Annotated in this window: 404 protein-coding genes, 8 tRNA genes, 2 pseudogenes and 1 riboswitch (2 of these 415 only partly in view); of the genes and pseudogenes, 155 read left to right on the plus strand and 259 right to left on the minus strand. The window is 73.9% G+C overall.

What is annotated here, in order from left to right:
* The 4 genes from ABUL08_RS14870 to ABUL08_RS14885 form a co-directional block, all read left to right on the plus strand.
* Positions 1–720: the 3' portion of a LolA family protein gene (locus tag ABUL08_RS14870; protein ID WP_350930507.1), read on the plus strand. Its footprint begins 432 nt before the window's first position; only the last 720 of its 1,152 coding nucleotides appear in the window; the start codon falls outside the window, past its left edge; it ends in the stop codon at positions 718–720.
* Positions 721–826: 106 nt separating this feature from the next.
* Positions 827–1,534, plus strand: coding sequence for a hypothetical protein (locus ABUL08_RS14875; protein ID WP_350930508.1), 708 nt, complete (start codon positions 827–829; stop codon positions 1,532–1,534).
* A complete protein-coding gene (locus tag ABUL08_RS14880; protein ID WP_350930509.1) occupies positions 1,531–1,881 on the plus strand; it encodes a transcriptional regulator in 351 nt (116 codons plus the stop codon). Before ABUL08_RS14875 ends, ABUL08_RS14880 begins: the two co-directional genes overlap by 4 nt.
* Positions 1,882–2,094: 213 nt before the next feature.
* Positions 2,095–4,314 (plus strand): HelD family protein, encoded by a 2,220-nt coding sequence (locus ABUL08_RS14885; protein ID WP_350938633.1) that lies wholly within the window; start codon positions 2,095–2,097, stop codon positions 4,312–4,314.
* A gap of 136 nt (positions 4,315–4,450) precedes the next feature.
* Here the strand turns inward: ABUL08_RS14885 and ABUL08_RS14890 are convergent, their stop codons facing one another.
* On the minus strand, positions 4,451–4,873 hold the full coding sequence (locus ABUL08_RS14890) for a hypothetical protein (protein WP_350930510.1): 423 nt from the start codon (positions 4,871–4,873) through the stop codon (positions 4,451–4,453).
* Between the two features lie 498 nt (positions 4,874–5,371).
* Between ABUL08_RS14890 and ABUL08_RS14895 the strand changes: the two genes are divergently transcribed.
* Positions 5,372–5,752, plus strand: coding sequence for a hypothetical protein (locus ABUL08_RS14895; RefSeq protein WP_242798237.1), 381 nt, complete (start codon positions 5,372–5,374; stop codon positions 5,750–5,752).
* A gap of 62 nt (positions 5,753–5,814) precedes the next feature.
* Here ABUL08_RS14895 and ABUL08_RS14900 read toward each other — a convergent pair whose 3' ends face one another.
* The 4 genes from ABUL08_RS14900 to ABUL08_RS14915 all read right to left on the minus strand — a co-directional run bounded on the left by ABUL08_RS14900 (position 5,815) and on the right by ABUL08_RS14915 (position 10,954).
* Positions 5,815–6,768, minus strand: a complete 954-nt coding sequence (locus ABUL08_RS14900) for a sporulation protein (RefSeq protein ID WP_350930511.1) — start codon at positions 6,766–6,768, stop codon at positions 5,815–5,817.
* Between the two features lie 3 nt (positions 6,769–6,771).
* Positions 6,772–8,067, minus strand: coding sequence for a multidrug effflux MFS transporter (locus ABUL08_RS14905; protein WP_350930512.1), 1,296 nt, complete (start codon positions 8,065–8,067; stop codon positions 6,772–6,774).
* A 62-nt stretch (positions 8,068–8,129) separates the two neighbouring features.
* A complete protein-coding gene (locus tag ABUL08_RS14910; RefSeq protein WP_350930513.1) occupies positions 8,130–8,906 on the minus strand; it encodes a DeoR/GlpR family DNA-binding transcription regulator in 777 nt (258 codons plus the stop codon).
* Between the two features lie 38 nt (positions 8,907–8,944).
* Positions 8,945–10,954, minus strand: coding sequence for a beta-galactosidase (locus ABUL08_RS14915; RefSeq protein WP_350930514.1), 2,010 nt, complete (start codon positions 10,952–10,954; stop codon positions 8,945–8,947).
* A gap of 277 nt (positions 10,955–11,231) precedes the next feature.
* Between ABUL08_RS14915 and ABUL08_RS14920 the strand changes: the two genes are divergently transcribed.
* Genes ABUL08_RS14920 through ABUL08_RS14935 form a run of 4 tightly spaced genes read left to right on the plus strand, consistent with a single transcriptional unit; the run spans position 11,232 to position 16,653 of the window.
* The gene (locus ABUL08_RS14920; protein ID WP_350930515.1) at positions 11,232–12,569 is read left to right on the plus strand and encodes an ABC transporter substrate-binding protein; all 1,338 of its coding nucleotides are present in this window, start codon (positions 11,232–11,234) and stop codon (positions 12,567–12,569) included.
* 24 nt (positions 12,570–12,593) lie between these two features.
* Positions 12,594–13,550: a carbohydrate ABC transporter permease gene (locus ABUL08_RS14925; RefSeq protein ID WP_350930516.1), complete on the plus strand. Its 957-nt coding sequence runs from the start codon at positions 12,594–12,596 to the stop codon at positions 13,548–13,550.
* Positions 13,547–14,455: a carbohydrate ABC transporter permease gene (locus ABUL08_RS14930; RefSeq protein WP_350930517.1), complete on the plus strand. Its 909-nt coding sequence runs from the start codon at positions 13,547–13,549 to the stop codon at positions 14,453–14,455. The genes ABUL08_RS14925 and ABUL08_RS14930 overlap by 4 nt, the downstream gene beginning before the upstream one ends.
* A complete protein-coding gene (locus ABUL08_RS14935; RefSeq protein ID WP_350930518.1) occupies positions 14,452–16,653 on the plus strand; it encodes an alpha-galactosidase in 2,202 nt (733 codons plus the stop codon). The genes ABUL08_RS14930 and ABUL08_RS14935 overlap by 4 nt, the downstream gene beginning before the upstream one ends.
* A gap of 323 nt (positions 16,654–16,976) precedes the next feature.
* On the opposite strand, the gene ABUL08_RS14940 is transcribed toward ABUL08_RS14935, so the two are convergent.
* The 4 genes from ABUL08_RS14940 to ABUL08_RS14955 form a co-directional block, all read right to left on the minus strand.
* Positions 16,977–18,167: an RNA polymerase sigma factor gene (locus ABUL08_RS14940; RefSeq protein ID WP_350930519.1), complete on the minus strand. Its 1,191-nt coding sequence runs from the start codon at positions 18,165–18,167 to the stop codon at positions 16,977–16,979.
* Between the two features lie 4 nt (positions 18,168–18,171).
* On the minus strand, positions 18,172–18,579 hold the full coding sequence (locus ABUL08_RS14945; RefSeq protein ID WP_350930520.1) for a YciI family protein: 408 nt from the start codon (positions 18,577–18,579) through the stop codon (positions 18,172–18,174).
* A 113-nt stretch (positions 18,580–18,692) separates the two neighbouring features.
* Positions 18,693–19,268 carry a hypothetical protein gene (locus ABUL08_RS14950; protein WP_350930521.1) on the minus strand — a complete coding sequence of 192 codons (576 nt, stop codon included), beginning with the start codon at positions 19,266–19,268 and terminating at the stop codon, positions 18,693–18,695.
* A gap of 120 nt (positions 19,269–19,388) precedes the next feature.
* Entirely contained in the window at positions 19,389–20,795 is a 1,407-nt protein-coding gene (locus ABUL08_RS14955; RefSeq protein ID WP_350930522.1) for a cellulase family glycosylhydrolase, read from the minus strand.
* A gap of 381 nt (positions 20,796–21,176) precedes the next feature.
* Here ABUL08_RS14955 and ABUL08_RS14960 point away from each other — a divergent pair, with 381 nt between their 5' ends.
* Positions 21,177–22,139 (plus strand): TIGR03557 family F420-dependent LLM class oxidoreductase, encoded by a 963-nt coding sequence (locus ABUL08_RS14960; RefSeq protein ID WP_350930523.1) that lies wholly within the window; start codon positions 21,177–21,179, stop codon positions 22,137–22,139.
* The gene (locus ABUL08_RS14965) at positions 22,136–22,990 is read left to right on the plus strand and encodes an alpha/beta fold hydrolase (RefSeq protein ID WP_350930524.1); all 855 of its coding nucleotides are present in this window, start codon (positions 22,136–22,138) and stop codon (positions 22,988–22,990) included. The genes ABUL08_RS14960 and ABUL08_RS14965 overlap by 4 nt, the downstream gene beginning before the upstream one ends.
* Positions 22,991–23,143: 153 nt before the next feature.
* On the opposite strand, the gene ABUL08_RS14970 is transcribed toward ABUL08_RS14965, so the two are convergent.
* The 6 genes from ABUL08_RS14970 to ABUL08_RS14995 form a co-directional block, all read right to left on the minus strand.
* Entirely contained in the window at positions 23,144–23,947 is an 804-nt protein-coding gene (locus tag ABUL08_RS14970; RefSeq protein ID WP_350930525.1) for an endonuclease/exonuclease/phosphatase family protein, read from the minus strand.
* Positions 23,948–23,951: 4 nt separating this feature from the next.
* Entirely contained in the window at positions 23,952–25,442 is a 1,491-nt protein-coding gene (locus tag ABUL08_RS14975) for a phosphatase PAP2 family protein (RefSeq protein WP_350930526.1), read from the minus strand.
* A gap of 79 nt (positions 25,443–25,521) precedes the next feature.
* Positions 25,522–26,523 carry a YihY/virulence factor BrkB family protein gene (locus ABUL08_RS14980; RefSeq protein ID WP_350930527.1) on the minus strand — a complete coding sequence of 334 codons (1,002 nt, stop codon included), beginning with the start codon at positions 26,521–26,523 and terminating at the stop codon, positions 25,522–25,524.
* Positions 26,516–27,517 (minus strand): diacylglycerol/lipid kinase family protein, encoded by a 1,002-nt coding sequence (locus tag ABUL08_RS14985; RefSeq protein ID WP_350930528.1) that lies wholly within the window; start codon positions 27,515–27,517, stop codon positions 26,516–26,518. The genes ABUL08_RS14980 and ABUL08_RS14985 overlap by 8 nt, the downstream gene beginning before the upstream one ends.
* A gap of 438 nt (positions 27,518–27,955) precedes the next feature.
* Positions 27,956–28,516 (minus strand): Clp protease N-terminal domain-containing protein, encoded by a 561-nt coding sequence (locus tag ABUL08_RS14990; RefSeq protein ID WP_350930529.1) that lies wholly within the window; start codon positions 28,514–28,516, stop codon positions 27,956–27,958.
* Positions 28,516–28,752, minus strand: a complete 237-nt coding sequence (locus tag ABUL08_RS14995) for an HTH domain-containing protein (RefSeq protein ID WP_350930530.1) — start codon at positions 28,750–28,752, stop codon at positions 28,516–28,518. The genes ABUL08_RS14990 and ABUL08_RS14995 overlap by 1 nt, the downstream gene beginning before the upstream one ends.
* Positions 28,753–28,863: 111 nt before the next feature.
* Here ABUL08_RS14995 and ABUL08_RS15000 point away from each other — a divergent pair, with 111 nt between their 5' ends.
* The 5 genes from ABUL08_RS15000 (at position 28,864) to ABUL08_RS15020 (ending at position 34,599) form a co-directional block, all read left to right on the plus strand.
* Positions 28,864–29,427, plus strand: a complete 564-nt coding sequence (locus tag ABUL08_RS15000) for a TetR/AcrR family transcriptional regulator (protein WP_350930531.1) — start codon at positions 28,864–28,866, stop codon at positions 29,425–29,427.
* Positions 29,424–30,248, plus strand: coding sequence for an oxidoreductase (locus tag ABUL08_RS15005; protein WP_350930532.1), 825 nt, complete (start codon positions 29,424–29,426; stop codon positions 30,246–30,248). Before ABUL08_RS15000 ends, ABUL08_RS15005 begins: the two co-directional genes overlap by 4 nt.
* A 92-nt stretch (positions 30,249–30,340) precedes the next feature.
* Entirely contained in the window at positions 30,341–31,171 is an 831-nt protein-coding gene (locus tag ABUL08_RS15010; protein WP_350930533.1) for a universal stress protein, read from the plus strand.
* Positions 31,172–31,296: 125 nt separating this feature from the next.
* Positions 31,297–33,699: a phosphoketolase family protein gene (locus ABUL08_RS15015; protein WP_350930534.1), complete on the plus strand. Its 2,403-nt coding sequence runs from the start codon at positions 31,297–31,299 to the stop codon at positions 33,697–33,699.
* A gap of 33 nt (positions 33,700–33,732) precedes the next feature.
* A complete protein-coding gene (locus ABUL08_RS15020; protein WP_350930535.1) occupies positions 33,733–34,599 on the plus strand; it encodes a universal stress protein in 867 nt (288 codons plus the stop codon).
* A gap of 24 nt (positions 34,600–34,623) precedes the next feature.
* On the opposite strand, the gene ABUL08_RS15025 is transcribed toward ABUL08_RS15020, so the two are convergent.
* A complete protein-coding gene (locus ABUL08_RS15025; RefSeq protein WP_350930536.1) occupies positions 34,624–37,023 on the minus strand; it encodes a heavy metal translocating P-type ATPase in 2,400 nt (799 codons plus the stop codon).
* 191 nt (positions 37,024–37,214) lie between these two features.
* On the opposite strand from ABUL08_RS15025, the gene ABUL08_RS15030 reads away from it, so the two are divergent.
* Both ABUL08_RS15030 and ABUL08_RS15035 read left to right on the plus strand, forming a co-directional pair.
* Complete coding sequence (locus tag ABUL08_RS15030; protein WP_350930537.1) at positions 37,215–38,225, plus strand: Acg family FMN-binding oxidoreductase; 1,011 nt, start codon at positions 37,215–37,217, stop codon at positions 38,223–38,225.
* A 93-nt stretch (positions 38,226–38,318) separates the two neighbouring features.
* A complete protein-coding gene (locus tag ABUL08_RS15035) occupies positions 38,319–39,989 on the plus strand; it encodes a GAF domain-containing sensor histidine kinase (RefSeq protein ID WP_350938635.1) in 1,671 nt (556 codons plus the stop codon).
* Positions 39,990–40,007: 18 nt separating this feature from the next.
* Here the strand turns inward: ABUL08_RS15035 and ABUL08_RS15040 are convergent, their stop codons facing one another.
* The gene (locus ABUL08_RS15040) at positions 40,008–40,646 is read right to left on the minus strand and encodes a response regulator transcription factor (RefSeq protein ID WP_350930538.1); all 639 of its coding nucleotides are present in this window, start codon (positions 40,644–40,646) and stop codon (positions 40,008–40,010) included.
* A gap of 188 nt (positions 40,647–40,834) precedes the next feature.
* Between ABUL08_RS15040 and ABUL08_RS15045 the strand changes: the two genes are divergently transcribed.
* Positions 40,835–41,809, plus strand: a complete 975-nt coding sequence (locus ABUL08_RS15045; protein ID WP_350930539.1) for an Acg family FMN-binding oxidoreductase — start codon at positions 40,835–40,837, stop codon at positions 41,807–41,809.
* Positions 41,810–41,816: 7 nt separating this feature from the next.
* Here the strand turns inward: ABUL08_RS15045 and ABUL08_RS15050 are convergent, their stop codons facing one another.
* On the minus strand, positions 41,817–42,821 hold the full coding sequence (locus ABUL08_RS15050; RefSeq protein ID WP_350930540.1) for an NAD-dependent epimerase/dehydratase family protein: 1,005 nt from the start codon (positions 42,819–42,821) through the stop codon (positions 41,817–41,819).
* Between the two features lie 671 nt (positions 42,822–43,492).
* Here ABUL08_RS15050 and ABUL08_RS15055 point away from each other — a divergent pair.
* Entirely contained in the window at positions 43,493–44,083 is a 591-nt protein-coding gene (locus ABUL08_RS15055) for a hypothetical protein (RefSeq protein WP_350930541.1), read from the plus strand.
* Between the two features lie 117 nt (positions 44,084–44,200).
* Here ABUL08_RS15055 and ABUL08_RS15060 read toward each other — a convergent pair whose 3' ends face one another.
* Together ABUL08_RS15060 and ABUL08_RS15065 are read right to left on the minus strand one after the other, a co-directional pair.
* Positions 44,201–44,668, minus strand: a complete 468-nt coding sequence (locus ABUL08_RS15060) for a hypothetical protein (protein ID WP_350930542.1) — start codon at positions 44,666–44,668, stop codon at positions 44,201–44,203.
* Positions 44,669–44,742: 74 nt separating this feature from the next.
* On the minus strand, positions 44,743–46,344 hold the full coding sequence (locus ABUL08_RS15065; RefSeq protein WP_350930543.1) for a PKD domain-containing protein: 1,602 nt from the start codon (positions 46,342–46,344) through the stop codon (positions 44,743–44,745).
* 435 nt (positions 46,345–46,779) lie between these two features.
* Between ABUL08_RS15065 and ABUL08_RS15070 the strand changes: the two genes are divergently transcribed.
* The 4 genes from ABUL08_RS15070 to ABUL08_RS15085 are packed head-to-tail and all read left to right on the plus strand — an operon-like array spanning position 46,780 to position 52,850.
* Positions 46,780–48,414 carry a hypothetical protein gene (locus ABUL08_RS15070; protein ID WP_350930544.1) on the plus strand — a complete coding sequence of 545 codons (1,635 nt, stop codon included), beginning with the start codon at positions 46,780–46,782 and terminating at the stop codon, positions 48,412–48,414.
* 9 nt (positions 48,415–48,423) lie between these two features.
* Positions 48,424–50,088: a right-handed parallel beta-helix repeat-containing protein gene (locus tag ABUL08_RS15075; RefSeq protein WP_350930545.1), complete on the plus strand. Its 1,665-nt coding sequence runs from the start codon at positions 48,424–48,426 to the stop codon at positions 50,086–50,088.
* 48 nt (positions 50,089–50,136) lie between these two features.
* Entirely contained in the window at positions 50,137–51,501 is a 1,365-nt protein-coding gene (locus ABUL08_RS15080; RefSeq protein WP_350930546.1) for a type VII secretion protein EccE, read from the plus strand.
* Entirely contained in the window at positions 51,498–52,850 is a 1,353-nt protein-coding gene (locus ABUL08_RS15085; RefSeq protein WP_350930548.1) for a hypothetical protein, read from the plus strand. The genes ABUL08_RS15080 and ABUL08_RS15085 overlap by 4 nt, the downstream gene beginning before the upstream one ends.
* A gap of 93 nt (positions 52,851–52,943) precedes the next feature.
* Here the strand turns inward: ABUL08_RS15085 and eccCa are convergent, their stop codons facing one another.
* Positions 52,944–56,906 carry a type VII secretion protein EccCa gene (eccCa, locus tag ABUL08_RS15090; protein WP_350930549.1) on the minus strand — a complete coding sequence of 1,321 codons (3,963 nt, stop codon included), beginning with the start codon at positions 56,904–56,906 and terminating at the stop codon, positions 52,944–52,946.
* Positions 56,907–57,120: 214 nt separating this feature from the next.
* Between eccCa and eccD the strand changes: the two genes are divergently transcribed.
* Together eccD and eccB are read left to right on the plus strand one after the other, a co-directional pair.
* The gene (gene eccD, locus ABUL08_RS15095) at positions 57,121–58,497 is read left to right on the plus strand and encodes a type VII secretion integral membrane protein EccD (RefSeq protein ID WP_350930550.1); all 1,377 of its coding nucleotides are present in this window, start codon (positions 57,121–57,123) and stop codon (positions 58,495–58,497) included.
* A 6-nt stretch (positions 58,498–58,503) separates the two neighbouring features.
* Positions 58,504–59,880 (plus strand): type VII secretion protein EccB, encoded by a 1,377-nt coding sequence (eccB, locus tag ABUL08_RS15100; protein ID WP_350930551.1) that lies wholly within the window; start codon positions 58,504–58,506, stop codon positions 59,878–59,880.
* 9 nt (positions 59,881–59,889) lie between these two features.
* On the opposite strand, the gene ABUL08_RS15105 is transcribed toward eccB, so the two are convergent.
* Both ABUL08_RS15105 and ABUL08_RS15110 read right to left on the minus strand, forming a co-directional pair.
* Complete coding sequence (locus ABUL08_RS15105; RefSeq protein ID WP_350938636.1) at positions 59,890–61,119, minus strand: S8 family serine peptidase; 1,230 nt, start codon at positions 61,117–61,119, stop codon at positions 59,890–59,892.
* A 37-nt stretch (positions 61,120–61,156) separates the two neighbouring features.
* A complete protein-coding gene (locus ABUL08_RS15110) occupies positions 61,157–61,684 on the minus strand; it encodes a hypothetical protein (RefSeq protein ID WP_350930552.1) in 528 nt (175 codons plus the stop codon).
* A 91-nt stretch (positions 61,685–61,775) separates the two neighbouring features.
* Between ABUL08_RS15110 and ABUL08_RS15115 the strand changes: the two genes are divergently transcribed.
* On the plus strand, positions 61,776–62,633 hold the full coding sequence (locus ABUL08_RS15115) for a hypothetical protein (RefSeq protein WP_350930553.1): 858 nt from the start codon (positions 61,776–61,778) through the stop codon (positions 62,631–62,633).
* Here ABUL08_RS15115 and ABUL08_RS15120 read toward each other — a convergent pair.
* The 10 genes from ABUL08_RS15120 to ABUL08_RS15165 form a co-directional block, all read right to left on the minus strand.
* Positions 62,593–63,444, minus strand: a complete 852-nt coding sequence (locus tag ABUL08_RS15120; RefSeq protein WP_350930554.1) for an SseB family protein — start codon at positions 63,442–63,444, stop codon at positions 62,593–62,595. The genes ABUL08_RS15115 and ABUL08_RS15120 overlap by 41 nt on opposite strands.
* Positions 63,441–64,412 carry an SMI1/KNR4 family protein gene (locus tag ABUL08_RS15125; protein WP_350930555.1) on the minus strand — a complete coding sequence of 324 codons (972 nt, stop codon included), beginning with the start codon at positions 64,410–64,412 and terminating at the stop codon, positions 63,441–63,443. The genes ABUL08_RS15120 and ABUL08_RS15125 overlap by 4 nt, the downstream gene beginning before the upstream one ends.
* Complete coding sequence (locus ABUL08_RS15130; protein ID WP_350930556.1) at positions 64,409–65,416, minus strand: hypothetical protein; 1,008 nt, start codon at positions 65,414–65,416, stop codon at positions 64,409–64,411. Before ABUL08_RS15130 ends, ABUL08_RS15125 begins: the two co-directional genes overlap by 4 nt.
* Positions 65,417–65,655: 239 nt before the next feature.
* On the minus strand, positions 65,656–65,985 hold the full coding sequence (locus tag ABUL08_RS15135) for a hypothetical protein (protein ID WP_350930557.1): 330 nt from the start codon (positions 65,983–65,985) through the stop codon (positions 65,656–65,658).
* A 404-nt stretch (positions 65,986–66,389) separates the two neighbouring features.
* Positions 66,390–66,719 carry a hypothetical protein gene (locus ABUL08_RS15140; protein ID WP_350930558.1) on the minus strand — a complete coding sequence of 110 codons (330 nt, stop codon included), beginning with the start codon at positions 66,717–66,719 and terminating at the stop codon, positions 66,390–66,392.
* Entirely contained in the window at positions 66,719–74,737 is an 8,019-nt protein-coding gene (locus ABUL08_RS15145) for a WXG100-like domain-containing protein (protein ID WP_350930559.1), read from the minus strand. The genes ABUL08_RS15140 and ABUL08_RS15145 overlap by 1 nt, the downstream gene beginning before the upstream one ends.
* Positions 74,738–74,788: 51 nt before the next feature.
* A complete protein-coding gene (locus ABUL08_RS15150) occupies positions 74,789–75,160 on the minus strand; it encodes a hypothetical protein (protein WP_350930560.1) in 372 nt (123 codons plus the stop codon).
* A complete protein-coding gene (locus ABUL08_RS15155; protein ID WP_350930561.1) occupies positions 75,153–75,560 on the minus strand; it encodes a YbaB/EbfC family nucleoid-associated protein in 408 nt (135 codons plus the stop codon). Before ABUL08_RS15155 ends, ABUL08_RS15150 begins: the two co-directional genes overlap by 8 nt.
* A gap of 85 nt (positions 75,561–75,645) precedes the next feature.
* The gene (locus ABUL08_RS15160; protein ID WP_350930562.1) at positions 75,646–75,930 is read right to left on the minus strand and encodes a WXG100 family type VII secretion target; all 285 of its coding nucleotides are present in this window, start codon (positions 75,928–75,930) and stop codon (positions 75,646–75,648) included.
* Positions 75,931–75,961: 31 nt separating this feature from the next.
* Positions 75,962–76,303 (minus strand): WXG100 family type VII secretion target, encoded by a 342-nt coding sequence (locus tag ABUL08_RS15165; RefSeq protein WP_350930563.1) that lies wholly within the window; start codon positions 76,301–76,303, stop codon positions 75,962–75,964.
* 254 nt (positions 76,304–76,557) lie between these two features.
* On the opposite strand from ABUL08_RS15165, the gene ABUL08_RS15170 reads away from it, so the two are divergent.
* Genes ABUL08_RS15170 through ABUL08_RS15180 form a run of 3 tightly spaced genes read left to right on the plus strand, consistent with a single transcriptional unit; the run spans position 76,558 to position 80,227 of the window.
* Positions 76,558–77,589, plus strand: coding sequence for a hypothetical protein (locus ABUL08_RS15170; protein ID WP_350930564.1), 1,032 nt, complete (start codon positions 76,558–76,560; stop codon positions 77,587–77,589).
* A 4-nt stretch (positions 77,590–77,593) separates the two neighbouring features.
* The gene (locus ABUL08_RS15175; RefSeq protein ID WP_350930565.1) at positions 77,594–79,669 is read left to right on the plus strand and encodes a hypothetical protein; all 2,076 of its coding nucleotides are present in this window, start codon (positions 77,594–77,596) and stop codon (positions 79,667–79,669) included.
* Positions 79,670–79,693: 24 nt separating this feature from the next.
* The gene (locus ABUL08_RS15180) at positions 79,694–80,227 is read left to right on the plus strand and encodes a hypothetical protein (protein ID WP_350930566.1); all 534 of its coding nucleotides are present in this window, start codon (positions 79,694–79,696) and stop codon (positions 80,225–80,227) included.
* 10 nt (positions 80,228–80,237) lie between these two features.
* On the opposite strand, the gene ABUL08_RS15185 is transcribed toward ABUL08_RS15180, so the two are convergent.
* The 4 genes from ABUL08_RS15185 to ABUL08_RS15200 form a co-directional block, all read right to left on the minus strand.
* Positions 80,238–80,642, minus strand: a complete 405-nt coding sequence (locus ABUL08_RS15185) for a hypothetical protein (RefSeq protein ID WP_350930567.1) — start codon at positions 80,640–80,642, stop codon at positions 80,238–80,240.
* Positions 80,643–80,696: 54 nt separating this feature from the next.
* Entirely contained in the window at positions 80,697–82,961 is a 2,265-nt protein-coding gene (locus tag ABUL08_RS15190; protein ID WP_350930568.1) for a PxKF domain-containing protein, read from the minus strand.
* Between the two features lie 263 nt (positions 82,962–83,224).
* A tRNA-Val gene (locus ABUL08_RS15195) sits at positions 83,225–83,299 on the minus strand.
* A gap of 60 nt (positions 83,300–83,359) precedes the next feature.
* Positions 83,360–83,432: transfer RNA gene (locus tag ABUL08_RS15200), tRNA-Gly, on the minus strand.
* On the opposite strand from ABUL08_RS15200, the gene ABUL08_RS15205 reads away from it, so the two are divergent.
* Positions 83,403–83,537, plus strand: coding sequence for a hypothetical protein (locus ABUL08_RS15205; protein ID WP_350930569.1), 135 nt, complete (start codon positions 83,403–83,405; stop codon positions 83,535–83,537). The genes ABUL08_RS15200 and ABUL08_RS15205 overlap by 30 nt on opposite strands.
* Before the next feature lie 89 nt (positions 83,538–83,626).
* Complete coding sequence (locus tag ABUL08_RS15210; protein WP_350930570.1) at positions 83,627–83,866, plus strand: DUF6458 family protein; 240 nt, start codon at positions 83,627–83,629, stop codon at positions 83,864–83,866.
* A 157-nt stretch (positions 83,867–84,023) separates the two neighbouring features.
* On the opposite strand, the gene ABUL08_RS15215 is transcribed toward ABUL08_RS15210, so the two are convergent.
* The 3 genes from ABUL08_RS15215 to ABUL08_RS15225 form a co-directional block, all read right to left on the minus strand.
* Positions 84,024–84,098, minus strand: a tRNA-Val gene (locus ABUL08_RS15215).
* 11 nt (positions 84,099–84,109) lie between these two features.
* Positions 84,110–84,180: transfer RNA gene (locus tag ABUL08_RS15220), tRNA-Cys, on the minus strand.
* A 34-nt stretch (positions 84,181–84,214) separates the two neighbouring features.
* Positions 84,215–84,287: transfer RNA gene (locus tag ABUL08_RS15225), tRNA-Gly, on the minus strand.
* Between the two features lie 249 nt (positions 84,288–84,536).
* On the opposite strand from ABUL08_RS15225, the gene ABUL08_RS15230 reads away from it, so the two are divergent.
* Positions 84,537–85,139, plus strand: a complete 603-nt coding sequence (locus ABUL08_RS15230) for a TetR/AcrR family transcriptional regulator (RefSeq protein ID WP_350930571.1) — start codon at positions 84,537–84,539, stop codon at positions 85,137–85,139.
* A gap of 64 nt (positions 85,140–85,203) precedes the next feature.
* On the opposite strand, the gene ABUL08_RS15235 is transcribed toward ABUL08_RS15230, so the two are convergent.
* Positions 85,204–86,400 (minus strand): alkane 1-monooxygenase, encoded by a 1,197-nt coding sequence (locus ABUL08_RS15235; RefSeq protein WP_350930572.1) that lies wholly within the window; start codon positions 86,398–86,400, stop codon positions 85,204–85,206.
* Positions 86,401–86,538: 138 nt separating this feature from the next.
* A complete protein-coding gene (locus ABUL08_RS15240; protein ID WP_350930573.1) occupies positions 86,539–87,426 on the minus strand; it encodes a hypothetical protein in 888 nt (295 codons plus the stop codon).
* A gap of 151 nt (positions 87,427–87,577) precedes the next feature.
* Here ABUL08_RS15240 and ABUL08_RS15245 point away from each other — a divergent pair, with 151 nt between their 5' ends.
* On the plus strand, positions 87,578–88,246 hold the full coding sequence (locus tag ABUL08_RS15245; RefSeq protein ID WP_350930574.1) for a class I SAM-dependent methyltransferase: 669 nt from the start codon (positions 87,578–87,580) through the stop codon (positions 88,244–88,246).
* 37 nt (positions 88,247–88,283) lie between these two features.
* On the opposite strand, the gene bioD is transcribed toward ABUL08_RS15245, so the two are convergent.
* Both bioD and ABUL08_RS15255 read right to left on the minus strand, forming a co-directional pair.
* The gene (gene bioD / locus ABUL08_RS15250) at positions 88,284–89,015 is read right to left on the minus strand and encodes a dethiobiotin synthase (protein ID WP_350930575.1); all 732 of its coding nucleotides are present in this window, start codon (positions 89,013–89,015) and stop codon (positions 88,284–88,286) included.
* Positions 89,012–90,148, minus strand: a complete 1,137-nt coding sequence (locus tag ABUL08_RS15255) for an 8-amino-7-oxononanoate synthase (RefSeq protein WP_350930576.1) — start codon at positions 90,146–90,148, stop codon at positions 89,012–89,014. The genes bioD and ABUL08_RS15255 overlap by 4 nt, the downstream gene beginning before the upstream one ends.
* A 178-nt stretch (positions 90,149–90,326) precedes the next feature.
* Here ABUL08_RS15255 and bioB point away from each other — a divergent pair, with 178 nt between their 5' ends.
* From bioB to ABUL08_RS15270, 3 genes are read left to right on the plus strand one after another with little or no spacing between them, the layout of a single operon-like run.
* Positions 90,327–91,322, plus strand: a complete 996-nt coding sequence (bioB, locus tag ABUL08_RS15260) for a biotin synthase BioB (RefSeq protein WP_350930577.1) — start codon at positions 90,327–90,329, stop codon at positions 91,320–91,322.
* A 15-nt stretch (positions 91,323–91,337) separates the two neighbouring features.
* A complete protein-coding gene (gene bsaP / locus ABUL08_RS15265; protein ID WP_350930578.1) occupies positions 91,338–91,547 on the plus strand; it encodes a biotin synthase auxiliary protein BsaP in 210 nt (69 codons plus the stop codon).
* Between the two features lie 3 nt (positions 91,548–91,550).
* Positions 91,551–92,057: a GNAT family N-acetyltransferase gene (locus tag ABUL08_RS15270; RefSeq protein WP_350930579.1), complete on the plus strand. Its 507-nt coding sequence runs from the start codon at positions 91,551–91,553 to the stop codon at positions 92,055–92,057.
* 19 nt (positions 92,058–92,076) lie between these two features.
* Here the strand turns inward: ABUL08_RS15270 and ABUL08_RS15275 are convergent, their stop codons facing one another.
* Together ABUL08_RS15275 and ABUL08_RS15280 are read right to left on the minus strand one after the other, a co-directional pair.
* Positions 92,077–92,607: a DUF488 domain-containing protein gene (locus ABUL08_RS15275; RefSeq protein WP_350930580.1), complete on the minus strand. Its 531-nt coding sequence runs from the start codon at positions 92,605–92,607 to the stop codon at positions 92,077–92,079.
* A 183-nt stretch (positions 92,608–92,790) separates the two neighbouring features.
* On the minus strand, positions 92,791–95,658 hold the full coding sequence (locus ABUL08_RS15280) for a glycoside hydrolase family 9 protein (protein WP_350930581.1): 2,868 nt from the start codon (positions 95,656–95,658) through the stop codon (positions 92,791–92,793).
* Positions 95,659–96,039: 381 nt separating this feature from the next.
* Between ABUL08_RS15280 and ABUL08_RS15285 the strand changes: the two genes are divergently transcribed.
* Positions 96,040–96,825: an LPXTG cell wall anchor domain-containing protein gene (locus tag ABUL08_RS15285; RefSeq protein WP_350930582.1), complete on the plus strand. Its 786-nt coding sequence runs from the start codon at positions 96,040–96,042 to the stop codon at positions 96,823–96,825.
* 353 nt (positions 96,826–97,178) lie between these two features.
* Positions 97,179–98,744, plus strand: coding sequence for an aldehyde dehydrogenase family protein (locus tag ABUL08_RS15290; RefSeq protein WP_350930583.1), 1,566 nt, complete (start codon positions 97,179–97,181; stop codon positions 98,742–98,744).
* A gap of 179 nt (positions 98,745–98,923) precedes the next feature.
* Here the strand turns inward: ABUL08_RS15290 and ABUL08_RS15295 are convergent, their stop codons facing one another.
* Positions 98,924–100,003 (minus strand): GNAT family N-acetyltransferase, encoded by a 1,080-nt coding sequence (locus ABUL08_RS15295; protein WP_350930584.1) that lies wholly within the window; start codon positions 100,001–100,003, stop codon positions 98,924–98,926.
* Between the two features lie 91 nt (positions 100,004–100,094).
* Positions 100,095–100,799 (minus strand): ACT domain-containing protein, encoded by a 705-nt coding sequence (locus tag ABUL08_RS15300; RefSeq protein ID WP_350930585.1) that lies wholly within the window; start codon positions 100,797–100,799, stop codon positions 100,095–100,097.
* Between the two features lie 151 nt (positions 100,800–100,950).
* Here ABUL08_RS15300 and ABUL08_RS15305 point away from each other — a divergent pair, with 151 nt between their 5' ends.
* Positions 100,951–102,039: a phosphotransferase family protein gene (locus ABUL08_RS15305; protein ID WP_350930586.1), complete on the plus strand. Its 1,089-nt coding sequence runs from the start codon at positions 100,951–100,953 to the stop codon at positions 102,037–102,039.
* A gap of 24 nt (positions 102,040–102,063) precedes the next feature.
* Here the strand turns inward: ABUL08_RS15305 and ABUL08_RS15310 are convergent, their stop codons facing one another.
* From ABUL08_RS15310 to ABUL08_RS15335, 6 genes are all read right to left on the minus strand, one after another.
* Entirely contained in the window at positions 102,064–103,110 is a 1,047-nt protein-coding gene (locus tag ABUL08_RS15310) for a LacI family DNA-binding transcriptional regulator (RefSeq protein WP_350930587.1), read from the minus strand.
* Positions 103,111–103,195: 85 nt separating this feature from the next.
* Positions 103,196–104,629, minus strand: coding sequence for a GH1 family beta-glucosidase (locus tag ABUL08_RS15315; RefSeq protein ID WP_350930588.1), 1,434 nt, complete (start codon positions 104,627–104,629; stop codon positions 103,196–103,198).
* Positions 104,626–105,525: a carbohydrate ABC transporter permease gene (locus tag ABUL08_RS15320; protein ID WP_350930589.1), complete on the minus strand. Its 900-nt coding sequence runs from the start codon at positions 105,523–105,525 to the stop codon at positions 104,626–104,628. Before ABUL08_RS15320 ends, ABUL08_RS15315 begins: the two co-directional genes overlap by 4 nt.
* Positions 105,526–105,534: 9 nt before the next feature.
* Complete coding sequence (locus ABUL08_RS15325) at positions 105,535–106,515, minus strand: carbohydrate ABC transporter permease (RefSeq protein WP_350930590.1); 981 nt, start codon at positions 106,513–106,515, stop codon at positions 105,535–105,537.
* Between the two features lie 115 nt (positions 106,516–106,630).
* Positions 106,631–107,947 carry an ABC transporter substrate-binding protein gene (locus tag ABUL08_RS15330; RefSeq protein ID WP_350930591.1) on the minus strand — a complete coding sequence of 439 codons (1,317 nt, stop codon included), beginning with the start codon at positions 107,945–107,947 and terminating at the stop codon, positions 106,631–106,633.
* Between the two features lie 247 nt (positions 107,948–108,194).
* Positions 108,195–108,740, minus strand: a complete 546-nt coding sequence (locus ABUL08_RS15335; RefSeq protein ID WP_350938637.1) for a plasmid pRiA4b ORF-3 family protein — start codon at positions 108,738–108,740, stop codon at positions 108,195–108,197.
* 150 nt (positions 108,741–108,890) lie between these two features.
* Here ABUL08_RS15335 and ABUL08_RS15340 point away from each other — a divergent pair, with 150 nt between their 5' ends.
* The 4 genes from ABUL08_RS15340 (at position 108,891) to ABUL08_RS15355 (ending at position 111,766) form a co-directional block, all read left to right on the plus strand.
* The gene (locus ABUL08_RS15340; protein ID WP_350930592.1) at positions 108,891–109,673 is read left to right on the plus strand and encodes a pyrimidine reductase family protein; all 783 of its coding nucleotides are present in this window, start codon (positions 108,891–108,893) and stop codon (positions 109,671–109,673) included.
* Positions 109,674–109,734: 61 nt separating this feature from the next.
* Positions 109,735–110,229 (plus strand): membrane protein insertion efficiency factor YidD, encoded by a 495-nt coding sequence (gene yidD / locus ABUL08_RS15345; RefSeq protein WP_350930593.1) that lies wholly within the window; start codon positions 109,735–109,737, stop codon positions 110,227–110,229.
* A 96-nt stretch (positions 110,230–110,325) separates the two neighbouring features.
* Entirely contained in the window at positions 110,326–111,156 is an 831-nt protein-coding gene (locus ABUL08_RS15350; protein WP_350930594.1) for an alpha/beta hydrolase, read from the plus strand.
* Between the two features lie 190 nt (positions 111,157–111,346).
* On the plus strand, positions 111,347–111,766 hold the full coding sequence (locus ABUL08_RS15355) for a DUF7144 family membrane protein (RefSeq protein WP_350930595.1): 420 nt from the start codon (positions 111,347–111,349) through the stop codon (positions 111,764–111,766).
* Positions 111,767–111,778: 12 nt separating this feature from the next.
* On the opposite strand, the gene ABUL08_RS15360 is transcribed toward ABUL08_RS15355, so the two are convergent.
* Positions 111,779–113,416 (minus strand): lipase family protein, encoded by a 1,638-nt coding sequence (locus ABUL08_RS15360; protein WP_350930596.1) that lies wholly within the window; start codon positions 113,414–113,416, stop codon positions 111,779–111,781.
* Between the two features lie 228 nt (positions 113,417–113,644).
* Positions 113,645–115,183 carry a M4 family metallopeptidase gene (locus ABUL08_RS15365; protein ID WP_350930597.1) on the minus strand — a complete coding sequence of 513 codons (1,539 nt, stop codon included), beginning with the start codon at positions 115,181–115,183 and terminating at the stop codon, positions 113,645–113,647.
* Positions 115,184–115,546: 363 nt separating this feature from the next.
* Between ABUL08_RS15365 and ABUL08_RS15370 the strand changes: the two genes are divergently transcribed.
* The 9 genes from ABUL08_RS15370 (at position 115,547) to ABUL08_RS15410 (ending at position 126,439) form a co-directional block, all read left to right on the plus strand.
* Positions 115,547–117,295, plus strand: a complete 1,749-nt coding sequence (locus ABUL08_RS15370) for an ATP-binding protein (protein WP_350930598.1) — start codon at positions 115,547–115,549, stop codon at positions 117,293–117,295.
* Between the two features lie 11 nt (positions 117,296–117,306).
* Positions 117,307–118,455 carry an exonuclease SbcCD subunit D gene (locus ABUL08_RS15375; protein ID WP_350930599.1) on the plus strand — a complete coding sequence of 383 codons (1,149 nt, stop codon included), beginning with the start codon at positions 117,307–117,309 and terminating at the stop codon, positions 118,453–118,455.
* Entirely contained in the window at positions 118,455–120,929 is a 2,475-nt protein-coding gene (locus ABUL08_RS15380) for an SMC family ATPase (protein WP_350930600.1), read from the plus strand. The genes ABUL08_RS15375 and ABUL08_RS15380 overlap by 1 nt, the downstream gene beginning before the upstream one ends.
* Positions 120,926–121,918, plus strand: coding sequence for a hypothetical protein (locus ABUL08_RS15385; RefSeq protein ID WP_350930601.1), 993 nt, complete (start codon positions 120,926–120,928; stop codon positions 121,916–121,918). The genes ABUL08_RS15380 and ABUL08_RS15385 overlap by 4 nt, the downstream gene beginning before the upstream one ends.
* Positions 121,918–122,775: a spermidine synthase gene (locus tag ABUL08_RS15390; protein WP_350930603.1), complete on the plus strand. Its 858-nt coding sequence runs from the start codon at positions 121,918–121,920 to the stop codon at positions 122,773–122,775. The genes ABUL08_RS15385 and ABUL08_RS15390 overlap by 1 nt, the downstream gene beginning before the upstream one ends.
* 83 nt (positions 122,776–122,858) lie before the next feature.
* A complete protein-coding gene (locus ABUL08_RS15395) occupies positions 122,859–123,554 on the plus strand; it encodes a sigma-70 family RNA polymerase sigma factor (protein ID WP_350930604.1) in 696 nt (231 codons plus the stop codon).
* Positions 123,551–124,336 carry an anti-sigma factor family protein gene (locus ABUL08_RS15400; protein ID WP_350930605.1) on the plus strand — a complete coding sequence of 262 codons (786 nt, stop codon included), beginning with the start codon at positions 123,551–123,553 and terminating at the stop codon, positions 124,334–124,336. The genes ABUL08_RS15395 and ABUL08_RS15400 overlap by 4 nt, the downstream gene beginning before the upstream one ends.
* 206 nt (positions 124,337–124,542) lie before the next feature.
* Entirely contained in the window at positions 124,543–125,193 is a 651-nt protein-coding gene (locus ABUL08_RS15405; RefSeq protein ID WP_350930606.1) for a COG4315 family predicted lipoprotein, read from the plus strand.
* A 331-nt stretch (positions 125,194–125,524) separates the two neighbouring features.
* A complete protein-coding gene (locus ABUL08_RS15410) occupies positions 125,525–126,439 on the plus strand; it encodes a DNA-3-methyladenine glycosylase family protein (protein WP_350930607.1) in 915 nt (304 codons plus the stop codon).
* On the opposite strand, the gene ABUL08_RS15415 is transcribed toward ABUL08_RS15410, so the two are convergent.
* Entirely contained in the window at positions 126,433–126,954 is a 522-nt protein-coding gene (locus tag ABUL08_RS15415; RefSeq protein ID WP_350930608.1) for a DUF1990 family protein, read from the minus strand. The two genes, ABUL08_RS15410 and ABUL08_RS15415, sit on opposite strands and share 7 nt — an antisense overlap.
* Before the next feature lie 76 nt (positions 126,955–127,030).
* On the opposite strand from ABUL08_RS15415, the gene ABUL08_RS15420 reads away from it, so the two are divergent.
* Entirely contained in the window at positions 127,031–127,522 is a 492-nt protein-coding gene (locus ABUL08_RS15420; RefSeq protein WP_350930609.1) for a GNAT family N-acetyltransferase, read from the plus strand.
* Here the strand turns inward: ABUL08_RS15420 and ABUL08_RS15425 are convergent.
* Together ABUL08_RS15425 and ABUL08_RS15430 are read right to left on the minus strand one after the other, a co-directional pair.
* The gene (locus ABUL08_RS15425) at positions 127,497–127,919 is read right to left on the minus strand and encodes an SRPBCC family protein (protein WP_350930610.1); all 423 of its coding nucleotides are present in this window, start codon (positions 127,917–127,919) and stop codon (positions 127,497–127,499) included. The two genes, ABUL08_RS15420 and ABUL08_RS15425, sit on opposite strands and share 26 nt — an antisense overlap.
* Before the next feature lie 84 nt (positions 127,920–128,003).
* Positions 128,004–128,216, minus strand: coding sequence for a hypothetical protein (locus ABUL08_RS15430; RefSeq protein ID WP_350930611.1), 213 nt, complete (start codon positions 128,214–128,216; stop codon positions 128,004–128,006).
* A gap of 136 nt (positions 128,217–128,352) precedes the next feature.
* On the opposite strand from ABUL08_RS15430, the gene ABUL08_RS15435 reads away from it, so the two are divergent.
* The gene (locus ABUL08_RS15435) at positions 128,353–129,465 is read left to right on the plus strand and encodes an ATP-dependent DNA ligase (RefSeq protein WP_350930612.1); all 1,113 of its coding nucleotides are present in this window, start codon (positions 128,353–128,355) and stop codon (positions 129,463–129,465) included.
* A gap of 51 nt (positions 129,466–129,516) precedes the next feature.
* The gene (locus ABUL08_RS15440) at positions 129,517–131,088 is read left to right on the plus strand and encodes an alpha/beta hydrolase (protein WP_350938638.1); all 1,572 of its coding nucleotides are present in this window, start codon (positions 129,517–129,519) and stop codon (positions 131,086–131,088) included.
* Here ABUL08_RS15440 and ABUL08_RS15445 read toward each other — a convergent pair.
* Complete coding sequence (locus ABUL08_RS15445; RefSeq protein WP_350930613.1) at positions 131,015–131,527, minus strand: potassium channel family protein; 513 nt, start codon at positions 131,525–131,527, stop codon at positions 131,015–131,017. The genes ABUL08_RS15440 and ABUL08_RS15445 overlap by 74 nt on opposite strands.
* Before the next feature lie 72 nt (positions 131,528–131,599).
* Here ABUL08_RS15445 and ABUL08_RS15450 point away from each other — a divergent pair, with 72 nt between their 5' ends.
* Both ABUL08_RS15450 and ABUL08_RS15455 read left to right on the plus strand, forming a co-directional pair.
* A complete protein-coding gene (locus tag ABUL08_RS15450; protein ID WP_350930614.1) occupies positions 131,600–132,052 on the plus strand; it encodes a GNAT family N-acetyltransferase in 453 nt (150 codons plus the stop codon).
* A gap of 120 nt (positions 132,053–132,172) precedes the next feature.
* Positions 132,173–132,712: a hypothetical protein gene (locus ABUL08_RS15455; RefSeq protein ID WP_350930615.1), complete on the plus strand. Its 540-nt coding sequence runs from the start codon at positions 132,173–132,175 to the stop codon at positions 132,710–132,712.
* A gap of 533 nt (positions 132,713–133,245) precedes the next feature.
* Here ABUL08_RS15455 and ABUL08_RS15460 read toward each other — a convergent pair.
* Genes ABUL08_RS15460 through ABUL08_RS15475 form a run of 4 tightly spaced genes read right to left on the minus strand, consistent with a single transcriptional unit; the run spans position 133,246 to position 140,936 of the window.
* Positions 133,246–134,040, minus strand: a complete 795-nt coding sequence (locus tag ABUL08_RS15460) for an ABC transporter ATP-binding protein (RefSeq protein ID WP_350930616.1) — start codon at positions 134,038–134,040, stop codon at positions 133,246–133,248.
* Entirely contained in the window at positions 134,037–135,023 is a 987-nt protein-coding gene (locus tag ABUL08_RS15465) for an ABC transporter ATP-binding protein (protein WP_350930617.1), read from the minus strand. The genes ABUL08_RS15460 and ABUL08_RS15465 overlap by 4 nt, the downstream gene beginning before the upstream one ends.
* A 1-nt stretch (position 135,024) precedes the next feature.
* Positions 135,025–137,733, minus strand: a complete 2,709-nt coding sequence (locus ABUL08_RS15470; RefSeq protein WP_350930618.1) for an FtsX-like permease family protein — start codon at positions 137,731–137,733, stop codon at positions 135,025–135,027.
* 23 nt (positions 137,734–137,756) lie between these two features.
* Entirely contained in the window at positions 137,757–140,936 is a 3,180-nt protein-coding gene (locus tag ABUL08_RS15475; RefSeq protein WP_350930619.1) for an FtsX-like permease family protein, read from the minus strand.
* Between the two features lie 127 nt (positions 140,937–141,063).
* On the opposite strand from ABUL08_RS15475, the gene ABUL08_RS15480 reads away from it, so the two are divergent.
* The gene (locus ABUL08_RS15480; protein WP_350930620.1) at positions 141,064–141,351 is read left to right on the plus strand and encodes a hypothetical protein; all 288 of its coding nucleotides are present in this window, start codon (positions 141,064–141,066) and stop codon (positions 141,349–141,351) included.
* 4 nt (positions 141,352–141,355) lie between these two features.
* On the opposite strand, the gene ligD is transcribed toward ABUL08_RS15480, so the two are convergent.
* Complete coding sequence (ligD, locus tag ABUL08_RS15485; RefSeq protein ID WP_350930622.1) at positions 141,356–142,381, minus strand: non-homologous end-joining DNA ligase; 1,026 nt, start codon at positions 142,379–142,381, stop codon at positions 141,356–141,358.
* A gap of 47 nt (positions 142,382–142,428) precedes the next feature.
* Between ligD and msrB the strand changes: the two genes are divergently transcribed.
* A complete protein-coding gene (gene msrB / locus ABUL08_RS15490) occupies positions 142,429–142,839 on the plus strand; it encodes a peptide-methionine (R)-S-oxide reductase MsrB (RefSeq protein ID WP_350930623.1) in 411 nt (136 codons plus the stop codon).
* A gap of 43 nt (positions 142,840–142,882) precedes the next feature.
* Here msrB and ABUL08_RS15495 read toward each other — a convergent pair whose 3' ends face one another.
* Positions 142,883–143,158: an isoamylase early set domain-containing protein gene (locus ABUL08_RS15495; protein ID WP_350930624.1), complete on the minus strand. Its 276-nt coding sequence runs from the start codon at positions 143,156–143,158 to the stop codon at positions 142,883–142,885.
* A gap of 155 nt (positions 143,159–143,313) precedes the next feature.
* Here ABUL08_RS15495 and ABUL08_RS15500 point away from each other — a divergent pair, with 155 nt between their 5' ends.
* Positions 143,314–143,574, plus strand: coding sequence for a Prokaryotic metallothionein (locus ABUL08_RS15500; protein WP_350930625.1), 261 nt, complete (start codon positions 143,314–143,316; stop codon positions 143,572–143,574).
* A gap of 30 nt (positions 143,575–143,604) precedes the next feature.
* Positions 143,605–144,048, plus strand: a complete 444-nt coding sequence (locus ABUL08_RS15505) for a GNAT family N-acetyltransferase (protein ID WP_350930626.1) — start codon at positions 143,605–143,607, stop codon at positions 144,046–144,048.
* 197 nt (positions 144,049–144,245) lie between these two features.
* On the opposite strand, the gene hemQ is transcribed toward ABUL08_RS15505, so the two are convergent.
* From hemQ to hemE, 3 genes are read right to left on the minus strand one after another with little or no spacing between them, the layout of a single operon-like run.
* The gene (gene hemQ / locus ABUL08_RS15510) at positions 144,246–144,947 is read right to left on the minus strand and encodes a hydrogen peroxide-dependent heme synthase (protein ID WP_350930627.1); all 702 of its coding nucleotides are present in this window, start codon (positions 144,945–144,947) and stop codon (positions 144,246–144,248) included.
* Complete coding sequence (hemG, locus tag ABUL08_RS15515) at positions 144,944–146,356, minus strand: protoporphyrinogen oxidase (RefSeq protein WP_350930628.1); 1,413 nt, start codon at positions 146,354–146,356, stop codon at positions 144,944–144,946. Before hemG ends, hemQ begins: the two co-directional genes overlap by 4 nt.
* A gap of 10 nt (positions 146,357–146,366) precedes the next feature.
* On the minus strand, positions 146,367–147,458 hold the full coding sequence (gene hemE / locus ABUL08_RS15520; RefSeq protein ID WP_350930629.1) for a uroporphyrinogen decarboxylase: 1,092 nt from the start codon (positions 147,456–147,458) through the stop codon (positions 146,367–146,369).
* A 114-nt stretch (positions 147,459–147,572) separates the two neighbouring features.
* On the opposite strand from hemE, the gene ABUL08_RS15525 reads away from it, so the two are divergent.
* Positions 147,573–148,145: a DUF3000 domain-containing protein gene (locus ABUL08_RS15525; RefSeq protein ID WP_350930630.1), complete on the plus strand. Its 573-nt coding sequence runs from the start codon at positions 147,573–147,575 to the stop codon at positions 148,143–148,145.
* A 136-nt stretch (positions 148,146–148,281) separates the two neighbouring features.
* On the opposite strand, the gene ABUL08_RS15530 is transcribed toward ABUL08_RS15525, so the two are convergent.
* Both ABUL08_RS15530 and ABUL08_RS15535 read right to left on the minus strand, forming a co-directional pair.
* Entirely contained in the window at positions 148,282–149,058 is a 777-nt protein-coding gene (locus ABUL08_RS15530) for a hypothetical protein (protein WP_350930631.1), read from the minus strand.
* Positions 149,059–149,172: 114 nt separating this feature from the next.
* Positions 149,173–150,306: pseudogene (locus ABUL08_RS15535) on the minus strand (S1C family serine protease); the annotation flags it as partial.
* 541 nt (positions 150,307–150,847) lie between these two features.
* On the opposite strand from ABUL08_RS15535, the gene ABUL08_RS15540 reads away from it, so the two are divergent.
* From ABUL08_RS15540 to ABUL08_RS15555, 4 genes are all read left to right on the plus strand, one after another.
* Entirely contained in the window at positions 150,848–152,170 is a 1,323-nt protein-coding gene (locus tag ABUL08_RS15540) for a ribonuclease D (RefSeq protein WP_350930633.1), read from the plus strand.
* A 201-nt stretch (positions 152,171–152,371) separates the two neighbouring features.
* The gene (locus ABUL08_RS15545) at positions 152,372–153,565 is read left to right on the plus strand and encodes a thiolase family protein (protein WP_350930634.1); all 1,194 of its coding nucleotides are present in this window, start codon (positions 152,372–152,374) and stop codon (positions 153,563–153,565) included.
* Positions 153,562–155,628 (plus strand): 3-hydroxyacyl-CoA dehydrogenase NAD-binding domain-containing protein, encoded by a 2,067-nt coding sequence (locus ABUL08_RS15550; RefSeq protein ID WP_350930635.1) that lies wholly within the window; start codon positions 153,562–153,564, stop codon positions 155,626–155,628. The genes ABUL08_RS15545 and ABUL08_RS15550 overlap by 4 nt, the downstream gene beginning before the upstream one ends.
* 195 nt (positions 155,629–155,823) lie before the next feature.
* Positions 155,824–156,669 (plus strand): hypothetical protein, encoded by an 846-nt coding sequence (locus ABUL08_RS15555; RefSeq protein WP_350930636.1) that lies wholly within the window; start codon positions 155,824–155,826, stop codon positions 156,667–156,669.
* Between the two features lie 56 nt (positions 156,670–156,725).
* Here the strand turns inward: ABUL08_RS15555 and ABUL08_RS15560 are convergent, their stop codons facing one another.
* From ABUL08_RS15560 to ABUL08_RS15580, 5 genes are all read right to left on the minus strand, one after another.
* Positions 156,726–157,106: a VOC family protein gene (locus ABUL08_RS15560; protein ID WP_350930637.1), complete on the minus strand. Its 381-nt coding sequence runs from the start codon at positions 157,104–157,106 to the stop codon at positions 156,726–156,728.
* 165 nt (positions 157,107–157,271) lie between these two features.
* Entirely contained in the window at positions 157,272–158,171 is a 900-nt protein-coding gene (locus tag ABUL08_RS15565; protein ID WP_350930638.1) for an AEC family transporter, read from the minus strand.
* Positions 158,172–158,244: 73 nt separating this feature from the next.
* Positions 158,245–160,788 carry a malectin domain-containing carbohydrate-binding protein gene (locus ABUL08_RS15570; protein WP_350930639.1) on the minus strand — a complete coding sequence of 848 codons (2,544 nt, stop codon included), beginning with the start codon at positions 160,786–160,788 and terminating at the stop codon, positions 158,245–158,247.
* 288 nt (positions 160,789–161,076) lie between these two features.
* Positions 161,077–162,231 carry a sensor histidine kinase gene (locus tag ABUL08_RS15575; RefSeq protein WP_350930640.1) on the minus strand — a complete coding sequence of 385 codons (1,155 nt, stop codon included), beginning with the start codon at positions 162,229–162,231 and terminating at the stop codon, positions 161,077–161,079.
* Positions 162,228–162,890 carry a response regulator transcription factor gene (locus ABUL08_RS15580; RefSeq protein WP_350930641.1) on the minus strand — a complete coding sequence of 221 codons (663 nt, stop codon included), beginning with the start codon at positions 162,888–162,890 and terminating at the stop codon, positions 162,228–162,230. Before ABUL08_RS15580 ends, ABUL08_RS15575 begins: the two co-directional genes overlap by 4 nt.
* A gap of 164 nt (positions 162,891–163,054) precedes the next feature.
* Here ABUL08_RS15580 and ABUL08_RS15585 point away from each other — a divergent pair, with 164 nt between their 5' ends.
* The gene (locus ABUL08_RS15585; protein ID WP_350930642.1) at positions 163,055–164,248 is read left to right on the plus strand and encodes a peptidase C39 family protein; all 1,194 of its coding nucleotides are present in this window, start codon (positions 163,055–163,057) and stop codon (positions 164,246–164,248) included.
* A 1-nt stretch (position 164,249) separates the two neighbouring features.
* Here the strand turns inward: ABUL08_RS15585 and ABUL08_RS15590 are convergent, their stop codons facing one another.
* Both ABUL08_RS15590 and ABUL08_RS15595 read right to left on the minus strand, forming a co-directional pair.
* The gene (locus ABUL08_RS15590) at positions 164,250–165,524 is read right to left on the minus strand and encodes an outer membrane protein assembly factor BamB family protein (RefSeq protein WP_350930643.1); all 1,275 of its coding nucleotides are present in this window, start codon (positions 165,522–165,524) and stop codon (positions 164,250–164,252) included.
* Positions 165,521–166,801 (minus strand): outer membrane protein assembly factor BamB family protein, encoded by a 1,281-nt coding sequence (locus ABUL08_RS15595; RefSeq protein ID WP_350930644.1) that lies wholly within the window; start codon positions 166,799–166,801, stop codon positions 165,521–165,523. Before ABUL08_RS15595 ends, ABUL08_RS15590 begins: the two co-directional genes overlap by 4 nt.
* A 92-nt stretch (positions 166,802–166,893) precedes the next feature.
* Here ABUL08_RS15595 and ABUL08_RS15600 point away from each other — a divergent pair, with 92 nt between their 5' ends.
* A complete protein-coding gene (locus ABUL08_RS15600) occupies positions 166,894–168,753 on the plus strand; it encodes a hypothetical protein (protein WP_377521742.1) in 1,860 nt (619 codons plus the stop codon).
* 27 nt (positions 168,754–168,780) lie between these two features.
* Here ABUL08_RS15600 and ABUL08_RS15605 read toward each other — a convergent pair whose 3' ends face one another.
* Both ABUL08_RS15605 and ABUL08_RS15610 read right to left on the minus strand, forming a co-directional pair.
* Entirely contained in the window at positions 168,781–170,583 is a 1,803-nt protein-coding gene (locus tag ABUL08_RS15605; RefSeq protein ID WP_350930645.1) for a hypothetical protein, read from the minus strand.
* Positions 170,541–172,409 carry a hypothetical protein gene (locus ABUL08_RS15610; RefSeq protein WP_350930646.1) on the minus strand — a complete coding sequence of 623 codons (1,869 nt, stop codon included), beginning with the start codon at positions 172,407–172,409 and terminating at the stop codon, positions 170,541–170,543. Before ABUL08_RS15610 ends, ABUL08_RS15605 begins: the two co-directional genes overlap by 43 nt.
* Positions 172,410–172,568: 159 nt before the next feature.
* Here ABUL08_RS15610 and ABUL08_RS15615 point away from each other — a divergent pair, with 159 nt between their 5' ends.
* On the plus strand, positions 172,569–173,759 hold the full coding sequence (locus ABUL08_RS15615; RefSeq protein ID WP_350930647.1) for a hypothetical protein: 1,191 nt from the start codon (positions 172,569–172,571) through the stop codon (positions 173,757–173,759).
* Between the two features lie 60 nt (positions 173,760–173,819).
* Here ABUL08_RS15615 and dxs read toward each other — a convergent pair whose 3' ends face one another.
* The 4 genes from dxs to ABUL08_RS15635 form a co-directional block, all read right to left on the minus strand.
* The gene (dxs, locus tag ABUL08_RS15620; RefSeq protein ID WP_350930648.1) at positions 173,820–175,769 is read right to left on the minus strand and encodes a 1-deoxy-D-xylulose-5-phosphate synthase; all 1,950 of its coding nucleotides are present in this window, start codon (positions 175,767–175,769) and stop codon (positions 173,820–173,822) included.
* A gap of 70 nt (positions 175,770–175,839) precedes the next feature.
* On the minus strand, positions 175,840–177,030 hold the full coding sequence (locus ABUL08_RS15625; protein ID WP_350930649.1) for an anhydro-N-acetylmuramic acid kinase: 1,191 nt from the start codon (positions 177,028–177,030) through the stop codon (positions 175,840–175,842).
* Positions 177,031–177,238: 208 nt separating this feature from the next.
* Entirely contained in the window at positions 177,239–178,465 is a 1,227-nt protein-coding gene (locus tag ABUL08_RS15630; protein WP_350930650.1) for a class I SAM-dependent RNA methyltransferase, read from the minus strand.
* A complete protein-coding gene (locus ABUL08_RS15635) occupies positions 178,462–180,531 on the minus strand; it encodes an APC family permease (protein ID WP_350930651.1) in 2,070 nt (689 codons plus the stop codon). The genes ABUL08_RS15630 and ABUL08_RS15635 overlap by 4 nt, the downstream gene beginning before the upstream one ends.
* A gap of 159 nt (positions 180,532–180,690) precedes the next feature.
* Between ABUL08_RS15635 and ABUL08_RS15640 the strand changes: the two genes are divergently transcribed.
* On the plus strand, positions 180,691–181,356 hold the full coding sequence (locus ABUL08_RS15640) for a potassium channel family protein (protein WP_350930652.1): 666 nt from the start codon (positions 180,691–180,693) through the stop codon (positions 181,354–181,356).
* 2 nt (positions 181,357–181,358) lie between these two features.
* The gene (locus ABUL08_RS15645) at positions 181,359–182,048 is read left to right on the plus strand and encodes a potassium channel family protein (RefSeq protein ID WP_350930653.1); all 690 of its coding nucleotides are present in this window, start codon (positions 181,359–181,361) and stop codon (positions 182,046–182,048) included.
* Positions 182,049–182,087: 39 nt separating this feature from the next.
* Here ABUL08_RS15645 and ABUL08_RS15650 read toward each other — a convergent pair whose 3' ends face one another.
* The 4 genes from ABUL08_RS15650 to dut all read right to left on the minus strand — a co-directional run bounded on the left by ABUL08_RS15650 (position 182,088) and on the right by dut (position 184,613).
* Positions 182,088–182,771 carry a DUF3159 domain-containing protein gene (locus ABUL08_RS15650; protein WP_350930654.1) on the minus strand — a complete coding sequence of 228 codons (684 nt, stop codon included), beginning with the start codon at positions 182,769–182,771 and terminating at the stop codon, positions 182,088–182,090.
* The gene (locus ABUL08_RS15655; protein ID WP_350930655.1) at positions 182,768–183,148 is read right to left on the minus strand and encodes an OB-fold nucleic acid binding domain-containing protein; all 381 of its coding nucleotides are present in this window, start codon (positions 183,146–183,148) and stop codon (positions 182,768–182,770) included. Before ABUL08_RS15655 ends, ABUL08_RS15650 begins: the two co-directional genes overlap by 4 nt.
* A 207-nt stretch (positions 183,149–183,355) precedes the next feature.
* A complete protein-coding gene (locus ABUL08_RS15660; RefSeq protein WP_350930656.1) occupies positions 183,356–184,024 on the minus strand; it encodes a DUF3710 domain-containing protein in 669 nt (222 codons plus the stop codon).
* A 25-nt stretch (positions 184,025–184,049) separates the two neighbouring features.
* Positions 184,050–184,613 (minus strand): dUTP diphosphatase, encoded by a 564-nt coding sequence (dut, locus tag ABUL08_RS15665; RefSeq protein ID WP_350930657.1) that lies wholly within the window; start codon positions 184,611–184,613, stop codon positions 184,050–184,052.
* Positions 184,614–184,698: 85 nt separating this feature from the next.
* Between dut and ABUL08_RS15670 the strand changes: the two genes are divergently transcribed.
* The gene (locus tag ABUL08_RS15670; RefSeq protein WP_350930658.1) at positions 184,699–185,193 is read left to right on the plus strand and encodes a DUF3093 domain-containing protein; all 495 of its coding nucleotides are present in this window, start codon (positions 184,699–184,701) and stop codon (positions 185,191–185,193) included.
* 13 nt (positions 185,194–185,206) lie between these two features.
* Here the strand turns inward: ABUL08_RS15670 and ABUL08_RS15675 are convergent, their stop codons facing one another.
* Both ABUL08_RS15675 and ABUL08_RS15680 read right to left on the minus strand, forming a co-directional pair.
* The gene (locus ABUL08_RS15675) at positions 185,207–186,076 is read right to left on the minus strand and encodes a hypothetical protein (RefSeq protein WP_350930659.1); all 870 of its coding nucleotides are present in this window, start codon (positions 186,074–186,076) and stop codon (positions 185,207–185,209) included.
* Between the two features lie 127 nt (positions 186,077–186,203).
* Entirely contained in the window at positions 186,204–186,500 is a 297-nt protein-coding gene (locus tag ABUL08_RS15680; RefSeq protein WP_007075406.1) for a DUF4193 domain-containing protein, read from the minus strand.
* Between the two features lie 437 nt (positions 186,501–186,937).
* On the opposite strand from ABUL08_RS15680, the gene ABUL08_RS15685 reads away from it, so the two are divergent.
* Complete coding sequence (locus ABUL08_RS15685; RefSeq protein ID WP_350938642.1) at positions 186,938–187,456, plus strand: LytR C-terminal domain-containing protein; 519 nt, start codon at positions 186,938–186,940, stop codon at positions 187,454–187,456.
* Positions 187,457–187,517: 61 nt separating this feature from the next.
* Here the strand turns inward: ABUL08_RS15685 and ABUL08_RS15690 are convergent, their stop codons facing one another.
* Complete coding sequence (locus ABUL08_RS15690) at positions 187,518–188,339, minus strand: inositol monophosphatase family protein (RefSeq protein WP_350930660.1); 822 nt, start codon at positions 188,337–188,339, stop codon at positions 187,518–187,520.
* A 286-nt stretch (positions 188,340–188,625) separates the two neighbouring features.
* Between ABUL08_RS15690 and ABUL08_RS15695 the strand changes: the two genes are divergently transcribed.
* A complete protein-coding gene (locus ABUL08_RS15695) occupies positions 188,626–190,224 on the plus strand; it encodes an RNA polymerase sigma factor (RefSeq protein ID WP_350930661.1) in 1,599 nt (532 codons plus the stop codon).
* Between the two features lie 247 nt (positions 190,225–190,471).
* On the plus strand, positions 190,472–190,705 hold the full coding sequence (locus ABUL08_RS15700; protein WP_242797965.1) for a DUF7455 domain-containing protein: 234 nt from the start codon (positions 190,472–190,474) through the stop codon (positions 190,703–190,705).
* A 174-nt stretch (positions 190,706–190,879) separates the two neighbouring features.
* Here ABUL08_RS15700 and ABUL08_RS15705 read toward each other — a convergent pair whose 3' ends face one another.
* From ABUL08_RS15705 to ABUL08_RS15715, 3 genes are all read right to left on the minus strand, one after another.
* On the minus strand, positions 190,880–192,613 hold the full coding sequence (locus ABUL08_RS15705; RefSeq protein ID WP_350930662.1) for a DEAD/DEAH box helicase: 1,734 nt from the start codon (positions 192,611–192,613) through the stop codon (positions 190,880–190,882).
* 229 nt (positions 192,614–192,842) lie between these two features.
* Complete coding sequence (locus ABUL08_RS15710) at positions 192,843–193,493, minus strand: trimeric intracellular cation channel family protein (RefSeq protein ID WP_350930663.1); 651 nt, start codon at positions 193,491–193,493, stop codon at positions 192,843–192,845.
* A 40-nt stretch (positions 193,494–193,533) separates the two neighbouring features.
* Complete coding sequence (locus ABUL08_RS15715) at positions 193,534–193,752, minus strand: DUF3039 domain-containing protein (RefSeq protein WP_210834337.1); 219 nt, start codon at positions 193,750–193,752, stop codon at positions 193,534–193,536.
* Between the two features lie 87 nt (positions 193,753–193,839).
* Between ABUL08_RS15715 and ABUL08_RS15720 the strand changes: the two genes are divergently transcribed.
* Positions 193,840–194,775, plus strand: a complete 936-nt coding sequence (locus ABUL08_RS15720) for a pseudouridine-5'-phosphate glycosidase (RefSeq protein ID WP_350930664.1) — start codon at positions 193,840–193,842, stop codon at positions 194,773–194,775.
* Positions 194,772–195,671 carry a carbohydrate kinase family protein gene (locus tag ABUL08_RS15725; protein WP_350930665.1) on the plus strand — a complete coding sequence of 300 codons (900 nt, stop codon included), beginning with the start codon at positions 194,772–194,774 and terminating at the stop codon, positions 195,669–195,671. Before ABUL08_RS15720 ends, ABUL08_RS15725 begins: the two co-directional genes overlap by 4 nt.
* Positions 195,672–195,738: 67 nt before the next feature.
* Here ABUL08_RS15725 and ABUL08_RS15730 read toward each other — a convergent pair whose 3' ends face one another.
* Positions 195,739–196,161: a VOC family protein gene (locus tag ABUL08_RS15730; RefSeq protein WP_350930666.1), complete on the minus strand. Its 423-nt coding sequence runs from the start codon at positions 196,159–196,161 to the stop codon at positions 195,739–195,741.
* Between ABUL08_RS15730 and ABUL08_RS15735 the strand changes: the two genes are divergently transcribed.
* Positions 196,048–196,923: a helix-turn-helix transcriptional regulator gene (locus ABUL08_RS15735; RefSeq protein WP_350930667.1), complete on the plus strand. Its 876-nt coding sequence runs from the start codon at positions 196,048–196,050 to the stop codon at positions 196,921–196,923. The genes ABUL08_RS15730 and ABUL08_RS15735 overlap by 114 nt on opposite strands.
* Here the strand turns inward: ABUL08_RS15735 and ABUL08_RS15740 are convergent.
* A complete protein-coding gene (locus ABUL08_RS15740; RefSeq protein WP_350938644.1) occupies positions 196,920–197,276 on the minus strand; it encodes a DUF3099 domain-containing protein in 357 nt (118 codons plus the stop codon). The two genes, ABUL08_RS15735 and ABUL08_RS15740, sit on opposite strands and share 4 nt — an antisense overlap.
* Before the next feature lie 107 nt (positions 197,277–197,383).
* On the opposite strand from ABUL08_RS15740, the gene ABUL08_RS15745 reads away from it, so the two are divergent.
* A complete protein-coding gene (locus tag ABUL08_RS15745; RefSeq protein ID WP_350930668.1) occupies positions 197,384–197,671 on the plus strand; it encodes a hypothetical protein in 288 nt (95 codons plus the stop codon).
* A gap of 13 nt (positions 197,672–197,684) precedes the next feature.
* Complete coding sequence (locus ABUL08_RS15750; RefSeq protein ID WP_350930669.1) at positions 197,685–197,993, plus strand: hypothetical protein; 309 nt, start codon at positions 197,685–197,687, stop codon at positions 197,991–197,993.
* Positions 197,994–197,996: 3 nt separating this feature from the next.
* Here ABUL08_RS15750 and ABUL08_RS15755 read toward each other — a convergent pair whose 3' ends face one another.
* From ABUL08_RS15755 to ABUL08_RS15765, 3 genes are all read right to left on the minus strand, one after another.
* Positions 197,997–199,226 (minus strand): low temperature requirement protein A, encoded by a 1,230-nt coding sequence (locus tag ABUL08_RS15755; RefSeq protein ID WP_350930670.1) that lies wholly within the window; start codon positions 199,224–199,226, stop codon positions 197,997–197,999.
* Between the two features lie 25 nt (positions 199,227–199,251).
* Positions 199,252–199,827 carry an HhH-GPD-type base excision DNA repair protein gene (locus ABUL08_RS15760; RefSeq protein WP_350930671.1) on the minus strand — a complete coding sequence of 192 codons (576 nt, stop codon included), beginning with the start codon at positions 199,825–199,827 and terminating at the stop codon, positions 199,252–199,254.
* A gap of 145 nt (positions 199,828–199,972) precedes the next feature.
* On the minus strand, positions 199,973–201,190 hold the full coding sequence (locus tag ABUL08_RS15765) for a S8 family peptidase (RefSeq protein ID WP_350930672.1): 1,218 nt from the start codon (positions 201,188–201,190) through the stop codon (positions 199,973–199,975).
* Positions 201,191–201,393: 203 nt separating this feature from the next.
* Here ABUL08_RS15765 and ABUL08_RS15770 point away from each other — a divergent pair, with 203 nt between their 5' ends.
* Together ABUL08_RS15770 and dtd are read left to right on the plus strand one after the other, a co-directional pair.
* Positions 201,394–202,887 carry a DUF7782 domain-containing protein gene (locus ABUL08_RS15770; RefSeq protein ID WP_350938646.1) on the plus strand — a complete coding sequence of 498 codons (1,494 nt, stop codon included), beginning with the start codon at positions 201,394–201,396 and terminating at the stop codon, positions 202,885–202,887.
* Positions 202,888–202,927: 40 nt separating this feature from the next.
* Entirely contained in the window at positions 202,928–203,350 is a 423-nt protein-coding gene (gene dtd, locus ABUL08_RS15775; RefSeq protein ID WP_350930673.1) for a D-aminoacyl-tRNA deacylase, read from the plus strand.
* A 95-nt stretch (positions 203,351–203,445) separates the two neighbouring features.
* Here dtd and ABUL08_RS15780 read toward each other — a convergent pair whose 3' ends face one another.
* On the minus strand, positions 203,446–204,234 hold the full coding sequence (locus tag ABUL08_RS15780; protein WP_350938648.1) for a sporulation protein: 789 nt from the start codon (positions 204,232–204,234) through the stop codon (positions 203,446–203,448).
* 225 nt (positions 204,235–204,459) lie between these two features.
* On the opposite strand from ABUL08_RS15780, the gene sigB reads away from it, so the two are divergent.
* Positions 204,460–205,476: an RNA polymerase sigma factor SigB gene (sigB, locus tag ABUL08_RS15785; RefSeq protein WP_377521743.1), complete on the plus strand. Its 1,017-nt coding sequence runs from the start codon at positions 204,460–204,462 to the stop codon at positions 205,474–205,476.
* 54 nt (positions 205,477–205,530) lie between these two features.
* On the opposite strand, the gene ABUL08_RS15790 is transcribed toward sigB, so the two are convergent.
* Genes ABUL08_RS15790 through ABUL08_RS15800 form a run of 3 tightly spaced genes read right to left on the minus strand, consistent with a single transcriptional unit; the run spans position 205,531 to position 210,197 of the window.
* Positions 205,531–208,086 (minus strand): bifunctional acetate--CoA ligase family protein/GNAT family N-acetyltransferase, encoded by a 2,556-nt coding sequence (locus ABUL08_RS15790; RefSeq protein ID WP_350930675.1) that lies wholly within the window; start codon positions 208,084–208,086, stop codon positions 205,531–205,533.
* 25 nt (positions 208,087–208,111) lie between these two features.
* On the minus strand, positions 208,112–209,293 hold the full coding sequence (locus tag ABUL08_RS15795) for an acetoin utilization protein AcuC (protein WP_350930676.1): 1,182 nt from the start codon (positions 209,291–209,293) through the stop codon (positions 208,112–208,114).
* 46 nt (positions 209,294–209,339) lie between these two features.
* Positions 209,340–210,197, minus strand: coding sequence for a sulfurtransferase (locus ABUL08_RS15800; protein WP_350930677.1), 858 nt, complete (start codon positions 210,195–210,197; stop codon positions 209,340–209,342).
* A 97-nt stretch (positions 210,198–210,294) separates the two neighbouring features.
* Here ABUL08_RS15800 and ABUL08_RS15805 point away from each other — a divergent pair, with 97 nt between their 5' ends.
* A complete protein-coding gene (locus ABUL08_RS15805; protein WP_350930678.1) occupies positions 210,295–210,981 on the plus strand; it encodes a metal-dependent transcriptional regulator in 687 nt (228 codons plus the stop codon).
* 21 nt (positions 210,982–211,002) lie between these two features.
* Here the strand turns inward: ABUL08_RS15805 and ABUL08_RS15810 are convergent, their stop codons facing one another.
* From ABUL08_RS15810 to nrdR, 7 genes are all read right to left on the minus strand, one after another.
* Positions 211,003–211,605 carry a hypothetical protein gene (locus tag ABUL08_RS15810; RefSeq protein WP_350930679.1) on the minus strand — a complete coding sequence of 201 codons (603 nt, stop codon included), beginning with the start codon at positions 211,603–211,605 and terminating at the stop codon, positions 211,003–211,005.
* A 31-nt stretch (positions 211,606–211,636) separates the two neighbouring features.
* Positions 211,637–211,882 (minus strand): DUF5522 domain-containing protein, encoded by a 246-nt coding sequence (locus tag ABUL08_RS15815; RefSeq protein ID WP_350930680.1) that lies wholly within the window; start codon positions 211,880–211,882, stop codon positions 211,637–211,639.
* A gap of 29 nt (positions 211,883–211,911) precedes the next feature.
* A complete protein-coding gene (locus ABUL08_RS15820; protein WP_350930681.1) occupies positions 211,912–212,889 on the minus strand; it encodes an asparaginase in 978 nt (325 codons plus the stop codon).
* The gene (locus ABUL08_RS15825) at positions 212,886–213,521 is read right to left on the minus strand and encodes a class I SAM-dependent DNA methyltransferase (protein ID WP_350930682.1); all 636 of its coding nucleotides are present in this window, start codon (positions 213,519–213,521) and stop codon (positions 212,886–212,888) included. Before ABUL08_RS15825 ends, ABUL08_RS15820 begins: the two co-directional genes overlap by 4 nt.
* 154 nt (positions 213,522–213,675) lie before the next feature.
* Complete coding sequence (locus ABUL08_RS15830) at positions 213,676–214,611, minus strand: DUF2332 domain-containing protein (protein WP_350930683.1); 936 nt, start codon at positions 214,609–214,611, stop codon at positions 213,676–213,678.
* 196 nt (positions 214,612–214,807) lie between these two features.
* Positions 214,808–217,693 (minus strand): vitamin B12-dependent ribonucleotide reductase, encoded by a 2,886-nt coding sequence (locus tag ABUL08_RS15835; RefSeq protein WP_350938651.1) that lies wholly within the window; start codon positions 217,691–217,693, stop codon positions 214,808–214,810.
* A gap of 65 nt (positions 217,694–217,758) precedes the next feature.
* Complete coding sequence (nrdR, locus tag ABUL08_RS15840; protein ID WP_350930684.1) at positions 217,759–218,259, minus strand: transcriptional regulator NrdR; 501 nt, start codon at positions 218,257–218,259, stop codon at positions 217,759–217,761.
* 558 nt (positions 218,260–218,817) lie between these two features.
* Here nrdR and lexA point away from each other — a divergent pair.
* Positions 218,818–219,603, plus strand: a complete 786-nt coding sequence (gene lexA, locus ABUL08_RS15845; protein ID WP_350930685.1) for a transcriptional repressor LexA — start codon at positions 218,818–218,820, stop codon at positions 219,601–219,603.
* Between the two features lie 47 nt (positions 219,604–219,650).
* Here the strand turns inward: lexA and ABUL08_RS15850 are convergent, their stop codons facing one another.
* Positions 219,651–221,261: a hypothetical protein gene (locus ABUL08_RS15850; protein WP_350930686.1), complete on the minus strand. Its 1,611-nt coding sequence runs from the start codon at positions 221,259–221,261 to the stop codon at positions 219,651–219,653.
* A 50-nt stretch (positions 221,262–221,311) separates the two neighbouring features.
* A complete protein-coding gene (gene hflX / locus ABUL08_RS15855) occupies positions 221,312–222,775 on the minus strand; it encodes a GTPase HflX (protein ID WP_350930687.1) in 1,464 nt (487 codons plus the stop codon).
* A 159-nt stretch (positions 222,776–222,934) separates the two neighbouring features.
* On the opposite strand from hflX, the gene ABUL08_RS15860 reads away from it, so the two are divergent.
* Positions 222,935–224,446, plus strand: coding sequence for an NAD-dependent malic enzyme (locus ABUL08_RS15860; RefSeq protein ID WP_377521745.1), 1,512 nt, complete (start codon positions 222,935–222,937; stop codon positions 224,444–224,446).
* 86 nt (positions 224,447–224,532) lie between these two features.
* On the opposite strand, the gene ABUL08_RS15865 is transcribed toward ABUL08_RS15860, so the two are convergent.
* Positions 224,533–225,414, minus strand: coding sequence for an alpha/beta fold hydrolase (locus ABUL08_RS15865; protein ID WP_350930689.1), 882 nt, complete (start codon positions 225,412–225,414; stop codon positions 224,533–224,535).
* A gap of 58 nt (positions 225,415–225,472) precedes the next feature.
* On the opposite strand from ABUL08_RS15865, the gene ABUL08_RS15870 reads away from it, so the two are divergent.
* On the plus strand, positions 225,473–226,087 hold the full coding sequence (locus ABUL08_RS15870) for a TetR/AcrR family transcriptional regulator (protein ID WP_350930690.1): 615 nt from the start codon (positions 225,473–225,475) through the stop codon (positions 226,085–226,087).
* Here the strand turns inward: ABUL08_RS15870 and dapF are convergent.
* Genes dapF through ABUL08_RS15885 form a run of 3 tightly spaced genes read right to left on the minus strand, consistent with a single transcriptional unit; the run spans position 226,062 to position 228,653 of the window.
* The gene (dapF, locus tag ABUL08_RS15875) at positions 226,062–226,907 is read right to left on the minus strand and encodes a diaminopimelate epimerase (RefSeq protein WP_350930691.1); all 846 of its coding nucleotides are present in this window, start codon (positions 226,905–226,907) and stop codon (positions 226,062–226,064) included. The two genes, ABUL08_RS15870 and dapF, sit on opposite strands and share 26 nt — an antisense overlap.
* Before the next feature lie 7 nt (positions 226,908–226,914).
* Entirely contained in the window at positions 226,915–227,820 is a 906-nt protein-coding gene (miaA, locus tag ABUL08_RS15880; protein WP_350930692.1) for a tRNA (adenosine(37)-N6)-dimethylallyltransferase MiaA, read from the minus strand.
* Positions 227,817–228,653 (minus strand): class III extradiol ring-cleavage dioxygenase family protein, encoded by an 837-nt coding sequence (locus ABUL08_RS15885; RefSeq protein ID WP_350930693.1) that lies wholly within the window; start codon positions 228,651–228,653, stop codon positions 227,817–227,819. The genes miaA and ABUL08_RS15885 overlap by 4 nt, the downstream gene beginning before the upstream one ends.
* Positions 228,654–228,805: 152 nt before the next feature.
* Between ABUL08_RS15885 and ABUL08_RS15890 the strand changes: the two genes are divergently transcribed.
* Both ABUL08_RS15890 and ABUL08_RS15895 read left to right on the plus strand, forming a co-directional pair.
* Positions 228,806–230,014: a DUF349 domain-containing protein gene (locus ABUL08_RS15890; protein ID WP_350930694.1), complete on the plus strand. Its 1,209-nt coding sequence runs from the start codon at positions 228,806–228,808 to the stop codon at positions 230,012–230,014.
* 585 nt (positions 230,015–230,599) lie between these two features.
* Positions 230,600–232,252, plus strand: a complete 1,653-nt coding sequence (locus ABUL08_RS15895) for a cellulase family glycosylhydrolase (RefSeq protein ID WP_350930695.1) — start codon at positions 230,600–230,602, stop codon at positions 232,250–232,252.
* A 49-nt stretch (positions 232,253–232,301) separates the two neighbouring features.
* On the opposite strand, the gene miaB is transcribed toward ABUL08_RS15895, so the two are convergent.
* From miaB to selD, 3 genes are all read right to left on the minus strand, one after another.
* Positions 232,302–233,801, minus strand: a complete 1,500-nt coding sequence (miaB, locus tag ABUL08_RS15900; protein WP_350930696.1) for a tRNA (N6-isopentenyl adenosine(37)-C2)-methylthiotransferase MiaB — start codon at positions 233,799–233,801, stop codon at positions 232,302–232,304.
* A 114-nt stretch (positions 233,802–233,915) separates the two neighbouring features.
* On the minus strand, positions 233,916–234,395 hold the full coding sequence (locus ABUL08_RS15905; protein ID WP_350930697.1) for a hypothetical protein: 480 nt from the start codon (positions 234,393–234,395) through the stop codon (positions 233,916–233,918).
* Positions 234,396–234,598: 203 nt separating this feature from the next.
* Positions 234,599–235,588: a selenide, water dikinase SelD gene (gene selD, locus ABUL08_RS15910; RefSeq protein ID WP_350930698.1), complete on the minus strand. Its 990-nt coding sequence runs from the start codon at positions 235,586–235,588 to the stop codon at positions 234,599–234,601.
* A gap of 199 nt (positions 235,589–235,787) precedes the next feature.
* Between selD and ABUL08_RS15915 the strand changes: the two genes are divergently transcribed.
* From ABUL08_RS15915 to ABUL08_RS15930, 4 genes are read left to right on the plus strand one after another with little or no spacing between them, the layout of a single operon-like run.
* Positions 235,788–236,543: an amino acid ABC transporter ATP-binding protein gene (locus tag ABUL08_RS15915; RefSeq protein WP_350930699.1), complete on the plus strand. Its 756-nt coding sequence runs from the start codon at positions 235,788–235,790 to the stop codon at positions 236,541–236,543.
* 58 nt (positions 236,544–236,601) lie between these two features.
* Entirely contained in the window at positions 236,602–237,477 is an 876-nt protein-coding gene (locus ABUL08_RS15920; RefSeq protein WP_350930700.1) for a glutamate ABC transporter substrate-binding protein, read from the plus strand.
* Between the two features lie 41 nt (positions 237,478–237,518).
* Complete coding sequence (locus ABUL08_RS15925) at positions 237,519–238,226, plus strand: amino acid ABC transporter permease (protein WP_350930701.1); 708 nt, start codon at positions 237,519–237,521, stop codon at positions 238,224–238,226.
* On the plus strand, positions 238,223–239,194 hold the full coding sequence (locus ABUL08_RS15930) for an amino acid ABC transporter permease (protein ID WP_350930702.1): 972 nt from the start codon (positions 238,223–238,225) through the stop codon (positions 239,192–239,194). The genes ABUL08_RS15925 and ABUL08_RS15930 overlap by 4 nt, the downstream gene beginning before the upstream one ends.
* A gap of 69 nt (positions 239,195–239,263) precedes the next feature.
* On the opposite strand, the gene rny is transcribed toward ABUL08_RS15930, so the two are convergent.
* The 8 genes from rny to ABUL08_RS15970 form a co-directional block, all read right to left on the minus strand.
* Complete coding sequence (gene rny, locus ABUL08_RS15935; RefSeq protein WP_350930703.1) at positions 239,264–241,030, minus strand: ribonuclease Y; 1,767 nt, start codon at positions 241,028–241,030, stop codon at positions 239,264–239,266.
* Positions 241,031–241,977: 947 nt separating this feature from the next.
* Entirely contained in the window at positions 241,978–242,667 is a 690-nt protein-coding gene (locus ABUL08_RS15940) for a regulatory protein RecX (protein WP_350930704.1), read from the minus strand.
* A gap of 16 nt (positions 242,668–242,683) precedes the next feature.
* On the minus strand, positions 242,684–243,730 hold the full coding sequence (recA, locus tag ABUL08_RS15945) for a recombinase RecA (protein ID WP_350930705.1): 1,047 nt from the start codon (positions 243,728–243,730) through the stop codon (positions 242,684–242,686).
* Positions 243,731–243,915: 185 nt separating this feature from the next.
* On the minus strand, positions 243,916–244,116 hold the full coding sequence (locus tag ABUL08_RS15950) for a DUF3046 domain-containing protein (RefSeq protein WP_242797884.1): 201 nt from the start codon (positions 244,114–244,116) through the stop codon (positions 243,916–243,918).
* A 4-nt stretch (positions 244,117–244,120) separates the two neighbouring features.
* Positions 244,121–245,419, minus strand: coding sequence for an MFS transporter (locus ABUL08_RS15955; RefSeq protein ID WP_350930706.1), 1,299 nt, complete (start codon positions 245,417–245,419; stop codon positions 244,121–244,123).
* Between the two features lie 66 nt (positions 245,420–245,485).
* Positions 245,486–246,628 (minus strand): acyl-CoA dehydrogenase family protein, encoded by a 1,143-nt coding sequence (locus ABUL08_RS15960; protein ID WP_350930707.1) that lies wholly within the window; start codon positions 246,626–246,628, stop codon positions 245,486–245,488.
* A 53-nt stretch (positions 246,629–246,681) separates the two neighbouring features.
* Complete coding sequence (locus ABUL08_RS15965; protein ID WP_350930708.1) at positions 246,682–247,386, minus strand: UdgX family uracil-DNA binding protein; 705 nt, start codon at positions 247,384–247,386, stop codon at positions 246,682–246,684.
* Positions 247,387–247,488: 102 nt separating this feature from the next.
* Positions 247,489–248,826 (minus strand): aminotransferase class I/II-fold pyridoxal phosphate-dependent enzyme, encoded by a 1,338-nt coding sequence (locus ABUL08_RS15970; RefSeq protein WP_350930709.1) that lies wholly within the window; start codon positions 248,824–248,826, stop codon positions 247,489–247,491.
* A 38-nt stretch (positions 248,827–248,864) separates the two neighbouring features.
* Between ABUL08_RS15970 and ABUL08_RS15975 the strand changes: the two genes are divergently transcribed.
* Both ABUL08_RS15975 and leuE read left to right on the plus strand, forming a co-directional pair.
* On the plus strand, positions 248,865–250,112 hold the full coding sequence (locus tag ABUL08_RS15975; RefSeq protein ID WP_350930710.1) for a bifunctional pyridoxamine 5'-phosphate oxidase family protein/GNAT family N-acetyltransferase: 1,248 nt from the start codon (positions 248,865–248,867) through the stop codon (positions 250,110–250,112).
* Complete coding sequence (gene leuE, locus ABUL08_RS15980; protein ID WP_350930711.1) at positions 250,109–250,777, plus strand: leucine efflux protein LeuE; 669 nt, start codon at positions 250,109–250,111, stop codon at positions 250,775–250,777. The genes ABUL08_RS15975 and leuE overlap by 4 nt, the downstream gene beginning before the upstream one ends.
* Before the next feature lie 7 nt (positions 250,778–250,784).
* On the opposite strand, the gene ABUL08_RS15985 is transcribed toward leuE, so the two are convergent.
* From ABUL08_RS15985 to ABUL08_RS16030, 10 genes are all read right to left on the minus strand, one after another.
* On the minus strand, positions 250,785–251,711 hold the full coding sequence (locus ABUL08_RS15985; protein ID WP_350930712.1) for a sporulation protein: 927 nt from the start codon (positions 251,709–251,711) through the stop codon (positions 250,785–250,787).
* Between the two features lie 179 nt (positions 251,712–251,890).
* Positions 251,891–252,955 carry a hemolysin family protein gene (locus ABUL08_RS15990; protein WP_350930713.1) on the minus strand — a complete coding sequence of 355 codons (1,065 nt, stop codon included), beginning with the start codon at positions 252,953–252,955 and terminating at the stop codon, positions 251,891–251,893.
* The gene (locus ABUL08_RS15995; protein WP_350930714.1) at positions 252,952–254,304 is read right to left on the minus strand and encodes a hemolysin family protein; all 1,353 of its coding nucleotides are present in this window, start codon (positions 254,302–254,304) and stop codon (positions 252,952–252,954) included. Before ABUL08_RS15995 ends, ABUL08_RS15990 begins: the two co-directional genes overlap by 4 nt.
* Before the next feature lie 135 nt (positions 254,305–254,439).
* Complete coding sequence (mnhG, locus tag ABUL08_RS16000) at positions 254,440–254,769, minus strand: monovalent cation/H(+) antiporter subunit G (RefSeq protein WP_350930715.1); 330 nt, start codon at positions 254,767–254,769, stop codon at positions 254,440–254,442.
* On the minus strand, positions 254,769–255,032 hold the full coding sequence (locus ABUL08_RS16005; RefSeq protein ID WP_350930716.1) for a monovalent cation/H+ antiporter complex subunit F: 264 nt from the start codon (positions 255,030–255,032) through the stop codon (positions 254,769–254,771). Before ABUL08_RS16005 ends, mnhG begins: the two co-directional genes overlap by 1 nt.
* Entirely contained in the window at positions 255,029–255,616 is a 588-nt protein-coding gene (locus ABUL08_RS16010; RefSeq protein WP_350930717.1) for a Na+/H+ antiporter subunit E, read from the minus strand. The genes ABUL08_RS16005 and ABUL08_RS16010 overlap by 4 nt, the downstream gene beginning before the upstream one ends.
* A complete protein-coding gene (locus ABUL08_RS16015; RefSeq protein WP_350938653.1) occupies positions 255,613–257,118 on the minus strand; it encodes a Na+/H+ antiporter subunit D in 1,506 nt (501 codons plus the stop codon). The genes ABUL08_RS16010 and ABUL08_RS16015 overlap by 4 nt, the downstream gene beginning before the upstream one ends.
* A 2-nt stretch (positions 257,119–257,120) precedes the next feature.
* On the minus strand, positions 257,121–257,597 hold the full coding sequence (locus ABUL08_RS16020) for a Na(+)/H(+) antiporter subunit C (RefSeq protein ID WP_350930718.1): 477 nt from the start codon (positions 257,595–257,597) through the stop codon (positions 257,121–257,123).
* A 117-nt stretch (positions 257,598–257,714) separates the two neighbouring features.
* On the minus strand, positions 257,715–260,549 hold the full coding sequence (locus ABUL08_RS16025) for a Na+/H+ antiporter subunit A (RefSeq protein ID WP_350930719.1): 2,835 nt from the start codon (positions 260,547–260,549) through the stop codon (positions 257,715–257,717).
* Positions 260,550–260,743: 194 nt separating this feature from the next.
* Positions 260,744–261,109, minus strand: a complete 366-nt coding sequence (locus ABUL08_RS16030) for a hypothetical protein (protein ID WP_350930720.1) — start codon at positions 261,107–261,109, stop codon at positions 260,744–260,746.
* 170 nt (positions 261,110–261,279) lie between these two features.
* Between ABUL08_RS16030 and ABUL08_RS16035 the strand changes: the two genes are divergently transcribed.
* The 5 genes from ABUL08_RS16035 to ABUL08_RS16055 all read left to right on the plus strand — a co-directional run bounded on the left by ABUL08_RS16035 (position 261,280) and on the right by ABUL08_RS16055 (position 272,270).
* Positions 261,280–265,893: an ATP-dependent helicase gene (locus ABUL08_RS16035; RefSeq protein WP_377521747.1), complete on the plus strand. Its 4,614-nt coding sequence runs from the start codon at positions 261,280–261,282 to the stop codon at positions 265,891–265,893.
* Between the two features lie 603 nt (positions 265,894–266,496).
* Complete coding sequence (locus tag ABUL08_RS16040; RefSeq protein ID WP_350938655.1) at positions 266,497–267,255, plus strand: SAM hydrolase/SAM-dependent halogenase family protein; 759 nt, start codon at positions 266,497–266,499, stop codon at positions 267,253–267,255.
* Between the two features lie 45 nt (positions 267,256–267,300).
* Positions 267,301–267,543 carry a CPCC family cysteine-rich protein gene (locus ABUL08_RS16045; RefSeq protein WP_350930722.1) on the plus strand — a complete coding sequence of 81 codons (243 nt, stop codon included), beginning with the start codon at positions 267,301–267,303 and terminating at the stop codon, positions 267,541–267,543.
* 117 nt (positions 267,544–267,660) lie between these two features.
* On the plus strand, positions 267,661–268,497 hold the full coding sequence (locus ABUL08_RS16050) for a DNA-formamidopyrimidine glycosylase family protein (RefSeq protein WP_350930723.1): 837 nt from the start codon (positions 267,661–267,663) through the stop codon (positions 268,495–268,497).
* A 182-nt stretch (positions 268,498–268,679) separates the two neighbouring features.
* A complete protein-coding gene (locus ABUL08_RS16055) occupies positions 268,680–272,270 on the plus strand; it encodes a fibronectin type III domain-containing protein (protein WP_350930724.1) in 3,591 nt (1,196 codons plus the stop codon).
* Between the two features lie 67 nt (positions 272,271–272,337).
* On the opposite strand, the gene pspM is transcribed toward ABUL08_RS16055, so the two are convergent.
* The 7 genes from pspM to ABUL08_RS16090 all read right to left on the minus strand — a co-directional run bounded on the left by pspM (position 272,338) and on the right by ABUL08_RS16090 (position 278,754).
* The gene (gene pspM, locus ABUL08_RS16060) at positions 272,338–273,117 is read right to left on the minus strand and encodes a phage shock envelope stress response protein PspM (protein WP_350930725.1); all 780 of its coding nucleotides are present in this window, start codon (positions 273,115–273,117) and stop codon (positions 272,338–272,340) included.
* A gap of 16 nt (positions 273,118–273,133) precedes the next feature.
* Positions 273,134–273,997 (minus strand): PspA/IM30 family protein, encoded by an 864-nt coding sequence (locus ABUL08_RS16065; RefSeq protein WP_350930726.1) that lies wholly within the window; start codon positions 273,995–273,997, stop codon positions 273,134–273,136.
* A gap of 186 nt (positions 273,998–274,183) precedes the next feature.
* Complete coding sequence (locus ABUL08_RS16070) at positions 274,184–274,624, minus strand: helix-turn-helix domain-containing protein (protein WP_350930727.1); 441 nt, start codon at positions 274,622–274,624, stop codon at positions 274,184–274,186.
* Positions 274,625–274,788: 164 nt separating this feature from the next.
* Positions 274,789–275,415 carry a CinA family protein gene (locus ABUL08_RS16075; RefSeq protein ID WP_350930728.1) on the minus strand — a complete coding sequence of 209 codons (627 nt, stop codon included), beginning with the start codon at positions 275,413–275,415 and terminating at the stop codon, positions 274,789–274,791.
* 166 nt (positions 275,416–275,581) lie between these two features.
* Positions 275,582–276,175, minus strand: a complete 594-nt coding sequence (gene pgsA, locus ABUL08_RS16080; RefSeq protein WP_350930729.1) for a CDP-diacylglycerol--glycerol-3-phosphate 3-phosphatidyltransferase — start codon at positions 276,173–276,175, stop codon at positions 275,582–275,584.
* Between the two features lie 64 nt (positions 276,176–276,239).
* Positions 276,240–277,754, minus strand: a complete 1,515-nt coding sequence (gene rimO / locus ABUL08_RS16085) for a 30S ribosomal protein S12 methylthiotransferase RimO (RefSeq protein WP_350930730.1) — start codon at positions 277,752–277,754, stop codon at positions 276,240–276,242.
* Positions 277,755–277,824: 70 nt separating this feature from the next.
* Positions 277,825–278,754, minus strand: a complete 930-nt coding sequence (locus ABUL08_RS16090) for an ornithine cyclodeaminase family protein (protein ID WP_350930731.1) — start codon at positions 278,752–278,754, stop codon at positions 277,825–277,827.
* A gap of 116 nt (positions 278,755–278,870) precedes the next feature.
* Positions 278,871–278,929: riboswitch (guanidine-III (ykkC-III) riboswitch) on the plus strand.
* A 56-nt stretch (positions 278,930–278,985) separates the two neighbouring features.
* Here ABUL08_RS16090 and ABUL08_RS16095 point away from each other — a divergent pair.
* On the plus strand, positions 278,986–279,300 hold the full coding sequence (locus tag ABUL08_RS16095) for a DMT family transporter (protein ID WP_350930732.1): 315 nt from the start codon (positions 278,986–278,988) through the stop codon (positions 279,298–279,300).
* A gap of 62 nt (positions 279,301–279,362) precedes the next feature.
* On the opposite strand, the gene ABUL08_RS16100 is transcribed toward ABUL08_RS16095, so the two are convergent.
* Complete coding sequence (locus tag ABUL08_RS16100) at positions 279,363–281,825, minus strand: FtsK/SpoIIIE family DNA translocase (RefSeq protein WP_350930733.1); 2,463 nt, start codon at positions 281,823–281,825, stop codon at positions 279,363–279,365.
* A gap of 113 nt (positions 281,826–281,938) precedes the next feature.
* On the opposite strand from ABUL08_RS16100, the gene ABUL08_RS16105 reads away from it, so the two are divergent.
* Positions 281,939–282,418 carry a type III secretion system chaperone family protein gene (locus ABUL08_RS16105; RefSeq protein WP_350930734.1) on the plus strand — a complete coding sequence of 160 codons (480 nt, stop codon included), beginning with the start codon at positions 281,939–281,941 and terminating at the stop codon, positions 282,416–282,418.
* Entirely contained in the window at positions 282,415–284,007 is a 1,593-nt protein-coding gene (locus tag ABUL08_RS16110) for a YbjN domain-containing protein (protein ID WP_350930735.1), read from the plus strand. Before ABUL08_RS16105 ends, ABUL08_RS16110 begins: the two co-directional genes overlap by 4 nt.
* Before the next feature lie 93 nt (positions 284,008–284,100).
* Here ABUL08_RS16110 and ABUL08_RS16115 read toward each other — a convergent pair whose 3' ends face one another.
* The 6 genes from ABUL08_RS16115 to ABUL08_RS16140 form a co-directional block, all read right to left on the minus strand.
* Positions 284,101–285,651 (minus strand): S1 family peptidase, encoded by a 1,551-nt coding sequence (locus ABUL08_RS16115; protein WP_350930737.1) that lies wholly within the window; start codon positions 285,649–285,651, stop codon positions 284,101–284,103.
* Positions 285,652–285,845: 194 nt separating this feature from the next.
* Positions 285,846–287,534, minus strand: a complete 1,689-nt coding sequence (locus ABUL08_RS16120) for a ribonuclease J (RefSeq protein ID WP_350930738.1) — start codon at positions 287,532–287,534, stop codon at positions 285,846–285,848.
* 52 nt (positions 287,535–287,586) lie between these two features.
* Positions 287,587–288,513: a 4-hydroxy-tetrahydrodipicolinate synthase gene (dapA, locus tag ABUL08_RS16125; protein ID WP_350930739.1), complete on the minus strand. Its 927-nt coding sequence runs from the start codon at positions 288,511–288,513 to the stop codon at positions 287,587–287,589.
* 46 nt (positions 288,514–288,559) lie between these two features.
* Complete coding sequence (thyX, locus tag ABUL08_RS16130; RefSeq protein ID WP_350938656.1) at positions 288,560–289,303, minus strand: FAD-dependent thymidylate synthase; 744 nt, start codon at positions 289,301–289,303, stop codon at positions 288,560–288,562.
* A gap of 93 nt (positions 289,304–289,396) precedes the next feature.
* Positions 289,397–289,933: a DUF2752 domain-containing protein gene (locus ABUL08_RS16135; protein WP_377521748.1), complete on the minus strand. Its 537-nt coding sequence runs from the start codon at positions 289,931–289,933 to the stop codon at positions 289,397–289,399.
* Positions 289,923–291,152 (minus strand): winged helix-turn-helix domain-containing protein, encoded by a 1,230-nt coding sequence (locus tag ABUL08_RS16140; RefSeq protein WP_350930741.1) that lies wholly within the window; start codon positions 291,150–291,152, stop codon positions 289,923–289,925. Before ABUL08_RS16140 ends, ABUL08_RS16135 begins: the two co-directional genes overlap by 11 nt.
* Before the next feature lie 96 nt (positions 291,153–291,248).
* On the opposite strand from ABUL08_RS16140, the gene ABUL08_RS16145 reads away from it, so the two are divergent.
* The gene (locus ABUL08_RS16145) at positions 291,249–291,800 is read left to right on the plus strand and encodes a GNAT family N-acetyltransferase (RefSeq protein WP_350930742.1); all 552 of its coding nucleotides are present in this window, start codon (positions 291,249–291,251) and stop codon (positions 291,798–291,800) included.
* Here ABUL08_RS16145 and ABUL08_RS16150 read toward each other — a convergent pair.
* Positions 291,699–293,036: a glycosyltransferase 87 family protein gene (locus tag ABUL08_RS16150; RefSeq protein WP_350930743.1), complete on the minus strand. Its 1,338-nt coding sequence runs from the start codon at positions 293,034–293,036 to the stop codon at positions 291,699–291,701. The genes ABUL08_RS16145 and ABUL08_RS16150 overlap by 102 nt on opposite strands.
* A 35-nt stretch (positions 293,037–293,071) precedes the next feature.
* Between ABUL08_RS16150 and ABUL08_RS16155 the strand changes: the two genes are divergently transcribed.
* Entirely contained in the window at positions 293,072–293,653 is a 582-nt protein-coding gene (locus ABUL08_RS16155; protein ID WP_350930744.1) for a GNAT family N-acetyltransferase, read from the plus strand.
* Positions 293,654–293,728: 75 nt separating this feature from the next.
* On the opposite strand, the gene ABUL08_RS16160 is transcribed toward ABUL08_RS16155, so the two are convergent.
* The 8 genes from ABUL08_RS16160 to ABUL08_RS16195 form a co-directional block, all read right to left on the minus strand.
* Complete coding sequence (locus ABUL08_RS16160) at positions 293,729–294,202, minus strand: GNAT family N-acetyltransferase (RefSeq protein WP_350930745.1); 474 nt, start codon at positions 294,200–294,202, stop codon at positions 293,729–293,731.
* A gap of 80 nt (positions 294,203–294,282) precedes the next feature.
* A complete protein-coding gene (dapB, locus tag ABUL08_RS16165; RefSeq protein WP_350930746.1) occupies positions 294,283–295,056 on the minus strand; it encodes a 4-hydroxy-tetrahydrodipicolinate reductase in 774 nt (257 codons plus the stop codon).
* Between the two features lie 58 nt (positions 295,057–295,114).
* Positions 295,115–296,491 (minus strand): M16 family metallopeptidase, encoded by a 1,377-nt coding sequence (locus tag ABUL08_RS16170; protein ID WP_377521749.1) that lies wholly within the window; start codon positions 296,489–296,491, stop codon positions 295,115–295,117.
* A 172-nt stretch (positions 296,492–296,663) separates the two neighbouring features.
* Positions 296,664–299,042: a polyribonucleotide nucleotidyltransferase gene (locus ABUL08_RS16175; protein ID WP_350930747.1), complete on the minus strand. Its 2,379-nt coding sequence runs from the start codon at positions 299,040–299,042 to the stop codon at positions 296,664–296,666.
* 225 nt (positions 299,043–299,267) lie between these two features.
* Entirely contained in the window at positions 299,268–299,537 is a 270-nt protein-coding gene (gene rpsO, locus ABUL08_RS16180; RefSeq protein WP_067302624.1) for a 30S ribosomal protein S15, read from the minus strand.
* A gap of 183 nt (positions 299,538–299,720) precedes the next feature.
* The gene (locus ABUL08_RS16185) at positions 299,721–300,650 is read right to left on the minus strand and encodes a bifunctional riboflavin kinase/FAD synthetase (RefSeq protein ID WP_350930748.1); all 930 of its coding nucleotides are present in this window, start codon (positions 300,648–300,650) and stop codon (positions 299,721–299,723) included.
* 46 nt (positions 300,651–300,696) lie between these two features.
* Complete coding sequence (gene truB / locus ABUL08_RS16190) at positions 300,697–301,581, minus strand: tRNA pseudouridine(55) synthase TruB (protein ID WP_350930749.1); 885 nt, start codon at positions 301,579–301,581, stop codon at positions 300,697–300,699.
* Between the two features lie 60 nt (positions 301,582–301,641).
* Complete coding sequence (locus tag ABUL08_RS16195; protein WP_350930750.1) at positions 301,642–302,973, minus strand: MATE family efflux transporter; 1,332 nt, start codon at positions 302,971–302,973, stop codon at positions 301,642–301,644.
* A gap of 114 nt (positions 302,974–303,087) precedes the next feature.
* Here ABUL08_RS16195 and ABUL08_RS16200 point away from each other — a divergent pair, with 114 nt between their 5' ends.
* On the plus strand, positions 303,088–303,843 hold the full coding sequence (locus ABUL08_RS16200) for an MIP/aquaporin family protein (RefSeq protein WP_350930751.1): 756 nt from the start codon (positions 303,088–303,090) through the stop codon (positions 303,841–303,843).
* Positions 303,844–304,335: 492 nt separating this feature from the next.
* On the opposite strand, the gene ABUL08_RS16205 is transcribed toward ABUL08_RS16200, so the two are convergent.
* The 9 genes from ABUL08_RS16205 to rimP all read right to left on the minus strand — a co-directional run bounded on the left by ABUL08_RS16205 (position 304,336) and on the right by rimP (position 312,249).
* The gene (locus tag ABUL08_RS16205) at positions 304,336–304,545 is read right to left on the minus strand and encodes a DUF6186 family protein (RefSeq protein WP_350938660.1); all 210 of its coding nucleotides are present in this window, start codon (positions 304,543–304,545) and stop codon (positions 304,336–304,338) included.
* Positions 304,545–304,952: a hypothetical protein gene (locus ABUL08_RS16210; RefSeq protein WP_350930752.1), complete on the minus strand. Its 408-nt coding sequence runs from the start codon at positions 304,950–304,952 to the stop codon at positions 304,545–304,547. The genes ABUL08_RS16205 and ABUL08_RS16210 overlap by 1 nt, the downstream gene beginning before the upstream one ends.
* A 50-nt stretch (positions 304,953–305,002) precedes the next feature.
* Positions 305,003–306,031: a DHH family phosphoesterase gene (locus tag ABUL08_RS16215; protein WP_350930753.1), complete on the minus strand. Its 1,029-nt coding sequence runs from the start codon at positions 306,029–306,031 to the stop codon at positions 305,003–305,005.
* Positions 306,028–306,516, minus strand: a complete 489-nt coding sequence (gene rbfA, locus ABUL08_RS16220; protein ID WP_350930754.1) for a 30S ribosome-binding factor RbfA — start codon at positions 306,514–306,516, stop codon at positions 306,028–306,030. Before rbfA ends, ABUL08_RS16215 begins: the two co-directional genes overlap by 4 nt.
* A gap of 173 nt (positions 306,517–306,689) precedes the next feature.
* A complete protein-coding gene (locus ABUL08_RS16225; protein ID WP_350930755.1) occupies positions 306,690–306,986 on the minus strand; it encodes a DUF503 domain-containing protein in 297 nt (98 codons plus the stop codon).
* Between the two features lie 88 nt (positions 306,987–307,074).
* Positions 307,075–310,080, minus strand: a complete 3,006-nt coding sequence (gene infB, locus ABUL08_RS16230; RefSeq protein ID WP_350930756.1) for a translation initiation factor IF-2 — start codon at positions 310,078–310,080, stop codon at positions 307,075–307,077.
* A 93-nt stretch (positions 310,081–310,173) separates the two neighbouring features.
* Positions 310,174–310,506 (minus strand): YlxR family protein, encoded by a 333-nt coding sequence (locus ABUL08_RS16235; RefSeq protein WP_350930757.1) that lies wholly within the window; start codon positions 310,504–310,506, stop codon positions 310,174–310,176.
* 16 nt (positions 310,507–310,522) lie between these two features.
* Positions 310,523–311,566: a transcription termination factor NusA gene (nusA, locus tag ABUL08_RS16240; protein WP_350930758.1), complete on the minus strand. Its 1,044-nt coding sequence runs from the start codon at positions 311,564–311,566 to the stop codon at positions 310,523–310,525.
* Positions 311,563–312,249: a ribosome maturation factor RimP gene (gene rimP, locus ABUL08_RS16245; protein ID WP_350930759.1), complete on the minus strand. Its 687-nt coding sequence runs from the start codon at positions 312,247–312,249 to the stop codon at positions 311,563–311,565. The genes nusA and rimP overlap by 4 nt, the downstream gene beginning before the upstream one ends.
* 291 nt (positions 312,250–312,540) lie before the next feature.
* Between rimP and ABUL08_RS16250 the strand changes: the two genes are divergently transcribed.
* From ABUL08_RS16250 to ABUL08_RS16280, 7 genes are all read left to right on the plus strand, one after another.
* The gene (locus tag ABUL08_RS16250; protein WP_350938662.1) at positions 312,541–312,993 is read left to right on the plus strand and encodes a hypothetical protein; all 453 of its coding nucleotides are present in this window, start codon (positions 312,541–312,543) and stop codon (positions 312,991–312,993) included.
* Complete coding sequence (locus tag ABUL08_RS16255; RefSeq protein ID WP_350930760.1) at positions 312,990–313,439, plus strand: ferritin-like domain-containing protein; 450 nt, start codon at positions 312,990–312,992, stop codon at positions 313,437–313,439. The genes ABUL08_RS16250 and ABUL08_RS16255 overlap by 4 nt, the downstream gene beginning before the upstream one ends.
* 93 nt (positions 313,440–313,532) lie before the next feature.
* Positions 313,533–314,120 (plus strand): PadR family transcriptional regulator, encoded by a 588-nt coding sequence (locus ABUL08_RS16260; RefSeq protein WP_350930761.1) that lies wholly within the window; start codon positions 313,533–313,535, stop codon positions 314,118–314,120.
* A gap of 196 nt (positions 314,121–314,316) precedes the next feature.
* On the plus strand, positions 314,317–315,042 hold the full coding sequence (locus tag ABUL08_RS16265; RefSeq protein ID WP_350930762.1) for an ABC transporter ATP-binding protein: 726 nt from the start codon (positions 314,317–314,319) through the stop codon (positions 315,040–315,042).
* Complete coding sequence (locus ABUL08_RS16270; protein WP_350930763.1) at positions 315,039–317,753, plus strand: FtsX-like permease family protein; 2,715 nt, start codon at positions 315,039–315,041, stop codon at positions 317,751–317,753. The genes ABUL08_RS16265 and ABUL08_RS16270 overlap by 4 nt, the downstream gene beginning before the upstream one ends.
* A 72-nt stretch (positions 317,754–317,825) precedes the next feature.
* A complete protein-coding gene (locus tag ABUL08_RS16275; protein ID WP_350930764.1) occupies positions 317,826–318,320 on the plus strand; it encodes a nitroreductase/quinone reductase family protein in 495 nt (164 codons plus the stop codon).
* A 77-nt stretch (positions 318,321–318,397) separates the two neighbouring features.
* The gene (locus tag ABUL08_RS16280; RefSeq protein WP_350930765.1) at positions 318,398–319,135 is read left to right on the plus strand and encodes a nucleotidyltransferase domain-containing protein; all 738 of its coding nucleotides are present in this window, start codon (positions 318,398–318,400) and stop codon (positions 319,133–319,135) included.
* A gap of 6 nt (positions 319,136–319,141) precedes the next feature.
* Here the strand turns inward: ABUL08_RS16280 and ABUL08_RS16285 are convergent, their stop codons facing one another.
* Positions 319,142–319,858 (minus strand): VIT1/CCC1 transporter family protein, encoded by a 717-nt coding sequence (locus ABUL08_RS16285; protein ID WP_350930766.1) that lies wholly within the window; start codon positions 319,856–319,858, stop codon positions 319,142–319,144.
* A complete protein-coding gene (gene map / locus ABUL08_RS16290) occupies positions 319,855–320,712 on the minus strand; it encodes a type I methionyl aminopeptidase (RefSeq protein ID WP_350930767.1) in 858 nt (285 codons plus the stop codon). The genes ABUL08_RS16285 and map overlap by 4 nt, the downstream gene beginning before the upstream one ends.
* A gap of 95 nt (positions 320,713–320,807) precedes the next feature.
* Here map and ABUL08_RS16295 point away from each other — a divergent pair, with 95 nt between their 5' ends.
* Positions 320,808–321,122: an STAS domain-containing protein gene (locus ABUL08_RS16295; RefSeq protein ID WP_350930768.1), complete on the plus strand. Its 315-nt coding sequence runs from the start codon at positions 320,808–320,810 to the stop codon at positions 321,120–321,122.
* A 22-nt stretch (positions 321,123–321,144) separates the two neighbouring features.
* On the opposite strand, the gene ABUL08_RS16300 is transcribed toward ABUL08_RS16295, so the two are convergent.
* The 10 genes from ABUL08_RS16300 to pcaF form a co-directional block, all read right to left on the minus strand.
* Positions 321,145–324,813, minus strand: coding sequence for a SpoIIE family protein phosphatase (locus tag ABUL08_RS16300; RefSeq protein ID WP_350930769.1), 3,669 nt, complete (start codon positions 324,811–324,813; stop codon positions 321,145–321,147).
* A gap of 186 nt (positions 324,814–324,999) precedes the next feature.
* The gene (locus tag ABUL08_RS16305) at positions 325,000–325,686 is read right to left on the minus strand and encodes a gamma-glutamyl-gamma-aminobutyrate hydrolase family protein (protein WP_350930770.1); all 687 of its coding nucleotides are present in this window, start codon (positions 325,684–325,686) and stop codon (positions 325,000–325,002) included.
* Entirely contained in the window at positions 325,683–326,450 is a 768-nt protein-coding gene (locus ABUL08_RS16310) for a 3-oxoacyl-ACP reductase (protein ID WP_350930771.1), read from the minus strand. Before ABUL08_RS16310 ends, ABUL08_RS16305 begins: the two co-directional genes overlap by 4 nt.
* A gap of 5 nt (positions 326,451–326,455) precedes the next feature.
* Positions 326,456–327,811, minus strand: a complete 1,356-nt coding sequence (locus ABUL08_RS16315) for an aldehyde dehydrogenase family protein (RefSeq protein WP_350930772.1) — start codon at positions 327,809–327,811, stop codon at positions 326,456–326,458.
* A gap of 64 nt (positions 327,812–327,875) precedes the next feature.
* Complete coding sequence (locus ABUL08_RS16320; protein WP_350930773.1) at positions 327,876–329,240, minus strand: glutamine synthetase family protein; 1,365 nt, start codon at positions 329,238–329,240, stop codon at positions 327,876–327,878.
* A gap of 338 nt (positions 329,241–329,578) precedes the next feature.
* Positions 329,579–331,183, minus strand: a complete 1,605-nt coding sequence (locus ABUL08_RS16325; RefSeq protein ID WP_350930774.1) for an amino acid permease — start codon at positions 331,181–331,183, stop codon at positions 329,579–329,581.
* Positions 331,184–331,504: 321 nt separating this feature from the next.
* Positions 331,505–332,005 carry a DUF456 domain-containing protein gene (locus ABUL08_RS16330; protein ID WP_350930775.1) on the minus strand — a complete coding sequence of 167 codons (501 nt, stop codon included), beginning with the start codon at positions 332,003–332,005 and terminating at the stop codon, positions 331,505–331,507.
* On the minus strand, positions 332,002–334,170 hold the full coding sequence (locus ABUL08_RS16335; protein ID WP_350930776.1) for a putative bifunctional diguanylate cyclase/phosphodiesterase: 2,169 nt from the start codon (positions 334,168–334,170) through the stop codon (positions 332,002–332,004). The genes ABUL08_RS16330 and ABUL08_RS16335 overlap by 4 nt, the downstream gene beginning before the upstream one ends.
* A 5-nt stretch (positions 334,171–334,175) precedes the next feature.
* Complete coding sequence (locus tag ABUL08_RS16340) at positions 334,176–334,991, minus strand: SAM-dependent methyltransferase (protein ID WP_350938664.1); 816 nt, start codon at positions 334,989–334,991, stop codon at positions 334,176–334,178.
* A gap of 209 nt (positions 334,992–335,200) precedes the next feature.
* The gene (gene pcaF / locus ABUL08_RS16345; protein ID WP_350930777.1) at positions 335,201–336,406 is read right to left on the minus strand and encodes a 3-oxoadipyl-CoA thiolase; all 1,206 of its coding nucleotides are present in this window, start codon (positions 336,404–336,406) and stop codon (positions 335,201–335,203) included.
* Between the two features lie 109 nt (positions 336,407–336,515).
* Here pcaF and ABUL08_RS16350 point away from each other — a divergent pair, with 109 nt between their 5' ends.
* The 4 genes from ABUL08_RS16350 (at position 336,516) to ABUL08_RS16365 (ending at position 340,778) form a co-directional block, all read left to right on the plus strand.
* Positions 336,516–337,481, plus strand: a complete 966-nt coding sequence (locus tag ABUL08_RS16350; RefSeq protein WP_350930778.1) for a glutathione S-transferase family protein — start codon at positions 336,516–336,518, stop codon at positions 337,479–337,481.
* Positions 337,474–338,112 (plus strand): DUF998 domain-containing protein, encoded by a 639-nt coding sequence (locus ABUL08_RS16355; protein WP_350930780.1) that lies wholly within the window; start codon positions 337,474–337,476, stop codon positions 338,110–338,112. The genes ABUL08_RS16350 and ABUL08_RS16355 overlap by 8 nt, the downstream gene beginning before the upstream one ends.
* Before the next feature lie 207 nt (positions 338,113–338,319).
* On the plus strand, positions 338,320–339,618 hold the full coding sequence (locus ABUL08_RS16360; RefSeq protein WP_350938666.1) for a dicarboxylate/amino acid:cation symporter: 1,299 nt from the start codon (positions 338,320–338,322) through the stop codon (positions 339,616–339,618).
* 92 nt (positions 339,619–339,710) lie between these two features.
* Complete coding sequence (locus ABUL08_RS16365; RefSeq protein ID WP_350930781.1) at positions 339,711–340,778, plus strand: NADH:flavin oxidoreductase/NADH oxidase; 1,068 nt, start codon at positions 339,711–339,713, stop codon at positions 340,776–340,778.
* A gap of 42 nt (positions 340,779–340,820) precedes the next feature.
* Here the strand turns inward: ABUL08_RS16365 and ABUL08_RS16370 are convergent, their stop codons facing one another.
* The 11 genes from ABUL08_RS16370 to ABUL08_RS16420 all read right to left on the minus strand — a co-directional run bounded on the left by ABUL08_RS16370 (position 340,821) and on the right by ABUL08_RS16420 (position 355,141).
* A complete protein-coding gene (locus tag ABUL08_RS16370) occupies positions 340,821–344,315 on the minus strand; it encodes an ABC transporter ATP-binding protein (RefSeq protein ID WP_350930782.1) in 3,495 nt (1,164 codons plus the stop codon).
* A gap of 84 nt (positions 344,316–344,399) precedes the next feature.
* The gene (locus ABUL08_RS16375; protein WP_350930783.1) at positions 344,400–344,993 is read right to left on the minus strand and encodes a TetR/AcrR family transcriptional regulator; all 594 of its coding nucleotides are present in this window, start codon (positions 344,991–344,993) and stop codon (positions 344,400–344,402) included.
* A 65-nt stretch (positions 344,994–345,058) separates the two neighbouring features.
* Positions 345,059–347,209 carry a YhgE/Pip domain-containing protein gene (locus ABUL08_RS16380; RefSeq protein ID WP_350930784.1) on the minus strand — a complete coding sequence of 717 codons (2,151 nt, stop codon included), beginning with the start codon at positions 347,207–347,209 and terminating at the stop codon, positions 345,059–345,061.
* The gene (locus ABUL08_RS16385; protein WP_350930785.1) at positions 347,206–347,931 is read right to left on the minus strand and encodes an ATP-binding cassette domain-containing protein; all 726 of its coding nucleotides are present in this window, start codon (positions 347,929–347,931) and stop codon (positions 347,206–347,208) included. Before ABUL08_RS16385 ends, ABUL08_RS16380 begins: the two co-directional genes overlap by 4 nt.
* A 122-nt stretch (positions 347,932–348,053) precedes the next feature.
* Positions 348,054–348,893, minus strand: coding sequence for a GNAT family N-acetyltransferase (locus ABUL08_RS16390; protein WP_350930786.1), 840 nt, complete (start codon positions 348,891–348,893; stop codon positions 348,054–348,056).
* 68 nt (positions 348,894–348,961) lie between these two features.
* Positions 348,962–350,188, minus strand: a complete 1,227-nt coding sequence (locus tag ABUL08_RS16395) for an MFS transporter (protein WP_350930787.1) — start codon at positions 350,186–350,188, stop codon at positions 348,962–348,964.
* A gap of 216 nt (positions 350,189–350,404) precedes the next feature.
* Complete coding sequence (ispG, locus tag ABUL08_RS16400) at positions 350,405–351,577, minus strand: flavodoxin-dependent (E)-4-hydroxy-3-methylbut-2-enyl-diphosphate synthase (RefSeq protein ID WP_350930788.1); 1,173 nt, start codon at positions 351,575–351,577, stop codon at positions 350,405–350,407.
* 9 nt (positions 351,578–351,586) lie between these two features.
* On the minus strand, positions 351,587–352,834 hold the full coding sequence (locus ABUL08_RS16405) for a M50 family metallopeptidase (RefSeq protein ID WP_350930789.1): 1,248 nt from the start codon (positions 352,832–352,834) through the stop codon (positions 351,587–351,589).
* Complete coding sequence (dxr, locus tag ABUL08_RS16410) at positions 352,834–354,045, minus strand: 1-deoxy-D-xylulose-5-phosphate reductoisomerase (RefSeq protein WP_350930790.1); 1,212 nt, start codon at positions 354,043–354,045, stop codon at positions 352,834–352,836. The genes ABUL08_RS16405 and dxr overlap by 1 nt, the downstream gene beginning before the upstream one ends.
* Positions 354,046–354,088: 43 nt before the next feature.
* The gene (locus ABUL08_RS16415) at positions 354,089–354,733 is read right to left on the minus strand and encodes a Uma2 family endonuclease (protein WP_350930791.1); all 645 of its coding nucleotides are present in this window, start codon (positions 354,731–354,733) and stop codon (positions 354,089–354,091) included.
* 126 nt (positions 354,734–354,859) lie between these two features.
* Positions 354,860–355,141: a hypothetical protein gene (locus tag ABUL08_RS16420; RefSeq protein ID WP_350930792.1), complete on the minus strand. Its 282-nt coding sequence runs from the start codon at positions 355,139–355,141 to the stop codon at positions 354,860–354,862.
* Positions 355,142–355,356: 215 nt separating this feature from the next.
* On the opposite strand from ABUL08_RS16420, the gene ABUL08_RS16425 reads away from it, so the two are divergent.
* Entirely contained in the window at positions 355,357–356,199 is an 843-nt protein-coding gene (locus ABUL08_RS16425) for a YhjD/YihY/BrkB family envelope integrity protein (protein ID WP_350930793.1), read from the plus strand.
* Positions 356,200–356,359: 160 nt separating this feature from the next.
* On the plus strand, positions 356,360–357,961 hold the full coding sequence (locus tag ABUL08_RS16430) for a phytoene desaturase family protein (RefSeq protein WP_350930794.1): 1,602 nt from the start codon (positions 356,360–356,362) through the stop codon (positions 357,959–357,961).
* A 3-nt stretch (positions 357,962–357,964) separates the two neighbouring features.
* On the opposite strand, the gene ABUL08_RS16435 is transcribed toward ABUL08_RS16430, so the two are convergent.
* Together ABUL08_RS16435 and ABUL08_RS16440 are read right to left on the minus strand one after the other, a co-directional pair.
* Positions 357,965–358,603, minus strand: coding sequence for a TMEM175 family protein (locus tag ABUL08_RS16435; RefSeq protein ID WP_350938668.1), 639 nt, complete (start codon positions 358,601–358,603; stop codon positions 357,965–357,967).
* 108 nt (positions 358,604–358,711) lie between these two features.
* On the minus strand, positions 358,712–360,292 hold the full coding sequence (locus tag ABUL08_RS16440; protein ID WP_350930795.1) for a Rieske 2Fe-2S domain-containing protein: 1,581 nt from the start codon (positions 360,290–360,292) through the stop codon (positions 358,712–358,714).
* A 260-nt stretch (positions 360,293–360,552) separates the two neighbouring features.
* On the opposite strand from ABUL08_RS16440, the gene ABUL08_RS16445 reads away from it, so the two are divergent.
* A complete protein-coding gene (locus ABUL08_RS16445) occupies positions 360,553–360,777 on the plus strand; it encodes a DUF2631 domain-containing protein (RefSeq protein WP_242797710.1) in 225 nt (74 codons plus the stop codon).
* 78 nt (positions 360,778–360,855) lie between these two features.
* On the opposite strand, the gene ABUL08_RS16450 is transcribed toward ABUL08_RS16445, so the two are convergent.
* From ABUL08_RS16450 to ABUL08_RS16490, 9 genes are all read right to left on the minus strand, one after another.
* Entirely contained in the window at positions 360,856–361,983 is a 1,128-nt protein-coding gene (locus ABUL08_RS16450) for a DivIVA domain-containing protein (RefSeq protein ID WP_350930796.1), read from the minus strand.
* 31 nt (positions 361,984–362,014) lie between these two features.
* Positions 362,015–363,163, minus strand: coding sequence for a 23S rRNA (adenine(2503)-C(2))-methyltransferase RlmN (gene rlmN, locus ABUL08_RS16455; protein ID WP_350930797.1), 1,149 nt, complete (start codon positions 363,161–363,163; stop codon positions 362,015–362,017).
* A 104-nt stretch (positions 363,164–363,267) separates the two neighbouring features.
* Positions 363,268–364,587: a phosphatidate cytidylyltransferase gene (locus tag ABUL08_RS16460; protein ID WP_350930798.1), complete on the minus strand. Its 1,320-nt coding sequence runs from the start codon at positions 364,585–364,587 to the stop codon at positions 363,268–363,270.
* 259 nt (positions 364,588–364,846) lie between these two features.
* On the minus strand, positions 364,847–365,404 hold the full coding sequence (gene frr, locus ABUL08_RS16465) for a ribosome recycling factor (RefSeq protein ID WP_350930799.1): 558 nt from the start codon (positions 365,402–365,404) through the stop codon (positions 364,847–364,849).
* 81 nt (positions 365,405–365,485) lie between these two features.
* The gene (gene pyrH, locus ABUL08_RS16470) at positions 365,486–366,253 is read right to left on the minus strand and encodes a UMP kinase (protein ID WP_350930800.1); all 768 of its coding nucleotides are present in this window, start codon (positions 366,251–366,253) and stop codon (positions 365,486–365,488) included.
* 164 nt (positions 366,254–366,417) lie between these two features.
* Positions 366,418–367,245: a translation elongation factor Ts gene (gene tsf / locus ABUL08_RS16475; protein ID WP_242797700.1), complete on the minus strand. Its 828-nt coding sequence runs from the start codon at positions 367,243–367,245 to the stop codon at positions 366,418–366,420.
* Positions 367,246–367,377: 132 nt separating this feature from the next.
* A complete protein-coding gene (rpsB, locus tag ABUL08_RS16480) occupies positions 367,378–368,256 on the minus strand; it encodes a 30S ribosomal protein S2 (protein WP_350930801.1) in 879 nt (292 codons plus the stop codon).
* A gap of 263 nt (positions 368,257–368,519) precedes the next feature.
* Positions 368,520–369,530 carry a hypothetical protein gene (locus tag ABUL08_RS16485; RefSeq protein ID WP_377521751.1) on the minus strand — a complete coding sequence of 337 codons (1,011 nt, stop codon included), beginning with the start codon at positions 369,528–369,530 and terminating at the stop codon, positions 368,520–368,522.
* A gap of 56 nt (positions 369,531–369,586) precedes the next feature.
* The gene (locus tag ABUL08_RS16490; RefSeq protein WP_350930803.1) at positions 369,587–369,757 is read right to left on the minus strand and encodes a hypothetical protein; all 171 of its coding nucleotides are present in this window, start codon (positions 369,755–369,757) and stop codon (positions 369,587–369,589) included.
* Between ABUL08_RS16490 and ABUL08_RS16495 the strand changes: the two genes are divergently transcribed.
* From ABUL08_RS16495 to ABUL08_RS16505, 3 genes are read left to right on the plus strand one after another with little or no spacing between them, the layout of a single operon-like run.
* On the plus strand, positions 369,756–370,115 hold the full coding sequence (locus ABUL08_RS16495) for a YraN family protein (protein WP_350930804.1): 360 nt from the start codon (positions 369,756–369,758) through the stop codon (positions 370,113–370,115). The two genes, ABUL08_RS16490 and ABUL08_RS16495, sit on opposite strands and share 2 nt — an antisense overlap.
* A 1-nt stretch (position 370,116) precedes the next feature.
* A complete protein-coding gene (locus ABUL08_RS16500; protein ID WP_350930805.1) occupies positions 370,117–371,637 on the plus strand; it encodes a YifB family Mg chelatase-like AAA ATPase in 1,521 nt (506 codons plus the stop codon).
* Positions 371,634–372,842, plus strand: a complete 1,209-nt coding sequence (locus ABUL08_RS16505; RefSeq protein WP_350930806.1) for a DNA-processing protein DprA — start codon at positions 371,634–371,636, stop codon at positions 372,840–372,842. Before ABUL08_RS16500 ends, ABUL08_RS16505 begins: the two co-directional genes overlap by 4 nt.
* Positions 372,843–372,886: 44 nt before the next feature.
* On the opposite strand, the gene ABUL08_RS16510 is transcribed toward ABUL08_RS16505, so the two are convergent.
* Positions 372,887–373,228: a hypothetical protein gene (locus tag ABUL08_RS16510; RefSeq protein ID WP_350930807.1), complete on the minus strand. Its 342-nt coding sequence runs from the start codon at positions 373,226–373,228 to the stop codon at positions 372,887–372,889.
* 445 nt (positions 373,229–373,673) lie between these two features.
* Between ABUL08_RS16510 and ABUL08_RS16515 the strand changes: the two genes are divergently transcribed.
* Entirely contained in the window at positions 373,674–374,612 is a 939-nt protein-coding gene (locus ABUL08_RS16515) for a tyrosine recombinase XerC (protein WP_350938670.1), read from the plus strand.
* 376 nt (positions 374,613–374,988) lie between these two features.
* Positions 374,989–376,170, plus strand: a complete 1,182-nt coding sequence (locus ABUL08_RS16520; protein ID WP_350930808.1) for an aminotransferase class V-fold PLP-dependent enzyme — start codon at positions 374,989–374,991, stop codon at positions 376,168–376,170.
* On the opposite strand, the gene ABUL08_RS16525 is transcribed toward ABUL08_RS16520, so the two are convergent.
* Positions 376,104–376,778: a M23 family metallopeptidase gene (locus tag ABUL08_RS16525; RefSeq protein WP_350938672.1), complete on the minus strand. Its 675-nt coding sequence runs from the start codon at positions 376,776–376,778 to the stop codon at positions 376,104–376,106. The two genes, ABUL08_RS16520 and ABUL08_RS16525, sit on opposite strands and share 67 nt — an antisense overlap.
* 144 nt (positions 376,779–376,922) lie before the next feature.
* On the opposite strand from ABUL08_RS16525, the gene ABUL08_RS16530 reads away from it, so the two are divergent.
* Positions 376,923–377,576, plus strand: a complete 654-nt coding sequence (locus ABUL08_RS16530) for a class I SAM-dependent methyltransferase (RefSeq protein WP_350930809.1) — start codon at positions 376,923–376,925, stop codon at positions 377,574–377,576.
* Positions 377,573–378,679, plus strand: a complete 1,107-nt coding sequence (locus tag ABUL08_RS16535; protein ID WP_350930810.1) for a sulfite oxidase — start codon at positions 377,573–377,575, stop codon at positions 378,677–378,679. Before ABUL08_RS16530 ends, ABUL08_RS16535 begins: the two co-directional genes overlap by 4 nt.
* Positions 378,680–378,731: 52 nt before the next feature.
* On the opposite strand, the gene ABUL08_RS16540 is transcribed toward ABUL08_RS16535, so the two are convergent.
* The 12 genes and pseudogenes from ABUL08_RS16540 to proS form a co-directional block, all read right to left on the minus strand.
* Positions 378,732–379,055, minus strand: a complete 324-nt coding sequence (locus ABUL08_RS16540) for a DUF2469 domain-containing protein (protein ID WP_007075222.1) — start codon at positions 379,053–379,055, stop codon at positions 378,732–378,734.
* Complete coding sequence (locus ABUL08_RS16545; protein ID WP_350930811.1) at positions 379,052–379,864, minus strand: ribonuclease HII; 813 nt, start codon at positions 379,862–379,864, stop codon at positions 379,052–379,054. The genes ABUL08_RS16540 and ABUL08_RS16545 overlap by 4 nt, the downstream gene beginning before the upstream one ends.
* Positions 379,858–380,346: an NUDIX hydrolase gene (locus ABUL08_RS16550; protein ID WP_350930812.1), complete on the minus strand. Its 489-nt coding sequence runs from the start codon at positions 380,344–380,346 to the stop codon at positions 379,858–379,860. Before ABUL08_RS16550 ends, ABUL08_RS16545 begins: the two co-directional genes overlap by 7 nt.
* Before the next feature lie 46 nt (positions 380,347–380,392).
* Positions 380,393–381,025, minus strand: coding sequence for a signal peptidase I (lepB, locus tag ABUL08_RS16555; RefSeq protein WP_350930813.1), 633 nt, complete (start codon positions 381,023–381,025; stop codon positions 380,393–380,395).
* 9 nt (positions 381,026–381,034) lie between these two features.
* Positions 381,035–381,900 (minus strand): annotated as a pseudogene (lepB, locus tag ABUL08_RS16560) (signal peptidase I).
* Between the two features lie 193 nt (positions 381,901–382,093).
* Complete coding sequence (gene rplS / locus ABUL08_RS16565; RefSeq protein ID WP_350930815.1) at positions 382,094–382,453, minus strand: 50S ribosomal protein L19; 360 nt, start codon at positions 382,451–382,453, stop codon at positions 382,094–382,096.
* A 145-nt stretch (positions 382,454–382,598) separates the two neighbouring features.
* Positions 382,599–383,387 carry a tRNA (guanosine(37)-N1)-methyltransferase TrmD gene (gene trmD / locus ABUL08_RS16570; RefSeq protein WP_350930816.1) on the minus strand — a complete coding sequence of 263 codons (789 nt, stop codon included), beginning with the start codon at positions 383,385–383,387 and terminating at the stop codon, positions 382,599–382,601.
* Positions 383,388–383,408: 21 nt separating this feature from the next.
* A complete protein-coding gene (gene rimM, locus ABUL08_RS16575) occupies positions 383,409–383,966 on the minus strand; it encodes a ribosome maturation factor RimM (RefSeq protein WP_350930817.1) in 558 nt (185 codons plus the stop codon).
* On the minus strand, positions 383,966–384,226 hold the full coding sequence (locus ABUL08_RS16580; RefSeq protein WP_091601092.1) for an RNA-binding protein: 261 nt from the start codon (positions 384,224–384,226) through the stop codon (positions 383,966–383,968). Before ABUL08_RS16580 ends, rimM begins: the two co-directional genes overlap by 1 nt.
* Positions 384,201–384,695 carry a 30S ribosomal protein S16 gene (gene rpsP / locus ABUL08_RS16585; protein WP_350930818.1) on the minus strand — a complete coding sequence of 165 codons (495 nt, stop codon included), beginning with the start codon at positions 384,693–384,695 and terminating at the stop codon, positions 384,201–384,203. The genes ABUL08_RS16580 and rpsP overlap by 26 nt, the downstream gene beginning before the upstream one ends.
* A 239-nt stretch (positions 384,696–384,934) precedes the next feature.
* The gene (locus ABUL08_RS16590; RefSeq protein WP_350930819.1) at positions 384,935–385,582 is read right to left on the minus strand and encodes a DUF402 domain-containing protein; all 648 of its coding nucleotides are present in this window, start codon (positions 385,580–385,582) and stop codon (positions 384,935–384,937) included.
* Positions 385,583–385,665: 83 nt separating this feature from the next.
* Positions 385,666–387,072 (minus strand): proline--tRNA ligase, encoded by a 1,407-nt coding sequence (gene proS, locus ABUL08_RS16595; protein WP_350930820.1) that lies wholly within the window; start codon positions 387,070–387,072, stop codon positions 385,666–385,668.
* A gap of 128 nt (positions 387,073–387,200) precedes the next feature.
* Between proS and ABUL08_RS16600 the strand changes: the two genes are divergently transcribed.
* Both ABUL08_RS16600 and ABUL08_RS16605 read left to right on the plus strand, forming a co-directional pair.
* Complete coding sequence (locus ABUL08_RS16600; protein ID WP_350930821.1) at positions 387,201–387,767, plus strand: hypothetical protein; 567 nt, start codon at positions 387,201–387,203, stop codon at positions 387,765–387,767.
* A gap of 65 nt (positions 387,768–387,832) precedes the next feature.
* Positions 387,833–388,432 (plus strand): TetR family transcriptional regulator, encoded by a 600-nt coding sequence (locus tag ABUL08_RS16605; protein WP_350930822.1) that lies wholly within the window; start codon positions 387,833–387,835, stop codon positions 388,430–388,432.
* Between the two features lie 160 nt (positions 388,433–388,592).
* Here the strand turns inward: ABUL08_RS16605 and ABUL08_RS16610 are convergent, their stop codons facing one another.
* From ABUL08_RS16610 to ftsY, 9 genes are all read right to left on the minus strand, one after another.
* Complete coding sequence (locus ABUL08_RS16610) at positions 388,593–389,672, minus strand: amidohydrolase family protein (protein WP_350930823.1); 1,080 nt, start codon at positions 389,670–389,672, stop codon at positions 388,593–388,595.
* Positions 389,673–389,796: 124 nt separating this feature from the next.
* A complete protein-coding gene (ffh, locus tag ABUL08_RS16615; protein ID WP_350930824.1) occupies positions 389,797–391,353 on the minus strand; it encodes a signal recognition particle protein in 1,557 nt (518 codons plus the stop codon).
* 127 nt (positions 391,354–391,480) lie between these two features.
* Complete coding sequence (locus tag ABUL08_RS16620) at positions 391,481–392,137, minus strand: response regulator transcription factor (protein WP_350930825.1); 657 nt, start codon at positions 392,135–392,137, stop codon at positions 391,481–391,483.
* Positions 392,134–393,258, minus strand: a complete 1,125-nt coding sequence (locus ABUL08_RS16625) for a sensor histidine kinase (protein WP_350930826.1) — start codon at positions 393,256–393,258, stop codon at positions 392,134–392,136. The genes ABUL08_RS16620 and ABUL08_RS16625 overlap by 4 nt, the downstream gene beginning before the upstream one ends.
* Positions 393,259–393,413: 155 nt before the next feature.
* Positions 393,414–395,777 (minus strand): [protein-PII] uridylyltransferase, encoded by a 2,364-nt coding sequence (locus ABUL08_RS16630; protein WP_350930827.1) that lies wholly within the window; start codon positions 395,775–395,777, stop codon positions 393,414–393,416.
* Between the two features lie 13 nt (positions 395,778–395,790).
* A complete protein-coding gene (locus tag ABUL08_RS16635; RefSeq protein WP_170285500.1) occupies positions 395,791–396,129 on the minus strand; it encodes a P-II family nitrogen regulator in 339 nt (112 codons plus the stop codon).
* 25 nt (positions 396,130–396,154) lie between these two features.
* Positions 396,155–397,567, minus strand: a complete 1,413-nt coding sequence (locus tag ABUL08_RS16640) for an ammonium transporter (protein ID WP_350930828.1) — start codon at positions 397,565–397,567, stop codon at positions 396,155–396,157.
* Positions 397,568–397,787: 220 nt separating this feature from the next.
* Positions 397,788–398,651 (minus strand): phosphotransferase, encoded by an 864-nt coding sequence (locus ABUL08_RS16645; RefSeq protein ID WP_242797648.1) that lies wholly within the window; start codon positions 398,649–398,651, stop codon positions 397,788–397,790.
* Between the two features lie 6 nt (positions 398,652–398,657).
* On the minus strand, positions 398,658–399,848 hold the full coding sequence (gene ftsY, locus ABUL08_RS16650) for a signal recognition particle-docking protein FtsY (RefSeq protein WP_350930829.1): 1,191 nt from the start codon (positions 399,846–399,848) through the stop codon (positions 398,658–398,660).
* A gap of 146 nt (positions 399,849–399,994) precedes the next feature.
* On the opposite strand from ftsY, the gene ABUL08_RS16655 reads away from it, so the two are divergent.
* The 6 genes from ABUL08_RS16655 to ABUL08_RS16680 all read left to right on the plus strand — a co-directional run bounded on the left by ABUL08_RS16655 (position 399,995) and on the right by ABUL08_RS16680 (position 406,758).
* On the plus strand, positions 399,995–401,707 hold the full coding sequence (locus ABUL08_RS16655; protein WP_350930830.1) for an alkaline phosphatase D family protein: 1,713 nt from the start codon (positions 399,995–399,997) through the stop codon (positions 401,705–401,707).
* 14 nt (positions 401,708–401,721) lie between these two features.
* On the plus strand, positions 401,722–402,162 hold the full coding sequence (locus ABUL08_RS16660; protein ID WP_350930831.1) for a MarR family winged helix-turn-helix transcriptional regulator: 441 nt from the start codon (positions 401,722–401,724) through the stop codon (positions 402,160–402,162).
* A gap of 145 nt (positions 402,163–402,307) precedes the next feature.
* Complete coding sequence (locus ABUL08_RS16665) at positions 402,308–403,927, plus strand: MDR family MFS transporter (RefSeq protein ID WP_350930832.1); 1,620 nt, start codon at positions 402,308–402,310, stop codon at positions 403,925–403,927.
* A 5-nt stretch (positions 403,928–403,932) separates the two neighbouring features.
* Positions 403,933–404,427, plus strand: coding sequence for a universal stress protein (locus ABUL08_RS16670; RefSeq protein WP_350930833.1), 495 nt, complete (start codon positions 403,933–403,935; stop codon positions 404,425–404,427).
* A gap of 51 nt (positions 404,428–404,478) precedes the next feature.
* A complete protein-coding gene (locus ABUL08_RS16675; RefSeq protein ID WP_350930834.1) occupies positions 404,479–405,009 on the plus strand; it encodes a DinB family protein in 531 nt (176 codons plus the stop codon).
* A 258-nt stretch (positions 405,010–405,267) separates the two neighbouring features.
* On the plus strand, positions 405,268–406,758 hold the full coding sequence (locus tag ABUL08_RS16680) for a N,N-dimethylformamidase beta subunit family domain-containing protein (RefSeq protein ID WP_350930835.1): 1,491 nt from the start codon (positions 405,268–405,270) through the stop codon (positions 406,756–406,758).
* Between the two features lie 41 nt (positions 406,759–406,799).
* Here ABUL08_RS16680 and ABUL08_RS16685 read toward each other — a convergent pair whose 3' ends face one another.
* The 3 genes from ABUL08_RS16685 to ABUL08_RS16695 all read right to left on the minus strand — a co-directional run bounded on the left by ABUL08_RS16685 (position 406,800) and on the right by ABUL08_RS16695 (position 411,537).
* Complete coding sequence (locus tag ABUL08_RS16685; RefSeq protein ID WP_350930836.1) at positions 406,800–407,420, minus strand: HAD family hydrolase; 621 nt, start codon at positions 407,418–407,420, stop codon at positions 406,800–406,802.
* On the minus strand, positions 407,420–411,031 hold the full coding sequence (gene smc / locus ABUL08_RS16690; RefSeq protein WP_350930837.1) for a chromosome segregation protein SMC: 3,612 nt from the start codon (positions 411,029–411,031) through the stop codon (positions 407,420–407,422). Before smc ends, ABUL08_RS16685 begins: the two co-directional genes overlap by 1 nt.
* Before the next feature lie 311 nt (positions 411,032–411,342).
* The gene (locus ABUL08_RS16695) at positions 411,343–411,537 is read right to left on the minus strand and encodes a hypothetical protein (protein WP_007456482.1); all 195 of its coding nucleotides are present in this window, start codon (positions 411,535–411,537) and stop codon (positions 411,343–411,345) included.
* Between the two features lie 357 nt (positions 411,538–411,894).
* Here ABUL08_RS16695 and ABUL08_RS16700 point away from each other — a divergent pair, with 357 nt between their 5' ends.
* On the plus strand, positions 411,895–413,037 hold the full coding sequence (locus ABUL08_RS16700) for a CAP domain-containing protein (protein WP_377521752.1): 1,143 nt from the start codon (positions 411,895–411,897) through the stop codon (positions 413,035–413,037).
* A gap of 111 nt (positions 413,038–413,148) precedes the next feature.
* Entirely contained in the window at positions 413,149–413,994 is an 846-nt protein-coding gene (locus ABUL08_RS16705; RefSeq protein ID WP_350930839.1) for an endo alpha-1,4 polygalactosaminidase, read from the plus strand.
* A gap of 413 nt (positions 413,995–414,407) precedes the next feature.
* On the opposite strand, the gene ABUL08_RS16710 is transcribed toward ABUL08_RS16705, so the two are convergent.
* From ABUL08_RS16710 to rsmD, 10 genes are all read right to left on the minus strand, one after another.
* Positions 414,408–415,910 (minus strand): MFS transporter, encoded by a 1,503-nt coding sequence (locus ABUL08_RS16710; RefSeq protein WP_350930840.1) that lies wholly within the window; start codon positions 415,908–415,910, stop codon positions 414,408–414,410.
* A gap of 164 nt (positions 415,911–416,074) precedes the next feature.
* Positions 416,075–418,291, minus strand: coding sequence for an MMPL family transporter (locus tag ABUL08_RS16715; protein WP_350930842.1), 2,217 nt, complete (start codon positions 418,289–418,291; stop codon positions 416,075–416,077).
* Positions 418,292–418,525: 234 nt separating this feature from the next.
* Positions 418,526–419,383, minus strand: coding sequence for a bifunctional DNA-formamidopyrimidine glycosylase/DNA-(apurinic or apyrimidinic site) lyase (mutM, locus tag ABUL08_RS16720; RefSeq protein ID WP_350930843.1), 858 nt, complete (start codon positions 419,381–419,383; stop codon positions 418,526–418,528).
* Positions 419,376–420,185, minus strand: a complete 810-nt coding sequence (rnc, locus tag ABUL08_RS16725) for a ribonuclease III (protein ID WP_350930844.1) — start codon at positions 420,183–420,185, stop codon at positions 419,376–419,378. Before rnc ends, mutM begins: the two co-directional genes overlap by 8 nt.
* Positions 420,182–421,132 (minus strand): phosphate acyltransferase PlsX, encoded by a 951-nt coding sequence (locus tag ABUL08_RS16730; RefSeq protein ID WP_350938674.1) that lies wholly within the window; start codon positions 421,130–421,132, stop codon positions 420,182–420,184. The genes rnc and ABUL08_RS16730 overlap by 4 nt, the downstream gene beginning before the upstream one ends.
* Before the next feature lie 132 nt (positions 421,133–421,264).
* Positions 421,265–421,438 (minus strand): 50S ribosomal protein L32, encoded by a 174-nt coding sequence (gene rpmF, locus ABUL08_RS16735; protein WP_088646032.1) that lies wholly within the window; start codon positions 421,436–421,438, stop codon positions 421,265–421,267.
* Positions 421,439–421,443: 5 nt separating this feature from the next.
* A complete protein-coding gene (locus tag ABUL08_RS16740; RefSeq protein WP_350930845.1) occupies positions 421,444–422,007 on the minus strand; it encodes a YceD family protein in 564 nt (187 codons plus the stop codon).
* Positions 422,008–422,116: 109 nt separating this feature from the next.
* Positions 422,117–422,614 (minus strand): SPFH domain-containing protein, encoded by a 498-nt coding sequence (locus ABUL08_RS16745; protein ID WP_073830394.1) that lies wholly within the window; start codon positions 422,612–422,614, stop codon positions 422,117–422,119.
* 148 nt (positions 422,615–422,762) lie between these two features.
* Entirely contained in the window at positions 422,763–423,251 is a 489-nt protein-coding gene (coaD, locus tag ABUL08_RS16750) for a pantetheine-phosphate adenylyltransferase (RefSeq protein ID WP_350930846.1), read from the minus strand.
* Positions 423,248–423,811, minus strand: a complete 564-nt coding sequence (gene rsmD, locus ABUL08_RS16755; protein WP_350930847.1) for a 16S rRNA (guanine(966)-N(2))-methyltransferase RsmD — start codon at positions 423,809–423,811, stop codon at positions 423,248–423,250. The genes coaD and rsmD overlap by 4 nt, the downstream gene beginning before the upstream one ends.
* Before the next feature lie 247 nt (positions 423,812–424,058).
* Here rsmD and ABUL08_RS16760 point away from each other — a divergent pair, with 247 nt between their 5' ends.
* Positions 424,059–425,018 (plus strand): cell wall anchor protein, encoded by a 960-nt coding sequence (locus ABUL08_RS16760; protein WP_350930848.1) that lies wholly within the window; start codon positions 424,059–424,061, stop codon positions 425,016–425,018.
* A 4-nt stretch (positions 425,019–425,022) separates the two neighbouring features.
* On the opposite strand, the gene ABUL08_RS16765 is transcribed toward ABUL08_RS16760, so the two are convergent.
* From ABUL08_RS16765 to ABUL08_RS16775, 3 genes are all read right to left on the minus strand, one after another.
* A complete protein-coding gene (locus ABUL08_RS16765) occupies positions 425,023–425,187 on the minus strand; it encodes a hypothetical protein (protein ID WP_350930849.1) in 165 nt (54 codons plus the stop codon).
* 147 nt (positions 425,188–425,334) lie between these two features.
* Entirely contained in the window at positions 425,335–427,536 is a 2,202-nt protein-coding gene (gene recG / locus ABUL08_RS16770) for an ATP-dependent DNA helicase RecG (RefSeq protein WP_350930850.1), read from the minus strand.
* Positions 427,533–429,155 (minus strand): DAK2 domain-containing protein, encoded by a 1,623-nt coding sequence (locus tag ABUL08_RS16775; protein ID WP_350930851.1) that lies wholly within the window; start codon positions 429,153–429,155, stop codon positions 427,533–427,535. The genes recG and ABUL08_RS16775 overlap by 4 nt, the downstream gene beginning before the upstream one ends.
* Before the next feature lie 236 nt (positions 429,156–429,391).
* On the opposite strand from ABUL08_RS16775, the gene rpmB reads away from it, so the two are divergent.
* The gene (rpmB, locus tag ABUL08_RS16780; protein ID WP_088963534.1) at positions 429,392–429,583 is read left to right on the plus strand and encodes a 50S ribosomal protein L28; all 192 of its coding nucleotides are present in this window, start codon (positions 429,392–429,394) and stop codon (positions 429,581–429,583) included.
* 231 nt (positions 429,584–429,814) lie between these two features.
* Here rpmB and ABUL08_RS16785 read toward each other — a convergent pair whose 3' ends face one another.
* Positions 429,815–430,282, minus strand: a complete 468-nt coding sequence (locus ABUL08_RS16785; protein ID WP_350930852.1) for a GNAT family N-acetyltransferase — start codon at positions 430,280–430,282, stop codon at positions 429,815–429,817.
* 122 nt (positions 430,283–430,404) lie between these two features.
* Positions 430,405–431,763, minus strand: a complete 1,359-nt coding sequence (locus tag ABUL08_RS16790) for an FG-GAP repeat domain-containing protein (RefSeq protein WP_350930853.1) — start codon at positions 431,761–431,763, stop codon at positions 430,405–430,407.
* Positions 431,764–432,080: 317 nt separating this feature from the next.
* Here ABUL08_RS16790 and ABUL08_RS16795 point away from each other — a divergent pair, with 317 nt between their 5' ends.
* A complete protein-coding gene (locus ABUL08_RS16795; RefSeq protein WP_350930854.1) occupies positions 432,081–433,067 on the plus strand; it encodes a DUF5937 family protein in 987 nt (328 codons plus the stop codon).
* A 122-nt stretch (positions 433,068–433,189) separates the two neighbouring features.
* Here the strand turns inward: ABUL08_RS16795 and ABUL08_RS16800 are convergent, their stop codons facing one another.
* Positions 433,190–434,128 carry a thiamine-phosphate kinase gene (locus ABUL08_RS16800; RefSeq protein WP_350930856.1) on the minus strand — a complete coding sequence of 313 codons (939 nt, stop codon included), beginning with the start codon at positions 434,126–434,128 and terminating at the stop codon, positions 433,190–433,192.
* Between the two features lie 166 nt (positions 434,129–434,294).
* Between ABUL08_RS16800 and ABUL08_RS16805 the strand changes: the two genes are divergently transcribed.
* Both ABUL08_RS16805 and ABUL08_RS16810 read left to right on the plus strand, forming a co-directional pair.
* Positions 434,295–434,528: an Lrp/AsnC ligand binding domain-containing protein gene (locus ABUL08_RS16805; protein ID WP_013284547.1), complete on the plus strand. Its 234-nt coding sequence runs from the start codon at positions 434,295–434,297 to the stop codon at positions 434,526–434,528.
* On the plus strand, positions 434,529–435,155 hold the full coding sequence (locus ABUL08_RS16810; RefSeq protein WP_350930857.1) for a DUF3515 family protein: 627 nt from the start codon (positions 434,529–434,531) through the stop codon (positions 435,153–435,155).
* Between the two features lie 118 nt (positions 435,156–435,273).
* Here ABUL08_RS16810 and ABUL08_RS16815 read toward each other — a convergent pair whose 3' ends face one another.
* The gene (locus ABUL08_RS16815) at positions 435,274–436,374 is read right to left on the minus strand and encodes a D-alanine--D-alanine ligase family protein (RefSeq protein WP_350930858.1); all 1,101 of its coding nucleotides are present in this window, start codon (positions 436,372–436,374) and stop codon (positions 435,274–435,276) included.
* 302 nt (positions 436,375–436,676) lie between these two features.
* Here ABUL08_RS16815 and ABUL08_RS16820 point away from each other — a divergent pair, with 302 nt between their 5' ends.
* Positions 436,677–437,111, plus strand: coding sequence for a hypothetical protein (locus tag ABUL08_RS16820; RefSeq protein WP_350930859.1), 435 nt, complete (start codon positions 436,677–436,679; stop codon positions 437,109–437,111).
* A gap of 37 nt (positions 437,112–437,148) precedes the next feature.
* Positions 437,149–438,393 carry an ATP-binding protein gene (locus ABUL08_RS16825; RefSeq protein WP_350930860.1) on the plus strand — a complete coding sequence of 415 codons (1,245 nt, stop codon included), beginning with the start codon at positions 437,149–437,151 and terminating at the stop codon, positions 438,391–438,393.
* Positions 438,394–438,444: 51 nt separating this feature from the next.
* On the opposite strand, the gene ABUL08_RS16830 is transcribed toward ABUL08_RS16825, so the two are convergent.
* Positions 438,445–438,717 (minus strand): hypothetical protein, encoded by a 273-nt coding sequence (locus tag ABUL08_RS16830; RefSeq protein ID WP_377521780.1) that lies wholly within the window; start codon positions 438,715–438,717, stop codon positions 438,445–438,447.
* 258 nt (positions 438,718–438,975) lie between these two features.
* Between ABUL08_RS16830 and ABUL08_RS16835 the strand changes: the two genes are divergently transcribed.
* Together ABUL08_RS16835 and ABUL08_RS16840 are read left to right on the plus strand one after the other, a co-directional pair.
* On the plus strand, positions 438,976–439,821 hold the full coding sequence (locus ABUL08_RS16835; RefSeq protein ID WP_350930862.1) for a helix-turn-helix domain-containing protein: 846 nt from the start codon (positions 438,976–438,978) through the stop codon (positions 439,819–439,821).
* Positions 439,822–439,826: 5 nt separating this feature from the next.
* Positions 439,827–440,027 carry a DUF397 domain-containing protein gene (locus ABUL08_RS16840; protein WP_350930863.1) on the plus strand — a complete coding sequence of 67 codons (201 nt, stop codon included), beginning with the start codon at positions 439,827–439,829 and terminating at the stop codon, positions 440,025–440,027.
* Between the two features lie 153 nt (positions 440,028–440,180).
* Here the strand turns inward: ABUL08_RS16840 and ABUL08_RS16845 are convergent, their stop codons facing one another.
* The 5 genes from ABUL08_RS16845 to ABUL08_RS16865 all read right to left on the minus strand — a co-directional run bounded on the left by ABUL08_RS16845 (position 440,181) and on the right by ABUL08_RS16865 (position 445,469).
* A complete protein-coding gene (locus ABUL08_RS16845) occupies positions 440,181–441,233 on the minus strand; it encodes an ROK family protein (RefSeq protein WP_350930864.1) in 1,053 nt (350 codons plus the stop codon).
* 396 nt (positions 441,234–441,629) lie between these two features.
* Positions 441,630–442,421 (minus strand): putative protein N(5)-glutamine methyltransferase, encoded by a 792-nt coding sequence (locus ABUL08_RS16850; protein ID WP_350930865.1) that lies wholly within the window; start codon positions 442,419–442,421, stop codon positions 441,630–441,632.
* A 186-nt stretch (positions 442,422–442,607) separates the two neighbouring features.
* Positions 442,608–443,723 (minus strand): cystathionine gamma-lyase, encoded by a 1,116-nt coding sequence (locus ABUL08_RS16855; protein ID WP_350930866.1) that lies wholly within the window; start codon positions 443,721–443,723, stop codon positions 442,608–442,610.
* Between the two features lie 7 nt (positions 443,724–443,730).
* The gene (locus ABUL08_RS16860; RefSeq protein WP_350930867.1) at positions 443,731–444,738 is read right to left on the minus strand and encodes an NAD(P)H-dependent glycerol-3-phosphate dehydrogenase; all 1,008 of its coding nucleotides are present in this window, start codon (positions 444,736–444,738) and stop codon (positions 443,731–443,733) included.
* The gene (locus tag ABUL08_RS16865; protein ID WP_350930868.1) at positions 444,735–445,469 is read right to left on the minus strand and encodes a lysophospholipid acyltransferase family protein; all 735 of its coding nucleotides are present in this window, start codon (positions 445,467–445,469) and stop codon (positions 444,735–444,737) included. Before ABUL08_RS16865 ends, ABUL08_RS16860 begins: the two co-directional genes overlap by 4 nt.
* A 115-nt stretch (positions 445,470–445,584) precedes the next feature.
* On the opposite strand from ABUL08_RS16865, the gene cofC reads away from it, so the two are divergent.
* From cofC to ABUL08_RS16885, 4 genes are all read left to right on the plus strand, one after another.
* Entirely contained in the window at positions 445,585–446,229 is a 645-nt protein-coding gene (gene cofC / locus ABUL08_RS16870) for a 2-phospho-L-lactate guanylyltransferase (protein WP_350930869.1), read from the plus strand.
* 23 nt (positions 446,230–446,252) lie between these two features.
* A complete protein-coding gene (locus ABUL08_RS16875; protein WP_350930870.1) occupies positions 446,253–446,450 on the plus strand; it encodes a cold-shock protein in 198 nt (65 codons plus the stop codon).
* A 54-nt stretch (positions 446,451–446,504) separates the two neighbouring features.
* Positions 446,505–448,802 (plus strand): RNA degradosome polyphosphate kinase, encoded by a 2,298-nt coding sequence (locus ABUL08_RS16880; protein WP_350930871.1) that lies wholly within the window; start codon positions 446,505–446,507, stop codon positions 448,800–448,802.
* Between the two features lie 80 nt (positions 448,803–448,882).
* Positions 448,883–449,764 (plus strand): NUDIX hydrolase, encoded by an 882-nt coding sequence (locus tag ABUL08_RS16885; RefSeq protein WP_350930872.1) that lies wholly within the window; start codon positions 448,883–448,885, stop codon positions 449,762–449,764.
* 89 nt (positions 449,765–449,853) lie between these two features.
* On the opposite strand, the gene ABUL08_RS16890 is transcribed toward ABUL08_RS16885, so the two are convergent.
* The 3 genes from ABUL08_RS16890 to leuC form a co-directional block, all read right to left on the minus strand.
* Positions 449,854–450,537 (minus strand): HU family DNA-binding protein, encoded by a 684-nt coding sequence (locus ABUL08_RS16890; protein ID WP_350930873.1) that lies wholly within the window; start codon positions 450,535–450,537, stop codon positions 449,854–449,856.
* A gap of 173 nt (positions 450,538–450,710) precedes the next feature.
* A complete protein-coding gene (gene leuD, locus ABUL08_RS16895) occupies positions 450,711–451,298 on the minus strand; it encodes a 3-isopropylmalate dehydratase small subunit (protein WP_350930874.1) in 588 nt (195 codons plus the stop codon).
* Positions 451,299–451,317: 19 nt separating this feature from the next.
* The gene (gene leuC, locus ABUL08_RS16900; RefSeq protein WP_350930875.1) at positions 451,318–452,760 is read right to left on the minus strand and encodes a 3-isopropylmalate dehydratase large subunit; all 1,443 of its coding nucleotides are present in this window, start codon (positions 452,758–452,760) and stop codon (positions 451,318–451,320) included.
* A gap of 49 nt (positions 452,761–452,809) precedes the next feature.
* On the opposite strand from leuC, the gene ABUL08_RS16905 reads away from it, so the two are divergent.
* Entirely contained in the window at positions 452,810–453,496 is a 687-nt protein-coding gene (locus ABUL08_RS16905; protein WP_091671614.1) for an IclR family transcriptional regulator, read from the plus strand.
* Positions 453,497–454,450: 954 nt separating this feature from the next.
* Here the strand turns inward: ABUL08_RS16905 and ABUL08_RS16910 are convergent.
* The 4 genes from ABUL08_RS16910 to ABUL08_RS16925 all read right to left on the minus strand — a co-directional run bounded on the left by ABUL08_RS16910 (position 454,451) and on the right by ABUL08_RS16925 (position 455,952).
* Positions 454,451–454,523 (minus strand) — tRNA-Glu (locus tag ABUL08_RS16910).
* A 245-nt stretch (positions 454,524–454,768) separates the two neighbouring features.
* Positions 454,769–454,841 (minus strand) — tRNA-Glu (locus tag ABUL08_RS16915).
* Positions 454,842–454,970: 129 nt separating this feature from the next.
* Positions 454,971–455,042 (minus strand) — tRNA-Gln (locus ABUL08_RS16920).
* Positions 455,043–455,148: 106 nt separating this feature from the next.
* Positions 455,149–455,952 carry a fumarylacetoacetate hydrolase family protein gene (locus ABUL08_RS16925; protein ID WP_350930876.1) on the minus strand — a complete coding sequence of 268 codons (804 nt, stop codon included), beginning with the start codon at positions 455,950–455,952 and terminating at the stop codon, positions 455,149–455,151.
* 289 nt (positions 455,953–456,241) lie between these two features.
* Between ABUL08_RS16925 and ABUL08_RS16930 the strand changes: the two genes are divergently transcribed.
* A complete protein-coding gene (locus ABUL08_RS16930; RefSeq protein ID WP_377521755.1) occupies positions 456,242–457,660 on the plus strand; it encodes a hypothetical protein in 1,419 nt (472 codons plus the stop codon).
* A 34-nt stretch (positions 457,661–457,694) separates the two neighbouring features.
* Positions 457,695–457,777, plus strand: partial view of a 3-methyladenine DNA glycosylase gene (locus tag ABUL08_RS16935; protein WP_350930878.1) — the start only. Its footprint extends 781 nt past the window's final position; the window shows 83 of its 864 coding nt (coding positions 1–83); it begins with the start codon at positions 457,695–457,697; the stop codon falls past the right edge of the window.

Here is a 457,777-nt window from a genome sequence, read left to right on the forward strand (position 1 = left end):
GAGCGGGCCGCCGCGCCCGACATCCCGGTCACCCCGGCCGACGCCGCCGACCGGGCGCTCGCCGCCGTCGACCCGACCACCGCGGTGACCGTCGGCCGCTCCGCCCGGGTGGCCGGGCGGGACGCGTACGAGCTGGTGCTCACGCCGCGCGACGCCGACTCCCTGGTGCACCAGGTGCGGATCGCGCTGGACGCGAAGGAGCACGTGCCGCTGCGCTTCGAGGTGCTCGCCGACGGCGCCGACAAGCCGGCGCTGGAACTGGCCTTCACCCAGGTCGACTTCCGGCGGCCGGAGGCGGACCAGTTCCGGTTCAACCCGCCGCCGGGGGTGAAGGTGACCGAGGAGTCGACGAAGGCCGTCCCGGATGCGAAGGCCGCCCCGGGTGGGAAGGGCGGACCGGGCGGTCCCACCGACCGGCGGCCGGACGGCATGCGTACGGTCGGCACCGGCTGGACCACCGTGGTGGTCGCGCGGCTCGACGCGGCCGGCCTGCCCGGTGGCGCGAAGGCTCCGGCCGCCCGGCCCGGCACGGCCGGCACGGGCGCCGACCCGGCGGACCTGGCGGCCGGGGTGCTCGGCTCGCTGGAGAAGGTCAGCGGCGACTGGGGCAGCGGACGACTGCTGACCGGGAAGCTCTTCAGCGTGCTGCTGACCGACGACGGCCGGGTGCTGGCCGGGCTGGTCACGCCGGAGCGGCTCTATCAGGCGGCCAGGGGCTGACCCGACGGCACGACCCTGCTCGGGGGTCCGGACGGCGCGAGCCGGACGGGCCCCCGATTCCTGTGACGCTCTAGCGCAAACAGGTTTGTTATGCAAACCTGTTGGCATGACTTCTGATGCGGTTCCGGTCGGCGGCGATCCCCGCCGACTGCTGGCCGAGGCGCGCGGCCTCGCCCGCCGGGTCCGACTCGCCCAACGGGTCACCTGGCTGCCCCTGCTGGTGCTCGCCGTGATGGTCCTCGGCGCGATCCCGATGTACCGGTACAGCCACGCGATCGAGAGCGACTGCCAGGTGCTGGCCGACGGCCGGGTGTGCCGGGTCTGGCAGCCGTGGGCGGAGTTCTACTGGCTGACCACGACGGCTCTCGCCTACCTGGTGATCGCCCGCGGCTACCTGCGCGTCGCCCGGGACCGGGGGGTGGACGCCCGGGTGCTGCCGTACGCGCTCACCGGCGTCGGGCTCGCCGTCCTGCTGACCGCCGTCGAGCTGGCCGGCGCCGGGGCCTGGATCCTCCCCGACCCGCAGGCGCGGCTGCACCCGCCCGGCTACGCCCTGATCCTGTTCCGCCTGCTCTCCCCCACCGGCGGGATCGGGCTGGCCCTGCTGGTGCTGGCCTGGCTGGAGCGGAACGTCGCGCTGCTGCTGCTCACCGTCGCGTACCTGGTGGTGGTGCTGGCGCCGGTCACCGCCGGCTGGGGAGGGGGCTGGCGCGCCGACTGGCAGCAGGGGCCGATGCTGGCCCTCGGCGGCGGTCTGCTGCTGCTGGGCAGCGCCGGCTTCGCGCTGGCGCAACGGCTGCGACGGCCCCGGTGACCGGCCCGACCAACACGCCGGACGAGACCGAGGACCGGCACCCCGTCACCGGACTCGACGACGTGGTGCACCAGCGGGTGCGGCTCGGCATCCTCACCGTCGCGCACGAGGCCCGCCGGGTGGAGTTCGGTTTCCTGCGTACCCAGTTGGCGCTCACCGCCGGCAACCTCTCCCAGCACCTGGCCGTGCTGGAGACGGCCGGCCTGGTCGAGGTCGAGAAGGGCTACGCCGGGCGGCGCGGCCGGACCTGGATCACCCTCACCCCGGCGGGCGACGTCGCGCTCGCCGAGGAGATCGCCCGACTCAAGCAGCTCATCGCGCGCGTGGAGACGACGAACGGGCGGTAGCGACGGAGCCACGGGACGCGGTCGCGGACGAGCGGGCAGGCTTGGTCCCGCGACCCGTCGCGCGGTATCTTCTAGCGTTCGGACACAAAAAAGGAACGGCCCTCAGGCCATTCCTGCATGGATTTTAATCGCTGAGGAGACGGCTTGTCAACGCACGTCAACGGTGAGCTGCCCGGAGCCGACGAGATCGGCCACGAGCAGGAATACGTCTCCATGCTCTACCACCGGCTCGACGACCTGCGCGAGCAGGCCGCCCGCCGGCTCACCGAGGAGCTGCGGAACACCGGCGGCACGCAACAGGCCCGCTCCCAGCGCGACTCCGCCGTCCAGATGTACGCCGACCAGGTGGAGCAGTACGCCGCCGTGGAGAACGGCCTCTGCTTCGGTCGGCTCGACGGCGACGACGGCGCCCGCCGCTACATCGGCCGGATCGGCATCTTCGACACCACCGGCGACTACGACCCGCTGCTGATGGACTGGCGTGCCCCCGCCGCCCGCGCCTTCTATCTCGCCACCGCCGCCAACCCGCAGGGCATACGCCGACGGCGGCACCTGCGCACCCGCGAGCGGAAGGTCACCGGCCTCAACGACGAGGTGCTGGACATCGCCGCCGCCTCCCCCACCGCGCACGAGGAGCTGACCGGCGAGGCGTCCCTGCTCGCCGCCCTCAACGCCGGCCGTACCGGGCGGATGCGGGACATCGTCGAGACCATCCAGGCCGAGCAGGACCGGATCATCCGCGCCGAGCTGCCCGGGGTCATGGTGGTGCAGGGCGGCCCGGGCACCGGCAAGACCGCGGTGGCGCTGCACCGCGCCGCGTACCTGCTCTACACGCACCGCCAGCAGCTCTCCACCCGCGGCGTGCTGCTGGTCGGCCCGAACGCCACCTTCCTGCACTACATCTCCCAGGTACTGCCGGCGCTGGCCGAGACCGGGGTGCTGCTGCGTACCCAGGGTGACCTCTTCCCCGGGGTCAGCGCCCGGCGGGCCGAGCCGGCGACGACGGCCGCGCTAAAGGGCCGGACGGTGCTGGCCGAGGTGCTGGCCGCCGCCGTGCGGGACCGGCAGTGGGTGCCCGACGAGCCGCTGGAGGTCGAGCTGCCGCAGCGGGAGGTGTTGGTGCTGGACCCGGCGACCGTCCAGGCGGCCCGGGACCGGGTCCGGCGCACCGGCCGGCCGCACAACCTGGCCCGGGCCCTGTTCGACATCGAGATCGTGCACGCCCTCGCCGACCAGGTCGCCGAGCGGATCGGCGCCGACCCGCTCGGCGGGGAGAACCTGCTGGAGGAGGCGGACCGGGCCGAGATCCGCCGGGAACTCGGCGAGGAACCGGAGATCCGGGCGATGCTCGACCGGCTCTGGCCGGTGCTCACCCCGCAACGCCTGCTCGCCGACCTGTACGCCTCGCCGGAGCGGATCGCCGCCGCCGCGCCCATGCTCACCGACGCCGAGCGGGCCGCGCTGCACCGGGAGCCGGGCGGCTGGACCCCCGCCGACGTGCCGCTGCTCGACGAGGCGGCCGAACTGCTGGGTGAGGACGAGCGCGCCGCGGCGGCCCGCCGGGACCGGATCCGGTCCCTGCAACGGGAGTACGCCGAGGGCGTGCTGGAGATCGCCCGGGGCTCCCGCTCGATCGACGTCGAGGACGAGGCGGAGGGCGGCGAGATCCTCGGCGTCACCGACCTGATCGACGCCGACCGGCTGCTGGAACGGCAGGAGGAGTCCGAGCGGCTCACCACCGCGCAGCGCGCCGCCGCCGACCGGAGCTGGGCGTTCGGGCACGTGATCGTCGACGAGGCACAGGAGCTGTCCCCGATGGCGTGGCGGCTGCTGATGCGCCGCTGCCCGAGCCGGTCGATGACGATCGTGGGGGACGTGGCGCAGACCGGCGCGCTGGCCGGCACGCCGTCGTGGCAGGAGGCGCTGGAGCCGTACGTGGCGCGGCGGTGGCGACTGGAGGAGTTGACCGTCAGCTACCGCACCCCGGCCGAGATCATGGCGGTGGCCGCCGAGGTGCTCGCCGAGATCGACCCCGCACTCCGCCCGCCCCGCTCCGTACGCGAGTCCGGGGTGTCGCCGTGGGACCGGACGGTCGACGCGGACCGGCTCACCGCGGAGCTGGTCGACGCGGCGACCCGGGAGGCGTCCGGGCTGGACGACGGCCGGCTCGGCGTGATCGTGCCGGAGGGCCGGGTCGCCGAGCTGGGCGCGGCGCTCGGTGCCGCGCTGCCCGAGGCGGCGGTCGGCGACGACCCCGAGCTGGAGAGCCGGGTGGTGGTGCTGACCGTGTCGCAGGCCAAGGGGCTGGAGTTCGACTCCGTGCTGGTGGTGGAGCCGGACCGGATCGTGGCCGAGTCCCCCCGCGGCCACAGCGACCTCTACGTCGCCCTCACCCGCGCCACCCAACGCCTGGGCATCCTCCGCACCTGCTGACCCGCCCCGGCCGCCCACTCGGGCCGCGCCGGGCTGGAGATCGTGCTCGATACCGGAAGTAGTGGCCTCCTTCGGTCTCGGAGGCCACTACTTCCCTGTTCAAGCGTGATCTTGCGCCGGTGCGGGCGTGGGGCGGTCAGCCGGGGTTGGGGCTCTCGTCGGTGAAGTTGCCGACCTGGCTGCCGCTGGCGGACTGGTCGCTGGTGGAGCCGCCGGCCGGGGTGCTCATGCCGCCCGTGGTGGCGTCCCCGGTGGTGGTCGGGGCCACCGTGCCCGGGTGCTGCTCCGGCTGCCGGGCGATCCGGCGGGTGCTGGCCGGTCCGGCGGTGCCACCGGTCGTGGTGACCGCGCCCTGGCCGCGGGTCGGGCCGCCGTCGCGCAGCACCTCCGGATCGATCGGGACGTCCGCCGGGTCGCCCGGGTCCTCGTCCTGGATGACCCGGTTCACGTCGGTCGGCGGCACGGTGACCTCGTCGAGCACGCCGTCGCCGTACACCCCGCCGGCGACCCGGTCCTCGGCCTGGCGTGCGGCGTCCTGCCGCATGTCGTCCTCACGCACGTCAACCACCTCGCAGCTTGTCGCGGATCTTTCTGCGTGCCCGACGACCGTCCCACCAAACCCCCGCCCGCCCGCGCCGAGACAAGACACCGGGACCACAGCGGTCTTTCCGGACAACTTGCCTATCGGGGCGGGAGGGTGACGGGCCATGACCGCCGCACCGCCGGCAAGGATCCGCGCGCTTCCCTGGCCGGCCCGGGAGCCCCCGCACACATCCTTTGCTCTGCTGCAGCGCACGCAACACAAACGGTTCTTCAGTGTTGCTCCCGCTGCAGCAGAGCAAAGGGAGCCCGAGTGCATCCCCGCCGACCCCCGGCCGGGGCGCCGCCGGAACCGCTGGGGGCTGCTGCTATTCGGCCGGGAGGTGGTGTTAGGCCGCCGGGGGGTCGGGTAGACGGAGGGTGCCCCCGCCATGAACGCGAACCGTGCCGTGGCCGAAACGCGGTAGCGGGGCGAGGGAGTGCAGGGAACGACTCATCGCATCCTGAGGAGGACAAGATGAGCACGCAGGCTGCATCCACCAGGCCCATGAACCGGCCGGCGCAGGACGTCTCCAACCGGGCGGCCATGCAGGAGACCCCGACCCGTCCGATGCCGATGATGCACGACGGGTACCGGGAGCAGGCGATCGCCGCCCCCGGTACGGAAACCAAGCCGTCGTTCGCGACGACGGAGTTCTGGGTCTACGTGGCGTCCGTCGCGGGCGTGCTGGTGGCGTCCTACCTGGTCGGCAAGAATTCGGTCGGGGTGGACATCTTCCGTGCCCCGCAGGCGTGGTTCTTCATCACGCTGCTGACCATCGGTTACCTCGGTAGCCGGGGCCTGGCCAAGGCCGGCAGCAACTTCCGCAGCGGCGAGGAGCGCAAGGCCCGCCACTGAGTGAGCGACACCTGAGAACGACGGTGGCCCCGGGATCCGTCCCGGGGCCACCGTCGTCGTCGCTACTCGAAGTCGCCGCCGAAGTCACCGCCGAAGTCACCCTCGAAGGCGTCCTCGATCAGCTCGCCGGCGACCAGCCCGCCGGCGACGCCGAGCGCCGTGCCGGCGACCACGCCGCCCATCCCGTGTCCCCGGCCGTGCCCGTGCGGGGCGCCGAAGCCACCGTGCGCACGCAGGTTGCCGTACCGGGAGGTGGTCTCCCGCAGCCAGCCGTCGACCACCTGGACCCAGTCGGTCCGCCCGGCGTCGGAGTGCGGCACGGCGTACCGACCGACGACGTCGTGCCCGGCGCTGAGGAAGCCGCCCCGCTTGTCGCACTCCAGGACGACCTCGACGCCGCGCTGGCTGGTGACGAAGGTCAGCTCGACCTCGGTGACCGCGTTCGCGTACTGCGGGGCCGCGAAGAACTCGATCTCCTGATAGAACGGCAGCGTCTGCTGCACACCGCGGATGTGGCCGCGCTCCAGGTCGGCGTGCTTGAAGCGGAACCCGAGGGCCTGGAAGGCGTCCAGGATGCGCTCGTGGATCGGCAGCGGGTGCACGGCCACGTGGTCCAGGTCGCTCTTGTCCACCGCCCGGGCCACCGCCAGCTCGGTCCGCAGGCCCATCGTCATGCCGTGCAGGCGCTGCCCGTACACGTCGGTGACCGGGGTCTCCCACGGCACCGCGAGCCGGAACGGGATGGACAGCTGCTGCTTCGGGGCCAGCTCCAGCGGGCCGCTCACGCCCATCCGGTGGAACTCCATGACGCCGCCGTACTCGGCGTCGCCGCTCTCGATCTCCACCCGGGTGACCAGGCCGACGGCGATCTGCTCGATGCTGGCCGGGGCGTCGCCGCCGACCAGGTTGACGTGCCCGTCGAGGGTGAGACCGGGCCGGGTGTTGGGGTTGGCCAGGACGGTGTCGACGCTGGGGCCGCCCACGCCGAACGCACTCAGCATCTTCTTGAAGACCATCGGTCACTCCCGCTCGACGGCGCTCCACGATGGAGCGTCGGACCTTTGCTGAGGTGACCCTAACCCGGGCCGCTGTGAAGTGCCTGTGAAGCGCAGCAGCACCGTGGCCAGCAGGAAGAACACCGCCATCGACAGGGCCATCGGCAGCAGCGTGCGATAGCCGAGCACCCCGGTCAGCGGGGTGACGAGCGCGCCCACCAGGAAGCTCAACCCGCCCTGCAACGCGGCGGCCGCACCCGCCGCCCGGCGACCCGCCTCCTGGGCCAGCGCGGTCGTCGCCGGCAGGACCAGGCCCATGCCGGCGACCACCAGGGCGAGCAGCGCCCACGGCAGCGCCACCGGCAGCCGCGCCGCCGGGTCGGCCAGGGCCACGGCGAGCAGGCCCACCGCGGCCGACGTCGACACCACCACCCCGACACCGCGCAGCCGGGCGGCGCCCACCCGCACCACCGACGCGCGGAACAGCAGGCTCGCGCCGGCCATCCCGGCCGCGTTGGTGGCGAAGATGACCGCGTACGTCCCGGGGGTCACCGCGTACACGGTCTGCAGGACGAACGACGAGCCGCCGATGTAGGTGAAGAAGCCGGCGGTGGCCAGGCACTGCACCACGACGTGCTTCAGGAAGGACCAGTCGCGCAGCAGGTCACCCATCCGGGCCACCGTGTCGGCGGCGCCCGCGGACTGGCGCCGCTCCGGCGGCAGGGTCTCCGGCAGGCCGAGCAGCACGGCGACCACCATCGCCACGCCGAAGAGGGTCAGCGCGGCGAAGACGGTACGCCAGGTGCCCTGGTGCAGGATCAGGCCGCCGACCGCCGGGGCGACCACCGGGCCGAGGAAGGTGACCGAGGCGATGGTGCCGAAGCGGGCCGCCGCCTGCGGTCCACGCCAGGTGTCGGTCACCATCGCCCGCCCGACGGCGACCCCGCTGCCCGCGGCGATGCCCTGGGCCAGCCGGGCCGCGACGAGGACGCCGCCGCTCGGCGCCACCGCGCAGACCACGGAGAGCAGGGTGAACGCGACGCTGGTGGCGATGACGACCACCCGCCGCCCCCGGGCGTCGCTGACCGGCCCGAGCAGGAGCTGGCCGGCGGCGACCCCGATGATGAAGGCGGTCATGGTCAGCTGGGCCACCGTGGCGCTGGTGTGCAGCGAGCCGCGCAGCTCCGGCAGGGCGGCGACGTACGTGTCGGTGGCGAACGGCCCCACGCCGGTGAGCAGCACCAGGGCCACCATCGAGGGGATCCGCCCCGGTCGGGACGACGGCTCCGGCCCGGTCCTGGTCCGCTGCTGGCTGGTCATCCGTCGGACGCTAGCCGCGACGGCCGACGGCGGCACCTCGACAACCGAGGGGCGGGACGGGATCAGTCGACGTCGACGACGATCAGCTCCCCGACCTGCTCGCCGATGGCGTGGCGTCCCTCCGCCGGCAGCCGCCCGTCGGTGATCAGCACGTCGGCCTCCTCCAGCGGGGCGATGGTGGCGATGCCGATGGTCTCCCACTTGGTGTGGTCGGCGAGCACGACGAGCCGGCGGGCCGCGCCGATCAGCCGCCGGTTGACCGCCGCCTCCAGCAGGTTCGGGGTGGTGAACCCGGTCCGCGGGCTCATCCCGTGCACCCCGAGAAAGAGCAGGTCGACGTTGAGAGCGGCGATGGCGGCCTCGGCCACCGGCCCGGTCAGCGCGTCCGAGGGCGTACGGATGCCGCCGGTCAGCACGACGGTCTGGTCGGCGCGCGGGTTCTGGTAGAGCGCGTCGGCGACGGGGATGGAGTTGGTGACCACGGTCAGCCCGCGTACCTCGGCCAGCCGGGCAGCCAGGGCGGCGGTGGTGGTGCCGGCGGAGAGCGCGACCGCCATGCCGGGCTCGACCAGCTCGGCGGCCCGCTCGACGATGGCCCGCTTCTCGGCCTGCTGACGGACCGACTTCGCCGCGAAGCCGGGCTCCTCCGCGGAGCCCGGACCGGCCAGGGTCGCTCCACCGTGGACCTTGTCGACCAGGCCACGTTCGGCGAGCACCTCCAGGTCCCGCCGGATGGTCATGTCGGAGACGCCGAAGCGGCTCACCAGATGGCTGACCCGGACACCGCCGCGCTGCCGGATCAGCTCCAGGATGGCGCTCTGCCGTTGCTGGGCGAGCATCGAACCTCCTTCGGGCGCACGGGGCAGGCTACGCGGGGTCAGGCGAGGTCCGCCGCCGGGTCGCTCTCCTCGCGGACCACGGCCACCTCACCGGCCGGCACGACCAGCTCCCCGGCGCAGGGCGCGCCGCCGAGCAGTTCCGTCCCGGTGACCGCGAGCCGCACCTGCGCGTCGGTGTGGTTGATGACGAAGAGCCAGCTGCGGTCGTCGGAGCGCCGCCGGACCACCTCGACGCCGGCCGGCACCGGTACCGGGGGGCGCACCCCGGACCCGTCGAGCAGCCGGGCGACCAGGCGGTCGGTGGCCGCGTCGTCGAGCCGGGTGCCGACGTACCAGGCGGCGCCGGACCCGACGGCGTGCCGGGTCAGCGCCGGCACGCCGGGCAGCGGCCCGTCGGCGTACGCGGCGAGCACCTCCGCGCCCTCGGCGTGCAGCCACTCGGTCCACACGTCGGCGGACGAGCCGTCGTCGAGGGCGACCCGCTCCCCCGCGCGCAGCGGGAAGAACTCCTCGGTACGCAGACCGAGCAGCTCCCGGAACGCACCGGGGTAGCCGCCGAGCCGGATGTGGTCGTGCTCGTCGACGATGCCGCTGAAGTAGGTGACCAGCGCGGTGCCGCCCGCCTCGACGTACCGGCGCAGGGCGTCGGCGTCGGCGTCGCGGACCAGGTAGAGGGTGGGCGCCAGGACCAGTCGGTAGCGGGACAGGTCGGTCGACGGGTGCACCACGTCGGCGGTGACGCCGGCCCGCCAGAGCGCGGCGTGCAACGCGTTCAGCCGGTCGGCGTAGGTGACGTCGACGCTGGGGTGGGAGTCGAGTTCGGCGCCCCACCAGGCCTCGTAGTCGAAGAGGATCGCCACGTCGGCGTCGACCCGGCTGCCGCTGACCTCGGCGAGGGCCCGCAGGTCGGCGCCGAGGCGGCACACCTCGTGGAACACCTTGGTCTCCGGGCCGGCGTGCGGGACGAGCGCGGAGTGGAACTTCTCCGCGCCCGCGCGGGAGGCCCGCCACTGGAAGAAGAGCACCCCGTCGGCGCCCCGGGCGACGTGCGCGAGGCTGTTGCGGCGCAGCTGGCCGGGGGTCTTGGCGACGTTGCGCGGCTGCCAGTTGACCGCGCTGGTGGAGTGCTCCATCAGCAGCCACGGGTCGCCACCGGCGACGCCCCGGGTGTGGTCGGCGGCGAGCGCCAGGTTGACCTGCGGCTGCGGGTCGGCGGCGGTGAGGTAGTGGTCGTTGGCGACCACGTCGACGTCGGCGGCCCAGGAGTGGTAGTCGAGGTACTTGATCCCGGTGCCGATCATGAAGTTCGTGGTGACGGGCTGCCGGACCAGGCCCTTCAGCACGTCCCGCTCGGCGCGGAGCTGGGCCCGCTGCTCGTCGGAGGAGAAGCGCAGGAAGTCCAGCTGCTGGGTCGGGTTGGCGAAGGTCGGCGCGGTACGCGGCGGGTTGATCTCGGCCCAGTCGTGGTAGCGCTGACTCCAGAAGGCGGTGCCCCAGGCGGCGTTGAGGGTGTCCAGGTCGCCGTAGCGCTCGCGCAGCCAGCGGCGGAACGCCTCGGCGCTGACGTCGCAGTAGCAGTGCACGTTGTGGCAGCCCAACTCGTTGGAGACGTGCCACATGACCACGGCGGGGTGCTCGGCGTACCGGCCGGCGACGGCTTCGACCAGGGCGAGGGACCGCTTGCGGAAGACCGGCGAGCTGGGGCAGTACGCCTGCCGTCCGCCCGGCCAGAGGATCGCGCCGTCGGCGCGGCGGGGCAGCGTCTCGGGGTGCCGGTGGGCCAGCCACGGGGGCGGGCTGGCGGTGGCGGTGGCCAGGTCGACCCGGATCCCGCCGTCGTGCAGCACGTCCAGCGCCCGGTCGAGCCAGCCGAACTCGTACGTGCCGGGGGACGGCTCCAGCAGCGCCCAGGAGAAGATGCCGACGGAGACCAGGTTGACGCCGGCCCGGCGCATCAGCGCGACGTCCTCGGCCCAGACCTCCTCGGGCCACTGCTCCGGGTTGTAGTCGGCGCCGTACCAGATGCCTTCGCCCTGCCAGTTCCGCATGAGAGCAGAGCGTGCCCGCCGAGGCCACCCAAGTCAACACTTTCCAACATCGACTGATTTTCCAACGTTTACCTGGTCTCACCCGTGTCACGACTGGGTTATCAACGCGCTTTACCCCCCTTGACAGCGCGAAACCAAGGGGTAGCTTCAGTCGCCACCGGCTGTTTTTGTTCGGACATGTGGATTCACGGTGGATCTACCGCTGCCGACACGAACACCGCTCCCCGCCACCTGACGGCCCTTGGGCGCAGCGCACCTCTTCCACGCAGGAGGAACAATGTCCCGTCCCCGCTCGCAAGCCGAGTACCTCGCCCGACTCGTACCCCCGTCCGTCGCCGGCCTGAACCGCCGCTCGCTGCTGGCCGGCGCAGCCGGCACCGGCGCGCTGCTCGGCACGGGACTCCTCGCCGGCTGCGGCGACTCCGACTCCGACTCGGGCTCCGGGTCGGGCTCCAAGACGGTCTCCGTGGGCTCCAACCAGTCGGACCCGAAGCCGAAGGACGTCATCGCCAAGGTGATGGCCGGCTTCCAGACCGCCTCCGGCATCCAGCCCGCGGTCAACACGGTCGACCACAACACGTTCCAGGAGAACATCAACAACTATCTCCAGGGCAAGCCGGACGACGTGTTCATGTGGTTCGCCGGTTACCGGATGCGGTTCTTCGCCGCCAAGGGCCTGGCCGGTGACGTCAGCGACGTCTGGGGCAAGCTCTCCGGCTATTCCGACGCCTTCAAGAAGGCCTCCACCGGTGACGACGGCAAGCAGTACTTCGTGCCCGCGTCGTACTACCCGTGGGCCGTCTTCTATCGCAAGTCGGTCTGGCAGCAGCGCGGCTACCAGGTGCCGAAGACGCTGGACGAGCTGAACACCCTCGGCGCGCAGATGAAGAAGGACGGCCTCGCCCCGATCGCCTTCGCCGACAAGGACGGCTGGCCGGCGATGGGCACCTTCGACATCCTCAACCTGCGGATCAACGGCTACCAGTTCCACGTCGACCTGATGGCCGGCAAGGAGGCGTGGACCTCCGACAAGGTGAAGAAGGTCTTCGACACCTGGGCCGGGCTGCTGCCCCTGCACCAGCCGGACGCCCTGGGCCGCACCTGGCAGGAGGCCGCCCAGTCGTTGCAGCAGAAGAAGAGCGGCATGTACCTGCTCGGCCTCTTCGTCGCCCAGCAGTTCAGCAACGACGAGCAGAACGACCTGGACTTCTTCACCTTCCCCGAGATCGACCCGGCGATCGGGGCGAAGGCCCTGGACGCGCCGATCGACGGCTACATGATGGCCCGCAAGCCGAAGTCCGAGGCCAACGCCAAGAAACTGCTGGAGTACGTCGGCAGCAAGGACGCCGCGAACATCACGGTGAAGAACGACCCGAGCACCCTGGTCGCCAACACCGGCGCGGACACCAGCGGCTACACCGCGCTGCAGAAGAAGGCCGCCGAACTGGTCGGCTCGGCCACCGAGATCGCCCAGTTCCTCGACCGGGACACCCGGCCGGACTTCGCCTCCACGGTGATCATCCCGGCGTTGCAGCAGTTCATCAAGAACCCGAAGGACATCGGCGGACTGCTCACCAGCATCGAGAACCAGAAGAAGTCGATCTTCACTGCCTGACGACGGCGAGAGGGGAAGGACACCGTGTCCGACCTGCCCCTGATCCAAGCGGATCGCGCCGTGCCGCCGCCGGCCGCGACCACCTCGACGGGTGGTCGTGGCCGCCGGCTACGGCTGCTGTCCCGCACCGACCGCGTGGTGATCACGCTGATGGTGCTCGTGCCCCTGCTGCTGGTGGTGGGCCTGATCTGGCTGCCGGCGGTGGCCACCGTGCTGCTCTCCGGCACCAACTGGGACGGCATCGGCCCGGTCAGCGAGATCGACTGGGTCGGCCTGAAGAACTACGACGACGTGGTGAACATCTACCCGCCGTTCGTGCCCGCCGTGCAGAACAACCTGCTCTGGCTGGCCGCGCTCTTCGTGGTGGCCACCCCGTTCGGCATGTTCCTCGCGGTCCTGCTCGACAAGGAGATCCGCGGCAGCCGGTTCTATCAGACCGCGCTCTATCTGCCGGTGGTGCTCTCGCTGGCGCTGATCGGCTTCGTCTGGCAGCTCATCTACAGCCGCGACCAGGGCCTGCTCAACGCCGTGCTGGGCACCCAGACCGACTGGTACGGCGACTCGAACGTCAACATCTGGGCGGTGCTCTTCGCCGCCGGCTGGCGACACGTCGGCTACATCATGCTGCTCTATCTCGCCGGCCTGAAGGGCGTCGACCCGTCGCTGCGGGAGGCCGCGGCGGTGGACGGCTCCTCGGAGACCAGCACCTTCTTCCGGGTGGTCTTCCCGGTGATGCGGCCCATCAACATCATCGTGCTGGTGGTGACCGTGATCGAGTCGCTGCGCGCGTTCGACCTGGTGTGGGTGATCAACAAGGGTCGCAACGGGCTGGAACTGCTCTCCGCGCTGGTCACCTCCAACGTGGTGGGCGAGGCCAGCCGGATCGGCTTCGGCTCGGCGCTGGCCACGATCATGCTGGTCGTGTCGCTGGTCTTCATCACCCTCTACCTGGCCACCGTGATGAGGGAGGACCGGCGATGACCGCCACCCTGACCCGTACGCCGCCGGCCACCGCGCCGGACCGGCCCCGCCGACCGGTACGACCGGCCCGGGTGGTGCTGCACCTCTTCCTCGGGGCGGTGGCCGTCGGCTGGCTCTTCCCGATCCTCTGGGCGCTGCTGACCTCGCTGCGCTCCTACGACTACACCGCCCGCAACGGCTACGTCTCGCTCGGCGGCTGGACGCTGGACAACTACGTCACCGCCTGGAAGACCGCCGAGTTCGGCAAGCACTTCCTCAACTCGGTCTACATCACCGTCCCGGCCGTGCTGCTCACGCTCTTCCTCGCCTCCTGCGTGGCGTTCGTGATCGCCCGGTTCAGCTGGAAACTCAACATCGTCCTGCTCGGGCTCTTCACCGCGGCGAACCTGCTGCCGCAGCAGGCCCTGCTAATCCCCCTGTTCCGGCTCTTCACCCAGGTGCCGCTGCCGGCGTGGATGAGCGACTCGGAGCTGCTCTACGACAGCTACTGGGGGCTGATCCTGGTCAACGTCGCCTTCCAGTGCGGGTTCTGCGTCTTCGTGCTCAGCAACTACATGAAGGCGCTGCCGCACGAGCTGTACGAGGCGGCGATGGTCGACGGGGCCAGCGTGTGGCGGCAGTACTGGCAGGTCACCATGCCGCTGTGCCGGCCGGCCCTGGCCGCGCTGGCCACCCTGGAGGTGACCTGGATCTACAACGAGTTCTTCTGGGCCACCGTCCTGATGCGGACCGGCGACAAGTTCCCGGTGACCAGCTCGCTGAACAACCTGCGCGGCGAGTTCTTCACCGACAACAACCTCGTCTCGGCCGGCTCGGTGCTGGTCGCCATCCCCACCCTGGTGATCTTCTTCGTGTTGCAGAAGCAGTTCGTCCGGGGCCTGACGCTGGGAGCCAGCAAGGGATGAGCATCGTCCACCTGCGCCGCGCGCGGACCAGCCTCGTGCTCGACGCGCGGGGCCCGGGGCTGCCCCGGGTCGTGCACTGGGGCGCCGACCTCGGCCCGCTCACCGACGCCGACCTGGCCGCGCTGGTCGACGCCACCATCCCGCCGGTCGTCCCGAGCAGCTTCGACGCGCCCACCGTGCTGTCGCTGCTGCCCGAGGCGAGCGCCGGCTGGAGCGGGCGGCCCGGTCTCGCCGGCCACCGCGACGGCCGGGACTGGTCCACCGCCTTCCGCCTCGTCGACCTCGACGTGAGCGACGACGCCCCCGGCCGCGTGGCCTCGGGCGGGGAGGCGGTGCGCGTATCCGACGGGGAGCGGGACCACGACGGGGCCGGCGCGGCGCGGATGACCGTGCGGGCGGCGGACCCGGGCGCGGGGCTGTCGCTGACGATCGAGGTCACGCTGGAGCCGGCGGGGCTGCTGACGCTGCGGCACCGGTTGCGCAACGACGGCGACGCGCCCTACGAGCTGCGCGAGCTGACCCCGGTGCTGCCGGTGCCGGCGGTCGCCACCGAACTGCTCGACCTGACCGGCCGCTGGTGCCGGGAACGCAGCCCCCAGCGGCACCCGTGGCCGATGGGGGCGTGGGTGCGGGAGGGCCGGCACGGCCGGACCGGCCACGACGCGACGCTGCTCCTGGTGGCCGGCACCGCCGGTTTCGGCTTCGGCCACGGCGAGCTGTGGGCGGTGCACACCGCCTGGAGCGGCGATCACGTCACGTACGCCGAACGCCGGCCCACCGGGGAGGCCACCCTCGGCGGTGGTGAGCTGCTCGCCCCCGGCGAGATCGTGCTCGCCCCCGGCGCGGAGTACGCCACTCCCCTGCTGCACGCCGTCCACTCGGCCACCGGGCTGGACGGGCTGAGCGACGTGCTGCACACCCACCTGCGCGCCCGACCCGGGCACCCGCACACCCCGCGGCCGGTCACCCTCAACGTCTGGGAGGCGGTCTACTTCGATCACGACCTGGACCGGCTGACCGCGCTCGCCGACCGGGCCGCCGAGGTGGGCGTGGAACGCTTCGTCCTCGACGACGGCTGGTTCGCCGGCCGCCGGCACGACCGGGCCGGGCTCGGCGACTGGTGGGTGGACGAGGACGTGTGGCCGGACGGGCTGCAACCGCTCATCGACCACGTCCGCTCGCACGGGATGCAGTTCGGGCTCTGGGTCGAGCCGGAGATGGTCAACCCCGACTCCGACCTGTTCCGCGCCCACCCCGACTGGCTGCTCCAGGTGCCCGGCCGGCTGCCGCCCGAATGGCGGCACCAGCAGGTCCTCGACCTGGCCCACCCGGAGGCGTACGCGTACCTGCTCGGGCGGCTGGACGCGGTGCTCACCGGACACCCGGGCATCGCCTATCTGAAGTGGGACCACAACCGGGACCTCACCGAGGCCGGGCACGCGGGCCGACCCGGTGTGCACGCGCAGACCGTGGCGGTCTACCGGCTGCTGGACGAGCTGCGCGCCCGGCACCCCGGCCTGGAGATCGAGAGCTGTTCCTCCGGCGGCGCCCGGGTCGACCTGGAGATCCTGCGCCGTACCGACCGGGTCTGGGCCAGCGACTGCAACGACGCCCTGGAACGGCTGGCCATCCAGCGCTGGACCGGACTGCTGCTCCCACCGGAGCTGGTCGGCAGCCACATCGGACCGGAGCGGTCGCACACCACCCACCGGGTCCACGACCTGGGCTTCCGGGCCGTCACCGCGCTCTTCGGTCACCACGGCATCGAGTGGGACATCGGGGCGATCAGCGCGGCGGAACGGGCCGAGCTGACCGCCTGGGTGGCGCTGCACAAGCGGCTGCGTCCGCTGCTGCACGCCGGCCGGGTGGTCCGCGTCGACCACCCCGACCCGGCCGTCCAGGCGCACGGCGTGGTCGCCCACGACGCCTCGCACGCGGTGTACGCGATCTCCCGGCTGACCACCTCGGCCGCCCAGACCCCCGGCCCGGTACGCCTGCCCGGCCTCGATCCGGCGCGTCGCTACACGGTCCGCCTCCCGGCCGGCGTACCCGAGCCGGCGGTGCTGCAACTGACCGAGCCGGGCTGGCTGCCGGCGGGCGTGACGCTGACCGGATCGGTGCTCGGGACGGTCGGGCTCCAACTGCCGGCGCTCCACCCCGAGCAGGCCCTCCTGCTGGAGGCCACCGCCGCCGCCTGAGCGCCCCGCCGAGCCCGGCGGCGCGAGCCGGATGCCGCTTCCCCGGCCAGCGCGCAGCCCGCACCCGGCACGGGTGCCGGCCTCTCCCTGAGCCCGCTACGAACTTGATTACAAAGATGAATCACCGGAAAGGCAGCCGAAGACGCCACTGAAGCTGACCCATTTGTGTAATCAAGTTCGTAGCCGCCGAACAGGGGGTCGGCGCACCGCCGGCCCAGGTCGGTGCGGGGCGCCGGCCCGAAGGCCATGCCGGCCACCGGCTTGATACACCCATGCCGCTTTTCCCCGGTTGCCGCTCGACGCACCCCGCGGGTGACCGCACCTCAGAGCAGGCGCGGCGGCGGCGCTCCCGAGCGGCGGGCGTTGAGGGCGGCGTTGAGGAGCGCGTTGAGGCGAGCGGCATGGCGGGTCAGGTGGTCGCGTTCGGCGAGGTTGGGGGCCCGCAGCGCCGCCTCGGCGTACAACCGGGCCGCCGTGGCCAGGTCGCCGTCGCGTTCGTGGAGGTGGGCCGCCACGGCGGTGTACCGGGGCAGGGTGTCGTCCAGCGCGGCGAGCGCCGCCAGTCCCGCCCGGGCCCCGTCGGCCTCGCCGACGGCCACCGCCCGGTTGAGCCGGACGATCGGGCTGTCGGTCAGCCGGACCAGTTCGTCGTACCACTCGACGATCTGCACCCAGTCGGTCTCGTCGGCGGTGGGCGCGTCGGCGTGCAGGGCGGCGATGGCGGCCTGGGCCTGGAACTCGCCCAGCCGGTCCCGGGCCAGCGCCGCCTGGAGGATCCCGACGCCCTCGGCGATCAACCCGGTGTCCCAGCGCCGACGGTCCTGCTCGGCGAGCGGCACGAGGCTGCCGTCCGGCGCGGTCCGGGTGGCGCGCCGGGCGTGGTGCAGCAGCATCAGGGCGAGCAGACCGGCCACCTCGGGGTGGTCGATCGCGGTCGCGAGCTGCCGGGTCAGCCGGATCGCCTCGGCGGCGAGGTCGATGTCGCCGGAGTAGCCCTCGTTGAAGACCAGATAGAGCACCCGCAACACGGTGGCGACGTCGCCGGGCTGGTCGAACCGGACGGCGGAGACGGTGCGCTTGGCCCGGCTGATCCGCTGCGCCATGGTCGCCTCGGGCACCAGGTAGGCCTGGGCGATCTGCCGGGTGGTCAGCCCGCCGAGGGCGCGCAGGGTGAGCGCGACCGCCGACGACGGCGTCAACGACGGGTGGGCGCAGCGGAAGTAGAGCTGGAGCGTGTCGTCCACCTCGGACGCCGGGCCGGGGGCCGGTTCGGCGTCGACGTGCTCCTCACGCCGACGGCGGGCGACGTCCGACCGGGTCGCGTCGAGGAACTTGCGCCAGGCCACGGTGACCAGCCAGCCCTTGGGATCGCGCGGCGGCTCGGCGGGCCAGCCGCGGACCGCTTCGACCAACGCGTCCTGGACGGCGTCCTCGGCCGCCGCGAAGTCGGCTCCGCGGCGGACGAGGACCCCGATCACCGTCGGCGTGAGGCTCCGGAGCAGGGCCTCGTCCATCAGGTCACTCCGTGATGGTGGGGGGCGCGGTCAGGAAGGGACGCAGTTCGAGCCACTCGTGGATCGGCCTGCCGCCGGCGCCCGGGGCGGCGGAGAGCTCACCGGCCAGCTCGACGGCCCGCTCGTGGCTGTCCACGTCGATCACCATCCAGCCGGCGATGAGGTCCTTGGTCTCGACGAACGGGCCGTCGGTGACCGGCGGACGCCCCTCGCCGTCGTACCGGACGAAGGTGCCCTCGGGGGCGAGCGCCTGGGCGTCGACGAACTCGCCGGTCCCCTCCAGCCGGGCCGCGAAGTCGTGCATGTACCGCATGTGCGCCGAGATCTCCTCCGGCGTCCACTGGTCCATCGGCACGTTGTTGACCGGGTCCGGGGCGCCGCGGTAGTGCTTGAGCAGCAGGTACTTGGCCATCGTGGTTCTCCTCCGCGCTGGGGCGACCCATTCTCGTCGCGCTCACCCGGGGGACGGAGCCGGTCCCGGCTTCTCGACATCGCGTGTCGACGAATCCCGCGCGTCCGGTCGGGTCAGCCGGCGGCGGCACCCGCCCGGACCGCCTCGCGCAGCGCGAGTGCGACGGTGACGAAGAGCGCCACCCCGGAGCCCACCCCGGCGACCAGGGCGACGGCCGCCGCGCCGCCGCCGAGCGCGTCGGTCAGGAACCCGGCCAGCCCGAGGGCGGTCATCGCCGCGCCCAGCCGGTGGAAGCGGGACATCCGCCAGACCCGGCCGAGCCCGAAGAAGTGCACGCCGACCACGAACGCCACCCACGCGACCGCCACCGACGGACGGTGCAGGACGTTGTTCACCACGGCCAGGCCGCCGAAGAGCGCGACGGCCTCCGCAGCGACGACCAGCCAGTAGCGGCGGTCCATGAAGCCGGTGGCCGGCTGCGCCGCCACGGCCGGCGCCCGCCGGGCGACCAGCACCAGCGCACCGAGCAGGGCCGCCGCCACCAGCACGCCGAGGGTACGCACCAGCAGCCGCCACGGGTCGGCCAGTCCGCCGCTGTTGACGAGCACGAAGACGGTGCCGAACGAGATCGCCACCAGCGACCCGACGACCAGTCCCGACGGCCTGGGCCGGGATTCGGCTGTCACCATGGCAGGGCTCCTTCGATCCGGCATCCGCCGCGCCCGGGTCGCGCGGCGGGTCCGGTGAGCGTACGGGAGAAACAGGTGGCCGGGTCCGCGCGGACCCGGCCACCGGCGGTACGACGGGCGTCAGCTCGCGGTGCAGCTCACCGCGGGCGTGGCGTTGGTGCCGTTCCAGCTCGCGATGAAGCCGAAGGTGGTGCTGGCCCCGGCGCCGAGCTGAGCGTTGTAGTCGACGTTGCGACCGGTGTACGTCGCGCCGCTGTTGCTCAGCGTGGTGCTCCACGACTGGCTGATCGTCTGGCCGTTCGCGAAGGTCCAGCGCGTCGACCAGCCGTTGAGCGCGGCGGAGCCGGCGGTCACCTTGATCTCGGCCTGGAAGCCGCCCTGCCAGCTGTTGATGATCGTGTAGCTGGCGGTGCAGCTGCGGCCCGAGGGCGGCGGCGTGGTGGTCGGCGGCGTGGTGGTCGGCGGCGTGGTCGGGCTGGGGCTGGTGGACGGGCTCGGGCTGGTGGTGGGGCTGGGGCTGCTGCTGGTGGGCGGAGTGGTGCCGGCGTAGACCGACGCCTCCTTCGCGGTCGCCTTGATGCCGTTGGCGCCGTTGAAGATCCGCTGACCCCAGCTGGTCAGCTGGTTCGGGTTGAAGCCGGTGGCCATGTCGAGGTATTCGACGCCACCGCCGTTGCCGCTCCACGACCAGCCGAGGTAGCCGATGTTGTTGGCCTGCGTGTAGGACATGATGGTGTCCTCGTCCGGGTTGCCGTCGGAGTGGTTGAAGCCGAACTCGCCGACCACGATGGGCAGCCCGGCGCTGCGGAACCGGCCGAGGTAGTCGGTGATCTCGCCGGCGGTGTCGAAGACGCCGTACATGTGGATGTCGAAGACGGTGTTCTTCTGCGGGTCGGCGTTGAAGACCGTGTTGGCGTTGTCCCGCATGGTGAAGGACCAGTCCTGGCCCCAGTTCGGGCCGTCCACCATGATCGTGTGGGTCAGGCCGCCGGCGCGCAGCTTCTTGATCGCGTTGGCGGTGTCGTTCGTCCAGGCGCCGTAGTTCTGATTGCCGAACGGCTCGTTGCCGATGTTGATGATGACGTACTTCTCCTGGCCCTGCAGCGCGCTGGCAACGCTCAGCCAGTAGCTGGCCGCCCGGTCGAGGGTGGTGGCGGCGCCGTCCTCGCCGTACCCGGTGGTGTCGTGCGCCTCCAGGACGCAGATCAGCTTGTTCTGCTTGCACAGCGAGATGACGTTGGCGACGTCGGCGGTGTCGTTCTTGGCCCACCGGTCGCCGGTGGCCAGCACGACGCGGACGGTGTTCGCGCCGAGCGCCTTGATGTTGGCGAAGGAGCTGGTCTGCTGCGGGTACCAGGTGTGCGCGTGGTTGACGCCGCGCATCACGAACTCGGTGCCGTTGGCGTCGTAGAGCCGGCCGTTCGCGACGGAGAAGCCGGCGGCGGCGTGCGCCGGCTGCCCGAAGGCGAACATGGTGGCGAGAACCGTCAGCAGGGCGGCGCCCAGGACGGAGAGCGTCTTCTTCATGACCTTCCTCAGGGAGTGGTCTCCCCCGTGCCCAGGTGGGGGTGCGGTGGTGTGACTGGAAGGCGGCTGCAGCCCGACAGCCGCCGCCCGACTCCCGGCGGCGCAGGCATCAGCGTAGGACGATGAGGTCCGGAAGGCAACCGGTTAAGTTCGCGGACCATTCCGGGCGGCAGCCTGTGGTGGCCCATGTCGCCATGGACCACCACAGGGGCGGTCATCCCCACCACAGGATGTTGTCGCCACCCCGGTCTGAACCGGTTAAGCGGGACCTTAGGCAGCATCGGCCGTCCCGTCAAGATGTCGGCCCGCGGAAGCGGACACCAGGGTTGACCACCCGGTTGCGGGGTAACCGGTGACGATCCGCCCGGAAGGAGAACCAGCATGGTCAAGGTCGGCTACACCCTGATGTGCGAGCAGGCGGGCCCCAAGCAGCTCGTCGACTACGCGGTCCGCGCCGAGGCGGCCGGCTTCGACCAGCTGGTGATGTCCGACCACTACTACCCGTGGCTGGACTCGCAGGGCCACTCCCCCTACGCCTGGTCGGTGCTCGGGGCGGTCGCCCACGCCACCAGCCGGGCCGAGCTGATGTCCTTCGTGACCTGCCCGATCCGCCGCTACCACCCGGCCGTGGTGGCGCAGAAGGCCAGCACCATCGGCGTGCTGTCGGACGGCCGGTTCACCCTCGGCCTCGGCGCCGGCGAGAACCTCAACGAGCACGTGGTCGGCGGCTGGCCGCACGTGCAGCAGCGGCACGAGATGTTCGAGGAGGCGCTCCAGATCATCCGGCCGCTGCTCAACGGCGAGACGCTGACCTTCTCCGGCAACCACTTCGACGTCCCCGACGCGTACGTCTGGGACCGGCCCGGGCAGCCGGTGCCGATGGCCATCGCCGCCTCCGGCCGGCAGTCCGCCACCCTCGCCGCCGAGTACGGCGACGGCATCGTCGCCACCGAGCCCGACCGGCACATCATCCAGATGTACGACGACGCGGGCGGCGCCGGCCAGCCCCGTTACGGCCAGGTGGCGATCTGCTACGGCCCCGACGAGGCCGAGTGCCGCAAGATCGTGCACGACCAGTTCCGCTGGTTCGGCATGGGCTGGAAGGTCAACGCCGACCTCCCCGGGCCGGACTCCTTCGCCGCCGCCACCCAGTTCGTCCGCGAGGAGGACGTGGCCGAGGGCATCTCCTGCGGACCGGACACCGACCGGCACGTCGAGGCGTTCAAGAAGTTCGTCGACGCCGGCTTCACCCACGTGGCCCTGGTGCAGGTGGGCGGCGACAGCCAGCCGATGTTCCTGGACTGGGCGCAGGAGGAACTGCTGCCCCGCCTGCGCGAGCTGTGAGCCTGACCGCGAACCGCCCCGGCACGGTCTCCGCGCCGGGGCGGTTCGGCCCGGCGCAACTGCGGCTCGCCCTGGCGGCACCCCGGCCCGCCGCCGGCCTCACCAGCGAGTTCCGGCTCGTCGACGGGGTGCGGACGCACACCCGCCGGTCGGCCGACCCGGGCACCGGCGCGCCGCCGGTGGTGCTGGTGCACGGCCTGGCCGTCTCGCACCGCTATCTCACCCCGCTCGCCGTCGCGCTCGGGCCCACCCATCTGGTGTACGTGCCGGACCTGCCCGGCTTCGGCCTGACCGAGCGCCCCGGCACCGCGTACGACGTGTCCCGGCACGCGGCGTGGCTGGCGTCGTGGCTCGACGCGTACCGGCCCGGTCCGGTCTGCCTGCTCGGGCACTCGTTCGGCGCGGAGGTGGTCGCCCGGCTCGCCGCCGACCGGCCCGAGCTGGTCGCCGCCCTGGTGCTGGCCGGCCCGACCAGCGACCCGGCGGCCCGGTCCCGCCGCGGCCAGTTCGGCCGGTGGCTGGTGGACACCGCACGGGAGGCCCCGTTGCAGGCCCCGATCCTGCTCCGCGACGTGGCTAACGCCCGCCCCTGGCGGGTGTTCGCCACGCTCTCCCACTCGGTCCACAACGCCATCGAGGCCGACCTGGTCCGGATCACCGCGCCGACGCTGGTGCTCGCCGGCGCCCGGGACACCGTCGTCCCGCCGGCCTGGCGTACGGAGGCCGCCCGGCTCGTCCCCGCCGCCCGTACGGTGACCGTGCCGGCCGCCGCGCACAACGTCGCCACGACCGCTCCCGCGCAGGTCGCCGAGGCGATCCGGGACCTGCTCGCCCCGACCTGGAGAGGCTGACCGATGCGCATCGGCAACACGGAGATCCGGCCGCTCGGCGGCGGCCTCGGCTGCCTGCTGATGATCCTCTTCTCGATCCTCGCCTCGGTCGTCCTGACCGTGCTGCTCAACCTGATCCTCTGACAGGCGGGAGCGGGCCGGTCCGCTCGGCGCTCAGGCGGGATCGAGGTCCAGCTCGGCCACGACCGGGTAGTGGTCGGAGGCGGTGTCGGCCGGGCCGCCCCGGGCGACGGTGACCCGCCGGGTCACCGCCGCCACCGCCGGGGTGCCGAGCAGGTAGTCCAACCGCATCCCGGCGAACTCCGCCCCACCGTGCCGGGTCGGCACGGTGAGCCCGGCCGGCTCCGGCGCCCCGGTCGCCGCCCAGAGGTCGACCAGCCCGGCGGCGAGCAGGCGGGCCACCGCCCGGGTGTCGACGGTACGACCGTCGCGGCGCAGGTGCCGGCGGCGGTAGCGGTCGGGCAGCCCGGCCAGCCGGGCGACGTGGTCCACGGTCGGGTCGAGGGTGTTCAGGTCGCCGGCCAGCAGCGCGAGTGGCCCGCCCCGGCGGCGCAGCGCCGCCGCCAGCCAGTCGGCCTCCATCCGTCGCCGTCCACCGGAGTACGGGTTGAGGTGGGCGCTGACCACGGTCAACGGGCCACCCGAGGTGGCGACCACGGTCGTCGCGGCGGCGTGGTGGAACGGCCGGCGTACCCGGCCCGGGGCCAGCACCCGCAGCGGCGGGCGGACCAGCACCGCGACCGGCTGCCCGAAACAGGAACGGGCCAGGTGGGGAAGCATCCCCACCCGGCCCGCCACGTCGGTCAGCAGCCCACCCCGGTCGAAGCCGCGCAGTTCCTGAACGGCCAGCACGTCCGGCCGCTGCCCGGTGACGACCTCGACGATCCGGTCCAGCCGGTCGTCGCCGCCCCGGTCCCGGCCGCCGGTCCGGATGTTCCAGGTCATCACCCGCAGCACGAGGTCACTCCGGGCGCGCGGCCTTGGCCAGCTCGTCGTCCAGCTCGGCCACCTGCTCGGACTCGATCGCCGGCCGGTTGCCCCGCCGGACGTCCTCGTTGGGCCGGACCACCCAGTAGAGCAGGCCGATCCAGAGCGCGCTGAGCAGGATCGCGCCCATGAAGTCGGTGGGGTGGTGCATGCCCCGGTACATCCGCGAGGTGGCCACGCCCACCGGCATGATCACGGCCATCGCCACGAAGAGCCACCGCCACCAGCGGTCGGTACGGGCGAACACGATGATCGCGATGGCGCTCCACAGACAGATCGTCGCCGCGATGTGTCCGGAGGGGAAGGACGAGGTCGGCATCTGGCCGTCCAGGTTCTCCACCGGCGGGCGGGGCCGCTCCACCACCCGGGCGGAGGCGAGGAAGAGGCTCAGCTCACCGAACATCGCCAGCACCACGAAGAGCACCGGCCGCCAGCGCTTCCAGACCGCCAGCACGAGCGGGCAGAAGACCAGCGAGACCAGCAGGATCGCGTGGGTGTCGCCGAACTTGCTCCACCACCAGCTCAGGTCGGTGAGCTGGTCGGTGCGCCGCTCGGCGAACCAGCGCGGCACCTCGGTGTCGAGGGTGGCGAAGAAGGTGCCCTTGGCGTGATAGCTGACGAACATGCCGAAGGCGTACAGGGCGCCGAAGACGAGCACCCAGCCGACCAGCAGCTCCGCGACGGAGGAGCGCGGGTGGTCCAGCACCTTCTCCTCGGCGGGGGCGGGGGTGATCTCGTCGCCCGCCTCCGGCTCCAGGCCCTCGGTGATCGGGGGCACCGGCCGGCCCCGCTCGCGGCGCCACAGCCGGAAGGCGTACGCGGTGACGCCGAGCCACACCGCGCCGAGCAGCCAGCCGCCCAGCACGTCCGAGACGAAGTGCACGCCCAGCGCGATCCGGGTCAGCCCGATCAGGAAGACCAGCACGGCCACGATCGCGATGGCCGGCCTGCGCCACCGGGGTGCCATGGCCGGCAGGAAGACCAGCAGCAGCGCCCCGTACGCGACGAAGGAGCCGAGCGCGTGCCCGCTGGGGAAGCTGTTGCCCGGGGCGTGGGTGATCGGCACGTCGACCACCGGCCGGAGCCGGCCGACCAGCGCCTTCAGCGACGGGTCCAGGATCAGCCCACCGACCCCGGTGATGATCAGATAGACCGCCAGCCGGGACTGGCGGCGGATCAGCAGCCCCAGCACGGCGATGGTGACCAGCCAGATGAGCACCGGCCGGCCACCCAGATCGGTGATCGCGGTCAGCACGGTCACCAGGGCGTGGTGCGGTGCGACGAGCCCGTTGAACCACTCCGCCGCCTCGTGGTCGGCGTGATAGAGCGGGCCCCACTTGAACCGGACGAGCATCAGCAGCACGCCGAACGCCACGCCGGCGACGGCGACGGCGAGCAGTCCCGCGATGCTCCGCCCCGCGAAATGGCCCAGCGGCCGTCGCGTCGTCTCCTTGACCGCGGTCACTCCGCACCTCCCTTGTCCTCTGGCGAGGCGCGCTGTACCCGATTCGTGCTCCGCGTACACGCTCCAGCGGCGCGTCGGGTCAGAGAGCCGTCATGTCCCCGGTGTCGTACAGGTCCTCGCGCTCGGCCTCGGGCTCCCACAGGTCCGGCTGCGCCGGCTCCTGGACGCCGATCCGCATCGCCTCCAGCTGGGCGGCGAAGGCCAGCCCGCCGAAGAGCGCCATGCCGGTCAGGTTCGCCCACAGCAGCAGCGCCATCATCCCGGTCAGCGCGCCGTAGGTCTGCCCGAAGCCGGCGCTGTACTTGACGTACGCGGCGAGCAGCAGGCTGGCCAGCCACCAGAGCGCGGTGGCGATGCCGGCGCCGAAGAAGAGCCAGGAGAGGCTGGGCTGGTTGCGGCGCGGCGCGTGTCGGAACAGCACCGCCACGGCGAGCACGGTCAGCCCGAGGCTCAGCGGCCAGCGGACCACGTCCCAGGCGGCGTTGGCGAAGGCGCCCCACTCGTAGTGCCGCTGCACCGAGTCACCCATCGCCCGGCCGCCGACCAGGATCAGGAAGCCGATCAGGGCGGGCAGGCCGGCGACGACGGCGAGGACCGCCGCGCGGACGTACTTGGCCAGGGCCGGGCGGTCCCGCTCGACGCCGTAGATCCGGTTGGCGCCCCGCTCGATCTGGGCCATGGTGCTGGTGAGCGCGACCAGGCCGGTGATCAGACCGAGGGTCAGCGCCAGCTCACCGGCGCGTTCGGTGCGTTCACCGTCGCCGAGCAGCTCCTGCACCACCGACTCGCTCTGCCCGGGGGTGAGCGCGAGGAGGGTGTCGGCGACCACCTTGCCGCCCTCGTCGGCGCCGAGGTCGGTGATCAGGCCGGTGAGGGCGATCATGAACGGCACCACGGCCAGGCAGAGCTGGAGGGCGAACGCCCGGGAGTGGCTGAACCCGTCGCCGTAGCGGAACCGGATGAACGCGTCCCGCAGCAGGTGCCAGCCGCCCTGCCGGCGCAGGGTGTGCCAGGCGTCGTCGGCGGAGAGCTCGTCCTGGGCCATCAGCCGGGTCTCCGGCACCATCCGGGTGCTACTCACGGCGGGCTTCCTCGATCAGCCGCTCGCCTCGCTCCGCGGCGGATTCGGCGTCGACCGCCAGATCGGGGTGCTGCTCGGGACGCGGCACACAGAGCCAGAGCGACTGGGGTCTGATCTCCGCCCGGAGCACCCGGCCCGGCTCGATCAGGTCGCCGTCGAGCTGCCGGGGCTGCGCCCGGTTGCTGGTGATCTCCACGGTGCGGGCCCGGAAGACCTCCATCCGGGGCACGCTGCCGCGCCGACGGGCCAGCGCCCAGCCCATCGCCAGCCAGTGCCGCAGGGTACGCGGGGTGAGCACGGCGACGTCGAGCCAGCCGTCGTCGGGCTCGGCGTCGGTGAGCAGTCGTACGCCGCCCTGGAGGCGGCCGACGTTGGCGACCAGCACCGAGCGGGCCCGGCGGCGCACCGGCGGCTGATCGTCGATCCTGATGGAGACCCGCATCGGCCGGTCGCGCAGGTGCTTGGCGGCCCCCACGACGTACGCCGGCCAGCCGATCCGCTTCTTGGTGGTCTCGGAGGTGGAGTCGAGCATCTGCGCGTCGAAGCCCATGCCGGCCATCACCGCGAAGCACTGCTCCTCGACCGCGCCCACGTCGAGTCGACGCTTCCCGCGCTCCACCGCGACCGCCAGCCCCGCCGCCAGGTCGTTCGAGAGGCCCAGGTTGGCGGCGAGCAGGTTGCCGGTGCCCTGGGGCAGCACGGCGAGCGCCACGTCGGTGCCGGCCAGCGCGGTGACGCAGGCCATCACGGTGCCGTCGCCGCCGCAGGCGAAGACGACCTCGGCACCGGCCCGTACGGCCTCCTCGGTCTGGCCCCGTCCCGGGTCCTCGACCGTGGTCTCGTACCAGGTCGGCTCCGGCCAGCCGGCGGCGGTCAACGCGCCGTCCACCGTCCGCCGGAACTCCTCGAGATCGGCCACCTTGACCGGGTTGACCACCACGGCCGCGCGCAGCCCGCCGTCACCGGCCGTCAGCTTGTCCTGTCCGCTGTCCACCGCGCCAGTGTGCGGCAATTCCGGCCGCCCGGCGACTCGGCCGGCGGTGATGAGGCGCGCACCGGGTGCAGGTTTCAGAATCGGTCAGGGCGACGCCGCCTCCTCGACGGCCGGTTCGCCGCCGCGACGGTCCGCCTTCGCCCGCATCCGCCCGTTTGGCCTCGTTCATCCGGTACGATCCCGCCTCGGCCGACTCGGGCACTACCCGCTTCCGGCCCGCACACCGGTGGTCGATCGCGGTCGCCGAGCCGACCGACCCTCGGCGGGGACCCCGACGGCCGGGCCGTCCGGCGACCCCCGGCCAGTTGATCGACTCCACGTCGGCGCGATGGCGGCCTCCCGGGCAGCCTGACACCCCCAGATCGGCGACAGATCGACCAGCCGCCCGACCGGGCGCCGGGCAGGGCGACGAGCCGGCCCACCGGCCGCGGCCGATCGTCAGGCGGCCGGCCGCGGTGCGGTCTCGACCCGCCGCCGCAGGTCGGTCAGCTCGACGCCGGCCTCGGTGAGGACCTGCGCGGCAACCCCCCGACCCTCGCGGAGCAGGCCGAGCAGGAGGTGTTCGGCGCCGATGTGGCGGTGGTGCAGCCCGAGCGCCTCCCGCAGGGAGAGCTCCAGCACCCTCTTCGCCCGGGGCGAGAAGGCACCACCGTCGTCGGGTCGGCGCAACCCCCAGCGGCGCCGGGGTGGCGGCGTCTCGCGCAGCGCGTCCGGGCCGAAGGACTCCTCGATCCGGGCCACCACGGCGGCCAGGTCGACGCCGATCCCCCGGAGGGCGGCGGCGTCCGCCTCGCCCAGCCCCGCGTGCCGCCGCACGGCCGCCCGCAGGTCGTCCGGGCGTACACCGAGGTCGGCGAGGATCCGGACGGCCAGGCTGTCGGTGTCCGCGAGGACGCCGAGCAGCAGCTGCTCGGTGTCGACCCTGCGCCGGCCGTCGACCGCCTCCTGCCGGGCCTGCCGCACGACGTGGCGGGCCGGCTCGGTGAACTTCTCGAACATCACGCCTCCCAGGTGCCTCGGACCGCCGGTCGCCCGGCGTGCTTCTTGTGGACCGCCTGCCGGCTGACCTCGAGCGCGTCGGCGATCTCCTGCCAGGACCAGCCCTGCCGTCGGGCGTTGTCCACCTGGACCACCTCCAGCCGTTCGAGGAGCCGGCGCAGGGCGAGCACCGCCCGGAGCCCGACCCGGGGGTCGGCGCTGCCGGCGTCCGCCGCGAGTTCCGTCGCCTGACTCATGCTGTCAACGTACGTTGACGGCGTCCGCCTGTCAACCTTGGTTGACGAATGTGCCGCAGCGTGACGGCGAACACTCTTGACGAGCTGACATTCTGTGCAAACATTGTCAGCATGTCGAACGAACGGTTGGACGTCATCCTCGCCGCCGCGTACGAGTGCTTCACCCGGCACGGGGTGCGCCGCACGACCATGGACGACATCGCGGCCACCGCCGGGATGTCCCGGCCCGCCGTCTACCAGTACGTCCGCAACAAGGACGACGCCTACCGCCGGCTCGCCGAGCGCCTCTTCACCGGGTCGCTGGAGCAGGCCCGACAGGCCGCCGCCACCCCCGGTGACCTGACCGACCGGCTGCACGACGTGCTCGGCGCCAAGCTGGAACTCACCCTCAAGCTGCACCGGGAGAGCCGGCACGCCGCCGAGCTGCTCGACACCAGCACCAAGCTCACCGGCGACCTCGCCGAGGCGTACACCCGGGAGCTGACCGACGTGGTGGCCGGCACGCTCGCCGACGCCGCCGGCCCCCGGGCCCGCGCGGTGGCCGACGTGCTGGTCGCGCTCACCCGCGGCCTGGAGGCCGACCTCACCGACCCCGACCTGCCCCGGCAGCGGCTGCGCGACGGCGTCGCGCTGCTCGTCGCGGGGCTCACCACCCACCCTGGAGCGTCCGCATGACCACCGTCCTCATCACCGGCACCTCCTCCGGCATCGGCCGGGCCACCGTCCGACGGCTCGCCCGCCGGCCGGAACTCACCGTCTACGCCACCGCCCGCAAGGTCGAGGCCATCGCCGACCTCGCCGACACCGGGGCCCGGCTGCTCCCCCTCGACGTCACCGACGAGGCCTCCATGCGGGCTGCCGTCGCCGCGGTCGAGGCCGAGCACGGCCAGGTCGACGTCCTGGTCAACAACGCCGGCTACGGCGAGTACGGCCCGATCGAGGAGACCCCGATGGACCGGGTCCGGGCCCAGTTCGAGACGAACGTCTTCGGGCTGAGCCGACTCAGCCAGCTGGTGCTGCCCGGCATGCGGCGCGCCGGCCGGGGCCGGATCGTCAACGTCAGCTCGATGGGCGGCCGGCTGGTCTTCCCCGGCGGCGGCTACTACCACGCCAGCAAGTACGCGGTGGAGGCCATCTCCGACGCGCTGCGCCAGGAGGTGCGGCCGTTCGGCGTCGACGTGGCGATCGTCGAGCCGGGGCTGATCCGGACCGGCTTCGGCGCGGTCGCCGCCTCCTCGCTCGGCGCCTCGGCCGACCCGGCCGGGCCGTACCGCGAGATGGTCACCGCCGTCGACTCCGCGATGGCGAAGTCGTACGAGAACCGGCTCCTCGCGGCCAGCCCGGAGACGGTGGCGCGGGTGATCGAGCGGGCCGTCACCGCTCGCCGGCCGCGCACCCGCTACCTGGTCACCGCCGCCGCGCGGGCGATGGTGCACACCCGCCGGCTGCTCGGCGCGCGGGCGTTCGACGCGGTGAACCGGCTCCAGTTCCGCTGACCCGATCCGGCCACCCGCCGGTCCCCGCGCGACTAGCGTGGGTGAGGGACAGCGTGGTCGTGCCCTACCCGGCGTCGGGGAGGTGAGGCGGGATGGCCGCACCCACCCACGGCGCCGTGGTGGTCGGCATCGGCACGGGCGACGAGGACCTCCAGGTGGTCCGTCTGGCGGTCGGCGAGGCCGCCGCACACGGTCGGGCGCTGCACCTGCTGCACGCGTTCAACTGGGCGGCGGCACTGGAGGCCCCGTCGGTGAGCGGCCCCCGCGCCGCGGCGGAGGACCTGCTGGAGCGGGCCGGGGAGGTCGCCAACGAGGCCGAACCGGCGGTGCCGGTCAGCGGCGAGATCGTCGAGGGCGGCCCCGTCGAGGCCCTGATCCGCAGCTCCGGGTCGGCGTTCCTGGTGGCGATCGGTGACGGCGGGATGGCCGGCTGCGGGGCCTGCGTACCGGCGGACGCCCCGGCCGTCCAGCTCGCCGCCCGGGCGAGCTGCCCGGTCCTGGTGGGCCGCGCCGAGCCGCCGCCGAAGGGCCCGGTGCTGGTCGGCGTGGACGGCTCGGAGAGTTCCCGGACCGCGCTCGACTTCGCCTTCGTCCGCGCCGCCCGCCGCGGCACCCGGCTGCTGGTGATCCGGGTGGTCGAGCCCGGTCGCCCCGACGTCGGCGAGGAGGTGCTGGCCGAGGTGGTCGCCCGGTACGGCGCCCGGCACCCCTCGGTGGCGACCGAGTGCCACACCATCCGCGGCGACCCCGGCACCGTCCTGGTCGAACAGTCCCGCTCGGCGCAACTGGTCGTCGTCGGCGCGCGCGGCGACGAGCCGTGGCGGGGCATGCTCGGCGAGGTCAGTCAGCGGCTGCTCTATCACTCGCCGACCCCGGTCATCGTCGTGCGTGGATTGCCGCCCGCCCCGGCGGACGGGGCATGACGCCCTCACCTCCCGGGACCAACGACCCTGATCATGTGGACGGCACCGGGCGAAGCTGAAGGGGCCCGGGGCGGGAATTCGCCCCGGGTGGCAGAAGTCCCCGACCCGCGAGAGGCTATTGCAGCATGGACACCGCTCTCGACCTGCACAGCCCACTGACCGAAGACGAGCTGCGCCGGCTTGACGCCTACTGGCGGGCGGCCAACTACCTCACCGTCGGGCAGATCTATCTGCTCGACAACCCGCTGCTGCGCGAGCCGCTGAAGCCCGAGCACGTCAAGCCGCGGCTGCTCGGCCACTGGGGCACCAGCCCCGGCCTCAACCTGCTCTACGCGCACCTCAACCGGGTCATCGTCAACCGGGACCTCTCCGCCATCTTCGTCACCGGACCGGGCCACGGCGGCCCCGCCCTGGTGGCGAACACCTGGCTGGAGGGCACCTACAGCGAGCTCTACCACCACATCCCCCGCGACGAGGCGGGCATGCAGCGGCTGTTCCGCCAGTTCTCCTTCCCCGGCGGCATCCCCAGCCACGTGGCACCGGAGGTGCCGGGCTCGATCCACGAGGGCGGCGAGCTGGGGTACGCGCTGAGCCACGCGTACGGGGCCGCGTTCGACAACCCGGACCTGCTGGTCGCCTGCGTGATCGGTGACGGCGAGGCGGAGACCGGCCCGCTCGCGGGCAGCTGGCTCTCCAACGTCTTCCTCAACCCGGCCCGGGACGGGGCGGTGCTGCCCATCCTGCACCTCAACGGCTACAAGATCGCCAACCCGACGGTGCTGGACCGGATCCCCACCGACGACCTGCTGGAGATGATGCGCGGCTTCGGCCACCAGCCGTACGTGGTCGAGGGCGACGACCCGGCGACGGTGCACCAGCTCCTCGCCGCCACGCTCGACCGGGCGGTCGACGAGATCGCCGAGATCCAGCGCCGGGCCCGCTCCGGCGACGACGTCGAGCGCCCCCGCTGGCCGATGATCATCCTGCGTACGCCGAAGGGCTGGACCGGCCCGAAGGTGGTCGACGGCAAGCAGGTCGAGGGGACCTTCCGCGCCCACCAGGTGCCGATCGCCGAGGTGCGGGACAACCCGGAGCACCTGGCCGAGCTGGAGGCCTGGCTGCGCAGCTACCGGCCGGAGGAGCTCTTCGACGCCACCGGCGGCCCGGTCGCCGAGCTGGCCGCGCTGCCGCCGAAGGGCGAGCACCGGATGAGCGCCAACCCCGTCACCAACGGTGGCCGGGTGCTGCGCGACCTGGAGCTGCCCGACTTCCGGAACTACGGGGTCGACGTCAAGCAGCCGGGCGAGCCGGTGGTCGGCGCCGCCGGCGTGCTCGGCCAGTGGGTACGCGACATCATCACCGCCAACCCGCAGAACTTCCGCCTCTTCGGCCCCGACGAGGTCGCCTCCAACCGGCTCGGCGCCGCGTTCGAGGTCACCAACCGGGCCTTCGTCGGCAACACGGTGCCCGGTGACGACCACCTCGCCCCCGACGGCCGGGTGATGGAGGTGCTCTCCGAGCACCTCTGCGAGGGGTGGCTGGAGGGCTACCTGCTGACCGGCCGGCACGGCATCTTCACCAGCTACGAGGCGTTCATCCACATCGTCGACTCGATGGTCAACCAGCACGCCAAGTGGCTGAAGGTGACCCGGCACATCCCCTGGCGGGAGCCGATCGCCTCGCTGAACTACCTGCTCTCCAGCCACGTCTGGCGGCAGGACCACAACGGCTTCTCGCACCAGGACCCGGGCTTCATCGACCACGTGGTCAACAAGAAGGCCGAGGTCGTCCGGGTCTATCTGCCGCCGGACGGCAACACCCTGCTCTCCACCATGGACCACTGCCTGCGCAGCCGGCACTACATCAACGTGGTGGTGGCCGGTAAGCAGCCCGCCCCGAACTGGCTGACCATGGACGAGGCGGTCCAGCACTGCCGGCGCGGCCTGGGCATCTGGGACTGGGCCAGCAGCGACGAGGGGGCCGAGCCGGACGTGGTGCTCGCCTGCGCCGGCGACGTGCCGACGCTGGAGACCCTGGCCGCCGCCGACCTGCTGCGCCAGCACCTGCCCGAGCTGAAGGTGCGGGTGGTCAACGTGGTCGACCTGATGCGGCTCCAGCCACCGTCGGAGCACCCGCACGGCCTGTCGGACAAGGAGTTCGACACCATCTTCACCAGCGACAAGCCGGTCATCTTCGCCTACCACGGCTACCCGTGGCTGATCCACCGGCTCACCTACCGGCGTACCAACCACGACAACCTGCACGTGCGCGGCTACAAGGAGGAGGGCACCACCACCACGCCGTTCGACATGGTGATGCTCAACGACCTGGACCGGTTCCACCTGGTCATCGACGTCATCGACCGGGTGCCGGGGCTCGCCTCGCGCGCCGCCCACCTTCGCCAGGAGATGGTCGACGCCCGGCAGGCCTGCCGCGACTACACCCGCACCTACGGCGAGGACGACCCCCGGGTGGCCGAGTGGCGCTGGATCCGCGAGACCGACGAGGAACTGCGCAGCGGTCGCTGACCGAGCGGCGGTGACGAGGAGGAGGAGATCGCGATGAGCGGCGACGAGATCCTGGTCGGCTACGACGGCTCACCGGACGCGACGGTGGCGCTGAACTGGGCGCTGGACGAGGCGGGCCGGTCGGGCCGGCCGGTGCGGCTGGCGTACGTCTTCGAGTGGTTGACCGTGGCGGGCTGGATCGGCCCCGGCGTGGCGCCCGGCATCTGGCCGGACGAGCAGGCCCGGCGGCAGGTCGAGGAACTGGTCGGCAAGGCGGCGGCGGACGCCGCCGCCGACCGGCCCGGCCTCACCGTGCACGGCGAGGTCTTCGACGGCCCGCCCGCGCTGGTGCTCCAGGAACGATCCGCGCAGGCCGGGATGCTGGTGCTCGGCAGCCGGGGACACGGCGGATTCGGCGGCCTGCTCGCCGGCTCGACGGCGGTCTCCGTGACCGCCCACGCGCACTGCCCGGTGGTGGTGGTCCGCGACGGACAGGCCGCCACGTCCGGGCCGGTGGTGGTCGGTGTCGACGGCTCCGAGGCCGCCCGGCTGGCGCTCGGTTTCGCGGTCGAGCGGGCCGCGCAGCGGGACGTCCCGCTGCACGTGCTGCGGGTGTGGGAGCCCCCGGGCGACCGGTGGTCGCCGCCGGGCTTCGACCCGGACGAGGTGACCGTGGAGGAACGGGCGGCGGCCGAGGAGGAACTCGCCCAGTGGCGGGAGTCCTTCCCGGACGTGCCGGTCCAGCTGCGGGTCTGCCCCGGCAACCCGGCCGCGCTGCTGGTCGAGGCCAGCCGGGAGGCGCAGCTCGTGGTGGTCGGCACGCGGGGCCGGGGCGGGCTGCGCGGGATGGTGCTCGGCTCGGTGAGCCAGCAGCTCGTCCACCACGCCCACTGTCCGGTCGCGGTGGTCCGCGAACGCTGAGTCGGGCGGGCCCCCGCCGGCCGGTCAGCGGCCGGTGGGGGCCTGACCCTCGTCCGGGTTGAGCGAGAAGTAGTCCTCCTCCTCCTGGGCCAGGTGCAGGCGCAGCACGGCGTCCAGGCCGTAGAGGGCGGCCAGCAGGTCGGGGATCTCGTCCCGGCGGAGTCGGCCGCCGTCGTGCTGGGCCAGGTGCCCGCCGATCCGGTCGACCAATCGCTTGATCTCCACGTGGCCCCGGCTCATCGTCGAGGTCGCCTCGTCACTGCCGAGCGGACCGGCGAGCGCCGGATAGAGCTGCTTCTCCTCGGCCGCCTCGTGCGGCAGCACCTCGTCGACGAGCCGCCGGTGCACCGCACGCAACGCCGGCACGCACTCCGGCGCGTCCGGCCGGGTCGCCACCAGGTCCGCCGTGTCGCGCAGCCGGGCCAGCACGTCGCGTACCCCGCCGTGCTCGCCGGCGTACCGGTCGAGCAGCTCCCGGGTGGCCGCCGGGACGTCGCGGCGGCGCAGCCCACCACCGAGGGCCCGCAGCGCGTTGAGGATCACCAGCACGTCGATGCCCTCCTGAAGGAAGGCGCCGGCGACCGGCGGCAGCCGGCCGAAGGCGGCGAAGAACATGGCCAGCACCGCCAGCCCCATCCCCACGGCGGCGCTCTGCACCGCGATACGGCGGGCGTACCGGGCGATCTCGACGGCGTCGGCGAGCCGGTCGAGCCGGTCCACGGTGAGCACCGCGTCGGCCACGTCGGCGGAGGCCGTCGCCCCGGTGGCCCCCATCGCCACCCCGACGTGCGCCTCCGCGAGGGCCGGGGCGTCGTTGACGCCGTCGCCGACCATCACGGTCACCGCCCGCCCCGCCTCCTCCTTCACCCGGGCGACCTTCTCCTGCGGCGAGCACTGCGCCCACACGTCGTCGACACCGACGGCCTGCGCCACCTGGTCGGCGGTACGCGGACGGTCCCCGGTGACCATGACCAGCCGGTTCAGGCCGGCCTCCCGGAGCCGGCGGACGGTCCGCCGGGCGTCGGGGCGTACCGGGTCCTCCAGCAGGATCGCGCCGAGCGGCGTGTGCTCGTCGCTGACCCAGACGGTGGAGCGGCCGGCCAGCTCGGCGCGTTCCCGGACCCGGTGCGCCCACTCCGGCGGCTCGCCGGCGAGCTGCCCCACCCGGACCAGTCGCCCGTCGACCCGACCGGTCACGCCCCGTCCCGGCTCCTCGTTCACCTCGGTCGGGTCGGCCAGCCGTACGCCCTGCTCCCGGGCCTGCCGCACGAGCGCCGCGGCCAGCACGTGCGGGGACAGCTGCTCGACCGAGGCGGCCAGCCGCAGCACCTCGTCCCGGTCGCCGCCGGGGGCGACGACCGTCTCGGCGGCCCGGGGCCGGCCGGCGGTGAGCGTGCCGGTCTTGTCCATCAGCAGGGTACGGGCCCGGCCCAGCAGCTCCAGCGAGCCGCCGTCGCGGACCAGCACGCCGCGCCGGGCCACCCGGGACAGCCCGGAGACGATCGCGATCGGGGTCGCCAGCAGCAGCGGGCACGGCGTGGCCACCACCAGCACCGCCACCGCCCGGATGAACTGGCCGGACAGCAGCCAGGCCAGACCCGCCAGCGCCAGGGTGAACGGCACGAACGCCGCCGCGTACCGGTCGGCCAGGCGGACCATCGGCGCCTTGTGCGCGGTCGCCTCCTCGGCCAGCCGGACGATCCCGGCGTACGTGCTCTCCGCCGCGTTCTTCGTCGCCCGCAGTCCGAAGCCGGCGCCGGCGTTGACCACGCCGCTGGCCACCGGCTCGCCCGCGCCCCGGCTCACCAGCTGCGACTCGCCGGTGACCACCGACTCGTCCAGGGTGGCCGGCTCCTCGACGGTCCCGTCCACCGGCACCACGTCGCCCGGACCGACCACCAGCCGGTCCCCCACCGCCACCCGGTCCAGCGGGACCACCTCGATGCCGCCGTCCGGGGTGCGCCGTCGGGCCTGCCGCGGGGCGCGTTCCAGCAGCGCCCGCAGGTCGCGGGTGGCCCGCCGCTGCGCGTAGTTCTCCAGCGTCTGCCCGGTGGCCACCATCACCGCGATCACCGCGCCGGCCAGGTACTCGCGGGTCAGCAGCGCGCCGACCAGCGCCAGCACGGCGATGACGTCCACCCCGAACTGCCGGTGCCACACCTGTCTGAGGGTGGTCCAGGCGGCCGGCAGCAGGGCCACCAGCGTCACCGCGGCCCAGACCAGCTGGGCCGCTGTCTCCCGCCCGGCGAACCACAGCCCGGCGCCGACCAGCACGGCCACCGTGAGCAGCACCAACGGGGCCCACTCCAGGACGCCGGGTCGTGACGCGCCGTCGGACCCGCCGGTCAGGCGTCGGCGCAGCCGGTCCAGGCGGCGGGGCCGCACCGGTTTCTCGGGTACGCACTCGCGCGGTTCCGCTTCCACCTGCGGATCGTCTCAGCGGCGCAGCGGGGCGGGTAGGGCAAACCGGGGTAATCCGAGGGGCCGAGGTGCCCGGCCGGCCGGTACGGGCCGCGCGTGCGCCCGGTCCGGTCATGGCAGAGGATGGAGGAGCAACCCGACCCGGTCGACCCCGGTGTGGGGCACGATGGGGAGAAACAGGAAAGGTCGTGACGATGAGCCAGGAGACGCCGGCTACGGACCGCCCGCTGACCACCGCGCTCGCGGAGGCCGCCGGGACGGCCGGCCACGCCCCCTCGGTGCACAACTCGCAGCCGTGGCACTGGACGGTGCTGCCCGACGCGCTGGAGCTGCGGGTGGTCCGGGAACGCCACCTCAGCGTCATGGACCCGGAGGGGCGCCTGCTCTTCGTCAGCTGCGGCGCCGCGCTGCACCACGCGCGGGTCGCGCTGGCCGCCGAGGGCTGGCTGCCGGTGGTGGAGCGGCTGCCCGACCCGGCCCAGCCGGACCTGCTGGCCCGCCTCACCGGCCTCAAGCACATCGGCGCCGACCCGGACGCGATGCACATGGTGCAGTGCATGCAGGTCCGGCACACCGACCGGCGGCCGGTCAGTGACGAGCCGATCCCCACGGCGGCCCTCGGCGAGATCAGCCAGGCGGCCACCCGGGAGGGGGTGAACCTCCAGGTGCTCGACGACGACCAGAAGATCGAGCTGGCCAGCGCCGCCCAGAAGGCGGCGGCGGTCACGGCCGGCAGCCCGGAGCTGCAGGAGGAGCTGGCGTACTGGACCAGCCGGTCCGACACCGGTACCGGCCTGCCGCCGGAGGTGCTGCCGGCGGAGGCTCCGCAGACCACCGTCCCGGGGCGCGACTTCGGGCGGCCCGGCAGCCTGCCGATCGGCCCCGGCCACGACCGGGCCGCCGTCTACGGCATCCTCTGGGGCACCGAGGACGAGCCGGACAGCTGGCTGCGCGCCGGCGAGGCGCTCTCCGCCGCCTGGCTGACCGCCACCCGCCTCGGCGTGTCGCTGGTGCCGCTCAGCGGCGTGGTGGAGGTGGAGGGCACCCGGTACGCGCTCCGGCACATGCTCTCCGACCTGGGCTTCCCCTTCATCTCGATGCGGCTGGGCCTGGCCGACCCGACCCACGCCGGCCCGCCGCACACGCCCCGGCTGGAGGCGGCGCAGACCGTCGACACCTCGGCCGTACGCGACCTCGGCGCGTAACCGGGCTCGTCCGACACGGTCACCGGGCGATAGCATCGCCCGGTGGCCAGCACACCGAACCCTCGGCAGGAGCCCGTCACCCCCTCACTGGGGTTGAGCCCGCTGTCGCGGGTCCGCCTCGACGAACTGCTCCAGGAGATGCTGGACCGGGTCGGCGAGGTGGTGACCAGCCGGGAACGGCTCCGCGCGCTGCTCGACGCGGTCGTCGGCATCGGCTCCGACCTCGACCTGCGCAGCACCCTGCAACGGATCGTGCGGTCGGCGTGCGAGCTGGTCGGCGCGAAGTACGGCGCGCTCGGCGTGATCGGGCCGGACCGGCTGCTGCACGACTTCATCATCCACGGCATCGACGACGAGCTGCACGCCGAGATCGGCGACCTGCCGCACGGGCGGGGTGTGCTGGGCCTGCTCATCGACGACCCCCGGCCGCTGCGCATGCCGGACATCACCCGGCACCCCAAGTCGTACGGTTTCCCGAAGCACCACCCGCCGATGCACAGCTTCCTCGGCGTGCCGGTACGCATCCGCGAGCAGGTCTTCGGCAACCTCTATCTGGCCGAGAAGCAGGGCGCGGCCGAGTTCACCGAGGACGACGAGGAGATCGTGGTGGCGCTGGCCGCCGCGGCCGGCGTGGCGATCGAGAACGCCCGGCTGTACGCGCTGGCGCACCGGCGGGAACGCTGGCTGGCGGCGACCGCCGAGATCACCTCGGTGCTGCTGGGCGAGGTCCGGCGTACCGACGCGCTGACCCTGGTGGCCCGACGCGCCCGCGAGGTCGCCGAGGCGGAGCTGGCGCTGGTGCTGCTCTACGACGAGGACGAGGGCCAGTTCACCGTCGAGGTGGTCGACGGGGCCGACGAGGCGGTCCGTGGCCTGGTCGGCGCGGTGCTGCCGGCGGCGGAGACCACCTTCGCCGGCTCGGTCACCGAACGCCGCCACGAGTGGGTGGCGAACCTCGCCGAGGCCGGGCCCTGGCCGCTGCCGGTGGTGGCCGGGCCGGCGGTGGTCTCCCCCCTCGCCGCGGCGGACACCCTGCACGGCGTGCTGGTGATCGCGCACCGGCCGGACGCCGGCCGGGCCACCGACGACGACGTGAAGCTGCTGGGCAGCTTCGCCGGGCAGGCGGCCCTGGCCATGGAGCGGGCCCGTGGCCAGGAGGAACGGGAGCTGCTGGTGGTCCTGGAGGACCGCGAGCGGATCGCCCGGGACCTGCACGACGTGGTGATCCAGCGGCTCTTCGCCACCGGCCTGCAGCTGCAGAGCGGTGCGATGAACGCCCGGCCGGAGGTCGCCAAGCGGATCAACGCGGCGGTCGACGACCTGGACGCCACCATCCGCGACATCCGGCGCACCATCTTCGAGCTGCGCACTCCGATGAGCGCGGCACTGCGCACCGAGATCCGCGAGGCGATCGAGGTGGCCGCCGAGTCGCTGGGCTACCGGCCGGAGCTGGAGCTGACCGGGCCGGTGGACAGCGCGGTGCCGGACACCCTGCGGCCGGAGCTGATCGCCGTGCTGCGGGAGGCGCTCTCCAACGCCGTACGCCACGCCCGGGCCGAGCGGGTGGCGGTGGCGGTGAAGATCGACGCGGGCTGGGTGAGCGTGACGGTCACCGACGACGGGGTCGGCTGCGACCCGGAGGCCGCCCGCAGCGGCCTGGTCAACCTGCGGGAACGGGCCGAACGCCTGGGCGGCGACTTCCAGTTGGGCCGGGTGATCCCGCACGGCACCGAGGTGCGCTGGAGCGTCCCGCTGCGCGACTGAGCCCGACCCCGCCGGGGGTCAGTGGCTCTTGCCGAGCAGCCGGGTGGCCAGCACCGCCGCCTGGGTGCGCCGCTCCAGGCCGAGCTTGGCCAGCACGCTGGAGACGTAGTTCTTCACCGTCTTCTCGGCGAGGAACATCTTGCCGGCGATCTCCCGGTTGGTCAGCCCCTCCGCCACGTACTCCAGGATCCGCCGCTCCTGCTCGGTGAGGGTCTTCAGCTCGCGGGGCTGCTCCACGCCGCTGCGGATCCGCTCCAGCACCCGGGTGGTGATCGCCGGGTCCAGCAGGGACTGCCCGGCCGCCACCCGGCGGACCGCGTCCACCAGGTCGGTGCCGCGGATCTGCTTGAGCACGTAGCCGGCGGCACCGGCCATGATCGCCGCGAAGAGCGCCTCGTCGTCCTCGTACGAGGTGAGGATCAGACCCTTGATCGACGAGTCGACGGCGCGGATGTCCCGGCACACGTCGATGCCGTTGCCGTCGGGCAGCCGGGCGTCGAGGATCGCCACGTCGGGGCGGAGTGCGGGGATGCGGCGGGCCGCCTCCTGGGCGGAGCCGGACTCGCCGACCACCTCGATGTCGCCGCTGCTGGTGAGCAGGTCGGCAAGGCCACGACGGACGACCTCGTGGTCGTCGAGCAGGAACACCCGGATCATCCGTCTGTTCTACCCCGCCGTCGGAGGGTTTGCCACGGGCCGAAGGTCCCTACCGGGACGCGTGTCCGTCGGGCAGACGGGCCCGATCAGGAGGGGACCTCCGGCCCTGCGCGGGGAGCCCCTGAGTGACGCACCGTGAAGGGGAGCCAACCGGGGGGCGGCACGGCTGCCACGGAGGGAGCAGGACCATGGACAACGGGTTCACCGTCGAGCAGCTCAGGGCCGCCGCCGCCGACGCCCTGCGGGCGCCGTCCCTGCACAACACCCAGCCCTGGCGGTTCCGCCTCCGCGACGGCGGGATCGAACTGGCGGTGGATCCGCTGCGCCGGCTCCCCGCCACCGATCCGACCGGCTGGGGTGCCCGGATCGGCTGCGGCGCCGCCCTGTTCAACCTGCGGCTGGCGCTCGCCGTCGCCGGCACACCGGCCACGGTGCGGCTGCGGCCGTACCCCGGTGAACCGGACGTGGTGGCCCGGCTGGTGCCGGACGTGCCGCGCCGCCCGACCCCCACCGAGCAGAGCCTGCACGCGGCCATCCCCCGCCGGTTCAGCAACCGCGCGCCGTTCTGGCCCGACCCGGTCCCCGCGGACGCCCGCTGGCGTCTCGGCGAGGCCGCCCGCGCCGAGGAGTGCTGGTTGGAGCTGGTGATCGGGACCAGCGCGGTCAACGCGTTCGCGGAGATCGCCCGCAGCGCCCACCGGGTCCTCGAACGGGACCCCGCCTACGTGACCGAGCGGGCCGAGTGGATCCGCGCCGAACCCGCTCCCGACGGGGTCCCGGCCGCCGCCGGTGGACCGCAGAGCGAACCGCAGGACCTGCTCCCGCAGCGCGGTTTCGGCGGGCGCAACCGGGCGCCGGGGCGGGACTTCGAGCCGGAGCCCCTCGTCGCGGTGCTCGGCTCACCGGGCAACACCGCCACCGACCAGATCATCGCCGGGCAGGCGTTGCAGCGGGTGCTGCTGACCGCCACGGACGCCGGGCTGGCCGTGTCGATGATCTCCCAGCCGATCGAGGTGTCGGGGGCGCGGGAGGCCCTGCGGCTCTCCCTGGGCCGCTTCGGCACGCCGCAGATGGTGATGCGGATCGGCTACGGGCAGCCGGGTCGCCCCACCCCGCGGCGGACCGTGGACGAGGTGCTGGACCTGCCGGTGGTGCAGGCGTAGCCGCTGCTCAGCGCGGGGCCACGGTGGCCAGCAGCGCCGCCTCCCGCGCCGGGTCCAACCCGACCGGTGCCCGCGCGGGCCGTCCGGCCCTCGCCGGCACCCGGCCCACCTCGCGCAGCCAGCGCCAGGTGTCGGCGACCGTCTCGGCCACCGGCCGGCAGACCAGACCCGCCGCGTACGCCCGCGTGACGTTCCGCTCCTGCATCCACCGGTACGGGTGCCCGGCCGGGATCCAGATCGGCAGGTCGTTCCACGGCTCCACCCCGGCGGCCAGGATCGGTGCCGGGTCCGTCCAGCGCAGCACCGCGTCGGAGCCGGTCACCGCGACGACCGCGTCGAGCAGCCCACCCATCGTCGTGTGTCCGCTCCGCCCCACCACGTCGTACGCCCCGCCGAGTCCCGCCGCGCCCTGGTCGAGCAGCCAGGCCGCGAGGTCACGCACGTCGACGTACTGCACCGGCAGGTCCCGGGGGCCGGGTGCCAGCACGTCGCCGCCCCGGGCGACCCGGTGCAGCCACCACGGCAGCCGCCCGATGTCCTCACCGGGGCCGAGGATCAGCCCGGCCCGGACGAGCAGCGCCCGCTCCCCGTACACCTGGACCGCCGCCCGCTCCGCGCCTGCCTTCAACCGCGGGTAGTCGCCGTCGACCGCGTCGGCGGCGGCCTCGACGACCCGGGCCGTCTCGTCCGAGCCGGGTGCCACGGGCTCGGCGTAGACCGACGCGCTGGAGACGTAGACGTAGTGCGGGACGGCGTGGGAGAGCGCCCGCGCCGCGTCGCGCACCGCCCGGGGCGCGCCGTCCCAGGTGTCCACCACCAGGTCCCATCCGCCGCCGGCCAGCGCCGCCAGCCCGTCCGGCGTCGTCCGGTCACCCCGCAACCGGTGTACGCCCCGCGGCGTCCCGCCGTGCAGACCCCGGTTGAACACCGTCACCGACCAGCCCCGACGTACCGCCTCGGCGACCACCGCCCCGCCCACGAAGCCGGTACCACCCAACACCAGAAGTCTCATCCGTCCACCCTGCCCCGCTGATGGTCTGGTGGAGTGGCGTGTTCACGGTGGGCGGATCTGCCCTGGGCAGAAGGACGGCCGGCCGGGGTCTCCGCCCCGGCGGGCCGCGAGGCCACCGAGGTGGCCGGCGTGGTGAGCGGCCGCTACGAACTTGATGGCATTGGTGTAATCAGACCTCAGCCGAGTGAAAATTGGCATGAACCGGACGTTCTGGGTGATTCATTGATGCCATCAAGTTCGTAGCCGCCTGAGTGGTTCATGTCGACGGCAAGCCGATCAGTCGACGACGCCTGGGACCGCGATGAGCTGGCCGCCGGACGGCGCGGAGAGCGCGGCGGGGGCTGGACGGTCCCGAACCACCTGCGTCGAATGTCGGGTTCGGCACGTGACCGCAGGCATCCCCAGGCCGGAATCATGGCGGGGGCCGGGTCGTTACATCCACCGTACGACCGAGTACCACGGCCCGGTGGACGCGCAGTTCGCTCGGGTGCCCGGCCCCGGAATGCGGGTGGCCGGCCGGTCGTTACACATGGTCCCGGCGCCGCGAAGAGGCCCCCGCCCCGCGAGCCAGCCGGTCGAAGACTTTCCCCCCTTGTGCGTGTGTGAGCGCCTGACGGTGCTTGCGTCTCCACCCCCACGGAGGCGCCGACCCCCGAATGGAGCTACCCCTCATGAACACGATGCTGCGGAAGAGCGTTCTCGGTATTGCTGGTCTGGCTTTCACCGGTGGTGTGTTCGCCGGTCCGATCGCCGCCCACGCCGACACCAACCCGGTCACCGCTAGCAAGCCCGTCGCGGCCGTGCAGGCCGACAAGCCCGACACGTCGAAGCTCATCCCGCACGGCGTCCAGGGCAAGCAGTCGAAGATCGACCTGAACGACGAGCAGACCGCCAACGCCAAGGCGATCATCGCTGCCACCAAGAAGGCCGGCCTGCCGGAGCGGGCCGCGGTCATCTCGATCGCCACCAGCCTTCAGGAGTCGAAGCTGGAGAACCTCGGCCACCTCGGCGACGCCAACGACCACGACTCGCTGGGTCTGTTCCAGCAGCGCCCGTCCAGTGGTTGGGGCACGCCGGAGCAGATCACCGACCCCGAATACTCCACGCTGGCGTTCGAGAAGGGTCTGAAGCAGGTCGACGGGTGGCAGGACATGCCGCTGACCGAGGCCGCGCAGACCGTGCAGGTGTCGGCCTACCCGGATGCGTACGCGCAGTGGGAGCAGCAGGCCGCCGACCTGGTCGCCCAGCACTGGAACAGCTGACCACCAGCAACAACCGCTGGCCGGCACCCCGAACCCGGGGTGCCGGCCAGCGGCGTACCCGGATCTTTTGACCGGTGCCGTTCCCAGCGAACGACAACTGTCCAGGATCGGCGGTTGTCAGGGGATGACGTCGACGCCGTGGGTGCGGAGCAGGGTGGTGAGGGCGTCACGGGTGTCGCGGTCCGGGCCGCGGAGCATCCAGACCCGGCCGACCAGCTCAGCGCTGTTCGGGCCGGGCACGTCCCAGGGGCCACCGTGCGGATGGACGGCGAGGGCGACCTGGCCGAACCCGGGTCGGGCGAGCCCCGCGCGGCGGATCTCGTCCCACCGGTAGCTGCGGGTCACCCGGCCGCGCCGCCGCACCAGCAACCCGGTCTCGTCGGCCAGCAGGGCGTCCCGCCGCAGCACCACACCGACGATCACGACGGCGAGCGCCACCCCGAAGGGCGTGTACGGAAAGAAGCGCAGCAGCGCGATGCCCACCACGGCGATCAGCACGGCGATCCCGGCCGGGACCAGCACCGCCGGCCACACCCGGGAGACGAGCAGCTCGCGTACCTGACCGGTACCCCCGTCGACGGTCATCGCCGGGGCATACCCGCTCCGATGTGGACGTACACTCCCGGGCGTCGCGTGGCCGCGCGACGCCCGGGGACGCGTCAGGCCGGGCGGAGGATGAACGTCCAGGTCGTGGTGGTGGTGCTGGCGGCGGCACCGGTCGCGGTCAGGCCGCCGTAGCTGCCGGCCGGGACGGTGCCGCCGGAGTCGGCGAGCAGCCCGGTCACCCGGCCACCGCCGGTCTGCGAACTGTTGCTGCGCACCTGCACGCCGGCCGGGGGGACCAGTTCGGCGGAGAGCCCGTCGCCGTGCATCCAGTACGACACGGCCCAGCTCTGCGCCGCCGTCACGGTGGCGTACGGGGTGATCCGGCCGGCGGAGCTGGCGGTGTCGGTGGCCCGGGCGAACGTGGGTGCGGTGGGCGCGACGCCCCGGTAGGCGGCCACCACCAGGTTGCCCTTGGACTGCGCGTCGAGCGTCACCCGGACGGTCGAGCCGGCGTCCCCGGCGGTCGCCACCTTCCACCAGGCGGTGGTGGTGGCGTAGCCGCCGTCGAACCGGTCCAGTTGGGTCCAGCCGGTCACCCCGGTCGGCTGCCCGGTGCCGGTGTGGGTGTTCTGGCTGAGCAGGAGCAGCAGGGCGTCCCCCGGCTGGACACCCGCCGGTACGACCACCGCGTGGCTGGTCCAGTTGGCGTTCGCGGTGGCCTCTCCGACGAAGGCGATCCGTTCGGCGACGGGCGCGACGGTGACGGGCACCGTGGTGGTGCCGGTGGCCCCCCGGTCGTCGGTCACGGTGAGGGTGACCGGCCAGGTGCCGGCCGTGGCGTACGTGTGCGAGGTGGTCGGCACCGAGACGGTGTCGGCGGTGGTGCCGTCGCCGAAGTCCCAGTGGTGGTCCTGGATCGCGCCGTCCGCGTCGGTGGAGCCGGCGGCGGAGAAGGTGCAGACCAGGCCGGAGCAGGTCGGGGTGACCTCGGCGACGGGCGGCTGGTTCACGCTGCCGCCGGCCCCCTTGAGGATCTTGACGTAGTCGATGTCACCGGCGAAGTAGTCGCAGGTGACCTTCACGCCGTCGCACTGGCTCTTGCCGCCGATGGAGAACTGCCAGGTGTTCGCGATGGTGCCGGTCGGCCCGGTCAGCCGACTGGTCCGCACCCCGTCGACGTACATCTCGACGTAGGTCGAGGTGCGGTTGCAGGTGACGGTGTGCCACTGGCCGTCGGCGATCGACACGTCGGTGTAGCCGGTCCGGGAGGCGCCGTCGCCGCCGCGGAACAGGCACTTGGGCTTCCCGCCCGGCGCCTCGAACTTCCAGTAGCCACCGGCCGTCGCGCCCTGCCCCTTCTGGAGGATGTTGCCGAAGGAGTAGGTGGTCCGGTAGCGGATCGTGAAGGAGAAGTCGCCCGCGTCCGGGTTGAGGTCGGTGCTGTGCGGCACCAGGTCGACGTGGCCCGGCACGTACTCCATGTCGGTGGGCAGGTGGGTGGCGAAGCGGTGGCCGGTGGCCCCGGCGTAGAGCGCGCCGGTCACCACCTCGGTGCCGACGGTGCCGTTGCGACCGTTGCCGCTGCTGTCCTTCAGCGCGGTCGCCCCGGCCGCCTCGTCCATGCTCCAGAACGCCACCGTGCGGGTGGCCGTCGCCTGCGCCGCCGGGGACGCCGCGACGATCCCCGCCCCGGCGAGGAGGGCGGCGACGCCCACTCGGCCGGCGATACGCCGCCAGCCCCGTCCGCTACCTGACCGCCCGCTCGCGTGATCCACGGGCTCACCCTGCCACGGTCGCCGACCTGGGTTCCATGGCCCGTTGGGGGGATGTCACCAGGCTCTTCCGCCGCAGCCGCCGCCGTTGCGGCCGGTCCGGGCGGACCGGTCGCGGTCCGGTCCGGACCTCCCACCGCGCCGGACGGGACGTCCGGATGCGGGCTCGGGCCCTCCGCACGGGGTCGCCGGCCCGCACTACACTCTCCGGCGGAGCAGGGCCCGAGGCGGACGAGGGGCGACCGGACCGGGCACAGCGGACCGTCGGGCCGCTCGGCGAGGTCGCGACGACAGCGCCGCCGCGAGGGTACGCAGGGCCCACGGTCCGGCACGACCTGCCCGGCCGGGCCGGGTGGAGAACGGGAACGGGGAGAAGACATGCAGACCGCCGGGCAGTACCGCCTGCAGGTGGCGTTGAGCAGCTGCCAGGTCGGTGACGTCTGGTCGGGGACCGACGAGCGTGGCCGTCCGGTGACCGTCGCCGTGCTCAACGAGCGGGCCTCCGTGGACGACCGCTGGCGGGACGCCTTCGCGGCGGCGGCCGAGGCGCTCGGCCAGGCCGGCGCGGACCAGTTGCCGATCGTCGGCGCCGACCATCAGGGCGCCCGCCCGTGGGTGGCCTGCGCGGCGGAGCGGGGGGCCGGCGCGGCGCAGATCTTCGAGGCGCTCGGCCAGCACCTGCAACCCGTGGCACCGACTCCTGCGGCGCAGCCGGGCCCGGTCCATCCCGCGCCCGTTCCGGTGCCGTCGACGGCGGCACCGGCCACCCCGCCGGGCGCCGACGACTGGGCACCCACCCAGGCCCTGCCCGTCCAGCCGGGGCCGCACCAGCCGCTGGCCGGCGAGTCGGCACCCACCGAGGCGCTGCCGGTGCTGTCGGCACCCACCCAGGCGATGCCCGCGGTGGCCGCCCCGGCCGTACCGGTCCAGCCCACCCCGGCCGAGCCGGTCCAACCGGAACCACCCACGACCCCGATGGTCGTCCAGCAGACGCCGCCCGCGCTGCGGCCGGGCGAACCCGTGCCCGTCCAGCCGGTGTCCGGGCATCCGTATCCGTCCACGGTGGAGAGCCGGCCGACGTCGGGCCTGCCGGTCTCCGGCCAGCCCACGTCCGGCTTCCCGGGCGCCGGGCACGGCAGTTCGGGTTTCCCGGTGTCCGGTTCGCCGGTCTCCGGCTCGCCGGTGTCGGGCTATCCCGTGTCCGGCTATCCGATGTCGGGCTACCCCACCTCCGGCCTGCCGGTGTCCGGCGGTGCCGGGTACCCGCCGTACCCTGCTCCCACGTTCGGTGAGCAGCCGCCCGCCAAGCGGCGACGGACCGGCCTGCTGGTCACCCTCGTGGCGATCGCCGGCCTGCTGGCCGGCAGCGGCGCCGTGGTGGCCGTGCAGGCGTTGCGGGGCGGGGGCGGGGGCGGTGGCGTGCCGGGACCGGTCTCCCCCACGGCCCCGGCCCGGTACTCCCCGGCCGACCTGCTGCTGCCGGAGGCGGCGCCCGCCGCCCCGGGGGCGGAACCGCCGCGCAGTGGCGGCTGGCCGTCGAAGTGGCCGACCTTCACGGCTGCCGAGTCCACCAAGCCGATGAACGGCCTCGACGGCGTGGGCTTCGACTTCCGGGTCCCACCGACCTGGACCTGCACCAAGGCGGAGCAGCGGGCCGCGGCGGTGCACTACCGCTGCGGGGACGGCGCCGGCGACTCGATGACCAGCGGCGGTGACCTCGTCGTCCGTACCTGCGAGCCGGTCTGCGACGAACAGAAGCGCACCGCGCTGCGCCAGCGCGAGGAGGCGTGGGGCGTCCGCTGGACGCGCAGCGGCCCCTTCACCGCCTGGGCGTACGCCACCAGCGTGGACGGCAAGCCCGTGTACGGTCTCATGTACGTCGCGTTCTGGCGGTCCACACCGGAGGGTCAGATCGACCGGGAACTCGTCCTGCGCCTGACGGCACCGCTCGCGGCCAAGGACGAGTTGAAGAAGGTGGCCAACTCGGTCCGCGATCAGACGTTCACGCTCTAAGGAGTGGCCGTGCCCAAGACCCTGGCTGTTCCCGGGGCCTACCCGACCATCGCCGACGCGCTGGAGGTGGCGCCTGACGGGGCGGTCATCTCGCTCGCCCCCGGGACCTACCGCGAACGGATACGGCTCGTGGGGCGGCGCCTCACCGTGCAGGCGTCCGGTGAGGCCGGCTCGGCGACGGTGGACGCGAGCGGGCTGGACGGTTCGGCCCTGGCCGTCACCTCCGGTGAGGTCACCGTGGAGGGCCTCGTACTGACCGCCGGCGACTACCCGGCCGTCGCGGTCACCGGTGCCCGGGTCACGTTGCGCAGGTGCGAGTTGTCGGCCGGCTACGGCGCGGGGCTCCAGGCCACCGACGGCGCCACGGTGGACGCCGCCGAGGTGCGGGTGGTACGCGGCCAGCACGGCTTCGTCTTCTCCGACGCGGGCGGCACAGTCGAGTCCTGTGAGATCCGGGACGTCACCGACGACGGCATCATCGTCCGGCTGGGGGCCGACCCGACGATCCGGGGCACCACGGTGGCCGGCTGCGGCTACCGGGGCGTGTACGTCTACCAGTCCGGCCGCCCCACCATCGAGCGGTGCGACGTCTCGGGCACGGGGGACGCGGGGATCGTGGTGGCGCACCGCAGCTCACCGAGGATCGTGCAGACCTGGGTGCACGAGACGCACGGCGTCGGCATCGCCTTCGGTCCGGGCTGCGGCGGCGTGGTGGACCAGTGCCGGGTCGAACAGACCGCCCCGCCCGGCGTCGACGTCGACCCGGCGGCCGATCCGACGGTGACGCTCAACGACGGGGGCAAGATGCCCATGACCGGCGTGGGCATCGCCGACGGCGGCGTCGACCAGGACACCGTCGAGATGGACAAGCTGCTCACCGAACTGGACTCGATGATCGGCCTCGCCGCGGTCAAGGCCGAGGTCCGGTCGCTGATCGACGAGATCCAGGTGAACGAGTGGCGGCGCAACGCGGGTCTCTCCGTGGGTGCGGCCAGCCACCACCTGATCTTCACCGGCGCCCCCGGTACGGGTAAGACGACCGTGGCCCGCATCTACGGGCAGCTGCTCAAGGCGCTCGGGGTGCTGCCGAACGGCCGCTTCAAGGAGGTCTCCCGGCGCGACCTGGTCGGTCAGTACATCGGCCACACGGCGGAGAAGACCACCTCGGTGTTCGAGGAGGCGATGGGGGGCGTGCTCTTCATCGACGAGGCGTACACCCTCTCCCGGGCGGGCGGGGCCAGCGCGGACTTCGGCCAGGAGGCCATCGACACGCTGGTCAAGCTGATGGAGGACCACCGCGACCAGGTGGCGGTGATCGTGGCCGGCTACACCCAGGAGATGCTCGACTTCCTGGACGCCAACTCCGGTCTGGCCTCGCGCTTCGCCAAGACCATGGAGTTCGAGAACTACGGCCCGGACGAGCTGGTCATGATCTCGGAGCGGATCGCCCGCAACGACGACTACGTCTTCGCCCCGGGCCTCAGTGACGCCCTCCACGAACACTTCTCCCAGGTGGAGCGCGACCGCAACTTCGGTAACGCGCGCGAGGCGCGCAAGCTGCTGGAGGGCATGCGCAAGGCGCAGTCCGGCCGGCTGCGCGCGCTCGGGTGGATGCCCGGTCTGGACGATCTCCGCACGCTGGTCCTGGAGGACCTGCTCACCACGATCCGCTAGCCGGCTCCATAGAATGATCTCGCTCAAGGTCCCGCGGGGAGGCGACTGGTGAACGACGGCGAGGGCTACCCCCGGCACCCCGTCGGCAGGGCGGCCCCGGTGAGCAGCGGTCATCCGGCCGCCGCGCCGGCGTACCCGTCGCCCGGTGGCGTGCCGCCGCAGTTCGGTGCCGCGCCGGTCGGTGCTCCCGCACCGGGGACCGCCGGCGTCCCGGCTCCGTCCACGACGGACGACGCCGGGGTGCGGGCCGTACGCCGGCCGGGGCATCTCGGCTCGCTCAGCACCGGTCAGATCCTCGTCGCCGAGGCCGCGGTCGTGCTCGCGGTCGCCGCCGCCACCCGTGGCCCGGTGCCGGGGCTGATCGCGGGCGCCGTGGCGCTGCTGCTGGTCACGCTCGCCTTCGCCCGCCGACGTCAGCGGTGGTGGCTGGAGGACCGGGTGATCGCGTGGCGCTACCGCCGGCGACGGGCCGCCGCCGTCGACCGCACGACCGAGCCGGTCCTCGCCGCGCTACGGACGATCGCGCCGGGCCTGACGGTCCGCGAGGTCTCCGCGCCCGACGGGGCCCGCGTCGGGGTGGCCCGGGACGAGGCGGGCTGGTTCAGCGTCGTCGCGCTCACGCCGACCGCGCCGGTGCACGCCGAGGGCGCGCCGGTGCCGTTGGACGCGCTGGTGGGCGTCCTGGCCGCCACCGAGCAGCCGGGTGTGGTGCTGCAACTGGTCAACCACACCGTGCCGGCGCCCAGCCTCGACGTGCCCTCGGCGTCGCCGGCGGGCGCGTCGTACCAGCAGCTCACCAGCGCGCTCAGCCCGATCGCCGTCCCCGCGCACCGGGAGTCGTCGGTGGCCGTCCGGATCGACGCCCGGAGCCTCGCCGAGGCCCTGCTCGACCACCACGCCGACGCCGAGGCCGCCGCGTCCCTCGTCGCCAGCCTGGGCCGCCGGACCGCCACCAGCCTGCGACGGCTCGGCATCGCCTGCCGGGTGCTGGACACCCAGGACCTGGTGGCCGCGCTGGCCCGGTCCTGCGACGTGGAGCCCGGCGGCACGGGTGACGGCTCGCCGGTCCACGAGGAGTGGAGCCGGTGGCACTCGGCGCAGTTGCTGCACCGCACCTTCTGGCTGCGGACCTGGCCGTCCTCGACGGCGGCGATCGGGGCGCTCTTCGACCGGGTGGCCGCGACCCCGGCCGCGCAGACCAGCATGGCGCTGGTGCTGGACCCGTCCGGTGGCGACGACGTGGCGGTCCGCGCGCTGATCCGGCTGGCCGCCCGGCCCGATGACGACTTCGCCGCCCTGGAGCGGGCCCTGACCGAGGGCGTCCGGCGACTCGGCGGCGACCTGCAACCGCTCGACGGCGAGCAGGGGCCCGCCGCCTATGCGACGGCGCCGACGGGAGGTGGAGCGGGATGACGTATCCGGACCGCGACGGGGCCTGGCGGCCGCCGTCCGCCCGACGGCCCGAGGACGAGACCCCGCAGCCTCCCGCACCCGCGCAGCAGCCGACCGCGCCGGGACAGCCGTACCCGGGACAGCCGTATCCGGGACAGCCGTATCCGGGGCAGCAGCAGCCCGGGCAGGTACACCCCGGGCAGGTCTACCGCGCGCAGCAGCAGCCGGGCATGGGCCAAGGACACCCGTCGGGGACCGTGACCCCGCCGCCGGGTGGCGGACATTCGGCCGTCGCCGCGCCGCCGCCGGGCGGGGTCTACCAGTCCGGTGCCGCCGCGCGGGCCGCCGTCCCCCAGGCCGGCGTCGCACCGCAGGTCGGCGCGGCCCAGGGCGCTGCGCAGCCGGCGCCGCTGCCGCCACCGCCGATGCTGGCCCGACGCCCCGCCGCCGGGATGCCCGGGCCGATCGTCGCCCGGGCCGCCGCGCCGGTCGTCACGGCCACCAGCGAGGGCGACCAGGACGCCGGTACGTCGGCCCGCCGGCTGGCCGCGCCCGCCGTGACCGCTGCCCCGTTGGCCACGTCGGCGGCCCTGGCCGCCGCCGACTCCCGCGCCGACGGGCCGCAGGACGGCGGCCCGCCCGCCGACGGCGCGGCGCGGGCGGCGGAGGCCCGGACCGGCCCCTCGGGTCGGATGTCGCGGCTGCACGTCGGCTGGCACTCCATCTCCCGGGCGGCGCTGAGCCGGGTCGCGGTCGCCCCGGCCGCCAGCGCCGGGTTGATCATCGGGCGGGACCGGCAGCACGCGCCGGTGCCCCTGCGGCTCTTCGCACCCGAGCCGGTACGGGCCACCCTGGTCGGCGGCGTCTGGGTGGCGCAACTGCTCATCTTCCGGGCGTTCTCGCTGGGTGCCCGGGTCACCGTGGTCACCAACGAGCCCCGCGCGTGGGCCGGCTTCGGAGAACGCGCCACCGGGCAGTACAACCGACTCACCGTGCTCAGCAGCGACCAGCGACTGGTCGGAGCCGGCACGGCGCAGCGGCCGATGCTGACCCTCTACGACTTCGGCACCACCGGCCCGGCCACCGCGCCGCCGCTCGGCCCGTGGCGTACCCAGCTCACCATGCTGCGCCAGCTCGACCGGGCCGGGGTGGCGGCGCTGCAGGACGCCCAGTTCACGCTGCTGCAACGGCTCGGCAGCGCCGAGGCGACCCTGGCCGCGTCGGCGCTGCGGCTGCGCCCGCACAGCAGCCAGTTCCTCCAGTTCATGGCCGACGACATGATCGCCCTGGTCGAGGACGGCACGGACCGGTACGTCTTCCTCGCCGAGACCGGCGTCGAACAGCAGCAGGTCGGCACCCCCCGCCGCTGACGGCCGGGGTGCCGACGCCACGGCGGAGACGTCGGGACAGCGCGTGACAGGGAATGCCCCCACGTCGGCGACGTGGGGGCATTCGGCGGGGCGTCAGCGGGTGGGCGGGGTCCAGGCGAGCTGGACCAGGCGGTTGCCGTGCTTGCGGGTGACCATCCAGGCCCGGCCCGGCGGCAGTACCTGCGGCTTGAGCGTGCCGAAGAGCGGACCCTCCTCGCGCGGACCCGACATCATGATGCCCGGCGAGGCCAGCTCCCGGATCCGGCCGATCACCGGATCGAACATCGCCCGGGAGGCGCCACCGATCCGCCGCGTGAGGATCAGGTGCAGGCCGATGTCGCGGGCCTGCGGCAGGAACTCCAGCAACGGCAGCAGCGGGTTCGTCGCCGCACCGGCCACCAGGTCGTAGTCGTCGACCAGGATGTAGAGCTGCGGGCCCTTCCACCAGCTGCGGGCGTTGAGCATCTCGGGCGTGACATCCGGGCCGGGCAGCCGCTCCCGCATCGCCGCGGCGACCTGACCGACCAGGTCAGCGGTCACCTGGTGCGAGGTGCCGTACCCGATGGTGTGCGCCGGGTCGACGCAGCCGAGCAGGCTGCGGCGTAGGTCGACCAGGAGCAGCCGCGCCTCGGCCGGCGTGTGGCTGGCCGCGATGGAGCGCGCCAGGCTGCGCAGGAAGGAACTCTTGCCGCTCTCCATGTCGCCGAAGAGCAGCGCGTGCGGCTCGGCGTCGAAGTCCAGCCAGACCGGTTGCAGGTCGGCCTCGGCGATGCCGATCGGGACCAGTCCGCCGCGCGCCGGCGGCAGGGCCTCGTACGGCAGCTCGGCGGGGAGCAGCCGCACCCGCGGCGCGGGCGGGCCGGTCCAGTGCTCGTTCGCGAGCTTGACGTACTCGGCGACGGCGTCGGAGAGGTCGTCGACGCGCTGCTCCCGGTCGATCCGGGGCAGGGCGGCGAGGAAGTGGTGGCCGTCGGGGGTGAGCCCTCGGCCGGGAGCCTGCTCCGGCACGTTGACCGCCTCCCGGCGGTTGATCACCGAGTCGGCGGGCTCACCGAGGCGCAGTTCGACCCGGGTGCCGAAGACGTCGCGGATCTGCGCCCGGATGTCCATCCAGCGGTTCGCCGCGGCGACGACGTGGATCCCGAAGCCCAGGCCCCGGTTGGCCAGCTCGTTGATGGTCGGTTCGAGGTCCTCGAACTCGGTCCGCATCGTCGACCAGCCGTCGATCATCAGGAACACGTCGCCGAACGGCTCCTCGGCGAACCGGCCCTGCGCCCGGGCCCGCCGGTACGCGGCCGCGCCCTCGATGTTCTGCCGGGCGAAGAGCTCCTCCCGGGACCGCAGCAGCCCGTGCAGCTCGGCGACCGTACGCCGGACCCGGTCGACGTCGCGGCGGGTCGCCACCCCGCCCACGTGCGGCAGGTCGGCCAGCGCGCTCAACGGCCCGCCGCCGAAGTCGAGGCAGTAGAACTGCACCTCCCGCGGGGTGTGGGTGAGCGCCAGGCTGGTGATCAGGGTGCGCAGCAGGTTCGACTTGCCGGACTGGGTGGCGCCCACCACGACCACGTTGCCGGCCGCGCCGGAGAGGTCCAGCCACATCGGGTCGTGCCGCTGCTCGAACGGCTTGTCGACGACGCCGCAGAGGGCGTGCAGCGAGCCGTACCGGTCGGCCGCGTCGACGGTCAGGCCCCGGTCGGGCAGGGTGACCACCGACGGCAGCATCTGGCCCAGGGTGGGCGCCTGCTCCAGCGGCGGCAGCCACACCTCGTGCGCGGCCGGCCCGCGCCCCTCCATCTGCCGGACCAGGACCTCCAGCAGGGTGTCCCCCACCACCTTGGTGTCCTCGGCCGCCCGCTCGGCGTCCGGGTCCTCGACGGGCTGCTCGTCGCGCAGCGGGGCGACGTAGAACGTGGTGAAGTCGCGGATCGGGTCACCGAGCCGGACGCCGGAGGCGGCCAGCGCCCGGTCCTGGCGGACCGCGCCGGAGACGTACGCGGCCTTCAGCCGGACCAGCCCCTCGGTGCCGGTACGCAGGTAGCCGTGCCCCGGTGACCGGGGCAGCTCGTACGCGTCGGGCGCGCCGAGCACCGCCCGGCTCTCCATCGACGAGAAGGTCCGCAGACCGATCCGGTACGACAGGTGCGACTCCAGTCCGCGCAGCCGCCCCTCCTCCAGCTTCTGCGAGGCGAGCAGCAGGTGGATGCCGAGGGACCGGCCGACCCGTCCGATCTGGACGAACATGTCGATGAAGTCGGGCCGGTGGCTGAGCAGTTCGGAGAACTCGTCGACGATGAACAGGAGGCTGGGCAGCGGGGCGAGCGGCACACCGGCCGAGCGGGCCCGCTCGTAGTCGCGCTGCGAGGCGTAGTTGCCGGCCTTGCGCAGCAGCTCCTGCCGGCGGGTCAGCTCGCCCTGGATCGCACCGAGCATCCGGTCGACCAGGGCCAGCTCGTCCTCCAGGTTGGTGATCATCGCGCTGGTGTGCGGCAGCCGGTCCAGCGAGGCGAAGGTCGCGCCGCCCTTGAAGTCGACCAGCACGAAGTTGAGGATCTCGGGGCTGTGCGTGACCGCCAGCGCCAGCACCAGCGTCCGCAGCAGCTCCGACTTGCCGGAGCCGGTCGCGCCGACGAGCAGGCCGTGCGGGCCCATGCCGTCCTGCGCCGACTCCTTCAGGTCCAGCTCGATAGGGCGGCCGTCGAGCCCCACCCCGATCGGCACCCGCAGCCGGTCCCGGTTGGGCCGGCTCGCCCACAGCTCGTCCAGGTCGAGCTGGTAGGGGTCGTCCTGTTCGAGCAGCTCGGTGAGGCCGAGGTCGTGCAGCACGGCGTTCTGCTCGCCGTGCGACGCGGCGGACATCCGCAGCGGGGCCAGCTCGCGGGCGAGCACCTCGGCGCAGGCCAGGTCCAGCCCGTCGGCCCGCCCGACGGTGGTGCTGCCGTCCATGGTGGTGCCGGTGACGGTGCCGTCGGCGGCGACGTCGAGGATGACGGAGCTGTCGTCGAGCAGGCGGGGCGGCGGCACCGACAGGTCGAGGATGGTCACCCCGGCGACCCCGCCCTCGGTCATCAGGTGGTCGGAGCCGGCGACCGAGCCGCCGTCGATGACGACCAGGACGTGCGGTCCGGCCGGCGCGGGGCCGCCCGGGTCGAAGCGGGGCCGGTTGACCAGCACGTCGTCGAGCATCGCCTCGAGCGCGGCCACGCCGGGCGCGACCAGCCGGACCGGTCCGACCGCGTCGGTCTTGTCGGGGTGCTGCACGTGCGGCAGCCACTTGGCCCACTCCCAGCGGGAGCGGTGGTGGTCTGGCACGCAGACGCCGATGAGCATGTCGTCGGGGGCATGGAAGACGGCGATCTGGGCGACCAGCGCCCGCGCCAGGTCGCGCGCCGCGTCGTCGCCGCCGCGCAGATAGATCCGCGAGAAGTCGCGCAGGGCCACCGCCACCGGCAGGTCCGGCACCACCGAGTACGTGTTGACGAACTTGCGCAGCGCCATCGCGCAGAGCGGTTCCAGCTCGTCGACCGGCCGGGTCTGCGGCGGTACGAGGCGGGTGGCGACCTCCTGCGCCCCGACGGCCACCCGGACGACGGTGAAGTCGGCGTCGCCGCGCCGGCGCTCCCAGAGCCGTCCGCTGTCCACCAGGGTCCAGAGCGTCTCCGGGTCCGGGTTGCGGTAGTACATCGCCTCGCGCTGCTGCCGGATCGTGTTGCGGACCTGGGCGCGCAGCTGGGAGAGGTGGCGCAGGTACTGCCGGCGGGACTCGATCATCTCGCGCTTGCCCGGGCCGGTGGTGTTGGTGACCATCATGGCGATCATGCCGAGGATGGAGACGCCGTACATGCCGCCGGCCACGTAGGTCAGCGGGCCACCGCGCTGGACGCCCATCATCAGGCCCATCGCCGCGGCACCCGCGCCCATCGGCAGCACCATCAGCATCCGGGTCCAGCCCTTGCCACCGGCCGGTGGCACCTCGGGCGGCGGGTCGAGCAGCAGCTCGCCGGACGGCATGGTCGGCGCCGGACGGCGAGGAGGGCGCTTGACGATCGTGACTGTCACGCTGAGCTCTCCCCATAAGCGACGGATCGGTGCTCATCCTAGCCATCGACGCCCGGCGCGATCTGCCGCACGTCCGCCCGGTCGAATCCCCTTCGGAGACGCCGAATGCGGCCCCCACCGCTGCGGAGCGGGCCTGCTAGGTTGTCGGGCGAACATCGGCGTCCTACAAAGAGGTGACCGCGTGACCTCACCGGTTGGCCCAAGCCTGGCCCGGGTGACCGTCGATGCGCCGCAGCGGCGGATGGACATCGCCCTTCCGGACAACATGCTCGTGGCCGAACTGCTGCCGCACCTGCTGCGGCACGCCGACGGGGCACTGGGCGAGACCAGCGAGCGCAACGGCGGCTGGGTGCTGCGTCGGGCCACCGGCGCCGCCCTCGAACCGCACCGCAACCTGGCCGCGCAGGGCGTCCGCGACGGCGAGCTGCTGCACCTCAACCCGGCGCGGGAGGACTGGCCCGAGCTGGCGTACGACGATGTCGTCGAGGTGATCGCGAGCGGCGCCCGCCGGGCCGGGCAGTCCTGGGGTGCGGTCGCGACCCGCCGCGCCGGGCTGGCCGTCACCGCCGCGGCGCTGCTCATCGGGCTGGCCGGGCTGGCCGTCTCGGGACCGCCCTGGTCGACGCCCGCGGTGATCGCCCTCGGCGTCGCGCTCGCGCTGACCTTCGGCGGGGTGCTGCTGTCCCGGGCGTTCAGCGACGCGAACGCCGGTGGGGTGGTCGCCGCCGCCGGCCTGCCGTACGCGTTCCTCGGCGGGGCCTGGCTGCTGACCCCGGCCGACGCGGGTGTCCTCGGCATCGGCGCGTCCGGCCTGCTGCTGGGCAGCGCCACCCTGCTGGTGCTCAGCGTCCTCGGGCACGTCGGCGTCGCCGGGCTGCCCCGGCTCTTCGTCGCCGGGGTGGCCGCCGCGCTCACCGGTCTGCTCAGCGCGCTGCTCTGCCTGGCCGGCATCTCCGCCACCGGCGCCGCGGCGGTGGCGCTGACCGCCGCCATCGGGCTGCTGCCGGCCTATCCGGTGGTGGCGAGCTGGATCGGCCGGCTGCCGTTCCCGGATCTGCCGAACCGGGCCGAGGAGCTGCTCAAGGACAAGCCGATGCCGCGCCGTACCGACGTCTTCGCCGCCGTGGTGCGCGCCAACGAGGTGCTGACCGGTCTGCTGCTCTCCGCCGCGATCTGCAGCGTGCTGGCGATCGGCTTCCTGACGGTGCGCCGGGTGAGCCTGGCCGGCGTACTGCTGGTGGTGGCCGCGGTGGCCGCGCTGCTGCTGCGGGCCCGGCTGCTGCCGACGCCGCAGCAGCGGGTGCCGCTGCTGGTCGCGGGGCTGGTCGGGCTGGCCGTGCTCGCCCTCGGTGGCGCGTACGCCGGCGGCGGCGCCACCCCCGGTCTGCTGCTGCTGGCCGGCGCGGTGCTCGTCGCCGGGATCGCGTTGCCCACCGCGATCGTGTTCAGCCGCCGGTCGCCCTCGCCCTATCTGGGTCGGGCGGCGGACATCCTCGACGTGCTGGCCATCATGTCGCTGATCCCGCTGGCCTGCGCGGTGATCGGCGTCTTCCGGTCGATCCAGGGGCTGTTCGCCTCGATCGGCGGGTGACCGGGAATGGCGTCCCGTCGCGATCAGCTGCACTCCTACCAGTTCATGAACCAGCGGGTCATCTCGGCGTTCGTGATGCGCGAGACCGACCCGGCGCAGTCGCCGCTGCGGCGCGGCGTGGGCGCGCTCTTCGGCGGTCTGATGGTGGCGGTGCTGATCTGTGCCGGCTTCGGCATCTACGGCATCCTGACCCGCGTCGGCACCGACCGGTGGAAGGCCGAGGGATCGGTGGTCGTGGAGCGGGAGACGGGCGCCAGCTTCGTCTACCGGGGCGGCCGGCTGAACCCGACGCTCAACTTCGCCTCCGCGAAGCTCGCCGCCGGCCGGCCGAACCCGCAGGTCTTCCAGGTCGCGGCGAAGTCCCTGGCCGGGGTGCCGCGCGGGGTGACCATCGGCATCCCGGGCGCGCCCACCTCCCTGCCCGACGTCGGGCGGAAGGCCGGTCTGCCGTGGACGGTGTGCGCGGTCCCCGGTGACCGGCCGAGGTCGGTGCTGCTGGTCGCGTCCGGTGGCCCGGCCGGCACCGGGCTCGGCGACCGGGGGCTGCTCGTCAAGGACGCCGCGCTCGGCATGGACTACCTGGTCTGGCACGGCCGCAAGCACCTCCTCCAGGATTCCCGGACGACCGTGCCCGCCCTGTTCGGCGTGGTCCGGAGCACGCCGGTGGGCACCGCGTGGCTCAACGCGCTGCCGTCCGGTGTGGACATCGCCGCCGTCCCGGTCGCCGACCGGGACAAGCTGTCGGACAAGGTGCCCGGCCGCCGAAACGGCGACGTGCTGATCACCGCGACGGGCAGTGGTGACCAGTACTACCTGGTCCTCAAGGACGGCCTCCGGCCGATCACCAAGCTCCAGCAGACCGTGCTCAACGCCCGCTTCCCGGGCACGCCGATCCCGGTCACCGTCAACATCGCCACCCAGCTCCCGGTCAGCGGCCCGGCGGGCGGGGACGACTCCGCGACCCAGCCGCCCGCCGTACCGCCCGCGCTGGCCGGGACGAATCCCGGGGAGACGGTCTGCGCGGTCACCCGGACCGCCGCCGGACCGCCGACGGTCTCGGTGGGAGCTGCCGCGACCGCGCTGGCCGGGGCGGTCCCCACGGCGGCGACCGACCCGAACGGGCGGGCGCTCGCGGACGCGGTCCTGGTCCCGGCCGGCCGGTTCGAACTGGTCCGGGTGCCCGGTTCGGGCGGCTACGTCGTGGTGACCGACCTCGGCATCCGCTACGCGGTGCCGAACGCGGACGCGCTCGGCATGCTGGGCTATCCGGCCGCCGCGGCGGTCGACGTGCCCACCGCCCTGGTCGGCCTGATGCCCGCCGGGGTGACGCTGGATCCCGCCGCCGCGGCCAACCCGGTGGCGGGACTGCCCCGGACCGGGTGACGCCGGCCGTCAGTTCGGGCGGGCTCCGGCCGGCTCCTCCAGCAGCATCACCGGTGGACCGGGTTCGACCGGCTCGTCGGGGACGGCCAGCGCCGGGGGAAGCGCCGGTCGCCAGCGCCGCCGGCGGGCCGCCGCGCTCAGCACCAGGACACCGACCACGGCGATCACCGCCAGCAGCGCGCCGCCGAGCGCCAGGTCGCGGCGGCGGCGTTCCGTCCCGCTCTGCGCCAGGGAACCACCGGCGACCCGGGGCAACGGTCGGGCGCTCGGCGTCACGACCCGGTTGGTGAGGGCGGCGTACGGGTTGACCACCCCGGCGCCGTACGCCTCGTCCAGCGGGGCGGGGCTGGCCGTGGCGACCAGTGCCCGGGCGATCTCCGGCCCGACCAGGTCGCCGCGCCCGGCGCTCACCAGGGCGGCCGAGGCGCCCACGAATCCGGCGGCCACGGCGGTGCCGTCGACCAGCGCCAGCCCGCGCCCCCGTTGCAGCGTCGGCACGCCCACCCCGGGTGCGACGAGGTCGACGAAGTCGCCGGCCGGCGAGTCGGCCCAGAGCTGCCCCTCGGCGTCCACCGCCCCCACCCCGAGCACCCCGTCGTACGCCGCCGGATAGGGCCTGCGGTCGCGGTCGGCGTCGGTACGGCGGGCGGTGCCGGTGGCGGAGACCAGCACGATGCCCCCGCTCACGGCGTCGGCCACGGCGGCCCGCAGCGCTCGGGTATCCCGGTCGACGGGGGTGGCGACGACGATCACCTGGACCTTCTTCGTGACCGCCCAGGCGATGCCGCGGGCCAGTGCTGCCGGGTCGGCGACGGGGGTGCCGGCGGTGTCGTCCGGCACGACCCGGACCGGTTGGATCCGTGTGCCCGGGGCCAGCCCCACGGCCGGGCTGTCGTCGGCGGGCTGCGCGGCGATCACCCCGGCGACCTGGGTGCCGGTGCCGGCGCAGTCGGTGTCCGCACGGCCCCGGCCGGTGACGGCGTCGAAGCCGGGCAGGACGTGCCCGCGCAGTTGCGGCTGGTCGGCGTCGACGCCGGTGGAGAGCACCGCGACGACCGCACCGCCGCCCCGGGTGAACGGCCACACCGCGTCGGGGGTGAGCATCGCCCGTGGCCAGGGCGGTGCGGCACCGATCTGGCCCGGCTCGGCGCAGTTCCCGCCGGGGGCCGCCGGGGCCGGCGCGGGCAACAGCACGCCGGACAGGACACAGACCAGCACGGCGGCCACGCGGCGAGTCATCGACAGCACGGCCCGATGATATTCGGGTGGGCGCGGCCTAGCGGTGACCGGCCAGGGTGGCCCGTCGGGCCACCAGGTCCGCCCGCTGGAAGCGTTCCGGGGCCCGGTCGCGCAGCCGGCGGCCGGCGTCGCTCCAGAACGCCGTGTCGGGCGGCGTCCCGTCGCCTGCGGGCAGGAACTTCAGCGCCTCGTCGAGGCAGGCGACGGCGACAGCCCGCCAGTGCCCGGCCTCCTCCTCGGCGACGTCCGGCAGGCCGGCCGCGAGCGCCATCATGTCGGCGATCTCCACCCACTGCCCGGCGTCGAGGAGCACCGAGGTGTCGTCGGCCGCCCCGAAGGTGACGGCCGCGCCGGGGCGCGGCGGCGTCGGCCGGTCCGGCAGGGCGAAGACGAACTCCCGCGGCAGCCCGCACTGGGCGCAGTCGCCGTGGTAGCGCCGGGCGAGCACGCCGTCCCGGTCGACCAGGGACTCCGACCAGGAGACCTCGGGGCTGGTGCACTGTGGACAGCCGTGCAGGTCGAGGTAGAGGTGGGCTTCGTCACGGGTGCGGGGCGCGGGCAGCACGTCCCGATGATATTGGCTCCACTTCGGCGCGCGGTAACCTGTCCGTCGCTTACTGCCGACCCCGAGGGATGTCATGCGGAAAAGGATCGTCGTGGGTGCGCTCGTCGCGCTCCTCGTGCTCGTCGGCGCCGCGGTCGTCGCGGTGAGCACGGCGTGGAAGCCGGAGAGCCGCGAGCAGGTCGCGGCGCGGCTCACCGACACGGGCAGACGGCTGAAGGAGGCCGGGACGGCCCGCGTCGCCTTCACGTCGGAGATGAAGCCCCAACTGGGTGGCCGGAAGGTGACGCTCCAGGGCACCAGCCTGGTGAAGTTCGGCGACCGGCCGTCCTGGGAGACCACCTACGCGCAGATCGCGGCCACCGGTCACCCCACCCTGCAGGCCAAGGGGGTGCACCTGGACGACGACACCTACTACACGTCGCCCAGCATCGTGGCCGAGGACGGCCGCCCCTGGTTCGACAGCCACACGCTGGCCGACTGGGGCAGCGGGTTCTCCGACCCCGACACGGGGGTCGCCGACCTCATGATCTGGCAGCGGTTCCTCGACGACGTCAGCGAGGGGATCGCCGCCAACGGCGAGACCGACAAGCTGCCCGACCTCAAGGGCGCACCCCACGAGTACCAGTTCCGCTGCACCCCCGGCAGCGACGTCTTCTGCCCGCCGCCCTTCCGGACCTCGCTCGACCTGGTCTTCAACCGGGTGGTCCCGCCGCTCTTCTCCGTCTGGATCGACGACGCCGGCCGGCTGCGCAAGCTCGAGGTGGAGACGAGCGTGCTCTACGTGGACGACGGCAGGGGCAGCGACGACGGTTTCACGCACCCGCAGGACGAGTGGGAGATCCGGACGTCGTTCACGCTGGACCAGTTCGGCACCCCGGTGACCGTCACGGCCCCGCCGGCCGACCAGATCACGCAGAGCCGGGAGGTGAAGCTGAAGGCGTCAGCGTGAGCAGGAACAACACCTCGTCGGCGCCGACCTCGATGCCGTCGGCGCCGCCGGGGTTGACCGACAGACCGTGACCGCTGGGCCAGACCGCCAGCGCGAACGGCAGCGCCACCTCGACCGTCGGCGGCGGCTCGGGGTGGCTGCGCGCCAACGCCTCGGCGGTGGTGAAGACCTCGATCACCTGCCCCGGGCCGGGCAGCCACGGAAAGCCGGGTTCGAGGATCTGCTCCGCCTCGACCGGCCTGGTGGTGGGGATCAGCACGACGGCGTCGAGCAGGCGCTCCAGATAGCCGTACGCGTCGCCGGCCCGGGCGGCGGCCAGCAGCGCCGCCGCCGGGTCGTCGGGATAGTTCCCCGCCGCCTGCACCGCCCGCAGCTCCGCCTCGGCCTGCTCGTCCTCCTCCGCGGCGGTCGCCAGCTCGGCCAGCGTCGGCACCGTCACGTCGCCGACCGCGGCCTCCTCGACGGCTTCGATCGACAGGTACGCGTCCACCGGCGTACCGGGGTTGACCGCCAGTCGCCACTGCGGGTCCGGCCACTTGCGCCGCAGCTCGGCGTAGTTGGTGACGGTGTAGCCGTTGACCGCCCCGCCGAACTGGGCCGCCAGCGCCGGCACCGAGGTGAACACCGGCAGGAAGACCTCGTCGAACGCGTGCACGGTGAGGAAGCGCTGCCCGGCCGGGTCGTCGCCGGCGATCTGCGGCAGGAACAGGTCCGCCACGGCGACCAGCTGGAAGTACGCCTGCCGGTCGTCCTCCCCGGCCGCCAGCAGCATCGCCTGCTCCACGTCGTTGGCGGGTTGCCAGTCCCTCACGCGGTGTCCCTCCGGTGCGAGCGGGGCAGCAACGCCCCGCAGCCGTCCGGCGCGGCAAGCTCCGCGCCGGCCGCCACGTTCGCCGCCAGTTCCGCGAGCTCCGACGGTACGGGACGCAGTGCCGTCCAGAACGAGGCGAAGTCGTCCGCCACCCGCCGCATCAGCCGCGCGCAGACCTCCTCGGCGGCGAAGGTGTCCCGGTCCCGCGGATCGTCGTCGTCGAGGAAGCCGACCGCGCCCGCGTCCGTGCCGCGCAGCCGGAGCGTGAGCAGTCCACCCTGGAGGTGGCCGATGGCCAGCCAGTCGGCGGTCAGCCGGTCACCGAACCAGGCGTTGACGTAACCCAGGTCCTGGGCGCGGTCGTCGCGGAACCCGAACAGCGGTTGGTCCAGCACGAAGCCGAAGCCCGGGTGCACGGCGGGCTGCGCCGGCGCTCCCCCGTTCGTCCGGCCGAGGAAGTCGCGGTAGGCGGCCGGCAGGCGTACGCCGAAGTGGTCGTCGGCCCGGGCCAGCGCGGCGTCGGAGAGGCGCTCGGTGACCAGGATGCGCGGCGCCGTGCCGGCGCGGGCGGTGAGCCCGCGCCCCGACGCGCGCGGCGCGCCGACGCTGACGCCGCCGAGGTGGCGGAAGCTCGCGTGCAGCTCGGCCGGGACGAGCGCCAGGTGCCGGGTCTGCGCGACGTGCGCCCAGGTCCAGCCGGTCGGGGTGCCGACGCTGCCGACCCAGAGCGGGTCGTCGGTGCCGCGGGCGACCAACTCGGCGGCGCACACGTCGACCACCCGCGCCTCGTCGACGGTGAGGTCGGGGATGACCGGGGGCAACGCCACCATGAGGCGCGCGTAGGGCGTCCAGTCCGGGAAACCCCACGGATCCACCGGTACGCCGTGCCGGTACCGCACCCGCAGCATGGGCGCGGCCGGATGGGCGGTACGGAAGGCGTAGCGCGCGCCGGCGATCCGCTCCCTCACGGCCGGCCCGCGATCTGCCGGGCCTCGCGCACCATCTCCCAGGCCTGCTCGGCCGACGGGCGACGGCGGTCGTCACCGGACCAGCCGTCCTCGGTCCAGTCCCGGTCGTCGATCCGGTGCCGACGGGCCCACTGCCGCGTCGCCGACTCCAGCCGGTACCACCGGCCCTGGTCCGCCCGGAGCGCCGCCTCGATCTCGCGGTACGCCGCCAGGGCCGCCGCCGGGTCGCCGAGGCTGTGCCCGGTCAGCTCGTCGCGGCCCGCCAGGTCGGTGAGGATTTCGAGGTACGCCGCGCGCACGGCGGAGATCCGGCCGGCGTCCAGCCGCGCGCCGTCCCGCTCCCGCAGCGCCCGCCCCATCGGCGTCCAGACCGCCTCCTCGGGCACCCCGGAGGCGCCCGGCGGCACGAACTTGAGCACCTCGTCCAGGGCCGCGGTCGCGGCGATCAGTCGGCCCCGGGCCCGGTCCCGCTCCGGCGGGGGCAGGTCCCGCGCGCCGGGCGGCACCAGCGCGGCGTACCGGTCGGCGACCCAGAGCCACTGCGCGGCGTCGATCAGCCGGGACGGCCCGTCGCCGTAGCCGAACCCCAGCGGTCCGGCCGGCACGTACGGGACGGACGGCAGCCGGTAGACGACCTGCCGGGAGGCGCCGCAGGCGGTGCAGGTCTGGGTGTAGCGCCGGCCGATCTCGTCGTCGTCGAGGTCCACCGCGACGCTGCTGATCTCGCTGCCCCCGCCGCCGCACGGGCACGGCGTGAGGTCCAGGTGCAGGTGCGCCTCGTGGTGGGTCCGCGCCGGCAGGTGGCTCGGGTCGTGCCGCGGTCGCGGGCGCTCGAGGTCTTCCCCGGTCTCCGGATCCTGGCCGTTGATCACTCGGAACTCGCGCTCCAGCTCCGCCAGCTGCTCGGCCGTCGGCTGACCCGGGCGGTCCGGGTGATGGTCCTCCTCCCAGTCCCCGTTGGTGATGCCGTGCCGCTCCTGCCAGGCCCGCTGGGCACGGTCCATCGACATCTGCCTGCGCGCCCGTCCCGGATGCATGTCAAAGGCCATGCCGGCCCACTCCTCTCCCCCCGTGCGGCGCCGATCCTCCGCCGGTGACTCCGGTGGCGACCGTATCGCGAACCGTCGAACCGGTCCGTCCGTACCCGGGTCGTTCGAGGCGGGACCATCGGCGGAAGGCCATGCCGGCCGACGGCCGGGGGACTATACGGACCGGATCCGAGGCGGCTCGTGATGCTGGATCGTCAGGTCCGACGCCAGATGCCCGTGACCTGCAGACCGACGGATTCAATGCCCGACCTCATCTCGTCCTCCAGGTGCTGGAACGAGGAGACTTCTGCACCGTCCTCCGAACTGACCTGCACCTCCCACTTCCACGGACCATCGGAATCGTCGCGGATCAGCAGGATCATCAACCGGCCGCCCGGCACGTCGTCACTTCGCTCGCCGAGGATCTGATCCCAGTCGTCAGTCAATCGACCAGTGCGCTGCAGACTCAACGCCGACCGCAGAGCGTTCAGACGATCCTGGTCCATCTCGCCGGCGAACCGCACGATGACTTGCGCCTTGAACATCGGCTCCCTGTCCCGCCTTCATCTCGTCCCCGCCGGATGGCGCAGAGTCTTCCAGCGCTGCGATGCGGCCAGCAGCGCCGCGCCTGCGCCAACTGCCCGTGCACCTGCGGGGGAACGGCAGCCGCTGGGGCGCCGACGCTCGATCCGGAACGAGTCACCGAACTCGCGAGGCCGGTGCCGGTGCGCGACACCGTACGATCAGGCGAGGGTTCCGGTCTGACGGGCCGGTCACCGCGCGCAGCAAACTCCGCCACCACCCACTCCACGGTCCGCAGGTGGTCGTCGCGTCCCTGCTCGGGTAGTCGGTCCAGGTAGCGCGAGGCCGCCGAACACACCCGCCAACCCCGCCGGCCGGGCGATCCATGTCAGGCCGGCCCCCGCAGCGCCGCGTCGACGCTGGAGCGTCAGGTCCGCCGCCAGACGTCCGTGACCTGCAGACCGACGGATTCGATGCCCGACCTCACCTCGTTCTCCCATTGCTGGAACGAGGAGACTTCCACACCATCCTCCGAACTGACCTGAACCTTCCACTCCCACGGACCATTGACATCTTCGCGCACAAGCAGGATCAGCAACCGGCCGCCGGGCACGTCGTCCCTTCGCCGGCCGAGGATCTCATCCCAGTCATCGCCCAATCGACCAGTGCGCTCCAGACTCAACACCGACCGCAGAGCGTTCAGGCGATCCTGGTCCACCTCTCCGCTGAACCGCACGACGACTTCCGACTTGAACATCAGCTCTCTCTTCTCGGATTGAGCAGCCAGTCACTGTCCCGGAAATGAGCGGAAACCTTACCTGACGCACTGTGATCGGGTGGCCCGGTAGACGAGAACACGGCTGGTACGACTTCCCGCCCCAGGACCTGGGTCTGCCGCTCTGCCCACTCGAGCAGGTGAGGCATGCTCCCTTCCACGAATCTCTTCACCACGAATCCATATTTCGGGTGGTACAGCGGTCCATCGGCCCCACCAGTGGCCTGCCGCACTTCGTCGGCCTTGGTCGCCACCGCGTCCGACGAGACCTGGACGTCATAGTCGCTCGGCTCCTCGTCCAGACCCAGCCTGTACATGGAGTCGAACGGACGGCGCAATGGATGCTCCGACTCGTCGCCGCGCCATTCCTGGTATCTCCGCTGCGCCTCGGCGTCGGGGATGTCCTCCAGCTTGGGGAGTTCCTTGTGGGCGCCGGAGAAGAAGTGCGCGGAGGATCCCTGGAGCCGAAGGTCCACGGCTCGGGGATCGATGCCGTCCAACCGCAGCGCCTCTTCCAGCGACGTGCGGAACTCGCCGAACTGCTCGGGGGTCATGCCCAGCGGAGCCCTCCGCGCGTGCCAGTCGGCGACCGCCTCCGGGGAGATGCCCAGGTATTCGCAGTCGGCCGGGGTTACCCGGTAACCGGAGTCATCGGCCGGCAACAGGTCGCTGACGTCGTCGTAGCTGAGGTGACCGGTTTCCTGGGTGATCGGCTCGTCACCGTGGTCGGACCCGGTGGTCCGGTCGCCACCGTCGTCGGCGGCAGTCCGGTCCGTGTGCCCCGTCCCGACCTCGTCCCGGGCGGCCGCGTGATCCTCGACGACATGACGGCGCGCCGCCGCGCCCGGGTCGTCGGGGTGCAGGCCGAGGTGCCGGTCCAGCGCGTCCAGTTCGGACCGGGCGTGCGCGGCGTGCTCCGGGTCACGGGCCAGCTCGTGCAGGTAGTCCCGCTCCGCGAGTCGACCGAGGTCGTGCGGGCTCAGGTCGCCCCGGGTCGGCAACGGCCCGTCCGGCACGTCGCCGGGGCGCAGCACGTCCGGCGCGTCCAGGTCCAGCCCGGCGCGGGCCCGCTCGCCGATCGCGTTCAGCTCCGCCACCTCGTGCCGGACCGCCCGGGGCACCGCGAGGTCGCCGGCCCGGTCGGAGACCTCGATCCGGTAGCCGCCGTCGGGCGGCGGCAGGTGCCCGTCGGGCAGGGTGTGCCCGGCGCCGTCCACCGGCACCGAGCGCGCGACGGCACCGTCGGGCAGGCTGTCGGCCGGCACCACGTCGAGGTCCACCCGTTCGACGCGGACCGGCGGCGCGTCGGCCAGCGCGGACCGGGCGAGGTCCCGCACGGCCTCAGGCTCCGGCAGTTCCCGGGCGTACCCGTGGAACTCGCCGTCCGGTACGGCGGCGGCCGTGATCGGCCGTCCGTCGGTCGACTCGACGCGGGGATGGGGGTTGACCACCCCGCCGTCGCTGACCGGCTTGACGCCCTTCCAGTCGCTGCCGAGCAGGGCCTCCTTGCCCACCCACGTCTGGTCACGGCCACTGCGGCCGTCCGCTCCGGCGCGGCTGATCTCCTGCGGCTGCGGATAGTCCGGCGAGCCGAAGCGGTGTCGGGCGGCCCGGTCGAGGATGTGCTGACCGGCGTCCCGCTCGTGCCGCATCCGCTCGGGCAGCTGGTCCGGATGGTCGACGCCGTACCGCTCCAGCAGCGGCGCGACGTCCAGCTCCGCCTCGCCCCGCTGCCAGCGGGCGAGCTGGTCGAGGTGTTCGTCGATCTGCCGGACACCGGTCCGCAGCTTGCCCAGCACCTCGTTCGCGCGGTGTTCCGTGTTCGGCGCCCACTCGTAGCCCGCCCGCGCCCAGGCGTACGCGCCCCGGTCGACGGCGTGCACCTCGATGTGGTGGACGCCGGACTCGCGGTACCAGCCCTCCAGGAAGCCGTTCCACCCGTCGGAGAAGCCGCGCCCCTGGGCGCCGTCGGACAGCTTGATCGAGCTGTGCGTGACGTACAGGCTGCCGTCGTGCTCCCGGGCGAAGACCCGTACCGTCCGGCCGGCGAGGCCACCGTCCGCGTCGTACACCTTGAGCCGCAGCACCACCTCGTTGCGGTAGACGCTGATCGGGTGATTGTCCTCGTCGAACCGGACCCGGAAGCCGTCGCCGAACTCGCGGCCCTCGATCTGCCGGCCGAACTCGGCCTTGACCTCGCCGGCCCACTTGGCGGCCTCGGCGTTCGTGACCGGGATGAGCTCGTCGAAGGAGGGTCGCCGGCCCTCCCGCTCCCACGGCTTGTCCGTCCAGTGCCCGTCGTGGCTGGGCTCCGGCGGGGTCGCGTCGTGCGGCGCCGGAAACCCCGGGTCCGGGTCGTGGGGTGTCAGGTGGGACGTACCCGGGTCGTGCGGCGCCGGATGCGACGGACCCGGATCGTGGGGCGCGGAGTGGGACGGCGCCAGGTCGTGCCGGGCCGCCCACGGCGGGGCACCGTCACGGGACACCGCCCACGGCGGAGCGGCGTCGTGCCCGACCGTCCGCGGCGGGGCGACGTCGTGCGACACCGTCCAGGGCGGGGCCGGATCGTGCGACGGACGGCCGGGCGGGGCCAGGTCGTGCGGTGCGCGCTGCGACGGCACCGGGTCGCGCGGGGTGCCGTGCCAGGCCGACCCGGGATTCGGTGTCCCGTCGTGCCGGCCACCGATCACACCGGTCAGGTGGGAGGTGTCGGGCAGACCCCAGTCCTGGACCCGCCGGTACACCTCGGGTGGGTCGACCCGGTGCCCCAGCGCGGCCAGGTCCCGGTCGACGCCGCTGATCTCCCGGCGCAGCCGGGCCTGCTCCTCGGGGCGGCCGCCGGCCCAGTCGTGCAGCCGCTGGAGGTGCACCCGCTCGTTGAGCCGGGCCGCCACGTGCGGCTCCACCCGGGGCGTCGCCTCGGGGCGGGCCGCCTCCCCACCGCCGAAGATCCGCCCGAGCGCCGTCATGGCCCGGCGGAGCAGCCCGTGCGGCTCGGGCCGGGTCTGCGCCGCGTGCTGCATGGCGAGGGTCTCGGTGATCTCGTGCACCCACACCCGGGGCAGCTGGCCCGCCGCCACCCGGTGGTTCACGTAGACCAGGTGCGGGTCGTCGGGGGTACCGGCACGGACGATCGTCTCGGCGAGGTCCCGCATCCCGCCCGCCACCTGGGGCACGAAGTGCCGCTCACCGCCGTCGGCGAGCGTCACCTTGACGTACGGGCCCTCGGAGTGGACCGCGACCACCCCGGCGTCGGCGAAGTCCGTCGGCAGCGTGCCGTGCGCGGCCCGGTGCAGCTCGCCCAGCGACACGTCGGGCTGGTTCCAGGGACGGCCGTCCGGCACGAAGTCGGTCTCCGCGATCGGGCTGGCGTTGTGCCGCACCTGGTCGACGGGGGTGCGCTCCGGCGCCGGGCCGACCAGGTCGGCCGCCTCGTCGGCGAGCCGGTCCACCACCGCCGCGATCTCCTCGGCCGGCTTCGGCTGCACCCGGCCGTTCTCCGCCCGGTCGACCAGGTGCTCGCCGGCCCAGCGGCCCAGCTGTTCGGGGCCACCCCGGCCGGTGACCGACTGCCGCACGCTCTCCGGGGTGAGCGGGGCGGGCGAGGGCGGGTCAGCGGGGGTGACCGGGTGCCGGCCCACCACGTCCGCGTCGCGTACCGGGACCTCCGGCGAGACCGGCTCCTCCAGCACGCGCAGCGCATCCGGCGCGGGGCGCTCGGCCACCGGGGGCGGGCCGTCACCGGGCGGGCCGGCGTCGTGCGGTGGCGGGGCACCGTCGGACGGGTCGGGCAGCCGGAGCTGCTCACCCACCTCGTCGTGCAGGGTCCGCCACGCCTCGCGCAGCGACTCCTCGACGTGCGGGGCGCGGGCCACCGGGTCGGCGGGCAGGTGCGACGAGAGCACCACCCCGGCCGGTTCGGTCTGCCGCCAGCCGCCCCCCTCGACGGCCTCCATCGGCGGGCGGACCACCACCGACCGGCCCGGCGGCACCGACTCGTTCACCTGCACCACGACGTCGACCTCCACGCCGTCGCCGTAGCGCACGCGCAGGGTCCGCGTCTGCGGGTCCCAGTCGGCACGGTGCGGCTGGTCGGCCGGGCCGGCGTCCCGTCCGCGTACGAGGTCGGTCACCTCCCGGTCGAGCACGGCCGCGACGTCCCGGGGCGCGGCCACCGGCCGCTCGGGAAGCGGCCCGTCGACGGAGACCAGCCGGGCCGGGTCTACGCCGCGTACGTCCCGCCCGCCGGCCAGCTCTCCCGCTCGCGCCGCAGCCGCAGGATCTTCGTGAACGCCGCCGCGTACGTGCGGTCCGCCGTCCCGTCCGAGGGAGTGCCCTCCAGAGTGGATTTCTCGATCACCAGGAGGCGGTCCATCTCCGGATGTCCGAAGCGGTACTCCACCTGTGTCCCGGTTTCCCGGGTCTTCTGAAAGTCGACCAGAATTGCCATCGTCGCTGTGCCGTCCCCGGGGGTGGTCGTCGACGCGGGAGTTCTTGGCCATCCGGGGCCCGTCGCCGTCGTGGCCGGTTGCCTCAGGTCGGCCGGCGACCCCCTCCGGCCGGGCCGCTCCGCTCTCGAACTCGGTACGCAGCTCGTCCAGTCGGCTCTTCGACTCGCCGAGGTCGGAGAAGTACCTGTCCCGCCACGCCTCCAGCTTCGGGCCTCCGGAGCGGAGCGCCCGATCCATCAGCTCCTCGTGCTTCTTGACGCCCGCCAGGTGATCGCGGATTACTGCGGAGTCCACGCCCCGCTCGATGAGGCGGATCGCCTCCTCGACGCGCACGTGGTACTCGACGATCGTGTCGTGTCGCTGCGAGAGGAGTCCCGGCGGCCCGTTCATCTTGCCGAAGTTGCCGTTGGGCAGCTCCCGGACGGCCTCGGTGCCGATCTCCCAGTTGAACCGGTCCTTCAACTGGTTCACGTGGTCGATCTCGTGTTCGAGATCGAGGAAGCGCATGCCCTCGCGGTACCGAACCTCGCGCTCCTGCCGTACCACGTGCGTGCGGTCGGCGGAGTAGACGTGTCGGAGCACCACGTTCGGCCCCCTGGGGTGCTCCACCAACCGGAACCCGTGCTCCTCGAGGAACTTCACCATCTGCGGGAAGTCCGGGTGCAGCTCCATCCGCACGGTGCCCTGCCGGATCGACTCCGGCGTCGGCGGCTCGCCGACCTCCGCGCCGGCGCTGCGCATCACCGGCTCGTCGACCGGGTGGTGCCGTTCCGGGTGAGCCGTGGTCGGGTCGTGCGGCGGGCCGTCGGGCGGCGGGCCGCCGTCCCGTGCAGCCGGCACGGTGTCCCGCGTCTGCGCGTGCTGCTCGGGACGGGCGGGGCCCCGGTCGGTCGGGGTCGTAGCCGGGTCGCGTGTGGGGTCGGCAGCGCGCGGGCTCCGGCCCTCGCCCCCGGTGCGGGCCGTGCCGTCGACCGGCTGGCCGTCGCGGGCGTGCGCCGGCGCCGGGTCGACACCGTCCCGGCCAGGCCGTTCCCCACCGCGTGGTGCTTCGGCGCCCGTCGGCGCCCGCTCCCCGCCCACCGGCGCACGCTCCGCACCGACCCGGCTGCCGCCGGGCGTGGTGCGCTCGCCGCCGGGGGCCACGCCGTCGCGGGGGCCCACCCGGTCGCCGCCGGCAACCGTCCGGTCCCCACCGGGCCGGGGCCCGTCCGGCGCGCTCCGCGCCTCTCCACCCGGCGTCCGCTCCCCCGGCACTCGGTCGGCCGGCAACCGGTCGCCGGGCGCACGATCGGTAGGTACGCGGTCGGCGGGCGCGCGATCGGTAGGTACACGGTCGGCGGGCGCGCGATCGGTAGGTACACGGTCGGCGGGCGCGCGATCGGTAGGTACACGGTCGGTCGGGGGACGGTCGGTAGGTACGCCGTCGGTCGGCGCGCGATCGGTCGGCGCGTGATCGGCGGGTATCGGTTCGGTCGTGCGCTGGCTCGGCAGCGCGTCACCGGCGGGGCGATCCGTCGCCGAGGTGTCGGCCGAGGTGCGGCTCGACGGCGACGCGTCGGTGTCGCCCCGCGTTGCCGTGCCGGGCGGATCACCTCCGCCGTCGGACGAGCCGCCGTCGCGCCCGGTGGGAGCGGTGCCGTCGGCCGGGGCCCGGTCGCCGGTGACCTCGGGCGTCCCGCCCCGGTCGACCGGTCCGGTGCGGTCGACGGTCGGCGCGCCGTCGCCGCCGGGCACGCGTACCCGCTCGATGGTGCGGGGGGTCGGCTCGGCCGACCGGACCGGCTCGCCGGTACGCGTGCTCGTGCCGCCACCCGACGCGTTCTGCCGCGGGCCACCGCCTCCGCCGCCTCCACCGTCACCGGCACGGGCCGGTGTGCCGCTGCCGGCCTCCGCCCGGGTACCGGCCGGCGTGTCGGTCCGGACGCCGCCCGTGAGCGACGCGGCGGCGTCCCGGGCCTTCGGGTCGACGTCGAGTTTGCTGAAGTGCTCGTCGCGGACTCCGGCGATGTCGGGCCGTTCCGCGAGCCCCTCCGGCAGGTGGGCCACGCCGTCCCGGCCCTGGAAGGCGACGTAACCGTCGCTGGTGAGCAGCAGCCCCTCGTGGTTGTTCGCCCGGGTGGCCAGGACGTTGAAGCCGCCGTCGTGGCCGGGCAGCACGTGCACGTCGGCACCGATCCGCAGGCCCTCGATCCGGGTGTGCGGCAGACTGAACCTGGCCTGCTCCAGGACGGTCTGCGTGCCGAAGATGGCACCGGCCGCGCCGCCCTGCACGGCGCTGTGTCCGACGAGGCCCCAGTCGATCTTGTTGTGCGGGTCCTGGATCCGGTCGTAGACCTCCTGACCGAGGGCCAGGCCGCCGCCGGCCGCGGCACCGCCGATCGTGTGGCCCAGCGGGCCGCCGAACATGCCCGCGCCGAAGGCCGCGCCCTGGACGACCCCGTCCTTGACCTGCGCCCAGTCGACGCCCTCGGTGCGGTTGCCGGAGAGGATCTGGCCGAACTGGCCGAGCAGGTTGCCGCCGCCCATGAAGCCCGCGCCGAACGCGACGCGGGTGCCGACGTACCCGGCGAACTCCCGGCCCAGGGTCGACTCGGCGACCTCCCGGGCGGCGATCTTCGCGAGGGCGTTCTCGCCGACCTCGCGGGCCTCCTTGCCGGCCCACTTGCGCAGCAGTTGCTGGCGGATCTCCTTGGCGAGCTGCCGCTGCACCTCGCGGACGGCCTGGTTGCGCAGCGTACCGTTGATCTCCCGGGCGGCCAGCCCGCGCAGCGCCTGCCCGGCCATCCGGTTGGCGACCGCCTTCGAGATGCCGCGCGCGGCGACCGTGCGGGCCGCGCGGCCGAGCACCGTCTCCGTCATCACCCTGGTCCCGGCCGCGACGACCCGACCGGCGACGATCCGGGCGATCTGCGGCACGACGGTACGGACGGCGGCGGGGAGCACCCGACGGGCGACCGCGGCGGGCAGCTTGCCGAAGAGGCGGGTGAGGCTGCGCATCACGATGCGCATCGCGATGGAGGCGATCTTGCCGACGGTCTTCTCGGCGGCCTGGGTGAGCGCGAGCCGGGTGGCGGCGAAGAGCCCGGGCGCGGCGCCCAGGGACCCACCACCGGTCGGGATGGCGGCGGCGATGAGCATGAAGATCGAGACCGCGAGCATGATGAGGTTCAGCGCCGCCATGAACTTCATCAGCTCGACCTCGAGCCCGAAGTTCTGCACGCCGCGCTGCATCTGCGCGGCGCTCTCGGCGGTCTGGCGCAACCCTTCGAGATAGGCGAACCACTGCTCCACGAAGGTCTGCGCGGCGCCGTCGCCCGACCAGCTCTCCAGGATCGGGTTGGCCATCTGCATGACGTCGGTGTAGGCGTCGTTCAACGCCTGCGCCAGGTCGCCCCACTGGTCGGCGAGGTCGTAGGCGTTGTTGGCGCTGGCCAGCGGGATCGGCCCGAGCAGCAGCTCACCGACCATGCTGCGGGCCCCGGGAATCCACTCCTCGATGTCGGCGAACCAGTCGAGGATGGACGTCATCACCTCGTGGTCATCACTCACCGCGAGCCCCCGTACCGGTCAGGTCACCGGTCGCGCCGTCCACCACCGCGGTCAGGTGGGCGTGTTGGCGATGTCGGCGCCACCCTGCTGGTCGGTGGCGTCGTAGTTGATCATCGCCGTGGCGACGAAGTCGCCGATCGCGGTGAGCTTGGTGCCGCAGTAGACGGCGCTCTCCTTCACCGCCTCGTTGGCGGGGACGGTCTTGTCGTCGTCGGCGGCCGGCACGGCCACGTGGTAGTTGTCCTTGACGAACGGGTCGGTGAACTGGTCCGACGGGAAGGTGTCGGCCCGCCCCTCGTGCTCGTCGATGGCCGACTTGATGCCCTGGAGCTTCGCCGTCAGCTCGGTGCCCTTGCTGCGAATGCCGTTGGCGATGCTGATGATCTCGCCCGGCGTCGACGTGATCTCGATGTAGTTACTCATCGCCGTCCCTGTTCCGCGTCCGCACGTCGGCGTCGTGGCTGCCGACGAAGTTCTGCATGTCGTTGGCGGCGAGCCCGCGCAGGTCACCGGGGAGGGTCTCGCCGAGCAGCTCGCTGCTCTGCCGCCCCGCCTCCTCCACCGCGGCCCGTACGGTCCGCAGGATGCTCGCCGAGAGCGCCTTCGAGTTGGGCTGCCGCAGCACGCGCGGGTCGATGTCGAGCTCGATCAGATGACCCCGCGGACCGACCACGGCCTTGATCATGCCGTCCGGCGACCAGGCGGTGCCGGTCACCGAGAGCATGCGCTGCTGCAACCTGGGCAGCTCCCGGGTGGCCTTCTGCAGGTCACTCATCATGCCGCGCAGCACGCCCCAGTCCGGGCGCCCCGGTACGTCCGCCATTCCCCCGCCTCGATCCCCGATGGTCCACCCGACCGGCGCCGGCAAGCGGTGACCCGGACGGGTCACCGGCTGCCGGCCACCGGAACTACATTCCGGCCGCGATCTGCTGGTCGATCTGCTGCATCCGCTCCGCCGAGGCGCCGAGCTTGACGCCGACGCCGGCCAGCGCCGTCTTGATCTCGGTCGCGCCCTGGTTCCACTTCTGCCGCGCCTCGTCGCACGCGGTGCCCGCCTGGCCGCTCCAGTCCTGGGCGAAGAGCTGGGTGAACGCCGTGTAGAGGTCGTTCAGCTCGCGGTCCATCATGCCCTCGAAGGTGCCGATGGCCGTGGCGACGTCGTTGATCTGGCCGAAGTTGTACGTGATGGTCATGTCTCGCCTCTCCGATGGGGACTGCGGACGCTCAGCCGCGCAGGATGCTCATGACGGAGCTGTCGCCGGTCGACGCGGCGGCGGCCCGGATCTCGTTCGCTGCGTCCTCGTCGTGCACGCCGTACTGCTTGGAGGCGTTGCTCATCTTGCCGGCCAGCTCGTCCAACGCGTTGATGATCTTCGTGAGACCGTCGTTGAGCTGCACGGAGACGTCCTGAAGGGCGTTGTTGGCCGCACCGGCCATGCCGGCGCCACCGAGCGACTGCACCCGGTCGAGGAGCTGCGCCATGCCGCGCGCGATCCCCTGGCCGGTGTCCTCGCACCGCTGCGCCATGGCGTTCAGCTGCTCCTGAGTGGCATGGACCTGACCCATGCCGGGAGTACCTGACAAGTGATTCACCCCGTTTCTCGATGTCGGCCCGCCCCAGTCGGAACGAACCCGATGAGTCGGCTCGCACGTGACGGTAGCGACCCGGATCCAGCCGTGCCATGCCGGCCCGGGGACACTGTCCGTGCCGTCCCCATTGGACCGGAAACATCGACGGCCGGGGCGGGCTGGCCGCAACATTGTGGCATCCGACCACTACGATCTCCACTGCGATCCATCGCCAGTCACGGGGAGGCATCATGGGCGTCGACGGCGACAACCCGTACTCGTCGCAGACCACCGCGAACACGCACGCACCCTGGATCGAGGGCGGCACGCCGCTCGAGGTCGACCTGAGCGGTCTGCGGGACTACGCCAAGCACATGGCGGACCAGCAGCGGGACCTGATGTCGCGCACCGTCCACCTCTCCCACCTGTTCAAGATGCCGAACGAGGCCTACAACGGCGAGGTGCTCGGCGAGGCGGCCTTCCTCCGCTCGCAGTTGCAGTCGAACGCGTCGGAGCTGAGCGCCTACCTGAGCAACCTCGGGCAGACCCTGTTCAACATCGGCTCGGCGGCGCAGACCATCGCCGACATCTACGGCTCCGGCGACGCGACGGGTGCCGCCGAGCTCTCCGACGTGCTCTTCGCCTTCGGCGACAAGAGCGTCCCCCGGCCGGACGGCCTGCCCCCCTACGTCGGCCAGACCTACCAGGAGGCGTTGGCGGCCAACGCCGCCAAGGCGGCGCCGCCGCCCGAGACGAGCGCCGAGTGGAAGACCCCGGAGCAGACGTCCACCTCCCCCTACCAGACGACCCTCACCGCCCAGGGCCCGAACGGCATGGTGCGCGAGACCGTCACGACGAACGTGCCGGGCAGTGGCGTCACCCTGGTCACCACGACGATCTACGACAGCAAGGGCAAGGTGGTCTCCACCACCAGCAGCCGCACCACCACGACCTACGACTACGCGACGAACTCGCAGGTCCAGACCGTCGAGAGCGGCGACACCGCGACCACCACCACGACGCGGTACGGCAGTGACGGCGCGGTCGTCAACGAGGAGAGCCGGAGCAGCACCGCCACCAACGGTCACGAGACGCCGACCGGCCGCCGGGAGGTGACGGTCGACCCGTCGACCGGCGAGCGGGTCGAGACGACGTACGTGGTGCGGGACGGCAGGGAGGTCGTGTCGGACCGGGTGGTCATCGGCCGCGCCACCGAGGGCGAGACCGGCTACCAGGAGCCGATCGCCAACCAGTACGACCCGATCATGAAGGGGCACGGCTGAGCAGATGGCCGACTACTGGGGCGCGAAGGCGGATCCGAACTACGGGTACAGCCCGTACAGCGGTCAGCTGCACTACGGCCAGCCGCAGCTGTCGTCCGCGCCGTTCACCGCCAAGGCGGGCGACGGGAACTCGACCACCATCGAGATCATCAAGACCCGGATCCACAACATGCACCCGGAGATGATCTCGGCGCTCGCCGACCAGTGGCAGAACGCCTGGACCGTGCTGGACAACGTGCGCAGCTATGTGCTCAAGGAGAGCAACCTCCTGCACGACAAGCACTGGGACTCACCGAAGGCCCGGGACGCCTTCCTGCGGAAGGGCCCGGGCGAGGCGCTGGCCTACCTCGACGTGTGGATGGACGCCGCGCAGAAGAACGTCACCGCGCTGCGGCACCTCGTCACCATCGCCCAGGACGCCCGCCGCGACATCGACGCCCTCGTCGCGGAGTACGAGCAGAAGCTCAAGGACGCGCAGGACGTCGACCTGGCCGGCCAGCTCAGCGAGTGGTTCGACACCGGCCGCAAGTGGATGACGACCTGGGGCGACGCCGAGAAGTACCAGATCCAGCAGCAGGTCCAGGAGGTCCAGGAGACCTACCAGAAGAAGGCCCAGGAGCTGGCCTACAAGATCGGCAACCAGCACTACGACTACGTCAGCGCGCTCAGCGGCGGGGTCGGGCCGCCGTACAAGCCGATGGACGCGGTGCTCAACTCCCCCGGCTCGCCGCCCATGCCCGCCATCCCGGACCTGCCGACCGGCGGCCCGGGCGGGGCCCCGCCGCCGCCGGCACCTCCGGCGCCCGCACCGGCCCCGCCACCGGCGCTGCCGCCGGCGGCCAACCCGAACAACCTGACGGGACCGAACGCACCGCCGGTGCCGCAGGTGAACACCGCGCTGCCCCCGAAACCGGCGCTCCCGCCGAACCCGGCCCTGCCCCCGAACCCGGCCCTGCCCCCGAACCCCGCGCTGCCCACGAACCCGGCGCAGTTCGCGCCGCTGCCCGCACCGCCGCCGTTCCTCTCCACGGGCGGCCCGAATGGGCTGCCCGGCAGAGCGCCGACCAACCTGCCCACCGGCGCGCCGAAGGGTGCGCCGGGCCTGCCCCCCGGTGCCCAGAAGGGCGCGCCCGGCCTGCCGCCCGGCCGCCAGCAGCCGCCGAACCCCGGCCAGCTGACCCGGAACTCGTTCGCCCGCGGCGGCGGCACCGGCCAGCCACCCGGCATGGGTCAGCCGCCCGGCCGGACGCTGCGTCGTCCGCCCACCCCCGGCGGCGGTGAGCACGGCGAGCACGGCGGTCGCGGCGTCCAGCGCCCCGGCGGCGGTGAGCCGTCCCGCTCCGCGCCGCCCCAGCAGGGACGCCCCGGCGACCGCCGCCGCGCGGACCGCCCGGACCTCGCCGACCGGACCCCGGGCGCGCCGGTCGACGCCGAGGAGGCGTTCGGCCGTCCGTCGGGGAACCTCACCCCGCCGGTGCTGAAGAACCCCACCGGCGAGCGCAGTCGGATCCGGCCGGGCAGCGCCGCGGAACTGCCGCCGAGCATGCGCCCCGGCGGCGACGCCGGCGAGCTGCTGCGGCGGGACGGCACGGCTCCGCCCGTACTCAACCGGCCCGGCCGGCCGGGCGAGTCGCTGCCGCCGGCCACCCGCGGTCGCACCGACCGGCGGGCCGCGGAGCGCGACCGCGACCGGAAGACGCCCACCGGCGCCGAGTGGATCGGCGCCGACGACGCCCGCGCCGAGGCCGGCTCGTCGGTGCTCGACGCGCCCACCCTGCCGCCCAGCGGCAGCCGGGTGTCCGGGTTGGAGGAGATCCCGCAGGGGCTGCGCAGTCGCGCCGCGACCCGATCCACCGGGCCCGCCCGCGCGGCCCGGCCCGGCACCGTCTCGCCCGAACTCAGCAAGCGCAGGACCAGCGACGAGCGGCGCGACCAGCAGGTCGACGACGAGGCCCGCGGGGTGGTCACCGACGAGCAGGCGTTCGAGGTGCAGACCCCGGGCGGCGGCGTGGTGACCAGCAAGCGCGACGAGCCGGTGTACGAGCCGGAGGTCCGTCGAGTGCTCGGCGGCGACCGGTAACGTGCGGACCGAGGAGGTGATCCGGTGAAGATCGGGAATCCCGCGAACTACTACGTCCGGGTTCGCGCCCGCAGTTGGGACGAGGAGCCCGAGCAGGCCGCGCTGTACGAGGGCATGTACTCCTTCGACCTCAACCAACTCGTCCGGGTGTCGTTCGTCCCGGCCGTGACCGCGCCCCGCCCCTGGTCGCTGGACGATGTGCCGACCGACATCAGCGACTTCACCACCGCGCAGCAGGCGCGCGTCCACGAGTTGCTCCTCACCGACTATTCCGTCACGCCGGATGACGAGCGGGCAGGGACGGCCGACCAGTTCGACTGGCCGTTCGAGTGGACAGATCCCGCCACCCGGCCGCGACCGACCGTCTTCTACGTGACCGCCGACGAGTTCGATCGCCTGAGCTCCGACCTCGAAGAGCTTTCGGACGTTGCCGGCGAGTTGCACTCCTTCGTCCGAAGATCGGAGGTCCTGGAGCACGAGGTCGTCCGCTTCATCGAACGCCGCATCCTCGACTCCCCACTGCTGACCCCGGACAGCGCCAACTCGATCGGTCGCTGACGAACCTGGGTCAGGACCAGTCGACCGGAGCGCTCTCGGTGAGTGGACTGGCCCGGCGGGCGGGGTTGACCGCGCGGACCGCGTACCTCTGGTGCCCCGGCTCGGGACGCCGGTCCCACCAGGACAGTCCCCCGGTACGCCCGATGGTCCGCCAGACGCCGTCGGGCAGCTTCCGCCGCAGCACCTCGTGGTAGGCCACGTCCTCGCCGGTCGTCGGCCAGCTCAGGCGTACGCCGTCGGGTGCGACGACGGCCGCCAGCGCGGCCGGGGCGAGGGGCGCCACCCGGGCGGCCTCTTCGGTGGAGATCCCGCCGGCGGCGGCCGACGACGAACCGCCGGCGGCGGTGGGGGTGTGGGTGGTGCAGCCGGCCAGGGCGACCAGCAGCACCACGGCGGGCAGGTGATGGCGGGGCACGCGTCTCCTCCCCGGGTCGTGGCAGGGCGCAGGGCCCTGCCACGACCGTTCGGGTCACTTCAGTCGGAACTCGGCGGTCCGCTGGGTGCCGTCGTCGAAGGTGACGACGAGCCGGCGGCAACTGCCCGCCCACGACCGGTCCGTCTTCCAGACGTAGGTGTACCGGTCGGTGACCGCGTCGTAGGTCAGGGTGGCGCTACCGGCGCTCACCGTCTGCTCGATGTCGTCCAGCGGCGCACCCGAGTCGCAGGCGACCTGCTGGGACGCCGGTGAACCGGCGGCGAAGACGTTCAGGCCCTGGTCACCACCGAGGCTGAACTTCACCGGGATGGCGCTGCCGGCCTTGGCCACGTTGACCGTGGGCGGGTTGTCGACCGGGGAGAAGAACCCGCTGAAGGTGTACCGGCTGACCGGCGGGACCTTCTTCGCCTCCTCCACCGTCAGCGTCTCGTCGGCGGTCACCGTCGGCAGGCTGGGGGTCACCCCGGCCAGTCCGATCGCCCCACCCTTGAGCTTCAGGTTCGCCCAGTCGTTGAAGCCGTTCAGGGTGTTCGTCGCCGAGTCGTTGTTGACGTCGAACGAGACGCCCGTCTCGGTGGCGTTGCCGTTGCAGTTCCAGTCGATGGCGCCACCGGCGTTGTTCACCGCCACGTAGCTGCTCGACGCGGGACACCAGTGCCGGGTGCCGTAGCCGGCCGCGCCGATCCCCGCCGGCTCGCTGAGGCTGCTCTCGTTCAGCGCGCCGAGCGCCGAGCGGGAGTAGTCGAAGGTGCCGGCCGCGCCGCCCTTGATCACCCCACCCAGTTGGAAGCCGTAGCTCATGATGCTCAGGTAGTTGGGCTTGTAGTTGACGTCGTCACCGCCGCCGTGCCGCAGCGCCAGGTTGTGCCCCAGCTCGTGCATCAGCGTGCCGGCCTGCTCGTTGTCGGTGCCCGTGCCGCCGGTGAAGGAGCCCAGGCTGACGATCAGGTCGGAGGCGCCGATCCCCCGGGAGATGCCCGACGAAGTGGTCGAGTCGTAGTTGTGGGCGGCGATCACGTAGTGGAAGATCGGCGTCCGGCCGGTCGGGGTGAAGTTGGCGTCCTTCAGCGTCTGGAACGCGCTCCAGTCGTACCCGCCCGGGCCGGAGGTGCCGAGGTTGGCGGTGTACGCCAACTGGTTGGCCCGGCTCAGGGAGCCCCACGTCGCGTTCGTGGCGTGGTTCATGATGCTCGTCGGGCCCTCGTCGACGTGCAGGTTGATGCCGACCGACCCGGTGGGACTGGTGTACGGCGAGGCGGCGAAGGAGTCCACCACCGTCTTGATCGCGGCGGCGCTGAGCCGCTGGTTGTGGGTGGCGTCCTGCATCCAGTCGACCTGCAGGAAGATGTCGGGCTTGTTGACGTCGGCCCCCATCGCGGGCAGGTCGACGAACTGCGGGGCGGTCGGGCCGGCGCCGTCCGGGTCGATGGTGACCCCGGCGGTCTCCCACTCGTCGAGCAGACCGTCGCCGTCACGGTCGACGCCGCCGCCGGTGGCGCAGGAGCCGGGCGGGATCTCGAAGGCGATCGCCCGACGCGGCTCGTACGCCTCCATCGACCACATCACCGTCCTCGGCGAGAAGGTGACGCTGTCGCACTCCAGGTCCTCGTCGCGGACGCCGCCGGCGCCGGTGGCGAAGTCGAAGGCGGCCGCGTGGCTGCCCCGCTGCACCACCCAGATGTGGTTGCAGCCGTCGGAGCCCTGGAACAGCAGTTGCCCGCCGATGGCCAGGCCACTGTTGTAGCAACCGCTCCCCGTCCACGGGAAGCTCCCGAGGTTCGCCCCGGCGGTGCTGTAGTGGTAGATCGTCGTCGACGTGTCGGGACTGACGTAGAGGCTGTCGTCCTGCGCGTCGTACGCGAGACCGTCGTCGAGTTCGTCGAAGGCGGCCGCGGCGGCGTTGAGGACCACCGCGCCGGTCCCGGTGGCCGGGTCCACCAGCCGCACGTCGCCGCTGGTGCCGGCGCCGCCCCAGCCGGCCCAGATCTTCTTCCGGTTGCCGTCCCAGGCCAGCGCTCCGAGACCACCGGCGACCGTGTACGACGCGAGCACCGCGCCGGTGATCGGATCGGCCTTGTAGAGGTCAGGGCTGCTGGCGTAGCAGCTGTACCAGATGTTCTTGCCGTCGAAGGCAATGCCGACCCCGATCCCGCTGCCGCAGGACTGGGCGAAGCTCGTCTGCTGGACGAGGTCGCCGTTGGCGGCCGAGGCCGGCGAGGCGCTGACGGTCAGCCCCGCCGCCAGCACCACGACGGCGACCACGGCCGCGGAGAAGAGCCGATGGGGTCTTCGGTGCATGGTCATGTCACTCCTCACGCCCCCGTGACCGACGAAGGTGGCATCCGAGCGGACGCCGGGGATCACCCTTCGCGCCAGCCGGGTCACGGAGAATGACTGCGACGGATTCCGGACAGCCGCCCGAGCCGATCGAGGACGGCGGGCCCACCCATCGGTCCGGACCGGCTCGGGCAAGCGGCCGTTGCCCCGGCGGCATCAGCCGGAGTAAGGCCGCTGAACAGGAAAAAGGCTCGTCACCGTTGCGGTGACGAGCCTTGCCTCACTGGTGGGCGATACTGGGTTTGAACCAGTGACCTCTTCCGTGTCAAGGAAGCGCGCTCCCACTGCGCCAATCGCCCGTGGGTCCGTCCGGTGCGGACACCGGCGGTGGTCGACCCCGCGACGGGGGCCGGATCGCGAGCGGACGACGGGATTCGAACCCGCGACCCTCACCTTGGCAAGGTGATGCGCTACCAGCTGCGCTACGTCCGCGTGCCGCCGGTTTTCGTCGGCGACGGGAGAACTGTACCCGATGACAAGATCGGCGCGCCGCCCGGCCCCGGCGGTGACCCCGGCGGGCGTGACCACCTGCGGTGACTGCCGTCACGAAGAGGTGATTGTGCAGGTCACCGACGGGGTACTGACTCCTGCGACAGCACACCACATCCCCCCTGAAGGAGGCTGTCATGGGAATCGGCACCAGCATCTTCCTGATCGCGGTCGGCGCGATCCTCACCTTCGCGCTCAACGCCAGCGTCGGCGGGGTCGACCTCGACGTCGTGGGCTGGATCCTGATGGCGGCCGGCGTGCTCGGCCTCATCATGACCACCCTGGTCTGGGGTCGCCGCCGCCAGGTCGTCACCACGGCCGAGCCGGTCGAGTACCGGCGGGTCGAGGAGCGTCGGGACATCGCCCCGCCGCTCTGATCCACCGTCCGGGGCCGATGGAGCTGATCGGTCGCGGAGATCATCCGTACGCCGGAGGGCGTCGGCCAGCGTGGGCCGACGCCCTCCGCGCGGGCGGGGGACGAGCAGCAGAACGGCCCGTCACCGGTTCGGTGACGGGCCGTTCTGGTTGTTCCGCTGGTGGGCGATACTGGGTTTGAACCAGTGACCTCTTCCGTGTCAAGGAAGCGCGCTCCCACTGCGCCAATCGCCCTCGTCAATGCGAGGTGGAGACGGGATTTGAACCCGTGTACACGGCTTTGCAGGCCGTTGCCTCGCCTCTCGGCCACTCCACCGAGGTTGCCCCCGAACTGCGTGGCGGCATCTCCGAGCGGACGACGGGATTCGAACCCGCGACCCTCACCTTGGCAAGGTGATGCGCTACCAGCTGCGCTACGTCCGCACGTCTCCGGTGTTTCCCGGTGACGGATGAGAACTTTAGCCGAGCCCGGGAACGGTTGCCAACTCGGGGGTCCCCGGGCGCGTCGCCGGGGGTGCCGACGGCCACCTCCCGCAGAGCGTCCTAGGAGACTGGTGGGGTCGTTCCGGCACCGGACACGCGGAGATTGGTGTCCGGCTTCCGACTTGTCTGATCGCCGACGGGCCGCCTCGGTAACTATCTGTGGTCACGTCGATGGGTTACGGTAGCGGCGTGACGAGACGCGCCGCCGAGATCCGCCTGGATGCCCTGCTGCGCACCGCCTGTGACGTGATCGCGGAACGGGGCCTGGCCAACACCCGGACCGCCGACGTGGCGGAGGCCGCCGGGGTCAGCCAGGCGCTGGTCTTCTACCACTTCGCCACCAAGGACCGACTGCTCGCGCAGGCCTTCGCGTACGCCGTGGAGCAGGATCTGGCCCGGCTCGACGCGGTGCTGCGCTCCCCCGCCCCACCCCTGACCAAGCTGCGCCGGATGCTCCGGCTCTACTCCCCGCCCGGCCGCTCCACCTCCTGGTCCATGTGGATCGACGGCTGGTCCGAGTCGCTGCGTACCCCGGAGTTGGAGAAGGTCTCCCGCCGCCTCGACCTGCGCTGGCGGCAGGACCTGGCCACGGTGATCTCCGCCGGGGTGGCCGACGGCACCTTCGACTGCGCCGACCCCGCCGGGGCGGCGTGGCGGATCAACGCCGTGATGGACGGGCTCGCCGTCCAGCTCGCGGTGCACGAGCGGGTCCTCACCCGGCGGCAGATCGGCGAGTGGGTCCGCCTGGTCGCCGCCCGTGAGCTGGGGTTGGAGCCGGCGCAGCTGGACTGACCCGGGCGCCGGCCGGACACGTGCGCGGGGGGTGCCACGGCCGGCCGGCGCGGTTCCGGGACGGTCAGCCGGCGTACGGGCGCGGGGTGGCGGCGGCGCGACCGCGCTGGCGTTCCCGCAGCCGGTCCCACGCCGGCGGATGGACATTGGCCCGGCCGAGGTCGCCGCCGTAGTGAGCGAGCACCCGGTGGTCCATCACCCGCCGCCAGAGCGGCGGCACCAGCGCGGCGACCACCATGGTGGCGTAACCGGCGGGCAGCCGCGGCGACGAGTCGAAGCTGCGCAGCGTCTGGTAGCGGCGCAGCGGATTGGCGTGGTGGTCGCTGTGCCGCTGGAGCTGGAAGAGGAAGACGTTGGTGACCGTCCGGTCGCTGTTCCAGCTGTGCCGCGGGTCCACCTTCTCGTAACGGCCGGCGGGGGTGCGCTGCCGGGCCAGCCCGTAGTGCTCCAGATAGTTGACCACCTCGAGCAGGGAGAAGCCGACGACCGCCTGGAGCACCAGGAAGAGCAGCACCCCGGGGCCGAAGGCGAGCAGCAGTACGGCGAAGAGCAGCACGGTCATCGCCCAGGCGTTGAGGACGTCGTTGCGCCACGTCCACGGGCTGCGGTCGCGCAGCCGGAACCGGCTGGTCTCCAACCGCCAGGCCGAGCGCAGCCCGCCCACGACCGTACGCGGCCAGAACGCCCAGAAGCTCTCCCCCAGCCGGGAGCTGGCCGGGTCCTCCGGGGTGGCGACGCGGGTGTGGTGTCCCCGGTTGTGCTCGACGTGGAAGTGCCCGTACCCGGTGGGGGCGAGGGCCACCTTGGAGAGCCAGCGCTCCGCCGTCTCGCGCTTGTGGCCCAGCTCGTGGGCGGTGTTGATGGCGATGCCGTTGACCACCCCGACGGTGGCGACCAGGCCCGCCGCACCGAGCCAGGAGAGTCGGCCACCGGCCCAGACGGCGCAGCAGAGCACCAGCGCGGCGTACTGGGCGGGGAGATAGAGGTAGGTCAGCCAGCGGTAGTAGCCGTCGGCCGCGAGGCGGGGCACCGCCTCCTCCGGCGGGTTGCGCCGGTCGTCGCCGATCAGCAGGTCGATCGCCGGGATCGCGCCGAAGACCACCAGGGGGGTGAGCCACCAGGCCCAGGTGCCGCCGGTGGCGTGCCAGCCCCACCAGGCGAGGAAGGGCAGCACCGGGACGAGCAGCGCGAGCGGCCAGAGCGGTTTGCGGGGGTCGCGCCAGGTGCGGGACGGGACGGTCGGTGCGGTGCCGCTGGTCATCGTCAGCCTCCGATGCGGTCGGGACACCTCAGACTGTGGCAGTCGTCACGCCGTTTTACAAGGCATGAGTTTTTGTAAAGCGCCGGAGACGGCGAAGAGGCCGGGAGGAGCACCCCTCCCGGCCTCGACGAACCCCGGTCAGCGGCGCGCCGGCCGCCACCGCCCCGACCCGGCACCGCGCTCGAACGGCCGCCCCGACGCCTCGTCCACGCCGTCGACCGGGCGCATCAGGTGCCGCAGACGCAGCAGCAGACCCGCGCCGAGAAAGAGCAGCAACCCGCCGAGCAGGAATGCCGCCTGCACCACGCCGAAACCGCCGGACTGCGCCGCCGGTCGGCTGGCCGCTCCGGGCGGCGGCACCTCGGCCACCGCCTGGTCACTCGGACCCCCGTCGGTGGGATCGGTGACCGCCGGCTCCCCGGTCGGCTCGGCCGACGGCGCGACGCTGCTCTCCGACGGCGTCGGCTCGGCCGGCGTCGCCGCGCCGTCCGGCCCGACCACCTCCCGGGTCGCCGTCTGCCGGGCGAGCAGCCGCAGATCCCGGTCGTACGCCTCGGCGGCGAAGCTCACCTGCCCCCGCGTGACGTCCTCCGCGAAGGCCACCCGGTAGCGGGCCGTCACCGTCCGGCCCGGGCAGAGAGTGCCCGGGTCGAGCTGCCGGTCGGTCAACCGGGCCACGTCCCCCTCGGCCCGGATGTCCAGCGGGAACTCCCCGGAGTCCTCGACCCGGTCCATCTTCACCTGGTCCAGCCGCAACCCGCTCACCCGGAGCACCAGCGACCAGCGCACCTTGACGCAGTCCCCACCGTCCTGCCGGGACACCACCGCGGAGAGCGTCTCCACCCGGTCGCCCGCGGTGAACTCGTCCGGCAGGCCGCTCAGCTGCGTGGAGAAGGCCGCCGCCGCCCGCGCCGGCCCGGCGACGCCCAGACCCGCCCCGGACAGACAGGTCAGCACCACCCCGATCCGCAGCGCGTACCGCCACACCCGCACCACCCGCCTCGCCCTCCCGTCGGTCGCGTCCACCTGGCAACGCTATGGGCGCACCCGGCAAGCCGGTAGACGGGCGTGTTCGCACGGATCGCCAAGCGCGGGGGGCGAAATCACCGGCAGTGGTGAACCGGTCACGGCCGCCCCGCGACACGCCCGGGACCCGGCCCCCGGCAGAATCAGCGGGGTGTCCGACCTTTCCGCGGCCTTCGTCCGGCTGCACGCCCGGCTCGCGCCGGTCCCGTTCGTCCCCGAGGTGTCGCTGCACCAGGCGGACGAGCCGATCGGCCTGTGGGAGCTGACCGAGGGCGAGTTCCGCAGCTCCCAGCCCCCGCCGTTCTGGGCCTTCGCCTGGGCGGGCGGCCAGGGGCTCGCCCGCTACGTCACCGACCACCCCGAGCTGGTCGCCGGCCGCCGGGTGCTCGACCTGGCCGCCGGCTCCGGCCTGGTCGCCATCGCCGCCGCGCGAGCCGGCGCCGCCACCGTCCGCGCCGTCGAGATCGACGAGCGGGCCGTCGCGGCCGTCGCGCTCAACGCCGAGGCCAACGGGGTACGCGTCGACGCCGAACTCGGCGACATCCTGGACTCCGACGCCGACGGCGCCGAGGTGGTGCTCGCCGGGGACGTCTTCTACAGCGAGGCGATGGCGAAGCGGATGCTGCGCTTCCTGCTCCGGGCCGCCCGCTCCGGCGCCCGGGTCCTCGTCGGCGACCCCGGCCGGGCCTTCCTGCCCCGCGACCGCTTCCACGAGCTGGCCGCCTACGAGGTCCCGGTCTCGGAGGCGCTGGAGAGCGTACGGGTGAAGCGCACAAACGTGTGGGAGCTGGACCCGAGGCCACCGGGAGCCACCCGCTAGCGTGTCGCCGTGCTGTTCCGGAGCCGGGGGGAGCGGCTCAGCCGCTCTCCTCGGCCCAGGCCCGCCAGTCGTCGAGCACCCCGTAGAGCGCCGGGGTGAGCCAGCCCGGGGCGGACCGGCGGAACACCCCCGGGTCCATCGCGCCCGCGCCCATCGGCACCGCGCCGAGCAGGTTCGGCAGCAGGTCGGTCAGGTTGGACCAGTGCACCAGCTCCGGCTCCGTCGGCCACGCGCCGACCACGACACCGGCCGGCACGGCCCGCCGCTCCAGCGCCTCCAGGGTGAGCGCGGTGTGGTTGAGCGTGCCGAGGCCGGCGCGGGCCACCACCACGGCCGGCGCACCCAGCGACACCGCCAGGTCGGCCACCGTCCAGGGCTCCCCCGACGGGCGCAACCCCATCGGTACGAGCAGCCCGCCGGCCCCCTCGACCAGCACCAGGTCGTGCTTGTCGACCTCCGCGCGGATCGCGTCGACGGCGGTGTACAGCTCCAGCGGCTCCAGCTCGGCGACCCGGGCCGCGGCGAGCGGGGCCAGCGGGTCCGGATAGCTGGCCAGGGTCCGGCCGGTCGACGGGGCGGCCAGCCGGGTCACCGAGTCGACGTCGCCCGGGTCACCGGTGGCCGTACCCGTCTGACCGGGTTTGATCACGGCCACCCGCATGCCGGCGGCCTGCGCGGCCGCCGCGATCGCCGCGGTCACCACGGTCTTGCCCACCTCGGTGTCCGTCCCCGTCACCAGCACCGGTCCGGTCCACGCACCATCGCTCATGGGGCAGTCTCCACGATGACGTCCAGCGCCCGTTCGAAGTCGGCGCGGGGCACGCCGGCGCTGATGGTGAGGCGCAGGCGGGAGCGGGTGTCCGGGGTGGACGGCGGGCGGAAGCAGCCCACCGCGATCCCGCGGTCCCGGCAGTCGGCCGCCCAGGCGGTCGCCGCCTCCGGACCCGGCGCGGTCACCGAGACCACCGCCGCGTCGGGGGCGGAGACGGTCAACCCGGCCGCGCCGAGCCGGCGCACCGCGCGGGCCGCCCGGTCGGCCAGTTCGGCCCGGAGCGGGTCACCGGCGCGGGCCAGCCGCAGCGCCGTGGCGACCCCGGCGGCCACGGCCGGCGGCAGCGCGGTGTCGAAGATGAACGTCCGCCCGGTCTCCACCAGGTGGCGCACGAACTCGGCCGGGCCGGCCACCACGCCGCCCGCCCCACCGAGCGCCTTGGAGAGGGTCGCCGTCACCACCACGTCGGGCTGCCCCGCCAGGCCCGCGGCGGCCACCCCGCCGGCGCCGGCCGGCCCGGTCACGCCCAGCGCGTGCGCGTCGTCCACCAGAAGCAGCGCGCCGTGCCGGCGGGCGACGGCGTGCAGCCGGGCCAGCGGGGCGAGGTCACCATCGACGGAGAAGACCGACTCGGTCACCACCACCGCCGGCCGGCCGGGCGCGGCGGCCAGCGCCGCGGCCACCGCGTCGACGTCGGCGTGCGGGGTCACCACGGTCTCGGCGCCGGAGATCCGGCAGCCGTCGATCAGCGAGGCGTGGTTGTGGGCGTCGGAGACGAGCAGCGTACGCGGCTGCACCAGGCCCCGGACGGCGGCGAGGTTGGCCAGGTAGCCGGAGGAGAAGACCAGCGCCCGGTCGGTGCCGAGCCAGTCGGCGAGCGACTCCTCCAGCGCGTGGTGCAGCTGCGTGGAGCCGCGCACCAGCCGCGACCCGGTGGCCCCCAGCCCGTACGCGGAGAGCGCCCGCGCGGCGGCGGCGGTGACCTCCGGGTGGGTGGCCAACCCCAGGTAGTCGTTGCCGGCCAGGTCGACGACGGCGTCGTCGGCGGCGCGGGGGCGCAGCCGACGGGTCAGTCCCGCCTTGGCGCGCTGCTCGGCGCGGCGTTCGAGTGCCGCCAGCCAGTCCGCCACCGTCACTCCTCTCTGCCGTCGAGGCCCGTTCCCGGGCGCGTCCGCCGGGCGAAATTACCACCCGCCCCACCCCCACCGGCGTGGCGCGGGCCGCCCCGCCGATGGTCGGGGTGCGGCCGGTCCGGCGGGCGGCCTCGCTCGTTTCCCGCCGTCGGACCGGCCTTGTAGGGTACGAGCCATGCCAGAGATCCTCGACCAGGCCCGTACCCAGGTGCTGGAGAACGGCGTCGGCCTCGACGAGGCCGGTGTCCTCGCCGTGCTCAACCTGCCCGACGAAGACGTCCCCGCCGCCCTGCAGCTCGCCCACGAGGTGCGGATGCGCTGGTGCGGGCCGGAGGTCGAGGTCGAGGGCATCGTCTCGCTGAAGACCGGCGGCTGCCCCGAGGACTGCCACTTCTGCTCGCAGTCCGGCCTGTTCACCTCGCCGGTCCGCTCCGTCTGGCTGGACATCCCGTCGCTGGTCGAGGCGGCGAAGCAGACCGCGGCGACCGGGGCGACGGAGTTCTGCATCGTGGCCGCCGTGCGCGGCCCGGACGCCCGGCTGATGAAGCAGATGCGTGAGGGCGTCGCCGCCATCAAGGCGGAGGTCGACATCCAGGTCGCCGCCTCGCTGGGCATGCTCAGCCAGGAGCAGGTCGACGAGCTGGTCGAGATGGGCGTGCACCGCTACAACCACAACCTGGAGACCTGCCGCTCCTACTTCCCCAACGTGGTCACCACGCACTCCTGGGAGGAGCGCTGGGAGACGCTGACGATGGTCCGCGACTCCGGCATGGAGGTCTGCTGCGGCGGCATCCTCGGTCTCGGCGAGACGGTGGAGCAGCGGGCGGAGTTCGCCGCGCAGCTCGCCGCGCTGGACCCGCACGAGGTGCCGCTGAACTTCCTCAACCCCCGCCCGGGCACCCCGCTCGGTGACCGTCCGGTGGTCGAGGGGAAGGACGCGCTGCGGGCCATCGCCGCGTTCCGGCTGGCCATGCCGCGCACCATCCTCCGGTACGCGGGCGGCCGCGAGATCACCCTCGGTGACCTCGGCACCCGGGACGGGCTGCTGGGTGGCATCAACGCGGTGATCGTCGGCAACTACCTGACCACCCTGGGCCGACCGGCGACCGCCGACCTGGAGCTGCTGGACGACCTGAAGATGCCGGTCAAGGCGCTCTCCGCGACGCTGTGAGGCGGTGATGACGAGGTGACCGAGCTTGCCGGGTCCGCGCTGGCGCGGCGCTGGTGCGACCGATGCGGTGCGGACGCCGCGGTCGGCGGGCACGAGGCGTGCGCGGCGGCGCGGGCGTTGGAGCCGCCGCGCTTCTGCACGCACTGCCGCCGTCGGATGAAGGTGCAGGTGCTGCCGGTCGGCTGGTCGGCGGTCTGCGTCGAGCACGGCGAGCTGCGGGGCTGACGCGTGCTGCGGGGACGGGTGGTGACGTTGCGGCCGGTGACGGAGGCGGACGTGCCCGCGCTCGCGGCGATCCGCGCCACCCCGGAGGTGCGCCGCTGGTGGCGCGGCGACGACGACCTGGCCGGGGCGGTCCGCGCCGACCTGGCCGACGACGAGCTGGCCGTCTACGCCATCGAGCACGACGGCCGGGTGGTCGGCGCGATCCAGTGGTACGCGGAGACCGACCCCGACTACCGCCACGCCAGCCTCGACGTCTTCCTCGACCCGGCGGTACGCGGCACCGGGCTCGGCGGGGACGCCGTGCGCACCCTGGTCCGACACCTGGTCGACGAGCACGGCCACCACCGGTTCACGGTCGACCCGGCGGCGGCGAACACCGCGGCGATCCGGGCGTACGCGAAGGCGGGTTTCCGCCCGGTGGGCATTCTGCGGCGCTACGAGCGCGGTGCCGACGGGCGCTGGCACGACGGCCTGCTGATGGACCTGCTCGCCGACGACCTGCCGCGCTGAGCGGGGCCGGGGCGCGGGGTCAGCCGTCCCAGATCAGGTGGCCGTCGGGGAGCCGGCGGGCGCCCTCGGCGGGGCGGTGCGGGCTGAGCCGACCGTCGGGCATCAGGTGCTCGACCGGCACGCCCCGGCCGAGCAGCGTGACGTCGGCGATCAGTCGCCGGTGGCAGCGCCACCACACGCTCTCGCTGCACAGCACCGCCGTGGTCCGCTCGGCGGCGTCGGCGAGCACCGCGTCCAGCGCCGCGTCGAACTCCGGCGTGCGGGTCCAGGCCGCGTACGCCCGGAAGGCCGGGACGGTCCACCAGGTGTCCGGCTCGGGTTCGCCGGCCCGCAGGTGCCGGCGACCGCCGAGGGTCGGCTCCCACCGGTAGTCGACGCCCACCTCGGGCAGCCACTGTGCGAGCGCCTCCCGCCGCACGTCCGGGTTGGTCCGGCTGGCCGGATACCGCCGCACGTCCACCACCAGCGCCACCCCCGCGCCGCCCAGCAGCTCCCCCAGCCGCTCCCGGTCGGCCGTCCCGTGCCCCACCGTCACCATCGCCCGCTCCACCACCGCAGAGTGCCCCGAATCGTGGGCACCTACCGCTGAGCAGGAAACACCATCTGTCCGACCTCACGACGGCCGGCGGCCCGGTGCCGGATCAGCGATATGCCTCAGCGTCATGTTCATGCCGCTGAGGCATATCGCTCGTTGTCCATCACCTGCCGGCGACCGGGTCACCGGCGGGCTGCGTCAGGAGACGGTGCAGGGGGTGCCGTTGAGGGTGAAGGCGGTGGGTCGGGGGTTGGTGCCGGTGTGGGTGCCGTTGAAGCCGAAGCTCGTCGACGCGCCCGGGGCGAGGGTGCCGTTGTAGGAGACGTTCGACGCGGTCACCGCGGTGCCGGTCTGGGTGAAGTTGGCCGACCAGCCCTGGCCGACCTTCTGCCCGGTGCTCGGGAAGCTGAACGCGAGCGTCCAACCGGTCATCCCGACCGTGCCGGTGTTGGTGACGGTGATGTTGGCGGTGAAGCCGGTGTTCCAGTCGCTGGTGACGTACCCGACCTTGCAGCCGCCGGCGGCCGGTGGGTCCGCGGTGGTGACGGTGACCGGCGCGGAGGCCGCGGAGGCGTTGCCGGCCGCGTCCACCGCGACCACGGTGAAGGTGTACGCCGTGGCGGCGGTAAGGCCGGTGACCGCGAGGCTGGTCCCCGTGGTGGACCCGACGAGGACGCTCCCGGAGCGGTACACCCGGTAGCCGGTGACGCCGACGTTGTCGGTGGCCGGACCCCAGGCGAGGGTGAGCCCGGTCGGGCCGACCGCCGAGGCGGTGGGCGTGCCGGGCGCGGTGGGCGGGGTGGTGTCCGGGGCGGGCGCGGCCGGGGTGGTGACGCTGACGGTCGGCGAGGCCGTCGACCGGTTGCCGGCGCCGTCGCGGGCGACCACGCTGAACTGGTACGTCCGCTCCGGCAGCAGCCCGGTGACGGCGAGGGTGTTCGTCGTGGACCTCAGCAGCACCAGGGCGTCGCTGCCGACCTGCGCCTGGGTGATGTCGTAGCCGGCGAGTCCGCTGCCGCCGGTGTCGGTGGCGGCGGGCCAGGTCAGGGTGAGCCCGGTCGAGGTGACCGCCGAGGCGACCGGGGTGCCGGGCGCGGTCGGCGCGGTGGTGTCGGGGGTGGCCGGTCCCGGCTCGTCACCCCAGACCTTCACCCCGTTGGAATAGAGCGGCACCTTCCGGTTCGGCCCGGCGGCGGCCTGGTACGACGGGTCGTTCGTCGGGTCCCAGGTGCCGCCCTCCGGTACGCCGATCTTGAACTGGACCTCCATCCGGTGCTGCGACTGACCGGCCGGGGCGATGGTGTACCCGGTGCAGTCGACCTCGACGTACCAGATGTCGGCGCTGTACTGCTTGGCGGCCGACGGCGACGGGCAGCCCTGGGTGTAGCCGGGGGTGACGGTGACCGGGCCGGTGCCGTCGGGGCGGAAGTAGTAGCGGAACTTCGCGGTGGTCAGCGCGCGGGCCGGGAAGGCCGACTTGTTGTAGATGATCGCCTTCAGTCCGGTGGCCCGGGTCTCGGCCTGCATCACCGTGGTCTCCACGGTCAGCTCGTCCATGTCCGGCTGCTCGGCGACCGGGAAGCCGGCGAGCGGGGTGCCGCCGTACTCCTTCGACAGCCGGGCCAGGGCGGAGGTGAAGCCGGCGTTGTAGTCGGTGGCGACCTCGTTCATCACGTAGTCGGACCGGCTGTCGGTGTAGGCGTCGTTGGCCGAGGAGGGACCGCCGACCAGCGCGCCGTAGAGCACGTGCCGGGTCTCGGTGGGCACGGTCTGGCTGTCCCACCAGGAGCCGTGCGCGGTGCGGTGGTGCGGGTTGCGCGGCGAGTTGGTGCCGAAGCCGATCAGGTAGCTGGAGTTGCGCGGGTTGTCGCCGAGCGCGTAGTTGATCTGCCGGACGGCGAAGTCGTGGTAGCGCGTCTTGCGGGTCGCGTCGGAGGTCTGGTCGCTGTAGACCAGCGCGGCGAAGGCGGTGTTGGCGGCGTACCGCAGCGAGCCCCAGGAGTCGAGGACGGCCTCCCCGCCGGGCGAGTAGTTCACCCGGGAGCCGTTCACGCCGACGGTCCACCAGTCGAGCCAGCGGTTCGCGTCGTCGACGTACTTCTGCTTGCCGGTCAGGGCGGCCAGCAGCACGTACGCCCCGAACTGCTTGTTGTCCCAGGCGAGGGTCCACTTGTAGGACTTCGTGGTGGTCTGGTTCTCGGTGCCGAGCTTGTCGTACTCGCTCTCGGCCTTGGCGAGGTAGGTGGCGTCGCCGGTGGCCCGGTAGAGCCAGATCGCGCCCCAGACCAGCTCGTCCTGATAGCCGCTCCAGGACTTGTAGAACGACGCCGCGTCGGTGATGCAGTCGCTGTAGGACTTCCGCACCGTGTCGGCGAAGGTGTAGAGCTGCCGGGCGTGCCCGAGCAGCTTGTCCGCGTAGGCGGCGTCGGTGGGGCGGAACACCATCGACGAGGCGGCCATCGCGGCCGCCGTCTCCCCCGCCAGGTCCGCACCGCCGCAGCTCGCATCGATCTTGTACGCGGGCCGCGCCATCGGCAGCACCTCGGCCGGACCCCACCACTTGTGGTCGTCGTCGCCCTTGCCGACCTGTCCGTAGAGGACGTTCGGCGCGGGGTGTGCCTTGACGAAGTAGTCGTTGACCCAACGCAGGTTGTTCAGCAGGTGCGGGAGCTGGCCGGAGGAGACGTAGCCGTCCCGGTACTCGACCGCGCCCCAGGCCAGCATGGTGGTGCTGAACGCCATCGGGAAGCCGAACTTGACGTGGTCGCCGGCGTCGTACCAGCCGCCGGTGAGGTCGAGACCGACGTCCGCGCCGTCGGTCAGCGCGGAGTCGCCGCGCCAGGAGACCCGGTTCCAGGCCGGCTTCTTCCCGGACTGCTGCGCCTCGTAGAAGAAGAGCGACTTCTGGAGGGCCTCCGAGTAGTTGAACGCGGGGGCGGCGCTCGCCGGAGCGGGCGTGGGTGCGGCGACGGCCAGGGTGAGGCCGGTGGTGAGGGCGGCGCCGGCGGCGAGGAGGCGGCGCAGCCAGGGTCGGCTCCGCACCGGCGGTCGGATCGGGTGGTGCATGGCGAACTCCTGTCGGTGGCGTCGCGCGGCAGCACCGACCGGACGGGGCGACGTCGGGTGGTCGGTGCTGCCGGCGGCGGTGGTGGTGGGGTGGACCGTGGCAGCCTCGGGAGCGCTCCCATGGATAGGCGACAATGTAATGCCGCCGTCACCGGTTTGTGAAGACGCTCCGCCGGCCCGCCGGGTCCGTCGCGGGCACGGACGCAGCGCCGGGAACCCGTTCCGCGTTACGACGACACGCGCCGAAACTGGCCCCGACTCGCCCGTGCCGCACTTCCCGCCGGCATGTCGTCCCAGCTCAGGCCGATCGTCCGATCCCCGCACCGGAGGAGCCGGATGGGATCATGTGCCGTCCCCTCTCCCCATTTCGGAGGATTCCTCATGCCACAGCGTCGGCACGTGGCGCGCGCGGCCCTCACCGCAGCCGCCGCCACGGCCTGCCTCGCCTTCGCCGCCCCGGCCATGGCGACCGGCAATCCGCACAACCCGCCGGGCGACAACGGCACCGTCAAGATCGACGGTGCGCCGTTCGAGGACAAGGTCGACAACCAGCCGCACGTCACCTGCGACTTCGAGCTGGAGTTCTTCAACTTCGACGAGGGCCAGAAGGCGAACATCACGCTCTGGGCCCAGCCGCCGTCGAGCAGCCCGAAGGACAAGGTCGTCTGGTCGAAGACCGGCGTGCTGATCAGCGACGACCCGGCCTCCGGCGCGCAGAACGACCACGACGAGGTCATCAGGCTCTCCGCGAAGGACCTCGACCTGACCGGCCTGACGCGGCACCCGAAGCAGGGCTACCACATCAAGCTCGATGTGGACCTGACCGACGGCAAGGCGTTCGACGACAAGCACAAGGTGTTCTGGCTCCAGCCGTGCGAGTCCACCGGGTCGCCGTCGCCGACGCCGACCCCGTCCACCCCGGGCGGGGAGACGCCGACCCCGACGCCGGGCGGCTCCGGGAACCCCTCGCAGAACCCGTCGCAGAACCCGTCCGTCAACCCGTCGGGCCCGGCGGGCGGTGGTGGCGGCACCGGCACCGAGGGCGGCCTGCCGCTGACCGGCGTGGCGGCGACGAGCATCTCGCTGACCGGTCTCGCCCTGATCGTGGGTGGCGTCGTGCTGATGGCGCTGCGCCGCCGACGGGACAGGATCACCTTCACCAGCTGACGCTCGGGTCCACGCCCGGACCGGCCGCCGGACCTCGTCCGGCGGCCGGTTCCGCATTTCCGGGCCGGCCACTGAACCGTCGGACGGGTTGATCCGTACTGACGGGTAACCCGGTCGACGACGCCCGGAGATGGATCACATCATCGACGTTAATCGATTGCTTTGATGCGTACCTCCAGGTCAGGCGCGGTGGGCGGAGGCCGCGCGGGCGCGCGGTCGGTGCCCGGCGGCGGGCCTGGTGTCCTGGCATACGAGCGTACGGTTGCCGCCACGCTCGGCGGCGCGGGACAGTACGCCACATCAGCGGTGCCATCGACGCCGCCGCTCCCCCGGTCAACCCTGAGGAGATCGCGATGGCTCTCAGACTCGCCGACGGCACCGCCTGGTCCGACACCCTCGCCCGGGCGGTGGCCGCCACCCCGGAGGCCTTCGGGTCCTCGGCCGACGGCCGGACCCGGCTGCACAACCTGATCGAGGGTGACTGGCGCGCGGTCGGCGCACCCACCCCGGTCCGCACCCCGGTCGACAACACCGTCCTGGTCGACCTGGCCCGCCTCGACGCCGACTCGGCCCGCGCCGCCGTCGCGCACGCCGCCGCCGCGCACCGGGACTGGGCGCAGACCCCGCTCGCCGAGCGCAAGGCCCGGGTCACCGACGCCCTGGACGCCCTCACCGCCCACCGCGACCTGCTCGCCATGCTGCTGGTCTGGGAGATCGGCAAGCCGTGGCGGCTGGCCTGCGCCGACGTGGACCGCGCGCTGGACGGCGTCCGCTGGTACGTCCAGGAGATCGACCGGATGCTCGCCGACGGGCGGGAGCCGCTGCCCGGACCGGTCAGCAACATCGCCTCCTGGAACTACCCGATGAGCGTGCTGGTCCACGCCGAACTGGTGCAGCTCCTCGCCGGCAACGCGGTGATCGCCAAGACGCCGTCCCAGGGCGGCGCGGTCTGCCTCACCGTCGCGCACGCGCTGATGCGTCGGGCCGGGCTGCCCGCCACGCTGCTCTCCGGCAGCGGCGAGGAACTCTCCGAGGTGCTCGTCCGCGCCCCCGAGATCGGCGCGGTCGCCTTCGTCGGCGGCCGCTCCAACGGCGGCAAGGTCGCCGCCGCGCTGCTCGACTCCGACAAGCGGCACTTCATCGAGCAGGAGGGCCTCAACGCCTGGGGCATCTGGGACTTCTCCCAGTGGGACCTGCTCGCCGCCCACCTGAAGAAGGGCTTCGAGTACGGCAAGCAGCGCTGCACCGCGTACCCGCGGTTCGTGGTCCAGCGCGACCTGGTCGACGAGTTCCTCGACATGTACCTGCCGGTGGTCCGCTCGGTCCGCTTCGGCCACCCGCTCGCCGTGGACGAGAGCTGGCAGGCCGGCGACCCGCTGCCCGAGCTGGACTTCGGCCCGCTGATCAGCGGCGCCAAGGCCGACGAGCTGCGCCGCAAGGTTGACGAGGCGGTACGCGGCGGCGCGGTGCCGCTGCACCGGGGCAAGCTCGACGGCGCGCCCTTCCTCGACGGCCAGGACACCTCCGCGTACGTGGCGCCGGCCGTGCTGCTCGCCCCGCCCGGCCGGTCCCGGCTGATGCACGCCGAGCCGTTCGGGCCGGTCGACACCATCGTCGTGGTGGACACCACCGACGAGCTGCTGGCCGCCATGAACGCCTCCAACGGCGCCCTGGTCGCGTCGCTGGCCTGCGACGACACCGACGAGGCGGCGAAGCTGGCGGTCGACCTCCAGGCGTTCAAGGTGGGCATCAACAAGCCCCGCTCCCGGGGTGACCGGGACGAGCCGTTCGGCGGCCGGGGCGCCTCCTGGAAGGGTGCCTTCGTCGGCGGCGACCTGCTGGTGCAGGCGGTCACCGTGGGCGGCGACAGCCGGCTCTACGGCAACTTCCCGGACTACAGCAGCTACCCGGCCACCTGACCCTCGCTCCACGACGAACAGGGCCCCCGCACCGGGGGCCCTGCTCGTCCCACCGCCTCCGCACCGGAGGTCGGCCCGATGGCGCCGGAACTCCCGACGCCGGTAGGGGCCGCCGGTCGGACCCCGCCGGTGCCGCGCCGTTGCGACACCGCCGGAGGCCGCGACCCGCGACCGTCAGCTCAGTGCGACCGCTCCGCCGGCACCGTCGCGGTGCGGGGCGGCCCGACCCCGCTGCCCAGCGGCACCGTGACCGTCAGCACGGCACCGTCCCGCTCGACCGGGGTCGGCCGGCCCAGCCGGGCCAGGGTCCGCAGCATCGGCGCGTTCTCCGCCTGGACGTGCAGCGTCAGGGCGGCGTACCCGACGCGCTCGGCGTGCCCGACCAGGCGACGCAGCAGCGCGGTGCCGAGGCCACGGCGCTGCCAGTCGTCCCGCACCAGCAACGCCACCTCGGCCTCGTCACCCTCGCCGAGCAGGTTCGCCATCGCGACCACCGACTCCGCCTCCCCGCCGGAGCCGGTGGCCGTCGCGACCAGGGTGAGCCCCCGCGCCGGCTCCAGCAGCCGACGCAGCCGGGATGCCGGCGGGCAGGTCACGCCGCTCAGGTAACGCCGCTGCCGGCTGCGGGCCGAGCACCCCGCGTGCAGCTGCACCACGCCCGGCAGGTCGTCCGCGGTCGCCGGTCGGAGCAGCAGCTCCGCGCCGTCCGGCAGCAGCAGGGTGACCTGGTCCGCCGCCCGGCGGGCCACGGTGGCCGCCAGCTCGACGAGCGCCTGCGCCCGGGCGTACTCCGCGGGGGTGAAGCTGGGCGCGCAGCGGCGCAGCTCGAACGACCCGCCGGTGGGATCGGCCAGCAGCATGCTGGTCGGGCCGATCCCCGACCGGGCCCCGGGCGACACCGGACGCCAGGTCACCGCGTCCGCGCCGAGCAGGGCGCGCAGCGTCTCCCCGGTCGCGTCCGGATCCCGGACCAGCCGGGTGGCCAGGCCGAGCACCCGGGTCGGCTGGTCGACCAGGCCGCGCGCCTCGCTGCGCGCCACCCAGCAGTCCCGCCCCCGGCCCCGCTCGACCGCGGCCAGCAGGTCGGCCTCGTCGAGGTGCTCGGGCGCGTCGACGAGGAAGTCGTCGACGGCCCCCACCTCGGTCGTGTGCACCTGCACGGTGAGGATGTTGACCCCGCGCAACGCGAGGCTCGCCGTGAGCACCGACAGGTAACCCGGCCGGTCGTCCACGGTGGCTCTGATCCGCCACAGCGCCATGGTTGGCTCCCTTCCCCCGGTCCTCACCCTGCCGGCCGGCTGTTGCCGGCCCGTTGCCCGACGGTGACGGCCCGGGAACCGTTTCCCCGGCTCAGGTGCCGGTGACCACCGCCGGCCCGCCGACCAGGTCGAGCCGGTCACCGAGAATCACCGCACCGGCGCGGACGAGCTGCGCCAGCCGGTCCACCTCGGTGGAGTGGAACGCGGCGGCGGTCAGCGGCTCGGTGTGCTCCCGGGCCACCACCAGCACCAGCCCCGCCCGCCCGAACGGCGCGACCGCGTAGTGGGTGCCGTCCGGGGCGGTCATCGACCGGGCGCGCAGCGGGGTCACCTCCGGCAGTCGCGGCGGGACCGGCGCCCGCCAGCTCGCGTGCCCGACCGTCGCCCCGCTCGCGCCGCCGCTGCGCGCGGCCCAGTCCAGGGGTACGACCGCGGCCACCGCCCAGTCCGCGGCGAGCAGCCCCGGCACCGCGTCGACCAGGGTGGCGACCCCGTCGGTCGGGTTGGCCGCGATCTGCGCCAGCAGTTCGGCGTCCTGCCCGGTGGTGGTCGGCGTGCCGATCGCCCGCCACACCCCGTCCACCCGGACACCGGGGATGGCGGCGAGGCCGGCGAGGAGCCGCTCCACCCGGGCCGCCCCCGGCCAGACCACGGTGAAGTCGTCGACGGCCCGCCCACCGAGCCGCTCCAGCACCACCACCTGGACGATGTCCGCCCCGGAGACGCCCAGCGTCCGGGCCACCTGGCCGAGCGTGCCGGGCCGGTCCGGCAGGGTCACCCGAACTCTCAGCAACATGTCTGGTCCCTCCGCTCGGCGGGCCGGCCCTACGCGGCCGGCAGGCTGGGACCCAGCCTGCCGACCGACCGTTTCGCCCCTGTTGCCGCGGCATGTCCCGGGCGGAAAATCCCGCCTTGACAACACGGCTGAGCTGCCATCAACTATTCGGATGACCGAGCCGGCCGTCGACGCTGCCCAGACCACGACCGGACCAGGCTCCGGCCGACCGCCGAAGGGCGTGGACCTCGACCGGCTCGCCGGCTATCTCGCCGAGCACCGGCCCGAGCTGGCCACCGGACCGCTGCAGGCCCGGCTGATCGCCGGCGGCAAGTCCAACCTGACCTACCTGCTGCGCGCCGGCGACCGGGAGCTGGTGCTGCGCCGGCCGCCGCTCGGGCACGTGCTGGCCACCGCGCACGACATGGCCCGTGAGCACCGGGTGATCTCCGCGCTGGCACCCACCGGGGTCCCCGTCCCGGCGGCCCTGCTGTTCTGCGCCGACGAGGCGGTGATCGGCGCGCCCTTCTATCTGATGGAGAAGGTCGACGGCGAGGTCTACCGGAGCCGGACGCAGACCGACCCGCTCACCGACGGGCAGCGACGCGACCTGGCCATGGCGATGATGGACACCCTCGCCGCGCTGCACATGGTCGAACCGGCCGCGGCCGGGCTGGCCGACTTCGGCCGCCCCGAGGGCTACCTCGGCCGGCAGGTGCGCCGCTGGGCCGGCCAGCTCGACCGCTCCCGCAGCCGCGAGCTGCCGGGCATCGACGAGCTGCGCGACGCGCTCGCCGACACCGTCCCCGAGGGGGCGAACGCGGGGCGGATCGTGCACGGCGACTACCGGCTGGACAACCTGATGGCCACCGTCGACCCGGTCTCCGTCCGGGCGGTGCTGGACTGGGAGATGGCCACCCTCGGCGACCCCCTCGCCGACCTGGGGCTGCTGCTGACGTACTGGAGCGTGCTCGGCGACAGTGACCTCGCCGAGGGCAACCCGGTGGCCGACGGCATCGGCCCCCGCGCCGGCTTCCCCACCGGGGACGAGCTGATCGCCCGGTACGCCGGCCGCAGCGACGTCGACGTCGGCCCGCTGCACTGGCACGTGGCGCTCGGCTGCTTCAAGCTCGCGGTCATCTGCGAGGGCATCCACTACCGGCACACCCTCGGCCAGACACTCGGCGGCGGCTTCGACCGGATCGGCGAGATGGTCGCTCCCCTGGTCGACCACGGCCTGCACGCCGTCCGGGAGAAGTGACGGGCCTCCCCGGCGCGGCCCGGGTCAGGCCGAGGCGCGGTGGATGAGCTTGGTGTCGAGCAGGACGTGGGGGGACGGGACGTCCTCGCCGCGGATGCGGGAGACCAGGAGCCGGGCCATCTGCCGGCCCATCTCCTCCACCGGCTGGAAGACCGTGGTGAGTGGCGGCTCGGCCTGCCGGGCGATCGGGGCGTCGTCGAAGCCGACCACGGCCACGTCCTCCGGCACCCGGCGACCCGCCTCGCGCAGCGTCCGCAGGGCGCCGAACGCCATCAGGTCGGAGGCGGCGAAGACCGCGTCCAGGTCCGGGCAGACCTCCAGCAGCCGACGCATGCAGGCGGTGCCGCTGCCCTCGCTGAAGTCGCCGTACGCGATGAGGTCCGGATTGACCTCACCGCCCGCGGCCCGGACGGCCTCCTTGTAGCCGGACAACCGGGCCAGGCCGGCGCCCATGTCCTGCGGGCCGGCGATGGTGGCGATCCGCCGCCGTCCCCGGGAGAACAGGTGCGCCACCGCCTGCCGGGCACCGCCGACGTTGTCCATGTCGACGAACCAGGTGGGCTGGGCGTCCGGGTGCAGCATCCGGGCCGGTCGGCCGCCGAGCACGGCGGGCAGGCCGCGCTCCTCCAGCAGGGTGGGCAGCGGGTCGGAGTCGTGCAGCGAGAGCAGCAGGACCCCGTCGACGTGCTGGTTGGTCAGGTGGTGCTCGACCCGTTCCCGCTCGATCGGCGACTGGACCATGGCCAACCAGAGCTGCATCGGGGTCTCCAGCAGCCCGGAGCTGACGCCCCGGACGATGCCGGCGAAGAACGGCTCGGTGAAGACCCGCTCCCCCGACTCGGAGACCACCAGCGCGACCGAGTCGGTCCGCTGGGTGACCAGGGCCCGGGCCGCCCGGTTCGGGACGTACCCCAGCTCGGCGATGGCCTGTTGGACCGCGGCCCGGGCCTCCGGGCTGACCTGGGGCGAGCCGTTGACCACGCGGGAGACCGTGCCGCGGCCGACGCCGGCGCGGGCCGCGACCGCGTCGAGGGTCGGGCGCCCGAGCGACCGCGTGCGCTGCGTTGTCATCGTGTGCTGCTCCTCCGACGTCGGACGGACCCGGCACCTGGTGAGGCGTCGGTGCCGGGCCGTCCGTTACTGGCTGGCCCAGAGCCTATTGTGCGGCCAGACCGTTGCGTCGGATCACCTCGGCGTACCAGCGGGCGCTGGACTTGGGGATGCGGACCTGCGTGTCGTAGTCGACGTGGACCATGCCGAACCGCTTGGTGTAACCCCAGGCCCACTCGAAGTTGTCCATCAGTGACCAGGCGAAATAGCCCTTCAGGGGCACCCCGGCGGTGATCGCGGCGTGCGCGGCGCGCAGGTGCGCGTCGAAGTACGCCAGCCGGTCGGTGTCGTCGACCCGACCGTTGACCACCGTGTCGACGAAGGCGGAACCGTTCTCGGTGATGTAGAGCGGCAGGTCCGTGTAGTCGCGGTGCACCCGTTCCAGCGTCTCGACCAGGCCGGGCGCGTCGATCTCCCAGTCCATGTCGGTCACCGGCACACCCCGGGTGACGAAGCGGACGTCCTCGCTGCCCGGCCAGCACGACGGCGACCGCCAGTACGCCTCCGGCTCGGCCCCCTCGACCGGGGCGGCGACCACGTGCCGGCTGTAGTAGTTGATCCCCACCACGTCCAGCGGCGTGGAGATCACCGCCAGGTCGCCGTCGCGGACGTGCCCGAAGTCGGTGACCTGAGCCAGGTCGGCCCGCAGGTCCGCCGGGTACGACCCGCGCAGCACCGGGTCGAGGAAGAACCGGTTCGCCAGCCCGTCGATGCGGCGGGCCGCGTCGACGTCCGCCACCGAGTCGGACGCCGGGGTGACCGGATAGAGGTTGAGCGTGATGCCGAGCTGGGCGTCGGGCCGGGACGCCCGCAGCGCCTGCACCGCCAGCCCGTGACCGAGCATCAGGTGGTGCCCGGCCCGGACGGCGTCCCCGCCGTCCGAGCGCCCCGGCGCGTGCACGCCGGAGCCGTAGCCGAGGAACGCCGAGCACCACGGCTCGTTGAGCGTGGTGAAGTACTTCACCCGGTCACCGAGGGCGTCGGCGACGAGCTGCGAGTAGTCGGCGAACCGGGCGGCGGTGTCCCGGGCCGGCCAGCCGCCGGCGTCCTCCAGCGGCTGGGGCAGGTCCCAGTGGTAGAGGGTGAGCCACGGCTCGATCCCCTGGCCCAGCAGCTCGTCGACCAGCCGCCGGTAGAAGTCCAACCCTTCCGGGTTCGCCGCGCCCGTGCCGCCCGGCTGCACCCGCGACCAGGACACCGAGAACCGGTACGACTTCAGCCCCAGGTCGGCCATCAGCCGCACGTCGTCGGTCATCCGGTGGTAGTGGTCGCAGGCCACGTCCCCGGTGTGCCCGGCCACCGTCCGGCCCTCGGTGTGGCTGAAGGTGTCCCAGATCGACGGGGTCCGGCCGCCCTCGGCCGCCGCCCCCTCGATCTGGTACGCCGCGGTCGCCGCGCCCCAGAGGAAGCCGGGCGGGAAGGTGAGTTCCGGGCCCTGGTCGAGGAGGCCGACGGCGGGCGGGCTGGCTGGGTTGCTCACGACTTGACGGCGCCTTCCATGATTCCGCCGATGATCTGGCGGCCGAACAGGACGAACACGACGAACAGCGGCAGGGTGGCGATCAACGTACCGGCGAAGATCTGGGAGTTGTCGGCGAAGTAGGCGGTGTTGAGGCTGCGCAGCGAGATCTGCACGGTCGGGTTGTTCGGGTCGGCCAGCACCACGAAGGGCCAGAAGAACTGGTTCCACTGTTCCATGAAGGTGAGCAGGCCGAGCACCGCGGCGGCGGGGCGCAGGGCCGGCGCCACCACGTGCCAGTACACCTTCCAGGTGGAGCAGCCGTCCACCCGGGCGGCCTCGATCAGTTCGTTCGGCACGGCCTGCTCGGCGTACTGGCGCATCATGAAGATCCCGAAGCCGCCGATCAGGAACGGGACGGTGACCGAGGGCATGGTGTTCAGCCAGTCGAGCTTCGCCATCAGGATGTAGAGCGGCAGCACGCCGAGCTGGATCGGCACCATCATCGAGGCGAGGATGATCAGCAGCAGCGCGCTCTTGCCCCGGAAGCGGAGCTTGGCGAAGGCGAAGCCGGCCAGCGAGCCGAAGAAGACCGTCGCCACGGTGATCGTGCCGGAGACCAGGAACGAGTTCAGCAGGCCCTTGACGATGTTGGCGTCGCCGTTGGCGAGCACCCGCTGGATGTTGTCGCCGAGCTTGCCGCCGGGCAGGAACGGCGGCGGCCAGGAGTTCGCCGCGTCGTTGGTCCGCGAGGCGATCACGATCATCCAGTAGAACGGGAAGAGCGAGAGGATCACCCCGAGGACCAGGCCGAACCAGGTCAGCGGGCTGGCCTTCCAGAGGCGCTCGGCGGAGTGGCCGGAGGGGCGCGTCTTCGCGCCGGGACGGACGGGCGGGCAGAGCGTGGTGGTCGTCATCTCGTCACCTCACTTGTCGGAGCTGATGCGCCGGGCCAGCAGGTAGTTCACCGTCGACATCAGCGCGATGAGCAGGAAGAGCACGAGGGCGACCGCGCCGGCGTACCCCCAGCGGAACCGCTGGTTCATCACGTCGAGCAGATACATGGTGATGGTCTGGAACTGCCCCTCCGAGCCGCCGGAGAGGCCACCGGCGCCGCTGGTGAACAGCAGCGGTTCGGTGAACAGCTGCAGCCCGCCGATGGTCGAGATGATCAGCGTGAAGATGATCGTCGGGCGGAGCTGCGGGACGGTGATCGACCAGAACTGCCGCCGCCGGGAGGCGCCGTCCAGGGAGGCCGCCTCGTACATGTCCTTGCTGATGGACTGCATGGCGGCCAGGTAGATCAGGGCGTTGTAGCCGACCCAGCGCCAGTCGACCATGGTCGAGATGGCGAACCAGGAGGCGAACCGGTTGGCCCGCCAGTCGATCGGGTCCAGGCCGATGCTGTCGAGCAGCCAGTTGACCAGGCCGAACTCCTTGGCGTAGATCATCGAGAAGATCAACGCGACCACCGCGGTGGAGGTGATGATCGGCATCGCGATGGCCATCCGGAAGAACGTCTGCGCGCGCAGCCGTCGGTTCAGGGCGTTGGCCAGCACCAGCGCCAGCAGCAGCTGGGGCACGGTGGAGAGGAGGAACATGCCGAAGGTGTTCACCACGGCGTTCCAGAACTGCGGGTCCTCGGTGATCAGCTCGACGAAGTTGTCCAGGCCGACGAAGGAGATGGTGCTGTTCAGCGGTGACCGGTCGGTGAGGGCGATCCAGACGGTGTACGCGATCGGGTACGCGCTGAACACGGCGAAGATCACGAAGAACGGCAGGACGTAGAGGTACGGCGAGTAGGTCAGGTCCAGCCGGGTGAACGAGATGCGGCGGCGGTGCGCGGAGCGGGCGGCGCGGGACGGTCCACGCTCGGGGGGCGCTGCGGCGTGCAGGTCGAGGCTCATTACGGGTCCTTCTCCTCGGCCGGCGTCAACCGCCCACACGGGTGACGCCGGGGGTGGGCACCACGGGTGGCGCCGACTGCGGGAGTCGACGCCACCCGTACTGGGCCGGGCCGGGTCACTTACCGGCGGCCGCGCCGTTCTTCAGTGCCGCCTGCCACTGCTCCTGGGCGGGCTTGCCCTGCTCCACCGCACGGAGGGTGTTCTCCACGGCGGTCCGGACCGCGTTGTTCTTCGGGCCGAGGTAGACCGGCTTCAGCTCACTCGCGCCGGCGCCGAAGATCTTGCCGATCGGGGCCTTGCTGAAGTAGTCGTTGGTCGCGTCGACCACGGCCGGGTCGGCCAGCGCCTGCGGCGACGACGGCAGGTTGCCCAGCTTCTTGAACGCCTCGATCTGACCCTTGGCGCTGGTCAGGAACGTGACCAGCTCGGCGGCCTCCTTCTGGTGCTTGCTCGACTTCGGCACGCCGAGGAAGGAGCCGCCCCAGTTGCCACCGTTGCCGGGGGCCTTGGCGATGTCCCACTTGCCGGCGGCCGAGTCACCGGCCTGACCCTTGATGACACCGGTCATCCAGGCGGGGCAGGCGATGGTGGCGAAGCTGCCGTTCTTGAAGCCGGCGTTCCACTCGTTGGAGAACGACTGGAGGTTGTTCGACAGCCCGGCGGCGATCATCTTGGTGGTGAGGTCGTACGACGACTTCACGTCCGGGTTCTGGTCGATGACCATCTTGTTGCTCTTGTCGTAGTACGTGTAACCGGTGCCCGCGCCCGCGGTCTGCATCAGCACCACGTTGTAGAAGTTGGTCGCCGAGTCGACGAACTTGTGCTTCTTGTCGGCGGCGGCGAACTTCTGGCCGGTGGCGATGAACTGGTCCCAGGTGGGCCAGAGGGCGCCGACCTGCTCGCGGTCGGTGGGCAGGCCGGCGGCCTTGAACAGGTCGCTGCGGTAGCACAGCGCCATCGAGCCGACGTCGGTGCCGAGACCCAGCACCTTGCCGTCGGGCGTGGTGCCCTGCTCCCACTTCCACGGCAGGAAGTTGCCCTTGAGGTCGTTCGCGCCGTGGTCGGCGAGGTTCACGAACTTGTCGGCCTGGGCGTAGAACTGGACGATCGTGCCCTCTTCGAGCGCGACGACGTCGCCCGCCCCGGAACCGGCGGTGATCTGCTGGGTCAGCCGGGTGTTGTAGTCGCCCAGGCCGAGGCCCTTGCCGCGCTCCTGGATCTTGACGTTCGGGTGCTCGGCCTCGTACTGCTTGTAGAGCTCGTCGTAACCGAAGCCCTGGTCGCCGAAGACGTCGACGACCAGGGTGACCGGGCCGTCGCTCTTGCTGTTGCTGTCCGACGAGTCGTCGCCGCAGGCGGTCGCGGTGGCGAGCAGCGTGACGGAGGCGAGCGCGATGGCCGCGAGCCGGCGGCGGCGGATTGGGACGCTCATCCCAGACCCCTCTTTCGGTGGTGAGGCGATATCTGTGTGGTGGGGGGTGCTGTGCAGGCGCTCACCGCCGCAGGCTGGGCCGGACGGCGACCGGAGCGGCCGCGGAGAGATCCGCGCCACACGCCGGGAGCGCTCCCATGAGATTGCCGGGAGGTGTCAGGGGTGTCAATAGCCCTATGGGAGCGTTCCCATTTCGTTACCGCGCTGATGGCGGCGGGGATGCCTCACCGGGGTAAGGGAGAACCGCTCAGCAGAAGCGGCGCAGCAGGGTGGTCGCCCGCGTCGGGTCGAACGCCTCCGGGTCGAAGCCCGGGCCGGCCCACTCCCGCAGGACGTCGTGCTCGGGATGCCCCGGATCGGCGAGCGCGGCCAGCAGGACCTGATAGCCGAAGAGGCCGCCCACGTCCTCCGGCGGGCACGCCCGCTCCCCCTGCGGACAGGTCGGGTAGCGCTCGTCCGGGTCGGCGGCGCAGACGTCCTCCACCAGCAGGTCGTGCTCCCACCAGTCGCCGAAGTCGTAGGTGTAGCGGAACCGGCTGCCCTTGCCCACCACCGCGTCGAGCCGCACGTCCAGCTCGTCCCGCACCGGCGGCTCGCCGTCCGGGTCGGGCTCACCGTACTGGCGGCCGTCGATGTCGAACGAGTGCAGGTGGCAGTCCCGCCAACCCATCGCGTGCTGCACCACCCGGTGCAGCCGGTCCAGGGTGTAGCCGCCGGGGACGAGCACCCGCCGCCACACCGGGGGCCGGACCCCGGCCAGGGACACCTTCAGCGCGAAGATCTGACGCGGCATGCAGTCCCGTCCTTCCTCGGCATAGGCTGCCAGCATGATCTGCCGAGCGTGCCGGGAACGACGGCACGACGACTGTCCGGGCCGGAAGTGGTGCGACTGCCAGCACCGTACCCCCGAACCCATCCCTCCGGTCACCGGTCCGGCGGGCGAATGAGCGTCGGAAGTCCGATTTCCCGGCTCTGGCCGACGCCGGCCACCGGGCCGCTGACCGACCCGGAGCTGACCGCGCTCTACGCCCGCGCCGGGCAGCCCCACCTGCGGGTGAACTTCGTGTCCAGCGTCGACGGCGCGGTCACCCTGGACGGCTACTCCGAAGGACTCTCCGGCGAGCCGGACAAGCGGGTCTTCGGGCTGCTGCGGATGCTCTGCGACGGCCTCGTGGTGGCCGCCGGCACGCTGCGGCACGAGGGCTACCGGGCGGTCCGGCTCAGCGAACCGCGCCGGGCCTGGCGGCGGGCCGCCGGGCTGGCCGAATACCCCACCCTGGTGGTGGTCTCCGGCTCGCTGGCGCTCGACCCCGCCCAGGCCGCCTTCGCCGACGCCCCGGTACGACCGGTCGTGCTCACCCGGGACGACGCCGCGCCGCCACCGGGGCTCACCGACGTCGCCGACCTGGTCCGCTGCGGCCCGGACCGGGTGGACCTCGCCGCCGGCCTGGCCGCGCTGCGCCGACGCGGGCTCGACCAGCTGCTCTGCGAGGGCGGCCCACACCTGTTCGGCGCGCTCACCGCGGCCGACCTGGTCGACGAGCTCTGCCTCACCGTCGCGCCGCTGCTGGCCGGCGCCGGAGCGGGCCGGATCACCGCCGGGGAGGGCGGCCCACCGCGGCACCTGCCGCTGCGGCACGTGCTGGCCGCCGGGGACGGCACGCTCCTGCTCCGGTACGCCCGCGGCGCGCCGCCGCCCCCCGCCGGCGCCGCACCGGCGGCCTGACGCGGGACCGCCCACGGTCGGCAGTGGTGTCAGCCCGCAGCACGGGGGTACCACCCGCCCCATGCCCTGGTACCGCTACGACCCCCGCCCCCGCCGTCGCTACGACCCGCGCTACGACCCCCGCTACGGCGGATACGGCTACGGCGGGTACGGCCCCGGCTACCGGTCCAACTCCTGCCTGCGCGACGCCTGCCTGCTGGAGACCGGCTGCTGCCTCGCCGAGAGCCTGGACGGCAACTGCCTGCTGGCGACCCTGGTCCTGCTGCCCCGGTTCAGCACCGCGATGCTCTCGGCGGTGCGTCCGACCACGACCCGCCGCGCCGACCGGGCACCGACCGGCGCGCCCGCCCGGGCCCTGCTGGCGGCCATCGAGGTCTATCAGCGTCGGATCAGCGCCACCCGGCCGCCGTGCTGCCGGTTCAGTCCGAGCTGTTCGCACTACGCCGGCGAGGCGATCCGACGGCACGGGGCGGCGCGCGGTGGGGTGCTGGCCGTACGACGACTGCTGCGCTGCCGGCCCGGCGGGGCCCGGGGCAGCGACCCGGTCCCGGCGTAGCACCGGCCCCGCCCGCAGGAGAGCACGTCCGCGGGAGACAGGTCGGCCACCGGACGCGAGTCTGCAGGGGAACGTGACCACGACCCTGGAGGACGGATGAGCGTCTTCGCGAAGCACGTCACCACCGCGACCCTGGAGATCCCCGACGGGGTGCTGCACTACGAGGTACGCGGCCAGGGCCCCCTGGTGGCGCTCATCGCCGCCCCGATGGACGCCACCGCCTTCGCCCCGGTGGCCGACGTGCTCGCCGCCGACCACACCGTGCTGACCACCGACCCGCGCGGCATCAACCGCAGCGTGCTGCGCGATCCGCACCAGGACTCCACCCCACGGCTGCGGGCCGAGGACATGTCCCGGCTCATCGACCACCTCGACGCCGGGCCGGCCGCCGTCTTCGGCTCCAGCGGCGGCGCGGTGACCGTCCTCGCCCTCGCCGAGGCGTACCCCGACCAGGTCCACACGGTCGTCGCGCACGAGCCGCCGCTGTTCGCGCTGATGAACGACCGGGCGGAACGGATCGCCGACCAGGAGGCCATGATCGCCGCCTACCTGGCCGGGGACCGGCTGGACGCCGGCCGTCGGTTCCTCGCCAACGTCGACACCTGGGTGCCCGAAGAGATCATCCAGCACCTCTACGGCGGTGAACCCGACCCGCAGACCGCCGCCGACGAGCACTTCCAGTACCTCCACATGGTCCGCGGCACCACCCGGTTCCGGCCCGACGTCGCGGCCCTGCGCGCCGGGCGGACCCGCGTCGTGATCGGCATCGGCGAGCACTCGACCGGGCAGTTCTGCGATCGCAGCTCGCGGGTGCTCGCCCGGGCGCTGGGCTGCGCGCCGACCGTCTTCCCCGGCGGCCACACCGGCTTCCTCTACGACCCGCAGGCGTTCGCCGCCCGGCTGCGCGAGGTCATCGCCGCGCACTGAGCGCCGGGCGGCGGGCGTCCGCGCCGCCGGCGACCCTCCCGGGGTACGCCCGCGCGGCGCCGGAGCACGTCGACCTCGGCCGTCCCCGCCCCAGGCCCACCGGCCCTGCCCTAGCCTCGGGGTGCCGGCCCGTCCTCGCCCGGCGGGGACGACGCCGGGCGGGAGACCCGGGCGGCAGGGGGCGGATCGGATGGCGACGGACGCGAGACCGGACGACGAACGGGCCGACGGGCGCCGCCGGCGACCGGCGCTGCTGGCCGGCGTACTCGTGGGCACGGCCGGCACGCTCGACGTGCTCGGCTACCTCAGCCAGCGGAGCATCGACCCGTACGTCGACATGACCGGCGGCGGCATGGCGGTGCTGAACACGACCGGCTGGGCGCGGTTGCACGTGGTCGTCGGCGCACTGGTGGTGGTGACCGGCCTGGCGATCGCCACCGGTCGTGTCCCGCTGGTGCTCGCCGGCCTGGCCGTCGTCGCGGCCGCCGTCACCACCGACGTGCTCTTCCTGCCGTTCGACCCGATGCACGGCATGCTGGCGGTCGGGCTGCACGTCTCCGCCGTCGTGGTGCTGTTGCGCAACCGCCGTCTCCTCACCGCACCCGGCTGAGCCCGTCCGGGATCACCGGCCCTGACAGACCCGCCCGGTGAACGCCGGGTCCGGCGCACGCCGGTCCCGCCAGGCCGGGTTGACCGAAAGCGCGAGAGGCGGGGCCTGCCAGGCGGCGGAGAGCCGCTGCAACGGCGCGTACTCGGCGCGGCGCAGTTTCACCGCGCGCCCGCTCGCCAGGACGTCGATCAGGCGCTGCTGCGCCACCTGCCGGCCGATCACCCCGCCGTGGAAGCCCGGCACCTGGAAGGTCGGGATGTCGCTGTACTGACCCGGTGGCGCCTCGGCAGCGGAGACGGTCGGCAGGAACGCCACCATGAGCACCCCGGGCACCGGGCAGAGCGTGCCGTTGCGATAGAAGGGGGCGTTGTCGAGGATCGACCGGATGAACGGCTCGTCCGGTTCGTCCTTCGTCCGCCGGACCAGATTGGTCACGGCGAAGAGCCCCCGCAGTTCCCACCCGGTCGCCAACCCCCAGCCACGGGTGGCGTCCGGGGGCGGATAGTAGGCGCGCCCGGACCGCACCAGCGGGCTGAACAGCAGCACGGTGTCGACCGGCGAGCGCGGCCGCAGCTCCAGGAAGGTCCGGGCCACCATCGCACCCTCGCTCTGCCCGACCAGCGCCACCGGCCGCCCGGTACGCCGGTGCAGGGTGTCCACCTGGGTGGCCAGGCGCTCGGCGCTGAGCTCCAGCGACTGGTGGGTGTCGATGCTGTCGTAGGGCAGCGGGCGTTCCTGCCCGTCGAGCCCCCGGTAGGAGAAGCGCTCGACGAGCGGGTCGGTGGGCGGGCGGCCGTCGTAACGGGAGTCGTAACCGGCGAGGGCGATCACCGCGTGGGAGACCGACTCGGGCAGGTTCTCGCTGACCACCGGGGGTCGCCACTCGCCCTTCCCGCCGGCGGTGATGCCGATGAGTGTCTGCGCGGCCAGCGGCGTGAGCAGCGCCAGCAGGAACGCGATCGGCGCGACCGGCACCCGGGCCAGACGGATCCGCCCGGGCAGCAGGGCGGCCCGCACGGTGCGCTGCCACAGCAGGCCGTTCACCAGGCCGGTGAGCGCGGCCACCGGCACCACCCACCAGCCGGTGCTGCTGGACGTGATCGCCCCGGCGACGGTCAGGACGGCGAAGTTGAGCATCGACCAGCCGACCAGCTCGACCGAGGGCAGCCCCCGCCACCACTCCCCCACCACCCCGGAGCGCTGCAGGAACGGGGAGAGGAAGAGCAGCGGGACGACCGACGCGAACAGGTACCAGGAGAGCGCCACGCCGGCGGCGGCGACGGAGAGCGCCGCCCACGGCGAGATCAGCAGGTTCGACAGCGCGGCGATCTCCAGATTGCGCCGGACGAGCCAGCGGCTGGACGGCCGTTCCTGCCGCGCCGGCCAGGCCAGCGCGATCAGGACGGCGGAGAGCAACCCGCGCAGCACCGTCGCCCCCACGAACTCCACCACGAACCAGAACCAGGAGTCGTGGTAGACCAGCACCCAGCGCAGGTCGTGGTACGAGGCGTACGGGCGGACGGCGGTGACCTGGGAAGCCAGCCCGAGGGCGGCCCGGAAGTGCAGCCTCGCCAGCACGGCCGCCTCCACCGCCGGCAGCAGGGCGGCCAGCACGAGCAGCGCGGCGAAGCGGCTCCGGGCGGGTCGCACCGCACCTCCTCACCAGCCTCGTCGCGCAGGTCTCCTCCCTGGCAGCATCCCCCGTCCCTGCCGCGGGCAGGGGCGAAACCCGCCAGAGCCCGGTGCCCGGTCCGCGCGACCCTCCCGCCGGAACGGAAACGGCCGCGGGCGCGGGCACGAGATCCGTGCCCGCGCCCGCGGTCGAGGCGCTGCCGTCCGGCGTCGGCCCCAGGAGGCCGCCGACGCCGGGTCAGGCGGTCAGTTGACGCTCACGGCCGACCAGGCGGCGGCGACCGTGTTGTACTCCGCGCTGCCGGCGCCGTACAGGTCCTTGGCGGCCGACAGGGTGGCGGTGCGGGCGCCGGTGTAGCCGGTCCGCGAGGTCATGTAGGTGGTGAGGGCGCGGTACCAGATCGCACCGGCCTTGGCGTTGCCCAGACCGGTCACGGTGCTGCCGTTGCAGGTCGGGCTGTTGCCGTACGACGACGAGCCGCTGCCGACGGCGAGCAGGTAGAAGAAGTGGTTCGCCACGCCGGACGAGTAGTGGACGTCCAGGCGGCCCACCGAGCTGCTGTAGCAGTCCGCCGAGCTGCCGTCCTTGGACGGCTTGTCCATGTAGCGCAGCGGGACGCCGGAGGTGCGCACCTTCTCGCCGATCAGGTAGTCGCCCGGGTCCTTGGCGTTGTTCGCGTAGAACTCGACCAGGGTGCCGAAGATGTCGCTGGTGGCCTCGTTGAGGCCGCCGGACTCACCGCTGTAGCGCAGACCCGCGGTGTTGCTGGTGACGCCGTGGCTCATCTCGTGCCCGGCGACGTCCAGCGAGGTCAGCGGGTACCAGCCGGAGCCGCCGTCGCCGTAGGTCATGCAGAAGCAGGAGTCGCTCCAGAACGCGTTGGCGTAGTTGGTGCTGTAGTGCACCCGGCTGTACGCGCCGACCCCGTCGTTGCGGATGCCGTTGCGGCCGAAGGTGTTCTTGTAGAAGTCCCAGGTCTCCTGCGCGCCGAAGGCGGCGTCCGCGGCGGCGGTCTGCCGGTTGGCCAGGGTGCCGTCACCGAAGACGTTCGAGGTGCTGGTGACCAGGGTGCCGGTGCCGCTGGTGCCACCGTTGAGGTCGTAGGTCTTGTGCCCGCCCCGGGTGGCGTCGGCGAGCTGCCAGGTGCCGCCGGAGGCGGTGCTGCCCACGGTCACCGAGCCGGAGTGGAAGGTGTTTCCGGTGCCGTCGCGCTGCACACCCTCCCACGAGTCGCGGACCTTGCCGCTGGTGGCGTCGACCAGCACGTGCAGCTCGCTGGGGGTGCCGTCGGCGTACGCGCCGCCCACGACGACCTCGTAGGCCAGGGCGGTGCCGGCGGCCTCGGCGTCGTACACGAGCTGGCTACCGTCGACGCGGCGGGTGGCGGCGGTGGAGGCGGCCAGTGCGGCGCGGCCCGCGGCGGCGGCGCTGACCTTGGCCTTCGCGCCCCGGGTGGGGGCCGCGGCGAGGCTCTGGCTGGCGCCCCGCCAGGTGTTGCCCTTGCCCAGGTGGACGACGGTGTCGCCGCCGAGGACCGGCAGGCCGTCCTGGTAGCGGTTGAGCCGGACGTGCTCCGTGCCGTCGGCGTCCTTCGACACGTTCTTCAGGGTGAAGTTCGAGCCGTCGGCGACCAGCGAGCTGCCCGAGTGGGCCTTGAGCTGCGCCACCGCGCGGGTGAACGCGTCACTGGAGACCGGCGCGGCGGAGGCCGTGCTCGGCAGCGTGCCGGCCGCGGCCAGCAGCGCGGCCGTGGCCAGTCCGCCCAGGAGAGTGGTACGACGCATGAAGTTCCTACCTTCACTAGGACTGCCGGTCGGGGGGGTGCCGACCGACGGGTGGTCCGCCGGTGGTGGGCGACAGACCGGTCGCGTCCCCGCAGGTGACAGGGCGTGACGGCGCACACGGGATCGATGAACGAAAGATCCTCGATGCGTTGTTGCATATTTTTGCGCCATCGGGCCCTTCTCTGTCACGACCTACGGACAAGATTTTTTCCGTGACTTTTCGTGTTCCGTCAACCACGCGGTGAGATGAGGCTCTGCCGAGGGGGTGTCGTCCGCCGCGTCGCGTGGCAACCTGTCGCATCCCTCGGGCAGGATGCTCCTCGTGCGCCACCACCGGAACGACCAGCCGACCGGAGCCCGCCGATGACCGACGACCTGCTCGACGGCCCCGGCGAGGTCGTCGGCCGGGTGCTCGGCACCGCCGACGCCACCCCGCTCACCTTCTGGACCGCCGTCGCCCCCGGCAGCTACCTCCAGCTCGACGACGTCGTGGTGACCCGCCGTGAGCTGCCCGACCGCGAGCCGGTGACGATCGCCGGCGTGGTCACCCAGGTGCGGGCCCGGCACGAGGGCGCGCAGTTCGACTCCGACGTCTTTGCCATCGCCGACGGCACCCTGCCGGCCCAGGTCCAGGAGGCCGCCGAGGTCACCACCACCCGGGTCGACCCGGAGCTGTACGTGCCGCCCACCCCCGGTGCCGTGGTGCACCGGGCCGAGGGCGACGCGCGGGCGCGGGCGCTGCACTTCGACCGGATGGAACGGCGCATCCCGATGGGCATGGGCCGCGACGGCGTGCCGGTCTACCTCAACGCCGACTTCCTGGACGGCAGCCGGGGCGCGCACGTCTCGATCTCCGGCATCTCCGGGGTGGCCACCAAGACCAGCTTCGCGACGTTCCTGCTCTACTCGGTGTTCCGCTCGGGGGTGCTCGGCGGCGACGCGGTCAACGCCAAGGCCCTGATCTTCAACGTCAAGGGCGAGGACCTGCTCTTCCTCGACCACCCCAACACCCGCCTCGACGACGCCACCCGCGCCGCCTACGCGAAGCTCGGGCTGGACGCGGGTGCCTTCCCCGACGTGCGGGTCTACGCCCCGCCCCGGGTCGGTGACTCCTCCGGCACACCCGACGTGAGCAGCCGGCTCACCGGGGTGGACAGCTTCTACTGGACGCTGAGCGAGTTCTGCGCCGACCGCCTGCTGCCCTACGTCTTCGCCGACGCCGACGACGAACGCCAGCAGTACACGATGGTGGTCCACTCGGTCGCCGCCCACCTGGCCCGGTACGCCCAGCCCGCCGACGGCGGGGTCAGCATCGACGGCGTCCGCCTCGGGTCGTACGCGGACCTGGTCGACCACGTCGTGGAGCGGCTCAACGACGACGAGACCCGCGCCGAGTGGGCCGGCAGCGCGGTCGGTCTCGGCACCGTCAACGCCTTCGCCCGCCGGCTGATCGGCAGCAAGAAGGACCTCGGCCGGCTGCTGCGGGGCGACCTGGCCACCCGCCGCCCGCACTCGATCAACACCGCGGAGAGCGCCCAGGTCACCGTCGTCGACCTGCACAACCTCCCCGACCGGGCCCAGCGCTTCGTGGTCGGCGTGACGCTCAAGAGCGAGTTCGAGCGCAAGGAGAAGGCCGGCACCGCCAAGCCGTTGCTCTTCGTCGTCCTCGACGAGCTGAACAAGTACGCGCCCCGCGAGGGCTCGTCGCCGATCAAGGAGGTGCTGCTGGACATCGCCGAGCGGGGCCGCTCGCTCGGGGTGATCCTGGTCGGCGCCCAGCAGACGGCGAGCGAGGTGGAACGGCGGATCGTGACCAACTCGGCGATCCGGGTCGTCGGCCGGCTCGACCCGGCCGAGGCGTCCCGCCCGGAATACGGCTTCCTCCCGCCCGCCCAACGGCAGCGCGCCCTGCTGGCCAAGCCGGGCACCATGTTCGTCAACCAGCCGGACATCCCCGTCCCGCTCTGCCTGGAGTTCCCCTTCCCGGCCTGGGCCACCCGGGTCTCCGAGGCCGGCCGCGCGCCGTCGGAGACGCTGCGCTCGATCACCCAGTCGGCCGACCCGTTCGCCGTCGTCGGCTCCGGCACCACCGACGACGACATCCCGTTCTAGGGGGTCCCGCCATGAAGATCCTGCACACCTCCGACTGGCACGTCGGCAAGGTGCTCAAGGGGCGCTCCCGGGCCGAGGAGCACACCCAGGTGCTGGCCCAGGTCATCGAGATCGCCAACGCCGAGCGCCCCGACCTGGTCATCGTGGCCGGCGACCTCTACGACACCGCCGCACCCACCCCGGACGCCACCCGGCTGGTCACCCGGGCGCTGACCGCGCTGCGGCGTACCGGCGCGGACGTGGTGGCGATCGGCGGCAACCACGACAACGGTCAGGCCCTCGACGCCCTGCGGCCCTGGGCGGAGGCCGCCGGGATCACCCTGCGCGGCGGCGTCCGGGACAACCCGGCCGAGCACGTCATCGACGGCGTCACCCGCGACGGCGAGCGCTGGCAGCTCGCCGCGCTGCCCTTCCTCTCCCAGCGGTACGCCGTCCGCGCCGTGGAGATGTACGACCTGACCGCCGCCGAGGCGAACCAGACGTACGCCGACCACCTCGGCCGGGTCCTCGCCCGGCTCACCGAGGGCTTCGCCGAACCCGACCGGGTGCACCTGGTCACCGCCCACCTGACCGTGGTCGGGGCGGCCACCGGCGGCGGCGAGCGGGACGCGCACACCGTGCTCGGCTACGCCGTGCCGGCCACCGTCTTCCCCGGCACCGCGCACTACGTGGCGCTCGGGCACCTGCACCGCTCGCAGCGGGTGATCGGCCCCTGCCCGGTGCGCTACAGCGGCAGCCCGCTCGCCGTCGACTTCGGCGAGGAGGAGAACGTGGGCTCGGTGACGCTGGTCGAGGTGACCGCACGGACCGCCGCGCAGATCCGGGAGGTGCCGGTGCCGGGGGCCATCCCGCTGCGCACCGTCCGGGGCACCCTGGCCCAGCTCGCGGAGATCGAGGCACCCGAGGGCTGGCTGCGGGTGTACGTCCGCGAGCAGCCCCGCGCCGGGCTCCGCGAGGAGGTGCAGGACCTGCTCCCCGGGGCGGTGGAGATCCGGATCGATCCCGAGCTGGCCGCCGTCCCCGGCAGCGGCACCCGCACCGCCCAGCGGGCCGGCCGCTCGCCCCGCGACCTCTTCGCCGACTACCTCGGCAGCAAGGGCCACGTCGACGACGGCGTCCGGGAGCTCTTCGACGAGCTGCTCGAGGAGGTCGACCGCTGATGCGCCCCATCCGGCTGGACATGGCGGGCTTCACCGTCTTCCGCGACGAGACCACGGTCGACTTCACCGACGCGGACTTCTTCGCGCTGGTCGGACCGACCGGCTCCGGCAAGTCGACGGTGCTCGACGCGATCTGTTTCGCCCTCTACGGCACGGTGCCCCGCTGGGGCGGCACCCGGGGCCTGGCCAACGCGCTCGCCCCGTCGGCCACCGAGGCCCGGGTCCGGCTGGTCTTCGAGTCCGCCGGCGACCGCTACGTCGCGACCCGGGTGGTCCGCCGGGACGGGCGGGGCACGGTCAAGACCGCGAACGCCGGCCTCCAGCTCATGCCCTCCGGGTTCGACGTGACGAAGCTCGACACGGGCCTGAGCCCGGAGGATCTCGGCGAGGTGGTGGCGGGCACCCCCGCCGAGATGGAGCAGGCGGTGCTGACGGCGGTCGGGCTGCCGTACGAGCAGTTCACCAGCTGCGTGCTGCTGCCCCAGGGGCAGTTCGCCGACTTCCTGCACGCGAAGCCGGCCACCCGCCAGCAGATCCTGGTCAACCTGCTCGACCTCGGCGTCTACGAGCAGGTGCAGAAGCGCGCCACGGAACGCGCCGGGCAGGCCGAGGCGAAGCTGGAGGCCGTGGACCGGATGCTCGGCGGGCTCGCCGACGTCGACGACGAGACGGTGGCCGGGGCGCAGGCGCAGGTCGACCGGATGCGCGAGCTGGGCGGGGCGGTCGCGGTGGCCGTACCGGAGCTGGAGCGCGCCCGGGCGACGGCGCGGGAGGCGACGACGGCGCTGGCCGACCTCGACGCCGAGCTGGCGGTGCTGGCCGCGGTGCGCGCCCCCGACGGGATCGCCGAGCTGGCCCGGGCGGTCACCGACGCCCGGACGGCCGCCGACGGGGCCGCCGCGGCGGTGGCGCTGGCCGAGGAGCGGGAGGAGAAGCTGCGCGGCGAGCTGGCCGCGGCCGGTGACGAGAGCGCGCTGCGCCTGCACCTGAAGGCGTACGCCGACCGGGACCGGCTGACCGGCGAGGCCGAGACGGCCCGCGCGGCGGTGGCCACGGCGCAGGCCGAGCACGACGCGGCGGCCGGCGCGCTGGCGGCGGCCCGGGTGGCCGCCGAACGGGCCGACGTGGAGCTGGAGGCGGCGTTCCGGGCGCACGACGAGGCGAAGGCCACCGACCAGGCCGTCGCGCTGCGGGCGCACCTGGTCGACGGCGCGCCCTGCCCGGTCTGCGAGCAGCCGGTGGCGCGGGTGCCCGCGGTGCCGGCCGGGTCGGCGGTGGCCGCGGCGCTGGCCGCCGGGAAGGCCGCGCGGGCGGCCAGCGAGGCGGCGAAGCGGGCGGTGCAGGAGCGGGACGCGGCCGCCCGCGACCTGGAACGCGTGCTGCTGCGCGCCCGCGCCCAGGACGACCAGCTGCGGGCCCGGCTGGCCGAGCTGGACGGTCAGCTCGCCGACGCCGCCGCCCCGGCGGCGCTACGGGAGGCGCTGGACGAGCACGCCCGGCTGCGCCGGGTGCTGGAGGAGGCGGCCGGTGCCGTACGGGCCGGTCGGGACGCCGCCCGACGGGCCCGGGGCGCGCTGGACGCCGCCCAGGAGCGGCTGCGCCGGGCCTGGCGGGACTTCGACACCGCCCGGGACCGGCTGGCCCGGTTCGGCCCGCCCGCCGCCGACCGGGACGACGTGGCCGCCGCCTGGGCCACCCTGGCCGGCTGGGCCGGCGGGGAGGCCGACCGGCGGCGGGCCGACCGCGCCGGGCTGGTCGCCTCGGTCGGTGCCGCCCAGGCGGCGGCGACCGGCGTCGAGGAGCGGATCGCCGCGCTCTTCACCGCCGTCGGGCTGGACGTCGCCGACGACCCGGGCCGGGCCGCCGCGGTGGCGGTGGAACGGGCCGAGGCCGAGCTGCGCCGGCTGGTCGAGCGCCGCGAGCAGGCCGCCGAGCTGCGCGAGCAGCGCACCGGCCACGAGCGGGAGTCCCAGGTGGCCCGGGCCCTCGCGGGGCACCTGCGGGCCAACAACTTCGAGCGGTGGCTGCTGGCGGAGGCGCTGGACCTGCTGGTCGACGGCGCGTCGCGGATCCTGCGCGAGCTCTCCACCGGCCAGTACGACCTGGTGCACGACAAGGGCGAGTTCTTCGTGGTGGACCATCACGACGCCGGGCTGCGCCGGGGCGTCCGCACCCTCTCCGGTGGGGAGACGTTCCAGGCGTCGCTGGCGCTCGCGCTGGCCCTGTCGGAGCAGCTCGCCGGGATGTCAACCACCGCCGCCAGCCTGGAGTCGATCGTCCTGGACGAGGGCTTCGGCACCCTGGACGCGGCCACCCTGGACACCGTCGCCGCCACCCTGGAGAACCTGGCCGCCCGGGGTGACCGGATGGTCGGGGTGGTCACCCACGTACCCGCGCTGGCCGACCGGATCCCGGTCCGCTTCGAGGTCCGCAAGGACGCCCGCAGCGCCCGCATCGAACGGACCGGCCTGTGAGCGCGAGCCGGCCCGTGGACGGTCCGGCCGGACAGGCGCGGTTCTTCGTCGACGCGTGGGATCCGGCGTACGGGGCGTCGTTCGAGGCGGGCGGGGGTGGGCCGGCGGCGCCGAGCAGCGCCCAGGTCGACGCCGACGTCGAGCTGCCGGCGGTGGACTGGCGGGCGATCGGGGTACGGCGCGGAGTGCTCGCCCCGGACGTGGTGCTCCTGGTCGACGGGGTGCGCAGGATCGACGCCAGCGTCTGGACGGCGGAGGAGGACGGCGGTTCCTTTCCCGGCCTGGCCGCCTCGTACGCGGCGGGGGTGGTCCGCTGCGACCTGGACCGGGGGGTGGCGGAGCTGGCCGGCGCCCGGGTGGGCCGGGGGCTCTTCACCGCCAGCCCGTCGGCGCAGGACGTGGTGGCCGGGCAGGTCCGCTATCCGGTGCACCGGGTGGGTGGCACCGGCGAGCTGAGCAAGTTGCCGGCCGCCGTGCAGGGCCCACTGACCGCGCTGGAGGTGGCGGTCTCCGACGCCGCCCGCACCGACGGTGACCTGCTGGTGGTGGACGGCCCGCTGCGGGCCCGCCGCCAGCTGCCGCGCACCTTGGGCTACATCAAGACGCAGCACAGCCAGTACCTGGACGCCCGGCTCACCGCGGTGGTGACCGGGCTGGCGGCGGGCGAGCGGTCGCCGGTGTTCCGGCTGGGCACCGCCTGGGGCGGCTACTCCTGGTATCTGCGGCTGCCGGTGGCGGCCGGGGCGCCGTGGGCGGGCATCGTCCGGATGGAGTGCTCCGCCGAGCTGACCCCGACCGAGGCGATCGAGCTGGCCGACCTCTCCCTGGTCACCCTCCCCCGGTTCGCCTCCAACCCGTACAAGGACCCGCGCGCCCCGCAGAACCTGATCCCGATCGCCGGCCTGGAGCGGCGGCTGCGCGGGCTGCTCGGCGACGCGCGGCTGCTGCACCGGGTGCTCACCGCGGCGGCCCGGGGAGTGCACCGCTGATGGGGCGGCGACGCGGTGACGACCGGGTGGTCGAGCAGGTCGACACGGGGCAGGCGGAGCTGGTGCCCGACCCGGACCGGCCGGGTTCGTGGACGCTGCTGCTCGACGGCGCCCCGCAGTCCCACGTGGACCTCACCGACCCGACCCACCTGGAGTTCGAGTACGTCCGTCGGCTGGCCGCCGCGATCGACCTGGTCGCACCGGCCGGCGCGCCGCTGCGGGTGCTGCACCTGGGCGGCGGCGCGCTCACCCTGCCCCGCTACGTGTCGGCCACCCGGCCCGGCTCCACCCAGCGGGTGTCCGAGCTGGACGGCGCCCTGGTGGAGCTGGTCCGGCGGGCGCTTCCGTGGCGTACCGACCCGCGGCTGCGGGTGCGGGTGGCCGACGCCCGGGCCACCCTCGCCGCCAGCCGGGAGGCGAGCTACGACGTGGTGGTCGCGGACGTCTTCGCCGGTGCCCGCACCCCGGCCCACCTGACCTCCGCGGAGTACGTGGCCGAGGTGGCCCGGGTGCTGCACCCCGGCGGGTGGTATCTGGCGAACGTCGCGGACGGCCCGCCGCTGCGGCACGTCCGGGCCCAGGTCGCCACGGTCCGCTCGGTGCTGCCCCGGGCCTGCCTGATCGGGGACGCGGCGGTGCTGCGCGGCCGCCGATACGGCAACCTGGTGCTGGTGGCGGGGCGGGTGGAGCCGCCGGTCCCGGAGCTGACCCGGCGGGCGGCCGGTGACTGGTTCCCCGGCCGGGTGCTGGCCGGCGAGGAGCTGGACCGGTTCGCCTCGGGCGCTCCGGTGGTCCGGGACGCCGACGCCACCGACTCGACGCCACCCCCGCCGGGAATTTTTTCCGTGCGGCGTTGATCCGCCGGGCCGGTCGGCCCGTATCCAGGGGCGGCCATGCCCGTGGGGGGTCGGCTGATGTCATTGGACACCCGGAGGTCTGCATGCATGCGGTGGCGGCCGGCTGGCACGGCGACATGGTGAGGCCCGAGTGGATGTCCCGGGCCCAGCCGCAGCCCCGTGCGTCGAGGTCGGGACGGGGGGTCGACGTGCGCCCCGTCGATCGCCAGAATGACCCGGTGACGCCGCGACCGGCGCCCGGGCGGCACCAGGCGGTGTCCACTGAGGGCACTCACTCCGACCAGCTGATCCGGCTGCTCTACGCCGAGCACGCCGGCCCGCTGCTGATGTTCGTGATGCGGCTGACCGGTGGGGACCGGCAGCGCGCCGAGGACATCGTGCAGGAGACGCTGCTGCGGGCTTGGCGCAACGCGCACCGGCTGGGCGTCCAGGGTCAGGGGTCGTTGCGGCCCTGGCTGGTGACGGTGGCCCGGCGGATCGCCATCGACGAGCACCGCAGCGAGCAGGCCCGGCCGGCGGAGACGTACGACCGGGACCTCACGGCGTTCGCCGAGGCGGACAGCACGGACCGGGTGCTGCGCACGATGACGGTGGCGGATGCGCTGCGTACGCTGAGCCAGTCGCACCGGGAGATCCTGGTGGCGACGTACTTCCGGGGCCGGACGGTGCCGGAGGCGGCCGAGGAGCTGGGCCTTCCGCTCGGCACCGCCAAGTCGCGCGTCTACTACGCGCTGCGTGCGCTGCGCACGGCTCTGCAGGAGAGGGGGGTGACGGAATGAGCCGGGCAGACCACATGGACGTCGCGGCGTACGCGCTGGGCGTCCTGGATCAGGAGGACACCGAACGGTTCGAGGAGCACCTGGCCACCTGCTGGGCGTGCGCGGCGGAGCTGGAGACGATGGTCCCGGTGGTGGGCCTGCTCTCCGGCATCGACGGTGAGTCGATGACCGCCCTGGAGCAGACCCAGACCGACCCGGCCCTGCTGGACCGGACGCTGGTGGCGGTGCGCCAGCACCGTCGGCGCAGCCGGGTGCGGCAGTTGCTGGCCACGGCGGCGGCGGTGGTGGTCTTCGGTGGCCTGAGCGGCGTCGGCTTCGCGACCGTCGCGGGTGGCGGCGACGAGCCGCTCCCGCAGGCCGAGCCGACCCGCTCCGCGCCGGTCGACCCGGCGACCAGCAAGTCCTCCGATCCGGAGGACCCGGGCACTGGCAACGGCGTCGGCCAGGAGGGCGAGCTGCACAACGCCACCGACCCGGGCACGGGGGTGAAGACCTCGATGTGGCTGGCCTCGAAGGAGTACGGCACGAAGATCGACCTTCAGCTCACCAAGCTGCCGGGGCCGCGTACCTGCCGGCTGGTGGTGGTCCGCAAGAACGCCACCACCGAGGTCATCTCGACGTGGTCGGTGCCGGGCGGTGGCTACGGGACGAACACCAACCAGTTGCCGCTGGAGCTGACCGCCTCCACCTCGGCCGGGGTGGACGACATCCAGAAGATCCAGGTGCAGTCGGTGGACGTCAACGGGGTGGCCAGCCCGTTGGTGACGGTGGCCGACCTGTAGTTCCGCCATGATCTCGGCGTCGGGCAGCGACTTCGCCCGGCGCCGATCCGGCGTGTCCGGGGTGCGGACCACCGTCGTGTCCCCCTACGGGCCGACGGCCGGAACGGTTCAACGTCCACCGTGTGAAATGGACCACCGTTACGCCTTCAACCTTGACAGCGACCCACCCGTACTACTCGGTGAACTGCCAAGAATGAGGAGGGCACGTGGCACAGCTGAAGCGAACCGTCATCGTCGCGAGCGCGATGGTCGCACTGACGGCCTGCGCACCCGCGGGTTACGACGGGGCGAACTCGAGCGCGGCCGAGCCGGTCGCCGTCGCCGCGGCCGAACCCACCGCGGCGGCCGAACCGGAGGCCTCCGCCACGGCGGACGCCCCGAGCACCGAACAGGCCGCACCCCCGGCCGACGTCCAGCTCACCGACCAGTTGGTCGGCAAGAAGCTGCCCCGGATGGGCGCGGTGGTCACCGACCAGGACGGTTGGGTCCTCTACCGCTTCGACAAGGACTCCGCCGACCCGCCGTCGTCCAACTGCGTCGACAAGTGCGCCCAGGTCTGGCCGCCCGCGCTGACCGACGGCAACCCGCAGCTGCAGGGCGTCTCCGACGACAAGGTCGGCACCGTCACCCGCCAGGACGGCACCCGGCAGATCACCATCGGCGGCTGGCCGGTCTACCGCTACATCGGCGACAAGAAGCCGGGCCAGTGGAAGGGCCAGGGCGTCGGCGGCACCTGGTTCGTGGTGGACCCGAACGGCAAGCGGAACAAGACCTGCCTGCCCAGCGGCACCCCCAAGCCGGTCGCCCCGCCCGCGTCGGGCGACTCGGGCGGCGGCAGCTCCGGCTACTCGTACTGATCCGCCGCCCGGACCCGGTGGCCGGTCGCAGCCGGGGAGGGCGCGGCCGGCCACCGTCGGAACCTGGACACCGGCGTACCGGCAGCGCCCGGCGTCCCGGCGCGGCGCCGGCCCCCACCCGGGCCGGCGCCGCGACTTACCCGGGCGGCACCCAGGACCCCGGGGCGGAGAGGGCGGCGGCGGGCTCCCGCCAGCGGGCGCGCCGCCGAGGTCCCCCCAACCCGCACCCCACGGCCGGATTCCGGCCGCTCCGCTCCGGCGGACGCACCGTCGACGGGTACGCGTCGGCGGTGTCGTCTGTCACCGGGCCCCGACGTGGCAGAGTGGCGGCGTGCCCCTTCCCGCCGCCACCCGGACGCTGCGCCCACCGGCCGGCTACCGGCTGGCCGCCTCGGTGCGGGCCCTCACCTTCAGCCCGCACGACCCGTGCGCCCGGATCGCCGCCGGGAGCTTCTGGTGGGCCACCCGCACCCCCGCCGGGCCGGCCACCCTCGCGCTGCGGCCGACGGCCGGCGACCTGATCGCCGAGGGGTACGGGCCGGGCGCGGAGTGGGTGGTCGAGCGGGCCGACGCCGTCGCCGGGCTCCGCGACGACCTGACCGGCTTCGCCGAGCTGGCCGCCGCGCACCCGCTCGTCGCCCGGCTCGCCCACGAGCACCGGGGACTGCGGATGCCGGCCACCGGTCAGCTCTTCCCCCGGCTGCTGCGGGCGGTCTTCGAGCAGAAGGTCACCGGCAAGGAGGCCTACCGGGCGTACGCGGCGACCATCCGGCACTTCCGGACGCCGGCACCCGGTCCGTTGCAGCCGCTGCTGCTGCCGCCCGAGGCGGCGGCGGTGGCGGCCACGCCGTACTGGGTGTTCCACCCGTTCGGGGTGGAGCAGCGGCGGGCCGACACGCTGCGCCGGGTCGCCGCCGTCGCGGACCGGCTGGAACGCTGCGTGGACACCGTCGAGGCCACCCGCCGGCTGACCGCCGTGCCGGGCATCGGCCCGTGGACCGCCGCCGAGGTGGTGCGGATCGCGTACGGCGACCCGGACGCGGTCAGCGTCGGCGACTACCACGTCCCCAACACGGTGGCCTGGGCCCTCGCGGGTGAGCCGCGCGGCGACGACGCCCGGATGCTGGCCCTGCTGGAGCCGTTCCGGGGCCACCGCGGCCGGGTCTGCCTGCTGCTGGCCGCCGCCGGCATCCAGGCCCCGAAGTACGGCCCACGCGCCCCGATCCGCTCCTTCGCCCGTTACTGACCGGCACAGAGGCGGCGCAGGACGCGACCCAGCCACCACGCGTACGCCTGCTGGAAGGCGCGGCCGACCGGGCCGGCGGCGCGCATGAACCAGCGGTCCGGGCGGCTGAAGGCGCGTACCTCGAACCAGACCGCGCCGGAGTCGTCGCGGGTGACCACGAAGGCCTCCTCGCCGCGCGCCGGGTGACCGGGCAGCGTGCCGTACCCGAAGCCGGCCTGCCGCGCGTCGTCGGCGGCCCAGACGACCCGGCAGGGGGCGGCGAGCCGCAGCGGTCCGACGCCGAGGCCGGAGACCACCCGGACGCCGGGCGCGGCCCGGGGCGCATCGGCGGTGATCCGGATGCCCGCCGCGCGGTGCAGCCGCCAGCCGAGGACGGCGTCGCCCGCCCGGCCGAAGCTGTCGTCCGGCAGCCGGACCCGGTGCCGCACGTGCCGCCAGCCGGCCGGCAGCGGCCCGGCCCGGGTCGCACCCACCTCCGGGTAGGTCAGTTCCGGCACGGTCCGCACCCCCTCCACGACGACACCGCCAGGGTACGGCCGCAGCCGGCGGCCCGCCCGGTTCCCGGCCGGCGGGGTGTGGTGGGCTGGCGCGGTGACCGATCACCTGCTCATCGCCCCGGCCGGCGTCGCGGACGCGGGCGAACTCCTCACCGTGCAGCGCGCCGCCTACCTCGTCGAGGCGCAGCGGTACGCCGACCCGTTCCTGCCGCCGCTGACCGAGACCCTGGACGAGGTCCGCGCCGCGCTGGCCGGCCCGGCCGTCGTGCTCGTCGCCCGGCTCGGGCACCGGCTGGTCGGCTCGGTGCGCGCCACGGTCGACGGCGACACCGCGCACGTCGGCCGGCTCTCCGTCGCCCCCGACCAGCAGGGTCGCGGGGTCGGGGCCCGGCTGCTCACGGCGATCGAGGCCGCCTGCGCCGACCGGGTGGCCCGGTTCACCCTCTTCACCGGCGCGGAGAGCGCGGACAACCTGCGCCTGTACGAGCGGCACGGGTACGTGCCGACGGGGCACCGGCCGTCGCCGGCCGGCCCGGGCCTGGTCGACCTGGTGAAGACGGTCAGCCCTGCTCGCAGCGGCGCTTGAGCCCCTCGGCCTCCTGCCGCAGATAGCTGCGGAGCAGCCGGCCGCCGAGCAGCCCGAAGAGCCCGGCGAGCGGGCCGGTCTGCACCATCACCAGCTCGGCGCGGACCCGACCGTCGGGCAGCGGGAGCAGCCGGTGCTCGCCCCGGCTGTGCACGCCCGGGCTGTCGGACTCCCAGACGAAGACAAGCGGCGGGTCGATCTCGGTCACCCGCCAGACCGCCGGGCGCAGCCGGGGCTGCTCCATCCGGGCCGACGAGCCGACGGTGAACGGCCCGGGCTCCAGCCGACGGGCGGCGGTGACGGTGGGCGTCCACTCGGGCCAGCGCTCCACGTCGGTCTGCACCGCCCAGACCCGGTCGGCGTCGGCGGTGATCTCGACGGACTCGACGAATCGCATGGCGCTCCCTCCCCCGCGGCTCTGGAGGTCAGGCTACGCCCGGGATCGACCGCCGGTGATCCCGCGCCGGGCCGGGTTCCCGGCTCAGGCGGCCTCACGCAGGTCGGCCAGGCCGATCGGGGCGTGCCGGCGGAGCAGCTCCTCCAGCTCGGCGACTGAGGAGACCTCGCCGATCACATTGGCGCCGCCGCCGAACCGGGACGGATAGCGGCGCACCAGCCGGTAGCGGTAGCGGCCCCGGATCAGCTCCACGCTCACCCGCCACCGTCCGCAGCAGCCGCACATCCACTCCGACACCCGGCGAAACTAGCTCTGAGCTGCGGTTTCACCATCCGGCCGGAGGGGACGAAGGGCACTGGGCGGGGACACGCCGGACCAACGCCGCCGGTGATCTGGCTCACGACTGTCGGTGTCGTCTGATTGACTGGTCGCCGTGGACCTGCCGATCAAGCCCCCGGTCGAGCCGATGCTGGCCAAGAGCATGCCGGAGCTGCCCACCGCCCCCGGGATGACCTACGAGCCCAAGTGGGACGGGTTCCGACTGATCATCTTCCGGGACGGTGACGACGTCGAGCTGGCCAGCCGGGGCGGCAAGACGATGACCCGCTACTTCCCCGAGGTGATCGAGCAGGCCCGCGAGCAGCTGCCGCCGCGCTGCGCGGTGGACGGCGAGCTGATCGTGATCCGCCGGGACGGCCCGGGCGGCCAGCCCCGGCTCGACTTCGAGCTGCTCGCCCAGCGGATCCACCCGGCCGCCTCCCGGGTGAAGATGCTCGCCGAGACCACCCCGGCCGACTTCGTCGCCTTCGACCTGCTCGCCATCGACGACGAGCTGCTGACCGACCAGCCCTATCCGCAGCGCCGGGCCCGGCTGGAGCAGGCGCTGGCCGGGGTCCGCCCGCCGGTGCACGTCACCCAGGTCACCACCGACCCGGAGACGGCACGGCGCTGGTTCGACGTCTTCGAGGGCGCCGGGCTCGACGGCCTGATCGCCAAGCCGGCCGACCTGCCGTACGAGCCGGGCAAGCGGCTCATGTTCAAGGTCAAGCACGCCCGCACCGCCGACGTGGTGGTGGCCGGCTTCCGCTGGCACAAGACCGGCCCGGTGGTCGGCTCGCTGCTGCTCGGCCTCTACGACGACGCCGGCGTGCTGCACCACATCGGGGTCAGCTCGTCGTTCACCGCGGCCCGCCGCAAGGAGCTGCTGACCGAGCTGGAGCCCTACCGGGACGTCGGCGGCGACCACCCGTGGGTGCACGGCGACCACGAGCGGGGCCAGCGGATCCCCGGCGGGGTGAGCCGGTGGACCGGCACCAAGAACCTGGAGTGGGAGCCGCTGCGCCCGGAGCTGGTGGCCGAGGTCGGCTACGACGCGATGGAGGGCGAACGGCTGCGGCACACCGCCCGGTTCGTCCGCTGGCGGCCCGACCGGGAGGCCCGTTCCTGCCGCTACGACCAGCTCGACCGGCCGATCCGCTACGACGTCGACCAGGTGCTGCGCGGCGACCCGGCGGCGACCGTCGGCGGCGCAGCCGGCCGGGCGTAGCCTGACCGTCGACCGATCACGGAAGGCTCCCACGTGACGCGCTTCGCCGACCTGCCCCGTCGGGCCCGGCTCACCCTGGCCGGGTTCGCCGCGGCCGTGGTGCTGACCGCCGGCTGCACGCTGCCCGCCTTCGCGCCGCGGACCGACACCGAGGGGGAGGCCGCCGCGCCGGGCACCACGCCGACCTGGCACGCCTGCCCGGAGGTGCCCGACCAGTTGGTGGGCCGGGGTGCGCCGGGCATGCGGTACGAGTGCGCGCGGGTCGCCGTACCCCGGAACTGGGGCGGCGGGGCCGCGACCGGCGCGACCGCCGGTCCGGGCACCGGGGAGACCTTCGAGATCTCGCTGCTGCGGGCCCGGTCCAACCGGCAGCACGACCGGATCGGCTCGCTGGTGATCAACCCGGGCGGCCCGGGCGCCTCCGGTGTGGACACCGCGGTCTATCTCTCCTTCGGGCAGTCGTTCGGCGGGTTGCCGGCCGCGGTGACCGACCGCTTCGACATCGTCGGGTTCGATCCGCGCGGGGTGTCCCGGTCCAGCCCGGTCAAGTGCATCTCCGACGCCGACCTCGACGCCAGCTTCGGCTACGACCCCGACCCGGCGAGCCAGTCGTCCTTCGACGGCTTCGTCGACCTCAACAAGCGCATCGGGCAGCGCTGCGGCGACAAGTACGGCGACCAGCTCTCCCTCTTCGGCACCGAGCAGGCCGCCCGGGACATGGACGCGGTCCGGGCGGCGGTCGGCGACGACAAGCTCACCTACCTGGGCTACTCCTACGGCACCCTGCTCGGCGCGACGTACGCCCAGCTCTACCCGCAGCGGGTGCGCGCCCTGGTGCTGGACGGCGCGGTGGACCCGCAGCAGAAGCTGGTGGCGGGCTCGGAGAGCCAGGCCAAGGGCTTCGAGCGGGCGTTCGACAACTTCGCCCGCTGGTGCTCGACCAACGCCGGTCGCTGCCCGATCGCGCCGGACGCCCGGGCGGCCGTCACCGCGGCGATCGACAAGGCGAAGACCTCCCCGGTACGCGGCAAGGACGGCCGGGAGGCCACCTCCGGCTGGGTCTTCTACGCCGTCATCTCCTCGCTCTACACCGAGTCCGGGTGGCAGGAGCTGGCCCGGGCGATCGACCGGCTGGACGGCGGCGATCCGGCGGAGGTGTTCCGCCTCGCCGACGCGTACGCGGGCCGGGAGGACGACGGCCACTACTCCAACCTCTTCGACGCCAACCTCGCGGTGAACTGCACCGACGAGACCGAGAAGCCCACCCGGGAGCAGATCCGGCAGCTCCAGTCGCAGTGGCGGCAGAAATACCCGCTCTTCGGTCCGGCGCTGGCGGTGGGCATGCTGGGCTGCGTGGAGTGGCCCGCCGCGCGGGACCCGTACCCGACCGGCAAGGCGGTGGGCGCGCCGCCGATCGTGGTGGTCGGCACCACCGGCGACCCGGCGACTCCCTATGAGCAGACCGGGGCGCTGGCCTCGATGCTCGGGGTGGGACGGGTGCTGACCTGGGAAGGTGAGGGGCACACCGCCTACCCGCAGACGGCCTGCGTCACCGACGCCGTCGACGCCTATTTGATCTCGCTGACCGTTCCCAGAGCGGGGCTGCGCTGTCCGGCGCGTTGACGGGGGCGCGGCGCTCCGGCTCGGGCACGTCGATGCCCTGCCGGGCGGCCATCTCCTCCACCAGGGCCCGCAGCCGCCGCACGTCGGCCTTCAACTCCTCCTGCTCGGCGTGCTCGAAGGCGTCGTCGTCGACGATGAGCCGGCTGGCGAAGTGCGCGGTGATCAGCGGGATGACCAGCAGCACCATGGTGGAGATCAGCAGCGCGGCGAGGGTGCGTCCCTGCCAGCTGGTGGGTGAGATGTCGCCGTACCCGACGGTGGAGGCGGTGACCACGGCCCACCAGACGGAGTCGGCGGCGCTCTTGTGCTCGGCGTGGCTGTAGAGGATCCCGGCCACCACGATCATCAGCAGGTACGACGTGATCAGCGTGCGGGGCGAGTTCGCGAACCAGACCAGACCTCGGTAGACCCACCGGAACGGCAACAACAGGAGATCCATGGCGCACATGCTGCCCGGTGCGGGCAACCGAGGTCCGCACATCGTCCGGTGTCGCTGTGCCAAGCTGCGGGGATGACCGACGTGATCTTCCGGGAGGCCGTCCGGGCCGACCTGCCCGCCATCATCGCCCTGCTCGCCGACGACGTGCTGGGCAAGGCCCGCGACTTCACCGAGGTCGACGCCGCGTACGAGCGGGCCTTCGCGGACATCGACGCCGACCCGCGCAACCAGTTGATCGTCGCCGACTCGGCGGGTGAGCTGGTCGGCTGCCTGCAGATCACGTACATCCCGGGGTTGGGCCGGCACGGCGCCGAGCGGTCGCTGATCGAGTCGGTGCGGGTCCGGTCGGACCTGCGCGGCCGGGGGCTCGGCCGGGCGATGATGGCGTGGGCGGTCGACCAGGCCCGACAGCGCGGCTGCGCGCTGGTGCAGCTCACCACCGACAAGTCCCGCGCCGACGCGCACCGCTTCTATCGCGACCTCGGCTTCGTGGCCAGCCACGAGGGGATGAAGCTGGCCCTCTGAGACCGGCGGATCCACCGACCACTCTCCCGCGCGGCGGGGAGCCGGCTCCCCACTGCGCGGGATGGGCCCCGGTCCGGTCCCACCCATGCTGGACGGGCAACCGAGGAACGGGGACCCGTCATGCACGTCGACACCGCACCGGCCGGCCGGACCGCCCACCCACGGGACGGCCGGCCCGCGCCCACCTGGGCGGTCCGTGCCGCCCACCTGATTCCGCTGGTCACCCTGCCGTCCGGCCTGTGGCGGCTCGCCCTGGTGGCCGGCGTGCCCATCGGCGCCTCGGCGTTCGGGGAGCCCGTTCACCTGGGCGTCGGCGAGAGCGTCTACATCGTCTCGCTGAGCCTGGTCTCCGAGCTGCTCGCGCTGCTCTCGCTCGGCCTGGTCCAGCCCTGGGGCGAGGTGCTCCCCCGCCGGCTGCCGCTGCTCGGCGGTCGCCGGGTGCCGCCGGCGTTCGCCGTGACGACCGCCACCGCCGGTGCCGTCGCCGTCACCCTCATCTTTGGGTACGCCGCCTGGGGCGTGGTCGTCAAGGGCAACGACCTGGACTTCTCGCCGGCCGGCTTCGCGCTGCTGGTGGCCTGCTACGCCCCGTTGCTGCTCTGGGGTCCGCTGCTGCTCGCCGTCACCGCCGCCTACCGGCGTCGCCGCTGCCGCGACTGACCCCGCCGGAGCACCGCGCCCCGGTGCATCGGGCCCGTCGATCCGGCCTCCGCCCGCTCTCCCGCCGAGCGGATCAGCGAGAGAGCGTCGCCGTGAACCGGGGTGATCCGGCCCCGGGGCCCTCGCCCGCTCCGATCGCCTGGACCCTGTCCGGACGCTACGAACTTGATTACATAAATGAATCACCTCGCGAGAACAGTGGAGAGACGTTTCCCCGCAGCGGCACGGAGCGGGGCGACAGGGCAGAGTCGAAGCCCGGCACGCCGGCCGTCGGGCGGACGGGTGATTCATCTTTGTAATCAAGTTCGTAGCGAAGGCGAGCCGCACCCGCCCGGCGCGGGCTGACCGTCAGGACCGACGCCGGCCAGCCCGCGACACCGAGACCAGGGCCCCCGGGACCCTGGGACCCTGGGACCCTGGGACCCCGGGACCCCGGGACCCCGGGACAGAACAACCCAGGCACGAGCCGCGCGACCACGAGCCATCGGCGACCACGGCGACGGACACCCGGCACGGCCGCCGTGCCGATCCGGTCAGTCGGCGACGAGGCGACCGTCGCGCAGGGTGAGGGTACGGTCGGCCAGCTCGATCAGGGCCGGGTCGTGGGTGGCCACCAGCGCCGTCATGCCGCGGGCGTGCACCACCGCGCGGAGCAGGTCCATGATGGACCGGCCCGTCTCCGAGTCGAGCTGGCCGGTCGGCTCGTCGGCGATCAGCAGGTCCGGCTCGTTCGCCAGGGCGCGGGCCACCGCCACCCGCTGCTGCTGCCCGCCCGACAGCTCGTACGGGCGCTGCGCGGCGTGGCCGCCCAGCCCGACCAGTTCCAGCAGCACCGCCACCCGCTGCTCCCGTTCGGCGGCCGGCACCCGGGCCAGCCGCAGCGGCACCCCGACGTTCTCCGCCGCCGACAGGATCGGCACCAGTCCGAAGGTCTGGAAGACGAACCCGATGGTGCCCCGGCGCAGCGCCAGCAGCTCCCGTTCACCGGCGCCGGTCACGTCCCGGCCGGCCACCCGCACCCGGCCACGGTCCGGCCGGTCGAGACCGCCGACCAGGTTGAGCAGGGTGGTCTTGCCGGCGCCCGAGCGGCCCCGGACCGCGACCAGCTCGCCCCGCCCGGCGGAGAAGGAGACGTCCCGGACGGCGTGCACCGCGTGTTCGCCCCGGCCGAAGGTGCGGCTCACCCCGTCGACCCGGATCACCTCGTCGCTGACCGTCGACCCGGTGACCGTCGACCCGGTGACCGTCGCCCCGGTGACCGTCGACCCGGTGACCGACGCCCCGGTGACCGTCTCGCCGGCGGAGGGGCCGGAGACCTGCTCGCTCATGCCTCGCTCCGTTCGGTCTGCGCGCGGTCGCCGGGCCGTACCTGCACGTGGTCGGGTTCCAGGTCGAGCCGGACCCGGTCGCGCAGGGACAGCGCCTCCACGAAGGACGCCGGCAGCTGCATCCGGCCGGTGCGGTCCAGCACCGCGTACTCCTCGCTCACCAGCTCGGTGCTGCCGTCCGCGGCGACGCGGGCGGTGCGGCGTACCTCGGAGGAGGTCCGGCCGTCACGGATCGCGACGGTCCGGCGGACCTGGCCGGCCACGGCGTAGTCGTGGGTGACCACCACGATGGTGACCCCCAGCTCGGCGTTGATGGTCCGCAGCGCGGCGAAGACCTCCGCGCCGGTCGCCTCGTCCAGCTCGCCGGTGGGCTCGTCGGCGAAGAGCACCTCCGGGTCGTTCGCCACCGCCACGGCCACCGCGCAGCGCTGCTGCTCGCCGCCGCTCAACTGGCCCGGCCGCCGGTCCGCGCAGTAGCCGACGCCGACCAGGTCGAGCAGCTCGCGGGCCCGTTCCCGGCGCGCCCGCCGGCTCCGGCCACCGGCCAGCTTCATCGGCAGCTCGACGTTCTCCCGCGCCGTCAGGTACGGCAGCAGGTTGCGGCCGGTCTGCTGCCAGACGAAGCCGACCAACTGCCGGCGGTAGCTGAGCCGCCGCCGGTTCGACAGGGACAGCAGGTCGTACTCGGCGACCCGGGCGATGCCGGCGGTGGGGGTGTCCAACCCGGAGAGGATGTTCAGCAGGGTCGACTTGCCCGATCCGGACGCGCCGACGATCGCCACCAGCTCACCCCGGTCGATGACCAGGTCGAGCCCCTGAAGGGCGACCACCTCCACCCCCTCGGTCTTGAAGATGCGGACCAGGCCGTCGCAGACGATGTGCCCGCGCAACCGGTCCCGGCCGCCGGCCCGCTCGGCGGCGCGCTGCGCCGCCCTGCGTTGCAGGTCGGCGAGGTCCGGGGATGCCTCGGCGGTGGCTGTCATCTCAGCTCTCCTCTCCGAGCCGGAGCACCTCGCCGAGGCGCATCCGGCGGTTGTTCAGGGCTTCGACGGCGACCGCGAAGCCGAGGGCCAGCACGGCGAGCCCGAGCACGCCGGCCACCAGTCCCGGTTCGAAACGCACCCGTACGGCCGTCCCGCCGGTGAAGGCGGGCAGCCCGAGCACCGGGGTCAACAGTGTCGGCAGCAGCGCGCCGACCAGCGCGCCGGTCAGCACCGACACCAGCACCAGCGGGGTCAGCTCGACCAGCAGCAGCCCCCGCCACTGCCGACGGGACAGCCCCATGGTGCGCAGCCGGGACAGCACCTGGCCGCGTCCCCGCGCCCCGGCCAGCACGGCGAAGGCGAGGGCGAGCAGGCCGAGCAGCGCGCCGCCGACCGCGCCCGTGGTGAAGCCGAAGACCAGCAGCCCGTTCACCCCGCTGCCCCCCAGCTCCGCGCGCACGTCGGACCAGGTGCGCACCTGCGGGGGCAGCGGGCGGTCCTGGCCGGCGAAGGCGCCGGCCCGCTGGTGGCGGCGCTGGCCCTCCTCCGCCACCCGGGTCACCGCAGCCACGTCTACCGCCCGGCCGTCGGTGGCCAGCACGAAACCCGTGGGGACCAGCGGGTGCGGACCGCCGGCGGGCAGCGCCGGCCAGGGCAGCACCAGGAAGCGGTCGGTGGCCGGGTCGACCGTCGGGAACTGCCCGACCGTCGCGGCCACCCGGACCGGCAGCCGGTTGCCCTGCACGTCGTACCAGGCGGGCCGCGCTCCGGCCCGGTCGGCCAGTCCGGCGCGGGCCAGCTCCGCGGCGAGCGCCGGGGAGACCAGCGCCGGCAGCGGCGTCGTACCGTCGCCACCGGCACCCGGGCCGGCCGGCAGCCGCACCGGGACACCGGAGCGCCGGGCCACCTCGGCGAACCGGCCGCCGTCGACCAGCAGGACCTGCGTCTCGCCCACGGCGGCGGGCCGGCCCACCGAGTCGGCGTACGGGCGCAGCGACGACTCGACCAGCAGTGGCGCGACCGCCCGCACCCCGGGCAGCGCGGCCAGCTCGGTCGCGGTGTCCGGGGCGAACCGCTCGCCGCTGACCAGCGCGTCCGCCGGCACGGCGGCGGAGGCGGCGCGATCCCGGCCCGCCTCGATGCCGACCGCGACCACCCCGCAGAACGCGGCGGTGGCGATCGCGAGCACCACCACCACCAGCGGACCCGTGGCGGCGGCCCGCCCCGCCCGGGCGGTACCGAGGAACGCGACGCTGCCGCGGGCGCGGGCCGCCGCCCGGCTCAGCAGCCGCAACGGCCACGGGTACGCGCGCAGCGCCAGCAGCGCCGCCGCGACCGCCAGCAGCACCGGCACCGACACCAGCAGCGGGTCCACCGCGTCACCGAGGACCAGCCCCCGGCGGCGCAGCAGGAACGCGGCCAGGACGGCGACGGCGAGCACGGTCACCTCGACGGTGAGCCGGACGGTGCCGGCGCGGCGGGCGAGCAGGTCCGCCCGGCCGCCCGTCGACCGCTGCCCGGTCAGCGCCGCGACCGGCGGGGCCAGGGTGGCGAGCAGGGCCGCCAGCAGGACGTACCGGACCGGTGCACCGGTGCCGGGGAGGAGGCCGCCGAGCAGCCAGCCCACCCCGGCGGCGGCCGGCAGCACCAGCACCGACTCGGCGGACGCGCGTCGCAGCAGGGCGCCCGTCGAGCCGCCCCGGGCGCGCAGCAGCGCGTACTCGGTGCGGCGCCGACGCGCGGTCAGTCCCGCCGCCAGCACGGTCAGGCCGGCCAGCGTGGCGAGCAGTCCGGCGGCGATGACGGCGAGCAGCGTACGGGCGGCGGCCAGCGAACCGGCGAAGCGCCGCAGCGGCACGTCCACGCCCTGGCTGAGGGTGAGCCCGGCCGGGACGGTCCGGTCCAGGGCGGCCAGCCCGTCGATCAGCGCGTCGAGCTGACCGGCGGTGATCCGCTCCGGCGAGATCCGGTAGCGCCAGCCGAAGCTGACCGGCCAACCGGCGGCGACCGCCGCGGCGAGACCGGCGTCGGCGGTGAACCCGACGATCTGGGACGGTTGTCCCTCGCCCTGGGGTGGGGTGGGCCGCAGCATCGACGGCAGCGCGTCCCAGATCCCGTCGGTGCGGTCCGTCGGCCGGAACACGCCGACCAGCGTGACCGGCCGCCTCGTCCGGATCTCGCCGCCCGGGTCGGGCAGGTTGAGGGTGAAGCGGTCGCCGGCGTGCAGCCCGAACGGGTCGGCGACCGTGTCGGCGAGGGCCACCTCGATCGCTCCGTCGGCGGTGCCACCCGCCGCCGGCCAGCGCCCCTGGACCAGGGTGGCCGCCTCCGGCAGGCCGCTCACCGCGCGCAGGCTCAGGTCGACCAGCCCCTTGTCGGCGGTCAGCCCCGGCCCGCGCAGCGGGGTGAAGCCGGTCTGTCCGGCGTACCATCGCTGGCCGACCGTCGTGCGGACGGCGGGTGGCATCCGGCCCTCGATGGCGGTCAGCTCGGCGGCCCGGTTGGCGACGAGCCCGGCGCCGGACCCCGGCATCCGCTCCTCGCCGGTGGTGTACGTCAGGTCGCGCCGAGCCACCGGCTCGGCGGCCACCTGCTCGCGCAGCCCCTGCCCGGTGAGCCGGTCGGCGACCCGGGGCACCGCCGTGACGAGCAGCGCGGTGACCGTGGTCAGCACCGCCAGGAGCAGGAAGTGCCCCCCGTACGCCCGCACCCGCCGTGCGGCTCCCCCGGCTCTCATCGCTCTCCCCCGATCCGCAGCTGAACGGCGGCCACCCGTCGCCGGATGCCGGTGGTGATGACGGCGCTGAACGCCAGCGCGGCCAGCAGCAGCCCGAGCGCGGTCGACCCGACCGGCGCCCAGGGCAGCAGGAAGACCGCGTCGGGCACCGGCCGGCCGGCGGCCGGGGTGAGGATCACCAGCGGCGCCATGGTGGCCGCGACGCCCGCCCCGACCAGCAGCCCCACCCCCACCCCGAGGCCGGCCAGGAACGCCTGTTCGGCGAGGAGCGCCCGGGCCAGCAGCCGGGCGTTGGCGCCGAGGGTGTGCAGCACCGCGAACTCGGTGAGCCGGTGCCGCGCGGTGGCCCAGACGTCCACCGCCAGCCCGACCAGGGCGAGCAGCACCGCGCCGAGGGCGGCGGCGAGCAGGCCGGTCCGGGCACCCAGCCAGTACGGGTCGCGGGCGGCCTCGGCGGCGACCTGACGCCGGTCGAGGACGGTCACCCCGGGCAGTCCGGCCACCGCCCCGGCCGCCTCGGTGTGCGTGCCGGCGTCGGTGCGCAGCCACCACTCGGGCACCGGCCGGATCGTGCCCTGCCGGCGCAGCAGCCAGTCGGTGGCGGCCCGCAGGTCCAGCAGCACCCCGCCCCCGGCGTCGGCGGTGGTGGGGACCGCCTCGATCTCACCGACCACCTGCACGGGCAGGGAGACCCCGGAGAGGGCGAGGGTGACGGTGTCACCGGTGTGCACGTTCAGCGCGGCCCGGGCGGCCGGCGTGAGCAGGGCCGGCACGGGGTGGTCGTCCCCGCCGGGCACCACGGCGAAGCGGGAGGACGGCTGGTACGCGTACTGCCCGCCCGCGATGAGGTCCACCTTGTACGAGGCGTCCACCACGCCGCCGGTGACGTCGGCCGGCCCGATCGGCCCCTGCCCGGTGTCGGCGGTCCTCCACTCCCCGGTCAGCGCGAACGGCAGCGCGGCCCCGGTGGCGTCGGCCGCCCCGAGCCCGTCGATCCGCAGCCGGTAGCGGGTGCCGGCGGCGGGTCCCCCGTCGGCGTCGAAGCCGGCGAGGCGCAGCGGCGCACCCCCGGTGTCGGGCAGCGGCACGGCGAAGCGTACCGGCCGGCCGTCGCCCGGTCCGGCCGCCAGCGGCACCCGCCAGGCGGCACCGCCGTCGGCGCTGAGCAGCGCGGCGACTGCCACGTCCGGCGCTCCGGGCCCGTCGACGGGCGTCCGCAGGGTGCCGGTGAGCCGCCGCGCCCCGGCCGGCAGGAGGGTCCCGGCGGGTGCGGCCCGGTCCCGGACCAGCCGGTCGAGCAGCGCGGCGGTGGACGCGTCGCCGCTGGCGTCGTCGAGCCGGAGCAGGCCGGCGGCGCCGACCGCGTCGAGGCTGACGACGGTGGCCTGCTGGTCGTCCCGTCCGAGCCGGATGTCGTCCCGCCAGGCCGGCAGCACCTGGTCCACCCCGGGCACGCCGGCCAGCCGGGCGCCCCGGTCCGCCGGCGCGATGCCGTTGCGCTCCACCAACCGCAGGTCGGCGCCGACGCTGTGCCGGGCCTGGTCCCGTTGCGACCGTTCCCAGGAGGCGACCAGCGACCAGGCGAGGGTGCTGGCGCCGACGGCGAGGGCGAGCAGCAGCACCGGCCCCGCGTGCGGGCGGCGACCCGCCTGCCACATGCCGAACGTGGTGGCCGTCCAGGGTCGCCGGTCGACGAAGCGCTCCGCGAAGCGGGTCACCGGGGGGAGCAGGCGCAACGCGAGGACCGCCCCGGCCAGCACGCCGAGGGTGGGCGCGGCGGCCAGCAGCGGGTCGATGCCGAGCCGGCCGCCGGCCCCGGCCAGGGGCGACGAGTACTGCCGCAGCTGGGTCCAGGCGAGCACGGCGAGCGCGACGAGGGCCAGGTCGACGGCGCCCCGCTGCACGGCGGCGCCCCGGGTGGGGCGGGACCGGGCGGCCATGTCGGCGACGTAGCTGCCGGCGCGGCGCAGCGCGGGCAGCACCATGGCGAGCAGGCAGCCGACGGCCGCGGCGACGGCGACCGCCCAGAGCGACCCCGCCCGGCCGTCGGCCAGTCGCAGGTCACTGCCGAACCGGCGCAGCGCCTCCCCGGCCAGCGGTGGGGCCAGCAGCACGGCCGGTGCCACCACCAGCGTGGCCTCGCGTACGGCGAGCCCGGCGAGCTGACCGCGAGCGGCGCCCCGGGCCCGCAGCAGCGCGGTCTGGGCCCGCCGGTCCTCGGTGAGCAGGGCGGCGACCAGCACCAGCGCGTACCCGCCGAGGACCACGATCAGCAGCAGCGGGGTGAGCAGTGCGGAGCGGCCGACCAGGTCGGCGCGGCCGAGCCGGTCGATCAGCCGGTCCATGGCGGTGGCGCTCTGCGCGGAGGAGCCGAGACCGGTGGCCTCGGGGATCGCCGCGGCCACGGCGGCGACGGCCTGCTTGACCCGGACCAGCCGGCTCGGTTCGACCACCGCGAGGTCGGGCTGGACCAGCCAGGCGGCGGAGACCGCGCCGGGGAAGGTCCGCGTGAAGTCGGCCGGGTCCAGCGCGAACGGCCCGTACGACGAGGCGCTCCCGTCGCCGTCGCCCACCCCGGGCGCCAGCCGCCAGTACGCCTCGGCCGGGTCGTGGGGGCGCCAGGTGCCGGCGACCACCACCGTCCCGGCCCGCTCGGCGGCCCGGTCGAAGAGCGGCACCCGGTCACCGGCGCGTACGCCCAACCGGCCGGCGATCTTCTCGGGGAGGGTCACCTGGGTCGGCGTGGCACCGGGGGTGGGCCACGTCCCGGCGGTGAGCTGGGCGTGCGCGGGCAGGTCGGTGAGGGTCGCGAGGTCGGCGAAGACCGGATCGTCGCCGGCCCGGGCCGCGCCGAGGTCGCCGGTCAGCTCGCGCCCGGTGCCGTGGCGCGCGGCGGCGACGGTGGTCGGTAGTCCGCCCAGCCCGGCGGCGAACTGGGCGCGGACCGCCCGGTCGCGGTCTGCGTACGCGGCGGCGTCGGCACCGCCGGACCCGCTGACCAGCAGGCTGCGTTCCTCGGCGGGTGCGGCGCCGAGCACCGCGCGTTGTCCGGCGGCGACCGCCCGCCGGTTGTAGTCGGCCAGTCCGGTGACCAGCGCGACCGCGACCAGTGCCGCGACCGCGGCGGCGAGCAGCAGCCCGCGCGCCTCGACAGCCCGTCTCCACACCAGCTTCATCCGGCGCCTCCCCTGGCCCCCGTCGGACCGTCGACCGGAAGACCCGGCGGGGGGTCGGAAAGGTTCGCGCCCGTTACTTGATCGTTACCCTGGGGTGGGGTGGTGTCGGCCTGTTTCCATGGCGCCCATGGTGATCACGCTCCTCCTCGTCGCCCTCCTCCTGCTGCTGATCGCGCAGCTCGCCGACGGGCGGCGTCGTCCGCCCGTCGAGTACCGGTTGGAGGAGGTGGAGCGGCGGCTGCGGCTGGTGATGGACCACCTGGGCGTGGTGGATCCCGGCCCGGAGCTGCCGGAGGTGTGGGCGCACCTGGGCCGGGGCGACAGGATCAAGGCGATCGCGGCCTACCGGCGGGCGACCGGGGCGGACCTGCGGACGGCGAAGGCGGCGGTGGAGGCGCTGGCGGTCCGGCGCTGAGCGGTCAGTCGCGGGGCCGGTCGCGGTCCTTGGAGGGCTGCACCCGCTTGGGCTCGCCGGGCATCTTCGGGTGGTCCGGCGGATAGGGCAGGTCGCCCTGCCCGGCGGCGGCGTCCCGCTCGGCCCACTCCAGCAGCGGGGTGATGTCCCACGGGGTGTCGTCGATGCCGGCGTGCGGGTCGCCCCGCTCGGCCAGTCGGGCCGGCACGCTGCCCAGGTGGAAGTCGTCCGGGTCGACGTCGGGCAGCTCGGCCCAGTCGACCGGGGTGGAGACGGTGGCCCGCGCGTTGGCCCGCAGCGACCAGGCGCAGGCGATCGTCCGGTCCCGGGCCATCTGGTTGTAGTCGACGAAGACCCGGCGGCCCCGCTCCTCCTTCCACCAGGCGGTGGTGACCAGCTCGGGGCGGCGGCGTTCCAGCTCCCGGGCCAGCGCGATGGTGGCCCGGCGCACCTCGACGAACGTCCACCGGGGGTGGATCCGCAGATAGACGTGCACGCCCCGGCCGCCGGAGGTCTTCGGCCAGCCGGTCGCGCCCAGCTCGTCCAGCAGCCCGCGCAGCTCACCGGCGGCGGTGGCCGCGTCGGCGAAGTCGGTGCCGGGCTGCGGGTCCAGGTCGATCCGCAGCTCGTCGGGGCGGTCGACGTCGGCGGCGCGGACGGGCCACGGGTGGAACACGACCGTGCCCATCTGGGCGGCCCACGCGACGTGCGCCAGGTCGACCGGGCAGAGCTCGGCCGCCTTCCGGCCGCTGGGGAACGCGATCTCGGCGGTCGCCACCCACGGGGGTACGCCCCGGGCGGGCACCCGCTTCTGGAAGAACATCTCCCCGCCGATGCCCTCGGGGAAGCGTTGCAGGGTGGTGGGGCGGTCCTTCAGGGCCCGCATGATCCCCTCGCCGACCGCCAGGTAGTAGCCGAAGACATCGGCCTTGGTGAACCCGCGCTCGGGGAAGATCACCCGATCCGGGCTGCTCAGCCGGACGGTGTGACCGGCGATCTCGAACTCCTCGGCCGTGGCCCTGGCACCCATGGCGCGACCCTATGCGACGGCACCGACAGTCGACGTACCGTTGACCGGTGAGTCTTTCCGAGAGTGAGCTGCCCCGTACCGAGGACGAGTGGCGGGTCCGGTTGAGCCCCGAGGAGTTCCGGGTGCTCCGCGAGGCCGGCACCGAGCGCCCGTGGACCGGCGAGTACGTCGACACCAAGACCCCCGGCGTCTACCACTGCCGGGCCTGCGGCCTGGAGCTGTTCCGCAGTGACGCCAAGTTCGACTCGCACTGCGGCTGGCCGAGCTTCGACGACGCCATCCCGGGTGCGGTGAAGGAGATCCCGGACAACACCCTCGGCATGCGCCGTACGGAGATCCGCTGCGCCCGGTGCGACAGCCACCTGGGTCACGTCTTCGAGGGTGAGGGTTTCACCCCGAAGGACACCCGGCACTGCGTGAACTCGGTGTCGATCCGGCTGGAGCCGGAGCAGGGCTGACCGGGCGGACCCCGGCGTCACCGGTGGTGGTGGCGCCGGGCGGTCAGAGCCGCAGCCGGCTGCCCTGCTCGTCCACGGCGTCGGCGGATTCGTCGTCGAGCCAGACGCCGCCGCTGGCGAGGTAGCGGAAGCGGTACTCGCCGGGGCCGAGGCGGACGGTGACCGTCCGGGTGCCGTCGCGCCGGGACACCAGCTCGTGCCGGCCGGGCTCCCAGTCGTTGAAGCAGCCGACCACGCTGACCGGGCCGGGCGGGGTGTCCCGGGGCAGGCAGAAGGTGACGCGGGTCTGGTTGCCGAAGAGTCGGTTGCGCTTGATCACGGGATCCTCCAGGGTCGAGGCGGTCACCTGGCCTAACGCGCGACACGCCGGGGGCGACTCGCCGTCGAGCCGGATCAGGTTCGCCGGTTTCGGTTGCCCCGGTGTGTCCGTTCCCCGACGCTGGGATGACGGGTCCGTTTTCGGGGGGTTTCAGCATGGCTACCTGCGAGGTCTGCGGCAACGACTACTGGATGGCCTTCGAGGTGCGCACGGTCAGCGGTGACGTGCACACCTTCGACTGCTTCGAGTGCGCCATCCACCGGATGGCACCGATCTGCGAGCACTGCGAGACCAAGATCGTCGGGCACGGGGTGGAGGTCTCCGGCCGCTTCTTCTGCTGCGCGCACTGCGCCCGGGCCACCGAGGGCGACCAGGGCGCCGAGATCCGCGACGCCGTCGGCGCCCGCCCCGCCTGAGGCGTACGGCGGGCGGCATAGCATCGCGGGATGCTGCCGTTGATCGAGGTGCACGTCGCGCGGTTCGCCGAGCTGGACGTGCGGACCTTCCACGACCTGCTCCGGTTGCGGATCGACGTGTTCGTCGTGGAGCAGGCGTGCCCGTACCCGGAACTCGACGGGCGGGACGTCGAGCCGGGCACCCGGCACCTCTGGCTGACCCGGGACGGCGACGTCGTGGCGTACCTGCGAATCCTGGCCGACCCGGACGGCGTGGCGCGGATCGGCCGGGTCGTGGTGGCCGCGGCGGCCCGCGGCGCGGGCCTGGCCGGCCGGCTGATGGCCGAGGCCCTCGCCCTGGTCGGGGCCGGGCCCTGCGTGCTGGAGGCGCAGACGCACCTGGTCGGCTTCTACGCCGGGCACGGCTTCACCGTCAGCGGCGCCGACTATGTCGAGGACGGCATCCCGCACACCCCGATGCGCCGCGCCGGCTGACCGGTGGCTTCCTCGCCTCCGGCACCGGCCCCGCCCCGACCCCCACCTGCACCGCCACGCGCTGACCGCTCCCGGAGTCCGAGATCACCCTCGAACACGGAAGTAGTGGCCTCCCCGGCTTCGGGAGGCCACTACTTCCACGATCGAGCACGATCCTGCGCGGGACGGCCCGGCCCGGACCGATCCGGCGCGGCGGGTCAGACCAGGCAGGTGACGATGTCGGCAACCGAGCGGCGGCGGCCCGTGTAGAACGGGATCTCCTCGCGGACGTGCCGGCGGGCGCCGGAGGCGCGCAGGTCGCGCATCAGGTCGACGATCCGGTGCAGCTCGTCGGCCTCGAAGGCGAGCATCCACTCGTAGTCGCCGAGGGCGAACGAGGCGACCGTGTTGGCCCGCACGTCCGGGTAGCCACGGGCCAGCCGGCCGTGCTCGGCGAGCAGTTCCCGCCGCTCGGCGTCCGGCAGCAGATACCACTCGTACGAGCGGACGAACGGGTAGACGCAGAGGTAGGGGCGGGCCTCCTCGCCGGCCAGGAACGCCGGGATGTGGCTCTTGTTGAACTCGGCCGGCCGGTGCAGCGCCATCTGCGACCAGACCGGGGTGAGCGCCCGCCCCAGCGTGGTCCGCCGGAACCGCAGGTACGCGTCCTGCAGGGCGTCGCTGGAGGACGAGTGCCACCAGATCATCAGATCGGCGTCGGCGCGCAGCCCCGCCACGTCGTACGTGCCGCGGATCGTGACGTCCTTGCCGGCCAGCTCCTCGAAGAGGGACTCCACCTCGTCGATGACGTTCTCGCGCAGCGACGGCAGCGGGCTGGTCGCCCGGTACACCGACCACATGGTGTAGCGGACGGTGGCGTTCAGCTCCTTGAGCCGGGCCGCGTTGGTCTGCTCGGTCATGATCCCGATCCTCCCAGTGCCGTGATGATCTCCTCGGCCGCCGTCTCGCCGGAGCGGACGCAGACCGGGATGCCGACGCCGTCGTAGCCCGCGCCGGCCAGGGCCAGCGTCGGGTGGGCGGCCCGCAGCGTCGTCCGGGCCGCCGCCACCCGGTCGAGGTGACCGGGGGTGTACTGCGGCAACGCCCCACCCCAGCGTTGCACGTGCCGGGCGACCGGAGTGGGCAGCGGGGTGCCGAGCACCTTCGACAGCTCCCGGTGCACGGTGGCCACCAGGTCGTCGTCGGTGAGCTGGAGCGACGTCTCGTCGCCGTACCGGCCGACGGAGGCCCGGACCAGCGCGATCCCGTCCGGGCGGCGCAGGTGCCCCCACTTGGTGGTGAAGAAGGTGGACGCCTTGATCAGCAGCCCCTCGGTGGCCGGCACCAGGAACCCGGAGAGTTCCGGCAGCTCCGGCTCGGGCAGGGCCAGGGTGACCAACGCCACGCTGGCGTAGTCGAGGCCGCCGACGGCCGCCGCCACCTCGGGGGCCGGGCCGGCGAGCAGCCGGGCGGCCGGGCGGGCCGGCACGGTCAGCAGCACCGCGTCCACGTCGACCAGCTCGGGGTCCCGGGTGGGGCCCACGGTGAGCCGCCAGCCGGTGGCCGTCGGGTGCAGCTCGCGCACCGCCGCGTCGGTGCGGACGGTCGCGCCGCCGGCCCGCGCCGCCGCCGCGACCAGGGTGCCCAGCCCGCCGGCCAGGGTGCCGAAGACCGGGGCGCCGGGGGCGCGCGGCGCGGCGGCCTGCGCCGCCCGGACCGCGCCGACCAGGGTGTGCTCCACCCGGGCCGCCCGGGCCAGCGCCGGCATCGTGGTCACCAGCGACAGGTCGTCGGCCCGGCCGGCGTAGACCCCGCCGAGCATCGGGTCGACCAGCCGGTCCACCACCTGGTCGCCGAACCGGTCCCGGACCAGCGCGCCGACGGCCACGTCCTCGTCCGCGCCGAGCAGCGGCCGGCCGCCGTCGCGGTCGGCGTCCGCGGCCGGCGTCGCCACCGTCGCCACCCGGTCCAGATCCCCCGGTACGCCGACCAGCGTGCCGCCCGGGATCGGGCGCAGCCCCCCGTCGACGGCGAGGGCGGCCTGCCCGACGGTGGGGTGCACGATCGCGTCGGCCAGGCCGAGCCGGCGGACCAGGGTCACCGCGGCGGAGTCCGCGCCGGTGGCGGAGTCCCGCATCAGGAACGACTCGGCCCCGAACTCGACCGGCTGGCCGGCGATCTCACCGGTGCGCAGCTTGCCGCCGAGCGCGCCGGACTGCTCGTACACGGTGATCTCGGTGCCGGCCGGTGCGCGGTCGCGCAACCGGACGGCGGCGGCCAGCCCGGTGATCCCGCCACCGACGATCGCCACCCGCCACGGTTGCCGCATGGTCGCCTCCCTAGCCGGCGTGGCGCGCGGACACCTCGTGCACCAGCGCGACCACCCGGGTCAGCACGTCGGGGTCGGTCTCCGGCAGGACACCGTGGCCGAGGTTGAACACGTGGCCGGGGGCGGCCCGGCCCTGCTCGACGATCCGCCGGACCTCGGTCTCCACCACCGACCAGGGGGCGAGCAGCACCGTGGGGTCGAGGTTGCCCTGCACCGCCTTGTCCGGGCCGATCCGGCGGGTCGCCACGTCCAGCGGCGTACGCCAGTCCACGCCGACCACGTCCGCACCGGCCTCGCCCATCGCGGTCAACAGCTCACCGGTGCCCACCCCGAAGTGGATCCGCGGCACCCCGGCATGGGCCAGCCCGGCCAGCACGTACGCCGAGTGCGGCAGCACGTAGCGGCGGTAGTCGGCCTCCGAGAGCGCGCCGGCCCACGAGTCGAAGAGCTGCACCGCCGAGACACCGGCCTCGATCTGCACGGTGAGGAAGGAGAGGGTGACCTCGGCGAGCCGGGCGCAGAGCGCGTGCCACAGCTCCGGCTGGCCGTACATCAGGGCCTTGGTCTTCGCGTGGGTCCGCGACGGCCCACCCTCGACCAGGTAGCTGGCCAGGGTGAACGGGGCGCCGGCGAAGCCGATCAGCGGGGTGTCGCCCAGCTCGGTGACGAGCAGCCGGACCGCCTCGTCCACATAGGAGACGTCGTCGCGGGTGATCGGGCGGATCCGCTGGACGTCCTCGGCGGTGCGCACCGGCTGGGCCACCACCGGCCCGGTGCCGGGGACGATGTCCAGGTCCACCCCGGCGGCGGCGACCGGCACCACGATGTCGCTGAACAGGATCGCCGCGTCGACCCCGTGCCGGCGGACCGGCTGGAGGGTGATCTCGGCCACCAGCTCGGGGCGGCGGCAGGAGTCCAGCATCCCGACGTTGGCCCGGATCTCCCGGTATTCCGGCAGCGACCGGCCGGCCTGGCGCATGAACCAGACCGGGGTGTGCGGGGTGGGCTCGCGGCGGCAGGCCCGGACGAAGGGCGAATCGGCCGGTCCGCCGCGGCGGGATTCTCCGTCTCGGGCGGCAGCGCCCGCGTTCTCGGTGCTCATCGCCGCCATCGTCCCACGCCGCCCACCACCGGACCGGTGCGGGGAGGGCGCAACGTGACGCTCGTTCGGCGCGCCGTGACGGCCACCGGACCGGGGGCGGCATAGGCTGCCGGCATGGCCCCCCCGATCGCGCTCCCGGAAACCTTCGCCCGCGCGGTCGCCGGGCTGCGGTCGGTCAGTCCCCGCGCGGAGATCGTGCTGGAGGAGGTCGGCGCCCCGCAGCGCCTGGCCCCCTTCGCGTTCGCCCTCTCCGCCGGGGTGCTGCGCGACGGCGACGAGGTCGCCACCGGCCGGCTCATCCTGCTGCACGACCCGGCCGGGCACGAGGCGTGGCAGGGCACCCTGCGGCTGGTCACCTACGTGACCGCCGAACTGGAGGTCGACCTGGCCAGCGATCCGCTGCTGCCCGGCGTCGGCTGGACCTGGCTGACCGACGCACTGGACGCGCAGGACGCCCACCACCGGGCGATCGGCGGGACGGTCACCCAGACCCTCTCCACCCGCTTCGGCGAGCTGGCCGGTCCGCCCGCCGCCGGCGACATCGAGATCCGCGCGTCGTGGACGCCGCTCGGCGACGACCTCGCCCCGCACCTGCTCGGCTGGTGCGCGCTGCTCGCCTCCACGGCCGGCCTCCCGCCGCCCGGGGTGACCGCCCTCTCCTCCCGCCGTTCCCACGGCCTGGCCTGACCGGCGTCGTCTGACCGCCCTGGCCTGACCGGCCTGGCCTGACCGCCCTGGCCTGATCCGGACCTGCAGGTGCCGGCCGGACGCGGACGGGCCGCCCCGGTTGACCGGAGCGGCCCGTCGCCCGGACCCGTACGGGTCAGAGGTAGTTCTCGGCCTCGTTGCAGACCTTGTCGAGGCCCTTGTTGGCCTTGTCGAAGGCGGCCTTGTTGCCGGCCGCCGCCGCCTTGATCGCGGTGGTCAGCTTGTCCAGGCAGGTGGCGATGACCTTCTTCTGCCGCGCCTGCTCGTCCCGGTCGTTCTTGGTGCCGGTCAGGTCCTGCTCGGTGTCGGCGAGCTTGTCCTGCACCGTCTGCAGCTCGGTCCGCAGCTTGTCGATCTCCTGCTTGTTGGCCGCGATGGTGCCGTCCCGCTCGCTGACCTGGGCGGAGAGCTTCTTCTCGGTGCGGTCCAGCTCACCGCTCTTGGTGATGTACAGCCCGGTCATCACGCCGCCGAGGACGAACAGCAGCCCGGCGACCACGGCGAGGATCAGCGTGGTGCGGCCCTTGCCGGGGCCGGCGGCGGGCGCGCCGTAGGGCGGCACCGCGCCGGGCGGGGCGGACATCGGCGGTCCGAAGCCGGGGCCGGAGACCGGCGGGGCGGACATCGGCGGCGCCGACATCGGGTACGCCGGGCCGGAGACCGGGGGCGCCGACGCCGGGGCGTACTGGCCGGGGACCGGGGGCTGGACCAGGGTCTGGTCGCTCTGCGGCGGCCCGTACTGCTGCGGTGCGGCCCCGTACTGCTGGGGGGCGGGCTGACCGGCGCCGTACGGGTTGCCGTACGTGCCGCCGCCGGCCGGCTGGGGACCGGGCGGGGGCTGCGGCGGATAGGCCGGCGGGAAGCCCTCCGGCCCGGTCGGTGGCTGGGACATCTCTTCCTCCAGGTTGCTGGTCCCCGTGGGGGTGCTCCGGCCGGGGCCGGGATGCTCGGGATCGACGGCCGACCAGGTCGGCCCGGGCGGTGCGGGGCGGTACGACGACGCCGGTCAGCACACCCGGAACGTGTCGCAGGCGGTCTTGATCGGGATGGCCAGGCCGATGCCCTCGGCGTCCCGGGCCTTGGCGGTGGCGATCCCGACGACCTCCTTCGAGCCGTTGATCACCGGCCCACCGGAGTTGCCGGGGTTGATCGGGGCGTCGAACTGGATGACCGGCCCGGAGCCGCCCTCGTCCTTGCGGAAGGCGCTCACCACGCCCGTGGTGACGCTGTCCTGGAGGCCGAGGGGGGCGCCGACCACCACGATCTGCTGCCCGGACTTCACCGGCGCGACGGCGGCGACCAGGGGGGTGAAGGTGCTGGTGGTGCGGAGCTGGGCGATGTCCTTCGCCTTGTCGACCTTGACGATGGTGGCCGGGAAGCGCTGGTCGGTGCGCTCCAGGAAGACCTGCCGGCCGCCGGCGTCCCAGACCGACTCCACCACGTGGAAGTTGGTCAGCATGGTGGCCCCGCCGCCCGCGACCGGCTTGCCGATGGCGAAGGCGGTGCCGGTGAACTGGCCCGCCCGCACCCGGAACACGCTGGGCAGCACCGCGCTGGCCACGGCCTCCGGGTTGAAGGCCGCGCCGGCCTGCTTCTCCAGCGCGGCGGTCCGCTTCTCCACGCCGTCGAAACGGGTGTGGTCGGCGCCCTGCGCGTCGGCGAGCCGGCGGTCGGTGGCGGTGAGCCGGTCGCCCAGCCGGTGCAGCTGCCAGGCCTGCCCGCCGGCCACGAGGGCCAGCACGGCGGCGAGGGCGAGCGCCGTGACCGGCACCCAGCCGCGTCGGGCGGGCGCGGCCGCAGCGGCGGGCACCGCGCCGGGCCAGCCCGGCTGCCCCACCGGGTACGTCGGCCCGGAGACCGGCTGCCCCATCGGGTTCCCGGGGTACGCCGGGGCGGCGGCCGGGGTCTGCGGGGCGGGCGGCGGGGACCAGGTGGTCCGGGCACCGCCCGCGGCGTACGGGTCGGCGCTCGGTGCCTCGGTCCCGGGGGCCGGGTAGCCGCCCCACGGCTCTCCCGGCGGGGCGGGGCGAGGCTGCCCGGGCGGTGCCGGCTGGCCGGGCTGACCCGGGGCCGACGGCGGGAAGCCGGGGGCCGGCGCGGCGGCGAACCCGGCCGGGACCGACCCGTGGCCGGCGACGGTGGTGGCCGGGCCGGAGCCGACGGGCTGCGGCGGAACCGCACCGTAGGCCGTGGAAGGCGGCGTGGCCGATCCGTAGCCGGTGGCGGGCGGCGCGGCCGACCCGTAGCCGGTGGAAGGCGGGGTGGCCGACCCGTAGCCGGTGGTGGGCGGCGCGGGCGGGAAGGCGGGGGTGCCGGGCTGGGCCGGGACGACCGGCCGGTGCGGCTCGATGCGGGGTGGCAGGGGGCCCGGACGGGCCTGCTCGGCGCGACCCTCGTCGGCGTCCTCGCCGCGGTGCTGCCCCGACCCGTCGCCCGACCCGTAACTGGCCGTCATGCTTGCCACGCCCTCCCCGTACCCGCCCCGTCGGCACCGCCCGGGTCCTCGCGGTCCCGTCGCGGCCCGATGGACCGTACCTGCGCGAAAGGGGTTTGTCTCCCCCGTTGTCCGACCCTGTCACACGGGTGCCACCCGGGGCCGTTCCGACATCCGACGGCCATCCCCCCGACACGCACCGGACCGGCTGCACACACCGGATCCGGTCGCGCACTAGGGTTGTCAGGTGACCGACGAACCACCCCTGCGCCGTCGGCCCGCCGAAAGCCGTACGGGAGAGGCGTCCCAGCATCCGCCGTCGGCAGCGCCGGAGCCGGCGGACGCGGGGACCGAACCCGTCGCGGGCGGGCCCGTGCCGCTGACCGCCCCGCGCGAGGGCACGCCCACGCCGGTGGCCACTTCGAGCGAGTTGGCCGAGGTCGTGGCCCGCTTCGCGGCCGGCACCGGCCCGGTGGCCCTGGACGCCGAACGCGCCTCGGGCTACCGCTACAGCCAGCGCGCCTACCTGGTGCAGCTCCGGCGGGCCGGCTCCGGCACCGCGCTGGTCGACCCGCTGCCGCTGCCCGACCTCTCCACCCTCGACGCGGCGATCGCCGACACCGAGTGGGTGCTGCACGCCGCCAGCCAGGACCTGGCCTGCCTGGCCGAGGTGGGGCTGCGACCGCGCCGGCTCTTCGACACCGAACTGGCCGCCCGGCTGGCCGGATTCGAGCGGGTCGGTCTGGCCGCGCTGACCGAACAGCTGCTCGGCTACACGCTGGAGAAGCACCACTCGGCGGCGGACTGGTCCAGCCGGCCGCTGCCGGAGTCGTGGCTGACGTACGCGGCGCTGGACGTGGAGATGCTGGTCGACCTGCGGGACGCGCTCGCCGAGGAGCTGGACCGGCAGGGGAAGTCGGCGTGGGCGGCGGAGGAGTTCGCCGCGCTGGTCCGCTCCGGCGCGCGTCCGGCCCGGGTACGCGCCGAGCCGTGGCGTCGCACCTCGGGCATCCACCGGGTGCGGGGGGCGCGGGCGCAGGCCCGGGTCCGGTCGCTCTGGTACGCCCGGGACCAGATCGCCGCCCGGCGGGACGCCGCTCCCGGTCGGGTGCTGCCCGACTCGGCGATCGTGGCCGCCGCCGAGCTGGACCCGAAGGACGAGAAGACGCTGCTCACCCTGCCCGGCTTCGGTGGCCGGTCGGTACGCCGGCTGGCCCGTACCTGGCTGACGGCCCTGGACGACGCCCGGCAGCTGCCCGAGGACGCCCTGCCGGTGGCCCCGGCGGTGGAGGGACCGCCGCCGCCGCACCGGTGGGCGGAGCGGGACCCGGTGGCCGCCGGCCGGCTGGCCCGCTGCCGCGAGGTGGTGGTCGGGGTCGCGGGCGCGCACAACCTCCCGCCGGAGAACCTGATCGCCCCGGACTCGATCCGCCGACTGGCCTGGCAGCCCCCGGAGGAGATCACCGAGGAGACCGTCGCCGACACCCTCCGCGCCCTCGGCGCCCGGGAGTGGCAACTCACCCTCCTCCTCCCCGCCCTGGCCCAGGCCCTCCCCACCCCCACCCCCTGACCCACTCCTCCCCCACCCCCGGCACCCGCGGTTGATCAAGAAGTTCGCGTCGGCGACACGCCGTCCGGCAGACGCAAAGCTCTCGATCGACGGCGAGGGGCCGGGGGTGGGGTGTGGGGTTGGACACACGGGGCGTGGTGTCGGGGTTGGTTACTGGCGAGTAGCATCCGGAGAAACGCCAGTGCCGGCTAGGAGGCTCAAGTGCCCCGTGAAGTTAGGGATGTCGTTTTCGTCGACGGCGTCCGCACCCCGTTCGGCAAGGCGGGTGGCATGTACGCCAACACCCGTGCCGACGACCTGGTCATCCGCTGCATCCGCGAGCTGCTGCGCCGCAACCCGCAGCTGCCGCCGGAGCGGGTCGAAGAGGTCGCCATCGCCGCCACCACCCAGATCGGCGACCAGGGCCTGACCATCGGCCGCACCGCCGCCCTGCTCTCCGGCCTGCCCAAGACGGTCCCCGGCTTCTCGATCGACCGGATGTGCGCCGGCGCGATGACCGCCGTCACCACCGTCGCCAGCGGCATCGCCATGGGGGCGTACGACATCGCCATCGCCGGCGGCGTCGAGCACATGGGCCGCCACCCGATGGGTGAGGGCGTCGACCCCAACCCGCGGATCATCGCCGAGAAGCTGGTCGACCCGTCGGCGCTGGTCATGGGCGCCACCGCGGAGAACCTGCACGACCGGGTCCCGCAGATCACCAAGGCGCGCACCGACGCCTTCGCGCTGGCCTCCCAGCAGAAGACCGCCAAGGCGTACGCCAACGGCAAGCTCCAGGACGACCTGGTGCCGGTCGCCATCCGGGACGAGGAGAACGGCTGGGGCCTGGCCACCACCGACGAGGCCCCCCGGGAGACCTCGCTGGAGAAGCTGGCCACCCTGAAGACCCCGTTCCGCCCGCACGGCAAGGTCACCGCGGGCAACGCGGCCGGCCTGAACGACGGCGCCACGGCCAGCCTGCTCGCCGACGAGGCCACCGCCCGCGAGCTGGGCCTGCCGGTCGCCATGCGGCTGGTGTCGTTCGGCTTCGTCGGCGTCGAGCCCGAGGTGATGGGCGTCGGCCCGATCCCGTCGACCGAGAAGGCGCTGCGCATCGGCGGCCTCACCATCGACGACATCGGCCTGTTCGAGCTGAACGAGGCGTTCGCCGTGCAGGTGCTCGCCTTCCTCGACCACTTCGGCATCGCCGACGACGACCCCCGGGTCAACCCGTGGGGTGGCGCGATCGCCATCGGGCACCCGCTCGCCTCCTCCGGCGTCCGGCTGATGACCCAGCTCGCCCGGCAGTTCGCCGAGCACCCCGAGGTCCGCTACGGCCTCACCGCCATGTGCATCGGCATCGGCATGGGCGGCACCGTGATCTGGGAGAACCCGCACTGGGAGGGCAACAAGTGAGCGCGCTCGCGGCACCGAACGAGGTCGTGACGAAGGCGCTGCTGCGCCAGGTACGCGTACCGGGCCTGGACAGGCCGGCCGCCCTGATCACGCTGGACAACGGTTTCGACCACACCAAGCCGAACACCTTCGGCCCGGCCGGTCTGACCAGCCTGGACGAGGCGATCACCGCGGCGCTCGCGGCGCAGCCGGCGTTCATCGCGGTGACCGGCAAGCCGTACATCTTCTGTGTGGGCGCGGACATCGTCGGCCTGCCGGCGCTCGCCGACCGCGACCAGGCGCTGGAGGTCGGTCGCCTCGGCCACCGGGTCTTCGCCCGGCTCAAGGACAGCGAGATCCCGACCTTCGCCTTCGTCAACGGCGCGGCGATGGGCGGCGGCCTGGAGCTGGCCCTGCACTGCCACTACCGGACGCTCTCCGGTGGCGCGGCGGCGCTCGCGCTGCCCGAGGTGTCGCTCGGCCTGGTCCCCGGCTGGGGCGGCACCCAGCTGCTGCCGAACCTGATCGGCATCCCCGCCGCCACCCAGGTGATCATCCAGAACCCGCTGATGCAGAACAAGATGCTCAAGCCGAAGCAGGCCGCCGAGATGGGCATCGCGGACGTGCTGCTGGAGCCGGCGGACTTCCTGGAGCGGTCGCTGGAGTGGGCCGCCGGTGTCGTGCGGGGCACGGTCACCGTGACCCGGCCCGAGGTCGACAAGGACATGTGGGCGGGCGTGCTCTACTTCGCCCGGCAGACCCTCGACCAGCGGCTGCACGGCGCGGTCCCGGCCGCGTACAAGGCGCTGGACCTGCTGGAGACGGCGAAGGACGCCGACTTCGCCACCGGCACCGCCGCCGAGGACGAGGCCCTGGCCGACCTGGTCTTCTCCGAGGAGCTGCGCAGCGGCCTGTACGCCTTCGACCTGGTGCAGCGGCGGGCCAAGCGGCCGGCCGGCGCGCCGGACAAGGGCCTGGCCCGGCCGGTCACCAAGGTGGGCATCGTCGGCGCCGGCCTGATGGCCAGCCAGCTCGCCCTGCTCTTCGCCCGCCGCCTCCAGGTGCCGGTCGTCCTGACCGACCTGGACCAGGCCCGGGTGGACAAGGGCGTCGGCTACGTGCACACCCAGATCGAGAAGGCCGTCAGCAAGGGCCGGATGGACAAGGGCACCGCCGCCAAGCTGTACGGCCTGGTCTCGGGCTCGGTCGACAAGTCCGCCTTCGCCGACGCCGACTTCGTCATCGAGGCCGTCTTCGAGGACCTGAACGTCAAGAAGCAGGTCTGGGCCGAGCTGGAGAAGATCGTCAAGCCGGAGGCCGTGCTGGCGACGAACACCTCGTCGCTCTCCATCACCGAGATGGCCGCCGAGCTGGAGCACCCCGAGCGGGTGGTCGGATTCCACTTCTTCAACCCGGTCGCCGTGCTGCCGCTGCTGGAGATCGTCCGGGGCGAGCGGACCGACGACGCCACCCTGGCCACCGCCTTCGCCGTGGGCAAGCAGCTGCGCAAGTCCAGCGTGCTGGTCAAGGACGCCCCGGCGTTCGTGGTGAACCGGCTGCTCACCCGCTTCCTCGGCACCGTCTTCGCCGCCGTGGACGCCGGCACCCCGCTGGACGTGGCGAACAGCGCGCTGGACCCGCTGGGCCTGCCGATGCGTCCGCTGGCCCTGCTCCAGCTGGTCGGCCCGGCCGTGGCGTACCACGTGGGCGGCACGCTGCACGAGGCGTTCCCGGACCGGTTCTCGGTCAGCGAGAACCTCAAGCGAATCGCCGACTCCGGTCAGCCGATCGTGGTGGACGACCAGATCAACGACGAGGTCGCCAAGCTGCTCGTGGTCGGCGACCAGCCGCTCACCGGCGAGCAGGTACGCCAGAACGCGCTCGACGCGCTGGCGCAGGAGATCCGGCTGATGCTCGACGAGGGCGTCGTCGCCGAGGCGCAGGACATCGACCTGTGCATGATCCTCGGCGCCGGCTGGCCGTTCCACCTGGGCGGCGTCACGCCGTACCTGGACCGGACCGGCACCTCCGAGCGGGTCGCCGGCAAGCGGTTCCTGCCGCGCGGGGTGGCCAGCCTGCGGTAGTCGTTCCCCGCTCCCCCGCGATCGCGGTGGTCGACCGTCCCCTCGGGACGGACGGCCACCGCGATCGTCACTCCGGGGTCGGTCCGCGCCGTCAGAGGCCGGCGGCAGTTTCGTCACGTCCGGGTCGGGTGGACACCGGCGGGTCGACGGGGCTGGCTACGATCACCCGTCCCGATCCTCATCTGGAGCTGACCCATGTCGCAGCCGCCGTCCAACCCCTACCCCGGTTCCTACCCGCCGCCGCAGCAGCCCGGTGGTTACCCGCCGCCGCAGCAGTCGGGCTACCCGGTGCCGCAGCAGCCGGAGGGCTATCCGGTGCCGCAGCAGCCGGAGGGCTACCCGGCGCCGCAGCAGCCGGACGGCTACCCGGCGCCGCAGCAGCCGCAGTACGGCGGCTACCCGACGTCGGGCCAGCCGTACGGCGGTCCGGTCACCCCGGCCGGTCCGCCGCCGCAGAAGAAGTCCAACGTGACCCGGATCCTGCTGATCACCCTCGCCGTCGTGCTGGTGCTCTGCCTGGGTGGCGCCGCGGTTCTCTTCTTCGCCGCCAAGGGGAAGGTCGGTGAGGTGGTCGACGCCACCAAGACCCGGGTCGTCGCCCCGGCCACCCTGGCGGGTCGGGCGAAGGCCACCGACCCGACCCTCCAGCAGGGCGCCCAGCAGCTCGAAACCGAGCTGAAGAAGTCCCTGCCGGACGCGACCAGCACGGTCGGCGCCTTCTACGGCGAACCCGCCAAGAAGGACCTGGTGATGATCGCGGCGGCCTCCGGCCTGAACGCGAACCCGGGCAAGACCCTCGACGACACCGTCTCGGGCATGAAGAGCACCGACGTCGAGGTCGGTGAGATGAAGACCGTCGACGCCGGCCCGCTCGGCGGGGAGGCCAAGTGCGGCGACGCCACGGCCGCGCAGGTGCCGATGGGCGTCTGCGTGTGGAGCGACCGGGGCAGCATCGGCATGATCCTGATCTACTTCAAGACCGGCGTGCAGGCGCAGGCCGAGCTGGCCACCATGCGCGGCCAGATCGAGCAGAAGGGCTGAGCCGCCCGAGCCCGCTGACCGGGCCCCCGCCACCACCGGTGGCGGGGGCCCGCTCGTCAGGCGGTGCGCTCCGCCGCACCCCGACAGACGCAGAACTCGTTGCCCTCCGGGTCGGCGAGCACCGCCCAGCCGGTGCCGTCCGGCCGGCGGCGGTCGGCGACCAGGGTGGCCCCGAGCCCGAGCAGCCGGTCGACCTCCGCGTCGCGGGTGCCGTCGGCCGGGTGCAGGTCGAGGTGGAAGGCGCCCTTGCCGTGCCGCTCGCCGACGGTGACGAAGAGCAGGTCGGGGCCGTGGCCGTCCGGGGCGACCAGGACGGCCTCCGGGTCACCCGGGTGGTCGTCGTCGTGCAGCCGGCGGTCGAGCACCGTCGCCCACCAGCCGGCCAGGACGTACGGGTCGGCGGACTCGACGGTGACGCAGTGGATCAGTGCACTCACGGGATTTCCTCCTGAGGGGAGTGCGCCCCGCGGACGTGCCTGCTGTCAGCGGTGACCGGGGCGGGGCGCGGGACTGTTCACGGTGGACATCGACCGCACCCCCTCTCCGCACGTCGGGCTGACCCGCACGATCATGCCACCGGGTTCCACCACGGACAAGGCCGGTCAGCTCAGCAGCCAGCCGATCAGGGCCAGGGTGAGCATGGCGAGGGCGGTGCTCACGATCACCGTCCAGCGGGCCACCGCGGCGCCGCTGGCGTACTCGCGGGCGAAGAGGTAGGTGTTCTGGGCGGTGGGCAGCGCGGCGCAGACCACCAGGGCCAGCAGCGGGGTCGACGCGACGCCCGCGGCCAGGCCGGCCAGCCAGGCCACCAGCGGTTGGCCGACCAGTTTCAGGCCGGTGAGCACGGCCACCTCGCCACCCGCGCCGACCGGTGGCGGCCCGCCGCCGGTCAGCGACAGGCCGAGCGTCACCAGGGCGCTCGGCACCGCCGCCGCGCCGAGCAGGGCGAGCGGGCCGGCCACCACCGCGGGCGGGTGCCAGCCGAGGCCGGAGCAGAGGGCGCCGAGGGCCGGGCCGGCGATCACCGGGTTGCGCAGCGGCAGGGTGAACAGGCGTACGGGACGCAGCCGCCGCCCGGCGCCCCGGTCCAGCAGCACCAGCAGCACCGGGGTTACCACCAGCACCTGGAAGAGCAGCACCTCGGTGAGGAAGGCGGCGTCACCGACCACCTGGAGCGCCACCGGGATGCCCAGGTTGGCGGAGTTGACATAGCCGGCGGCCATCGCGCCGATGGTCGCCTCCCCGGTGGTCCGCCGGGCCCGGACGGCGAGCGCGAAGGCCACCGCCATGGTCACGGTGGTACCGATCGCGAAGGCCGCCAGCGCCCGGGCGTGGAACACCAGCGGGGTACGGGACAGCGCGGTGAAGAGCGCCGCCGGCATCGCCAGGTGGAAGACGAAGCCGCCGAGCACCGCCTCGGCGTCGTCGCCGAGCAGCCGACGTCGACCGGCCAGCCAGCCGAGTGCGGTCAACGTCCAGATGGGCACGAACGCGGCGAGCACGGCAGCAGCGTACGGCCGCCGGGACGGAACCGGCCCGGTCCCACGGGACCGGGCCGGATGCCGTGCGCACGGCTTACGGGCCGACGAAGACCGCCTTGGCCCGCCAGTCGGCGCCGTCCAGGGTCGGGCCGCTGCGCGCGGTGAACGCGCCGGTCGGCGCGCCGCCCGCCCAGTCGGTCGCGGAGAGTTCCCCGGTGCTGCGGTTGACCTTGTAGAGGGTGCCGCCGGCGAGGAAGAGCCCACCGGCGTCGGCGAGGCTGCTCACCCCGGCGACGGTGAACTTCTCCGCGCCGACCGCGCCGCTGTCCGGGGTGAACCAGCGCCAGAAGAGGCCGCCCTGCCCGGAGAGCGTGTAGTAGAGCCGGCCCGCCGAGAAGAACATCGCGGTGACGTTCGGGATCTCGGCGGCGAAGTTCGAGGGCACCCCGGTGTACGTCTGGCCGGCCGGACCCGAGTCGGTCTCCACGGTGTCCCAGTAGGCGTCGTGGTACGGGTCGACCTGGCTGGGCGTACCGAACGTGGTGCCGTCGAAGGTGCGCCGCCAGAGCGACCCGTTCATGCCGTAGAAGAACGTGCCGCCCACCCAGAAGCCGCCCCGGGCGGTCGACCAGGCGGTGCCGTCGGGGTTCGCCACCGGGCTGGCCGCGCCGATCGTGGCCGCCCCGTCGTACGCCCGGACCTGGACCTCGTCGCCGGTGCCCGCCGGCGGCGGACCGGTCTTGACGATCTCGATGCCGTCGATCAGCGGGTTCTCCACCACGTGCCCGAAGTCGACGTCGACGGAGCCGTCGCTGACGACGGTGAACGACCGCATGGTGCCGACGTTGTGCCCGACCGTGCCGGAGAGGTCGAGGTCGTCGAGGACGACGGTGCCGTCCAGGGAGACGTCGAAGACCCGGGCGCCGGGGGTGCCGGTGCCGTCGTAGCGGTTGGCCAGGTAGAGCCGCACCTGGACCTCGGTGCCGGCGGGCACCGGGAACTGCCAGCTCATCTCCGGCGCGGAGCCGGAGTCCCAGCGCTCGTCGCTGTAGAGGGCCGACGGCGTGCCGGCGGGCACGGTGGCGTCGACCGAGCCGACCGGCGCGAAGCCGGCGCTGCTGCTGCCGACGTTGTGGTACGGGCTGGGGTTGCCGTCGGTGTCCTGCGCCCAGTCCGGCCCGGTGTCGGTGGCGGCGATCGCCGGTCCGCCGGCGTTGACCCGGTAGAGCACGTTGGTCGGGGCGGGCACCCCGGCCCGGTAGACGTTGCCGGGCAGCGTCGCCGTGGTGGTCGGGTGCGGGGCCGCGCCGCCGGTCAGCGGGAAGAACGCGATCCGCTCCCGGCGGTACTGGAAGTTGCCGATCCACGAGGTGTCCGAGCCGACCCAGAGCCCGGTCGGGGTGACCAGCAGTTCGGAGACGCCGACGCCGCGCGGGTGCCGGCCGGGGTTCCAGGACAGCGGCAGCCCGGTACGCGGGTCCAGCGCGGCGATGCTGGGCCGGCCGACCGCCCCGGCCTGGGCGCTGTCGCCGCCGTAGCTGTTGTTGAGCCAGCGGAAGTGCCCGCCGACGTAGACGGCCTGTTCGCTGATCCCGACGGCGAGGAAGGTGTCGCCGCCGGAGTAGTCGACCCAGGTGGGCTGCAGGTCGGTGCCGGTGGCGTTCGCCTCCCAGCGGGCGGCGGCGTCGCAGAGGGTGCCGCCGTTCGGCGCCCCGGTGGTCACCACCACGAAGTAGCTGCCGTCCGGCGCGTACGCCACGTCCCGCACGTACGTGTCGAACGCCCACCAGGCGCAGCGCGGGGTGTACCGGCTGGTGTTCCAGTCGGCGACGGTGGCCGCGGTGGCGCCCAGGTCGAGCTTAACGATCTGGTCGTGCAGCACCCCGTCGGCCTTCTTGAAGTTGCCGACCACCACGAGCTGGGTGCCGTCCGGGGAGACGGCGAGCTTGCTCGCCCCGACGCCGGAGTTGGCGCCGCTGACCCCGTCGTAGTTGTGGTGCTCGGTGAGCGTGGTGGTGAGGTAGCCGTCCACCGCGCCGGTGCCCGCGTTGAGCGAGGCGAGGCCGCCGCGCGGGTTGGTGTTGCCGGCGGTGGTGAAGATGCCGCCGACGAGCAGCCGACCACCGACCAGGGCGATGTCGTTGACCAGCCCGTTGAAGGCGGGGCCGGCGAAGCTGGTGACCACCGCGCCGGTGGCCACGTTGAGCAGGGCCACCTTGCGGCGGGTGACGCCGTTGACGGTGTTGAACTTGCCGGCGATGAAGACGGTGCCGGCGGTGGGCCCGGCGGTCACCGCGTAGACCTCGTTGTCGACGGTCGGCGCGAAGGCGCTGTCCACCGTGCCGGTGGCCTTGTCGAAGGCGAGGACGTAGTTGCGGGTGATGTCCACGTCGCTGTTGCGGTTCTGGACGCGGGTGAAGTCACCCACCGCGATGATCTTCGTACCGGCGTCGTAGATGGCGTCGACGGTCCCGTCCTGGATGTCCGGCGAGGCGGTGGAGGGGACCTTGTTGACCAGCGTGTCGTGGCCGGGTGCGGCGGCGGTCGCCGGGCCGGCGGCGGTGAGGCCGGCGGCGGTGAGCGCGACCGCGGTGAGGCCCGCGAGGACCCGGCGGGTCAGGGCCGAGGGATGAGTCACTGGCAGCTCCGGTTGGGCATGCGCGGACAGGACCGGCGGACTCCCGGCGCGATGAGGGGTGTGAGGCACCGCCGGGCCGCCGGGGGCGCGCCGGGTGAGGCGAGGCGCAATCCCTACCCTGCGGCACGGGAATGCACCCGTCCAGGGTCGGTCGGGTCTTGTATCCGATCCTCGGACCGGCCCGGCCGACAACCCGAGCGGACCGGCCGGGACAGCCGGAGCCGGCGCACCGAAAGGTGCCGCCGACAGGCCGTCCGCCGGGCCGGCGGACGCCGAACGGAGGCCCGGTCAGTTCGGGCAGGGGGCGTCGGCCGACGGCAGGGTGACGGTGACCTCCAGGCCGCCGCCCGGCTGGGCCACCACGCCGACCGTGCCGCCGTGCGCGTCGCAGACCGCGCGCACGATGGACAGGCCGAGGCCCGAGCCGCGCGCCCCGGTCCGCTCCTGGCCGCCGCGGCGGAACGGTTCGAACAGCCCCGGCACGTCGGCCTGGTTGACCTCGAAGCCGGTGTTCCCCACCACCAGCCAGGAACGTCGCCCGTCCGAGCCGGTCCGCACCCAGATCCGGCCGTGCAGGTGGTTGTAGCGGACCGCGTTCTCGATCAGGTTGCCGGCCAGCCGGTCGAGCAGCCCGGGGTCACCGATCACCGGCGCCGGCCGCAGTGAGGTCTGCACCCGCAGCCCGATCCGCTCCACCTCCCGGGCGACGGCGGAGAGCGCGTTGGCGGTGCCGACCGCGAGGTCGCACTCGGCGCGGCGGCCGAGCGCGCGGCCGGCCTGCGCCTCGCTGCGGGCCAGCACCAGCAGGGCGTCGACCAGGCCGTTGGCGCGCTCGGAGGCGTCCCGGACCACGGTGGCCATCCGGCGGTACTCGGCGGTGTCCGCCTCGTCGTCGCTGAGCGTCACGTCGATCTCGGTCCGCATCACCGCGAGGGGGGTACGCAGCTCGTGCGAGGCGTTCGCGACGAAGCGTTTCTGCGCCTCGAAGGCGGCGGCGATCCGGTCCAGCATCGCGTCGAACGTCTTGGCCAGTTCGGCCACCTCGTCGTCCGCCCCGGACCAGCCGATCCGCTGGTCGAGGGTGGCCTCGCCGAGCCGCTGGGCGGTGGCGGTGACCTGGTGCAGCGGGCGCAGCGCCCGGCCGGCCACCAGCCACGCCCCGGCCACCCCGACCACGCTGATCGCCACCAGCGCGGCCAGCCCCTTGACCAGCAGCTCCCGGGACGCGGCGTCGACGAGTTCGCGCTGCCACTGGCCGGCGTCCAGGGTCCGGCCGTCGGCGAGGAGCACGGTGGTGCCGGGCAGCAGCTCGTCGGTGGGGCGCAGCGCGTCCCGCACCAGCAGCCAGGCCAGCAGCACCAGGATCGCCCCGGCGCCCACCAGCAGCACCCCGTTGAGCAGGGTGAGCCGCAACCGCAGGGTGGGGCGCAGCCGGCGGATCACGCCGGCACCGTGCGGTAGCCGGCGCCGACCACCGTCTCGATCAGCGGCGGGTCGCCGAGCTTCTTGCGCAGCGTCATCACGGTGACCCGGACGATGGTGGTGAACGGGTCGGTGTTCGCGTCCCAGACCCGTTCCAGCAGCTCCTCGCTGGAGACCACCGCGCCGCGCGCCTTGAGCAGCTCGGCCAGGACGCCGAACTCCTTGTTGGTCAGCTCCACCGGCGCGCCGCCCCGGGTGACCACCCGGCGGGCCGGGTCGAGCACCAGGTCGGCGATCTCCAGCACCGGCGGGGCGGCCGGGGTGGCCCGCCGGCCCAGCGCCAGCACCCGGGCGACGAGTTCGTCGAAGGCGAAGGGCTTGGGCAGGTAGTCGTCGGCGCCGAGCTGCAACCCCTCCACCTTGTCGGCGACGGTGCCGCTGGCGGTGAGCATCAGCACCCGGGTGAGAGTGCCGGAGGCGACCAGGTCGGCGCAGATCCGGTCGCCGTGCACGCCGGGCAGGTCCCGGTCGAGGATCAGCACGTCGTACCGGGTGACGAAGGCGGCCTCGTGCCCGGTGGTGCCGTCGTAGGCGACGTCCACCGCCATCCCGCGCTTGCGCAGTCCCCGCGCGATCGCGTCGGCGAGGTTGCGCTCGTCCTCCACCACCAGTACCCGCATGCCGGCCTCCTCGCCTCGTGACCTCCCGACAACCTAGTGCCGGCCGCCAAACCGGCGGCGCGGCCCGCACCGTTGCAGAAAACCTTCGGGTACGCGATGCTTCCCGGCACATACCGCCACGCGCACACCGACGCGGCGGCCGGCGACGAGCGGACGGAGCCGCGATGACCGGAACGGCTGGGCGGCACATCGCGTACCGCCGCTTCGGGCTGCCGGCCGACCTCGACCTGGGCACCGCCGAGGGCCTGGTCGCCGCCGCGGACGGGGCGACGATCGGCGTACCGGCCGGACAGCGCGACCATCTCGACCCGCACACCGGCCGCTCCGCCCGGTACGACCTGGCGAGCTGGACCTCGCCGGTGGTGTGGACCGGCTTCGGGGTGGAGGAACTGGTCCCCTCGTGGACCGCCGACACCCCGGCCGGCGGCTGGCTCCAGGTCGAGCTGCGCGGCTGGTACGGGGAGACCCCCTCCACCGGCTGGTACGTGCTGGGCCACTGGGCCGCCGACGACTCGGCGATCCACCGCACCTCGGTACCGGGCCAGGCCCACGACGCGGCCTGGGCGAAGGTCGACACGATGGGCGCGCACCGCTCCGCGATCACCGGTTGGCAGGTACGCGTCACCCTGTTCCGCCGCACCGACGCGGCGGCCGGCCCGGTGCTGCGTACCGTCGGGGTGGTGGCCTCCGCCGGGGACGCCGCGGCGGCCGACCGGCCGGCCGCCACCGCGACGGCCGGCGCGGCCCGGGGGCGGATCCTCGACGTGCCCCGGTACGCGCAGCGGCTGCACACCGGCGGGGAGACCCGCTGGGGTGGTGGCGGCGACTCCTGGTGCAGCCCCACCTGCGTGGCGATGGTGCTGGACTTCTGGGGCGCCGGCCCCACCCCGGACCGGTACGCCTGGGTGCGGCCGCCCGGCCCCCGGCCGGTGGTGGTGCACACCGCCCGGGGCTGCTACGACCACGCCTACGCGGGCGCCGGGAACTGGCCGTTCAACACCGCCTGGGCCGGGCTGCACGGGGTGGACGCCTTCGTCACCCGGCTGCGCGGGCTCGCCGAGGCGGAGCAGTTCGTCGCCGCGGGGGTGCCGCTGGTCGTCTCGGCGGCGTTCCGGCGCGGCGAGGTGCCGGGGCTCGACTACGACACCCGGGGCCACCTGCTGGTGCTGGTGGGTTTCACGGCGACCGGTGACCCGGTGCTCAACGACCCGTACGCGCCGGACGACGAGGGGGTCCGCCGGAGCGTGGACCGGGACCGGTTCGAGGCGGCCTGGCAGGGCGGCAGCGGCGGGATCACGTACGTGATCAGGCCGACGTCGGTGCCGCTGCCGCCGGCCCCCGCCCAGCCCAACTGGTGAGTCAGCCCCGCCAGACGACGAGCCCACCGGACGCGCGCAGGCAGACCAGGACGGTCCGGCCGGCGGCGCAGTCGTCCCACGAGCCGGGCAGCACGGTCCGGATCCGGGTCCGCCCGGCCGGCACGTCCAGCTCGGCGACGAGCACCCGGTCACCGGGGAGCCGGCGCAGCCCGAGCAGCGGGCCGCCCGACCACTGCACCCGGGGCACCCGCCACCGGCCGAGCCGCCCCACGACCCGCCCGGTCGTCGGGTCCCGCACGGTCAGGTCCAGCTCCGCCCCGGCGGCCAGCTCGGCGGTGAGCAGCCGACCGCCCGCCGGGACGGTCCCGACCAGGCGGTCGTCCGTCCAGAGCGGACGGCCGGTGACCGGGTCGAGCGCGCGCAGACCGGTGGCCTGGTCGCGCTGGCACACCACGCCGGCACAGTCCTCGAACCCCTGCGCCTCGGACCGCACCGGGACGCTCCAGCGCCGGTCCAACCGGTCCAGTCCGTACGCGGTGACCCCGCCGGACGCGCCGTCGACCAGCAGCAGGTCGCCGACCACCTGGGCGAACCGGTACGCCACCCCGTCCGGCGCGGGCGGCACCCGACCGGAGCGCAGCAGCGCGCCGGTCCCGACGTCGTGCACCGCCACCCGCCCCGCCGCGGTGACCAGCACGAGCTGCGTGACGCCCCGGTCGTCGACCCGGTACGCCACCCCGTTGGCGGGCATCGGCAGGGACCAGCGGGTCGCCCCGGTGGCCGGGTCGACCGCCCGGACCGTCCCCGTCCCGTCCGCCCGGGGCGTCTCCAGGAGCACGGCGCCGGAGCGGGCGCGGACCGGATAGCCGGCCCGCCGCCAGCGCACCGCGCCGGAGTTCACGTCCAGCAGGGTGGAGGCCGGGTCGCCCGCCCCGGCCGGGCTGCTCGTCACCAGCAGGCCGCCGGCCACCGCCGTGAGGCCGAGCACGTGGTCGCCGGCCGGCAGGCTGAACCGCCACAGCGGCTCGCCGCCGGGCAGCCGGTGCCCGGTCACCAGCCGGCCACCGTTGCCGACGTTGCCCGGACCGTCGGCGACCACCAGCCGGTCGCCCAGCAGCAGGAAGATCGCGCCCTGCGGGGCGGGCACCGACACCGGCCGGACCCGCGCCGGGGCGGGGGCGGCGCCGGCCAGGGTGAGCAGCGCCACGGCGAACAACGCGGCCACCCGGGGCCAGCGGGCCGACCGGCCCCCCGACCGGGGCGGCGGCTCGGCCTCGTCGCCGTGCCGCAGCTCGCCCAGCTCGATGACGGTCACCGCAGCCGCCACAGCCCGAAGCCGCCGTCGACCCGACGGCAGACCAGGACGTGCCCGCCGACGTGGCAGTCGCCGAGCACGCCGGAGAGCGCGTCGACCACCCGGGCCCGCGCCTCCACCAGGTCCAGCTCCGCCACCAGCAGCCGGTCGTCCGCCCGGCGCAGGCCGATCAGCGGAGCGTCCGGGTCCGTCCAGTCCGCCAGCTCCCAGTCGCCCAGCTCGGCCAGCGGCCGGCCGGTGGTCGCCTCGACCACGGTGTACCGGGTGGCGCCGTCGGAGTCGGCCGCCGTCACCAGCAACCGGCCGGCCCCCACCCGCAGCACCGCCTGCCAGTGCGGATCGCTCCACCGGGTCGCGCCGGTCGCCGGGTCGAGCGCCCACACCCCACCGACCTGCCGGTAGGCGCAGAGCAGCGGACCGCAGGGGCTCAGGTAGCCGACCAGGGCGAGCCGGGTGCTCCAGCGCCGGTCCAGCCGATCGAGGTCGTAGCCGGTCACCGTGGCGCCGTTGTCCCGGATCGTCACCAGCAGGTCGTCGACGAGCTGGGTGCGCTGCCAGCTGGGCAGCTCGCCGGGGCGCAGGTCGCGGGCGACCAGCCGGGCACCGGAGCGGACGTCCCGCACCTCCACCTCGCCGGAGGGTGCCGACAGCACCATCCGGTCGACGCCGTCCGGCCCGTGACCCAGGTCGATGCCGTCCGGTGGGGTCGGCACCGACCACAGTGCCCGCCCCGACGGCAGCTCGACGCGGCGGACCGTGCCGGTGCCCTCCGCGTCGCCGGTCTGGATCAGCACGCCGTCCACCGCCGCGAACGCGACGCCGGGCTGCTGCCAGCCCGGCCGCCCGGTGCGGGCGTCCACGGTGACCGTCCGGTACGCCCCACCGCCGCCCGTCGGGCCGGTGAGCAGCACCGTCCCGTCCCGGTCCAGCAGCGCGACCACGTCCCCGCCGCCGTCGGGCAGCCGGCTGTGCCACAGCAGCACGGGCGGACCGTCGGCCGGGATCCGGTACGCGGTCAGCCGCTGCCCCTCGCCGCGGTCCAGGTCCGGCGGCTCCACCAGGTAGAGGCGGTCGCCGACGAGGAAGACGTCCGTGCCGGGGCGGGCCGGGACCGAGACGGCCGACCGGCCGACGGCGGGAGCACCCCCGGCGAGCGTGACGAGGGCGACCGCCAGCACGGCCAGCAGCCGGTGCGGCCGCCCGGTGGACCGGTGCCGCCGGCGCGACGGTTCCGGCACGGGGTCGTCCCGGAGTTCACCCAGATCGATGACGGTCACGGCCACCCCTCCCCGCCGGCCCGCCGGACGGCGTCGGCGAGGCGTACCGCTGCGGCCGGAGCCGCCCCGGGCCGCCTGTACGATGGCCCGTCGTGGCTGTGCCGGTGGTTGACCCCTCGCTGAACTCCGCGCCCGTCGCGGCGGAACCCGTCGTACCGGCCCCTCCCCAGCGGGGCCGACGCCGACCGGCCCGCGCCGACGTGCTGGCCATCGGAGCCTATGCGGTGCTCGGCGTTCTCGTCTGCCTCAACTACTGGGTGGACGTCCAACACCGGGTCTCGTCCCACCTGCCGACCGACCACAGCTGGTTCGAGTGGCTCTTCGCGCACGGCGCCTACTCGGTGCGCCACCTGGAGAACCCGCTCTTCACCGCCCGGCAGAACGCGCCGGACGGGGTGAACATGATGGCGAACACCTCGCTGCTCGGGGTGACCCTGCCGCTCGCGCCGCTGACCATGCTGCTGGGCCCGCAGGTCGTCTACGCCCTCTATCTGGGCGCCGCCCTGTCGGCGACGGCGGCCACCGGCTACTGGACGCTGTCGCGGCACCTGGTGCGCTCGCGCGGGGCGGCCTTCGTCGGCGGCGCCTTCCTCGGTTTCGCCCCCGGCGTCGTGCACCACGCCAACGGGCAGCCCAACTTCGCCAGCAACTTCCTGCTGCCGCTGATCGTGTCCCGGGTGCTGCGGCTGGGCGAGCCGGGCCGGTGGCGGCGCAACGGGGTGGCGCTCGGGCTGCTGGTGGCGTACCAGGTCTTCATCAACGAGGAGATGCTGCTGCTCACCGCGCTGGCCTGCCTGGTCGTGGTGGTCGCGTACGTGGTGCAGCGACCGCGGGCGGCGTGGGCGCGGGCGGGCACCTTCCTCGCCGCCGGGGGCGTGGGCGGGGCGCTGACCCTGCTGCTGACCGCCTACCCGATCTGGTTCCAGTTCAACGGTCCGCAGTCCTACCGGGGCCTGCAGGGCGGGGTGTTCCACAGCTGGGGCGAGGACCTGGCCGCCTTCGTCACCTTCGCCCGGGACACCGTGGCCGGCGACGAGGCGGTGGAGAAGACCATCGGGCTGACCGAGCAGAACACCTGGTTCGGCTGGCCGCTGGTGCTGGTCGCGCTGGTCGCCCTGGTGCTGCTGGTCCGCCGTTCGCTGCCCGCCCGGATCGTCGCGGTGCTGGTGGTGGTCTTCAGCGTCGCCGCCATCGGCCCGAAGGTGCGCTTCGACGGCGTGGAGACCGCGATCGACGGCCCGTGGGCGTACGTGCCGGACGACCTGCCGCTGGTCGAGATGATGATGCCGACCCGGCTCACCCTGGTGGTGGCCGGCGCGGTCGGCGTGCTGCTGGCGCTGGCCTGGGACGCCCTGGCCGGCGGCGGTCGCCCCCCGGTGCCCGCGCCGCGCCCCGCCCCGGCCGACGGGACCGCCCCACTGTCGCGTCGCCGCTGGCTGCGCCCCGTCGGGTACGCCGCGATCGTCCTCGCCCTGCTGCCGCTGATCCCCCGGCCGCTGCCCGCCGAGCGGATCGACCCGCCGCCGCACTTCATCACCGCCGGCGGTTGGCGCGGTTACGTCCCGGCCGGCCGGACCCTGGTGCCGGTGCCCATCCCGAGCAACGTGCACGGCCTGCCCACGCTGCGCTGGAGCGCGCTGACCGGGCAGGAGTTCCCGATCCCCGGCGGCTACTTCATCGGCCCGAACGAGACCGGCGAGGGCGTCTTCGGCGCGCCGAACCGGCCGACCAGCACCCTGATCTACGCCACGATGGACGCCGACCGGGTCGCGCCGGTCACCGACGAGAACCGCCGCCAGGCGATCGAGGACCTGCGCTTCTGGAAGGCCTCCGTGGTGGTGCTCGGCGCGAATCCCCGCGAGGCGGTGCTCCGCGAGCTGATGACCGCCCTGCTCGGCCCGCCCCGCCGCGTCGACGACGTCTGGCTCTGGGACGTGCGCGACCGGGTGTGAGCCGGCCGCCGGTCCACGCCGCGCGGGTCAGCCGACGAGGGGACGGACGTCCCACAGGTGCGCGCCGGGCACGTCACGGCCCGGCCCGACCAGCGCGTCCAGGGTGACCCGGACCGGGTCGCCCGGCGCCGAGTCGGCCTGCACCAGCACCGCCGCCCGCCAGTGCCGCAGGTCCTCGACCGCCCGCCGCCGGTCGGCGTCGCTCACCACCGGCACCTGGCCGGTCTCGGCGACCCGGCGCAGCAGCAGCGAGGTGGGCCGGTCCGGGGCACCCCAGCGGGCCGTCGGGTCGTCGGTCGACCGGGGGCCGATGAAGAACCCGCCCGGCGCGTCGAAGGCCAGCCGGGTGCGCGCCTGCCAGAACGTGGCCGGGCTGGCCGCCGCCCCGGTCACCGGGGGCACCGGCACCAGGGTCCGCCCCGGCGGCACGTACGCCCGCCAGCCGCCACCGGCGACGAAGGCCGGCACCGGCGGGGCCGGCACGGTGCGGATCGGGGTGGGCGCCAGCGGGAGCAGCGCGGCGGTGACCGCGCCGGCCCACGGCAGCCAGCCGCGCGCCGGCCGGCCCGGCAGCCGGTCCACCGCGAGCGCCAGCAGCACCCCCAGCACCGGCACGCAGACCAGCGCGAAGCGGGCCGGCACCACCAGGTCCAGCAGCGGCACCCCGGACAGCAGCCGGTACGGCCCTGGCAGCCCGGTCTCGTGCCGGTCCAGCCGGATCCGGGCGCCGAGGGAGAGCAGCGCGAAGAGCAGGCCGCAGGCGGCCAGCGCGCGGACCAGCGGGCGGCGCCACAGGCGGACCACCACGACGAGGGCGAGCAGCGGCAGCAGCGGGCCGAAGAAGGAGTTCTCCTCGGTCGCGTTCGGCGCCAGCAGACCGGCCCGGTGGCCGTTGCCCACCACCGTCTGCCGGGCGCTCGCGGTGAACGAGGCGGCGTCGAGCCGGTAGCCGAGGGTGAAGAACGGCATGCCCCGGTAGTGGCCGGGTCCGGCGAACTGGAACCAGAGCGGGTACGCCAGCAGCGCCCCCGCCACCAGCGCGGCCACGCCCAGCCGGCGCGCCACCGCCGGTGCCGCCCGACGCGCCCCCGCCCGGTCGGCCAGCGCGTACGCCCCGGCGAGGACGGCCGCCGCCAGGGCCAGGAAGACCAGCACCTCCTCGCCGAGGAAGACCTGGTACGCCACCGCCAGCCCGAGCAGCACGCCGTGCCGGCGGAGCCGGTCCGTCCCGGGCCGGAAGACCAGCCCGAGGATCACCGGCACGAGGAACTGGGCGGCCATGTGCAGGTGCGCGCCGGCCTGGGAGACCATGCCGGGGGCGAAGCCGCAGCAGAGGCCGCCGACCGCCGCGGCGACCCGGGAGCGGACCAGGCGGCGGGCCAGCAGCGCGTACCAGGCGGTGGCGGTGCCGGCGAGGCAGAGCACCACGGCCACCAGGAAGGTCACCTGGGAGCCGAGGAGCCAGGTGACCGGGGCGAGCGGCACGCCGAGGCCGAGCACCGAGGTGTTCGCCATCAGGTTCACCCCGTGCGGGGCGTTGAGCGCGGCGCTGTGCAGCGGGTTCTCCGCGCCGGTCACCGCCCGCGCCGCCCGGGCCAGCATCCACTCGAAGAGCATCTGGTCGCCGGCCTGGTGGAAGAGGCGGCCGGGGCGGCGCCACTGGTCGGCGGTGAGCAGCACGGCCAGCGCGAGGTAGCCGGCGACCACGAGGGCGTCGACGGGGCGCGGCAGTCGGCGCGGCGGGCGGTCCCGCGTCGGCGCGACGGCCGGCGCGGGGGCGCCGTCGCTCAGGCCGACGGGGAGGTCAGTGTCCGGACGTCCCACACCCACACGTCCAGCTCCTGCCGGGCGGGCCCGACCAGCTGCTCGACCGTACGCCGCAGCGGTTCGGCGTTCTGCTGCGTCAGCGGCAGCACCACGACCGCGGCCCGCCAGTGCCGCAGCTCGTCCAGGCAGCGGCGGCGCTGCCGGTCGTCCAGTCGGGGCGTACGGCCGGTGGTGGCGACCTCCTCCAGCAGCTCACCGATGCCGCTGGGCCGGCCGCCGAAGCGTCCCGGGTCGCCGGTCACCCCGTTGCGCGGGGCGAGGAAATAGCCGCCGGGGATCCGGAAGTCGAGGTCGGTGCTGGCCGCCCAGCGCATCCCGTGCGTGTTGCCCATGCTCGGCACGGGCACCGGCACCAGGGTCTGGCCGGGGCCGACGTACTCCCGCCAGCGGTCGGCGGTGATGAACCGGGGCACCGGCGGGCGGTCGGTGACCCGCAGCGGCAGCGGGGCGATCGGCAGCAGCGCGAGGACCAGGCCGGCGACGGCGAGGGTCCGCACCGTACGCCGCTCGGCGCCGCGCACCGACCAGGCCCGGTCCACCGCGAGGGCCAGCAGCACGCCGATCACTCCCCCGGTGATCAGGCCGAACCGGGTCGGCACCACCGCGTCGAGCAGCGGCAGCCGGACCAGCAGCTCCCACGGGCCGACGCCCAGGTCGCGGTCCCACCAGGACACCCGCTCGCCGAGGGAGAGCACGGCGAAGAGCACCCCGGTCACGGCGAGCGCCCGGACCACCACCTCGCGGCGCAGCCAGAGCACGACGCCGACGGTCAGCAGGGAGAGGCTCCAGCCGAAGAAGGCGTTCTCCTCGGAGTAGTTCGGGGCCAGGTTGACGTTGGCCCGCTCGTTGCCGCCGAGGGTGGGTGAGCCGGGGGCGAAGAAGGCGGCGATGTCGTTGCCGTAGTCGCGGACCGTGTCGCTGAGCCCGTGGTACGCCATCGGCCCGGCGAACTGCACCCAGAGCGGGTACGCCAGCAGCGCCCCGGCGAGCGCCGCGCAGACGGCCAGCCCCGCGCCGAGCGGGCGCCACGCGGCGGCCCAGAGTTCCCGCCGCTGGGCCAGCACGGCGAGCAGGAAGACGCCGCAGGCCAGCGCGGTGAAGAGCAGGATCTCCTCGTTGATGAACGCCTGCGCGGTGACCAGCACGGCGAGCAGCGCGCCGTCACGGACCGGGCGGCTGCTGCGGGTCAGCACGACGACCCGCCAGACGATGAACGGCAGCAGGAACTGGCTGATGATGTTGGGGTGCCAGTTGGCGTGCGAGAGCATCGCCGGGCAGAACCCGCAGAACCAGGCCCCCACGGCGGCGGCCAGCCGGGTCCGGACGACGTGCCGGGACAGCACCCGGTACCAGGCGGCGGCGGTGCCGGCGAGGCCGAGCGTGACCAGCGTCACGAAGGAGACGGCCGGTCCGAAGAGGAGGGTGACCGGCACCATCGGGATGCCGAGCGCGAGGATGGCGGTGTTCGCCATCAGGTTCACGCCGTCCGGATAGTTGAACCGGTCGGTGTAGAACGGGAACTCGCCGTGCAGCACCACCCGGACCGAGTGGGCCAGGAAGAACTGCACCTGGGCCGGGTCGCTGCTGTAGAGCGAGGCCACCCGGCCGGCCGGGTCGACCCAGATGCGGCTGGTCACCCAGAGCGCGGCGAGCAGGAAGACGCCGTACGCGGCGAGGTCCTGGCGGCGGAGTGTCCAGCGCCACCGGCGCGGCGGCGCGAGTGCCGGCCGGTCGGCCTCCGGCACCCCGGTGACGGCCGGGGTCGGTGCGGCCTCGGCGCCGGCGCGGGCGTCGGGTCGGGACTCGACACGGGGCTCGGCAGAGGTCACAGTCGGCGGAGTCTACCGGAGCGGGTGAAGAGGTACGAAACGCAGCGCGTCGTCCGGTGTGGAGCGTCGGTCGGGCGAGGCACGCGCGCTCCACCGACGGGACATCTCGTACCATGTGGCTTCGAAAACACGACCGGCGACGCGATCGGGGGCGTACAGGTGGCTTCAGTCCGCCGGCGCGGCACGACGGCCACCGCACTGCTCGCCCTGCTGCTGGCCGCCTCGGCCTGCGGTCCGGTCCCGGACCGGCGGGCCGCCCGGCTGCCGGTCGGGTACGACAGCCTGGACGGCACCCTCAAGGTGTGGCCGCCACGCGGCGACCTGGCCGGCGACGCGGCGGCGACGGCCGCGCTGACCCGGGCGGTCCGCGACTGGCGCACGCCGGTCGACGACCGCGCGCACCTGCCCTCCTCCGGCATCCTCTGGTCGGGCCGGGCCGGCGGCGCGAAGCTGGCCCTGGTCGCCGCGGACGTGCCCGGCGAGAGTGCCTCCTGGCTGCTGCAACTGGCCGGTGACGGGGACGGCTGGCGGGTCAGCCGGGCCACCGAGTACACCGACCCCGGCTATCTGGTCTATTCCGACGTGCTGCCGGTGCAGCTGCCCGAGGGCCGGCGCTATCTCACCTCCAACCGGGTCGAGCGGCTGCTCGGGCCGGACGGCAGGGTGCTGGCCGGCACCGACGGGCTCACCGAGTCGGTCGCCGTGCCCGCCTGCCGGGCCGTGCCGGTCACCGCGACGCTGCGGGCCACCCGGTCGCTGCCGCGCGGCCGGGCCGCCGATCGCCTGCTCGACCTGGGTACGGCCACCGAGGACCCGCGGTATCCGCTGGTCCGGGACGAGGCGGGCTCCGGCCGGCGCGCCCTGACCGGGCTGGACACCTGCCAGCTCGCCGGCGAGCGGGGCCCCTTCGGCAGCCTGCCCCGCCGGATCGGCGACCGGGACGCGCCCCGGGCCACCCCGGAGTCCTGGCCGATGGCGGCGCTGGCCGTCCGCTCGCTGGGCGAGGTCAGCCTGGGCAGCGGGGCACCGGGCGAGCTGGAGCAGCTCACCTGGGAGAGCGCCACCGGCACGATGACCGCGGTGGTCTACCGGCCGGCCGGCGGCACCCCGGTGGTCTCCCCCGCCGACCGGGCCGGGACGCTCCAGACCTATGCGCTGCCGGTGGCGGGGCAGCCGGTGGTGGTGCTGAGCTGGCGGGCCAGCCGGGACGTCTCCCTCGCGGTGCCGCCCGGCACCACCCGCCTGGTGGACCGGCCGGGCCTGGTGGTGGTGCCGCAGCCGGCGACGCCGCAGACGTTCAGCCTGGCCGGCGAGGAGAAGACCTGGTACCGCTCCGCGGGCGGGCGCTGAGCCGGAGACGACGAACGGGCGGCCCCTGGTCCTCAGGGGCCGCCCGTTCGTGCGGTGTCGTCAGTTGGTGGCGCCGGCCTGGTCGCGCGGCACCGATTCGACGGGCTGGGCGTCCAGGCGGGAGATCCAGCCGGTGACGTCCCGGGCCACGTCCTGCGCGGTGAGGCCGAGGTCGGCGAGGATCTGCGCGCGGGTGCCGTGCGGGTGCCAGTCGGCCGGTACGCCGAGGTCGCGCAGCGGCACCTGGACGTCGGCGTCCCGCATCGCCTGGGCGAGCGCGTCACCGACGCCGCCGACCCGGACGCCGTCCTCGACGGTGACCACGAGCCGGTGGCCGGCGGCCAGCTCGACCAGCTCGGCCGGGACCGGACGGACCCAGCGTGGGTCGACCACGGTCACCCCGTAGCCCTGCTCGGCGACCCGGGCGGCGACCTCCATGCCCAGCCCGGCGAAGGAGCCCACCGCGACCAGCAGCACGTCGGTACGCGCCGACTCGGCCAGCACGTCGACCGGCCCGACCCGGCGCACGGCCGGCAGGTCGGCGGCGACGGTGCCGGTCGGGAAGCGCAGGATGGTCGGGCCGTCGTCCACGGCGACCGCCTCGCGCAGCTCCTCGCGGAGCGTGCCGGCGTCGCGGGGCGCCGCGATCCGCAGGCCCGGCACCACGCCGAAGACGGACATGTCCCAGATGCCGTAGTGGCTGGGCCCGTCGGGGCCGGTGATGCCGGCCCGGTCCAGCACGAAGGTCACCGGCAGCTTGTGCATCGCCACGTCCAGCAGGACCTGGTCGAAGGCCCGGTTGAGGAAGGTCGCGTAGACCGCCACCACCGGGTGCAGGCCACCGAGCGCCAGGCCGGCCGCCGAGGTGGCGGCGTGCTGCTCGGCGATGCCCACGTCGTAGACCCGCTCCGGGTACTTGCGGGCGAGGGTGGCGATGCCGGTCGGCTCGGCCATCGCGGCGGTGATGCCCACCACGTCGGGCCGCTCGTCGGCGACCTTCACCAGCTCGTCGGCGAAGACGTGGGTCCACTTCACCGACGGGGCGGCGAGCAGCTTGCCGGTCTCGATGTCGAACGCGCCGCCCGGGCCGTGCAGGCGGTCCGCCTCGTCCTCCTCGGCGGCGCGGTAGCCGTAGCCCTTGCGGGTGACCGCGTGCACGATCACCGGGCCGCCGAAGTTCTTCGCGGCGCGCAGCGCCGACTCGACGGCGGTGATGTCGTGGCCGTCGACCGGGCCGACGTACTTGATGCCGAGGTCCTCGAACATCGCCTGCGGGGCGACCGCGTCCTTGATGCCCTTCTTGACCGCGTGCAGCACCTCGTACATCGGCTTGCCGACGAAGGGCGTGTTGCCGAGGGCGTCCTTGACGGTGTCGAGCACCTTCTCGTAGCCGGGGTTGAGCCGCAGCGAGGAGAGGTGGTCGGCGAGGCCGCCGATGGTCGGCGAGTAGGACCGGCCGTTGTCGTTGACCACTATCACCAGCGGGTTGCCGGCGGTGGCGATATTGTTCAGCGCCTCCCAGCACATGCCGCCGGTCAGCGCGCCGTCACCGACCACGGCGACCACGCTGCGCGACTCGCCCCGCAGCGCGTACGCCTTGGCCAGGCCGTCGGCGTAGGACAGGGCGGTGGAGGCGTGCGAGTTCTCGATCAGGTCGTGCTCGCTCTCGGCCTGGCTCGGGTAGCCGGAGAGGCCACCGCGCTGGCGGAGCTTGTCGAAGCCGTCCTGCCGACCCGTGAGGATCTTGTGCACGTACGACTGGTGGCCGGTGTCGAACAGCAGCCGGTCCCGCGGGGAGTCGAAGACCCGGTGCATGGCGAGGGTCAGCTCCACGACGCCCAGGTTGGGGCCGACGTGCCCGCCGGTGCGGGAGACCTTGGCGATCAGGAAGTCCCGGATCTCGGCGGCGAGGATGTCCAGCTGCTCGGCGGTCATCCGCTTGACGTCCTGCGGACCGCGGACGGTGCCCAGCAGCCGACCGTGGTTGGCCGTGCCCTCTTCAACACTCATGACGGAAGAGTCTATCGGCCGTCCGCCGACCCGCAGCTCGGCCGTGGATCACCGTAGGCGGGGGCGGTGCTCAGGGCTCGATCAGCAGCCGGCGCGGCGGCGGCGTCCCGGTGGCGGCCCGGGCCGGTCCGGCCGGGGTCCACGAGCCGAGCACCGCCGCCCGCCGGGCCCCGGTCACCGACGGGATCGCCCCTGGCAGGCCGTGCCAGGAGAGCCAACCCAGCAGGGCGAAGGCGTACGCCTCCTTGGCCTGGGCCGGCACCCCCAGCTCGTCGCTGGTCCGCAGCCGCCAGCGGCCCGCCCCGAGGTCGGCCAGCCGGGCCAGGAGTGTGGGATTGCGCACTCCGCCACCTGCGGCGACCACCTCGGTGACCCGGTGCCGGTCGCAGGCGTCGGCCACCGTGCGGGCGGTCAGCTCGACGAGCGTGGCGAGCACGTCGTCGGCGGGCACCGGCTCGCCCAGCGCGGCCAGCTTCCCGTCCAGGTAGCCGGCGTGGAACAGCTCCTTGCCGGTGGACTTGGGTGGGGCGGCGGCGTAGTAGGGCTCGGCGAGCAGCAGTTCCAGCAGCCCGGGGTGCACCCGTCCGGCCGCCGCCCGGGCGCCGTCGAGGTCGCAGGGGCGGTCGAGGAGGCGGCGGGCGGCGGCGTCGAGCAGCGCGTTGGCGGGGCCGACGTCGTACCCGAGGACGGGGGCGCCGGGTGCGACCACGGTGAGGTTCGCGATGCCGCCGAGGTTGAGCGCCGCCCGCGGCCCGGCGGGGCGCTGCTCGTCCCGGCCGCCGTCGGGCCCGGCGCCGAGCAGCAGGGCGTCGAAGGCCGGCACCAGCGGCGCGCCCTGCCCGCCGGCCGCCACGTCCGCCGAGCGCAGGTCACTGAGCACCGGTACGCCCACCCGGGCGGCCACCCGGGCCGGCGCGCCGAGCTGGAGGGTGCCGTGGACCCGGCCCGCCTCGACCCAGTGGAAGACCGTCTGCCCCGGCGACACGACCGCGTCGGCCGTGCCCCCGGCCAGCTCGACGCCGACCGCCGCCGCCTCGGCGAAGACCTCGCCGAGCCGGTTGTCGAGCCGGCAGACGGCGTCGATCGTGGTGGCGGCGGGCGGCAGCAGCGCGGCGATCTGCGCCCGCAGCCCGTCGTCGTAGTCGAGACCGCGGTGCCCGAGCGGGCGCAGCGTGAGCGTCTCCCCGTCCGCGGTGAACTCGGCGGCCACCACGTCCACCCCGTCGTACGACGTGCCCGACATCAGCCCGACGATCTTCATCCGGCCAGGCTAGCCGCCGCCCCCGCACCCGCACACCGGACGCTTTGCTCTGCAGCCACGACCGCAGCACCCGATGTCCGGCTGCCGGCCGCCGGGTGCTGCGTGGAGGGCTGCAGAGCAAAGGGGCCGAAGGGCACGGTCCGATCCCGGGCCCGGCCTGGCCCTCCGCGGGCCGGATGCCCCGCGCCCGGGAACCCGGGCTCGCCGGTCAGGCCGGCGGCAGCAGAAGGCCGACCAGCTCGACGTGCTGGGTCATCGGGAACAGGTCGAACCCGCGCAGCCCGCCCAGCCGCCAGCCCAGCCCCGTGAAGGTGCGCACGTCCCGGGCGAAGGCGGCCGGGTCGCACGCCACGTACGCCACGGCCCGCGGCCGGGCGGCGACGACGTCCCGCACCACCGGGGCGCCCGCGCCGGAGCGCGGCGGGTCCAGCACCACCAGGTCGACCGGTCCGGTGACCCGTCGGCGGGCCAGCGCGGTCTCCACCCGGGCCGCGACCACCTCCACCCGGGGCAGGTCGGCCAGGTTCTCCCGGGCGGCGGTGACGCCCTGCTCGGACGCCTCGACCAGGGTCACCCGGGCGTCGCCGACCCGGCCGGCGAGCGCGGCGGCGAAGAGCCCGGCCCCGCCGTACAGGTCCCAGGCCGACTCGCCCGGTCGCGGGTCGAGCAGGTCGAGGACCGCGCCGACCAGGGTGTCCGCCGCGGCCGGGTGGACCTGCCAGAAGCCAGCGGCGGGCAGCCGCCAGTCCCGGCCGGCCGCCACCTCGCGGACCGTCCGCGGCCCGCTGACCCCGGTCGGCACCCCCTCGGTGACGGTGGCCACGCTGACGTCGCCGCCGGTGGAGGCGACCGTCTCGACCGCCTCGGCGGCCGGCCAGCGGGCCGGGCCGAGCACCGGCAGCTCCTGGATCGCCGGGTGGGCGATCAGGCACCGCTCGATCGGCACCACCTCGTGCGAGCGGTGCTTGAGCAGGCCGGCCCGGTCGGCGGCGTCGACCGCGTACCGGACCCGGGACCGCCAGCCGAGCGGGCCGCCGGGCAGCGGGTCGACCCGGACGGCGAGCGCGTCCACCTCGGCGTCGGTGAGGCCACCGAGCCGGATGAGCTGCTCCCGCACCACGGCCGTCTTCCACTCCCGCTGCGCGGCGGGGGCCACGTGCTGCAGGTCGCAGCCGCCGCAGCGGCCCGGCTTCGCGTACGGGCAGGGCGGCTCGACCCGGTCCGGGGAGGCGGTCAGCACCTCGACCGCGTCGGCCCGGGCGAAGCCCCGGTGCAGCTCGGTCACCTCGGCCACCACCCGCTCGCCCGGCAGCGCGTGCCGGACGAAGACCACCTGGCCCTCGTGCCGGGCCACACAGTGCCCACCCGGGGCGACGGCGTCGACGGTCAACTCGACCCGCTGCGCCTCCTCCAGGCCGCTCCGCTCCCCGCTCACCGGCGCTCCCCGACCGTCGGGCCGCTCTCGCCGGGCGGTGCCGAGACCACCGGCGGCACGGTCGGCGGCAGGGTGCTGCGCGGCGCGACCCGGGGGCCGCGCGCCGGTCCCCGGGTCAGCGTCGCGTCGAGGCGGTCCAGGTTCTTGCTGGCTGTCGAGGCGAGCTGCCACGGGACGCTGGTCACCATCACGCCCGGTTCGAACAGCAGCCGCCCCTTGAGCCGCAGCGCACTCTGGTTGTGCAGCAGGTTCTCCCACCAGCGGCCCACCACGTACTCCGGGATGAAGACCGTGACCACGTCGCGGGGCGACTCCCGACGGGTGGAGGCGACGAAGTTGAGGATCGGCCGGGTGATCTCTCGGTACGGGGAGTCGACCACGGTCAGCGGCACGGGCAGCTCCCGCCGCTCCCACTCCTCCTGGAGCTGCCGGGTGTCCTTCTCGTCCACGTTCACGGTCACCGCGGTCAGCGTGTCCGGCCGGGTCGCCCGGGCGTACGCGACGGCCCGCAGGGTCGGCTGGTGCAGCTTGCTGACCAGGACGATGGCGTGGTTGCGGGCGGGCAGCACGCCGCGCGCCTCGGTCGGCTCCAGCTCGGCGGCGACCCGGTCGTAGTGCCGGCGGATGCCCAGCATCAGCAGATAGATCACCGCCATCGCGGCGATCGCGATCCACGCCCCGAGCAGGAACTTGGTGATCAGCACGATGACCAGCACGATGCCGGTGAGGACCATGCCGAAGCCGTTGATCGCCCGGGACCGGACCATGCGCGCCCGCGCCGCCGGATCCCGCTCGGTACGCAGGTGCCGGTTCCAGTGCCGGATCATGCCGGCCTGGGAGAGCGTGAACGAGACGAACACCCCGACGATGTAGAGCTGGATCAGCCGGGTCACCTCGGCCTGGAAGCCGACGATCAGCACGATCGCGGAGATCGCCAGGAAGACGATGCCGTTGGAGAAGGCCAGCCGGTCGCCCCGAGTGTGCAGCTGCCGGGGCAGGTAGCGGTCCTGCGCGAGGATCGAGCCGAGCACGGGGAAGCCGTTGAAGGCGGTGTTCGCGGCCAGGAAGAGGATCAGCGCGGTCATCCCGGCGACCACGTAGAGCAGCACCGAGCCGTTGCCGAAGACCGTCTCACCGAGCTGCGTGGTGACGGTCTTCTGCACGTACCCGTCGGGGCCCGAGATGATCTGCGACGGGTCCTCGACGAACTGGAGGCCGGTGAGCCGGGCCAGCCAGATGATGCCGACCAGCATGGTCACCGCGACCGTGCCGAGCAACAGCAGGGTGGTCGCCGCGTTCTTCGACTTGGGCGCCTTGAACGCGGGCACCCCGTTGGAGATGGCCTCCACGCCGGTGAGCGCGGCGCAGCCCGAGGAGAAGGTCCGCAGCAGCAGGAAGACCAGCGCGAAGCCGGCCACGCTGTGCTCGGGGCGGATCTCCAGCCCGGCGCTGGGGGCGCGCAGGTCGTGGCCGAGCACGAAGATCCGGATCAGCCCGGTCAGCACCATGCCGATGATCACGATCATGAAGCCGTACGTCGGGATGGCGAAGGCGGTGCCCGACTCGCGCAGGCCGCGCAGGTTCATCGCGGTCAGCACCGCCACCGCGGCGACCGCGATCAGCACCTTGTGGGTGGCCACGAAGGGCACCACCGAGCCGAGGTTCGCCACCCCCGAGGAGACCGACACGGCGACGGTCAGCACGTAGTCGACCAGCAGCGCGCTGCCGACCGCGAGGCCGGCCCGGGGTCCGAGGTTGACCGTGGCCACCTCGTAGTCGCCGCCGCCGGAGGGGTACGCGTGCACGTTCTGCCGGTAGCTGGCCACCACGGTGAGCATCACCACGACGACCGCGAGCGCGATCCACGGCGAGAACAGGAACGCCGACGCACCCGCGATGGAGAGCGTCAGCAGGATCTCGTCGGGCGCGTACGCGACGCTGGAGAGGGCGTCGGAGGCGAACACCGGCAGCGCGATGCGCTTGGGCAGGAGGGTGTGCTGGAGCCGGTCGGACCGGAACGGTCGACCGACAAGGAGTCGCTTCAGCAGCGAGGTGGGACTGGCCACAAGCGCTAAGGGTACGACCACCCGACCCGCTCCGGCGGGGGGTGCCTGATCACCTTCGCGGACGCCCGCGCGGTACGGTCGGTCGCCGCGCGTGGCGAGGACGTGGCAGGCTCGCAGACGACGGGCCCGACGGGCGGCACCGTGGGAGGAGCGGACACCGTGCATGTGGTGATCATGGGCTGCGGCCGGGTCGGGTCGACCCTCGCCCACAGCCTGGAGTCCCGGGGGCACTCGGTGGCGGTGATCGACCAGGACGCCGACGCGTTCCGCCGGCTCAGCCCCGACTTCGCCGGCATCACCGTGACCGGCGCGGGCTTCGACGGCGAGGTGCTGCGCCAGGCCGGCATCGAGCGGGCGGACGCCTTCGCCGCGGTCTCCAGCGGCGACAACTCCAACATCATCTCGGCCCGGCTGGCCCGCGAGACGTTCGGCGTGTCCCGGGTCGCGGCCCGCATCTACGACCAGCGCCGCGCCCAGGTCTACGAGCGGCTCGGCATCCCCACCGTGGCCACCGTCCGGTGGACCGCCGACCGGATGCTGCGGCACCTGGTCCCCGAGGGCAACGTCGAGATCTTCCGGGACCCGACCAGCACCGTGTCGATCCTCGAGGTGCCGGTGCACAAGGACTGGATCGGCCGGCCGCTGCGGCAGCTGGAGGAGTCGGCCGGGGCCCGGGTGGCGTACCTGATCCGGTTCGGGATCGGCACGCTCCCCACCGCCTCCACCGTGGTGCAGGAGGGCGACCAGGTCTTCATGCTGGTGACCGACGACATCGTCGCCTCGGTCACGTCGGTGGCGGCGACGCCGCCGGAAGGAGGGCACTGAGCATGCGCATCGCCATCGCCGGCGCCGGCAACGTGGGCCGGTCCATCGCCCAGGAGCTGATCGACAACGGCCACCAGGTGATGCTGATCGAGCGGCAGCCCAAGATGCTCCGCCCGGACCGGGTGCCGGCCGCCGAATGGGTGCTCGCCGACGCCTGTGAGCTGGCCAGCCTGGAGGAGGCCAACGTCGCGGGCTGCGACGTGGTGGTCGCCGCCACCGGCGACGACAAGGTCAACCTGGTGGTCTCGCTGCTGGCCAAGACCGAGTTCGCGGTGCCCCGGGTGGTGGCCCGGGTGAACCGCGCCGAGAACGAGTGGCTCTTCACCGAGCAGTGGGGCGTCGACGTCGCGGTCAGCAAGCCGCGGGTGATGGCCGCCCTGGTCGAGGAGGCGGTGACCGTCGGCGACCTGGTCCGGCTGATGACCTTCCGGCAGGGCGAGGCGAACCTGGTCGAGATCACCCTGCCGCCCACCGCGCCCTACGTCGGGCAGCCGATCCACGCGGTGCCGATCCCCCGGGACGCCGCCCTGGTGGCGATCCTGCGCGGCAAGCGGGTGCTGGTGCCCAGCCTGGACGACCCGATCGAGGCCGGCGACGAGCTGATCTTCGTGTGCACCGCCGCCGTGGAGGACGAGGTACGCGCGGTGATCCTCGGCGCGGACAGCGTCGAGCGGACCCGCGGGGCCGGCTGAGCCGGGGTCACCGCCGGCCGCTCGGGGCGGCCGGCGGTCTCAGGCGCCGGGCAGCGGCGCCGGTGCGTTCTCCCGGGTCACCCGGCGCACCGTCCAGACCGTGATCAGCAGCAGCAGCGCGTACGGCGGGTAGCCCAGCGCGAGCCGGGCCACCCCCAGCGCGGTGTCCTGGTGGGCCAGGTAGAGCCCGGCCTGCACCCCCACCTTGGCCAGCCACACCACGCCCCAGAGCACGGTGAGCTGGGTGAAGGTGCGCACCATCCGCGGGTCGTCCCGCCACTCGGAGCGCCCCTTGGCGACCAGCACCGACCAGATCCAGCCCACCAGCGGCTGCCGGATCGCGGCCGAGACCAGCAGGGCCACGCCGTAGCCGATGCCGTAGAGGATGCCGGGGAGGTAGAAGTCCCGCTCCTCGCCGGTCCGCAGGGCGATGACCGCGCCGAAGGCGATGCCGACCAGCCCGTTGACGGCGTGCCGGACCGGCCGGCGCTGGGCCAGCCGCAGCCCGGCGATGAGCAACGCCACCACCACCGAGGCGATCACCGCGGGGCGCAGCTCGCCGATGACGTTGGCGATCACGAAGACCACCACGGGGATGCTCGACTCGACCAGGCCCCGCCAGCCGCCGATCTGGTCGGCCATCTGCTCGGTGAGGCTGGGCAGCCGCTCGTCGTCCTGCGGCTCCGCCTCGGGCCCGGCCGCCCGGTGCTGTCCGGTCGTCACTTCGGCGACTCCAGCTCGTAGTACGGGTTGTAGATCACCTTACGGTCGTCCCGCACGGCCACCCGGCCCCGGGCGGTGACGTGCCGGCCGGGCTCGATCCCGGCGATGTGCCGTCGCCCCAGCCAGACCAGCGTCACGACGTCACTGCCGTCGTAGAGGTCCGCCTCCAGGGTCGGCAGGTTGGTGCGGGGCGTGTAGACCACCGTGCGGAGCCGCCCGGCCACCGAGACCACCTGGCCCCGGCAGCAGTCGTGGGCGGGTGTGCCGCCGGACTCGGCGCTCTCCCGGCGCAGCTCCTGCGCCTCGATCTCGGCCTCGCTCGCGGTGAGCCGTTTCAGCAGCCGCCGCAGCGACACGCGGCCCTCGTCGGTCGTCATGACCTCCGCGTCACCCTCTCCACGCCGGCCGGTCGCACCGGCTCCGCTGACGGCCCCGGGATGCCGGAACCGTCCCGCCAGCGTACGCCGATCCGGCCGTGGGGCGGAGCCGGCGTCGCCCCCCGGAGCGGGACGACCGACGGACGCACGTCGGGCCCGGCACCGTCGACCTGCGTCGACGGGTCCGGGCCCGACGTGGTGGAAAACTCAGGCCTCGCGCGGGCCGGGTGCCGGGTGCTCGTGGTCGGCGTGCTCCGGGTCGGCCTGGTCGGCCACCTCGCGGGGCAGCCGCAGCGGCAGCGGCTCACGGACCGGCTTCGCCTCCTGACCCCGGTCGACCACCAGACCGTCGAGGCAGGTCGCCAGCGGACCGGCGGCGGCCGGGTCGGTCGCGGCGGCGCCCTGGTAGACGCCGCGGACCATCCAGCGCGGCCCGTCGATGCCGACGAAGCGCAGGTCGGTGATGCCGTCGGGGGTCCGCACCCGGGCGCGCAGCTCGGTGCCGTACTCCCCCTCGACCTCCTGGGCGGCGGCGCCGTCGTTGAACAGCGACTGCCGGATCTCCTCGCGCACCTCGTCCCAGATGCCCTCGGAGCGGGGTGCGGCGAAGACGCCGAGCTGGAGCGCGTTCTCGCCGTGGACCAGGACCACCTGCTGGATCACGCCCTGCGGGTCCGCCTGGACACGCACCTCGACCTCCGGCACCGCCGGGATCTGGAGGCTGCCGAGGTCGAGCCGGGGCACGTCGCCCGGCGCCTCGGCGGCGTCGTACGGCCCACGGGACGGCGCCGACTCCGCCGGGGAGTCCAGGACCTCCGTGGCCCGCTCGTCACGCGCGTGCCGACCGGTCTCGGCCCGCTTTCGGGAGAAGATCACTGCGCCCACCCTCCGCTGTTCGCACTCACCCTGCCACCTCTTCCGTCCGGCCGTCCGCCCGGTCCGGCGATTGCCGCCCGGCCGGCGCGGCCGACCCTTCCCGCCGTCCGTCCGGCGTGGTGCCGGGGGACGGGACCAGCCCGGCGTGTCCGCCGGTCGATCCGTGCCCACCGGCGCCCCGCCGGGAGGCGGGCAGCTCGGCCACCGGCTGGAAATCGGCCCGCTCGACCCGTTGGACGACGAGCTGCGCGATCCGATCGCCTCGGCTGATCTTCGCCGGTACCTCCCGATCATGGTTGATCAGGTTGACCAGGATCTCACCCCGGTAGCCGGCGTCGACCGTACCGGGCGCGTTGAGCACCGTCACGCCGAGCCTGGCCGCCAGGCCGGAGCGGGGGTGCACCAGGCCCACGTACCCCTCGGGGAGGGCGATCGCCACGCCGGTGGGGACCAGGGCCCGCCCGCCCGGGGGCAGCTCGACGTCCGCGGCGGCCACCAGGTCCGCACCGGCGTCGCCGGGATGGGCGTACGCCGGCAGCGGCAGCTCCGGATCGAGCCGGCGTACGGGCACGGGTACGACGTTCGTCACGCTCTTCCTCTTCCGTCCGGTCCTCGCGGGGTGACCCTGCCATCCTGCCCGTTGACCGGCCGATCGTGCGCCGTACCCTCGGAGTGTGAGCCAGTCGCCGTCCCCGACCCCCGCCCCCACGGTGGCCCCCGGGGCGTACGCGGAGCGGCTCACCGTCCCCTGGTGGTGGTGGCTGGGCGGGCTGGCGGTCGCCGGGCTGCTCGGCGCCGAGCTGTGGCTCGGCGCGACCGGGCCGCGCGCCTGGCTGCCCTTCGTGCTGCTGCTCCCGGCGACCGTGGCCGCGCTGGCCTGGCTGGGCCGGATCCGGGTCGCCGTCGCCGACGGCGAGCTGCGGGTGGACGACGCCCGCCTCCCGGTGCGACACGTCGCCGACGTGGTCCCGCTCGACGCGGCCGGGCGGCGTGAGGTGCTCGGGGTCGGCGCGGACCCGCTCGCCTTCGTGGTGCAGCGGCCGTGGATCGGCGGCGCGGTCCAGGTGGTGCTGGACGACCCGGCCGACCCGACGCCGTTCTGGGTGGTCAGCTCCCGGCACCCGGTCGAGCTGGCCGCCGCGCTCCTCGCGGCCCGCGACGCCGGCTGACCCGCCGGCCGGGTCAGCGCACCGCGCGGCGTGACCCCGGCAGGTCCCGCCCGGTACGCCGCAGGTCCTTGCGGAGCTGGTCGGCCAGGGTCCGGGTGGCCCGGCGGTTGAGGTAGCCGGCGACCGCGGCCCCGGTGAGGAACGGCCCGAGCGTGGTGAGGTTGCGACCGAAGCGCTTGAGCAGGGTGTCGCGCAGCTCCTTGCGGGCGGCGGTGCCGAGCACGGCGCTCACCCCCACCCCCGGCATCATCGGGTTGATGCCCCGTTGGCCCGCCCAGGACTGCACCAGGGCGACGGCGCGCTGGGTGCCCCCGGTGGGCAACGGCACCCGGTGCACCTCGTGCAGCTCGCCGATGAGCTTCAACTCGACCGCCACCACGGCCACCGTCTCGGCGGCCAGCAGCACGGGCGCGGAGAGCAGGGTGGGGGCGACGGTCCACTCGACCGCGGCGACCCCGCCGCCGGCGGCGCCGATACCGGCGGTGGCGCGGGCGGCGTTGCGGATAAGCCGCTCGGCGATCGCCTCGTCGTCCAGGCCGGGAAAGTGTCGGCGCAGCGTGGCCAGGTCCCGCACCGGGACGTGCGGGGCCACCTCGGCGACGGTGTCGACCAGCCAACGGACGGCGGAGCGGGGCTTGAACAGGTCGGCGACGCCGCGGGCCCGGGCCTGCCCGACCAGCCGGGTGAGCAGTTGGCGTCGCTGGCCCGGCTCGATGTGGTCCGCGGTCAACGCGGCGACGGTCGCGCCGAGCTGGTCGGCGTCGTCGGCCGGCCGCCTGTCACCGTCCGGGCGCGACTCGACGCCCGCCGTCGGGTCCTGCCCGGGACGGGCGTCCGTGCCGTCGGCACCGGGTCCACCGGTCCGCTCGCTGCGCTCGCTCACCCGTCCGCCCTCCCGCCGACGTGGAATCCGCTCGCTACGAGTCAAGCAGCAACCGGCCACCGGCGCACGGCGGCTCGAACAGCGGCGGCCTCGTCGAGGAGGCCGCCGCCGGTGACACGCGTCCGGATCAGACGCACTCGCGGCAGATCAGCTCGCCGTTACGCTCGACCGCCAGCTGGCTGCGGTGGTGGACCAGGAAGCAGCGGGCGCACCGGAACTCGTCCTGCTGCATCGGTAGCACCTTGACCGTGAGCTCTTCGTCGGCCAGGTCGGCGCCGGGCAGCTCGAAGCTCTCGGCCACCTCGGCCTCGTCGACGTCCACGGCGCCCGACTGTGAGTCGACGCGCCGTGCCTTGAGCTCTTCCAGGCTGTCCTCGCCGAGGTCGACCTCGTCGCGACGCGGGGCGTCGTAGTCGGTGGCCATCGGTTTCACTCTCCCATATCGATATGGTCGCTTCCGGTTGTAACGCCGGACGACGCTGTTTCGGTTCCGCTGGCCGGCCACCATTTGTGTCGGTCACCCGACCCGACGACCGGATGGGCCGGTGACCGCCAGGGGAACCTCCCCCGGCGAGCGCGGAACCTACCCCCCCTTTGGGCGAGGCATGTATACCGCCCTCGCGGCAGAGATGTACGCCCCTGCACGCCAAGTTGTTCCCAATGTGACTCAGGCGACACGAAGATAGGGGTAGTAGTACCCGGTTCCCCGGTGGCGCGCCGGTATGTCGGACTGTTTCCACGCGACAGCCGGACACCCGTTAACCTCAGCGGCGTACTCGACGGCCGGCGGGGCGGCCCGACCGCCGGCGCCCGCCACCACCCACCCACAGTACGGGGAGCGCCCAGATGAGTTTTGCGCGAGTGCGAGCACTCGTTGTCGTCGGTCTGCTGGCGGTCCTCGCCCTGGTCTTCGTCGTCGTCGCCGTGGTCCGCGACACGCAGAGCGCGGTGGGCACCGCCGAGGGCTGCCCGGAGGGCTGGCCGCTGGCCGACGTGCGGCTCCGGGAGCAGAAGGACGTCAAGATCAACGTCTACAACGCGACCGACGAGCCGGGGCTCGCGGGCAGCGTGGCCGACGACTTCCGCAACCGGAAGTTCCAGGTCAAGAAGGAGGGCAACGCCTCCAAGGGGATCGACAAGGTCGCGGTGCTGCGCTTCGGCCCCAAGGGCGTCGGGTCGGCCCACCTGCTGCGGGCGTACTTCCTCGACCAGGCCGACCAGCAGTTCGACATCAAGCGCAAGGACGACACGGTCGACGTGGTGCTCGGCAACGGCTTCCAGCAGCTGGCCACCACCACCGAGGTCAACCAGTCGCTCGGCGACCTCGGCTCACCGGAGGCCCCGGCCGGCACCTGCCCGATGCCGATCGACACCAAGTAGCCGGTCAGGGGCTCCCACCCGGGAGTCGGCACCGGCCGCCACGGAAGACGCGGCGGCGGTGTCAGGGGCCGCCGGAGGCGTCGAGCGCGGCGAGCCGGGTGTGCAGCGGCTCGTACAGCGCCGGCGGGGCGGCGAGCACCAGGTCCGGTCCGGCCGGCCGGCCCGCCAGCCCGGTCACCCGTAGCCCGGCCTCGACGGCGACCAGCCCGCCCGCGGCCAGGTCCCAGGCGGCCAGGCCCTTCTCGTAGTAGGCGTCGAGCCGCCCCTCCGCGGCCAGGCAGAGGTCCAGCGCGGCGGCGCCCAGCCGGCGGATGTCCCGGACGTGCGGGATCAGTCCGGCGACCACCCGGGCCTGGTGGCCACGGCGGCCGGCGTCGTAGCCGAAGCCGGTGCCGACCAGCGCCTGGCCCAGGTCCGTCTCGGTCGAGCAGCGCAGCCGTTCGCCGTCCCGCCAGGCCCCGCCGCCGGCGGTGGCGGTCCACTCCTCACCGGTGTGGATGTTGCGGACCACCCCGGCCACCACCCGCCCGTCCACCTCCGCCGCGAGCGAGACCGCGCAGTACGGCAGGCCGTACAGGTAGTTGACGGTGCCGTCGATCGGGTCGACGATCCAGCGCACCCCGCCGGCGTCGACCGGGGCGCCCTGGCCCGGGCCGTACTCCTCGCCGAGGACCGCGTCGTCCGGCCGCCGCTCGCCCAGCGCCGCCAGGACCTGGCGCTCCACCGCCCGGTCCGCGGCGGTGACCACATCTGTGACCGTGCTCTTGGTCGCCGCGACCCGGACCCCCTCGACCCGCATCCGGTACGCCGTGGCCGCCGCGTCCCGGGCGATCTCGATCGCGATCTCCAGCAGGTGCTGCGGCGCCGGCGTCGAGCGGCTCATGGTTCGTCCCCTTCCCGCACGTCCGGGACCTCCCGACTGTGCGCGGGTATCATCCTTACAAAGTCCACATCTGCGCCGAATCGGCGGTCCACGCCGCCGGTACGCCGTGCGGCGCAGGATGATCGCCGCAGACGGCGTTACAATTCACCCTGCCCACGCGCCACGGACCGCCAGCGACCGGCCGGCCCGGGACACGGGGGTCCCTCAACGACATCGTCCGGCACGGCGTTCCCTGCTGCGCGGGACGACCCGGCCGTGCTCGCTCTTCGCCTCCGGAAGGTCATTCGTGACAGAACCACGCCAGACCGGCGCCGACGTTCGCTCGCTCACCGACACGCTGATCGCCCATGCGCAGAGCGCCGGCGGCCAGCTCACGTCGGCTCAGCTCGCGCGCACCGTCGAGTCCGCCGAGGTGACCCCGGCCCAGGCCAAGAAGATCCTCCGCGCGCTCTCGGAGGCGGGAGTGACCGTGGTGGTGGACGGCTCCGCGAGCACCCGTCGTCGGGTCGCCGCCGCGCGCTCGGCCACCCCGGCGTCCCGGGCCACCACGGCCAAGACCACCAAGAAGGCCGCCGCCCCCGCCCCGAAGCAGGCCCCCGCCGCCGATGAGGCCCCGGCCCCCGCGCCGCGCAAGGCGACCGCCCGCAAGGCCGCCGGCACCACCGCCGAGGTGGCCGCCAAGGCCGCCGTGCCGGCCAAGGCCACCAAGGGCACCCGGGCGACCAAGGCCACGGTGGCGGCGAAGACCGCCGCGGCGAAGCCGGCCAAGGGTGAGGGCGCCGAGGGCGACATCGACCCGGAGGAGTTGGCCGCCGAGATCGAGGACGTGGTGGTCGAGGAGCCGGTCGAGCTGGCCAAGGCCGCCGAGACCGACGCCGCCGCCTCCGCCACGGACAACGACTTCGAGTGGGACGACGAGGAGTCCGAGGCGCTCAAGCAGGCGCGTCGCGACGCCGAGCTGACCGCCTCCGCGGACTCCGTCCGGGCCTACCTGAAGCAGATCGGCAAGGTCCCGCTGCTCAACGCGGAGCAGGAGGTCGAGCTGGCCAAGCGGATCGAGGCCGGCCTCTACGCCGCCGAGCGGCTGCGTGCCGCCGAGGAGGGCGAGGAGAAGCTCGTCCGCGAGATGGTGCGTGACCTCGGCTGGATCTCCCGGGACGGCGAGCGCGCCAAGAACCACCTGCTGGAGGCGAACCTCCGACTCGTGGTCTCGCTGGCCAAGCGGTACACGGGTCGCGGGATGGCCTTCCTCGACCTGATCCAGGAGGGCAACCTCGGCCTGATCCGCGCCGTCGAGAAGTTCGACTACACCAAGGGCTACAAGTTCTCCACGTACGCCACCTGGTGGATCCGCCAGGCCATCACCCGCGCCATGGCCGACCAGGCCCGCACCATCCGGATCCCGGTGCACATGGTCGAGGTGATCAACAAGCTCGGCCGGATCCAGCGCGAGCTGCTCCAGGACCTGGGCCGCGAGCCCACCCCGGAGGAGCTGGCCAAGGAGATGGACATCACACCCGAGAAGGTGCTGGAGATCCAGCAGTACGCTCGGGAGCCCATCTCGCTCGACCAGACCATCGGTGACGAGGGCGACAGCCAGCTCGGTGACTTCATCGAGGACTCGGAGGCCGTGGTCGCGGTCGACGCCGTCTCGTTCTCGCTGCTGCAGGACCAGCTCCAGCAGGTGCTGCAGACGCTCTCCGAGCGGGAGGCCGGCGTGGTACGCCTGCGCTTCGGCCTGACCGACGGCCAGCCGCGTACGCTGGACGAGATCGGGCAGGTCTACGGGGTGACCCGGGAGCGGATCCGCCAGATCGAGTCCAAGACCATGTCCAAGTTGCGGCACCCCTCGCGTTCCCAGGTGCTCCGCGACTACCTGGACTGACCGGTTCCCGTCAACCGGTCGTGTCGGTTTGATCACCAGCCGTAGAACACTCGATGGCGATCGGTCGGATGCCCGTATGTGATCGTTGACGTGGCACCCTTGGGGCACGGCACACTGTCTTCCCGTCATGTGTGACCTCGGTCCCCCGCGGGCACACAGGGAAGGCAGGACCCGAGAAGGGTGTTGCACGATAGGTGAGCAACGACCGAAGAGATTGTTCATCGGTGACGACCAGAGGAGGAAGGCGATGACCCCGACCCTCACGCCGCCGCCCGAGACGGTGGCTCCCCCAGCCGCCGATGAACGGTGCGACCGCTGCAATGCTGCCGGCAAGCTCCGGATCACTCTCTCGGGTGGGAGCGAGTTGGTGTTCTGTGGGCACCACGCGAACAAGTACGCCGAGGATCTCGTGAAGATCACGGTCAAGTACGCGACGGACCCGGAGTTCAGCTGGCGTGGCGCCGATCTGATGGCGAACTGAACCCGACCCAGATAACCGCGACAAAGCCGACCGGAGGCCCCTCAGGGAGCCTCCGGTCGGCTTTTCCGTAGCCGCCCCACACCCCGCACCTCGGGCGTTGATCATGGGGTCGGCGGCACTCTTCGAGATCGACACCGCCGCCAACCTCATGATCGACGGCCCGGAGCGGGGCGGTCAGAGGGTCTGGACGGTGGCTATCCGCTCTTCGAGCTGCTCGATGGTGGCCTGGGCGCTGGGCGGGCCGCCGCAGAGCCGGCGCAGCTCGGCGTGGATCTTGCCGTGCGGCTGGCCGGTACGGTGGTGCCGCGCCGCCACCAGAGCGTTCAGCTGCCGCCGGAGCGCCACCCGGCGCTGGGCGGCACTCATCGGTGCCACCGGCGCCGCCGGGGCGTCAGCGGCCGGCTCAGCGGTCCGGACGGCCGCCCGGCGACGCTGGGCGGCGAGTTGCTCGGCCTGCCGCTTGGTGAGCAGCATCGAGACCTGGTCGGCGGTGAGCAGACCGGGCAGGCCGAGGTATTCCTCCTCCTCGGGGGTGCCCGACTGGGCGGCGGTGCCGAACGAGGTGCCGTCGAAGATCACCTGGTCCAGCTCGGCCGTGGCGGAGAGCGCCGCGAAGCGCTTCTCCAGCTCACCGCTGGCCTGATCGTCCCGCTGGGCCCGCTCCAGCAGGTCGTCGTCGAAGCCCTCTTTCTCCTTCGGCTTGCCGAGCACGTGGTCCCGCTCGGCCTCCATCTCGCTGGCCAGCCCGAGCAGGTGCGGCACGCTGGGCAGGAAGACCGAGGCGGTCTCGCCGGAGCGGCGGGCCCGGACGAACCGGCCGATCGCCTGCGCGAAATAGAGCGGGGTGCTGGCGCTGGTCGCATAGACGCCGACGGCCAGGCGGGGGATGTCGACGCCCTCGGAGACCATCCGGACCGCGACCAGCCAGCGCTGCTCGGACGCCGCGAACGTCGCGATCCGCGCGGAGGCGCCCTGGTCGTCGGAGAGCACCACCGCGGCCTTCTCGCCGGTCACCTGCTCGATCAGCTTCGCGTACGAGCGGGCGGTCTGCTGGTCGCTGGCGATGATCAGGCCGCCCGCGTCGGCCATGCCGGCGTTGCGCAGCACGGTCAGCCGGGCGTCGGCGGCCCGCAGCACCTGCGGCATCCAGTCCCCGGCCGGGTCCAGCGCGGTCCGCCAGGCCTGGGCGACGAGGTCCTGGGTCATCGGCTCGCCAAGCCGGGCGGCCAGCTCCTCGCCCGCGTTGGTGCGCCACCGGGTCTCCCCCGAGTACGCCAGGAAGAGCACCGGCCGGACCACGCCGTCGCGCAGCGCGTCGGAGTAGCCGTAGACCGAGTCGGCGCGGGACCGGAGCAACCCGTCACCGCCCCGCTCGTAGCTGACGAAGGGGATCGGGTTGTCGTCGGAGCGGAACGGCGTACCGGTGAGCATCAGCCGGCGTACGGCGGGCTCGAAGGCGTTCTTGACCCCGTCACCCCAGGAGCGGGAGTCGCCGGCGTGGTGGATCTCGTCGAGGATGACCAGGGTGCGCCGGGTCATGGTGCGTCGGCGGTGGACCTGCGGCGCCATGCCGACCTGGGCGTACGTGACGACCGCGCCGTGGAAGTCGGCCGAGGAGTGCAGGTCGGCGTTGCGGAACGCGGCGTCGAGCTGGATCCCGACCCGGGCCGCGGCCTGCGCCCACTGGGTCTTCAGGTGCTCGGTCGGGGCGACCACGGTGACCGCCTCGACGGTGCCGTCGGCGAGCAGCTCGGCGGCGATCCGCAGGGCGAAGGTGGTCTTTCCCGCGCCGGGCGTGGCGACCGCGGTGAAGTCCTCGCTGCGTCGGCGCAGGTATTCCACCATCGCCTTGCGCTGCCAGGCCCGCAGGGGCGGGAACGTCTCGAGCACCGGCGTCCGGGCTGCCACCGCGAAGGCTCCTCTCCGACCGCACCATGGCGGACCCCGGCCGAGGGCCACGGGTACCGCCGCCCATGAAAACGCCTCCGCGCAGAAGATGCCGCGAAGGCCGACTCAGCATAACCAGCGGGGGCGGTTCGCCCCAGCCGACGCCACGCTGGTCACATCGGGGCACCCCGGGCCGGTCGCCCGGGTGCCGGGTGCGGCACCGCCGCGACGGGTGCCGGTGCCCGGCGGATCAGCCCTGCGGGCCGCGGGTGCCGGTGCGCGGGGGGCGCATCGTCGGCACCGGGGCGGACCAGCGCCGCCGCAGCGAGATCAGGCGCAGCGCGAAGACGAAGACGACCGCCCCGGTGAGCGGGCCCGTGGTGGCCTCCCCGTAGGTGGAGAGCAGGGCCACCACGATCGACCCGGCGAGGGCCGCCACCGCGTAGATCTCCCGGCGCAGCACCACCGGTATCTCGCCGGTGAGCAGGTCCCGGCCGAGCCCGCCGCCGATCGCGGTGATCATCCCGATCATGCAGGCGCCGACCGCCGGCACGTGGGCGTCGAGGGCCTTGAGGGTGCCGGTGACGGTGAACAGCCCGAGACCGGCGGCGTCCAGCACCAGGACGGTGGTGCGCAGCCGGGCGAGCTGGGGGTGCAGCCGGAAGACGGCGGCGGCGGTGACCGCCGCGGTCACCGCGTAGCGCCAGTCGGCGAAGGCCAGCGGCGGCACCTCGTCGATCGCCAGGTCGCGGAAGATCCCCCCACCGAGCGCCGCGACGACGCCGACGAAGACGACCCCGAAGAGGTCCAGCCGCTTCGCCACCGCCGCGGACGCGCCGGAGGCGGCGAAGACGGCCACCCCGGTGAGGTCGGCGAGGAGCAGGGCGGTGGAGGTGGTCACCGCCGCAGGTTACGTGGGCCGCTGAGGCGACCGCCCCGGATCACTCCCCCCAGGAGTCGTAGATCTCCTTGCACTTGGGGCAGACCGGTGATCCGGGCTTGGCGGCCTTGGTCACCGGGAACGTCTCGCCGCAGAGCGCCACCACGTACGTGCCCATGACGGCACTCTCCGCGATCTTCTCCTTGCGGACGTAGTGGAACATCTCCGGGCCGGTGTCGGCGTCCTTCAGCTCGGGACGCTCGAGAACCTCTGTGCTCACGTCGCACCTCCAACGGTCCAGTTTTGCAGGTCCGTCCGGCCCGGTCCACCTGGGCCCGGACCGGGAGCGGGCCGTAACGTAACGGAAGTGACCAACTTTCACATCCGTTACGGCACCGAGGTGGCCGCGGCCCTGCGTGACGGGCGACCGGTCGTCGCCCTGGAGAGCACCATCGTCTCGCACGGGCTCCCCCGACCCGACAACCTGCTGGTCGCCCGGCAGATCGAGCAGGCCGTCCGGGACGCCGGCGCGGTGCCGGCCACGATCGGCATGGTCGGCGGCGAGCTGGTGGTGGGCCTGGACGACGCGCAGCTGACCCGGCTCGCCACCGTCGACGGGGTCAGCAAGCTCTCCGTACGCGATCTCGCCGTGGCCGCCGCCACCGGCGCGGACGGCGCCACCACCGTGGCCGCGACCAGCGCGGTGGCCGCCGCCGCCGGGATCGGCGTCTTCGCCACCGGCGGCCTGGGCGGGGTGCACCGGGAGGCGGCGCAGACCTTCGACGAGTCCGCCGACCTGGTCACCCTGGCGCGGACCCCGATCGCGGTGGTCTGCGCCGGGGTGAAGTCGATCCTCGACGTGGGCGCCACCCTGGAGCGGTTGGAGACCCTCGGCGTCGGGGTGGTCGGCTACCGCACCCGCCGCTTCCCCGGCTTCTATCTCACCGACGCCGGCTTCGACCTGGACTGGTCGGTGGACTCGCCGGAGCAGGTGGCCGACGTGCTGGCCGCCCGGGACGCGCAGGCCGTGCACCACGGCGGGCTGATCGTGGCCAACCCGCTGCCGGTCGACGAGCAGCTCGACCCGGCGCTGCACGACCGCACCCTCACCGAGGGCCTGGCCCTGCTGGCCCGCGACGGGGTGACCGGCAAGGCGGTGACGCCGTTCCTGCTGGCCCACTTCCACGCCGCCACCGAGGGCGCCAGCCTCGCGGTGAACGTCCGGATCATCCTGCGCAACGCCGACCTCGCCGCCCGGATCGCGGTCGCCTCGGCGGCTCGTCGTACCGACGCCGTGGCATGAGCGCGGGGGCGCGGATCGTCGTCGTCGGCGACGTGATCACCGACGTGGTCGCGGTGCTCGCCGGGCCCCTCGCCACCGGGTCGGACACCGCCGCCGAGATCCGCTTCAGCGGCGGTGGGCAGGCGGCCAACACGGCGGCCTGGATCGCCGCGCAGGCGGTGCCGGTGACCCTGGTGGGCGCGGTCGGCGACGACGAGGCGGGGCGCGACCGGGTGGCCGAGCTGACCCGGGCCGGGGTGGACTGCGCGGTCGGCCGGCACGAGGGCTATCCGACCGGCACGGTCGTGGTGCTCACCCACGACGGGGAGCGGACCATGGTCAGCCAGCGCGGGGCGAACCTGCGGCTGACCGCCGGGCACGTCGACCGCGCGCTGACCGCCGCGCCCGACGCCGGGCACCTGCACCTGTCCGCGTACACCCTGCTGGACGCCGCGTCGCGCGGCGCGGGACTGCGGGCGCTCGCCGCCGCCCGCGAGCGCGGGCTGACCACCAGCGTCGACGCGGCCTCCGCGGCGCCGCTGCGCCGGGTCGGCGCCGCGGCCTTCCTGACCTGGGTACGCGACGTCGACCTGCTGCTGGTCAACGCGGACGAGGCGACGGTGCTGGCCGGCGGCCTGGACCCGGCGGCGCAGGCCCGGGCGCTGTCGGCGACGGCCCATCGGGTGGTGGTGAAGCGCGGCGCGGCCGGGGCGATCTGGGTGGACCGGGGCGGCCCGGTCGTCGGCTCGCCCGCCCGGCGGGTGCCCGTGGCCGACGTCACCGGCGCCGGTGACGCGTTCGCCGCCGGACTGCTCACCGCCTGGCTGGCCGGTGCCGCGCCGGAGGCCGCGCTGGCCCGGGCCGGCGACCTCGGCGCGCTGGCCGTCTCCACCGTCGGCGCCCGCCCGGCTCCCTGACGACACCCGGTGTGCCCCCGACGGGCGCCCCGGGTCGGCGGCGCGCCGGCCCGAGGCGCCCGGGTGATCAGTTCCGGCGAGCAGCGCGCCGGGTGCCGGGCTCGGCAAGCTCGATGATGGTGCCGAGGTTGTCGGTGACGAACGCGATGCGCTGACCGATCGCCGCCACCTGCATGGGGCCGCCGATCAGCGGCACGTCGAGGTCGCGCAGCCGGGCGACGGTCGCGTCGAGATCGTCGACGGCGAGGCAGAAGTGGTGCAGTCGCGCCGGGTCCATGCTCGTCAGGGCGTCCCGGGTCGGTGCCTGACGATCCGCTGCGCCGGCCAGGAGCTCGATCTTGACAGGGCCGTTGACGAGGTAGACGAACGTCGTGCCGTGGGACTCGAACCGCTGGTCGGTATGACCGCCGACGGGACGACGCTGGGTGCGACCCTGCGCGCCTGGCGCGACCGCCTGTCTCCCGCGGCAGCGGGATTGCCGAGTCGACACGCACGCCGGGCGAAGGGCCTGCGCCGGGAGGAACTCGCGGAACTCGCCGGGGTCTCGGTCGACTACGTCGTCCGCCTGGAGCAGGGGCGCTCCACCACCCCGTCGGCGCAGGTCGTCGCCGCGCTCGCCCGCGCCCTGCAGCTCACCGACTCGGAACGGGACCATCTCCACCGGCTGGCCGGTCTCGCCGCGCCGTCCCACGCGGAGCCCTCCGACCATCTCCCGCCCGGTCTCCAGCGCCTCCTCAACCGGCTGGACGACACCGCCACCGCGGTCTTCGCGGCGGACTGGCAGCTGATCTGGTGGAACCGTGGTTGGGCGGCACTGTTGGGGGACCCGTCGTCGACACCGCCGCCGCTGCGCAACTTCGCTCGCGACACTTTTCCGGTCGACGACGCGGGACCCCGCCTGTCGCACTGGCCGGTGACCTCGCTCGCCCAGGACACGGTCGAGTCGGCCGTCGTGTCCGACCTGCGCCGGGCGACCGGACGCTTCCCGGAGAGCCCCCGACTGACCGGCCTGATCCGGCTCCTCACCACGGGCAACGCACGCTTCGCGGAGCTGTGGGCCGCCGGCGCGGTCGGCGCCCACCGCGAGGACCACAAGATCGTCCAACACCCTGCGGTCGGCCCGATCGCGGTGGACTGCGACGTGATCACCGACGGCGACGCCGAACGGAAGATCGTCGTCCTGACGGCGGCGCCGGAGAGCGCGGACGAGACCCGGTTCCGGCTGGCGCTGCTGTCCGGCGTCCCCGCTTAGGGCTCGACGTCGATGATCTTGTGGGGGCGTTCCTCGGTGGTGAGGCTCATCGGCGGGGCCTCGTCGCGCGCCCGAGCCTGGAACCGGTGGGCGAGCCGGTGCTCCTCCTTCGGCGGGCGGTCGTTGGCCAGCAGCACCGCCAGCCAGGGGATGAGCACCATGCCCAGGCCGCACAGCGGCAGCCAGAGCCAGAGCAGGGGGGCCTTCACGCCGACCAGGATCGCACCGGCCACCAGGCAGGCGACCCGGACGCCCATCATCAGCACGTAACGCTTCTGCCGGCTGGTGAGCTGGTCGTCCTGGCTGCGCGAGGCGTCGGTGATCAGGATCGGCTGGTACGCCTGACGCTTCACCACGGACCTCCTCGAGGGGATTACGACCCATCCTGTCACTCCCGGGCGTTGATCAGCGAAAATCGACTCATCCCGGGTGCGTGTTACGCGCGTGGTACGCTCCGCTCGTGGGCAGCCGGTACAGCTTCACCGACGAGGCGTTGGCCAACCTGCGGGTCTACGACGTCACGCCCGGGGAGGTCTGGGAGGCCCTGCACAGCACGCGGCGGGTCATCCGGCACCTCGGCGACGACGTGATGGTCGTCTACGCGGTCTCCCACCGGGGACGACGACTCGCCGTGCTGCTCGCCGAGGCCGACGGCGCCGACCACGACTGGGACGTCCTCTCCGCCCGCGAGCTGAGCGACGTCGAGGCGAAGCGCTACGACGAGGCCGTACGGAGATCTCGCCGATGAGGAGGCGGTCACGATGAACCGGAACGAGGCGACCAAGCGGTTCCACGACGACGGCGCGCTCGCCGACCTGATCGACGAGAGTCAGCCGGTGGAGCTGCCCACCCCCGACACCGACGTGCCGATGGTCAGCCGCTCGGTACGCCTCCCCCTGGAGACGTACGAGCGGGTCCGGGCCGCCGCCGACGCCCGGGGGATCGGCGTGACCACCCTGATGCGCCAGTGGATCGAGGCCGGCCTGGCCGAGCTGGACGACTCGGCGACCGTCTCGCTCGCCGACGTCCGCCGGGCGCTGGCCGCGCTCTCCCGCCCCACCGCCGCCTGAGCCCTACAGCGGCGACGCCGGCTCCTCCGCCGGCCGCCCCCGCGCCCGCCACGCGTCGCCGGCCGCGATCCCGGCCAGCACCAGCGCGCTGAGCCCCAGCACGGTGACCGGCGACAGCAGACGCCCCAGCGGGGCCAGCGCCAGCAGCACCACCACCCCGACGACCCGGGTCCGCGACACCCGCCCGAAGATCTCGTACTCGAAGCGGGCCCGGGCGGCCAGGAAGAGCGCCGGCCCGCCGGTCACGAAGACCGGCCACCCCGGCGCCGCACCCCCGTACGGGTGGACGATGACCAGCTCGTAGCCGACGCCGGTGAGCAGCACCCCGACCACGATCAGCAGGTGCGTCCAGCTCGCCGACTCGCCCAGCACCCCCGGCCGGCGGGCCTCCCGGATGGCGTCCGCCAGCACGTGCCCGGCCCGGTGGAAGTAGATCCGCCACAGCAGCACCGTGGTGAGGAACGACAGCGTGAAGGCGAGCGCCCGGTCGGCGGAGTACGCGGCGCCGCTGAAGGTCAGCCCGATGATCAGGATCGTCTCGCCCAGCGAGATCAGGAAGAACTGCTGGTAGCGCTCGGCCAGGTGCTCGCCCGCGACGGCCCAGCCGGAGGCCCGCGCCGCCCCCCGGCCCGGCAGCGGCCAGCCGAGCGCCAGCCCGACGTAGTCCCAGGCGAGGGCGAGCGTCCAGAGCACCTCCTGCGCCGTCGGCACCAGGGCGCCGACCAGCCACGGCACCGCGCCGAAGCCGGCCCAGACCATGATCCGCGCGGTGACCGACCGGCGCGGATGGCCGCGCAGGGCCAGGGTGAGGAAGAGCGGGCGGCCGACCTGGATCACCACGTACGCCAGCGCGAAGGTCAGCGCCCGTCCGCTGAACGCCCGGGGCGCGGCGACCGCCATCACCAGGCTGCCGAACATCGAGGCGACGACGACGAACTGGATGGCCGCCTGTTCCGGCTCGTAGCGGCTGGTCACCCAGGCCGCCACCGTCCAGACCATCCAGAGCGCGAGGAAGAGCAGCACGGTCTGCGCCGACTCCCGGAACGGGTCGCGCCCGTGCGTCGACACGTCGTCGATGAGCCGCTGCGAGATCCGGGTCAGGGCGAAGACGAAGGCCAGGTCGAAGAAGAGCTCCAGGAAGGTCGCCCGGGTCGCGCTGACGCCGCCGCGCAGCAGCGCCGAGCCCCGCTCGTCCACCGGTCCCCCGCCCGTCGCCGCCGTCGCGGAACACAACGACCGGGGGTACGCGCCGGTTGCGTCAGCCCTTCGCGGCCTTCGCCGCCGCCTTCGTCTGCTGCTTGTACTCCCGCACCCGGCGCAGCGACTCCGTGTCGGTGACGTCCGCCACCGACCGGTACGCGTCCGCGTCGCCGTACCCGCCGGCCGCCTCCCGCCAGCCCGTCGGGGTCACCCCGAACCGCTTGCCGAGCAGGGCCACGAAGATCTGCGCCTTCTGCTTCCCGAAGCCGGGCAGCTCGGCGACCCGACGCAGCAGCTCCGGCCCGTCGGCCGCCTCGGACCAGAGCCGGGCCGGGTCGCCGTCGTACCGGTCGACGAGGACCTGGCAGACCTCCTGCACCCGGGCCGCCATCGCCTTGGGGAACCGGTGCAGGGCGGGCGGCCCGGCGAAGAGGGCGACCAGGGCCTCCGGGTCGTACCCGGCCAGTTCCCGGGCGTCCGGCTCGTGACCGAGCCGGGTGGCCAGCACGTACGGCGAGGAGAACGCCTTCTCCATCGGCACCTGCTGGTCGAGGACCATCCCGAGCAGCAGTGCGAGCGGACTGCGGGCGAGCAGTTCGTTGGCTGCCGGGTCGATGGGCAGAGACAGCGTCATGCCCCCATCCTGCCGCGTCGTACGCCGTCGGCCGGGTCGACTCCCCGACGGCATCCGGCCCGGCGGACAGGGGTGGTGTCCGCCGGGCCGGATGCGCTCCGGGTGGTGCCGGGACCGGGCGGGGCGAGCGCGCCGGTCGAGGCGGTCAGTTGACGACGAAGAGCAGCCGGTTCGGCGAGCCGCTGCCCGGGCTGGTCACCTTGCCGGTGGTGGCGTTGGTGGTGAGGTAGCTGGCCACCTGCGCCGGGGTGTAGCCGGGGTTGGCGCCGAGCACGAGGGCCGCCGTGCCGACCACGTGCGGGGTGGCCATCGAGGTGCCGCTGATCGTGTTGGTGCCGGTGTCGCTGCTGTTCCAGTCCGACGTGATCGACGAGCCGGGGGCGAAGATGTCCAGGCAGGAGCCGTAGTTCGAGTACGAGGCACGGGCGTCGCTGCTGGTGGTGGCGCCGACGGTGATGGCCGAGGCGACCCGGGCCGGCGAGTAGTTGCAGGCGTTGGCTCCCGAGTTGCCGCCCGCGATGCCGTACGTGACGCCGGAGCTGATCGAGCTGGCCACCGCGTTGTCCAGGGTGGTGCTGGCGCCACCGCCGAGGCTCATGTTGGCCACCGCCGGCTTGACCGCGTTCGAGGTGACCCAGTTGACGCCGCTGACCACGCCGGAGGTGCTGCCGCTGCCGGAGCAGTTGAGCACCTTCACCGCGATCAGCCGGACGCCCTTGGCGACGCCGTACTTCGCGCCGCCGACGGTGCCGGCGACGTGCGTGCCGTGGCCGTTGCAGTCGGTGTTGTTGGTATCCACCGTGTTGGTGCCCCAACTGGCCCGGCCGCCGAAGTCGCTGTGGGTGATCCGGATCCCGGTGTCGATGATGTACGCCCGCACGTTGGTGGCGGTGTTCGGGTAGGTGTAGGAGCCGTTGAGCGGCAGGCTGCGCTGGTCGATCCGGTCCAGCCCCCAGGTCGCCCCGGTCTGGGTGCCCTGGGCGGTGACCACCCGGTCCTGCTCGACGTACGCGACGGCCGGGTCGGCGGCGAGGCGGCGTGCCTGGCCGACGCTCATCTTCGCGCTGTAACCGGTCAGCGCGGCGCTCCACACGTCGCCGACGGCCCCGCCGTACCGCTTGCTGAGGGTGGCGGCGCGGGCCGGGACGGCGGTGCGGGCAGCGAGGCTGTTGGCGGCGCCGACGGCGTCGCCCTTGAGCACGACGAGGTAGCTGCCGCTGATCGCGTCCGGGGCCCCGGCGTTGCGGATCTGACCGGTCGGCGCGGCGAGGGCGGGGGTGGCGGCGGCGGTGAGGGCCGCGGCGGCGGCCGTGACGGCGAGCGCGCGCAGCACGCGACGCCGGGGGACGGACACGTCGGACATCGTCTGACTCCCTACCGGGTGCGCCCGGGCTCCGGCGGTGCCCACCGGGCGATCCCCATCGACGGATGTTGCCCGAGATGTTAGTCACACATCGATGAACGTTAAAGAGATAACGGCCGATGAATGCAGCTCGCGGTATGGAAGTGCCGGGTGGCGGCCACCGCGGGCCTCGGGCGAGGCAGGATGGCGACGTGGAACACGACATGCTGCTCTCCCCCGCCGGCGTCGAGGCGCTGCGCACCGCGCTGACCCGGGCCGGGTTCACCTCGAACGGCATCGCCGGCCGGCTGGGCCCGCAGGCCACCGGTGGGGCCGCCCGCAACGACTTCCGCGCGGCGCTGCGCGCCACCGAGGACCGGGATCCCCTCGCCACGCTGATCCGGGTCTTCATCTGCGACCAGACCGAGTCGGAGGCCGCGGTGGCGGCCGCCCTCGCGCCGCTGCCGGTCGAGGAGGCCCTGGCCGGCGGGATCGTCGAACGGCACGGCGACGGCCTGCGCGCCGGCGTCGACCTGGAGCCGTACGGGGACGACTGGTGGGTGCTCGCCGACGTGCCGGCCAGCGCCCGACCGGGCAAGCCCCTGCACAGCGAACACGTGCTCGGCATCGGCGGGGCCACCCAGACGCTGATCGGCGCGACCGTCCGCCGCCCGGTGCAGACCGCGCTGGACCTCGGCACCGGCTCCGGCGTGCAGGCGCTGCACCTGGCCACCCACGCCCGGCGGGTCACCGCCACCGACGTCTCAGAGCGGGCGCTGCGCTTCGCCGCCACCACCGCCGCCCTCAACGGCCAGGACTGGGAGCTGCTCCGCGGCGACCTGGTCGCCCCGGTCGCCGGTCGCCGCTTCGACCTGGTGGTCAGCAACCCGCCCTTCGTGGTCGGCCCCGGCACCACCACGCACGTCTACCGGGACTCCGGCCGGGTCGGCGACGCGATCGGCGCGGAACTCGCCGCCGCCGCCCCGCACCTGCTCACCGAGGGCGGCACCATGCAGTACCTGGCCAACTGGGTGCACGTCACCGGCGAGGACTGGGGCGAGCGGGTGGCCGGCTGGTTCGCCGGCACCGGGCTGGACGCCTGGGTGATCCAGCGCGAGGTGGCGGACCCGATGGCGTACGTCAACCTCTGGCTCACCGACGTCGGCCACACCCACGACCCGCAGCGGATGGCGGACTGGCTGGACTGGTTCGACGCGCACAAGGTGGAGGCGATCGGGTTCGGCATCGTCTCGCTGCGCCGCTCCGGCCGGGACGAGCCGATCGTCCGGGTGGAGGACCTGCGGCAGCGGGTGGAGCCGCCGATGGGCGACCGGATCGCCGCCTGGTTCGACCGCCAGGACTGGCTCCGGGTACGTGACACCGACGCGCTGCTCGCCGCGCGCTACCGGGCCGCCGAGGGCCTCCAGCTGCGGCAGGAGGCCACCATGGGCGACGAGGGCTGGGCGGTGGACCGGCAGGTGCTCGCCATGCCGCACGGGCTGCGCTGGTCGGAGGAGGTCGACCCGTTGGTGCTCGCCCTGGTCGGCGGTGCGGACGGTCGGCTGGCCCTGCGCGACCAGCTCGCGCTGCTCGCCGCCGCGCACGACGTGGTCCCGGAGGAGCTGGCCGAGGCGGCCGGCCCGATCGTGACCCACCTGGTCGAGCGCGGCATCATCGAGCCGGTGGACCCGGCCCTCGGCGACGGGCCGGCGCGCTGATGCCGGCGGTGAGCCGGGCCGTCGACGGTGAGGTGGCCTGATGCGGGCTCTGGTGCAGACCGTCAGCCGGGCCAGCGTGACGGTCGACGGTGAGGTGGTCGGTCAGATCACCGACGGCCTGCTGGTGCTGCTCGGGGTCACCCACGCCGACACGCCGCAGATCGCGGCGACGATGGCCCGCAAGATCCACGAGCTGCGGATCCTCGACGAGGAGCGGAGCGCCGCCGACGTCGGCGCGCCGATCCTGGTGGTCAGCCAGTTCACCCTCTACGGCGACGCCCGCAAGGGCCGCCGCCCGAGCTGGACCGCCGCCGCCCCCGCCGACCAGGCCGAACCCCTGGTCACCGCCGTGGTCGACGAACTGCGGGCCCGCGGCGCCAAGGTGGAGACCGGCCGCTTCCGCACCCACATGCTGGTGGAGAGCACCAACACCGGCCCCCGCACCCTCCTCCTCGACCTCTGACCCACCCCCGCTCCCCGCGTTGATCATGAAGTTTGCGTCACAGTCCGCGCCATCGCTGACGCGAACTTCATGATCAACCCGGCGGAGGGAGGGGGTCAGAAGAAGAGGCCGCGGTGGTGGAGGGACTGGCGGAGCCAGGCGTCGAGTTGGGCGGTCCAGTCGGTGCGGTCGGCGGTGGCGTGGTCCACCGTGAAGCGGCCGAAGGCGTCGCGGCCCTCGGTGAAGACGCCGCCGCGCTTGTCGATCTCCAGCACCACCTGCACCTGCTGCGGGTCGGTGACGAAGGTGACCTCCAGCTGGTTGATCGCGCGGGCGTACTGCGGCGCCGGGTGGAACTCGATCTCCTGGTAGAACGGCAGGTGCTGCCGTACGCCGTAGATGTGGCCCCGCTCCACGTCGGCCCGGGCGAACCGGAAGCCCAGCCGCAGCAACGCCTCCAGCAGCCGCTCCTGCGCCGGGAGCGGGTGCACCGCCACCGGGTCCAGGTCGCCGGAGTCCACCGCGCGGGCCACCTCCAGCTCGGTCCGCAGCCCCATCGTCATGCCGTGCAGGTGCTGGCCGTACAGGTCGGTCAGCGGCGTCTCCCACGGCACGTCGAAACGGAACGGGATGTCGTGCCGCTGCCCCGGCTCCAGCCGGAACGCGCCGGTCATCTGCCGCCGGCCGAACTCCTGGTTGGTGTCGTACTCCGAGTCGCCGCTCTCCACCTCGACCCGGGTGACCAGACCGAGCGCCACGTACGAGACGTCCACCGCGTGGTCACCGCCGGCCACCTGGATCCGGCCCTCCAGGTAGCCGCCGGGACGGCAGTTCGGGTTCGCCAGCACCGTCTCCACCGACGGACCGCCCACACCCATCGCCTGCATGAGCCGCTTGAAGACCACACGTCCTCCGATCACCTGTCCGGCCGGTCCCGGGTGGCCGGCCGCTGGCACGGTAACCGGGGCGGACAACCCGCACCAGGGTTTCCCCTGGGATTCGTGTCGGTTCCCCGATCGCCTCACTCCCGTTTCACGCCCCGACCGCCAAGCTGTTCCTCACCGGCACCACCGCGCCGGCACGCGGCACGGAACCCGGTACGCGGCACGAAGGACACGGGGAGAACAGAGATGGCCCTGCAGATGATCGAGCACGAGACCCGCCCGGCTGCCACCATCGACGCCGAGGCCGGCACCGACAACCTGGCCGACCTGGACGCCACCGACGAGCGCGGTGTCTCCACGGACCTGGTCCGGGCGTACCTGAACGGGATCGGTCGCACCAAGCTGCTCACCGCCGCCCAGGAGGTGGAGCTCAGCAAGCGGATCGAGGCCGGCCTCTTCGCCGAGGAGAAGCTCTCCACCTGCACCCCGGTCTCCGCCGAGCTACGCGCCGACCTGGCGTTGATCGTGGCCGAGGGCCGCGCCGCCAAGGACCACCTGCTGGAGGCGAACCTGCGGCTGGTGGTCAGCATCGCCAAGCGGTACACCGGTCGCGGGATGGCCTTCCTCGACCTGATCCAGGAGGGCAACCTCGGCCTGATCCGCGCCGTCGAGAAGTTCGACTACACCAAGGGCTACAAGTTCTCCACCTACGCCACCTGGTGGATCCGCCAGGCCATCACCCGCGCCATGGCCGACCAGGCCCGCACCATCCGCATCCCGGTGCACATGGTCGAGCAGGTCAACCGGATGGTCCGGGCCCGCCGTGAACTGTCGGTCACGCTGGGCCGGGAGCCCACCGTCGCCGAGGTCGCCAAGGCGCTGGACGTCCCCGAGTTCCAGGTGATCGAGCTGATCTCGTACGACCGCGAGCCGGTCAGCCTGGACCAGACCGTCGGCGAGGACGGCGAGAGCGCGCTCGGCGACTTCGTCGCCGCGGTGGACCCGTCGGCCACGCCGGACGAGACCGCCGCCGACGGTGAGCTGCGCAACGAGGTGCGGATCGTGCTGGCCACCCTCTCCCAGCGGGAGCAGGCGGTGATCCGGCTCCGGTTCGGGCTGGACGACGGCCGGCAGCGCACCCTGGACGAGGTGGGCCGCGAGTTCGGGCTGTCCCGGGAGCGGATCCGGCAGATCGAGAAGGTCACCCTGCTGAAGCTGCGCGCCCCGGAGCGGGCCCAGCGCCTGGAGGCGTACGCCTGCTGACCCGGCACGGTACGCGGAGGCCCCGGCGGTTCGCCGGGGCCTCCGCGCGTGCGGTCACAGCCGGCGGGGGCCGGTGTCGGGGCGGTCGGTGGCGACGCCGGTGTTGACGGTGGCGTGCAGCACCGAGATGCCGTCCGGGCGGGCCAGCACCGGGTTGAGGGTGAGCGAACGGACCCGGGGCTGCTCGTCGGCCAGCCGACCGACCCGCAGCAGCAGGTCGACCAGGGCGGCCCGGTCCACCGGCGCGGCACCCCGGTGGCCGTGCAGCAGCGGCGCGGCCCGCGGCTCGTCCACCAGCTCGGCGGCGTCCCGGTCGGTCAGCGGCACCGCCCGCCAGGCCCGGTCACCGAGCAGTTCGGTGGCGACCCCGCCGAGGCCGAAGCCGACCACCGGCCCGAACGCCGGATCCTCCACCAGCTCCACCACGCACGCCACCCCCGGCGCGACCATCGGCTGGACCAGCACGTCCGGGCCGAAGATCGGGGCCATCTCCGCGTACGCGCGGCGCAGCGCGACCGGGTCGGGCAGGTCGAGGCGGACCGCGCCGAGGTCGAGCCGGTGTCGCAGGCCGGGGGCGGCGGCCTTCACCGCGACCGGCCAGCCGAGCCGCCCGGCGGCCTCGACCGCCTCGTCGGCGGAGCGCGCCGGGGCCGACCCCACTACGTCGATCCCGTACGCGGCCAGCAGCGCCGCCGGATCGGCCGGCTCGGGGCGCAGGGCGGCCTGCCCGGCCGGCTGGTCGACCCGGTCCAGCTCGGGCAGCGCGCCGGGTGGACGGCGCAGCCAGTCCGCGTACCGGCTGACCCGGGCCAGGGCCCGGACGGCCTCCTCCACGCTCGGGTAGGCCGGCACCCCGGCGGGCAGCCGACCGGCGAGGAACGTCGCCACCACCGGCTTTCCCGCGGCGAGCGCGGCGGGCAGGGCGGCGGTGAAGTCGGCGTCCGGGTCGGCGAGCTGGCCGGGCAGCGGCGGGGCGAAGACCGCCACCACCGCGTCGACGCCCTCGTCGGCGACGGCCGCGGCCAGCGCGGCGGCGTACTCGGCGGCGCCGGCCAGCGGGCCGACGTCGTGCGGGTAGCCGTCGGCCACGGTGAGGCCCTGGGCCGCGCAGGCGGTGGCGGCCAGCCCGGCCAGCGCCGAGGAGTTGCCGACCACGGCGACCCGGCGGCCCGCCGGCAGCGGCTGATGGGCCAGCAGGACGCCGACGTCGAGCAGCTCGGAGACGGTGTCCACCCGGATCACCCCGGACTGGGCGAAGAGCGCGCTCACCGCCGCCGGGTCCAGGGCCGGCGCGTCGCCGACGCCCGGCGGGCGGGCCAGCGAGGCGAGCGCCACCACCGGCTTGCTCCGGCCGATCCGCCGGGCCAGCCGGGCGAACTTGCGCGGATTGCCGAAGGTCTCCAGATAGAGCGTGATGACGTCGGTGCCCGGGTCGTCCTGCCAATACTGCAGCAGGTCGTTGCCGGACACGTCGGCCCGGTTGCCGGCCGACACGAAGCTGGACAGGCCGAGCCCGCGCCGGGACGCCTCGGCCAGCAGCGCCACCCCGAACGCACCGGACTGGCTGAAGACGCCCACCCGCCCGGCGGCGGGCAGCACCGGGGCGAGGGTGGCGTTGAGGCGTACCTCGGGGTCGGTGTTGGCGATGCCGAGACAGTTCGGCCCGACCACCCGCATGCCGGCCAGGTGCGCGGCGCGGACCAGGGCGCGCTGGGCCGCCGCCCCCGCCGGGCCGGACTCGGCGAAACCCGCGGAGATGACCACCAGGCCGTGCGCGCCGGCCCGCGCCGCGTCGGCCACCACCTCGGTCACCGCCTCCGGGGCCACCGCGACGACCGCCAGGTCGATGTCGTGGCCGGCGTCGACCGCCGACGGGTACGCGGGCAGCCCGGCCACCGTCGACGCGGTCCGGTGCACGGGGACGACCACCCCGGTGAAGCCGCCGTCGCGCAGGTGCCCGAGCACCGCCGCGCCGACGCCCTGCCCGGTGGCGCTGGCCCCGTAGACGGCGATGCCCCGCGGGGCGAGCAGCCGGGCGATCGAGCGGGCCTCGGTGCGGTGCTCCCGGCCGCGCTGCACCTCCAGGGTCGCCTCGGTGGGGGCGATCGGGAAGCTCAGGTGCACCACGCCGTCGGCGTACTGGCGCTGGACCTGGTAGCCGAAGTCGGAGAAGACCCGCAGCATCGCCCCGTTGGCCGGGAGCACCTCGGCGACGAAGTGCACGATGCCGAACCGGCGGGCCGTGTCGGCCAGGTGCTCCAGCAGCACCGAGCCGATGCCCCGGCCCTGGAAGGCGTCCTCCACCACGAAGGCCACCTCGGCCTCCGGCGACTCGGGCCCCAGCCGCTCGTACCGGCCGACCGCGACGATCCGGTCGCCGGCCAGGATGACGAACGCCTCCCGGTCGCGGTGGTCGACGTTGACGAACCGTTGCAGGTCCCGCTCCGGGATGCGCGGGTACGGCGAGAAGTAGCGCAGGTAACGGGTGCGCTCCGAGAACCGCGAGTGCATCGCCACGATCGCCGCGGCGTCCTCGGCGCGGATCTGTCGCAGCTGGACGGTCGTACCGTCGCTGAGCAGCACGTCCACGGGTTGTTCGACAGTGGTCACCGCTCGGTCCTCCCCCACCGCCCGGTCAGTCCCGGGGGTCGTACGGGTCGAGCCCGAGCAGCGGGAAGACCGCCTTGCGGGTGGCGGCGACGGCACGGTCCACCGCGTTCGGCTCCCCGCTCGGCTGCCACGGCTCGTACGACGGGTCGACGTCGTCGGTCATCCGCAGCGGGATGTCCCGGCCCGGTCCCCGGGCGGCGGCCAGTTCCCGCCAGGCCGGCGGGGTCAGCGTGGCCGGGTCGATCGGCTCGCCGGTGGCCACCGCCAGCAGGTGGGTCCAGGCCCGGGGCACCACCTCGACCAGCGCGTACCCACCGCCGCCGGTGGCCACCCAGCGGCCGTCGCAGAGCTCGTCGGCGAGCGCCCGCAGGGCCAGGTAGGTGGCCCGCTGCCCGTCCACCGACAGGTGCAGGTCGGCCAGCGGGTCCTGCCGGTGGCCGTCCGCCCCGCACTGGGTGACCAGCAGCTGCGGCCGGAACGCGCGCAGCACCGACGGCACGATCGCGTGGAAGGCGCGCTGCCAACCGGCGTCGCCGACGCCCGGCGGCAGCGGCACGTTGACCGCGCTGCCCTGCGCGCCCGGGCCGCCGGTCTCGTCGGGGAACCCGGTGCCGGGGAAGAGCGCGAGCGGCGTCTCGTGCAGGCTGACCGTGAGCACCCGCGGGTCGTCCCAGAAGATCTGCTGCACGCCGTCGCCGTGGTGCACGTCCACGTCCACGTACGCGATCCGCTCCGCGCCGAGGTCGAGCAGGCGGGCGATGGCCACCGCCGGGTCGTTGTAGACGCAGAAACCCGAGGCCCGGGCGGGCATGGCGTGGTGCAGGCCACCGGCGACGTTGACCGCGCGACGGGCGTCGCCGCGCCACACCGCCTCGGCGGCGGCCACACTGGCCCCGGCGATCAGCGCGCTGGACTCGTGCATCCCCTCGAAGACCGGGTTGTCCGAGGTGCCCAGGCCGAAGCCGGCGAAGAGCGGGTCCCGCGGGGCGACCCGCACCGCGTCCAGGTAGCGGGGATCGTGCACCCGGGTCAGCAGCGCGTCGTCGGCCGGCTCCGGCCGGACCAGCCGGACACCGGGCCGGTCCAGCACACCGAGTTCGCGGGCGAGCGCGATGGTCAGCTCGACCCGGACCGGGTCGAGGGGATGGTCACCCATGTCGTAGGCGAGCAGGGCCTCGTCCCACACCACCACCGTGTCGTCGACCATGGGGCCATCGTCCCACGAGCGTGGGCGTGCGCCACCGCAGCCCAGGTCAGCTCCCCGGTGTGTCCCCGGTGGCCACGGGGCGGGTCGGGTCGGCCACCCAGTTGCTCCACGATCCGACGTAGAGGGCGGCGTCCGGCCGGCCGGCGAGGTGCAGCGCGAGGACGGCCTGCGCGGCGGTCACCCCGGAACCGCAGTACGCCCCGACCACCCCGGTCTCCGTGACGCCCGCCCCGGCGAACCGCTCGCGCAGCGCGTCGACGGGCGGGAAGCGGCCGTCGGTGACGTACTCCGGGGCGGGCAGGTTCACCGCGCCCGGCACGTGCCCGGCGACCGGGTCGATCGGTTCGGTCTCGCCCCGGTAGCGGGGCGCGGCCCGTACGTCGAGCAGCACACCGGAGTCGGCGGCGGCCAGTCGGGCGGCCGCACCGGCGTCGAGGACGGGCAGCGCGCCGGGCGCCACGGTGACGTCACCCGGCGCCGGGGCGGGATCGTCGGTGGTGACGGGGAGGCCGGCGGCGACCCAGGCCGGGAAGCCGCCGTGCAGCACCCGGACCGGCCGGTGTCCCGCCCAGCGCAGCGTCCACCAGGCGCGGGCGGCGGACATCCCGTCGCCGCCGTCGTACACGACGACGGGGTGACCGGCGCGGACCCCGGCGGCCCGCAGCGCCGCCTGGAGCGTGGCCGGGTCGGGCAGCGGATGCCGGCCGGCCGGGCCGGGCGGGCCACAGAGCGCGGTGTCCAGGTCGACGAAGACGGCACCCGGCAGGTGCCCGGCGCGGTGGTCGTCGCGGCCGGGCGGCCCGACCAGCCGCCACCGGACGTCGAGCAGGGTGGGCGCGTCGGGGCGGTCGAGCGCGGCGGCGAGCGCGTCGGGTTCGACCAGCAGCTCCTCGGTTCCGGACATGCGCTCCAGTCAACACCATTCGGGCAGCTACCTCGCGGTTCGGCAGCGGAGATCGTCGGAGCGCCGGGGTAGCATCGACCACCGGGAGGCCGCTGACGTGAAGCATGACCTGGTCGACACGACCGAGATGTACCTGCGCACCATCCTCGAACTGGAGGAGGAAGGGGTGCCGCCGCTGCGTGCGCGGATCGCCGAGCGGCTGCGCCAGAGCGGGCCCACCGTCAGCCAGACCGTCGCCCGGATGGAGCGGGACGGCCTGCTCACCGTGGAGGGTGACCGGCACCTGTCGCTCACCGCGGCGGGCCGCAGCAACGCCGTCGCCGTGATGCGCAAGCACCGCCTGGCCGAGCTGCTGCTGGTCAACGTGATCGGGATGCCCTACGAGGAGGCCCACGAGGAGGCCTGCCGCTGGGAGCACGTGATGAGCGACGCGGTCGAGAAGCGGGTCTACGACCTGCTCAACCGCCCGACCCGCTCGCCGTACGGGAACCCGATCCCCGGGCTGGAGGAGCTGGGCACCCCCGAGCCGGCGGCCGCCGACAGCATCGAGGGCGAGCGGAACCTCGCCTTCCCCGGGCTCTCCGGCCCGGTGGTGGTCCGGCGGATCTGCGAGAGCGTGCAGACCGACGCGGACGTGCTCCGGCAGCTGCACGCGGCGGGCGTCGACCCGGGCGCGACGGTGACGGTGGCGCAGGAGCGCGACGGCGTCTCCATCGACCGCTCCGGCGACCGGGTCCGGCTGCCCCGCGAGGTGGCCTCCCGGGTGTTCGTCGCGGCGGGCTGAGCGTCCGACCGGCCGGTCCGGTCAGAGCGCCCGGGTGTCGAGGGTCTTCGCCAGGGCGATCAGCTTGCTCGCCATCCTTTCGGCCTCCGCGCTGTCGGCGGTGCGCGGGCAGGTCCAGCGCAGGGTGGTGAGCCGCCCCTCGGTGGCCAGCCAGCCCACCTCGGCGGCCGGGCCGAGCTTGCCGGTCTTCGGCAGGGTGCGCCGGTAGGCCACCTGCCCCAGCCGGGTGACCTTCTTCGCCCCCCTGGGCAGCACGTCCAGGGTGAAGGTCGACTTGTCGATGGACGTGTCGGTGACCGTGAGGGTCAGCTCCGGCAGCAGGCTCCGCTCGCTGCGGACCACGCAGGTGTGGGTGTCGCCACTGTCGCTGGCCGCCGCCACGTCGAAGCGCCCCCCGGTCTGCTTCGCGATCACCGCGAAGTCGAGCAGCCGGCACGCCCCGCCGGAGGAGGCCGCCGCCGCTGCCTCCACCGTCAGCGGCTCCGCCGGGGGCACCGCGACCGGCGGGGTCCCGGAGGCGCAGCCGGTGGTCAGCAGTACGGCCGCCACGGCGAGCCAGCTCCGCCCGTGCACACTCACCTCCACCCCCCGGCCGGCGGTCACCGCCGGCTGTCCGTCGGACACCGTACGGGCTGCCCGGGTCGGACGGAAGCCCTCAATCGGTCACGTACGGACAGTGCCGGCAGCCTCGCCCACAGCAGGTGCCCCGCCGGGCCAGGAAACCGGCGCTGAGCACGAAGAGCCCGGTCGCCGGGTCGAGGTAGCCGGCCTCCCCGGCCGCGAGGGCGGCGGTGTGCGCGGCCAGGATCCGGGCCCGGTCCGGGTGCTCCGGCGACAGCCGGGACGGGTGCGGCTCGGTCAACGGCCGGTCCGCCAACGGTCGCCGCTCTTCTCCACTCACCCGGCGAGTCTAGGGAGTCGGCTCCCCGCTCAGCCGTGCCGGGCGAAGGCGTCGGGCACCGCCGCCCGGTCGGCGCCGGTGGCGAGCAGGAGGCGCAGCAGCAGCTTCGCCTTGTACGGGTCGAGCAGCCCGCCGTCGACCAGTCCCCGCCGGCGCAGGTCGGTCTCCGAGCCGATCGCCCCGTACGTGTGGCGCAGCACCGAGCCGGCCCCGGTCCGCGAGGTGAGCACCACGGGCATCCGTGCGGCGAGCGCACCGAGCGCCGGGGCGAGGTCCGGCGGCACGTGCCCGACGCCGAAGCCGGCCACCACCAGGCCGTCCCGCCCGTGGGCCACCGCCTCCACCAGCGTCACGTCGTCGTCGAGGGTGACCGTGTGCAGCGCGACCCGGGTGGCGGCGAGCCGGTCGGCGGCCACCGGTGGCAGCGGCTCGTGCCGGGGCGGTCGGGTCAGCAGTCGTACCTGCCCTTCGATGACGTGGCCGAGCGGGCCGGCGTTGGGTGAGGCGAAGGTGGCCGTACTCGTGCTGTGGGTCTTGCGGACGAAGCGCGCGGCGTGGATCTCGTCGTTGAACGCGACCAGGACGCCGAGGTCGCGGGCGGTCGGCGCGGCGGCGACCCGGACGGCGGCGAGCAGGTTCGCCGGGCCGTCCGGCCCGGCCAGGGTCGGGTTGCGCATCGCGCCGGTGAGGACCAGCGGCGCGGGGTGCGGCCAGACCAGGTCGGCCAGGTAGGCGGTCTCCTCCAGCGTGTCGGTGCCCTGGGTGACGACGACGCCGGTCGCCCCGTCGGCCACCGCCGCGCCCGCGGCCTCGACCAGGTCCAGCACCTGCTGGTACGTCAGCGCGGCGCTCGGCACCGCCGCCACGTCCCGTACGTCCAGCGGGATCTCGGCCAGGCCGGGCACGGCGGCGGCGAGGTCGGCACCGGTCAGCCGGGCCACCACGCCGGTCGACCCGGCACCGGCCATCGCGATGGTCCCGCCGAGGGTGAACAGGACGACGGTCATGCCCGGATCGCCAGCATGATCGACTGCGGGCCGCGGTCGTACCCCTCGGGCTCCCGGTCCAGCCGGGCGTGCATCGTGAACCCGGCCGCCGCGAGCTGGTCGGCGACCCGGTCGGCGTGCAGCCAGTGCACGTCGTACGAGACGGTGTGGCCGTACGCCTGGTCGAGCCGGTCCAGGCAGTCGCCGGCCTTGAACGCCAGCAGCAGCCGACCACCCGGTGCCAGGACCCGGTGGAACTCGGCGAGGACCCCGGGCAGCAGCGCGGGTGGAATGTGGATGATCGAGTACCAGGCGACCAGGCCGGCGAGGGCACCGGTCGACACCGGCAGGTCGGTCATCGACCCGACCGCGAGGGGCAGCTCCGGATGGTGCCGCCGGCCCACCTCGACCATCCCGGCCGACAGGTCGATCCCGGCGATGTCCAGCCCGAGGTCGCGCAGGTGGGTGGTGACCCGGCCGGTGCCGCAGCCCACCTCGACCACCCGCCCGGCCGCGCCGACCTGCTCGGCGAACGCCGCCAGCATCGCCCGGTCCAGCGTCCCCTCCAGCACACCCGGCAGCAGCCGCGCATAGTCCTCGGCAACGGTGTCGTACGCGTTCCGCGTCTCGGTCATCCACGCTGGTTCGGTCACGCCGACGAACCCTAGTCCAGCGCACCGCCACGGAGGGGGCACCGGCCGGCTCCTCAAGATCGTCTGCACTCCAGGGTGCCGACACGCCGACGGAATGTGTGCTGAGCGTCAGACGATCATGCGGCAGGGTCCCCCACGACCGGCCCGGGTCGCGTCAGGCGAACCAGTCGATCGCCTGCCCGTGCCCCCGGGTCCAGGCCAGCGGCGTCCCGTCCAGGGCGAGCACGTGGTGCGCCGCGTCGCTCGGCGGCTCCGGCAGCCCCTCGTACGGCAGCACCTCCGGGGACTCGCTCGCGATCCAGTGCCCCGGCAGTTCCCGGACCAGGTCGACGAACGCCACCCGCCGGGGTGCCGGCACCTGGTACAGCACCGAGGTGTGGAAGACCACCAGCGTCGCACCGGCCGGCGCCTCCGCGGCCAGCGCCGGCAGGTCGTCCACCAGGTCCCCGCGTACGAGCAGCGGCGGTTCCGCCGCGGCGATCGACGCCGCGGCCCGCAGCCGGGCCCGCCGGTGGGTGTGCTCCGGCCAGATGAGGGCGTCGAGCCAGGCCAGGTCCGCCGGGTCGGTCACGTCCAGCGGGTTCAGGTCCAGACCGGCCCGCCACACCACCTCCGGCCGCCCGGCCGGCAGGGCCAGGCCGCCGGCCGCGCACTCCAGGACCGGCTCGCCCGTACCCACCCGGTGGTCGCCGTAGCGGTAGGCGTACCGGTCGGGATAGAGACAGAGGCCCGCCGACGCGCCGACCTCCAGCAGGGCGAGCGGCTGCGGCAGCGCCGCCAGCACCGGCAGGAGTACGGCACACCGCCCGGCCTCGTTCGTCTGGGTCGCCCGGGCCCGCAGCCCCGCCTCGGTCGCCGGCCAGTTGGCCAGCACGAAGTCGTGGAAGGCCACCGGATCGTCGACCGGGCCGCCGAGCAGCCGTACCACGCCGAACAGCAGGTTGGGCTGCTGCTTGGCCGGGGGCACGGTGCTCAGCCGGGCGAGCACCGCGTCGTCGCCGGCGACCGCCAGCGCCAGGCGCTCGTACGTGGGTGACACGCCACGGGCCTCCCGGGCGGCGAACCGGGCGTACGTCTCGGCGATCGTCATCGCCCGAGCATCCCAGCCCGGCGCCGGTCCCGAGGCCCCTGAGGTGCCTCAAGATCGTCTGCTGCTCCGGGTTCCGACACGCCGTCCAGAAGTGCGCTCAGCGTCAGACGATCATGGGAGCACGCCGGGTGGGCCGGGAGACGCCGCGAGCGCGGCAAGGGAATCCCCTGCCGCGCTCGTGGAACGGTGCGTTACGTCAGCTGCAGCCGCTGGTGGAGCCGCAGCCCTCGCAGACGTAGCAGCTACCGGCCGGACGCATCTTCGTGCCGCAGGTGAAGCAGAGCGGCGCGTCGGCGGCCTTGCCGATCACGGCCTCCAGCAGCTCCGTGCTGGAACCCACCGCCGGCGCCGGCTTGACGGCGGCGACGTCCGCCAGCTCCTGCGCCGGTTGGGCGACCGGACCGGTCTTCGTCTCGGGCGCCTCGACCGGGGCGGAGGAGGCCATCGCGGTGAGGTCCGCACCGCTCGCCTCCGCCTCCGCCTCGGCCCGCAGCTGGGCGGCCCGCTCCTTGGCGGTGAAGATGCCCAGCTCCGCGCGGCGCTCGTACGGCAGGAAGTCCAGGGCCAGGCGACGGAAGATGTAGTCCATCACCGAGGCGGCCATCCGCACGTCCGGGTCGTCGGTCATACCGGCCGGCTCGAAGCGCATGTTGGTGAACTTGCTGACGTACGTCTCCAGCGGGACGCCGTACTGGAGACCGATGGAGATGGCCACCGAGAAGGCGTCCATCACGCCGGCCAGGGTCGAGCCCTGCTTCGACATCTTCAGGAAGACCTCGCCGAGGCCGTCGTCCGGGTAGGACGACGCGGTGAGGTAGCCCTCGGCACCGCCGACGGAGAAGGAGACCGTCTCCGAGGGGCGCTTCTTCGGCAGCCGCTTGCGCACCGGCCGGTACTCGACGACCTTCTCCACCACCGGCGCGGCCGGGGCGGCCTCGACCGCCGCCGGCTCGGTGGCCTTGTTGGACTTGGCGACCGAGAGCGGCTGGCCGACCTTGCAGTTGTCGCGGTAGATCGCCAACGCCTTGAGGCCGAGCTTCCAGCCCTCGAAGTAGATCTTCTCGACGTCCTCGACGGTGGCCGCCTCCGGCATGTTCACCGTCTTGGAGATGGCACCGGAGACGAACGGCTGGATCGCCGCCATCATCCGGACGTGCCCCATCGGGGCGATGGTCCGCTCACCCATGGCGCAGTCGAAGACCGGGTAGTGCTCCGGCTTGAGCCCGGGGGCGTCCACCACGTGGCCGTGGTCGGCGATGTGCTCGACGATCGCCTCGACCTGCTCCTCGGGGTAGCCGAGGCTGCGCAGGGCGCGCGGGACGGTCTGGTTGACGATCTGCATCGAGCCGCCGCCGACCAGCTTCTTGAACTTGACCAGCGCCAGGTCCGGCTCCACGCCGGTGGTGTCGCAGTCCATCATGAAGCCGATGGTGCCGGTCGGGGCGAGGACGCTGGCCTGGGAGTTGCGCCAGCCGAACTTGTCACCGGTCTTGTTGCCCAGCGTCCACTGCCTGGTGGCCTCCCGCTGGATGGCGGTGGCGACCGCGCCGGCCGGCTTGATGGCGTCGTTGGCGGCGGCGTGCTTGCGCATGACCCGCTTGTGCGGCTCGGCGTTGCGGGCGTAACCGTCGTACGGGCCGACGACGCCGGCCAGCTCGGCGGAGCGGCGGTAGGCCGTGCCGGTCATCAGCGAGGTGATCGCCGCGGCGACCGAGCGCCCCTGCTCCGAGTCGTACGGCAGGCCGGTGGCCATCAGCAGCGCGCCGAGGTTGGCGTACCCGATGCCGAGCTGCCGGTAGGCGCGGGTGGTCTCGCCGATCTTCTCGGTGGGGAAGTCGGCGAAGCAGATCGAGATGTCCATCGCGGTGATGACGAACTCGACGCTCTTGACGAACTTCTCCACCTCGAAGCTGCCGTCGGCCTTGAGGAACTTCATCAGGTTCAGCGAGGCGAGGTTGCACGAGGAGTTGTCCAGGTGCAGGTACTCCGAGCACGGGTTCGACGCGGTGATCCGCCCGGTCTCCGGGCAGGTGTGCCAGTCGTTGATGGTGTCGTCGTACTGCAGGCCGGGGTCCGCGCACTCCCAGGCGGCCTGGGAGATGGTGTGGAAGAGCTTCTTGGCGTCGATCGTCTCGATGGTCTGCCCGTCGAGCCGGCCGCGCAGGTCGAAGCCGCCGCCGTTCTCCACCGCGGTCATGAACTCGTCGGAGACGCGGACCGAGTTGTTGGCGTTCTGGTACTGCACGCTGACGATGTCGGCGCCGCCCAGGTCCATGTCGAAGCCGGCGTCCCGCAGCGCGCGGATCTTGTCCTCCTCGCGCGCCTTGGTCGCCACGAACTCCTCGATGTCCGGGTGGTCGACGTCGAGGATGACCATCTTGGCGGCGCGCCGGGTGGCGCCACCGGACTTGATGGTGCCGGCGGAGGCGTCCGCGCCGCGCATGAAGCTGACCGGGCCGGAGGCGGTGCCGCCGGAGGAGAGCAGCTCCTTGGAGGAACGGATGCGGGAGAGGTTGACCCCGGCGCCCGAGCCGCCCTGGAAGATCCGGCCCTCCTCCTTGTACCAGTCCAGGATGGAGTCCATCGAGTCGTCGACGCTGAGGATGAAGCAGGCGCTGACCTGCTGCGGCGACGGCGTACCGACGTTGAACCAGACCGGCGAGTTGAAGCTGAACACCTGGTGCAGCAGCATCCAGGTCAGCTCGTGGGCGAAGACCTCCGCGTCGGCGGCGGTGGCGAAGTAGCCGTACTCCTCACCGGCCTTGCGGTAGGTGCCGACCACCCGGTCGATGAGCTGCTTGAGCGACCACTCCCGCTGCTCGGTCCCCACCGCGCCCCGGAAGTACTTGGTGGTCACGATGTTGGCCGCGTTGACGCTCCAGGCCTCGGGGAACTCGACCCCGCGCTGCTCGAAGTTGATCGAGCCGTCCCGCCAGTTCGTCATGACGACGTCCCGGCGCTCCCAGGCGACCTCGTCGTAGGGGTGGACCCCCTCGGTGGTCCACACCCGGTCGATCTTGAGCCCCGCGTTCGCGCCGGCCCGGGTCCGCGACTTGCTTGCTGTCACGCCGTCCCCCGCCATCTCATCCGCCCCCTCGTCTGCGCGGTCACCCACCGCGCGTTCGTCACTGTCAGACATTCGAAAACTCAACTGGTACGGCCGTCGGCCTCGGCGGCCCCGACCCCGGCGCCCTCCCGGGCGCGTGCGGCGTCCCGCAGCGTCTCGATCTCGCGCTCGAAGTCGGCGAGCGAGTCGAAGGACCGGTAGACGCTGGCGAAGCGGAGGTAGGCCACCTCGTCCAGGTCCCGCAGCGGTCCCAGGATGGCGAGCCCGACCTCGTGGCTCGGGATCTCGGCGGCCCCCTTGGCCCGGACGGTCTCCTCGACCTTCTGCGCCAGCAGCGCGATCGAGTCGTCGTCGACCGGCCGGCCCTGGCACGCCTTGCGCACCCCGCCGATGATCTTCGTACGGCTGAACGGCTCGGTCACCCCGCTGCGCTTGACCACCGCGAGCACCGCCTCCTCGACGGTGGTGAACCGTTTGCCGCACTCCGGGCAGGAGCGCCGCCGCCGGATGAGCTGACCGTCGTCGGCCTCCCGCGAGTCGACGACCCGGGAGTCGGCGTGCCGGCAGTACGGACACCGCATCGCCCGACCTCCTTCTCATCGATTCGCGGGCGCACCGGCGCACTCCCGGGCACGCGTCAAGGCGACGACGCCACCGTTACGATGGCCGCCGCCGGGTTGACGGTACGGGAGTGCGGTCGGTAGTCGAACCCAACCTGTAGGCGACTTACGCCCGTGTGACTACTACATCTAGGGGTTGACCGTATGCCGTCACCCAAGCGAGGTCAAGTTGACCGGCGTGTCCGGCGCGTCGCCAGAATCACTTCCCCACGCCACCTCCCCGGGGCCCGCCGAAAGCCCCAACGGACGAGTGCGCCGGGAGTCACGGCGGGTCACCACTGGAACACCTGTTCGACTGCGACGTACCATTTATCAGAACAGGCGTTCGGAATACCAGGAATTCGGTCCGACACGCCGACAACAGGTCGTACAGATGTTTGAAAATGACCCATCCCACCTATACGGTCAACAACGACCGGACGGCGTGTCGCGCCGCACCGCTCAGCAGCAGCGCCAGCGCAGCACCCGTGTGCACCACGAGCCGCCGAGGCACCCAGCGCCGACCAGGGAGGGACGGACGTGACCGAGGACCGGGCCAGCCGGCCGAAGAACCCGCAGCCGATCGACGGAGCGGGTCCGCCGGCGACCCGCCGCCCCCGCGCCGCGCGCAGTCGGACGGGCCAGCCCGCCGTGCGCCCCGTCACCCCGGTGGTCAGCAGCTTCCCCGACCCGGCGACGGTCGACCTGACCGCCCGGCAGCGGCGGATCCTGGAGTTCATCCGCACCTGGGTCGAGCGGCACGGCTACCCGCCGAGCGTCCGGGAGATCGGCGAGGCCGTCGGCCTGGTCTCCCCGTCCAGCGTCGCCTACCAGCTCAAGGAGCTGGAGAAGAAGGGCTTCCTGCGGCGCGACCCCAACCGCCCCCGGGCGGTCGACGTGCGCGCCCCCAGCGACGTGGTCGACGACGAGCTGAGCCGCTCCCAGCGCCCCACCCCGGCGTACGTGCCGATGCTGGGCCGGATCGCCGCCGGTGGCCCGATCCTGGCCGAGCAGGCCGTCGAGGACGTCTTCCCGCTCCCCCGCGAGCTGGTGGGTGAGGGCGAGGTCTTCATGCTCCAGGTCAAGGGCGACTCGATGCTCGACGCGGCGATCTGCGACGGCGACTGGGTGGTGGTCCGGCAGCAGCCGAACGCCGAGGCCGGCGACATCGTCGCGGCGATGCTCGACGGCGAGGCGACCGTGAAGACCTACCGGCGGCGCGACGGGCACGTCTGGCTGATGCCGCAGAACCCGGCCTTCGACCCGATTCCCGGTGACGACGCCACCATCATGGGTCGCGTCGTGGCCGTGCTGCGCCGGATCTGACCTCGTCCCCGGGTGACCGCCGCGCGGTGGTCACCCGGGCACCCCGGTCAGTAGCGGTCGCCGCCCCGGTACTCGCGTCCACCGGGCACCTGCCCGTACTGGCCACGACCGTCCTCGTAGCCGTTGGCGCGGCCGCCACCCCGCGGGTCCTGGTGGCCCGAATCCCGGCGGGGCGGTTCCGCGCGCCCGCCGCCGTACACGCCACCGCCCTGCGGGGCACCGCCGTAGACGCCACCGCCCTGCGGCCGGCCGCCGCCACCCTGGGGACGCCCGCCACCGCCCGGAGGGCGTCCGCCGCCGCCGTAGACGCCGCCGCCCTGGGGGCGACCGGCGCCACCGCCGTACACGCCGCCGCCGGTGGCGGGACGGGCCGGCGCGCCGGCCCCCGGACCGGGGCCGTAGCCACCGGCGGGTCCGCCGCCGTACACGCCGGGCGGGGGATTCTCCGGACGACCGCCGCGGGGCGCGTCGAACCCGTCGTTCGGCGGGAAGACGTCGTCCCGGTCCGGGCCGTCGGTCGGCTCGGCGGCGACCGGCTTACGGCGGGCCCGGAGGATGCCGAAGATGCCGGCGCCGACCATCAGCGCGCCGATCACGCCGACGGCGGCGATCAGGTAGGTGATCTCGTCGAGGCTGAGCCCCTCCATCCAGGACTTCTGCGCCGACGGCTTGGCCGGCCCGCCACCCGCCGCGGCGGGGAGCGCCTCCACGCCCTTGGTGGACGGGGTGTAGCCGAGGATCTCGATCGGCTCGGAGTCGTCCATCTGCCCGCCGTCGGAGACGGTGACGAAGGACTTCCCGTCCGGGGTGTAGGAGATCGCCTCGCCGAACGGGTCGGCCAGCGGCGTGACCCGCGGCTTGCCCGTGGTCAGCGCGGCGACGATGTTTCCGCCGGTGACGTCGTACTCGAAGGCGTCGCCGTAGGTGCGCAGCACCACCTTGCTGCCGTCGGGCGAGCGGGTGGCACCGGTGACCAGGAGCTTGAGCGGGGCGCCCATCCGGATCTCGGTGCTGGTCTTCGGGACGGTCACCTCGCCGACCTTGCGCATCGGCACCGCCTCGGGGTCACCCGACGCCTTGAACGCGGCCGTCGGCGTGAAGATCTCCGACTTGCCGGAGAGCGACTTGGTGATGATCAGCGGCTTGCCGTCGTCGCCGACCACCAGCGCCTCGGCGTCGCGCGGCTGCTGGTCCGGGTACGACAACCGGTGCAGCACCGGCTGCTTGGACCCGTTCAGCGGCATCGTCCAGACGGCGACCCGGGTCCGGCGTTCCTTGTTGGTCACGTTGTCGCCGGTGTCGGCGATGAAGAGGGTCTTCTTGTCCGGCCCGAGCGCCAGGTCCTCCGTGTCGCGGGGCCCGGGGTCCGTGTAGCGGACCGGCTCGCGGGCGATCCGGCACTTGGTGTCCAGGAAGAAGACCCGCTTGCGGCTCTCCAGGTCGGTGCCGTCGTTGATCACCACGTAGCCCGTGGCGGTGGCGACCAGACCGGAGAGCTCACGCAGCCGCTCGTCCTCGACGGTGCACTTCTTCTTGCCGGCGACCGCCGCGGCCGCGTGGGCGGCCGGGGCGGTCGCGGCCAGGACGACTGCGGGCATCGCCACGGTCGCCCCCAACAGGCCGAGGGCAACCGTGACCGAGGAAACAGCGCGGCGCATGGGGCCAAGTGTCGCATGCCCGGTTACCCGGGCGGGTGACGCCGGACGGCTCAGCGGCCGGCGCCCACCCGCTCCTGGTCGACCAGTCGGTCACCGGCGCGGAACGGCGCCAGCTCGGCGGCGAGCGCCTCGCCCACCCGCACGTGCACCAGCGTCCCCTCCGGCAGGTGGGAGGTGCTCAACACCTCGCCCTGCCGGTGCAGCCGGGCGACCAGGTCACCCCGGTCGTACGGGAGCACCGCGCGGACCTCGACCGCCGGGCGGGGCAGCCGCTGCTCGATCGCCTCGCGCAGCCCGTCGATCCCGCGCCCGCTGTGCGCCGAGACGAAGACCGCCTCGGGCCAGAGCCGCTTGAGCCGCAGCAGCGTCTCCTCGTCGGCCGCGTCGGTCTTGTTGACCACCAGCAGCTCCGGCAGCCGGTCGGCGCCGACCTCGGCCAGCACCTCGTGCACCGCGCGGACCTGCTCCTCCGGGTCCGGGTGGGTGCCGTCGACGACGTGCACCACCAGGTCCGCCTCGGCGACCTCCTCCAGGGTCGAGCGGAACGCCTCGACGATCTGGTGCGGCAGGTGCCGGACGAAGCCGACGGTGTCGGAGAGCGTGTAGAGCCGACCGTCCGCGGTGGTGGCCTTGCGGGTGGTCGGGTCCAGGGTGGCGAAGAGGGCGTTCTCCACCAGCACACCCGCGCCGGTCAGCCGGTTGAGCAGGCTGGACTTGCCGGCGTTGGTGTAGCCGGCGATGGCCACCGCGGGGACGGCGTTGCGGGTACGGCGGGAGCGCTTGGTCTGGCGTACCGTCTTCATGCCCTTGATCTCGCGGCGCAGCCGCGCGATCCGGGTGCGGATCCGGCGCCGGTCGGTCTCCAGCTTGGTCTCACCGGGACCACGCAGGCCCACGCCGCCGCCGGCGCCGCCGCCGCGACCGGAACCACCGGTCTGCCGGGACAGCGTCTCACCCCAACCGCGCAGGCGCGGGAGCAGGTATTCGAGCTGGGCCAGCTCGACCTGCGCCTTACCTTCCTTGCTCTTGGCGTGCTGGGCGAAGATGTCGAGGATCAGGGCGGTCCGGTCGACCACCTTGACCTTGGTGCGCTGCTCCAGGTTGCGCAGCTGGGACGGCGAGAGCTCACCGTCGCAGATCACGGTGTCGGCACCGGTGGAGAGCACCATCGAGCCGAGGTCGTCGACCTTGCCGCGCCCGATGTAGGTGGCCGGGTCGGGGCGGTTGCGCCGCTGGATCAGCCCTTCGAGCACCTGCGAGCCGGCCGTCTCGGCCAGCGCCGCGAGCTCGGTGAGGGAGTTCTCCGCGTCGTCCTGGGTGCCTTCGGTCCAGACGCCCACCAGGACGACCCGCTCCAGCCGCAGCTGGCGGTATTCGACCTCGGTGATGTCGGTGAGTTCGGTCGAGAGGCCGGGGACCCGCCGCAACGCCTGCCGCTCCGACAGCTCGAACTCACCGGTGGTGGTGTCGAGCTCGTCGTCCTCGAAGGGAACGTAGGTCTCCTGGTCTCGCAAACTGAGTCTCCCTTGTCCGTTCTGTCCGTCGGCGAGAGGTTTCGCGTACGTGTTAAGCATCCTGACATGTGTCAACGCGGGACGCACCCGCTATATGCCCGTGACACACGACCCCAAAAGCGGGGGCGGATGCCGGGCGACCTCGGCAGGCGGGTAGAAATGCGGGGCGAGCCGCTCAGCGTCGACGGAGGTTTTCTCGTGGCCATCACCCGCCTGCCGAGTGCCGGGTTCTCGATCACGATCCGGATCGCGGTGACCGCGGACGCCTCCTCGATCGGCCGGCTCACCACCGCGGTCGGCGAGGCCGGCGCGATCGTCACCGCGCTGGACGTGGTCGACTCCGACCCGACCAGCGTCATCGTCGACCTCACCTGTGACACCGCCGACGCGAGCCACGCCGACCAGGTGGTCGAGACGCTGAGCGCGCTGGACGGGGTGGACGTCCGCAAGGTCTCCGACCGGACCTTCCTGCTGCACCTCGGTGGCAAGATCGAGGTCAACTCCAAGGTGGCGCTGCGCACCCGCGACGACCTCTCCCGGGCGTACACCCCCGGGGTGGCCCGGGTCTGCATGGCGATCGCCGAGAACCCGGCAGACGCCCGCCGCCTCACCATCAAGCGCAACACGGTCGCCGTGGTCAGCGACGGCTCGGCCGTGCTCGGCCTGGGCAACCTCGGGCCGGCCGCGTCGCTGCCGGTGATGGAGGGCAAGGCCGCGCTCTTCAAGCGCTTCGGCGGGGTGGACGCCTGGCCGGTGGTGCTGGACACCCAGGACACCGACGAGATCGTGCAGATCGTCAAGGCGATCGCGCCCGCGTACGGCGGGATCAACCTGGAGGACATCGCCGCGCCGCGCTGCTTCGAGATCGAGGCCCGGCTGCGCGAGGCGCTGGACATCCCGGTCTTCCACGACGACCAGCACGGCACCGCGATCTGTGTGCTGGCCGCGCTGACCAACGCGCTGCGCGTCGTGGGCAAGCAGCTCGCGGACGTCCGGGTGGTGGTCTCCGGGGCCGGCGCGGCCGGGACCGCGATCATCAAGCTGCTGCTGCGCCAGGGCGTGGGCGACATCATCGCGTACGACCGGCAGGGCGCCCTGCACCGCGGCCTGCCGGACCTCAACCCGGCCTGGCAGTGGCTGGCCGAGAACACCAACAAGGAGAGCTACTCCGGCGACCTGCCCGGCGCGGTACGCGGCGCGGACGTCTTCATCGGGGTCAGTGCGCCGAACCTGCTCACCGGCGACGACATCGCCACGATGGCCCGGGACGCGATCGTCTTCGCGCTGGCCAACCCCGACCCGGAGGTCGACCCGCGGGAGGCGCGCAAGCACGCCGCGGTGGTCGCCACCGGCCGCTCCGACCAGCCCAACCAGATCAACAACGTGCTCGCCTTCCCGGGCGTCTTCCGCGGCATGCTCGACGCGCACGCCGAGGAGTTCACCGAGGAGATGGCGATCGCGGCGGCCCGCGCCATCGCCGACGTGGTCGGCGAGGACAAGATCAACCCGACGGTGATCGTGCCCAGCGTCTTCGACTCCCGGGTGGCCCCCGCGGTCGCCGCCGCCGTCCGCGCCGCCGCCCAGAACCCGACGCTCACCGCACCCCCCGCCGCCGACCCCGGCCCCGCCGACCTCCCCGAGATCGCCGCCACCGCCAGCGCCACCCCCTGACCCGCACTGGGCGCTCCCACGGCCGGGTCGCGTTGATCATGAAGTTTGCGTCACCGATGAGCCGGTTCCTGACGCGAACCTCATGATCAACACTGCCGGCGGGCAGTGAAGTGGTTGGTGTGGGTGGTGATCAGGGTGGGGTGGGAGAGCGGGAGGTCGTGGCCGGCTTCCGGGACCAGCTCCACCTGGATGGCCGGGTTCTGGGCGGCCAGGTGGGCCGCGAGGGTGGGGGCGTCGTAGAGCTGGCTGCGTTCACCGAGCAGCACCAGCACCGGCACGTCGAGGCGGCGCACGTCGTCGTCGGTGACCGCCGGCGGCACCGGGTGCCGGCGACGGAAGCCGAAGCTGGCGCGGAGCAGTTCCATCAGGTCGTCGTCGCGCAGCGTGGCGTTGCGCAGCACCCGGGCAGCGAGGTGTCGTACCGGCGCCGGGGCGAGTCCGGCCAGGCCACTGAGCAGGACCCAGGCGAGGAACCGGCCGCCGACCCGGCCGAAGCCCGCCGGGTCCAGCAGGACCGTGCTGGCCACCCGGCCGGGAGCGTGCAGCGCGTACCGCAGGGCCACCCAGCCGCCGAAGGAGCAGCCGACGAGGTGGACCCGGTCGACGGCCAGACCGGCGAGGACCTCGTCGAGCCAGCGCGTCCAGTCCTCGGCACCGTCGAGCGGGCGGGACTGCACGGAACAGCCCGGTTCGCCCACCGGTTCGACGGCGATCACCGGCCGGTCCCGGCCGAGGCGGCGTAGGTGGGGATGCCAGCTCAGAGCGTTGCCACCGGCACCCGGCAGCAGCACGAACGGCAGATCGTCGCCCTCGCCCCACCGGTAGACGCGGGTGGTCCCGAAGCTGGTCGGCAGGTCGGCGGCGACCGCGTCGGCGGGCCAGCGGCGGTGCCGGACCCGCTCGTACGCGGCGAGAAAACGGGTGCGCGCACGGTCACTGGTGAACTGGCTGATCGCTTCGACTGTCACGATGACTCCGTCCGCCGTTTGATGATACGACCGTATCATCAAAATAGAAGGGGGTGCGGTGCCGAAACGCGTCGACCATGATCAGCGCCGCCGCCAGATCGGTGACGCCCTGCTGCGCATCGCCAGCAGCCGGGGACTGCAGTCGGCGAGCATGCGCGAGGTGGCAGCAGAGGCGGGCGTGTCCTTGCGGCTGGTGCAGTACTACTTCCACACCAAGGAGGAACTGCTGCTCGCCGCGCTCGGCTACCTCGGCGAACAACTGGCCGCCCGGGTCGAGGAGCGGATCCGCGCGCTCGGCCCGGTCACCCCGCGCAGCGTCGTCCACGGCACGCTCACCGCCGTCCTGCCCACGGACGACGAGAGCCGCCGCCTGACCCGCGCCTACACCGGCTACTACACCCTGGTCCTCAGCGAGCCCGACCTCGCCGACCGGCACGGCGCGACCTACCCCGACAAGATCGAACGACTGCTCGGTGGGCAGCTGCGGCAGGCACAGGAGAACGGCGAGGTCGACCCGGGACTGGACCCGGAACTCATCGCGGCCGGGCTGCTGGCGCTCACCAACGGGCTCGGCTCCAGCGTGCTCGGCGGGCAGCGCGACGGTCAGGCAGCCCTCGAGATCCTGACCTACCACCTCGACCGGGTGTTCACGCCTCCGCGGCGGGCAGGGTGAGGCGGCCGGTGGCGACCAGGACGGCCGGGCCGGAGAGCCAGCAGGAGTCCTCGGTGACGGTCACCGTGAGCCGGCCACCGGGCACGTCCACCGCGACCGTGCCGGTCTGCACGCCGGTGTCGCGCAGGGCCACGGCCGCCACCGCGCAGGCACCGGTGCCGCAGGAGAGGGTCTCCGCCGAGCCTCGCTCGTAGACCCGCATCAGGACGTGGGAGTCGGTGCCGTCCACGGGCGCACCGGGCGCGGTGAACTCGACGTTCACACCGGTCGGGAAGACCCCGGCGTCGAAGTCCGGCGCCCTGGTCAGGTCCAGGCCGGCCAGGTCGAGCCCGGCCGGCAGCGCGCAGACCAGGTGCGGGTTGCCGACGTCCACCGCCGCGCCGGGGAGGGTCAGGTGACCCAGGGTTGCGGTCGACGCGGCGTACACCCGGGGGCGGCGCATCTCGACGGCGACGGCGTCGCCCTCGACCCGGGCCCGGACCAGGCCGGCGCGGGTGGCCACCGGCAGCGCCGCGCCGGACGGCGTGGCCAGCCCGGTCTCCAGCAGGTAGCGGACGAAGACCCGGGCCCCGTTGCCGCACATCTCGGCGAACGAGCCGTCGGAGTTCCAGTAGTCCATGAACCACTCGGCGTCGCCGGCCAGGGCGGCGCCCTCGGGGTGCTTCGCGGCCCGGACGACGCGCAGCACGCCGTCCCCGCCGATCCCGCGCCGTCGGTCGCAGATCGCCGCGAGCAGCCCGGGGGTGAGGTCGAGCGCCCCGTCCGGGTCGGGCAGGATCACGAAGTCGTTGCCGGTGCCGTGGCCCTTGGTGAACTCCACGCCCCCATCATTCCCGATGGTCGGCGACGACCCGCAGCGCAGTCTCGACGAAGGCCGGCGAGGCCGAGTCCAGCCAGTGGATTCGGGGATCCCGACGGAACCAGGAGCGCTGCCGCCGGACGAAGCGCCGGGTCGCCCGGACCGTCTCGTCGTGCGCCTGCGTCTCCGACATCTCCCCGGCGAGGAAGCGCAGCACCTGCTGGTAGCCGAGCGCCCGGCTCGCGGTGCGCCCCGCCGGCAGGCCCTGCTCGACCAGGGCGCGGGTCTCCGCCACCAGGCCGTCCGCCCACATCCGGTCCACCCGCAGCGCGATCCGCTCGTCCAGCAGCGCGGTGTCCAGGTCGACACCCACCTGCACCGACGGGTAGTACGGCGTCGGCTCCGGCAGGGACGCGGTGAACGGCGCCCCGGTCAGCTCGATCACCTCCAGCGCGCGGACGATCCGCCGGCCGTTGCCGGGCAGGATGCCGGCCGCCGCCGTCGGGTCCGCCTCGGCCAGCCGGGCGTACAGCGGGGCGGGACCGACGGCCGCCAGCTCCGTCTCCAGCCGCTCGCGGACCGCCGGGTCGGTGCCGGGGAAGTCGAACTGCTCCAGCACCGCCCGCACGTACAGCCCCGAGCCGCCGACCAGCAGCGGCGTCCGCCCCCGGGCCAGGATGTCGTCCACCGCCGCCCGGGCCAGCTTCTGGTATTCCGCGACGCTGGCCGGCTCGGTCACCGGCCAGATGTCCAGCAGGTGGTGCGGCACGCCCTCCCGCTCGGCCGGGGTCAGCTTCGCGGTGCCGATGTCCATGCCCCGGTAGAGCTGCATCGAGTCGGCGTTGACCACCTCACCGTCCAGGGCGTGCGCCAGGGCGATGCTCAGCGCCGACTTGCCGGCGGCGGTCGGCCCGACCACCGCGATCACCGTCATGCCCGCACCCACTTCGCCACGAAGTAGGCAACGCCGTAGGGGGCCGAGAAGTGGCTCAGCTCGCCGCGCCAGTCGCCGCCCGCCGCGCGGACCGCGCCCGCCAGCACCTGCCAGGCCGCCCGCCCGGCGACCCTCAGCTGCCCCGACAGCACCGGGTCCAGGCCGAGCAGGGCGTCGGCGTCCGCGTCGGCCAGCGCCCGGGCCACCCCCTCGTCGTACGCCTCGGCGCGCGGGTCGTCGTAGCCGGGCGACTTCGGCCCCCGGCAGGCCGACCCGTCCCCCATCACCAGCAGCGCCCACGGTTGCGGCGCGGAGCCGGAGCTCAGCCGGGCCCCCTCGGCGGCGCACTCCCCGGTCGGGGCGTCCGCCGCCACGCCGGCCATCCGCCACGTCGTCGGACGGTCGGGGGGAGTCCGACGCAGCAGCCAGGCACCCACGAGCAGGCTCAGCGGCAGGGCGTCGCCGCCAGCGCGGTCCCCCGGCGGTCGGTCCGCGCCGAGGCCCGGGTGCCCACCGTCGGTGTCCCCGTCCGGAGACCCGCCCAGCTCGACCTCCAGCGGCAGGCCCCAGGGCGTGAAGCTGCCCCGGAACGGGTGGGACGGTTCGGCGGTACGGTCGCCGGCACCCACCACGACGACGGTGCGCGCGCCCGAGGCGTACAGGCCGGCGACGGCGGCGTCCGCGGCGGCGCGGAGGTCGTCCAGCTCGGGCGCGGCGGCACCGGCCAGCTCGGGCACGATCAGGGGCGGGTGGGGGCAGACGGCGGCGGCGACCAGAGGCACCCGCTCACCGTATCCGTATTCCCCGGTGCGTCCCCGCGCCGATCCGGTCATCCAGGGCCTAGGACACCGTATGGTCACGGTCGGCGACAGGCGCTCGACGCGGACGGGGGCGGACCTGTGACAATGCCGGGAGTAACTTTGCTGCGCCGTGGCGGCGATCGCGGGGACTCTCCCGTCGACGCCGGGAGAACGAGGATGGGCACATGAGCGACTGGACTGCCTTCGGACGGGTGGACGCGGACGGCACCGTGTACGTCAAGACGGCCGAAGGCGAGCGAGTGGTCGGATCCTGGCAGGCGGGGGCCCCGGAAGAAGGACTGGCCCACTTCGCCCGCCGCTTCGCCGACCTGGTGACCGAGGTGGACCTGACCGAGGCCCGGCTCAACTCGGGCGCGGCGGACGCCGGGCACTCGCTGACCACGATCAAGCGGATCCGCGCCTCGCTCCCCGAGGCGCACGTCGTCGGTGACATCGACGCGCTGGCCGCCCGGCTGGACAAGCTCACCGAGGTGGCCGAGGCCAAGGCCGGCGAGGCGAAGGCCGCCAAGGAGGCCGCCCGGGGCGAGGCGCTCGCGCGCAAGACCGCCCTGGTCGAGGAGGCCGAGAAGCTGGCCGCCGAGTCGACCGGCTGGAAGACCGCCGGGGACCGGCTCAAGGAGATCCTCGACGAGTGGAAGACCATCCGCGGCGTCGACAAGAAGACCGACGGTGAGCTGTGGAAGCGGTTCGCCGCCGCCCGTGACGGCTTCACCCGTCGGCGGGGCGCCCACTTCGCCTCCCTCGACCAGCAGCGCAAGCAGGCGCAGACGGTCAAGGAGGAGCTGGTCGCCGAGGCCGAGAAGCTGAAGGAGTCCACCGACTGGGCGGCCACCGCCAACCAGCTCAAGGACCTGATGGCCCAGTGGAAGGCCGCTCCGCGCGCCTCCAAGGAGGCCGAGCAGAAGCTCTGGGAACGGTTCCGCGCCGCGCAGGACGACTTCTTCACCCGGCGCAGCGAGGTCTTCTCCGCCCGCGACAACGAGCAGCGCGCCAACCTGGAGCGCAAGCAGGCCCTGCTGGCCGAGGCCGAGGCGCTCGACGTCGACGGCGACCCGAAGGGCGCGCAGGCGAAGCTGCGGGACATCCAGGCGCAGTGGCACGAGGCCGGCCGGGTGCCCCGCGAGGCCGCCGCCGGGCTGGAGCGCCGGCTGCGGGCCGTCGACGACAAGGTCCGCGAGGTCATGGACTCGGCGTGGCGGCGTACCACCAAGGAGGACAACCCGCTGCTCGCGCAGATGCGTACGCAGGTCGCCGAGGCCGAGGAGCGGCTGGCCCGCGCGCAGGCCGCCGGCGACGCCCGCCGGGTCAAGGAGGCCGAGCAGGCGCTCGCCTCCAAGCGCCAGTTCCTCCAGCTCGCCGAACAGGCCGGCTGACCCTGATCCACCCCGGGAGCCCCGGTCCCCCTCAGGGGACCGGGGCTCCCACCCGTCCACCCCACCCGTCCACCCCACCCGTCCACCCCACCCGTCCACCCCACCCGTCCACCCCACCCGTCCACCCCACCCCCACCCCACCCCGCACCGCCCCGCGCCCGTCGCCCTCCCCCACCCCGCGCCGCCCCACCCCACCGCGCCGCTAATTCACGGAAAGAGTGGCAATCCAGCGTCGGATGACCACTCTTTCCGTGAATCAGTGCGAACCGGGAGGCGGGGAAGCGGGGGCGGGAGGTGGCGGGGAGGCGGGTGGGCGGGGGTGGGGAAGTGCGGGTTCTGGGGGTGTGTTGACGTGCGGGGGTGGGCTGATCAGAATGGCGGCAGAGCCAGGTTCCATCCACCGACGCGAGGGCACCGGCGGCGCGCACTGCCGCCGCGGGACGCGCCGGTGAACACCGCGAGTGGCCGTCCACATGGCACGGCCCGTCCCGCGCTGTCCGCGTACGCGATGACGAGCGGGCCGTCTCCCCCAGGTCCTTCCGCCCGCGGCGCCTGCGCGGCGCGGGCATCCGAAGTGGAGCTCGCATGCACCGACCCACCGCCCTCGGCGGCGCGCTCACCGCGCTCGCCACCGCCGCGGCCGGCGTCCTCGTCGCCGCCGCCGTCAGCACCACCCCGGCCGCCGCCGCTGTCGGCGGCACCGGCACCGGCTACCTGCACACCAGCGGGAACAAGATCATCGACAGTACCGGGGCCACCGTCCGGCTCACCGGGATCAACTGGTTCGGCATGGAGACCGACAACAAGACCTTCCACGGTCTCTGGTCGAGCAACCCGTGGCGGGGCCAGCTCGACACGATGGCCCGGCTCGGCTACAACACGCTGCGCGTCCCGTGGTCGGACGACGCGGTGAAGCCGGGCGCGACGGCCAGCGGCATCAACGACTTCGTCAACCCGGACCTGGTCGGGCTCTCCCCGCTGCAGATCCTCGACAAGGTCGTCGACTACGCCGGCAGCAAGGGGATGCGGATCATCCTGGACCGGCACCGGCCCACCTCGGCCGGGCAGTCGCCGCTCTGGTACACCTCGACGGTCTCCGAGGCGACCTGGATCGCCGACTGGAAGCTGATGGCCCAGCGGTACGCGAACAACCCGACGGTGATCGGCGCGGACCTGCACAACGAGCCGCACGCCGAGGGCACCAACCCGGCCGCCACCGGCGCCTGCTGGGGCTGCGGCGACACCGCCCGGGACTGGCGGCTCGCCGCCGAGCGGGCCGGCAACGCGATCCTCGGGGTGCAGCCGAACTGGCTGATCTTCGTGGAGGGGGTGAGCTGCCCCAGCGGCGGCCTGTCGAACGTCTGGGACGGCGACACCAGCAACGACGAGGACTGCGGCTGGTGGGGTGGCAACCTCTCCAAGGCCGGCCAGTTCCCGGTCCGGCTGAACGTGGCGAACCGGCTGGTCTACTCCCCGCACGAGTACGCCACCTCGGTCTACCACCAGGCGTGGTTCGACGACCCGACCTACCCGGCGAACATGCCGGCGATCTGGGACAAGTACTGGGGCTACCTCTACAAGCAGAACATCGCGCCGATCATGATGGGCGAGTTCGGCACCACGCTCCAGGACCCGAAGGACAAGGTCTGGTTGCAGAACCTGCTGGCGTACACGGGCAGCGGGGTGAACGGGATGTCGTTCACCTACTGGTCGTGGAACCCGAACTCGGGTGACACCGGCGGCATCGCCAACGACGACTGGACCACCATCAACCAGGCCAAACAGGACATCATCCAGCCGTACCTGATCCCGCCGGTGGGTGGCGGCACCAACCCGTCGCCGACGACGAGCCCGACCGGCTCGCCGACCCCGACGCCGACGCCGACGGGCTCGTCCTCGCCGACGCCGACCCCGACGCCGCCGGCCCCGACCGGCGCCTGCACCGCGAGCTACAAGCAGGTCAACGCGTGGGCGGGCGGCTTCCAGGGCGAGCTGACGGTGAAGAACACCGGCACCGGCACGCTGAACCCGTGGTCGGCGACCTGGACCTGGCCGTCCGGGGTGACCCTGGCCAGCGGCTGGAACGCCACCGTCACGCAGTCCGGCAACACGGTCACCGCCGCCGCCCCGGACTGGGCGAAGACCCTCGCCCCGGGGGCGTCGGCCACCATCGGCTTCACCGCCAACGGCGCGGCCTCCGCGCCCGCCACGGTGAAGCTCAACGGCACCGCCTGCTGAGCACGACGACGGCCGGGGCCCTCACGGGTCCCGGCCGTCGTCGTAGCGGTCAGTGCGCGGCGCAGCCGGTGGTCGGCGCGGGGACCGCGGCGGGCGCGCCGATCGTCGGCAACCCCAGCAACACCCCGGGGGTACGCGGGGAGCGTCCCGCCTCGGCCGCGTCGCCGGCCCGGGTCCGCCGGTGCGACAGCGGCTCGCCGTCGGCGTTGAGGTGGTGCGGGGCGGCGTAGGTCGCGACGGTGTGCACGATGTCGCCGGGCCGGATCGCCCCCGCCAGGGAACCCGCGTCGAAGTGGACCAGGCGGCCGTCGCGGGCCCGGCCGGACATCCGTCCGGTGCGCTCGTCCTTGCGTCCCTCGCCGACGGCGACCAGCACCTCGACGGTCTGCCCCACCAGCTTCCTGTTCTCCGCCCAGGTGATCTCCTCGACGCAGGCGATCAGCCGCTCGTAGCGTTCCTGCACGACCTGCTTGGGCAGCTGGCCGTCCATGGTGGCGGCCGGGGTGCCGGGGCGCTTGGAGTACTGGAAGGTGAACGCCGACGAGAACCGCGCTTCGCGGACCACGTCGAGGGTCCGCTGGAAGTCGGCCTCGGTCTCGCCGGGGAAGCCGACGATGATGTCGGTGGTGATCGCCGCGTCGGGCATCGCCGCCCGTACCTTCTCGATGATCCCCAGGTACTTCTCCGACCGGTACGACCGGCGCATCGCCTTGAGCACGTCGTCGGAGCCGGACTGCAACGGCATGTGCAGCGAGTGGCAGACGTTCGGCGTCTCGGCCATCGCGGCGATCACGTCGTCGGTGAAGTCCTTCGGGTGCGGGCTGGTGAACCGGACCCGCTCCAGCCCGTCGACGTCGCCGCAGGCGCGCAGCAGCTTGCCGAAGGCGTACCGGTCGCCGAACTCGACGCCGTAGGAGTTGACGTTCTGCCCGAGCAGGGTCACCTCCAGCACGCCCTCGTCGACCAGGGCACGCACCTCGGAGAGGACGTCGCCGGGGCGGCGGTCCTTCTCCTTGCCGCGCAGCGAGGGCACGATGCAGAACGTGCAGGTGTTGTTGCAGCCGACGGAGATCGACACCCAGCCGGCGTAGGTGGACTCGCGCCGGGTGGGCAGCGTCGAGGGGAAGACGTCGAGGGATTCGAGGATCTCCACCTCGGCCGCGGTGTTGTGCCGGGCCCGTTCCAGCAGCACCGGCAGCGAGCCGATGTTGTGGGTGCCGAAGACGACGTCCACCCAGGGGGCCTTGCGGACGATGTCGCCGCGGTCCTTCTGGGCCAGGCAGCCGCCGACCGCGATCTGCATCCCGGGGTGCTTGTCCTTGACGGGACGCAGGTGACCCAGGTTGCCGTAGAGCCGGTTGTCGGCGTTCTCCCGGACGGCGCAGGTGTTGAACACCACCACGTCGGGGTTGTCGTCGACCTCGGCGGCGCGCACGTAACCGGCCTGTTCGAGCAGGCCGGAGATGCGCTCGGAGTCGTGCACATTCATCTGGCAGCCGTACGTGCGCACCTGGTAGGTGCGCGGGCTGCCCGCGGCTGCGGTAGTCATGACGTGCACAGCGTATCCGGGCCGGGCCGGTCGGACCGCACGAGGATGAGCGGGCCGACCCGGCCGCGCGGGCGGCGGACGGGCCGGCCGCACGGCGGGTCGGTCGGGGGTCGGTCAGGCCGCGGCGAGCGCGGGCCGGACCGAGTCGGGGGCCCACCGCGAACGGTGGCACTGCGACCAGCCCCGGCAGCCCGGCTGGGCCACGCTGCACAGCCGCTGCCCGGTCAGCACCTCGCCGTCGTCGGTCTCGGTGACGTCGAAGTGCACCGGACGGATCGTGCCGTCCGGGGCGACCAGCAGGTGCCGGCCGGCGTCGAGGGTGTCGTCGCGCATCAGGCAGTTGCGGTCCAGCAGTCGGGCCAGCGCCGCGATGCTCGGCAGTTCGGGCAGCCGCTCGGGCACCCCGTAGCAGTCGACCACCGTGCCGAACTCGCCCGGCGTCTCCCACACGTCGCAGATCACCGCGTACGTGGGCAGCCGCGCCGGGTCCGCGACGGCGAGGGGCATCACCACCCGGCCGAGCGCCTCGGCCAGCGCGGGGTACACCTCCACCGGTGCCGCCCCGTCGATTCTCCAGTTCCACAGCTCGGTCATGCCGCCTCCTCGCTGTGCTCGTCCCACCGGCCTCCGGATCGGGCCTTACTCACGATGGTGGGGGGCATATGACCGCAGCCGGGGGCAAGTTACCGGTCTGTGACCATTCCGGGCAAAATTTCCCTGAGCGCCGTTGCTCCGAGTAGCGGGAAGATGACAGTTTATCGGGTATGGTGCCCGATCCGGGGCACGGATCGCGGGCGTCAGCGCACCCGGATCAGCACGTCGCTCGCGGGCAGCAGCTCACCGATCACCGTTCCGCCGGGCACCTCCCCGGCGACCAGCAGCCCACCGGAGGTCTGCGCGTCGGCCAGCAGCAGCCGCTCCGCCTCGTCGGCGTCGCCGAAGTCCGTCCACGGGGTCACCCACTCCAGGTTGCGGCGGGTGCCGCCGCTGACGTACCCGTCGCGCAGCGCCTCCCGCGCGCCCGGCAGGTAGGGCACCCGGGCCGCGTCGATCGCGACGGTGAGCCGGCTCGCCCGGGCCAGCTTCGAGGCGTGCCCGAGCAGGCCGAAGCCGGTGACGTCGGTGCCGCAGCGCACGCCCGCCGCCACCGCCGCCCGGGCGGCGTCCCGGTTCAGGGCGGCCATCGAGGCGACCGCCTCGTCGAACCGCTCCCCGGTGGCCTTGTGCCGGGTGTTCAGCACCCCGACGCCGAGCGGCTTGGTCAGCGAGAGCGGCAGGCCGGCCCGGCCGGCGTCCAGGGTGATCAGCTCCTCGGGGCGGACGACGCCGGTGACGGCCAGGCCGTACTTGGGCCCGTCGTCGTCGACGCTGTGCCCACCGGCCAGGTGGCAGCCGGCCTCCCGGGCCACGTCCTGGCCGCCGCGCAGCACCTCCCGGGCCAGCTCCAACGGCAGCTTCTCGCGCGGCCAGCAGAGCAGGTTCAGCGCCACCAGCGGGGTGCCGCCCATCGCGTACACGTCGGAGAGCGCGTTGGCCGCGGCGATGCGGCCCCAGTCGTACGCGTCGTCCACGACCGGGGTGAAGAAGTCGGCGGTGGTGACCAGGCCGGTCCGCTCGTCCAGCCGGACCACCGCGGCGTCGTCGCCGTGCTCCAACCCGACCAGCAGGTCGGCGGTGCCGGTGGCCGGGCCCAGGCCGGCCACCATCGCCTCCAGCTCGCCGGGCGGGATCTTGCAGGCGCACCCGCCGCCGCGGGCGTGATCGGTCAGCCGAACCCGGTCCGTCATCCCCTCATGATCTGCGCCGGACGTGCTCATTGCCACTCGGGCGACCGGTACGCGGACGGAAATCGGACTCCCCAGGCTGATCGTCCCCGGTGTTACCTCACCGTGACCGTCTCAGTTGCGTTCGGCCACGTGGCCCCGCCTACAGTTGCCGGACCGGGGGTCGACCGACCCCGGCATACCCGGGACGACGACAGGGACGGTGGACGACGTGGCGACCGGCGAACCGCTGATCGTGCTGGACGGGGTCAACAAGTGGTTCGGCCCGCTGCACGTGCTGGACGACGTGTCGCTCTCCGTGGGTCGGGGTGAGGTCGTCGTCGTCATCGGCCCCTCGGGCTCCGGCAAGTCGACGCTCTGCCGGACGATCAACCGGCTGGAGCCGATCAACTCCGGCACCATCACCTTCGACGGGCAGCCGCTGCCCGCGGAGGGCAAGGGGCTGGCCCGGCTGCGCAGCGAGGTCGGCATGGTCTTCCAGTCGTTCAACCTCTTCGCGCACAAGACCATCCTCGAGAACGTCACCCTCGGCCCGGTGAAGGTCCGCAAGGAGAAGCCGGCCGTCGCCCGCGAGCGCGGCCTGGCCCTGCTGGACCGGGTCGGCATCGCCAACCAGGCCGACAAGTACCCGGCCCAGCTCTCCGGCGGCCAGCAGCAGCGGGCGGCGATCGCCCGCGCGCTGGCCATGCAGCCCAAGGCGATGCTCTTCGACGAGCCGACCAGCGCGCTGGACCCGGAGATGGTCGGTGAGGTGCTGGACGTGATGACGTCGCTGGCCGGCGAGGGCATGACCATGGTCGTGGTCACCCACGAGATGGGCTTCGCCCGGCACGCCGCCAACCGGGTCATCTTCATGGCCGACGGGCAGCTCGTCGAGGACGCGCCGCCGACCGAGTTCTTCGCCAACCCGCGCAGCGAGCGGGCCCGCGACTTCCTCTCCAAGATCCTCACGCACTAGGCGTCCGTACGTGGCGCCCGCCGTCGTCCGGCGGGCTCCGTCGAAGAAGGAGATCAGTATGCGTATGAAGCGTGTAGCGGCGCTCGCCGCGGCCGCCACCCTGGCGCTCGGCATGGCCGCGTGTGGCGGCGACTCCGACGAGGGCACCGGCGCGGGGAGCAAGTCCTTCGCCGCCGGCAGCACCATGGAGAAGCTCAACAAGGCGCAGAAGATCAAGGTCGGCACCAAGTTCGACCAGCCGGGCTTCGGCCAGAAGGGCCTGTCGGGCAAGCCGGAGGGCTTCGACGTCGAGATCGCGAAGATCATCGTCAAGGAACTCGGCATCCCCGAGGACAAGATCGAGTTCGTCGAGACGCCGTCCAAGGTCCGTGAGGACAAGATCGTCGACGGCAGCGTCGACCTGGTCGCCGCGACCTACACGATCAACGACAAGCGCAAGGAGCGGATCGCCTTCGCGGGCCCGTACTACGAGGCCGGCCAGAACATCCTGGTGAAGAAGGACGACACCACCATCACCGGCCCGGACTCCTTCAAGGACGGCGCCAAGAAGGTCTGCTCGGTCACCGGCTCCACCCCGGCCGAGACGATCAAGAAGTACGTCAAGGACGTCGCCACCCAGCTGGTGCTCTTCGACACCTACGACAAGTGCCGCGACGCCCTCAAGAGCGGCCAGGTCGACGCCGTCACCACGGACAACGTGATCCTGCTCGGCTACATCGCCAAGGACGAGTCGTCCTTCAAGCTGGCCGGCGACAACTTCACCAAGGAGCCGTACGGCATCGGGGTGAAGAAGGAGGACACCGCCTTCCGCAACTTCATCAACGACACGCTCGAGAAGGCGATGACCGACGGTCGCTGGAAGAAGGCCTGGGACGACACCGCCGGCAAGTTCGGCGCGGAGCTGGGCAACGCCCCGACCATCAACCGCTACTGAGCTGATCCTTCGATCTGGAGGGTGGGGAGGAATACCGGCCCGTGAACGTGCTCATCGACAAGTTCGACGTCTTTGCGGGTGGTTTCTGGCTCACCCTCCAGATCTGCGTACTCGCCGCGATCGGCGCCCTGGTCCTGGGCGCCGTCGTGGCGGTGCTCCGCATCTCGCCGGTGCCGCCGCTGCGCGCCCTCGGCACCGGCTATGTGAACGTCTTCCGGAACATGCCGCTGACCGTGGTGATGTTCTTCGCCGCCTTCGGCCTGCCGGCGCTCGGCTCCAACGCCGACTTCCTCCGGATTCCCGGCATCGACTCGCTGTTCCGGCGGCTCGGCACCGACCTGCCGTACTTCCGCTTCGCGCTGATCGCGCTGGTGCTCTACACCGCCGCGTTCGTCTGCGAGGCGCTGCGCTCCGGGGTCAACGCGGTGCCGCCCGGCCAGGCGGAGGCGGCCCGTTCGCTCGGCCTGACCTTCGGCCAGAACCTGCGCCACGTGGTCCTGCCGCAGTCCTGGAAGGCCTCGATCGTGCCGCTCGGCTCGGTCATCATCGCGATGATCAAGAATTCCGCGCTGATCGGCTTCTTCGGGGTGGTCGGTGACCTCTCCCAGACCGCCGACCAGCTCACCTCCGCCGAGGGCTACGCCTTCATCCCGGTCGCCATCGGCATCTCCATCGGCTACCTGATCATGACGGTGCCGCTGGGCGCCCTGCTCGACCGGATCGAGAAGCGACAGGCGGTGGCCCGATGAGTCAGCAGACCAGCGTCCTCTACGACGTCCCCGGCCCCCGCCAGCGCCGGATCACCCTGATCAGCAGCATCGTCGCCACGGTGGTGGTGCTGATCGGCGCGTACTTCCTGGTCTATCGGCCGCTGGCCGACAAGGGCCAGTTCTCCATGCAGCTGTGGGGGCCGCTGGTCGACCCCTCCAACGAGAACTTCAGCCAGGTCTGGGATCGGATCGGCACCGGCTTCAAGAACACGCTGATCGCGGCGGCGCTGGCCATCCTCGCCTCGCTGCTGGTCGGCACCGCGCTCGCCGTGCTGCGCATCCAGCTCAAGAGCCTCACCCGGCGGCGCTTCACCGGGCTGGCCACGCCGGTGGCGTACCTGCTGCGCGGGCTGAGCTGGCTGCTCTCGGCGGTCACCCGGGCCTGCGTCGAGGTGTTCCGCGGCCTGCCGGTGGTCATCACCATCTTCTTCGTCGCCCGGGGCTTCCCCGAGTTCGGCATCTCGATGGACACGCTCTGGTACCTGGTCATCGGCCTGACCGTCTACAACTCGGTGGTCATCGCGGAGATCCTCCGCTCCGGCATGGAAGGACTCCCCGGCGGGCAGGCCGAGGCCGCCGCCGCGATCGGGCTCTCCCCGCTCCAGACCACCCGCATGATCCTGCTGCCGCAGTCCTTCCGGATCATGCTGCCGGCGCTGATCAGCCAGCTGGTCGTGGTGCTCAAGGACACCTCGCTGGGCTTCATCATCAGCTACGAGGAGACGCTCAACATCGGCAAGCAGATCATCGGCGTGCTGGGCAACCCGATCCAGGTCTACGTGGTGATCGCGGTGCTCTTCATCCTGGTGAACTACTCGCTGTCGAAGCTGGCCCAGTACCTCCAGCGCCGACTCTCCCGCGGTCGCAGGAGCGCCGGGACCCCGGCGGCGGTCGCGCCGCCCGCCGCGCTCATGTCCCAGTCGGAGAGCAACGGCGTGACCCCCTGATCCCGCCGCTGCCGACAACGCGTCGAAGGGCCGGCCCGGAACACCGGGCCGGCCCTTCGCGTACGTGCGTCAGCGGGCGATCTCGGTGACCCTCGACTCGCGGACCACGGTGACCCGGATCTGACCCGGATAGGTCAGCTCCTCCTCGATCTGCTTGGCCACGTCCCGGGCGAGGACCGCCGCGCCGATGTCGTCCACGTCGTCCGGCTTGACCATCACCCGGATCTCCCGGCCCGCCTGCATCGCGAAGACCTTCTCCACGCCGAGCTTGCCGGCGGCGATCTCCTCGATCCGCTCCAGCCGCTTCACGTACGCCTCGAGGCTCTCCCGCCGCGCCCCCGGCCGCCCGCCCGAACAGGCGTCGGACGCCTGGGTGAGGACCGCCTCGACGGTCTGCGGCGGCACCTCGTTGTGGTGCGCCTCGATGGCGTGGACGACGTCCTCGCTCTCGCCGTACTTGCGGGCCAGGTCGGCGCCGATGATCGCGTGGCTCCCCTCCACCTCGTGGGTGAGCGCCTTGCCGATGTCGTGCAGGAACGCGCACCGCTTGATCGTCGCCACGTCCAGCCGCAGCTCGGCGGCCATCGTGCCGGCGATGTGCGCGGTCTCCACCAGGTGCTTGAGCACGTTCTGCCCGTACGACGTCCGGTAGCGCAGCCGGCCCAGCAGGGTGACCAGCTCCGGGTGGATCTCGGTGATGCCCACCTCGACCAGGGCGTCCTCGGCGGCCCGGTGGCACAGCTGGTCCACCTCGTACCGCGCGAGGTCATAGACCTCCTCGATCCGGTGCGGGTGGATCCGCCCGTCGAGGACCAGCTTCTCCAGGGTGAGCCGGCCGACCTCCCGGCGGACCGGGTCGAAGCAGGACAGCAGCACCGCCTCGGGGGTGTCGTCGATGATCAGGTTGACCCCGGTCACCGACTCGAAGGCGCGGATGTTGCGCCCCTCCCGGCCGATGATCCGCCCCTTCATCTCGTCGCCCGGCAGGTGCAGGACGCTGACCACGCTCTCCGCGGTCTGCTCGCTGGCCACCCGCTGGATGGCGTCGACCACGATGTGCCGGGCCCGCTGCTCGGCCGTGTTGCGGGCGTCGGACTCGATGTCCCGCACCAGCAGCGCGGCCTCCCGCTTGGCCTGACCCTCGATCGCCTCGATCAGCTCGGACCGGGCCGCGTCGGCGGTCAGCCCGGCCACCCGCTCCAGCTCGCGGCGGCGCTGCTCCTCCGCCTCGCTGACCGCCCGCTCCCGCTCCACCAGCGCGCTCTCCCGCGCGGCCAGCGCGGCGCTGGCGGCGGTGAGCTGCCGTTCCCGCTCGGCGAACCGCTCGACCTCCTCGGTGTGCAGCCGCTCCCGCTCGTCCATCCGGGCGGCCCGCCGCTCCACCTCCGCGGCCTGCTCCCGGGTGGTCGCCGCCAGGACGGCCACCTCCCGCTCGCCACTGCGCCGGGCGGTGGTGCGCAACTGCTCGGCGTCGGCCTCGGCCTGCTTGTGGGCCCGTTCCAGGATGGTGTCCGCCTCGGCCCGCGCGTCGTCGAGGACCCGCCGGGCCTCCGCCCGGGCCGCCTTCGCCTCCGCCTTAGCGGCAGCCGCCTCGGTACGCGCCGCCGCGGCGGCCGACTTCGCCACGTCGATGGTGCTGTTCGCCTCGTCGGCGGCGCTGCGCAGCGCGGCCAGCGACTGCTCCTGCCGATCCTTCTCGGCGATGAACGCCGGGTCCTCGGGGGCCGGCGCCACGCTGATCCGGCGCAACGTCCGGACGCCGACCAGGACGGCGCCGACCACCACCACGGCCAGGATCAGCACCACGGCGAGGATGACGACGTCGAAGGCGTTCATGCCGCCACTCCGAGGGCGGCGCCGACCGGCATGCCCGCCGCGACGGCGATCCTGCTCCCGACGGCGGACGGCCGGCTCGCGGCGCCGACCGGCATGCCCGCCGCGACGGCGATCCTGCTCCCGACGGCGGACGGCCGGCTCGCGGCGCCGACCCGCTCGCACGTCGTGGCAGCGGCCTCGCCCGCGTCGGCGGCGAAGACGCGTGCGCCGCTGGGCCGGGGCGGCGACGACCGGCCGGGCGCGTGTGGAAGACCGCCGGTGAACCTGTGCCGCCCCGCCATGGCCGCCTCCCCTGAACGTCGACGCCGCGGGGCCCCTGCCGATGGGCAGGAACCCGCGGCTCTGGTCGCCCGACCGGAGCGGCTGGCCGTGGATAGCTTTCCATCGGCGGTGCCCTGCACGGGCATCGCCGAAGACCGGGTGCAGTTGTCGGCCGACCCCGGACCGACCGGTCCGGAGCTGCCGTCAAGGGCCGGTGTAGCTGGCCAAAGTGATGCTGTTCTGTTACGCGATCTATGTTGTGCGCTTAGCCTGCGCTGGTCGGGCAAAGTGAACCTGTATGGCGAGGCTAGGTCGCCGGAGGCGGTTCGGTCAAGAACTCATGATCAAACCACCCGGACGGAGAGAAGTTGAGCCGTCACCCGGAGGTGATGGCATGCCGGACACCAATAGACAAAGGGGCCCGCGCATCCATCCCCGGGTCGACTCCGCGACCTGCTCAGCGCCGCAGCGCGTGCCGCGCCCCGCCCGCTCCCCCGAGCGGCTGAGCCGGCCCGGCCCGGCCCGGCCCCATGATCCTCTGCACGTGACGGCACTTCGCACCGGCGTGTCGATGCCTCCCGGCGCAAACGATCACTGTCACCGGCGGACGCCGCGCATCGCGCGGGGCGGACGGTCCGCGGCGGTCCTGGCGGAAATCGGCCCTGGGGAGGGCCGGCGAGGGGGGGTCAGGGGCGGTGGTCGGGGTCGTTCTCGGCGTCGGCGAGGGCGTCGGCGTCGATCTGGTCGGCGAACTCGGCCGCCTCGGCGCTCTGCGCGGCCAGGGCGTCCTTCACCGCACGGATCGCCACGCCCGGCGGATAGCCCTTGCGGGCGAGCATGGCGACCAGCCGGCGGAACACCGCGTCCGGCTCGCCCCGGGCCGAGCGCAGCTTCCGCTCCACCAGGGCGCGGGCGGTCTCCGCCTCGGTCTCCTCGTCCAACTCGTCGAGGGCCTCGCTGGCCACCTCGCCGTCCACGCCGCGCTGGCGCAGCTCGTTGGCGAGCGCCCGCCGGGCCAGCCCTCGGCCGGAGTGCCGACTGGCGACCCAGGCGCGGGCGAAGGCGGCGTCGTCGATGATGCCGACCTCGTCGTACCGGTCGAGCACCTCGGCCGAGACCTCGTCGGAGATGCCCCGCTTGGCGAGCGCGCCGGCCAGCTCGGCCCGGGTACGCGGCCGGACCGCGAGCTGCCGCAGGCAGATCTCCCGGGCCACCTCGGACTCGTCACGGGGTGGCGCGGGGGTCGTCGCCTCCGGGTCGGTCTCGTCGGACCGGCCACGGCGCCCGCGACGGGGGCGAGGGGTGGTGTTGTCGTCACCCGCCCGGGGCGGACTGGCATCCCAGCCCCGCCCCGTGCGGGCGCGTCGTCCTGCCACTGATCAGCCGGACCGGTCAGAAGTCGACCGGCGGCAGCTCCGGGCCACCGGCGGCGTCGCCCGCGCCGACCCCGACGCCGAGCTTCTCCAGGATCTTCTTCTCGATCTCGGCGGCCACGTCCGGGTTCTCCTTGAGGAACTCCCGGGCCTTCTCCTTGCCCTGGCCGAGCTGGTCGCCGTCGTACGTGTACCAGGCGCCGGACTTGCGGATGATCGCCTGCTCCACGCCGACGTCGATCAGGGAGCCCTCGCGGGAGATGCCCTTGCCGTACATGATGTCGAACTCGGCCTGCTTGAACGGCGCGGCCACCTTGTTCTTCACGACCTTGACCCGGGTGCGGTTACCGACCACGTCGGTGCCGTCCTTGAGGCTCTCGATGCGGCGCACGTCGAGCCGGACCGAGGCGTAGAACTTCAGGGCCCGACCACCGGTGGTGGTCTCCGGGCTGCCGAACATCACGCCGATCTTCTCGCGGAGCTGGTTGATGAAGATCGCCGTGGTGCCGGTGTTGTTGAGCACACCGGTGATCTTCCGCAGCGCCTGGCTCATCAGCCGGGCCTGGAGACCCACGTGGCTGTCGCCCATCTCGCCCTCGATCTCGGCGCGCGGCACCAGCGCGGCGACCGAGTCGATCACGATGATGTCGAGCGCGCCGGAGCGGACCAGCATGTCGACGATCTCCAGCGCCTGCTCGCCGGTGTCCGGCTGGGAGACCAACAGGGCGTCGGTGTCCACGCCGAGGGCCTTGGCGTAGTCCGGGTCGAGCGCGTGCTCGGCGTCGACGAAGGCGGCGATGCCGCCGGCCCGCTGGGCATTGGCCACCGCGTGCAGGGCGACCGTGGTCTTACCGCTGGACTCGGGACCGTAGACCTCGACGACCCGGCCCCGGGGCAGACCGCCCACGCCGAGCGCCACGTCGAGGGCGATGGAGCCGGTCGGGATGACGGAGGTCTGGACGACCGGACGCTCCCCCAGCCGCATCACCGAGCCCTTGCCGAACTGCTTGTCGATCTGAGCGAGAGCAAGGTCGAGTGCCTTCTCCCGGTCGGGCCCTGCGGCCATGTTTGCCACCCCTGCCTTCGCCGGCGTCTTTCCTGAGCTTCGCGTCACGCGGGACACGCTAGGCGCTGGGTCCGACAGAAAACCAGCCGACGGGCCGTGAGCTGTGGACGAGCACCCCGCTGTGGACAATAGCCGAACAGGTGTACGACTCGGCAACCGACACGCGGAAGCAGCGAAAGAGCTGCTCAGCGCAGCCGGGCCGGGACCCGGTCGGGATAGGCGGCGCAGACCGCCCGCCAGACGACGTGGGTCTGCTCACCCGCGCGCAGCGCCTGCTCGACGGTCCGCCCGCCGAGTTGCGACAGCACCTGGTCGCTGGCGATGCTGGCCGCGTAGCCCGGCCCGAACGCCTCCTCCAGCCGCGCCCAGAAGTCGGTCAGCCGCACGTGATCAGTCCTCCTCGTCGGGCCCCCGTCCGGGCACCGGACGCAACGCTAGCGCCACCAGGGGCACGGTGGCGATCGCCGCGAGCAGGGTCAGCGTCGGATACCCGGCGAGCTGCATCACCAACCCGGCGAGCGCGCCCGCGCCCGCCCCGGCCAGCCCCATCACCAGGTCGGAGAGCCCCTGCACGGCGGGACGGGCGGCGGTCGGGACCGACTCGGACAGCAGCGTCGAGCCGGCCACCATCGTCCCCGACCAGCCCAGGCCCAGCAGGAACAGGCCGACCGAGAGCAGCGGCGTGTGGTGCCCCGCGGTGCCGGCGACCGCGCAGGCGACCAGCAGCAGCGCCAGGCCGCCGAGGATCACCGCGCGCCGGCCCAGCCGGTCGGTGAGCCAGCCCACCACCGGGGAGAGCGCGTACATGCCGGCGATGTGCAGGCTCAGCACGAGGCCGACCACCCGCAGCACGTCCGCGTCGGAGTGGAACTCGCCGAGGCGTACCGGGGTCATCGACATCACCGCCACCATCACCAGGTGGCCCACCGCCACCGCGGCGATGCCGAGGCGGGCCGCGGGCCGCCCGCGTACCACCTGCCAGGCCGCGCGCATCCCGGCACCGCGCCGGGCGGTCCCGGCCGGCGCGGCGACCGGCTCGGCCGCCGCCAGCCGGCGGGCGGTGAGCAGCGGGTCCGGCCGCAGCAGCGCGAAGAGGACGACCGCGGCCGTGCTGAACGCGACGGCGCTGAAGGCGAACGGGCCGGCCAGGGTGGGCAGCCCCCAGCCCCGGGTGGTCCGCTCGGCGAGCGCGGCGAAGTTCGGCGCGGCCACCGCGCCGATCGTGGTGGCCCAGACGATCAGCGAGAGTTGCCGCCCGCGCCGGGCCGGCTCGGCCAGGTCCACGGCGGTGTAGCGGGCCTGGAGGTTGGCCGCGCTGCCGCCACCGAAGAGCAGCATGCCGAGGAAGAGCAGCGGCACCGACCGGTGGGCCGCCGCGAGCACCACCAGCACCCCGCCCACCGCGCCGGTCAGGTACGCCAGCACCAGGCCGGGCCGCCGCCCCCGGGCGACCATGAGCCGGGTGACCGGCACCGCGAGCAGTGCCGTGCCGACCACTCCGCTGCTCTGCACGAACCCGGCCGTCGCGGTGCCGGCGACCCGGGCGGCCAGCAGCGCGCCCACCGAGATGCCGATGGTCACCCCGATGCCGCCGATGGTCTGCGTCGCGAAGAGCAGCCGTACGGTGCGGCGCTGGATCGGGGCGACGTCGGGCCGGGCCGGTGCCGGCGCGGTGAGGTCGGTGGACATCGGCGCTCCTCGGTAAGGGGTGACCCATCCTCCCGCACCCGACCGGACCGCCGGCACCCGGTTTCGCTACAGGCCGAGCCCCCGGCCGATGATCTCCTTCATGATCTCGGTGGTGCCGCCGTAGATGGTCTGCACCCGCCCGTCCAGCCAGGCCTTCGCCACCGGGTACTCCAGCATGAAGCCGTAGCCGCCGTGCAGCTGGAGACAGCGGTCGGCCACCTTGTTCTGCAGCTCGGTGGTCCACCACTTGGCCTTCGCCGCGTCGGTCACCGACAACCGTCCGGCGTTGAACTCGGCGACGCAGTGGTTCACGAAGGTCCGGGCGATGGTGATCTCGGTGTCCAGCTCGGCCAGGAGGAAACGGTTGTGCTGGAACGTCCCGATCGGGCGGCCGAACGCCTCCCGCGAGCGGGCGTAGTCGACGGTGACCGCGAGCAGCCGTTCCGCCGCCGCGACCGCCGCCACCGCGATGCTCAGCCGCTCCCGGGGCAGGTTGCCCATCAGGTGGTAGAAGCCGTGGTTCTCCGTGCCGATCAGGTTCTCCACCGGCACCCGGCAGTCGTCGAAGAAGAGTTCGGCGGTGTCGTTGGCCTTCAGGCCCACCTTGGCCAGCCGCCGCCCCCGGGTGAAGCCCGGCGTGCCGGTCTCCACCGCGACCAGGCTCACCCCGTGCGCCCCCTGGTCCGGCGCGGTCCGCACGACCACCACCACCAGGTCGGCCAGCTCCCCGTTGGTGATGAACGTCTTCTGCCCGTTGAGCACATAGCTGTCGCCGTCGCGGACGGCGCTGGTCCGGATGCCGGCCAGGTCGCTGCCGGCGCCCGGCTCGCTCATCGCGATCGCCGTGACCAGATCGCCCGAGCAGAAGCCGGGCAGCCAGCGCTTGCGCTGGTCGTCGGTGGTCAACTCGGTTAGGTACGGCGCGACCACGTCGTTGTGCAGGCCGAAGCCGAGGCCCGAGCAGCCGGAGGCGACGATCTCCTCGTCCAGCACCGCGTTGAAGCGGAAGTCGGGCTGCCCGCCACCGCCGAGTTCGCTGTCGACGTCCATGCCGAGCAGTCCCGCCGCGCCCGCCCTGCGCCACACCTCCCGGTCGACGATCCCGTCGGCCTCCCAACGCTCGTGGTGCGGGACGGCCTCCCGGGCCAGGAACTCCCGGCACAGGTCGCGGAACTCTTCGTGGACGGGCTCGTAGAGATGCTGCTCCATGCGGGCCAGTGTGGCACCGCTCACCCGCCCTGCCCAGAGCCGAGCGGGACGGGTCAGGCGGCCAGCGCGCGGGCGGCGACGGTGAGGTCCTTGACCAGACCGTCGTACGCGGTGTCCTGGTCGTCGGCGCGGAGCACCGCGGAGGGGTGGATGGTGGCCAGCAGCCGGGCCGCCGGGGCGTCGGCGACCTTTCCGGTGTCGTCCACCGGCACCCGGGTGAAGTCCTCCGGGTGCTGGGCGGACGCCGGCCAGGGCAGCAGCTCGCCGCGCTGCCTCGTCACCCGGAACGTCGGGCCGAGCAACGCCTTGGCGGCGGTGGCGCCGAGCACCACGACGATCTCGGGGTGCAGCCGGGCGAACTCGGCGACCAGCCAGGGCCGGCAGGCGGTGATGTGCACCCGGTCCGGGGTCTGGTGGATGCGGCGCTTGCCGCGCAGCTCGAACCGGAAGTGCTTCACGGCGTTGGTCAGATAGATGTGACCGGGGTCGATGCCGGCGTCGTCCACCGCCGTGCGGAGCAGCCGGCCGGCGGGGCCGACGAAGGGCAGTCCCTTCTGGTCCTCCAGGTCGCCGGGCTGCTCGCCGACGAAGACCACCCGGGCGCTCTCGTCGCCCCGCCCGAAGACGGTCTGCGAGGCGTCCCGGTAGAGCTCGCAGCCCCGGCAGCCGGCCGCCGCGGTGCGCAGCTGGTCGATGGTGTCCGCCTGCGGCGGGATGAACTCCTGGGCTCCGGGGGCGCTCTCGGTCTGCTCGGCCATGCCGACCGTTCTACCCCGTGCGGCGCGGCTCACGCGACCGCCCGCCCCCGACGCGCCGCGCGCACCGGCGTCGGTCGGCGCGGCGGGGAAGCCGCACGGGGCTCAGGCGGTGAAGCCGCGCGCGGTGGGGCGGACCGCGTCGGCGACCGCGGCGGCCAGCGGGGCCAGGTCGGGCTCGTCGAGGGAGCTGACGGTGATCCGGATGCCCGGGCCGGCGGCGATCCGGTTGATCGCGCCGGGGGCGACCGACCAGCCGGCGTCCCGCAGCGCGGTGACCACCACGGTCTCGTCGGGCACCGGCACCCAGACGTTGATCCCGGTCCGGGCGTGGGCGGCCACGCCGTGCGCGGCGAGCGCCGCCGCCAGCCCGTCCCGCCGCCGCTCGTAGCTCTCCCCGGCCCGGTGGACCAGCTCGGCGGTGGCCGGGTCGCGCCAGAGCGACAGGACGAGGCGTTGCAGGACGGTGGAGACCCAGCCGGCGCCGACCCGGGCCCGGCCGGCCACCCGGGCGACGGTCGCCTCGTCGCCGGCGAGGACCGCCAGCCGCAGGTCCGGACCGTAGGGCTTGCTCACCGACCGGACGAAGGCCCAGGTCGGGGTCGCCCCGGCCAGCGGGTGCAGGGGTACGCGGGCCAGTTCGGCGGCGTGGTCGTCCTCGATCAGCAGCAGGTCGCGCCGGCCGGCGAGCAGCGTACGCAGGGCGGCGGCGCGGTCGGCGGTCAGCGCCGCCCCGGTCGGGTTCTGGGCCCGGCTGGTGACGATCAGCGCCCGCGCCCCGGCGGCGAGGGCGGCCCGGACGCCCGGCGCGGTGGGGCCCTCGTCGTCGACGGGGACGCCGATCGCGCGCAGCCCGAGGGCGGCGATCAGGTCGAGCAGGTTGGCCCAGCCGGGGTCCTCGACGGCGACCGCGTCACCGGGGCGCAGGTGGGCGGCGAGCAGCCGCTCGATGCCGTCGAGCGCGCCGCCGGTGACGGTGATCTCGGCGGCCGGCACGCCGTCGGCGGCGAGCCGGTCCCGGGCGGCGTCGGCGAGGTCGGGCAGGACGGCGGTGGCCGCGTACCCGGTGGGCGGGCCGATGCCGGCGGCGAGCGCGGCCAGGTGCGGGCCGAGCGGCGGCAGCAGCCGGGGGTCGGGCTGCCCGCCGGAGAGGTCGCGGGCGCCGGGGAGCGGCGGCGGCAGCAGCCCGCTGCGGCGGCTGGCGACGGGCGGGCGGGGGCGGACCCGGGTGCCGTGCCGGCCGGCGGTCACCACCAGGCCCCGCTGCCGCAGCTCCTGGTACGCCTTCGCGACGGTGGCCGGGCTGACGGCCAGCTCGGTGGCGAGGGCGCGGACGGCGGGCAGTGCCGCCCCCGGGGCGAGCGCGCCGGTGCGGATGCCGCTCTCCACGCTGGCCGAAATGGCGGCGGACGTCGCGCCCTCGACCTGATAATGTGCTGCCACAGTTCGGAGATTGTACTAGAACAAAGGTGGGATGTCGCATGTACCCCCGCACCGAACGGACCACCGCCACCCGCACCCGGGACCGGATGAGCTACGACGAGACCGCCGCGCACGCCGTCCTGGACGAGGCGTACCACTGCGCGCTGGGGTTCACCGTGGACGGTGAGCCGCGGGTGCTGCCCACCCTGCACGTCCGGGTCGGCGACACGCTCTATCTGCACGGCTCCACCGGCAGCCGGCCGCTGCTCGCCGCCCGGGGCGACGCCGGGCTGCCGGTCTGCGTCACGGTGACCCTGCTCGACGGGCTGGTCTACGGCCGCTCCCAGTTCCACCACAGCGCCAACTACCGCTCGGTGGTCGCGCACGGCACCGCCCACCTGGTCACCGACGAGCGGGAGAAGACGGCCGCGATGACGGCCCTGGTCGAGAAGGCCGCCACCGGACGTGCCGCGGACAGCCGCCCGCCGAGCCGTCGGGAACTGGCCGAGACCGCCGTGCTGGCGCTGCCGCTGCGCGAGGTCTCCGTACGGGCCCGCACCGGCGGGGTGCGCGACGAGCCGGCCGACCTGGACCTGCCGTACTGGGCGGGGGTGGTGCCGCTGCGGCTCACCGCCGGGGCACCGGAACCGGACGCCGGGGTGGCCGCGCAGGTGCCGGCGTACCTGCGGGCGGCCCGGTCGGCGTGGCTGGAGCCGGTGGTGCTGCGTGGCGAGCACGTCGTGCTGGAACCCCTCGACCTCGCCCACGCCGAGGAGCTGTACGCCGCCCTCGACGACGAGGAGGTCTGGCGGTACGTCGGCAGCCCCCGACCCCGGTCGGCGGAGGAGATGGCCGGTCACATCCGGTCCGCCCTGGCGGCCCACCACCGCGGCGCACGGGTGCCCTGGGCACAACGCTGCGCGGTCACGGGGGCGGTGGTGGGCACCACCTCCTACTACCAGCCGGACGAGGAGCTGCGGACGCTGGAGATCGGCTACACCCAGCTCGGCCGGTCCTGGTGGCGTACCGGGATCAACACCGAGGCGAAGCTGCTGCTGCTCACCCGCGCCTTCGGCGAGCTGGACGCGATCCGGGTGACCTGGCAGACCAGCACCCTCAACGAACGCTCGCAGCGGGCCATCGAACGCCTCGGCGCCACCCGGGAGGGCACCCTGCGGGCCAACCGCCGCCGCGCCGACGGCAGCTGGCGGCACTCGGCGCTCTATTCGATGCTGGCCGAGGAGTGGCCAGAAGCACAGGTCACGCTCCGGGAAAGGCTTCGCCCGACGGCACCGGTGGGGTCATGATGGCCGGCGTGCTGGGCATCACCGACATCTGGACGTACCTGCTGGGGACCTTGGCGATCGTGCTGCTGCCCGGGCCCAACTCGCTCTTCGTGCTCTCCACCGCCGCCCGGCGCGGGGTGGGGGCCGGCTACCGGGCCGCGACGGGGGTCTTCGTCGGCGACTCGGTGCTGATGATCCTCTCCGCCGCCGGGGTGGCGTCGCTGCTGAAGGCGTACCCCCCGCTCTTCCTGGTGGTCAAGTACGCCGGCGCGGCGTACCTCGGGTATGTGGGGTTGATGATGCTGCGCGGCGCGTGGCGGCGCTGGCGCGACCGCAACGACCCCGCCGCGCCGCGGCTGATCGACGCGGCGGAGCCGGTGGCGGTGCGCAGCCCCTTCCGCAAGGCGCTGGTGATCAGCCTGCTCAACCCGAAGGCGATCCTCTTCTTCATCTCGTTCTTCATCCAGTTCGTCGACCCCGGGTACGCGTGGCCGGCGCTGTCGTTCCTGCTGCTCGGCCTGATCGCCCAGGTGACCAGCGCGCTCTACCTCAGCGCGTTGATCTTCGCGGGGACGTTCCTGGCGGCGCAGTTCCACCGTCGGCGGCGGCTCGCCGTGGGCGGCACCACCGCGATCGCCGCGCTCTTCCTCGGCTTCAGCATCAAGCTCGCCACCGCCTCGGTGTAGGCGGAACTCAGGTGCCGTCGCCGCCACCACCGCCGCCGATGCCACCGCCGCCGGCCGTGCCGCCGAGGCCGTAGCCGGGCGCGACCGGCACGTCCGGGTGGCGGCTCACGTGGGCGGACTCCCTGAGGGCGGCCGACCAGTCGGCGTGCGCGGCGGCGGCCGCGTGCCGGTTGATGGCGTGCCGCAGCCAACCGTCGACGGTGGCGATCCAGTCCCGCCGGTCGGCGCCGGTGTGCCAGACCCGGAACCGGCTGACGCTCTGGTGGGTGACCCCGGCCAGCGACAAGCGGCGGTCCATCCAGAGCAGCACCTCCAGCCCCGCCGGATTGGTCACGAAGATCACCTCCAGTTCGGTGATCGGGCCGGCGTAGAGCGGGGCCACCCAGTAGCCGAGCCGCTCGTGGAAGGGGAGCGTCTGCTCCACCCCCGGCAGCCGGCCCTGCTGGAGGCCGGCCTGGCGCATCACGAAACCGAGGCTGTCCAGTGCGGCGAGCACGTGCTGCTGGGTGGGGAGCGGGTGGACGAAGACCGGCACCATCTCGCCCTGGTCCAGCTCCGGGTCCACCGACACCTCGGTCCGCAGGCCGGTACGCAGACTCAGCAACGGCACCCCGCCGAAGATCGTCACCGGGGTCTCCCAGGGCAGCGGCAGCGCGAAGTCGACCGCCCGCCGCCGCCCGGCCGGCACCACGAACCGGCCCGCGATCGGCACCTGGTGGTACTGCACCAACCGGCGCGGCGCGCCCGGATCCTCCGGCTCCACCTGGGCGACCAGGCCCAGTCGGATGTGCCGCACCGGCACGTCCCCGCCCCCGGCGGCGAGCGTCACCCGACCCGGCAGCCGCAGGCCCGGGCGGGTGCTCGGGTTGGTCAGCGTGGTGGTCACCGAGAGCCCGGTCCAGACGGACTCCGACGACACCCCGGTCAGCCGCATCCCGCGCTCCTCCCCCTCGACCCGCCCGCATTCCCCGCCGCCGCCCGGCCACGCCTGCCACCCGGCGTTCGGGTGCGTCTGTGGTCGCGTCGCCGGAGCGACCAGAGTCGGCGCGGTCCGGGAAAGCGCCGGCCGCCGGGTCGTGGGGACCCGGCGGCCGGTCAGCGGTACGGGAGGGGTCAGCGCAGGCGACGGCCCCGGGGCACCGGGTCGGTCTCGTCGTCGAACTCGCCGATGACCTCCTCCAGCAGGTCCTCCAGCGCGACGAACCCGATCGGCCGGGTCGGGCCGCCACCGTTGCGGACCAGCGCGAGCTGCGCCTGCCGACCCCGCATCGCCGCCACCGCCTCGGTCACCGACGCCTCGCCGGGGAGGGTGAACGCGGGGGTCATCAGCTCACCGGCCGTCGTCGTGCGGCCGGTGGTGACCGCGCGGACCGCCTCGCGTACGTGGACCAGACCGCAGACCTCGCCGCCGGCGTCGAGCACGGCCAGCCGGGACCGGCCGCTGTCCCGACAGACGTGCTCGATCCGCTCGGCGGAGTCGTCCCGGCCGACCGTGACGATCCGCTCGAACGGCTCCATCACCTGCGCCACGGTGGTGCCCTGCAGCTCCAGCATGCTGGTCAGCATCTGGTGCTGCTCCGCGCCGAGCAGGCCGTGCTCGCGGGACTGCTCCAGCAGGATGCGCAGCTCGTCCGGGCCGTGCACCTGGGCGAGCTGGTCCTGCTGCTGCACGCCGAACAGCCGCAGCACGCCGTTGGCCAGCGCGTTCAGCGCCGACAGCACCGGCCGCGAGACCCGGGCGAAGGCCCGGAACGGCAGCGCCAACAGCATCGCCGAGCGCTCGGCGTCGGTGATCGCCCACGACTTCGGGGCCATCTCGCCGACCACCAGGTGCAGGAACGTCACCAGGCCGAGGGCGATCAGCAGCGCCACCAGGTGGCTGACCGCGTCGGGCAGGCCGACCGCGTGCAGCAGCGGGCTGAGCAGCCGCTCCAGGGCCGGCTCGGCGAGCGCGCCGAGGCCCAGCGTGCAGAGCGTGATGCCGAGCTGCGCGCCGGCCAGCATCAGGGACAGCTCGCGTACGCCGGCCAGCGCGGCCCCGGCGGCCCGGCTGCCGCCGGCCGCCGCCTGCTCCAGGCGGTAGCTCTTGGCTGCCACCAGGGCGAACTCGGCGGCCACGAAGAAGCCGTTGAGCGCCAGCAGCAGCACCGAGAGGAAGAGCGCGAAACCGGGGCTCATGCCGCCTCCTCCCCGCGCTCGGCGGTCATCCGCAGCCGGACGGAGTCCGCCACGTGCCGGTCCACGGCCAGCACCTCGACCTGGGCGCGCGGCTCGGAGTCGGCCTCCTCGCCGTCACCGGCCAGGCTGATCTCCAACCGGTCACCCACCTGCGGCACCCGGCCCAGCTCCCGCATGACCAGCCCGGAGAGGGTGTCGTACTCGGGGGCCTCGGGCAGCGCGATGCCGGTGCTGTCGGCGACCTCGTCGATCCGCCAGCGGGCCGGCACCACCCAGGAGCCGTCGTCCTGGCGGGCCGCCGCACGCTCCGGCGGGTCGTCCTCGTCGCGGATCGGGCCGACCAGCTCCTCGGCGATGTCCTCCAGGGTGACCACGCCGGCGAAGCCGCCGTACTCGTCGACCACGCAGGCGAGCTGCCGGTGCCCGACCCGCAGCCGGTCCAGCACCGTCGGCAGCGGCAGCGTCTCCGGCACCAGCAACGGGGGTACGGCCACCGCCTCGACCCGGGTGGTGGCCCGCTCGGCCGGCGGCACCCCGAGCACGTCGGCGATGCCGACCACGCCCACCAGGTCGTCGACGCCCTCGGCACCCCGGACGGGGAACCGGGAGTGGCCGGTGTCGAGCAGCTCGACGACCCGGCTGACCGGCTCGTCGGCCCGTACGGTGTGCACGTCGACCCGGGGCACCATCGCCTCCCCGGCGGTCAGCTGCCGGAAGTCGAGGCCGCGGTCGAGCAGGTCGGACATCTCGGCGTCGAGGTGCCCCTCCTCCCGGGACTCGGCGATGATCTGCTCCAGGTCCTCCGGGGTGGCGCCGCTGGGCAGCTCCTCGATCGGCTCGATGCCGACCCGGCGCAGCAGCCGGACGGCGGCCCGGTCGAAGAGCGTGATCACCGGCCCGGCGACCTTCAGATAGAGCAGGGTGGAGCGGCTCAGCGCCCGGGCCAGCGGTACGGCCCGGGCGATGGCCAGGTTCTTCGGGGCGAGTTCACCCAGCACCATCTGCACCACGGTGGCGATGATCAGGGCGAGCAGCACCGAGAGCGGCAACGCGACGCCGGTGGGGACCCCGGCGACGCCGAGCAGCTCGGCCAGCCCGGCGCCCAGGTACGGCTCGGCGGCGTAACCGACCAGCAGGGCGGTCACGGTGATGCCGAGCTGGGCGCCGGAGAGCATGAACGACAGCCGTCCGGTGACCTCCAGGGCCCGGGCGGCGGCCTGGTCGCCACCGTCGGCGAGCTGCTTGAGCCGCCCCCGGTCCACGGCGACGTAGCCGAACTCCTGGGCCACGAAGTAACCGGTGGCGGCGGTGAGCACGATGATGAGGGCGAGACCGACGACGATCAGCACGGGACGCTCAGGGCTCCCGGGGCCGTCGGGGCGAAGGGCTGCCGGGCACGACCCGGCTGGCTACTGCTGCCCTCCTGGGCAGAGGAGTCGATCATGCAGCCATTTTATCGGCGCTGCCTGGACGCCCGCTGAAGGTCAGCGGGACGCGAGGTCGTCGCGGTCCAGCAGGGTGCGGTCGACCCGGCCGGACCGGTACGCGGCCCGACCGATCATCTGCGCGGCGACCGGCGCGGTGGCCAGCTGGAAGATCCCCACCAACCCGATCATGCCCAGGTCGGACGGGCTGCGCAGGCGCAGCGCGAGCCCGGCGAGCAGGAACAGCACCCCGAGCACCTGCGGCTTGGTGGCGGCGTGCATCCGGTCCAGCACGTCCGGGAAGCGCAGCACCCCGATCCCGGCGACGAGGCTGAGCAGCGCCCCGGCGACCAGGCAGGCGCCGCCCAGCCAGTCGGCCACGACGGCCATCACGCCTCCTGCCGGACGGCGAAGCGGACCAGTGCCACCGAGCCGACGAACCCGAGCAGGGAGAGCACCACCAGCACGGGCAGCGTGGTGGCGTGCCGGTTGACCGCCGCCTCCGCGCCGACCGCACCGAGCATGGTCGACAGCAGCAAATCGGCGGCGACGACCCGGTCCAGCAGGGACGGCCCCCGGTAGACGCGGGCCAGGGCGAGCAGGGCGGTGACCGAGAAGAGCACGGTCAGCACGACGGCGAGGAGCGTGGTCACGGGCTTTCACCTCCGGTGTCGGGTTTCGGGTCGAGTTGACGTACCTCGGCGGGGGAGCCGATCGCGCGGACCAGGCGCCGTTCGACGGCGCGGATCCGGTCACCGGCGGCGGTCAGGTCCTCGGGGCGGCGGACGTCGAGCACGTGCACGTAGAGCACCCCGGCGTCGCGGTCCACCTCCAGGATCAGGCTGCCCGGGACCAGCGAGATCACTTCGGCGGTGAGCGCCAGGTTGAGGTCGGTACGGATCCGCAGCCCGACGGCGACGATCGCGCCGCGCGGCCGGTAGCCGGGGCGGACGGCGATCGCGGCGACGTGCACGCTGGCGCTGACCAGCTCCGCGACGAAGGTGACCACGAGCACGAACAGCGGGCCGGGCCGCAGCCGCCCGCCGAAGCTGACCGGCGGCAGCGGGAAGAACAGCAGCACGGCGGCGCCGAGGACCAGCCCGCCGAGCAGGTTGCCCCAGGACAGGTCGCCCCAGAGCAGCACCCAGATGGTGACCAGCCAGCCGAGCGCGATCGCCTGGTCCCGCCGCCGTCCCCGGGCCGGCGGCTCCCCGCCCGCCCGCCCGCCGGCCGTCACCGGGGGCCGCCCGGCAGGACGGCCCGGACGTACGGGGTGCGCTCGCGCAGGTCGGTGGCGGCGTCGGCGGTGACCTGGAAGAGCGGCCCGGCGGCGACGGTCAACCCGACCCCGAGCACCACCAGGGCGGCGGTGGCGCCCACCATCAGCCTCGGCAGTCGCACGGTCGGCTCGGCGGTGGCCAGCCGGGGCGCCCGCCAGAAGGCGATGTTCCACACCCGGGAGGCGGCATAGAGGGTGAGCAGACTGGTCACCGTCCCCGCCGCGACGAGCACGGCGGGCAGCACCCCACCGGCCGCCACGCCGGCCTGGAGCAGGCCGACCTTGCCGAGGAAGCCGGAGAAGGGCGGAATGCCGGCGAGGTTCATCGCCGGGACGAAGAAGAGCACCGCGAGCAGCGGCGCGACCCGGGCCAGCCCGCCGAGCCGACGCAGGTCGGTGCTGCCGGCCCGCTCCTCGACCAGGCCGGCGACCAGGAAGAGGGTGGTCTGGATGGTGATGTGGTGCACCACGTAGAAGATCGCCCCGGAGAGGCCGGCGACACTGCTCAACGCCACCCCGAAGATCATGTAGCCGATGTGGCTGACCAGGGTGAACGAGAAGAGCCGCTTCATGTCGGACTGGGCGACCGCGCCGAGGATGCCGACCAGCATGGTCGCCCCGGCCACCACCATCAGCAGCCGGTCGACCTGCCCACCGGGGAAGAGCAGCGTCTCGGTGCGGATGATCGCGTACACGCCGACCTTGGTGAGCAGGCCGGCGAAGACCGCCGTCACCGGGGCCGGGGCGGTCGGATAGCTGTCCGGCAGCCACGCCGAGACCGGGAAGACCGCCGCCTTGATGCCGAAGGCCAGCAGCAGCATCAGCTGCAACCCCAGGCGTACGCCGTCCGGCAGGTCGTCCAGCCGTCCGGCGAGCTGGGCCATGTTCATGGTGCCGGTGGCCGCGTACACCAGGCCCACCGCCGTCAGGAAGAGCATCGAGGAGAGGATGCTGACCACCACGTACGTCGAGCCTGTTCGGATCCGGGTCTCCGTGCCGCCCAGGGTGATCAGCACGAAGCTCGCGGCGAGCAGGATCTCGAAGCCGACGAAGAGATTGAACAGGTCCCCCGCCAGGAAGGCGTTCGTCACACCGGCGGTCAGCACCAGGTAGGTCGGGTGATAGATGCTCACCGGGGCCGTCTCGCTGGTCTCCCCCCGCCCCTGGCCGATGGAATAGAGCAGCACGCAGAGGGTGACCGCCGACGAGACCACCAGCATCAGCGCGGCGAGCTGGTCGGCCACGAGCACGATGCCGACCGGTGCCGGCCACCCGCCCACCTGCACCACCACCGGCCCGTGCCGGTACGCCTCGACCAGCAGCAGCACCGCGACCACCAGCGTGGTGGCGAGCCCGATCACGCTGACCGACCGTTGCAGCCGGGGCCGGTTGACCAGGATCAGCGTCAGCGCCGCCCCCAGCAGCGGCACCACCACCGGCAGCGGCACCAGCCCCTTCATACTCATTCGTCGTCCCCGCGGCGGCGGAGGCGGCGCAGGGCCGGTCCCGGGTCCACCTGCTCCGGGTCGCCGTCCGGGCCCTCCCCGCCGAGGTCCGCGGTGGAGACCTCGTTCCGTTCGGCGAGCCGGACGATCTGCCGGTCCTCCAGGTCGTCCTGCACCTCGTCGTCGCCGCTGAGATACCAGCTCCGGTACGCGATCGCGAGCAGGAACGCGGTCAGCCCGAAGGTGATCACGACGGCGGTGAGCACCATCGCCTGCGGCAGGGCGTCGCTCATCCGGTCGATCGGCGTGGTGCCGACCAGCGGGGCGCTGCCGGCCCGGCCGCCGAGCAGGATCAACAGGTTCACCCCGTTGCCGAGCAGGATCACGCCGAGCAGGATCCGGCTCAGGCTCCGCTCCAGCAGCAGCGTGACGCCGGTCGCCACGAGCACCCCGACGGCGACCACCACCACCAGCGCCGGACCGGTCGACCTCACGTCCGGACCAGCCTTGTTCGCGACTGCGGGGCTCGCAGGACCGGCTCACTCCTCGCGCTCACGGCGTCACCTCAGTTCGCGACTGCGGGGCTCGCAGGACCGGCTCACTCCTCGCGCTCACGTCCGATCCCCTTCGCGTTCGACGACCAGGCCCCGTTCGGACTCGCCGGTCGCCTCGATGTGCCGGTCCACCTCGGCGCCGAGGCTGCGCAGGATGTCCAGGACCAGCCCGACCACGATCAGATAGACGCCGATGTCGAAGAAGAGCGACGTGACGACGTAGCAGTGCCCGACCAGGGGCAGCCAGAGGTTGACCTTGACGCTCTGCAGCACCGACCCGGTGAGGAGCAGCCCCGCCACCCCGGTGCCGACCGAGACGGCGAGCCCGGTGCCGAGCACCGTCCCGGCTCCGACGGGGGCGGCCTCGGCCAGCTCGTACCGGCCGCCGGCCAGGTAGCGGACGGCGAGCGCGAGGCCGGCGACGAGGCCGCCGGAGAAGCCCCCACCGGGGGCGTTGTGGCCGGAGAAGAGGAGGAAGATCGAGAAGAGCAGCACGGTGTGGAAGATCAGCCGGGTGACCACCTCGAAGACGATCGACCGACGCCGCTCGTGCAGCGTCGCTCCGCCGCGCAGCCAGACCGTACGCCGGTCGGCGCCGGGCGTGACGGCACGGGGCCGGCGCGGCCGGGGTCCGGTGCGGGACCGCTCGAAGATCAGGCTGGCCACGCCGGTCGCCGCCACCACCAGCACCGCGATCTCGCCCATGGTGTCCCAGGCCCGGATGTCGACGAGGGTCACGTTGACCACGTTGCGGCCGTACCCCTGGGCGACCGCCAGCGCCGGGAAGTCCCGGGAGATCGACGGCACGCGGCGGGCGCCGGCCGCGTCGAGGGCGAGACCGGCGAGCACCAGCCCGGCGGCCACCCCGATCCCCCGCCGCACCCAACGGCTGCGCCGCAGCGGCCGGGCCGAGAAGCGTTCCGGCAGCCGGCGCAGCACCAGCACGAAGAGCACGATGGTGGCGGTCTCCACCAGGAACTGGGTGAGCGCCAGGTCCGGCGCGCCGTAGAGGACGAACATCATCGCGGTGCCGTAGCCGGTCACCCCGACCAGCAGCATCGCGGTGAGCCGGCGGCGGGCCCGGACGGCGAGCACCGCGGCGACCGCGATCACCACGCAGACCACCAGCTGGGCGGGGTTGTCCCAGAGCGCCACCCGGGTCCGCCACGGCCGGGCGGCGAGCATCGCCGTGCCGGGCACCAGCACCAGGGTGAGCAGGATCGCGCCGAGGTACTGCGGCAGGGAGCCGCGCTGGGTGACGCTGGTGACCTCGATGGCGACCCGGTCGAAGCGGTGGGTGACCCACTCGTACCCCTGGTTGCCGCCGACCGGGAAGCGCAGCCGGGCCAGCGCGGGCGCCAGCGGCCCGCGGACCAGGTGCAGCGCGACGCCGCCGGCGATCGCGACCGCGGAGAGGCCCAGCGCCAGGTTGGGCCCGTGCCAGAGCGCCAGCGGCTCCGGCGCCGGGCCGAACAGCTCGGCGTACGGGCGGAGCAGCCCGCCCAACGCGCCGGCGGCCGGCCCGGTGGCCAGCCCGGCGAGCGCCAGCAGCGCCGGCGGGACGAGCATCGCGGCGGCGATCGGGTGCGCCTCGGTGTCCGGCACGCCGGGCCGGCGGGCGAACGCACCCCAGAGGAACCGGATGCTGTACGCCACGGTCAGCGCGGTGCCGCCGACCAGCACCGCGAGCACCAGCGGCCGGTCGGTGAACGCGGTGAAGACCGCCTCCTTGGCGACGAACCCGATCAGCGGCGGCAGCCCGGCCATCGAGGCGGCGGCCAGCGTGGCGACACCGGCCAGCACTGGCGCCGTACGCCCGATGCCGGAGAGTTCCCGCAGGTCCCGCCCCCCGGCGGTGTGGTCGATGATGCCGACGACGAGGAAGAGCGCCGCCTTGAACAGGGCGTGCGCCAGCAGCATCACGGTGCCGGCCAGCGCGGCCTTCGGGGTGCCGGCGCCGATCACCACCGTGAGCAGCCCGAGCTGGCTCACCGTCCCGTACGCCAGCAGCAGCTTCAGGTCGGTCTGCCGCAGCGCCGCCCAGCCCCCGGCGACCAGGGTGGCCAGGCCGGCGACGACGGTGACCGGCCGCCACGGGCCGGCGACGGCGAGCGCCGGGGCGAGCAGCCCGACCAGATAGACCCCGGCCTTCACCATCGCCGCCGCGTGCAGGTACGCGCTGACCGGCGTGGGTGCCGCCATCGCCACCGGCAGCCAGGAGCTGAACGGCAGCACGGCCGACTTCGCCAGCGCCCCGGCCAGGATCAGCAGCACCGCGACGGCCAGGTAGCGTCCGCCGGGCAACGGCGCGGCGGCGATCGCCGACCAGCGGTAGCCACCGGCGTGCCGGCCCAGCAGGAGGAGACCGACCAGCATGGCCAGTCCGCCGAGGGTGGTGACGGTCAGCGCCTGGGCCGCCGCCCACCGGCTGGAGCGGCGTTCGGTGCTGTGCCCGATGAGCAGGTAGGAGAAGATGGTGGTCAACTCCCAGAAGACGTAGAGCAGCAACAGGTCGTCGGCGAGGACCAGGCCGAGCATCGCGCCGGCGAAGGCGACCAGCACGCCCGCGAACCGGGCCAGCCCGACCGACCCGGCGGGAAAATAGCGGGCGCTGTAGACCAGCACCAGCGCGCCGACCCCACCGATGAGCAGGACCATCAGCCAGGACAGCGTGGTCAGCCGCAGCGCCAGGTCCAACTTCAGCTGCCCGATCCAGGGGTACGTCTCGACGACGGCGCCGCCGTCGCGGACCGCGCCGGTCCGGGCCACCGCCCAGCCGAAGGCGGCGGCCGGGACGAGCGCCAGTGGATAGAGGGCGCGTGGACCCCACCACCGGACCAGCAGCGGCGCGAGCAGGGCCGCCACCAGGTGCAGGATCAGCAGTACGAGCACGCGCGCTCCCGGTCGAGGTGGGGCGCACGCCACCGCCGGCACACCCCGAACAGGACCGATCACACGCCACAACCCCACCCCGCGGGGCCGCTTTCCCCAAAACCACCCCTCCACCTGAGTCGATCAAGAGGTTTCGGTCGGGATCCCGGCTCAGGCCGACGCGGACCTCTTGATCACCGGGGTGCGGTGGGAGGTCAGCGGAGGGCGGGGTCGGGGGTGGGGCGGGCGGGGCGGGTCTCGACCAGGAGGTCGGGGCGGCCGAGCTGGCGGACGGCCTTGTTCACCACCCGCTGGGCGGCGGCGAGCGAGCGCACGGAGAGCAGCCGGCCCCGGCTCTCCCGGCGCAGGACGAAGTAGTGGACCGCGGCGCGGACCAGCGCCCGGTCGGCGGCGCTGGCCTGGGCGGTGGTAACCACCAGCTCGCGCAGGCAGCCGGCGAGCTGCTCGGCGAGCTCCAGCTCGGGACCGTGCAGACCGGTGCGGAGCGCGGCGAGGTGACTGTCGACCTTGCGGATGAGCACATCGCTGCCGGCCCCGGAGGCTCGCTCCTCGACGGTCATCCACGCCCTCCACCCCACGCTGCGTTGCGAGTGAAGTTACTTTATGTTGCGTGGCACAAGCAAGCAGTTAAGTAAGACTTAACGCGTTCAACGTCGCATCCGTCGCGTATGAACCGGACCCGGACAGAACAGCGTCCCGTCAGGACTGGATGTCACACCGACGGGGCAGGATGGGAGGCGTGGCGGACGAGGTGACCGACGGGCACGCGGTGCTGGCGGAGTTCGGCGCGGCGACCCGGGAGTGGTTCACCGCGGCCTTCGCCGCGCCCACCGGCGCGCAGGTCGGGGCCTGGCGGTCGGTCGCCGCGGGGCGCAACGCCCTGGTGGTGGCCCCCACCGGCTCCGGCAAGACGCTCGCCGCGTTCCTCTGGTCGATCGACCGCCTCGCCAAGGAGCCCTCACCGGCCGACGCGCGGCGGCGCTGCCGGGTGCTCTACGTCAGCCCCCTCAAGGCCCTCGCCGTCGACGTCGAGCGCAACCTGCGCGCCCCGCTCACCGGGATCCGGCAGGCCGCCACCCGGCTCGGCGTCGCCCCGCCCGACATCACCGTCGGGATGCGCACCGGCGACACTCCGGCCGACGAGCGGCGGGCCTTCGCCCGCACCCCACCGGACATCCTCATCACCACCCCCGAGTCGCTCTTCCTGCTGCTCACCTCCGCCGCCCGGGACTCCCTGCGCGGCGTCGAGACGGTGATCGTCGACGAGGTGCACGCGGTCGCCGGCACCAAACGCGGCGCCCACCTGGCGCTCTCCCTGGAACGTCTCGACGCGCTGCTGGAGCGACCGGCGCAGCGGATCGGTCTCTCCGCCACGGTCCGGCCGATCGACACCACCGCCCGGTTCCTCGGCGGGGCCCGGCCGGTCGACGTGGTCCAGCCGCCCACCGCCAAGACCATCGAGGTCAGCGTCCAGGTCCCGGTGGAGGACATGACCCGCCTCGACGAGCAGGAGCAGCCGGAGGACGACCTGGGCGGCCCCGGCGGTCCGCGTCGGGCGTCGATCTGGCCGGCCGTCGAGGAGCGGGTCCTCTCGCTGATCCGGGCACACCGCTCGACCATCGTCTTCACCAACTCGCGGCGCAGCGCGGAACGGCTCTGCGCCCGCCTCAACGAACTGGCCGCCGAGGAGTTGGCGGCGGCCACCCCGCCGTCGGGTGCGGAAGCGTGGGGTGGGCCGGTCGGGCCGCTGCGGGCGCCGCGCCAGCCGGCCGAGGTGATGGCGCAGGCCGGCGGGGCGACCGGGGCGCCACCGGTGATCGCCCGGGCGCACCACGGCAGCGTCTCCCGCGAGGAGCGCAAGCACATCGAGGAGGCGCTCAAGTCCGGGCAGCTCCCCGCCGTGGTCGCCACCTCCAGCCTGGAGCTGGGCATCGACATGGGCGCGGTCGACCTGGTGGTGCAGATCGAGGCGCCGCCGAGCGTCGCCGCCGGCCTGCAACGGGTCGGCCGGGCCGGGCACCAGGTCGGCGCGGTCTCCCGGGGCGTGGTCTTCCCCAAGCACCGGGGTGACCTGCTCTCCTGCACGGTGGTCGCCGAGCGGATGAGCGAGGGCGCGATCGAGGAGCTGCACTATCCGCGCAACCCCCTCGACGTGCTCGCCCAGCAGATCGTGGCGATGGTGGCCCTCGAACCGTGGCGGCTCGGCGACCTGGCCGTGCTGGTCCGCCGGGCCGCGCCCTTCGCCGAGCTGCCCGACTCGGCGCTGCACGCGGTGCTCGACATGCTCTCCGGGCGCTACCCGTCGACCGCCTTCGCCGAGCTGCGGCCCCGGCTGGTCTGGGACCGGGCCGCCGACGTGCTGACCGGCCGGCCCGGCGCGCAACGGCTCGCGGTGACCAGCGGCGGCACCATCCCCGACCGGGGGCTCTTCGGCGTCTTCCTGGCCGGCGCGGAACGGGCCGCCCGGGTCGGCGAGCTGGACGAGGAGATGGTCTACGAGTCGCGCGTCGGTGACGTCTTCCTGCTCGGCTCCTCGTCCTGGCGGATCGAGGACATCACCCCGGACCGGGTGCTGGTCTCCCCCGCCCCCGGGCAGGCCGCCAAGATGCCGTTCTGGAAGGGCGACCAGCTCGGCCGCCCGGTCGAGCTGGGCCGCGCCATCGGCGCCCGGGTCCGGGCCCTGCTGCGGCAGAGCGACGCCGACGCGACCGCCGCGCTGCGCGCCGGTGGGCTGGACGACTGGGCCGCCGGCAACCTGCTGGCCTACCTGCGGGAGCAGAAGGAGGCGACCCGCTCCCTGCCCGACGACCGGACGGTCGTGGTGGAGCGGTTCCGCGACGAGCTGGGCGACTGGCGGCTCGCCGTGCACTCGGTCCTCGGCGCCCGGGTCAACGGGCCGTGGGCGCTCGCCATCGGCCGGCGCCTCGCCGAGCGGTACGGCGTCGACGCCCAGGTGATGCCCTCCGACGACGGGATCGTGGTCCGGCTGCCGGACACCGCCGACGAGCCGCCCGGCGCCGACGTGGTGGTCTTCGAGCCCGACGAGATCGCCCAGCTCGTCGAGGAGTCCGTCGGCACGTCCGCGCTCTTCGCCTCCCGGTTCCGCGAGTGCGCGGCCCGCTCGCTGCTGCTGCCCCGCCGCGACCCGCGCCGCCGGCAGCCGCTCTGGCAACAGCGCCAACGCGCCGCCCAGCTCCTCGACGTCGCCCGGGAGTACGCCGACTTCCCGGTCACCCTGGAGGCCGCCCGGGAATGCCTCCAGGACGTCTTCGACCAGCCCGCCCTGGCCGGGCTGATGCGCGACCTCGCGGCCCGCAAGGTGCGACTGGTCGAGGTGGAGTCCGAACGGCCGTCTCCGTTCGCCCGCTCGCTGCTCTTCGGCTACGTCGGCGCCTTCCTCTACGAGGGCGACGCGCCGCTGGCCGAACGGCGGGCCGCCGCCCTCGCCCTCGACTCCGCCCTGCTCGGCGAGCTGCTCGGCCGGGTCGACCTGCGGGAGCTGCTCGACCCGGCGGTCCTCGCCGAAACCGAGAAGCAGCTGCGCTGGCTGACCGAGCAGCGCCGCCCCCGCGACGCGGAGGACGTGGTCGAACTGCTCCGCGTCGTCGGCGACCTCAGCGACGCGGAGCTGGCCGAGCGGGGCGCACCGGTGGCGTGGCTGACCGAGCTGGAGTCCGCCCGTCGGGTGCTGCGGGTGCGGATCGCCGGCGAGGAGCGCTGGGTCGGCGTGGAGGACGCCGCCCGGCTGCGCGACGCGCTCGGCGTGGCGCTGCCCGTCGGCGTCGCCGAGGCGTACCTCGCACCGGTGGCCGACCCGCTCGGCGACCTGGTCGCCCGGTACGCCCGCACCCACGGCCCGTTCGCCGCCGCCAGCTGCGCCGCCCGCTTCGGGCTCGGTGTCTTCGTGGTGGAGCAGGCGCTGCGCCGGCTCGCCGCCACCGGGCGGGTCGTCTCCGGCGAGTTCGCCCCGGACAGCGTCGGCACCCAGTGGTGCGACGCCGAGGTGCTGCGCCTGCTGCGCCGCCGCTCCCTCGCGGCGCTGCGCCGGGAGATCGAACCGGTGCCGCCCCGGGCGCTGGCCGCGTTCCTGCCCCGCTGGCAGCAGGTCGGCTCGTCGGCCCGGGGCGTCGAGGCCCTCGCCGCCACCGTCGAGCAGCTCCAGGGCACGGCGGTGCCCGCGTCCGCGCTGGAACGGCTGGTGCTGCCCGCCCGGGTCGCCGACTACTCCCCCGCCCAGCTCGACGAGCTCTGCGCCAGCGGCGAGGTGGTGTGGGCCGGGTCGGGGGCGATCTCCGGCGGCGACGGCTGGGTCACCCTGGCGTACGCGGACGCCGCGCCGCTGCTGCTTCCCCCGCCGGAGGAGGCGCTGACCCTGACCCCGCTGCACGAGTCCGTGCTCGACGCGCTCGCCGACGGGCAGGCGCTCTTCTTCCGGTCCCTGTCGGACCGGGTCGGCGCCACCGACGACACCGCGTTGAGCGCCGCCGTCTGGGACCTGGTCTGGGCCGGTCACCTCACCAACGACACCCTCGCCCCGCTGCGGGCGGCGCTCGGCGGCGGGGGCGCCCACCGGTCCCGCCCCTCCGCACCGCGTACCCGCTACCGCCGGCCCGGCCGGGTGGCGCTGCCCAGCCGCAGCGGCCCGCCGACCGTGGCCGGCCGCTGGTCCCGGCTGCCCGAGCGCGACCTCGACCCCACCCGCCGGGCTGCCGCCCTCGCCGACCTGCTGCTGGAACGGCACGGCGTGGTGACCCGGGGCGCGGTCATGGCCGAGCAGGTGGTCGGCGGCTTCGCCGCGGTCTATCCGGTGCTCTCCGCGCTGGAGGAACGCGGGGCGGCCCGGCGCGGCTACTTCGTCGAGGGCCTCGGCGCGGCGCAGTTCGCCGTGCCCGGCGCGGTGGACCGGATCCGCGCCCTCGCCGATCCGAACGACGGCGGTCGCGGCCGGGGCGGGCCCGCCCTGGTGCTCGCCGCCACCGACCCGGCCAACCCGTACGGCGCGGCGCTGCCCTGGCCGGAGCGGGTGGTCGACTCGGGCGACGGCGCCGCGCCGGCCACCGGGCACCGGGCCGGGCGGAAGGCCGGTGCCCTGGTCGTGGTGGTCGACGGCGACCTGGTGCTCTACGTCGAGCGGGGCGGGCGGACGATCCTCTCCTTCACCGACGACGGCGACACGCTCGCCGCGGCGGGCAAGGCACTCGCCGACGCGGTGCACTCCGGCGCGCTCGGCGCGATGTCGGTGGAGCGGGCCGACGGCGAGGCGGTGCACTCCTCCCCGCTGCGCGACGCGTTGACCGCCGCCGGTTTCCGGGCCACCCCGCGCGGGCTGCGTCTGCGCGGCTGACCCCCGCACCGCCCCACGACACCCCGCACCCCGCACCCCGCACCCCGCACCCCGCACCCCGCACCCCGCACCCCGCACCCCGCACCCCGCACCCCGCACCCCGCACCCCGCACCCCGCACCAAGATCGTGCTTGATCGTGGATCGAGTGGCATCAGAGGGCGTTGAAGGCCACTACATCCTGGATCGAGCACGATCTTGCGGCGGAGGCGGCGGAGGCGGGGGCGGGACGGGGGCCGGGGCGGGGGCGGGGGCGGACAACGGTGAGCGGGCGAGGGTGGGGCGAAGCGGAAGCAGGCGAAGCGGAAGCAGGCGAAGGCGGAAGCGGGTCAGGGTGAGCGGCGGGATGGGGCCACTGAGGGCGGGTAGGGTGGCCCGGCCGGACATCGAGCACGGGACGGTGTGATGGGCACGAACGAGGTGCGACCCGCGGGGGCGCGCGATCACGACGCGGTGACGGTCCCGCACGAACGCGGGCGGCGCGGCCCGCACCCCAGCGACGGCTGGCACCCCGGTCACGGCACCAGCAGGGCGTACGAGGGGTCGGTGCCGACGGGCAGGCGGACCGGGGGTCGGCCGTGACCGACGTACGGTGGATCTCGCTGATGACCGACTACGGCCTCGCCGACGGGTTCGTGGCGGCCTGCCACGGGGCGATCGCCCGGCTCGCCCCGGCGGCCCGGGTGCTCGACGTGACCCACCTGATCCCCCCGGCGGACGTCCGACGGGGCGCGGCGGTGCTCGCCCAGACGGTGCCCCACCTGCCGGTCGGGGTGCACGTGGCGGTGGTGGACCCGGGCGTCGGCACGACCCGGCGCGGGGTGGCCCTGGCGACGCCCGGCGGACTGCTGGTGGGGCCGGACAACGGGCTGCTGCCGGACGCCGCCGCGGCGCTCGGCGGGATCACCGCGGCGGTCGAGCTGACCAACCCGGAGTGGCTGGGGCCGGCGGTGTCCCGCACCTTCCACGGTCGGGACGTGTTCGCTCCGGTGGCGGCCCGGCTCGCGCTCGGCGCCCCGCTGGACGGGGCGGGTCCGGCGGTGGAGCCCGGGAGTCTGGTCCGCCTGCCCGAGCCGGTGGTCCGGTCGACCGCCGACGGGTTCGACGCCGAGGTGCTGACCGTGGACCACTTCGGGAACGTGCAGCTCGCGGCGCCGGGTGCGCTGCTGGCGTCGCTGCCGTCGCGGGTGCGGGTGGCGGGGCGGCCGGCGGCCCACGGACGCACCTTCGGCGACGCCCCGGTCGGTGACCTGGTGGTGTACGTCGACTCGGCCGGCCTGGTGGCGGTCGCGGTGAACACCGGCCGCGCGGCCGACCTGCTCGGCGTACGTCCCGGTGTGGTGGTGGCGGTGACCGGCAGCTGAGATCGGCCGTCGCCGGGTGAGCGTCGTCTGTGGAATGCTGCTCCGGTGGGTGATCACAGTGTTGCTGCCGCCTGTCCCTGCTGCGCCTCCCGGACCGGTGGGGGCACCTGTCCGGTCTGCTTCTGGACCGACGACGGCCAGTCCGACGCCGACGCGGACGTGGTGCGCGGCGGCCCGAACGGCGACCTGAGCCTCTCCCACGCCCGGCTCAACTTCGCCGTCTACGGCGCCAGCCACCCGCGCTACCAGGACATGGTCCGCCCGGCCCGGCCGGACGAGCGCCCCTGACCGGCTGCGACGAGGCGAGCCGCCCGGTCCGCGGGGACCCGGGACCCCGGCGCTGGACGCCGCCGGGAATGCCCTGGCCAGGAGGCGCGGTCGAGGCGGGCGAGGGAGGATGGACGGGTGCCCGAAGGCGACACCGTCTGGAACACCGCCCGCGTCCTGCAACGCGCGCTGGCCGGCGCCCGGCTGACCGGCTCCGACTTCCGGGTGCCGCAGCTGGCCGCCACCGACCTGACCGGCTGGACCGTGCGCGAGTCGGCCAGCCGGGGCAAGCACCTGCTGCTCCGCCTCACCGCCCCGACCGACGCCGAGCTTCCCGAGGGTGCCGACGGTCCGGAGGGTGAGGGTCGGCGGGACTGGACGTTGCACTCGCACCTGCGGATGGACGGCGCGTGGCGGGCGTACGCGCCGGGTGAGCGGTGGACGGGGCGGCCGGCGCATCTGATCCGGGTGGTGCTCCGCTCGGCGGTCGCGGTGGCGGTCGGCTACCACCTGCACGAGCTGGCCCTGGTGCCGACGGCCGAGGAGGGGTCGCTGGTCGGCCATCTGGGCCCGGATCTGCTCGGCCCGGACTGGGATCCGGCCGAGGCGGTCCGCCGGCTCGCCGCGCACCCGGACGAGACGATCGGCGAGGCCCTGCTGGACCAGCGCAACCTGGCCGGCGTGGGCAACCTCTACAAGTGCGAGCTGCTCTTTTTGCGCGGCGTGTCGCCCTGGACGCCGGTCGGCGCGGTGCCCGACCTGTCCGGGACGGTCACCCTCGCGCAGCGGTTGCTGGCCGCGAACCGGGGCCGGTGGACGCAGAGCACCACCGGGTCGCTACACCGGGGCCAGACCAGCTACGTGTACGGCCGCCGGGCGCAGCCGTGCCGCCGGTGCGGCACCGCGATCCGTAAGGAGGAGCTGGGCGAACGGGTGACCTACTGGTGCCCGGTCTGCCAGCCGGATCGCGCCTGACCCGGCCGACAGAGCGTGGAAATTCCACGAACCGGCAAGATCCCCCAAGATACGGACGATTGGGTACTTCCCTCCCCCGGGTCCGACGTCGCATGCTGCGGTGGACTGCTCACCGATCGTCAGCAGGCAGCCGTCCGCCACGTCGGGGTGGTGGCCGGCGCGCCCCGGCCCCGGGGAGAGCCATGGCCCTGTTCCGCAGACTCCGGCCAGGCTGGGCGGACCGCACCGCCCGGACCGGCGAGGACCACCCGCCGACCGTGCCGGCCGCCCGGGTCGCCGAGACCGGGCCCGCCCGGCCCAGCCTGGACCCGGCGGTCGCGCCGCGCTGCTTCGGCCCGGTGCCGAACTTCGCGGCCAGCCCGCTGCCGGTGTCGGACCGCGACGGGCGGGTGGTGCCGGGCACCGGCATCCGCAAGTTCGTCGACCCGTTGCCGCTGCCTGGCGGGCCGGGCGCGCGGTTGCCGGTGGCGGTGCCGGACACCATCACCTGGCCGGGCTGCGACTACTACGAGATCGGGCTCCAGGAGTACGCCCAGCAGCTGCACCGGGACCTGCCGGCGACCCGGCTGCGCGGCTACCGCCAGCTCAACCTGGGCACCGACGCGACCGGGCACAACACGGTCAGCCCGCCGGAACGGCCCTGGCACCTGGGCCCGCTGATCCGGGCGCGGCGGGGTCGCCCGGTCCGGATCAAGTTCATCAACCAGCTCCCCACCGGCCGGGCCGGTGAGCTGTTCCTGCCGGTGGACGGGACGGTGGACGGGGCGGGTGTCGGGCCGCTGGACGGGCCGGCGCCGTACCCGCAGAACCGGGCGGTGCCGCACCTGGCCGGGGCGCAGACCGGCTGGATCAGCGCCGGCAACCCGTGGCAGTGGATCACCCCGGCCGGTGAGATCACCCCGTACCCGACCGGGGTGGGCACGGTGCCGGTGCCGGACATGCCGCCGCCCGGGGCGGGGGCGGTCACGCTCTATTTCCCGAACGAGCAGAGCGGCCGGCTGATGTGGCTGCACGACAACACCCTCGGGCTCTCCCGGCTCACCGTCTATTCCGGACAGCTCGCGCTCTGTGTGCTCACCGACGCGGCCGAGGAGCGCCTCGTCGACGACGGCGTGCTCCCCGCCGAGGAGCTGCCGCTGGTGATCCAGGACAAGACCTTCGTGCCGGACGACGCCCAGCTCGCCGCCCAGGACCCGACGTGGGACCGGGACCGCTGGGGGGCCCGGGGCAGCCTCTGGCACCCGCACGTCTACCAGTCGCGGCAGAATCCGTACCGGACCGACGGGGTGAACCCGACCGGGCGGTGGGACTACGGGCCGTGGACGCACGACCCGGACGGCACCGGCAGCCCGTGGGTCGCCCCGGTGCCGAACCCGCACCACGACCCGGTCGCCGAACCCGACGAGCCGCCGCTGACCCCGGGCGTGCCGCACCCGTCGGCGGTGCCCGAGGCGTACGGGGACACTCCGCTGGTCAACGGGGTGGCCTACCCCTACCTGGTAGTGGAGCCGAAGGCGTACCGGTTCCGGGTGCTCAACGCGTGCGCGGACCGCAGCCTCAACCTCCAGCTCTACCGGGCCCGCGCCGACGGCCCGGACGAGGGCGACGACGGCGGTCCGGCCGACCCGGACACGGGTGAGGTGCCGATGGTGGAGGCGGTACGGGCGGCGGACCGGCCGCCGTACTGGCCGACGGACGGGCGCGACGGCGGGGTGCCCGACCCGCGGGCGGCCGGCCCGGAGTTCGTCCGGATCGGCAACGAGTGCGGTCTGCTCCCCGCCCCGGTGGTGCTGCCGAACCGTCCGGTCGGCTTCCGGGTGGACCGGCAGGACCCGGCGGTGCTCAACGTCGACGGGCACACCCTGCTGCTCGCGCCCGGCGAACGGGCCGACGTGGTGGTCGACTTCTCGGCCGTGCCACCGGGCAGCACCCTGATCCTCTACAACGACTGCCCGGCGCCGCTGCCCCGCTTCGACCCCCGGTACGACCACCACACCGACGCCCCGGACCGCACCGCCTCGGGCGGGCTCCCGCCGACCCGCCCCGGGTACGGCCCGAACACCCGGACCCTGCTCCAGTTCCGGGTGACCGGCACCCCGGCCGCCCGGTACGACCTGACCCGGCTCGCCGAACGCCTCCCCGGCGCGTACGCGGCCAGCCAGCGGCCGCCGATCGTGCCGCAGCCCGCCTACGACCGGGCCTTCGGCACCCGGACGCTCCGGGAGACGCTGGTGCCGGCGCACGCCACCACGGTCAGCTTCACGCCGGTCGGCGCGGTCAGCCCGGTGACCCTGCCGGTGACGGTGAAGACGGTCGGGCAGGTCTTCGAGCCCCGGCACGGCCGGGCGGTCGGTCGGCTGGGCGTCCGGCACCCGCAGGCCGGTCCGCTCACCCCGGGCACCCTGCCGCTCGGCCCGGCCGACCCGGCCACCGAGGTGCTGTCGGTCACCGAGCCCACCACGCCGGTCGGCGCGCCCGGCGACGGCACCCAGCTCTGGCGGATCGTCGGTGACGCCCCGCAGACCCAGGTGGTGCACGTGAGTGGCTGCGACGTGCAGCTGGTCAACCGGGTGGGCTGGGACGGCGCGGTCCGTCCGCCGGACGGCGGCGAACTGGGCTGGAAGGAGACGTTCCGGGTCAACCCCCGGGAGGACGTGATCGTCGCGCTGCGCCCCGTCCCGCCCCCGCTGCCGTTCAAGCTCGGCGACAGCGTACGGCTGCTCGACCCGACCCGGCCGGCGGGCGTACGACTCGACGCCACCCCGGTCAGCCCGGTGGACGGGCAACCGGCGACGGTGGTGAACCATCTGGTCAACCTGGGTTGGGAGTACCGCTGGCAGAGCCAGGCGGCCGGGCTGCGCGACCAGGGCATGAGCCGTCCGCTGGTGCTGCGGGTCTCGCCTCGGGCGCCGACCGGGCTGACCGCCACCCCGGCGCCCGGTTCGGCGACCGCGCTGCCGGCCGTCGCGTTGGCCTGGACCGGCAACGGCGGTGCTCCCCCGGCGAGCTGCCACCTGCTGCAACGCGCCACCGACCCGGGCTTCACGGCCGGGTTGACCGAGCTGACCGTGGCGGCGGGCGCGACCCGGTACACCGACGCGACGGTGACGCCGGGCGTGACCTACCACTACCGGATCCGCGCCGAGAACGCGGTGAGCTGCTCGGCCTGGTCGAACAGCGTCCCCGCGTCGGTGCGGCTGACCGCGCCGGCGAAGGTCACCGCGACGGTCCCGCCGGCCGCGCCGCTGCGGGTGGCGCTGCGCTGGGCGAACCGCTCCTTCGCCACCGGCGTCGACGTGCAGCGGGCGACGAACCCGACGTTCACCAGCGGGCCGGCCACCACCGCGATCGGGGTCGGCGACAGCCATGTGGACGCGGCGGTGGCCCCGGACACCACGTACTACTACCGGGTGCGGACCACGTACCTGGGCGCGGCCTCACCCTGGTCGACGGTGGCCGTGGTGACCACGCCGCCCCGGCCGACGGCCCCCGGCGGGGTGGGTGTCCTCGTCGCCGTGCCCGGACCGGACACCGCGACGGTGGTCCTGAGCTGGTCGGCGGGCCCGCCCCCCGGTCCGGGTGCGGGCTTCGTGGTGGAACGCGCCACCGACCCGGCGTTCCGTGGCGAGCTGGCCGCGTTCACGGTCACCGGCCGGGGCTTCACCAACACCGGTCTGGCGCGGGGCGTCACCTACCACTACCGGGTCCGCGCCTTCAACGTCGTCGGCACGTCCCCCTGGACCACCCCCGCCGCCGTCACCACCCCGCCCTGACCCGCCCCGCAACTGCCCTGAACGAGGGCCCGGTCGACAGCGAATACGAGAAAGTGCGCGACGGGGGTCAGGGGGTGCGGAGGGGGGTGTGGCCGGTGCGGAGTTCGGCGAGGGCGGAGGCGACGCCGTGCAGCAGGTCGGTGGCCTCGGTGAGTCGGGAGGCGGCCGGGTGCGGGCCGCTCGGCCGGGCGTCCTCGGCGACGTAGCCGGCCGCCGCGACGACCAGCCGCTCGTACGCCGCCACCCCGGCGTCCAACTGGGCGACCAGGGTGCCGTGCGCCTCGGCCAGCGGGGGCCGGGCCTCGGCGGGGGCGAGTGCGAGGGCACGTTCCACGCTGGCCACCCGGCCGGCCAGGTCCCGCAGCGACCGGTCCGCGTCGGCGGCCTCGCGGACCGCCGGCTCGGCCAGCCCGGTCAGCCGGCCGGCCATCCCGGCGAGGGTGAGCGCGGCCCGGTCCAGCCGGGCCCAGGCGTCGGCGGCGGTGGTGCCGCGCAGGGCGAACCGGGCGCGGACCCGGCGTACCTCGGCGAGCACGCCGGGGCCGACGGGCAGCCGCTCGACGGCGGACACCAGCCGCGCCCGGGACCGGGCGGCGGCTTCGGCGGGTTCGAGGGCGGGCGGCGCGGGCACGGCGGCCAGCGCGCGCAGGTCGAGCCAGCGCCAGACGGTGACGGCGATGGCGCTGCCGGCGGCACCGGCCCAGGCCGCGTCCGGCAGCCCGAGCCCGGCGTACGGGGTGAGCACGGCGGCGGCCCCGCCGAGCCCGCCGGCCAGGACGCTCCACCGTCGGGCGGAGCGCCGCAGCCGGCGCAGTCGTCGGAAGTGTCGGGCCCGCTCGTCGGCCATCGGTGTCTCCTCGCGCTCAGCCCGTGGCGGTGCTGTCTCCGGTACCGCGTTCCCGGCTCATGCTGGCCCGGATCTCGTCGAGCCGGGCGGCGGCGGCCGGGTCGGTGGCGGGGCCGGCCTGCGACACCGCGGGACGGTCCGACCGGCCGGCGAGCTGCTCGCCGGCCATGCTCGACCGGATCTGTTCCAGTCTCGCCGATCCGGCGGAGTCGAGGGTCGCCTTCTGGATCTCCAGCATCCGTCCCTCGACGGAGTTGCCGGCCAGCTCGGCGCGGCCCATCGCGGTGGCGTAGCGGCGCTCGATCCGGTCCCGCACCTCGTCCAGCGAGGGGGTGGTGCCGGGCGCGGTCATCGAGGACATCGACTCCAGCGAGCGGGCCACGCTCTCCTGCATCTTGGCCTGCTCCAGCTGGCTGAGCAGCTTGGTGCGCTCGGCCAGCTTCTGCTGGAGGATCATCGAGTTGTTCTCGACCGCCTTGCGGGCCTGCGCGGCGGCACCGAGCGCCTGGTCGTGCAGGGTCTTCAGGTCCTCGGTGGCCTGCTCGGCGGAGACCAGCTGGGTGGCCAGCAGCTGGGCGGACTGCTCGTAGCGCCCGGCCTCGGCCTCGTCGCCCCGGGCCCGGGCCTGGTCGGCCAGCGCCAGGGCCTGCCGGGCGTTCGCCTGGAGCGTCTCGACCTCGGACATCTGCCGGGAGAGCTTCATCTCCAGCTGCCGCTGGTTGCCGATCACCGCGGCTGCCTGCTGGACCAGGGCCTGGTGCTGCCGCTGGGCCTCCTCGATGGCCTGCTGGATCTGCACCTTCGGGTCGGCGTGCTCGTCGAGCCTCGCGCCGAAGAGCGCCATCAGGTATTTCCAACCCTTGACGAACGGGTTCGCCATCTCCGCGTTGTCCCCTCAGTAGCGTCGCGTGCCGGGCGGAGGCCGACCGGCGGGCCGCGCGGCGTGTCTCCATCGTTGCAGCCGGACGCCAGCCCGGCATCCGTACCGCTGCCGACGACGCGCGGTGCGACCCTGATCAACCCTACGCGGCGTGGGCCACCCCGGCCACGGAGCGCGGTGGCCGGCTCAGGCGGCGCAGACCACGTCCCGCTCGGCGGGGCGGACCCGGGTGCTGCGCAGGGTCGCCTTCAGCGGCGAGTCCTGGCGGACCTGCACGGCCACCGCACCGTCGGAGCTGACGTGGCGGACGCCGCGGTTGGTGGCCTTGCGGACGGCGGTCGCGGCGACCGGCGTCGGCTCGTCGGCGACCGGCACCAGCACGCCGGGCATCTGCTCGGCCAGGGCGACGGTGTCGCTGACCTCACGCAGCAGCTCGGAGAGGCGGGCGCCGAGGGCGTCGCAGATGGCGGCCAGCAGTTCGCTGGAGGGCTCCTTCTGGCCGCGTTCGATCTCGGACAGGTAGCCGAGGCTGACGTTGGCGGCGGAGGAGACCTCGCGCAGCGTGCGGTGCTGACCCTGTCGGCGCGCCCGCAGCGCGTCACCGATCACCCGGCGTAGCAGGACCATCGCACCTCCCCCTGACGGGACCATCCGCTCCGCGGCCGGCGGCGACGCACCGGGCGCGGTGGACCGCTCCCGGCGCCGACGCTGAACCGTCGAAGCCTTCCCGCAACCGTACCCGTTGCCCGGCCCGCCGACATCCCGCCCCGCCCCTCCATTTGGCCGGGCCGTCACCGGGGACCGACCCCGGCCTGCTCGGCGACGACCACGTCGTCGGGTGTGTCGGCGTCGGTCGGGTCGGGGAGTTCCCGAGGCTCGGACGCCGCCGTGCCGCCGCCCGCCGTCTCCGCCGCCTCGACGGCGTGGATCTGCTCGGCCAGCAGCCGCAGCGCCTCGATCACCGCCGCCGAGCGGATGTGGTCCCGCCCGCCGTCGAGGTCGAGCTGCCGCACCTCGGTGCCGACCGGGCTGGCCACCGCCACGTACACCAGGCCGACCGGCTTGCCGTCCTGCGGTTCCGGCCCGGCGACGCCGGTGGTGGCGAGCCCCCAGTCGGCCCCGCACCGCCGCCGCCCGCCCTCGGCCAGCGCGACGGCCACGTCCGGGTCGACCGGCCCGCGCGCCGCGAGCAGATCCTCCGGTACGCCGGCCAGCTCCGACTTCAGCTCGGTGGCGTAGACCACCAGACCGCCCCGGTAGACGCCGCTCACCCCGGCGATCTCGACGATCGAGGCGGACAGCAGCCCACCGGTGAGCGACTCGACCGTCGCGAGGGTCTCGTGCCGCTCGTGCAGGCTGTGCACGACGGCCGCCGCCGGGCTCCCGGCGGGCCGTTCGTGCCTCGCATCCGTCCCCATGCCGGATCTCCTTCCCTCACCGACCCCCGCTACTCATCCTCCCAGTCGAATCCGCCGCGCCCGCCGATTCCCGGTCGATCATGGCGTCGGCGGCGTGGTGGATCTCCGTCACCGCCGCCAACTCCATGATCGACGGGGCGAGGGGGGGTGGGGCGGGGTGGGTGGGTCAGGGGGTGGGACGGCGGAGGCGGAGGGCCTGGGCGATGTAGTCGAAGCCGGTGAGGACGGTGACGACCACCGCGGCGCCCATGATCCAGGGGCCGACGGCGGCCAGCGCGGCGGGCATCGGCCAGAGGTACCAGGCGATGGCGAGGATCTGCAACGCCGTCTTGATCTTGCCACCGCGGCTGGCCGCGATCACGCCGTGCCGGATCACCCAGAAGCGCAGCGCGGTGATGCCCAGCTCGCGGGCGAGGATCACCGCGGTCACCCACCAGGGCAGCCGGTCGTACCAGGAGAGCAGCACCAGGGCGGCGCCGGTGAGCGCCTTGTCGGCGATCGGGTCGGCCACCTTGCCGACCGAGGTGACCAGCCCGAACCGGCGGGCGATCCAGCCGTCCACCAGGTCGGTCGCCGAGGCCACCGCGAAGATCAGGCAGGCGGCGATCCGCCAGCCGGCGTGGGTCATCCCGGAGAGGATCACCGACACGCCGAAGACCGGCACCAGCATCAGCCGCAGCGCGGTCAGCGCGTTCGCCGCGTTGAGCACCGGCACCCGGGCGACCACCGGGGCCGCCGCCGTGGACTCCGCCCCGGTCATCCCCGCACCCCGCTCCGGCCGCCGTGGCGTACCCGGCACCCCACCACGTGGCTCCCCCACTCCGTCAGGACCCGACGTGTGCCGCGCGGGACGCTGCCGAGATCATCTCATCCGGTACGGCCACCAGGTCGACACCCTCGGTCGCGGTGACCGTGGCCCGGACCAGGTCGCCGGGGCGCAGCGCGGCCAGGTCGACCCCGCCGACGGTCGGCGAGACCAGGGTGGTCGAGCCGTCGACCTCGGGGGCCTGGTGGGCCGCGCGCCCCTCGACCACGCCGTCGTCGACCGAGTCGACCAGCACCTCGACGGTCGAGCCGAGCCGCTCCTCGGCCCGCTGCGAGCAGAGCTCGTCGGCGAGCGCGCTGAGCCGGTCGTACCGGCGCTTGACGGTGGCGGCGGAGACCTTGCCGGGCAGGCCGGCGGCCTCCGTGCCGTCCTCGTCGCTGTAGTCGAACATGCCGATCGCGTCGAGCCGCGCCTCGGTCAGGAAGCGGACCAGCTCGTCCACGTCGGCCCGGGTCTCGCCGGGGAAGCCGACGATGAAGTTGCTCCGCGCGCCGGCCGCCGGCGCCAGGGCGCGGGCGGAGGCGAGCAGCTCCAGGAAGCGGTCGGTCGAGCCGAAGCGGCGCATCCGGCGCAGCACCGGCTCGCTGGAGTGCTGGAACGACAGGTCGAAGTACGCGGCGACGCCGGGCGTGGTGGCGATCACCTCGACCAGACCGGGCCGGGTCTCGGCGGGCTGGAGATAGCTGGCCCGCACCCGGACGATGCCGTCGATGGCGGCGAGCTGCGGCAGCAGCTTCTCCAGCGCCCGCGGGTCGCCCAGGTCCTTGCCGTACGACGTGGAGTTCTCGCTGACCAGCACCAGCTCGCGGACGCCCGTACGGGCCAGCCACTCCGCCTCGGCGAGCAGCTCGTCCGGCGTACGCGAGACGAAGGCGCCGCGGAAGGCGGGGATGGCGCAGAACGCGCAGCGCCGGTCGCAGCCACTGGCCAGCTTGAGCGAGGCGACCGGCCCGGTGTCGAGCCGGTGCCGCAGCACCTGCCGCAGGTGGGCCGGGGTGTGCTCGTCGGTCTGCGGGGCGACCCGGGTCGGGGTGCCGTGGCCGGGCAGCGACACCGCCGACGACTGGCGCTGGACCGGGGTGAGCGGCAGCAGCTCGCGCCGGTCGCGCGGGGTGTGCGCGACGAACGACTCGCCGGCCACCACCGCGTCCAGCCGGGCGGCGATGTCGGGGTAGTCGTCGAAGCTCAGCACCGCCTGCGCCTCGGGCAGGCTGTCGGCCAGCTCACGGCCGTACCGCTCGGCCATGCAGCCGGCGGCGACCACCTTGGCGCCGGTGTCGGCGGCGGCGAGCAGCGTCTGGATGGAGTCCTGCTTGGCCTTCTCCACGAACCCGCAGGTGTTGACGACCACCACGTCGGCGCCCTCGCCGTCGGTGGTGACCTGCCAGCCGTCGGCGTGCAGCCGGGCGGCCAGCTCCTCCGAGTCGACCTCGTTGCGGGCGCAGCCCAGCGTCAGCAGGGCGACGCGACGGCTCTCGGCGGGAGCAGGGGGGTTGGGGTTGGCAGACACCATCCGAGGGTACCGGGCCGCGCGGCGACCCCCGCGCCGCCCGCCCGGGTGACGGGGCCCGGTGCGGCGCAGGTCACCGGACGGGGTGCGGCGGGGCGGCGACCCGGACCAGGCGGTCGAGGAGGAAGACCTCGGTGCCGGCCAGGCCGGTGGAGCAGAAGACCGAGATCTGGTCCGCGCCGGTCCGGCCCGGGACCGCACCCGCCAGCACCGCGCCCAGGTCACGCAGCCGCCCGGCGTACGGGTCGACGGCCGCGAGCATCGGCGGGACGTACGCGGCGGCCTGTGCGGGTGAGTCGGTGACCAGCACCTCGGCGGCGTCCAGCAGGTCGGTGCCGAACTCGTGCCGGTCGGCCTGCTTGAAGCCGACGACGTTGACGTGGGTGCCCGGGGCGAGGTCGGCGGCGGCGAGGACCGGCGTGGTGCTGGTGGTGGCGAGCACCACCACGTCCCGGTCGGCCACCGCCTCGGCGGCGGTCCCGACGGCCCGGGCCGCCACGCCCAGCTCGGTGCGGACCCGGGCGGCGAACGCCTCCCGCCGGGCTGCCGACCGGCTGTGCACGGTCACCTCGCGCAGCGGGCGGACCGCGGCGGCGGCCCAGAGCTGGGTCCACGCCTGCCGGCCGGAGCCGATCACGCCGAGCGTGGTCGCGTCGGGGCGGGCGAGGGCGTCGACGGCCACCCCGCCCAGTCCCCCGGTCCGCCGGGAGCCCAGCTCCTCGCCGACGGCGATGGCCCGCACCGCGCCGGTCACCGCGTCGTGCAGGACCACGAGCTGCTCGCTCTCGGGGTGCCCGAAGGTGTCGTAGGAGCGGAAGCCGTACCAGTCGCCGGTGAGGTGGCCGGCGGTGAGCACGAGCCGGCCGCCGCCGAGCGGCGCGGAGGCCCGGGGCGGGGCGACCAGCCGACCGGCGTGGGCGGCGAGCAGCGCGTCCCGCATCGCGGCGACCGTGGCGGCGGCGTCCAGCGCGACGACGTCGTCGTCGGTGAAGAGCAGGCTCATGGCCCCATCCTGCAACTTGAAGCGAAGTTGAACTCCACCACGGGTGGGGAAGGTCACCGTGCCGGACGCGGTCGCCTCCGGTGCTACCGTCGGCTGCGGCGGCACCGCCGGTCTCCGACCGGGCGCCGTCCCGGACGAGTCGTGGGCGTACCCGGTCAGGCCAAGACGCCCCGGACGACGACCGACTCGTCCCGGCCCCGGTGGCCGGGCCCGTGTACCGAGGTGACCGCCATGGCCTGGATCGTGCTGGTGCTCTCCGGACTGCTGGAGACGGCGTGGGCGATCGCCCTCGACCGCAGCGCCGGCTTCAGCCGCCCCCTCCCCTCCGCCGTCTTCGCCGTGTCGCTGGTGCTCAGCATGGCCGGCCTGGCGTACGCGCTGCGCGACATCCCGGTCGGCACCGGCTACGCCGTCTGGGTGGGCATCGGTGCGGTGGGCACGGCGCTGGTCGGGATGCTGGCGCTCGGCGAGTCGGCCAGCCTGCCCCGGATCGGCTGCCTCTTCCTGGTCGTCGCGGGCGTGGTCGGGCTGAAGATCTTCCACTGACCCCCGTACGCCGACAGGGCCCGCCGGATCTCCTCCGGCGGGCCCTGTCGTGCGTCGTGGGGCTAGTCCTCCGCGCCGCGCAGCCCGACCAGCACCTCTTCCAGCTCGTCCGGCTTGACCAGCACGTCGCGCGCCTTGGAACCCTCGGACGGGCCGACCACGCCACGGGTCTCCATCAGGTCCATCAGGCGGCCGGCCTTGGCGAAGCCGACCCGCAGCTTGCGCTGGAGCATCGAGGTCGAGCCGAACTGGGAGGTGACCACCAGCTCCACGGCCTGCACCAGCAGGTCCAGGTCGTCGCCGATGTCCTCGTCGATCTTCTTCTTGCTCTCCTGCGCCGGAGCCAGTACGTCGGGGCGGAACTCCGGCTCGCGCTGGTCCTTGCAGAACTTCACCACGTCGGCGATCTCGCGCTCGGTCACCCAGGCGCCCTGGATCCGGACCGGCTTCGACGCGCCCATCGGCAGGAAGAGCCCGTCACCGCGGCCGAGCAGCTTCTCCGCGCCGGGCTGGTCGAGGATGACCCGCGAGTCGGCCAGCGACGAGGTGGCGAACGCCAGCCGGGACGGCACGTTCGCCTTGATCAGGCCGGTGACCACGTCGACCGACGGGCGCTGGGTGGCCAGCACCAGGTGGATGCCGGCGGCCCGGGCGAGCTGGGTGATCCGGACGACCGAGTCCTCCACGTCGCGCGGGGCGACCATCATCAGGTCGGCCAGCTCGTCCACGATCACCAGCAGGTAGGGGTAGGGGCGCATCTCCCGCTCGCTGCCCGGCGGGGCCTTGATCTCGCCGTTGCGCACCTTGCGGTTGAAGTCGTCGATGTGCCGGACCCCGTTGGCGGCGAGGTCGTCATAGCGCATGTCCATCTCGCGGACCACCCAGTCCAGCGAGTCGGCCGCCTTCTTCGCGTTGGTCACGATCGGGGTGACCAGGTGCGGGATGCCCTCGTAGCCGGTCATCTCGACCCGCTTCGGGTCGATCAGCAACAGCCGCACCTCGTCCGGGGTGGCCCGGGTGAGGATCGACACCAGCAGCGAGTTCAGGCAGGACGACTTGCCGGCGCCGGTCGCGCCGGCGATCAGGATGTGCGGCATCTTCGCGAGGTTGGCCACCACGAAGCCACCCTCGATGTCCTTGCCGAGCGCCACCACCATCGGGTGGTGGTCGCTGGTCGCGGCGCGGGAGCGCAGCACGTCGCCGAGCGCCACGTTCTCCGGGTCGGTGTTGGGGATCTCCACGCCGACCGCGCTCTTGCCGGGGATCGGGCTGAGGATCCGCACGTCCGGCGACTTCACCGCGTACGCGATGTTGCGGGAGAGCTGGGTGATCCGCTCGACCTTGACGGCCGGGCCCAGCTCGACCTCGTAGCGGGTCACCGTCGGGCCCCGGGTGAAGCCGGTGACCGCGGCGTCCACCCCGAACTGGTCGAAGACGCCGGTCAGCGCGGCGATCACCTCGTCGTTGGCCTTGCTCCGGGTCTTCGGCGCGGCACCGCCGCTGAGCATGTTGGCCGGCGGCAGGGTGTAGTCGCCGGCCAGCCCGTTGAGTTCGAGCTGCTCGGCGCGGGTGGGCAGCGGCGAGTGCTCCGGCGGCTCGACCGGCTTGCGGCTGGCGGGCACCTTCGACGGGGGCTTGCGCGGGATGACCAGGGTGTCCTGGAGGTCGACGCCATCCACGTCGGCGTCCGGGTCGTCCGGGTCCAGCGGTGGCGGCAGCCGCTTGGCCGGCCGCTTGCGGGCCGGCTTCTCCACCACCACGACCTCGGTCTCGTCGTCGGCGACCTCGGGGGGTGCGACCAGCGTGCCGGCGAGCAGCCCGAGCCGCTCGGGGATCTTGTTGATCGGGGTGGCGGTCACCACCAGCAGCCCGAAGACCAGCAGCAGGATCAGCAGCGGCACCGCCACCCAGGCGGTCAGCCCCGCCTCCAGCAGGTCGCCGATGCCCGCGCCGACCAGGCCGCCGGCGTAGTCGCGCTGGACGGCGTCGACCGGGTCCTGTCCGATGTGCAGCATCGCCGCGGTGGCGACCAGCATGGACCCCCAGCCGACCAGGCCACGGCCGCGGTGTGCGGGGTCGGCGGGGGTGCGCATCAGCCGCCAGGCACCGATCATCAGCAGCACCGGGACGACGATCGCGATCGCGCCGAGGAAGAGCCGGACGGTGTCGGCCAGCCGGGCGCCGACCGGGCCGGCGCCGCCGAACCAGATGGCCACCGCGCTGAGGATGGCGAGGCCGAACACCAGCAGCCCGCCGCCGTCGCGGCGGTGCTCCGGGTCGAGGTCGCGGGCCGAGGCGACCTGCCGGCCGGCGCCGCGTACCGCCCAGCCGACGCCGTGGGCCAGGCCCATCCAGACCGCGCCGACCGCGCGTCCGACGTAGACGGCCGGGCCGCTGCGGGCCACGGGTCGCCGCCGGGCCGGGGCCCGGGTGGTCTTCTTCGCCGGTTGGCGGGCACGACTGTTGGTCGCGCCGCGCGGCGACGCGCCGCGTCGCCGGCTCGCCTGAGAGGTACGGCCCGCCATAGAGTCACCGTAACGGCGTCACCCGGCAGAACGCCGCTTTTCCGGGTCGTGTCCGCGCGTCGCACCAGCGGACCGCGCCGTCGGTGTGTTATTCGCCTCAGAAGGGATGCCCCATGGCGTCGCCGGAGATCGAGGACGGTCCGGACGGCCCCCTGGCCGGACACCCGCAGGTGCTGCGTCCGCTGACCCACGAGCTGATCGCCGCGGTGCTGGCCAACCGGGGGTACGCGATCGGTGTGGACGACAACGGCGACCTGGTGGGCCGCTGGGAGGACAACCTGATCTGGTTCCACCGTCGGGGCAGCGCCGGTGAGCTGCTCCAGGTCCGCACCGTCACCGGCCCGCGCTTCGGCATCGAGCAGGTCCCCACCCTCTACGCCTTCTGCAACGGGTGGAACCACGACCGGCTGCTGCCCAAGGCGTTCGTGCACGTGGACGACGACGGCCGGGCGCAGGTGATCGGCGAGGTCATCACCGACCTGGAACGCGGGGTGACGCCGCACCAGCTCGACCAGCTGATCGACTGCGGCATCGCCACCGGGTGCCAGCTCGCCGCCGAGGTGGGCCGGCTGGCCGGCGGGGCGGACCGGTGACCACCTCCCGCGACCAGCGGCTCGCCGACGCCCTGGCCGACGCCCGGGACCTGCCCGACGGCGCGGCCCGCTGCGCGGAGCTGGAACGGATCGCCGCGCAGGCCGACGCGACCGGCGACCCGGGCACCGCGCTGGCCGCCCGACTGGCGCTGGTCGAGGCGTACCTGCACGGCGGCCAGCGGTGGCGGCTGCTCGACCCGGTGCGCCGAGTCGTGGACACGCTGGACCGGACGCCGGGGCTGCGCGCCGACCGCCCCGAGCTGGCCGACACCCTGCACCGCCATCAGCGGTACGCCGTCGAGGCGTTCCTCGGCACCCCCCGGGTCGGCCTGGACCAGGCCCGGTCCCTCCTGGCCGACCTGGCCGACCGGCTCGGCCCCGACGCCGGGCCGGTCGCCGAACTGCGCTGCCGGATCGCCGACCACCTCGGTGACGAGCCGACCGCCCGCCGGGCGTACGACCGCTGGCGCTCCGCCCCGGACGGGTCCGCTCCCGTGGACGGTTGCCCCGGCTGTGCGCCGGCCCGGCGGGCGGAACTGCGCGCCGGGTGGGGCGAGCACGCCGAGGCGTTGGCCGAGCTGCGGCCGGTGCTCGCCGGCGAGGTGGGCTGCACCGACCAGCCGGAACGGGCGCTGGTCGGGGCGCTGCTGCCGTGGCTGCGCAGCGGCGAACCGGACCGGGCGGCCCGGGCGCACGTGCGGGCGTACCGCCGGCACCGGCGGGAACGGGCGGCGTTCCCGCTGCTCGCCGCGCACCTGCGGTTCTGCGCGGTGGGTGGGCACCTGGACCGGGGGCTGGACATCCTCGCCGAGCAGCTGCCCCGGCTGGACGACCCGTACGACGACCTCTCCGCGATGGAGTTCGCGGCGGCGGGGGCGCTGCTGTGCGGGTTGGCCGTCGACGCCGGGCTCGGCGGGCGGCGGCTGCACCGGCCCGGGCACGGCGCCCGCCCGGCCGCCGAGGTGGACACCGCGACGCTCGGCGCCGACCTGCTCGCCGTCGCCACCGAGCTGGCCGGCAGCTTCGACGCCCGCAACGGCACCGGTCACCAGTCCGGGCGGATCGCCTCCTGGCTGGCCGAACGGCCGCTGGCCGAGGTGGTGCCGCTGCCGGCCGGGGACGCGCCCGACGAGTGGCCCGACCCGGCCGGGCCGGCCGACGACCCCACGCCGGCCGAGGACGAGCCGGCCCCGCTCAGTCTCGCCCTGGTCACGTCCGCCCTGGACCGGCGCGGCGACGGCTACGCGGTAGAGCCGGACGGCACGGTGGTCGGCCGGTGGGGCGAGGCGGTCATCCAGTTCCGCCGGCTGGGGCGGCGCGGGGAGGTGCTGCACGCCCGGGTGGTGGCGACCCGCCGGCTGGCCGCGGGTCGGCTCGCCGAGGCGTACGCCTTCTGCAACGCCTGGAACCACGACCGGCTGCTGCCCAAGGCGTACGTGCACGATCCGGGGGACGGCACGCTGGTGCTGGCCGGGGACGTCACCACCGACCTGGCGCACGGGGTGGCCCCGACCCAGCTCGTGGTGCTGCTCACCGCGACCGTCAGCACCGGCGTCGCGTACGCCGAGGCGGTGGCGGCGCTGCCCTGAGCGCGTACCCCCGGGGTGTGGCGCGGCCCCCGACCACCGGGCGGTGGTGGACGGGGGCCGCGGTCGAGGGACGTCGGGCGGGCCCGGCGTCGGTCAGCGGGCGGAGAACGCCAGGGTGTAGTCGCCGGTGCCGGCCAGCCCGACCACCCGGTAGCGGTAGACGCCGGCCGGGGTGTCGGCGGTCAGCCGGGCCGGCCCGTCGGTGGTGTCGGCGCGGGCCACGGTGCGGAACCCGGCGGCGGTGAAGCGTTGCAGCTCCAGCGCGGCCAGCACCCCGTCGGGCGCCTCCAGGCACGCCTCCTGGGTGCCGGCGTCGGCCCGGAACCAGCGGCCGTCCGGCTGGTTCTGCGCCCGCCCCGCGGCGACCTGCCCGGTACGGCTCACCTGGCCGGTGCACTCGCCCGGATCGCCGACCGGCGGCGTGCTGGGCGCGGTGGTGGCCGGCGGGGCGGTGGCGGGCGGCTCGGCCGGGGCCGCCGGGCCGTTCGCGGTCACCAGGGTCAGGTTGTTGCGCTGGAGGATCTCGGTGACCGGCTGGAAGAAGGTCACCCCGCCCTGGGTGCAGTCGCCGGAGCCGCCGGAGGTGACGCCCTGCGCCTGGTCGCCGGAGAGCCACGCGCCGCCGGAGTCGCCCGGCTCGGCGCAGACGTTCGTCCGGGTCAGCCCGGTGACCGTCCCCTCCGGATAGTTCACCGTGGCGTTCTTCGCCTGGATGACCCCGCAGTGCGTGCCGGTCGTGGAGCCGGAGCGGCAGACCGACGCACCGACCGGGGCCTCGGTGGCGCCGTTGACCGGCACCGTGCCGCCGTTGAAGTCGTTCACCACGCCCTGCGGCGTCCAGTCGCCGTTGACCTGGACGACCGCCCAGTCGTCGCCGGGGAAGGACGACGCGGTGAAGGTGCCCTGGGCGACCCGGTTGGCGCCGGTGGTCCGGTCCCCCGGCCGGCCGCAGTGCCCGGCGGTGACGAAGCCGCCGACCACCGAGAAGCCGACCGAGCAGCGGCCCGCGTTGTTGATGAAGAAGGCGTCACCGCCGCGGACGTCGAAGAGCGGCCGGGGCGCCTCGCGGGTGGTCTGCACCCGCACCGACCCGGCGGGCACCCCGCCGGCCTCGGCGAGCCGGCGACCGGCCGCCTCGGCGCCCGGCTGGGCGAGCACCACCACCGAGTTGGTGGTGACGTCGACGTACCAGCCGGCGATGTCGGGGGTGGCCTGCCGGCCCACGGCGTCGAGTCGGCCCTTGACCGCGTCCAGCTCCCGCACGCCCCGGTCCACCCGCTTCGGCACCGCGCCCGCCGCCGTCACCCGGGCGGCCTTGGCGGGGTCGGCGACCGCCACGGTCAGGGTGGCGCCGTCCGCGCTGAGCCAGCTGCCGCCGTAGTCCGCGCCCAGCTCGGTGCGGAGCCGGCCGACCGTGCCGGCGGCCCGCCGCTCGGCCTTCAGCCGCCGCACGGCCTGCGCGGGGCTCAGCGACAGGTCGCGGCTCAGCGCGTCCACCACCTCCGGGGCGACGCCGTCGGACGCCGCCGAGGCACCGGTGCGCGGCGCCGCGTTCTCCCCAGCGAACGACGGCAGGGTCACCGCCGCCGCCGTGCCCGCCGCCGCCACCAGTACGCCGATGGCTGTCATCCGTCTGCGGTCCATCCGCCACGCTCCTCCCGGCCGACGCCGGTGCGCCTGCCGGCGGGGAGTACGTGACCGGTGGCCGAACGGTTGAGCGATCGACGGAAAACAATTTCCCGGGAAACCGTTGAACCGTCGGGCCCCGGCAGCCGTATCCGGGAACGACGACGCCGGCCCGCACTCGGGAGCGGGCCGGCGTCGACAGCGTCAGCGGGTCAGACCTCGACCACCGTCGGCACGATCATCGGCCGCCGCCGGTACGCGTCGTTGACCCAGCGTCCGACGGTGCGCCGGACGATCTGCTGGAGCTGGTGCGGGTCGGTGATGCCGTCCGCGGCGGCCCGGTTCAGCGCCTCGGTGACCAGCGGGATCACCGGGTTGAACGCCTCCGGGTCCTCGGAGAAGCCCTTCGCCGAGAGGGTCGGGCCGGCGACCACCTTGCCGGTGACCGAGTCGACCACGACGGTGGTGGCGATGAAGCCGCCGTCGCCGAGGATCCGCCGCTCGGTGAGCAGCGACTCGCTGACGTCGCCGACGGCGAGACCGTCGACGTAGACGTACCGGCTCTTGACGTGGCCGACCAGGCTGGCGCGCCCCTCGACCAGGTCGACGACGTCGCCGTCCTCGCAGAGCACCACCCGGTCCGGGGCGACCCCGGACTCGATGCCGAGCCGGGCGTGCGCCCGCAGGTGCCGCCACTCGCCGTGCACCGGCATCAGGTTGCTCGGCCGGGTCACGTTGAGCAGATAGAGCAGCTCACCGGCGGGGGCGTGGCCGGAGACGTGCACCTTGGCGACGTCCTTGTGCACCACCACCGCGCCGGCCCGGGCCAGCCGGTTGATCACCCGGTAGACCGAGGTCTCGTTGCCGGGCACCAGCGAGGAGGCGAGCACCACGGTGTCGCCGGGGGCGATGGTGATGTGCCGGTGGTCGCCGCTGGCCATCCGGCCCAGCGCGCTCATCGGCTCGCCCTGGGAGCCGGTCGACATCAGCACGATCTGCTCGGGCGGGAGGGTGGTCGCCTCCTCGATCCCGATCACCAGACCGGCCGGGATGTTGAGCAGGCCCAGGTCCCGCGCGATGCCCATGTTGCGGACCATCGAGCGGCCGATCAGCGCGACCTTGCGGCCGTGCTCGATCGCCGAGTCGAAGACCTGCTGCACCCGGTGCACGTGCGAGGCGAACGAGGCGACGATGATCCGCCCCTTCGCCTTCGCGAAGATCGAGTCGAGGACCGGCCCGATCTCCCGCTCCGGGGTGACGAAGCCGGGGATCTCCGCGTTGGTGGAGTCCGACAGCAGCAGGTCGACGCCCTCGGCGCCGAGCCGGGCGAAGCCCGCCAGGTCGGTGATCCGACCGTCCAGCGGGAGCTGGTCCATCTTGAAGTCGCCGGTGTGCAGCACCAGCCCGGCCGGGGTGCGGATGGCCACCGCGAGGGCGTCCGGGATGGAGTGGTTGACCGCGAAGAACTCGCACTCGAACGGGCCGAGCCGCTCCCGGCCGCCCTCCCGCACGGTCAACGTGTACGGCTGGATCCGCCGCTCGGCCAACTTCGCCTCGACCAGGGCCAGGGTGAACTGGGAACCGACCAGCGGGATGTCCGGCTTGTGCGCGAGCAGGTACGGCACCGCGCCGATGTGGTCCTCGTGACCGTGGGTCAGCACGATGGCCTGCACGTCGGCGAGCCGGTCCAGGATCGGCCCGAAGTCGGGCAGGATCAGATCCACGCCCGGCTGTTCCACGTCGGGGAAGAGCACCCCGCAGTCGACGATCAGCAGCTTGCCGCCGTACTCGAAGACGGTCATGTTCCGGCCGATGGCGCCGAGTCCGCCGAGCGGGATGATCCGCAGGCCGCCCTCCGGCAGTGGCGGGGGCAGCTCACCCTCGTAGTGCGCCTCGGTCACTCGTCCACCTCATTCTGCGACGCCGTCACCCGGCGTCCTTCGCATCGTTCGATCATTCGGGCAGGTCGAGGCCCGCCGCCGCGCAGTCCGCGCGCAGTTGGGCCAGTTCGTCCGCGGTGGCGTCCACCAGCGGGGGGCGTACCGGGCCGGCGGGCAGACCCTTGGCCGCCAGGCCCGCCTTCACCAGGATGGTGCCCTGGGTACGGAAGATGCCGGTGAACAGGGGCAGCAGCCGCCGGTGCAGGCGCAACGCGGTGTCGACGTCGCCCGCCTCGTACGCCTCGATGAGCTGCTTGGTCTGCGCGCCGGTGAAGTGCGTCGAGGTGCCGACCACGCCGACGCAGCCGACCGCGAGCGCGGGCAGCGTCAGCGCGTCCTCGCCGCTGTAGAAGGCCAGGTCGCTGCGGCTGAGCACCCAGGAGGTCGCGATCAGGTCGCCCTTGGCGTCCTTGACCGCGACGATCCGGTCGTGCTCGGCGAGCCGGACGAGGGTCTCGGTGTCGATCGGCACCCCGGCGCGGTGCGGGATGTCATAGAGCATGATCGGCAGCCCGGTGGCGTCGGCGACGGCGGTGAAGTGCCGCAGCAGCCCGCTCTGCGGCGGCTTGTTGTAGTACGGGGTGACCACCAGCAGACCGTGCGCGCCGGCCTTCTCGGCCGACGCGGCCAGCTCGATGGTGTGCCGGGTGTCGTTGGTGCCCACCCCGGCGACGATCCGGGCCCGGTCGCCGACCGCCTCCACGACGGCGCGGATCAGGGTCTCCTTCTCCGCCTCCGTGGTGGTCGGCGACTCGCCGGTGGTGCCGTTGAGCACCAGCGCGTCGTTGCCCTGCTCGTCGACGAGGTGCTCGGCGAGGCGTACGGCGCCGGCCAGGTCGAGGTCACCGGAGGCGGTGAACGGGGTCACCATGGCCGTGAGCAGTCGCCCGAACGGGCGCGAGACGGCCCGGTCGGGGGCGGCAGGGTGGTCGTGCGTCATGTTCACAACCTAGCGGACGACCACCGGAGGTCCGGTGGGGAAGGGCTCAGGACAGCTCGGCGTGCGGGCTGGCCGCCACCTCGGTGCCGTCGGGCAGCGTCGAGATCACGAAGTCGGCGAAGACGTTCGGCGCGACCCCCTGGAGCTGACGCAGGCACTCCACGGCCAGCTCGCGGATCTCCACGTCGGCGTGCTCGGTGGCCCGCATCCCGATGAAGTGCCGCCAGGCCCGGTAGTTGCCGGTGACCACGATCCGGGTCTCGGTGGCGTTCGGCAGCACCGCGCGGGCCGCCTGCCGGGCCTGCTTACGGCGCAGCGTCGGGTTGGGCTCGTCGGAGAAGCGCTGCTCCAGCCCCTCCAGCAGCTCCGTGTACGCCCGGACGCTCGCCTCGGCCGCCTCGACGAACTTCTTGTGCAGCTCCGGGTCCTCGGCGATCACCGACGGCTCGACCATGGCGGCGTCCCGCTCGGGGACGTAGCGCTGGGAGAGCTGGGAGTACGAGAAGTGCCGGTGCCGGATCAGCTCGTGGGTGAAGGAGCGGGACACCCCGGTGAAGTAGAAGGTCACCGAGCCGTGCTCCAGCACCGAGAGGTGCCCCACCTCCAGGATGTGCGCCAGGTAGCCGGCGTTGGTGGCGGTGGCCGGGTTCGGCTTCTTCCAGCTCTGGTAGCAGGCCCGGCCGGCGAACTCCGCGAGCGCCTGGCCGCCGTCGGCGTCGGTCGACCACGGCACCTCGTCCGGGGCCTGGAACTGGGTCCACGCGATCAGCTTGACCTGGGGCTGCACCATCTCCGGCATTCCTGGGACTCTAGTGGCCCCTGGTGCCGGCGCCCAAGCCAGGCTCGCCCGGTGCAACCGCGGTCACGTGGAGCGCGGCGGCGGTCAGACGTAGAGGGAGGTGAAGGGGGCCCAGGGGAGGTTGCGCAGCACCGAGAAGGTGAGCCAGACCGCCAGGAACCCGCCGATCACCTTGGAGCTGATCCGCAGCTCCGGCAGCCGCCAGCCGAACGCCTGGTTACCGGCCCAGGCGACGAAGAGGTAGGCCAGGAAGGGCAGCGCGAAGACGAAGAGGAAGTGGTGCCGGGCGGCGGCGGGCAGGTCGCCGTGCAGCACGTACCACAGGGCGCGGGTGCCGCCGCAGCCCGGACAGTCCAGCCCGGTGGTGAGCTTGAGCAGGCAGGTCGGCCGGGCGTCGGGCTCGCTCTGGGTCGGGTCGCTGACCAGCGCGTACGCCATGCCCATGCCGACGCAGCCGAGCGCGGCCAGCGGGGCGGCCCAGCGGGGCGCGCGGGCGTGCAGCCGGATCACGAACCGGGTGAACCGGTCGGGCTCGACGGGCTGGTAGTGGTAAGGCGGCCACTCCTGCTGGCCCGGCGGGGTGGCCGGCTGGTCGACGCTCGTCACGGCCTCACCGTACACCGGCCACGCCGGCCAGCGCGGCGGCCAACGGAACCGCGAGGTCACCGGCGGCGGGCGGGGCGACCGCGTCCAGCCCGAGCCAGCCGGCGAGCCGGTGCAGCTCGGCGGCGAGCGCCACCGCGGTCTCCCCCGGCTCGACGCCGGGCTCCACCCAGGCGGCCGGGACGAGGAGCACGCCGGCCTTCCGGTCGGCCTTGAGGTCGACCCGGGCGGTGAACCGCTCCCCCTGGAGGAACGGCAGGACGTAGTAGCCGTACACCCGCTGCGGGGCGGGCACGTAGATCTCGATCCGGTAGCTGAGGTCGAAGAGCCGCTCGGTGCGGGCCCGCTCCCAGATCAGCGGGTCGAAGGGGCTGACCAGGGTGTTGCCCCGGACCCAGCGCGGCAGCCGGGCGTCGGCGTGCAGCCAGGCCGGCTGCCGCCAACCCTGCACGGCCACCGGCAGCAGCTCCCCCGCCTCGACCAGCTCGGCGATCGCCTGCCGGGCGCCGGCCAGCGGCAGCCGGAAGTAGTCGCGCAGCTCCGGCTCCGCGGCCACGCCGAGCGCGCGGGCGGCGACCGCGACCAGCGCGCGGAAGGCGTCGGCGTCGGTGGGGGTGGGGGCGTCCAGCACGGCGGGCGGCAGGACCCGCTCGGGCAGGTCGTAGCGGCGGGCGAAGGAGGTGGTCCGCTCGGCGGCGGTCACCTCGCCGGCCCAGAAGAGGAACTCCAGGGCCTGCTTGACCGCCGACCAGTTCCAGCCCCAGTGGCCGGTCGGCCGGGGCGCGTCGTGCTCGATCTCGGCGGCGGTCAGCGGCCCGCGGGCGGCCACCTCGTCGCGGACCCAGGCGACCAGCTCCGGCTGCTCCCGGGCGATCCGCCGCATGTTGCCCCAGGCGTGGTCGTGGGCCTTCGCCATCCGCCAGCGCAGCGCGGCGTGCAGCCCGACCGGCACCAGCGACGCCTCGTGGCCCCAGTACTCGAAGAGCTCCCGGGGCCGGCGGTAGGCGGCCGAGTCGAGCAGCGTGGTCGGGTAGGGCCCGAGCCGGCTGTAGAGCGGCAGGTAGTGGGCGCGTTGCAGGACGTTGACCGAGTCCATCTGGATCAGCCCGACCCGGTCGAGCACCCGGCGCAGGTGCCGTCGGGTGGGCACGCCGGTGGGCGCCGGGTCGGCGAAGCCCTGGGCGGCGAGGGCGACCCTGCGGGCCTGGGCGAGCGAGAGCGATTCCGGTGCGGCCATCGTCGGGCACCCTATTCCACGGGTACGACGGACGAGCCGCACCGTCGTACGGAGCGGCCACTGGACCGATCGCCCGCAGGGGCATACAACGGACAGATGCTGACCATCCGCCGGGGGGAGCCGGACGACGCCGAGGCGATCGCCCGGGTGCACATCCGCAGCTGGCAGAGCGGCTACGCCGGGATCATCCCCGACGAGGTGCTGGCCCGGCTCAACCCGGCGGCCTGGGCGCAGCGCCGCCGGGACGTCGGCACCGCCGACCCGGAGCACCCGTTCACCACCCTGGTCACCGAGGTGGACGGCGTGATCACCGGCTTCGCCACCTTCGGGCCGTACCGCAACGACCAGGACCGCGCCGACCTCGACCTCAGCTACGGCGAGATCGTCACCATGTACGTCGAGCCGGCCCGCTGGGGCACCGGCCACGGCCGGGCGCTGCTGGCGGCGGCGCGGGCGGGGCTGGCCGGGCGGGGCTGGACCGAGTACCGGCTCTGGGTGCTGGCCGACAACGTGCGGGCCCGCCACTTCTACGAGCGGGCCGGCCTGTCAACCGACGGCGTGGAGTCCGTCTACCGGGTGCCGCTGCACGGCGGGCGGGACCCGCTCGGACTCGTCGAGCTGCGCTACACCGCCCGCCTCGACGGCTGACCCGGCCGGACCCGGCTGCCCGGCCGCCCCGGTCGGCTCCGGTGCCCGACCCGGCCCGGCCGCCTCCGGCGTGGCCCAGCGACGGATCGGCAGGCCGAGCAGGAGCGCCAGGCTGATCCAGACGTACGTGTTGCTGCCCAGGAAGCCGTCCACGCCGGTGAAGTCCTTCTCCCAGGCCCAGACGATCCGGCTGATCAGGAAGGCGTACCCGACGATCGCGGCACCGAGCAGGACGCGCCGCCGCCGGCTGCCGGCGGGCGCCGCCATGCCGTTGTCCACCAGCAGGATCAGGCCGGGGATCAGCCAGACCAGGTGGTGCACCCAGGTGACCGGGCTGACCAGGCACATCATCGCGCCGGTCAGCGCCAGCCCGGTGGCCTCGTCGCCGACCGCCACCGCGGCCCGGGACCGCCACGCCCAGACGGCGAGGGTGAGCAGCACCAGTACCAGCCAGGCCAGCGTGCTCGGGTGCTCCGGGTGCAGCCGGGCGACCACCCCGCGCAGCGACTGGTTGGAGACGAAGGCCAGCTCACCGACCCGGTCGGTGTTCCACAGTGCCGCGGTCCAGAACTCCCGGGACGCGTCCGGGAAGAGCGCGGCGGCGAGCAGGCTGGCCCCGGCGGCGGCGCCCATCGCCGTGAACGCGGCCCGGAAGCGACGGGTGACCAGCAGATAGACGATGAAGACGCCGGGGGTCAGCTTGATCGCCGTGGCCAGCCCGATGCCCACCCCGGCCCACCGGTTGCCGGCCGGCAGCAGCCGCAGCAGGTCCACCGCCACCAGGAAGAGCAGCAGCATGTTGACCTGGCCGAAGTTGACCGTCTCCCGCATCGGCTCGAAGGCGGCGGCCAGGCAGAGCGCCACGGCCAGGGCGAACCAGCGGGTCCAGCCGACCCGGCGGGCGACGGGGTCGACCAGCCACCGCAGCAGCACGACGCTGACCACCACGGTCGCGGCCACGCTCACCGTGATCGCCGCCGCCCACGGCAGGTACGCCATCGGCAGCATCACCAGGGCGGCGAACGGCGGATAGGTGAAGCCGTACTGGGTGCCGGGCTTGAGGAAGTCGTAGATCTCCCCGCCGTCGTGCGTCCACCAGGTCAACGCGCCGTAGTAGACCTTCAGGTCGAAGAAGCCGTGCCGTACGGCCGCGACCGAGAGGAAGGCGGCCGTCGCGGCGGCGAGCACCAGCACGATGACGACCTGCCCGAACGTCCGCCTGGCACCCTGCGCCACCGTCGTCTCCCTCGCCCTGCGTAGGCTCCTGTGCCATGGCCCTGGGGTACGTCCGGCCGGCGCGTCCCGAGGACGCCGGCGAGATCGCACGAATCCAGCTCGCGACCTGGCGGGTCGCCTATCGCCGGATCCTGCCCCGGCACGTGCTGGACAACCTGGACGAGGCGTTCCTCGCCCGGCGGTGGAGCGCGGCGGTGCAGGAGCCGCCCTCGGCCGCACACCGGGTGCTGGTCGCCGTCGAACAGGCCGAGCAATCGTATCTGGTGGGGTTCGTCGCATCCGGCCCGGCCGACGCCGAGGCGCTCGCCCCGGGGGAGCCGACCGACGCGCTCGCCGACGGCGTGGTGGCGGTGACCGACCTGCTGGTCGAGCCGCGCTGGGGCCGGCGGGGCCACGGCAGCCGGCTGCTCTCCGCCGCGGTGGACCAGTGGCGCTCCGACGGCCTCGGCCGGGCGGTGGCCTGGGTGTTCGACGGCGACGAGGCGACCCGGAAGTTCCTCACCAGCACCGGCTGGGAGCCGGACGGCGCGGCCCGGGCGCTGGACGTGGACGACCTCCTGGTCCCCCAGCTCCGCCTGCACGTCGCCGTCCCCGCGGAGGAGACCGGCACCCCCTGACCCCATCGTCGATCAGGGAGTTCGCGTCGGCAACGGAGATCGGCTCCGCCGCGCGGGGTCGGCGAGGCGGCGGCGTCAGGAGAGGGTGAGTTCGGCGACCAGTTCGTCGTCCGCCGTGGCGCCGGTGGGGGTGAAGCCCAGGGAGCCGTAGAGGGTGGCGGCGGAGACGTTGTCGGGGTGGTAGGAGAGACGGATCGGCTGGTGGCCGTCCTGCGCGGCCAGCCAGTCGGTGAGGGTACGCACGGCGGCGCGACCGACCCCCCGGCCCTGCTCGGACGCGTCGACCACCATGCCGCCCAGCCAGCGCGAACCGTCGTCGTCCACCCCCCACATGACGTGCCCGACGACCGTGTCGTCCGCGTACACGGCCACCGACGTCCAGACCTCGGAACGCATGCTGAGCAGCAGGTAGCGGGCCGCCAGCGCAGCCACCCAGTCCCGCTGGTCGTCGCGGGGCGCCACGTCGGCCACCGCCCGCCAGTTGTCGTCGTCCACCGGGCGCAGCGTCACGTGCCGCCCTGCCCGGTCACGCAGCCCTGAATCGATCATGGGCGGCAGCCTAGGCGAGGGCCCGGCCGGCGACGACCGGTTTCCGCCCGGCCGGCCCGTCGGCCGGGCGGGCCGACCGGTCAGTCGAGCAGGGCGTCCAGGCCGAGGGTCAGGCCCGGCCGGGTGCGCACCGCGCGGACCGCGAGCAGCACGCCGGGCATGAACGAGACCCGGTCGTACGAGTCGTGCCGGATGGTCAGCGTCTCCCCCAGGGTGCCGAAGAGCACCTCCTGGTGCGCGACCAGCCCGGTGGCCCGGACGGCGTGCACGCGTACCCCGTCGATCTCGGCACCCCGCGCGCCGGCCACCTCGTCCTTCGTGGCGTCCGGGGTGGGACCGAGACCGGCCTCCGCCCGGGCCGCGGCGACCAGCCGGGCGGTGTGGGTGGCGGTGCCGCTCGGGGCGTCGAGCTTGCGCGGGTGGTGCTGCTCGATGATCTCGACCGACTCGAAGTGGCGGGCCGCGCGGGCGGCGAACTGCATCATCAGCACCGCGCCGATGCCGAAGTTGGGGGCGATCACCACACCGACGCCGGGCTTGCGCTCCAGCCAGCCACGGACCTGGTCCAGCCGCTGCTCGGTGAAGCCGGTGGTGCCCACCACGGCGCTGATGCCCTGGTCGATGCACCACTGGAGGTTGTCCATGACGACGTCGGGCGTGGTGAAGTCGACCACCACCTCGGCACCGGCGTCGGCGGCGTTGAACAGCCAGTCGCCCTGGTCGACCATCGCCACCAGGTCCATGTCGGCGGCGGCGTCGACGGCCCGGCACACCTCCGCGCCCATCCGCCCCCGGGCCCCCAGCACGCCGACCCGGATCGGTTCGACAGTGCTCTTCTCCTGCTCGTCAGTCACGGGGCACAACCTATCCCAATCGGGACGCCGCTCTCCCGGGGACCGAAGCAGCGTCCGCTCAGCGGGAGACGGAGAAGGCGCCGGAGTCGAAGGGACCGACCACGGCGAGGGACATCGGCCGGCTGAGCAGCTCGGCGGCGAGCGTGTTCACGTCGTCCAGGGTGACCGCGTCGACCCGGCGGAGCAGCTCGTCGACCGGCATCAGGTCGCCGTAGAGCAGCTCACCCTTGGCCAGCCGGCTCATCCGGGAACCGGTGTCCTCCAGGCCCAGCACGAACGAGCCCTTGCTCATCCCCTTGCCCCGGGCCAGCTCCGCCTCGGTGATCCCCTCGGCGGCCACCCGGGCCAGCTCGGCGCGGGTCAGCTCCAGCACCTCGTCCACCTTGCCGGGGGCGCAGCCCGCGTACACGGCGAAGAGGCCGCTGTCGGCGTACTGGCTGGCGTAGGAGTAGACCGAGTAGGCCAGGCCGCGCCGCTCCCGGATCTCCTGGAACAGCCGGCTCGACATGCCGCCGCCGAGCACGTTGTTGAGCACCCCGAGGGCGAAGCGCCGCTCGTCGGTGCGGTCGATGCCGGGGCAGCCGAGGATGACGTGCGCCTGCTCGGTCTCCTTCGGCTCGACCACGGTCGCGGCCGGCTTCGTGCGTACCGCCGGGGTGGCCGCGCGGTGCGGAGCCGGCGCGGCCGGGTCGGTGTCCAGCGGGGTGCCGCGCAGCGCCTGCCGGACCAGCTTGACCACGGCGGTGTGGTCGAGGTTGCCGGCCGCCGCGATGACGATCTGCGGCGGGGTGTAGCGCCGCCGGTAGAAGCTCTGGATCTGGCGACGGCTCATCGGGGTGACCGTCTCCTCGGTGCCGGAGATCAGCCGGCCGAGGGGGTGGTCGCCGTAGACGGCGCGGGCGAAGAGGTCGTGCACCTCGTCGCCGGGCTCGTCGTCGTGCATGGCGATCTCTTCGAGGATGACGCCGCGCTCGGTCTCCACGTCGGCCGGCTCCAGCACCGAGTCGGCGACCGCGTCGCACATCACGTCGATGGCCAGCGGCAGGTCCTCGTCCAGCACCCGGGCGTAGTAGCAGGTGTATTCCTTGGTGGTGAAGGCGTTGGTCTCACCGCCCACCGCCTCGATCTCCGCGGAGATGTCCAGCGCGCTGCGCTTCTTGGTGCCCTTGAAGAGCAGGTGCTCCAGGAAGTGCGCGGCACCCGCCTGCGGGCCGGTCTCGTCGCGGGAACCGACCGCCACCCAGATACCGAACGAGACGCTGCGCATCGCCGGGATCGCCTCGGTGAGCACGCGCAGGCCGCTCGGCAGCACGGTACGGCGTACGGTGCCGCCCAGCGGATCGTCGCTCAGGGTGCGGGTGACCGCCCGGGCCGGGGCACCGCCCCGGGCCGGCTCCGACGCGGCGGCGTGCCGGACGCTCCCGGACGGCGCCACCCCCCGTCGACCCGCAGGGACGGACGAACGCTCGCTCCGGCGCACGGAAACCTGCTCTCACTTCGACGAGGGGTGGGGTGTCACGACGACGGCTCCAGGTCACGCGGGGCGCGAGCCGGAGCCGTCGGAAGGGCCGGGCGGGGGACGTCGTCCCCCGCCCGGCCGTCACTGCTCAGCTGTGGCGGGTCCGCCGACGCGGGCGCTCGCCGCCCTCGCCGCCACCCTCGCCGCCGCCCTGGCCGCGCTCGCCGCGCTCCGGGCCCCGGCTGCCGCGCTCGCGGTCCCGGTCGCCCCGGTCACGCGGGCCCCGGTCGCCGCCCCGGCCGGCCGGACGCTCGCCACCCTCGGCCTCACCGGCGGCCGGCGCCTCGGCGCCCTCCGGCCGGATCTTGTCCAGGTAGATCTTGCCGCGGGCGTCGATGTCCGCGATCTCCACCTCGACCTTGTCGCCGACGTTGAGGAAGTCCTCGACCTTCTCGACCCGCTTGCCGTCGCCCACCTTGGAGATGTGCAGCAGGCCGTCACGGCCCGGCAGGAGCGAGATGAACGCACCGAACGCGGCGGTCTTGACCACCGTGCCCAGGAACCGCTCCCCCACCTTCGGCAGGGTCGGGTTGGCGATGCCGTTGATCCGGTCCACCGCCGCCTGGGCGGACGGGCCGTTGGTGGCGCCGACGTAGATCGTGCCGTCGTCCTCGATGGAGATCTCGGCGCCGGTCTCGTCCTGGATGGCGTTGATGGTCTGGCCCTTCGGGCCGATCACCATGCCGATCTTGTCCACCGGGATCTTGACGGTGGTGACCCGCGGCGCGTACTCCGACATCTCGGCCGGAGCCTCGATCGCCGCCTGCATCACGCCGAGGATCGTCTGCCGGGCCTCGTTCGCCTGCTGGAGCGCGGCGGCGAGCACGTCCGACGGGATGCCGTTGAGCTTGGTGTCGAGCTGGAGCGCGGTGACGAACTCCGGCGTGCCGGCGACCTTGAAGTCCATGTCACCGAACGCGTCCTCGGCACCGAGGATGTCGGTCAGCGTCACGTACTGGGTCTTGCCGTCGACCTCGTCGGAGATGAGGCCCATGGCGATGCCGGCGACCGGCGCCTTCAGCGGCACACCGGCGGACAGCAGGCCCAGCGTCGAGGCGCAGACCGAACCCATCGAGGTGGAGCCGTTGGAGCCGAGCGCCTCGGAGACCTGCCGGATGGCGTACGGGAACTCCTCGCGCGACGGCAGCACCGGGATCAGCGCCCGCTCGGCGAGCGCGCCGTGGCCGATCTCGCGCCGCTTCGGCGAACCGACCCGGCCGGTCTCACCGGTCGAGTACGGCGGGAAGTTGTAGTTGTGCATGTAGCGCTTGCGGTTCTCGGGGGACAGCGTGTCCACCATCTGCTCCATCCGGAGCATGTTCAGCGTGGTGACGCCCAGGATCTGGGTCTCGCCCCGCTCGAACAGCGCCGAGCCGTGCACCCGCGGCAGCACGCCGACCTCGGCGGTCAGCGGCCGGATGTCGCGCGGGCCGCGGCCGTCGATGCGGACCTGCTCGCGCAGCACGCGGTTGCGCACCTCGGACTTGGTCAGCGAGCGGAAGGCGGCGGAGAGCTCCTTCTCGCGACCCTCGAAGCGACCGCCCAGCTCCTCGGCGACCTTGGCCTTGACCCGGTCCAGGGCCTCCTCGCGGTCGGCCTTGCCGGCGATCTGGAGCGCCTCGGCGACCTCGGCGCGGGCCAGGTCGGCGACCGCCTGGTAGGCGTCGTCCTGGTAGTCCAGGAAGACCGGGAACTCGGTGACCGGCTTGGCGGCCACCTCGGCCAGCTCGCTCTGCGCGCGGCACAGCTCGCGGATCGCCGGCTTGGCGGCCTCCAGGCCGCTGGCCACGATCTCCTCGGTCGGCGCGGTCGCGCCGGCCGCGATCAGGGTCACCGCGTTCGGGGTCGCCTCGGCCTCGACCATCATGATCGCGACGTCGCCGTCCGGCAGGGTGCGGCCGGCCACGACCATGTCGAAGGTGGCCCGGGCCAGCTCCTCCAGGGTCGGGAAGGCCACCCACTGGCCGTCGACGTGCGCGACCCGGGTCGCCCCGATCGGGCCGGAGAACGGCAGACCGGAGAGCTTGGTCGACATCGAGGCGGCGTTGATCGCCACGACGTCGTACGGGTGCTGCGGGTCGAGCGCGAGGACGGTCTCGACGACCTGGACCTCGTTGCGCAGGCCCTTGACGAAGGACGGGCGCAGCGGCCGGTCGATCAGCCGGCAGGTGAGGATGGCGTCCTCGCTGGGCCGGCCCTCGCGGCGGAAGAACGAGCCGGGGATCCGGCCCGCGGCGTACATCCGCTCCTCGACGTCGACGGTCAGCGGGAAGAAGTCGAACTGCTCCTTCGGCTGCTTGCCGGCGGTGGTGGCGGAGAGGACGACCGTCTCGCCGAGCTGGGCGACGACGGAGCCGGCAGCCTGGCGGGCCAGCCGGCCGGTGGAGAAGGTGATCTCACGGGTGCCGAAGGACCCGTTGTCGATCACGGCGGTACGGGATTCGGTGCCGAGGTTGGTCTCGGTCATGTGCGGTGGTGCTCCTTCGCGTCGGGGGGCCCACGACACGGGAGCTGCTCAGACGGCCGGTCTTCGATCGAAGCGCCCGGGTGGCCGGCGGAAAGCCGGCGTGCCCGGAGGCCACTACCGGAGACCGGTACGCTGACCGGCTCCCTCTCAGGTGGTCGCGCGGCCCGGTTCTTCTGGTGTTACCGCAAGCGGGGGAGCGGCCGGTGCGGCCACTCCCCCGTCACGTCATCGGCGCAGGCCGAGCCGCTCGATGAGCGACCGGTAGCGGTTGATGTCCTTCTTCTGGACGTAGTTGAGCAGCCGGCGGCGACGGCCGACCAGCAGCAGCAGCCCACGGCGGCTGTGGTGGTCGTGCTTGTGCACCTTCAGGTGCTCGGTGAGCTCGGCGATCCGCTTGGTGAGGACCGCGACCTGGACCTCCGGCGAACCGGTGTCGCCCTCGGCGGTCGCGTACTCCGAGCGGATCTTGGCCTTGGCTTCCTGGTCGAGCGCCATGTTCTCCCTGTTTCGATGGGTTGATCACTGATGTCCGTCGTCGGGGCCCGTTGGGACCGGAGACGGACGAACCTCGCACCCGCGGCGTCGTGCAGGCACGCGAGGCCCCACGTCGGTCAGCCGACGTCCCCGCCAGCCTACCAGCCCGCGCCGGAAGCGCCCGGTGAAGGGCGACGACACGGCTCAGCCGACCGCCCGCCGGGTCCGCTCGACGTCCTCGGCGATCTGGGCGACCAGCGGCTCGATCGAGTCGTACCGGATCTGTCCGCGCAGGTGCGTGACGAAGTCCAGGGCCAGCCGCTCGCCGTACAGGTCGCCGGTGAAGTCCAGCGCGTACGCCTCGACCCGCCGCTCCCGGCCGGAGAAGGTCGGGTTGGTGCCGATCGAGACGGCCGCGGCGAGCGGCTCCGGGTGCCCCCGGCGCACCAGCCGGGCGGCATAGACGCCGTCGGCGGGGACCGCCGCGTACCGGTGGGTGAGCAGGTTGGCGGTGGGGAAACCCAGCTCCCGCCCGCGCTGGTCGCCGCGGACCACCACGCCCTCGACCCGGTGCGGGCGGCCCAGCGCGGCCGCCGCCGCCGTCACGTCACCGGCGTCGACGCAGGACCGGATGTAGGTGGAGGAGAAGACCGTGCCGGCCTCGGCGACCAGGGGCGCGTCCTCCACCCCGAAGCCGAAGGTGCGTCCCAGCCGCTCCAGCAGCGCCACGTCGCCGGCCGCCCGGTGCCCGAAGCGGAAGTTGTCGCCCACCACCACCAGCGCGGCGTGCAGGTGGGCGACCAGGATGTCGTGCACGAACTCCTCGGCGGTCAGCCGGGAGAACTCCGGGGTGAACGGCACCACACAGAGCACGTCCACGCCGAGTGCCTCGATCAGCTCCGCCTTGCGGGCCGGCTCGGTGAGCACCGCGGGGTGCGAGCCGGGGCGGACCACCTCGGCCGGGTGCGGGTCGAAGGTCACCACCACCGACCGGACGCCCAGCTCCCGGGCGCGCGCCACCGTGTGGCCGATGGTCGCCTGGTGCCCCTTGTGCACGCCGTCGAAGACGCCGATGGTGACGACCGAACGCCCCCAGCCACCGGGCGCCGCCTCGTACCCCCGCCACCGCTGCATGCCGCTCCTCCCCTGCTGTCCCGCCGGTCCGTCCGGGTCCCCGCCGTCAGGCCGGGGCGAGCACGATCTCCGCGCGGGCCCGACCGTCCCGCTCGCTGACGATAGCGATCAGGGTCCCGTCGGGACCGAACACGGCGTACGGTCCGGCGATGCCGGCCGGGTCCAGCGGCCCGCCGTGGGAGAGCACCTTCGCCTCGTCGGGCGTGGCGTCGCGGCGCGGGAAGAACCGGTCGGCGGCGGCCTCCAGCGGCAGGTTGACCACCTCGGGCGCGCGCTGTTCCAGCTCGTCGAGGGTGGCCGCCTCGGCCAGGGCGAACCCGCCGACGGCGGTGCGGCGCAGCGCGGTCAGGTGGCCGCCGACGCCGAGCGCGAGGCCCGCGTCGCGGGCGATCGCCCGGATGTACGTCCCGGACGAGCAGGTCACGTCGACGTCCACGTCCACCACGTCGGGGCTGTCCCGGCGGATCGCGAGGACGGCGAGGCGGGAGACGGTGACCCGGCGGGCGGGCAGCTCGACGCTCTCCCCGTCCCGGACCCGCTTGTACGCCCGCTCCCCGTTGACCTTGATCGCGCTGACCGCGCTGGGCACCTGGTCGATCTCGCCGGTCAGCGCGGCGAGCGCGGCGCGTACCGCCTCGTCGGTCACCGCGCCGGCCGGAGTGGTGGCGATCACGTCGCCCTCGGCGTCGTCGGTGACGGTGGCCTGCCCGAGCCGGATCGTCGCGGTGTAGCTCTTGCCGGCGCCGATCACGTAGGTGAGCAGCCGGGTCGCCCGGCCCACCCCGATCACCAGCACGCCGGTGGCCATCGGGTCGAGGGTGCCCCCGTGCCCCACCCGCCGGGTACGCGCCAACCGCCGGATCCGCGCCACCACGTCGTGCGACGTCATGCCGGCGGGCTTGTCGACCACGATCAGACCGTCTGTGCTCACGACCGCCAAGCCTGCCAGAGACCGGCCTCCGCCACGCCAGAGGCCCCGCCGGTCGGGACGTCAGCGGACCGCGCCGACCACCGCCCAGCCGCCGGAGCGCAGCCGCAGCAGCAGGGCGACCAGCCGCAGCACCACGAAGAGCAGCAGCCCGGCCCAGATCCCGCCCAGCCCGAGGTCGAGCCCGTAGGCGAGCCAGATCGCCGGGAGGAAGCCGCCGAGCGCCGCCACGATCGTCAGGTTGCGCAGGTAGCGGACGTCACCGGCACCGATCAGCACCCCGTCGAGGGCGAAGACCACCCCGCCGATCGGCTGCAACGCCACGAACCACGGCCAGGCCACCATCGCCTGCTCGCGTACCTGGGGGTCGGCGCTGAACCAGCCGGGGACGACGCCGGCCCCGGCGGCGATCAGCACCGCGAACGCCACTCCGCAGACCCCGCCGACCAGCGCGATCCGGCGGGCGAGCGCGCGGGCGCCGACGGCGTCGCCGGCGCCGAGCGCCGCGCCGATCAGCGACTGGGCGGCGATGGCCAGGGCGTCCAGCACCAGGGCGGTGAAGAACCAGAGTTGGAGGGCGATCTGGTGGGCGCCCACGGCGGCGGCGCCGAAGCGGGCGGCGACGGCGGTCGCGGAGAGGAAGCTCGCCTGGAAGGCGACCCCCCGGATCAGCAGGTCCCGGCTGAGCACGAGCTGCTGGCGGATCAGCCGGGGCCGGGGCCGCAGGGAGATCCGCTCGCGCACCAGCGCCGCCGCGAAGAGGCCGCCGGAGAGGGTCTGCGCGACCGCGTTCGCCACCGCCGAGCCGACCAGGCCGAGCCCGGCGGGATAGACGAGCAGCGGGCAGAGCAGCGCGGAGAGGAGGTTGGGGGCGAGCACGAAGAGCAGCGGGCGCCGGGTGTCCTGGATGCCGCGCAGCCAGCCGTTGCCGGCGGCGGCGAGCAGCAGGCCGGGGGCGCCGAGCGCCGCGATCCGCAGCCACTGCGCGGCGGCGTCGGCCACGTCGCCACCCGCGCCGACGAGGGTACGCGCCAACGCCCCGCCGCCGAGCTGCATGCCGACCGCCACCAGCACGCCGACCGCCAGGGCGAGCCAGGACGCCTGGACGCCCTCGGCCACCGCGGCGGCCCGGTCGCCCGACCCGAACCGGCGCGCCGACCGCCCCGTGGTGCCGTACGCGACGACGGTGCCGAGCCAGGCGGTCAGCGTCATCACCGTGCCGCCGACGGCCAGCGCGGCCAGCGGGACCCGGCCCAGGTGCCCGACGACGGCGGTGTCGACCAGGACGTAGAGCGGCTCGGCGGCGAGCACCACGAGCGCCGGCAGGGCGAGCCCGGCGATCCGCCGGGGCGACGCGACGGCGGACGGGGCGGCACTGACGGCGGTCTGACTCATCGCCGCCGATCCTGGCACGGGGCGGGTAAGGGCCGCAACCCCGGCCGTCACTTACCCCACTGCCGTTCACCCGACCCGGGCCGGCGGCGCAGCCGCGCGCCGTACGGTGACGTCATGGCGGTCAACGGCGACCAGATCGTCGACGGCGCCGACCCGGTCTGGTGGCGTCGCCTCTTCGGCGAGCTGCTCGGCACCTTCCTGCTGGTGCTGGTCTCGGTCGGCCCCGGCGTGGTGAACCAGCGCGTGGGTGGCGAACCGGTCAGCCGGACCGCCGCGGTCGTCGCCCCCGGGCTGATGGTGTCCTCGATCATCCTGTTCATGGGGGCGGTCTCCGGCGCTCACCTCAACCCCTCGGTGACGCTCGCCTTCGCCCTGCGGGCCGACTTCCCGTGGCGTCGCGTGCCCGGCTATCTGGCCGCGCAGTTCGCCGGGGCGGTCGCCGCGGCGGGGCTCCTCGCCGGGCTGCTCGGTGGGCACGGCACCGCCGGCCTGACCGTCCCCGGCCCCGGTGTGGACACGCCGCTCGCCCTGGTCTGGGAGCTGATCCTCACCGTCGGACTGGTGAGCACCATCCTCGGCACCGCATCCGGCGCGCAGAGCGTGGGACCGCTCGCCGCCGTCGCGGTCGGCGGCTATCTCGCGCTCGCCGGGCTCTGGGCGTCCCCGCTCACCGGGGCGTCGATGAACGTGTTCCGCTCGCTCGGCCCCGCCCTCGTGTACGGGCAACCGCGGGGCTGGTGGGCGTACCTGGTCGGCCCGCTGCTGGCGGTGCCCGTGGCGGTCGGGGTGGCGCTGCTGCTGCGCGGGCCGGGCGGCGGGCCGGTCAGCCGGCGTGCCGCGCAGGGCGACGCCGGGCGCTGGCAGCGCTGAGCTGCGGACCGCTTCTTCCGTGCCGGCGCGGCCGGCGGGCGTGGTCGCCGTCGGTCACCGGGTGGGGACCGGCGGCGGTTCGGTCGGGCGGTGATGCCGGCGGCAGGTGTTCGTCGCCGGCGTCACCGCCGGGCCGGGTAGGTCACTGACGGGTGTCCATCGAGGTCTGCAGCGCGCGGCGCATCTGCTCGCGGGCCTCGTCGGTGGTCTTGGTCTCGGTCTTGGTCTTGGTCGCCATGGCGGATCCCTTCCAGGGTGCGGGCCACCGCGCGGTGGCCCTACGGGCGGTCGTGCTGAGCGCCCGGGGAGCGGTCCGGGGTTGCCGGAGCGGCTCGCCTGGCAGCGTGAGCCCGGGTCGGTCTGACCCTGGAGGGAGGCGGCACCGGGTGTGGGGCCGCCGCCCATGACCAGCGCCGGAGCGCCGGTCCCAAACCCAAGTTAACGTTTACTTTCCACATGCTGTCCACGTTTCCCGCCATCTGGACAGGGTGGTCAGCGGGCCAGGAAGTGCCAGCCGAGCCACCACCAGAACCCGAGCAGGGCGATCCGGCCCACCGGCACCGGACCGACCTCGTAGCGCATCAGGACGGCGCAGACGTCGCCGAGCGGCGGGATCCGGGCGTCCGGTCGCCGGGCGGCCCACCCGACGGCCGCGAAGAGCAGCAGCGCGGTGAGGAAACCGGCGATCGCCAGCGCGCGCATCATCGCCGTACCAGCGCCCAGAACCCGGCCAGCCAGGCGAACCACGCGCCCGAGCGCAGCAGGTGGACCTCCAGCAGCGGATCCGCCAGCCGGGAGAACGTCGGAAAGTCCTGACCCCGCGCGAGCGCGAAGGTCACCGCCTCGAAGCCGACGAAGACGGTGACCGGCAGCAACCACCAGGCCGCCCCGGACGCCAGCCGACGCGGAGCGGGACGGCGCGGCAGCCGGTGGCTCAGCCCGAGGCAGAGCAGCACCGCGCCCGCGCCGAGCACCCCGCGGTTCGCCGCGGTGGAGAAGGACGGCAACTGCCCGCCGACCAGCGAGAGGCAGAGCAGCACGGGCACCGCGACGGTCGGCCGGTCCCACCCGCGCGGCGCCTCGACGGAGAGCTCCCGGGGACGCCCCATCACCCGATTGTCCGCACCGTCACGCTTCGTGGAAAGACCCCTACCGGGAGTCAGCCGGCGAGCAGTGCCCCGTCCAGCTCGGCCCGGATCAGGTCGACCACCTCGTCGGCGGTGCCGCGCCCGGTGAAGCCGGCCGCGAAGCGGTGCCCACCGCCGCCCAGCGCCACCGCCACCCGACTCACGTCGACCGCGCCCTTGCTGCGCATCGAGACCGCCCACTCGTCCGCCGTGACCTGCTTGACCACCAGGCTCACGTCCGCCTCGGCGGTGCAGCGGACCGAGTCGATCAGCGCCTCCAGCACGTACGGCGGCTGATCGTGCCGGGCCAGGTCGGCCAGGGTGGCGTACGTCCACACCAGGCCCCGCCCGGCCGCCGCCGTCGGCTCCAGCCGGGCCCGGCCGAGCACCTCGCCGAAGAGGCGGACCGCCCCGAAGGGCCGGGTGTCGAAGATCCGCCGGGAGATGTCCCCCGGCCGGATCCCGGTGGCCAGCAGCCGGGCCGCCAGCTCGTGCACCGCCGGTGTGGTCGCCTCGAACCGGAACGAGCCGGTGTCCGTGCTCAACGCGACATAGAGGCAGGCCGCGATGTCGGCGTCCAACGGCACGCCGAGCCGGTCCAGCAGCCCCTGGGCGACCACCGAGGTCGCCGCGGCGTGCGGGTCGACCAGGTGCACCCCGCCGAAGCGGGTGTTCGAGGCGTGGTGGTCCAGCACCAGCGCCGCGCCCGCCGAGTCCAGCCGGTCGACCAGGTCACCCAGCCGGGACTCGCTCGCCGCGTCGAAGCAGATCACCAGCTCCGGATCCGGGTACGCCTCGTCCTGCGGCACCAGCAGGTCGAGCCCGGGCAGCCAGCGGAACGGCTCCGGCACCTCCGGCGGCCCGGGGAAGGTCGCCTGGAGGTGTCGTACGCCCAGCCGGCGCAGCCCCAGCCCGAAGCCGAGCATGCTGCCGAGCGCGTCCCCGTCCGGATTGACGTGACAGATCAGCAGCACCCGGGCGTCGGCGGGAAGCCGGCGTACCGCGGCGACCGCGGCAGCCCACTCCTCGTCGGTGGGCCCCCCGGCGACGGGCCCGGTCACCGCTGGTCGCCGCCGCGTGGCTCGGCCGCGTCCGCGGGCTCCTCCGCGTCGAGCTCGGCGTCGTCCTCCTCGTCCAGCCGGTACGGCTGGGCCTCGCCCGCGTACTTCGCCTGGGCGGCGAGGCGCTGCACCTCGGCGTCGGCGTTACGGGCCGCCGTCAGCAGGTCGTCGATGTGCTTGACCTGGTCCTGCACGTCGTCGAGGACGAAGGTCAGGGTCGGCGAGTGCCGCAGCCCGAGCGCCTTGCCGACGGTGCTGCGCAGCAGACCCTTGGCGCTCTCCAGCGCGGCGGCGGTGCTGGCCTGGGCCGTCGCGTCACCGAGCACGGTGTAGAAGACGGTGGCGTCGCGCAGGTCAGCGGTGATCCGGGCGTCGGTGATGGTGATCATCCCGAGCCGGGGGTCCTTGATCTGGCTCCGCACCACCGACGCGACCAGTTCGCGAATGCGCTCCGCGTGCCGGCGTACCTTGGCCGGATCCGACATGTCCCCCACCTCCAGGGCTTCCTGCTCCCGGCCGGAACCTGGGCGCGGGGCGCCGGGTCCGACCGCCCAACAACTCGAACACTACCCGTGCGGCGGTTTCCGCCGCGCGTCGCCGCCGGTGGTGCAGGACACGGCCGTTGACCGCCCGCGCGGCGGGCACCGCCGGTCGCGGCTCAGTCGTCCTCCGCGCCGTGCAGCCGACGGCGGACCGACAGCAGCTCGACCTCGGGGCGGTCGGCCACCAGCCGCTCGCACGAGTCCAGCACCTCGCGGACGTGTGCCGCCTCGGCGGCCACCACGGCCACCCCGATCTCGGCCCGCCCGTGCAGGTCGAGCGCGCCCACCTCGGCGGCCGACACCTCGAAGCGGCGCAGCGCCGCCACGATCGGCCGTACATATGATCTTTTGGTCTTGAGCGACCGGGAGTCACCCGGCAGCAGCAGGTCGAAGACCGCGGTTCCCGTGAACATCGCCCCGGACGTTACGGTCACCCCCCGACATGATCAAGGGGTTTACGCCGGTCGGCGTAAACCCCTTGATCACTGTGTCAGCACCGGATCAGGCGCGCGGCTTCTCCCGCATCTCGAAGGTCTCGATGATGTCGCCGACCTGGACGTTGTTGTAACCGCCCAGCGTCAGACCACACTCGAAGCCCTCGCGGACCTCCGTCGCGTCGTCCTTGAACCGCTTGAGGGAGCTGATCGTGAGGTTGTCCGCCACGACCGACCCGTCCCGCAGCAGCCGTGCCTTGGCGTTGCGGCGGATGATGCCGGACCGGACGATACAGCCGGAGATGTTGCCGACCTTGGACGAGCGGAACACGTCGCGGATCTCCGCGGAGCCCAGCTCGACCTCCTCGTACTCCGGCTTGAGCAGCCCCTTGAGCGCGGCGTCGATCTCCTCGATGGCCTGGTAGATCACGGTGTAGTACCGGATCTCCACACCCTCGCGGTCGGCGATCTCGCGGACCTTGTTGGCGGCCCGCACGTTGAAGCCGATGATCGTGACCGCCTCGGACGAGGCACTCGCGAGCATGACGTCGCTCTCGGTGATCGCACCCACCCCACGGTGGATGATCCGCAGCTGGACCTCCTCCGGGATGTCCAGGTTGAACAGCGCGTCCTCGAGCGCCTCCACGGAACCGGAGACGTCGCCCTTGAGCACCAGGTTGAGCGAGGTCTTCTCGCCCTCCTTGAGCTGCTCCATGAGCGTCTCGAGAGTCGCCCGGCCGCGGGAGTTGGCGAAGGACGCCGCCCGCCGCCGCGCCTGCCGCTGCTCGGCGATCTGACGCACCGTGCGGTCGTCCTCGGCCGCCAGGAAGGTGTCACCCGCACCCGGGACCGCGGTCAGACCGAGCACCATGACCGGACGCGCCGGCCCGGCCTCGTCCACCGGCTTGCCGTTCTCGTCGAGCATGGCCCGGACCCGGCCGTGGGCCCCACCGGCGACGATCGAGTCGCCCGCCCGCAGGGTGCCCTTCTGCACCAGCACCGTCGCCACCGCACCGCGACCCTTGTCCAGGTGCGCCTCGATGGCGACACCCTGCGCCGGCCCGTCGATCGGAGCGGTCAGCTCCAGCGACGCGTCGGCGGTCAGCAGGACGGCCTCGAGCAGTTCCTCGATGCCGATGCCGGGCTTCGCGGCCACGTTGACGAACATGGTCTCGCCGCCGTACTCCTCGGCGACCAGTCCGTACTCGGTCAGCTGCTGGCGGACCTTGTCCGGGTTGGCGTCCGGCTTGTCGACCTTGTTGACCGCGACCACGATCGGCACGTCGGCCGCCTTGGCGTGGTTGAGCGCCTCGATGGTCTGCGGCATGACGCCATCGTCGGCCGCCACCACCAGGATCACGATGTCCGTGACCTGGGCACCACGGGCACGCATGGCGGTGAACGCCTCGTGACCCGGGGTGTCGATGAAGGTGACCGCCCGGTCCTCGCCCTCGTGCGGGACGTGGACCTGGTAGGCGCCGATGTGCTGGGTGATGCCACCCGCCTCACCGGCCACGACGTTCGCCTTACGGATCGCGTCGAGCAGCTTGGTCTTACCGTGGTCGACGTGACCCATGACGGTCACGACCGGCGCACGGCTGACCAGGCGGTCCTCCGCGACCTCGGCGTCGAGGTCGATGTTGAACTGCGCGAGCAGTTCGCGGTCCTCGTCCTCCGGGCTGACGATCTGCACGTCGAAGCCGAGGTGCTCACCCAGCAGCAGCAGGGTCTCGTCGGAGCAGGACTGGGTCGCGGTGACCATCTCGCCCAGGTTGAACATCTCCTGGACCAGCGAACCCGGGTTGGCGTTGATCTTGTCGGCGAAGTCCGACAGCGAGGCGCCACGGGAGAGCCGGACGACCTGACCCTGACCCCGGGGGGCACCCGAGCTCATGGTCGGGGCCGACAGGTTGTCGAACTCCTGTCTGCGCTGCTTCTTGGACTTGCGACCACGGGTCGGCCGACCACCCGGACGCCCGAAGGCACCCGCGGCGCCGCCGCCACGGCCACGACCGCCGCCACCGGGACGACCGCCGCCACCGGCCGGGGCACCCGGACGGAAACCGCCACCCGGAGCACCACCGCCGCCACCGGGGCCACCACGGTAGCCACCGCCACCGGCACCACCGCCGCCGGGACCACCGCGGAAGCCGCCACCGGCACCGCCGCCGCCACCGGGACCGCCGCGGAAACCGCCGCCGCCACCGGGACGACCCGCGCCGCCACCGGGGCCGCCGCGCCCGCCACCGGGACCGCCGGGGCGACCCGTGGTCGGCCGCTGGCTCGGCATCGAGGCCGGGCTGGGCCGGGGCGGCATGGAAGCCGGGCTCGGCCGCGGCGGCATGCCCGCCGGGCTGGGCCGGGGACCGCCGGGCGCCGGAGGCCGCTGCTGCTGGCCACCCTGGATGCCGAACGGGTTGTTACCGGCGCCGCGCGCCGGCGGACGACCGCCCGGACGGGCACCCGGGGCACCCGGGGTCGGCGCGCCGGGACGACCGGCGGCCGGGGCACCCGGACGCGGCGGTGCCGCGTTCGGGCCGGGACGCGGACCCGGACGGGGACCACCCTCGGTCGGGGGCTCCCGTCGGACGTTCTCGCGCTGCTGCTGGCGGGCGGCCTGCGCGGCCTTGACCGCGGCCTCCTGCTCAGCCTTGAGGGCGGCGGCGCGCGCCTCGGCGGCCGCCACTTCGATGTCGTGTGCGCTCGCCGGCTTGGCGACCGGGGTCGCCGGCTGCGGCGGGCCGGGGACCGGGCCCTTGGGCTTCGGTCCAGGGGTCGGCGCGGCCGGCCGCCGGGGCGGCATCGGCTTGGCCGAGACCCGGGGGGCACCCGGGGTCGGGGTCGGCGTCGGGGTCGGTGCCGGGCTCGGGGCGGCCGCCGCCGGAGCGGACGGCGCCGCGGAACCACCGGCGGACGCGACGAAGGCGCCCCGCAGCCGACGGGCGACGGGCGCCTCGACGGTGCTCGACGCGGACTTGACGAACTCGCCCATCTCCTTGAGCTTGGCGAGCACGGTCTTGCTCTCGACCCCGAGCTCCTTGGCGAGCTCGTGTACGCGGGCCTTTCCTGCCACTGCACTCCTCACTTCGAGGTCGTGCGGGCAGCACCCGCAGCGACCTCAATCGTGCACTTGAAGCCTGGTCATTTCAGGGACTTCATCGTGTGCTCATGTCGGTCGTCCTACCTTGCTAGCGACCCTCGACCGGTCGGGTTGACCGGTCGTAGTGGTTGGCGCGTCAACGTGCTCCGCCAGCTCACCGTGATCGATGATCCCGGTGACACGCAGCGCCCGCCCGAAGGCTCGGCGCCGCACCGCCTGCGCGAAGCAGGCCGGATCCGGGTGCATGTTCGCTCCCCGACCCGGCAGTGTGCGGGTCGGATCGGGTCGAAGGCGATGTCCCGCCCCGTCGCCGATCGCGACGATCCGCAACAATTCGCTGGCCGGCGCACGTTTCCGGCAGCCCACACAGGTGCGCTCCGGCTGCGCGCGTCGTACCACTGGAAGAAGTCTACCCCTAGCTGCTCGAGATCGCGCCGCCCGGTTCCCGGACGTGCTCGGCCCCGCCCCGCGCGGGCGTCCCGGCCTGCTCGGCGTCGGACCGGATGTCGATCCGCCAACCGGTCAACCGGGCGGCGAGCCGGGCGTTCTGCCCTTCCCGCCCGATCGCCAGCGAGAGCTGGAAGTCCGGCACGGTGACCCGGGCCGTCCGGGTGGCCAGGTCGACCACCTCGACCCGCAGCGCCTTGGCCGGGGAGAGGGCGTTGCCGACGAACGTCGCCGGGTCGTCCGACCAGTCGATGATGTCGATCTTCTCGCCGTGCAGCTCGCTCATGACCGCCCGGACCCGCTGCCCCATCGGGCCGATGCAGGCTCCCTTGGCGTTGACCCCGGAGGCCGTCGAGCGCACCGCGATCTTCGTACGGTGACCTGCCTCACGGGCGATCGCGCCGATCTCGACGGTGCCGTCGGCGATCTCCGGCACCTCCAGCGCGAAGAGCTTCTTCACCAGCGCCGGGTGCGACCGGGAGAGGGTGATCTGCGGACCACGCATCCCCTTGGCCACGTGCACCACCACGCAGCGGATCCGCTCGCCGTGGTCGTAGCGCTCGCCGGGGACCTGCTCGGACTGCGGCAGCACGCCCTCGAGCTTGCCGAGGTCGACGCTGACGATGCCCTTCTCCCGGCGGGTCTCGTGCGCCTGCACGACGCCGGTGACCAGGTCACCGTCGCGGCCCACGTACTCGCCGAAGTGCACCTCGTCGGTGGCCTCCCGCAGCCGCTGGAGGATCACCTGCTTGGCGGTCATGGCCGCGATCCGGCCGAAGTCGTGCGGGGTGTCGTCCCACTCCCGCACCACCGTGCCGTCCTCGTCCAGCTCCTGGGCGTAGACCAGGGCCGCGCCGGACTTACGGTCGATCTCCACCCGGGCGTGCGGCTCGGCGCCGTCGGTGTGCCGGTAGGCGGTCAGCAGCGCGGTCTCGATCGCCGCGAGGATCGTGTCGAACGGGATCTCCCGCTCGCGCTCGAGTGCGCGCAGCGCCGCGAGGTCGATGTTCACCTCTCCTCGTCCTCCACATCATCTTCGTCGTCGATGTCGTCAATGTCGTCGGCCTCGGCCGCCTCGTCGATCTCGTCGAGGCGGTGGAACTCGACCTGGACCCGGCCGGGGCCCAGCTCGGCGTAACCGTGTTCGGCGCGGCCGGCATCCGTCTCCAGCACCACGCGCTCGTCGTCGGCCTCGACCACCCGACCGGTGAGCTGCCGGTCCCCGGCGGCCCGCTGCTCGGGCAGCCCCGCCGCGCCCCGCACGGTCACCTTGACCAGCCGGCCGACGTTGCGTCGCCAGTGCCGGGGCAGGGTGAGCGGCCGGTCCACGCCCGGGGAGCTGACCTCCAGCTGGTACTCCCCGGCGACGAGGTCGCCGCCGGCCTCCTCCGCGGCGTCCAGCGCCGCGGAGACCGCCCGGGAGACGTCCGCGACGCCGTCCAGGTTGATCCCGCCGTCGGCGTCCACGATCACGCGTACGACGTGCCGCCGCCCGGCCCGGGAGACGGAGAGGTCCTCGAGGTCGTAGCCGGCCGCGGTGACCACCGGTTCGATCACGTCGCGCAGCCGCGCGCGCCGGGCGCCGAGGTCACCGCCGCGCGGGGCGCCGACCCGCTCGCCGCCACGCGGGCCCTCGGTCCGACGGGGTCGCCCCGACGGTCCGGTCGGCCTGGTGGCACGGCCACGCTGCGTCATCTCGGCGCACCCTTCTCCTGATCGGCCGGGCTCCCGGCCAGCTCTCCCGCTCCGCCGGGCCGGCGGCCCCACGGTCGGAGATCGACCGTGCCGTCGGCCCGCCATGCCGGCACGCCACCGGGGCGGTCGCGCCCGGTGGCTGCGCAGAGCGTAACGCGCGGGCCGGTCGGCGGAGCCGGCGGCGCACCGACGCCGGTGCCCCACCCGGCGGCACCGATGGTGTTGACTTGTCCGGTGGCGACCGGCAGAACGAGACAGCGCGGCGGAGCAGCCGGACATTCCCGGCGGAACGTGCTGCGCGCGGGCGCACTGGTGGCGCTCGGCGGCGCGACCGTCCCGCTGACCGGCTGTGATCTTTTCGACCGCAACGACAAGGAGCCGGTCCCCGACCCGCTCGAACCCCTGGCGGCCGAGTCCGGCGCGCTGGAGGCCCGGCACCGGGCCGCGATCGCCGCCGACCCGAGCCTCACCGACCGGCTCACCCCGATCGCCGACGCGCACCGCGCGCACGCCGACGAGCTGCGCCGGCTGATCGGCCGCAAGGCGCCCTCCGGCGCACCGGCGGGCAGCCCGACGGCCGCCCCGGCGGCGGACCCCGCCGGCCTGCTGGCCGGGCTGCGTCAGGCGGAGCAGGCCGGCCGGGAGAACGCGGCGAAGGCGTGCGCGGCCGCGCCGGCCGAGCGGGCCGCGCTGCTCGGCTCCATCGCCGCCGCCCGGGCGACCCACGTGGAGGCGTTGACGTGACCCCCCGTACCGCACCCACCGGCCCCGCCGAGGCGCTCTCCGCCGCCCTCACCGCCGAGTACGCGGCCGTCTGGGCGTACGGGGTGATCGGGGTACGCCTCACCGGCACCGCCCGGAACGCCGCGCGGGCCGCCGAGGCCGCCCACCGGGCCCGGCGGGACGCGCTGATCCTCCAACTCAGCTCCGGCGGCACCCCGGTCCCCGCCGACCGCGCCGGATACGCGCTGCCGTACCCGGTGACCGACCGGGCGGGCGCGCTGCGGCTCGCGGTCGACGTCGAGGAGCGGACGGCCGCGTTCTGGCGGGCGGCGCTGCCGCACACCGGCGGGGCGGACCGCAACCGGGCCCTGGCCGCGCTGACCGACTGCGCGCTGCGGGCCACCCGCTGGCGGCGCACCGCGGGGGTGACTCCGCTCACCGTCGCCTTCCCGGGCCGGCCGGCCTGAGCGGGGCGACCCGCGTGCGACGGCGACGTGCCTGGTACGGCGGGAGGTCGTTCCGGTTGCGGACGGCATACCAGGTATGCATACTCCGGTTCCATGTCCATCCGTCACGGGCTGCTCGCCCTCCTGGAACGCGGCCAGATGTACGGCTACCAGCTGCGCGCCGCGTTCGAGGAGTCGACCGGCGCGACCTGGCCGCTGAACATCGGGCAGGTCTACACCACGCTGGCCCGGCTGGAACGGGACGGCCTGGTCCGCCCGCTGCCGGAGAACGAGGGCGGACAGCGGCCGTACGAGATCACCGACGCCGGCCGCGCGGACCTGACGCTCTGGTTCGCCACCCCGATCAGCCGCACCGACCGGCCCCGGGACGAGCTGGCGATCAAGCTGGCCCTGGCGCTGACCACCCCCGGCGTGGACGTGCGGGCGGTGGTGCAGACCCAGCGCAGTGCCACCATGCGGGCGTTGCAGGAGTTGACCCGACTGAAGTACGCCAGCGACAAGCCGGAGGACCTGCCCTGGCGGCTGGTGCTGGACGCGATGGTCTTCCAGGCCGAGGCGGAGATCCGCTGGCTGGACCACTGCGAGACCAGCCTGGTCCGGCACCGGCCCACCCCACCCCGGCCCACCGGCCAGGACCAGCCGGAGGCGGTGGACCGGACCGACCACCAGGCCCGCCGGTGAGCGCGAGGAGTGAGCCGCTCCTGCGAGCCCCGCAGTCGCGAACGAAGGACGGCCCGGTGAGCGCGAGGAGTGAGCCGCTCCTGCGAGCCCCGCAGTCGCGAACGAACGACGGCCCGGTGAGCGCGAGGAGTGGCCCGCTCCTGCCAGCCCCGCGGTCGCGAACGAGAAACGGCCCGGTGAACGCGAGGAGGGTCCGGTGAGTGACGGGGTGCTGGAGCTGCGGGACGTGCACCGGACGCACGGCGTCGCCGAGGCCGCCGTGCACGCGCTGCGCGGAGTGAGTCTGACCGTCCACCCGGGCGAACTGGTCGCCGTGATGGGTCCGTCGGGCTCCGGCAAGTCGACCCTGCTGGCGATCGCCGGTGGGCTGGACCGCCCCACCGGCGGCGAGGTGCTGGTGGCGGGCGAGCCGCTCGGCGGGCTGGCCCCCCGGGCGCTGGCCCGCCTGCGCCGCCGCCGGATCGGCTACATCTTCCAGCACCTCAACCTGCTGGGCAGCCTCACCGCGGCGGAGAACGTCGCGCTCCCCCTGGAACTCGACGGTGTCGGCGTCCGGCAGGCGCGGCGGCTCGCGCTCGCCGCGCTCGCCGAGGTGGACCTGGCCGGGCTGGGCGGGCGCTTCCCCGACCAGATGTCCGGCGGTCAGCAGCAGCGGGTGGCGATCGCGCGGGCGCTGGTCGGTGAGCGTCGGCTGGTCCTCGCCGACGAACCGACCGGCGCGCTGGACTCGCAGGCCGGGGAGGCGGTGCTGCACCTGCTGCGCCGCCGGGTGGACGCGGGCGCGGCCGGGGTGCTGGTCACCCACGAGGCCCGGCACGCCGGCTGGGCCGACCGGGTGGTCTTCCTCCGGGACGGGGTGCTGGTCGACTCGACGGCGCCGCTGGCCGGCGTCGAGCAGCTGCTCACCGGCAGCGGTCGGTGAGCCGGGACCGGCTCGCCGGGACCGTCGGCTCCTGGCGTACGGCGCTGCGCATCGCGCGCCGGGAGGCCCGTCGGGCGCGCGGACGTACCGCCCTGGTGCTGGCGATGATCACGCTTCCGGTGCTGGCGCTGACCTTCATCGCGGTCACCTACGACATGTCCGAGCTGAGCCGCGCGGAGCGGATGGACCGGCGGCTCGGCGGTGCCGACGTGGAGCTGCGGTGGGTCGCCGAGAACGCGATCGTCCAGGGCTCGTGGGGGGAGGACTGGTGGGGCGAGCGGACGGAGGCGGTGCCGCGCAGCCGACCCCCCACCGCCGCCGAGGTCGCCGGGCTGCTGCCGGCGGGCAGCCGGTCCACCCCGGTCCGCTGGTGGGTGCCCTTCGAGACCCGGGTCGGCGGCCGGCTCGTCTCCTTCGAGGGCCGGTCGTTGGACCTGACCGACCCGCTCACCCGGCCGCTGGCGAGGTTCCGCGCCGGGCGCGCGCCGGCCGCGCCCGACGACGTGGCGGTCAGTCCGCAGGCCCTGCGCCACCTCGGGGTACGCCTCGGCGGCACGGTCACCACCTCGGACGGCGCCCGGACGTACACGGTGGTCGGGGTGGTGGAGTTCGCGGACAACCTGGGCGACGTGGTGGTGCTCCCGCCCGGGGTGCCGCTCGGGCCGAACCCGGCCGAGGGGAGCTGGCTGGTGGACCTTCCCGGCCCACTGGACGAGGCGTTGGTCGACCGGCTGAACGCGCGGGGCGTCGCCGTCGCCGCGCGGACGCCGGTGCCGGGGCGCGACGCGTCGGACGCCCGTACCTCCGCGCTGCCGGATCCCGAGACGGCCGGCAACGCCCTGCTGGTCGGCGGACTCGGGCTGCTGGAGGTGGTGCTGCTGGTCGGGCCGGCCTTCGCGGTCGGCGTCCGTCGCCGGCGGCGGGACCTGGCGCTGGTCGCGGTGGCCGGCGGTGACCACGTGCACCTGCGTCGCGTCGTGCTCGCCGACGGGGTGGTGCTCGGCGCGGGCGGGGCGGCGCTCGGGCTGCTGCTCGGCACCGCCGCCGCGTTCGCCGGCCGACCTCTGGTGGAGCAGTACCTGACGCACGCCCGGTTCGGGGCGTACCGCGTCTTCCCGGCGGCGCTGGCGGCCATCGCGGCGGTCGCGGTGCTGGCCGGGGTGCTCGCCGCGCTGGCGCCCGCGCTGGCCGCCGCCCGGCAGGACGTGGTGGCCGGGCTCGCGGGGCGGCGCGACGCCCCCCGGCACCGGCGGCGCTGGCTGGTCATCGGGGTGCTGCTGGCCCTCGGTGGCAGCCTGACCGCCGCCGTCGGCGCCTCCCGGAGCAACCCGACGACGGTCCTGGCCGGGCTGGTCCTCGGTGAGCTGGGCCTGGTGTTCGTCACCCCGACGCTGATCGGGCTGCTCGCCCGGACCGGGCGGCTGCTGCCGCTGGCGCCCCGGCTGGCGTTGCGGGAGGCCAGCCGGAACCGGTCCTCCGCCGCACCGGCCATCTCGGCGGTGATGGCCGCGGTGGCCGGGAGCGTGGCCGTCGGCGTCTACCTGGCCAGCGACGACGCCCGCACCCGCACGGACTGGCAGCCCGGCATCCCGCCCGGGAACGTGCTGCTGGTGCCCGGGGACGCCGTCCCGCCGGCCCTGCCCGCGCTGCCGGCGGTGGTCGAGCGGGCCCGGGCCGTCCTGCCGGCGGCCTCCGTCGTGGCGGTCGCGCAGCCGGCCTGCGCCCATCCCGTGAGCCAGGACGACTACTGCTCGGTGTCGGCGGTGCTCCCGCCCGAGCTGACCTGCCCGTACGAGACGACGGAGTTCCGCTCCGCCGCGGGCCGGCGGCGGGCCCTCGCCGATCCCCGGTGCGTCCGCCCGACCCGCATCCCGGACGGCATCTACGTGCCGGCCGTGGTCGACGGCGACGGCGCGACCCTGCCCGTGCTGACCGGTGCCCCGGCCGGGGAGGTGGCCGCGGCGTCGGCCGTGCTCCGGGCCGGCGGGGTGGTGGTGACGGACCCGCGCTACCTGGTCGACGGTCGGGTCACCGTCACGGCGAGCGGGCCCACCGACGGGCCGGCGACGCCGCCGACCGCGACCGCGACCCTGCCCGGGTACGTGCTGCACGGCGGGGTGCCGGTCGACCGGCTGCTGCTCTCCCCCGCGGCGGCGGCCCGGGTCGGGCTGGTGGGCAGACCGCTCGGCTATGCCATCGACACCACCGGCCCGCCGACGGTGGCCCAGCAGGAGCGCCTCGCCGCCGACCTGCGCCCGGTCGCCGAGCTGGTGGTGCAGGTGGAGCAGGACTCGTCCGGGCCGGACCGGCGACCGCTGCTGCTCCTGCTGGCGGTGGGCGCGGGCGTGATCACCCTGGGGGCGGCCGGCGCGGCGACCGGCCTGGCCGCCGCGGAGGCCCGCCGCGACCTGTCCACCCTGGCCGCGGTGGGGGCCAGTCCCCGGGTACGCCGCATCCTCTCGCTCTGCCAGGCCGGGGTGATCGCGGTGCTCGGTTCGGTGCTCGGCCTCGTCGCCGGCACCGGCTCGGCGGTGATCATCCTGACCTCGGTCAACCGCCGCCTCGCCGAGAGCTGGCCGGTCCAGTCGCCGTACCCGGTGGTGGTGCCCTGGTCGACGCTGGGTGTGCTGGTGGTGGTGCCGCTGCTGGCGATGCTCGGGGCGGCGCTGTTCACCCGGTCCCGGCTGCCCGTCGAACGACGGCTCGACTGACCGGCGGCGTCCGGGGTGGCGGCGGACGATCGGGGGGTGCCGCCGACGCCCGGGACCCGGCACACTGGACGGGTGTCCGTTCTGGGAAGCCTGGCGCGCCGACTCGGTCACCACGCGTGGTTCGGCGCCACCATGCGGCTGCTGGTCCCCGCCGACCGGCTGGTCGGCCGGCTGACCCGGGGGCGGGTGGTGGCGTTGGGGCTGGTCCCCTCGCTGGTCATCACCACCACCGGCCGCCGCTCCGGCAAGCCCCGCAGCAATCCCCTGCTCTACGTGCCGGACGGCGACGGCTATGTGGTGATCGGCTCGAACTGGGGGCAGCAGCACCAGCCGAGCTGGGCGCTGAACCTGCTCGCCCAGCCCGCCGCCGAGGTCGACGTGAAGGGGCGCCGGATCCCGGTCCGGGCCGAGCCGGCCACCGGCGCGGAACGGGACCGGCTCTGGCAGCTGCTGGTCACCGAGTGGCCGGCCTACCGGACGTACGCCGAACGGGCCGGGGACCGGGACATCCGGATCTTCCGGCTGGTCCCGGTGGGTGAGGCGCGGCCGGTGCCCGGGTCGTCCTGACCGTGGCGCGGCACGCCGGCCCGGCGGGCCCGCGTGGCTAGGGTGGGGACGGCGACCCGGTGCGACGGAGGTGACCCGTGGACGGCGGCGACGTGGAGCTGGACACCGACCCGCACCTGGACGATCCAAGGTGGCGGGTCGCGGAGCGGGCCGGCGCGGCGGCGCTGCGCCGGTTCCCGGCCGACCTGCTCGCCGTCGCGGTGCACGGCCCGCTCGCGCACGGCGACGACGACGGCGGCGGGACCGGCGAGGTCGGGCTGCTCCTGGTCACCTACCGGTCCGGCGCGGGACCGGCTCCGGCCACCCGGCGGGTGGACGGCGTCCTGGTCGACCTGACCGTGGCCGGCGCCGACGACTACCTGCGGCAGGCCCGGACGTTGGGCGCGCTGTGGCCGCTCACCGCCGACCGGTACGTCACCACCCGGGCGCTGCACGACCCGACTGGCTGGCTGCGCACGCTGCGCGACGAGCACCTGGCGCGGCTGGCCCGGGCCCGCCCCGCCGAGTTCAGCACCGCCGCGCGGCAGGCCTGGTACCGGGGCAGCGCGGCGCACGCCCGCGCGCTGCGGCTCGCCGAGTGGTACGAGACCGACCAGGCGCTGCTGATGCTCGGCGAGGCCCGGCTGGCGGCGGCGACGGTGCAGGGGCTGCTGAGCCGCACCTACTTCCGCGACCCGGGGGACGCGGTACGGCGTACCGGGCTGGCCGGCGCGGACATGACCGAGGTGGGCGCCGTGCTGACCCGGCAGGCCGACGAGCTGGCCGCCCGGGGCCGCCCCGTGGACGGCACCGTCGACGACCTGCTCACCGGCTGACCGGGGTCAGCCCAGCCCACCCTGGATGCCGATCAGGGCACCCACGAGATACGTGGCACCGGCCGCGGCGGCACCGAGCAGGAGCTGGCGCAGGCCACCGGTCCACCAGGGGCGGTTGGTGAACCGGGCGACGATCGCCCCGGCCACGAAGAGCCCCACCCCGCCGACGCCGAGCGCCAGCGCGAGGCTGGTGAAGCCGAGCAGGTAGGTCATCAGCGGGATCAGCGCGCCGACGGAGAAGCAGAGGAACGACGAGATCGCCGCCGCCCACGGGCTGGGCTGCTCGTCCGGGTCGATGCCCAGCTCCTCGCGGACGTGCATCCGCAGCGCTTCCTCCGGGTTGCGCCGGATCTCGTTCGCCACCTGGAGGGCCAGGTCCCGGGGCAGGCCCCGGGCGATCCACGCCTCGGCCAGCTCGCGGGCCTCCGCCTCCGGGTGCCGTTCCAGCTCCCGGCGCTCCTTGGCCACCTCGGCGGCGACCTGCTCGTTGGCCGAGCGGACGCTGGTGTACTCCCCCAGCCCCATCGAGATGGCACCGGCGACCAGGCCGGCGACGCCGGTGAGCACGATGCTGTGCGCCGAGACGCCACCGCCGCCGACACCGGCGATCAGGGCGATGTTGGTGACCAGTCCGTCCATCGCGCCGAAGACGGCGGGCCGCAGCCAGCCGCCGGACACGTCCGCGTGGTGCGCCTCGCGCAGCGCCGCCGGGGTCTCGGTCACGGCAGCGTCAGGATCTCGTAGCCGTCGTCGGTGACGACGATGGTGTGCTCGAACTGCGCCGTCCACCGGCGGTCCTTGGTGACCACGGTCCAGCCGTCGTCCCACATGTCGTACTGGTGGGTGCCGAGGGTGATCATCGGCTCGATGGTGAAGGTCATTCCCGGTTCCATGATGTCGGTGGGGCGCGGGCTGTCGTAGTGCGGCACGTAGAGGCCGCTGTGGAAGGCCTCGCCGATGCCGTGGCCGGTGAAGTCGCGGACCACGCCGTAGCCGAACCGCTTCGCGTACGACTCGATGACCCGGCCGATGACGTTGATCTGCCGACCCGGGGCGACCGCCTTGATGCCCCGCATCATCGCCTGGTGGGTCCGCTCGACCAGCAGCCGGGCCTCCTCGCTCACCTCGCCCACGCAGAACGTGGCGTCGGTGTCCCCGTGCACTCCACCGATGTACGCGGTGACGTCGACGTTGATGATGTCGCCGTCCTGGAGCACCGTCGAGTCCGGGATGCCGTGGCAGATGACCTCGTTGAGGCTGGTGCAGCAGGACTTCGGGAAGCCCTTGTAGCCCAGCGTCGACGGATAGGCGTCGTGGTCGACGAGGAACTCGTGCACCACCCGGTCGATCTCGTCGGTCGTCACGCCGGGCTTGCAGTGCTCCCCGGCGAGCTGGGTCGCCTGGGCGGCGAGCCGACCGGCGAGGCGCATCTTCTCGATGGTCTCCGGGGTCTGCACGTGCGAGCCGCGCCACTCCTGCGGACGCGTCTTGCCGACGTATTCCGGGCGGGGGATGTGGGCGGGCACCGGTCGCCACGGGGAGAGCGTGCCTGGGGTCAGCGGCGCACGGACGGTCATGTCCACAGCCTATCGCCGCCCGTCGGGGTGACCCCCGCCACGGCCCCGCCGTGCAGGTTGTTGCCGCGCTCGTTCCGCTGTGCCATTGTGGCTTCGTGGATCAAGGGGGCGCACCTCCCGTCTTCTCCGCCACCGCGGAGATCGACGGTGATCAGCTCCGCGTGGTGGTGACCGGTGAGGTCGACATGGCCACCGCCGACACGATGCTCCAGACCGCTCTCCGCGAGCCGGTCGGGCAGGTCACCCTCGACCTGCGCGGGGTCACCTTCTTCGACTCGGCGGCCATCCACGCGCTGGTCCGGCTGGCACAGCAGGTCCCCGACACGCTGACCGTGCTCCCGTCCCGGCAGGTCCGGCGGGTGCTGGAGATCTCCGGGCTGGGCGAGCAGAGCTGGCTCGCCCCCGCCTGACGCCGAGGCCCGACCGGGCCGCTCAGTCCTGGAGCTGCCGGCGCAGGGTCACCTCGGTGCCCGTCGGCGTACGACGCACGGTCAGCTCGCCGAGCGCCTTGATCAGCGACAGTCCCCGCCCCCGGAAGCCCGAGCCGGTGGACTCCCGCCAGACCCCGCTGTCCCGGACGGTGGCGGTCACCGTACGACCCTCGATGGTCACCTCGACACCGATCATCGCCTCGGCGGGCGAGACCGGATGCTCGATGGCGTTCGCCGCCGCCTCGGAGATCGCCACGGTCAGGTCGAACAGGTCGTTCTCGCCGACGTGGTGGGCGACGAGGAAGTCCTCCAGCCGCTTGCGCAGCACGCTGAGGCGGGTCGGGTCGGCCGGCAGCCGCAGGGCGAAGCGGTTCAGCTCGGTCGCCTCCAGCGCGAGCACCGCCACGTCGTCGTGCCGGGGCCGGCCGGCGACCCGCGCCACCACGGCGTCGACCAGGTCCACCACGTGCTCGCCGCGGGTCGTCGCGTCGGCCCGGAGCTGGGCGAGCGCCGCGTCCATGCCGACCTGCCGGTCCTCGATCAGGCCGTCGGTGTAGAGCAGCAGCCGACCGCCGGGGGGCAGCTCACCCTCCTCCGTCCGGTAGGACGTGGTCCGGATCGCCCCGACCGGCGGTCCGAGGGCCCGGTGGTGCAGGAACGCCACGTCGTCTCCCCGGATCAGCAGGGGCGAGGGATGACCCGCGCTGGCGTACCGCAAGCGGCCGGTGCGCGGGGAGAACCAGATGCACAGCACGGTGGCGAAGGAGCCGCCCTCGGTGGAGCCGACCAGCCGGTTCAGCCGGGTCAGCGCCTCACCCGGGCCGAAGCCCTCCAGCACGTACGCCCGCAGCGCGTTGCGCAGCTGGCCCATCGCGGCGGCGGCCCGGACGCCCTTGCCGACCACGTCGCCGATGACCAGCACGAGTTCGTCGCCGGTGGTGCCGATGACGTCGTACCAGTCGCCGCCGACCTCGACGTCGGCGCTGCCGGGCAGATAGCGGCTGGCCACCACCGTGCCGGGGAGCTGGGGCAGGGTCCGGGGCAGCAGGCTGTGCTGGAGGGTGGTCGCGATCCGGTGCTCGGCCTCGTAGAGCTGGGCGTTCTCCAGCCGGACGCCGATCAGCCGGGCCAGTTCGGTCAGCGCGGCCTGCTCGGTGCCGTCCCCCTCGCGCCGCCAGACCCGCAGCTCGCCGAGCTGCTCACCGGTCGTACCGGTCAGCGGCAGCACCACCGACGGTTCGGCGCCGGTGTCTCCGCCGCCGTCGGCCTCGTACCGGGCGCCGGTGGCGGTGACGACCACCCGGGCGGCCTCGGCCAGGCTGAGCGCGTGCCGGGCGGCCACCTGCACCACCTCGGCGGTGGACCGGGCGGTGTTGACCGCCACGGCGGCGTCGGCGAGGGCCCGGAGCCGGCGGATGATCTGCCCCCGGAGCTGGCCCAGCTCGACGTTGGCGCGGACCCGGGCGATCAGTTCCTGGCTGGAGAAGGGCTTGGTGAGGTAGTCGTCGGCGCCGACCGAGAGCCCGGCGACCTCCTCCGCGGCGCCGGCCCGGGCGGAGAGCAGCACGATCGGCACGTGCCGGGTACGCGGGTCGGCCCGCAGCGCGGTGACCAGCCCGAAGCCGTCCAGCCGGGGCATCATCACGTCGGTGAGCACCAGGTCGAACGGGGACTCCAGCGCCAGCCGGAGCGCCTCCACGCCGTCCGACACGGCGACCACCTCGTACGCGGAGCAGAGCAGCCGGCTGACGTGCTCGCGCAGGTCGGCATTGTCGTCGGCGACCAGGATCCGGCCGTTTCCGGTCTCCTTCCCGGCCGACGAGGGCGACCCGTCGACGGTGCCGACGCCGTCGGCCCAGAGCACCGTCTCGGCGACGTGCAGTCGGGCCTGCTCCGACTGGCTCAACGGCACCGGGTCGAGCGCGGCCACCCGGTCGGCGGGCAGGTGCCCGTGACCGAACGGCACCGTCACGGTGAAGGTGGTGCCCTCGTCCACCCGGCTGCGCACGTCCACCGTGCCGCCGTGCATCTCGACCAGCTCGCGCACCAGCGCCAGCCCGATGCCGGTGCCCTCGTGGGTCCGCGACCGCACCCCGGCGACCCGGTGGAACCGTTCGAAGACCAGCGGCAGCTCCGCCGGGGAGATGCCGACGCCGGTGTCGGAGACCTCCAGCCGCGCGGAGCCGTCCACGGCCCGGATCCGCACGCTGATCTCGCCGTCGAAGGTGAACTTGACGGCGTTGGAGAGCAGGTTGAGGACGATCTTCTCCCACATGTCCCGGTCGACGTGGACGGGCGCGGGCAGCGGCGGGCAGTCGACGACCAGGCCCAGCCCGGCCCGCTCGGTGACCGAGCGGAAGGTGCTGGCCAGCCGGGAGGTGTAGTCGGCCAGGTCGGTGGCCTGATAGCGGGCGGCCATCCGGCCCGACTCCAGGCGGGAGAAGTCGAGCACGGTGTTGACCAGCTTGAGCAGCCGCAGCGCGTTGCGGTGCATCATGGTCAGGCGCTCGGTCAGGTCGGGCGACAGCGCCGGGTCGGCGAGCAGGTCCTCCAGCGGGCCGAGCACCAGCGTCAGCGGGGTACGGAACTCGTGGCTGACGTTGGCGAAGAAGTTGGTCTTGGCCTGGTCCAGGGCGGCCAGTTCGGCGGCCCGGCTCCGCTCCTGCTCGTACGCCCGCTGCTTGCCGACGGCGCGCGAGACCTGGGCCGCGATCAGGTCGAGGAAGTCGCGGTATTCCGGGGTGAACGGGAGCCGCCGGCCCAGCCCGACGACGATCGCGCCGGCGGGCTCGTTGGTCGCGGTGATCGGCAGGACAAGGGCCTCCCCGGCCGCGTCGTCGGGCACCGTCCCCAGCAGCTCGGTCACGGCGACCGTGTCGTGCTCGACCCGGGCCGCGAGGCGGGCCAGCACGTCCGGGCCGGCCCGGACGTCGTCCGGCGTGACGCCGCTGCACCCGGCGAGCGCCGGAGCGCCGTCGCCGTCGCCGTCGCGCAGCAGGACCAGGCTGAACGGGACGTCCGCCCGGTGCTCGTCCAGCACCCGGGCCACGGCCCGGCCCAGCTCCTGGGTGCTCTGCACGTCGGCGAGGCGGGAACCCAGCTCGGCCAGGGCGCGCAGCCGGCGCTCGCCGAGCACCCGGCCGGTGGTCTCGTTGACGAAGCAGAAGACCCCGTTGACGGTGCCGTCGGCCTCCCGGATCGGGTCGTAGGAGACGTCGAAGTAGACGTCCTCCAGGAAGCCGTGCCGGTCCAGGACGAAGGGGTGGTCCTCACCGCGGTAGGCCTCGCCGGCGCGGTGGACCCCCTGCAGCAGCGGGCCGAGCACGTCCCAGGTCTCCGCCCAGTGCCGGCTGGCCGGCTCACCGATGGCGGCCGGGTGCTTGGCGCCGATGGTGGGCCGGTAGGCGTCGTTGTAGAAGGCGCGGTGGTCCTCGCCCCAGAACATGACGATCTGCGCGCGGGAGGAGAGCATCATGCTGACCGCGTGGCAGAGGGCCGGCGGCCAGCCGGCCGGGTCGCCGAGCGGGGTGGTGGACCAGTCGAAGGCGCGCAGCCGCGCCCCCATCTCACCGCCGGCCGTGAACGCCGCCGCCAGCAGTGGGGGCAGTTCGGCCTCACCCGTCCCCGAGGACGACCAACGCCGTTCCTCGCTCCCGTGGGCCGAGCTCATGCAGCCTCCCGCTCCGCCATGTCCACAACGACCGACGAAGATCCCGTCGGCCGTGTCCGCCTACTACCCCGAGGGAGGAGCAACGTAACGCAGACGGCAGGACGGTCGCTGGTTACCTACGCCTCACCCGACGGTCACCACGGGTGCATCCCGGGCCCCTGGTGTGACGAGGGGCACAGTCGACCGTCAGCGGGCGGCCCGGACCAGGGCGGTGATCGGCCGCGGGTCGGCGTCGTTCTCCGGGTGCCACTGCACCCCCAGCAGGAAACGCCGACCGGGGTCCTCCACCGCCTCGACCACGCCGTCGTCCGCCCAACCGCTGACCGTGAGCCGCCCCGGATCGGCGACCGCCTGGTGGTGGTAGGAGTTCACCCGGTCGATCCCGGCCAGCACCGACCCCGCCCGGCTGCCGGGGGCGAACCGGACCGGATGCGCCCCGTACACCCCGGGGGCCGGGCGGTGGCCGTCGTGCCCGACCACGTCCGGCAGGTGCTGGTGCAGCGCACCGCCGTGGGCCACGGCGAGCAGCTGCATGCCCCGGCAGACGCCGAGCACCGGCAGGTCCACGGCGAGCGCGGCGGCCAGCAGGGTCAGCTCCCCCGCGTCCCGGTCCGGGCGGGCCTCGGTGCGTGGGTCGCGCGGCTGGGCGTACCGCGCCGGCTCGACGTCGGCGCCGCCGGCCAGCAGCAGGCCGTCGAGCACACCCACCACGTCCGCGTCGACGTCGTCGGGGGGCAGCACCACCGTCCGGCCGCCGGCGGCGGTCACCGCCCGGACGTACGCCTGCGGCACCAGCGTCGCCGGCACGTCCCGCCACACCGCCCAGCCGGCCGGTTCGACGTACGCGCTGATCCCGATCAGCGGACGCCTCATAGCGGAGTGACGTAGGCGCCCGTGATCCCGCCGTCGACGACGAACTGGGCGGCGGTCATGAAGGAGGAGTCGTCGCTGGCCAGGAAGGCCACCGCCGCGGCGATCTCCTCCGGGTTGCCGAACCGGCCCATCGGCACGTGCACGAGCCGGCGGGCGGCTCGCTCCGGGTCCTTCGCGAAGAGCTCCAGCAGCAGCGGGGTGGCGACCGGCCCGGGGCAGAGCGCGTTCACCCGGATCCCCTCCCGGGCGAACTGCACCCCCAGCTCCCGGGTCATCGCCAGCACCCCGCCCTTGCTCGCCGTGTACGCGATCTGCGAGGTGGCCGCCCCCATCAGCGCCACGAAGGAGGCGGTGTTGATGATCGAGCCTCTGCCCTGCCGGCGCATGTGCGGAATGGCGTACTTGCAGCAGAGATAGACGCTGGTGGTGTTGACCCGGAGCACCCGCTCCCAGGCGTCCAGCCCGGTCTCCAGGATCGAGTCGTCGTCCGGCGGGGAGATGCCGGCGTTGTTGAACGCCACGTCCACCCGGCCGTGCCGCTCCACCACTCCGTCGAAGAGTGCCCGGACCGCCGTCTCGTCGGCGACGTCGCAGGCCACGAAGTCCCCGCCGACCTCCTCGGCGGCCCGTCCGCCCGCCTCCGGGTCGATGTCGACGCAGACCACCCGGGCCCCCTCGGCGGCGAACCGCCGCACGGTGGCGAGGCCGATCCCGCTGCCCGCGCCGGTCACCACGGTCACCCGGTCCGTCAGTCGTCCCTGCACGCTGGTCACTCCTCTGTCGCGATGAACACGTTCTTGACGTCGGTGAAGGCGTGCAGCGCGTCCGGCCCCAGCTCACGGCCGAGCCCCGAGCGCTTCATCCCGCCGAACGGGGTCCAGTAGCGCACCGAGGAGTGCGAGTTGACGCTGAGGTTGCCGGCCTCCACCGCACGGCTCACCCGCAGCGCCCGGCCGACGTCCCGGGTCCAGATCGAGCCGGAGAGGCCGTACTCGGTGTCGTTGGCGAGCCGGACCGCGTCGGCCTCGTCGTCGAAGGGGAGCACCGAGACGACCGGGCCGAAGATCTCGTCCCGCCAGTGCCGGTCGGCCGGTGACTCGGCCAGCAGCACGGTCGGGGCGTACCAGAAGCCGGGCCCGTCGGGGCGGTGGCCGGTGAAGGCGACCTTCGCACCGTCGACGTACCCGCCGACCCGGTCTCGGTGGGCGGCGGAGATCAGCGGGCCCATCTCGGCGCTCTCGGCCGCCGGGTCCTCGACCCGGAAGGCGCGCACGGCCGGTTCGAGGAGTTCCAGGAACCGGTCGTACACCGGTCGTTGGACCAGGATCCGGGACCGCGCGCAGCAGTCCTGGCCGGCGTTGTCGAAGACGGCGGACGGCGCACTGGCGGCGGCCTTCGCCAGGTCGGCGTCGGCGAAGACCAGGTTGGCGGACTTGCCGCCCAGCTCCAGGGTGACCCGCTTCACCTGGGCCGCGCAGCCGGCCATGATCCGGGTACCGACCTCGGTGGACCCGGTGAAGCAGACCTTGCGGACGGCCGGGTGGGTGACGAAGCGTTCCCCCACCACGCCGCCCTGGCCGGGCAGCACGGTGAACACGCCCTCCGGCAGGCCGGCGTCGAGGGCCAGCTCGGCCAGGCGCAGCGCGGTCAGCGGGGTCAGCTCGGCGGGCTTGAGCACCACGGTGTTGCCGGCGGCGAGGGCCGGGGCGAAGCCCCAGCCGGCGATCGGCATCGGGAAGTTCCACGGCACGATCACCCCGACCACGCCGAGCGGCTCGTGGAAGGTGACGTCCAGCCCACCGGGCACCGGGATCTGCCGGCCGGTCAGCCGCTCCGGCGCGCCCGCGTAGTAGTCGAGGACGTCCCGGACGTTCCCCGCCTCCCAGCGCGCGTTCCCGATGGTGTGCCCCGCGTTGCGCACCTCCAGCTGCGCCAACTCCTCCAGATGGTCGTCGACGACGGCGGCGAACCGCCGCAACAACCGCGCTCGGTCCCCCGGCGCGACCTTCCGCCACCCCTCGTACGCCGCCGCCGCCCGCCCGATCGCCGCATCGACCTCGGCGAGCGAGGTGGCCGGCACGCTGGCCACCACCTCCCCGCTCGCCGGGTTGATCACCTCACTCACCCGCCCCGCCCCCTTTCCTGACGATCATGGAGTTGCCGGACGAGAGACGCGACCACGGTAAGGGTCAGAGGCGTTCGAAGCCACGGGTGAGTTCCCAGTCGGTCACGGCGGCGTCGAAGGCGGTCAGTTCGACCTTCGCCTGGTTGGCGTAGTGGGCGACGACCTCGTCACCGAAGGCGTCGCGGGCCAGCTCGGAGGACTCCCAGCCGGTGAGCGCGTCGCGGAGGGTGGCGGGGACCCGCTCGGCGCCCGGGTCGCCGTACGCGTTGCCGGTGCACTCCTCGCCCAGCTCCAGCTCCCGCTCGATGCCGTGCACCGCCCCGGCCACCAGGGCCGCGATCGCCAGGTAGGGGTTCACGTCGGCGCCCGGCACCCGGTTCTCCACCCGCATGCCCTGCCCGTGCCCGACCAGCCGCAGCGCGCAGGTGCGGTTGTCGGTGCCCCAGCGCAGCGCGGTCGGCGCGAACGAGCCCGGCTGGTAGCGCTTGTAGGAGTTGATGTTGGGGGCGAACAGCAGGCTGAACTCGCGCATCGTGTCGAGCAGCCCGGCCAGCACCCGCTGCCCGGTCACGCTCAGGTGCGCCGGCCCGTCCCCCAGCATCGCCGACCGGCCGTCGGCGTCGCGCAGCGAGAAGTGGATGTGGCAGGAGTTGCCCTCGCGGGCGTTCGGCTTGGCCATGAAGGTGATCGACATGCCCTCCTGGGCGGCGATCTCCTTGGCCCCGTTCTTGTAGATGACGTGGTGGTCGGCGCAGGCCACCGCCTCGTCGTAGCGGAAGGCGATCTCGTGCTGGCCGAGGTTGCACTCCCCCTTGGCGCTCTCCGGGGTCAGTCCCGCCCCGGCCATCTCGGTGCGGATCCGGCGCAGCAGCGGCTCCACCCGGGCCGTGCCGAGCAGGGAGTAGTCCACGTTGTACAGGTTCGCCGGGGTGAGGTCGCGGTAACCGCGCCGCCACGCGTCCTCGTACGAGTCGCGGAACAGCACGAACTCCAGCTCGGTCCCCGCGTACGCGGTGAGGCCGTGGGCGGCCAGCCGGTCGAGCTGCCGGCGCAGGATCTGCCGGGGCGAGGCGACCACCGGGCCGCTGCCGTCCAGCCACTCCAGGTCGGCCAGGACCAGCGCGCTGCCCGGCTGCCAGGGCGTCCGGCGCAGCGTGGTCAGGTCCGGCTTCATCGCGAAGTCGCCGTAGCCGCGTTCCCAGCTCGACATCGCGTACCCGTCGACGGTGTTCATGTCGACGTCCACGGCGAGCAGGTAGTTGCAGCCCTCGCTACCTTCGTCGAGCACGTTGTCGAGGAAGAAGGGGGCGTGGATCCGCTTGCCCTGCAACCGGCCCTGCATGTCGGTCAGGGCCAGCACCACCGTGTCGATCTCGCCCTCGGCGACGGCAACTCGGAGCTGTTCCAGCGTGAGCGGGGCTTTCCTCATCGGCGCGCCTCCATCACCAAGGTCTACTGGCAAACCGGATCACCGTCAATGCCCCCGCCGACCACCCCACCAAACGCGCCCGCCCGGCCGGTCCCGCCGCCCCATGGGTACGCGGAGCCGGTGCCGCGGAGGCCGGTGACCCGGAGCGGGCGGCTGCCCGGCCCCCGTCTCCGGCGTCACCTCCCTGCCGCGAGGTGTGCTGCTCGGCGATATGCCTGAGAGGCATATTCATGACGCTGAGGCATATCGCTCCCGGCCGTATCTGCGGTGGCGGTCGGCCCAGCGGCCCGGCCGGGGCGGCCCACCGGGCCACGCCGGCCGGGAACGGGACCTGGCCCCTAGCGATGCCTGTCCGCCGACGGCTCGGCGGGCGCGGTGCCGTCGGCGGCGGGACGGGGCGCGGGCAGGTCGACGGTACGGCGGGGGCCGGTGAACCACTTCCGGGCCGAGGCGTACCACCAGAGCGCGACCAGCAGCAGCACCCCACCGACGGCGAGCGGCGCGTAGTTCACCGCCGACCAGGTGAACCCGTCGTTGCCGGGCACCCCGGCGGGGACGATCGGCAGCACGAAGTAGACCGAGATGATCGCGATCTCGACCACCGCGATCCAGCCGAGCAGCTTGTACTTCGGGCCGAGCGTCCACGGGCCGGGGACGAACCGGTTCCCCAGCCGCAGCCGCAGGAAGATCGGGATGAGGAACGACAGGTAGAGCCCGATCACCGCGACGGAGACCACCGCGTAGAAGGCGACCGGGATGCCGGCGGACTGATAGAGGGCGGGCAGGGTGAGCACCAGGCCGGCGAAGGTCGCTCCGATGATCGCGTTGACCGGGGTGCCGTTGCGGTCGACCCGGGACCAGAGCCGCCAGCCGGGCACCGCGCGGTCCCGGCTGAACGCGTACGCCATCCGGGACATCGAGGTCACGCAGCTCATCCCGCAGAAGAACTGCCCGATGGTGGAGATGATGATGACGGTCTTGAAGAAGAACGGGCTGAGCGCGCTCTCGAAGATCGCCCCGGAGAAGCCGCCGGCCTTGTTGATCGCGTCGACGTCGGTGGCGGCGAAGAGGAAGGCGAGCAGCAGGATCCAACCACCCACCGCCGAATAGAAGATCGACTGCCAGAGCCCCTTCGCGGCGGCCTGCGAGGCGCCTCGGGTCTCCTCCGACACGTGCGCGCAGGCGTCGAAGCCGGTGATCGTGTACTGGGTCAGCAGGAAGCCCAGCGGCAGCACGTAGAACCAGAAGGTCAGCCTGCCGCTGTCACCGCCGCCGAAGCCGGAGTTGTTGAACCGCTCGGTGAAGACGAACCGGAAGCTCTGGTGGTCGTCCGGCACGAACGCCAGGATGGCCACCACCACCGCCGCACCGGCCACGTGCCACCAGACCGAGACGTTCTGGAGTACGTCGATGATGTGGTGCCCGAAGATGTTGATCAGCCCGTGCAGCACGAGGATCACCACGAAGAGCCCGAACGTCTGGTGCAGCGTCCCGGCCCAGGAGTCGAAGAGCGCGGAGAGCGTCAGGTTGAGGAAGGTGGCGCAGCCGTAGTCGACCGACGCGGTGACCGCCACCAGCCCGATCAGGTTCAGCCAGCCGGTGAACCAGCCGTGCACCGGCCGCCCCATCGTCGCCGCCCACCAGTAGATCCCGCCCGCCGTCGGGTACGCGGACACCAGCTCGGCCATGCAGAAGCCGATGATCAGGATGAAGAGCGAGATCAGCGGCCAGCCCCAGGAGATGGCGACCGGCCCGCCGTTGTTCCACGCCTGGCCGAAGGTGGTGAAGCAGCCGGCCAGGATCGAGATGATCGAGAACGAGATGGCGAAGTTGGAGAAGCCGCTCCACTTGCGGCGCAACTCCTGTTTGTAGCCGAGTTCGGCGAGCCGTCGGGCGTCGTCGTCCATCGGTTGCTCGGCGGTCGGCGCGGGCGTCGTGGCCACTGCACACCTCCTCGAGGTGGTTCCCCGGTACGAGTGCGCAAAGTGTCGTCCCGTGATCAAGGCCGGTCAATACCTCGGCAGCCGGGAACCGGTGGCCGGGCGGCCTAATTGCCTTGCCGCACCGACCCGCGCGGCGGCATCCTTGAGCCCGTGACCAGGCCCGATCGCGACGGGCCGAACCCGGGCGCTCGGCAACGCCCGGCCGCGACGGCGCGGGGCGTCCACCTCTCTCTCACTCGTACGGCGATCCGCCGTACCCTCCGGGACGCCCCGCGCCGCCGCACCCACCGACCCGGTGCGACGGCCTTTGCCGGACCTCGATCAGGCGAAGAGCAGGCCGGCGACCCAGAGGGCGGCGATCACCACGCCGGCCAGGAACTCGACCAGCATCGACAGGCCCGCCGCCTTCAACGCCTGCACAGTGGCCGGCCAGGCGAGCTGGGTGCTGCCCAGCCGCAGCCGCTCGGCGCCGAACACCCCGGCCACGAAGCCGATCACCAGCCCGACCACCGGGATGACGAAGAACCCGACCAGCCCCAGCAGTCCCCCCGCCAGCAGCGACGACGTCGGCACCCCGGTCCGTTTCAGGTTCCGCCCCGGCCAGAGGTACTTGACCACCGTGCCGCCCGCCGCGACCACCGTGGCGGCGGCGAGCACCGCCCAGCGTCCCGGCCCGGCGTCGCCGAAGAGCGCCCAGACCAGCACCCCGCCCCAGCACAGCGGCAGCGCCGGCAGCCCCGGCACCACCACCCCGGCCAGCCCGGCGAGGATCGCCAGCGCCGCCACCACCGAGACCACCGCCTGTGTGTCGCTCAGACTCACGCCGCCTCCCTTCCCCCGGCCAGCCGCTCCCGGATCTGGTCGGCGGGGACCGGGGCGCCGAACCAGCGGCCCTGCCCGGTGTCGCAGCGCAGCGAGCGCAGCCGCTCCGCCTGCACCGCCGTCTCGACCGCCTCGGCGGTGACCCAGAGTTCCAGCGCGTGCGCCAACCGGACCAGCGCGTCGACGATCCGCTCGTCCCGGTGGTCGGCGGCGACGTCCGCGCCGTCGGCCCGGATCCCCTCGACGAAGGGGCCGGCCAGCTTCAGGCAGTGGATCGGCAACCGGCGCAGGTACGCCAGGTTGGAGTACCCGGTGCCGAAGTCGTCGATGGCCAGTCGTACGCCCAGCTCGGCCAGCCGGTGCAGCGACCGCAGCGGCTCCCCCGCCGTGCCCATCACGGCGCTCTCGGTCAGCTCCAGCTGGAGCAGCTCGGCCGGGAGTCCGGTGCGGGACAGCGCGGTGGCCACGGTCTCCACGATCGCCGGGTCGTCGGCCTGCCGGGCGGCCAGGTTGACGCTGACCACCAGCTTCGCCTCCGGGTACGCCCGCCGCCAGCTCTCCGCGTCGCGGCAGGCCTGGTTGAGCACCCACGCGCCGAGCCGGACGATCAGACCGGTCTCCTCCGCCAGGCCGATGAACCGGTCCGGCCCGATCAGCCCCAGCTCGGGGTGCTGCCAGCGGACCAGCGCCTCCACGGCCAGCATGGCGCCGTCCAGCAGGGACACGATCGGCTGGTAGTGCAGCACGAACTCGCCCCGGTCCAGGGCGGCCGGCAGGTTCGCGGCGAGTGCCGAGCGGGCGATGTCGGCGGCGCTGCGCTCGGGGTCGTACACCGCCCAGCGGCCCCGGCCCTCGGCCTTGGCCCAGTAGAGGGTCGTGTCGGCGGCCTTCATCAGCTCGGACGCGCTGGTCTCGGCGGCCGGGCACTCGACGATGCCGATGCTGGCCGAGACGGCGAGCTGCTGGTCACCGACGTGCACCGGGGCGGAGACCGCGGCCAGGGCGGCCTCGGCCACCGCCACCGCGTCGTCGATGCCGTCGCCGGAGTCGACCAGGATGACGAACTCGTCGCCGCCCATCCGGGCGACCAGGTTCCCGCGCCCGGCGACGCAGTCGGCGAGCCGGTGGGCGATCACGATGAGCAGCCGGTCGCCGAGGTCGTGGCCGAGGCTGTCGTTGATCGCCTTGAACCCGTCCAGGTCGAGGAAGCAGACCCCGATCCGCTGCTCCGGGCCGGCGCCGTCGAGGACCTTCCCCAGCGTCTCGAAGAAGAGCGTCCGGTTGGGCAGGCCGGTCAGCGGGTCGTGCAGCGCCTGGAAACGCAGCCGCTGCTGGAGCTCGTACCGCTCGGTGATGTCCTCGATCATGGCGACGGTGAAGCGGGGTCGGCCGTCGTCGTGCCGGATCAGCGAGACGGCGAGGTCGGTCCAGACGATGCTGCCGTCCTTGCGGTGGTAGCGCTTCTCCACCCGGACGCTGTCGTGCTTGCCCTCGATCAGCTCCTGGTACAGCTCCCACATCCCGGCCGCGTCGTCGGCGTGGAAGAGCGACGCCACGTTGGTCTCGCGCAGCTCCTCCACGGTGTAGCCGAGCATGTCCGCGAAGGACTGGTTGACGTCGATGATCCGGCCGTCGACGCCGGCGATGCCGATCCCGATCGCCGCCCCGGTGAAGACCGCCCGGAACCGTGCCTCGCTGTCCCGCAGCGCCCGCTCCACGGCGTCCCGCGCCTGCCAGGCCGAGCGGGCGATCCGCTCCTGCTGGCTGAAGGTGCGGTCGCGCAGGGCCCGCGCGTACCCGGCGGCGAGGCCGCCCTGCACGGCCGTGATCCGCTCGGCCGCCGCCGCCGATCCGGCGAGCGCCGGCAGCACCCAGGGCAGGAAGCGGTCACCCAACGCCCGCACCGACCAGTCGAGTACGCCGGGCTCGGTGAGGTGCGACTCCACCAGCGCCCGCCCGACGTCCTCCGCCGGCTCGGCGGAGAACGTCTCGGCGCACACCGCCTCGGCCAGCCGCCCGGTGTGCACGAGCAGCAGCCGCTCGGTCTCCACCGCGCTGAGCGGCACGAACCCGAGCCGGCGGACCGCCCGCGCCCACTCGGCCGCGTACGCCTGGGCGCCCGGCCGGCTGAAGTCGTCCCCGCCGGGCGGTGGGACGGCGTGCATCGGGCTCAGCCGGCCGGCTGGTCGTACCGGCCGACGCCGCCGAAGGCCCCGAACCGCTCGGGGTGCTCGTCCACGTCGGACGGGGAGTCGGGCCGCCACAGCGGCATGTGCACCACACCCGGTTCGAGGATCGTCCAGTCGCCGAAGAAGGCGCTGATTTCGGCCCGCGAGCGGAGCGTGATCTCGGTGTCCGTACGCGCCGACAGCCGCTGCGCGTCGAGCATCTCCTGCGGCTGGTCCTCGAAGGTGGAGTGCGAGATGACCAGGAAGCTGCCGGGGGCGGCCGCCGCGCGCAGGGTGGCCAGGATGTCCCCGGGGCGGTCGGCGTCGGGGATGAAGTGGACCACCCCGGCGAGCAGGATGCCCATCGGGCGGGCGAAGTCGATCAGACCGCTCTCGCGGGCCTCGGCGAGGATCCGGTCCGGCTCGCGCAGGTCGGCGTGGAGCACCGTGGTCAGGTCGTTGCCGGCGAGCAGTTCCCGGCTGTGCGCCACGGCGACCGGGTCGATGTCGACGTACACGATGCGGGCCTTGGGGTTCGCCGCCTGGGCGACCTCGTGCACGTTGCCCACGGTGGGGATGCCGGAGCCGATGTCGAGGAACTGGTCGATGCCGGCGTCGAGCAGGGCCCGGACGGCCCGGCGGAGGAACTCGCGGCCGGAGCGCATGGTGGCGGCCAGGTTCGGGGTCATGCTGGCGATCTGCTCGGCGAGCTGCCGGTCGATCTCGAAGTTGTGCGCGCCACCGAGGAAGTAGTCGTAGACCCGGGCGGCGCTGGGCCGGCTCAGGTCGATCTCGGCGGGAAGTCCGTCCTGCTGCATCGGTTCGCCCCAGTTCGTCGCCGCGGTGCGGGAGGGCACCGGTGATATGGGTGCCGCGGGCAGGCGGAGACGCACCGGCCCACCCGCGGATCGTGTGGTGCTCACCACTCTAGGCCCGTGAGTCACGGTACGGGAGATCCACTTTGGCGGGGCGGCGCGGTGCCGCCGGGCCGCGCCCACGCACGGGGCACGGCCCGGGCGGAGCCCGCTCAGGCGGCGGACTCCAGCAGCAGGGAGATCCCCTGACCGACGCCGACGCACATGGTTGCCAGCGCCCGGCGGCCACCCCGGCGACGCAGCTCCAGCGCGGCGGTCAGCGCCAGCCGGGCGCCGCTGGCGCCGAGCGGGTGGCCGAGCGCGATCGCGCCGCCGTTCGGGTTGACGTGTTCGGCGTCCTCGGGCAGGCCCAGCTCCCGCAGCACCGCCACGGACTGGGCGGCGAACGCCTCGTTCAGCTCGATCACGTCGACCGCGTCGAGCCCGAGACCCCGCCGCTCCAGCAGCTTCCGGGTGGCGGGCACCGGGCCCATGCCCATGATCCGCGGCGGTACGCCGGCCGCCGCGGCGCCACCGACCCGGGCGAGCGGGGTGAGGCCGTACCGGGAGACCGCGGCCTCGGAGGCGACCAGCAGGGCGACCGCGCCGTCGTTGACGCCGGAGGAGTTGCCGGCGGTCACCGTGCCGCCCTCGCGGAACGGGGTGGGCAGCGCGGCGAGCTTGGCGAGCGTGGTCTCCCGCGGGTGCTCGTCGACCTCGACCAGCTTCGTCTCGCGGCGCCCGGCCGGCACGGTCACCGGCACGATCTCATCGGCGAACCGGCCGTCGGCCTGCGCCTTGGCGGCCCGCTGCTGGGAGCGGTACGCGAACTCGTCCTGCGCGGTCCGGTCGACGCCGTACTCGGCGGCCACGTTCTCCGCCGTCTCGGGCATCGAGTCGATGCCCCAGCCCTGCTTCATCAGCGGGTTGACCAGCCGCCAGCCGATGGTGGTGTCGTAGACCTCGGCGGTGCGGGAGAACGCGGTGGTCGCCTTCGGCATGACGAAGGGCGCCCGGCTCATGCTCTCCACCCCGCCGGCCACCACCAGGTCGGCGTCGCCGGCCACGATCGACCGGGCGGCGGTGGCGAGGGCGTCGAGGCCGGAGCCGCAGAGCCGGTTGACCGTGCTGCCGGGCACCTGCTCGGGCAGCCCGCCGAGCAGCGCCGCCATCCGGGCCACGTTGCGGTTGTCCTCGCCGGCCTGGTTGGCGCAGCCCAGGATCACGTCGTCGGTGCGGGCCCAGTCCACGGCGGGGTGGCGGGCGACCAGCTCGCGGATCACGTGCGCGGCGAGGTCGTCGGGGCGGACCCCGGCGAGGGCGCCGGCGTACCGGCCGATCGGGGTGCGGACTCCGGAAACGAGGTAGGCCACGGTCATCGAGCGCACGTCCTTCGGGGGTGGGAAGGGGCTGGCGGCGGGTCGCCCGCCGGGTCACGGGGACGCCCGGCGCCAGGATATCCGCGCCCGGAGCGGATAGGTTGACGGCATGGCCCGGGCCCAGTTCGACGCAGAGACCGCCGGCGGCGGCCAGTTCGTCCGCCAACCCAATCGGTTCACCGGTCGGGTCACCCCGCACTCCACCTCCCCGGCGGGCGGCGGCCCCGACGAGCAGGGCCGCTGGCCGCTGGAGGCCGGCCGGTACCGGCTGATCTGGTGCCGGGCCTGCCCGTGGGCGCACCGGGCCCGGATCGTCCGGAGCCTGCTCGGCCTGGACGAGGTGATCTCGCTCGGCACCGTCGACCCGATCCGCGACGAGCGGGGCTGGCGGTTCGCCCTCGACCCGGACGGCTTCGACCCGGTGCTCGGGATCGGCTTCCTCTCCGAGGCCTATCTGGCGACCGACCGGGACTACACCGGCCGGGTGACCGTGCCGGCGCTGGTGGACACGGTGACGGGGCGGGTGGTCACCAACGACTATCCGCAGCTCACCCTGGATTTCTCCACCGAGTGGCGGCGGTTCCACGCCCCGGACGCGCCGGACCTCTATCCGGTCGAGCTGCGTCCGGAGCTGGACGCGCTGATGGCGGAGATCCACCGGGACGTCAACAACGGCGTCTACCGCTGCGGCTTCGCCACCTCCCAGCAGGCGTACGACGAGGCGTACACGGCGCTCTTCGCGCGGCTGGACGCGCTGTCGGAACGGCTGGCCGGCCGCCGCTACCTGATGGGCGACGCGATCACCGAGGCGGACGTGCGGCTCTTCACCACGCTGGTCCGCTTCGACGTGGCCTATCACGGCCACTTCAAGTGCAACCGGCAGAAGCTGACCGAGATGCCGGTGCTGTGGGCGTACGCCCGGGACCTGTTCCAGACGCCCGGCTTCGGTGAGACGGTGGACTTCGACCACATCAAGCGGCACTACTACGGCACCCACGAGGCGATCAACCCGACCCGGATCGTGCCGCTGGGCCCGGACACCTCGGGCTGGACCACGCCGCACGGGCGTGGCTGACGTCGCCGTCGTCCGGGCCGCCGCCGCGTCGGCCGCCGCCGGCTGCATCACGGCCGGGGCGGTCGCCGTGACGGTCGCCGTGGTCGCCGGTCCGGGCCCGGGCCTGACCGGGTACGTCAGCGAGGCCGGGGTCACCGACAGCGGCTACGCCGGGGCGTACCGGATCGGGGTGTTCGCCCTGGCGGCGGCGTTGCTGCTGCTCGCCGCGGCACTGCCCCCGGCGCTGCGGACGGCGGCGGCGCTGCTCGCCACCGGCGGGGTCGCCACGGTGCTCTCCGGGACGGTGACGTGCAGCGCGGGCTGCCCGCTGCCGCCCTTCGAGGCGACCACGGTGGCCGACCTGGTGCACGGCGGCGCGAGCATCGCGGCGACCGCGACGGTGGTCTTCGGCATGCTGGCGCTGGTCGCCGCACCGGCGGCGGGCCGGGCGCTGCGCCGGGTCGCGGCGCTCGGCGCGGCGCTGGCCCTGCCGCTCGCCGCCGCCGTCGGGCTGGCGATGCTGCTGGTCGGCCGGGGTGCCCTGGTGGGCGTGCTGGAACGCCTGCTGCTGGCGGTCGCGGCCGGCTGGGGCCTGGCCACCGCCGGCACCCTGGGCATGGCGCGGGGGAATTCTTCCCCGGTCGGGCTGTAAGGATCGTCACCGGGTTCACTCCTTCCGGCTGGGAGCCGGCCGGGAGTAGCGTCGGCAGGCGATGACCAACGTCTGGCACCTCACCGTTCGCCTGTATGTCGACCTCCGACTGCAGGCCAGCGGCGTCTGTCCGGCGCAGCCCCGCTCCTGACGCTGCCCCGACCGACCCTCCCGACAGACCTTGGACGCATCCTCATGGCTTCCGCCCTGCGCAAGATTCCCTTTTCCGTGCAGATCCTGCTCGGCCTCGTCCTCGGCGTGGCGCTCGGCTTCCTCGCCCGCGCCAACGACCTGAGCTGGCTGGCCAGCACCCTCGACACCGTCGGCGGCCTCTTCATCCAGCTGCTCAAGCTGGCCGTCCCGCCGCTGGTCTTCACCGCCATCGTGGTCAGCGTGGTCAGCCTGCGCGGCGTGGCCAACGCGGCCCGGCTGGCGCTCAAGACGCTGCTCTGGTTCGGCATCACCGCCCTGATCGCGGTGACCATCGGCATCGGCCTCGGCCTGCTGGTCGACCCGGGCCGGGGCGTCTCCCTGGACGTCGCCGGCGCCGCCGCGCCGAAGAAGACCGGCTCCTGGACCGACTTCCTCACCGGCATCGTGCCCACCAACCCGGTCGGCGCCTTCGTCGAGGGCAACGTGCTGCAGATCGTCTTCCTCGCCCTGGTCGTCGGTGCCGCCGCGCTGCTGGTCGGCAAGGCCGCCGAGCCGTTCGTCGAGTTCAACCGCTCCGTGCTGACCATCGTGCAGAAGGCGCTCTGGTGGGTGATCCGGCTCGCCCCGATCGGCACCCTCGGCCTGATCGGCCACGCCGTCGCCTCGTACGGCTGGGACCTGCTCGCCCCGCTGGCCAAGTTCACCACCGCCGTCTACGTCGGCTGCGCGATCGTGCTCGTCGTGGTCTACCCGGTGCTGCTGCTGGCCGCCGGCCGGCTCAACCCGCTGCGCTTCTACGCCGGTGCCTGGCCGGCGATCGAGCTGGCGTTCGTCTCCCGCTCCTCGGTGGGCACCATGCCGGTGACCCAGCGCTCCGTCGAGCGGCTCGGCGTCCCCCGCGAGTACGCCTCCTTCGCGGTGCCCTTCGGTGCCACCACCAAGATGGACGGCTGCGCCGCCATCTACCCGGCGCTGGCCGCGATCTTCGTGGCGCAGGTGTTCGGGGTGAACCTGAGCGTCACCGACTACCTGCTGATCGCCTTCGTGTCGGTGGTCGGCTCGGCGGCGACCGCCGGTCTGACCGGCGCGATCGTGATGCTGACCCTGACCCTCAGCACGCTGGGGCTGCCGCTGGCCGGCGCCGGTCTGCTGCTGGCCATCGACCCGATCCTGGACATGATCAGGACCGCCACCAACGTGGCCGGTCAGGCGGTCGTGCCGACCATCGTGGCCGCCCGCGAGGGCACCCTCGACCGGACCGCGTACGAGTCTGCCGGCCGGCGTGAGCTGGTCGAGCCCGACGAGGCCGACCGGCCGGCCCGGCAGGACGAGCTGACCCCGGTCCCCGCCTGAGGCACGGCGCCGACCGGCCCCACCCACCGCTGAACCGAGGAGGGCCCTCCCCCGAGGGCCCTCCTCGTCGTCCGCCGACGGAGGATCACCCCATGAGTTCCCTCTTCACCCCGCTCACCCTGCGGGGCGTCACCCTGCCCAACCGGGTGGCGCTCGCCCCGATGTGCCAGTACAGCGCCGGGCCGGACGGCCTGCCCACCGACTGGCACCGCGTACACCTCGGCTCGCGGGCCGTGGGCGGTGCCGGCCTGGTCCTCACCGAGGCCACCGCGGTGCTGCCCGAGGGGCGGATCAGCCCGCAGGACGTCGGCCTCTGGTCCGACGCGCACGTCGACGCCTGGCGCCCGGTCACCGCGTTCGTCGCCGCGCAGGGCGCGGTGCCGGCCGTGCAGCTCGCCCACGCCGGCTTCAAGGCGTCCACCTACCGGCCGTGGGCCCCGCACCGGGGTGGCGTGCCGGACGCCGACGGCGGCTGGACCCCGGTCGGGCCGGGCGGGGAGCCGTTCCTGCCGGACCACCGGGAGCCGACCGCGCTGGACGGGGCCGGCATCGCCGCCGTGGTGGCCGCCTTCGCCACCGCCGCGGGCCGGGCGATGGACGCCGGCTTCGCCGCCGTGGAGATCCACGCCGCGCACGGCTATCTGCTGCACGAGTTCCTGTCGCCGCTGACCAACCACCGCGACGACGGCTACGGCGGTGACCGGGCCGCACGGATGCGGCTGACGCTGGAGGTGGCGTACGCGGTCCGCGCCGCGGTCGGCGAGTCGGTGCCCGTGCTGACCCGCATCTCGGCCACCGACTGGGTCGAGGGCGGCTGGACCGTCGAGGACAGTGTGGTGCTCGCCGGCGAGCTGGCCGCCGCCGGGGTGGACCTGGTCGACGCCTCCTCCGGCGGCGCCTCGGTCGGCGCGGCCATCCCCGTCGGCCCCGGCTACCAGGTGCCGCTCGCCGCGCGGATCCGCCGCGAGGCGGGCGTGCTGACCGGCGCGGTCGGCCTGATCGTCGAGCCGGAGCAGGCCGAGCGGATCGTCGCCGACGGCGAGGCCGACCTGGTCCTGCTGGGCCGGGAACTGCTCCGCGACCCGTACTGGCCGCGCCGCGCCGCCGCCAAGCTGGGCGCCGGGCCCGGCTGGCCGGACCAGTACGTCCGCGCCTTCTGACACGCCGACAGCGCCACCGGCGGGCCGCCCCGCCGGTGGCGCTCAGCCGGCCAGGTGACCCCAGTCGGCCTCCAGCTCGCGCCAGCCGCCCTGCGCCGCGACCGCCCCGTCGGTCAGCACCACCACGTGGTCGGCGCGGACCAGGGCGGCCCGCTTCGAGGTCGAGCCGACGACCGTCACCCCGTGCTCGCGCAGCGCCGCCCAGAGCGCCAACTCGGTCGTGACGTCCAGCGCGGACGACACGTCGTCGGCGACCAGCAGCTCCGTACGCGGCGCGAGCGCCCGGGCCAGCGCCAGCCGTTGCAGCTGCCCGCCGGAGAGCCGGGTGCCCTTGTGCCCGATCAGCAGCCCGAGCCCGCCGCCCGCCGCCGCCAGGTCGTGCTCCAGCTGCGCGGTGCTCACCGCGTCGGCGGGGTCGACGTCGTGGCCGAGGGCGATGTTGTCCGCCACCGTGCCGGAGAGCACTCGCGGCAGCTGACCGACGTAGCCGACCTGGTTGGGGCGCAGGAACAGCTCCGGCTCGGTGACCGGCTCACCGTTCCAGCGCAGCGCGCCGGTGTGGTGCACGATCCCGGCGAGCGCCCGCAGCAGCGAGGACTTGCCCGCGCCGACCGGCCCCACCACGAGCACGAGCTGTCCCCGTTCGACGGTGAGGTCGACGTCCCGGACGGCGAGCGTCCCGTCCGGGTGCAGGGCACCGAACCCGACCAGGTCGAGCCGGCGCAGCGGATGCCGGGGCGGCGCCGGAGGTGCCGGGGCGGTCCCGGCGGCCAGGTCCACCCCGGGCACCGCCGCCGAGTAGTCGCCGATCCCGGTCATCGCCACCGTCCGCCGGGTCCAGACCCGCGCCGACGGGTACTGCGACACCAGCGCCGCGGTGGTCCAGGCGAACCAGCGGGCCGCGCCGAGGGTGGAGACCGCCACCAGGGTGGCCCCCGCGCTGAGCCCACCGGCCAGGTAGAGCGCCCACGCCCCGATCGGCAGCAGTCCGCTGACCACCGACGGGGTGGACCGCGCCCACACCTGCATGGAGATCTCCCGGCGCTGCCGGTCGCTGCGCACGGTGTCCAGGGTGGCGAGGTGGTCCAGCACCGGGCGGGTGGCACCGGCGAGCTTCACCGTACGGGCGGCCGACAGCGAGGAGACCAGCGCGGTGGCGAAGGCGGCCCGCGCCTTCACGGTGCCGGCGGCGGTGCGTTCCAACGTCGGCCCGAAGAGGGTGGCCGCCAACCCGGAGACCAGCATCGTGCCGAGGAAGAACAGCGCCGGCACCACGCTGCCGGTCACCGCGGTCATGGTGATCAGGATGGCCACCGAGAGGAACTGGTCCATCAGGTTGTCGGCGAGCTGCACCACCCGGTCGGTGTCGCCGCCCTGGGCGACCACCTCCGCCGGGGTGTGCCCGCTGACCCGGCGCGCCCCGGTCTGCCCGTGCACCAGGCGCAGGCTGATCCGCAGCATCTGCCGGATCCACCACTGCGGGAACCAGAGGTTGGTCAGGTAGGGCACCGGCAGGACGACCAGCAGCGCGGCGACGATGCCGAGCGCCGGCAGCCACGGGTCGCCGCCGCCGACCACGTCGGCCCAGAGCCACGGCAGCACCGAGCCGTCCAGGCCGAGCAGCGTCATGACCATGAACAGGCAGACCGAGACCAGGCCGTACCGTGGGTCGTTGGTGCCCAGCCGCAGGATCTCCCGCAGCGTCCGCGCGGGCGGCGCCGGCGGCACCGGCGGCGGGTCACCCTTGGGTACGACCACGGTGGCCGGCCGGGCGGCCTCGACCGGCGCGGCCGACGGCTCCTCGTCGACCCACTCCGGCGCGTCCAGCAGGTCCACCCCGCCCCGCCCCGCTCCGGTCGCCGCGTACGCGTTGGCGCGGCTGGTCGCCAGCAGCTCGGCGAAGCGCGCCGACTCGCGTAGCGGCCCGGCCTCCAGCACCGCCCCGTCGGCCATCATGACCACCTCGTCGCAGCGCCGCACCGAGGAGAGCCGGTGCGCGATGACGATGCCGATCCGGTCGGTGAGCAGCCGTTCGGTGGCCTGGCGGACCCGGGTCTCGGTGACCGGGTCGAGCCGGGCGGTGGCCTCGTCGAGGATCACCACGCGCGGGTCGCGGACCAGGATCCGGGCGAACGCGACCAGTTGCTCCTGGCCGGCGGAGAGCGCCTGCCCACCCTCGCCGAGGCGGGTGTGCACCCCGTCGGGCAGTTCGGCGATCCAGCCGGCCAGCCCCAGCTCGGTCAACGCCCGGGCCGCGTCGTCGAGCAGGTCGGGGTCGAAGAGCGCGACGTTCTCGGCGAGGGTCCCGGCGAGGATCTCGGTACGCTGCGGCACCACCGCGATCCACCGGCGCAACGCCTCGACGTCCAGCTCGGTCAGGTCGGTGTCGCCCAGGAAGACGGTGCCGGGTGGCACGTCCACGGCCCGGGTGAGCACCTTGGCCAGCGTCGACTTGCCCGACCCGGTCCGGCCGACCAGCGCGTACGACTTCCCACGGGCGAAGGTGAGCCGGATGTCGCGCAGCGCCGGCTCCCGCTCGTCCCCGCCGGACGGATAGCGGAAGGTCAGCCCCCGGACGGTCAGGTCGCCGTCGACCGGTTCGACGCCACCGGCCGGTTCCTGCCGGGAGTCGGCGAGCAGCTGCACCCGGGCCCAGGCGCCGAGCGCCTGCTGCAGGTGCGGCACCCAGCGGGCGATGTGTTCCACGGTCGCGCCGAAGGCGAGGGCGAGCAGCCAGATGGCGGTGAGGCGGGCCCCGTCGACCCGCCCGGTGGCCAGCGCCCAGGCACCGGCGAGGACGACCAGGGCGATGCCGACCCGGACCGCCCCGGCGGCGAGGGCGGTGACCCGGGCGGAGAGCCGGAACACCCGTCCGCCCCGGGCGATCACCTCGGCGGCCCGCCGGGCGTAGAGGCGCAGCACGTACGGCCGGGCCAGGCTGGTCCGGACGTCGTCCTGGCCGTGGACGGCCTCCTCCATCACGGCGGCGAGGTCCGACCAGGCCTCCTCCTCGACGACCCGGGCCGGGGCGATCCGCGCGGTGGGGCCGCGCAGCACCACGGCGAGCAGGCCGGTCAGCACGATCATCCCGACGCCGGCCGGCCACCAGACGACCAGCGCGCTGACGGTGGCGAGCAGGCACACGGCGAGCCCCCAGGCCAGCCGCATCCCGGTGTTCCGCAGCTCGGCGGCGACCTGGTAGACGTCGTTGTCGATCCGGTCGAGCAGCTCGCCGACCGGGGTGGTCTCCAGGGTGGGCAGGTCCTGCCCGAGCGCGACCCGGCAGAGCCGGCGGCGCACGTCGGCGGACCAGTCGGCGGTGAGCCGGGCCATCAGCAGTCCGACGGCCAGGTCGGCCAGGACGGCCGCGACGAGCGCCACCACCAGGACGGCGAACCAGCCGGCCGAGCGGTGCACCAGCACCGGGCCGGCCAACGCCGAGGCGGCGGCCTGGCCACCGGCGCCGAGCAGGATCAGCAGGCTCACCACGGTCAGGCGACGGGGGGCGGCAGCCCACAGGTCACGGAGCAGGCGCATCGGACATCCCCCGGTAGCTCGATGGCGAACTCCCAGCCTGCCCGCTGCCCCCGGGGTGACTCAACACAATTTACGCGGACCCGGTCAGGTCTGGGCGACCCGGCGGACGATGCCGAGCAGCGCCTCCTGCACGTCGTCGATGGGCCGGTCCGGCTGGAACACCAGCCAGTCCACCGCCACCACCAGGCCGACGCCGAACAGCGCCGAGCTGGCCGTCGGCACGTCCAGGTCGGCGGGGAGGTCGCCGCTGGCCACGCCGGCCCGGACGGTCTCCGCGATCACCTCGATGGCCTCGCCGCGCAGCAGCCGCAGGGTCTGCTGCCACTCCCGGTTGGTCCGCCACATCTCGGACAGCAGCAGCTGCGCGAAGGCCCGGTAGCGGCGGATGTACTCCAGTTCGGCGCGGACCAGGGCGGCGAGCGCCTCGCGCGGCGGCAGCCCGTCGACCGCGGCCCGGAAGTCGGCGGTGAGCAGGCCGATGCCGTGCCGCAGCAGCTCCTCGAAGAGCACCGTCTTGGACTCGAAGTTGTAGTAGACGGTGCCCTTCGCCACCCCGGCCCGGGCCGCGATGTCGTCCACTGTGGTGGCCGAGAAGCCCTGCTCGGCGATGAGTTCCACCGCGGCCACGAAGAGGCGTTGGCGGGTGTCCTCCCGCCGCCGCGACCGTCCGTCCGTCACTCGCCCTCCCCGTCGACCACCCGTACCGGCGTGCGGCGTCGCCGCCGCCCGGTCCATCAGCATCCTCACATGGTCAGTTCGGGGTGCAGCTTGGCCGGGGTGAGCCGGCGGGAGCGTCGCGTCGCGCCGACGGTCAGCACCAGCGCGCCGATCCCGAACGCGGCGAGCACCAGCGCACCGGTGACCACCGGGCCGGCCGGACCGCCGTTGATCGTGTGCCGCAGGCCCGCGACCACGTACGTCATCGGCAGCCAGGGGTGGACGGCCTGGAAGAGGCCGGGCGAGGTCTGCACCGGGTAGGTGCCGCCGGAGGAGGTGAGCTGGAGCATCAGCAGGGCCAGCGCGGCGAGCCGGCCGGCCGGGCCGAGCGCCACGCCGAGCAGCTGCATGATGGCGGTGAAGGCGAGTGAGGTCAGCGTGAGCAGCCCGAACGTCGCCACCGGGTGCGCCGGGTCCAGGCCGAGGGCCAGGGTGACGACGGTGAAGAGCACCGCGACCTGGGCCACCCCGATGCCCGCGGCGGGCAGCCAGCCGGCGAGCGCGACCCGCCAGCCGGGCGCGCCGGACATCACGTGCCGCCGGTTGACCGGCCGCAGCAGCATGTACGTGATCATCGCGCCGACCCAGAGCGCCAGGGCCAGGAAGTACGGGGCGAAGCCCACCCCGTACGAGCCGGCGGGGTGCTGCGAGTTGCGGATCAGGCCGACGGGGTCGCCGAGGATGTCGGAGCGGCTGTCCGCGTCGTGGTAGCCGGGCAGCTTGTCGGCCCCGGTGGCGAGCCCGTCGGCCAGCTCACCGGCCCCACCCTCCAGCTTGGTCAGGCCGCTGACCAGCCGGTCGCTGCCGGTGCCGAGCTGGGCCAGTCCGCCGTCGAGCTGGCGGGCGCCGGTGGCGAGCCGGTAGAGCCCGCCGCGCAGCTGGTCGGCCCCGTCCGCCGCCCCGCCGAGCCCGTCGCGCAGTTTGGCGCTGCCGTCGGCGAGGGTGGTGAGGCCGCTGGCGAGCTGGTCCACCTTGGTACGCGCCGAGGCGACGTCGTCGGCGAGGTGCGGCGCGGCGGCGGCGACCTCCCGGGCGGTGGCGGCGACCTCGGTCATCTTCTTCTTGAGCGTGGCCAGGTCGGTCTTGTCGAGGGTGGACACCATCGCCCTGGCGGTGCTGACGGCCTTGTCGGCGGCCTGCCGGGCGGCCACGAAGTCGGGGTCGTCGGCGAGTTCGGGGTGCGCCTTCGCCAGCGCGTCGAGCCGGTCGCGGACCTTCTCCGCCTGGGTCACCACCTCGTCCGCCTTGGCCGGCAGCGCGTCGATGCCGTCGGCGAGCGCCTGCGCGCCCTCGGCGACCGCGGTGGCCGCCTTCTGGATGTCGGTGGCGTTCTTGCGCAGCAGCGGCTCGTACCGGTCGGCGGCGGCGTCCACCTTGGCGGCGGCGGCGCGGGTCTCGGTGGCCGCGCGGTTGGTGCCGTCGGCGATCTGCGCGGCGCCGGTGTAGAGCTGGTCGAGCCCGGAGGCCAGTTTGTCCGCCCCGCGCGCCGACTTGTCCAGGCCGGCGGCGAGCTGCCCGGCGCCGTTCTCGGCGGAGTCGAGCCCGTCGGCGATCTTCCCGGCGCCGTTCCCGGCCGAGTCCAGCCCGTTGGCGATCTTCCCGGCGCCGTCGGCGGCACGACCGGTCTCGGCCTTGGCGTCGGTGAAGCCGATCAGCATCTTGTCGAAGTACGACGCGGCGGTGCCCTCCGCCGCGGCGGCCCGGATCTCGCTGAACGCGGAGCGGGCGAGCAGCCCGGAGAGGTAGTTGGTGGCGTCGTCGTTGACCACCTTCAGCTCGCCCTGCCGGGCCGGCTGGTCCGGTTCGGGGCTGGCGGCGAGGCTGGCGGAGAAGTCCGCCGGGATGGAGAAGACGAGGTGGTAGCGGCCGCTGCGCAGCCCGGCGGTGGCGTCGTCGGCGTCGGTCTCGGTCCAGCCGAAGACCTTCCGGTCGATCAGTTCGTCGGCGAGGTCCTTGCCGGCGTGCACCTCGGTGCCGTCGCTGGCCGTGGCCGGCCGGTCGGCGTTGACCAGCGCGACGGGGATGCGGTCCAGGTTCCCGTACGGGTCCCAGAAGGCGTAGAGGTAGAGGGCGCCGTAGAGCAGCGGGATGACGGTCAGGACGGCGAGCGCGGCGCGCGGCAGCCGCCCCCGGGTCATCCGGCGCAGCTCGAACAGCGCCAGGCGGAGGACACTCATGCGGTCACCTCGGAGGTCTTCTCCCGCTCGTCGGCGGCGCGGGGCGCGACGAGGGCGGGGGTGGGGAGGGTCGGGTCGCCGATGCGGTGCACGATCGCCGTGCTGCCGGCCTCGACGGCGCGGGCGCTGGCGACGACGGCGTAGCCCTGGTCGGCGAGGCGGGCCAGCGCGTCCCAGATCCACTGCCGTTCGGGGGCGTCGGAGCCGGCGTCCACGTCGTCGGCGACGATCAGGCTGGGGCCGCTGAGGCTGGCCAGCACGAGGCCGAGCACCTGCCGCTGGACGGGGGTGAGGTCCCGGCCGTACACGTCGGGGTCGAGCGGGACGTCGGTGAAGCCGGCGCCGGCGATCGCGGCGGCGAAGGCGTCGCGGCGGTAGGCCCGGCGGGCGCGGACGGCGGCGACCGGGACGAGTTGCCGGCGGCGGCGCGGCACCGGCCCGAGCAGCAGCAGCCGCTCCTGGAGGTGCTCGGCGACGGTCAGCGTCGGGTCGGGTTCGTGTACGCCGGCGACCTGGCCCAGTGCGGCCGGTCCCCGGCGGCGCAGTTCGCCGTCGGTGTGCGGGAAGCGCCCGGCCAGCGCCAGCAGCAGCGAGGTACGCCCGCTGCCGGGCGGCCCGGTCACGGCGTGCAGCTCACCGGCCTCGGCCGTCAGGTCGACGTCGCGGTACACCCAGCCGCGCCGGGTCCGCAGACCCAACCCGGTGGCCTCAACGATCTTCAACGTCTCATCCCGCCTGAACTAAACTGACTGGTCAGTATAAAAACATGGCCAGCATAACGCCGTTAGTCCGGTTCAGCGCAATTCGAGGCGACGTGATCCCGGCCATGCCGGGGCCGGAAACCTCAGAAGAGGACGGTGGCGAGCGTGCCGACCGGGCGGAACCCGCAGCGGTCGTAGACCCGGCGGGCCGGGGCGTTGAAGTCGTTGACATAGAGGCTGACCGTCGGGGCGACCCGCACCAGGGCGTCCCGGACCACCGCCGCCATCGCCGCGGTGGCGATCCCCCGACCCCGCCACTCCGGGGCCACCCAGACCCCCTGGACCTGCGCGGTGCGCCGGGTCACCACCGCCAGCTCGGCCTTGAAGACCACCTTGCCGTCCACGAAGCGGGCGTACGCCCGGCCGGCCCGGACCAGGTCGGTGACCCGCCGCCGGTAGCCGCGCCCGCCGTCCTCGGTCAGCGGGGAGACCCCGACCTCCTCGGTGTACATCGCCACGGCCGCCGGGAAGAGCCGGTCGACCTCACCGCTGCGCACCCGGCGCACCTCCGGGTCGGCCGCCACGGCGGGCAGCGCGTCCGTGGCCAGCAGCGGCTGATTCGGGCGTACGTCCCGGGCCGGCCCCCAGTGCGCGGAGAGGCGGTCCCAGAGCCCGAGCACCGCGTCGGCCCGCCCGACGATTGACGAGCAGATCCGCTCCTCGGTGCCGAGCTGCTCGGCGAAGGCCTCGACGGCGGACTCCGAGGCGAGCACCGGGGTCAGGTTGCCGCCCAGCCAGCAGATCGACTCCAGGCTGCGGCGGGGGCCGTAGCCGAGGATCCGCCCCTCGGCCCGCCACCAGGCCAGCCCACGGGCGGCGACCCGCTCGGCGACCTGCGCGCCCGCGAACGGGTCGAGGTCGAGCAGCCGCTCGACGGAGCGACGCTCCGACTCCCCCAGTTGGCGTACCGGCACCGTCAGCACGGCTACCAGCCTGCCAGATGGACCGGGGGACGCGCGGGCCGACCTGACGACCCCGCACCCGGTGGCGGTCAGCCGACCGGGACCGGGTCGGCCGCCGGGGCGGCGGGACGGGTGCGTTCCGCCCACCGGGCCACCGGCGGCACCAGCAGCCCGAGCAGCAGGAACAGCCCGCCAAGCAGCAGCCAGCCCGGCACCCCCCAGCCGACCGCCAGGGTGGTCACCACCACCGGGGCCACCATCCCGCCGAGCTGCATGCCCATCCCGTACGCGCCCTGGTACTGCCCCTGCGCGTGGGCCGGGGCCAGCCCGAAGGAGATCCCCCAGCCGGCCGCCGCGTGCCACAACTCGCCGATCACGTGCACGAACGCCCCGGCCAGCAGCAGGGCGACCGCGGCCGGGGTGGAGACGCCACCGCTGGCGGCGAAGAGCCCGCAGGCCACCGCGATGACGGCACCGGCGCGCCGGGCGGCCCGCGCCGCCCCGGCCACCTCCTCGGTGCCCCGCGAGGCACGCACCTGGAAGAGCACGACGATCACGGTGTTGACCAGCATGCAGGCCGAGACGAGCCACTCCGGGGCGGTGGTGTGATCGGCGATCCAGAGCGGCAGGGCGATGTTGACCAGCCCGAAGTGCACCGACATCAGGCCGTCGAGCACGGTGAAGACCAGGAACGGGCGGTCCCGCAGGGCGATCAACCGCGGCCCGTGGGTGGGCGCCGGGACCGGCGGGACCGCCGCCAACCGGAGCAGGACCGCCGCCGCGACCAGGTACGTCACGCAGTCGAGCAGGATCAGCGCCTGGTAGCCGGCGCGGGTGTCGGCGGCGATGCCGAACCCGGCGACCACGGCACCGACGGAGATCCCGACGTTGGTGACGGCGCGCAGCCAGGCCCGGGTACGGACCCGCTGGTCGGCGGGGACGGCGCCGGCGATCAGCGCGCCCCGGGCGCCCCGGCTGGCCGCGTCGGCGACCGCCATCGCCATGCCGACCGCGAGGAAGCTCGGGAACGACCGGACGGTGAGCAGCGCGGCGGTGAAGCCGGCGGAGGCGACCAGGGCGGCGAGCTGGATGCCGCGCGGGCCGTACCGGTCGGCCAGGTAGCCCATCGGGGTGCTGGCGACCAGGCTGACCGCCGCGGTGAGGGTGAGGCCGAGACCGACCTGCGCCACGGAGAGGCCGACCGAACGCGTCAGGAAGAGCGCGCTGACGGTCAGCCACGTGCCCCGCCCGACGGTGTTCACGAGTGTGGACAGGGCGAGCGTCCGGGCCGGACCCGGTTCAGGAAGTAGGCGCACCCCCGCACCCTAACAAGACGTACGTACGGTTTGCTGCCCCGTCCCATCGCCCCCGCTCCCGTGATCATGGAGTTTGCGTCGGCGGCTGCCCGTCTCGTCGCCGCAAACTCCATGATCACCGCGGCGGGGAGGGGGCGTGGGGAGGGTGGGGAGGGTGGGGACGGGAAAGGGCGGGCCTCCGTGAGGAGGCCCGCCCTTTCCGGGTGTGTGGGTGGGTCAGTGGACGGTGACGGTGGCGCCCGGGACCAGGGCGCGCAGCTCCTCGGGGAGGTCGGCGCCCATCTCGTCGGCGATCCGCAGCGCCTCCTCGATCAGCGTCTCCACGATCTGCGCCTCCGGCACGGTCTTGACGACCTGGCCCTTGACGAAGATCTGGCCCTTGCCGTTGCCGGAGGCGACCCCCAGGTCGGCCTCGCGGGCCTCACCCGGACCGTTCACCACGCAGCCCATCACGGCCACCCGCAGCGGCACCGGCAGCCCCTCCAGACCGGCGGTGACCTCCTCGGCCAGCTTGTAGACGTCCACCTGGGCCCGGCCGCAGGACGGGCAGGAGACGATCTCCAGGCCGCGCTCGCGCAGGCCCAGCGACTCCAGGATCGCGGTGCCGACCTTGATCTCCTCCACCGGCGGGGCCGACAGCGAGACGCGGATGGTGTCGCCGATCCCCTCGGCCAGCAGCGCGCCGAACGCGACCGCGGACTTGATGGTGCCCTGGAACGCCGGCCCGGCCTCGGTCACGCCGAGGTGCAGCGGATAGTCGCACTTCTCGGCGAGCAGCCGGTACGCCCGGATCATCACCACCGGGTCGTTGTGCTTGACCGAGATCTTGATGTCCCGGAAGCCGTGCTCCTCGAAGAGCGAGCACTCCCAGAGCGCCGACTCGACCAGCGCCTCGGCGGTGGCCCGGCCGTACTTGGCGAGCAGCCGCTTGTCGAGCGAACCAGCGTTCACGCCGATCCGGATCGGCACGCCGGCGTCGCCGGCCGCCTTGGCGATCTCCTTCACCTTGTCGTCGAACTGCCGGATGTTGCCCGGGTTGACCCGGACGGCCGCGCAGCCCGCGTCGATCGCGGCGAAGACGTACTTCGGCTGGAAGTGGATGTCGGCGATCACCGGGATCTGCGACTTGCGGGCGATCGCCGGCAGCGCCTCGACGTCGTCCTGCGACGGCACGGCGACCCGGACGATCTGGCAGCCGGAGGCGGTCAGCTCGGCGATCTGCTGGAGGGTGGCGTTGACGTCGGAGGTCAGGGTGGTGGTCATGGACTGCACCGAGACCGGCGCGCCCCCACCGACGGGCACCGAGCCGACCATGATCTGGCGGCTGGCCCGACGCGGGGCGAGCGGCGGCGGCGGTACGGGGGGCATACCGAGACTGACAGCGGTCACTTCAGGCACTCACCTTGGGAAGAGCGTGATCGGGTTGACGACGTCCGCGGTGACGGTCAGCAGCGTGAACACGCCACCGATCAGGATCACCGCGTACGTGATGGGCATGAGCTTGAGGTAGTCGACGCGGCCCGGGTCGGCCCGGCCGATCCGGGCGTAGAGCCAGGACCGGACCCGCTCGAACCAGGAGATCGCGATGTGGCCGCCGTCCAGCGGGAGCAGCGGCAGCAGGTTGAACACGCCGATGAAGAAGTTCAGCGACACGAAGAGCATGAAGAAGCCGTACCAGGCGTCGTTGGCCACGAACTCGCCGCCGAGCCGGCTGGCGCCGACCACGCTGATCGGGGTGTCCATGTCCCGCTCGCCGCCGGTGATGGCGGACCACAGGGCGGGGACCTTCTGCGGGATCCGCTGCATGGCGTGCGCGGTCTGCACCGCCATGTTGCCGGTGAAGTCGGCGGTGGCGCCGACCGCGCCGACCGGGCCGTACTCGATCAGTTGCGGCGTGCTGGGGCGCAGCGCGACGCCCATCGCGGAGACCGCCGAGGTGGTGCCCTTGGGGTTGCCCAGCGGCGGGCGCTGCACGGCCGCGAGGTCGACGGTGGTGCTGGCCGCGGCGCCGTCGCGCACGTAGTCGACGGTGGCCTTGCCGGGCGGCGTGGCGCGGACCACGTCCAGCATCTGACCCCAGCTGCTCACCGGCCGGCCGTTGACCGAGGTGATCCGGTCACCGTCGCGCAGTTGCGCCTGGGCGGCCGGGCTGGCCGGGTCGCCGGCCTGGCAGGGCCGGCTGGCGTTCTCCACCACCACGCACGGGGCGAGGGCGACCACCGCGGGCTCGGCGAGGAACTCCTTCTCGGTGCTCGGGAACTTCGGGTTGGGCAGGCCGACCGCGACCGCCATGATCCAGAGCGCGGAGAGGGCCAGCGCGAAGTGGGTGATGGAGCCCGCGGACATCACGATCGTCCGCTTCCACACCGGGTAGCGCCACATCGCGCGCGGCTCGTCGCCCGGCTCGACGTCGTCGTCCTGCGGGGTCATGCCGACGATCTTGCAGAAGCCGCCGAGCGGGATGCCCTTGACGCCGTACTCCGTCTCACCGCGCCGGAACGACCAGAGCGTCGGGCCGAAGCCGACGAAGTAGCGAGTGACCTTCATGCCGAAGGCCTTCGCGGTGAGCATGTGCCCCGCCTCGTGCAGACTCACCGAGACGAGAATGAACAGGGCAAAGAGCACCACCCCGAGCAGGTTTGCCATCAGGCTCCTTCCACCGACCCGACGATGATCTCCTGGGCGTGCGCCCGTGCCCACGACTCGGCGGCGAGCACGTCCTCGACGGTACCTGGTTCGTCGAAGTCGGGAGCGTCCTCCAGCACCCGCTGGAGGGTGTCGACGATGCCGAGGAACGGCAGCCGCCCGGCGACGAACGCGGCGACGCACTCCTCGTTGGCCGCGTTGTAGATCGCCGGCCGGCAGCGCCCCGTCTCGCCGGCCGCCTTGGCCAGCGCCACCGCCGGGAAGGCGGCGTCGTCCAGCGGGAAGAACTCCCAGGTGTGGGCCCGGGTCCAGTCGACCGGGGCGGCGGCGTCGGGCACCCGGTCCGGCCAGCCCAGCGCCACCGCGATCGGCAGCCGCATGTCCGGCGGACTGGCCTGGGCGATCGTCGAGCCGTCGACGAACTCGACCATCGAGTGGATCACCGAGGTCGGGTGGACCACCACCTCGATGTCGGCGTAGGGCACGTCGAACAGCTCGTGCGCCTCGATCACCTCCAGCGCCTTGTTCACCATCGTGGCGGAGTTGATCGTGATGACCTGGCCCATGTTCCAGGTGGGGTGGGCCAACGCCTGCTCCGGGGTCACCCCGGTCAGCTCGTCCCGCCGCCGGCCCCGGAACGGGCCGCCGCTCGCGGTGACCACCAGCCGTCGTACCTCGGCCGCCGAGCCGGAGCGCAGGCACTGGGCCAGCGCCGTGTGCTCCGAGTCCACCGGGACGATCTGCCCCGGCCGCGTCGCCGCGGCCCGCACCAGGGAGCCGCCGGCCACCAGGGACTCCTTGTTGGCCAGGGCGAGGGTACGACCGGCGCGCAGCGCCGCCAGGGTCGGCGCCAGCCCCAGCGAGCCGACCACCCCGTTGAGCACCACGTCGCAGGGCCACTCGGCCAGCTCGGTCATCGCGTCCGGCCCGGCCACGATCTTGGGCAGCTTGAAGTCGCCGGTCGCCCAGCCGCGCCGGCTCGCCTCGGCGTAGAAGGCGAGCTGGAGGTCCTGCGCGGCGGACGCCTTCGCCACCCCGACCGCCTCGACCCCGAGTTCGAGGGCCTGGGCGGCGAGCAGCGCGACGTTGCCGCCGCCGGCGCCGAGCGCCACCACCCGGAACCGGTCCGGATTGCGCCGGACGATGTCGATGGCCTGAGTGCCGATCGAGCCGGTGGAACCGAGCAGGACGACGTCGCGGGGAGTGGTCACCCGGCCATTCTTCCCCAGCCGCGCTGTACGCCCGCTGGGAGGCTCAGACCTCGCCGTCGGCCTGCGCCTCCGGCGCTTCCTCGTCCAGCAGATCGGCCGGGTCGACGGAGAACTCGAAGGGCTGCTTCATGAGGAAGGTGGTGCCGGCAGCCGCCGCGGACAGCGGGCGGTACTCCCCATCCGTCAGCTCGTAGAGGGCCATCGCGGGGACCCGGTTGCGCAGGTCGACACGGAGGAAGAAGGGCACGCCCGCCGCCGCGTACTCGCGGGGTCGATCGATCACGTCCTTGCGCCGGTTGCCCGGCGACACGATCTCACCCAGCAGCACGGCCTCGGCGATGTCGATGGCGGATCGTCCGCCGCCGGAGCGTCGGAGCACCGCGATATCCGGAATGAAGAGGTTGTCACCCGAGATCAGGTTGATCTCGGGATAGCCCCAGAGACCGGCTCGGCGCGCTGCCCGGTGCAGCAGATAGGGCAGTTCCCGCTCGACCGACTGGTGGTCGATTCCCGCGTGTGGTGTCACGATCACGCTTCCGCTCAGGACCTCTACCTTGGGGCCGTTGGTCTCCGGCAAGAGGTCGAGAGCGAGCTGCGCCGTCCACGGCTCGTCATGCCACCGCAGCACGTCGAACGACGGCTCGGCGGGCTGTGGCGCCGGCTCGGGCGCGAAAGCGGCCTGGGCCATCCGAACTCACCCCCTCAGCGGACATCGTGCTACCGACCACCCTAGTCCCGCCGCCCCGCAGGTCACGGGATCGCACACCACGTGCGTCAGGGGCCGGTCTCGCAGCGTCGGCCACGGCGGCCGGCCCTACCGATTGGGCGGCGTGGCCGGTGTCCCCCACTTGGCGGCTTCGCCACGGAAGACCAGCCCGCGTCTGCGGAGGTAGGAGATCAGCTCCTCGCGCTGTTCGGGCGGCAGGTCCGCCGTCACCACGGGAAGGAACTGCGCCTTGTTGAGCCGGAAGAGCAACTGGTCCGGCGCGAAGAGAGCGCCCAGGCTTCGCGTGCGGAGCAGGGTGCGGCGGCCTGCCCGACGCGTGGCGGCAACGAGTCGGCCGCGGTCAGGCCCGTAGTCGAACCGCATGATCATGACTGCGGACGATAGGCGTCAGCCCCTGCACGGCGCCTTCCCCCGAACGGCTACCAGTGGGCGCGCAGCACGTCCGGCGAACAGATGTCGAAGATCCGCTCCAGGTCCGTCGGGGTGTCGGTCCACTCCCGCAGCACCAGGCGTCCCGTCGTGAGCACCGTCATGACGCGCGATCGTGATGCGTGCCCCGGCCCCGGAGGGGGAAGGAGATCGCGATGGGCGGAGCATGGCAGCGGACGAAGCGGATCACGAGTGCCGCGTTCCGGCCGGTACGGGGCCGGGACCTGTCGCTGCACGCCGCCGCGATCACCTTCTACGGGGCGATCGCCGTGGTGCCGGTGGCGCTGCTGGCGATCTGGATGACCGGGCTGCTGGCCGGGGACGACCGGGTCCGGCGGCTCACCTCGTACGCCATCGACACGCTGCCCACCGACATCGGTGCGAACCGGGCGGTGGCCGCGCTGGTCACGGCCGGGCTGGGGTTGACCCCGCTGCTGGCGCTGGCGTCGCTGCTGCCGGCCTCGCTGTACGGGGAGGGGCTGCGCCGGGCCTTCGTCTCGGTGGCCGAGCCGCACAGCGAGTCGGGGGCCCTGGTGGGCTGGCGCGGACGGCTGCTGCTGCTGCCGCTGCTCGCCCCCGCCCCGGCCCTGCTGCTGTCGGTGCTGCTGGCGCTGCCGGTCACCACCCACCTGGTCCAACAGGGCGGCTGGCTCGGCGCGCTCGGCGTGGTGCTCTCCTTCCTGGCCACCTGGCTGGTGCTGACGCCGGTGCTGATGTGGGTGTTCCGGGTGGTCGGCCCGGCCTCGCCGGACTGGCTCTCGACGCTGGGCATGGGCTCGTTCACGGCGGCGAACCTCTCCGGCTTCCTGCACGGTTTCGTGCTCTTCTGCTCCCTGCCGCTGAACCTGGGGGTGCCGTTCGGCGGCTTCACCGAGATCGGCGGCGGGGTGGCCGTCCTGCTCTGGCTCTATCTGTTCCACGTGATCGTGCTGGCCGGCTACTCGGCCACCCTCGCCCTCTCCCGCTGGCGCGCCGCCCGCGCCGCCGCCCGCCCCTGACCCACCCCACCCCCACCCCACCCCGGCCGTCCCCGGCCTCACCCCCGGGCCGGTGATCAAGAGGTTTGCGTCGGGGAGAGCGGTCCCCGGCGACGCAAAGCTCTTGATCGACGAAGCTGTGCCTCCCGTCGGGGGGCGCGCGCGGCTAGGGTGATCGGGCATGAGCGAAGCGAGTGAGCTGCCCGCCCGCACCGACGTGGTGATCGTCGGGTCCGGGCACAACGGTCTGGTCTCCGCGATCCTGCTGGCCCGCGCCGGCCTCGACGTGCTGGTGCTGGAGGCGGCCGACGTCATCGGCGGGGCCACCCGCACCGAGAACCCGTTCCCGAAGGTGCCGGCGCTGCGCCACTCCACCGGGTCGTACCTGCTCGGGCTGATGCCGCCCGAACTGCTCGCCACGCTCGACGTCCGCATCCCGGTGCTGCGCCGCGACCCGCACTACTTCCTGCCCACCCCGGGCGGCCCCGGCGCGCCGTACCTGTTGATGGGGAGCGACCACGCGGCCACCCGGCGGCAGCTCACCGAGTTCTTCTCCCCCGCCGACGTGGCCGCCGACGACGCCATGCAGGCCGAGCTGGCCCAGCTCCGCGAGGACCTGGCGCCGGCCTGGCTGGCCGAGCCGCTGTCGGTGGAGGAAACCGCCGAACGGTACGTCCGGCCCGCGCTGCGGCAGGTCTTCGTCGACCTGGTCCGCGGCTCGGTCGCCGACCACCTGGCCCGCTTCGACTTCCGCTCCGAGCTGCTGGTCAGCATGTACGCCGTCACCGACGGCCTCTCCGGGCTCAACGCCGGCCCCGACGACCCGGGCACCGGGCACAACTTCCTGGTGCACAACATGTGCCGGCTGCCCGGCTCGGACGGCACCTGGATGATCGCCGAGGGCGGCATGGGCACCGTCTCCCGGACCTTCGCCGAGGCCGCCCGCGCCGCCGGGGCGACCATCCTCACCGGTACGCCGGTCACCGGCATCACCCTCGACGGCGGCGCGGCCGGCGGGGTCCGGCTGGCAGATGGAAGGGAAGTCGGCGCGTCGGTGGTGCTCGGGGCCTGCGACCCGTACCGGTTGATGGAGCTGCTGCCCGACGGCGCGCTGCCGGCGCCGCTGCGCGAGCGGATGGCGGCGGTCCGCCGCACCGGCACCACGCTCAAGCTCAACCTGGCGCTGACCGGGCTGCCCCGCTTCGGCTGCCTGCCGGCGGACGCGCCGAGCCCGTTCGGCTCCACGATCCACCTGCTGCCCGGCTCGGCGTCGCTGGTCGGGGCGGGCGGCGAGTCGCCGATGGCGGCGCTGCGTGCCATGTGGGCGGACGTGCAGGCCGGCCGGCTGCCGGCGGAGCCGACCATCGAGTGGTATCTGCACACCACCGTCGACCCGTCGCTGTCGGACCCGGCCGGGCACCACTCGTCGGCGCTCTTCGTCCAGTCGGTCCCCTACGAGCTGGCCGGCACCACCTGGGACGCGGCGCTGCCCGGCTACGTCGAGACGCTGATCGGGATCTGCGAACGCTACGCCCCCGGCACCGCCGACCTCATCGCCGACGCGGTGCCGCTCCCGCCGCCCGGGATCGAGGCGCACTTCGGCATCACCGGCGGGCACATCCACCACGTCGACAACACCGTCAGCTTCACCGACCGCATGCCGTATGCGACCGGCGTCGACGGCGTCTACGCCGGCAGCGCGGGCTGCCACCCGGCCGGCAGTGTCATCGGCGCCGCCGGCCACAACGCCGCCCGCCGCATCCTCGCCGACCTGGGCCGGTAGCCCTCACCCCGGCTCGGCGGCCTCCCGCCCCGCGGGTGGGAGGTCGCCGGGGCCCCGGATCAGATAGAGCGCGATCAGCAACAGGTAGGCCAGCAGACTCAGGATCGGGTCGACGAAGACCACCGCGAAGGCGACCAGATAGAGCAGCGGCCCGAGCAGGAACCGGCGGGCCACCGCCTTCGCCAGCCGAGGGTCCAGATCCGGGTGCAGCAGGCCGCGCCGGCGTGCCCACCACCAGCTCAGGTTGAAGAACAGCGCCTCACCGAGCACCGTGCCGACATAGAGCGCGGCGCTCAGCCGCTGTTCGACGGCCGCGCCGCGCAGATTGTCCGACAGCAGGTTCGCGGTGAACGGGATGGCCGCCACGAACATCAGCAGCAGCAGGTTCAGCACGAGCAGCATCTGGTCGACCCGGCAGACGTACCGCCACATGTTGTGGTGGGTCAGCCAGACCTGCCCGACGATCCCGAACGTGATGACGTACGCCAGGTAGGACCGCCACTCGTGGGCCAGCGCAGCCGCGAGCCCGTGCCCGTTCGGGGCGTCCGGGCTGAACTGGAGCAGCTCGACCGCCATCAACGTCAGCACGATGGCGATCACCGCGTCGCTGAACGCCTCCACCCGCGAGGCGTCCCGGGCCATCTCGCTGCCCCGCACGAACCGCCGCACCGGTTCCCTGTCCGCGCCCGTCACGCCGCCCCCTTCCGACCTCATGGTCACCCGCCGGGGGCGGCGTGCGGGGCGGAACCGTCAGCTGACCGCCTCGCCGGCCGGGGCGGGGGTGTCGGCGTCGACCCGGTGGGCGCGGACCTTGTGGCCGACGCTGGTCAGGCAGCGCCCGCTGGGCAGATCGAATTTCCAGCCGTGCAGCTGGCAGGTGAGCTGGTCGCCGTCGACGATGCCGAAGCGGCTCAGGTCGGCCTTCAGGTGCGGGCAGCGGCGCTGCACCACCCATCCGTCCAGGGTGATGTCCTCGGCGTCGACGGCCCGCTCGTGCTCGTCGTACCAGCCCTCGGCGTACTGGAGGCGCTCCTCGGAGAGGCACTTGAAGAAGGCGTAGACGAACTCGTTGTACTGGCCGATCCGGGCGGCGGAGAACCGGCAGGAGAGGAAGAGCGAGTTGACCCAGTCCACCTCTTCGATGTGCAGCAGGTGCTCGATCAGCGCCCGCTCGGTACGGAACCGGTAGCGCACCTTCTCGTCCGCGTACGGCCGGACCTCCTTGCCCGGGAAGTCCACCACGATGGATTCGACGCTCTCGCCGTCGTAGCCGACCAGGTCGAAGCGGACCGGGCCGCCGACGCCCTTGGCCAGATAGATGGACTCGTCGAGCAGCGGCTCGATCCGGCGCTTCATCCCGGCGAGCACGTCCACCTCGGGGTGCCGCCAGGACGCCTTCTCCGCCTCGATCACGGGACGCTTGCGCTCCCGCATCTCCTCCAGGTGGGCGACCTTGTTCGCGAAGAACTCCTCGACCGGCACCGGGTGGGTGGTGGTCGCGCCCTCGGTGGTCACCTCCGCGACGCTGCCGGGCAGCAGCACGATGCCGTTGGTGCCGCCGACCTTCGCGTACTCGGACAGGAAGACCGACTGGTCGGGGAAGATGTTGCCCTCGTCGCCGTGGATGTCGTTGAACTGCCACAACGCGTCGTCGAGGAAGCACGGCGGGCCGGCGATCGGGAAGACGTGGTCGGCCTTCAGGTCGTCGATGTAGCGCCAGGTGCGGTCGAACTGCCGATCCCGCTTCTGCTTGCCGAACGCGGTCTTCGCCGACTGCGGCAGCTCGTAGACCATCGGGTACCAGATCGCGCCGGAGAACTGGAGCAGGTGCGCGTGCACGTGACCCAGCTCGGCGAAGACGGTCAGGTCGGTGGGGCGGGCGTCGTTCTGGTTGAGCAGCCGGACGCCGTCGTACTCCACCCAGAGGGAGGAGTCACCGATCGGGCCGTCGGTCGGGCTGGTCAACGCCTGAATCATGATCTTCAGGCCGCCGGGCAGCTCCACGACCTGCTCGTTCGGGGCCTTGAGGAACTTCGTGAAGCCCAGCTCCCGCAGCTCGTCCTCCATCTCCGAGGTGGGGAACTCGGGCAGCAGGACGGTGGCGTCCTTCGAGACGAAGTCGCGCAGGTGCTTGGCGTCGAAGTGGTCCCGGTGCAGGTGCGACACGTAAAGGTAGTCGACCTGACCCAGGGTCTCCCAGTCGAGCAGCGAATTGTCGGGGAACGGGAACCACGAGGCGAAGTAGGCCGGATTGACCCACGGGTCGCACAGGATGCTGCCCGCGGCCGTGTCGATCCGCATGCTGGCATGCCCCGTACCGGTCACTCGCACCGCAGTCCCCCTCAAAACGACAATCAAGGTGTACGTCAAGACGCTACCGGAGGCAGTCTGGCCACCGCCCCGCGACGCCGGTAGTGCCGTTCCGCCCCGTCGAAGAGGGGTCCAACGGCCCGGGCGCTCCGCCCCTGGCCTCCCGGCGTCCGGTCCCGCCGCGCCGACGGTCCGCCGGCGATCAGGTCGGACCCTGCGCCGGGCCCGGTGCGGGGCGTGCCAGACTAACCGGAGATCCGATTGCGAGGGAAGGACCGACAGTGGCAGGAAGCGAGCCGGTAACCGCGCCAGATCAGCACAAGCCCGGGCACCGCAAGTCGGGGCGGATCGGTGCGGTGCTCTCGGCGGTGGTCTTGGTAGTGATGGCGCTCTGCGGCAATCACGAAGGCAAGGTCGAGGACATCTGGCTCATCGGGATCGCCCTGGTGCTGCTCGCCATCGTCATCGGCGACTCGGTGCTGCGCCGCAACGGCCTGCGGTCCTGACCGGGCCGGATCCCGGACCCGGCAGACACGAGGGCCCACCCCCGTCGGGGGTGGGCCCTCGTCGTCGTCCCGGGCCGGTCAGCGGCCGAAGAGGATGTCCTGCACGTCCTTGAGCGCGGCGTCGACCTCGGCCTCGAAGTAGCCACCGGGCACCAGGGGGAAGCGCAGGGTGTCCAGGTCCTTCGGGTTCACCGGCATCGGGTTGCGCCCCTGCATCCCGCCGAGCAGCGTCTCGAAGAAGCGGTCGACCTGGTCCGGGTCGTATCCGCTGCCGAAGCGCCGCACCTGGAAGCTGCGTCGGATCTGGTCGACCCGGTAGAGGTCGCTGCCGGGCGGGCCGGCCATCGGCGGGCCGACCATGGGCGGGCCACCGACACCGGGGCCACCCATCGGCGGGCCGGACAGCCCCGGCCCCATCCCCTGCTGCGGCAGCGCCGGCGGACCGGCCGGGCCACGCCCCCGCGGGTCGCGCAGATCCCGGTCGGGCATCCGGATCTCGGCGGTCATGTCGGTACGGCCGTGCCGGCCGGCCTCGAACCCGTCGAAGCGCGGCTCGTCCTGCCCGCCGTAGCGCGGGTCGTCCTGGGCCCCGTAGCGCGGGTCGTCCTGCGGGCCGTAGCGGGGATCGTCCTGGGCGCCGTAGCCGGACGGACCCTGGGGCAGGCCGCGCGACGGGGGCGGACCGGCGTGGCCCACCGGACCGCCGTGGCCCATCGGGCCGGGACCGGCCGGGCCGCGCGGCGCGTCGTACCCGCCACGGGGGGCGTCGTACCCACCGGCGAAGGCACCGGTCGGCTCGTCGTAGCGGCCGTAGCGGTCGGCGGGCGGGCCGGCCTGCGCCGGCATCGGCCGGGGCGGCATCGGCGGCTGCGGCACCGGCGACAGGCCACGCTCGTCCCGCATGGGCGGGCCGAGCCGGTCCGCCATCCGGGGGTCGCCACCGCGTGCGCCGGTGGGGGCACCGCGCTCCTCCAGCTCGGCCAGCTGCCGCTCGACCCGGTCGAGGTGCAGGTCGACCTGCCACTCGTCGTAACCGTTGAAGCGGACCCGGAAGACGACGTCGTGCACCTCCTGGGAGGCCACGGGCGCGCCGATCGGCTGACCGTCGAGGGTCGCCTCGACCCGGTCCAGGAAGGCGTCGACCTCGTCGACCTTGTATCCCCGGCGGAGCGCCTTACGCCGGAAACGCTGACCCTGACTCGCCACTATGTCTCCTGGTCTCGTTCGCTACGCCCGGTCACGCCGTTGCCTCGCGCGGCGCATCGGTGTCCCTGTCCTCGGCGGCGGCGAGCTGCCCACACGCGCCGTCGATCTCGCGTCCCCGGGTGTCCCGCACGGTGGTCGACACCCCGGCGTCGCGCAACCGCCGGACGAACTCCCGCTCGACCGGCTTCGGGCTGGCGTCCCAACGGCTGCCCGGAGTCGGGTTGAGCGGGATGAGGTTCACGTGGGCCAGCTTGCCGGCCAGCAGCCGCCCGAGCAGATCGGCTCTCCACGGCTGGTCGTTCACGTCCTTGATCATCGCGTACTCGATCGACACGCGACGCCCCGTCGTGGCGGCGTAGTCCCATGCCGCGTCCAGCACCTCGGACACCTTCCAGCGCTGGTTGACCGGGACGAGTTCGTCGCGAAGCTCATCATCGGGGGCGTGCAGCGACAACGCAAGGGTCACTGAGAGGTCTTCGCTGGCCAGTCGGCGGATGGCCGGCACCAGCCCCACCGTGGAAACGGTGATGTGGCGCTGCGACAGGCCGAGCCCCTCGGGGGCCGGCGTGACGAGCCGCCGGATCGCCGCGACCACCCGGGAGTAGTTGGCGAGCGGCTCGCCCATGCCCATGAAGACGACGTGCGACAGCCGCGGCGGGGAGCCGGCGACGGCACCGGAGGCGGCCACCCCGGCGAGGTAGACGGCCTGGTCGACGATCTCCGCGGTGGAGAGGTTGCGGGTCAGCCCGGCCTGGCCGGTGGCGCAGAACGGGCAGGCCATGCCGCAGCCGGCCTGGCTGGAGATGCAGACGGTGACCCGGTCCGGGTAGCCCATCAGCACGCTCTCCACCAGCGAGCCGTCGTGCAGCCGCCAGAGCGCCTTGCGGGTGGCGCCGTCGTCGCAGGCCAGCTCGCGTACCGGGGTGAGCAGGGTGGGCAGCAGCGCGCCGGCGAGCTTCTCGCGGGTGGCCGCCGGCAGGTCGGTCATCTGGGCGGCGTCGCGCACCAGCCGGCCGAAGTAGTGGTGGGAGATCTGCTTGGCACGGAACGCCGGCTCGCCCAGCTCGGTGGCGAGCGCCTGCCGACCCGGCAGGTCCAGGTCGGCGAGGTGCCGCGGCGGCATCGCCGGCCGGCGGCCGCGGGCGTCGGGGTCTACGGAGATCAGGGGGAGGCTCGTCATGGCTGGTCCAGTCTGACACGCCCGGAGCGGGACGCACCCGGCCGTAGGTGCCGAATCGACCCCGACCAGGCAACCGAGCCGGCTCCGGCGGCGTGATCCATGCCTCAACCCGCCAGCGGGGCGAAGACGGCGAGCAGCAGGTAGGCCGTGGGGACCGCGAAGAGGATCGAGTCCAGCCGGTCCATCAGGCCACCGTGACCCGGCAGCAGGTTGCTCATGTCCTTCACGCCCAGATCCCGCTTGATCATCGACTCGGCGAGGTCGCCGAGGACCGCCGCGCAGGAGACCGCCACCCCGAAGAGCGCACCCCACCAGGGAGCCACGTCGAAGAAGAGCCAGATCAGCACCGCGCTGCCGACCGCCGCCGCGGTCACCGACCCGGCGAAGCCCTCCCAGGACTTCTTCGGGCTGATCGACGGGGCCATCGGGTGCTTGCCGAAGGAGACGCCGGCCGCGTACCCGCCGGTGTCGGAGAGGACCACCGCGACGAGGGTCGCCAGGACCCGCAGCCGCCCGTCCCCCGGCGCCGCGGCCAGCATCGCCGCGAAGCCGGCCAGGAAGGGCACGTAGACGGCGATCAGGGTGGCCGCGGTCAGGTCCCGCTGGTAGTTGCCGGGGCCGTCGCCGAGCCGCCAGATCATCGTGCCGAGCACGGTCACCAGCAGGCCCAGGCTCAGCGCGTCCGGGCCGGCGAACCAGGCCAGCCCGACGGTGAGCACGCCACCGGCGATCAGCGGCACCAGCGGCGGGTGCGCGCCGCTGCGGCGTACCGCCCGGGCCATCTCCCAGGTGCCGACCGCCACGGCGGCGGCGATCACCCCGAGGAACGCCAGCGGATAGAAGAAGAGCGGCACCAGGATCACCGCGCCGAGGCCCAGCCCCACCCCGATCGCGGCCGGCAGGTTCCGCCCGGCGCGGCTGGGCGCGGCCTGCAGGGTGGGCGGCCGGTCGGCGCTGGCCCGGCGACGCCCCCGGGCCCGCCGTCCCGCCGGGGCCGCCGGCTCCGGGTCGGGCGCCGCGTCGGCCCGCACCGGCGCGAGCTGCGCCGTCGGGTACTCGTCGTCCCGACCGGGTTCGTCGTGGTCGTCCCGGTCGCGTCCGGAACGGCCGTCGACCCGGCCGGCGCGCTCGTCGTACGCGCCGGGGCGCTCGTCGGGGCCGCCGAGCTGCCCGGTGTACGGGGCGGGGCGGCCGGCGCGGGCCGGCTCGTGCCGGTCGACGTCGGGTCGGGCGTACGGCTCGGCGTACGGGTCCACCGTCGGCCGGGGCCGGCGGTGCGGCTCGGCGTACGCCTCAGGGTTGCCGCCCGGCCGCCGCCGCGGACCCGGCTCCAGGTCGGTCTCCGGCCAGGGCAGCGCGGGCGGGCGGTCCGGCCGGTCCCAGCCTCGGGGATCGGCGGCGCCGTAGGGGTCGGGGTGGGACATCAGGCACCGAGCGGACGCGGTACGAGATCCACCACATGACGCAAGACCAAGACATCCCCTACAGGCGTGCGAAGTTCCGGTTGACCGGCCCGACAGCCGGCTGATCCCCGCCGTTCACCCGGTGGTGGTCGGGAATCGTGCCGAGCCTACTGCACCCGGGAACCCGGCACGGCGGACGATGGCCCACCGACGACGACGGCACCGGGTCCGCCACCCGGGTGGGCGGCGACACACCGGTGCCGGCGGCGTCGTCGGACGCTCAGACCTCGAGCAGCTCGGTTTCCTTGTGCTTGACCAGCTCGTCGACACCGGAGACGAAGCGCTGGGTCAGGTCGTCCAGCTCCTTCTCGGCGCGGCGGCCCTCGTCCTCGCCGACCTCGCCGTCCTTGACCAGACGGTCCAGCTCTTCCTTGCCCTTGCGACGGATGTTGCGGACGGCCACCTTGGCCTCCTCACCCTTGTGCCGGGCCACCTTGATCATCTCGCGGCGCCGCTCCTCGGTCATCTGCGGGAGCAGGATGCGCAGCTGGTTGCCCTCGTTGTTCGGGTTCACGCCGAGGTCCGAGTCGCGGATCGCCTTCTCCATGGCGTTGATCTGCGAGTTGTCGTACGGCTTGATGATCACCATGCGCGGCTCGGGGACGCCGATGGACGCCATCTGGGGCAGCGGGGTCGGGGTGCCGTAGTAGTCGATGATGACCTTGGAGAACATGGCGGCGTTGGCGCGACCGGTGCGGATGGCGCCGAACTCCTCCTTGGCGTGCTCGATGGCACGCTCCATCTTCTCCTCGGCCTCGAGGAGGGTGTCGTCGATCACCGGTCTCCTCGCCTCCTTCTTGTGCTCGTCGTGGGCTCTGCGGGATGTCGTGGGGAGGGCCGCTGTCGTCGGCGGCGCCGCTCAGGCGGTGATCAGGGTGCCGATCTTCTCGCCACTGACGGCGCGGACGATGGTGTCGTCGCCCTGCGCGCCGAAGACCAGCATCGGCAGGCCGTTCTCCATGCAGAGGCTGAACGCCGCCGCGTCGGCCACCCGCAGGTTGCGGCGCAGCACCTCGGAGAAGGTGATCGAGTCGAGCTTGCTGGCCGTCGGGTCGATCCGGGGATCGGCGGTGTAGACGGCGTCCACGCCGTTCTTGCTCATCAGCACCACGTCGGCGCGGATCTCCAGCGCCCGCTGGGCGGCCACCGTGTCGGTGGAGAAGTACGGCATGCCGGCACCGGCGCCGAAGATGACCACGCGGCCCTTCTCCAGGTGCCGGATCGCCCGCAGCGGGATGTACGGCTCGGCGACCTGGGCCATGGTGATCGCGCTCTGCACCCGGGTCTCGATGCCCTCCTTCTCCAGGAAGTCCTGGAGCGCCAGGCAGTTCATCACCGTGCCGAGCATGCCCATGTAGTCGGCCCGGGCCCGGTCCATGCCGCGCTTCTGCAGCTCCGCGCCGCGGAAGAAGTTGCCGCCGCCGACCACCACGGAGACCTGCACGCCGCGGCGGACCACGGTGGCGATCTGCCGGGCGATGGCCTGGACGACATCGGGGTCGACGCCGATCGCGCCGCCGCCGAAGACCTCGCCGGAGAGCTTCAGCACCACCCGACGAGCCCGCCCGGGCGGCGGGGCGGTCGGATCATCCGCCGCCAGGCTCCGGTCACTCACAACCTGCGTCATCCGACCCGCCCTTCCCGTCGCGGCACCGTACGTGCGCCGCGTGCCGCGTTGCTGCCCTTGCCGACCCTATGTGACGAGGAGGCCGCGGTGCCTGTCGCGTACACCGGCGGCCTCCTCGTCGACGTTCCCTGCCCACGGGCGCGTCATGCGCCCGATCCGGCGGCTCAGGCCTGGCCGACCTCGAACCGCAGGAAGCGGGTGACCTCGATGCCGGCGTCGGCCAGCACCTGCTTCACCGTCTTCTTGTTGTCGGCGACCGACGCCTGCTCGACCAGGACGTAGTCCTTGAAGAAGGAGTTCACCCGGCCCTCGACGATCTTCGGCAGCGCCGCCTCGGGCTTGTTTTCCTCGCGGGCGGTCTGCTCGGCGATGCGCCGCTCGGACTCGACGACCTCGGCCGGCACCTCGTCACGGGTGAGGTACTTCGGCCGCATCGCGGCGATCTGCATGGCCACGGCGCGGGCGTCGGCGTCGCCGGCCTCGTCGGTCTTGCCGGCGTACTCCACCAGCACGCCGACGGCGGGCGGCAGGTCCTGGCTCTTGCGGTGCAGGTAGACCGCGGTGGTGCCGTCCAGCTTGGCGAAGCGGTTCAGCACCAGCTTCTCGCCGATCTTGGCGGACTGCTCCTGGATCAGGTCGGCGACCGGCTTGCCGTCGATCGAGCTGGCCAGCAGCTCCTCGGCGGTGCCGGCGCCGCTGCGCTCGCCGTGCTCGACGAGCTGCTGGGCCAGGGCGATGAAGGCGTCGTTCTTGGCGACGAAGTCGGTCTCGCAGTTGAGCTCGAGCAGCGCCTTGCCGGAGTGCGCGACCAGGCCGTTGGCGGCGGTACGGCCGGCCCGCTTGCCGACGTCCTTGGCGCCCTTGACGCGCAGGATCTCGATGGCCTTGTCGAAGTCGCCCTCAGCCTCGGTCAGCGCCTTCTTGGAGTCCATCATGCCGGCGCCGGTGAGGTCGCGGAGCTTCTTGACGTCCGCGGCGGTGAAGTTGGACATGACTCTCTCTTCGGTGTCGTGTCGGTGGGATGGTCTGCGTGCCGGTCTACCCGGATCCGGGCCGGACGTGCCCGGCGTACCCGCCGCGCCCCGCCGTCCGTGACGACGGACGGCGGGGGCGCGACGGTGCGGTCACTCCGCGGCGGCGGTCGCCGGCTGCTCGGCGGGCTGCTCGGTCGGCTGGGCGGGCTGCTCGGCGGCCTGCGCCGGCTCCTCGTCCGCCTTCTTCGGCTGCTCCAGCAGCTCGCGCTCCCACTCGGCCAACGGCTCGTCGGCGCCAACACCCGGCTCGGGCTTCTCGTCGCCACCGCGACGACGGCCGGAGCGGGCGATCAGACCGTCGGCGACGGCGGCGGCCACGACCTTGGTCAGCAGCTCGGCCGACCGGATCGCGTCGTCGTTGCCCGGGATCGGGAAGTCGACCTCGTCCGGGTCGCAGTTGGTGTCGAGCACCGCGATCACCGGGATGCCCAGCTTGCGGGCCTCGTCGACGGCGATGTGCTCCTTCTTGGTGTCGACGATCCACACCGCGGCCGGGAGCTTCTGCATGTCCCGCAGACCACCGAGGGTCTTGGTCAGCTTGATCTTCTCGCGGGAGAGCTGCAGGGTCTCCTTCTTGGTGTAACCGGCGGCGGTGCCGCTCAGGTCACCCAGGGCCTCCAGCTCCTTCATCCGCTGAAGGCGCTTGTACACCGTCTGGAAGTTGGTCAGCATGCCGCCGAGCCAGCGGTGGTTGACGAACGGCTGACCGACCCGGGTCGCCTGCTCGGCGATGGCCTCCTGGGCCTGCTTCTTGGTGCCGACGAAGAGGATGCTGCCACCCTCGGCGACGGTGCCCCGCACGAAGTCGTACGCCTTCTCGATGTAGTCGAGGGTCTGGCGCAGGTCGATGATGTAGATGCCGTTGCGCTCCGTCATGATGAAGCGCTTCATCTTCGGGTTCCAGCGCCGGGTCTGGTGCCCGAAGTGGACACCGCTCTCCAGCAGCTGACGCATGGTCACGACGGCCATGGTGGGGTACTCCTCAAGATCCCTGGTTGTCACGCCCGGCCGGTGGCCGGGCGTCCTGGCGCCTGGTCGTCGGCCGTGGTGGGCACCGAAACAGGATCGGGACCAGGGAGGCCGCCGCCCCACGACGAACCGTGGAGAGGGCGCGCGAGGTCGACCGCACGAGGGCGGTCGCCAGTTGACCAGTGTACGCGCCCCCTCGGCCACCCGGCCCCCGGGTTCGCGCAGGGGCCGCCGCCCCCTGCCGCCGCTCCCCGACGGCGGGCTCAGCCGACCGCGAGGGCCGCCGCGACGAAGAGCACCAGCCCGACGGTGAGGTACGCCGTCGGCGGCCGGAGCCAGCCCCGCGAGCCGTCCGCGAGGGCCAACCCGCCGGTCCGCAGCCCGTACAGGCCGGCCGCGAAGATCGGCAGGCCCGCCACCAGGAAGGTGCCGACCACCACGTGCGAGGCCGACACCGGGTCGCCGACCAGGCCGTGCAGCAGCACCCGCAGCGCGGGGACCTCGAAGACCAGCACCAGCGCCGCCAGCAGCACGGCCAGCGCCGGCCGGCGGGTCCGGTAGACCCCGTCCCCGGGCGGCGGCCCGTCCGGGCGGGGCAGGACGGCCGGCATCGGACCGGTCGGCATCTCCAGCGGGTGCGGCACGCCGGTCATCGTCGACGGGCCGGACGGCGGCTCACCCGCACCGAACGCGGTGGGACCGGACGGGGCTGGGCCGGTCGGCCGTTCGCCGACGACCAGGGGCGTCGGGCCGGACGGCCGGTCACCGACGGTCAACGGCGCCGCAGCAGCGTGGGCCGCCCCGTCCGGGCGGGACGGCTCGACGATCGGGTAACCGCCGAGCGGAGCCGGCCGCAGTGCGTCGGATGTCCGGTCCGTGCCGAGCGGGTCGGCGGTGTCCCGCAGGCCGACGCCGAGCGGGTCGACGGTCTCGCGGGCCGCCCGGCGGCCACCGCGCTCGCCGGGCAGCTCACCGGAGACCTCGGAGGGGTCCGGCTCACCCCGGCGGGAACGGCCGCGGTAACCGTCGGGGTCCTGGCGTACGTCACCGAGCGGGTCGGCCGCGCCGAAGCGCCCGGTGTCGGCGTACCGGGGCGGGGCGTCGGCGTACCGGCCCTCGTCGGCACCGCCGCGCTGCTCCGGGACGCGGAAGTCGTCGTCGCGGTGGCGGGGATCGTCCGTGTTGCGCCAGTCCGCCTCGGTGTAGCCCCGGTCGCTCCAGCGCGACCCCTGCTGATCGTCGGGAAAGCTCCGTCGTCCGTCCACGACCGGCACGGTATGCGACCGGCTCCACGCGCGCCATCCGCCCCGGTGGGTGACGAGGAGCCCGGTCATTCCGGCACGAGGAGGGTCATCGCGGGCACACGTCGAGTGACGACGACGTCGGTCGCATAGCACAGCGACGGCATGATCGTCCGGTCGTCCACAGGCCGGTCCGTCATCCACAGGTCGCCGTCCCGGGGCGGCCCGCCGACCCGTCCGGCCCGCACCCTGACCGCCATGACGAAGCGGAACCAGGCCGTCGGCGCGTACGGCGAGCGGTGCGCCCTGCGGCACCTGATCGAGGCGGGACTGCGCCCGGTCGCCCGGAACTGGCGCTGCCCCGACGGCGAGATCGACATCATCGCCTTCGACGGCGAGGTGCTGGCCTTCTGCGAGGTGAAGACCCGGCGTACCGGTGACTTCGGCACCCCGGCGGAGGCGGTGGTGCCGGCGAAGGCGCGCCGGCTGCGCGGCCTGGCGGCCCGATGGCTGGCGGAGACCGGCACCACCGCCGACGAGGTGCGCTTCGACGTCCTGGCGGTCCGCGTCGCCGGCGCGGGCGCGGCCCAGGTGGAACACCTCAAAGGCGCGTTCTGAGATGAGCTACGCCAAGGTGCTCTGCGTGGGACTGGTCGGGGTGACCGGGCACGTGGTGGAGGTGGAGGCCGACCTGGCGCCGGGGCTGCCCGCGGTGGTCATCTCGGGGCTGCCCGACACCGCGCTGCACGAGGCCCGCGACCGGGTCCGCGCCGCCATCGTGAACTCCGGCGAGAAGTGGCCGAACCGGCGGATCACCCTCAACCTGCTCCCGGCCACCCTCCCCAAGTACGGCTCGGCGTTCGACCTCGCCATCGCGGCGGCGGTGCTGGGCGGCTCCGGCGAGCTGCCGTTGCTGCCCCTGGAGCGGACGGTGGTCCTCGGCGAGCTGGGCCTCGACGGGACCGTCCGACCGGTCCGTGGCGTCCTGCCGATGGTCGCGGCGGCCGCCCGGGCCGGCTTCGGCCGGGTCGTCGTACCGGTCGACAACGCGGCCGAGGCCGCCGTCATCCCGGGGGTCCGGGTGCGCTCCGTGGACACCCTGCACCGGCTCGTCGCCTTCGTCCGCGACGGCACGCCGCTGATCGAGCCGGCGACCGCCGGGCCGACCGACGTTCCCGGCGGCCCCGACCTGGACGAGGTGGCCGGGCAGCAGCTCGGCCGCCGGGCCCTGGAGGTGGCCGCCGCGGGCGGGCACCACCTGGCGCTGCTCGGGCCCCCCGGCGCGGGCAAGACCATGCTCGCCGAACGGCTCCCCTCGATCCTGCCCGAGCTGGACGACGAGGCCGCCCTGGAGGTCTCCGCGCTGCACTCCGTCGCCGGGCTGCTCCCCGCGGGCGGCCGACTGCTGCGCCGGCCCCCGTTCCAGGCGCCGCACCACACCGCGACGGTGCCCTCGCTCGTCGGTGGCGGGTCCGGGCTGGCCCGCCCCGGGGCGGTGTCGCTGGCCCACCGCGGGGTGCTCTTCCTCGACGAGGCGCCCGAGTTCAGCAAGGCGGCGCTGGAGGCGCTGCGGCAGCCGCTGGAGAACGGTCGGATCCAGCTCCACCGGGCCGGCGGCGGCACGGAATACCCGGCCCGGACGCAGCTGGTGCTGGCCGCCAACCCCTGTCCCTGCGCCAAGCCCGCCGGGGACGCGTACTGCGAGTGCAGCCCGCTGGCCCGGCGGCGCTACCTCGGCCGGCTCTCCGGGCCGCTGCTGGACCGGGTCGACGTCCAGGTGCGGCTGCCCCCGGTCCGCGCGGCGGAGCTGCTCGCGGCCGGCGACGCGGGCGAATCGTCCGCCACCGTGGCCGCCCGGGTGGCCGGCGCGCGGCAGGCCGCCGCCACCCGCTGGGCGGGCACCGGCCACCGGCTGAACGCGGAGATCCCCGGCCCCCACCTGCGCCGCGCACCGTGGCGCCTGCCCGGGCGGGACACCCGGGAGCTGCGCGGGCGGCTCGACTCCGGGTCGCTCTCCGCCCGCGGATTCGACCGGATCATCCGAATGGCCTGGACCATCGCCGACCTCGACGGGCGGGACCGCCCCGACGGCGGCGACGTCGCGGAGGCCATCCACCTGAGGACAGGAGAAGGCACGTGAGCACCCCCGAGGCCCGCCTGCTGGCGCGGGTGGCGTTGACCTGGCTCACCGAGCCGGGCACCTGGTCGGTGCACCGGCTGGTCGACCGGCTCGGCCCGGTGGCCGCGCTGGAACTGCTCCTCGACGGCGGGGCGCCGGAGGAGCGGCTGCGGGCGACCGTGGCGGCCCGGACGGCCGCCGGTGACGCCCGGGCGGTGGCGGAACAGGCGGTGGCGCGTACCGCGCGGCTGGGGGCCCGGATCGTGACACCGGAGGACGACGAGTGGCCCGCCCCGGTCGCGGACCTGCGCCGGTTGGCGCTGCCGGGGGCCAGCCGCCGGGTCGACCTGGAGACCGCCCCGCCGCTCTGTTTCTGGGTACGCGGGGCGTGGCCGCTGGCGGAGGCGCTCGACCGGTCGGTGGCCGTGGTCGGCGCCCGGGCCGCCACCGCGTACGGGACGCACGTCGCCACCGAGCTGGGCTACGGGCTGGCCGACCGGGACTGGACGGTGGTCTCCGGTGGCGCCTTCGGCATCGACTCCGCCGCGCACCGGGGCGCACTCACCGCCGGTGGGCTGACCGTCGCCGTGCTGGCCTGCGGCGTCGACCGCCCCTACCCGATGGGCAACACGGCGCTCTTCGACCGGATCGTCGAGACCGGCCTGCTGGTGAGCGAGTGGATGCCGGGTGCGGAGCCGTTGCGCCCCCGTTTCCTGATCCGCAACCGGGTGATCTCCGCCGGCACCCGGGGCACGGTGCTGGTGGAGGCGGCGGCCCGCAGCGGTGCCACCCAGACCCTGAACCGGACGATCGCCGTCGGTCGTACCGCGATGGTGGTGCCGGGACCGGTGACCTCGGCGATGTCGGTCGGCGCGCACGAACTGCTGCGCGAGCAGCCCCGGGCCCGGCTGGTCACCGGGGTCGCGCACGTGCTGGAGGAGGTGGGGCGGATCGGGTACGACCTGGCCCCGGTCGCGCGCACCCCGGAGCGCCCGCGCGACCGGCTCGACGACGAGGCGGCCCTGGTGCTGGAGGCGCTGCCCCGCCGGGGCGCGCTGGGGCTGGACGTCCTCGCCGCGCGGGCCGGGGTGGACGTCCGCACGGCGATGCGCAAACTGTCCCTGCTGGAGGAGCTGACCCTGGTGGTACGCCGTGACGACGGCTACGCGCTCGCCCCGACCCCGGCCAGGCGGACCACCGGCACCACGGCGGGCGGCACCGGGTGAGCGCCGGTCGCACGGCGACCGGGACGACCATCGGGGCGACCGGGTCAGTCGCCCTCGAAGCGGATCTCCACGTCCGGGTCGTGCAGGCAGCGGCGGGCCAGCAGCGCCAGCCGGCGGACCTGGTCCCGCTCGGCGGGCGCCTCGGCCACCTCGGCCAGGCAGCGCAGGTCGGCCAGCAGCTGCGACACCGCGTCGGCGCCCACCACCAGCTCACCGAGCGGATCGACCCGGTCCAGCAGCGGCGTACGACCTCCGCCTCGCACCCGCTTCAACAGCTCCCACAGCACGTCGTCGGGATCGGCCACCACCTCGGCCGTCACGTACGACGCGCGGCGTCGGCTCGGACCGGCCCGGACCAGCCGGTAGCGGACCACATCCACACCCACCGTCGGTCCCCTCTCCCGTCGGCGTCGCCGCACCCGGCCCGACGCCCGTCCACCACGCGCGCCGCCTCGGCCGTCCCCCGGCAGCACCCCTGTACGGGAAGCGGCAGCGGCCCGCGCCTCGTCACGCCCGCGCCGCGATCATCCCCTCCACCCGTCCATTTTCTCCCGTCCCGGCATCGTCGGCCAGCCCCGAACGACCGCCGTCGCCGCCGGCACGGACACCGGCGGCCCGACGGGCTGCCCCGGTGCCGACGTGCCCTTACGCTGGGCCGGTGACCGCACTCCGGGTGCCTTTCCCGCCGACGGGGCGGGCCGACCACGACGCCGCGGCGACGACGCCCCCGCCGTGTCCCGATCGCGACGACGCCGTCGGCTGTGGACGTGTCCCGTGGTGACCCGGGAGCACGGCGGCACCCGGGCGGCCCACGCGGCCCTCCCCCCGGCGATGCGCGAGGCCGTGGACGACTTCGCGGACCATCTCTCCCGGGTCCGCAACCGTTCCGCCCACACCGTCCGGGCGTACGTCACCGACCTGGTCTCGCTGCTCGACCACGCCGTGCGGATGGGCTGCGCCGCGCCGGAGCAGCTCGACCTGTCGGTGCTGCGCAGCTGGCTGGCCAAGCAACGGACCCTGGGCGCGGCCCGCACCACGCTGGCCCGCCGGGCCGCCTCGGCGCGCACGTTCAGCGCCTGGGCGCACCGGCACGGCGTGCTCCCCGCCGACGTGGCCGCCCCGTTGGCCAGCCCACGGGCGCACCGCGAGCTGCCCGCCGTGCTCCGCGCGGAGCAGGCCGCCGCCCTGGTCGAGGCAGCCGGCGCGGGGAGGCCCGCGGACGAGGTGTCCGAGCGGCCGGCGGAGCCCTCCTCGGGCGAGCCGGAAGCGGTGCTGCTGCGGGACCGGGCGCTGCTGGAACTGCTCTACGGCACCGGGGTGCGGATCAGCGAGGCGTGTGGTCTCGACCTGGCCGACGTGGACGACGGGCGTCGGGTGGTCCGGGTGTTCGGCAAGGGCGGCCGGGAACGCGCCGTCCCGTACGGGGTGCCGGCGCAGCGCGCGCTCGACGCCTGGCTGCGTGACGGCCGGCCCGCCCTGACCGGTCCCGCCTCGGGTGCCGCGCTGCTGCTCGGGGCCCGGGGCGGGCGTCTCCACCCGACCACCGCGCGCCGGATCGTCGCCGGGTACGCCGACGCCGCCGGGCTGCCCCGGACCAGCCCGCACGGGCTGCGCCACTCGGCGGCCACCCACCTGCTGGAGGGCGGCGCGGACCTGCGCGCGGTGCAGGAGCTGCTCGGGCACTCGTCGCTGGCGAGCACACAGATCTACACCCACGTCTCGGTGGAGCGGCTGCGGGCCGCATACCAACAGGCGCACCCCCGCGCCTGACCCGGTCCCGGCCGATCCGGTCCCGGCCGATCCGGTCCCGGCCGATCCGGTCCCGGCCGATCCGGTCGCGGCCGATCCGGTCCCGGCTGGTCCGAGCGCGACCGGCAGCGCGCCGACGGCCCGCCGATGCGGTCCAGGGTGATGCGGTCCACGCCGGTCCGCGCCCGACCGGCAGCGCGCCAACAGCCCGCCGGTGCGGTCCAGGGTGATGCGGTCCACGCCGGTCCACGCCCGACCGGCAGCGCGTCGACGGCCCGCCGACGCGGTCCACGGTGATGCGGTCCGGGCCGGTGTGGGTGTGCGGCCACCGGCTCCAGGGCCGGCGAAGCCGCCGCGAAGCCCGAGTTGATGATCGTCGGCGGGCTAGGATCGACGGATGACGGTCCCGCAGCCGCCCGAGCCGATCCCCGGGGCTCGGCTGCTCTTCTCGCTCGACCCGTCGGTCAATTACCTCAACCACGGTGCCTTCGGCGCGGCGCCGATCGGGGTGCAACGGGCCCAGCAGCGGCTGCGCGACGAGATGGAGGCGAACCCGCTGCGCTTCTTCACCCAGGGCCTGGTGGACCGGATCACCCACACCCGCCGGCACCTGGCCGCGTTCCTCGGCGCGGACCCGGACGGGACCGCCCTGGTGGGCAACACCACCGCGGGCGTGGCGGTGGTGCTCCAGTCGGTCGGCCTGCGTCCCGGCGACGAGGTGCTGACCACCGACCACGGTTACGGTGCGGTCGGCTTCGCCGTCGAGCGGGAGTGCCGCCGAACGGGTGCGGTGTCCCGGACGCTGTCGGTGCCGCTGGCCGCCGGTGACGAGGAGGTCGTGCAGATCGTGCGGGACGGGCTGCGTCCCGGACGGACCAAGCTGCTGGTCGTCGATCAGCTCACCTCGGCCACCGCCCGACTCTTCCCCACCGCTGCGATCGTGGGTGTGGCCCGGGAGCACGGGGTGCCCGTCCTGGTCGACGCGGCGCACGCGCCGGGCATGCTGCCGACCACGGTGGCCTCCATCGGCGCCGACTTCTGGGTGGGCAACCTGCACAAGTGGGCGTACGCGCCGCGCGGAACCGCCGCGCTGGTGGTCGCCGAGCAGTGGCGGGAACGGATCGAGCCGCTGGCCGTCTCGTGGGAGCAGGAGGCGGGCTTCCCGGGTCGGGTGGAGTCGCAGGGGACCCTGGACTACACGTCGTGGCTGGCCGCCCCGGTGGGCGTGTTCACCCTGCGCAGCCTCGGCGTCGACCGGGTGCGCGCCCACAACGCCGCGCTCGCCGCGTACGCCCAGCGGGTGGTCGGGGACGCGCTCGGGGTGGCGCCGGCCGACCTGCCGGAGCCCGGCGGACCGACGGTCGCCATGCGCCTGGTGCCGCTTCCGGCCGGGTTGGCGACCACGATGGACGCGGCGCGGGCGTTGCGGGCCCGGATCGCCGAGCGGCTCGCCGCCGAGGTGGCGGTGACGACCTGGAACGGCCGGGGCTGGCTGCGCCTCTGCGGTCAGGTCTACAACACGCCGGACGAGTACGACCGGCTCGCCGTCCGGCTCCCCGCGCTACTCGCCCAGGGCTGACCGGCGGGCACCCCGTCGACCGGCAGCAGCCGGACCGGGCCGAGGCCGAGCAGCGCCAGCGGGTCCAGGTAGTCGCGGTCCCGGCGCAGCCCCCAGTGCAGGCAGGCCGCCGCCGGGCAGCCGGCGTGGCCGGCGAGGAGGGCCCCGAGCGGTGTGCCGGCGACCACCCGGTCCCCCGCCCGCACGGTGGGACGGACCGGCTCGTAGGTGGTGCGGAGGCCGTCGGCGTGCCCGACGGTGACGACCGGACGCCCGGCGACCAGGCCGGCGAAGAGCACCACGCCCGGACCGGCGGAGCGGATCGACGTGCCGGTCGGGGCGGCGAGGTCGACGCCGCGGTGGCCGGGCAGCCAGGGCTGCGGCGGCGGGTCGAACGGCCGCATCACCGGCCCCGCCACCGGCCAGCCGAACACCCCGGCGCGCGGTGTCGGCGACGCGGACGCCGCCGGCCCGTCCGGCCGGGAACCGGGCCTCGCCGGGTCCGGCGCGGCACGCCCGGAGAACGCACCGACGACGGACCGTTTCCCCGCCCGGGCAACCGGCGGGGCCGACGCCGACAGCACCGACAGGAGTACGAGTTGGGCCGCGACCGCCGGCCGGGACAGCATCCACACGCCCCGCAGCCTTCCCGGGCCCCGCTCCCGGGGCGAGCGCGATCACCGCCGACTGTGGACAGCGGTCGCGCTGTGGAGAACCCCCGGGCGGCCGGTTGATCTGTTAAGGGCGGGACGGGGAGGACCTATGCTGGCCCGGTGACTCGGGACTGGTACGCCTGGCACGACGACTACGACCGTCCGGGCTCCCCGCTGTCCCGCCGCCTCACCGAGCTGCGGCAACGCCTCGGCGAGGCGCTGGACCAGGCACCACCGGGCCCGCTGCGGGTGATCAGTCTCTGCGCCGGCCAGGGCCGGGACCTGATCCCGGTGCTCGCCGCCCACCCGCGTCGCGCCGACGTCACCGCCCGCCTCGTCGAGTGGGATCCGCGCAACGTCGAGGTGGCCCGGGCTGCGGCCGGGCGGGCCGGTCTCACCGCCGTGGAGGTGGTGGCCGGCGACGCCGCCCGGACCGACCACTACGTCGAGCTGTCCCCGGCGGACCTGGTCCTGGTGTGCGGGGTGTTCGGCAACATCACCGAGGCGGACATCCGGGCGACGGTCCGGCACTGCGCGTCCCTCTGCGCGACCGGCGGCACCGTCTTCTGGACCCGGCACCGGCGCGAGCCCGACCTGGTGCCGACGATCTGCGACTGGTTCGCCGAGGAGGGCTTCACCCCGGTGGCGGTGAGCAGCCCGGCCGACGGGGTCGGCGTCGGGGTGCACCGGTTCACCGGCCCGCCCCGACCGCTGCCGGTCGGGGTGAGGATGTTCGAGTTCGTCGACCAGGAACGCCCGGAGGAGCAGAAGTGACCACTGTGGACGATGTCAGCCGGCCGTCCCGGATCGCCGGACCGGACGAGGCGATCAGCGTCGAGGAACTGCAGCTCGCCGCGCGCAACCACGGCATCCCGCTGGAGGCGCTGCGCTACGACGTGACCCCGGCGGGCCTGCACTACCTGCTCATCCACTACGACATCCCGGACGTCGACCCGGCCGCGCACGCGTTGACCGTGGACGGGGCGGTGGACCGGCCGCTCACCCTGGACCTGGCCGCCCTGCGGGAGCGGCCCCGGGTCACCCACCGGGTCACCCTGGAGTGCGCCGGCAACGGGCGGGCGCTGCTGCACCCGCGCCCGGTCAGCCAGCCGTGGCTGGTCGAGGCGGTCGGCAACGCGGAGTGGACCGGCACCCCGCTCGCGCCACTGCTGCGCGAGGCGGGGCTGGACGCCGAGGCGATGGACGTGGTGTTCACCGGCGTCGACCACGGCGTGGAACGCGGGGTCGAGCAGGACTACCAGCGGGCGCTGCCGATCGCGGACGCGCTCCGCGAGGAGGTGCTGCTGGCGTACGAGATGAACGGCGCCCCGCTGCTGCCGCAGCACGGGGCCCCGCTGCGGCTGATCGTGCCCGGCTGGTACGGCATGGCGCACGTGAAGTGGCTGCGGAACATCCGGGTGTCGACCGAGCCGTTCCACGGCTACCAGAACGCGGTCGCCTACCGGCTGCGGCGGGACGCCGACGACCCGGGGACGCCGGTGACCCGGATCGAGCCGCGGGCGCTGGTCCGGCCGCCGGGCTTCCCGGACTTCATGTCCCGGACCCGCGTGCTGCGGCCCGGGCCGTGCACGGTGGACGGTCGGGCCTGGTCCGGGCACGCGCCGGTCACGGCGGTGGAGGTGACCGTCGACGGCGGTACGACCTGGGCGCCCGCCGAGCTGGACGAGCCGACCGGGGGCCCGTGGGCCTGGCGGCGGTGGCGGTACGACTGGCACCCGGTGCCGGGGCGCTACGTGCTGGGCGCGCGGGCGACCGACGCCTCGGGGCGGAGCCAGCCGGTCGAGCAGCCGTGGAACCGGGGCGGCTTCGCCAACAACCTGGTGCAGCGGGTCGAGGTGGTGGTGCCGGCGGAGTGACCGGCCGCCGGTGGCGGGACGTCCGTCGGTCGTCCCGCCCGAGAGGGCTGGGTCAGCCGCCGAATCCGGAGTCTGCGGGAAGGGAGATGTCGGGCTTTTCGAGCTCCTCGACATTCACATCCTTGAACGTCATCACCCGGACGTTCTTGACGAAACGGGCCGGACGGTACATGTCCCACACCCAGGCGTCGTGCATCTCGACCTCGAAGTAGACCTCGCCGTCCGAGTTACGCACGTGCAGGTCGACCTGGTTGGCCAGGTAGAAGCGGCGCTCGGTCTCCACCACGTAGGAGAACTGGCGGACAATGTCGCGGTACTCCCGGTAGAGCTGCAGCTCCATCTCGGTCTCGTACTTCTCGAGATCTTCCGCGCTCATCGCACTCCGCCTTCCATGACCACATCTTCCCCCACCGGTGCCGGAGGTCGAGGCTGCTCGCCCAACGCCACGCCGACGGTACCCCCTGGCGCGCCGGAGCGCTCCATCGGCTCGTCCGCGCTGTCGCCGACCGGACGGCGGGACCGGGGCGGCCGCCCGTCCCGGCCGGAGATCGTCGCCACGTTGACGTACGAGAAGCGATGCTCCCGGCACGGCCCGTGCTCCCGCAGCGCCGCCGTGTGCTCCGGCGTGATGTAACCCTTGTGCTCGGCGAACCCGTAGCCGGGATACCGCCCGTCCAGCTCCACCATCATCCGGTCCCGGGTGACCTTGGCCAGCACGCTGGCCGCCGCGACGCAGGCCGCCACCCGGTCGCCCTTCCAGACCGCCAGCCCCGGCACGTCCAGCCCGTCGACGCCGAAGCCGTCGGTCAGCACGTACTCCGGGCGGGTGGTCAGCGAGGCGAGTGCCCGCCGCATCGCGGCCAGGTTGCACACGTGCAGCCCCCGCGCGTCCACCTCCTCGGCGGGAATCACCACCACCGCGTACGCCAGCGCCCGCTCCACGACCTCCGCGTAGATCCGCTCCCGGCTGGCCGGGGTGAGCAGCTTGGAGTCGGCCAGCCCGTCGATTTCGCCCCGTCGCCCCTCCGGCAGCACCGCCGCGGCGGCCACCAGGGGACCCGCGCAGGCACCCCGCCCGGCCTCGTCCGCGCCCGCCACGTGCCGGAAGCCCCGCCGTTGCAGGGCGCGTTCCAGGGCGTAGAGGCCACCGTCGCGGCGCACCACGGTGCGCGGCGGCGTCAGCACGGCGTACCCCCGGCAGCGGCCGGACGGTCGGCGGCGAGCACCCGGTCGAGCAGCGCCGGCAGGTCCGTCGGGTAGTACCGCTCGTCGGTGCCGGCCAGCTCGGTCAGGGGCCACCAGCGGTGCCCGGAGACGCTGGCCCGCTCGATCTCGTTGAAGCCCGCGGTGTCCACCTCCCAGGTCGGCACCCGGACCAGGAAGTACTCCTGCTCCTGCCGGTACCAGACGCCGTCGAACGGGAACTCGGTCGTCTCGGACCAGACCGGCGCGCCCAGCTCGGCCGGGGTGAGTCGGAGACCGGTCTCCTCGGCCAGCTCGCGGGCCGCGCCGTCGGCCGGGCTCTCCCCCGGGTCGAGCCCGCCCCCGGGGGTGAACCAGTAGCCGTGGTCCGGCCGGGCCGGGTCGGTGCCCGCGAAGAGCAGCACCCGGTCGTCGGCGTCGACGAGCAGCACCCGGGCGGCGCGTCGAGGGGTGTAGACGGTCACCGCCCAAGCCTGCCAGACGCCTGTGACGAACGCCCACGCCCTCCGGTCAGGGGTTGGGGATGCCGTCGAAGCCCTTCGGCACGGTCAGCCAGGTGGCCCGGCCGACCGGCCAGAAGACCGTGAAGGCGCGGCCGACCACCCGGTCGGTGGGAATGGTGGCCTCGGTGATGTCCTGGCCGGACTGCTGCCAGTGCTCCAGCGAGTCGCCGGAGGCCTCCCGGTGGTCACCCATCACCCAGAGCCGGCCCGCCGGCACCGTGATGTCGAAATCCTGGTCGGCCGGGCGGTTCCCCGGATAGATGAACGGCTCGTCGATCGGCTTGCCGTTGATCACGAGCCGCTCCTGCGGCCCGGAGCGGTCACAGCAGACCACGTGGTCGCCGGCGACGCCGATCACCCGCTTGATGAAGTCCTCGCCGTCGGGGTTGCCGCTCCACTCGGTGGGCGCCTTGAAGACGATGACCTCGCCGCGGTGCGGCGACCGGAAGTCGTAGACCAACTTGTTGACCAGCACCCGATCGTCGATCTTGAGGGTGTTCTCCATCGACGGGGAGGGGATGAAGAAGGTCTGCAGCACGAAGGCACGCACCAGCACTGCGACCAGGATCGCCACACCCAGGAGGATGGGCAGCTCCTTCCAGAAGGAACTGCGGGGCTTTTCGGTCTGCTCGTCAATCACGGGAGGAGCCTACGTCCCCGGCTCAGTCGCGGTCGTCCGGAACGCGCGAGAACGGAAAGCGCGGCCGTGACCGGGAGGACGAGCACGACACCACCCACCGGATCCGGGTCGACCGGCGCCGGTCGCAGCGGCGCGGCGGCGCGCGGCAGCGCGGCGAAGCTCTCCGGCACCGGCAGGCCGGTCCACCGCTCGCGCGGCCAGACGATCGCGAAGGCCCGGCCGATCACGTTGTCGATCGGCACCGGCCCCTGGCAGCGGGCGTCCTGCGAGACCAGCCGGTGGTCGCCCATCACGAAGATCTGCCCCGGCGGCACCACGACCTCGGTGAACTGCCGGGACCGGCACTCCTTCGGGTTCGGCGGCAGGTCCTCCGGCGAATCCTCCGAGACGTACGCCCGCTCGTCGAGCGGGACGCCGTTGACCGTCACCCGGCCCTTGTCGCAGCAGGCCACCCGGTCCCCCGGGACCCCGATGACCCGCTTGATGAAGTCCTTCTCGCCGGGCCGGCTGACACCCACCAGGTCACCGAGGGTCCGGCCGACCTTGCCGGCGAAGCCCGCCGGTGGCGCCGGGGTCTCCTGGGCGACCCACTTGTCGGTGCCGCGGAAGACCACCACCTCGCCCCGGACCGGGTCGCGGACGTCGTAGACGACCTTATTGACCAGCACCCGGTCGCCGATGAGCAGGGTGTTCTCCATCGAGCCGGACGGAATGAAGAAGGCCTGCAACAAGAAGGTGCGGATCAGCACCGCGAGGCAGAACGCGACGACGAGCAGGAGCGGCAACTCCTGCCAGAGGGGCATCTGCCGCCGGGTGCGTCGGGCCCGTCGACGCCACGGATCGGCCGTGCCGTCCTCGTCAAGCATCTGCACCATGCCACTCTCCGGTCCGCAGAAACGACACTACCGCCCGGGAGTCTCGCCGGGAGACCCCACGGGCGGCAGTGGACCGCTGTGCCGTCGCGGCACGTGCCGCGACGTTGCTGCCTCCTGCGCCCGTGCCGACCAGAGTAATGCGATCTGGTCGATACGACATCCGGGCAGGCCAGGTGGCGTGACGAGCGGAGAGTCAGCTCGTCGGCTGCTTCTCGCGCAGCTCCTTGATCTTGGCCTTCTTGCCGCGCAGCTCGCGGAGGTAGTAGAGCTTGGCCCGGCGAACGTCACCGCGGGTCACGACCTCGATCCGGTCGATGCCCGGGCTGTTCAGCGGGTAGGTCCGCTCGACACCGACGCCGAAGCTGACCTTACGGACCGAGAAGGTCTCGCGCAGACCGTCACCCTGGCGGCGGATGACGACGCCCTGGAAGATCTGGACCCGGGACCGGTTGCCCTCGACGACCCGCGCGTGCACCTTGACGGTGTCACCGGCGCGGAAGTCGGGAACGTCGACCCGCTTGGACTGGGCGTCAAGGGCGTCCAGGATGTTCATCGCTGTGTCCTCGTGAGGCTCAACGGCGCACCGTCACTCGGTGCGCGGATGGGTGATTCTGATCCCCGGGTGGTGGACGGTGGACCGCCCCCGGGTCGGGGATCCTCGCAGCCGCCCGCGGGCGCGGTCGACTGCGGCAACCCCTCTACTTTGCCACATCCCCCGGCGGCGACTGAAATCCACCCCGGTCCAGCGCGGCCCGGTCCCGCTTGTCCAGGCTCTCCGGGGGCAGCGCGGCGATCATGTCGGGCCGGCGGGTGGCCGTACGCAGCAGCGAGGAGTCCCGACGCCAGCGGGCGATCCGGCCGTGGTCGCCCGAGCGGAGCACCTCGGGCACCTCGTGCCCGCGCCAGGTCGCCGGCTTGGTGTACATCGGCGCCTCCAGCAGCCCGTGGGCGTGCGACTCCTCGTCCAGCGAGCCGGCGTTGCCGAGCACCCCGGGCAGCAGCCGGGTGACCGCCTCCAGGATCACCAGCACCGCGACCTCGCCGCCGAAGAGCACGTAGTCGCCGAGGGAGACCTCGGTCACCCGCATCCGGCCGGCGGCGTGGTCGAGCACCCGCTGGTCGATGCCCTCGTACCGGCCGCAGGCGAAGAGCAGGTGCGACTCGGCGGCCAGCTCGTGCGCCAGAGCCTGGGTGAACGGGACACCGGCCGGCGACGGGACCAGCAGCCGGGGCAGGGTGTGGCCGTCCGGGCTCAGCTCGTCCGGGGCGAGGGCGTCCAGCGCCTCACCCCAGGGCTCCGGCCGCATGACCATGCCGGGCCCGCCGCCGTAGGGCGTGTCGTCGACCGTGCGGTGCACGTCGTGGGTCCAGCTCCGCAGATCGTGTACGGCCAGCCGCAGCGTCCCGGTCTCCCGGGCCCTGCCGATCAGGGAGAGGTCGAGCGGGGCGAAGTATTCCGGAAAGATCGACACGATGTCGACGCGCATGACGGGACCGCTCCAGCGGGTCTAGAGATCGAGCAGACCGGCCGGCGGGTCGACCACGACGCGACCGCCGGCGAGGTCTACCTCGGGGACGATCGCCTTGACGAACGGGATCAGCGCGGTACGCCCCTCGGGGCGGCGCAGCACCAGCAGGTCGGACGCGGGCGCGTGGTCGATCCGGGCCACCTCGCCCAGCCGCTCCCCGGCCGGGGTGACCACGGCCAGGCCCACCAGCTGGTGGTCGTGGAACTCCTCCGGGTCCTCCGGCGACTCCACGTCCGTGCTCTCCACCCCGATCAGGGTGCCCCGCAGCGCCTCGGCGACGGCGCGGTCCGCGACGCCCTCGAAGGCGACCAGCATCCGGCCCTGGTGCCAGCGGGCCGCCTCGACGGTCAGCTCCCGGGGCACGGTGAAGAGGACGCCCGGACCCGGTGCGGGGTTGGCCGGAGCGGCCGCCCCCGGCTCGGTGACCAGCACCGAACCGGGGGCGAAGCGCGCTTCGGGCTCGTCGGTCCGCACCTCCACGGTGACCTCACCGCGGATGCCGTGCGGTTTGCCGATCCTGCCGACGATGAGAAGCATCAGTACGAGTCGACGATGTCGACGCGTACCCCGCGTCCACCGATGGAGCCGATCACCTGGCGCAGCGCCTTGGCGGTCCGGCCGGACCGTCCGATCACCGTACCGAGGTCCTCGGGGTGCACGCGGACTTCCAGCCGCTTGCCCCGACGGGAGTCGACCATGCGGACGCGCACGTCGTCCGGGTTGTCGACGATCCCCTTGACCAGGTGCTCCAGCGCGGGACGCAGTGCCACGTCAGGCCTGCTCACCGGCGTCGGCAGCAGCGGCCGGGGCCTCGGCCGGAGCCTCGGTCTTCGGCGCCTCGGTCTCGGCGGCGGCCTCGGTCTTGGCCGGGGCCTCGGCCTTGGCGGCCTTCTTGGCGGGCTTGGCCGGGGTCTCCGGGGCCAGGCCGGCGGCGGCCTTCGCCTCGGCCTCGTACGCCGCCTTGCGGTCGGCCCGCTCGGGGGCGACCTTCAGCGGCGGCGGGGCCGGCAGGCCCTTGAACTTCTGCCAGTCACCGGTCAGCTCCAGCAGGCGCTGCACGGCCTCGCTCGGCTGCGCGCCGACCGAGAGCCAGTACTGGACCCGCTCCGACTTGACCTCGATCACCGAAGGGTCTTCCTTCGGCTGGTACACGCCCACGAACTCGATCGCCCGGCCGTCGCGCTTGACGCGCGAGTCGGCGATGACGATGCGGTACTGCGGGTTGCGGATCTTACCCATCCGCAGGAGCCGGATCTTTACGGCCACAGTTGTTTCGCTCCTGTTGCGATCTCACCGGCCCGAACGGGCGGTGTGCGGGTGAGAGCCGACCGGCACAGTGGGGTTGGGCCGGAGACTGCTCGGTGGACTGGCGACACGCCCGGGTTAGAGGGCGCCGGACGCGTGCCGGATACCAGCGACCCATTCTGCCAGATCCGGTGCCGATCGCTCACACCGGACCCGGACAGACCCCGCACGTCCGGCCTCGGAGTGACGCAGCACACCCGTCACCGGACCGGCGGCCGGTCCCAGCCGGGTGGCAGGTCGTCCGGTACGCCCCAGTCGGCGGGCGGGGTGAAGTCGCACCACGTCCCGTCGAACGGGAACGCGCCGGCCTCGGCGCGGGCGATCACCCGCTCCCCCTCGGCCCGTACCGCCCGCTCGTCGGTCACCCAGTAGTGCCCGGGGAAGGCGAGGCGCTCGGCGAACTCCTCCTCGTCCTTCCACGCCCAGGTGTGGTCGGGTCGGACCACCACGTCCAGGTCCTGGTCGACCATGTCCACCCCGGCGACCGGACCGTCGTCCCAGCGGACGCCCGGTTCCTCCAGGTTGACGTACCACTCGGCGAAGCGGTCGTGGGAGTCGCGGAACCACCAGACCGAGTGGGCGGCGCCGGTGGGCAGGAACTTCAGCACCGGCGGGCCGTTCCACCGGCCCCGCGCCAGGCGGTAGGAGGAGGTGATCCACTCGGCGAACGGCATCGCCCGCATACCCTGCCCCGCCTCGGTGACCTCGTGCGCCACCGGGGTGTCCCGGGCGACCCAGAGCAGCAGGCCCCGAGCGTCGTCGAGGACCACCCGGGCCGGCCGCACCCAGCCGATCCGGCCGTGCCGCACGTTCCGGTGCAGGATCAGCCGACCCGGTTCGAACCGCACGCCCACCACCTCAGCTGTCGACGGGACCCTCGGCGACCGGGCCGGCGGCGCAGTGCGCACCGCCGGACCGGCGTCCGCAGATGTCAGTAGGCGCGGGCGAGGATGGCGACCAGGTCGGGCTCGTCCTCCGAGTCCGGCACCGAGCCGTCGGCGCGCAGCAGGCAGCGCACGGTCACGCCCTGACCGTTCGCCTCGGCCTCACCCTTGACGCCGACCGCCGACCACGGCACCCGGGCCCAGCCGGTGGCCGCCGCCTCGATCGCCTCGGCCAGGGTCGACACCTCGACCGTGCGCGACTCGCGGTGGGCGAGGGCCTGGTCGTGCAGCGCCTGCTGGTCGGCCTCCAGCGCGGCCAGGACCGCGCCGACCACGTCCGCCACCGGCGTCGGGGCCTTCGAGCCGTCCGTACGCCGGACCACGACCGCGTTGCCGGCGGCCAGGTCACGAGGGCCGACCTCGACGCGTACGGGATAGCCCCGCAGCTCGGCGTCGACGGCCCGGCGGCCGAAGGCGGTGTCGGTCCGGTCGTCGAGCGCGACCCGGACACCGGCGTCGCGCAGGCCGTCGCGGAGCTTGGCCGCCGCCTCGCCGACGCCCTCGCCGTCCTTGACGATCATCACGTACGCCTGGATCGGCGCCGCCTTCGGCGGCACCCGCAGGCCGTTGTCGTCGCCGTGGGCCATGATCAGGCCGCCGAGCATCCGGGTCGAGGTGCCCCAGGAGGTGGTCCAGGCGTGCTCCCGGCCGCCCTCCTTCGCGGAGTAGCTGATGTCGAACGCCTTGGCGAAGTTCTGCCCCAGCTCGTGACTGGTGCCGAGCTGGAGCGCCTTGCCGTCGCCCATCATGCCTTCGCAGGTGTAGGTGGCCGTCGCCCCGGCGAAGCGCTCCCGGGCGGTCTTCAGGCCCACCACCACCGGGATGCCCAGCACGTTGACCATCAGGTCCTCGTACGCCTCGTGCAGGATCCGCCGCGCGTAGGCGCGGGCGTCCTCCCGCGTCGCGTGCGCGGTGTGCCCCTCCTGCCAGAGGAACTCGCTGGTCCGCAGGAAGATCCGCGGGCGCAGCTCCCAGCGGACCACGTTCGCCCACTGGTTCAGCAGCAGCGGCAGGTCCCGGTACGAGTCGATCCACTTGGCCATGAACTCGCCGATGACCGTCTCGCTGGTGGGGCGCACCACCACCGGCTCGGCGAGCTGCTTGCCACCACCGTGGGTGACCACCGCCAGCTCCGGCGAGAAGCCCTCGACGTGCTCGGCCTCGCGCTTGAGGTAGCTCTCCGGGATGAAGAGCGGGAAGTAGGCGTTCTCCGCGCCGGCCGCCTTGATCCGGGCGTCCATCTCGGCCTGCATCCGCTCCCAGATGGCGTAGCCGGCCGGGCGGATGACCATGGTCCCCCGGACCGGGCCGTTGTCGGCCAGCTTCGCCTTGGCGATCAGGTCCTGGTACCAGCGGGGAAAGTCCTCCGCACGGGGAGTGAGCACGCGTGCCATGACCGCACATCCTATGCGCCGCCCGGAGGGCCGCCGCGATCGGGCGCGCCCGAGGCGCGGAGGCGCCCGGACGGGCGTACGCGCGCGGGGCAGCGGAACCGACCGGACGCTGGTTAGCATCTGCGCCCATGTCCCCGCTGCGTTCCCTGTTCGGCCGCGTCTCCGGGCCGGCGCCGCTGCCCTTCCCGCCCACCTCGCCGGAGGGGCTGGCCGCCCGCTGGGTGCGTTGGGTGGCCGCGCACGGGTCGGCGAAGAACCCGGTCCGCGACACCACCGGCGAGCACGCCGCGCACCACCAGCCGGACGACGTGTGGTTCCTCGCCGGCAGCTACGGCGGTTCGGTGACCCGACGCTGCGCCCTGCCGGCCGGCCGGCCGCTCTTCTTCCCGGCCTTCACCATGTGGCAGTATCCGGCGAGGGCCGGCGAGGTCCCGGTGGTGTCCCGCGCGACCGGGCACGCCCAGCTCGACGGGGTTCCGGTGCCACTGGCGACGATCGGCACGCCGACACCCTTCGAGGTACGCGGCGCACTCGGCAACGGGGTGACGTCGGGTTCCCGCCCGACGCCCGTCACCTGCTGGGGTCTCTGGGCCAGCCTGCCGCCGTTGGCACCGGGCGCGCACGAGCTGACCTTCGGCGGCAGCGACGGCCGCGGCTTCTGGGTCGAGGCGCAGTACCACCTCGTCGTCAACTGACCCGTCCGGCGGATGCCGGTGACGGCGGTGGGCGGCGCGTCGCCGCCCGTAGACTTCCGGACACCATGGACGAGCCTCGGGAGTCAGCCCGCCAGCGCCTGCGGAACAGCATCGTCGACGCCGCCCGTAGTCAGACGATCGCCACCGGCTGGGACGGCGTCCGGATGGGTGGCGTGGCGACCGCCGCCGGGGTCAGCCGGCAGACCGTCTACAACGAGTTCCGCAGCAAGGCGGGGCTGGCCGAGGCGCTGGCCCGCCGCGAGGTGGACCGCTTCGTCGGCGAGGTGCGGGCGGTGCTCGACGAGCACGGCGCCGACGTCCGGGCGGCCGCGTACGCGGCGATCCGGCACACCCTCGCGTCGGCGGCGGACAACCCGTTGATCAAGGCGATCCTGACCAGTGCGCGGGGCGGCTCCGAGGAGCTGCTGCCGTACCTGACGACCCGGTCTGAGCTGGTCCTGACCGAGTCCTCCAACGCGCTGCTGGAGTGGGCACAGCGCCACCTCCCCGACGCGGACGGGCCGGCCCTCGCCTTCGCGGCGGACACCATCGTCCGCCTGGTGGTCAGTCACATCGTGCTGCCCCAGGCCCCGGTGGACGACACCGCCGACGCCCTCGCCACCCTCGCCCTCCACCTCTTCCTCACCGCCACCACCCTCCCCTGACCCCGCCGCCCGCCCCGCCGCCCGCCCGCCGGCCGCCCACTCGCCCGGCCGGCAGATTCACGGAAAGCGTGGCCATCGACGTCGAAATGGCCACGCTTTCCGTGAATCTGCGAAGCGGTGGAGGGCGGACGGGGCGGGCGGGTGGCGCGGGGTTGGTGGGTCAGCGGATGACGTGGCCGCGGAGGACGATGCGGGAGGGGGTACGGACGACGCGCAGGTCCCTGCGGGGGTCCTCGGGATAGACGGTGAGGTCGGCGAGGCCGCCCTCGACCAGGCCGGGGAAGCCCAGCCACTCCCGGGCGCCCCACGAGGCGGCGGCGAGGACGTCCCCGGCCGACATGCCGGCCTGCTCGTGCAGCAGCAGCATCTCCTCGGCGGCCAGCCCGTGGTCGATGCCGCCGCCCGCGTCGGTGCCGACGTAGATCGGCACGCCCGCCTCGTACGCCGCGCGCACCACCTCGGGGAAGCGGTCGCGCAGGGCGATCATGTGGTCGGCGTACCCGGGGAACTTGGCGCGGGCCTGGTCGGCGATGCCGCCGAAGGTCCGGATGTTGATCATCGTGGGCACCAGTGCGGTGCCCTGCCGGGCCATCAGGTCGATCAGGTCGAGGCTCAGGCCGGTGCCGTGCTCGACCGAGTCCACCCCGGCCCGCACCATGATCTCCACCGCCGACTCGGAGAAGGTGTGCACGGCGGCGCGTACCCCGGCGGCGTGCGCGGCCGCGACGGCCGCGGTCATGGTGTCGGCGTCCCAGGCCGGCGCCAGGTCGCCGACGCCCCGGTCGATCCAGTCGCCGACGAGCTTGACCCAGCCGTTGCCGGCGGCGGCCTGCGCGGCGACCGTCGCGGCCACCTCCGCCGCGCCCACCTCCACGCCGATGTCGCGCAGGTAGCGCTTCGGCGGCGCGACGTGCCGGCCCGCGCGGGCCAGTCGCGGCAGCCCCGGTTCGTCGTCGAGTTCGGGGTACGGGTACGGCGACCCGGCGTCGCGGATGGCGAGGACCCCGGCGTCCCGGTCGACGTGGGCCAGCTCGCGGGCCGCGTCGAGGGAGGTGATCGGGGCGCCGCCCCGGGCGATGCCGATGTGGCAGTGCGCGTCGGTCAGCCCCGGCAGCACGAAGCCGCCGTCGGCGATCGTCTCCGCCCCGGGCACCGGGTCGAAGGTGACCCGGTCGCCGTCGAGCCAGATGTCCCGGACCTCGTCGTCCGGCAGGAGCACACCGCGCACATGCAGAGCCATGCGCACAGTCCTACCCGATCACTCCCCGTCGGGCGCGAGCAGGTCGCGACAGGCGAACCCCGGAGGTGCGGCAACCCCGCCACCGTGTCGGGTGACGGGGTTGCCGCGGGGATGACGAGAGGCGTCAGCGGGGGCGGTTGTCGCCCTTGCCGAGCTTGTTGAAGTCGATCTTCGGGAGCTTGAAGCCCGGCGGCAGCCCCTGCCCGCCGGCCAGGTCACCCGGGTCCATGCCCGGCGGGAGCTGCGGCATGCCGCCCGGGAAACCGCCCGGCAGCCCCGCGCCCGCCCCGCTGCGCGGACGACCGCCACCCTTGGTGCCCTTGCGCTTGTTCTTCGGCGACTTGGTGGCCTTGCGCCGGCCGGCACCGGGCAGGCCCATCATGCCGCCCATCTGCTTCATCATCTTCTGCGCGTCGGTGAAGCGGTTGAGCAGCTGGTTGACGTCCATCACGGTGACGCCGGAGCCGCTGGCGATGCGGGCCCGCCGGGAACCGTTGATGATCTTCGGGTTGGTCCGCTCGCCCGGGGTCATCGACCGGATGATCGCGGTGACCCGGTCGAAGTGCTTGTCGTCCAGCTCGGCGAGCTGGTCCTTCATCTGCCCCATGCCGGGCATCATGGCCAGCACGTTGGCGATCGGGCCCATCCGCCGGACCGCGATGAGCTGGTCGAGGAAGTCCTCCAGGGTGAACTGCTCGCCGCCCATCAGCTTGGCGGTCATCTTCTCCTTCTGATCGGCGTCGAAGGCCTGCTCGGCCTGCTCGATCAGAGTGAGGACGTCGCCCATGCCGAGGATCCGGCTGGCCATCCGGTCGGGGTGGAAGACGTCGAAGTCCTCCAGCTTCTCGCCGGTCGAGGCGAAGAGGATCGGCTGCCCGGTGACCTCCCGGACGCTGAGCGCGGCGCCACCGCGGGCGTCGCCGTCGAGCTTGGACAGCACGACACCGGTGATGCCGACGCCGTCGCGGAACGCCTCGGCGGTGCGGACGGCGTCCTGGCCGACCATCGCGTCGATGACGAAGATGACCTCGTCGGGGTCGACCGCGTCGCGGATGTCGGCGGCCTGCTGCATCATCTCCGCGTCGATGCCGAGGCGACCGGCGGTGTCGACGATGACGATGTCCCGGGCGGCCCGCTTGGCGTGCTCGATCGAGGCGCGCGCCACCTGCACCGGGTCGCCGGTGCCGTTGCCGGGCTCCGGGGCGTACACCTCGACGCCGGCGCGGCCACCGAGCACCTGGAGCTGCCCGACGGCGTTGGGACGCTGGAGGTCGGCGGCGACCAGCATGGGCTGGTGGCCCTGGGCCTTGAGCCAGCGGGCGAGCTTGCCGGCGAGGGTGGTCTTGCCGGAGCCCTGGAGGCCGGCCAGCATGATCACCGTCGGCGGCTGCTTGGCGAACTGGAGCCGCCGGCCCTCGCCACCGAGGACGTTGATCAGCTCCTCGTTGACGATCTTGATGATCTGCTGGGCCGGGTTGAGCGCCTCGGAGACCTCGGAGCTGCGAGCGCGCTCCTTGACGTTCGCGATGAAGCCCTTGACCACCGGCAGGGCGACGTCGGCCTCCAGCAGCGCCATGCGGATCTCGCGCGCGGTGGCGTCGATGTCGGCGTCGGTGAGCCGACCCTTGCCGCGGAGCTTGGTGAAGATCCCGGACAGGCGGTCACTCAAGGTGTCAAACACACGAACATCCCGTTTGTCAGTGTTCCGGCGGGCACAGGCGGCCGGGACGACCGCCCCGACCACCGTTAGGGTAGCCCGCCGCCCGCACCCCCGCTCCGAGCCGGCCCACGCCCGGCCCGCCGCGTGATCAGGAGGCGACCAGCCCCGACTGGTACGCGAAGACCACGAGCTGGGCGCGGTCCCGCGCGGCCAGCTTCACCATCGCCCGGCTCACGTGGGTCCGCGCGGTCGCCGGGCTGACCACCAGCCGCTCGGCGATCTCCGCGTTGCTCAGCCCCTCCCCGACCAGTCCCACCACCTCCCGCTCCCGCTCGGTGAGGGTGCCGAGCCGGGGATGCGGCCGGGGCACCCGGGCGGGCCGGGTGGCGAACTCGCGGACCACCCGGCGGGTCACCGACGGCGACAGCAGCGCCTCCCCCTCGGCCACCAGCCGGATCGCCCGCAGCAGCTCCGCCGGCCGGGTGTCCTTGGTGAGGAAGCCGCTGGCCCCGTGCCGCAGCGCGTCGAAGACGTACTCGTCCAGCTCGAAGGTGGTCAGCACGATCACCCGGGTCCCGGTCAGCGCCGGGTCGCCGACGATCCGCCGGGTCGCCTCGATGCCGTCCACGCCCGGCATCCGGATGTCCATCAGCACCACGTCGGGGCGTTCCCGCCGGGCCAGCGCGACCGCGTCGAGCCCGTCGGCGGCCTCCCCGACCACGGCGAGGTCGTCCTCGCTCTCCACGAGGGTGCGCAACCCGATCCGGACCAGGTCCTGGTCGTCGGCGAGCAGCACGGTGATCACTGAGCCTCCTCCACGGGCAGTCGCGCCGAGACGCGGAAGCCGCCGCCGGGTGCCGGGCCGGCGGTGCAGGTGCCACCCAGCGCCGTCACCCGTTCCCGCATGCCGGCGAGGCCGTGGCCGGCCCCGGGGGCACCGACCGGCCCCCGACCGGTGTCGGTCACCTCCACCGTCACCCCGGTCGGGGCGTGCTGGAGCCGGACGGTGGCGGTGGCCGGTCCGGCGTGCCGCAGCACGTTGGTCAACGCCTCCTGCACCACCCGGTACGCGGCCAGGTCGACGGCGACCGGCAGCGCGCGGGGCTCCCCGGTGACCTCCACGGTGACCGGCAGCCCGGCGCCGGCCAACCGGTCCCGCAGCTGCGGGAGCTGGGCCAGCCCGGGCGTCGGGGCCCGCTCGCCGGCCGGCTCGTCCCGGCGTACCACGGTGAGCGTCACCCGCAGCTCGTCCAGCGCCTCCCTGCTGGTGCGGCTGATCGCGGTGAGCGCCGCCTCGGCCTGCTCGGGCCGGCGCGCCAGCAGGTGCAGGGCGACCTCCGCCTGGAGGTGGATCGCGGCGAGGCCGTGCCCGACCACGTCGTGCACCTCGCGGGCCACCCGCAGCCGCTCCGCGTCGGCCAGCCGGCGGGCCTCGTCGACCCGGCCGCGGGCCGCGCTCTCCCGGGCCAGCCGGACCGTGGTGCCGACCGCGAACGGGACCACCACCCAGGCGGCGGCCGGCATCGCCCCGAAGAGCCCGGGCGGGCGGACCCCGACCACCACGTGCGTCAGCAGCGCGGCGAGCGCCACCCCGGCGGCGACCGCCCCGACCCGCAGCGGCAGGTACGCGGCGACCGTGTACACCGCCACCAGCAGCGACAGCAGGATCGGCCCGTACGGGTAGCCGAGCACCAGGTACGCCGTGGTCGCCGCGGTGACCACCCCGAGGGTGACCAGGGGCCACCGGCGGCGCACCGCCAGCGCCGACGCGGCCACCACCACCAGCGGGTACGTCGCCCGACCGGTGCCCACCCCGGCGTTGGCGGCGGCCGCCCCGGTGCCGACCAGCCCGACCGCCAGCAGCACCAGGCCGACGACCGCGTCGACGAGCGGGGCGGGCCAGGTGAGCCCGCGGTTCCCGTCCACCCGTCCCCCTCCCCGCCCGGCGGCCCGGCGGCTCGGGCTGCCCGCACCGAGCATCGCCCACCCGGCCGCGACGATCCAGCATCCCGCCCGCCGGCCCGTCCCACGTCGTCCCTCGGGCGACCCGCCGGCTACGTCCCCGGACGTAGTCGCCGGGGCTACACGGCGGCCAGGACGGCGGCCTCCAGGCGGGCGCGTTCGGTGTCGTCGGGCCAGTTGCCGACCAGATAGAAGACGTCCACCACGTCCCCGCCGAGGGTGGAGATGCGGGCGGCGCGGACCTGGGCGCCGGCCTCGTCGAGCGCGCAGGTGACCCGGTAGAGCAGGCCGGCCGCGTCGGCGGCGCGCAGCTCCAGCAGCACCGCGTCGGTGGCCGCCTCGCGGTGCCAGACCACCCGGGGTGCGGCCCCCTCGCTGCGGGCGGCCAGCGCCCGGCCGCGCAGCCGCTGGGTGACCGACACGTCGCCGCCCACCGCGCGGCGCAGGTCGGTGCTGAGCGCGATCGGGTCGGGGGCGAGACCGTACCGGGGCTGCACCCGGCACTCGACCAGGGCCCGGCCGTCGACCGTGGTGGCGTCCGCGGAGAGCACCTCCAGCCGGTGCAGGGCCAGGCAGCCGGCGACCGTCGCGAGCAGGCCGCGCCGGTCCGCCGCGGCCACCGCCACCCGGTCCCCGGTCAGGTGTACGACCGGCAGCGGCCCCGCCACCAGCGCCGGGTCGGGGGCCGGGGGCGCGGGCAGCACGCCGGTGTCCAGCGCGGTCCGCACCCGGGCGACGAGTTCGGCGACCAGCCGTCCCTTCCAGTCCGACCAGGCGCCCGGCCCGGTGGCGGCGGCGTCGGCGCGGACCAGGGCGTGCAGCAGGTCGAGCGTGGTGGGGTCACCGACCTTGTCGGCCACGTCGGCGATGGTCTTCGGGTCGGACAGGTCACGGCGGGTCGCCACGTCGGGCAGGAGCAGGTGCAGCCGGACCAGCGCGCCGATCAGCGCCGCCTCCGGTTCGGGCAGCCCGATCCGGGCGGCCACCGCCTCGGCCAGCGGCGCACCGACGGTGCTGTGATCTGCGAAGGTGCCGGCGGGCTCATGCCTGCCGGCCCGCCCGGCGGCACCTTCGCCGGGGAGCCCCTTGCCGATGTCGTGCAGGAACGCGCCGAGCAGCAGCAGGTCCGGGCGGTCCACCTCGCGGGTGTGCCGGCTCGCCTCGTACGCGGTCTGCACCAGGTGCCGGTCCAGGGTGAACCGGTGCACCGGGTTGTGCTGGGGCAGGCTGCGCAGCCGGGTCCACTCGGGCAGCCAGCCGTCGATCAGCCCGTACCGGTCGCAGGTCTCCCAGGCGGGCACCAGACCGGGACCGGCCCCGAGCAGGGTGATCAGCGCGGTCCGGGCGGCGGGCGGCCACGGCGCGGGCAGCGGCGGGCAGTACGCGGCCAGCCACTCGCAGGTGGCGCGGGCGATCGGCAGCCGGGTGGTGGCCGCCGCGGCGGCGACCCGCAGCGACAGGCTCGGGTCGGGGCGGGAGCCGATCGCGGTACGGGCGAGCACCAGCTCCCCGTCGTGTTCGACGACGTCCCGGGCGACGGGGCGGCGGACGGGCCGGCCGTCGGCGCCCCGGCGGCGGCCGGAGCGGAGCCGGTCGGCAGCCCGCCAGGCGTCGTCGAGCGCGTGGCTGACGGTGCGGGCGTCCCCGGCGACCCGGCGCAGCAGGGCGTCCCCGTCGCGGTCGTCGACGGGGCCGACGCCGGGCGGGGCGGGGCGCACGCCGAGCAGGGCGGCGACGCCGTCGCGTTCCTGGGCGACGAGCCGGTCGACCCGGCGGCCGACCTGCTGGTGCAGGGCGTCGCGGGTGTCCAGCAGCCGCAGGTGGGCGGCGCGGACGGCGGGGCGCAGCGCGTCGGTGACGTTGGCGGTGGCGATGGCCCGAAGGATGCCGACGTCGCGCAGCCCGCCGGCGGCCTCCTTCAGGTCGCCTTCGAGGAGGAAGGCCAGTTCGCCGTGGGCGGCCCAGCGGGCGGTGGTGATCTCCCGCAGGCCGGGGAGCTGGCGGACGGCGGTGCGCCGCCAGTGGTCGGTGGCGGTGTGGATGAGCTGGTCGGCGAGGGCCCGGTCACCGGCGACGAAGCGGGCGTCGAGCAGCCCGAGGGCCACCTTGACGTCGTCCTGCGCCACCGACAGCGCCTCGGCGACGGTCCGGACGGAGTGGTCGAGTCGCAGCCCGGCGTCCCAGATCGGATACCAGAGCGCGGCGGCCAGTTCGTCGGTGCCGGCGACCCCCGCGTGCAGCAGCACCAGGTCGAGGTCCCCGTACGGCGCGCACTGCCGCCGCCCCAACCCGCCCACCGCGATCAGCGCGATCCCGGGCCGGTCGGGCAGCAGCGTCCCCAACCACCGGTCGAAGGCGTCGGCGCGCGCGACCCGCGCCGCCTCCCCCACTCCCCCGGGAAGGCCGACGACCTCGTTGATCAAGAGGGTCGCGTCGCCGTCGCCGGGGTGTCCTGACACGTTCCTCTTGATCAACGAGGTCATCGGTTCCGCTCTCCTAGAGGGCGTCGAGGCCGCGTTCGCCGGTGCGGACGCGGACGACCTCCTCGACGCCGGTCACCCAGACCTTGCCGTCGCCGATCTTGCCGGTCCGGGCCGCCGCCACGATCGCGTCCACGATCTTGTCGACGTCCATCTCGTCGGTGAGCACCTCCACCCGGATCTTGGGCAGGAACTCGACCGTGTACTCGGCACCCCGGTAGACCTCGGTGTGCCCCTTCTGCCGGCCGTACCCCTGGACCTCGCTGACGGTCAGGCCGGCCACGCCGAGGGCGTGCAGGGCCTCCTTCACCGCGTCCAGCTGGTACGGCTTGATGACCGCGGTCACCAGTTTCATGTCCAACCCCTCCATCCCTGGAACGTTAACCGGCGACCTTCTCGCTGACCGGCTCGGCGGGCTCCTCCGCCGGCTCGGCGGACCCCGGGGCCGGCCTGGTGGCGCCGATCCCGGCCATGGCGAACGCGCCACCCGCGCTGCTGCCCGTGGTGGGCGACAGGTCGTACGCGCTCTCCGCGTGCTCGGCGACGTCGATGCCCTCGACCTCGGCCTCGGCGCTGACCCGGAAGCCGATGGTCTTCTCGATGGCGAAGGCGAGCAGCCAGGCGATGCCACCGGACCAGATCGTCACGATCAGGCCGGCCAGCGCCTGCCGACCCAGCTGGGTCAGACCGCCGCCGTAGAAGAGACCGTCGGAGGCACCCACCACGTCGCTGATCGCGCCGTTGACCGAGTTGGTGGCGAAGAGACCGAGCCAGAGCGACCCGATCCAGCCGCCGACGAAGTGCACGCCCACCACGTCGAGGGAGTCGTCGTAGCCGAGCTTGTACTTCAGGCTGATGGCGAGGGCGCAGACCGCACCGGCGACGATGCCGAGCACGACCGACGCCCAGGGGGCGATGAAACCGCAGGCCGGGGTGATGGCGACCAGACCGGCGACGGCACCGGAGGAGGCGCCGACCATGGTCGGCCGCTTGTCCTTGATCCACTCGACGGCGAGCCAACCGAGCACCGCCGCGGCGGTGGCGAGCTGGGTGTTGAGGAAGGCCAGACCGGCGACCGAGTCGACGGTCAGCTCCGAGCCGGCGTTGAACCCGAACCAGCCGAACCAGAGCAGACCGGCACCGAGCGCGACCAGCGGGATGTTGTGCGGCTTCATGCCCTCCCGGGGCCAGCCGACCCGCTTGCCGAGCACCAGGGCCACGCCGAGCGCCGCCGCACCGGCGTTGATGTGCACCGCCGTACCGCCGGCGAAGTCCAGTGCGTGCAGCTTGGCGCCGATGATGCCGCCGCCCCACACCCAGTGGGCGACCGGGAAGTAGACCAGGGTGGCCCAGCCGAAGGCGAAGAGCAGCCAGCCGGAGAACTTCGTCCGGTCCGACAGCGCGCCGCTGATCAGCGCGACGGTGATCACCGCGAAGACCATCTGGAACGCCATGAAGACGTAGAGCGGGACGCCGATGCCGCTGGGGTTCTCGGCGGTCGCGCCCCACAGGTCGGTCTCGGCCAGGAACGTCTTGGTGCCCAGGTATGCCCCCGGGTCGCCCCAGAAGCCGTTCACGTCGGTCCCGAAGGCGACGCTGAATCCGTAGAACCACCACAGCACGGAGATGAGCCCGATGGCGGAGAAGCTCATCATCATCATGTTGAGCACGCCCTTGGCCCGGTTGAGGCCGCCGTAGAACAGCGCCAGTCCCGGGGTCATGAGCAGCACGAGAGCGGTCGAAACCAGCAGCCAAACGGTGTTGCCGCCGTCGATCGTCGGTGCTTCAGGCACGCTGGCCTCCTAAAGGTGAAGTTCCCTCCTTCGCGGCTTCCGGGGCAGCGTCGCCCGTACGCCGGATGCGCGGAAGCTTGGTCGGCCGCTGTTTCCTTCACCGACACCGCTCGATTTCCGTCCGGTGACGGGTTGTTTCCGGCGTGTGAAGAACGCCGATCATGGAACCCGGAAACGGAAAGAGCGGCCCGAGGGCCGCTCTTTCCGGGGCGGGGCAGCGTCAGCGCAGCGCGTGCTCCAAGGCGTGCCGCTCGTAGTCGAGCAGCCGCAGGTCGCGCATCGGGCGACGGAGGTGACCCTTGTGCACGATCCGGACGAAGGCCGGCTCACCGGCCGCCGCCATCCGGCGGATCCCCTCGACGTGGTCGACGATCCGCTTGCGGATGGTCCGGATCAGCCGGTGCCGGTCCCGCGGGATCAGCCCGTACGCGTCGGCGAAGAGCCGCAGCCGCCGCGGCCGGTCGGGGTGCTTCCAGCCGAGGGTGATCGAGTCCCGGTCGGAGAAGATCGGCACCCAGGTCCACGCCGCGTACGCCACGTCGTAGATCCGGGCCCCCGGCGAGGCGAGGTCGAAGTCGATCAGCCCGAGCGTGCCGTCCGGCCGCCAGATCACGTTGTGCGGGGCGGCGTCGTGGTGACAGATCACCTCGGTGTCCGGCGGCGGCGGGCCGAACGAGCGCCAGACCGCCCCCGGCGGCGGGGTGAAGCCGTACTGGGCGTCGTGGAACATCCGCAGCATGGTCGCCACGGTCACCAGGGCCTCGTCGGTGACCCAGTGCGGGGCGAGCGGATATTCCCCGCACTCCCCCTCCAGGTACGACAGGACCTCCCGGTTGCGCTCGTCCATGCCGAGGGCGCGCGGGGCGCCGGTGAAGCCGACGTACTCCAGGTGGCGCAGGAGGGCGTGCACCGAGGGGGTCCAGGGGCCGGCGTTGCGCCGGACGGTGTCCCCCACCCGGACCACGGTGCTCACGTTCCCGCCGTGCAGCGGGATCTCCTGCGAAGTCACGTACGGTCTCCCGAGGCGCGGCGACAGGTGGCTGGGGTCGCGCCACCCGCCGTAGGCGCGATCGTCGGTCGTCACTCGAGGTTACGCGTCCCGGGCGAGCGGCTCGGTACCGAGCAGCGCGTCGACGAACTGCGCCGGGTCGAACGGGGCCAGGTCGTCCGGGCCCTCGCCGAGGCCGACGAGCTTCACCGGGATGCCGAGCTTGCGCTGCACGGCGATCACGATGCCGCCCTTGGCGGTGCCGTCGAGCTTGGTCAGCACCACGCCGGTCACGTTGACCACCTCGGTGAAGACCCGGGCCTGCTCCAGGCCGTTCTGCCCGGTGGTGGCGTCCAGGATCAGCAGGGTCTCGTCGATCGGGCCGTGCTTCTCCACCACCCGCTTGACCTTGCCCAGCTCGTCCATCAGGCCGACCTTGTTCTGCAACCGGCCGGCGGTGTCGATGAGCACGGTGTCCACGGCGGTGTCGATGCCCCGCTTGACCGCGTCGAAGGCGACGCTGGCCGGGTCGGCGGCCTCGGGCCCGCGGACGGTCTCCGCGCCGACCCGGCTGCCCCAGGTCTCCAGCTGGTCGGCGGCGGCGGCCCGGAAGGTGTCGGCGGCGCCGAGCAGCACGGTGCGGCCGTCGGCGATCAGCACCCGGGCGATCTTGCCGCAGGTGGTGGTCTTGCCGGCGCCGTTGACGCCGACCACCAGCAGGACGGCGGGCGCGCCGGCCTTTCCGGCGGTGTTCAGCGAACGGTCGAGGCTGGGGTCGAGGGCGTTGACCAGCTCGGCGGCGAGCAGGGCGCGCAGCTCGTTGGCCGACTTGGTGCCGAGCACCCGGGTGCGCTCGCGGAGCCGGTCGACGATGTCCCGGGTGGCATCGATGCCGACGTCCGCGGTGATCAGGCTGTCCTCGATCTCCTCCCAGGTGTCCTCGTCGAGGTGGTCGCGGCTGAGCAGACCGAGCAGACCCTTGCCGAAGACGTTCTGCGAGCGGGACAGGCGGGAGCGCAGCCGGACCAGCCGGCCGGCGGTGGGCTCGGGGACCTCGATGGTGGGCGCGGGGGCCTCGACCACCGGTGGCGGCTCGACCAGGATGCCGGTGGAGAGGTCGGACTCCGCCGCTTCGACGGGCGGCCCGGCCAGGTCCTCCTCGGCCCGGGTGTCGACCTCCGTCTCGGGCAGCGGCGGCTCGGGCCGCCGGCGCAGCCGAGGCACCACCAGGCTGAGGCCACCGAGGATCAGCACGCCGAGCAGGGCGAGTGCGACGAGGAGGTATTCCTTCATGCCGAAATCCTGTCAGATGCCGGCGACGGCGTCCCACTCACCGCCTCGGCACCCGGCGGAGCTGCGGGTACGCTCGCCGCTGGAAGGCGTACCGCAACCGCCGGCCGGGTATGAAATGGCCAAATGATCTTCGTCGGAGGTGCGTTGTGCCCAGTCCCCGCCTGCTCATCGGCCCGCTGCTGCGACGGGTCGTCGACACGCGGGCGACGGTCTGGGTCGAGACCAGCGCGCCCGCGGTGGTCACCGTCCGCACGGCCGACGGCGCCACCGGCACCGCGCCGACCTTCTCCGCGTACGACCACCACTACGCGATCGTGATCGTCGAGGGGCTCGCCCCGGACGCCGTCACCAGCTACGAGGTGCTGATCGACGACGAGGTCGCCTGGCCGGTGCCGGAGAGCGGCTTCCCGCCCAGCGTGATCCGGACCAGGGCGGCCGACGACCGGGACCAGCCGGTGACCCTGCTCTTCGGCTCGTGCCGGGAGACCACCCAGCACGCCACCGCGCGCAAGCTCCCCCCGGACGCGCTCGACGCGTACGCCCGGCGGTTGATGGCCGACCCGCAGCCGGCCGCCTGGCCGGACCTGCTGGTGCTGCTCGGCGACCAGGTCTATGCCGACGAGACCTCGCCGACGGTGCGCCGGCTGCTCAAGCGGCGCCGGCGGCGGCCGAAGGACGCCCCGGCCACCCAGGTGGTCAGCTTCGACGAGTACACCAAGCTCTATCTGGAGTCCTGGCGCGATCCGGAGATCCGCTGGCTGCTCTCCACCGTGCCGAGCGTGATGATCTTCGACGACCACGAGGTCATCGACGACTGGAACACCTCCGCCTCCTGGCGGGCGGACATGCGCGAGCAGCCCTGGTGGGCCGAGCGGATCCGCAGCGGGCTGGCCTCCTACTGGGTCTACCAGCACCTGGGCAACCTCAGCCCGGACGAGATCGCCGCCGACCCGCTCTATGCCAAGGTCACCGCCGCGGAGGACGCCACCGGCGTACTGCACGAGTTCGGCGAGCGGGTCGACACCGAGGCCGACGTCGCGCACGACACCGAGCGGTGGCGGGCCGTGCAGTATCAGTGGAGCTACGCGCTCGACCTGGGCCGGACCCGCCTGGTGATGCTGGACAACCGGTCCAGCCGGGTGCTGGTCTCCGGCAGCCGGGCGATGCTGCCGCCCGGCGAGTGGTCCTGGTTCCTGGATCGGGCCCACGGCGTCTACGACCACCTGGTGGTCGGCGCCTCGCTGCCCTGGCTGCTGCCGCCGGGCATCCACCACGTCGAGGCGTGGAACGAGAAGCTCGCGGACTCCCGCCGGCCGTGGGTGGCGAAGGCCGCCGAGCAGATGCGGCGGGCCTGGGACCTGGAGCACTGGGCGTCGTTCAACCGCTCGTTCCACGCGCTCGGTGAGCTCTTCGCCCGGCTGGGCAGCGGCACGCCCGCCTCGCCCGGTGCCCGGGTGGGGGCCGGGCCGGCGTACGCGCCACCGGCGTCGATCAGCGTGCTCTCCGGTGACGTGCACCATTCGTACGTGGCGCGGGCCCGGTTCGCCGACCCGGCCGTCCGGACGCCGGTGCACCAGCTCACCTGCTCCCCGATCCACAACCAGGTGCCGGCGGGGATGCGCCCGCTGATGAAGCTCGGCTGGTCCCCGGGCCCGGCGGCGGCCACCCGGGCGATGGCGCGTTCGGTGGGGGTGCGCCGGCCGGTGGTGCGGTGGAAGAAGCTGGCCGGGCCCTACTTCGGCAACGCGGTGGCCACCCTCACCCACCGGGGCCGGACCGCCGACGTGGTGATCGAGGGGACCACCAGCGACGGCCACCTCCGCCCGGTGGCGCGCCAGCGTCTCGCCGACGACGCCTGAGTACGCTCTCCGCTGTGGACGACGAGCACCTGCCGGAGACCCTGCGCGCGGTCGAGCACGAGCTGACCGCGCTGCTGCGCCGCGGTCGGGCGCTCTCCTGGGAGATCGCCCGGGAGGTGCACCCCAACCTGGAGCCGAACGCGTACGGGCTGCTGCTCTGGCTGCGCCGGTCGGGTTCGATCCGGCTCACCGACCTGGCCACCAAGCTGGGCATCGGCAAGGGGACGCTCAGCCGTCAGATCAACGGCCTGGAGGGGCTGGGCCTGGTCCGGCGGGACCCGGATCCGGCCGACCGGCGGGCGGCTCAGCTCAGCCTGACCGAGGAGGGGACCCGGCGGTTCGACGCGGCTCGGGCCGCCCGGTTGGGGCAGATCCGGCGCACGATGGAGAGCTGGCCGCGGCGGGACGTCGAGGAGTTCGCCCGGCTGATGCACCGGTTCAACGACACCTTCTGACCCGTTCCGGGCGGGAACAGGGCCTGCTGTTCCGTTCCGGGCGGGAATAAGACCTGCGCCACGTCCGGTTGTTGCTTGAGGCAACCAAGCCTTACGGTTGCCTGAGGCAACTCCCTGACCACTTCTGCACCGGAGGCACCACCCGATGACCCAGGCGACAGCGCCCCCACGGACGGCCGCCGTCGAGATGACCCACCGGCAGATCCTGGAGGCCCTCTCCGGACTGCTGCTGGGCATGTTCGTCGCAATCCTCTCCTCCACGGTCGTCTCGAACGCGCTGCCGCGGATCATCACGGAGCTCAAGGGCGGCCAGTCCGCGTACACCTGGGTGGTCACCTCCACCCTGCTGGCGACCACCGCGACCACCCCGATCTGGGGCAAGCTCGCCGACCTCACCAGCAAGAAGATCCTGGTCCAGCTCGCGCTGACGGTCTTCGTGCTCGGCTCGGTGCTCGCCGGCCTCTCCCAGTCCACCGGGCAGCTCATCGCCTGCCGGGTGCTCCAGGGCGTCGGCGCCGGCGGTCTCACCGCCCTCGCCCAGGTGATCATGGCGACGATGATCACGCCGCGCGAGCGGGGCCGCTACAGCGGCTACCTCGGCGCCGTGATGGCCGTCGGCACCATCGGTGGCCCGCTGATCGGTGGCGTCATCGTCGACACCGACTGGCTCGGCTGGCGCTGGTGCTTCTACGTCGGCGTGCCGTTCGCCATCGCCGCCCTGGTCGTGCTCCAGAAGACCCTGCACCTGCCGGTGGTCAAGCGCCCGGCGAAGATCGACTGGTGGGGCGCCACCCTGATCACCGCCGCCGTCTCGCTGCTGCTGATCTGGGTCACCCTGGCCGGCGACAAGTACGACTGGATCTCCTGGCAGACCGCCGTCATGGTGGCCGGCGCCGTGCTGCTCGGCGTGCTCGCCGTACGGGTGGAGAACCGGGCCGCCGAGCCGATGATCCCGCCGCGGCTGTTCCGCAACCGCACCATCACCCTCGCCGTGATCGCCAGCATCGCGGTCGGTGTCGGCATGTTCGGCGCCTCGGTCTTCCTCGGCCAGTACTTCCAGATCAGCCGCGGCGAGAGCCCCACCATGTCCGGCCTGATGACGCTGCCGATGATCGGCGGCCTGCTGGTCGCGTCCACGGTCGTCGGGCGGATCATCACCAACACCGGCCGGTGGAAGCGCTACCTGGTCGTCGGCTCCGCCCTGCTCACCGTCGGCTTCGCGCTGATGGGCACGCTGCGCTCGGACACCCCGTACTGGCAGATGAGCATCTACATGGCGCTGATCGGCACCGGCCTCGGCATGACCATGCAGAACCTGGTGCTCGCCGTGCAGAACACCGTCGGCCCGCACGAACTCGGCGCGGCCAGCTCGGTGGTCGCCTTCTTCCGTACCCTCGGCGGCGCGATCGGCGTCTCCGCGCTCGGCGCGATCCTCGGCCACAAGGTCAAGGGCTACATCGCCGACGGCCTGGCCGGCCTCGGCATCCCGAGCACCGGCTCCGGCAGCGGCGGCGTCCTGCCGAACGTGCACACCCTGCCCGCCCCGATCCGGGCCGTGGTCGAGTCCGCGTACGGGCACGGTGCCGGGGACATCTTCCTGGCCGCCGCCCCGTTCGGGCTGGTCGCCCTGATCGCGGTCTGCTTCATCAAGGAGATCCCGCTGCGCCGGCACAACGGCGACCCGCTCGCCGACCAGGTGGACGAGGAGTCCGGCGTCGCGGCCGGCGCCGGGGCGGCGGTGGTCCGCACCGGCATCCGGGACTGAGGCGGATGAGCACTCCGGTCGACGACCGCGAGGAGTACGGCCCGGAGGCCCGCCCGCTGCCCTACGAACGCGGCACGGACGGGCCCCGGGTGGTGCTCGTCGGGGTGGACGGCACCCGCACCTCCGAGCGGGCCGGCTGGTACGCCGCCGGCCTGGCCCGCCGACAGGGTTCCGCCCTGGTCGTCGTCTTCGTCAGCTCACCCGCCGGCTTCGCCGCCCTGGTGCCCGGGATGGACGCCGGGGCGGTGCAGCGCACCCACGACGAGCTGACCGACGAGCTGCGCCGGGAGTGCCGGCGCGGCGCGGAGGAGTTCGGCGTGCCGGTGACGTTCCTGTGCCGGCGCGGCGACGCGTACGCCGAACTCCGCCGCGCGGCCGACGAGACCCGGGCGGACCTGGTGGTGGTCGGCTCCTCGGAGCAGGCCGGGCACCGCCTGGTCGGCTCGGTCGCCACCCGCCTGGTCCGCACCGGCCGCTGGCCCGTCGTCGTCGTGCCCTGAGCCGCCGAATACCGGTCGCGGATTGTCGGACCGGTCGGCAAGGATGCCCGGATGACCTGGAGAGCACCGGAGATCAACCGGACCAAGGAACAGACCAACGGCGACGAGCGCGCGTCCCTGGAGAGCTGGCTCGACTACCACCGACAGACCCTGCTGCTCAAGTGCGCCGGCCTGACCGCCGAGCAACTGAAGACGCCCAGCGTCGAGCCCTCCGGCCTCACCCTGCTCGGCCTGGTCCGGCACATGGCGGCCGTGGAGCGCTGGTGGTTCCGGATCCGGGCCGCCGGCCAGGACCTCCCGGGCCTCTACGAATCCGACGACGACCCGGACGACGACCTCAACGCCGTCGCCGACGCCGACGCGGAGGCCGACTTCGCCACCTTCACCGCCGAGGTCGAGGCCGCCCGCGAGGCCGCCGCCGGCCTGTCACTGGACGACGCCTTCCGGCGCCCGCGCCGCGACGGCACCGTCGAGACCAGGAACGTCCGCTGGGTCTACCTCCACATGATCGAGGAGTACGCCCGGCACAACGGTCACGCCGACCTGATCCGCGAACGCATCGACGGCGTCACCGGCGACTGACGCCACACCTCCCCCGACCGGCCGAGGCGGTCCGCCGATCGGCCGCGCCACCCGACCGACCGTCCACACCCGACACCGGGCCGGCAACCACCCCCGCGCGGGACGCGTCTGCCAGGTGTGCGGATCGTGGCCGGGTCCGTACCCGCCGTGCGTCCGTCCTCCCGGACGCCGCACGGCGGACACGGGGGCCGCTGAGGCGGGAGCACGACGATGGTCGACGGGGGTTGGACGACGCATACCCGGAGAAGGACGCTGGGCATGCTGGGGGCGGTCGGGGCGGCGGCGGTGCTGGGCGGCGCGACGTACGGCGGGGGCCGGCCGTCGCGGGCCGCCCCGTCGGCCGACCCGTGGTATCCCGGGGATCCGACGGACGTGCCGCCCACGGCTGACCGGGGGCCCGCGCCGGGCCGGCCGACGGTGGCGGCGGAGAACACCCGTCCCGGCACCACCGGATTCCGGCTCACCGGGCACCGGTTCGGCACCGACCGCGCCGGCGAGATCGCCGGGTACGCGCATGCCACCAGCGTCGCCCCCGGCCAGGAGCTGGAGTTCCGGGTCTCCGTGGCGGCGGCCCGGCGCTGGCGGGTGACCGTCCACCGGATCGGCCACTACGGCGGCGCCGGGGCCCGGACGGTGACCGCGAGCCCATGGCTGCCCGGCACCCGCCAGCCCGCGCCGCAGGTCGACCCCGACACCGGGGCGGTCTCCTGCGCCTGGTCGACCGGGTGGCGGCTGCGCGTCCTCCCGGACTGGCCGAGCGGCCTCTACCTGGCCCTGCTCAGCAGCGACAGCGACCACCACCGGTGGATCCCGTTCGTGGTCCGGGACCCGGCGCGCACCGACGGGGCACTGGTCGTCCTGCCCACCAGCACCTGGCAGGCGTACAACGGCTGGCCGTTGGACGGGCGGACCGGCGCCAGCCTCTACTACGGTTACGCCGGCGGCGGGCACCGGGACGCCGACCACCGGGCCCGGGCGGTCAGCCACGACCGGCCGTACTCCGACAGCGGTCTCCCCCAGCTCGCCGAGCACGACATCGGCTTCGTCCAGTGGGCCGAGGGGCAGGGTCCGGAGTTCACGTACGCCACCAGCGAGGACCTGCACACCGGGCGGGTGGACCCGGGGCGGTACCGGGCGGTCGTCTTCCCCGGACACGACGAGTACTGGTCGGCGTCGATGCGCCGGGCGGTCGTCGCGGCCCGCAACGGCGGCACCAGCCTGGTCTTCCTCGGCGCCAACAACTGCTACTGGCGGATCGACTACGGGCACGGCGACCGGCTGGTCCGCTGCGCCAAGAGCGCGGTGCCCAAGGGGGGCCCGGTCCCGCCGACGACGAGGTGGCGCGCCACCGGCAACCCCGAGCAGCAGTTCATCGGCGTCCAGTACGTCAGCGTCGTCGACGGGCACGCGCCGCTGGTGGTGCGGGGCAGCGACCACTGGTTCTGGGCCGGGACGGGCGTCCGCGACGGCGAACTGATCCCCGAGGTGGTGTGGGGCGAGGCCGACCAGCGGATGCCGGGGGTGGCCGGCCCGGCGACGGTGGAGCGGACGCTGCTCGCCGACTCGCCGTTCAGCCGGGAGGGCGGGACCATCCGGCAGCAGAGCAGTCTCTGTCGGGCGACCTCGGGCGCCTGGGTGTTCGCCGCCGGCTCGCTGGGCTGGACCCGGGTGCTGGCCGACCCGGAGGTCGCCGACCCGCGCCTGGCCCGCGCCACCGCCAACCTGCTGCACCGGGTGCTCGCCGACTGACGGGCCGGCCGGCCCGACGCGTGGTCGGGCCGGCACCCCGGTCAGTACGCCAGCGCGGCCCGCAGGTAACGCAGGTCGGCCGGACCGCCCCAGCGGTGCGCCGACAGACCCGCCACCCGGGCCCCGGCGACCGCCCGGGGCTCGTCGTCGACGAAGAGCACCCGCGCCGGCGGGGTCGCCAACGCCTCGCAAGCCGCCTGGAAATACTCCTTCGCGGGCTTGTGCACCCCGATCACCGACGAGTTGACCACCACGTCGAAGTCGTCGGTCAGCCCCAGCGCGGCCAGGTCGGCGTCGAGCTGGTCGGTGGCGTTCGTGCCCAGTCCCACCGGTACGCCCGCTGCCCGCACCTCCCGGACGAAGGCCAGCACCTCCGGGTCGACCTCGCCCCGGTAGCGCTGCCACTCGGCCACTGCCGCGCGGGCTCGCCCGGCGTCGCCGACGGAGGGGGTGAGCGCGTCCGCCACGCTGCTCATCCACTCGGCGTGGCTGACCTTGCCGACCAGTACCGGCTGGAGCACGTCCCACGACATGGCGATCTCGCCGAGCACCCCGTCGGAGAGCCCGTACGCCCGCTCGACGCGGGCGGCCACCGTCGGGTCCCAGCGGCGCAGCACCCCGTCGAAGTCGATCAGGAGGGCCGTCGCGCGTTCCCGAGCCACTAGTCGTTCTCCTCGCCGCGGCCAGGCCGCTCGTCGTCGTCGGCCCGGTTGAGCCGTTGGCTGATCACCTGGGTGACCCCGCTGCGCATGGTCACACCGTAGAGCGCGTCAGCGATCTCCATCGTCCGCTTCTGGTGGGTGATGACGATCAGCTGACTCTTCTCCCGCAACTGCGCCAGCAACGTGATCAGGCGGCCCAGGTTGACGTCGTCGAGGGCCGCCTCCACCTCGTCCATGATGTAGAACGGGCTGGGCCGGGCACGGAAGATGGCCACCAGCATCGCCACCGCGGTCAGCGACCGCTCGCCGCCGGAGAGCAGCGACAGCCGCTTGATCTTCTTGCCCGGGGGCCGGGCCTCCACCTCGACGCCCGTGGTCAGCAGGTCGTCGGGGTCGGTGAGGATCAGCCGCCCCTCGCCGCCGGGGAAGAGCACGGTGAAGACCTGCTCGAACTCCCGGGCGGTGTCCGCGAACGCGCTGGCGAAGACCTCCAGGATCCGGTCGTCGACGTCCTTGACCACGGTGAGCAGGTCCCGCCGGGTGGCCTTGAGGTCCTCCAGCTGCTCGGAGAGGAACTTGAAGCGTTCCTCCAGCGCGGCGAACTCCTCCAGGGCGAGCGGGTTGACCTTGCCGAGCAGGGCCAGTTCCCGTTCCGCCTTCGCGGCCCGCTTCTCCTGCACCGGCCGCTCGTAGCGGACCGGCTCGGGCACCGGCAGGCCGTCCTTCTCGGCCGCCGCGACGTCCACCTGGGTGGGCGGGACGAGCTGCTCCGGGCCGTACTCGGCGACCAGGGTGGGCACGTCGAGACCGAAGTCCTCGGCGGCCTTAGCCTCCAACTGCTCGATCCGCATCCGCTGCTCGGCGCGGGCCACCTCGTCCCGGTGCACCTGGCTGGTCAGCCGGTCCAGTTCCGCGCCGAGCCGCTTGGCCGCGCCGCGTACCTCCTGGAGTTCGGCCTCGCGCGCGGCGCGCTGCCGGGCGACGGCGTCGCGGTGCTCCTCGGCCTGCCCGATCGAGACGGTGAGCCGGGTCAGCGCCTCGCGGGCGCCGCCGACCACGGCGCGGGCGATCGCCGCGCCACGGGTGCGGGCCGCCCGCCGGGCCGCCGCCCGCTCGCGGGCGGACCGCTCGGCGGCGGCCTGCCGCGCCAGCGAGTCGGCCCGGCCGGCGATCGAGGAGACCCGCTCCTCGGCGGTACGCACCGCGAGCCGGACCTCCATCTCGTTCTGCCGGGCCTGGGGTACGAGCGCGGCGAGCTGGTCCCGCTCCTCGGTGGAGGGTTCGGCGTCGAGCGGGGTGTCCTCGGCCAGCCGCAGCCGCTCCTCCAGCTCGGCCAGGGTCAGCAGGTCCCGTTCGCGGGCCGCCTCGGCGCGGGCCCGGGACTCGCCGAGCCGGTCGGTCTCCGCCTTCGCCGACCGGGCGGCGGCACCCAGCTCGGCCAGCCGGCGGGCGGCGGCGTTGCGGTGGCTCTCCGCCTCCCGCCTGGCCGCGGCGGCGTGCTGCACCGCCTCCTTGGCGACGGCCACCTCGGCGCGCGCGTCGACGAGCTGTTCGCGCAGCTCGGCGCTGGTCCGCTCGGCGGCGAGCCGGTTCGTCCGGGCCTCCTCGACGGCGGCCTGCACCTCCAGATAGCTGGGCGCCTTCGCCGACCCGCCGGCCGCCGCGTACGCCCCCACCACGTCACCGTCGGGGGTGACCGCGCGCAGCTCCGCGTTGCCGGCGACCAGCTCGGCGGCGGCGGCGAGGTCGTCGACGAGCACCACGTCCCGCAGCGCTCGGTGCACGGCCGGGCGGATCTCGGCGGCGCACTCCACCAGGTCGGGCGCCCAGTGGGCGTGCTCGGGCAGCTTGGGCCGGAGCACGTCGGGCGAGCCGTCCATGCCGGGGCCGGCGGGGCTGCCCACCAGCAGGCCGGCCCGGCCGGCGTCGGATATCTTCAGCAGCCGCATCGCCTCGACCGCCTCGTCGACGCCGCTGACCGCGACCGCGTCGGCGAGCCCACCGAGCGCCGCCGCCAGCGCCGCCTCGTGACCGGGGGCGACGGTGAGCAGCCCGGCCAGGCTGCCGAGCAGACCCGGTACGTCACCGGCCCGGGCCAGCAGGGCACCCGCGCCGTCCTTGCGGCGCAGGCCGAGGGCGAGCGCCTCCTCACGGGCCTTCCAGGTGGCGGCGTCCTTCTCGGCCGCGCGCTCGGCGTCGGCGAGCGACCGGACGGCGGCCTGCGCCTGCTCGTGGACGGTCACCGCCTCGGCGTGCCGGGCGTCCAGGTCGGCGTTGTCCCGGTCCGCCTCGGATGACTGCTCGGCGACGGCGTCCAGGTCGGCCTGGGCCTTCTCGGCGCGGGCCAGCGCGTCGGTGTGGGCGACGGCGAGCCGTTCGATCTCCTCGCCGGCGCTGGTGGTCCGGGCCCGGGCCGAGTTGACCTGGCCGGTGAGGCGGGCCAGCCCCTCCCGCCGGTCGGCGATCGCCTTGGCGGCGGCCACCAGCTCCCGCTCGGCGGCGGCGAGCTGGCGTTCCAGCTCCTGCCGGTGCTCGACCGCCTCGGCGAGCCGGATCTGGTCGTCGGTCAGCGCCGCCCGCAGCTCCTCCTCCTGCTCGCGGACCCGCTGCGACTCGGCCTCCAACTGGTCGGGGTCGCGGCCGGGACGCTCGTCGTCCGGGGTGGCGCTGAGGTGCCGCAGCCGTTCCCGGGCGAGCTGCTCGATCGAGCGGAACCGCTCGGCGAGGGCGGAGAGCCTGTACCAGGTGTCCTGGGCGGCGGCGAGCAGCGGCGCGTCCTCGGCGAGGGCGGCCTCCAGCTCACCGAGCCGGGCCTGCACCTCGGTGTGCTCGGCGTCCAGCTCCGTACGCCGCTCGCGCAGCGCGGTCTCGTCGGCGATCTCCTTGTCCAGCGTGGTCCGCAGGGTGTGCAGGTCGTCGGCGAGCAGCCGGAGCCGGGCGTCGCGCAGGTTGGCCTGGATGGCGGCGGCACGGCGGGCCACCTCGGCCTGCCGGCCCAGCGGCTTGAGCTGGCGGCGCAGCTCGGCGGTGAGGTCGGTCAGCCGGTTGAGGTTCGTCTGCATCGCGTCGAGCTTCCGCAGCGCCTTCTCCTTGCGCTTGCGGTGCTTGAGGACGCCGGCCGCCTCCTCGATGAACGACCGCCGGTCCTCCGGCTTGGCGTGCAGCATGCCGTCGAGCCGCCCCTGCCCGACGATGATGTGCATCTCCCGGCCGATGCCGGAGTCCGACAGCAGCTCCTGGATGTCGAGCAGCCGGCAGGTGTCGCCGTTGATCTCGTACTCGCTCTCGCCGGAGCGGAACATCCGGCGGGTGATGGAGACCTCGGTGTACTCGATCGGCAGGGCGCCGTCGGTGTTGTCGATGGTGAGGGTGACCTCGGCCCGGCCCAGCGGCGCCCGGCCGGCGGTGCCGGCGAAGATGACGTCCTCCATCTTGCCGCCGCGCAGCGCCTTCGCGCCCTGCTCGCCGAGCACCCAGGCGATGGCGTCGACGACGTTGGACTTGCCGGAGCCGTTCGGACCCACCACACAGGTGATCCCGGGCTCCAGCTTCAGCGTCGTCGCGGAGGCGAAGGACTTGAAGCCCTTCACCGTCAGGCTCTTGAGATGCACCTTCTCGATCCTCGTCCGGTGGCCGCCGTACCGTCGCCGGAGACGCGGACCTGGTGAACCCGCAGACTAACCCGGTGGTGGCGGCACCCTGGTACGCGACCCACCCGGTCCGGTTCGCGGATCGGCGGTGGACGACGCGGAAACTGCAAGATCCCCATTAGCGGGTCGACCCGTCCGCCGCATTTCCCGACGGGGCGCAAGATCGGAAATGGTGATCCGGAAATGGGTGCGGACAGAGCTGCGCGCCGGCACTTTCCGTGTCGGCGCGCGATTTACCGGTTGGTGCGATTCAGTTTTCCGACGACCGGGGCTCAGGTCAGCGCGGGCTCGGCCAGTCGGAGGAGGTCGTCCGCCTCCGCCGCAGCCGCCGCCAGCCGATCATTGTCGGCACGCAGACGCGTGATCTCGAACTCCAGTGCCTGAACCCTGGCACGCAGTCGGGTGACCTCGTCGAGCAGACGCCGGTCGGGCGCTGCACCTACGTGGCCGTAGAGGGCCTTCGCCATGCTGACTCCTTGATATGCGCTGCCGGAAAGGCCGGCCAACGCGCGCCCTGGTGTTCGCAGCTCTCATCCCCGACGATATGCGGGCATGACCGGGCGCGACTGGCGACACCTATATATTGAGCCGAGACCCCCTCCTTCGTCAAGTTCTCGCAGGCCGTAGATCATCTCCACGTCGACCTGTCCACTTGTCGGGGGGCTGCCACAAGGCGCGGACACGCTCTGTCCGGACGCCTTTACTGTACGCCCGACATTGTGGTTGCGGTCACGTCGCGAGTCGACTTCGCCTTAACTCTTTCTTAGCCACGTTGCCGCAGCTCTCGGCCCGCCCGTAGCGTCACCCCGGCCCGCAACCCACCCATGGAGGCGACAGGCGTGTACGGCTGGACCGACCCGATCGACCCGGAAGGCGCTCCCCGGCGCCCCGAGCCCCCGACCGACCAACCACCGGCGTGGCTCACCGACCGACCGGAGCCACGGTCGTCGTACCTCTTCGGTGACGAGCCGCAGGAGCCGACCGGCGCGCCGAGGTGGCAGTCGGAGCCGACCGGGCGGCTGCCGCACCCGGTGGCCCCCTTCGAGCGCGCCGGTCACCCGGTCGCGCCCTTCGAGCGGGCCGCGCAGGACCGGACCGGTGAGCTGCCCTACCCGGTCGCGCCCTTCGAGCGGGCCGCGCACGACCGGACCGCCCCGGTCGACCTGACCGCCGTGCGGGGCGCCGGCCCGGACGGGTCGGCCGACGGACGGCACCGCAACGGTCGGCGCTTCCCCCGTCCGCTGCTGATCGGCGGGGCCGCCGCCGCGGCGACCCTGGTGGTGAGCCTCGGCGTCGGCGCCCTGGTGCTGCCGAACAGCGACCCGCGCTCCGACGCGACCGCCGCCGTCGACGACACCGTCGCCGCCGCCCCGGCCGTCCCGGACACCTCGTCCGCCCCGGCCGACGCGCTCGCCGCCCCCTCGCCGACCACGTCGCCGAGCGCGACCCGGCCCAGCCCGACGCCCAGCCGGACGGTCAAGCCCGTGCCCAGCCGGACCACCGCGGCATCGCGCGACCTGCCCCGCAGCTCCGCGCCGAGCACCACCAGAGCGAAGACCACCTCCACCACCACCGGCACCGGCATCACCGCCGAGCTGCAGAAGGTCGTCGACCTGGTCAACGCCGAGCGGGCCAAGGCCGGCTGCAGGGCGCTGAGCGTCAACAGCAAGCTGATGACCGCCGCGCAGCGGCACAGCCAGGACCAGGCCGACCACCGCACCATGACGCACACCGGCAGCGACGGCAGCAAGGTGGGTCAGCGGCTCGACCGGGTCGGCTACGCCTGGCGGGGCTACGGCGAGAACGTCGCCTGGGGCCAGCCGACCCCGGCCGAGGTGATGCGCGACTGGATGAACAGCCAGGGCCACCGGGACAACATCCTGAACTGCTCGTTCACCCAGATCGGCGTGGGCGTGGCGCGGAGCAACGGGCCGTACTGGACGCAGGACTTCGGCACCCCGCGCTGACCGCGTCGTCTCCGAGACGGACTCGTTTGACCGGGTGAGGTACGCCGGGCGAAACCCGGCGTACCTCCCAGGGGCGGCAGCGGTGCCGCCCGCGACCCGGGAGAGCTGCCGATGCGGAACCGGCCGGCGCGCCTCGGCCGACGCGGAGTGCGCCGGATGCTGGCGGCGGCACTCGGCCTGACCCTGCTCGCCCCGCTGGTCGCCTGCCGGGCCACCCCGTTGGCCCCGCCCGGAGCGCCCACGGTCTGGCCGGCCGCGTCGGCCCGCCACTGGCAGTGGCAGTGGCAGCTCACCGGCCCGGTCGACGTGACCGTCGACGCGGACGTCTTCCTGCTCGACCCGGTCACCACCACCGCGGCCGAGACCGCCGCCCTGCGCGCCCGGCACCGCCGGCTGGTCTGCCAGGTCGCCGTCGGGACGTACGCGGGGACCGACCCGGACGCGAGCCGCTGGCCGGTGGCGGTGCGCGGCGCCCCGGTCGCCGGCCGGCCGGGCAGCCGCTGGCTGGACGTACGGCGGTGGGACAGCCTCGCCCCGGTGCTGGCCGACCGCTTCCGGCTCTGCCGCGGCAAGGGCTTCGGCGCGGTCGCGCTCGCCGACGCCGACGCGTACGCGCACCGCCCCGGCTTCCCGATCTCCTTCGACGACCAGTTGCTGGTCAACCGCCGGCTCGCCGCGCTGGCCCGCTCGCTGGACCTCTCCCCCGGCCTGGTCGACGCCGTGCCGCAGGTCGCGGCGTTGGCCCCGGACTTCGACTTCGCCGTCAACCAGGAGTGCGTCCGGCGGCGGGAGTGCGCCAGGCTGCTGCCCTTCGTCGACGCCGACAAGCCGGTCTTCCACGTGGAGTACAGCGGCGACCCGGCCACGTTCTGCGTCACCACCGTCGGGTACGGCTTCGCCTCCATCCGCAAGGACCGCAGCCTGGACGCGTGGCGGGAGCCCTGCCCCCTGCCCTGACCGGCCACCGAAGCCGGCCCGACGCCTCTCGGCGTTTCGTCACGCTGGGTACCGCCCGGATGGTTACCGGCAGTGGTCAGAAATATGCGGTCGCGTCCCGGATTTCCGCGCCTTTGCTCTGCAGCCCCATACGCATCACCCCGCTGAGCTTGGGTTACCCGCTTGCGCAGCTCTGCAGCCACCCACGCAGCGGTGACCGAGCGTCGCTGCTGCGTCGGTGGCTGCAGAGCAAAGGCAACCGACGGGGGCTCCGCTCGCAGGCGGTCTGTCGACCGGCGGGTGACCGGGAGCCGGCGCAGCCGGCGGGCGACCGGGAGCCGGCGCAGCCGGGGGGCGGGCGGTGGGCGTACCGGAGAGAAGGGTGACGCCGCCCCCGCCGGGGCGGGCGGGGGCGGCGTCGGGACGGACGAACGTCAGCCGGTGGTCGTGGCCGGGGCCGGCGTGCCGGTCCCGCCGCGCTGCGCCGGGATGTCGCCGTGCTCGGCGCTGAGCGGCGTCGCCAGGTCCTCCAGCGACTTCCCCTCGGCCTTCACGCCGAGCACCAACTCGACGATGCCACCGATGATCATGACGCTGGCACCGATCACGAAGGCCAGCACGGTGTCGCCGACCTTGCCGCTGCCGACCAGCTTCGAGAAGAGCAGCGGGCCGGTGATGCCACCGGCGGCGGTGCCGAGCGCGTAGAAGAAGGCGATGGCCATCGCCCGGGTCTCCATCGGGAAGATCTCGCTGACGGTCAGGTACGCCGCGCTGGCTCCCGCCGAGGCGAAGAAGAGCACCACGCACCAGCAGGCCGTCATGGTCACCGCGCTGAGCACGCCCGAGTGGAAGAGCCAGGCGGTGCCGAGCAGCAGCACCCCGGAGCCGATGTACGAGCCGGCGATCATCGGGACCCGGCCGACGGTGTCGAAGAGGCGGCCCAGGAACAGCGGTCCGAGCAGGTTGCCCACCGCGATCACCGCGAAGTAGTAGCCGCTGTTGCCCGGCGGGACGTCGAAGAACGTCTGCAGGATCTGGGCGAAGCCGAAGGTGATCGCGTTGTAGAGGAACGCCTGCCCGATGAAGAGCGAGAAGCCCAGCACGGCGCGCTTCGGGTAGCGGCGGAACAGGGTCTTCGCGATGTCCAGGAAGTTGGTGCTCTTGCGCTGCCGGATCTCGATGTAGTTGTCGGCCTCGGTGAGGTCCTTGCCGGTCTCCCGTTCGACCTCGGCCTCCACCGAGTCGACCAGTGTGTTCGCCTCGTCGGCGCGGCCGTGGATGAACAGCCAGCGTGGGCTCTCCGGGACGTGCCGGCGCACGATCAGGATCACCACGCCGAGCACCGCGCCCAGCCCGAACGCCACCCGCCAGCCCAGGTTGGTCGGCAGGCCGTTGAGCAGCGGCACGGTCAGCAGCGCGCCCAGCGCCGCGCCCAGCCAGAAGGTGCCGTTGATGATGATGTCGATCCGGCCCCGGTGCCGCGCCGGGATCAGCTCGTCGATCGCCGAGTTGATCGCCGCGTACTCGCCACCGATGCCCATGCCGGTCAGGAACCGGAACAGGAAGAACCACCAGGTGTCGAAGGAGAGCGCGGTCATCGCGGTGGCGACCAGATAGAGGCCGAGGGTCAGGAGGAACAGCTTCTTGCGGCCGAACCGGTCGGTCAACCAGCCGAAGAAGAGCGCGCCCACGCAGGCGCCCGCCACGTAGAGCGCGGCGGCGAGGCCGGTGACCTGGCTCTGGGTGATGTTCAGACCGCTGCCCGGCTCGGCGAGCTTGCCGGAGAGGTTGCCGACGATGGTCACCTCGAGGCCGTCGAGGATCCACACCGTGCCGAGGCCGATCACGATCATCCAGTGCCAGCGGGACCACGGGAGCCGGTCCAGCCGGGCCGGGACGTTGGTCCGTACGGTGCCGGGCCGCACGTCGGTGCTCACGACGCGCTCCGGGAGGAATCGGGGGTTGCCGGGGCGCAACGACGGGCCGCCGGCTCGAGCTGTTCGTCCATGGCGGGGCAGATGCCCAGCGGCCCGGTCCGTTAATCCTGTCCACGCACGGGAGAGGGCCCCGGTCGATGCCCGGGGCCCTCTCGGCGCGGTGGTCAGCGGGCGCCGACCAGCTCCGGGGTGGGCGTCGGCGGGTCGGCCGGCGGGGTCGCCACCCGGCCGCGCAGGAAGCGCGGCGCCCACCAGTTGGCGTCACCGAGCAGCGTCATCAGCGACGGCAGCACCACCGCCCGGATGATCGTGGCGTCCAGCAGGATCGCCGCGGCCAGGCCGATGCCGAGCTGCTTCATGTCGATCGTGCTCAGCGAGGCGAAGATCGCGAAGACGCCGACCATCACGATCGCCGCGCTGGTCACCACGCCCGCCGACGAGGTGATCCCGTACGCCACCGCGTCACGGTTCGGCATGCCCGCCCGGACCCCCTCGCGGATCCGGCTGACCACGAAGACGTGGTAGTCCATGGAGAGGCCGAAGAGCACCACGAAGAGGAAGAGCGGCAGCCAGGAGACGATCGCTCCCATCGAGGTGAACCCGAGCAGCCCGCCGGCCCAGTCGCCCTGGAAGACCAGCACCAGCAGCCCGTACGCGGCCCCGGCGGAGAGCAGGTTGAGCACGATCGAGGTGAGCGCGACCACCACCGACCGGAAGGTCAGCACCATCACCAGGAAGGTCAGCACCAGCACGAAGCCCATCACCAGCGGCAGCTTGTCCCGGATGTGCGCGGCGTAGTCCTCGCTGTCGGCGACGCCGCCGCCGATCGCGTACTCGATGCCGGGGATGCCGCGCAGGGTGGCGGGTGCCAGGTCGTCACGGAGCCGGTGCAGCGAGCGGGCCGCCTCGTCGGTGCGGCTCGCGTACGGGGTGGCCACCTCCAGCACCGACACCCGCCGGTCCGCCGACACCTTGACCTTCGGGCCGTCCCCCTCGGCCGGCGCGAAGATCGGGTCGGCGGCGGCCCGACCGGCCAGGTCGGTCAGCGCCGCCCGCACCCGGTCGGCCTGCCCGGCGGGCGCCCGCACCGCCACCAGGTGGGTGGTGCCGGTGCTCGGGAAGGCGGCGGTGAGCCGGTCGTACGCCTGCATGGCCGGGGTGGTCCGGGGCAGGTCCTCCATGCCGGGGAACTTCAGCTTCATGCCCAGCGCCGGCGCGGCCAGGGCGAGCAGCAGCCCCACCGAGACGACCAGGGTGATCCGTGGCGCCCGCAGCGCCGGGCGGAGCACCGCCGGCCAGAACCGCGGCCCCCGCCCGCCGTGCCGCCCGGTACGCGGGGCGGTGAGCCGCCACAGCAGCGGCACCCGGGGCCGGTCGACCCAGCGGCCCAGCTTGGCCAGGAGCGCCGGCAGCACGGTCAGCGAGCCGGTCACCGCGACCGCGACCACCAGGATCGAGCCGACGGCGAGCGAGGAGAAGACCGCGTCGTTGGCGAGCAGCAGCCCGGCCATCGAGATGATCACGGCGAAGCCGGAGACCACCACGGCGTGCCCGGAGGTCTCCGCCGCGATCTCCACCGCGTCCAGGCCGGAGCGGCCCCTGGCGCGTTCCTCGCGTTCCCGCCGCACGTAGAAGAGCGAGTAGTCGACGCCGACGGCCATGCCGATCAGCAGGATCACGCTGGAGGTGGTGTCGGTGGCCGGCACCAGGTGCGAGGCGAGGGTGGAGAGCCCCATCGCCGCCGCCACCGAGCTGAGCGCGAGCAGCACCGGCACGCCGGCCGCGATCAGCGCCCCGAACGCGATGATCAGAATGGCCAGGGTGACCGGCAGGCTGAGCAGCTCGGCCCGCTTGAAGTCCTTGCCGAGGGTGTCGTCGAGGGCCCGGTTGATCGACGGGCCGCCGACCTGTTCGACCCGTAGTCCCGGGTGCGCCGCCTGGACCTGCGCGGTGGTGTCCCGCAGCGGCTGCACCCGGTCGGAGGCGGTCTTCGGGTCGCCGGACATGGTGACCGGCAGCAGCAGCGCGGCGCCGTCGCGGGACGGCACCGGCGTACCGACCGAGGCGACGCCGGTCACCTGGCGCAGCCGCGCCGCCGCGTCGTCGGCCGCGGCCTTCGCGGCGGTCGGGTCGAGCGCCCCGGTGCGCGGCGTGATCAGCACGTTCTCCACGGCGGGGTCGTCGAAGTGGCCGCCGTCGACGATCAGCTGGGCGCGTCCCGCCTCGCCGATCGCCATGTCCCTGTCCGTCGCCTCGGTGAGGCCCGCGGCGTTGCCGCCGACGAAGCACACCGCCACGAACACCACCCACAGCGCGATGGCCCGCCACGGGTGCTCCGCACTCCACCGCGCCAACCGCACCGTCACCGGTCGCCTGCCCATACCCGGGTCCCCCTCCACGCGTCGGTCCTGCACCGACGGTGCTGACGCTAGGCAGGGCGGAGGGCCCGGACATCGGGGATCGGCCCCGGCTCGTCCCGGATCCGGCGAGCACCGGCCGGCCGGCCCGGCGGGGGTCGGCCAACCGGACAGAAAGGACCTTTCAGGGTACGAACCCGGGGGCGCGCCGGGAGCGCCCGGTGCGGCACACCGGCGCAACCCCGAGCCGTGTCGGGGTCATCCCCGGAGGGTTCCCCGGGGCCGTGGCTGGCAGCGCGGGCAGCTGAACGACGACCGGTTCATGAACGCCTCCCGCCGGATCGGCGCCCCGCACCGTCGGCAGGGCTCCCCCTCCCGGCCGTACGCGTTCAGCGACCGGTCGAAGTAGCCGCTCTCGCCGTTGACGTTGACGTACAGCTCGTCGAAGCTGGTGCCACCCTGCTTGATCGCCTCACCCAGCACGTCCCGGACGTGCCCGAGCAGCCGTCGCGCGGCCGGGGCGGTCAGCGCGTCGGTGGGTCGGGCGCCGTGCAGCTTCGCCCGCCACAGCGCCTCGTCGGCATAGATGTTGCCCACCCCGGAGATCAGGGTCTGGTCGAGCAGCGCCCGCTTCACCTCGGTCCGCCGCCGGCGCAGCGCCGCCACGAAGGCGTCGTCGGAGAACTCCGGGTCCATCGGGTCCCGGGCGATGTGGGCGATCTCGGCGGGCAGCTCCGCGCCGCCCTCGGAGACCGAGAGGCCGCCGAACGTGCGCTGGTCGACGAAGCGCAGCTCCGGACCGTCGTCGGCGAACCGGAACCGGACCCGCAGGTGCAGCTCGTCGGCCGCCCCGACCGGCTGGAGCAGCAGCTGGCCGGACATGCCGAGGTGGCCGATCAGGGCGTCCCCGCTGTCCAGCGGCAGCCACAGGTACTTGCCGCGGCGCCGGACGTCGGTCACCGTCCGGTCGGCGAGCACGTCGGCGAAGTGCGCGCCGCCCGGGGCGTGCCGGCGTACCGCGCGGGGATGACGCACCTCGACCGTGGTGATCCGCCGGCCGGTGACCCACTGGGCCAGGCCCTGCCGGACCGTCTCGACCTCGGGCAGCTCAGGCACGGCCGGCGCCCGCCTCGGCGGCGTCCGACTCGGCCTTCGCCTCCTCCTCCGCCTTCGCGGCGGCCTCCGCCTCGGCCTTCGCCGTCGCCTCGGCCTGCTCGGTGAGCATCCGCCAGGCCGACTCGGCGGCCCGCTGCTCGGCTTCCTTCTTGCTGCGGCCGTCCGCGCCGCCGTAGCGGTTGCCGGCCACCACCACCCACGCGGTGAACGTCTTCAGGTGGTCCGGCCCGGTCCCCTCGATCCGGTACTCCGGGACGCCCAGCCCCAGCGCGGCGGTCAGCTCCTGGAGGCTGGTCTTCCAGTCCAGGGCGGCGCCCCGGCCGGCCGACTCGGCCATCAACGGGTCGAAGAGCCGGTGGATCACGATGGCGGCGGTGTCCAGGCCGTACTGGAGGTAGATCGCGCCGAGCAGCGCCTCCAGGGTGTCGGCCAGGATGCTCGCCTTGTCCCGGCCCCCGGTGCTCTCCTCGCCCTTGCCGAGCAGGAGGTAGGCGCCGAGCCCGTCCGGGCCGAGGCCGCGCGCCACGTCGGCGAGGGCCCGCATGTTCACCACGCTGGCCCGCAGCTTGGCGAGCTGCCCTTCGGGCAGGTCCGGGTGGTTCTGGAAGAGCGCGGTGGTGATCACCACCCCGAGCACCGAGTCGCCCAGGAACTCCAGCCGCTCGTTGGTGGGCAGGCCACCGTTCTCGTACGCGTACGAGCGGTGGGTCAGCGCGCGCTCCAGCAGCTCCGGGTCGAGCGACACCCCGAAGGCCGTCTCCAGGTGACCGACGGGAGCCCGTCGCCGCTTGTCGTTCGTCATGGCTTTACCTCGTTGCTGGGTGCGGGATCCTGCGGAATGCCGTCGAGCAGGCCGGAGATCAGATCGGTGGCGCCCCGACGCCACAGGTGGGCGGCGAGGGCGATGCCGGAGGCGACGTCGTCGGGTCGGGCCGCGCCGTGGCACACGACCACCGTGCCGCAGACGCCGAGCAGGGCCGCCGCTCGGGGGGCGCCACCGCTGTCGGGGGGACCGCCGGCCATCGCGTACGCGCCCTCGATCGCCTTGAGCAGCACGTTACCGGTGAACCCGTCGGTGACCACCACGTCGGCGCGCGCGCCGAGGGCGACGTCGTACCCCTCGACCAGGCCGACGTAGCGGGAGCCGCAGGGCAGCGGCACCGCGGCGAGCGCCGGGTCGGCGGCGCGGCGCAGGCGGTCGCCCTTGCCGGCCTCGGTGCCGACGGAGAGGAGGCCGACCCGGGGCGCGGCCACGCCGTGCGCCACCGCGGAATAGGCGGCGCCGAGGACGGCGTGCCGGGCGAGGGTGGCCGCGCGGGGCTCCAGCGAACCGCCGACGTCCAGCAGGACCACCGGACCGGCGACGGCCGGCAGGGTGGCCACCAGGGCGGGTCGGCGTACGCCCGCCCACCGGCCCAGGCCGAGTGCGGCGGCGGTGACGGTCGCGCCGGTCGCGCCGGCCGAGACGAGCGCGTCCGCGAGACCGTCGCGGACGGCGGTGACCGCCGCGCGGACCGTGCTGTGGGCGCGGGCGGCGACGGGGTGATCGCCCATGCCGACGGCGTGGCGCACCGGGCGGACCGAGATCCGGGCGCGTTGCGCCGGTTCGAGGGCGTCGATCAGCCCGCCGGCCACCTCTTCGGGGCCGACGAGCAGCAGATGCAGGTCGGGGTCGGTACGCACCGCACGCAGAGCGCCGTCAACCACGACGGCGGGAGCATCGTCCCCGCCGAGGAGGTCAACGGCGATCCGCGCGGTGCCCGGCTCCGTCGAGGGGTCGACCGCGTCGCGGTCGGCGTCGGAGGGAGCCGGGACACCGGGGGACTGCCAGGGTGCGCGCGCCACCCGACCCGCGGTCGGGGGCGTCACTCGGCGTCCAGGTCAGACCTCGAGGACCTGGCGGCCGTTGTACGTGCCGCAGACGGAGCACGCCGCGTGCGGCAGCTTCGGCGACTTGCACTGCGGGCAGGCCACGGTCGCGACCACGGCCGCCTTCCAGTTCGCCCGGCGGGACCGGGTGTTGCTGCGCGACATCTTGCGCTTGGGGACGGCCACGGTTCCTACTCCTCTGTACGGTTCAGTTGCGACAGGCTCGCCCAACGCGGGTCGATCTCCTGGTGGCTGTGGTCGGCCGGCAGATCGTCCCAGTGCACCCCACACTCGGGGCACAGGCCTGGGCAGTCCTCCCGGCAGAGCGGGTTGGTCGGCAGCTTGAGCACCACCGCGTCCCGCAGCGCCGGTTCCAGGTCGATCAGATCGTCCTGCATCCGGCCCACCTCGTCCTCGTCGGTCGTCTCGTCCGTGGTGCTGTTCTCGTACGCGTACAGCTCCTGGACGTTGACGACCACCGAGTCGTCGATCTCGCGTAGGCAGCGGCCGCACTCGCCCTTGACGGGACCGGTGATGGTCCCGGAGACGAGCACGCCCTCGGACACCGACTCCAACCTCAGGTCGAGGTCGAGGTCCGCGCCTTCCGGCACGCCGATCAACTCCACGCCGAGGTCCGCCGGTGCCGGCACAGCCCGCTTGACCGTACGCAACGCACCAGGGCGGCGCGGCAGGTCCCTCGTGTCGAGGACCAGCGGCGACCTGGGGTTGAGTGATGAAGACGAGTGTTTGGGCATAGTCAGACTCCGGCCGGTGAGAGGCCGACAAAAAAGGTTACCTGGGCGACCACCCGACCGTCGAACCGGGGGCGTCGGGTGCCCCGCCTGTCGGCTGCCGGGGTGCCGCTCAGAAGGGTAGCGGGCGATCCGCCTCGTCGCCCGCGAAGGTGCCGATCTCCCGCAGCGCGTGCATCTTGTCCCGGCCCCGCTCTATCGAGGCGAGCGCCCGGGTGAGGAACTGCTCGAAGTTCGCCAGCGCGGTGTCGACGTAGTCGTCGACCTCCTCCCGCAGGCGCTGCGCCTCGGCGCGGGCCTCGGCGATGATCCGGGCGCCCTCGTGCTCGGCGGAGACCGTGATCTCGTTCACCGACACCAGGCGGGCGTGTTCCGCCTCACCCTCGCTGATGATCCGGTCGGCCTCCCGCTTGCCGGCCTCCATGATCTTGTCGCGCTCCTCCAGGAGGGCGGCGGCACGGCGCAGGTCGGCGGGGAGTTCGGCGCGCAGTTCGTCCAGGACCGCGATCATCTCGCCCCGGTCCACCATGCAGTTGTTGCGCGACATCGGGACGGAGCGGGCCTGCTCCACCATGGCGATCAGTTCGTCGATGCGATCGAGCGGGTCCACCGGTACCTCACTCCTGTCGTTCGTCGGCCGACCTACATGATGCGGGTTACGGCCGGGTTCCCGCTCCACCAATGATGTCGTGCGCGGGCGACAGGTGCCCCATCCGGCCCGGCCCGGCGCGTCGCGCCGGACCGCTGCGGTGGCCGGGTCAGCCGGGCTGCTGCGGCGTCAGCCGGGCCCGGAGCTGCTCGCGCACCAGGTCCGGGACGTGGGAGGAGATGTCTCCGCCCCACTTGGCGACGTCCTTCACCAGGCTGGAGGAGAGGAACGAATAGAGCGGGTTGGTCGGCATGAAGAGGGTCTCCACGCCGGCCAGGCCGATGTTCATCTGCGCCATCTGCAACTCGTAGTCGAAGTCGCTGACCGCCCGCAGGCCCTTGATCAGCACACTCGCCTGCTGGGCGCGGCAGAAGTCCACCAGCAGCCCCCGGAACGACTCGACCCGCACGTTGTCGTACGACGAGGTGACCTCGCGGAGCATCTCGATCCGCTCCTCGACGGTGAACAGGCCACTCTTCGACTGGTTGACCAGCACCCCGACGATCACCTCGTCGAAGAGCCGGCTCGCCCGGCCGATGATGTCGAGGTGTCCGTTGGTGACCGGATCGAACGAGCCGGGACAGACCGCACGTCTCATGATCGGCGACCGTACCAAAGGGTGGTCTCGCCGTAGCGGCGGCTGCGCTCGCCGGTGATCCCCTCCACCCAGGCGACCGGGTCGCTGCGGCTGGACCGCTCCACGACCACCAGGGCGTCCGGCGCCAGCCACCCGCCGTCGACCAGTGCGGCGAGCACCGCGGTGATCTCCTCGTCGGACACCGCGTAGGGCGGATCGGCGAAGACCACGTCGTACGGGTCGCCGTCCGGGCCGGCGGCGAGCACGGTGGCCACCCGGCCGGTGACCAGCCGCGCGGCCGGGGCGGCTCGCAGGGCGGCGACGTTCTCCCGGATCACCCGGGCCGCCCGGGCGTCCGACTCGACCAGCAGCACGTGCTCGGCGCCCCGCGACAGCGCCTCCAGCCCGACCGCGCCGGAACCCGCGTAGAGGTCGGCGAAGCGCGCCCCGACCAGGTCCACGTGCGCCTGCACCGCGCTGAACAGCGCCTCCCGCACCCGATCGGAGGTGGGTCGGGTGCCGGCGCCGGGCGGCGCGGCGAGCCGCCGGCCGCCGAGCGTCCCGGCCACGATGCGGGTCACCGTCTGCTCCTGCGCATGCCCCTGACGCTACGCGACGACCCGCGCGGGCCGGGCGACCGGCGCTGACGCCACCGTTCGATCACCGCCCGTACATCAATGATCTCAAATACATAACAGACCCTTTACGAGGTGTCGATCGACGTGACGTTCGGCGAACGGATCTCGCTAGTGTCTGCCGGGTTGCCGCGCGGACGTGGTCCCGCTCCGTCCGCCGCACCCTCCGATCCTCCCCTCATCAGGAGCAGACGTGCACCGTCTCCACCTCCGGCGTGCCGCCGCCCTCACCGCCGGCGCGCTGATCGGCCTCGTGGGCGTGGCCACCGTGGCCAGCCCGGCCCTGGCCCACCACCCCCAGCCCGCCGGCAGCTACTGCGCGGCCAAGGACGGCACCGTCACCGTCAACTGGTCGGTCGGCAGCAACGTGCCCGACCTGACCGGCAAGATCACCCGGATCGAGTCCTCGGTGCCCGGTGACATCACCGGCAGCCTGGCCGTCGACGCGACCCTCGACAAGGAGGGCGGGGAGCTGCTCACCGGCACCCAGACCCACACCTACCAGGGCGCGATCCCCGAGCTGAAGCTCACCGTCGAGGCCCGCTGGATCCGCGACGACAAGGTCATCCAGACCTGGCAGAGCGTCGTCGCCCAGCCCTCGCAGGACTGCGGCCCGGCGGAGACCCCGTCGCCCACGCCCAGCTCCCCGGCGCCCAGCTCCCCCGCGCCGAGCGCCACCCCCGAGCCGAGCCGGTCGCCCGAGGTCACCCCGTCGCCGTCCGCCTCCCGCCCGGCCAGCCCCTCCGCCACGCCGTCCGCTCCGGCGGAGCCCGCCGAGCCGGTGTTCCAGCTCGAGCAGACCTGCGACAAGATGACCTTCATCGTGGAGAACCCGGCGAAGGGCATCCCCTTCACCGCCACGCTGACCACCGAGAAGGGCGTCACCAAGAAGCTCGTCTCCCAGCCGGGCAGGACCACCTCGGTCAGCTTCGACGCGTACCCGGGCCTCAAGGTCACGGCGAAGTACGACGTGGTCGAGGACGCCGAGACCATCCCGTACACCCAGCCGAAGGACTGCTCCGGCCAGGGTGGCGGCCTGCCGGTCACCGGCCCGGCCGCCGGCGCCATCGTGGGCGGAGCCGTCCTGCTGCTCGCCGCGGGCGCGGTGCTCTTCGTGGTGGCCCGTCGCCGTCGGGTCCGCTTCACCGCCTGACCCGTCACCGGCCCAGCGGGGGCGTGCCGACCACCCGGTCGGCGCGCCCCCGCGCCGTTCCCACCACCTCGCGCCGTTCCGCCACCACCGCGCCACGAGCGCCGCCGCCCGACGAGCCTCCGCAGCACCACGAACCCCGCCGCGCGGCGAGGACTCGCCGCAAGGTCACGCTCGAACATGGAAACAGTGGCCTGCACCCGCTCCGGATGCCCCTGTTTCCCGGATCGAGCACGATCTTGAGCCGCCAGGCGGAGCCCGCAGCGCGTAAGCGGGGCCCGCTGGGGGGCGGCCGGACGGGTGGGTGGGTGGGACGGGGTCAGCCCTTCTCCAGGTATTCCGCGCGTTCCTCGTCGACCAGGGCGGCCACCGACGCGGCCAGCGCCGGATGGCGGGTCAGCTCCGGATCCTCCTCGACCAGGACGGTCGCCTCCGCCCGGGCGTCCCGGATCAGGTCGGCGTCGCGCTTGAGGGAGAGCAGCCGCAGGTGCGAGCGGCGGCCGGACTGGGTCGCCCCCAGCACGTCACCCTCGCGGCGCTGTTCCAGGTCCAGCTCGGCGAGCTTGAAGCCGTCGGTGGTGCCGGCGACCGCGTCGAGACGTTCCCGGGCCGACGAGCCCTCCATCGCCTCGGTGACCAGCAGGCAGAGGCCCGCCGCCGAGCCCCGGCCCACCCGGCCGCGCAGCTGGTGCAGCTGGGAGACGCCGAACCGGTCGGCGTCCAGCACGATCATGACGGTGGCGTTGGGCACGTTGACGCCCACCTCGACGACGGTGGTGGCGACCAGCACGTCCAGCTCACCGGCGGCGTAGGAGCGCATCACGGCGTCCTTCTCGTCGGCGGGCAGCCGCCCGTGCAGCACGCCGATCCGCAGCCCGTGCAGCGGCCCCTCGGCGAGCAGTGGTGCCACCTCGGTCACCGCCAGCGGCGGCCGCTTCCCGTTGTCGTCCTCCGGCGGCGGCTCCTCGTCGCTCTGCGGGCCCTCGCCGATGCGCGGGCACACCACGTACGCCTGGTGGCCCTTGGCGACCTCCTCGCGCACCCGGCGCCAGGCCCGGTCCAGGAAGGCCGGCTTCTCGGCGGCCGGCACCACGTGCGAGGCGATCGGCGAGCGGCCCTGCGGCAGCTGGGAGAGGGTGGAGACCTCCAGGTCGCCATAGACCGTCATGGCGACGGTGCGCGGGATCGGGGTGGCCGTCATCACCAGCACGTGCGGTGGCTGGTCGGCCTTGGCCCGCAACGCGTCGCGCTGCTCCACCCCGAACCGGTGCTGCTCGTCGACCACGACCAGGCCCAGGTCGGCGAAGTCGACCCCCTCGTAGAGCAGGGCGTGGGTGCCGAGCACGATGCCGGCCCGGCCACCGGCCACCTCGGCCAGCGCCCGGCGACGGGCCGCCGCGCCGAGCGAGCCGGTGACCAGCTCCACCCGGGTCGCGTCGTCGGCCCCGCCCAGCTCGCCGGCCTGTGCCAGCGGCCCGAGCAGGTCGAGCATGCCCCGGTGGTGCTGCGCGGCGAGCACCTCGGTCGGGGCGAGCAACGCCGCCTGACCGCCCGAGTCGACCACCTGGAGCATGGCGCGCAGGGCCACCACCGTCTTGCCGGAGCCGACCTCGCCCTGGAGCAGCCGGTGCATCGGGTGCGCGGTGGCCAGGTCGGCGGCGATCTCCACCCCGACGTCCCGCTGGCCGCTGGTCAGCTCGTACGGCAGCCGGGCGTCGAACGCGTCGAGCAGCCCGCCGGGGCGGCCGGGCCGGGACTTCGCCGGCCAGTCCGCCGCCCGGTGCTTGCGCTGCACCAGCGTGAGCTGCACGGCGAACGCCTCGTCCCACTTGAGCCGGCGGCGGGCCCGGTAGAGCTCCTCCTTGCTGGACGGGCGGTGGATCTCCCGGAGCGCCGCCCCGATGCCGACCAGGTTGCGGCTGGCCCGCACGGTGGCCGGCAGCGGGTCGTCCGGCGGGTCGAAGGTGTCCAGCACCACCCGTACGCAGCGGGCGATCACCCAGGTCGGCACGGCCGCGGCGGCCGGGTAGACCGGGATCAGCGCCCCGGCGAACTCCTCGACCTCCTCGTTGGCCGCCGCCTCGCCGTCGCCGCCCTCGCCGAGCAGCACGTATTCGGGGCCGTTGAGCTGGCGCTTGCCCCGGAACTCGGTGACCTTGCCGGCGAACAGCCCCCACCGGCCGGGGCGCAGCTCCCGCTCCCGCCACGCCTGGTTGCCGAAGAAGGTGCAGGTGAGCACCCCGCCGGAGCCGTCGCCGACGGTCACCTCCAGCAGGTTGCCGCGCCGTTGCCGCATCGGCCGGACGGCGGTGCGCTGCACCTGGGCCAGGACGGTGACCTGCTCGCCGACGTCGAGCGAGCGGATGTCGGTGTGCTCGCCGCGCTCGTCGTACCGGCGGGGGAAGTGGTAGATCAGGTCACCCGCGGTGTGCAGGTCGAGGTGGCTCGCCAGGGCCTTGGCGGTCCGCTCCCCGACCAGCTTCTTCAGCGGCGTGTCCACCGTGGACGGCTCGGACGTCATTCGACCCCTATCAGGAGCGGGTAGTGCGGCTGACCGCCCTCGTACGCCTGCACCTCGACGAACGGCCAGGAGCGCTCGACGTGCTCGCGCACCCGGTCGGCCAGCCCGGCCGGGGCGTCCGCCCCGCAGAGCAGGGTGACCAGCTCACCGCCACCGCCCAGCATCCGGTCGACCACGGCCGTGCAGGTGTCGAGCAGGTCGGCGCCGATCAGGTGCACCTCCCCCTCGACCAGGGCCAGCACGTCACCCGGGCGGCACGGCCCGGCGACGGTCAGCGCCTCCCGGCTGGCGTGGCACACCTCGGCGTACCGGCAGGCGCCGGCCGCCTCCGCCATGGCGATGACGTCGTCCTCGAAGCGCCGGCCCGGATCGCGCACCGCGAGGGCCGCGAGGGCCTGCACCGGGGAGCGGGTGGGCACCACGCTCACCTTGACGCCCAGCCGGTGCGCCTCCCGGGCCGCGGCGCTCGCCACCGACTGGGTGTTGGGGTCGTTCGGGAGCACCACCACCCGGGCCGCGCCGCTGGCCCGCACGGCGTCCAGCAGCTCACCGGTGGACGGGTTGCCGGGGACCACCGTCGCGCCCTCGCCGGCGAAGAGTTCGGCGATGCCCGCTCCGGTCGCCACCACCACCGCCGCCCGCCCGTCGGGCAGCGGAGCGGGCGGGCGCGGCGCCGGGGCCGTCTGGTCGGCGAAGCGGGTCACCGAGATCCGGTGCGGGCGGCCGGCGGCCACCCCCGCCTCGATCGCCGCGCCGACGTCGTTGACGTGCACGTGCACGTTCCAGGTGCCGACGCCGGGGCCGCCGTCGCCGACCACCACCAGCGAGTCGCCCAACGCGTCCAGCTCGCCGCGCAGCCGGGCCACCGCCTCCGGGGTGGCGTCGAGCAGGTACTGCACCTCGTAGGCGTACGCGTCGGAACCCGTCTCGCGGACGACGGTGGCCGGCGGGCGGACCGCGGGGGACGCGGGCGCCGGCTCGGGCACGCGCTCCCCGGTGACCACCTCGACCAGCGCGTCCAGCAGCAGGCAGAGGCCGCGCCCACCGGCGTCGACCACGCCGGCGCGGGCCAGCGCCGGCAACTGCTCGGGGGTACGCGCCAACGCGCCAGCCGCCCCGGCGGCCGCCGCCCGGGCCACCGCGCGCAGGTCGTCGGTGTCGGCCTGCTCGGCGGCGCGGGCGGCGGCCGAGACGACGCTGAGCAGGGTGCCCTCCACCGGCCGGGCGACGGCGGCGTACGCGGCGGTGGTCGCGTCGCCCAGCGCGGCGGCGAGCAGCCGGCCGCGCACGGCCGGGGCGGCGGCGAGCGCGTCGGCGAAGCCGCGCAGGATCTGCGACAGGATCACGCCGGAGTTGCCCCGGGCGCCGAGCAGCGCGCCCCGGGCCATCAGCCGCAGCGCGTGCCCGTGCGGGGTGTGCCCGTCCTCGGGGAGGGTGCCCAGGTCCATCGCGAGGGCCTGCTGGGCGGAGGTGAGGGTGAGCACCAGGTTGGTGCCGGTGTCGCCGTCCGGCACCGGATAGACGTTGAGGTCGTCGATCTCGCCCTGGTGCCGTTGGAGGGCGGCCAGCCCGCTCGCGCACCAGCGGCGCACCGCGGCGGCGTCGAGGGTCTCCAGCACGTCGGGAAGCCTACTGGCGCACCCTGACACGCGCCGGGGTCGACCGGCCCCCGTCGGCGTGTCCGATGACCCGGGGCCACCGTCGGCGCCGCGTCGGCACCGGTACGCTGGGCCGGGCCGCAGCCGGGTCGACCAGGCCGGTTGGGCGGACCGGTGGGTCATCGGGTAACCTGACCAGGTTGCCCGGGCAGCGCCTGCTGGCGACCTCATGAACGTATCAATCCCAGGAGTATCCCGTGGCTAGCGTGTGCGACGTCTGTGGCAAGGGGCCGGGCTTCGGCCACAACGTGTCCCACTCGCACCGGCGGACCAACCGCCGCTGGAACCCGAACATCCAGTCGGTGCGTACCCCGGCCGGTGGCGGCAACACCAAGAAGATGCAGGTCTGCACCTCGTGCATCAAGGCCGGCAAGGTCACCCGCGCCTGACGCGGTAGCGCCTCCACCCCGAACACTGCCAGCACCGGCGGACCGTCACGGTCCGCCGGTGCTGTCGTGTCCGCCGAACGTTCCGCGATCATCGCGGGTCCGCGATCGTCGCGGGCACCCACCACAGGATCGTGCCCGAGCAAAGAAACAGTGGCCTCCCCCACCGGACGAGGCCACTGTTTCCCGGATCGGGCACGATCCTGATGCGCGAGGCGCGCGACGGGTGGAGGGTCAGAGGGGGCGGCCGAAGGAGAGGCAGCCGGGCTCGTCGCGGTAGTAGCCGAAGTTCGGGATCCGCTCGTAGCCGCCGGCGGTGTACATGGCGATCGCCTCGGGCTGCCGGTCGCCGCACTCCAGGATGATCCGCTTACGGCCGGCGTCCCGGGCGGACTCCTCGACCGCGGCCAGCACCGCGCGGGCCACGCCCCGGCCCCGGGCCGCCGGGCTGGTGTACATCCGCTTCAGCTCGGCCGTCTCGCCGTCGTCGCCGTGGCTGCGCCAGCCGCCGCAGCCCACCGGCTCGCCGCCGAGGTGGGCCACCAGGAACGCGCCGGCGGGCGGCACGAACTCGCTCGCGTCGATCGGCGTCTCGTCGCCGCTGCCGCCGTACCGCTGGCCCAGGTCGGCCAGGGCCGCCCGGATCAGCGCCTGGGCCACCGGCGAGTCGAAGCGTACGGCGTGGATCTCGATCTCACTCACCGGACCACGATACGACCGGCGCCGCCCGCGCCCTGGCCTGCGGGGCGGGACGTGGCGTACGCCTCCCGGCGTACTCGAAGGTCGCCCCCGCCGGAGGTTCCCGGCGGGGGCGACGAGGTGGGTCAGCCGAAGTACAGGGTGTCCGGGTTCGCGCCACCCCAGCCGCTGCCGATGGTCGCCACCGACGCCCAGTTGCCCGGCGAGATGTTGCGGTAGTACGAGATCAGCCCCGTCGAGGTGTTCACGAACACCAGGTCGGCCTGGCCGTCGCCGTTCATGTCGGCGAAGTACATCGCCCGCGGGTCGGCGGCACCCCAGCCGCTGCCGATCGCCACGGTGGTGCCCCAGGTGCCCGGTCCGTTGTTCGGGTACAGCTTGACCAGACCGCCCGACTCCACGGAGAGCAGGTCGGCCCGGCCGTCACCGTTCATGTCGGCGAAGGAGAGCCGGTTCGGGTCGGCACCGGCCCAGCCGCTGCCGATGGTCGCCACCGACGCCCAGTTGCCCGGCGAGATGTTGCGGTAGTACGAGATCAGCCCCGTCGAGGTGTTCACGAACACCAGGTCGGCCAGGCCGTCACCGTTCATGTCGGCGAAGTACATCGCCCGCGGGTCGGCGGCACCCCAACCGCTGCCGATCGCCACGGTCGTACCCCAGGTGCCCTGCCCCAGGTTCGGGTAGAGCTTGATCACGCCGTCGGAGCCCGCAACGACCAGGTCGGACCGGCCGTCGCCGTTCATGTCGGCCCAGTGCAGCCGGTTCGGGTCGGCACCCGCCCAGCCGCTGCCGACGGCGGCCACCGGCGCCCAGTTGCCCGGCGAGATGTTACGGAAGTGGTTGATCACCCCGGTCGAGGTGTTCACCGTCTGCAGGTCCGCCAACCCGTCCCCCGAGTACGAGGCGGTGCCGACGACGTGGTCGTACCGGATCGGGGTGTAGGTGGTGAGGTCGGAGTAGCTGTCGAAGCCGATGTTGCCGAAGTTGCTGACCGCGTCGGGGTTCCGCACGGTCTCCCCGGTCTGGTTGAACGAGTAGACGTACGCCCCCTGGCTGTGGTCGGCGACGGACTTCCAGCGGGCGAAGAGCTCCATGTGACCGGTCCGGACGATCGCGTCGCCCGGCTGGAGGTCGCCGAGGCTGCCGAGGGCGTGCCACGGGTGGCTGCCGTCGAGCTGCTGGAAGGCGGTGGTGTTGTAGTTGCTGGTCAGGTGCCAGGCCATCGAGACCAGCCCGGAGCAGTCCCGCCGGTACGACCCGCCGTCCGGTCCCGCCGTGAGGGCGTTGGTGTCGTAGGTGATCCCCTGGTCGACCCAGTACTGCGCCCGGTCCAGGATCTCGCCGCGGCTGATCGGGCCACCGGCGGTGGAGGCCTGGGCGGGGGTGGGTGCGGCGACGGCGACGGCGCCCAGGCCGGCGACGGCCACCGCCAGCGCGGCGCGGGCGGCCCGGCGCAGTACCGGAGAAATTGTTGACGTGCGCACGATTTCCTCCTCGGGGAATCGCTTTTCGAATGGTCGGACGGGGCGGCGCGGTGCCGCCCGGAGGCGGGTGGCTCCGGGCGGCCGGGGCGGGTCACGCGTCCCTGCCCACCACGGCACGCTCGCGCTGCTGGACTGCCTGCGGTCCATCTCTCCCCCTCGTGGAGATCGGTGACGAGGGGAACGTATTGAGCGCGCGGCATGCCGGACGAGAGATTCGAACTGGTTCGAATACCCCCGTGAAAATGTGACGGGGGACGCCGACGCAGAGTCGGATATCTGTCATTTCCGGTGACCGTTGGAATTTATCGTCGTCATTCATGTTCACCGTGGAACTTGACGCCGCCACGTTGGCCGGCGTCCGGCTGGGCGCCTCACCGGCGTTCGAGGCCGTGGAATGGCTCTGGTACGCGGCCACCGGCCGCCCCCACCCGAGCGCCGGTCCCACCGGACCGCGGGCCCGGAGCGCGCTGCGACACCCCGACGTGGCCCTGCTCGCGGCCGTGCTGCCGAACGACACCTGTGCCGTCATCCCCGACCTGCTGACCCCGGAATACGAACCGGGACCGCCCAAGCAGGCCCTGCGCCGCCAACTGGAGGCCCTCGCCGCGACCGCCCCCGAGGTGGTGGAGGCACAGCTGGGCGAGGTGTTCCAGTTCACCGCGGCACCCCCGCCGGTCCGCGACGCGGTGCAGGCGGGCACCTTCGGCGCCCGGGCGGCGAACGGCATGTGGCAGTTCTGGCGGGCCGCCCTGGCCGACGAGTGGTCGGCGCTGGAGTCGGTCCTGGAGGCCGATATCGCCCGCCGGTCGGAGCTGATGGGCCGGCAGGGCGTGGCCGGCCTGCTGAGTTCGCTGCACCCGGACGTCCGCTGGCGGGACGGGCGGCTGGAGGTGCACCGACCGGGCGGGACCGAGCTGATGTTCACCGCCGGCCAACTGGTGCTGGTTCCCTCGGTGCTGGGCTGGCCGCTCTTCTTCAAGCAGTTCCACCGGCCGCGCGAGGGCGTGCTGATGTATCCGGCCCAGGGGGTACCCGTCCCGACCGGACCGCGGCCGGCGACCCCCGGGCTGGTCGGCCGCAGCCGGGCCGAGCTGCTGGCCGACCTGAGCGTGCCCCGCTCGACCGGCGAGCTGAGCCGACGGCACACCCTGGCCCCGGCGACCGTCTCGTACCACCTGGGCGTGCTGCTGCGGGCCGGCATGGTGACCCGGTTCCGGGAAGGCGCGCTGGTCTACTACCGCCGGACGGCGGCGGGCGACACCCTGCTCGGCGCCGACCGCGCCGTCACCGCCGCCGCAGGCTGAGGCTCACCAGCGAAGAGCACGACCGCGGCCGTCCCCGTTCGGTCGTCCGTCACTGCGTCCGCCGGGTGTCCGGCACCACGGCGAACGACCAGACGGTCAGCCGGACCGGAGTCCGGCCCGGTTCAGCGGAAGTGGTCCCAGCCGGCCGGCCCGTCGTACGCGGCGCCGTCCACGGTCACCCCGGCGCCGTCCGTTACCCGGCCGACCGGCCGCCACTCGGCGGGCAGGGCCACCGAGCGGGGGAAGGTCGCGGCCAGCGCGTGGTCGTCGCCACCGCCGAGGATCCAGGTGTACGGGTCGACGCCGAGCGCCTGCGCGGCGTCCCGCATCTGCCGGGGCACCTCGAAGGCGTCCCGGTGCAGGTCGATCGCGACTCCGCTGGCCTTCGCCACGTGTCCGAGGTCGGCCAGCAGCCCGTCCGACACGTCGATCATCGAGGTGGCGCCGAGCCGGGCGGCGTGCGGTCCGGCGGCGTACGGCACCTCGGGCCGGCGGAACGCCTCGACCAGCAGCCGGGGCGTGCGGAACCCCCGGGTCAGCACGGTGTACCCGGCCGCCGCCCAGCCGGTGCGGCCGGCCAGGGCCACCACGTCGCCGGGCTGCGCGCCGGAGCGGACCACCGGGGCCCGGTCCGCCAGGTCGCCGAGGGCGGTGACGGCGATGGTGAGGGTGGGGCTGGCCGACATGTCCCCGCCGACCACGCTCGCGCCGACCTTGGCGGCCTCCGCGCCGAGCCCGTCGGCCAGCTCCTCGGCCCAGCTCGTCTCCAGCTCGGCGGGCATGCAGAGGGCGACCAGCAGGGCGGTCGGGGTGGCGCCCATCGCGGTGATGTCGGCCAGGTTCGCCGCCGCGGCGCGGTGCCCGACGTCCCGCGCGCCGGACCAGTCCCGCCGGAAGTGCCGCCCCTCGACCAGCACGTCGGTCGAGGCCACCACCCGGCCGTCCGGTGCCGCCACGACCGCGCCGTCGTCGCCGGGGCCGAGCAGGCAACTCTCCCCGTACGTCAGCCGGGCGGTGACCCGGTCGATCAGTCCGAACTCGCCGACACCCGCGACCGTCATCGTGTCTCCTCGTCGCGCTCAATCATGATCGTCTTCCCGTCCCGCCCGGGCCGGGAGTGTGCTCGCTCACCGCGTCCGACCGACGACCGATAGGGATCAGCCCTGCTCCGTAAGGTAGTTTCACCCTTCGGGCCGCCCGAGGGCGGCGACGGACGGAGGTCGAGTCGTGGTTCAGGCGTACATCCTCATCCAGACGGAGGTCGGGCGGGCGCGTGACGTGGCCGGTCTGATCGCGGACCTGGCCGGCGTGGTCCGCGTCGACGCCGTCACCGGGCCGTACGACGTGGTGGTCCTCACCGAGGCGAACACCGTCGACGAGCTGGGCAAACTCATCGTCAGCAAGGTGCAGATGGTGCCCGGCATCACCCGCACCCTCACGTGTTCGGTGGTGCGGCTGTAAGTGGACGAGATCACTTCCCCCGCCGCTGGTGCGGAGTCCCGCCCGGCCGACCCGGCCCCGGGCCGGGACCGGACCACGCGCCGCGCGGCGCTGGTGGCGACGCTGATCGCCCTGCCGGTCACCGTGGCCGTGGCCGGCTTCACCTTCGCGAAGCTCTCCCCGGACTCCCCCGCCGCCGCGCCGAGCGCCTCGCCGACCGCCGCGCGACCGCAGTCCACCGCCCCGGTGGAGCTGCCCGCGCCGACCCTCGCCGAGCGGCCGGGCGTCGTCTGCCGGGCCCTGGTGTCCCAGCTTCCCGACAGCCTGCGTGACCTGAGGCAGCGCCCGGTCACCGCGGGTCCCGAGCAGAACGCCGCGTACGGCGACCCGGCGCTGACCGTCTCCTGCGGCGTCACGCCGCCGGTGTTCGAGAAGACCGACGAGGTGTGGACGGTCAACAAGGTCTGCTGGCACCCCGTCGAGGAGGCCGACGCGACGGTGCTGACCACGGTCGACCGGGAGACCCCGGTCCGGGTCCGGATCCCCCGGCAGTACGCCCAGCCCCTCCAGTGGGCCGCCCCGATCTCCGACGCCGTGGTCTCCGCCGTCCCCTCGTCGAAGTCGGCCCCGTCCGGCTGCACCCCCTGACCCACCACCCGCCACCGCAGGCCGTGCCTGAGGCGCAGTTTCCCGGAAAGAGTGGCCTCCCCAGCGGAGATGGCCACTCTTTCCGTGAATCTGAGCGGTTGGTGGAGCAGGGGCGCGGTCAGCGGGGGGCGGTGTCGCGGCGGAGGGCGGTGCGGATGAGGCGGTTGACGAGCTTGGGGTATTCCAGGCCGCTGGCGGCCCACATCCGGGGGAACATCGACGTCGGGGTGAAGCCGGGCATCGTGTTGATCTCGTTGAGGTAGACCTCGTTCTGCGGGGTGACGAAGAAGTCGACCCGGGCGAGGCCGGAGCAGTCCAGCGCGGTGAACGCCCGGGTGGCGTACTCGCGCACCTGGCGGGTGACCGCCTCGGGCAGGTTCGCTGGGATGTCGTACTCGCAGGCGTCGTCGATGTACTTGGCCTCGAAGTCGTACCAGTCGTGGCCGGAGACCACCCGCACCTCGGCCAGCACCGACGCCTCGGGGGCGCCGCCGGCCTCCCCCTCCAGCACGCCGCACTCGATCTCGCGCCCGACGATCGCGGCCTCCACCAGCACCTTGGTGTCGATCTCCCGGGCCGTCGCGACGGCCGCGTCGAGCTGGGACCAGTCGTCGACCTTGGTGATGCCGAAGGACGAGCCGGCCCGGGACGGCTTGACGAAGACGGGCAGCCCGAGCCGCTCCTTCTCCTGTTCGCCCAGCGTCATCCCGTTGCGCAGCACCGCGTACGGGCCGACCGGGATGCCCTCGACGGCGCAGAGCTTCTTGGTGAACTCCTTGTCCATCGCCGCCGCCGAGGCGAACACGTTCGCCCCCACGTACGGGATGTCGGCCATCTCCAGCATGCCCTGGATGGTGCCGTCCTCGCCGTACGCGCCGTGCAGCACGGGGAAGACGACGTCCACGTCGGCCAGCGCCCGGGGGCCCTCGGTCGGGTCGAGCACCATCAGGCCGCCCGAATTCGGCTCGGCGCGCAGCAGCACCTCGGTGCCGGCGCTCGCGGTGATCTCCGGCAGCTTCCGGGCCTGGATCGCGAGCTGGGCCGGGTCACCGCTGGTCAGCACCCACTGGCCGGTCCGGGTGATGCCGACCGGCACCACCTCGAACTCGTCCGGGTCGAGGGCGCCGAGCACGCTGCCGGCACTGACGCAGGAGATGCCGTGCTCGGGGCTGCGGCCGCCGAAAACGATCGCCACACGGGTCTTGCCTGGGGTGGTCACTGGAGGTCACCTCTTCGTTCGCGACTGCGGCTGGCCGTGCTCGCCGGTGGCGCTCACCCGGTTGACCTTACTGTGCGTGGCGGGCGGCCGATGCCGATACCCGGCGACAGAGGCGCACCCGACGCAACCGGTCAGCGACACATATACGGGGAGTAACCGGATGTTCCTGCCGGACGTCGCCGCCCCAGGGTGGCGTCGGACAGCGGAGGTGTGTCACGGAGACCGTCGACCGGGGCATCGGGCGGGCCCGCGCGTTGCGGGAGATCGGCCGGTGGGACGACGCCACGGCCGAATTGATCTCTGTGCTGACCGACCGGCCGGACGACGTCGAGGCGCTCTGCACGCTGGCGTACTGCCGGGGCCGGACCGGCGACCACCCCGGCCTGCTCTGCCGCCGGGCGTGGCGGCGGCAGCCGGCGGCCGTCCGATGGCGGCTGCGCGCCGAACGGCGGTCCGCGGCGGTGGCGCTCCGGCCGGTGCTGGTGCTGGCGGCCACGGTCGCGTTGACCGTCGGCGCCTGTCCTCCGTCCGCCGACGGCGCGGCCGAGGCGAGCGGCCAGCTCGCGCTCACGCTCACCGCCGTCACCCTCGCGGTCCGGCTGCGCAACCTGCTGGCCCGTCAGCTCCGGGCCGTCCTGGTGCGGCTCGGACACCGGGCCGGGCTGGCCGTCCACGAGGGCCGGAGCCGACTGCGGGGCCGACGTCCGGCACCGCCACCGACGGCGGCACGAGGGTGAGCGGAACCGGATGGTGGCCCACTACGCTGCTCGTCCTATGAGCCCCGATCCCCTCATCGACAGCCTGCTGGCCGCCCTCGACGCCCGCCCGGACGACCTGCCGCTGCGCCTGCACCTGGCCGGTCTGCTGCTGGACGCCGACCGGGGCGGGGAGGCGATCGCCCAGATCGGGCAGGCGCTCGCCCGGGATCCGGGCAACCCGCAGGCGCAGACGCTGATGCAGCGGGCGCTCGGTGCCCCCGTACCCGGGAAGGCGGCACCGGCGCGGCCGGCGCCGGCCGGTCCGACGCCGGGCGGCGACGACCCGCTGGCCGCCTACGAGCAGGAGCTGGCCGACGTCGTGCCGCCGCGTTTCGCCCGGGCCGGCGACGAACCGGAGCCGGTGACCGGCGAGGCCGACCGGGTGTACGACGTCGAGACCAGCGCGGTCCGGCTGGCCGACGTGGGCGGCATGACGGCCGTGAAGGAGCGGCTGGAGCTGGCCTTCCTCGGCCCGCTGCGCAACCCGGAGCTGCGCCGGATGTACGGCAAGAGCCTGCGCGGCGGGCTGATGCTCTACGGCCCGCCCGGCTGCGGCAAGACCTTCCTGGCCCGCGCGGTGGCCGGCGAGATGGGCGCGAAGTTCCTCTCCCTGTCGATCGTCGACGTGCTGGACATGTGGATCGGCAACTCGGAACGCAACCTGCACGAGCTGTTCGAGGCGGCCCGCCGCAACGCCCCCTGCGTGCTCTTCCTCGACGAGGTCGACGCGCTGGGCCACAAGCGTTCCCAGATGGGCTCCAGTTCGATGCGGACGCTCGGCAACCAGCTCCTGGCCGAGCTGGACGGCATGGAGGGCAGCAACGAGGGGGTCTTCGTGCTCGCCGCGACCAACACCCCGTGGGACGTGGACCCGGCGCTGCGCCGCCCGGGGCGGCTGGACCGGGTGGTGCTGGTGCTGCCGCCGGACGCCGAGGCCCGCGCGGCGATCCTGGAGTACCACCTGCGGGAGCGGCCGATCGCCAACATCGACCTGCGCAAGGTCGTCGCGAAGACCGAAGACTATTCCGGTGCCGACCTGGCCCACCTCTGCGAGACGGCCGCCGAGTTCGCGATGGCCGACTCGGTCCGCACCGGCGAGGTACGGATGATCGAGCAGCGGGACCTGGAGCGGGCGTTGAAGGAGGTCCGCCCCTCCACCCGGCCGTGGCTCTCCACCGCCCGCAACGTGGCGATGTTCGCCAACGAGGGGGGCGTCTACGACGACCTGGTGGCCTACCTGAAGCGGCGCAAGCTGCTCTGACCCGGGCGTCGCCGACGGCGGCGGGGAGCGCGCCGACCGTCGGCGACGGGCTCACACCAGCGTTTCCGGGTCCTTGGGGCGGCGGCCCACGGCGATCACCTTCACCCGCTGCCGGCCGGCCCGGACCATGCCCAGGGCCATGAAGGCACCCGCGATCCGGTCGGCGGCCTCCCGGCTGTTCGCCCCGACCACCTGGCGGCGGCGCTCGGGGCTGGTCCGTTCGTTGCGGTTCAGCGCCTCGACGGGCCGGACGTCGGTGAGCACCACGAGGAACCGGGTCACCGCCGGCCACCTCGGGCCGGGCGGAGGGGCGCGGACCCGGATCTCCGGGTACGGGCTCCGGTCGACGTCATGCGCGCCCCTTCCGTCGCTCGGCGATGGCAGGGCACGCGGCGATCAGGTCTTGGGGGAGTAAAACCCGATCGCCGCGCGCCCCATCCCCTCCGGTCGCCCACCACCACCGTCGCCACGACAACCGGCGGTGAGGACCTGGTCACAGATTGACAGGTGGACACGCGTGAATGCAACTCTCATCGATGTTCTCTCATGCCCGAGTTCCCGTTTATGTGCGACCATCGATGCATGGCTCCGAAGACGGCCCGGGCCCGACGGCTCGGCATCGCCCTGCGTACCCACCGGGAAGCCGCCGGCCTGACCCTGGAGGCGGCCGCCGACGAGATCAACAGCACCCGCAGCACCCTGTCCCGCTACGAGAACGCGCAGACCCTGGTCAACCCCGCCACCGTCCGCGCGCTGCTCACCCTCTACGGGGTGGGCGCCGACGAGGTGGCGGCGGCGGTGCAGCTCGCCAAGGACGCCCGCAAGCCCGGCTGGTGGGTCTCCTACTCCTACCTGCTGGACCGGCGCACCATCGACTTCATCGCCCTGGAGGCGGAGGCCACCGGCATCGCGAACTTCGAACCGTCGGTGGTGCCCGGCCTGCTCCAGACCGCGGACTACATCCGGGGCGTCATGCGCGGCGGACCGCACACCCTCAGCGACGACCAGGTCGAGCAGCGGGTCCACCTCCGCCTCGACCGTCAGCAGCGGCTCACCTCGGACGACCCGCCGATCCTGGACGCGATCATCGACGAGGGCGCGCTGCTGCGCCCGGTGGGTGACCGCAGCGTCATGGAGGGGCAGCTGCGGCACCTGCTCAAGATGGGCGAGCTGCCGAACATCACCGTCCAGGTGATCCCGCTCGCCGCCGGATACCACCGGGGCACCCGCGGCTCGCTGCACATCCTGGAGTTCGCCGACCCGGAGGACCCGATCATCGCCTCGGTCGAGACGGTCGCCGGGCAGATGGTCCTCGACCGGCCGGGCGACCTGCGTACCTGCACCAAGATCATGGAGCACCTGCGGACCGTCGCGCTCAGCCCGGCGGCCAGTCGGGACCAGCTCGCCCAACTCCTGAAGGGACGGTAGTACCGATGACCCCCACGACGAGCCCGCAGCCGGAGCCGGTCGCCTGGCGCAAGAGCAGCCACAGCGGCGACGAGGGTGCCTGCGTCGAGATGGCCGTGCTGCCCGGCGCCGTGGCGGTCCGCGACTCCAAGGACCCCGGCGGCCCGACGCTGCGCTTCACCCCGGCCGCCTGGGCGTCCTTCGCCGACGCCCCGCCTCGCCCCTGACCCCACACCGGGTACCGGCCGGCCAGCGGGCCGGCCGGGGGCGCTCGGGCGGTGCCGCGCTGGCCGGGCGGCGCAGGGGCGGGCGCCGCGCCGGACGGTGGCGCGAGGGCGGCGCCGGCCGGACGGTGGCGCGAAGGTGGTGCCGGCCGGCGGTCAGCCGGCCATCAGCGGGCCGGCCGGGGCGTCGGCCCGCAGCGTCTCCAGCGCCGCGATGGCCACTCCGCGCGCGCCGGCCATGTCTCGCTCGGGCACCAGGGCGAAGGCGGCCACCGCGGCCTGCTCGGCCCGCAGCACCGTGTGCTCCCGCACCGTGGCGAGGAACCAGTCCCGGAACTCCGGCGCCGCCTCCACCACCCCACCGCCGACGAAGTACGCGTGCGGGTCGGTGAAGTTGGCGGCGATCGTGAAGAGCCGACCCAACGCGGTCGCCTGCTGGGTGAAGACCTCCCGGGCCAGGCCGTCGCCGCGCTCGCCGTACCCGCGGACGAGCTTCGCCGCCCGGGCCGGCTCCTCGGCGGCCAGCGGATGCCCGGGATACCGACCCAGCCAGTACGGCAGCAGGTTCCGCTCGATCGCGGTCAGCGAGGCGACGCTCTCCGCATCCCCGGCGAAGCCGCACGCGCAGGTCGGCACCGGCTGACCCGGGGCCAGCAGCCCGTCCAGCGGGATGTGCACGTGCCCGAACTCGCCGGCCATCCCGGCGGCGCCGGTCACCACCCGGCCGTCCTCGACCACCCCGCCACCCAGGCCGGTGCCGACGATGGCGGACACCGAGGAGCGGCGCATCGCGTCGGCGCCGAAATGGACGTGGTGGGCGTAGAGGGCGGCGGCGTTGCCGTCGTTGTGATAGATCACCGGCAGGCCGAGCCGGCGTTCCAACGCGCCCCGCACGTCGTACCCGCGCCAGGCCGGCTGGGAGAAGTTGGTGGAGCCGCGGGACGAGATCACCCCGGTGGCGCTCGCCGGACCGGGCGTGTCCAGCCCGACCGCGCGGACCAGCTCGCGCGGCACGCCGGTCACCGCCAGTACGCCGTCCAGCGCGCGGGCCAGCGCCTCGATCGCCGCCTCCGGGCCGGCCCGCACCTCGCTGGGAGTCTCCACCAGGCCGTCCACCAGGAACCGGCCCTCGACGGTCAACACGGTGGCGTTGTTGCTGGTCCCCCCGTTGTCGAGACCGACCACCACCGGCACACCCGTGCTGTCCATCCGCCACCTCCCACCGTTCCCGTCCGGTCTGGTCCTGAGGCTAGTTCCACGTTCACCGTCCCGCACGCGTCGGACACCCGGCTCGCCCCGCCACTCCTGCGCCGACGGACGGATCACGCCGAACGACTCCCCCGCCGCCGCCCGGCCACCCGGCGGACGGGCCATGCCGGTTGAGCAATATGACTCTGAGGCATGAAGATGACTCAGAGGCATACCGCTCACGGGCGCACCGCCGTCCGGGCCCGACGCGCCCGGTCGGACCGCGGCGGCGGCGGACCGGCCCCGCCCCGCGCCGCAGCGCCGAAAGCACCGGGAGCCAGCAACACCGGGGCTGGGGCGTCGGGAACGCTGGAGACGAAAGCGTCGGGAGGGCCCGGTGCGCGCGAACCGGCTCGGTCAGCCGGGGCGGCGGGCGATGACCGCGGTGGCGTCCACCTCCTCGTCGCGTCTCACCGTCGGCTCCAGGCCACGGGCGACGAACGCCGCGCAGAGCGCGTCGACCTGGCCGTCGCTCACCTCCACCACCAGGTGGCCGCCCGGGGCGAGCCAGCCCACCGCCTGGTCGGCGACCCGGCGCAGCACGGCCAGCCCGTCCACGCCACCGTCTAGCGCCACCGGGGCCTCGTGCAGGCGGGCCTCGGGCGGCATCAGCGACACCGCCTCCGTCGGCACGTACGGGGCGTTCGCCACCACCACGTCGAGCCGGCCCCGCCACTGCCCGGGGACGGGCGCGAAGAGGTCACCCTCGTAGACCGGCACGCCCAGCGGGGCGAGGTTGCGCCGGGCGCAGGCCACCGCCGCCGGGTCGATGTCGGCGGCGGCCAGCCAGCGGGGCGCCAGCCGCCCGTGCATCACCAGCGCCGCGGCGCCGGAGCCGCAACAGAGGTCCAGTACGGCGGGCGCGGGACCGGCGACCGCCGTGGCGGCGGCGACCAGCAGGGCGGTCCGCCCCCGGGGCACGAAGACGCCCGGGTCGACGGCGACCCGCAGGCCGCAGAACTCGGCCCAGCCCAGCAGGTGTTCCAGCGGCAGGCCGGCGACCCGCTGGTCGGTCAGCCGGGTCAGCGACGCGGCCGAGTCGGCGGCGGCGATCAGCAGCTCCGCCTCGTCCTCGGCATAGACGCAGCCGGCGGCGCGCAGCCGCCGCACCAGGGCGGGACGGTCGGGCGAGAAGGGGGATGGTGCCATGGGAAACCTCCGGGAGCGCTGGTCGGCGCTCCCGACGTCGCCTAGTTCCCGGGCGACGCGGACGCGGAGGGGAGCGCCGGTCCTGTCTGCTGGATCGGTCTCACCTCCTCCGGTCGAGGGCCCGTACGGGCCGGTGGCTCGGGGCCGCGCTCACGATAACGCAGCGGTCAGCCCGACCGCCGCCCGTCAGGCCCGGCTGGCGTCCAGCGCGGCGACGAGGTCGGCCACCAGGTCGGCCGGGTCCTCGATGCCGCAGGAGAGCCGGACGAAGCCCGGCGCGGTGTCGTCCCCCCACTGGGCCCGCCGGTCGGCGGTGGTGTGCAGGCCGCCGAAGGAGGTGGCGGCGGCGACCAGCCGCGCGGCGTCGAGGAACCGGGCCACCCGGTCGGCGTCCCCCAGGTCGAACGAGAGCACCCCGGGCATCCGTCGCATCTGGACCGACGCCACCGGGTACGCCGGGTCGGTCGGCAGCCCCGGCCAGCGCAGGCCGGTCACGTCGGCACGCCCGGCGAGCAGTCGGGCGACCGCCTCGGCGTTGGCCGACTGGCGGGCCAGCCGCAGGTCCATGGTCGCCAGCGACCGGTGGGCCAGCCAGGCGTCGAACGCGCCCGGCACCGCGCCGGTGGTGGTCCGCCACGCGGTCACCGGCTCCAGCAGCTCCGCCGAGCGGGTGGCGACGTAACCGAGCAGCAGGTCGGAGTGCCCGGTCAGCGCCTTGGTGCCGGAGGCGACCACCACGTCCGCACCCAGCTCCAGGGGCCGCTGCCCGAGCGGGGTGGCGGTGGTGTTGTCGACCGCGACGAGGGCGCCCGCGGCGTGCGCCCGCTCGGCGAGGGCCGCCACGTCGACCACGTCCAGGCCCGGGTTCGCCGGGGTCTCCAGCAGCACCAGCCGGACGCCGGAGAACGACGGGTACGGCCCGGCGGTCGGCACGAAGCCGACCCGGACGCCGATGCCCTCCAGGGTGGCGGTGGCGAAGGCCCGGACGGGGAAGTAGCCGTCGGCGGGGAGCAGCACGGTGTCCCCGGGGCGCAGCAGCGCCAGCAGCAGCCCGGTGATGGCCGCCTGACCGCTGGCGAAGACCCGGCAGTCACCGCCCTCCAGCTCGCCGATGGCCGCCTCCAGCAGCCGGCGGGTCGGGTTGTCCGGCCGGCCGTAGCCGTTCGGTGTCGCCGCCGGCCCCTGCCACGGGTCCAGGTGGTACGGCGCGGCGAAGACCGGCCCCGGCAGGAACGGCTCCCCCGGTGTCGGTGTGGGCAGCCCGGCGTGCACGCAGCGGGTGCCGTCTCCCAGGTCGGTCATCGACGCCTCACTCGTACGACTCGGGCTTGGCGGTCCGGCTCATCAGGGCGTCCACGGCGAGCCGCGGGTCCATCCCCTCGTGGCAGATCCGCTCGATCTGTTCGGTGATCGGCATCTCCACGCCGTGCGCCCGGGCCAGGTCGCGGATCGCCAGGCAGCTCTTCACCCCCTCGGCGGTCTGCCGGGTGGCGGCCTGCGCCTGCTCCAGCGTCTCACCCCGGCCCAGGTGCTCGCCGAAGGTGCGGTTGCGGGCCAGCGGCGAGGAGCAGGAGGCGACCAGGTCGCCCATGCCGGCCAGGCCGGCGAAGGTGATCGGGTCGGCGCCGAGCGCCACGCCGAGTCGGGCGGTCTCGGCCAGGCCGCGGGTCATCAGCATCGCCCGGGTGTTGTCGCCGAAGCCCATCGCGGTGGCGATGCCGTACGCCAGGGCGATCACGTTCTTCACCGCCCCGCCCAGCTCGCAGCCGATCACGTCGTCGTTGGTGTACGGGCGGAAGTACGGCGTCCGGATGGACGCCTGGACCAGGGCGGTCCGGCGGCTGTCGGCGCCGGCGACCACCGTGGCGGCGGGCTGCTCGGCGGCGATCTCGGGGGCCAGGTTGGGCCCGGAGACGACCACCACCCGGTCGGCGGGCACCCCGGCGGTCTCCATGATCACCTGGCTCATCCGCTTGGTGGTGCCCAGCTCGATGCCCTTCATCAGCGACACCAGCGTGGCGTCCGGGTCGAGGTGGGAGGTCCACTCGGCCAGGTTGCCGCGGAGGGTCTGCGAGGGCACGGAGAGCACCACCACCTCGGCGCCGGCGATCGCCTCCTCGGCGTCACCGGTGGCGGTGACCCGGTCGGGCAGCCGGACGTCCGGCAGGTAGTCCGGGTTGTGCCGCCCGGTCCGGATCGCCTCGGCGACCGACGCCCGTCGGGCCAGGATCGTCACGTCCCGGCCGGCGTCAGCGAGGATCTTGGCGAACGCGGTCCCCCAGGACCCCGCCCCCAGCACGGCCACCTGCCCGCTCACGCGGCCTCCCCCTGCTGCGACTCGGCCCGGGTCCGGGCGGGACGTTCCCACAGCGGCGGCGGTGTGCCGCCGCGGATCTCGCCGACCAGGTCGCGCAGGCGCAGCATGATGGCGTCCGTCATCTCCTCCAGGATCGCCCGGGTGGGCGTGGCGCCCCGCCAGCGTTCCAGGTCGACCGGCTCACCGGCGACCACGGTCACCGGGATCCGGGGCCGTACGTCGAACCGGTTGGTCCGCGGGTCGAACATCCGCTCCGGCCCCCACATGGCCACCGGGATCACCGGCGCGCCGGTGGCCAGCGCCAGCCGGGCCGCCCCGGTCTTGCCCTTCATCGGCCACAGCTCCGGCTGCCGGGTGATGGTCCCCTCCGGGTAGATCACCACCGCGCCGCCCGCGTCCAGCGCGGCGACCAGCTTGTCCAGCGACTTGACCGCCTCGACCGTGCCGCGCTCCACCGGGATCTGCTTGCACCTGCCGATGATCCAGCCGATCACCGGCACCCGGAACACGCTCGCCTTGCCGAGGAACTGCGGCCAGCGGCCGGCGTCGTAGATGAAGTGCGCGGCGACGAGCGGGTCGGCGTGCGAGATGTGGTTGGGCACGATGATGATGCCGTCGGAGCCACCCAGCCGTTCCGCGCCGCGCCAGGTGCGCCGGGTCCAGACGGTCAACACCGGCTTGACCAGCACCACGGCGAACCGTTGCCAGAATCCCAGCTTCCGCCGTGTCACCCTGCCTCCTCGTCCTGCCCCGACCCCGCGCGCCCACGTCCCGCGACGAAATCATGCCTGCTCGCCCCGGGTACGGCCAGTGAGGGTACCGCCGCCCGACTGGCAGGATTGTCACGTGCCCGAGCCGAGCTGGACCGTGGTGGTGCCGGTGAAGCGCCTCGAGGTGGCGAAGAGCCGCCTGCGGGGCGCGCTGCCCGGCGTACCCCATGAGGAGCTGGCGCTGGCCCTGGCGGCCGACACGGTCCGCGCGGTGCGGGCGTGCCCGGTGGTGGCCGAGGTCCTGGTGGTGACCGACGACCCGCGGGTCGGCGCGGAGCTGCGCGCGGCCGGCGCGCGGACCGTGCCGGACGCCCCGGACGCCGGGCTGAACGCCGCCTTCCGGCACGGCGCCGCGCTCGCCGGCCCGCACGCCCCCGTCGCCGCGCTCACCGCCGACCTGCCGGCGCTGCGCCCGGTCGAGCTGGCGGCGGCGCTGCGGGCCGCCGCCGCGCCGCCGGGGGTACGCCGCTTCGTGGCCGACGCCCCCGGCAGCGGCACGGTGCTGCTCACGGCGCCGGCCGGGGTGCCGCTTGCGCCCCGCTTCGGGGTCGGCTCGGCCGCCGCGCACGCGGCCGGCGGGGCGCTGCCCCTGGTCGGCGCCTGGCCGACCCTGCGCCGGGACGTGGACACCGCCGACGACCTCGCCGGCGCCGCCCGCCTCGGCCTCGGCCCGCGCACCGCCGCGCTGGTCAGCGCCCGCGCCACCAGCGCCACCGGCTGACCTTGCGGGTGTACGGTGCTGGCATGCAGGGCACGGTGGCGACCTTCGACGCGTCGACCCGCAGCGGCGTGCTGCTCCTGGACGACGGCACCGAACTGGCCTTCCCGGCCCGGGCGTTCGACGCCTCGGGGTTGCGGCTGCTCCGGCTCGGGCAGCGGCTCCGCGTCGACCGGGACGACTCCGGCGAGGTCGTCCGGGTGACGTTGCCGACGATGGCCTGAATCACCTGCCCCGAGTTCATTTTCCGTTCACCGTAATCGGGGAATCATGGGGTGGTGAGCACCCCTCGTGAGCACCCCGAGCCCACACCGCACCTCCTCGACCCGGCCACGCCCCGCAACGGCTCCCGGACCCGGGGCACCGACGGCCGCTTCCGCCCGGTCAGACCACCGGAGGAGAGCGCCGCCCACGAGCCGGACGTGGCGGTCGCCTCCGCCGGGCTGGAGGAGGTCCTGGACCCGGTGGAGAGCCCCGACCGGGCGGTGGAGGCCGCGCCGTCGACGGCGGAGCCGCTGCCCGAGGAGCGCTTCCTCAACCGGGAGGTCTCCTGGCTCGACTTCAACTCCCGGGTGCTGGCGCTGGCCGAGGACCAGCGCACCCCGCTGCTGGAGCGGGCCAAGTTCCTCGCCATCTTCGCCAGCAACCTCGACGAGTTCTACATGGTGCGGGTGGCCGGGCTGAAGCGCCGCCTCTCCGCCGGGCTGCCGGTCCGCGGCGGGGACCGGCTGCCGCTGCGTACCCAGCTGGAGCTGATCTCCGAGCGGACCGCCGAGCTGGTCTCCCGGCACGCCACCTGCTTCGTCGACGACGTGCTGCCCAAGCTGGCCGCCGAGGACATCCGGATCCTGCGCTGGAGCGAACTCGACGACGCCGAGCGGGAGCGGCTGCGCACCTGGTTCCGGGAACACATCTTCCCGGTGCTCACCCCGCTCGCGGTGGACCCGGCCCACCCCTTCCCGTACATCTCGGGACGCTCGCTCAACCTGGCCGTCGCGGTCCGTGACCCGGACGGCGGCTCGGAACTCTTCGCCCGGGTCAAGGTGCCCAACAACGTGCCGCGTTTCGTCCGGGTGGCCCGGGACTCCCCCGGGGTCCGGTTCCTGCCCGTCGAGGACCTCATCTCGGTGCACCTGGGGCAGCTCTTCTCCGGCATGCAGGTGGTCGAGTGCCACCTGTTCCGGGTCACCCGTAACGCCGAGGTGGAGGTCGACGAGGACCGCGACGAGGACCTGCTCCAGGCCCTGGAGCGGGAACTGGCCCGTCGCCGGTTCGGCCCGCCGGTCCGCCTGGAGGTCGCCGCCTCCATCTCCGACCACATGCTGGAGCTGCTGGTCCGGGAACTCGACATGGACGACCAGGACGTGCTGCGGGTGCGCGGCCTGCTCGACCTCTCGGCCCTCTGGCAGGTGTACGGCGAGGCCGACCGCCCCGACCTGAAGGACCCGCCGTTCGTGCCGGCCACCCACCCCCGGCTCGCCGAGGGCGAGGTGCCGCGCAGCGTCTTCGCCACCCTGCGGGACGGGGACGTGCTGGTGCACCACCCGTACCACTCCTTCGCGACCAGCGTGCAGCGCTTCATCGAGCAGGCCGCCGCCGACCCGGACGTGCTCGCCATCAAGCAGACCCTCTACCGCACCAGCGGCGACTCCCCGATCGTCGACGCCCTCGTCGACGCGGCCGCCGCCGGCAAGCAGGTGGTGGTGCTGGTGGAGCTGAAGGCGCGCTTCGACGAGGTCGCCAACATCGGCTGGGCGCGCACTCTGGAACGCGCCGGCTGCCACGTCGTCTACGGCCTGGTCGGCCTGAAGACCCACTGCAAGACCGCCCTGGTGGTACGCCAGGAGGGCAACCAGATCCGCCGCTACTGCCACATCGGCACCGGCAACTACCACCCGAAGACGGCCCGGCTCTATGAGGACTTCGGCATGCTCACCGCCGACCCGGAGATCGGCGCCGACCTGACCGACCTGTTCAACGTGCTCACCGGCTACAGCCGGCAGACGGCGTTCCGGCGGCTGCTGGTGGCCCCGCAGGGCATCCGTCGCGGCCTGGTCGAGCGGATCGAACGGGAGATCGCGCACGTCCGACTCGGCATGCCCGGCCTCGTCCAGTTCAAGGTGAACTCGCTGGTGGACGAGGAGGTCACCGACGCGCTGTACCGGGCGTCGCGGGCCGGCGTCCACGTCGACCTGCTGATCCGGGGGATGTGCACGCTGCGGCCGGGCGTGCCGGGGCTGTCGGAGAACATCCGGGTCCGCTCGATCCTCGGCCGGTTCCTGGAGCACTCCCGCATCTTCCGGTTCGGCAACAACGGCGACGCCGAGTTCTGGATGGGCTCGGCCGACCTGATGCACCGCAACCTGGACCGGCGGGTGGAGGCGCTGGTGCAGGTCAGCGACCCAGTGGCCCGGGCCGAGCTGGACCACGTGCTGACCACCGCGATGAGCCCGGAGGTGGACGCGTTCGAGCTGGCCGGGGACGGGAGCTGGACCCGACGTACCGGCGCGGACGGGGCGCCCCTGACGGACCTCCAGGAGCTGCTGCTGCGCCGGGTCGGCGGGACGGCGGGTTGAGCGGGACGGCGGATCGAGCGGGGACGGCGGGTTGAGTGGGGTGGCGGGTTGAGCGGCACGGCCGGGCTTACGGTGGGCGGATGACGGACGACGAGCCGGTCGGCATCCGGGCGGCGGGCGGGGTCGCCTGGCGACCGGGTGCCCGAGGGGTCGAGGTCTGCCTCGTGCACCGGCCCCGCTACGGCGACTGGTCGCTGCCGAAGGGCAAGCTCGAACCCGGTGAGCACCCGCTGCTCGCGGCGGTCCGCGAGATCGCCGAGGAGAGCGACGTACGGGCCGTGCCGCAGGTCCGCCTGCCCACGGTCCGCTACCGCAGTGAGGGCCGCCCGAAGCGGGTCGACTACTGGTCGATGCGGGCGGTGGGCGAGGGCGGCTTCCAGCCGGGCACCGAGGTCGACGACATCCGTTGGCTCCCCGTCGACGACGCCGTACGCCTGGTCAGCTATCCGCACGACGCCGAGGTGCTCCGCGCGTTCGCCGACCTGCCCGAGGTGACCGCCGTGGTGGCGCTGGTCCGGCACGCGCACGCCGGCCGCCGCGGCACCTGGTCCGGACCGGACACCGGCCGGCCGCTCGACGGCACCGGTCGGAAGCAGGCGGACGCCCTGGCCCCGCTGGTCGCCCTGGTCCGCCCGGTTCGCCTGCTCTCCGCCTCGGCCCGCCGCTGCGTGCAGACCCTCGACCCGGCCGCCGCCCTGCTGGACCTGCCGATCGAGGTGGTCGGCGACTTCGACGAGCCGAAACCGGGCCAGCAGCCGGACGAGTGCGCGCTGGCCGCCGCCGCCCGCCTCGCCGAGCTGGCCGGGGCCGGCGAGCCGGTCGCGGTGTGCAGCCAGGGCAAGGTGCTCCCCGGCGCCCTGGAACGCCTCGCCGGCCGCCCCGGCGACTGGACCACCCCCAAGGGCGGCGGCTGGCTGCTCGCCTTCTCCGCGGACACCCTCCTCGCCGCCGACCGCCTGTGACCTCCGCCCGGCGATCCGGTGCGGGGCACCGGTCGTACGCGACGAAGGGCGCCCACCGCGCGGGTGGACGCCCTTCGGGCCGTCGCAGGTCAGCGCTTGGCGGCTGCCTTCTTGGCCGGAGCCTTCTTCGCCGGCGCCTTCTTGGCCGCCGTGCTCTTGCTCGCCGTGCTCTTCGTCGCGGTGGTCTTCTTCGCCGCGGCGCTCTTGGTGGCCGCCGTGGTCTTCTTCGCCGCGGTGGTCTTGGTGGCCGCCGCGCTCTTCGTGGCCGGAGCCGTCTTCTTGGTGGCGGCCGTGGTCCTGGTGGCCTTCGCGGGGGCGGCCTTCGTGCCCGCCGCGGTGGTCTTCTTCGCCGCGGTCGCCTTGGCACCGGTCGCCTTCGCGCCCGTGGCCTTCGTGCCCGTGGCCTTCGCGCCGGTCGCCTTGGCGCCGGTGGCCTTCGTCCCGGTGGTCTTGGCGGCCGTGACGGTCTTCTTCGCGGCTGCCGCGGCCTTCGGCGGCTTGCCGCTGGCCACCATCTCCTTGAATCCGGCACCCGGGCGGAAGGTCGGGACGGAGGTCTTCTTGACCTTCACCGCCTCGCCGGTCCGCGGGTTGCGCGCTGTTCGGGCGCCCCGGACGCGCTTTTCGAACGCTCCGAATCCGGTGATCGCCACCTTCTCGCCCTTGGTGACCGCCGCCTGGACCTCAGCGAGGACCGCGTCGAGCGCGGCCGTCGCCGTCTTCCGGTCCCCCAGGCGAACGGCGAGCGCCTCGATGAGCTCGGCCTTGTTCACGACTTCCTCCCGATTGTGCAACTGACTCGACGCGAGCCATTCTGCGCGCACGGTATGCCCTGTGCTGCCTGGACACAAACATTCGGTCGAAAAAAGCCCTTGTGTCGTAACGGATTCGCCCCCACCGGCCGGGCCGGTGGGGGCGAAAACCGATGTACGCCTCGGGTGTACGGCTATGCGACGGACGGCAGGAACGGCGGTCGGGTCACCTCGAAGGCACTGATCTCGGCCTCGTGCCGGAGGGTGAGTCCAATGTCATCCAAGCCTTCCATCAACCGCCAGCGGCTGTGGTCGTCCAGCGGGAACGCCCAGGTGGCCTCCCCGACCCGGACCTCACGGGCGGCCAGGTCGACGGTCACGGCAGTGGTCGGGTCGGCCTCGATCCGGTCCCAGATCTCCTCGACCGCTTTCAATTCCAGCTCGACCGGAAGCAGCCCTTCCTTGAGGGCGTTGCCCCGGAAGATGTCACCGAAGCGGGGAGAGATCACCGCGCGGAAGCCCCAGTCGCGCAGGGCCCAGACGGCGTGCTCCCGGGACGACCCGGTGCCGAACTCCGGGCCCGCCACCAGAATCGACGCACCCGAATGGGCTGGATCGTTGAGAACGAATGCCGGGTCCTCCCGCCACGCGTTGAAGAGTCCGTCCGCGAAACCGGTCCGGGTCACCCGCTTGAGGTACACGGCCGGGATGATCTGATCGGTGTCCACATTGGAACGGCGCAGCGGCACCGCGGTGCCGGTGTGCACGGTGAACTTGTCCATCGGGATCAGCTCTGCCCTTCTACAGGTCGGCGGGGGCGGCCAGCCGGCCGGCCACGGCGGTGGCGGCGGCCACGGGTGGGGAGACCAGGTGGGTGCGTCCGCCCCGGCCCTGGCGCCCCTCGAAGTTGCGGTTGGAGGTGGAGGCCGAGCGCTGCCCCGGGGAGAGCGTGTCGGGGTTCATGCCCAGACACATGGAGCAGCCGGCGAAGCGCCACTCGGCGCCCGCGTCGGCGAAGACCTTGTCCAGCCCCTCCGCCTCGGCCGCCTCCCGCACCTGGGCCGATCCGGGCACCACCAGCATGCGTACGCCGTCGGCGACCCGGTGCCCGCGCAGCACGTCGGCGGCGGCCCGCAGGTCCTCCAGCCGGCCGTTGGTGCAGGAACCGACGAAGACCACGTCGACGGCGAGGTCCCGCAACGGCGTACCGGGGGTGAGGTCCATGTATTCCAGGGCGCGCCGGGCGGCGGTCCGCTCGGCCTCGGTCACGAACTCCTCCGGGTCGGGCACGGCCGCGTCCAGCGGGGCGCCCTGACCGGGGTTGGTGCCCCAGGTGACGAACGGGGTGATCCGGCTCGCGTCCAGGGTCACCTCGGCGTCGAAGGTCGCGCCGTCGTCGGTGGGCAGCGTCCGCCAGTACTCCAGCGCCGCGTCCCAGTCGGCGCCCTGCGGCGCGTGCGGCCGCCCCTTCAGGTACGCGAAGGTCGTCTCGTCCGGCGCGATCATGCCGGCCTTGGCGCCCCACTCGATGGACATGTTGGCGATGGTCATCCGCCCCTCCATGGAGAGGTTCCGGATCGCCTCACCCCGGTACTCCACGATGTGGCCGCGCCCGCCGCCGGTGCCGACCTGGGCGATCAGGGCGAGCACCAGATCCTTGGCGGTGACGCCCGGGGCCAGCTCGCCGACCACGTTCACGGCCATCGTCCTGGGCCGGCTCTGCGGCAGGGTCTGGGTGGCCAGCACGTGCTCGACCTCGCTGGTGCCGATGCCGAACGCGAGGGCGCCGAACGCGCCGTGGGTGGCGGTGTGCGAGTCGCCGCAGACGATGGTCAGGCCGGGCTGGGTCAGGCCGAGCTGCGGGCCGATGACGTGCACGATGCCCTGGTTCTCGTCGCCCAGCGGGTGCAGCCGTACGCCGAACTCCGCGCAGTTGCGGCGCAACGTCTCGATCTGGGTGCGGGAGGTGGGGTCCGCGATGGTGAGCAGGTCACCGCGCCGGGCGCGGAACGCCGGGTCGGCGTACCCGGTCGGGGTGTTGTGGTCCTCGGTCGCGATCGTCAGGTCGGTACGACGGACCCGGCGGCCGGCCAGGCGCAGGCCGTCGAAGGCCTGCGGACTGGTGACCTCGTGCAGCAGGTGCAGGTCGATGAAGAGCAGATCCGGCTCACCCGCGACGGACCGCACCACGTGCGCGTCCCAGACCTTCTCGGCCAGGGTCCTCGGTTGAGTGACTCCCACCATCTGGACATCCTAAATTCTGGGAGGTAAATTTCGGCTTGTGGGACACAGTATGAGCGGTGTCGGCGTTCTCGACAAGGCGGTGGTCATCCTGGCCGCCTGTGTCGACGGCGCCAGCCTGGCCGAACTCGTTGAACGCACCAAGCTGCCCCGGGCCACCGCGCACCGGCTGGCACAGGCGCTGGAGATACACCGGATGCTGGTCCGGGACACCCAGGGGCGCTGGCGCCCCGGGCCCCGGCTCGGTGAGCTGGCCAACGCCGCGCCGGACGTGCTGCTGACCGCGGCCGAGCCGCTGCTCGCGGCGCTGCGCGACGCCACCGGGGAGAGCGCCCAGCTCTACCTGCGCCGCGCCGACGAGCGGATCTGCGTGGCCGCCGCCGAGCGGGCCAGCGGCCTGCGGGACACCGTCCCGGTGGGCTCGGTGCTGCCGATGACGGCGGGCTCCGCGGCGCAGATCCTGCTCGCCTGGGAGCCGCCCGAGGCGGTGATGCCGCTGCTGCCGCGGTCCAAGTTCACCGGCCGCACCCTCGCCGAGGTGCGCCGCCGTGGCTGGGCGCAGAGCGTCGCCGAACGCGAGGCCGGTGTGGCGAGCGTCTCCGCCCCCATCCGCGACCGGACCGGTCGGGTGATCGCCTCGATCAGCATCTCCGGCCCGATCGAACGCCTCGGCCGCCGCCCCGGCGAACGCCACGCCATGGCCGTCGTCCGCGCCGGCCAACGCCTCTCCGGCCTCTAACCCCCTCCCCCTCCCCTCCCTCCCCGCCCTCGATCCGGTTGATCAAGAGGTTTGCGTCACGGATACGCCTTCCGGCGACGCAAACCTCTTGATCAACTCCCGGCCGGCGGGGGCGCGCGGTGGGTTGGGCGAGGAGGCGGTGAGCTTGGGGTGGAAGCGGTGAGCCCGGGTGGCGCGGAGCATGCGCAGGGCAGGACCGGAGCGGCCCGAGGCGTCAGCGCTGCGGTGGCCCGGCGGGTGCGGGGCGGGAGCGCGGCGGTTGCAAAGCCTGAGCCCGCGAGCGAGGTCGGAGCGCGGCGCGGCCCGGCGGGGAGTGAGTGGAACGTGGTGGCTGTGACGGTGGCCGTTTGACGTCCATGGCGTTCCACCGACCGGACGGCGGCCTGCTCCGGGCGCACCCCGACGGCGGACCGTCTACGGGACGGTGGCTCGGTACGGGTGCGTTTCTTGTTGCCCGGGCGACAGGAAACGCACCCGCAGGCCGGCCGAGCGCCGCGCCGAGTTGCCCGCGCTGTCGCGCGCGACTGTGCCGCCCGGAGCCCATGATCGTGCTCGAACCCGGAAGTAGTGGCATCCAACGCTCGACGAGGCCACTACATCCTGGATCCAGCGTGATCTTGGTGATCGCACCACCCATGCGTTCCATGAACGGGTCCCGGCACAGGCTGACGGACCCGGTGCACGGGCGCGGGCGCGGGCGCGGACAAGCTGGGAAGGCGCAGAACCGGGCAGGGGTGGGACGTACGGCGGGTGCGGCGCGGCGTTCCCGGTCGTCGCGGCCGAGCAGGGGCGCGGGCAGGGGTGGAACGACGGCAGACACCGGAGGAGGCGCGGGCAGGGGTGGAACGACGGCAGACACCGGAGGAGGCGCGGGCAGGCGTGGGCGACGGCGGGCGCGGGCAGGGGGAAAGGCGAACGGCCCGCCTCGCGGGGCGAGACGGGCCGTTCGAGCTGTAGCCCCGACCGGATTCGAACCGGCGCTACCGCCTTGAGAGGGCGGCGTCCTGGGCCGCTAGACGACGGGGCCAGGCACTTTTCCTGCTTCACCGCCCTGACGAGCGGTGCGGCAGTAGTCTAGCGGCACCGCGTCCCCCGCCCACGAAGGGGTCCCCCGGAGGCGTACCGGGAGCGGGCGGACGAAGCCGGGACAGCGGACGGGCCGGGACACGACGTCAACCGGAGGCGGCACCCCGTCGAGCGGAGGCGAAGAAGCCCTGTCGGGTGGAGACGAAGAAGCCCGCCCCACCAGGGTGGGACGGGCTGTCAGCGTTGTAGCCCCGACCGGATTCGAACCGGCGCTACCGCCTTGAGAGGGCGGCGTCCTGGGCCGCTAGACGACGGGGCCAGAACTTCGTGCTTCCTCACTCTGGTGGTGAGGAAGCTGCACTCTATCAGAGCTCGCCCCATCCCCGAGGGGACGGAGCGGGACTCGTCAGAATCCAGCGTCCGGGGTTCTCACGAACCCGCGGTTGCGCTGGGGTACCAGGACTCGAACCTAGACTAACTGAACCAGAATCAGTCGGGCTGCCAATTACCCCATACCCCATTGGCCCCTTGCGGCGCCGGGAATGAACTTTACCCTCCCGGTGCCGACAGGCCAAATCCAACCCCCCGAACCGCCTCTGACCAGCGAAAACAGGGCGTCGAACGGCTCAGGAGACCGGGACCACCGGGTTGGTGAGCTCGCCGATCCCCTGGATCCGTACGGTGACCGTATCCCCCTCCGTCAGCGGGCTAACCCCCGCCGGCGTGCCGGTCAGCACCACGTCGCCGGGGAGCAGCGTCATCACGTGGGAGATGTACGACACCAGTCCCGCCACGTCGAAGACCATGTCGCTGGTGCGGCCGAGCTGGCGTACCTCCATCTCCTCCGGGTTGCGACCCACCTCGCAGCGGATCTCCAGGTCGGAGATGTCCAGGCCGGTGGTGATCCACGGGCCGATCGGGCAGAACGAGTCGAAGCCCTTGGCCCGGGTCCACTGGCCGTCGGAGTGCTGGAGGTCCCGGGCGGTCACGTCGTTGGCGCAGGTGTAGCCGAAGATGGCCCGTTCGGCGGCGGCCCGGTCGGCGCGGCGGGCACCCGGTGCGCCGATCACCACGGCCAGCTCGGCCTCGTGCTCCACCTGCTTCGAGAAGATCGGCAGCCGGATCGCGTCCCGGGGGCCGATCACGGAGGTGGAGGGCTTGAGGAAGAGCAGCGGCTCCTTCGGCACCTCGCTGCCGTGCTCGGCGGCGTGCTCGGCGTAGTTGCGGCCGACGCAGACGACCTTGCTGGGCAGGATCGGGGAGAGCAGTCGGACGTCGGAGAGCGCCCAGCGGGCGCCGGAGAACTGGATCTGACCGAACGGGTGGCCCTCGATCTCGGCGATGGTCAGGCCCTGCGGCCCGGCCTCCGGTTCGCCCTCGACGGCCCCGAACGACATTCCCTTGGCATGAGCAAAACGAGCGATACGCACCCGGCCAATCTATCCCCGACCGGGTGGCCGGCCATGGCACCCGCGACGCACGGCACGTCTCCCGCACCGCGACCGGCCCGGTCAGCGCGCGGGAACGGGCCGGCGCACATGGAGGGCGAGCCGCGGCACACGCCCCGACCGGGCCCGGGCGCACACCGGGAAGGACCCGCGGCACAGGCCCGGACGGGACGCAGCATAGGTCCTCGCGGGGTGGCCGGGGCGGGAATGCGGACTTCGTACCCGCACGGCGGGGCCGGCCTCATAGCTTCGGGTTCGGAGGTGCGTTCGTATGCCTGCATCGAGACGACACCACAGGACCCTCGCGGTGATCGTGAACTGCCTGGGCGTCCTCGCCGCCGTACCGGGGTTGCCCGGACCGGCACCCGAGGCGGCGGCTGCGCCCGCGCACCCGGCGGCCGTCGGGACCGCGCCGGCCGCGCCGTCCGGGATGCCCGCCGCGCCGCCGGCGGTGCCGACGAGCAGCCCGCCGCCGCTGCGCGCGGCGCCGTCGCCGGTGACCGTGGCGGTGGCGCCGGCCGGCACCCCGGCGCCGGGCTACCGGATCAACATCCGGAACACCGGGGACACGCCGGTCGACACGACGGTACGGCAGGAACTGCCGCCGGGTTCGTCGGCGACGACGGTCACCGCCGGTGGTCGGGCCAGCCGACCCGCGGGTGCCACCACCGCCGGCGAGGTGACCTGGCAGCTGAAGCTGCCGGCGCACAGCACCACCACGCTGCACACCGCGCTGAGCGCCCCGGCGGGCCGGCCGGTCACCGCACCGGCCTGCGCGTACGGCACGGACGGCACCCGCCCGTACGACTGCGGCACGGCGACCTGGCAGGCGGCGGCCGTACCGGTGGCGAAGGTGTCCGCCGCCCCGGCGTGGCGCCGCCCGCCGGTGCTGCTCGCGGCGCTGGCAGCCCTCCTGGTGGTCACCGGCGGCGTGCTCTGGTGGTGGCTGCGCCGCCGCCGCTCCGGCGGGCCGGCGCGGCCCGGTACGCCGACGACGGCCGGTGGGGCCGGCGACCCGGCGGGCCACGGAGCGGTCTATCCGCGGCCGGCGATGCCGGCACCCGGCGGTCGACGCCGGACCCCGTCGGTCTGGCTGGTGGTGCCGGTGTCGGCGGCGGTGCTCGCCGGGGTGGTGGGCGCGGGGGCCTGGACGGCCACCCAGCGGGTCGCCGCCATCGACACCGCCAAGAAGCAGCCGACCAGCGGCGCGTGGCAGGGACAGAGCGTCACCGGCGGGCTGGGCGAGCCGCTGCGGGAGTCGGCGTTCGAGTTCACCGTCTACCGGGTCGCCTGCGCCCCCGGCCCGACGACGGGGACAGCCGGGACGACGGGATCGGCCGGCCCGACGGGGACGCCGGGACCAGCCGGGACGGCGGGGGCGCCGGGGACCACCGGCGCGGCGGGCGGCCGGCAGTGTCAGGCCACCGTGGGGGTGCGCAACCTCACCCCGGAGGAGCAGACCTGGCACGGCCAGTTGCAGCGGGCGTACCTGCCGGGCGGCAACTGGGTCAGCACCGACGAGGACGCCACCCGGCTGGCGAACCTGGGGCGGGACGTCTTCGCCCAGCCGGTCGCCGCGGGCACCCGGGTGGTGCTGCCGCTGGTGTTCAGCACGGGCAGCACGCCGCCCCGGCAGTTGGAGCTGCGCAGCGGGGTCTTCTCCGCCGGGGTGCGGGTGGACGTGCCCTGACCGGCGGGCGGGCGGCGGTCGTACCCTGGGGTCCGTGACCGCCGCCCTCGCCCCCGCCGCCCTCGACCGGGCCGACTGGCAGGCCCGACGGCGGGCCCACGAGGAGCGGGTCGACGC

This window comes from Micromonospora sp. CCTCC AA 2012012 (assembly GCF_040499845.1).
GTDB classification, from domain to species: Bacteria; Actinomycetota; Actinomycetes; order Mycobacteriales; family Micromonosporaceae; genus Micromonospora; species Micromonospora mangrovi.

What these genes read in the sequence shown, in the direction of transcription:
- ABUL08_RS15890 (WP_350930694.1), top strand. Translation starts at nt 228,806, where the DNA reads ATGAGCGACTGGACTGCCTTCGGACGGGTGGACGCGGACGGCACCGTG.
- ABUL08_RS15555 (WP_350930636.1), top strand. Translation starts at nt 155,824, where the DNA reads ATGTCGCAGCCGCCGTCCAACCCCTACCCCGGTTCCTACCCGCCGCCG.
- ABUL08_RS16715 (WP_350930842.1), bottom strand. Translation starts at nt 418,291, where the DNA reads ATGGGCAGGCGACCGGTGACGGTGCGGTTGGCGCGGTGGAGTGCGGAG.
- ABUL08_RS15625 (WP_350930649.1), bottom strand. Translation starts at nt 177,030, where the DNA reads ATGAAGATCGTCGGGCTGATGTCGGGCACGTCGTACGACGGGGTGGAC.
- ABUL08_RS15400 (WP_350930605.1), top strand. Translation starts at nt 123,551, where the DNA reads ATGAGCCGGGCAGACCACATGGACGTCGCGGCGTACGCGCTGGGCGTC.
- ABUL08_RS16140 (WP_350930741.1), bottom strand. Translation starts at nt 291,152, where the DNA reads ATGGCCGCACCGGAATCGCTCTCGCTCGCCCAGGCCCGCAGGGTCGCC.
- ABUL08_RS15130 (WP_350930556.1), bottom strand. Translation starts at nt 65,416, where the DNA reads ATGGACCGTGCCCAGCGGGCCTGGCAGGAGCGGCACGGCATCACCAAC.
- ABUL08_RS15310 (WP_350930587.1), bottom strand. Translation starts at nt 103,110, where the DNA reads ATGACAACGCAGCGCACGCGGTCGCTCGGGCGCCCGACCCTCGACGCG.
- ABUL08_RS16090 (WP_350930731.1), bottom strand. Translation starts at nt 278,754, where the DNA reads ATGAGCCTGCTCTTCACCGACGACGACGTCGTCGCGCTGGACGCCGCC.
- ABUL08_RS15330 (WP_350930591.1), bottom strand. Translation starts at nt 107,947, where the DNA reads ATGAGCGTCCCAATCCGCCGCCGCCGGCTCGCGGCCATCGCGCTCGCC.
- ABUL08_RS15505 (WP_350930626.1), top strand. Translation starts at nt 143,605, where the DNA reads ATGCTGCCGTTGATCGAGGTGCACGTCGCGCGGTTCGCCGAGCTGGAC.
- ABUL08_RS16095 (WP_350930732.1), top strand. Translation starts at nt 278,986, where the DNA reads ATGGCCTGGATCGTGCTGGTGCTCTCCGGACTGCTGGAGACGGCGTGG.
- ABUL08_RS15030 (WP_350930537.1), top strand. Translation starts at nt 37,215, where the DNA reads ATGAGCCAGGAGACGCCGGCTACGGACCGCCCGCTGACCACCGCGCTC.
- ABUL08_RS15290 (WP_350930583.1), top strand. Translation starts at nt 97,179, where the DNA reads ATGGCTCTCAGACTCGCCGACGGCACCGCCTGGTCCGACACCCTCGCC.
- ABUL08_RS16495 (WP_350930804.1), top strand. Translation starts at nt 369,756, where the DNA reads ATGACGAAGCGGAACCAGGCCGTCGGCGCGTACGGCGAGCGGTGCGCC.
- ABUL08_RS15210 (WP_350930570.1), top strand. Translation starts at nt 83,627, where the DNA reads ATGGGAATCGGCACCAGCATCTTCCTGATCGCGGTCGGCGCGATCCTC.
- ABUL08_RS14905 (WP_350930512.1), bottom strand. Translation starts at nt 8,067, where the DNA reads ATGACCAGCCAGCAGCGGACCAGGACCGGGCCGGAGCCGTCGTCCCGA.
- ABUL08_RS16040 (WP_350938655.1), top strand. Translation starts at nt 266,497, where the DNA reads ATGACCGACTACGGCCTCGCCGACGGGTTCGTGGCGGCCTGCCACGGG.
- ABUL08_RS15285 (WP_350930582.1), top strand. Translation starts at nt 96,040, where the DNA reads ATGCCACAGCGTCGGCACGTGGCGCGCGCGGCCCTCACCGCAGCCGCC.
- ABUL08_RS15375 (WP_350930599.1), top strand. Translation starts at nt 117,307, where the DNA reads ATGAAGATCCTGCACACCTCCGACTGGCACGTCGGCAAGGTGCTCAAG.
- ABUL08_RS16525 (WP_350938672.1), bottom strand. Translation starts at nt 376,778, where the DNA reads ATGCTGTCCCGGCCGGCGGTCGCGGCCCAACTCGTACTCCTGTCGGTG.
- miaA (WP_350930692.1), bottom strand. Translation starts at nt 227,820, where the DNA reads ATGACGGTGATCGCGGTGGTCGGGCCGACCGCCGCCGGCAAGTCGGCG.
- ABUL08_RS15280 (WP_350930581.1), bottom strand. Translation starts at nt 95,658, where the DNA reads ATGCACCACCCGATCCGACCGCCGGTGCGGAGCCGACCCTGGCTGCGC.
- ABUL08_RS14950 (WP_350930521.1), bottom strand. Translation starts at nt 19,268, where the DNA reads ATGGTGACAGCCGAATCCCGGCCCAGGCCGTCGGGACTGGTCGTCGGG.
- ABUL08_RS15475 (WP_350930619.1), bottom strand. Translation starts at nt 140,936, where the DNA reads ATGAAGCTGGTGTGGAGACGGGCTGTCGAGGCGCGCGGGCTGCTGCTC.
- ABUL08_RS15010 (WP_350930533.1), top strand. Translation starts at nt 30,341, where the DNA reads ATGGCCGCACCCACCCACGGCGCCGTGGTGGTCGGCATCGGCACGGGC.
- ABUL08_RS15045 (WP_350930539.1), top strand. Translation starts at nt 40,835, where the DNA reads ATGGACAACGGGTTCACCGTCGAGCAGCTCAGGGCCGCCGCCGCCGAC.
- miaB (WP_350930696.1), bottom strand. Translation starts at nt 233,801, where the DNA reads ATGACTACCGCAGCCGCGGGCAGCCCGCGCACCTACCAGGTGCGCACG.
- ABUL08_RS15795 (WP_350930676.1), bottom strand. Translation starts at nt 209,293, where the DNA reads ATGGTCGACGACACGGTGGTGGTGTGGGACGAGGCCCTGCTCGCCTAC.
- ABUL08_RS15690 (WP_350930660.1), bottom strand. Translation starts at nt 188,339, where the DNA reads ATGAGCCGCTCGACGCCGGCGCCGCAGCACCTGCTGGAGATCGCGATC.
- ABUL08_RS16105 (WP_350930734.1), top strand. Translation starts at nt 281,939, where the DNA reads ATGGCGTCGCCGGAGATCGAGGACGGTCCGGACGGCCCCCTGGCCGGA.
- ABUL08_RS15350 (WP_350930594.1), top strand. Translation starts at nt 110,326, where the DNA reads ATGAGCGTCTTCGCGAAGCACGTCACCACCGCGACCCTGGAGATCCCC.
- trmD (WP_350930816.1), bottom strand. Translation starts at nt 383,387, where the DNA reads ATGCGCGTCGACATCGTGTCGATCTTTCCGGAATACTTCGCCCCGCTC.
- thyX (WP_350938656.1), bottom strand. Translation starts at nt 289,303, where the DNA reads ATGGTGCAGCCCCAGGTCAAGCTGATCGCGTGGACCCAGTTCCAGGCC.
- ABUL08_RS15885 (WP_350930693.1), bottom strand. Translation starts at nt 228,653, where the DNA reads ATGACCGGATCGGCGCGGGGACGCACCGGGGAATACGGATACGGTGAG.
- ABUL08_RS14940 (WP_350930519.1), bottom strand. Translation starts at nt 18,167, where the DNA reads ATGGACGAGGCCCTGCTCCGGAGCCTCACGCCGACGGTGATCGGGGTC.
- ABUL08_RS15155 (WP_350930561.1), bottom strand. Translation starts at nt 75,560, where the DNA reads ATGGCGGACGTACCGGGGCGCCCGGACTGGGGCGTGCTGCGCGGCATG.
- ABUL08_RS16305 (WP_350930770.1), bottom strand. Translation starts at nt 325,686, where the DNA reads ATGAGGCGTCCGCTGATCGGGATCAGCGCGTACGTCGAACCGGCCGGC.
- ABUL08_RS15525 (WP_350930630.1), top strand. Translation starts at nt 147,573, where the DNA reads ATGGCCCCCCCGATCGCGCTCCCGGAAACCTTCGCCCGCGCGGTCGCC.
- ABUL08_RS16015 (WP_350938653.1), bottom strand. Translation starts at nt 257,118, where the DNA reads ATGAAGGGGCTGGTGCCGCTGCCGGTGGTGGTGCCGCTGCTGGGGGCG.
- ABUL08_RS16160 (WP_350930745.1), bottom strand. Translation starts at nt 294,202, where the DNA reads ATGATCGATTCAGGGCTGCGTGACCGGGCAGGGCGGCACGTGACGCTG.
- ABUL08_RS14945 (WP_350930520.1), bottom strand. Translation starts at nt 18,579, where the DNA reads ATGGCCAAGTACCTGCTGCTCAAGCACTACCGCGGCGCCCCGGACCCG.
- ABUL08_RS16835 (WP_350930862.1), top strand. Translation starts at nt 438,976, where the DNA reads ATGGCTCCGAAGACGGCCCGGGCCCGACGGCTCGGCATCGCCCTGCGT.
- ABUL08_RS16260 (WP_350930761.1), top strand. Translation starts at nt 313,533, where the DNA reads ATGTCCATCCGTCACGGGCTGCTCGCCCTCCTGGAACGCGGCCAGATG.
- ABUL08_RS15985 (WP_350930712.1), bottom strand. Translation starts at nt 251,711, where the DNA reads ATGCGGCTGACCGGGGTGTCGTCGGAGTCCGTCTGGACCGGGCTCTCG.
- ABUL08_RS15425 (WP_350930610.1), bottom strand. Translation starts at nt 127,919, where the DNA reads ATGCGATTCGTCGAGTCCGTCGAGATCACCGCCGACGCCGACCGGGTC.
- yidD (WP_350930593.1), top strand. Translation starts at nt 109,735, where the DNA reads ATGCCCTGGTACCGCTACGACCCCCGCCCCCGCCGTCGCTACGACCCG.
- ABUL08_RS15480 (WP_350930620.1), top strand. Translation starts at nt 141,064, where the DNA reads ATGGTGATCACGCTCCTCCTCGTCGCCCTCCTCCTGCTGCTGATCGCG.
- ABUL08_RS15700 (WP_242797965.1), top strand. Translation starts at nt 190,472, where the DNA reads ATGACCCCGACCCTCACGCCGCCGCCCGAGACGGTGGCTCCCCCAGCC.
- ABUL08_RS16490 (WP_350930803.1), bottom strand. Translation starts at nt 369,757, where the DNA reads ATGGCGGTCAGGGTGCGGGCCGGACGGGTCGGCGGGCCGCCCCGGGAC.
- ABUL08_RS15725 (WP_350930665.1), top strand. Translation starts at nt 194,772, where the DNA reads ATGAGCGCGGGGGCGCGGATCGTCGTCGTCGGCGACGTGATCACCGAC.
- ABUL08_RS15760 (WP_350930671.1), bottom strand. Translation starts at nt 199,827, where the DNA reads ATGACGCTGTCTCTGCCCATCGACCCGGCAGCCAACGAACTGCTCGCC.
- ABUL08_RS16425 (WP_350930793.1), top strand. Translation starts at nt 355,357, where the DNA reads ATGGGCGGAGCATGGCAGCGGACGAAGCGGATCACGAGTGCCGCGTTC.
- ABUL08_RS16665 (WP_350930832.1), top strand. Translation starts at nt 402,308, where the DNA reads ATGACCCAGGCGACAGCGCCCCCACGGACGGCCGCCGTCGAGATGACC.
- ABUL08_RS16370 (WP_350930782.1), bottom strand. Translation starts at nt 344,315, where the DNA reads ATGCGCCTGCTCCGTGACCTGTGGGCTGCCGCCCCCCGTCGCCTGACC.
- ABUL08_RS15055 (WP_350930541.1), top strand. Translation starts at nt 43,493, where the DNA reads ATGAACACGATGCTGCGGAAGAGCGTTCTCGGTATTGCTGGTCTGGCT.
- ABUL08_RS14910 (WP_350930513.1), bottom strand. Translation starts at nt 8,906, where the DNA reads ATGCTCGCCCAGCAACGGCAGAGCGCCATCCTGGAGCTGATCCGGCAG.
- ABUL08_RS16930 (WP_377521755.1), top strand. Translation starts at nt 456,242, where the DNA reads ATGCCTGCATCGAGACGACACCACAGGACCCTCGCGGTGATCGTGAAC.
- ABUL08_RS16055 (WP_350930724.1), top strand. Translation starts at nt 268,680, where the DNA reads ATGGCCCTGTTCCGCAGACTCCGGCCAGGCTGGGCGGACCGCACCGCC.
- pcaF (WP_350930777.1), bottom strand. Translation starts at nt 336,406, where the DNA reads ATGACCGTGGCCTACCTCGTTTCCGGAGTCCGCACCCCGATCGGCCGG.
- ABUL08_RS15750 (WP_350930669.1), top strand. Translation starts at nt 197,685, where the DNA reads ATGAACCGGAACGAGGCGACCAAGCGGTTCCACGACGACGGCGCGCTC.
- ABUL08_RS16700 (WP_377521752.1), top strand. Translation starts at nt 411,895, where the DNA reads ATGGAGGCGACAGGCGTGTACGGCTGGACCGACCCGATCGACCCGGAA.
- rnc (WP_350930844.1), bottom strand. Translation starts at nt 420,185, where the DNA reads ATGACGAACGACAAGCGGCGACGGGCTCCCGTCGGTCACCTGGAGACG.
- ABUL08_RS14935 (WP_350930518.1), top strand. Translation starts at nt 14,452, where the DNA reads ATGAGCATCGTCCACCTGCGCCGCGCGCGGACCAGCCTCGTGCTCGAC.
- ABUL08_RS15365 (WP_350930597.1), bottom strand. Translation starts at nt 115,183, where the DNA reads ATGCGTCGTACCACTCTCCTGGGCGGACTGGCCACGGCCGCGCTGCTG.
- ABUL08_RS15920 (WP_350930700.1), top strand. Translation starts at nt 236,602, where the DNA reads ATGCGTATGAAGCGTGTAGCGGCGCTCGCCGCGGCCGCCACCCTGGCG.
- ABUL08_RS14875 (WP_350930508.1), top strand. Translation starts at nt 827, where the DNA reads ATGACTTCTGATGCGGTTCCGGTCGGCGGCGATCCCCGCCGACTGCTG.
- ABUL08_RS15820 (WP_350930681.1), bottom strand. Translation starts at nt 212,889, where the DNA reads ATGACCGTCGTCCTGTTCACCCTCGGCGGGACCATCGCGATGGCCGGT.
- ABUL08_RS15165 (WP_350930563.1), bottom strand. Translation starts at nt 76,303, where the DNA reads ATGGGTCAGGTCCATGCCACTCAGGAGCAGCTGAACGCCATGGCGCAG.
- leuE (WP_350930711.1), top strand. Translation starts at nt 250,109, where the DNA reads ATGATGGCCGGCGTGCTGGGCATCACCGACATCTGGACGTACCTGCTG.
- ABUL08_RS15040 (WP_350930538.1), bottom strand. Translation starts at nt 40,646, where the DNA reads ATGATCCGGGTGTTCCTGCTCGACGACCACGAGGTCGTCCGTCGTGGC.
- ABUL08_RS15370 (WP_350930598.1), top strand. Translation starts at nt 115,547, where the DNA reads ATGACCGACGACCTGCTCGACGGCCCCGGCGAGGTCGTCGGCCGGGTG.
- ABUL08_RS16905 (WP_091671614.1), top strand. Translation starts at nt 452,810, where the DNA reads ATGAGCGGTGTCGGCGTTCTCGACAAGGCGGTGGTCATCCTGGCCGCC.
- ABUL08_RS16500 (WP_350930805.1), top strand. Translation starts at nt 370,117, where the DNA reads ATGAGCTACGCCAAGGTGCTCTGCGTGGGACTGGTCGGGGTGACCGGG.
- ABUL08_RS15960 (WP_350930707.1), bottom strand. Translation starts at nt 246,628, where the DNA reads ATGGAGCAGCATCTCTACGAGCCCGTCCACGAAGAGTTCCGCGACCTG.
- ABUL08_RS16855 (WP_350930866.1), bottom strand. Translation starts at nt 443,723, where the DNA reads ATGACCGACCTGGGAGACGGCACCCGCTGCGTGCACGCCGGGCTGCCC.
- ABUL08_RS16540 (WP_007075222.1), bottom strand. Translation starts at nt 379,055, where the DNA reads ATGAGCGCGGAAGATCTCGAGAAGTACGAGACCGAGATGGAGCTGCAG.
- ABUL08_RS16670 (WP_350930833.1), top strand. Translation starts at nt 403,933, where the DNA reads ATGAGCACTCCGGTCGACGACCGCGAGGAGTACGGCCCGGAGGCCCGC.
- ABUL08_RS15295 (WP_350930584.1), bottom strand. Translation starts at nt 100,003, where the DNA reads ATGGCGCTGTGGCGGATCAGAGCCACCGTGGACGACCGGCCGGGTTAC.
- selD (WP_350930698.1), bottom strand. Translation starts at nt 235,588, where the DNA reads ATGACGGACCGGGTTCGGCTGACCGATCACGCCCGCGGCGGCGGGTGC.
- ABUL08_RS14920 (WP_350930515.1), top strand. Translation starts at nt 11,232, where the DNA reads ATGTCCCGTCCCCGCTCGCAAGCCGAGTACCTCGCCCGACTCGTACCC.
- ABUL08_RS15380 (WP_350930600.1), top strand. Translation starts at nt 118,455, where the DNA reads ATGCGCCCCATCCGGCTGGACATGGCGGGCTTCACCGTCTTCCGCGAC.
- ABUL08_RS15645 (WP_350930653.1), top strand. Translation starts at nt 181,359, where the DNA reads ATGCGCATCGCCATCGCCGGCGCCGGCAACGTGGGCCGGTCCATCGCC.
- ABUL08_RS16420 (WP_350930792.1), bottom strand. Translation starts at nt 355,141, where the DNA reads ATGATCATGCGGTTCGACTACGGGCCTGACCGCGGCCGACTCGTTGCC.
- rimP (WP_350930759.1), bottom strand. Translation starts at nt 312,249, where the DNA reads ATGACGCAGCGTGGCCGTGCCACCAGGCCGACCGGACCGTCGGGGCGA.
- ABUL08_RS15465 (WP_350930617.1), bottom strand. Translation starts at nt 135,023, where the DNA reads ATGACAGCCACCGCCGAGGCATCCCCGGACCTCGCCGACCTGCAACGC.
- rimO (WP_350930730.1), bottom strand. Translation starts at nt 277,754, where the DNA reads ATGGTGTCTGCCAACCCCAACCCCCCTGCTCCCGCCGAGAGCCGTCGC.
- ABUL08_RS14895 (WP_242798237.1), top strand. Translation starts at nt 5,372, where the DNA reads ATGAGCACGCAGGCTGCATCCACCAGGCCCATGAACCGGCCGGCGCAG.
- ABUL08_RS16335 (WP_350930776.1), bottom strand. Translation starts at nt 334,170, where the DNA reads ATGCACGCCGTCCCACCGCCCGGCGGGGACGACTTCAGCCGGCCGGGC.
- ABUL08_RS15895 (WP_350930695.1), top strand. Translation starts at nt 230,600, where the DNA reads ATGCACCGACCCACCGCCCTCGGCGGCGCGCTCACCGCGCTCGCCACC.
- ABUL08_RS15340 (WP_350930592.1), top strand. Translation starts at nt 108,891, where the DNA reads ATGAGCGTCGGAAGTCCGATTTCCCGGCTCTGGCCGACGCCGGCCACC.
- ABUL08_RS15450 (WP_350930614.1), top strand. Translation starts at nt 131,600, where the DNA reads ATGACCGACGTGATCTTCCGGGAGGCCGTCCGGGCCGACCTGCCCGCC.
- ABUL08_RS15455 (WP_350930615.1), top strand. Translation starts at nt 132,173, where the DNA reads ATGCACGTCGACACCGCACCGGCCGGCCGGACCGCCCACCCACGGGAC.
- pgsA (WP_350930729.1), bottom strand. Translation starts at nt 276,175, where the DNA reads ATGACCGGGGCGGAGTCCACGGCGGCGGCCCCGGTGGTCGCCCGGGTG.
- rny (WP_350930703.1), bottom strand. Translation starts at nt 241,030, where the DNA reads ATGAACGCCTTCGACGTCGTCATCCTCGCCGTGGTGCTGATCCTGGCC.
- ABUL08_RS16155 (WP_350930744.1), top strand. Translation starts at nt 293,072, where the DNA reads ATGGCCCTGGGGTACGTCCGGCCGGCGCGTCCCGAGGACGCCGGCGAG.
- rlmN (WP_350930797.1), bottom strand. Translation starts at nt 363,163, where the DNA reads ATGACGAGCCTCCCCCTGATCTCCGTAGACCCCGACGCCCGCGGCCGC.
- hemG (WP_350930628.1), bottom strand. Translation starts at nt 146,356, where the DNA reads ATGCGGCAACCGTGGCGGGTGGCGATCGTCGGTGGCGGGATCACCGGG.
- ABUL08_RS16695 (WP_007456482.1), bottom strand. Translation starts at nt 411,537, where the DNA reads ATGGCGAAGGCCCTCTACGGCCACGTAGGTGCAGCGCCCGACCGGCGT.
- ABUL08_RS16415 (WP_350930791.1), bottom strand. Translation starts at nt 354,733, where the DNA reads ATGGCCCAGGCCGCTTTCGCGCCCGAGCCGGCGCCACAGCCCGCCGAG.
- ABUL08_RS15150 (WP_350930560.1), bottom strand. Translation starts at nt 75,160, where the DNA reads ATGAGTAACTACATCGAGATCACGTCGACGCCGGGCGAGATCATCAGC.
- ABUL08_RS15770 (WP_350938646.1), top strand. Translation starts at nt 201,394, where the DNA reads ATGCTGCTCTCCCCCGCCGGCGTCGAGGCGCTGCGCACCGCGCTGACC.
- ABUL08_RS15680 (WP_007075406.1), bottom strand. Translation starts at nt 186,500, where the DNA reads ATGGCCACCGACTACGACGCCCCGCGTCGCGACGAGGTCGACCTCGGC.
- nrdR (WP_350930684.1), bottom strand. Translation starts at nt 218,259, where the DNA reads ATGCGGTGTCCGTACTGCCGGCACGCCGACTCCCGGGTCGTCGACTCG.
- ABUL08_RS16430 (WP_350930794.1), top strand. Translation starts at nt 356,360, where the DNA reads ATGAGCGAAGCGAGTGAGCTGCCCGCCCGCACCGACGTGGTGATCGTC.
- ABUL08_RS15235 (WP_350930572.1), bottom strand. Translation starts at nt 86,400, where the DNA reads ATGACCAGCGGCACCGCACCGACCGTCCCGTCCCGCACCTGGCGCGAC.
- coaD (WP_350930846.1), bottom strand. Translation starts at nt 423,251, where the DNA reads ATGAGACGTGCGGTCTGTCCCGGCTCGTTCGATCCGGTCACCAACGGA.
- ABUL08_RS16030 (WP_350930720.1), bottom strand. Translation starts at nt 261,109, where the DNA reads ATGACCGTCGAGGAGCGAGCCTCCGGGGCCGGCAGCGATGTGCTCATC.
- ABUL08_RS15530 (WP_350930631.1), bottom strand. Translation starts at nt 149,058, where the DNA reads ATGTCCCAGCCACCGACCGGGCCGGAGGGCTTCCCGCCGGCCTATCCG.
- ABUL08_RS15020 (WP_350930535.1), top strand. Translation starts at nt 33,733, where the DNA reads ATGAGCGGCGACGAGATCCTGGTCGGCTACGACGGCTCACCGGACGCG.
- dapA (WP_350930739.1), bottom strand. Translation starts at nt 288,513, where the DNA reads ATGACGCACGACCACCCTGCCGCCCCCGACCGGGCCGTCTCGCGCCCG.
- bioB (WP_350930577.1), top strand. Translation starts at nt 90,327, where the DNA reads ATGCCAGAGATCCTCGACCAGGCCCGTACCCAGGTGCTGGAGAACGGC.
- ABUL08_RS16205 (WP_350938660.1), bottom strand. Translation starts at nt 304,545, where the DNA reads ATGCGCGCGCTGGCGATCGCCGGTTTCCTCACCGCGCTGCTGCTCTTC.
- dxs (WP_350930648.1), bottom strand. Translation starts at nt 175,769, where the DNA reads ATGAGTGTTGAAGAGGGCACGGCCAACCACGGTCGGCTGCTGGGCACC.
- bioD (WP_350930575.1), bottom strand. Translation starts at nt 89,015, where the DNA reads ATGAGCGATGGTGCGTGGACCGGACCGGTGCTGGTGACGGGGACGGAC.
- recA (WP_350930705.1), bottom strand. Translation starts at nt 243,730, where the DNA reads ATGGCCGCAGGGCCCGACCGGGAGAAGGCACTCGACCTTGCTCTCGCT.
- map (WP_350930767.1), bottom strand. Translation starts at nt 320,712, where the DNA reads ATGACCGTCCGTGCGCCGCTGACCCCAGGCACGCTCTCCCCGTGGCGA.
- ABUL08_RS14900 (WP_350930511.1), bottom strand. Translation starts at nt 6,768, where the DNA reads ATGGTCTTCAAGAAGATGCTGAGTGCGTTCGGCGTGGGCGGCCCCAGC.
- ABUL08_RS15060 (WP_350930542.1), bottom strand. Translation starts at nt 44,668, where the DNA reads ATGACCGTCGACGGGGGTACCGGTCAGGTACGCGAGCTGCTCGTCTCC.
- ABUL08_RS16875 (WP_350930870.1), top strand. Translation starts at nt 446,253, where the DNA reads ATGCAGGGCACGGTGGCGACCTTCGACGCGTCGACCCGCAGCGGCGTG.
- ABUL08_RS16840 (WP_350930863.1), top strand. Translation starts at nt 439,827, where the DNA reads ATGACCCCCACGACGAGCCCGCAGCCGGAGCCGGTCGCCTGGCGCAAG.
- ABUL08_RS16320 (WP_350930773.1), bottom strand. Translation starts at nt 329,240, where the DNA reads ATGAGGAAAGCCCCGCTCACGCTGGAACAGCTCCGAGTTGCCGTCGCC.
- mnhG (WP_350930715.1), bottom strand. Translation starts at nt 254,769, where the DNA reads ATGGCCGTCGTGGCCGACTGGCTGGGCGGCGCCTGCCTGGTCGCCGGG.
- ABUL08_RS14915 (WP_350930514.1), bottom strand. Translation starts at nt 10,954, where the DNA reads ATGCGGAACTGGCAGGGCGAAGGCATCTGGTACGGCGCCGACTACAAC.
- ABUL08_RS16340 (WP_350938664.1), bottom strand. Translation starts at nt 334,991, where the DNA reads ATGCAGCAGGACGGACTTCCCGCCGAGATCGACCTGAGCCGGCCCAGC.
- ABUL08_RS15140 (WP_350930558.1), bottom strand. Translation starts at nt 66,719, where the DNA reads ATGTTCAAGTCGGAAGTCGTCGTGCGGTTCAGCGGAGAGGTGGACCAG.
- ftsY (WP_350930829.1), bottom strand. Translation starts at nt 399,848, where the DNA reads ATGAAGGAATACCTCCTCGTCGCACTCGCCCTGCTCGGCGTGCTGATC.
- ABUL08_RS15975 (WP_350930710.1), top strand. Translation starts at nt 248,865, where the DNA reads ATGTACCCCCGCACCGAACGGACCACCGCCACCCGCACCCGGGACCGG.
- proS (WP_350930820.1), bottom strand. Translation starts at nt 387,072, where the DNA reads ATGGCACGCGTGCTCACTCCCCGTGCGGAGGACTTTCCCCGCTGGTAC.
- ABUL08_RS15990 (WP_350930713.1), bottom strand. Translation starts at nt 252,955, where the DNA reads ATGAGCCCCGGTTTCGCGCTCTTCCTCTCGGTGCTGCTGCTGGCGCTC.
- ABUL08_RS15175 (WP_350930565.1), top strand. Translation starts at nt 77,594, where the DNA reads ATGGCCGACTACTGGGGCGCGAAGGCGGATCCGAACTACGGGTACAGC.
- ABUL08_RS15015 (WP_350930534.1), top strand. Translation starts at nt 31,297, where the DNA reads ATGGACACCGCTCTCGACCTGCACAGCCCACTGACCGAAGACGAGCTG.
- recG (WP_350930850.1), bottom strand. Translation starts at nt 427,536, where the DNA reads ATGACGTCCGAGCCGTCCACGGTGGACACGCCGCTGAAGAAGCTGGTC.
- ABUL08_RS16380 (WP_350930784.1), bottom strand. Translation starts at nt 347,209, where the DNA reads ATGAGTGTCCTCCGCCTGGCGCTGTTCGAGCTGCGCCGGATGACCCGG.
- ABUL08_RS16195 (WP_350930750.1), bottom strand. Translation starts at nt 302,973, where the DNA reads ATGAGTCAGACCGCCGTCAGTGCCGCCCCGTCCGCCGTCGCGTCGCCC.
- tsf (WP_242797700.1), bottom strand. Translation starts at nt 367,245, where the DNA reads ATGTCCAACTTCACCGCCGCGGACGTCAAGAAGCTCCGCGACCTCACC.
- ABUL08_RS16520 (WP_350930808.1), top strand. Translation starts at nt 374,989, where the DNA reads ATGACGGTCCCGCAGCCGCCCGAGCCGATCCCCGGGGCTCGGCTGCTC.
- ABUL08_RS15395 (WP_350930604.1), top strand. Translation starts at nt 122,859, where the DNA reads ATGCATGCGGTGGCGGCCGGCTGGCACGGCGACATGGTGAGGCCCGAG.
- eccB (WP_350930551.1), top strand. Translation starts at nt 58,504, where the DNA reads ATGGCGTCCCGTCGCGATCAGCTGCACTCCTACCAGTTCATGAACCAG.
- ABUL08_RS15765 (WP_350930672.1), bottom strand. Translation starts at nt 201,190, where the DNA reads ATGTCCGACGTGTCCGTCCCCCGGCGTCGCGTGCTGCGCGCGCTCGCC.
- ABUL08_RS16405 (WP_350930789.1), bottom strand. Translation starts at nt 352,834, where the DNA reads ATGGCAAACCTGCTCGGGGTGGTGCTCTTTGCCCTGTTCATTCTCGTC.
- ABUL08_RS16065 (WP_350930726.1), bottom strand. Translation starts at nt 273,997, where the DNA reads ATGGCGAACCCGTTCGTCAAGGGTTGGAAATACCTGATGGCGCTCTTC.
- ABUL08_RS15190 (WP_350930568.1), bottom strand. Translation starts at nt 82,961, where the DNA reads ATGCACCGAAGACCCCATCGGCTCTTCTCCGCGGCCGTGGTCGCCGTC.
- ABUL08_RS16145 (WP_350930742.1), top strand. Translation starts at nt 291,249, where the DNA reads ATGCTGACCATCCGCCGGGGGGAGCCGGACGACGCCGAGGCGATCGCC.
- ABUL08_RS15135 (WP_350930557.1), bottom strand. Translation starts at nt 65,985, where the DNA reads ATGTTCAAGGCGCAAGTCATCGTGCGGTTCGCCGGCGAGATGGACCAG.
- ABUL08_RS15860 (WP_377521745.1), top strand. Translation starts at nt 222,935, where the DNA reads ATGCGGGGCGAGCCGCTCAGCGTCGACGGAGGTTTTCTCGTGGCCATC.
- leuC (WP_350930875.1), bottom strand. Translation starts at nt 452,760, where the DNA reads ATGGTGGGAGTCACTCAACCGAGGACCCTGGCCGAGAAGGTCTGGGAC.
- ABUL08_RS16115 (WP_350930737.1), bottom strand. Translation starts at nt 285,651, where the DNA reads ATGGACCGCAGACGGATGACAGCCATCGGCGTACTGGTGGCGGCGGCG.
- ABUL08_RS16350 (WP_350930778.1), top strand. Translation starts at nt 336,516, where the DNA reads ATGGCCCGGGCCCAGTTCGACGCAGAGACCGCCGGCGGCGGCCAGTTC.
- ABUL08_RS16435 (WP_350938668.1), bottom strand. Translation starts at nt 358,603, where the DNA reads ATGGCCCGGGACGCCTCGCGGGTGGAGGCGTTCAGCGACGCGGTGATC.
- ABUL08_RS16605 (WP_350930822.1), top strand. Translation starts at nt 387,833, where the DNA reads ATGGACGAGCCTCGGGAGTCAGCCCGCCAGCGCCTGCGGAACAGCATC.
- ABUL08_RS15000 (WP_350930531.1), top strand. Translation starts at nt 28,864, where the DNA reads ATGTCGAACGAACGGTTGGACGTCATCCTCGCCGCCGCGTACGAGTGC.
- ABUL08_RS15160 (WP_350930562.1), bottom strand. Translation starts at nt 75,930, where the DNA reads ATGACCATCACGTACAACTTCGGCCAGATCAACGACGTCGCCACGGCC.
- ABUL08_RS16610 (WP_350930823.1), bottom strand. Translation starts at nt 389,672, where the DNA reads ATGGCTCTGCATGTGCGCGGTGTGCTCCTGCCGGACGACGAGGTCCGG.
- ABUL08_RS15085 (WP_350930548.1), top strand. Translation starts at nt 51,498, where the DNA reads ATGACGTATCCGGACCGCGACGGGGCCTGGCGGCCGCCGTCCGCCCGA.
- ABUL08_RS16600 (WP_350930821.1), top strand. Translation starts at nt 387,201, where the DNA reads ATGTCCCCGCTGCGTTCCCTGTTCGGCCGCGTCTCCGGGCCGGCGCCG.
- ABUL08_RS16035 (WP_377521747.1), top strand. Translation starts at nt 261,280, where the DNA reads ATGGGAGGCGTGGCGGACGAGGTGACCGACGGGCACGCGGTGCTGGCG.
- ABUL08_RS14990 (WP_350930529.1), bottom strand. Translation starts at nt 28,516, where the DNA reads ATGTTCGAGAAGTTCACCGAGCCGGCCCGCCACGTCGTGCGGCAGGCC.
- hemQ (WP_350930627.1), bottom strand. Translation starts at nt 144,947, where the DNA reads ATGACCGAGCAGACCAACGCGGCCCGGCTCAAGGAGCTGAACGCCACC.
- ABUL08_RS16850 (WP_350930865.1), bottom strand. Translation starts at nt 442,421, where the DNA reads ATGGCACCATCCCCCTTCTCGCCCGACCGTCCCGCCCTGGTGCGGCGG.
- ABUL08_RS16075 (WP_350930728.1), bottom strand. Translation starts at nt 275,415, where the DNA reads ATGGGGACGGATGCGAGGCACGAACGGCCCGCCGGGAGCCCGGCGGCG.
- rbfA (WP_350930754.1), bottom strand. Translation starts at nt 306,516, where the DNA reads ATGTCGGATCCGGCCAAGGTACGCCGGCACGCGGAGCGCATTCGCGAA.
- rimM (WP_350930817.1), bottom strand. Translation starts at nt 383,966, where the DNA reads ATGCTTCTCATCGTCGGCAGGATCGGCAAACCGCACGGCATCCGCGGT.
- ABUL08_RS15105 (WP_350938636.1), bottom strand. Translation starts at nt 61,119, where the DNA reads ATGACTCGCCGCGTGGCCGCCGTGCTGGTCTGTGTCCTGTCCGGCGTG.
- ABUL08_RS15355 (WP_350930595.1), top strand. Translation starts at nt 111,347, where the DNA reads ATGGCGACGGACGCGAGACCGGACGACGAACGGGCCGACGGGCGCCGC.
- ABUL08_RS15850 (WP_350930686.1), bottom strand. Translation starts at nt 221,261, where the DNA reads ATGCGCCGCGCTGTTTCCTCGGTCACGGTTGCCCTCGGCCTGTTGGGG.
- hemE (WP_350930629.1), bottom strand. Translation starts at nt 147,458, where the DNA reads ATGAGCACCGAGAACGCGGGCGCTGCCGCCCGAGACGGAGAATCCCGC.
- ABUL08_RS16845 (WP_350930864.1), bottom strand. Translation starts at nt 441,233, where the DNA reads ATGGACAGCACGGGTGTGCCGGTGGTGGTCGGTCTCGACAACGGGGGG.
- leuD (WP_350930874.1), bottom strand. Translation starts at nt 451,298, where the DNA reads ATGGACAAGTTCACCGTGCACACCGGCACCGCGGTGCCGCTGCGCCGT.
- ABUL08_RS16225 (WP_350930755.1), bottom strand. Translation starts at nt 306,986, where the DNA reads ATGTTCACGGGAACCGCGGTCTTCGACCTGCTGCTGCCGGGTGACTCC.
- sigB (WP_377521743.1), top strand. Translation starts at nt 204,460, where the DNA reads ATGGCCCTGCAGATGATCGAGCACGAGACCCGCCCGGCTGCCACCATC.
- ABUL08_RS15305 (WP_350930586.1), top strand. Translation starts at nt 100,951, where the DNA reads ATGACCGAGCCGGCCGTCGACGCTGCCCAGACCACGACCGGACCAGGC.
- pyrH (WP_350930800.1), bottom strand. Translation starts at nt 366,253, where the DNA reads ATGACGCAGGTTGTGAGTGACCGGAGCCTGGCGGCGGATGATCCGACC.
- ABUL08_RS15655 (WP_350930655.1), bottom strand. Translation starts at nt 183,148, where the DNA reads ATGACGACCGACGAGGGCCGCGTGTCGCTGCGGCGGCTGCTGAAACGG.
- ABUL08_RS15835 (WP_350938651.1), bottom strand. Translation starts at nt 217,693, where the DNA reads ATGGCGGGGGACGGCGTGACAGCAAGCAAGTCGCGGACCCGGGCCGGC.
- ABUL08_RS15460 (WP_350930616.1), bottom strand. Translation starts at nt 134,040, where the DNA reads ATGAGCGAGCAGGTCTCCGGCCCCTCCGCCGGCGAGACGGTCACCGGG.
- ABUL08_RS14955 (WP_350930522.1), bottom strand. Translation starts at nt 20,795, where the DNA reads ATGAAGAAGACGCTCTCCGTCCTGGGCGCCGCCCTGCTGACGGTTCTC.
- rpsO (WP_067302624.1), bottom strand. Translation starts at nt 299,537, where the DNA reads ATGGCGCTCGACCAGGAAGCCAAGGCCAAGATCCGCTCGGAGTACGCG.
- ABUL08_RS15830 (WP_350930683.1), bottom strand. Translation starts at nt 214,611, where the DNA reads ATGACGATCGCCGAGACGTACGCCCGGTTCGCCGCCCGGGAGGCCCGT.
- ABUL08_RS16635 (WP_170285500.1), bottom strand. Translation starts at nt 396,129, where the DNA reads ATGAAACTGGTGACCGCGGTCATCAAGCCGTACCAGCTGGACGCGGTG.
- ABUL08_RS15170 (WP_350930564.1), top strand. Translation starts at nt 76,558, where the DNA reads ATGGGCGTCGACGGCGACAACCCGTACTCGTCGCAGACCACCGCGAAC.
- rpsB (WP_350930801.1), bottom strand. Translation starts at nt 368,256, where the DNA reads ATGGCCGTCGTGACCATGCGTCAGCTGCTGGAGAGCGGTGTCCACTTC.
- ABUL08_RS14960 (WP_350930523.1), top strand. Translation starts at nt 21,177, where the DNA reads ATGGTCAAGGTCGGCTACACCCTGATGTGCGAGCAGGCGGGCCCCAAG.
- ABUL08_RS15580 (WP_350930641.1), bottom strand. Translation starts at nt 162,890, where the DNA reads ATGCGGGTACTGGTGGTGGAGGACGAGCGCAACCTCGCCGACGCGATC.
- ABUL08_RS16300 (WP_350930769.1), bottom strand. Translation starts at nt 324,813, where the DNA reads ATGAGCTCGGCCCACGGGAGCGAGGAACGGCGTTGGTCGTCCTCGGGG.
- ABUL08_RS16800 (WP_350930856.1), bottom strand. Translation starts at nt 434,128, where the DNA reads ATGACGGTCGCGGGTGTCGGCGAGTTCGGACTGATCGACCGGGTCACC.
- ABUL08_RS15050 (WP_350930540.1), bottom strand. Translation starts at nt 42,821, where the DNA reads ATGAGACTTCTGGTGTTGGGTGGTACCGGCTTCGTGGGCGGGGCGGTG.
- ABUL08_RS15005 (WP_350930532.1), top strand. Translation starts at nt 29,424, where the DNA reads ATGACCACCGTCCTCATCACCGGCACCTCCTCCGGCATCGGCCGGGCC.
- ABUL08_RS15500 (WP_350930625.1), top strand. Translation starts at nt 143,314, where the DNA reads ATGGCTACCTGCGAGGTCTGCGGCAACGACTACTGGATGGCCTTCGAG.
- ABUL08_RS14930 (WP_350930517.1), top strand. Translation starts at nt 13,547, where the DNA reads ATGACCGCCACCCTGACCCGTACGCCGCCGGCCACCGCGCCGGACCGG.
- ABUL08_RS15955 (WP_350930706.1), bottom strand. Translation starts at nt 245,419, where the DNA reads ATGTCCACCGACCTCACCGCGCCGGCACCGGCCCGGCCCGACGTCGCC.
- ABUL08_RS15965 (WP_350930708.1), bottom strand. Translation starts at nt 247,386, where the DNA reads ATGGCCGAGCAGACCGAGAGCGCCCCCGGAGCCCAGGAGTTCATCCCG.
- ABUL08_RS16200 (WP_350930751.1), top strand. Translation starts at nt 303,088, where the DNA reads ATGGCGGTCAACGGCGACCAGATCGTCGACGGCGCCGACCCGGTCTGG.
- pspM (WP_350930725.1), bottom strand. Translation starts at nt 273,117, where the DNA reads ATGGCCGACGAGCGGGCCCGACACTTCCGACGACTGCGCCGGCTGCGG.
- dtd (WP_350930673.1), top strand. Translation starts at nt 202,928, where the DNA reads ATGCGGGCTCTGGTGCAGACCGTCAGCCGGGCCAGCGTGACGGTCGAC.
- ABUL08_RS15070 (WP_350930544.1), top strand. Translation starts at nt 46,780, where the DNA reads ATGCAGACCGCCGGGCAGTACCGCCTGCAGGTGGCGTTGAGCAGCTGC.
- ABUL08_RS16705 (WP_350930839.1), top strand. Translation starts at nt 413,149, where the DNA reads ATGCGGAACCGGCCGGCGCGCCTCGGCCGACGCGGAGTGCGCCGGATG.
- ABUL08_RS15585 (WP_350930642.1), top strand. Translation starts at nt 163,055, where the DNA reads ATGACCGGAACGGCTGGGCGGCACATCGCGTACCGCCGCTTCGGGCTG.
- ABUL08_RS15320 (WP_350930589.1), bottom strand. Translation starts at nt 105,525, where the DNA reads ATGACGACCACCACGCTCTGCCCGCCCGTCCGTCCCGGCGCGAAGACG.
- ABUL08_RS14885 (WP_350938633.1), top strand. Translation starts at nt 2,095, where the DNA reads ATGCTCTACCACCGGCTCGACGACCTGCGCGAGCAGGCCGCCCGCCGG.
- ABUL08_RS16885 (WP_350930872.1), top strand. Translation starts at nt 448,883, where the DNA reads ATGACGGACGACGAGCCGGTCGGCATCCGGGCGGCGGGCGGGGTCGCC.
- ABUL08_RS16185 (WP_350930748.1), bottom strand. Translation starts at nt 300,650, where the DNA reads ATGCAGCGGTGGCGGGGGTACGAGGCGGCGCCCGGTGGCTGGGGGCGT.
- ABUL08_RS15800 (WP_350930677.1), bottom strand. Translation starts at nt 210,197, where the DNA reads ATGTCCGGAACCGAGGAGCTGCTGGTCGAACCCGACGCGCTCGCCGCC.
- ABUL08_RS16515 (WP_350938670.1), top strand. Translation starts at nt 373,674, where the DNA reads ATGCGCGAGGCCGTGGACGACTTCGCGGACCATCTCTCCCGGGTCCGC.
- ABUL08_RS15390 (WP_350930603.1), top strand. Translation starts at nt 121,918, where the DNA reads ATGGGGCGGCGACGCGGTGACGACCGGGTGGTCGAGCAGGTCGACACG.
- ligD (WP_350930622.1), bottom strand. Translation starts at nt 142,381, where the DNA reads ATGGGTGCCAGGGCCACGGCCGAGGAGTTCGAGATCGCCGGTCACACC.
- ABUL08_RS16070 (WP_350930727.1), bottom strand. Translation starts at nt 274,624, where the DNA reads ATGGTCCTGCTACGCCGGGTGATCGGTGACGCGCTGCGGGCGCGCCGA.
- ABUL08_RS16460 (WP_350930798.1), bottom strand. Translation starts at nt 364,587, where the DNA reads ATGTCCCACCCCGACCCCTACGGCGCCGCCGATCCCCGAGGCTGGGAC.
- ABUL08_RS16675 (WP_350930834.1), top strand. Translation starts at nt 404,479, where the DNA reads ATGACCTGGAGAGCACCGGAGATCAACCGGACCAAGGAACAGACCAAC.
- ABUL08_RS15300 (WP_350930585.1), bottom strand. Translation starts at nt 100,799, where the DNA reads ATGTTGCTGAGAGTTCGGGTGACCCTGCCGGACCGGCCCGGCACGCTC.
- ABUL08_RS15445 (WP_350930613.1), bottom strand. Translation starts at nt 131,527, where the DNA reads ATGGATCTCCTGTTGTTGCCGTTCCGGTGGGTCTACCGAGGTCTGGTC.
- ABUL08_RS16740 (WP_350930845.1), bottom strand. Translation starts at nt 422,007, where the DNA reads ATGCCCAAACACTCGTCTTCATCACTCAACCCCAGGTCGCCGCTGGTC.
- rplS (WP_350930815.1), bottom strand. Translation starts at nt 382,453, where the DNA reads ATGAACATCCTGGACGCCCTTGACGCCCAGTCCAAGCGGGTCGACGTT.
- ABUL08_RS15335 (WP_350938637.1), bottom strand. Translation starts at nt 108,740, where the DNA reads ATGCCGCGTCAGATCTTCGCGCTGAAGGTGTCCCTGGCCGGGGTCCGG.
- ABUL08_RS16630 (WP_350930827.1), bottom strand. Translation starts at nt 395,777, where the DNA reads ATGACCTCGTTGATCAAGAGGAACGTGTCAGGACACCCCGGCGACGGC.
- ABUL08_RS15905 (WP_350930697.1), bottom strand. Translation starts at nt 234,395, where the DNA reads ATGACCGAGCTGTGGAACTGGAGAATCGACGGGGCGGCACCGGTGGAG.
- ABUL08_RS15930 (WP_350930702.1), top strand. Translation starts at nt 238,223, where the DNA reads ATGAGTCAGCAGACCAGCGTCCTCTACGACGTCCCCGGCCCCCGCCAG.
- ABUL08_RS16175 (WP_350930747.1), bottom strand. Translation starts at nt 299,042, where the DNA reads ATGACCGAGACCAACCTCGGCACCGAATCCCGTACCGCCGTGATCGAC.
- ABUL08_RS16825 (WP_350930860.1), top strand. Translation starts at nt 437,149, where the DNA reads ATGAGCCCCGATCCCCTCATCGACAGCCTGCTGGCCGCCCTCGACGCC.
- ABUL08_RS14995 (WP_350930530.1), bottom strand. Translation starts at nt 28,752, where the DNA reads ATGAGTCAGGCGACGGAACTCGCGGCGGACGCCGGCAGCGCCGACCCC.
- ABUL08_RS16100 (WP_350930733.1), bottom strand. Translation starts at nt 281,825, where the DNA reads ATGGCGGGCCGTACCTCTCAGGCGAGCCGGCGACGCGGCGCGTCGCCG.
- ABUL08_RS16795 (WP_350930854.1), top strand. Translation starts at nt 432,081, where the DNA reads ATGTTCACCGTGGAACTTGACGCCGCCACGTTGGCCGGCGTCCGGCTG.
- ABUL08_RS15325 (WP_350930590.1), bottom strand. Translation starts at nt 106,515, where the DNA reads ATGAGCCTCGACCTGCACGCCGCAGCGCCCCCCGAGCGTGGACCGTCC.
- ABUL08_RS16365 (WP_350930781.1), top strand. Translation starts at nt 339,711, where the DNA reads ATGAGTTCCCTCTTCACCCCGCTCACCCTGCGGGGCGTCACCCTGCCC.
- ABUL08_RS16210 (WP_350930752.1), bottom strand. Translation starts at nt 304,952, where the DNA reads ATGGGGCGTCCCCGGGAGCTCTCCGTCGAGGCGCCGCGCGGGTGGGAC.
- ABUL08_RS16680 (WP_350930835.1), top strand. Translation starts at nt 405,268, where the DNA reads ATGCTGGGGGCGGTCGGGGCGGCGGCGGTGCTGGGCGGCGCGACGTAC.